This window comes from Mesorhizobium sp. NZP2234 (assembly GCF_013170765.1).
GTDB classification, from domain to species: domain Bacteria; phylum Pseudomonadota; class Alphaproteobacteria; order Rhizobiales; family Rhizobiaceae; genus Mesorhizobium; species Mesorhizobium loti_D.
The window spans coordinates 1,300,463-1,747,844 of record NZ_CP033364.1; the positions used below are offsets into that span (position 1 = coordinate 1,300,463).

Sequence of the window (447,382 nt, forward strand, 5' to 3'; positions counted from 1 at the left end):
TGCCGGCCGGAGCATCCTCGAACACAAGGCAGTCGCGCGCATCGACGCCGAGCCGTTCCGCTCCCAGCCGGAAGCAATCGGGCGCCGGCTTGCCGCGGGAAACGTCTTCCGCGGCGACGAGGACGGCGGGAACCGGAATGCCGGCGGCCTTCATGCGCGCCAGCGCCAAGGAACGTGGCGCCGAGGTTACGATCGCCCAGCTTGCGCTCGGCAACGCATTGAGAAACGCCACGGCGCCGGGGATCTGGACAATGCCATCCAGATCGTCGGCCTCGGCCTTCAGCAACAGGTCGGCCTCATGCGCCGGATCGACGCCTGGAAGGGCGAGGTTCGTGATGGTCTCGATCGCCCGCACGCCGTGGATCGTCGGCAGGAAGGCGGCGACGTCAAGACCATGGCGGCGTGCCCAATCGCTCCACACCCGCTCCGCCGAGGCGATGGAATTGATGAGGGTGCCGTCCATGTCGAAGAGGAAGGCGGCGAATTTTCTGCCAGAAAACATGATTTTCCTTGAAGTCCGGGGGAGCGTGTCGAGGGAGGGCCCAACCGTAACGTCAAGCCACCGACATGGAAAGGCGCGAGGCGTATTTTGGGGCGGTGCAGGGAACCACCGCCACATTGCGACGTTTCAACGACATTGCTTTCCATGACGATCGAAGGGGACGTGCGATGCTGATCCGGCTCGGCTACGAAATCGCTATTGAATGCGCCGAGGCCACTCCCGTGATTTCGCTGCTGGAGATACACAAGGACAGGCAATCCGACATCAAGCGACAGACGCGCGTGCTGACCTCGCCTGCGGTGCCGACCAGGCTCTATCACGACCTGCATGGCAATGGCTGCCGCCGCTTCACCGCGCCTGCCGGTACGTTTCGCATCCTCTATGACGCGGTCGTCGAGGACAGCGGCGAGACGGACGAAGTCAACACGCTGGCCAGGGAAGTGCCGGTGGCCGAGTTGCCCGACGAGGTGCTGGGTTATCTCCTCGGCAGCCGCTACTGCGAGACAGATCACCTCAGCAGCCTCGCCTGGCAACTGTTCGGTCATCTTCCGCCCGGCTGGGCGCGGGTGCAGGCGATCGTCGACTATGTCCACAACCGGTTGTCGTTCGGCTATGGCTACGCGCGTTCGACCCGCACGGCGGCGCAGGCGAATGAGGAACGGGTCGGGGTCTGCCGTGACTTCGCCCATCTGGCGATCACGCTTTGCCGCTGCATGAACATTCCGGCGCGTTATGTGAACGGCTATCTCGGTGACATCGGCGTGCCGATCGATCCGGCGCCGATGGATTTCTCGGCCTGGATGGAGGTGTTCCTCGACGGCAAGTGGTACACGTTCGATCCACGCCACAACCGGCCCAGGACCGGCCGCGTCGTCATCGCACGCGGCCGCGACGCCACCGATGTGCCTTTGCTGCACAGCTTCGGCCCACACCGGCTCACCCTGTTCAAGGTGTGGACCTACGAACAGGAAGGCAAGCTGTTCAATCCGCCCCATCACGGCGTCGACAGGACGGTCAGCGCACAGATGCTGGCTTAAGCGCATCGATATCCAGGCGATGCCGGCCTGCAAACGGCCTGATCTTGAATCTCAACGCAGCTCGGTTCTCTGCCGCATCATTTCTATCCGCAATTATCGGGACAGTGATCCGCTTCGGTACAGAAGGGCTGTGCCGCAACAGGACGGCGCCGACCACGGCGTGATTGCTTTGATCCGGGCATGGTAAGCGGTCCGTAAACACCACCGAAGTCGCGCGATCCTGTTTACCGATCGTTCACCTTTATAAGGATCGAAATCCAATAAAAACAACAGGTTGAGATCTGCCAATCCGCTCCGGGGCATAATTGGAGCCGTCCGGCTGGAATCCTGCATTGCCCTCATCGCGGCGACGAGGCCGAGGCATGCGGAGGTTGTTGGATGCGAAATTACGGGGGTCTTGTCCACGCGGTCGGCGGGTTCGCCAGACATAGGGGTGGAAATTTCACGGTCCTGTTCGGCTTTGCTGCCTCGGTCCTGGCGCTGGCCGCCGGCTTCTCGGTCAACGTCGCGCAGCTCTACAATGCCAGATCGAGCCTGCAGGGCGTGGTCGACGCCGCGGTGACGTCAACGGCGCGCGACCTGACGACCGGCGCCATCAAGGAAGCCGATGCCGACAAGGCAGTGCAAGCCTTTCTCGACGCCAACAGCATGGCCGGCATCCTGTCGGCCGACCAGGTCGTGCTGGACAGGCTCACCGTCAACCCGACGGCCAGAACCGTGCAGGCGGATGTGCATGTCGATGTCAGCCTATATTTTCCGTTGTTCGGCATCAGTGACATGCGGCGCGTCGCCGCCTCCACCACAGCACTTTATTCGGACAAGCAGGTCGAGGTCGCCATGATGCTCGACATAACGGGATCGATGGCGAAACGAGGCAATGTCGACAAGATCGGCGATCTGAAAGCAGCCGCGAAGAACGCCGTCCAGACGATGCTCCAGAACCAGGATCCGAAGAACCCCCGCATCCGCGTCGCGATCGTGCCTTACGCATCCGGCGTAAACGTCGGCAAGCTGGCGGAAAACGTCTACGCCGAGAAGCAGGCGAGCTCTGATCTGCCGCCGGTCGCCGGCAGTTCGCTTCTCGTCGCAAAGACGGGCAAGACGACATTGCCGTCCTTCGGCGACTACAAATCCATTGTTGGCGCGGCAATGCCGAAGACCGACAATTGCGCGACGGAGAGGAAGGACAAGAACGGCAATGCGGATTTGAGTGCCGACGGCCCGGACACGGTTCGCACCGACAAGACCGGCAAGAACTACTACGCCCTGGTCAACCGGGATGATCATCTGGGTGGCGGGAGCATGAACAGATGCCCTGACGCGGAAGTGATCCCGCTGACGGCTGATTCCGGCGCATTGCTTGATTCGATCGGGGCCTTCCGGGCCGGTGGTTATACGGCCGGCGCGATCGCCATCCAGTGGACCTATTACATGCTGTCGCCGCAATGGCGGGCTGCGATCAAGAGTGCCGGTCTCGGCAACGGCGCCTCGGATGCCAATGCAAAGAAAATTGCCAAGGTCGCGATCCTGATGACCGATGGCCAGTTCAATACCGCCTTCGCCGGAGCCGGGGGGAACTACAACGGCCAGGGCAACCTTGCACGTGGCAACGCCGAGGCCCTGTGCGGCAACATGAAAAATGATGGCATCGAGATTTTCACCATTGGCTTCGATCTGAACGACAAGGACATGTCGCCAACCGAGCGGGACCAGGCAAAGGCGGTGCTGAAGGGCTGTTCGTCGAAAGACGCTTCCGCCGCGGACAGGCATTATTTCGAGGTGTCCACCGGAGTGGAATTGGACGCCGCCTTCCAGGAAATCATCCGCAACACCGAGAAGGTCGCACTGACCCAGTAATCCACAAAAAGGAAAAGGCCGCCGCTTCTTTCGAAGCCGGCGGCCTTCCGTGTTTCCGTCCATGGCGCGGCCTGTGGCGGCAACCCCTTCGGGTTACCTGCCGCGCATCTCGCGCCTTAACGGGAAGACTGCTTCCCGAAAGTGCAATCCGCTGAGGCCACGTTCTGGAAAACGAAATCACTCGACATCGGATCACCTCCTTTCGATTTGTTGAACACATGCTCATGATGGGGTGCGTTGCAGCAAATGACAAGGTTGCCATGCTGAAAAAGGCGCCTGCCGGAAAATCCCGCCCGGGCAGATACGCGTGCTTCGGCTTGCGATCCACGTCCCGAACGGACAAGATTGTGAGATCGGGCCGCGGGGGAACGAGCATGGATGCCACCGAAAGAGCCGCGCGCATCGTTCGAACGGTAATCGAGGCCCTGAAGCCGGGCTTTGCCGTCCGCCTGTGGACCGGAGAACGGATCGGTCCCGCCGAGGGACCGGTGCTTGCCATCAACGATCAGGACATTGTCTGGCAGTTGGCCCGCCGGCCCAATTTCTCGACGCTGCTGGAGATGTGGATTTCCCGGACGATCGACGTCGAGGACGGCTCGCTGTTCGATCTCTACGCCTTGCCTTCGAAGGGAAAGCTGAGGTTGAAGGCATTGCCGAAGCTGGCGATCCTGCGCGACCTGCCCGCGGTCCTGTTCTCGCGACGGCAAATGACGAAACGGGCCGACCTGACCGGCCGCAATCCCTTCGTCAGCGGTTCCAACAAGCAGGCGATCGAACACCACTACGATATTTCGAACGCATTCTACCGGCTCTTCCTCGACGAGCGCATGGTCTACACCTGCGCCTATTTCACCGATTTCGCCAATGGGATCGATCAGGCACAGAAGGACAAGCTCGACCATATCTGCCGCAAGCTCCGGCTGAAGCCGGGCGACCGTCTGCTCGACATCGGATGCGGCTGGGGGGCGATGCTGATCCATGCCGCGAAGCACTATGGCGCCATCGGCCATGGTGTCTCGCTGTCCGAGGAACAGACCCGGCTGGCGCGCGAACGCATCCGCGCAGAAGGGCTGGAGGACAAGATCACCATCGACATCAAGTCCTATACCGAACTCGACGGCAGCTATGACAAGATATCGTCGATCGGCATGTTCGAGGCCGTCGGTCTCGCCAACCACGCAACTTACTTCTCGACCGTCCATCGGCTGTTGAAGCCGGGCGGCATCTACCTGCACCACGCCATCACACGCCGCGGCAAGGGCGGAACGCGGAAGACGCTGCGCAAGGGCGCGGAATACAAGGCGCTGATCAAATACATCTTCCCCGGCGGCGAGGTCGACACGATCGGCATGACAACAGGCAATCTCGAGGCGCACGGCTTTCTCGTCGCCGATGTCGAGAATCTGCGTGAGCACTATGCCCGCACCTGCAGGCTGTGGGCCGAGCGCCTGCATGCCCGTTTCGACGAAGCGATCGCCGAGGTCGGGGAGCCCAGGCGCGGCTATGGCTGCTTTACCTGACCGGCTGTTCGATCACTTTCGATCGCGGCTCGGCGCAGATTTTCCAGACCGTCGCCACCAAGCGCGCGCGGGGGCCGAGCGGCCTGCCGCCGACGCGAGCGGATCTGTATCGGTAGCTACAGGAAGCGCATCGCGTCGCCGACCTTGATGCCGGCCGGCCGATCCACCGTGCAGTAGACGCCGAGATTGTGGGCGTTGTGGCGAACCAGGTTGCGAAGGATCGCCGGATCGTTGTCGAAGCCGTCCTGGGCGATGATGGTGAAGCCGCAGCGGCGGCATGGTTCGGAAATCGTCAGGAGCAGGTCGCCGATCGCGAGCTTGCGGCCGATCCATTCCGTTTCGGGAAACGAGCCTTCCATCGCCGCCATGTCGACGACGATGTTGGGGCGGAAGCGGCGCGCGTCGGCCGCCCCATCCGGATGCAGCGCCTTCAGCCGCGCAAGCGAAGCCGTGGTCAAGAGGTGGATCGGCGCCTTGGTGTAACGCGCCTGCGTGACCGGACCGGCATAGGCCGGTGGTGCATTCTCCCGGCTGAATGGTCGGATCGAGGCGGCAAAGCCGAGATAGGCCGATACGGCGCCGTCGCATTCGGTGCCGGGCGCGACCAGCCAGTCGCCGTCAGGGACGGCGACCTCCAGGTCGCGATCATTGGCCAGCCGGGTTCGGATGCGCGGCACCTTGTGCCATTTCGCCTCGCGGTCGGGCCGGGCAATCTCGTTGTCCGAGGTATCGACGAGGCCGAACATGCGGTCGCCCGCCATGCCCGCCGGTCCGACCATGATGGCGTCCCTGCGCTCGCCGGCGAGCGAACTTGCCGGATAGCGCCAGAGCTGGCTGACGGAGCCCAATGCGGCGTCTTCCCGCATCAGCCCTTCTTGTTCTGCCGGTTGGCAACGAGGTCGTCGACGACCGCCGGGTCGGCCAGCGTCGAGGTGTCGCCAAGCGCGGCAAAATCGTCCTCGGCGATCTTGCGCAGGATGCGGCGCATGATCTTGCCGGATCGCGTCTTGGGCAGGCCCGGCGCGAACTGGATCTTGTCCGGCGAAGCGATGGCGCCGATCTCCTTGCGGACATGGGCGATAAGCTCCTTGCGCAGGTCCTCGGTCGGCTCTTGCCCTTTCATCAAGGTAACGTAGCTGTAGATGCCCTGGCCCTTGATGTCGTGCGGGTAGCCGACGACCGCGGCCTCGGAAACCTTCTCATGGCTGACCAGCGCGGATTCGACTTCGGCCGTGCCCATGCGGTGGCCGGAGACATTGATGACGTCGTCAACGCGGCCGGTGATCCAGTAGTAGCCGTCGGCGTCGCGGCGGCAGCCGTCGCCGGTGAAGTACTTGCCCTTGTAGGTCGAGAAATAGGTCTGCACGAAGCGGTCGTGATCACCATAGACGGTGCGCATCTGGCCCGGCCACGAATCGGTGATGCAGAGATTGCCGTCCGCGGCTCCTTCCAGCACCTTGCCTTCGCCGTCGACCAGCTGCGGCTTGACGCCGAAGAAAGGCCTTGTCGCCGAGCCTGGCTTGAGGTCGGTGGCGCCAGGCAGCGGGGTGATCAGAATGCCGCCGGTCTCGGTCTGCCACCAGGTGTCGACGATCGGCACCTTGGCATTGCCGACGACGTTGAAATACCACTCCCAGGCTTCCGGATTGATCGGCTCGCCGACCGAACCGAGAACGCGCAGCGACTTGCGCGAGGTCTTCTTCACCGGGTCGTTGCCGGCCCCCATCAGCGCGCGCAGCGCCGTCGGCGCGGTGTAGAAGATGTTGACCTTGTGCTTGTCGATGACTTCCCAGAAGCGCGACTGCGACGGGTAGTTGGGCACGTCTTCGAACATCAGCGTGGTGGCGCCGTTGGCGAGCGGGCCATAGACGATGTAGCTGTGGCCGGTGACCCAGCCGACATCGGCGGTGCACCAGTAGATGTCGCCATCATGGTAGTCGAAGACATATTGGTGCGTCATCGATACGTAGACGAGATAGCCGGCCGTGGTGTGCAGCACGCCCTTCGGCTTTCCGGTCGAGCCGGACGTGTAGAGGATGAACAGCGGATCCTCCGCCTTCATCTTCTCGGGCTTGCACTCGGCCTTCACCGACGCGACTTCGTCATGGTACCAGACATCACGGCCAGGCGCCCAGCCGATCTTGCCGCCGGTGCGGCGCACGACGACAACGTTCTTCACCGTCACATGGTGTCTGGCGGCAATGTCGATCGCCTTGTCGGTGTTCTCCTTCAGCGGGATCGGCTTGCCGCCGCGCAAGCCCTCGTCGGCGGTGATGACGAAGGTCGATTCGCAGTCGACGATGCGCCCGGCCAGCGCGTCCGGCGAGAAGCCGCCGAAGACGATCGAATGGATGGCGCCGATGCGTGTGCAGGCCAGCATCGCATAGGCGGCTTCCGGGATCATCGGCATGTAGATGGTGACGCGGTCGCCTTTCTTGACGCCGTGCTTCTTCATCACATTGGCGAGCCGGCAGACATGTTCGTACAGCTCGTTGTAGGTGATCTTCTTGTCGTCGTAGGGATTGTCGCCTTCCCAGATGATGGCGGTCTGGTCGCCGCGCTTCTTCAGGTGGCGGTCGATGCAATTGTACGAGACGTTGGTCAGCCCGTCCTCGAACCACTTGATCGAGACCTTGCCGTCGAAGGAGGTGTTCTTGACCTTGCTGAAGGGCTTGAACCAGTCGATGCGTTTGCCGTGCTTGCCCCAGAATTTGTCCGGGTTCTTGATGCTGTCGGCATACCATTTCAGGTAGGTGTCATTGTCGATCAGCGCATTCTTCTTCCACGCCGGCTGGACGCGATGGACATGAACCTCGGACATTCCTGATCTTCCTCCCGAACCAATCCGCCGGCTTGAAACGCCGGCGGGATCGCGGCGACGCAGCCGCGAATTCGGCGGCATTATTACCAGTTCCGCCGTAACGGCAATATTAGACGTTGGATTCGCGCGGCGGGATGCCGCAGGGAGCCCCGTACACGCTGTCAGCACTCGAACCGGTTCGCTGCTAACTGTATGTTTTCGCATCGAAAAGCCTGTTTCGATCAGGAAAAATCAATAGACAGTTAAGCAACGGCGCGCACAATCTGACGTTGGGAGGAAAGGAGACTCAACCTGGGGACCGCCATGCGCGACCATTCCGAAATGGACCTGATGCTCAAGGGCTATGGCTTGACCACGGCCAAGATTCTTTATCACTTTCCCGACCATCCCCATCTCCTGCAGAGCTTCATCTGGCAGGACTACGACCTGGCGCCGCAGTTTCCGGTATTGATCCGCTTCATCGAATTCTGGAGGGCGAAGCTCGACGGGCCGCTGCATTCGGTCGTCTACACGCACCAGAAGCTGATCGCGCCGAATGAATGGCGCAAGGTGGACGGGGAGTTCGTGCTGCACTGAGCGCGACCGCAGACGGTCTGTTTCCATTCTCATGCGGCGACAGCAACGCGGCGGTCGTCTATTGTTCGCTGGCGGCGCGGCAAGGCAGGGTGCCCCAAGGCGGCGTCCGCGATCGGGAGAACGGACATGACCGCTTTCGACTATGCCGCGCTGCTGCTTCGGGTCAGCGTCGGCGGCCTGTTTCTTGCCCATGCCTATTTGAAATACGCCGTCTTCACGCCGAAAGGCACAACCGACTATTTCCAGTCGCTCGGCGTGCCCGGCTATTTCGGCTTGATCGCCATTGCCGCCGAAACGGCCGGCGGGCTTGGCCTGATCTTCGGCGTCGCCACGCGGCTGGCGGCCATCCTGCTCATTCCGCTGATGCTGGGCACGATCGTGCTCGTCCACGGCAAGAATGGTTTCTGGTTCACCAATGCGGGCGGCGGCTGGGAATATCCGGCGTTGTGGATCGTCTGCCTGGTCGTCATCGCCCTCATCGGCAGCGGCCACGCGGCACTCTGGCCGATCTGGGGATAGGGCGTTCCGGGTCCTGGGTCGCGTACCACGCGACCCAGGCAGGAGATGTCACACCGCCGGTGGGTTAAGCCGGGCGAAGCCTTCCTGGCGGCGATAGGGGAAATACGGGTAGGGCGCGGTGACTTCGCTCGCCGCGTCGAGTTTCTTCACCTGATCCGGCGTCAGCGCCCAGCCGACCGCGCCGAGGTTCTGGCGCAACTGCTCCTCGTTGCGGGCGCCGATGATGACGGAGGAAACGGTCGGGCGCTGCAACAGCCAGTTGATGGCGATCTGCGGCACCGTCTTGCTGGTCTCCTGCGCCACCGCGTCCAGCGCGTCCATGACCCGGTAGAGATGCTCGTCCTCGACCGGCGGGCCGAAATCCGCCGTGTCATGCAGCCGGCTCTTTTCCGGCAGCGGCTGGCCACGGCGGATCTTGCCGGTCAGCCGGCCCCAGCCGAGGGGGCTCCAGACCAGTGCGCCGACGCCCTGGTCGAGGCCGAGCGGCATCAGTTCCCACTCATAGTCGCGGCCGACCAGCGAGTAGTAGACCTGATGCGCGGCATAGCGGGGATAGCCGTGCTTGTCGGCCTCCGCCAGCGACTTCATCACTTGCCAGCCGGAGAAGTTGGAGACGCCGACATAGCGCAGCTTGCCGGCGCGCACGAGTTCGTCCAGCGTCGAAAGCACCTCCTCGATCGGCGTGCCGGCATCAAAGGCATGCAGTTGCAACAGGTCGATGTAGTCGGTGCCGAGGCGTTTCAGCGCGGCGTCCGTGGCCTTGATCAGCCGCGAACGCGACGAGCCGTAGTCGGCCGGCCCGTCACCCATCGGCAGCGAGGTCTTGGTCGAGATCAGCACGGCGTCGCGGCGGCCCTTGATCGCTTCGCCCAGCACCTGTTCCGAGGCGCCGCTCGAATAGACGTCGGCCGTGTCGAACAGATTGACGCCGGCTTCAAGGCAGATGTCGATCAGCCGCCGCGCTTCCCTGGCGTCGCTGTTGCCCCAGGCACCGAACAGCGGGCCGGAGCCGCCGAAGGTTCCCGCGCCGAACGAGAGTGCGGGCACTTTCAGGCCCGATGCGCCGAGACGTCGATAATCCATTTTCTGCTCCTGGTGGTTTGGAAAGAGGAAAGGCAATCCGGTTCGCCGACGAGCGTCAGGACCGGACGGAGACAGGCTCGCCGAGCGCGTTGGTGCGATCGAGGCGCAGGGCCAGCCCGGCCACGGCGAGTGCGGCGACCGGCAGCAGGGCGGCGACCCAGGTGAGCGAACCCAGTCCGAGGCCATGGGCGATGACCGCGCCGCCAAGCCAGGCGCCGGCGGCGTTGCCGAGATTGAAGGCGGCGATGTTGAAGGACGAGGCGAGGCTCTGGCCGGCGCCTTGCGCCTTTTCCAGCACCCACATCTGCAGCGGCGCCACCGTGGCGAAGGCCGCGGCGCCCAACAGGCCGACATAGATGACGGCCATGACCTGGCTGTGGATGGCGAAGCTCATGGTCGCCAGCACAAGGGCCAGCACGACGAGACTGCCCAGCACCGCCGGCACCAGCCAGCGGTCGGCGACCTTGCCGCCGGCGAGGTTGCCGGCGATGAGGCCGCCGCCGAAGACGAGCAGGATCGGCGACACGGCGGCTTCCTCGAAGCCGCTGATCTGCGTCAACAGCGGCGCGATGTAGGTGAAGACGGCGAAGACGCCGGCATAGCCGAGCACGGTGGTGGCAAGCCCGAGCAGGACCGGCGTGCGGCGCAGCACGGCGAGATCGGCGCGCAGGTCGCTCCTCTCGAGCGCGGCCTGGCTGCGTGGCACCAGGGCCAGGATGACGGCGAAGGCCGCCAGGCCGACCACGGTGACCGCCCAGAAGGTCGCACGCCAGCCGAAGGCCTGGCCAAGCCAGGTGCCGAAAGGCACGCCGAGGATGTTGGCGATGGTGAGCCCGGTGAACATCAGCGCGATCGCCGAGGCCTTCCTGTTGGGCGCGACCAGGCCGGTGGCGACCACCGAGCCGACGCCGAAGAAGGTGCCGTGGGCAAAGGCGGTGACGACGCGCGCACCCATCAGGGTCCAGTAGTCGGGGGCCAGCGCACAAGCGAGGTTGCCCAGCGTGAAGATCGCCATCAGCGCCAGAAGCACGGTCTTGCGCGGCCAATTGCCGGTGGCGATGGTGAGCAGCGGCGCGCCGATGACGACGCCGAGCGCGTAGCCCGAAATGAGCTGCCCGGCGGCGGAGATCGAGACGCCGAGATCCTTGCTGACGTCGAGCAGCAGGCCCATGATGACGAATTCGGTGACGCCGATGCCGAAGGCACCGGCGGCGAGGGCGTAGAGAGCAAGAGGCATGGCGGTTCCCACTTTGAAAGACGGCCGTTAAGGCGATGAGCGCCCTTGTCCAATCCGCGCCCCGACCGGGAAGATCGTGTTGCCGGGTGCTGTGAACCAGACTTGATCAAGGCATATTTTCTGTGAAATAGATTCACAGATGGCCAGACCCGACATAAACCGTTCCGGCGAGATCGAAGTCTTCGTGCGCGTCGTCGAGGCAGGCAGCTTTTCCGCCGCGGCGCGCGCGTTGCGCATGACGCCGTCGGCCGTCAGCAAGCTAATCGCGAGGCTGGAATCCCGGCTCGGCGCGCGGCTGGTCAGCCGCTCGACGCGCAAGCTGCTGCTGACCCCGGAAGGGGCGGCGTTCTATGAAAGCGGACTACGCATCCTCGCCGACATGGCAGCAGCAGAGCGCGAGGCGGCCGCGGGCGCCGCGCCGCGCGGGCGGCTGCGCGTCAACACCTACGTGCCGTTCGGGGTGCACCGGCTGATCCCGCTGCTGCCGCGCTTCCTCGAGCGCTATCCCGAAATCTCGGTCGATCTGGTGCTGACCGACAGTGTCATCGACCTGATGGCCGAACGTGCCGATGTGGCGATCCGGGCCGGGCCGCTTGGCGAGTCACGGCTGGTGGCGCGCAAGCTCGGGCAGAGCCCGGTGGTCGTCGTTGCGGCCCCTTCCTACCTCGAGCCGCACGGCACGCCGCTGACGCCGGCCGATCTCGACGCACACAACCGGATGGGCTTCGGCTTCGTCAGGCACATTGACGGCTGGCCGTTCCTCGACGCGCAGGGCAATGCCGTCATGATCCCGATCACCGGCAACACCCAGGTCAGCGACGGCGAGGCAATGCGGCTGATGACGCTGGCCGGGGCAGGCATTTCCCGGCTGGCGCGCTGGCATGTGGCGGGCGACATCGCCGCCGGGCGGCTAGTGCCGCTGCTGGAGGATTTCAACCCGGGCGACGAGGAGGCGACGCATGCTGTCTATGTCGGCCAAGGCCGGCATCTGCCGGCACGGGTAAGGGCGTTTCTCGATTTCCTGGGCGAGAGCGTGCGGCTGGGCTGAACGGTTTTCGGGAGCCGGCCGGCTCCCGAAATGTCTGTGCCGGCTGCCTATGCCTTGGGTACGAACGGCGCCGGGCGCCGGCCGGCGCCTTGCCGCTCCAGCATCCATGCTGGATATTCGGACGGCAGCGCGCTGACTTCGTCGAGCTTGGCGAGATCGTCCGCGTCGAGTTTCACTTCAGCCGCGGCAAGGTTCTGTTCAAGCTGGTCCATACGGCTGGCGCCGATGATGACGCTCATCACGAAAGGCTTGGCCAGGACATAGCCGAGCGCCACGGTGGCAACGCTGACGTCGTGCTTCTTGGCGATCTCGCGCATGACGCCAACAGCCGCCCAGGCACGGTCCTCGTTGACCGGCGGGAAGTTGAAGGACGCACGGCGGCCCTCGCCATTGCCGGGCGCGCCGGGACCGTATTTGCCCGACAGCAGGCCGCCGGCCATGGGCGACCACACCATCAAGCCGAGTTTCTCCTCGTTGATGAGCGGCACGATCTCACGTTCGAGATCGCGACCGGCGATCGAATAATAGGACTGTATGGTCTCGAAACGAGCAAAACCCTTGCGGTCGGCGATGCCGAGCGCCTTGGCGATGCGCCAGGCCTGCCAGTTGGAAACCCCGACATAGCGGACCTTGCCGCTGGCAACGAGATCGTCGAGCGCCCGCAGCGTTTCGTCGATCGGGGTCACCGCGTCGGTACCGTGCAGCTGATAGAGATCGATATGGTCGAGTTGCAACCGTTCGAGGCTGGCATCGACCGAATCCATGATGTGACCCCGCGAGGAGCCGCGGTCGTTCGGCCCGTTGCCCATGGTACCATGGACCTTGGTGGCGATCACCACGCTCGATCTGGGAATGCCGAGGTCCCGCAGGGACTGGCCGAGCAGACGCTCGGATTCACCGAAGGAATAGACATCGGCCGTGTCGAAGAAGTTGACGCCGGCGGCGATCGAGCGGCCGACAATCTCATTGACGCCCTTCTGGTCGAGGCTCGCGATCAGGCCCCATTGGGCGTTCTGGCCGGCAGCGCCGAAGGTCATGGTGCCGAGACAGAGTTCGGAGACGAACATCCCCGTATTCCCAAGCTGGTTGTAACGCATGGCGAAGGCTCCAAAAAAATGTGATGACGCAAAACAAATAGGAACGGTACGTTTCGTTTCCAGTGTTGGCGCAATGACGCTTCTGGATTGGCCCAACGCTGTAGGCATGAGCGGAGGTGAGATGCCCACGAGGCGAAAACGAACTGGCTTAGGCGTCCCAGGGATTGAACACCGTCACGCCTGTATCGTCGAAGTCGGCAACATTGCGCGTCACAAGAATGAGATCATGGACAAGAGCGGTAGCCGCGATGAGGGTATCGGCGCTGCCTCGTGTACGGCGGGCGGTGATGCGGCCCCAAGTTAACGCGACATCTTCCGTGACGGCGAGAATACGATCGGCATTGTCGCGCCGAAGCTCCCGTAGCCACAGATCGAGGCGTGTTGCCTTTTCGGAGTCGACCTTGCGTAGCTTGATGATCCCACGTTCGATCTCTCCAAGCGTGATGACGCTGAGGCTGACCGAGGTCGGATCCACCGAAGCCAGCCATTCGGTTGGCTTGGGTAGTCGCCTCTGCACATCCGAAACGATGTTCGTGTCGAGCAGATACATCAGAGATCGACGTCCCGGATCATCGTCTCCGAGCGGCGGCTGACCTCTTCGGCGAAATCATCGTCCCAAACCGGACCAGTCAAAAGATATTCGGCCAACGACTTCTTCTTTCCGGCCAGGCGGTCGTAATCCTCGGCGGAAAGCACCACTGCGGCGCGCTCGCCGCGCAACGTCACCGTCTGCGGTCCCTCGCTGCGCGCACGCTGAACCACCTTGGAGAAATTGTTCTTTGCGTCCTGAAGGTGCCAGTTCATTGAATGCCCCCTAGCTAGCTTGGCTAGATATAACATTCGCCCGATGATGCGGCAAGGAATGCCGTGTTGGCGTCTGGGGCTAACGGCTACCAAAAATCGCCGAGCCGACCCTGACGCTGGTAGCGCCGAAGGCGATGGCCGTTTCGTAGTCGCCGGACATGCCCATGGATAGCTTTTCGACTCCGGCCTCGCGCCCAAGCTTCTCCAGCAGCGCGAAATGCGGGCCGGGATTTTCGTCTGCCGGGGGGATGCACATCAGGCCTTCGATGGCGAGGCCGTGGACATCGCGGCAGCGGGTGACGAAAGCCACGGCATCGCGCGGTTCGATGCCGGCCTTCTGCGGCTCGGAGCCGGTGTTGACCTGGACATAGAGTTTCGGCGCGCGGCCTTGCCGGGCCATTTCCTTGGCGAGTTCGGCGGCGATCTTCTCGCGGTCGACCGTCTCGATGACGTCGAACAGCGCGACCGCCTCTTTCGCCTTGTTCGATTGCAGCGGACCGATCAGGTGCAGTTCGATGTCGGGGAATGCCAGCTTCAAATCCGGCCATTTGCCTTGCGCTTCCTGGACGCGATTCTCGCCGAAGACCCGCTGGCCGGCCTCGATCACCGGCTGGATGTCGGCGGCGTCAAAGGTCTTGGAAACCGCGACCAGCGTCACGGCACCGGCCTGGCGAGCGGCCTCCTGCTCGGCGGCGGCGATCCTCGCCTTGACCGCGAAAAACTGCTGAACGGTGTCACCCATATGCAAATCCCGCTGTTTTGACCCGCGTTTTTAACCGCCGCGATGCCCATATGGTTGACGGGTTTGCCAAACCATGGTGAACACCCGGACCACATTCCCTGAACCGCCGAGCCAGTCGCCCGCGGTTCGCGCCTGCTTTTAAGTGAAAAACGTCCCATGGCAACCGAACGATACAATCCGCGCGCGTCAGAGCCCAAATGGCAGAAGGCCTGGGCCACCAAGAAGCTTTTCGAAGCGCACAATGACGACCCGAAGCCTAAATACTACGTGCTGGAAATGTTCCCCTATCCGTCGGGGCGCATCCATATCGGCCACACCCGCAACTACACGATGGGTGACGTGGTGGCGCGCTACAAGCGGGCCAAGGGGTTCAACGTGCTGCATCCGATGGGCTGGGACGCCTTCGGCATGCCGGCCGAGAACGCGGCCATGCAGAACAAGGTCCATCCCAAGGAATGGACCTACCAGAACATCGCCACCATGCGCGAGCAGCTCAAGGTCATGGGCCTGTCGCTGGACTGGGCACGCGAATTCGCCACCTGCGACGTCGACTACTATCACCGGCAGCAGATGCTGTTCCTGGATTTCGTCGAGAAAGGACTGGTGACGCGCAAATCCTCCAAGGTCAATTGGGACCCGGAGGACATGACCGTGCTCGCCAACGAACAGGTCATCGACGGGCGCGGCTGGCGCTCCGGCGCGCTGGTCGAGCAGCGCGAGCTGACGCAGTGGTTCTTCAAGATCACCGATTTCGCGCAGGACCTGCTGGATTCGCTCGACGGCCTCGATGAATGGCCCGAAAAAGTGAAGCTGATGCAGCAGAACTGGATCGGCCGTTCGGAAGGCCTGCTGATCCGCTGGCCGCTCGCCTCGGACATTGCGGGCGAGCATGAGCTGGAAGTCTACACGACGCGGCCCGACACTATTTTCGGCGCCTCCTTCATGGCCATCGCCGCCGATCATCCGCTGGCCAAGAAAGCCGCCGAGACCAATCCGGAGATGGCGAAGTTCATCGAGGAGGTCCGCCATATGGGCACTTCGGTGGCGGCGCTGGAAACGGCGGAGAAGAAGGGGTTCGACACCGGCATCCGCGTCGTCCATCCCTTCGACGACAGCTGGACGCTGCCTGTCTATGTGGCCAATTTCGTTTTGATGGAATACGGCACCGGCGCCATCTTCGGCTGCCCGGCGCATGACCAGCGCGACCTCGATTTCGCCAACAAATACGGCCTGACGGTGGTGCCGGTGGTGATGCCGGAAGGCGAGAATCAGGCGACCTTCCAGATCATCGACGTGGCCTATGGCGACGACGGTGCGATGATCAATTCGCGCTTCCTCGACGGGATGAAGCCGACCCAGGCTTTTGACGAAGTGGCCAGGCTCCTGGAACAGAAGACGATCGGCAACCGGCCGATGGCCGAGCGCAAGGTGAATTTCCGCCTGCGCGACTGGGGCATTTCGCGCCAGCGCTACTGGGGCTGCCCGATCCCGATGATCCATTGCGAGGATTGCGGCGTGGTGCCGGTTCCAAAGGCCGACCTTCCGGTCAAGCTGCCCGACGACGTCGATTTCGACCGGCCGGGCAATCCGCTCGACCGGCATCCGACCTGGCGGCACGTGAAATGCCCGCAATGCGGCAAGGACGCGCGCCGCGAGACCGACACGATGGATACGTTCGTCGATTCGTCCTGGTATTTCGCCCGCTTCACCGCGCCCTGGGCGCACGAGCCGACCGATCCCAAGGCGGCGAACGAATGGCTGCCGGTCGACCAGTATATTGGCGGCATCGAGCATGCGATCCTGCACCTGCTCTATTCGCGTTTCTTCACCCGCGCCATGCGCGAGACCGGCCATGTCGATCTCGCCGAGCCCTTCAAGGGCCTGTTCACGCAAGGCATGGTGGTGCACGAGACCTACCGGGTCGGTTCGGCATCGAATGGCCGCTGGCTGGCACCGACCGAGGTGCGGCTGGAGGAAGTCGACGGCAAGCGCCGCGCCATCGACATCGCCACTGGCGAAGCGGTCACCATTGGCCCGCTGGAAAAGATGTCGAAGTCGAAGAAGAACACGGTTAGCCCGGAAGACATCACCGACGGCTACGGCGCCGACACGGCGCGCTGGTTCATGCTGTCGGACTCACCGCCCGAGCGCGACGTCGAATGGACCGACGATGGCGCCGCCGGCGCGCATCGCTTCATGCAGCGCATCTGGCGCCTGGTGTCGACAGCGGCCGAGACGCTGGCGGGCGTCAAGCCTGCCGCGGCCGGCGCCGGCGAGGCGGGAGCGGTCTCGAAGGCCACGCACAAGATCCTCAAGGCAGTCGGCGAGGACATCGAGAAGCTCGCCTTCAACCGCGCCATCGCCCGCATCTATGAACTGGCCAATGTGCTGACCACACCGCTCAACGAGGTGGCCGAAGGCAAGGCCGATCCGGCGCTGCAAGGCGCCTGCCGCCAGGCCGTGGAGATCCTGGTGCATCTGATCGCGCCCGTGATGCCGCATCTGGCCGAAGAGTGCTGGGAGACGCTCGGCGGTACCGAACTGGTCGCCGAACGGCCGTGGCCGGTCTTCGATCCGGCGCTGGTCATCGACAACGAAGTCACCTATCCGGTGCAGGTCAACGGCAAGAAGCGGGGGGATTTGACAATTGCCCGCGACGCGGACCAAGGTGCGGTCGAAAAAGCGGTATTGGCTCTCGACTTCGTGCAGAAAGCACTTGAAGGTAAGGCTCCGCGCAAGGTGATCATCGTGCCGCAGAGGATCGTCAATGTCGTTGCCTGATCGGGAAAAGACAGAGCTGAGCCGTTTGCTGCGCCGTGTGGCGCTTGCCGGCCTTGTCGGGTCGCTCGCGCTGGTTTCGGCCTGCACGGTGCGGCCGCTCTATTCCAGCGCGCCGCTGACGACGGGTTCGAGCGCCAATGCCGAACTGGCATCGATCGCCATCAAGCCGGTCAAGACGCGTTATGCCCAGCAGGTGCGCAACAACCTGATCTTCGGCCTTGGGCGCGGTGCCGGCGAACCGGCATCGCCGCTTTATTCGCTTGATCTCAGCGTCTCCGAAGCCGTTGAATCCTCCGCCCTCGTGCAGGTCGGAACCGATGAGGACGAGCCGACAGCCGGTTCGGTGACACTTACCGCCAGCTATACGCTGACCGATGCGAAAACCGGTGTCGTCATCACGGTCGGCAAGCGCGCGATCACCTCCTCCTTTGACAGGCCGCGTCAGGAATTCGCCTCGTATCGGGCGCAGATCGACGCCGAAAATCGCGCCGCGCGCGAACTGGCCGAGGCCCTGCAACTGTCCATCGCCCAGGATCTGGTCCGGCACGGCAAGGCGGCCAGCTGACGCCGCTCTTCGTTTTTACGAAGACGCCATCTCGATCCTTGCGTCAGGCCTCCCGGTAGCAGCCGGGCGCCCTTTTTTAGCGCGCTTTTTAGCCCGACGCAGGGATGAGCGAGTGATCGCCGAATGACGATCAACGGCTCGAATCCCGATCACTCCATATCGTCGTGAAAGATACGTTTCAGTTGCTTTAGCGGCGCTCAAGGGAAGCAACTGTTAACCACTCGCTCCCTATTGCTCAGCAGACGTTTCAGAGTGAGTCTTGAGAATGGAATCCAAGCGTTTTCCCCGGGTCAATTCATTGAAGGCAACCTCGCCCGACGACCCCGGAGTAGAGCGTTTCAGCGGCAGGAGCGACAAGGCGGATAGCCAGCGGACCGGAGCGGCCAAGGCCGGCAATTCCCAGCCGCCCGTTCATCTTGGTGGCAACGAAAGCCCCGCCTGGCAGGATTATTTCTTCCTGGCGCCCAATGTGCGGTTCACGCGCACGCCGGACTATGACGCCAGCACAAACAATACGCGGCACGAGCAGGTTGCCGTCGAGGAAAGTGAACCCCTGACGCCGCCGACACAGCACGCAATCGCCCGTCCGACTGCGGCACTCCAAGCCGGCTCGTCCTCGCCATCGCCTATGAGAAACCCCGCTCTGGAAGCCGCCCGGCCTCTCGCAATCAACAGGGTGGCGACGCATGAAAGGCAGGCTGCCCCTGCCCCTGTATCCGCCCAGCCAGGGCATGCCGGTGAAAAGGCGCGCACTGTTGCCCCGGCGGGCTCCAGGACGGCGGTAACGGCACGCGCATACACGCCGGCAGCGTCTGCCCGCGAGGTTGCGTCACAGGTCAGAACACAAGGCCGCGGAAATGCACGCTGGCCCTACCTGTCGGATCACGTCTTCTTCGAACTCATGGCGCCCTACATGATCGAGAGCCCGTTGCCGGCGCCACGGGCGGTCCCGGTTCCGCGGCCGGCCGCGCCGGTTGTCCCACCACGGGTGGATATCCGCGCAACGCCCACGGATGACCCGACGGCGTTGTTTCGGGTCATCGAGTGGCTTCCGAGCCTGCAAGCCCCATCCTCCTTGCCGGATGTCCGTCCGGCCAATTCGAACGAAGCCGCGAGCAACGCGCCGCAGGATGCCCGGACAGCGGCCGCGGGTCCCGTCGCCGCGACGAGCAACGCAGTTCAGGTCCAGGCCGCGCAAGGCGCGGAGGAGACCGTGCTGGCTCCAGCCTTGCGGGCCTCCGCGACGCTGCCCAGGGTCGGCAAGATCGTGCCGGCCACGACGGGCGAGGCATACGAGCTTCCCTCCGAAGAGCTGCTTCAGCAGCCGCCGGAAGGGCAGGGCTTCTACATGTCGCAGGAGCGGCTCGAGCAGAATGCCGATCTCCTGGAAAGCGTGCTCGAGGATTTCGGCGTCAAGGGCGAGATCATCCACGTTCGCCCGGGTCCGGTCGTGACCCTCTATGAGTTCGAGCCGGCGCCGGGCGTCAAATCGTCCCGCGTCATCGGTCTTGCCGACGACATTGCCCGCTCCATGTCGGCGATTTCGGCGCGCGTCGCCGTCGTGCCGGGCCGCAACGTCATCGGCATCGAGCTGCCGAACGAGACGCGCGAGACGGTCTATTTCCGCGAGCTGATCGAATCGCAGGGTTTCCGAAAGACCAGCTGCAAGCTGGCGCTTTGCCTCGGCAAGACGATCGGCGGCGAGCCTGTCATCGCCGAGCTGGCGAAGATGCCGCATCTGCTCGTTGCCGGCACCACCGGCTCGGGCAAGTCGGTTGCCATCAACACCATGATCCTGTCGCTGCTCTACCGGCTGAAGCCGGAAGAGTGCCGGCTGATCATGGTCGATCCCAAGATGCTGGAGCTCTCCGTCTATGACGGCATCCCGCATCTTCTGACGCCCGTCGTCACCGATCCCAAGAAGGCGGTCACCGCGCTCAAATGGGCGGTGCGCGAGATGGAGGATCGCTATCGCAAGATGGCGCGGCTCGGCGTGCGCAACATCGACGGCTACAATGAGCGCGCCGCCCAGGCCCGCGACAAGGGCGAGGCGGTCGTCATGACGGTGCAGGCCGGCTTCGAAAAGGGCACCGGCGCGCCGCTCTTCGAGCAGCAGGAAATCGACCTTGCGCCGATGCCCTACATCGTCGTCATCGTCGACGAGATGGCCGACCTGATGATGGTCGCCGGCAAGGAGATCGAAGGCGCCATCCAGCGCCTGGCGCAGATGGCGCGCGCGGCCGGCATCCACCTGATCATGGCGACGCAACGCCCCTCGGTCGATGTCATCACCGGCACGATCAAGGCCAATTTCCCGACCCGTATCTCCTTCCAGGTCACGTCGAAGATCGACAGCCGAACCATCCTGGGCGAGCAGGGCGCCGAACAGCTGCTTGGCCAGGGCGACATGCTGCACATGATGGGTGGCGGACGCATCGCCCGCGTGCACGGCCCCTTTGTGTCCGACGCGGAGGTCGAGCATGTCGTGGCGCACCTGAAGGCGCAGGGCCGCCCGGAATATCTGGAAACCGTGACGGCCGACGAGGACGAGGAAGAGGCCGAAGACGACCAGGGCGCGGTCTTCGACAAGGGATCGGTCGCCGCCGAGGACAGCGATTCCAGCTATGACGAAGCGGTCAAGGTGGTGTTGCGCGACAAGAAGTGTTCGACGTCCTACATCCAGCGCCGGCTCGGCATCGGTTACAACCGCGCCGCCTCCCTGGTCGAACGCATGGAGAAAGAGGGATTGGTCGGCGCGCCGAACCATGTGGGCAAGCGCGAGATCACCATGGGGCGGCGCCCGCCGGTGGCCGCGCCCGACGACGACGGCACGGACTGATCGGCAGCCTTTCGGTGGTGTTCTTCCTCTGAAAATAAAAAAGGCCGGTTGCCCGGCCCTTTTTCATGGAAGCAGTGCGACCTCAGCCGATCTTCTGGCCGGTCTTGGCCCAGTCGGCGAGGAAGGTGGCGAGGCCCTTGTCGGTCAGCGGATGGTTGACCAGCGCCTTCAGCGTCGCCGGCGGCGCGGTGACAACGTCGGCACCGATCAGGGCCGCCTGCTTGACGTGGTTTACCGTGCGCACCGATGCGGTCAGGATCTCGGTCTGGAAATCGTAATTGTCATAGATCTGGCGGATCTCCTGGATCAGCTCCATGCCGTCCGAGCCGGTGTCGTCAATGCGGCCGACGAAGGGCGAGATGAACGAGGCGCCGGCCTTGGCGGCGAGCAGCGCCTGGTTGGCCGAGAAGCACAGCGTGACGTTGACCATGCGGTTCATCTGGGTGCGGATCGTCTTGCAGGCCTTCAGGCCGTCCAGCGTCAGCGGCACCTTGATGCAGACATTGGGCGCGATCTTGGCCAACACCTCGGCCTCCGCCATCATGTTCTTGTATTCGGTCGCCACCACTTCGGCTGAAACCGGACCTTCGACGATATCGCAGATCTGCTTGGTGACGTCGGCGATCTTGCCGCCGGATTTCAGGATCAGCGACGGGTTGGTGGTGACTCCGTCAAGCAGCCCCAGATCGTTGAGCTCACGGATATCCTTGATATCGGCGGTATCGACAAAAAATTTCATGGCGGTCTCCTGACGATTTCGTCGTGCTTGGGAAGGCACGTTCAGCGTTGCTCTTTGATCTAGACCAAAGTCGGGGCAAGGTCACGCCTCATGATCGAAGATTCGCCCTTTGTCGCAGCCGCACCGGTGCTGGTGCCGATGCCTGCCGAACGCCCTTACACCTATGCCGTGCCGGCCGGCATGCGCGTGGTTCCGGGGTCGATCGTGCGCGTGCCGCTCGGCCCGCGCCAGGTCGCCGGCATCGTCTGGGACGGCGTGGTCGAGAACATCGACGCGAAAAAGCTGCGCCCGATCGAACAGGTTTTCGACTGCCCGCCGATCGACCGCGCCATGCGCCGCTTCGTCGACTGGGTGGCGCAATACACGCTGTCGGCACCGAGCATGGTGGCACGCATGCTGCTGCGCGCGCCAGAGGCCTTCGACCCCGAGCCCTGGATCGAGGGGCTGCAGCGAACGCTCCTCGTTCCCGACCGGATGACGGATGCGCGGGCGCGCGTGCTGGAGACGGCCGAAGGTGGGCTCGCCTGGACGCGATCCGGCCTGGCGCATGCGGCCGGCGTGTCGTCGACGGTGATCGAGGGGCTGAAGGCGCAGGGCGTGTTCGAGACGGTGATGATCCCGCCGCGCCCCGTGGTGGCCGCTCCCGACCCAAGCTATGCCGTGCCGGAGCTCATGCCGGATCAGAGCGACGCAGCATCGATGCTGCGCGCCAACGTCGCGGCCGGCGCCTTCAATGTCGCGCTGCTCGACGGCGTCACCGGTTCGGGCAAGACGGAGGTTTATTTCGAGGCGGTGGCGGCGGCGCTCGACCAGGGCAAGCAGGTGCTGATCCTTTTGCCGGAAATCGCGCTGACCCACGCTTTTCTCGAGCGCTTCCAGCAGCGCTTCGGCGCCAAGCCGGGCGAATGGCATTCCGACCTGCCGCCCAGGATGCGCGAAAAAGTCTGGCGGCAAGTGGCTGAGGGCACGGTGCGCGTTGTTGCCGGCGCCCGGTCGGCTTTGTTCCTGCCGTTCAAGGAACTTGGCCTGATCGTGGTCGACGAGGAGCACGACCCGGCCTACAAGCAGGAAGACCGCGTCTTCTACAACGCCCGCGACATGGCCGTGGTGCGCGGCCATATTGGCGGCTTTCCGGTCGTGCTGGCGTCGGCGACGCCATCGGTCGAGAGCCGGGTCAATGCGAGCCAGGGCAAATACAACAGGGCCGTCCTTTCCGCCCGTTTCGCCGAAGCGGCGCTGCCGCAGCTGAGGTCGATCGACATGCGGCGCGCGCCGCCGGCGCGCGGCGGCTTCCTGTCGCCGGTGCTGATCGACCATATGCGCCGGACGCTGGAAAAGAAGGAGCAGTCGCTTTTGTTCCTCAACCGGCGCGGCTATGCGCCGCTGACACTGTGCCGGGTGTGCGGCCACCGTTTCGGCTGCCCGGTCTGCTCGGCCTGGCTGGTCGAGCATCGTTTTCGCGGCCAACTGGTCTGCCATCATTGCGGGCACAATGAGCGCCGCCCCGAGGCCTGCCCGGAATGCGGCACGCTCGACCATCTGGTCGCCTGCGGACCGGGCGTCGAGCGCATCGCCGAGGAGGTGGTCACACATTTCCCCGATGCGCGGACAATCGTCTTGTCATCGGACCTGATGGGCGGCGTGCGGCGGCTGCGGCTGGAGCTTGAGGCGATCGCCGATGGCGAGGCCGACATCGTCATCGGTACGCAACTCGTCGCCAAGGGCCATAACTTCCCCAACATGACCCTGGTCGGCGTCGTCGACGCCGATCTCGGTCTCGCCAATGGCGATCCGCGCGCCGCCGAGCGAACCTTCCAACTGCTCAGCCAGGTGACCGGCCGCGCCGGGCGCACCGGCAAGAAGAGCCTCGGCCTGCTGCAGACCTTCCAACCCGACCATCCGGTGATGCGGGCGATCGTCTCGGGCGATGCCGAGGCTTTCTACGAGCGCGAGATCGCCGAGCGCGAACGGGCGGCCTTGCCGCCCTTCGGCCGGCTGGCCGGCGTCATCGTCAGCGCGGTGACGCGGGCCGAAGCCGAAGGCCATGCACGCGGGCTGCGCCGTGCCGCGCCCGAGGCATCGGACCTGTTTGTATTGGGACCGGCGGAAGCGCCACTGTCCCTGCTCGGCGGCCGCCATCGCTTCCGCCTGCTGATCCAGGGTGAACGCCGCGCCGACATGCAAGGTTTTATCCGGGCCATGCTGGCCAATGGGCCAAAACAGCGCGGTTCGGTCCGGGTGCAGGTCGACATCGATCCGCAGAGCTTTTTGTAAAATGGTATCGACTAGTCGAAGCCTGGCGGGTCTTGCAGTATATTCCAGCACAAAACGTCAAGCGCTTCAAAATGCCTGACGTTTGTAGTGACCACGGTAAGTCCGTTAACCGCCGCCGTAGCAGCGATCAGTGTGTCCGCCAGGCCCGGGTTCTTCCCTTTCGCAGAGGCTGCTTCCTCCATTCGACCCGCTCTTCGAGCTATATCGGCGTTGATCCCTAGAATTTGATCTGCGAATCCTTCGATCGTGTCATTGAGCCAGACAGTGAGGCTATCCACTCGCCCCTTGGCCCCAGCACGATCGAGCTTGCGTATGCCTTTCTCGATTTCGGTGATTGCAATTACCGGTATGAAGAGCGTTTGCTTCTCACCTTGCGTTACGACCCAATTGGCGACGTCTTTCGCAATTGGCGGCCTGCCGGGCGCGAACGCGGACAAAATGGACGTGTCGAGAAGATAGCTGCTCAAAGATCGATGTCCCTCGACGGCGACTCGTTCCTTTCAAGCTCGATCCCTCCCGGATAGGTCAGAAGAAACTCTCCGAAGTTTCGTCGCTTGGCTGGATAAAGCTTTCGTAAGTCCTCGACCGAAACGACGGCCGCCGCCGGCTTGCCGTGCTTTGTGATGATGGTGGGCTCGCCGCTCTCCGCAGCCTCGACCAGCGCCGAGAACCCTGCCTTGGCCTCCCGAACCTGCATTGTTTTCACGGCAAATCTCCTTGTGGTCTCATGTGGTCATAATATAGGAATTGCACGTGCAAAGGAACAACCCATCATGAAAACCCTTGGCCTTCTGGGCGGCATGAGCTGGGAATCGACCGCCATCTACTATCGGCTGCTCAACGAGATCGTGCGCGAGCGGCTTGGCGGGTTGCATTCGGCGAAACTGCTGCTCTGGTCGTTCGACTTCGCCGAGATCGCCGAGCGGCAGCATCATGGCGATTGGGATGGTGCCGGCATGCTTCTGGTCGAAGCCGCGCGCAAGCTCGAAGCGGGCGGCGCGGAAGGGCTGCTCTTGTGTACCAACACCATGCACAAGCTGGCTGACCAGGTGCAGGCGTCGCTATCCATTCCGCTGATCCACATCGCCGACGCCACCGCGGTGGCGATCAAGCGCGCCGGCATGCAGCGCCCGGCGCTGCTGGCGACGCGGTTCACCATGGAACAGGATTTCTACAAGGGCCGGCTGGCCGACAAATACGGCCTGTCACCCGTGGTGCCCGATGCCGCGGGGCGCGACATGGTGCATCGCGTCATCTATGACGAGCTCTGCCAGGGCATTGTCAGCGACGCTTCGAAGACTGCCTATATCGAAGAAGCCGAACGTCTGCGCCGTGAAGAGGCCGCCGACAGCCTGATCATGGGCTGCACCGAGATCACCATGCTGATCGGGCAGCGAGATTTCGACATTCCCGTCTTCGACACGACGCAGATCCATGCCGAGGCGGCCGTGGAATTCGCTCTGGGTTGATGCATCTCCGCTAAAGTGCCCAGAGCTATCTGGCGCGGCGTTTTTCCTCCGGTAGAATGCCCGCAATTTCAAAATAGGCATTTCGAGGGGACAAAATGGATTTTGCGCTTCCATGGCCGACGAGCCAGGGCGAATGGCTGGCTTGGTCGAGTGCGGTCTTCACGGTGCTGCTCGGCCTTCTGTTTTTCCTGGCGCCGGGCCTGGCCTTTCGCATCCTGCGCCTGCAGGCCAAGCCCGAGAAGGCGGCGGCGATCGCCGAGGGGCGCGGCAGGATGTCGGGCTTTTATCTTGGCGTCGGCCTGTGCTGTATCCTCCTGGCGCAGCCGCTGATTTACATGGCGCTCGGCTTCTCCTGGCTGTTCACCGCCTTCGGCCGGCTGCTGTCGATGATGTCCGACGGCGCCAACACACCTTTCAATTGGGTTTCCATTGTGGTGGAATTGGCCCTGGCGGCATTGCCGCTTGCCTTTGCCTTCGGCTTTGTGCCCTGAATCCAAGGGTATTCCGGCGCGCAAGACCCGAGTCTTTCGCCGGATGCGACAATAGTGCCTGAAAAGCATGCGGAACGACGCATTGCGGTCTTAAAATGCCTGTGCTAGACGGCAATCGACTTTCGGCCGGGGATAGCGGAAGCCGCGCCTCCGTGCTTGAGAAAATGCAGTAAGGTCAAAGATTTAGCCAGAGTTTTTGCTCGCGCCAACAATCTGCGGCCTGTCAGACAAGAGAAAAGACGGTCCGTGGCTCAATCGTCATCGCCAATCTCAGGTGTCGCAGAACGCTATGCGGGTTCGCTGTTCGAACTCGCCCTGCAGGCAAATTCCGTGGCCAAGGTCGAGGCCGACCTCAACAGTTTCGAAGCGCTGCTCGCGGGGAGCGCCGACCTGACCCGGCTGATCAACAGCCCGGTGTTCTCCAGCGAGGATCAGGCCAAGGCCATCGCGGCGATCGCCGACAAGGCCAAGATCACCGGCCTCACCGGCAATTTCCTGCGCGTCGTCGCACGGAACCGCCGCTTGTTCGCCGTGCCTGGCATGATCAAGGCGTTCCGCCAGATAGCGGCCGAACACCGCGGCGAAACCGCTGCTGAAGTGACGTCGGCTCATGAGCTGACCGCCGCCCAGCAGACAGAACTCAAGGCGGCGCTGAAGAGCGTTGCCTGCAAGGACGTGGCCATCTCCGTCACCGTCGATCCGTCGCTGCTTGGCGGGCTGGTGGTCAGGATGGGCTCGCGCCAGATCGATACGTCGCTCAAAACCAAACTCAATTCGCTCAAGCTTGCACTGAAAGAGGTCGGCTGATGGACATCCGCGCCGCGGAAATTTCCGCAATTCTGAAAGACCAGATCAAGAATTTCGGCAAGGAGGCAGAAGTCTCCGAAGTCGGACAGGTGCTGTCCGTCGGTGACGGTATCGCCCGCGTCTACGGCCTCGACAACGTCCAGGCCGGCGAAATGGTCGAATTCCCCGGCGGCATCCGCGGCATGGCGCTCAACCTCGAAGCCGACAATGTCGGCGTCGTCATCTTCGGCGCCGACCGTGACATCAAGGAAGGCGACACCGTCAAGCGCACCGGCGCCATCGTCGACGTTCCGGTCGGTCCGGGCCTGCTCGGCCGCGTCGTCGACGCGCTCGGCAACCCGATCGACGGCAAGGGCCCGATCAAGGCGACCGAACGCAAGCGCGTCGACGTCAAGGCGCCCGGCATCATTCCGCGCAAGTCGGTGCATGAGCCGATGTCGACCGGCCTCAAGGCCATCGATGCGCTGATCCCGGTCGGCCGCGGCCAGCGCGAGCTGGTCATCGGTGACCGCCAGACCGGCAAGACCGCCATCATCCTCGACACCATGCTCAACCAGAAGTCGGTGCACGACAACGGCCCCGAGAAGGAAAAGCTGTACTGCGTCTACGTCGCCGTCGGACAGAAGCGCTCGACCGTCGCGCAGTTCGTCAAGGTGCTGGAAGAGCGCGGCGCGCTCGAATATTCGATCATCGTCGCCGCCACCGCTTCCGATCCGGCGCCGATGCAGTTCCTGGCGCCGTTCGCCGGCTGCACCATGGGCGAATATTTCCGCGACAACGGCATGCACGCGCTGATCAGCTACGACGATCTGTCCAAGCAGGCCGTCGCCTATCGCCAGATGTCGCTGCTGTTGCGCCGCCCGCCGGGCCGCGAAGCCTATCCGGGCGACGTCTTCTATCTGCACTCGCGCCTGCTCGAGCGCGCCGCCAAGCTCAACGACGATCTGGGCAATGGCTCGCTGACGGCCCTGCCGGTCATCGAAACGCAGGCCAACGACGTGTCGGCATACATCCCGACCAACGTGATCTCGATCACCGACGGCCAGATCTTCCTCGAAACCAACCTGTTCTTCCAGGGCATCCGTCCGGCCGTCAACGTCGGCCTGTCGGTGTCGCGCGTCGGGTCCTCGGCGCAGATCAAGGCGATGAAGCAGGTTGCCGGCTCGATCAAGGGCGAGCTCGCGCAGTACCGCGAAATGGCGGCCTTCGCGCAGTTCGGCTCGGATCTCGACGCCGCCACGCAGCGCCTGCTCAACCGCGGATCGCGCCTGACCGAACTCCTGAAGCAGCCGCAGTTCTCGCCGCTGAAGACGGAAGAGCAGGTCGCGGTGATCTTCGCCGGTGTCAACGGCTATCTCGACAAGCTGCCGGTCAACCAGGTCGGCAAGTTCGAGCACGGTCTGCTCAGCCACATGCGTGCGGCGGGCAAGGACGTTCTCGACGCCATCCGCAAGGAAAAGGCGCTGTCGGACGATCTGCGCGCCAAGCTGAAGGCAGAGATCGACGCTTTCGCCAAGACCTTCGCCTGAGCGAAGCGACAAGACGGGATCAGGTTTGAAGCATGCCTTCATTAAAAGACCTTCGTAACCGTATCGCCTCGGTCAAGGCGACGCAGAAGATCACCAAGGCGATGCAGATGGTCGCCGCGGCGAAGCTGCGCCGTGCGCAAGAGGCCGCGGAAGCGGCGCGCCCCTATTCGGAGCGCATGGGTTCCGTGCTGGCCAACATCACCCAGGCGATCGGCGGCGGTGGCGATGCCCCGGCGCTGATGACCGGCACCGGCAAGGACGACGTGCACCTGCTGGTCGTCTGCACGGCCGAGCGCGGCCTGTGCGGCGGCTTCAATTCGCAGATCGCGCGCCTTGCCCGCGATCACATCCGCCGGCTTCTGGCCGACGGCAAGCAGGTCAAGATCATCTGCGTCGGCAAGAAGGGTTTCGACATCCTGCGCCGCGACTATGCATCGATGATTCTCGACCGCATCGATCTGCGCGAGGTGAAGACGCTCGGCTTCGTCAATGCCGACGCGATCGCCAAGAAGGTCATCCACCTTTTCAACGACGGCGGCTTCGACATCTGCACGCTGTTTTATTCGCAGTTCAAGTCGGTGATCAGCCAGGTTCCTACCGCGCAGCAGATCATTCCGGCCGGCGTCGCTTCGGCTCCCGCCGAGGCGGTGGATGGGGGCAGCGCCGTCTATGAGTACGAGCCGGAGCCGGGCGAAATCCTGTCCGACCTCATCCCGCGCAACATCTCCGTGCAGATTTTCCGCGCGCTGCTTGAAAACGCGGCCGGCGAAATGGGTGCCAAGATGAGCGCCATGGACAATGCGACGCGCAACGCCGGCGAGATGATCAACAAGCTGTCGATCACCTACAACCGTCAGCGGCAGGCGCAGATCACCAAGGAACTGATCGAAATCATTTCGGGCGCCGAGGCGCTCTAGGCGCGGTCCGTGGGCCATCTGGCCCGCGACCGGACCGCGTGAGAAACAAAGGACGAAAAAGGGTAAAGACGATGGCGAAAGCAGCGACCCCCAAGACGGCAGCCCCCAAGGCCGCAGCCGCGAAGACCGCAGCCCCCGCGAAGGCGGCCAAGGCTTCGGCAGCCGCCGCGAAGGCAGCTCCGGCAAAGACGGCGGCAGCGCCGGCCAAGGCCGCCGCGGCCAAGACATCGGCAGCGGTTGCCAAGGCAACCGGTGTTGTCGGCAAGGTCCGTCAGGTCATCGGCGCCGTCGTCGACGTGCAGTTCGGGGATCACCTGCCGGCGATCCTGAACGCGCTCGAGACGACCAATGTCGGCAACCGTCTGGTGCTCGAGGTTGCCCAGCATCTGGGTGAAAACACCGTGCGCTGCATCGCCATGGACTCCACCGAGGGTCTGGTGCGCGGCCAGGAAGTGCGTGACACCGGCGCGCCGATCACCGTGCCGGTCGGTCCGGGCATGCTCGGCCGCATCATCAACGTCATCGGCGAGCCGGTCGACGAAGAGGGCCCGGTCGACGCAATCGAAATGCGCTCCATCCATCAGCCGGCTCCGACCTATGTCGAGCAGTCGACGGAAGCGCAGATCCTGATCACCGGCATCAAGGTGCTCGACCTGCTCGCTCCCTACGCCAAGGGCGGCAAGATCGGCCTGTTCGGCGGCGCCGGCGTCGGCAAGACCGTGCTGATCCAGGAACTGATCAACAACATCGCCAAGGCCCATGGCGGCTATTCGGTGTTCGCCGGCGTCGGCGAGCGCACCCGCGAGGGCAACGATCTCTATCACGAGTTCATCGAATCCGGCGTCAACAAGAAGGGCGGCGGCGAAGGCTCCAAGGCGGCCCTCGTGTACGGCCAGATGAACGAGCCGCCGGGCGCGCGCGCCCGCGTCGGCCTGACCGGCCTGACGGTCGCCGAATATTTCCGCGACCAGGGCCAGGACGTGCTGTTCTTCGTCGACAACATCTTCCGCTTCACGCAGGCGGGTTCGGAAGTGTCGGCTCTGCTCGGCCGTATCCCGTCGGCCGTGGGCTATCAGCCGACGCTCGCCACCGACATGGGCGCCCTGCAGGAACGCATCACCACCACCACCAAGGGCTCGATCACCTCGGTGCAGGCCATCTACGTGCCCGCCGACGACTTGACCGACCCGGCGCCGGCGACCTCGTTCGCCCATCTTGACGCGACGACGACGCTGAACCGCGCCATCGCCGAAAAGGGCATCTATCCGGCGGTCGATCCGCTGGATTCGACCTCGCGCATGCTCGACCCGATGGTCGTCGGCGAAGAGCACTATGCCGTCGCTCGCCAGGTGCAGTCGATCCTCCAGCGCTACAAGTCGCTGCAGGACATCATCGCCATCCTGGGCATGGACGAGCTGTCGGAAGAGGACAAGCAGACGGTTGCCCGCGCCCGCAAGATCGAGCGCTTCCTGTCGCAGCCGTTCTTCGTCGCCGAAGTGTTCACCGGCGCGCCCGGCAAGCTGGTCGATCTCGCCGACACCATCAAGGGCTTCAAGGGCCTCTGCAACGGCGACTACGATCACCTGCCGGAAGCTGCCTTCTACATGGTTGGCGGCATCGACGAAGCGGTCGAGAAGGCACAGCGCCTGGCGGCTGAAGCAGCTTAATCAAGGGAATAGGGAGTAGTCAGTAGTCGGTAGTGAATAGCAGGCGGGTGACCGGGCATTTGCCCTTTCTCCCCACTTCCTACTCACTATTCCCTACTCACTAAATCGACATGGCTGAAGCTTTCAAATTCGAACTGGTCTCGCCGGAGCGCCTGCTGGTTTCCGCCGAGGTCGAATCCGTCGTCATCCCGGGCGCCGAAGGCGAGATGACCGTGATGGCGCATCACGCGCCAGTCATGACCACGATCAAGCCGGGTGTCGTCACGGTGAAGACCGCTTCGGGCGGCGAAGAACGCTATGTCGTGTTCGGCGGTTTCGCCGACATCGTTCCCGCCGGCTGCACGCTGCTGGCGGAATCAGCGGTGGCGGTGAAGGATGTCGACCGGGCGGATCTCGCCCGCCGCATCCAGGAAGCCAAGGAAGATGCCGCCGACGCCAAGGACGACCAAGCGCGCAGCAAGGCGGAGCAGTTCCTCAGCCAGCTCACCACGCTGGAAGGCGCGCTTATCCCGGCCTGAAATTCAGTTCAGATGACTTGATGAAAAGCGGGGCCTTGCCCCGCTTTTTTGTTTAAATGCCCAAGGCGGCGAAGGCCAATGTCGGGCCATCGCGTCGCAAATGCACCAGATGCACCGCCGTGAGTTCAATCAGCGTCTGGCGCTCGGCGTGATCCCCGGCAAAGCCGGCCAGGTCGAACACTGCCGTCACGGTTTCGTTCGCCGGCAGCTGCTGGTCCAAAAGCGCCGTCAGGGCCGCGTCGAGCGGATCGGTGAAATGGTTTTCGGGCAAGGTCTTGCCGCGAGCGGCACAGGCGGCAATCCAGGCCGCCACCACCAGCGTGAGATGCACGAACTCGGTACCCGCTTCGAGGCACTCGATGGCGGACGCGATGATGCGCTGTGGGAGTTTCTGGCTGCCGTCATTGGCGATCTGCGCCGTGCGATGGGCGAGCGCGGTGTTGGAAAAACGCTCGGCAAGCTCGGCTGTGTAGGTGGATGTATCGAGCCCGGCGTCCTCCGGCAATGTCGGGATGGCTTCGGCCCAGAGCCCGTCGACAAATTGCCGGATCGCCGGATCGGCAAAGGCCCGGTCGACCGTGGCGTGGCCGCTGAGCAGGCCGAGATAGGCGATGCCCGAATGCGCTCCGTTGAGAAGCCTGAGCTTCATGTCCTCGAAGGGGCCGACATCGCCGACCATGGTGACGCCGAACTTTTCCCAAGCCGGCCGGCCGGCGGAAAAATTGTCCTCGATCACCCATTGGCGGAAGGGCTCGGTCATCACGGGCCAGGCATCGTCGACACCGAGTTCGCCAGCGACGCGTGCCCGGTCGGCGTCGGTGGTTGCCGGCACGATCCGGTCGACCATGCTCGACGGAAACGCGACCTGGCTTGCGATATGGTCGAAGAGTCCGGGAACCTCCGCCGTGGCAAGCCTGGCATCGCGCAGCGCGGCGAATTCGGTCAGCAGCCGATGCAAGGTGGCGCCATTGGCTGGCAGGTTGTCGCAGCACAGCACGGTGAAGGGCGGGGTGCCGGCTGCCAGTCGTTGAGCCAGCGCCTCGGCGAGAAAACCATGCGCCGTCTTCGGCATTCGCGGATTTGCCAGATCGTGGGCGATGTCGGGGTGAGCGGCGTCCAGCCCGCCGCCCGCGGCCCTGAGATAGGCCTTCTCGGTGATGGTCAGCGTGACGATGCGGGTGCGCGGATCGATCAGCGCGGCCAGCACCGCGGCCGGATCTTCCGGCGCCACAAGCATCGACTGAATCGAGCCGACGACGCGCAGCTCCTCCGCGCTACTGCTGCGGACCGCCAGCGTGTAGAGCCCGTCCTGCGGCCCCAGCGCATCGCGCGTGTCGGGGCTGCGCAGGGAGACGCCGACGATGCCCCAGTCCGTCTCGCCCGCCGCCAGGCAGTCGTCGACATAGGCGGCCTGATGGGCTCGGTGGAAGGCACCGACGCCAAGATGCACGATGCCGGGCGCAACGCGGCCGCGGTCATATGCGGGGATCTCGGCGGCCGCGGGCAGCAGTTGCAGCGTTGCGTTGGACAGATGGCTTCTGGTCATCACGATACCGGGGCTGAGGGCTTTGGGGACGCGGCCGATGACAGGCGGCGTAACACCTACGTCCGCCTGCCGCAAGGATGCCGCTTTGCCGGGGCACGTTGACATCGCGTTGGCCCAAACGTACCGATACCCAACTGGAAGGAGCTGCTTTCCCATGGTCGCGCTGATCGATCCGGACCTGCTTTTTCCGCCTGAAGCGCATTCGCGCTCGCTTGCCCGCGACCTCTATGTGGGGGTCAGGAACCTGCCCATTGTCAGCCCGCACGGCCACACCGATCCGCGCTGGTATGCGCTAAACGAGCCGTTCCCGGATCCGGCACAATTGCTCATCGTGCCCGACCACTACATCTTCCGCATGCTGTTCAGCCAGGGCGTACGGCTGGAGGATCTCGGCGTGGCGACCCTGGACGGCGCCCCGGTCGAGAGCGACGGCAGGACGATCTGGCGGCGCTTTGCCGAGCACTATTACCTGTTCCGGGGCACGCCGACCCGGCTGTGGTTCGACCATGTGCTGGCGCACCTGTTCGGCATCGAGGAGCCGCTGAGCGCCGAGACCGCCGACCGTCATTACGACACGATCGCGACGCTGCTGCAGTGGGAGAATTTCCGTCCGCGCGCCTTGTTCGAGCGCTTCAACATCGAGGTGATCGCGACGACGGAAGGCGCGCTCGACGACCTCAAATGGCACCAGATGATCCGCGACAGCGGCTGGGAGGGCCGTGTCGTCACCGCCTACCGGCCGGACGCGGTTGTCGATCCCGATTTCGAAGGGTTTGCGGCCAATCTCGACCGGCTGGGCGAGATCACCGGCTGCGACACCGGCGGTTGGGCCGGCTATCTCGACGCGCATCGCCAGCGGCGCGCCTTCTTCAAAGGCTTCGGCGCGACCTCGTCCGACCACGGCCATCCGACAGCCGAGACCGCCAACCTTTCCGATGCGGCGGCCGAGGAACTGTTCAACCGCATTCGCCGCGGCTCGGATGACGAGCGCGAGCGAAAACTGTTTCGCGCCCAGATGCTGACCGAGATGGCCAAGATGAGCAGGGATGACGGGCTGGTGCTGCAGATCCATCCTGGCTCCCAGCGCAATCATTCGGCTTCCGTTTTCCAGAAGTTCGGCCGCGACAAGGGCTTCGACATCCCGACACGGACCGACTACGTGACGGCGCTGAAGCCGCTTCTCGACTGCGTCGGGCTGGAGCGCGACCTGACCGTCATTCTCTTCACGCTCGACGAAAGCAGCTATGCGCGCGAGCTGGCGCCGCTGGCCGGCGTCTACCCGGCACTCAGGCTCGGTCCGGCCTGGTGGTTCCATGACAGTCCGGAAGGCATGCGCAGGTTTCGAGAGATGACCACGGAGACGGCGGGCTTCTACAACACTGTCGGCTTCAACGACGACACTCGCGCCTTCCCCTCGATCCCGGCCCGTCACGACGTGGCGCGGCGGGTCGACTGCGCATTCCTGGCGCGGCTGGTCGCCGAGCATCGGCTGCGCGAGGACGAGGCGCATGAACTGGCCGGGGAATTGGCCTATACGCTTGCCAAGAAAGCCTATCGGCTTTGACGGGACGTGCCTGGCTGGCGTTGGCCGGCCATTGACGGCAAGGAGATGACGATGACGAAGATATTCGCCCATGCCGGCGAGGCGCCCTGGACGCCGACGCCCGACGGCAACAGGCGGCGCGTTCTCCTCTCCACCGATGAATTGATGCTGGTCGAGTTCGGCTTCGACAAGGGCGGTGTCGGTGCGCTGCATTCGCATCCGCATGTCCAGTCAAGCTATGTCGCCGAGGGCCGCTTCGAGGTGACCATCGACGGGCTGACGGAGATCCTTGAGGCCGGTGGCAGCTTCATCGTGCCGTCCGGCCTGGTGCACGGCGTCAGGGCGCTGGAAGCGGGGCGGCTGGTCGACAGTTTTGCGCCGTGCAGGGCCGATTTCCTCGCCTGAGGGCGCTATCCGGGAAGGGTCACGGTTCGGCTTCCAGCAGCGGCACGCCGGCCAGCTCCAGCCTGATATGCCCACGCTCGGGCCGCAGCAGCCGGATCGGTGCGCCTTTCTCGTCAAGGCGCCGACGCAGAAGGATGAGCCTGGTTTCAAGATTGTCCTTGATATCAGGCAGCCGCAGCGTCGCGTCCCGCCTGATCTCGCGATTGGAGAAATCGCGGCGTCCCGTGGCGAGGAAGGTGCGGACAAGGTGGATCAGGAGCCGCCCGGGGACGCCTTTGATCAGATAGTCGTCGTCGATAAAGACACTGTCGTCGAACGCGAAATATCTTATCTTGAACGCGGGTGCTCCGGCCTGATCCGACGCATGTCCGCCTTGTGCCGACTTCGCGAAGGCATTGGCCTGGTGGCCACCTTCCAGTTCGGCAAGCCGCAACCCCGCGGCCAGTTGGCTCGCAACCAGCATCAGGGCATCCTCATCCTGATGGCCGAAAGCGAAACTGGCCTCGGACTCGACAAACAGCACGCCTCGCAATTTTCCCTGGGCAAGCATAGGCACCGCCATCTGGCTGCGCGGACCGGCAAGTCCGGGAAGCGGGATATGGCGTGTGCGCTCGGACGCCGAAAGTATGGCTGAGGCATAGCGTTGAGAACGCCGCAGGTCACAGATACGAACCGGCTGGCGCGTGGTGGCCGCGATGCCGATCACGCCTTCACCAAACGCGATCTCCGCGCCGACACCAAGGCTGCTGTATCCGCGACTCGCCAGGGTGCTTAGCCGCTGGGCGGTCTCGTCGGGCACCAGAACCATCGCATGCCGATAGTCGAAGCTGTTCTCAAGTCCGGCCAGCGCCTTGTCCAGCATAACATCGGCATCAGCTTCCGAGCCGATGGCGGCGGCAAGAAGCGCGGCCTTGGGCAGGTGGTTCGTTGTCGCGGGGACCGGATTGCGATGTTCAGGCGGGACGGCGCCGACCACCGCGCGGCAATCGCGCACGAAGTACAAGTCGGCGCTGCGCAGTTTCATGATCCCCGCCATTCCCTGTTGCGCACTCATCACCGAAAGATGCGATTTTATGCGTTCGAACAGCTCGCCATGGTCGAGCGCATGCAGGAATTCCAGATCGAGTATGTGTTGGACGCCGCTTCGTCCATCGACGACCATCAGCGTGGCGACGCCGCTGGCGCGCACATTGGCGGCCGTCTTGGAAAAGAACTGGTTCGAAAGCGCGACATGGCTCTCATCGACGTAATAGACATGAGACAGATACGAGATGTTGGGTATGCCGTCGCCATCGCTGGTCGCGATCACCGATGGGATGACGCCTTCAAAACTGTCGCGGATGTCGCTGAGGGAGATCATGGCGAGTGTGTCCGGAGCCTCTCGCCCGCACCGGGTCCGGGTGACTGCGAAAAGACATCGGTGGGCCGAAAACGGATACGAAGCAGATCACTGTCGACGAGGGTATGAGAGAGTTGATGCCGGGTCACGCCAAGCGCTTCCATCACCACCAGCATCTCGGAAATGTAGTTTTGCGCTTTCGCCCTGTCGGCATCGTCGGCCGGTGACACCGCCAGGATGCGGCCCTTGATCTGGACGGCGCGATAGTCGTGCGGGCGTACCATCGTGACCGCCACCGGTGCATCCAAGGCGGCGTTCTCGACAACTTCGGGCCATTGGGCCCGCGATACGAGCACGTCGATACATCCGAGGCTCGCGACATGCGCGGCGCCGGTGCCGCGGCCGATGGCTGGGCGAAACGCGGCATTGCGTGTGGATATGAGAATCATCACCGGACCTGCGAGCAGGTCGTCTATTTCCTTGCTGATCAAGGCCGCCCCATTGCCTACATGCAAACAGTCTAATCGGATAGGAAAGTTTTAGGAACAGGCATGCTGCTTAGGAAGCATTTAGGAAGCATGTTCTTCAGCCCTTGACTAGAAGGCCTCGCGAAGCCGGCGCGATCAGTCATCGTGACAATCGGGACGCCGCACAGACGGGAGATCTTCAATGACACATGCAAGAATACCAGACCTCAATGGCCGCTATGATCTTTACGGCCTGATCCACAAGGGTCTTCGCAAGGCCCAATGCGAATTGCTTGCGCGCCTGGGCAGCGCGGATTTCGACGATGCGGCGGCGACCGCACCATTGCTGGCCGACCTTCGTACGATCCTTATGCTTGGGGCCAGCCATCTTGCCCATGAGGACAGGTATATCCACCAGCCGCTCGAAGCGCGCGTGCGGGCTTCGACCGACCGCCTCGAGCACCAGCACGACGATCATCGGCTGGCCTTTGCAGAACTCGAGGACATGATCCGGGCGATAGAGGAGGCACCCCTTGATGCCCGGGCCAGCCTTGGTCGCCGGCTTTACATCGCTTTCACGGTCTTTGTCGGACACGATCTCGAACACATGCATGAGGAGGAGACGGTAACCGCGCCGCAACTATGGGCGAACTTCACGGATGCCGAACTGCAAGGCATCGAAATGGCGATCATCGGGTCGCTCACGCCGGAGAAGAACCTCGCCTTCATGCGCCTGATGATCCCCGCCATGAGCCGCAGCGAGCGTGCCGCGCTTCTGGGAGGCATGAAGGTCTCGGCGCCTGCCGACGCGTTCGCCGCCGTCATCGAATTCGCGGCGCGGCCACATCTGTCGCGTGAGGATTTTTGCGACCTCTCCAGCAGACTTGGGCTCGCTGCCTGAAATTCGCACCGGAGACGCTCGGAGGCAGTTCGCGTTCGAGCGCAAGGATTTCGACAGGGAGTCAGAACCATGCACAACCGCCATACGGCAGCCCTGGGCTGCACGATTTCAACCGGCCGGGCTGCTGCCCGCCGTGGAGGCTGCCGCGCATGCGCCGCGCATTGTCCGGCAAAGCCTGGTCGTGCCCAGGCGGCCGGTCGGCCATCGGCGGATAACAGGTGTTTTGCTGCAGGAAGAGGATCGCTGATCCGCACGCCGCCCGACAACCGATGATGGAAGGTCACATCGTGGGCGGCAGCCTGGCCTCGCCGGCCAATCGGCTCCTGGCCAGGGAACCCGCGCCTCGGACAAGGCGCGGGTTTGTTGCCTGGGCGCCAGTGGCGCCGCGGTACTCAAGACATCACCGCAGGATTGGAAACCTGCCGGATCATAGTGAATATAACCTTAATGCGCCGGCACCGGGTGGTCGCGACGGCTGGCGGCGAGCAGATGCGTGGCCTCGAGGATAGCCTCGGCCGGCGTGTCGGAGATATTCGCCGACCGTCCGCGCTTCGGCGCGGTCAGGTGATATGCCTGAGCAGGCCGAAAAGCCGCTCGAACGTCTTGCCATAGGGTGGGCGCAGCAGGGCGCCGGCGCTCAGGCGCGACTGCAGGAAGACCGGCTTCTCCTTGCTGAAGGCGCGGAATCCCCATTCGCCGTGATAGGCGCCCATGCCGCTGGCGCCGACGCCGCCGAAGGGCTGGTTCTCCTGCACCAGATGCAGCATGCAGTCGTTGACGGTGACGCCGCCGGTGACGGTCTCGCGCAGGATGCGCCGGCGGTTGGCGCTGTCGTTGCCGAACCAGTAGAGCGCCAGTGGCCGATCGGCCTGGTTCACATGGCTGATCGCCTCGTCGACGGTGGCATATTCGACGATCGGCAGCACCGGGCCGAAAATCTCCTCGCGCATCAGCCGCAGGTCCGGGCCGGCATTGCCGACCAGGGTCGGCACGAATTTCCGGCTTGTTGTATCGAGGTCCTCGCCGGCCGGGTTGATCTCGGTGATGGTGGCGCCGGCATCGCGGGCTTCCGCGATCATGGCGCGCAGGCGCTGGAAGTGCCGGTCGCTAACGATGGCTGTGTAGTCGGGGTTGTCGCGCAGCGTGGGGTAGAGCCGCGCCACCGCGGCTGCGAGCTTGGCCGTGACCGTGCCTGCCTGCCCCTTGGGCACCAGCAGGTAGTCCGGCGCGATGCAGGTCTGACCGGCGTTGAGCAGCTTGCCATAGGCAACGCTGGCCGTCGCCGCATCGAGATCGCAGGAGGGATCGAAGATCGCCGGCGACTTGCCACCGAGCTCGAGCGTCACCGGCGTCAGATTGGCGGCGGCGGCGATCGCGACCTGGCGGCCGACCGCGGTCGAGCCGGTGAACAGCAGATGATCGAACGGCATCGAGACGAAGGCCTTGCCCATCTCGGCATCGCCGGTGATGACGCTCAACTCGTCGGGCGAAAAATGCTCGACGGCCAATCCGGCCAGCAACTCCGAGAAAGCCGGCGTCAGCTCGGACGGCTTGACCAGCACGCGATTGCCGGCGGCGAGCGCCGCCGTCACTGGCGCGACGGCGAGCTGGAAGGGATAGTTCCATGGCGAGACGATGCCGACCACACCGAGCGGCTGCGGCACGAGGCGGTTTTTGCCCGGCAGGAACGGCAAGGTGGTGGCGACGCGACGCTCGCGCATCCAGCCTTTCAGGTGAGACAGCGCGTGACGGATGCCGGCGCGCACGACAAACAATTCGGCGAGGCGGGTCTCGTGAGTCGAGCGGCTGCCGAAATCAGCGTTGATCGCGGCGCAAATGTCGGCTTCGTGCCGCTCGGTCAGCGCCAGCAGGCGCTTCAGGCGGTCTTTTCGCACGCCAAGGTCCGGAAAGGGCTGTTTCTCGAAGGCGGCGCGCTGCAAGCCAAACCGCTCGCCGAGAACGTCCTGTCTCACCTGCAGCATCGCGCGCGCTCCTTGCTCCCGCGCAGCTTACATCAGGGCCAGCCTGAATCCAGCCAGGAGCACATGGCGCAGGGACAGGCGAGGCTCACATGGCTGTTTGACCTTCCGTTCGCATCCATGCCGTTGTATCGAATGCGGCAAGCTGAAATCTCCGACAAGGGCGCGTGGCGCATGATTCCGCAAATTCGTGTCACCGCCATGCGACACGGACCCGTCATTACGCCGGAGATGCTGCCCGGCGATGACGGGGCCAACATCAACGGGCCGTCGCTGATCAGCATGCCTGACTGGGTGCCCGGTCGGCTTGGTGCCTACTATCTCTACTTCGCCGACCACACGGGGACCTATATCCGCCTCGCCTACTCCGATTCGCTGCACGGGCCTTGGCGCATCCACCCCGGCGGTGTGCTGTCTCTTGACCAATGTCCGTTCATCGTCGGGCATATCGCCTCGCCCGATGTGCACATCGACCAGAAGCTTCGCCATTTCGTGATGTATTTTCACGGCCCGGCAAAATCCGGTGAAGGCCAGATCACCTTTGCCGCGACATCCGTCGACGGGCTTCGTTTCACTCCGCTTTCCGAACCGCTCGGGCCGTTCTACGCGCGCATCTTCCGCCACGATGGCTGGTGGTACGGTTTGCTTGGAACGGGAGCGATCACCGTCTACCGATCGAGAAACGGCATTTCGGATTTCCAACGCGGTCCGGTCGTGTTGCCTGCCGTGCGGCAGGACCTCGCCCCACGGCATGTCGCGCTGCAGAAATCCGGCCGCTGGCTGCGGGTCTATTACACGCGTCGGGGCGACGCGCCGGAACGGATCCTCTACGGCACAATCGATCTCGCCGAGGATTGGCGGGACTGGACCGTGCGAGGCGACAGCGAAGTGTTGCGGCCACTGACGGAGTTCGAAGGGGCCGGCTTGCCGGTCCGCCCCAGTCGGATCGGTCTGGCCCAGGGCAGGGAAAACGCGCTACGCGATCCAGCCATTTTCGAGCAGGATAATCAGACCTGGCTGCTCTATGCGGTCGCCGGAGAAAGTGGGATCGCCCTGGCCGAGCTTGGCTTTTCCGAGGTGCCAGCCGCGGCGCCCCGGAAGCCGGTCGTGGCGTTACGCCGCCGCGCAAGGCGGCTTTTCTGGCACCTTCGACAAAAGGCGCCAATGCTGCCTTCGGCAATGAAATCCCGAAACAGAATTTTCATCGCCGGATGCGCGCGCAGCGGCACCACGCTCAGCCTCAATCTGATGGGCTGTTTCGAGGATATCTATGTCCATACCAACGAAGCGCCATACCAGACACTGGTCAAACTGGATCGCTACCAAGCCAACCTGGTCGTAAAACGCACTTTCGTGAGCTACAGGGATCTTGAGGATTTGCCCGCATCGGTCGGCCTGATCTATTGCGTGCGGCATCCTTTCGACGTGCTGACCAGCTCTCATCCGGAGACCGTCGATCTGCGGCCCTTTCACGTGACCATGGAGCGTTGGGAGGCGGAGTATGATGGTTTGATGCGGCTGCGACAGGCCCAGCCGGAGAGAGCCATCACCTATTTACGCTATGAGGACGTGATCGCCGAACCGGACATCGTGCAGGCGAGGATTGCCCGATCCTTCGGCCTGGCGCCCGCTACGCTCTTCAGCCGCGATGCAAACAATCCCATCAGGTCCACCTCGCTGAGAAAATGGGAGCGCAATGAAGCGTTCAGGACCTATCTGCGCGGCCTGCCGCCGTCATTTCTCGATCGCGTGGACGGCTTCTGCCGGGAGTTCGGCTATGACAATTCGGCCGGCATATTGACGACGGAATTGGCTGAATGACGCAGGCAACCGGCATTCTGGCCGAGGATCGCAAGCGGCGCGTGCTGAAGGACGTGTTCGGCTTCGACGATTTCCGCCCCGGCCAGGCCGATGTCATGGACGCGCTGCTCGGCGGGCGCCATGTGCTGGCCGTCATGCCGACAGGTGCCGGCAAGTCGCTTTGCTACCAGGTCCCGGCGCTCGTCATGGGCGGGCTCACCCTCGTCATTTCGCCGCTGGTGGCACTGATGCAGGATCAGGTCGCCGCGCTACGGCTGGCGGGCGTTGGCGCCGACACGATCAATTCCTCGCTCGACCGCGAGGCCAATGTCGCGGCCTGGCGCCGCGTGGCGTCCGGCCAGACGCGGCTGCTCTATCTGGCGCCGGAGCGGCTGATGACCGAGCGCATGCTCGAGGCGCTCTCGCGGCTCGATGTCAGCCTGATCGCCATCGACGAGGCGCATTGCATCTCGCAATGGGGACCGGCGTTCCGGCCCGAGTATGAGGATCTGTCGCGGCTGCGGCACATCTTCCCCAACGTGCCGATCATCGCGGTGACGGCGACGGCGGACGAGAGCACGCGCAGCGACATCGAGGCCCGGCTGTTCGCCGAGCGGGTCGAAACGCTGGTGCTGGGTTTCGACCGGCCCAACATCAAGCTGGCCATCGAATCCAAGCAGGACAGCAAACGACAATTGCTGCGTTTCATCGAGCGTCACGCCGGCAAGAGCGGCATCGTCTACTGCCTGTCGCGCAAGAAGACGGAGGAGATGGCGGCCTTCCTCGAGAAGAATGGCGTCACCGCGCTCGCCTATCATGCCGGCATGAGCAAGGAGGCGCGCGAGGCGAACCAAAACGCCTTCATGACGCTCTCCGGCGTGGTCATGGTGGCGACCATCGCCTTCGGCATGGGCATCGATAAGCCCGACGTCGCCTATGTCTTCCACACCGACATGCCGGGCAGCCTGGAAGCGTATTACCAGGAGATCGGCCGCGCCGGCCGTGACGGACGCAAGGCCGAGGCGCACATGCTCTACGGCCTTGGCGATATCCGCATGCGCAGGCTGTTCATCGACGACGAGGACGCGTCCACCGAGCACAAGAGGCGGGCGCATCGCCGGCTCGACACGCTGATCGGCTATTGCGAGACGGCGCAGTGCCGTCGCCAGGTGCTGCTCGGCTATTTCGGCGAGGAAGCTTCGCCTTGCGGCAATTGCGACAATTGTCTCGACCAGGTGCCGCGCGCCGATGGCGCCGCCGAGGCGCGCATCATCCTGGCGGCCGTCGGCCAGAGCGGCGAGCGCTTCGGCGCTGCCCATGTCATCGACATCCTGCTCGGCCATGAGACCGAAAAGGTGCTGGCCAGGGGTCATGAGAGGCTGGCCAGCTTCGGCGGCGGCGCGGCGCACAAGAAGGATTTCTGGCAGTCGCTGATCCGGCAACTCGTCGCCGGCGGCTTCCTGGAGCCGGATCCGAGCGGCCATGGCGGCCTCGCCATCGCCGAGAAGGGTCGCGCGCTTGGCCGTGGCGAGACCCCGTTCCACTACCGAGTCGAGGTGCGCGCCCGCGCCTTGCGCAAGATGCGAGCGGCCGACGGTTCGGCCATGAATGCCGAAGGCATCGATGCTTCGCTGCTGGCCATGCTCAAATCCCTGCGGCTGCGGCTGGCCAAGGAGCGCCAGGTGCCGGCCTATGTGGTGTTTTCCGACCGCACGCTGATCGACATGGCCGAGCGCTGCCCGCGCGACCTCGACGCTTTCGCGGAAGTGAACGGTGTGGGAGGGGCAAAGCTCAAGGAATTCGGTGAGATATTCCTGAGCGCAATCGCGGCGCATCTGTCAGGGGCGTGAGCGGCTGACGGCTTCCGGCGGCGCGCCAGCGGAAGCTTACGAGGGCAGATTTCATTCGCCGGGACCTGGAAGACGATCGGCCTGGCGTTGAATGCACGCAGCCGGAAGGTGCCGGCGAGGCCGACGCCGGCAAGTCAGCTCCCGAGCTTGGTGGCGAGTTCGGCCTGGATTTGCCGCAGCACCGCCGAGGCGGTCTCGAGCTCGTCGTCGCCAATGAGAGAGACCAGCTCGTGGCGAAGCTCGGCCAGCACCGTGTTGATCGAACTCATCCGCGCCTCACCGTCCTTGGTCAAGGACAATATCTTGGCCCTGCGGTCGCTGGGATCCTCACGCCTTGTGATCAGGCCTTCGGCCACCAGGAGATCGACGAGACGCACCAGCGAAGGCCCTTCGAGGCCGGCCTGTTCCGCGACCGCTCCCTGGCGAGCCTCGCCGCCCAGTTGCCACAATGCCAGCAGCGGCATGGCCACGGCATGCGAAAGTCCGCAACGATCCAATCGCTCGTTGGCGGTGCGACGCCAAAGGCGCGCAACATTGGTTATCAGCTGGCCGATCGTTTCGCGGCTTCTGGATCGCTCATTTTCCATTGCCAATGGTTCGCATACAATCTATTTGAATGCAATTGATACCAGCGAGAGATGACGAAGGCGATCGTTCCATCTGTCCGCCAGGTGTCCGTTCTCAGTGTGAGGGATCGGCGTTCGCCGGACCCTTTTAGGTGTTTTCCGATGTCCGTTGCTTTTAGCGCAGTGCCCTCAGTTTCCACTCCAGCAAATCCGCGTTCGCGCGTCATACTGGCGAGCCTGATAGGCACCACGATCGAATTCTATGACTTCTATGTCTACGCCACGGCCGCCGTGCTGGTGTTTCCTCACCTGTTCTTCCCGGCCGGCAACGACACGACGGCGCTTCTCGCTTCCTTCGCCGTGTTCGGCGCGGCGATGATTGCGCGCCCGCTCGGCGCGATCTTCTTCGGCCATCTGGGCGACCGGCGCGGCCGCAAGATCACGCTGGTTGGCGCGCTGCTGACCATGGGGCTGGCGACATTCCTGATCGGCCTGCTCCCAACCTACGCGAGCGCCGGATGGCTGGCGCCGGCCCTGCTGGTGGTGTTGCGCCTCGCTCAGGGTTTTGCGCTCGGCGGAGAGTGGAGCGGCGCCGCACTGGTGGCGACGGAGAACGCGCCGAAGGGAAAGCGCGCTGTCTACGGCACTTTCCCCCAACTCGGCGCGCCGATCGGCTTCATCATCGCCAACGGCCTGTTCCTGAGCATTGCCGCAGCGATGCCCTCGGACGACCCCTCGCGGCCGTCGATGGCGTTCCTTTCGTGGGGATGGCGCATCCCGTTCCTGTTTTCGGTGGTCATGGTGGCCATCGGTCTGTGGGTCCGGCTCAACCTGGTCGAGAGCGCCGCGTTCGACAATACGGTGCGCACTGGCCGGGTCAGAAAGCTCCCGCTGGCTTCGGCGGTCAAGACGCATTGGAAAGAGCTCATACTCGGCACTTTCTACATGCTCGCCACCTATGTGCTGTTCTACCTGATGACGACGTTTTCGTTGAGCTATGGCCGCGCGGCACCCTCGGCGGCGGTACCGGGCCTCGGCTACAGCTACACGACCTTCGTGCTGATGATGATCATCGGCGTTGTCTTCTTCGGCGTCTTCACCATGGTCTCCGGCCCGTGGGCCGACCGCTGGGGTCGCCGACGCACGCTGATCTGGATCACTCTGGCGATCGCCGCCTTCGGCCTGCTGTGGGTGCCGATGCTTCATGCCGGCACCGTCGGCGTCATGGCGTGGCTCATCGTCGGCTTCAGCCTGATGGGCATGACCTTCGGCCCGATGGGGGCGCTGCTGCCCGAGCTGTTTCCAGCCAATGTCCGCTACACCGGCTCGGGCATCTCCTACAATGTATCCTCGATCCTCGGCGCGGCCGTGGCGCCGTTCATCGCGGTAGCCCTCTGGAGCGCCGGAGGCGGACCTTTCTGGGTCGGCGTTTATCTGTCGGCCATGGCGGTGCTCACCCTGATCTCCTTGTTGATCGGGAATGAGACAAAGGATGTCGACATCAACAATTAGGTTCAAGGAGCTTTCCCGACCCGCCTGGGAGGAGCGGGTCAAAGAGCTGACGCACAATGACGCTCCCTTCCTGGCAAGACTGGCTGTTTTCGATCAAGGCGTTCATCGCCTCGATGCTGGCGCTCTATATCGCGCTGTCATTCGACCTGCCGCGCCCTTACTGGGCCATGGCCGCTGTCTACGTCGTGGCCAATCCGCTTGCCGGCGCGACCTCCTCCAAGGGGCTCTACCGCGCGCTCGGCACACTGATAGGCGCGTCGGCGTCAGTCCTTTTCTTGCCGATGTTCGTCAATTCGCCGCTGCTGTTGAGCATGGTCGTGGCGTTGTGGACTGGCGGGCTGCTTTATATTTCGATGCTGGACCGGACGCCGCGCAGCTATGTCTTCATGCTGGCCGGCTATTCGCTTCCGCTGATCGCGCTGCCGGCGGTCGATGCGCCCCAGACGATCTTCGATATCGCCTCGGCCCGCAGCCAGGAGATCATCCTTGGCATCGTTTGCGCCAGCGTGGTCGCGCAATTGCTGTTCCCGATCGGGCTGTCTTCGCTCTTGTCCTCGCGCATTTCCAACTGGCTTGGCGATGCCGCTGCATGGGCGAGCGACATCCTGCGCGGCGAGGGCGGGCTTGGGGTAACCTTGCTGGCCCGGCAGAAGCTGGCATCGGACATTTCAGGGCTCGACATCCTCATCAGCCAGCTCGGTTACGATGCCCATACGCGCGGCGTCACGCGACAGGCGCGACAGTTGCGCGGGCGGTTGATGTTGCTGCTGCCGCTGCTGTCGTCGCTCGATGACCGCATCCATGGCCTGAAGTCGCAGGACCGCGCGATCCACGAGGAGTTCTTCACCCTTCTCGGTGATGTCGGAACCTGGCTCCAAGTGGTGGACGGTCCGGACCGCGCCGTTCTGTTCCGCTCCCGCATTGCTGATTTGCGGCCGGCCGCGCACGCGGTCGACTGGGACAGCCTCATCCTCGACAGCGCCTTGGCCAGGCTGAGGGAGATCGTCGACGCCTGGCACGACTGCCTGGTGTTGAAAAAGCAGATCGCGACAGGCGATTCGCGGGGCGAAAGGCTCGCCTTCCGCCGTCGCCGCACTTTCTCGCGCACCCGCCATCACGACTACGGTATGTTGTTCTTCTATGCCGGTTCCGTGATCCTCGCCGTGCTGGCGGCCAGCGCCCTGTGGATTTATTCGGGCTGGGCGGAAGGCGCCGGCTTCGTGCTGATGGTGGCGGTCGGGAGTTCGTTCTTCGCCGCCGCCGATCGGCCCGCGCCGCTTCTCCTGTCGATGTTCGTCTGGTGCACGGTCAGCCTGGCGGTCACCGCCCTCTACCAGTTCGCCATCCTGCCGATGGTTCAAAGCTTCCCCTTGCTGGTTCTCGTACTGGCGCCGCCTTTCCTCGTGCTCGGCACGCTCATTCCCAGGCCTCAGCTCAGCATGCTGGCGATGCTGCTCACCGTGAACACCGCATCCTTCATTGCCCTCAGCGACCGGTTTTCCGCCGATTTCGTCTCGTTCGCCGATGGTGGCCTCGCCGCCCTGGCGGGTGTGGGTTTCGCGCTGGTGTGGACGCTGGTGGTGAGGCCATTCGGCGGGGAGATCGCAGCCCGGCGCCTGGTGCATGCCGGCTGGTCGGACCTTGCCCAACTCGCCGCCGGCGATCGCGTCGAGGACCAACGCCGGCTCGCCGGCCGCATGCTCGATCGTCTCGGCCAGCTCGTGCCCAGGCTCGCGGGGACGGAGAACAAGGCGCTGTCGACAATCGATGGCTATGCGGAAATCAGGCTCGGCCTGAACATCGTGGAACTGCAGCGGATGCGCAACCGCCTCACGCCCGACGAGAGGCGCGAGGTCGGCATCGTCCTGTCGGCCGTCGCCGAGCTGTTCAAGGAGCGCCTGCGCCTTGGCGCGGCCGTCACAGCGCCGCCGCGGCTGCTGGCGCGTATCGATCGCGCCCTCGCCACGGTCGCGGGCCGTCAGGCCACGCCGGCCCGGCGGTCGGCGGACGCGCTGGTCGGGCTGCGGCGGGCGCTGTACCGGAACGCCGCGCCACCGATTTATTCGACAATGTCGGAACCCATGCTGCTGGTGGCGGAGTAGATCGATCATGCAAAGCGATATCAGCATAGGCGGCGTCTATCTGCCGGGTCTTCTCGTCCTGATGCTGGCGGCCTTCGTCGTGGCGCGGATCGTCTGGCAAGTGTTGTCGTGGACGGGACTCTATTCCTTCGTCTGGCACAGGGCACTCTTCAATTTCGCGCTCTACATCCTCATCCTCGGGGCATTGTCCTCGCTTTCGAATCGGCTGTTGTCATGAAGTACCGCTTTCTGCGCCTTACCGGCAGGATCCTCGTCACCGCTATCGTCGTTGTCATCGCTTGCGTCGCGGCCTGGAAGCTGTGGGACGACAACATGAATGCCCCATGGACGCGTGATGCGCATGTCCGCGCCGACGTCGTCGGCGTCACGCCTGACGTGTCGGGCCTGGTGGCCGAGGTCCTGGTCAAGGACAACCAGGCGGTGAAGAAGGGCGATGCTCTTTTCCAGGTCGACCGCCAACGCTTCGCGGTGGCGCTCGCTCAGGCGCAGGCGGTGGTGGAGGGGAAGCGGGCAACGCTCGACCAGGCCAAGCGAAACCTCGACCGGCTTCAGCGCCTGACCGCCTCGGCGGTCAGCATCCAGCAGATCGAGGAAGCGCGGTCGACGGTAGCCGAGGCGGAATCGGAAAGCCTGCAGGCCAGCGCATCGCGCGACCTGGCGCAGCTCAATCTGGACCGTTCCGAAGTCCGGGCGCCGGTGAATGGCATCATCACCAATCTCAGCCTTCGCCCGGGAGACTATGTCGCCCCCGGCACGGCCACCATGGCGCTCGTCGACACCGATACGATGCGCATCGAGGGCTATTTCGAGGAGACGAAACTTTCGCGCATAGGGATCGGCGCCAAGGCATCGATCAGGCTGATGGGATGGCCAAACACCCTGTCCGGCCATGTCGCAGGCATCGCCGCGGGGATCGCGGACCGCGAACGCAGCTCGGGCACGTTGCTGGCGGACATCAATCCGACCTTCACCTGGGTGCGGCTCGCGCAGCGCGTTCCCGTGCATATCGTGCTCGACAGCGACGCGGCCACCAAGGCACGGCTGGTTGCCGGGACCTCCGCAACGGTGACCATCGACCGCGCTACGGCACGGTGAGGGCGCCCGCCTCGCGCGGCGCGGTGCTTGAACGGCGGCTCTTTACGCCGGCATTGACCAGGCAATAGCGGCCACGGTTCACGGCGCCGAGACGACTCCGGTTTTGACATGCTTTGCCAAAATACGTCATGCTGGCTTTGAAAGGGGGCTGATATGACGGCCACGGATATATCCTCCCTCACCGGATTGAATTGCCATGGTCGTGAGATCGTTTGCCGGCGGGCGTCAGTGCCGGCCGGCTTCGCCCGCCGCCGAAAAATTGTGCCAGGACCCATCTGTGAGAATAGTTCTAGGAACCTATCAGTTCGATGATGTTGGCGGCAGCGAGACCTATGCAATAACGATTGCCGAACAGTTCCTGAAACTTGGCCACGACATCACGATCTATGTGAAGGCACCTGGGAAGATGGCTCAGGTGGCCAGGGAGCGGGCGATCAGGATCGCAACGGATCTCGAGCTTCCAACGCCCGATGTCGTGCTCAGTAAGGACGGCGTCGTCGCTTATGAGATATCGGCCAGGTGGCCAGAGGTTCCTCACGCTTTTATCTGCCATAGTCCGCTTTTCGAATTGCAGACGCCCCCGGCTGTTCCTGGTGTGGTCGGCGCGGTTGTTGTCATGAGCGCGCGATTTGAAGATCGGCTTCGTGCCCTGGCCACGAAGCACCGGATTGTTCGCTTTCGCCAGCCGATCGATGTGGACAGGCTGGCGCCCCGCGGCGCAGCCCGCAAACAGCCGAAGAAAGCGCTTCTGCTGGGGAACTATCTGCAAGGCGAAGCAAAGCGCTTTCTGGTCGACGCGTGGAGCGGCGCCGGGGTCGAGTTCATGCAGGTCGGCAGCCCCGCCGGCACCAATTCGGCCGACATCGTCCAAGCCATCGCGGAGGCCGATATCGTTGTGGGGAAGGCCCGGGCGATCCTGGATGCGATGTCCTGCGGCCGGCCTGCCTATGTGTACGATGTCTTTGGGACGGACGGCTGGGTAACCCCACAGGTCTATGAGGCGATGGAGGCCGACGCGTTCGCGGGGCTCGCTCTATCGCGCCCCTTTGATCCCGCACAACTGGTCACCGATCTGGGTGCCTATGATCCCCTCATGGGAATGGCTAATCGGAAACTGGTCATGATGCATCACCACGCGCGAATCCATGCCCAGCAGATGATCGATCTGTGTTCGGATCTGGCAAAGCCGACGGCAAGCCGGACCACGCCCAAGCTTGAGCTCTCGAGATTGGTGGCGTCGAACTGGAGGTCGGAATCCAAGTTGCTGTCCGCCAGGATAGCATTTGGACCGGTGGCCGAGCGCGCCAAAAGGGCCGAAGACGAAGTCAGCCGGCTTCGCGCCGAGAACGGACAATACCGTCGCACGATCGAGCAACTGACGAGGGAGCTCAACATCCTGACAACCGGGGAGGAGCGAAACGACTTCCGGCGCCGGATGGCGGCGAAAGTCGACCGGGACCTCGAGGCTGATCAGGGCAAGTTGTCCGAAAACACCACGGATGAACCGGGCGTGAAGATCCACATGTCCCAGATCAATCGTCGCGTCGTCATTGCGAAGATAAAGCGCCTGATACGCAAGCACTATCGAAGGCTGACAGAATGAACGAGTTGAAGAAGTCCGATCGCGCACCCTACCTTATGTGCGCGGACGATGTTCAAATCGGCGACGACGTCTCCATAGGCGCCTATGTCGTCCTCTATCCCGGAACACGACTGGGCCGCGGAGCCCGTATCGAGCATGGCGCCATAATAGGCAGACCAAGCCAATCGAATCCCGGTTCGGTTGCCCAGCCAACAGTTCAGCAGCCGACCGACATAGGCGAGAGAACCATCGTTGGCGCCTACGCCATCGTCTGCTCCGGCGCGATGACCGGCCCCGACGCCTATATCGGTGACCATGCCCTGATCCGCGAAGGCGCGCGTCTTGGGGAAAGGAGCAGCGTCGGTTTCTCCTGTACGGTGGGAAGCAAGTGCGTCATCGGAGAAAACACAAGAATCCAGGGGTTTTGCGGATTTCCGGCAGGGACCATTATCGAAAGCGACTGTGCCATCGGGCCCTACGTCGTCGCGCTCGCCACCACGTTCAGTCCCAACGGGAGGACACCTGACGGTCCCGTTGTCGTTCGGCAGGGTGCCCGTATCGGCAGCGCCGTCCAATTGATGCCCGGGGTGGAAATTGGTGCCGGCGCAACGGTCGGCGCCGCCTCGGTGGTCACCCGCAGCGTCCAGCCCGGCATGACCGTGCGCGGAACCCCGGCATCCGCCAACGTGACAAGAGATGGATGAAACTGGCGGGAGGAAGGGAGGTCTATGCCGTTCAACCCGCCGGGTGGCGCAACTGCTGTTCCTCCCCGGTGCTAAGAAGGGACCGGATCGCTCTGAACACCAGCGTTATGGCTTCGTCGCGCCCGACATCGTCGGCGACTGCCTTGCGCAGCCAAAGTCCATCGATCAGGGCAGCGATGACAAAACTCGCCTCGCGAAGGCGTGTTGTATCGAACATCCCTGCAAACACCGAAGCCAGGTTTGAGCGCAATCGGCGGTAAAACAGCCGCTGGAGCCGGGCATATTGCGGATTTACGCCCGCCTCGGCACAGACCGACAGCCACGCATTGGCGATGGGGCGGGTGAACGCCGAGGCGGGAAAGTTTCCTTCAACGATCGCTTCCAACCGTGCCCAACCGGTCCGCGCCGCCTCCAGTCGCGCTATGACGTCTTCCATCAGCAGGCGATTGTTGTGGCGCACCATGCCGAACAGAACCTCGTCCTTACCCTTGAAATAATAGGCAAGGATGCCGGGCGACATGCCGGCTTCACGGCATATGCGGGCCGAGGTCATGCCTTGCAACCCATGCTCGAGGAATACGCGGCGGGCGGCGGCAATCAGCTCGACGCGCCGTATGTCCTCGATTTTCGTCCGCTTGCCCTGAGTCGTCATTGCTCTTTCTAGCAAATAAGATTTTTGTACGCTCATACAAGATTCTATATTGACATATAATGCAGAGGCCATAGCGTTGGCGGGCAATTCGTCTCACGAAAAAAATGGGGAGCCACAATGCGCACGAGACTCGTTCTGGCCTTGCTTTCGGCGCTCGTCGCCTCGCCGGTCATGGCCGCCGACGCATCGCAATGTCGGAAGGTCCGCATGGCGGATCTGGGCTGGACCGACATCGCCCTGACCAACACCACCGCCGAGGTCATCCTCGATGCCTTGGGATATGACGCCACTCAAACCTTGCTCGGCCTCGGGGTCGCCTATTCGGCGCTGAAGGAAAACGACATGGATGTCTTCCTGGGCAATTGGAGGCCGGTCCAGGACGAGGAATACAAATCCTACTTCGACGAGGGATCGGTCGAAGTGCTGGGCGTCAACCTGGAGGGTGCCAAGTACACGCTGGCCGTACCGCAATATGTCGCGGACCAGGGGATCAAAAGCTTCGACGATCTTGCTTCCCATGCCGACAAGTTCGGCCGCAAGATTTACGGAATCGAGGCAGGCTCGAACAAGCCGCTGCTCGACATGGTGGCCGCCAACCGGCACGGGATGGGCGATTGGCAGATTATCGAATCCAGCGAGGCAGCAATGCTGACGCAGGTCTCGAATTCCGTGGCGGACAAGAGCTGGGTCGTCTTCCTTGGCTGGGAACCGCATCCGATGAATCTCGATTACAAGATAAGCTATTTGTCGGGCGGGGACGTCGAGTTCGGACCGAATTTCGGCGGCGCCACGGTGCGCACCATCGCTCGCAAGGGATTCTCGGCGGAATGCCCCAACGCGGCCAAACTGTTCGCCAATCTGGTATTCGATCTCGACTATGAGAACCACGGCATGCGGATGATCCTGGGGGAGGGCAAATCCGCCGACGAAGCCGCCCGCGAGATGATCAAGCGCAATCCGGACAAGCTCGCCAAATGGCTGGACGGCGTCTCGACCCTTGGCGGCCAGCCGGCCGTGCCGGCCGTGAAAAGCGCTCTCGGCCTTTAGATGACGCAAAGCATGCTTGCGGCCGTGCTGGAACACGCCGGCCAGCCGTTGCACATCATGAGCGTGCCGCGGCCGGAACCGGGTCCCGGAGAAATACTGGTCCGTCTGGAGGCCAGCGGCATATGCCATACCGATGTGCATGTGTGGCAAGGGCATCTGCGGCCGGCTTCGGGGCAAGCGGCGGCGATTCTTGGCCATGAGGGCGTGGGCAGGGTGGTGCGGACGGGTGCCGGCGTCACGGGCTGGCGGGTTGGCGAGCGGGCGGGCGTCGCCTGGCTGCATGACGCCTGCGGCTGCTGCGATGAATGCCACGCCGACATGGAATCCTTCTGCCAGCACCAGCGCGCCCATGGCTTCGATGTCGCGGGCACTTTTGCCGAATATGTCGTGGCCGATGCGCGTTTCGCTGCGCGCGTGCCGGACCAAGGCGATGCGGCCATGCTGGCGCCTTTGATGTGCGCGGGCCTGACCGCTTTCGGGGCGCTGAAGCGGGCGGAGGTCGTTGCCGGCGAGGTCTGTGCCGTGTTCGGCTGCGGTGGCCTGGGCCTTTATGCGATCCAGATCGCCCGGCGGCTCGGCGCGGTGGTCATCGCCGTCGACACGGATGAGGCCAAGCTCCGCCTCGCGGCTTCACTTGGCGCCGAACACACGCTTCTTGCCTCGCCCGGTCTGGCTGGTGATTGGCCGGCGCGGCTGCGTGCCCATGTCTGCATCAATTTTGCGCCGACACCGGCGAGCTGGGATGCGATGACCGCGGCCATCCGTCCGCGCGGCAGGATCATCGCCGCGGCCATGGTCTCGCAACCGGTACCCCTCAGCCAGGAATGGCTCACCGCCACCGGTGTCTGGATAACCGGCACCAGCGTGGGCACGCGCGCGCAGATGCGTGAACTGATGCAATTGCACGAGGCGCAGCCGCTAGAGGCTCAGGTCGAGCGCGTCACGCTCGCGGAAGTGACCAGCGCGCTGGGGCGGTTGAAAGCGGGCACCGCCGAAGGACGGCAGGCGATTGTCTTTGGTGCCGGTGTCTGAGATGCCGTCGGCCGAGTCGTATCGGCGGGATACGCATTGCCAGATACGCCACCGACAGGGGATTGGGCAGACTGTGCCGCCAGACCGGATGGGCGGGCGATGCTTGGCGGGCCGAAGCCGAAGAAACGGAGAACTACGTCTACTCCATAGCCCTCCAAAATTGAGCGAATGGCGACAATTGGGGTGGGTAGCGGAGGTTAGCTATTGCAAGGCAGACTGCCAAATCGGACGAGCGTGACCACGGTCTGCTTCTCGGCATGAACAGTGATCCGAAGGCAAGATGTGAGGACGGGCAGCGGCGATCTTGCGGCACACCTGAACTCGGTGGAAAGCAAGCGGGCTCCATCGGGGGCGCATACTCCCGATCAATCAGGCGGCCGCAGCGCGATTGAGTTTCGGAACGACGGCGTCGATGAACGTGTCCATCGTTGCTTCACCCATATCCACGGCCTTGGCACCTTCGCCATGGATAATCCTCACGTCGGTGATGCCGAGGACGTTGAGAATGGCCTTGAGGTATCGGGGGGCAAAATTGAGGTGGTTGATGGGCGAGGCCTCGCCATAGATGCCGCCGGACGCCAGCACCACGGTGGCTCTCTTGCCGATCAGCAGTCCCTTGCCGTCGAAGCCAAGCGTTACGCCCTTGCGCACGATGTGATCGATCCAGGCTTTGAGGCTGGCCGGGATATTGTAGTTGTAGACCGGCGTGGCGATGACAAGCTCGTCAGCTGCCAGCAATTCGGCAACCAGCGCGTCCGAGAGACGCAGTTGCTCGGCCATGTCCGAGGTATGGGCATGCGGTGACGTGAAATAGGCCGACAACCACGGCATGGTCACGTGCGGCAGCGCATCCACGGCCAGGTCGCGCCGCACGACCGCGCCATCCGGGTGCACCTCGAGCCAATTGGCGACAAGGCGTTTGGTCAGCTGGCGGGAAATCGAAGCCTCGCCGCGCGCGCTGGTTTCGACAACGAGAAGGTTGGGCATGGCGTCCTCAAGGTTTGGGCTAAACAGCCGGAACAGATGCGGACGATATAGGCTTTCTATCCAGCAGCAGGAGCGATAATAAAGTGATCATCTCTATCGGCTAATATGATGGATCATGATCGGCAGTCTCAGCCTCGACCAGTTGCGCATCCTGGTGACCATTGCTGATGCCGGCAGCTTTTCGGCGGCCGGGCGGCAATTGCGCCGCGCGCAATCGGCAATCAGCCAATCGGTGGCGACATTGGAAGCCGCGCAGGGCGTCCAGCTCTTTGACCGCAGCACACATCGCCCCCGTCTGACTGAAACGGGCCGGGTTCTGGTCGATCAGGCCCGGCTGGTGCTTTCGAGCGCGGCACGCTTCGAGGCCGTCGCGACCGGGGCGCGAGGCGGGGTCGAGCCCGAGCTTGCCCTAGCCATAGATCCGCTGGTGCCCACCGCCCCGCTTATCGAAAGCCTGCGCGCGTTGCACCAGGCCTATCCGCATCTTCCCATAAGCTTCTCGACCGAGGGCCTGGGCGGGGCGCTGCGTCGTTTGCGCAGCGGCGACGTCGCACTGGCCTTCTGCCTGCTGCTGCCGGTGGTGCCCGAGGACGTCGTGGCATTGCCGCTGCTGCGCATGGCGCTGACGCCTGTGGTCAGCGCCGATCACCCATTGGCAGCGCTTGGTCGTCCGGCAACCCGCAACGACCTGGAGCGCCATATCCAGCTCGTCCTGTCCGACCCGGTCGATCGGGAAGCGAACAATTACGGCCTGGCCAGCGCCACGCGGTGGCGCTTTGTCGACCTCGGCCGCAGGCTGGATTTCCTGCTGGCCGGCTTCGGCTGGTGCCGGATGCCGGAGCATCTGATTGCCGATCATCTCGCAGCCAGCGTTCTGGTTCGGCTCGAGCTGGCCGAAGATGCCCGTGACCCGGCAAACGCCCTGACCATCTACGCCGCTCGCATGGCGGACCATGAACCTGGCCCGGCCGGCCGGTGGCTCCTTAACGACCTGCAGGTCCGGCTGTCGCTCTGATCCGGTCAAACAGTTGTCGTCAGTATCGCCTAGTCCCTGACATGTCAGTCGCCAGAACGAGCAGGGTTCATGTCGCCTTGCTCAGTTCACGGACTGGGAGGCGGCTGATGCTGTGGCCTGTGGCGGCTTCAGCCGCGCGGCGGAGCATGCGCGGGTCTGACGCTCCCTGATGGTCGAGCCGCGGCGTATAAGGCGCCTCCAGCCTTGCTGCCTCGTCGTCGGTGAGGCTGATCGAAAGGGAAGCCACAGCGTCGTCGATATGGTCTGGTTTCAGCGCACCGACGATCGGAGCTGCCACCACAGGATTGCGACGCAGCCAGGCCAGCGCAATCATTGACCGGCCGACGCCCCGTTCTTTCGCAATCGCCCCCACCGCATCGACAATCAGCTTGTCGCTGTCGGCAGTGGCTGCTCCCAGATTGTAGACGGCTTCGGTTTTCGCCCTTGCGGTGATCGCTCCCCACGGCCGGGCCAGCCGTCCGCGGTTGAGAGGGCTGTAGACAATGGTCTGCACCCCTTCGTCGATGCAAAGCGCATGCATCTCGCGCTCTTCCTCGCGGTCGAGAAGATTGTAGGTATCCTGCATCGACACGAAGCGGGCCCAGCCGTTGGATTTCTGCAGGTGTAGCGCTTTGCCGAATTCCCAGGCCTTCATGGACGATGCGCCGAGATAGCGGACCTTGCCGGCCTTGACGACATCGTTCAGGGCCTCGAGCGTTTCTTCCCAGGGGGTGGTCCTGTCACGACGATGGATTTGGTAGAGGTCGATATAGTCGCTGCCCAGGCGCCTCAGGCTCATATCGACTTCGGTCATGATCGCCTTGCGCGATAGCCCGATGCCATTGGGTCCGTCGCGCATTGGTGCGCTGAGTTTGGTGGCGATCACAACGTTTTCGCGGTGCGCAAAGTCCTTCAGTGCCCGCCCGAGGATCTCCTCGCTGGAACCGTTTGAATACAGATTGGCGGTGTCGAAGAAATTGATGCCCGCTTCGAGTGCGTGGCGAATGAGACGTCGACTTGCTTCCTCGTCGAGCGACCAGGAGGGGTAACCTCGCGATGGATTCCCGAACCCCATGCAGCCAATACAGATAGGCGAAATATCGAGGCCCGTCCGGCCGAGCTTGGCATATTGCATGTCCGTCTCCACATCCGCTATATTCGGACAAATGTCCGCTTAGCGTTAAGTAACGGACAATTGTCCGTTTAGTCAAGAGGCGACATGGCTGTAGAAGAGGAGGGATTGCGAGCAGACGCCCGCGCTAACCGAGATCGCATACTTGAGGTGGCACGAAAGGCCCTGACCGCCGATCCCGAAACGCCGCTTAGCGCTATCGGCAAGGCAGCCGGAGTTGGGCAAGGCACGCTCTATCGCCACTTCCCGACCCGGGAAGCCCTGGCCCTTGCCATTTATCGTAAGGAGATCAACGCCCTTGCGGCTCTCGCATCCACGCTTGTGCAGGAGCATCCGCCGCTGGAGGCGTTTCGTCTGTGGTGTGCCCAGGTGGCGGATTCCAGCGCCATGAAGCGCGGCGTGGCAAGGCTCCTGCAAGGGGCCACGTCCGAGGATGACGGACGCGAAACCTATCAGCAGATGCTGTTGGCGGTGCGTTCACTCATCGCCGCATGCGAGACCGCCGGCGCGATTGATCGCGATGCAAATGCCGACGATGTTTTGATGCTTCTCGGAGTCCTTTGGCAAATCCCATCCCATCGCGGGAGGGATGCACAGGCAGCGAGGATAATAGCGCTCATCTTCAGGGGGTTGGGTGCCGAAGACGAGCCAGGCAGCCGTGCTGGACCATGAAGCTCGTTCTTGTGTTGGAGCGCTTGTCGGGGGGAGCGGTTCGTCGGGGTCTGCATGTATCGCGAACGCGGAGTTGCGGTTTCACGCATTCGCTTTTAGGCGACCAACGTCAGAAATGGGGGCGTAAGCCGCTGTCGCCGCTCTCGAGATATCGGCCTGTAGCGTAGGATCGGCGGTTCGCTATGTCAGTTGGTGGCGATGCGGTGATCGGCGGCGATAAGCACTATGGCGTATAATCGGCGGCGTATGGCGGAGAGGGAGGGATTCGAACCCCCGATGGGCTTGCACCCATGCCGCATTTCGAGTGCGGTGCATTCGACCACTCTGCCACCTCTCCGCGGTCATGGTCGGCCGTTGCCGGCGCGGCGCACTAGATAACGGCTGAACGGGCAGGTTACAAGGCCAAATCCACCGATATTTGGCTTGCCCGACAAGCACGGGATTCACGGGCGGCATTGGCCCGGCAGGGCATGGCGGTCTTGACGGTCGTCGCCGATTTCTCCAGCGTGCCGCAGGCCTTGCCGCAAAAGATCGCCGGCCGGCCGGCCAAAGCAGTCCCGGCAACGGGTGTTGCCTTGACTCCCGCTCAACCTTCGGTTAGGGACAGCGCGCAATCGGCGTGGAGGGTTCTTCCGCGCCGCTTGTTTTTTGAACCCGCAGACTGACAAAAAGACGGCCGAACCGCCAGACGCGGTTCATCAAGGCCGACCGAACAGCGAAAGGCAAAAAATGTTCGCAGTCATTAAAACGGGCGGCAAGCAGTATCGCGTCGCCGCCAACGATCTCCTGAAGATCGAAAAAGTCGAAGCCAATGTCGGCGATATAGTCGAGATCGGCCACGTGCTCGCGCATGGCGAGGGCGAGAATGTCACGTTCGGCGCGCCGTTCGTCGATGGCGCCCTGGTTACCGCCGAAGTCGTCGAGCAGGGCAAGAACCGCACGGTCATCGCTTTCAAGAAGCGCCGCCGCCAGAATTCGCGCCGCAAGATCGGCCATCGCCAGCTTTTGACCACCGTGCGGATCTCCGAGATCCTGCTGGGTGGCGCCAAGCCGACCAAGAAGGCGGCCGTGAAGGCGGAAGCCAAGGCCGAAGTCGCCGCCGAGGCCGCGCCGAAGGAAGCCAAGGCCAAGAAGGAAGCCAAGGCGGAAGCTGCACCGAAGGACGAGGCGAAGGCCGAGACGGCCGCCGCGCCGCTGTTCAAGGCGCCGAAAGGCGAGCCGGACGACCTGACCGTGATCAAGGGCATCGGCCCGGTCGCCGCCAAGGATCTCGCCGAGCAGGGCATTATCACCTTCGCGCAGCTGGCCAAGCTGACCGACAAGGACGTCGCCAAGATCGACGAGCACATGCCGTTCAGCGCCGACCAGATCAAGGACTGGCGCGAACAGGCCAAGGAACTGGCCAAGAAGTAATTTTTCCGGCGAAACATCAGCCGGATCGGACTTGAAACGGAACGCGAACGCGTTCATAAGGCCTTTTAGGCGCCTTGCGGCGCAACGGAGTTAGTTAGATGGCACACAAGAAAGCTGGCGGCTCGTCGCGCAACGGTCGCGACTCGCATTCCAAGCGTCTGGGCGTGAAGAAGTTCGGCGGCGAAGCCGTCATCCCGGGCAACATCATCATTCGTCAACGCGGCACCACCTGGCATCCCGGCGTCAATGTCGGCATGGGCACGGACCATACCCTTTTTGCGCTCGAATCCGGCGCCGTGACGTTCAACAAAAAAGCCAACGGCCGAACCTACGTATCGGTCAACCCGATTACCAAAGCCGCGGAGTAGCCGGTTCCGCACTAGAACACCGGCGCCCATCTCGGGAACCGGTGTCTGGCAAAACCAGGAAAAGGATCAGGGGAGATGGGTTTCCATCTCCCCTTTTTCTTGTGCCTGGAGGATTTTCAAATGGTTGCCGAAGCGGAAGACAGTGAAGACGAAAGTTACGCGATAGACTGCCCGGTGCTGGTCACCGAGCGGCTGGTGATGCGGGCGCCGCGCGAAGAGGACATCGCGCAACTGGTCGAGCTTGCCGACAACCGTCATGTCGCCGAAATGCTGGCGCGCATGCCGCACCCCTATGGCGAGGACGAGGCGCGCGCCTTCCTCGCCATGACCAGGTCGCGCCGGGCCGGCATTGCCTATGCCCTGACGCTGGCCGGCACCGACACTTTCGTCGGCTGCGCGGGCTTGAACACCACCGATCGCGGGCTGGAACTCGGCTACTGGATCGGCGAACCCTACTGGAAGCGGGGCTATGCCACCGAGGCCGCCCACGCGCTGGTCGACCTCGCCTTCCAGAAGACCTCGATCCAGGTGCTGCATGCCTCGACGCGGGTCATCAATCCGGCCTCGCGTCGGGTGATCCACAAGTGCGGTTTCCAGTATGCCGGCCAGGGCATGCTGAACTCGATCGTCGCCGGCCAGGTGCCGGTCGAGCGCTACAGGCTGGACCGCAAGACATGGACGAGCCTGCGCAACTGGGTACACTTTTGAGCGATGGCGCCGTCAAGCCAATGGTCTACGACAGCAACGGTATCGAAACGATCGCGCCGATAACGCCCGGTGACATCGAAAGCTTTCATCGTGCGCTTGATCTCGTTGCGCGTGAGCGGAAGTACCTGTCCTTCCTCGAGGCGCCACCGCTGGATCAAACCCGGCGATTTGCGTTGGACCGCATCGCGAAAGGCGATCCGGGGTTCGTGGCCGTCATTCGTGGCGAGGTCGTCGGTTGGTGCGACATCACCCGCCATGACCGGCTCATCCATGCCCATCGCGGCAGTCTCGGAATGGGAATTGTTGCCTCCCATCGCGGGCGCGGGCTCGGATCGCGGCTTATCCATGCCGCCTTGGCGCAGGCACGCAAGACCGGCTTTGTCCGCGTCGAGCTGTCCGTACACGCCGACAATGCCCGCGCCATCGCTCTTTACGACAAGGTCGGGTTTGTCAGGGAAGGTGTGCAGCGCGACGCTATCTGTATCGACGGGCAATACGGCGATACGATCATGATGGCGATCGTCGAACGCGAAAACGCAGCCGGATGAAGAGTCGTCAGCCCAGTTCGACCCATACGGGCAGGTGGTCCGAACCCGCTGCTTTCCGGTCGACCCACAGGCGCTGCAGCGAACGGGCAAGCGAGGCGCTGGTGAAGACATAGTCGATGCGCTTGTGACGGCTGGCATTGGCAGGGTCCTTGGGGTCGACCCAGCTGACGAGATCGGCGCCGGCGACATCAAGGCGCACGGCGGCGTCGACCGCGAAGTCGGCGGTCAGCGGCATGCCGAATTCATGGTCCGGCCGGCCGGCGAGTTCGACATATTCGGACGAGGCGGCCAGCATGTTGAAATCGCCCATGGCCACAAAGGCCTCGGGATGCGGCAGTTCCGGCAGGCCGATCTCGGCGACGCCGGACAGCGCGCCGCCTTCGAGCGCGTAGTTCAACAGGCGCCGGCGCAGGAACTGGATCTGGCTGGCGCGCTCCACAGGGCTGCGATGATCTAGATGGATGGAATAGAAACGGATGAAACCAAGCGACGTCTCGATCAGTGCCTCCAGCGCGCCGCGCTGGAAGTTCATCATCTCGAAGCTGCGGCTGCGCGGCAAAAGCAGGTTGCGCGACAGATGAATGGGCGTCTTGGACAGCACCATGTTGCCGAGCTGGAAGGTCGTGGTGATGGCGCGGCCGTTTTCGATGCGCGAACCGATATTGGCCTCGAAATTGCTGCCATAGACGGCGAAATAGTCGGGCAGCGCCTCGCCGATCTCGGTGACCATGTCGCGGCTGCCGTTCCTGGGGTTGTTGCGGGTGACCTCCTGCAGCGCGATCACGTCGGCGCCGCGCACCGCGTCGGCAATACGCGCGACATCGTAGTGCCCATCAAGACCGATGCCGTACTGGATGTTGTAGGTTACAAGCTTCATACCGACATCTCTCCGACCGACCCCACACGGCCATCGTCACAAAACGGTCTCGCCCTTCGCCGCGCCTTGGTTTAGAGCAAGGCCCAAGGTTTAGAGCAATGCCGCAAGGCCAATAAAAGAAACTGCGATCCCATGAAATTTCTCGATCAAGCCAAGGTCTATGTCCGCTCCGGTGACGGGGGCGCCGGCTCGGTGTCGTTCCGGCGCGAGAAGTTCATCGAGTTCGGCGGGCCGGACGGCGGCGACGGCGGCCGTGGCGGCGATGTCTGGCTCGAAGCGGTCGACGGGCTGAACACGCTGATCGACTACCGCTACCAGCAGCATTTCAAGGCCAAGACCGGCGTCCACGGCATGGGCCGCAACATGACCGGCGCCAAGGGCGCCGACGTCACGCTGAAAGTGCCGGCCGGAACCCAGGTTTTCGAGGAAGACAATGAGACGCTGATCTGCGACCTGACCGTGGTCGGCCAGCGCTTCCTGCTTGCCAAGGGCGGCAATGGCGGCTTCGGCAACCAGCACTTCAAGACCTCGACCAACCAGGCGCCGCGCCGCGCCAATCCCGGCCTGCCGGGTGAGGAACTCAACATCTGGCTGCGGCTGAAGCTGATCGCCGATGCCGGGCTGGTCGGGCTGCCCAATGCCGGCAAGTCGACATTTCTCGCGGCCGTCACCGCGGCCAAGCCGAAGATCGCCGATTATCCCTTCACGACGCTGCATCCCGGCCTCGGGGTCGCGCGCATCGACGCGCGCGAATTCGTCATCGCCGACATTCCGGGCCTTATCGAAGGCGCGCATGAGGGCGTCGGCATCGGCGACCGTTTCCTCGGCCATGTCGAGCGCACGCGCGTGCTGCTGCATCTGGTCTCTGCGCAGGAGGAAAATCCGGGCAAGGCCTACAAGACCGTGCGCGCCGAATTGGAGGCCTATGGCCAGGGGCTGACCGACAAGGTCGAGATCCTGGCGCTCAGCCAGGTCGACACGCTCGATGCGGATGGGCGCAAGAAGAAGGTCGCCTCGCTGAAGCGCGCCGCCGGCCGCGCGCCGATGCTTCTGTCCGCCGTCACCGGCGAAGGTGTCGAGGCTGTGCTGCGGGCGCTGATGACCGTGATTGCCGAGGCGCGCGCGGAGGCCGCGCCCGTGGTCGAGACGCGCTGGGAAAAGTAGTGCCATGCAGTCGCTGAAAAAATACCGACGCATCACCGTCAAGATCGGCTCGGCGTTGCTGGTCGACCGCGCGAGCGGCCTGAAGCGCGACTGGCTGGCTTCGCTCGCCGACGACATCGCCGTGCTCGCCGAGGGCGGCGCCGAAATCCTCGTCGTGTCGTCCGGTGCCATCGCGCTTGGCCGCACCATCCTTGGCCTTGGCAAGCGCGCGCTGAAGCTCGAAGAGAGCCAGGCGGCTGCCGCCGTCGGCCAGATCGCGCTCGCCGGCGCCTGGTCGGATGCGCTCGGCAAGGGCGCCCTGAGATCGGGCCAGATTCTCTTGACCCTTGGCGACACCGAGGAACGCCGGCGCTATCTCAACGCGCGGGCGACGATCTCGACGCTGCTCAAGATGAAGGCGGTGCCGGTCATCAACGAGAACGACACGGTCGCCACCTCCGAAATCCGCTATGGCGACAATGACCGGCTGGCCGCGCGTGTCGCGACGATGATGGGCGCCGATCTTTTGGTGCTGCTCTCCGACATTGACGGCCTCTACACCGCACCGCCGGCGCGCGATCCCCAGGCCAAATTCATTCCGGTGGTCGACCGCATCACGCCTGACATCGAGGCGATGGCGGGAGCGGCCGCGTCCGAGCTGTCGCGCGGCGGCATGCGCACCAAGCTCGACGCCGGCAAGATCGCCACCGCCGCCGGCACCGCCATGATCATCACTTCGGGCACGCGGCTGTCGCCGCTGATGGCGATCGAGCGCGGCGAGCGCGCGACCTTCTTCCGGCCCAGCGCCAATCCGGTCAAGGGCTACAAGACCTGGATCGCCGGCCAGCTCGAACCGGCCGGCCGGCTGACGGTCGATGCCGGCGCCGTTGGCGCGCTCACATCGGGCAAATCGCTGCTGCCTGCCGGCGTCAAGCTGGTCAGCGGCAATTTTTCGCGCGGCGACACGGTGGCGATCCTGTCGCCCGAGGGCCGCGAGATCGCGCGCGGCCTGGTTGCCTACGATGCCGCCGATGCCGTAAGGATCGCTGGCCTGAAGACGGCCGAGATCGTAACCGTGCTCGGTTACGAAGCGCGTTCGGCGATGATCCACCGCGACGACCTCGTGGTGAGTCACGCCGGGGGCGATATAAGCGGAGGATGAGCCATGCTGAAGCTGCATGAAAAATCCGGGGACGATACCGTGGCGCTGATGGCCGATATCGGCCGCCGCGCCCGCGCCGCCGCCCGACCGCTGGCCATCGCGACCACCGCCGCCAAGAATGCCGCGCTCCTTGCCATGGCGGACGCGCTCCTTGCCCGGGAACAGGACATTCTCGACGCCAACGCCATCGATGTGTCGAATGGCGAGGAATCGGGGCTGTCGGCATCCTTCATGGATCGGCTGAAGCTCAATCCGGCGCGCATCCGCGCCATGGCGGATGGCATCCGCGAGATCGCCGCGCTGCGCGATCCCGTCGGAGACGTCATCGCCGAGTGGGACCGACCGAACGGCCTTCATATCGAGCGCGTGCGCACGCCGCTGGGTGTCGTCGGCGTCATCTATGAGAGCCGGCCCAACGTCACGGCCGATGCCGGTGCGCTCTGTCTCAAGGCCGGCAATCCGGTAATCCTGCGCGGCGGCTCGGATTCGCTCAATTCGTCCGCCGCCATCCATGCCTGCCTGGTCGACGGCCTGAAGGCCGCCGGCCTGCCTGAAGATGCCATCCAGCTGGTGCCGACTACCGATCGCGCCGCTGTCGGGGAGATGCTCAAGGGGCTTGGCGGTACGCTCGACGTCATCATCCCGCGCGGCGGCAAAAGCCTGGTCGGGCGGGTGCAGAACGAGGCGCGCGTGCCGGTCTTTGCCCATCTCGAAGGCATCTGCCACCTCTACATCGACCGCTCGGCCGATCTCGACATGGCGCTGAAGATCGCCGTCAACGCCAAGATGCGGCGCACCGGAGTCTGTGGCGCGGCCGAGACGCTGCTGGTCGACCGCGCGGTGGTATCAACCCATCTGGTGCCGATCCTCGACGCGCTCCGCGCCGCCGGCTGCGAGATCCACGCCGATGCGGAGGTGCTGAAAGTGTTTTTCGACGCCAAGCCGGCGACCGATGCCGATTGGGTGACGGAATATCTCGACGCCATCATCGCGGTGAAGCTGGTCGATGGTATCGGTGGTGCCATCGAGCACATCGAGACCTTCTCCTCGCATCACACCGAGGCGATCATCGCCGAGGATGCGAAGGCGGTGGAGCGGTTCTTCAACGAGATCGATTCGGCCATCCTGCTGCACAATGCCTCGACGCAATTCGCCGATGGCGGCGAGTTCGGCATGGGCGCCGAGATCGGCATCGCCACCGGAAAGATGCATGCGCGCGGGCCGGTCGGCGTCGAGCAACTGACCTCGTTCAAATACCGCGTGCGCGGGTCGGGACAGGTGAGGCCTTGAGCGCTGGTCTTACCCTCCCCCTTGTGGAGGGGGTGGCGAGCCGGCTGGGGGGACGACGCTGAATTCCACGATACCCCCACCCCGCTCCGCTTCGCGGATCGACCGACCTGGGCAAGCCACGGGTCCTGCCCGTCTTGTGGACCCCCACAAGGGGGAGGGTGAGAACGCCGTCCCTTCCCGCTACTTGAAAATGCCGCACGCCGAAAAAGGGCTGGCCGTCGGCCTGTTCGGCGGCTCGTTCAACCCGCCGCATGCCGGCCATGCACTGGTCGCCGAAATTGCGCTCAGGCGCCTGGCGCTCGACCAGTTATGGTGGATGGTCACGCCAGGCAATCCGTTGAAGAGCACGCGCGAGCTGGCGCCGCTGACCGAACGGCTACACCTGTCGGAGCGGATCGCCAAGAACCCGAAAATCAAGGTCACCGCCTTCGAGGCGGCGCATCATGTGCGCTATACCGCCGACACGCTGGCCCTGGTCAAGGCGCGCAATCCCGGCGTCGATTTCGTCTGGATCATGGGCGCGGACAGTTTGCGCGACTTCCACCGCTGGCAGCGCTGGCGCGAAATCGTGCTCACCTTCCCGATCGCGGTCATCGACCGCCCGGGCGCGACGCTGTCGTTCCTGTCGTCGGTCGTCGCCAAGACCTTCGACTATGCCCGCATCGATGAAGGCGACGCGCCGCGGCTCGCCCGCATGAAGGCGCCGGCCTGGACCTTCATCCACGGCCCGCGCTCGTCGCTGTCGTCGAGCGCGATCCGGAAGATGGCAAAGGGGTGATCGGCCCAGCATCACCGGCAGCGCTCAACAGTAAGTGAACGGTCCGGCAGCGTTCACTGCTATCCCAACCTGATATTGACGGGCAACGGTGCCTCTGTCATCAAAGACGAGTTCTTCGGCGATACAGTTGATTGCGTGCGAGCGCTGCCTACATCAATTTTTACCTCTTTTCGGCGGGGGGTTGTTGTGAGAATTAGTTTCGGCAACAGGTATGGGGGCTTGGCGCACGGGTTGGACTGCCCTTGTCATAGTCCGCTTGCACTCAACCTCTTCGATCGATTGAACAGAGACATTTCACGCCGCTCTGTTCTTTCCGGTATCGCCGGGATGTTCGGTGCTTCGGCGCTCGGCCTTGCATCCCCATCCTTCGCGCAGGCAGCGGGTAAGCCGATCCTGCTCAGGAATGCCAGGATCTTCGACGGCCAGGCAAGCAAGCTCATCGAAGGCAAGTCTGTCCTTATCGACGGGAAGACGATCAAGGCTCTGCCTGGCGCCAGCGAAACGGTTGCCGATGCCGAGGTTATCGACTGCGCAGGCGGCACGCTGATGCCGGGCATGATAGATGCCCACTGGCATGCCTTGCTTGCCGGTATCTCGCAGGTCGCGGCCATGACGGCCGACGTCCCTTATGTTCATCTCGTCGCCGCACAGGAGGCCGAGCGGACAGTGTTGCGCGGGTTCACGACGGTTCGTGATGTCGGTGGCCCGTCATTCGCTTTGAAGCGCGCCATCGATGAAGGGCGATTGGTGGGTCCCCGCATCTATCCTTCCGGCGCCATGATCTCGCAAACTTCGGGGCATGGCGACTTCCGAATGCGCACGGATTTGCCGCGCACTCCGCAAAGCAACGCAAGCCTTGCGGAACAGGCTGGCATCGCCGAGATCGCTGATGGCGAGGCGGAAGTCCTGCGCCGTGTACGCGAGCAGCTCATGCTGGGGGCGAGCCAGATCAAGATCATGGGCGGGGGAGGCGTCGCCTCGCCCTACGACCCGATCGACGCTGTGCAATACACTGAGGCCGAGATGAAGGCTGCGGTATCCGCTGCGGCTGACTGGGGCACCTATGTGTGCATCCATGCCTATACGCCCGCCGCCGTGCAGCGTGCGGTCGCCAGCGGTGTGAAGTCGATCGAGCACGGCCAACTCGCCGACGAGGAGACCGCCAAACGCATAGCCGATGCAGATGCATGGTGGAGCATCCAGCCCTTCCTTGCCGACGAGGATGCCAACACCTACGCCTTGCCGGAACAGCGCGCGCAGCAGCAGACAATCGCCGAAGGTACGGCGCGGGCCGTCGAGCTTGGACGTAAATACAAAATCAACATGGCCCTGGGCACTGATATCCTGTTCAACCCGAAAGGCACCTCGACACAGGGAAAGCAACTCGCCAAGTTCAGCCGGTGGTATGAAAATGTGGATGTGTTGCGGTTGCTGACCAGCGGCAATGCCGAGCTTGCCGGCCTTTCCGGCCCGCGCAATCCTTACCCGGGAAAACTCGGACGCATCGAACCCGGCGCCTATGCCGACATGCTCATCGTCGATGGCAATCCGCTCGAGGACATTTCCCTCATCGCAAATCCGGAACGAACGTTGAAGCTCATCATGAAGGATGGGCGCATCCACAAGAACACGCTGGGGGGATGACCTTGCGAGCAATCCTCGGGATAGGCATGCTTGCCGCCTCCGCCTTCGTTTCCATGGAAGCAAGGGCGGCTGACGTGCTTGCGGGAAGCGCCGACACGACCGCGGATGGCGAAAAGTACTGGGCCCTGCAGGTCACGCCCTATCTCTGGGCGGCGGGCATCAACGGCGACATATCGCCTTTCCGCAGGGCCCCGACCATTGGTGTCGACAAATCATTCTCGGACGTCATGAATGATTTGAACATTGGCGGCTTCATCAATGTATGGGGGCGCTACGACCGCTTCGTCTTCTCCGCCGACGCCATGTATGTCGACACGACAGACGAGAAAGCAACCGGCCCGCTTCCGCCCCTGCCCCCGCCATTGCCGCAAGTCCCCAGCATCAGCGGCAGCGTGGATACCAAGGAATTCACATCGACACTGCAGGCCGGCTATCGTGTCTATGACAGTCCAGCTTTCACCCTGGATGCGCTGGGCGGTGTTCGCTTCTGGCATATCTCCAACCGGGTGACCGTGCAGGCGGCAGGGTTGTCGGGCAGCTACAAGGAAAGCTTTGGATGGGCTGACCCGGTCGTTGGCGCGCGCGCCTTTCTCAGGATGACGGACAAACTCTCGGCGCAGGTTCAGGCGGATGTCGGCGGCTTCAACGTCGGGTCCAAAACCACCTGGCAGGTGCTGGCAACCGCCAACTACATCATAAACGACCATCTTTCCGTCTCGGGCGGCTACAAGGTACTCAGTGTCGACTACGAGTCCGGCGGTCACGTCTTCGATACTCGATTGTCTGGGCCAGTGCTGGGGGTGACCTGGCGATTCTGATGATCTGGGACCAATCTATGATGCGACCCATCCGATGGATTGTCTGAAGCCCATCGATCATGATCGTGCTCAACGGTGTACGGGCGCGACGCTGTCGTTCCTGTCGTCGGTCGTTCCCAAGACCTTCGACTATGCCCGCATCGATGAAGGCGACGCGCCGCGGCTTGCCCGCATGAAGGCGCCGGCCTGGACCTTCATCCACGGCCCGCGCTCGTCGCTGTCGTCGAGCGCGATCCGGAAGATGGCAAAGGGATAGAGAAGAGCCAGCGTTTCGGCCGCCCGGCCATGTCGCTTTTGCGGCGGCGTTTGTCCAGCCGATCAGCGATGCTGGCCTGACATGGCAGTTCAAACCAAGACCCAACCCGCAGTCGATCCGGAGCATGGCAGCGCGCCCACGCCGCTGATCGCGATTGCCAGCGTCATCGTGTCGATGGCGCTGATCGCCATCGGCAACGGGCTGATGTTCGCCTACATCCCGGTCCGGCTCGGCGTCGAGGGTTTCGATCCGACCTGGGCCGGGCTGATCATAACCGGCCTGTCGGCCGGCGGCCTCGCCGGCTGCATCCTCACCGGACCACTGGTGCGCAGGGTAGGCCATGCCCGGGCCTTCATGGTGTTGTCGGCGCTGATCGCGCTCGCCAATGCCGCCGTCGGCGCAGGGCCGTATCCGGTTTTGTGGATCGCCGCCCGTGCGCTTTACGGCTTTGCCATATGCGGCCTGTTCATCGTCGCGCAGAGCTGGCTGAACGATGCGGTCGCCAATGCCATACGCGGCAGGGTGATGGCTTTTTTCTACGTCGCCTACGTCGCCGGGCTGGGTGTCGGCTATGCGACGCTGGCGCTGGTCGATATCAAAACGGCGGACGCGCCGCTGGTCGGCATCGCCTTTACCGCTCTGTCGATCCTGCCCGTCGGCATGACGCGGCTGGCGCAGCCACCCGCTCCTCAGGCGGCCTCGGTGGCGCTGCGCCGCGCCTGGCGGATTTCGCCGGTCGGTGTTGCCGGCATGCTGGCGGTCGGCGGGCTGTCCATGTCGATCGCGGGTTTCGCGCCGATCCATGCGACGGCCAAGGGTTACAGCCAGGCCGATGTGGCGCTGCTGCTTTCGGTGATGCCGCTCGGCACGCTGATCCTGCAGCTTCCCTTCGGCTGGATTTCCGACCGCACCGACCGCCGTTACGTGCTGATCGGAGCGTCCGCGCTAGCTGCGGCGGCGGGTATGTTCGCGCTCGGTTTCGACGGCGGCGCGCTGCCGGCGCTGCTGGTGATCTACGTCTTGTGGGACGGCGCCTCGGAATCGATCTATTCGCTGTCCAGCGCGCATGCCGCCGACCGTGCCGGCAAGGACGACATGGTGGCGCTGTCCAGCTCGCTCTTGTTCGCCTGGTCGCTGGCCGGTTTTGTGGTTCCGGGCATCGTGACGGCGCTGTCGGCGGTCTTCGGCACGCAAGCCTTCATCTATGTGGCAATCGTCACTGCCTGTGCTTTCTGCCTTTTCGTGCTGTTGCGTGTGTTCACCACACAGGCCGTGCCTGCCACTGAGACCGGCAGCTTCGCACCGATGACGGCGCAGGCCCCGCTTCCGGTCGAACTCGCCTATGCGCCGGACGAGCCCGCAGGCCGGGCCAAGGACTGAAGGCTGTTTGTCCCGCCGCAATTGCTTACTGCTTGCGAGCTTCGGGCGCCGGCGCTTCCGGTGGCGGCAGCGGAATGGAGATGCCCTCGCTGTCGAAAGCCTGTTTGGCGCGTTTCGTCATGTCGATGTTCGTGGAGAAATAGTCGACCGCCGAGGTCCAGTAGCGCAAGGTAAGCGAAACGGTCGTATCGCCAAGGCCGGCCACGAAGGCGATCGGCGCCGGTTCGCGACGGATGCGCTTCTCGGCGCCGGCAAGGGCGAGCAATGTCTTCTGGGCGCCGTCGATATCGTTCCACGAGCCGATGCTCAGGCTGATGTCGGCGCGGCGCACGCCATTGCGCGAGAAATTGCGCACCGGCTGATTCCACAGCGTCGAATTGGGCGCCAGGATGTAGAGGCCGTCGGCGGTCCTGAGCCTGGTGGCGAACAGGCCGATTTCCTCGACCGAACCGGCGATGGAACCGACCTCGACGGATTCGCCGATGCGGAACGGCCGCAGCGCCAGGAGCATGATGCCGGCGGCGATGTTCTGCAGCGTACCTTGCAGCGCCAGCCCGATGGCGAGGCCGATGGCGCCGATGGCGGCGATGATCGAGGCGGTCTGCACGCCGAACTGGCCGAGCACCATGATGACGACGAGGATCAGGATGGCGTAGCGGACGATCTTGGAAAAGAAATGCCGCAACGTCGCATCGAAACCGTGGATGTGACCCAGGCCGGCAAAGATCGAACGCTCGGCGAGGCCGGCGACGATGTAGCCGACCACCAGCAGAATGACGGCGCCGATGGCGGAGAAGGAATAGGAGACGATCAGCGTGCTGAGCTGCGCGAGGCCGGCCTGAACGGTGAGAATGGTGTCTTGCGGGTCGATCGGCATGGCGGGATTCCACTTTGTTTTGACGCAATTCCAAACGGAAAACCGCTTCACACTTTTCCTGGAATTGCTTCTGGTCGGTCAGCCGATAACCGCCGCGCGGCGCCTGGGTTCCGATCTTTTTGCCTGCCGCATGGAACAACAGGGCAATCGGCGAGTTCGCATGAGTCGGGCAGCGTCTTGAAACTGCAACGGAACTCTGCCTATCTAAGTGGTGTCACCTGCTTTTGGGGGTGATTTGGTTGTTCTTGCTGCGAAAGGAAATACACTGAGAACAGCACTGCGGAAGAAGGCCGATATCATGCCTTCGCCGGCCGGGATCAGCGTAGACGACGCCGTGTCCCGTGCCATCAAGACAGTCCTTGCCAGTCTGGAAGACTCCAAGGCCGAAAATATTGTCTCAATCGACATTCAGGGGAAATCGAGCCTCGGCGACTATATGGTTGTCGCGTCGGGCCGATCGCACCGTCATGTCTCGGCTGTCGCCGACCATCTCCTCAAGGCGCTCAAGGATGCCGGCCTCGGCACGGCGCGCGTCGAGGGGCTCTCCGGCGCCGACTGGGTCCTGATCGATTCGGGCGATATCATCGTCCACGTCTTCCGCCCCGAAGTCCGCGAATTCTACAATCTCGAAAAGATGTGGCAGGCGCCGGATCTCGAGGAAGAGACCCTTCACTAGGCTGCTTGTGCCGTTGCCCGGAAGTCGGATTTCGCCTTTGGGTGACATGCATTAACGGCTTATAGAGGCGGGATGAAGATTTCAGTTCATGCCGTGGGCCGAATGAAAGCCGGCCCCGAGAGGGAATTGGCCGACCGCTATTTCGAGCGCTTCGCCAAGAGCGGGCCGGCGGTCGGGCTCGAATTCTCCGGGGTCACCGAGATTGCCGAGGGCCGCGCGCAAAGCGCCAGCGAACGCCAGCGTGACGAGAGCTCGAGGCTGCAGGCGCAGTTGCAGCAGGGCACGGCCCTTATCCTGCTCGATGAGCGCGGCAAGAGCCTTTCCTCGCAGGATTTCGCCGATCGTATCGGACAGTTGCGCGATGGCGGGCGCAAGGCGCTGGTGCTCGCCATAGGCGGCGCCGATGGTCACGACCCATCGCTGCGCGGCCAAGCCGATCTGGTGCTGTCGTTCGGTGCGCTGACCTGGCCGCATCAGCTGGTGCGCGTGATGGTGGGGGAGCAGCTCTACAGGGTGGCGACGATCCTGTCAGGCCACCCCTATCACAGATCCTGAAAGCTCCCGGATCGCACCGAATTCCGCCCCAATGCCGCGCGAGACCGGGCTGGGACTATTTTTCCATGTGCATGCCGTTATCCCAGGACAACCGCGCGGTTCTGGGCGACAGGCGTCAACATGGTTGATGGTTCGTTAACGAAGCCGCGGATAGAATCGACCGGGAATGTCTGAAGGCTGGAAATCGACACCGGGCTCAACAAGGGGCTCATCAACCGGGCGCTTCTGGCGCGCGCGTTGCGGCGTCGCGGCGGCTGCGATCCTTTTGTCGTTCCACGCGGCACGGGCCGAGAACACGCTCGACATGGCGCCCGATCCGGACCAGAGCCGCGCCGAGTACGAACAGGTCTCCAAGGAAATAACGCTGTCGTCGGAACGGCTGGCCAAGCTCGCCGCCGATATCGCCGCGGTCAAGAAGGACCATGCGTCGATCACCGCCGCGCTGATCCAGTCGGCGATGACCGAGCAGAAGCTTGGCCAGGACATCGAGGATATCGGCGCCAAGCTGGAGGGGCTGAAGGGCCAGCAACAGAAGATCCGTGCCTCGCTTGTGGCGCGGCGCGACGTGCTGGCCGAAGTGCTGGGCGCGTTGCAGCGCATGGGCCTCAACCCGCCGCCGGCGATCCTGGTCAAGCCGGAGGACGCGCTGTCGTCGGTGCGCAGCGCCATCCTGCTCGGCGCCGTGGTGCCGGAATTGCGCCAGCAGACCGACAGCCTGCTGGCCGACCTCAAGGAGCAGACCCGGGTGACGGCCTCGATTGAGGCCGAACGGGCGCGGCTGACGGAAGCGGTCGGCGAGCAGGTGGCGGAAAAGAAGCGGCTCGGCATGCTGCTCGAAGCCAAGCAGAAGCTCGAGGCCGATACGCAGGCGCAAATGGCGGCCGAACGGCAGCGTTCAGAGCAACTGGCGGCCAAGGCCTCCAGCCTGAAGGACCTGATCGCCTCGCTCGAAGCGCAGGCCGACAAGACCCGCAAGGCCGCTGATGCCGCCAAGGCTGCCGCCGCGGGCCAGGCGGGTGACGATCAGACTGGCGGCGACACAACGGCATCGCTGGCGGCAATCCCTGTCCCCGAAGGCAACCGGCTCACCGCGACGGCTCCGTTCTCGGCGCTGCAGGGGCAAATCGCGCTGCCGGTCACCGGCCGCATCAAGCGCCGTTTCGGCGCCGATGACGGTAACGGCGCAGTGATGCTTGGCGACATGCTTGCGACACAATCGGGAGCCATCGTTACCGCGCCGGCGGATGGGAATGTGCTTTATGCGGGGCCGTTTCGCTCCTATGGTCAACTCTTGATCCTCAATGCCGGCGACGGTTATCATGTCGTTCTGGCGGGGATGAGCAGAATCAGCGTCGTGACTGGCCAGTCGGTGCTCGCAGGAGAGCCGGTCGGCGCGATGGGAGAGGCCCGGGTGGCAAGCACCTCGGTTTCGAAGAATGTAAATGCCACGCCGGAACTCTATGTCGAGTTCCGCAAGGATGGAAAACCCGTCGATCCGGCCCCATGGTGGGCGGACCGTTTTTCTGGAAGGACGTGAAATGATGCGGAAACTGTCGCTTCTGTTTGCCGGTGCGCTGATGGGCGCGTCCGCCATGAGCCTTGTCTATGGTGCTCCTGGCTCGTCGGCGAACGCTGCGGGATCGGAGACCTACAAGCAGCTGGCGATCTTCGGCGACATCTTCGAGCGGGTCCGGGCGCAATATGTCACGCCGCCCGACGACAAGTCGCTGGTCGAGAACGCCATCAACGGCATGCTTTCCTCGCTCGATCCGCACTCTTCGTACATGAACGCTGAACAGGCGCAGGATATGCGCGTGCAGACCAAGGGCGAGTTCGGCGGCCTCGGCATCGAGGTCACCATGGAGAACGACCTGGTCAAGGTGATCACGCCGATCGACGACACACCTGCCGCCAAGGCCGGCGTGCTGGCAGGTGACTACATCGCCAAGATCGACGGCGAAGAGGTCCGCGGCCTGACGCTCAACGACGCGGTCGACAAGATGCGCGGCCTGGTCAACACGCCGATCAAGCTCACCATCCTGCGCCAGGGCGCCGACAAGCCGATCGAGTTGACGGTGGTGCGCGACATCATCAAGGTCAAGGCGGTCAAGTTCCGTGTCGAGAACGACATCGGCTACATGAAGATCACCTCCTTCACCGAAAAGACCTATGACGACCTCGAGAACGCCATCGAGACCATCAAGAAGCAGGTGCCGGACGACAAGCTGAAGGGCTATGTGCTCGACTTGCGCCTCAATCCGGGTGGTCTGCTCGACCAGGCGGTGAGCGTGTCCGACGCCTTCCTGAAGCGCGGCGAGATCGTCTCGACGCGCGGGCGCGATCCCAAGGACGTCACCCGCTTCGACGCCAAGCCGAAGCAGACCGACGACATCAACGGCAAGCCGATGATCGTGCTCGTCAATGGCGGCTCGGCCAGCGCTTCCGAAATCGTTGCCGGCGCGCTGCAGGATCTGCGCCGCGTCACCGTGGTCGGCACGCAGTCCTTCGGCAAGGGTTCGGTGCAGACCATCATTCCGCTCGGCGAGAATGGCGCGCTCCGGCTGACGACGGCGCTCTATTACACGCCGTCGGGCAAGTCGATCCAGGGCAAGGGCATCACGCCCGACATCAAGGTCGACCAGCCTCTGCCGCCGGAACTGCAGGGCAGGGACCTGACGCGCGGCGAGTCCGATCTCAAGGGCCATATCAAGGGCGCCGACGAGAGCTCGACGGGATCGGGCTCGGCAGCCTATGTGCCGCCGGATCCGAAGGACGATCTGCAGCTGATCTTCGCCGAGCAGCTGCTGCGCGGCGAGAAGACCGATCCGGCCTTCCCGCCCAATCCGGAAAAGGCCGTGCTCAACCAGTAAAATTCACGGCCAGCAACAGTCTGGCCGCCTGAACGAAGCAATGCGATGCTGCCGGGGCCGAAAGGTTCCGGCAGTTTGATTCGGGGGCAAGGCAAGGCCTCCAGATATGGCGCCAGGGGTGCGCCGGGGTTGATGAATTTGCGCATGTCCTGCCGAAGGGTCGCCTTCGGAACCGTGCGCTCCGGGGACAAGGCTTGGCTGATATCGGCAAGGACATCGAACGCCCGCTTGGACAGACCGTCCGGGTGCCGCGCGCCGCCGGCAAGGTCAGCCCGGGCATTGTCGCGGCGAGCGTTGTCGTATTGGCGGTGGTCGGCGTTTCAGCCGCGATCGCGCTCCGGGAAAAGCCGTTTCGCAAGCCGCAAGAGGTCGCCGTTTCGACGCCGAAAGTGACGGCGCCCGAGCCTGCCGCCGCGCCATCCGCTTTGGCCCCGGTCGCGGCGCCAAAGGTCGAAACGCCAGCCAAGACCGGTGGTCCGCAGATCATCCATGTGCAGAAGCAGGAGGGCGATGGTCCTCCGCAGGCGGCCATCGTCATTCGCGACCCGTCGAGCATCGGGCAGAACCTGAAGATCGCGCATCTTCCCGACAAGGCGCTGATCGAAGCCAGCGATAGCGGACCCTTGCCGATACGCTCCGCAGACGGAAGGCGGCCGTTCGATGTCTATGCGCGGCCATGGTCCGGTGCGCGCGGTGCGCGGGTGGCGATCGTCATTGGCGGGCTTGCCGTCTCCCAGACCGGCACCCAGGCGGCGATCGCCAAGCTGCCCCCTGAAGTGACGCTGGCCTTCGCGCCGCAGGGCAACAGCATTGGCCGCTGGATGCAGGCCGCCCGACAGGGCGGCCACGAGATCGTCATGCAGGTGCCGCTCGAACCGTTCGACTATCCCAACGTCAACCCCGGCCGCAACACGCTGACGGTGGCGGCGAGTGCCGAAGAGAATCTCAAGAACCTGCACTGGGCGCTGTCGCGAACGACGAACTATACCGGTGTCATGAACTATATGGGCGCCCGTTTCTCCGCCGATCCGGCGGCGATGGAGCCGTTCATGGCCGAACTCGGCAAACGGGGGCTTGCCTATGTCGACGATGGCTCGTCGGCGCGCAGCCTGGCGCCCGACCTGGCGCTGAAGGATGGCGTGCCCTTCGTCGCTGGCGACACGGCGATCGATGCGGTGCAGGATCGCGGCGCCATCCTGAAGAAACTGGACAGTCTCGAAGCCACCGCGCGGGCCAAGGGCACCGCCGTCGGCATCGGCTCGGCCTTCGACCTGACCGTCGACACCGTTGCGTCCTGGATTGCCGAGGCCAGGAAGCGCGGCATCGAGATCGTGCCGATTTCGGCGGTGGCCATAGACCCGCAAAAAGGCTAGCCACGCCTGGCCGCGAACCGCTCGGAGGACAGATAATGGCAAAGACGAAAAAGGTCGACCGCGAAGCGCTGCCTTATCGTCCCTGTGTCGGGCTGATGATCCTCAATGGCGAAGGCCTGGTCTGGGTCGGGCATCGTATTGTCGAACCCGACAGCGAATTCGCAGGCGCGACGCAGCTCTGGCAGATGCCGCAAGGCGGCATCGACAAGGGCGAGGAGCCGCTGCAGGCCGCGGAGCGGGAGCTCTATGAGGAAACCGGCATGCGCGGCGTCTCGCTGCTCGCCGAGGCTCCGGACTGGATCAACTACGATCTGCCGGACCATCTGGTCGGCATTGCCCTGAAAGGGCGGTATCGCGGCCAGACGCAGAAATGGTTCGCCTTCCGCTTTCATGGCGATAGCGACGAAATCCAGATCAATCCGCCGCCGGGTGGCCACACCGCCGAATTCGACAAATGGTCGTGGCGGCCGATGCGGGACCTGCCCGACCTGATCGTGCCGTTCAAGCGCAAGGTCTATGAAGACGTGGTGGCGGCGTTCCGGCATCTCGTGCCGTAGCTGGACGACCGGCGGCCATGGTTCGAAGGGCCGCAGTTGCCGCGCCGGCCCAGCGGTCCTATTGATGCTTATCCGCCACAAGGAGGGTCGCCATGAACGACGCCCCTACAAAATTGCTGCCCGAGGACGTTGTTGCCATAAGTGAAGCGGCGGCCGGAGCAATCCTGACCATCGATCTCGATGCGATCCGCGAAAACTACCGGCGACTGAAGACAAGGCTGGGCAGCGTGCGCTGCGCCGGCGTGGCCAAGGCCGACGCCTATGGTCTCGGTGCCGCGCAGGTGGCATCGGCCTTGATGAAAGAAGGCTGCGACGTCTTCTTCGTCGCGCTGCTGGCCGAAGGCATCGCGCTGCGCGAGGTGGTTGGGAGCGAACCGGAAATCTACGTGCTGAATGGACTGCCGCCGGGTTCCGAGCCGGAAGCGGTGGCGGCCGGCCTGTGCGCGGTGATCAACAGCGGTGCGCAGTTGAAGGCCTGGAGCGCGGCCGCGCGTGACGCCAGGCGCCGGCTTCCGGCCGCCATCCAGGTCGACAGCGGCATGTCGCGGCTTGGCATGGCGCCAGCCGAGGTCGAGGCCGTGGCCAAGGATACCGGCGCGCTCGATGGAATCGATGTCAGATATGTGATGAGCCATCTGGCTTGCGCGGACGAACCGCGCCATCCGGCCAACGAAGAACAGCGGCTGGCTTTCGAGCGGCTGCGCGCCATGCTGCCTGAGGTGCCTGCTTCGCTTGCCAACTCCTCCGGCATCTTTCTTGGTCCGCCCTATCACTATGATCTCGCCCGGCCGGGGGCGGCGCTCTACGGCATCAATCCGACGCCAGGCGCACCCAATCCAATGCTGCCCGTGGTCCGGCTGCAAGCCAAGGTGGCGCAGACGCGCCGGGTCGAAAAAGGCACCGGTATCGGCTACGGACACACTTACTACGCGGACGGCCCGTTGAGCCTGGTGACGATTTCGTTCGGCTATGCGGATGGCTGGCTGCGGCGTTCCGCCTCGGCAGCCTGGTTCGAAGGCATACGCCTGCCTTTCCTCGGGCGCGTGTCTATGGATTCGATCATTCTCGATATTTCCGCAGTGCCGCCCGGCAGGCTGCGCGAGGGTGATCTTGTCGAGCTGCTGGGTCCTTCGCAGAGCGTCGACGATGCCGCCGGCCATGCCGGCACCATCGGCTATGAAATCCTGGCCAGTCTTGGTCCCCGCTTTCACCGGCGCTATGTCGGCGGTTGAGCGGTTTGGCCACGCTTGACAAGCGGGCGCCTGTCGGCAAGGTTCGGGGCATGAGCAACCTCGCTTACATCAGAACCTTGTTCAGGGTCTGCCCGATCGCGGGATCGTAGCCCCGGCGCGGCCGCCTTTTGGCGTCCGTCCGTACCGGGGCATCCATACATCCAAAATCGCCATCAAGCCGTCCAGCCTTTTGCCGCTGGCGGCTTTTCGTAGCGCCGCCAGCGTGGCGGCAGGCGCGCATTCGTTCGACGCGCCGATCCATGAGGTTTGCCATGCAACATGCAACAGGACTGCGCCCAAGCAGCCAGATACTGATCAGCAACACCGACCATGACAGGTTGACAGGCCTGGCGAGGGCCTTGCTCGACCGTGCCCCCGAGACGGCCGAGGAACTGCTTTCGGAAATGGACCGGGCCATCATCACGGACGCGGCGACGATGCCGGCCGGCGTGGTGCGCATGGGTTCGATCGTGACGGTCCGCACCGAGGGCGGCGATACCCAGCGCATCACGCTGGTCTATCCCGGCGAAGCCGACATTGCCGAAAACAGGATTTCGGTGCTGACGCCGATGGGAACGGCGCTCATCGGAGCGGCGATCGGGCAGACGGTGTGCTGGAGCAGTCGTGACGGCCGTGAACTGTCGGTGACGATCGAAGCCGTCGACTCGCCGGCCTCCGGCCAGCAGCGGCGCTGATCGTGGAGGCGGTGATGACGAGCACGAATTGCTGCCTGACGACGAAAGACTTCGCTGTCCTCGAAGTCATGCTGGAGCGCCGGCGGGCATTCGCGGATCCGGTCGTGCACATGCTCGAATACAAGCTTTCAAGCGCCGACGTCGTCCCGATCGATTCGGTCGGCCCCGATATCGTCACGCTGAACAGCAGGGTGGTGTTCAGCGTCGACGCCGGTCACGCCGAGACGCGCACCCTGGTGCAGAACGAGGTGCGCGGACCGGTCGGCTCGAGCCTGTCGGTGGCAACCAGGCGAGGGCTCTGCATGCTTGGCATGGCGCAAGGCCAAACGGCTTCGATCGAGCACGCCGATGGCCGGCGGGAGTCGATCCTCATCAAGGCCGTGCTTTACCAGCCGGAGGCTGCCCGGCGCGCGGTCAGGCAGAAAGACCGGGCAGACGGGCAGCGACCGCATGGGCTCACTCTCGTCTATAGCGCCGCAGCCGATTGGCGGCCTCTTGGCGAGACGGCCGGAATGCGGCAGACAGAAGACGACGACCCCGGTCCCTCGGCGGCGTGAATAGGCCACAGCGCATGGTTCTCGAAAATCGGCATCGATTTTCACCTGGGATCATGCGCAAATCGAGAAATGCGGTCGCGACCACGGGCGTCTTGGGGACGCGCGGCGCGCAAGGAGTGAACGATGAAGATCATGGTGCTGGGCAGTGGCGTCATCGGGGTGACCACGGCCTACTATCTCGCCGAGGCTGGCCATGAGGTGACGGTGATCGATCGCCAGAAAGGCCCGGCACTGGAGACCAGCTTTGCCAATGCCGGTGAGATTTCGCCCGGTTATGCCTCGCCCTGGGCCGGCCCCGGCATTCCGCTCAAGGCGATCAAATGGCTGTTGATGAAGCATGGTCCGCTGGTGGTGCGGCCGGCTTTCGATCCGCATATGTGGACCTGGCTGGTCAAGATGCTGCGCAACTGCACGGCCGAGCGCTATGCGGTCAACAAGTCGCGCATGGTGCCGCTGGCCGAATACAGCCGCGACACGCTGAAGGCGCTGCGCGAGGCGACCGGCATCACCTACGACGAGCGGACCCAGGGCACGCTGCAGCTGTTCCGCACGCAAAAGCAGCTTGATGGCACGGCGGGCGACGTCGATGTGCTGAAGAAATATGGCGTGCCTTACGAAATCCTCGACCCGGAGGGCTGCATCGCGGCGGAACCGGCGCTGGCCGGCGTGCGTGAGAAATTCGTCGGAGGGCTGCGGCTGCCGCATGACGAGACCGGCGACTGCAAGATGTTCACCGACAAATTGACGGAACTATGCGTGGCGCGGGGCGTGAAGTTCGAGTACGACACGACGATATACCGCGTCATCCGCAGCCGTAACCGCATCGCCAACCTCAGCACCAGCAAGGGTTTCAAGGCCTCCGACGCCTATGTGATGGCGCTGGGCAGCTACTCGGCGGGCTTCATGCGTCGCATGAAGCGGTCGATCCCGGTCTATCCGGTCAAGGGCTACTCGATCACCGTGCCGATCAAGGATGCCGACTTGGCGCCTGTGTCGACGGTGATGGACGAAACCTACAAGGTGGCGATCACCCGGCTGGGCGACCGCATCCGCGTCGGCGGCACGGCCGAGATCTCCGGCTTCGACCTCAGGCTGCATGAATCGCGGCGCCGCACGCTCGAACATTCGGTCGGCGATCTCTTTCCAGGCGCCGGCGCCATGCGCGAGGCGACCTTCTGGTGCGGTCTGCGGCCGATGACACCGGATGGGCCACCGCTGATCGGCCGCACCGAGCTTTCCAATCTCTATCTCAACACCGGCCATGGCACGCTCGGCTGGACCATGGCCTGCGGCTCGGCCAAGGTGCTGGCCGACATCATGTCGAACCGGGTGCCCGAGATCGATGCCCGTGCGCTGGCGCAGGAACGCTACCTGAAATAGGAGCGGGCTTCCTTCGGCATGTTGGGTGGATGCAATTCCGGACGGAAAACCGCTTCACACTTTTCCTGGAATTGGATCAGAACGCCTGCCTGACCCAGGCCTCGTCGAACAGCAGCCGGTAGGCCCAGGGGATCGTCACCTCGGTGGAAACCGGGTTCGAGTGGGCGAGATAGTCGTCATAGATCGGCTTCATCCTGACATAGAAGGCGGGATCGAGCACCATCATGCCGTTCTCTGAATCGTGGAAGAAACTGCGGTTGTTGAGGTTGACCGAGGAGATGGCGACCAGCCTTTCGTCGATCATCATGATCTTGGAATGCAGCACCACATCCGGCGCCTTGAACTCGCGTATGTCGATGCGGTCGCCATATTTCTCGACAAACAGCTTGTTGAGCGCGGTGAGAAACTTGCCGCCGATATCGCCCTTGAGATCGATGCGGCCGACAATGTCGATCTTGACGCCGCGGGCGAGTGCCCGGTCAAAGGCTCGGGCGAGGCTCGGCGTCAGATTGAGGTAGGGGTTGACGATCTGGATATGGTGCTGGGCGGCGTCGACCAGCTCGACGAAATAATCCTCCAGCGCATGGTCGTCCTCATAGGGCACGGAAATGAAATGCCGGGCGTTGCCCCGGGGGCGGCCATCGGCGCGAACCGGGACGGAGAAGGGGCGGGCCAGATTGGTGTCGGCATCGCGCAGCCATATCGTCGACAGATGCGCGGCGAGTGTCTCGACCGTCGGCCTGTCCGCGAACTCGATGTCGAAGTCGCTCCAGTTCGAATAGTAGTTCAGCGAAAAGCCGTCGGTCTTGCCGTATTGCTGCAGGTCCGGATAGCGCGACAGATCGATCGGCTGGTGGAACAGGAAGCCGTCATGGATGTTGCGGCCGCCTATGATGACGCGCGAGCGCGCGGGGTCCTGCGCCAGCGTCGCCAGCATCTTGATGTGATGGGTCTTGTGCAGTTGCGATATCTGCTCGTCGATCGGGGCGCCATGATCGGCGCGCCAGCGGTATTCCTGTAGCTGGACGTTGGGGAACTCAGCCGCCAGCCGGTGCAGCATGGCATCGTCCTTGTCGCGTTCCAGCACATCGGTGACCATGATGCGCACCTTGGTGCCAAGGGCCGCATGATGGCGGATCAACCGTTCGATGATGCGGCCGGAAAAGTCCGCCTTGAATTCAAGTGAGGACAGATAGATCAGCTTCAGCCTTGGCGCCCTGGAGAAATCGAGCGGCAGTTCCGGGTCGCCCTTGTCTATCGCCGCATCGGACAGCGGCGCGCCCATCAGCGCCTCGACCTTGGCGTTGAAGCCCTCGCGCGACTTGCGCAGCAGCTTGGGCGCGCCGATCGGCATGGCGCAGGTCTGCGACAGCCAGCGGCTGGCATAGAAGGCGCGCTCAAGCGCGTCGAGGCCGGCGCTGTCGGGAACCGGGCAACGCTGGTAGCGGCTGTCGAAGCTGGCGAGTGCTGGATCGGCGGTCTCTTCGCGCCGGATGGTAAGCGGAGCGCCCGCCGGGTCAAGGCTGGAGCGGATCCTCGCCGTGCAGCGGCTCAGGCTGTCGCCAGGAAACAGGCTGACCGCATCGTCCTCGCCCGACAGGCGAAAGCGGAATGCCGCGCCGGCGGTGATGGTGCGGGAGGCTCCAGCGGTCCGGATCGCCAATGCGCCGTCGCAGGTGCTCTCGATGTCGGCAGGCTGCTTGCCGGCCTGGCGCACGACGATTTCGGTGCTGCGTGCCTGCAGGCCGGAGAAATCGAAAGTCCTGGGTGCCGAGGCGCGCGCGGACGGATCGATGTAGAGCGTCTGCCGGGACATCCGCCAGCGTCCGGCGAAATGGCCTTCGCCGCTGCCGCCGCCGGTTGGCAGCAGATGCGCCTTGGCGACCGGTTCGGCCAGTTGCTGCAGCGTCGAATAGGTCGCCTGGAAATCGCGATTTTGGACATCGCGGCGGTTGCGCCCGAAAGGGCCGGTGCCGTTGGCGCGATCCATGGCGCCAAGCTGGTTGTGGGCGAGCAGTGCCAGGAACCGTCTTTCATAGTCGTTGGTGCCTGCATCGCCGAAAAACCGCGACGCTGCCACCTGTGGCCCGGGCGTGCTGGCCGACGGCGAGGGCGGTGTGCAGGTTTCCTGCCCAGGCAGGAGGTCGCAGGCATCGCGGCCTGCGTCGGCACAGCCGGCAAGAGCCGCCAATCCGAACAGGGCAAGGATGATGGGTATGCGGCGATTCAACCGGCGGCTCCGGTCTTCATGCCGTTCAACTGCGCCGGGTCGCGCGGCGGCATGAAGCCCTGCGGAAAAACCTTGCAGATGGGGATGGCGAAAGTCGCGATCAGCAATTCCGCCTCATCGCGCATCTTGCGGGGCGCCGTCTTGTCGTCGCGGATCGTCCTGGCCGAGGCGACGAGAGCGCCGTCGCAGTCGCAGTGATTGTGACGGGCGATGTAGCAGGCGTCATGGGTCCGGCACACCGCATCGAGGCGGTTGACCGGCTGGGCCGACAGATCGCCGGTGCGGGTACCGGGGCCGCAGTAATTGCCGATAACGAAAGGCGAGGGCCGGGCCATGACGTAGCGGATCGGTTTGGGCAATTGGGCTTCCGGCACCTTCGTCCATGGATTGGCGCAGGCCGAGACGAAAACCAGCGGCAGGATGGCAAGAACGGCTCGCATTTTTATCCGCGCCAGCTTTCTGAACGATGTTCCCCACCCGGTGGCCCTGCCTCGTGGCCGACGACCGCATGCCTGATGCCACACTGGTCGGTTTTATGGCAAGGAAAAGGCGGCGTGTTTCACCTTGCCGTGTTATTGTCGCGGCCGCATACCTGCCTTAGTCAAGGCGCAAATCACGTCGTGGTATCTTGCGAGCACCAGTGATGCGTATCGGCTTTCCGGCCATGGCTGTCGCGTTGCTGTTCTTTGTGTCGGCGGCCAATGCCGCCGACAAGACCGTCCATGACCACGACAACGGATTCTCGCTGACTTTTCCGGAGGAATGGACCAACGAGCCGCCTTCCGGCGAGACGATGCGGCTGAAGGTAAAGTCCGGCGACCAGGGCCTTACCTGTCGGGTATCGGTCGGCCGCTACGACCCGCAGGCGTCCGGCTCGCCGGCCGATCCCAAGGCATTCATGGAAACGGAATGGTCAGGGGAAGCCTGGCAGGAGATGGTCGGAGCCGCCTTCGACTCGGCCGTTTTCAGCAGCGACAAGTTGATACGGTTCCCGGATGGCTATCCGGCACGCATGGCCGACATGGATTTCCGGATCGACGACGGCAACGCCGGTTTCCCTGGCCACGCCAAGGTCGTGCTTTCGATCCGCGGCATGCACTTCGGCCTCGTGACGTGTGGGCTCACGGGCGACACTGTCGAGCAAACCAAGCAGAAATGGGCACCGCTGGCCGATGAGGCCGAACGGGTGGCGGGCTCGTTCATTCTCGATGGCCCCTGACGGCGCTTCTGCGGCGGTCTATCGTTTCAGGGAAGCGCCGAGCCGCTGCAGATTTCTGCTTTGACGCAATTCCCTGGGGAAAGCGCTACGCGCTTTTGCCAGGGAAAGCCGCTTTCTTGGAATTGTTTCACTGGAAGAGGCTTCTTTCTCGCTCAACCGCCTTGGTGATGAAGCTGGCGACGATCTGGATGCGACGCAGCGGCCTGACCGATTCGTGATAGACCAGCCAATAGGCGCGGCGGATGGGCGCCACCACATCGACCGCCACCAGTTCCGGCATCGAACGCGCGACGAAGGTGTGCAGGATGCCGATGCCGGCGCCCGAGCGCACCGCTTCGGCCTGGCCGAGGGCGGAGGAAATGGCGAAGCTGGTGCGCCAGTCGGCGCTGAACTCGGCCGCGTAGTCGAGCGATGGGCTGACGATAAGATCCGGAACATAGCCGATGAGCGTGTGCTGGCCGAGTTCGGCCGCGGTCCTGGGCAGACCATTGGAATCGGCATAGGCCCGCGACGCAAACAGGCCGAGCGAATAGTCAACCAGCTTTCCGGCCACCAGCCGGCCCTCCGTCGGCCGCTCGACGGTGATGGCGATGTCGGCCTCGCGCCGGGACAGGGAGAAGGAACGCGGGACCGGCACGAGTTGGATCGTCAGTTCGCGATGCAGTGCGGTCAGTTCGCCGAGGCGCCTGGCCAGGAAGGCGACGCCGAAGCCGTCCGGTGCTCCGATGCGCACCGTGCCCGAAACGTCGTCCTCGCCGGCAATGGTCGAGCGCGCGGCGATCATGTCGCCCTCCATGCGCTCGGCAATATCGAGGAAGCGCTCGCCGGCGGGCGTCAGTTCGCTGCCGGTGGTCAGGCGGCGAAACAGCTTTGTGCGCAGCGCGTCTTCGAGCGCGGCGATGCGCCGCGAGACGGTGGCGTGGTTGAGCTCCAGCCGCCTGGCGGCGCCAAGGATCTGGCCGGCGCGGGCGACGGCGAGGAAGATGCGGACGTCATCCCAGTTCATGGGAAGCCCTCAGGAGATGTCTTGCGGCCGCTATTTGCGAGAATTGATGCGCGGTCGTCAATCGATATCTAATTTTCGCACAACGGTTGCGTTCTCCCTCGCGTTGCCTTCGCCCCCGCAAAGGCGGACAATGCGGCATCACAAACCCAGGGAGAGAAATCATGATCGAATACGGTCATTTCATCGGCGGCAAGCGTGTCGCCGGCACCAGCGGCCGCAAGCAGGATGTCATGCAGCCGATGGACGGCTCCGTGCGCGGCACGGTGGCGCTGGCCTCGCAGGCGGAACTGCGCGCGGCGGTCGAGAATGCCAAGGCGGCGCAGCCGAAATGGGCCGCCACCAACCCGCAGCGTCGCGTGCGCGTGCTGATGAAATTCCTCGAACTGGTCGCCCGCGACTATGACGAACTGGCCGACATACTGGCGCGCGAGCACGGCAAGACGATCGCCGACGCCAAGGGTGACATCCAGCGCGGCCTTGAAGTGGTGGAGGTCTGCATCGGCGCGCCGCATATGATGAAGGGCGAGTTCACCGATGGCGCCGGCCCCGGCATCGATGTCTATTCGATGCGCCAGCCGCTCGGCGTCGTCGCCGGCATCACGCCGTTCAACTTCCCGGCGATGATCCCGCTGTGGAAGATCGCGCCTGCGATTGCATGCGGCAACGCCTTCATCCTGAAGCCGTCCGAGCGTGATCCGGGCGTGCCGATCCGCATCGCCGAATTGTTCCTCGAGGCTGGGCTGCCGGCAGGCATCCTCAACGTCGTCAACGGCGACAAGGAAGTCGTCGACGCCATCCTCGACGATCCCGACATCAAGGCCGTCGGCTTCGTCGGCTCGACGCCGATCGCGCATTACATCTATTCGCGCGGCACGGCCGCCGGCAAGCGCGTGCAGTGCTTCGGAGGCGCCAAGAACCACATGATCATCATGCCCGACGCCGACATGGACCAGACCGTCGACGCGCTGATCGGCGCCGGCTACGGCTCGGCCGGCGAACGCTGCATGGCGATCTCGGTCGCGGTTCCGGTCGGCAACGATACCGCCAACAGGCTGATGGAGAAGCTGGTTCCACGTGTCGAAAGCCTGAAGGTCGGCCCGTCGACGGATTCGGCCGCCGATTTCGGCCCGCTGGTGACGGCGCAGGCGCTGGAGCGCGTGAAGGGTTATGTCGACACCGGCGTCAAGGAAGGCGCCAAGCTGGTCGTCGACGGCCGCGGCTTCAAGATGCAGGGCTACGAGAACGGCTACTACATGGGCGGCTGCCTCTTCGACAACGTCACGGCAGACATGCGCATCTATAAGGAAGAGATCTTCGGGCCGGTGCTCTCGGTGGTGCGCGCCCCGACCTATGAGAGCGCGATCAAGCTCGCCAACGACCACGAAATGGGCAATGGCGTCGCCATCTTCACCCGCGACGGCGACGCCGCGCGTGACTTCGCAAGCCGTGTCCAGGTCGGCATGGTCGGCGTCAACGTGCCGATCCCGGTGCCGATCGCCTATTACACGTTCGGCGGCTGGAAGGCGTCGTCCTTCGGCGACCTCAACCAGCATGGCTCGGACGCCTTCCGCTTCTACACCAAGACCAAGACGGTGACCTCGCGCTGGCCGTCCGGTATCAAGGACGGCGCGGAATTCGTCATCCCGACGATGAACTAAGGTCTGATGTCTGTTTCACGATCAGGGCGCGGCTTTTGTCGCGCCCTTTTTGCATGACATCACACCGTTGGAATCGTGCCGCCATCGATGACGTATTCGGTGCCGTGGATCGCCGAGGCGCGGTCGGAGACGAGGAAAGCCACCAGTTCGGCGACCTCTTGCGGCCATGCCGGCCGGCCGATCGGGATGCCGCCCAGCGCATCCATGATGCCCTGGCGGGCGGTTGCCTCATCCGAACCCGAGTGGGATGCCAGCCGCTTCACCATGGCTTCCGATGCGCTGGTGTGGATCCAGCCCGGGGCCACGCTGTTGACCCGGATGCCTTTCGGGCCAAGTTCCTTGGACAACGCCTTGCTGTAGGTTGAAAGGGCTGCCTTGGCCGCCGCATAGGCGATGGTGGATTCGTGCAGCGGCAGGCGGCGCTGGATCGACGATATGTGAATGATCACGCCCGCGCCTTGCTCGATCATGCCGGGAATCAGCAAGCGATCGAGCCGCACCGCCGCGAGCAGATTGAGGCTGAGCTCGTCCTGCCAGAGCTGATCGGTCAATCCGGCAAATCCGCCGCCGGGGCTCTTCGAACCGCCGACGCTGTGCACGATGATGTCGATGCCACCAAGCTGCTTCATTATAGCCGCGGCCACTGTCTCGGTACCCGCCAAGGTACTCACATCGGCCTGCACGAACAGCTTCTGCGATGATGCTTCGGTCGCTGAGCGGGCAGTGGTAAGAACGATCGCGCCTGCCGCCGAAAGCCTGCGCACGATGGCTTCGCCGGCGCCCTTGGTGCCGCCGGTGACCAGAACGCGCTTCCCGGCAAATTCCCGGTCGTCGAACGCAAATTTCTGGACGATGGTCATGCGCCGATCTCCAGCCGCGCGATCCGGTCGCCGGCCAGCGTGAAGACATAGTGGAGCGTCGCAGGGCTGCCTGGGAAATTGCCTGAGACGATGCCGGCGATCCGCCATGCATCGCCACGGACCGTCGCGTCGGCGACCTCGACGGTCACCCGGTATTTGCGTGTCGTCTCCTCCATCCAGCCGCGGATGGCGGCCGGACCCCGATGGGTTTCGCCTTCGTCCTTGACCGTGGCGTCGGACGCGAAGGGCGCCAGCATGGCATCGATGTCATGCCTGTTCTTGGCGGCGAAATAGTTGGCCAGCGGCTGCGGAAGGTTTGCGGTCATGGTGTCGTCTCCGGTGCGGGTTGCCGCCGCTGGCGGAGGCTGGCGGCGCTTGTCCGGCTTCTAAAATGAGATATGCTGGTGAAATGACAAGAACCGACGAAAAAGTAAGGTACTTACCCGAAAGTAAGGTTGGGCCCGAAAGCAAGGTTGTGACCGAAAGCAAGTCCGAGACGCTGACGCCGTTGTCGGCGGCGAGCGGCGTCGAGAATGTGCTGCGTATCCTCGAGGGCCGCTGGAAGCTGGTGATCCTGTTTCACCTGTTCGGCGGCAAGGTGCTGCGCTTTTCCGACCTCGAACGGGCTATCCCGGCGATCTCGCAGAAAATGCTGATCCAGCAGTTGCGACAGATGGAGAGCGACGGCATCGTGCGCCGTATCGTGCACCACCAGGTGCCGCCAAAGGTCGAGTACTGCCTGACCGATTGGGGCCAGGCCCTGTGCCCGGCCCTCGACGCCTTGTTGAAATGGGCGGCACTCCGCGACCCTGCGGAAGCTTGACGCAGGTCGCCGGCCTGCAATGCGCCGCGAGCTCCGAAATGACGCTTGTTTTCGGATCGGGACCTCACCATATCGATTCCAGGGAATGATAAAGGTCCCTGACGACAGACCGGAAACCAGAAGGAGTGACGTGATGAAGACGTCGAATCCGGCCTGGAGCGTTCCGGTGAATTGAGGCTGCCCCATGTGCCTCCCTTTGCCGGAACGCCAAGGCGAAGGAGGTGCCAAATGGCACACGAATTTTCATTTCGATGGATCAGGATAGCCGTGATCGGCGCCGCGCTGGCGCTGTCGACGCTGTCGGCGCAGGCGCAGTTTATCTGCGGCGGCCACAGCGACCTCGTCGCGGGACTGGCGCGGGCCTTTCAACAGAAGCAGATCGGCTACGGTGTTGTCGGCCAGGCCGCCATTGTCGAGATCTATGTTTCGGCGAGCGGGACCTGGTCCATGCTGGTGACCGATGTGAACGGCCGAAGCTGTATCTTCGCGACCGGTGATGGATGGGAGAATACCGCCATGGCCGCCGCGCAAGGGATCTGATCGCCGTTCAGCGCGTCGCCGCCGTCTCGGCATGGCCGCGCAGCAGAGCCATGAGCCGCTTGGCATCCTTGGCCGCGGCCTCCTCGTCGCCGTCCAGGATCGAGCGGATCAGCGCGACGTGATGCTCGGCTGACTCGGCCAGGCCCGTATCCGCCTTGTAGCGGAACCAGAAGCGGCGGCTGTGGGTCTGCAGGGGCGCGGCCAGGCGGGCGGCGAACGGATTGTCGGCGGCCAGCGCCAGGGCTTCGTCGAGCGCCTTGTCGGCCTGGACGAAGGCAAGCACATTGCCTGATATGACCGCCTTCTGCATGGCCAGCGCCGCCTCGTGAAACAGGTCGGCGGCCTCGCGGGTGACGAAGCGTGCGGCCGAGCGGGCAAGCACCACCTCGACGCCGCGCCGGGCGTCGAGAACGCGTAACCAGTCGCCGGGATGCAGCGGTGCGATCGCGATGCCGGCGCGTGGCCTGACGTCGAGCAGCCCTTCCCAGGCCAGCCGCTGGATCGCTTCGCGCACCGGCGTGCGGCCGAGCGCCAGCCTTTCGATGAGCGCGCCCTCGGTGACGAAGCTGGCAGGCGCCAGCTCGAGCGTGACGATCATATGCTCGAGCACGCGGTAGGCCTTTGTCGCGGCCGGCTCGGATGTTGATCCTGGTTCGATGGATATCAAAGGCGGTCTCCTGATATATCTAGAATATATCATAATGGATTCCGCATTGACAGCGGCTTTCTTAATAGATATACGACTGATATATCAGATGGAGAGATAGCTATGTGGACCGGAGTTTTCCCCGCAGTCACGACCAAGTTCACCGCCGACGATCGGCTCGATCACGCCGAGATGGAGCGCTGCTTCAACCTGCAGATGGAGGCCGGCTGCGATGGCATCATCGTCTGCGGCTCGCTCGGCGAAGGGCCGATGCTGTCGCATGACGAGAAGATCGAGGTGCTGAAGACCGCGCAGAAAGTCGCCGGCAAGAAGCCGGTGCTGCTGACGGTCAACGAGGCGGGTACACGCGAGGCGGCCAGCATCGCCAAGCGCGCCGCCAAGGAAGGCGCAAACGGCCTGATGGTGGTGCCGAGCCCGATCTACCATACCAATGCGGAAGAGACGGTCGCGGCGCTGCGCGCCGTCGCCGAAGCTGGCGACCTGCCGGTCATGATCTATTCCAATCGCCTTGCCTACCGTGTCGACGTTACCGTCGATCAGATGGAGGAGCTGGCATCCGACAAGCGCTTCGTCGCCATCAAGGAATCCTCCGACGACATCCGCCGCTCGACCGAGATCATCAACCGCCTGGGCAGCCGTTACGACCTGTTCACCGGTGTCGACAATCTGGCTTTCGAGGCACTGTCGGTCGGCGCCATCGGCTGGGTGGCCGGCCTGGTCACCGCGTTCCCGCGCGAGACCGTCGCCATCTATCAGCTCATGAAGCAGGGCCGCCGCGAGGAGGCACTCGCCATCTACCGCTGGTTCCGGCCGCTGCTCGACCTCGACGTCTCGACCTATCTGGTGCAGAACATCAAGCTCGCGGAAGTCTTCGCCATCCACACCAATGACCGTGTGCGCATGCCGCGCCAGCCCCTGTCGGGCGAGCGCCGCAAGGCGGTCGAGAAGATCATCAAGGACGCTCTGGCGGTTCGTCCGAAGCTGCCGCGGTTCTGAGGGCTTTCTTCTCCTGTTCACCGGGGGAAGATGGTCGCGGTCAGGGGAGAGGCAGCATCGACGTGCAGGGAAATTCCAAATCTTCAGACGAGGCGCCCCGCCCCTCATCGCCCCTTCGGGCGCCTTCTCCCCGTGAGCGGGGGGAAGCGGAAGACATCGCCATCATTGGCGGCGGCATCATCGGCATCTGCGCGGCGGCCTTCCTTGCCGAGGCAGGGCGAAACGTAACGGTCTTCGACCGCACCGGGATCTGCGAGGAAACGAGTTCCGGCAATGCCGCCGCCTTTGCCTTCTCCGACGTGCTGCCGCTGGCGCACAAGGGCATGATCAAGAATCTGCCGAAATGGCTGGCCGATCCGCTCGGCCCGCTCAGCATTCCACCCGCCTACCTGCCGAAGCTGCTGCCTTGGCTGATCCGCTTCTGGCGCGCCGGCGCACCGGCGAAATACGAGGCCAGCCTCGCCGCCCAGGCCGGCATGATGAAGCTCGCCGAAGCGGAATGGATGGGCCTGCTCGACCGTTCCGGTACAAGGCGCATGCTGCGCGAGGCTGGTTCGCTCGAATTCTATGAAAGCGAGGCCGAGTTCCGCGCCTCGCTGCCGGGCTGGGCGGCGCGCGAACGTTTCGGCATCGGCTTCCGCCATGTCGAGGGCGAAAGTCTGGCGGATCTGCAGCCGGGCCTTTCACCGCGCTTCATCAAGGGCACCTTCGTGCCGGGCTGGAAGACGGTCGCCGATCCAAAGTTGCTCGGCAAGGCGATATGGGCCTACGCCGAGGCCAGGGGTGCCCGTTTTGAAATGGCGCGCATCGACCGCGTGGCGACGGACCAGGATGGCGCGACACTGACACTGGCCGACGGCACGAGCCGGCAAGCCAGGCAGCTCGTCGTCGCCGCCGGCGCCTGGTCGCATCTCTTGGCACGGCAGCTCGGCGACCGCATCCCGCTGGAGACCGAGCGCGGCTACAACACGACCTTGCCGCGGAACGCCTTCGACGTGAGGCGGCAACTGATCTTCTCGGGCCATGGCTTCGTCATCACGCCGCTCGAAACGGGCCTGCGCGTCGGCGGCGCGGTCGAACTCGGCGGTATCGAGCGGCCGCCCAATTTCAACCGGTCGAAAGCGCTGTTGCGGAAGGCGCAGCAATTCCTGCCGGGGCTCAACCCGTCCGGCGGCCGCGAATGGATGGGGTTCCGGCCCTCACTGCCGGATTCGGTGCCTGTCATCGGCAAGGCGGCGGGAGGCCGGTCGGTTGTCTATGCCTTCGGCCACGGCCATCTCGGCCTGACCCAGGCGGCGGCGACCGGGCGGTTGATCCGGGAGCTCGTCCTGGGGCAGACTCCGCCGGTTGATCTGGCCCCTTTCAGCCCACAACGGTTTTGATTTTCGAGGAGCGACATGGCCAAGAAATCCTTCTTCTGCATCGACGGCCACACTTGCGGCAATCCGGTGCGGCTGGTCGCGGGCGGCGGCCCGCTGCTCGCCGGCTCGACCATGATGGAAAGGCGCGCGCACTTCCTCGCCGAATATGACTGGATCCGCACCGGCCTGATGTTCGAGCCGCGCGGCCATGACGTGATGTCGGGTTCGATCCTCTATCCGCCGACGCGCGAGGATTGCGACATCGCGATCCTGTTCATCGAAACCTCCGGCTGCCTGCCGATGTGCGGCCACGGCACCATAGGCACGGTGACGATGGCGATCGAACACGGGCTGATCAAGCCGAAGACGCCAGGTGTGCTGAGGCTCGACACGCCTGCCGGCCTGGTCATCGCCGAATACAAACAGGTCGGCGAATATGTCGAAGAGGTGCGCATCACCAACGTACCGTCGTTCCTCCATGCCGAAGGCCTGACGGTCGAATGTCCCGGGCTCGGCGAGATCACCGTCGATGTCGCCTATGGCGGCAATTTCTACGCCATCGTGGAGCCGCAGAAGAACTTTCGCGACATGGCGGACTATTCGGCCGGCGACCTTATCGCCTGGAGCCCGGTGGTGCGGCAACGGCTCAACGAGAAATACACCTTCGTGCATCCGGAAAACCCCGGCATCAACCGGCTCTCGCATATGCTGTGGACGGGCGAGCCGACGGTGGAAGGGGCCGATGCCCGCAATGCCGTCTTCTACGGCGACAAGGCGATCGACCGCTCACCGTGCGGCACCGGCACCTCGGCGCGCATGGCGCAACTTCATGCCAAGGGCAAGCTGAAGGCCGGCGATGCCTTCGTGCATGAATCGATCATCGGTTCGCTGTTCAAGGGCAAGGTCGAAAAGGAGGTCACCGTGGCCGGCAAGCCGGCAATCATTCCCTCGATCGGAGGCTGGGCACGGATGACTGGACTGAACACGATCTTCATCGACGACCGCGATCCGTTCGCGCATGGTTTTGTTGTCAAGTAGGAGGAATCCTGCCCTTGCGGAAAGGTGTGTGGCAAAAGAACGAACGCTGTCAGAAACGCAACGATTCGTCCCATCGCCTAATTTTGACGGCGGTTTCTTCGAAACGGAGCGCATTATACGTCTGAATCATCAAGGACATTGCGTTATGCCAATGATAGGGTCCGCGATAGTCCAGGGTCGGGTGCAAAGAATGGGCGGTCGGAACGACGTGAATCGGAAACACGCGGGGCGATCAAAAAAATCACGTTGCAATCCGGGCTCGAAACTTTACGACTAGGGGAAATACGAAAAGGAATGCGTCTGCATGGGCGACATTCCAGGGGAGCCATGTACACATGCAGTACTTTGTCCAGCAGCTTATCAACGGGCTGACGCTGGGATCGATCTATGGGCTGATCGCGATCGGCTACACGATGGTCTACGGCATCATCGGCATGATCAATTTCGCCCATGGCGACATTTTCATGGTCGGCGCCTTCACGGCGCTGATCGTCTTCCTCATCCTCGGCGCGCTGTTTTATTCGGTGCCCGTGGTCGTCGCGCTGCTGGTCATGATGATCGTGGCGATGCTGCTCACCAGCCTCTATAACTGGACGATCGAGAAGGTGGCCTACCGGCCGCTGCGCGGTTCGTTCCGGCTGGCGCCGCTGATCACCGCCATCGGCATGTCGATCGCCCTGTCAAACTTCGTCCAGGTCACGCAAGGCCCGCGCAACAAGCCGATCCCGCCGATGGTCAGCCAGGTCTACAACATCAACGGCGTCAGCGTGTCGCTCAAGCAGATCATCATCGTCGTCGTCACGGCGCTGCTTCTGGTGCTGTTCTGGTACCTGGTCAACAGGACCTCGCTGGGGCGCGCCCAGCGCGCCTGCGAGCAGGACCGCAAGATGGCCGCGCTGCTCGGCATCGACGTCGACCGCACGATCTCGATCACCTTCATCATGGGCGCGGCCCTTGCCGCCGTCGCCGGCACGCTGTTCCTGATGTATTACGGCGTCATCGCCTTCTCCGACGGCTTCGTCCCGGGGGTGAAGGCATTCACCGCGGCGGTGCTTGGCGGCATCGGCTCGCTTCCCGGTGCCGTGCTCGGCGGGTTGCTGATCGGCTTCATCGAGAGCATGTGGTCGGCCTATTTCTCGATCGACTACAAGGACGTGGCGGCGTTCTCGATCCTGGCCATCGTGCTGATCTTCCTGCCTTCCGGCATATTGGGCCGGCCAGAAGTCGAAAAGGTCTGAGACCATGGCCGTGACCGTTTCTCCCGACCGCGACACCGTCGCCAACCCCGTGCCGCGCGCATTGCGCGAGGCCTTCTATGCCGGCGCCATCGCGCTTGGCCTGTTCGTGCTGTTCATCGGACTCAGAACCGACCAGAACATGTCCAACGAACTGGTCGTAGTGCAGCGCTGGGGCCTGCTCGCCGCCGTGGTCATCGCGACCGCGGTCGGACGCTTCCTATATGTCGCCTATGGCCAACCCTTCATGGCCAACCAGAAGATCGCCAACGTAGCCACCGGCCTGTTGCCGGCCAGCGTGGCGTCGCGTTTCTTCACGCTGCCGGCCTTCATCGGGGCCATCGTCGCGGCGGTGCTGTTGTTCGTGTTCAACAGCTCGCTCGCCGGATGGGTGGGAGCGGAACCAGCGGGCTACCTGCAATTCCTGCGCGCCCTGGCGGTCATCTATGCGCTGGCCTGCGTGATCTACTACTTCCGTGGCTTCATCCATGCCAACTTCACCAAGCTCGGCATTGCCGCGCTGGTGCTCTATCCGATTCTTGTCGTCGCCGTGCTGTCGCTTATGTCGTGGTCTGTCGCCACCGGGCTGCAGGGCTCACTGAAATGGGTCGACAATTTCGGCATCCAGATCCTGATCTATGTGATGCTGGCCTGGGGACTGAACATCGTCGTCGGCCTCGCCGGCCTGCTCGACCTCGGCTACGTCGCCTTCTACGCGGTCGGCGCCTATGCCTATGCGCTGCTCGCCACGCATTTCGGCCTGTCGTTCTGGATTCTCCTGCCGGCCGCGGGCGCCATGGCGGCGCTGTGGGGGGTATTGCTCGGGTTCCCGGTGCTGCGCCTGCGCGGCGACTACCTGGCGATCGTGACGCTGGCCTTCGGTGAGATCATCCGCCTGGTGCTGATCAACTGGCGCGACGTCACCAACGGCTCGGCCGGCATTTCTGGCATTCCGAAAGTCACCTTCTTCGGCCTGATGACCTTCAACGTTTCGGACCCCAACTACATCGCCAAGGTTCTGCACCTCGCGACCTCGAGCGCCTACTACAAGATTTTTCTCTACTACCTCATCCTGGCGCTGGCGCTGCTCACCGCCTTCGTCACGATCCGGCTGCGGCGCATGCCTGTCGGCCGTGCCTGGGAAGCGCTGCGCGAGGACGAGATCGCCTGCCGCTCGCTCGGCATCAACACGACGACGACCAAGCTGACGGCGTTTGCCACCGGCGCCATGTTCGGCGGGTTCGCCGGCTCGTTCTTCGCCGCGCGGCAAGGTTTCGTCAGCCCCGAATCCTTCGTCTTCCTGGAATCGGCAATCATCCTGGCCATCGTCGTGCTCGGCGGCATGGGGTCGCTGGTCGGCATCGCGGTCGCCGCGATGGTGATGATCGGCGGCACCGAGGCGCTGCGCGAACTCGACTTCCTCAAGCAGGTCTTCGGGCCTGATTTCACCCCGGAACTCTACCGCATGCTTCTGTTCGGCATGGCCATGGTCATCGTCATGCTGTGGAAGCCGCGCGGCTTCGTCGGCAGTCGTGAACCAACCGCCTTCCTCAAGGAACGAAGAGCTGTCTCAAGCTCCTTCACCAAGGAGGGCCACGGCTGATGAATGCGACCACGCAAATGAAAGAAGCCATCCTGCAGGTCGATCATCTGTCGATGAAGTTCGGCGGCCTGGTCGCCATCGGCGACCTGTCCTTCACCGCCAGGCGCGGCGAGATCACGGCGCTGATCGGCCCCAACGGCGCCGGCAAGACCACCGTGTTCAACTGCATCACCGGCTTCTACAAGCCGTCGGAAGGCATGATCACGCTCAACCGTGCCGACGGTTCGAGCTATTTGCTCGAACGTTTGCCCAACCATGAGATCCCGGCGCGCGCCAAGGTGGCGCGTACCTTCCAGAACATCCGCCTGTTCTCGGGCATGACGCTGCTGGAGAACCTTCTGGTCGCCCAGCACAACAAGCTGATGAAGGCATCGGGCTATACCATCCTGGGCCTGTTCGGCTTCAGCGGCTACCGCAAGGCCTCGGCCGAATCGGTGGACCTGGCCAGGCACTGGCTCGAGAAGGCCGATCTCGTCGACCGGGCCGACGATCCGGCCGGCGACCTGCCCTACGGCGCGCAGCGGCGTCTCGAAATCGCGCGTGCCATGTGCACCGGGCCCGAGCTTCTGTGCCTCGACGAGCCGGCGGCCGGCCTCAATCCGAAGGAATCGGCTGCACTCAATGAACTCCTGATGGACATCAAGCATACGACCGGCACCTCGATCCTCCTGATCGAGCACGACATGTCGGTGGTCATGCAGATTTCCGACCACGTCGTGGTGCTTGAATACGGCCGCAAGATCTCCGACGGCAATCCGCAGTCGGTGCGCACCGACCCGCGCGTCATCGCCGCCTATCTCGGCGTTGACGACGAGGAGGTCGAGACCGTGCTGACCGAGGTCGGCGACGAGGACGTCATCGAGCAGCTCGACATTGGACCGGATGCCGCGCATGGCCCGGGGACATCGTCGTCCTACCTGGCAGGACCGGTGACCGACACCGTCGGACACAGCGACGGCGAGCGCGTCACTGTGTCGAAGGGCGCCTCGAAGGCGGCGCAGGTCGATGCCCGCGCGGCCACCGTGGCGAGCAAACCGGTCGGGACACCATCAAGGCCGGCCGCGAAGGCCGGAGCGACGAAGGCCGCACCGAAGAAAACCGCCGCCAAGGCGCCCGCGGCGAAGGCTGAAGGCATTTCGAACCGCCTTGCCGCCCCTCGCGGCGGCAAGGCGGACAATCTGACCCGCATCAAGGGCATCGGCACGGTCAACGAGAAGAAGCTCAACGAACACGGCATCTTCCACTTCGACCAGATCGGCGCCTGGAAGAAGGCCGATGTCGAGGCGGCCGAAGCCTATCTCGCCTTCGACGGGCGCATAGCGCGCGAGGAGTGGGTCAAGCAGGCCAAGCTGCTCGGTCGGGGCAAGGATACGGAATTCTCGCGCCGTGTCGACGCGGGCAAGGTGGCGACCAGCCATGCTTCGGCAAAGAGTGCCAGTGCGGCTTCGAAGACCGCAAATGCGGCTTCGGGGAAGGCGGCGGCCAAACCTGTGTCGAGCAAGCGTGGAGGGGGCAAATAATGGCCGGGACAAGGCTGCTCGATATCAAGGGCGTTGAGACCTACTACGGCAACATCCGGGCGCTGAACGGCGTCGATGTCTCCGTCAATGAGGGCGAGATCGTGGCGCTGATCGGCGCCAACGGCGCCGGCAAGTCGACGCTGATGATGACCATCTTTGGGGCTCCGCGCGCCCGCACGGGCACCATCACCTTCGCCGGCACGGACATCACCCAGATGCCGACGCACGAAATCGCGCGCATGCGCATCGCGCAATCACCCGAAGGCCGGCGCATCTTCCCGCGCATGACGGTGATGGAAAACCTGCAAATGGGCGCCAGCCTCGACAACCTCAAGCACTATGACGAGGACGTCGAGAAGGTGTTCACGTTGTTCCCGCGGCTGAAGGAGCGCATCGCCCAGCGCGGCGGCACGCTGTCGGGCGGCGAGCAGCAAATGCTGTCGATCGGACGCGCGCTGATGGCGCGGCCGAAACTGCTTCTGCTCGACGAGCCGTCGCTGGGGCTGGCGCCGCTGATCGTCAAGCAGATATTCGATGCCATCCGCGAATTGAACCGCACCCAAGGGCTGACCGTGTTCCTCGTCGAGCAGAACGCCTTCGGCGCGCTGAAGCTCGCCACGCGCGGCTATGTCATGGTCAACGGCAATGTGACGATGAGCGGCACAGGCAAGGAACTGCTCGCCAATCCGGAAGTGCGCGCCGCCTATCTCGAAGGCGGACATCACTGAGTTTCAGGAGTCCTCACCATGCAAGGCATTCTCTATGAGGAACCGTCGATCTGGCAGTTCTTCTTCGTCACCTGCCTGCTCGGCGGCTGGGCAGCCTGGATGACCGGCAAGGCCAGCGCCCAGACATGGCGCAGCTTCATCCAGCTGTTCGCTTATGTGCTCGGGCTCGGCATCGGCATCCGCTTCATCCACCATGCGCTGTTCAACGGCACGATGTTCTCGCTGCATTACTATATCGTCGACACCATCGTACTGATGATACTGGGCTTCGTCGGCTATCAATACACACGAACCAACCAGATGGTCACACAGTATAATTGGCTCTACGAAAGAGCTTCAATCTTGAGCTGGAAACCGAAAGGTTGAGGCTCATCAATAACGCCGCGTCAGGGATGAATCGGCGTGACAAGTGCCTGAAAATCGGCAAACTATGCTTTCTGCGATAAGGGTGGGCATCGCATGAAAGCTTCATCCACGCCCACTCCGTTAATGGGAGCGTTTAAATGAAAAAGTCACTTTTGTCCGCCGTTGCCCTGACCGCGCTGGTCGCGTTCAGCGGCAATGCGTGGGCTGATGTCCTGTTCGGCGTCGCCGGTCCGATCACCGGTCCGAACGCGGCCTTCGGCGCACAGCTGCAGAAGGGCGCCGAAGCGGCCGTCGCCGCAATCAATGCCAAGGGCGGCATCAATGGCGAGCAGATCAAGCTCGAAGTCGGCGACGACGTCTCCGATCCGAAGCAGGGTATCTCGGTCGCCAACAAGTTCGTCGGCGACGGCGTCAAGTTCGTGGTCGGCCACTTCAACTCGGGCGTCTCGATCCCGGCCTCGGAAGTCTACGCTGAAAACAACATCGTCGAAGTCACGCCGGCCGCGACCAATCCGAAGTTCACCGAGCGTGGCCTGTGGAACGTGTTCCGTACCTGCGGACGCGACGACCAGCAGGGCGGCATCGCCGGCGCCTATATCGCGGCGAATTTCAAGGATGCCAAGGTCGCCGTCGTGCACGACAAGACGCCTTACGGCCAGGGCCTCGCCGACGAAACCAAGAAGGCGATGAATGCCGCCGGCGTCAAGGAAGTGATGTATGAAGGCGTCAATGTCGGCGACAAGGACTTCTCGGCGCTCATCGCCAAGATGAAGGAAGCCGGCGTTACCCTGATCTACTGGGGTGGCCTGCACACCGAAGCCGGCCTGATCATCCGCCAGTCCGCGGACCAGGGCCTCAAGGCCACGCTGATGTCGGGTGACGGCATCGTCACCGACGAACTTGCCGCGATCGCGGGCGACGCCGTCGCCGGCACGCTCAACACGTTCGGCCCCGACCCGCGCCTGATCCCGGCCAACAAGGAACTCGTCGAGAAGTTCCGTGCGCAGGGCTTCGAGCCTGAAGCCTACACGCTCTACGCCTATGCCGCCGTGCAGGCGATCGCCGAGGCTGCCACCAACGCCAAGTCGAACGACCCGCAGGCTGTTGCCAAGGCACTGCATGAAAACGGACCGTACCCGACCGTTCTGGGCGATCTTGCCTATGACGCCAAGGGCGACCCGAAGCTGCCGGGCTACATCATGTACGAGTGGAAGAAGAAGGACGACGGAAAGTATTCCTGGTTCCCGAAATAAGCTGCTCCAGCAGTCTGATATCCATGATGCCCGGCGCGTTGCGCCGGGCATTTTCTTTGGCGCTCCGCAGCGGCCGATGACCTTCTTCTTCGCCGGGCCAGAGCGCATCCAGGATTGGAATTGTCGCCCTTGTTCCGCCGGTTCGGGCCAAGGCGTGCGAGTGTTGGCCGGATAATTGATTTAAATCGGTTTAAATCAGCATTGATTTTGTTTGCACTGCAGCATTTTCACGCTAATCATTGCACCGATTTCCCGTCCCTTCCGCTACTGGAGCCCAGTCCTTGGCAATCACGAAGATCCTCGTCGCCAACCGGTCAGAAATCGCCATCCGCGTCTTTCGCGCGGCCAACGAACTGGGCCTCAAAACCGTGGCGATCTGGGCCGAGGAAGACAAATATTCGCTGCACCGCTTCAAGGCCGACGAAAGCTACCAGGTCGGGCGCGGCCCGCATCTCAACAAGGACATGGGGCCGATCGAGAGTTATCTGTCGATCGAGGAAGTGATCCGCGTCGCCAGGCTTTCAGGCGCCGATGCCATTCACCCGGGCTACGGGCTGCTGTCCGAAAGCCCCGAATTCGCCGAAGCCTGCGCGCAAGCCGGCATCACCTTCATCGGCCCGAAGCCGGACACGATGCGCCGCCTTGGCAACAAGGTCGCGGCGCGCAACCTCGCCATCGAGGTCGGCGTGCCGGTGATCCCAGCCACGGATCCGTTGCCGGACGATATGGAGGCGGTCAAGAAACTGGCCAAGGAGATCGGCTATCCGGTGATGCTGAAGGCCTCGTGGGGCGGCGGTGGACGCGGCATGCGCGCCATCCGGTCCGAGGCCGATCTCGCCCGCGAAGTCACGGAAGGCAAGCGCGAGGCCAAGGCCGCCTTCGGCAAGGACGAGGTCTATCTCGAAAAGCTGATCGAACGCGCCCGCCATGTCGAGGTGCAGGTGCTTGGCGACACGCACGGCAATGTCGTGCACCTGTTCGAGCGCGACTGCTCGATCCAGCGCCGCAACCAGAAGGTCGTCGAACGGGCGCCCGCTCCCTATCTCGAAATGTCGCAGCGCGAGGAGCTTTGCGGCCATGCGCTGAAGATCGCGCGCGAAACCAGCTATATCGGTGCCGGCACGGTCGAGTTCCTGCAGGATGCCGATACCGGAAAATTCTATTTCATCGAGGTCAATCCGCGCATCCAGGTCGAGCATACCGTCACCGAGCAGGTGACCGGCATCGACATCGTCAAGGCGCAGATACACATCCTCGACGGCTTCGCCATCGGCACACCGCAATCGGGCGTGCCGGCGCAGAGGGACATCAGGCTGAATGGCCATGCCCTGCAGTGCCGCATCACCACCGAGGATCCCGAGCACAATTTCATTCCGGACTATGGCCGCATCACCGCCTATCGCGGTGCCACCGGCTTCGGCATCCGCCTCGATGGCGGCACCGCCTATTCAGGCGCGGTCATCACCCGCTTCTACGATCCGCTGCTGGAGAAGGTGACGGCGTGGGCGCCAACACCGGCCGAGACGATTGCCCGCATGAACCGCGCGCTGCGCGAATTCCGCATCCGCGGCGTCGCCACCAACCTCACCTTCCTCGAAGCGATCATCAACCACCCGAGCTTCGCGGACAATTCCTATACGACCAAGTTCATCGACACGACACCGGAGCTTTTCCAGCAGGTCAAGCGCCAGGACCGCGCGACCAAGCTGCTCAACTACCTGGCCGATGTCAGCGTCAATGGCCATCCCGAGACGCGCGGCCGGCCGATGCCGAAGGCCGATGCGGCCGCACCGGTCGTACCTTACCTCAACGGCAATGTGCCCGGCGGCAGCAAGCAGAAGCTCGACGTGCTCGGGCCGGAGAAATTCGCCGCCTGGATGCGCGAACAGAAAGAGGTGCTGGTCACCGACACGACGATGCGTGACGGCCACCAGTCGCTGCTGGCCACGCGCGTGCGCACACACGACATCGCCGGCATCGCCGGCACCTATGCGCGCGCCCTGCCGCAGCTTCTGTCGCTCGAATGCTGGGGCGGTGCCACCTTCGACGTCGCCATGCGCTTCCTCACCGAGGATCCGTGGGAGCGGCTCTCGCTGGTGCGCGAGGCGGCCCCCAACCTTTTGCTGCAGATGCTGCTGCGCGGCGCCAACGGTGTTGGCTACACCAACTATCCCGACAATGTCGTGCAGCATTTCGTCAAGCAGGCGGCGAGCGGCGGTATCGACCTGTTCCGCGTCTTCGATTGCCTGAACTGGGTCGAGAATATGCGCGTCGCCATGGACGCCGTCGGCGCCGAGGGCAAGCTGATCGAAGCGGCGATGTGCTACACCGGCGACATTCTCGACCCGGCGCGGGCCAAGTACGACCTGAAATATTATGTCGGGCTGGCGAGCGAACTGCAGGCCGCCGGCGCCCACATCATCGCCGTCAAGGACATGGCCGGACTGCTGAAGCCGGCGGCGGCGCGCGTGCTGTTCAAGGCGCTGCGCGAGGCCACCGACCTGCCGATCCATTTCCATACCCATGACACGTCGGGCCTGTCGGCGGCGACCGTGCTGGCGGCGGTGGAGAGCGGCGTCGACGCCATCGACGCGGCGATGGATGCCTTCTCCGGCAACACATCGCAGCCTTGCCTGGGGTCGATCGTCGAGGCGCTGAAGGGCACCGAGCGTGACCCGGGCCTCGATCCGCAATGGATCCGCAAGATCTCGTTCTACTGGGAAGCGGTGCGCAACCAGTATGCCGCCTTCGAAAGCGACCTGAAAGGGCCGGCTTCGGAAGTCTACCTGCACGAAATGCCGGGCGGACAGTTCACCAACCTCAAGGAACAGGCGCGTTCGCTCGGACTGGAGACACGCTGGCACGAGGTGGCGCAGACCTATCATGACGTCAACCTGATGTTCGGCGACATCGTCAAGGTGACGCCGTCGTCCAAGGTCGTCGGCGACATGGCGCTGATGATGGTGAGCCAGGACCTGACTGTCGCCGATGTCGAGAATCCGGCCAGGGATATCGCCTTCCCGGACTCGGTCGTCTCGATGCTGCGCGGCGATCTCGGCCAGTCGCCGGGGGGCTGGCCGGCGGCGCTGCAGAAGAAGGCGCTGAAGGGCGACAAGCCGATCACGGCGCGGCCCGGATCGCTGCTCAAGCCGGCCGACCTCAAGGCCAGCCGCAAGGAAATCGAGGAGAAGCTGGAGCGCAAGCTGTCGGAATACGAGTTCGCCTCGTGGCTCATGTATCCGAAGGTCTTTACCGACTTTGCCGGCGCGCAAGAGACCTACGGCCCGGTCAGCGTCCTGCCGACGCCGACCTATTTCTACGGCATGAAATCCGAAGACGAGATCTTTATCGACATCGAGAAAGGCAAGACGCTGGTCGTGCGTTGCCTCGCCATCGGCGATGTCGACGAGAAGGGCATGGTCACCGTGTTCTTCGAACTCAACGGCCAGCCGCGTCGCGTGAAGGTGCCTGACCGGGCGCATGGCGCTTCCGCCGCCAAGGCCCGGCGCAAGGCCGAGCCGGGCAACGAGGCGCATGTCGGCGCGCCGATGCCGGGCGTGGTCTCCGCCCTTTCCGTCACGACCGGCCAGGCGGTGAAGGCGGGTGACGTGCTGCTCTCCATCGAAGCCATGAAGATGGAGACAGCTCTGCATGCCGAGCGCGACGGTACCGTCGCCGAGGTGCTGGTCAAGGCCGGCGACCAGATCGATGCCAAGGATCTGCTGATCGCCTTTAACTGAGAGCTCGCGAAAGCGCGGCCAGGCTGTCGGCTTCTGTCGGCAGCCCTTGGCGGGCTGTTCGATAACGGCTTGACCCGCCGCCCTCGGTCGGGCATCGAACCGCTGAAATTCGCTGCCGGCAACTTTGCGAGTCGCGGCGCAGAAACAATCCTTGGAGAAGAACATGGCCGACGATATCACCGAGACCAGCCAGACTGTTGCCGCCGGCCAGCTGCGTGCCCTCATCGAGCGCATCGAGCGACTCGAGGAAGAAAAGAAGACGATCGCCGACGACATCAAGGAGGTGTTCGCCGAGGCCAAGGGCACCGGCTTCGACACCAAGGCGATACGCACCATCATCCGTCTGCGCAAGAAGGACCAGGCCGAACGCCAGGAAGAGGACGCCATCCTCGATCTGTACATGGCCGCGCTCGGCATGGAGTAGGACCAGAGCGTTCTCCGTTTCACGCAAACGGCGAACTGCCTATCTCTTTGTCGACGCAATTCCCAGGGGAAACCGTTTCACACGTTTCCTGGAATTGCTTTGGCCGCCCGGAGCCCGATGCGCCTGCAGGAGATCTGGTTTGAACCATGAGCGAATTCGACTTCGGCGGCCGCCGCGCCTCGGAATTCCGCCATCGCGGCTTCTGGACGCTGTTCGCTGAGCGGCATCCGGAAGAAAGAGCCCGGCTGGCACGGCGCGGGCCCTGGTTCTGGCAGCGCGGGTTGCCCGACTTCGCCCTGGTCATTTCCATGTATGTCGCGCCGGCGCAGAACCATGTCGGCGTCTTCTTCGGCCGCAACGAGAAGTTCGGCGCGACGCACAGCTGGTCACGGCTGAAGCCGTTCCAACCGGCGATCGAAGCCAGGCTGAAGCTCCGGCCGGAACAAAGCTGCGAGGGCCTCGGCATCAATTCGATGTGGCGGGTCAATTGCTTTGCCGAGGATAACTGGCCGGCGATGACCGACTGGCTGGTGACCGAATGCTCGCGTGTCGAGCGCGCCGTCGCCGAAGTGCTCGGGCAGGGGTAGGGCGCCGGTGTCCCAGGACGGCGTCAGGTCCTTCTTCCGCTCGCGTTGGCTTGGCCAGGTGCCGATCGACCGGCTGTTCTGGCGCGACATGCTGATGGTCGGGACGGGGATCAGCATTTCATCGTCCGCGGCAGCGCTGATCCTGCTGGGGCTGAAGATGCCGCTCGGCCTCGTGCTGGCGGTGCATTTCGCACCGGTGCCCTACAACATCTTTCTCACCATAGCGGTCTGGCGGACGGCCGAGACATCAGGCACCAAGGCATTGTTGATGATGCTGGGCTCGGCGCTCTGGCTGATCGCGACGGTTGTCGTCTGAGGCGATAGTCAGTTGAGCGCGTACGAAAAGGGCGGCCGAAGCCGCCCTTGCCGAAAGCTGCAGGATATCGTTCAGGCCGCGGGCTCGAAGGTCAGCGCCACGCCGTTGATGCAGTAGCGCAGGCCGGTCGGCGGCGGGCCGTCCTCGAAGACATGGCCGAGATGGCTGCCGCAGCGAGCACAGTGGCATTCGGTGCGGACCATGCCGTAGCTGCGGTCGACCGTGGTCTCGATCGAACCCGGTACCGGGTCGTTGAAACTCGGCCAGCCGGTGCCGCTTTCGAACTTCAGCTTGGATTCGAACAGCGGCTGGTCGCAGCCGACGCAGAAGAAGGTGCCGGCGCGCTTCTCGTGGAGAAGGGCGCAGCTTCCGGGACGCTCGGTGCCGTGGTTGCGCATGACCGCATACTGCTCCGGCGTCAACCGGGCGCGCCATTCGGCATCGGTGCGGGTGACAGGGTAGGTGTGGGTGTCCATTTAATCTCCTCAGCCTTGGCGGCTCGTTATTGGTTGCAGCTCATATTCGCATCAACATAGGCATTTGTTACAGGTTCGCCCAGCGGCGGACTTTCGACAAGATCAATGTTTCCGAGAAAGCTGCTTCGTCGCGGCTTCAAGCCCGGCCAGCGTCAGCGGGAACATGCGGCCGCCGAAGATGTCGCGGATCATCGCGATCGAATGGGTGTAGCCCCAGTTCTTCTGGTTCTCCGGATTGAGCCATACCGCGTTCGGCCATTGCTGCAGCAGGCGGCCGAGCCAGACGGCTCCGGCCTCCGGGTTCCAGTGCTCGACCGAACCGCCCGGGTGGGCGATTTCATAGGGGCTCATCGAGGCGTCGCCGACGACGATCACCTTGTAGTCCGGACCGTATTTGTGGAGCAGGTCCAAGGTCGAAATCACCTCGGCATGGCGGCGCCGGTTGTCCTTCCACACGCCTTCGTAGAGGCAGTTGTGGAAATAGAAATATTCGAGCTGGCGGAATTCGGCTCGTGCCGCCGAAAACAGCTCCTCCACGCTCTTGATATGGTCGTCCATCGAGCCGCCGACATCGAAGAACATCAGCAGTTTCACGGCATTGCGCCGCTCGGGCCGCGTCTGCACGTCGAGATAGCCGTGCTCGGCGGTGGCGTGGATGGTGCCGGGCAGGTCGAATTCCTCCTCGGCGCCCTCGCGCACCCAGCGGCGCAGCCGCTTCAGCGCGATCTTGATGTTGCGGGTGCCGAGTTCCACGGCATCGTCGAAATTCCGGAACTCGCGCTTGTCCCACACCTTCACGGCACGGCGGTTGCGGCTTTCGTGCTGGCCGATGCGCACGCCTTCGGGATTATAGCCGTAGGCGCCGAAAGGTGAGGTGCCGCCGGTGCCGATCCATTTCGAGCCGCCCTGGTGGCGGCCCTTCTGCTCCTCGAGCCTTTGCTTCAAGGTCTCCATCAACTTTTCGAAGCCGCCGAGCGCCTCGACCAGCTTTTTCTCTTCTTCGGTCAGGTGTTTTTCGGCGAGTCGGCGCAGCCATTCCTCGGGAATATTGGCGACGTCGACCGCATCCGGACCGCCCAGCGCCTCGATGCCCTTGAAGACATGCGCGAACACCTGGTCGAAGCGGTCGATATGGCGCTCGTCCTTCACCAGGGCGGCGCGGGCAAGGTAATAAAAACCCTCGACGTCATAGTCGACCAGCCCGGCTTCCAATCCTTCCAGCAGCGACAGATATTCCCGCAGCGAGACGGGAACACGCGCTGCCTTCAGTTCGAGGAAGAAGGGGATGAACATCTTCTATCTATAGCAGATCATACTCGATGAAGCCGGTGCGACGCGCGACATGGTCATAGAGCTTGCGCGCGGTGGTGTTGGTTTCGTGCGTCATCCAGTAGACATTCTTGACGCCGATTTTTTCCGCCGCGTCCTTCACCGCCTTGATAAGCGCCGCACCGATGCCCTTGCCGCGCACGTCCGGGTCGGCGAACAGGTCCTGCAGATAGCAGTTGTTTTTCTCCGACCAGCCTGAGCGGTGGTAGAGATAGTGGGTGAGGCCGACCGCCTTGCCGTCGAGCGTGGCGATAAAACCCTTCGGCTCGAATTCGCCTGCCGTGAACAGCCGCTTCCAGGTGACGGCGTAGACCTCTTCCGGCAGCTTGGTTTCGTAGAAGGTGAGGTAGTCGGTCCACAGGCGCTTCCAGTCGGCGTGGTCGGACTGCGCGAGCGGGCGGACGATAATCTCAGACATTTCATTCCTCCGAAGGGTTCTGGCCGAAGCTGCCTTCCTGTCCTGCCGGCAGCAACGGTCCACAGCAGGGAAAAGCGCTGTCGCGGCCTGCCTATTGCTGCCTTCTGGCCATGAAGGCCAGCCGCTCGAACAGATGGACGTCCTGTTCGTTCTTCAGCAGCGCGCCATGCAGTTTGGGCAGCGCGTTCTTGGGGTCGGCGCGCAAGTCCTCGGGCGCGATGTCGTCGGCGACCAGCAGGCGGATCCAGTCGAGCGCCTCGGAGGTCGAAGGCTTCTTCTTCAGCCCCGGTACCTCGCGGATCTCGTAGAACTGGGTGAGGGCCGCCCGCACCAGGTTCTGCTTGATGCCGGGATAGTGGACGTCGACAATCCTGTGCAGCGTGTCGACGTCGGGAAAGCGGATGTAATGGAAGAAGCAGCGGCGCAGGAAGGCGTCTGGCAGCTCCTTCTCGTTGTTGGAGGTGATGATGACGATGGGGCGGACGGCGGCGCGTATGGTCTCGCCGGTCTCGTAGACGAAGAACTCCATGCGATCGAGTTCCTGCAAAAGGTCGTTGGGGAATTCGATGTCGGCCTTGTCGATCTCGTCGATCAAAAGCACGACCTTCTTGCCGGCCGCGAACGCTTCCCACAGCTTGCCGCGCTTGATGTAGTTCTTGATGTCGTTGAACCTGGCATCGCCGAGCTGGCTGTCGCGCAGCCGCGACACGGCGTCGTACTCGTAAAGACCCTGCTGCGCCCGCGTCGTCGATTTGACGTGCCATTCGATGAGGTCGAGGCCGAGGGCTGATGCCACCTGGCGGGCAAGCTCGGTCTTGCCGGTGCCGGGCTCGCCCTTGACCAGCAGGGGCCGTTCCAGCGCGATCGCCGCGTTGACGGCCACCATCAGGTCCTTGTCGGCGACATAGGCCGCCGTGCCTTCGAAACGCATTTTTGCTCCTTCGTTCATTCCGGGCGACCGTAAGGAGGCGGCTCGGCCTGCGCAAGAGTGGGGCGGCGATGCGACGTCGCGAGCCCGGCACGGAAAGAGTGGCAGCTCTCTGGCGCTTAGGGGACCATCGGCCTATATTGGGTGTGACGGTCTGCGCTTCCCGGCAGGAGAACATTTTCCCCGGGGCCTTAACGATCCTTAGGGAGCTGTCCCTGGGAAGACCCGTGGGTTTTCTCACACGGCGCCCACCTACTTTGTAGGTTCCCGGGATCGCTCTCTCCACCGGTTGCGTGGATCGTCACTTCCCGCATGCGCCCATGCGTTCCGGTGGATGGTGCGGTAGAAAACGTCGCTCCTAAAACGCCATCCCTATCCGGCCTTTTCTATCGTCCGCGCATGACATCTCTCAAAGACCTGAAAAAACAGCTGCGGCGCGAAGCGCTTGGACGCCGCGACGCGCTCGATGAATTCTGGCGGGTCGAGGCAGCGCTCGAAATGGCCGAGACGGCGCGCGATCATCTCGCTATCGAGCCCGGCCAGATCGTATCCGGCTTCTGGCCGATGCGTTCGGAAGTCGACGTCAGGCCGTTGATGTTCGCCTTGCGCGAAAAGGGCGCGAGACTTTGCCTGCCGGCCATTCTCGACAAGACCACGATCGTCTTTCGCGAGCTGGTTCGCGGCGCGCCGATGGTGGACATGGGCTTCGGCACGGTTGGGCCCCATGAAGAGGCCGAGGTGCTTGATCCCGAAGTGATGCTTGTGCCACTCGCCGCGTTCGATGCGCGCGGCCACCGCATCGGCTATGGCGCCGGCTACTACGACCGCGCCATCGCGAAGCTCGTCGACAAGGGGCACACGCCCCGTCTGATCGGCATCGCCTTCGACTGCCAGGAAGTTCCGCAGGTTCCGGATGAGCCTCACGACGTCGTCATCCCGGAAATACTCACAGAGAACGGGTTGCGCCGCTTCGCGCCGAAATTGTAGATAATGGAGGCATGATCTTTTCGCGGATGTCATGCAGCTTTTGCTTCGCTGACTTTCGGTGCGGGATCATATGAGACTTCTCTTCCTCGGAGACATGGTTGGAAAAACGGGACGCACGGCGGTGTGGGAACAACTGCCTGGCCTGATCTCGGATTTCAAACTCGACTTCGTCATCGTCAATGGTGAGAACGCCGCCGGCGGTTTCGGCATCACCGAGGAGATCTTTCGCGAGACGATCGCGGCCGGCGCCGATGTCGTGACCACGGGCAACCATGTCTGGGACCAGCGCGACGCGCTCGCCTTCGCGCCGCGCGAAGAGCGCTTCCTGCGCCCCTCCAATTTTCCCAGGGGCACGCCGGGGCGCGGATCCGGCGTCTATATCGCCAGGAGCGGGGCCAGGGTCTTGGTCGCCAACATCATGGGCCGGGTGTTCATGCATCCGGAGCTCGACGATCCGTTCCAGGCTGGCGAGCGCGAGCTTGCCGCCTGTCCGCTCGGCGAGCAGGCCGATGCGGTGGTCATCGACTTCCACGCCGAAGCGACCTCGGAGAAGATGTGCTTCGCGCATTTCGTCGACGGCCGCGCCAGCCTCGTCGTCGGCACCCATACCCACCAGCCGACCGGCGACCATCAGATCCTCAACGGCGGCACGGGTTACATTTCCGACGCCGGCATGTGCGGCGATTATGATTCCTCGCTCGGCATGGACAAGGAGGAGCCGCTCAACCGGTTCCTGTCGAAAGTGCCGAAAGGCCGCTTCGAGGCTGCGACTGGACCTGCAACATTGTGCGGTGTCGGCGTGACTATTTCCGACCGCACGGGCCTGACAGAAAAGATCGCGCCGTTTCGTCGCGGGCCAAGACTTGAAGAAACGGCTCCGTCTTTCTGGTCGTGACATTGATATAGAGGTTTGTAGTACCTAACTGCCGGCGACACTGCTCTAGATCGTAGAGGGGACGACCTCCATGCAGCTCATTGAGTTCCTGGCGCCGCATTTTCACTTTGTATCCGATCCAACGGCCTGGGTCGCGTTGCTGACCTTGGTGGTGCTCGAGATCGTGCTCGGCATCGACAATCTGATCTTCATCTCGATCCTCACCAACAAGCTGCCGGAAGCGCAACGGGCCCGCGCCCGCCGGCTCGGCATATCGGCGGCACTGGTCATGCGGTTGGTGCTGCTGGCCACCATTTCGGTCATCGTCCAGCTGACGACGCCGGTGTTCACCGCATTCGACCATGGCTTCTCCTGGCGCGACCTTATCCTGATCGCCGGCGGCCTTTTCCTGGTGTGGAAGGCGACAAAGGAAATCCATCATACCGTCGACCCGGACGACCATCAGGACACGATGCTGGGCGAGACGCTCAAGATCTCGCTGGCCGGCGCCATCTTCCAGATCCTGCTGCTCGATCTGGTCTTCTCGATCGATTCCATCATCACCGCCGTCGGCATGACCGACGAGATCGCCATCATGTACATCGCGGTGATCGTGGCCGTCACCGTGATGATGCTGGCGGCGGGGCCGCTGGCCAACTTCATCGCCCGCAACCCCAGCATCGTCATGCTGGCGCTGGGCTTCCTGTTGATGATCGGCATGACGCTGATCGCCGATGGCATGGGCTACCATGTGCCGAAGGGCTACATCTACGCGGCGATGGGTTTCTCGGCGCTGGTCGAGGGGCTCAACATGCTGGCACGGCGGCGCAAGAAAGCGAAATCCGGCGACGGGCATTGAGGCCGGCGCGCCGGGACGGGCTAATGTCCCGGCGCACCCTTCGGATGACGGTCGCCGATCAGGCCCAGCGTCAGGCCCTGCTCCAGCCAGGCCTTAGCGCCAGCCAGCACCAGTGTGAAGCCGCCGGTCGAGCCGATCGCTTCTTTCACCTGTTCGTCGCCCGTGCCAGCGAAGCCGAAGTTGCGGACCTCGAGAAAGGTCGCCTCATCAGGCATCGCGGTGAACGTCCAGACCACCGTGGTCGGCGGGTCGCTCCATGTCATGACGATTTTCTCGTCCCGGACGATCTCGCTGACATGGACTGTCGTCGAGACGCCATACATGCGCCATTCCCAGCGAACCTCCTTGCTGCTGTCCAGCCGGCCGCTGCCGTGGGTGAACCAGAATTTGGTGGTGATGGCCGGATCGACGATAGCCTCGAAGACTTCGGCGACCGGTCGCCGGATCAGCATGCCTGCTTCGGCCGTTGGCGTGTCATGAATGTCCATGGTGATTTCCTTTCAAGCTCGGTGCTCACCAGGCATCGGGTTCACGCACCATGTGAATAATGTTGGCGGGATTGGTGATCCAGCCACCACGGAAAGCCTCCCCCAACGGTTCGATGGCATCGCAACGCACGACGCCGGCTCCGGCGAGGTGCGCGGCGGCGGCGGCAAAATCGTCGGTGAAAAGTTCCAGCCACACCTCGGCCTGGCTCAGCATCGGCGCCTCGTCGATCCACAGCCTGATGGGGCCGAGCTCGAAGCCGATGGCGGGTGCCTTGGCGGTGAACGGCTTCAGGCCGATGACGTCGCGGTAAAAGGCGACCGTTGCCTCGAACTGATGAGGCGGCACTTTCATGGCGATGTTGATGCCGCCGGTTATCCCTGGGGTCATTGCTGGCTCCGTGTGTTCAGGTGCTGCCGGTCCCCTCGGCCCTAAGGCGGTTATGGCAGATTGATCTGCCAGGAGACGCCGAACCGGTCGTTCAGCCAGGCGAATCGGCGGCTGAATCCGTAATTGTCCGGCGGCATAAGGAATCCGCCATCCTTTGCCAGGACCTCGACAATGGCGTTCAATTCCTGCTCCGAGGAACAATCCACATACAGCGAGACCGAAGGCGTGAACGTGAAGGCGTGATGCACGGGGCTGTTGTAGACCGTGACCTCCAGGCCGGCGATGGAGACGCGCGCCAGTTTGAGCATTCCTTGCGGGCCGTCCTCGCCGGCGCCATAGCGCGTGACGTCAACGACGCTGCTGCCGGGAATGGTCTCGCAATAGAGGGTCATTGCCTCTTCGGCCTTGCCCTCGAACATCAGGAACGGTGTTACTCTGATCACCACGGGCCTCCTTCTTTGCCTGCTCAGACATTGGTCTCGTTGGCGGGTTCGCCCTTCATCTCGCTGCGGTAATAGCCGTCACGCAGATTGATGCCGTATTCGACATACGCTTTCATGCAGGCCAGCATCTGCGACCAGCCCTCGCAGTTGAGGTAGGATTTCTTCAGGCCGACCGCGCCTTCCCGCCAGCCGCTCTCGGCAATGGTGACGAAGGTGCCGCCATCATCCAGCGGTTCGAAATTCATCTCGATGCGGGTCTTGTAGGCCGGCTTGCCGTCGGCATCGGTGGCGTCCCAGCGCAGCACGATGCGGCTGTCCTTGACCACCTCGTCGACCTCGACCGGCACCTTGCCCCACCAGACGACGCCAATACCGGTTTCCAGCGGCGCGCTGGCGCCGCCGATGGTGGTGAAATAGCCGCTCAGCTTCTTCGGATTGACGACCGCGTCGAAGACTTCGGCGACCGGCCTGCCAATGCGTCCTGAAACCCGAAATCCAAGGGACATATCCACAGCTCCTTGCTTGATAGGTTCGAGGATATGTTATAGAAATATAACATGTCAAGCCGATCGCAAGACGACAATGTTTTCAAGGCGCTGGCGCATCCGCGCCGGCGCGAAATGCTGGATCAGCTGAAGGACGAGCCGAAGACGACCGGCATGCTGTGCGATGCTTTTCCCGACATCGACCGCTGCACCGTCATGCTGCATCTCAAGGTGCTGGAGGAGGCGGAACTGATCGTGGCGCGCCGTGACGGACGCGAACGCTGGAACCATCTCAATTCCCTGCCCATCAAGCAGATCCATGACCGCTGGATCAGCCAGTATGCCGGCCATGCGCTCAGCATCATCGACCGGCTGAAGTCCGATCTGGAGGCATAAGGCGTTGCAGGGGATCGCCGCAACACGGCGCGCTGGACGAATTGAGCCGATTTATCTATAAGCCGGCCATTCCGACAGAGAACGCCGTGCTTCCGTGGGTTGCACCTGGGACGCTCTGAAATTTTGAATTCGAGCATTTTTGCGAAGGGCAAGGTGATCCACCTGGCTGCAGGATGCTCTAGCCGAGAAGACGACAGGGGTGCCATGGCTGGCCATTCACAGTTCAAGAACATCATGCACCGCAAGGGCCGTCAGGACGCGGTGCGGTCGAAAATGTTTTCCAAGCTGGCGCGCGAAATAACCGTTGCTGCCAAGAGCGGCACGCCCGATCCATCGATGAATCCACGCCTGCGGCTGGCGATCCAGAACGCCAAGGCCGTGTCGATGCCGAAGGACAATATCCAGCGCGCCATCAACAAGGCCTCGATGGGCGATGCCGAGAACTACGAGGCTGTGCGCTATGAAGGCTATGGCCCAGGTGGCGTCGCCGTCATCGTCGAGGCCTTGACCGACAACCGCAACCGCTCGGCGTCGAATGTGCGGGCCGCCTTCACCAAGGCCGGCGGCGCGATGGGTGAAACCGGCTCGGTATCCTTCATGTGGGACCGTGTCGGCGAGATCTACTATCCGGCATCGGCCGGCAGCGCCGACACGGTCATGGAAGCGGCGATCGAAGCCGGCGCCGACGATGTCGAGTCGGACGAGGAAGGCCACACGATCTATTGCGCCTTCGAGAATCTCGGCGAGGTGTCGAAGGCGCTGGAAACCGCGCTCGGCGAGGCTGAATCGGTGAAGCTGATCTGGCAGCCTCAGACCAATGTCCCGGTCGACGAGGAACGTGCACAGTCGCTGATGAAGCTGGTCGCCACACTTGAAGACGACGACGACGTGCAAAGCGTCTACGCCAATTTCGAGGTCGACGACGAGACCTTGGCCAAGCTCAGCGCGGCGTGATCGGCGGGATATGAGCAGAGCTCAATCCGATATGAGCGGAGCTCAATCCGATATGAACGAGAAGCCGTTGCCCGCCATCCGCATCACCTATTGCACGCAGTGCCAGTGGCTGCTGCGCGCTGGCTGGATGGCGCAGGAGCTGCTCTCCACCTTCGGCACCGACCTCGGCGAGGTGACGCTGGTGCCCGGCACCGGCGGGATCTTCACCGTCTCCTGCAACGACGTGCTGGTCTGGGACCGCAAGCGCGACGGCGGCTTTCCCGATGCGGCAAAGCTCAAGCAGCTGGTGCGCGACGTGATCGACCCGGATCGCGATCTCGGTCATTCCGATCGCAAGGGCCACACGTCAAAAGGGCACGCGCAAAAAGACCCCGCCTGAAGTCTTTTCGTTTCATCGACTGCCTTGTTTGACGCAATTCCCAAGGGAAAGCGCTGGGCGCTCTCCCGGGAAAACCGCCTACACTTTTCCTGGAATTGCTTTCTAGAGCAACGCGAAGATAAAGCAGGCCATCGCCACGATGGCGGTGACGGTGCGGACGTGGTTCCACATCACCCATTGGCTCAGATGGTTAGCCCACACGGCGGCGCCGTTGCTGCTGGCCGGGTCGACGGCGGCAAGCGCGTCGTTGAGCGGCACGTTGAAGACCATGGTCACGATCGGGTTGCCGATCAGGTAGATCACCGCGCCGGCAAGCAGCCAGTACGAGCCGGACTGGCTCCAGCCCATGATGGCGGCGGCGATAAGCACCAGACAGAGCAGGCCGGTACCGAAAAGCGCCGTCATGAAAGTCGGCGTGATCACCGTGACGTTGATCGAGTTCATCGCCGCGATGCCTTGTGGGACAGGCAGCCGGGCAAGCGCCGCCATGACGAAATTGGAGAAGGCGAAGAATACGCCGGCGACGAGGCCCGAGCCGATCGCGGCAATGATGGTGAGAGCGGGCAGAAGCTTGGTCATCTCAGTTGCTCCAGATTCGGCTAGCGGCGGTTTCGCTTGCGTAGGCGGAGAAGTCTTTGGGTGGCCGGCCAAGCACGCGCTGGACGCCGTCGGTGAGCGATTCGTTGCGGCCGTCGAGCACCTGGGTGAACAGCTCATCGAGCAGCCAGACGAATTCGGGTGGCAGTCCATGCGAGGCGACGGCGTTCGTGAACTCGTCATGCGAGATTCTGACAAAGCGGATATCGCGTCCCGCCGCCTTGGCAATTTCGGCGACCGCTTCGGCGAAGCTCAAAAGCCGCGGCCCCGTGAGCTCATAGAGCTGACCGATATGACCGGGCTGGGTCAGCACCACTTCGGCGGCGTCGGCGATGTCGTCGACGTCTACAAAGGGTTCGCCGACAGGTCCGACCGGCAGTGCCACCTCGCCCGCCAGCAACGGCTCGACGAGAAAGCCTTCGCTGAAATTCTGCGAGAACCAGGCGCAGCGCAGGATCGTCCAGTCGGCCCCGGAAGCCTTCAGCATCTCTTCGGCGCGCTGGGCTTCCGTTTCGCCGCGGCCCGACAACAGCACCAACCGGCGGACGCCATGTCCCACGGCAAGGTGGGTGAAGGCACCGATCACTTCGGCAGCACCCGGCACGGCAATGTCGGGATAGTAGCTGATGTAGACCGCGCTGACGTCCTCAAGTGCGGGAGCCCAGGATGCCGAAGCTTCCCAATCGAAGCGTGGCGTGCCGGAACGGGAGCCGATCCGTACCGGAATGCCCCGCGCCTTCAGCCGCTCGGCAAGACGGCGGCCGGTCTTGCCGGTGCCGCCGAGGATCAGGATTGGTTTGGTGTCGGTCATGGTGGCTTTCCTCCGTTTTAAAACATGAGTAATCCTCACATTTGCAAAACGTGATAAACCCTCGTATTTTGCGAGTCAAGCCATTTCCCCGGCGGTTGTGCCGAATGCGTTATTGGAGACAGTCCATGGAAGGCACGCCGGCCAACGAGCAGATCGCTTCGCCACGGCGGGCGCCAAGCCAGCAGCGCAGCCGCGAGCGGGTGGAACGCATGCTGGCCGCAGCCTCGGCGCTGATCACCGAGCAAGGCAGCGATGCCATGCGCATGGGCGAGGTGGCGGAGCGGGCAGGGGTGTCGATCGGCTCGCTCTACCAGTTCTTTCCCGACAAGCGGGCGATCATCTGGGCGCTGGCCGAGCGCTACACGGCCGAGAGCCAGGCCTGCATTTCAGCGGCACTCGCCAATGTAGGCGATGCCGAAGGCCTGCGACGGGCTTTCTCCGAGCTGGTCGATATCTATTACGGACTCTTCCTGGCCGAGCCGGTGATGCGCGACATCTGGTCGGGCACGCAAGCCGACAAGGCGCTGCGCCAGCTCGAACTCGCCGACAGCCGGGCCAATGCGGAGTTCCTTGTCGCGGTGTTGAAACGGCTACGTCCCGGCGCCGACCCTGTCGCCCTGGAAACCACGGCGTTTCTGGTTTGGCAAATGGGCGAGGCCGCGGTACGGCTGGCCATCTCCGTCGACCGACAGGAGGGCGACAGGCTGGTCACAGCCTACAAGCGCATGGCGCTGCGGGAATTGCTGGCTGAGTAGAGACGACTTTGGCGTTTCTGCCGCATCGGTAGCGAAACCGCCTGCGACTGCGTCCTTCTCCCCGCATAGTGACGGGGAGAAGAGAGCACTGGTCAACAAAAACCCGCCACGAAGGCGGGTCTTTGATCTGCAAGGGCTTGTCCGGCTTAGAGGCCGAAACCTTCGAAGCGCTTCTTGAACTTCGACAGGCGGCCGCCGCGGTCGAGCAGGGTCTGCTGGCCGCCGGTCCAGGCCGGGTGGGTGGTCGGGTCGATATCGAGGTTCATCGTATCGCCTTCCTTGCCCCAGGTCGAACGGGTCGTGTATTCGGTGCCGTCGGTCATGACGACCTTGATGGTGTGGTAGTCGGGATGGATAGCGCTCTTCATGGCTCGGTTCCTGGCTTGCCGGCGCGGCTGACGGGCATAAGCCTGCGTCGATGCGCCTCTTTTTAAAACTCGAAGCCGCAGCTATGGAGGAGCCACGGCTTCTAAAACGGTCGGCGAGCCTATACATCAGGCGGAATTGAATCACAAGGCCGCGGCAAGCGCATATTGCGACGCCTAGAGCTGAAGCGGCTAGAGGAAACACCGAGATGGCGCAATCAAGCAGCGCAGACGAGCGCCGACGCTCGCTCAAGCCGCTCCGACGCCTGTTCCCCTATATCACGCAATATCGCACGCTGGTCGTCGGCGCCCTCATCTCGCTGGCCATCGCCGCGGCAACGACATTGGCGCTGCCGCTGGCCGTACGGCGCATGATCGACCACGGCTTCTCGTCCTCCAGCACCACCTTCATTGCTGAATACTTTGCCGCGCTGGTGGCGATGGCCGCCATGCTGGCGGCGGCATCGGCCTGCCGTTATTATTTCGTCATCACGCTGGGGGAACGCGTCGTCGCCGATATCAGGCGCGATGTCTTTGCCCATGTGACGACGCTGTCGCCTGCCTTTTTCGACACCGCGCAGTCGGGCGAGATCGTGTCGCGGCTCGCCGCCGATACCACGCAGGTCAAATCGGCGGTCGGCGCGACCGCCTCGGTCGCGCTGCGCAACGTCATCCTCGGCCTCGGCGCGGTGGGAATGATGGTCATCACCAGCCCAAAACTGTCCGGCCTGGTCATCGCAGCCATTCCCATCATCGTGCTGCCCCTGGTCGCCTTCGGCCGCTCGGTGCGGCGCAAGTCAAGGCAGGCGCAGGATACGCTTGCCGAGGCGACAGCCTACGCCAGCGAGCAGATCGGCGCGGTGCGCACGCTGCAGGCCTTCACCAATGAGAAACTGGTCACCGGGCGGTTTTCGGGCGCGGTGGAGGCTGCTTTCGAGGCTGCACGCGCCTCGATCTTCGCACGCTCCTTCCTCACCTTCTTTGCCATTTTCACCATCTTCTCGTCTGTCGTGGCAGTGCTGTGGTTCGGCTCGCGCGATGTGCTCGACGGCAATCTGTCGCCAGGCACGCTCGGCCAGTTCCTGCTCTATTCGGTGTTCGCCGCCGGTGCGCTCGGCGCGCTGTCGGAGGTCTGGGGCGAACTGGCTCAGGCTGCCGGCGCGGCCGAACGGCTGACCGAAATCCTCGCCGAGAAGCCGGCGATCCAGGCGCCGGCCGATCCGAAGCCGCTGCCGTCGATCGCCAAGGGCGCGATCGTCTTCGACGACGTCTCCTTCTCCTATCCGGCAAGGCCAGACCGCGCCGCCGTCCATGGCTTGAGTTTTCAGGTCATGCCCGGCGAGACGGTGGCCATCGTCGGTCCCTCCGGGGCCGGCAAGAGCACGGTGTTTTCGCTGATCCTGCGTTTCTACGATCCAGAGACCGGCAAGATCCTGATCGATGGCGTCGACGTGCGCGAAGCCGATCCGGTTTCGGTGCGCGAGCGCATCGCCATCGTGCCGCAGGACGTCACCATTTTCGCGGCGAGCGCGCGCGACAATATCGGCTTCGGCCGGCCGGGCGCCGGCAATGCCGAGATCGAGGCGGCCGCGAAGGACGCGCTGGCCGACGAATTCATCCTCAAGCTCGAAAATGGCTATGACAGCCAGGTCGGCGAGCGCGGCGTGACGCTGTCCGGCGGCCAGCGCCAGCGCGTGGCGATCGCCCGCGCCATCCTGCGCGACGCGCCGATCCTGCTGCTCGACGAAGCGACCTCGGCGCTCGACGCCGAAAGCGAGACGCTGGTGCAGACGGCGCTGGAGCGGCTGATGCAGGGCCGCACCACAATCGTCATCGCCCACCGGCTGGCAACGGTGCTGAAGGCCGACAGGATCCTCGTCATGGATGGCGGCCGAATCGTCGAGGAAGGCACGCATCAGAGCCTTGTCGCCAAGGGCGGCATCTATGCCAGGCTGGCCAAGCTGCAGTTCGAGACCGGCGCCAGCGCCTTCAGGGGCGCGGCGGAGTAGGCATTTCCGGCATGGCGGTCAGTTCGCCCGCATGATCGGAGCGTCTTGCAGCAACCGCCGGATACCACCAGTGATGGAAAAGCGAGGCGATCCCGCAAGACGTGGAAGCCCGGTGGCCGGACGGCGAATACCTCGTCGCCTTGCTGTTCGCCGGCGCGTGTCGCCAATCACCGCAACCGGATGGCGGTGGCGGATTTCATCCGCCGTAGCGCTGCTTCAAGTGATTGACGAAATACACGGCGTTGAGCTTTTCGCCGGTGGCGCGCTCGAGCAGGTCCGGTGTCGACCAGCGCGACCCCTGTGACCATATCTTCTCGCGGCGCCAGTCGTTGATGGCGGCGAAATTCCCTTTCGCCAGGTCGTCATCGGCGGAAGGGTGTTCCCTGGTCAGCGCGGCCCATTGCTGCGCCGCCATCATCGCGCCCAGCGTGTAGGACGGGAAGTAGCCGAAGGCCGCGCCCGGCCAATGCACGTCCTGCATCGGCCCGTCGGCCGGATTGTCGATGGTGGAAAGGCCGAGATAGTCGCGCATCTTGGCGTCCCACGCTTCGGGGAGATCAGCCACCTCCAGCCTGCCCGAGACCAGCTCCTGCTCCAGTTCGTAGCGCAGGATGACATGCAGGGGATAGGTCACCTCGTCGGCGTCGACGCGGATCAGGCCGCGCTCGACGCGATGCACATGCGGTAGAAGGTCGTCGAGCGACCAGGCCTCGCCGAGATGCTTCTCCACCACCGGCAGCGCCCAGCGCCAGAAGGCGGGATTGCGGCCGATCTGCTTTTCGACGAAGAGGCTCTGGCTTTCGTGCACGGCCATGCCGCGCGCCTTGCCCAGCGGCCAATGCGACCATGCCTTCGTCAGGTTCTGTTCATAGAGCGCATGGCCGGTCTCGTGCAGCACACCCATCAGCGCCGACAGGAAATCGGACGTCTTGTAGCGGGTGGTGATGCGCACGTCGCTGGGCACGCCGCCGCAGAAGGGATGGTGCGACACCGACAGCGAGCCGTGCGTCAGGTCGAAACCGACCGCGGCCATCATGGCAAGGCCGAGTTCGCGCTGCTTGTCGATCGCATAGGTACCCGAAAGCGGCTTCAGCGGATGCTTGCGCAGCCGCGCCTCCTGGATCGCCAGTGCCTCCGGTACGAATCCCTTGAGGAAGGCTTTCAGGTCGGCGAAGACAGGGGTGATGTCCGCGGTGCGGTTGCCGGGGTCGAATTGCTCCATCAGCGCATCGTAAGGGGCGAGGCCGAGCACGTCGGAGCGCAGGGCCGCCTCTTCGCGCACCAGCGCCACGACACCCTCGAGCGCAGGCTGGAAGCTCGCCCAATCGTTCTTGGCGCGCAGGTCGCGCCATAGCTGCTCGCAACGCATGCGCGCCGTCGTCTGGCGTTCGACGAATTCGACAGGCAGGCAGGTCAGGTTGATATACTGCCGCCGCAGTTCGCCGAGCGCCGCGCGCTGCTCGTCGTCGAGCGCCTCGCCTTCCGCGGCGGCGATCCAGTCCGATATCTCCGGTGCGGTCGCCCTGGTGTGGTACATGCCGGCCAGCGCCGCCATTGCCTCCGCACGCTTCTCACCGCCGCCGACGGCCATATGTGTCGCTTCGTCGGCGCCGAGGATGGCCAGCGCATGCTCAAGCGCTTCGAGCTTGTGGCCGAGGTCGTCGAGTTTCTGAAAGGACATGGCGGATTCCGTGATTGAGGACGGCGCGAAAAGACACCAACGCAAAAGCGTTGGCAACCCTCGGAGCGGTTCAGCGTTTCACGGAAACGGCACCCTGCACCGACTCATTGCTTTGATGCAATTCCCCGGGGAAAGCGCTGCGCGCCTTTGCTGGAATTGCTCTGGATACCGTCCGGCGGATGGCACCTTGCGCAGGCGATGCCACACATGAAATGCTGCGGCAACGCGTGCAGGGGGAGCAAAATGATCGGCGACATCCTGGTCGGGCTGGTGGCCTTGATCCATGTTTACATCGTCTATCTCGAGATGGTGCTTTGGGACACGCCGCGTGGGCACAAGACATTCCGCCTGACGCCCGAATTCGCGCAGGCCTCGAAGGTGCTCGCCGCCAATCAGGGCCTCTACAACGGATTTCTTGCCGCCGGCCTGATCTGGGGGCTTTACCTCGGCGCTGCCGGTTTTCAGGTCAAGGTCTTCTTCCTGTTGTGCGTGGCCATTGCCGGCCTCTATGGCGCGGCGACGGTCGGCCGCAAGATCCTGTTCATCCAGACCGTGCCGGCGGTGGTCGCCCTGGTCGCGCTCTGGTTTGGTTGGTAGGCGGGCTGGGCCGGTGAGGAAAAAGGACGCCCGCGGGATCGGGGTCCCGAAGGCGCCAGGAGGTCCCTTCCTCTTGGACCGTTCCAGAGGGCTCAGCCGTTCGGATAGTTTCCGCCGTCGGAACCATCGCCCATGAGGAAGCCGCTGCCGGTGTCGACCCTGAGCCGCTGGTCGACATTGTCGAGCCGGCGCAGCAGCTCATGATATTGCGCGGCCGGTATCCTGCCGTGATCCGACGCGGCTATCTTCTCGGCTGCCTGGTTGATGCGGACGGTACGCATTTCCAGGCGCTCCGCCACGGCCGGGGTGATGTTGTTGGCCTGCCTGGCGTCGACAATGCCCTGGCGGACACCCTGAACCTGTTGCATGAGAGCCTCGACACGCGGGCCGGTCATGTCTGTCGGATCCGTCGCGTCGAGAGTGCCCTTGTGATGGCCCGCGGCGTAGGCGCCGGCGAGCGGAATGGCGATAAAGAATGCGGTCAGTGCCGCAGTTCTGAGCGTGGGGTTAAAAGAGCGCATCGTCGCGTCTCCTCCAGAAGAGGAAAGGCAGCGGTTCCTTCGTCTGCCTTCCAGCCACGGGCCGTCGGGTTCCGTCGCGTCGCGATGGGAGGCATCGCCGGCGGTTCTCGGCCCTGCGCGGCAGGCTAGGAGCGCTCCGGCGCGAAGTGGAATTAAAAAAAGATAATCTTTTCAGGCCTTGCCGACACCGGTCTGCGCCCTAGAGTTGAGCCGTCGAACAAATTCGCGTGACATCGCGTGATGATGGTTCAACGTTCGGTGAGCTTCAGTTCAATGCGGCGGTTCTTGTTGCGCGCCTCGTCGGTATCGGCAGGGTCGAGCGGCTGGAACTCGCCAAAGCCGGCGGCGACCAGCCGGTTGGCCGGCACGCCGTTCTCGATCAGGAACTTGACCACCGAAGTCGAACGCGCCGTCGACAGCTCCCAATTGTCGCGATAGCGGCCGGTGCCCGAGAGCGGCTTGTTGTCGGTGTGGCCATCGACACGCAGCACCCAGTTGATCTCCGGCGGAATCTCCTTCTGCAACTCGATGATGGCGTCGGCGAGCTTTTTCATCTCGACCTTGCCCGCATCGTTGATGACCTCGGAGCCGGTCGGGAACAGCACTTCCGACTGGAAGACAAAACGGTCGCCGACAATGCGGATGTTCTCGCGGTCGGCGAGGATCTCGCGCAGACGTCCGAAGAAGTCGGAGCGGTAGCGGTTCAATTCCTGCACGCGCTGCGCCAGGGCGACGTTGAGGCGGCGGCCGAGATCGGCGATCTTGGTATTGGAATCGCGGTCGCGGGCCTCCGAAACGTTGAGCGCGTCCTCGAGTGCTCCGATCTGCTTGCGAAGCGCGGCGATCTGCTGGTTGAGTATCTCGACCTGGCTCAGTGCCTGCTGGCTGATCTGGCGCTGGTTGTCGAGTTCGCCGCCCAGTTCCGCGGCACGCTGGTTGGCCGCGTCGCCGGCGCCGGCACCTTGCGCCAGCAATTGCTCGAGGCGGCTCTTTTCCGCCTCCGCCGCCGACAGCGACGCCTGCAGGTTGGCGAGCGAATCCTCCTTGTCCTGTGCCGTCGAGCGCTCCAGCGCCAGAAGCTGGGTCAGTTCGTTGATCTGCGAGTTGAGACGATTGAGCACCGTGTCCTTGCCGGAGATTTCGCGGCCGAGCAGGAACTGCGCCAACACGAAAACGGTGAGCAGGAACATGATGGCGAGCAGCAGCGTCGACAAAGCGTCGACAAAGCCCGGCCAGTAGTCGATGCGGCGATCGGTACGCCGGCCCCTGGCAAGCGCCATGTCAGTGCACCCCGGGCTTCTTCAGGGCGTCGGCGATCTTTTCCAGCGTGTTGCGCATCGCCTTCTGTTCATCGGACTGGGCCTCGACCCAGTCGCGCATGATCTGCTGCTCGGAGCGCATGTTCTTGACCAGGCCGGAAATGCCGTCGGCGAGATTGGCCATGGCGGTGGCGACACGAGGATTGGAGCCGCCGCCATTCTCCTGCATGCTGCGTAGCCGCTCCGACAACAGGCGGATTTCGTCCGACGGTTCGGACTTGGCCGGATCGGAGACGACGATGTCGGAAGAGAGATCCGTGACCGAGGACAGCCAGTTCTCAAGCTCGGTGTAGAAGCGTGTCTGGGCGCGGCCCGCCTGCAAATCGAGGAAGCCAAGCACCAGCGAACCGGACAGGCCGAACAGCGAGGATGAGAAGGCCGTGCCCATGCCGGCCAACGGCGCCGACAGGCCCTGCTTCAGGGAATCGAGCACCGCGGCTGCATCACCCGTGCCGGGATCGAGCGATTCGATGGTCTCGCGAATCGAGCCGATCGTGTTCAACAAGCCCCAGAAGGTGCCGAGCAGGCCGAGGAACACCAGGAGGCCGACCAGGTAGCGCGAGGTGTCGCGGCTTTCGTCGAGGCGCGTGGCGATGGAATCCAGCATTGTGCGCATGGAAGAGGTCGAGAAGGCCATGGTCGAGGAACGGCCGATCATGGCTTTCATCGGGGCCAGCAGCACCGGTTCGGTGGTTTCCGAACCGGCGCGGAAGGAGTTGACCCAGCGCACCTCGCGAAACAGCCGCCCGACCTGGACGAAAGCGAGCAGGATGCCGACCACCAGCACGCCGATGATCAGGCCGTTGAGGCCGGGATTGGTGACGAAAGCCGTCGAGATCTGGCGGGTCAGGATGGCGGCAATGAAGGCGACGATGGCCAGGAAGATGACCATGGTCAGCAGGAACACCTGCGGACTCGATAGTTTATGCGGATCGTAGATCAGTACGTCGGAGCGCCTGCCCATGCCGAAGGATCTGAGAAAAGCCATCCGTGCCCCGTTTCCGATGCTCTATTTGCCTTTACGCAATTCCGAACGGGAAACCGCTCACACTTTCCCTGGAATTGCTCCAGCGCCGCCGATCACGTAGTTGGCGACTCTAAACGGAATTGTGACCAAATTGAATGGCGCTTGGCAATAATGCCGCGAGCGGATCAGAAGCGGTTTATCACCAGGCAGTCGACCATGGCCGCCAGATGCAGGCCAGCGCCAGTGACGACGAAGCCGTGCCACAGCGCGTTGTGGAAACGCAGCCCCTTCCAGGCGAAGAAAATGACACCGCTGGAATAGACGACGCCACCGGCGACGATGAGCACGATCGAGGTCGTCGGCAGTGTCGCGACGAGCGGCTTGACCAGGACAATGCCGCTCCAGCCGATGGCTAGATAGAAGACGATCGCCAGCCGGTCGAAACGGCCGGGAAAGAACACCTTGATGACGATGCCTGTCGCCGCCGCGATCCAGACCAGCGCGATCATCCAGCGGGCCAGCGGCGAGCCGTCGAGCTGGGCCAGAAAAGGCGTGTAGGTGGCGGCGATGAGAAGATAGATCGCGGCGTGATCGAAGCGCCGCAGAACCCATTTGGCCGGTGACGATGCCGGCCACAGATTGTAGGCCAGCGACACCGAGAGCACGGTGAGCAGCGAAACGACATAGAAGGCGGCGGCGACGTACTCGCCGGGTCCGACCCGAAACGCCGCCAGCGCCAGCAGCGCCGAGCCGGCCGCGATCGCCAGCACGATGCCGACAGCATGGACAATGCCGTCGGCGATCATCTCCGCGCGGGAGTAGTGCCAGCGCCCGACAAAGGGGATTTCGAGTTGCGGCGGTGTGTCTGCCATCGATCGTCCTGCGTCACCCCATATCTGGGCAACCACCGGACAGTATTTCAAGCTTTGGTGGCGGTTTTGCGACTGCGGCCGTTCAGCGCTGCGGAAGGCTTCAGCGAGGTGCGAGGGGCTTCTTCACCGTCTTCAGCAGCGCACGCTGGATGACCTCGTTGCCGGCGACGACGGAGCCGTTGTCCAGCATGTCCTGCCCGCCATCCATGTCCGAGACGAAACCGCCGGCTTCCCGGATCAGCAGCAGCCCGGCGGCGATGTCCCAGGCCGACAGGCCGATTTCCCAGAAACCGTCCATGCGGCCGGCGGCCACATAGGCAAGATCGAGCGAGGCCGAGCCAAGGCGCCTGATGCCGGAAACCTCGGCCATGACGTGGCGCAACTCGATCAGGAAATTACCGTGCTGGCCGCGTCCCAGATGCGGCACGCCGCAACCGATGACGGCGTCGACGAGCTTGGTGCGGCCGGCGACGCGCAGGCGGCGGTCATTCAGGAAGGCGCCGCCGCCGCGCTCGGTCGTATAGAGCTCGTCCATGGCCGGATTGTAGATCACGCCGGCGACGATCTGGCCCTGGCGCTCCAGCGCGATCGAGACGGCGAAAAGCGGGATGCCGTGCAGGAAATTGGTGGTGCCGTCGAGCGGATCGACGATCCAGCGGTGCTGGCTGTCGTCGCCTTCCACCACGCCGCGCTCTTCCATCAGGAAGCCGTAGCCCGGGCGCGCCTTCGACAATTCGGCGAAGACGATGTCCTCGGCCTTGCGGTCGGCCTGGCTGACATAGTCGCCCGGACCCTTCAGCGAGACCTGCAGGTTCTGGACCTCGCCGAAGTCGCGCGACAGCGAGCGGCCGGCCTTCATTGCGGCCTGGACCATGACGTTGAGAAGGGCTGAGCGTGCCATATCGTTGAAACTCCAAAAGCCCGGGCGGATCACTCAAATTGGATCGCGGCCCTGCTTCATCTGCTTGTCTTTGTGAGCATGATCTTGTCCGAAAAGTCTGCAACTTTTCGGGACCATGCTCTAGTCGGCGCGGCGCACGTAAGTGATTTCGTTGGTGTCGACGATGATGCGTTCGCCGGCACCGATGAAGGGCGGCACCAACACGCGAATGCCGTTCTCCAGGACCGCCGGCTTGTACGAGGATGCCGCCGTCTGGCCCTTCACCACCGGATCAGCCTCGGTGATCGTCAGGGTCACATAGTCGGGCAGCGAGATGCCGATCGGCCTTTCCTCATAAAGCTGGACCGTCACCATCATGCCGTCCTGCAGGAAGGCGGCGCGGTCGCCGACGAAATCCTTATTCAGTTCGAGCTGTTCGTAGCTCTGGGTGTCCATGAACACCAGCGCGTCGTCCTGCTCGTAGAGGAAGGAAAAATCCTTCAGGTCGAGCCGGATCTGTTCGACCGTCTCAGCCGAGCGGAAGCGCTCGTTGAGCTTGGTGCCGTTGATCAGGTTCTTCAGTTCGACCTGGTTGTAGGCGCCGCCCTTGCCGGGCTTGACGGTGTTGGTCCTGACCGCCACCCACAGGCCGCCATCGTGCTCGATGACGTAGCCGGGACGGATTTCGTTGCCATTGATCTTGGCCATGATGATGGGATCCGGAATGAGATTTTCGCCGGGACAAGCGATTTAGGGGCTCCCAAGACCACAAATCGTCCGGAGAGGCAAGGGACGCCGGATCGACCGCAGCCGGTCAGCCGGTATCAGGCCTCGATCCTGATGGCTTCGCCGACGGTCCTTGCAATGGCTTCCACGACCTTCGCCAGCCGGTTGAGATGTGGCGAGCGCAGCGCCACGACCTGCAATGAAAGGTCGACACCCTCGAGATCGACACGCGCGAGGCCGTCGGGAAGTCCTCGCGCCGCGAGCCGCAACGGCATGAGGCCGAGGCCGTGCCCCCGACGGACCCATTCCATCTGCATCGCCGGATCCTGAATTTCCGCCGCGACGATAAGACGATGCCGTTCGCCGCCCAAGCCGGAGAGGAGCGTCTGACGCGCGTCGCAAGGCTCGGGGCTGAGAACCCAAGGCGTGGGGCCCCGGGCGTCCGTGAGATGGGCGCCGGCCTGGGCTATGATGCAGAGACGTTCGGTGCCGAGCACGTCCGAGCCTTGATGACCGGCAGGCCGCAGAACGATCGCCATGTCGAGTTGACCGCGTTCGAACTGCTCGATGAGCTCCGCGCTCCAGCCGGTCTTGAGCCGCAACGATATTCTTGGAAACGGCACGGCCGCGCCGGCGATGGCGCCTGCAACGCTTGCATCGGACAAGCCGTGCGCCAGACCGACACGCAGCACGCCCTGCGGCTCGGCGTCGGCGGCCGAGGATTTCAGCGCTTCCACCGAAGCCAGTATGTCTTTCGCGCGCGTCAACACCTCCAATCCCGCCGCGGTCAGGCGCGGCGGCTTTTGCCGGCGATCGAGAAGTGTCGTTCCGAGCATGTCCTCCAGTCGCTGCATCTGGCGCGTGACGGCAGGCTGCGTCAGCGGCAGGCGCCGCGCCACTTTCTGGATCGAACCTTCCTCCGCGAAGAGGACGAGCGTGCGCAATTCCTCCAGCATTCCGTCAATGCTCCGAATGCATAATCATTCTGACTATTATGAATTTGAAATCATGGTTCCGGCAAGCGATTTTCCCTTCGACGGATTTGCAAAGGGAATGGAAGACCATGAAGGCAATCGAATTGCAGGCTCCCGGTAGCATCGACAATCTCAGAATGGTCGAGCGGCCGAAGCCTGAACCGGGCCGCCAGGAGATGATCATCAAGGTCAAGGCAACCGCGCTCAACTACCGTGACGTGGAGATCGCCCGTGGCAGCTACCACACCGCCTTTGCGCTCCCGCTGATACCGCTTTCGGACGGAGCGGGCGAAGTGGTCGCGGTTGGCGCCGAAGTGACCCGCTTCAAGGTCGGCGACCGCGTCTGCGGCACGTTCTGGCAGCGCTGGGTCGGCGGCAGTTTCGCCATGGCCGAGCCTGCCTATCAGCGTGGCGGCCCCATCGATGGTCTGCTCAGCGAGTTCGCGCGGCTGGACGAACAGGCGGCCGTGCCCGCGCCACCACATCTCAGCGATATCGAAGCGGCGACATTGCCTTGCGCCGCGGTCACGGCCTGGCATGCATTGTTCACCGAAGGGCGGTTGAAGCCGGGCGAGACCGTGCTCAGCCTGGGCACTGGTGGTGTCTCGCTGTTTGCGGTGCAGTTCGCCGCGGCGGCCGGCGCACGCGTCATCGTCACCTCAAGCAGCGACGGCAAGCTCGCCCGGGCGAAGGCGCTCGGCGCGCATGACGGCGTCAATTACCGCCGCGATCCGGACTGGGCGACGGCGGTCTTGACGCTGACCGGCGGACGAGGTGCCGACCACATCATCGAAGTCGGGGGACCGCAAAGTTTCGACCAATCGCTGAAGGCCGCGGCGCGCGGCGCCCAGATCAATGTCATCGGCTATCTCGGCGGCAGCGACGGGGCGATCAATCCGCTGGACATCTTCCGACGCCAGGTCAGGGCGCGTGGCATACCTGTCGGTTCGCGCGAAACCTTCGAGGCAATGAACCGGGCACTTCTCGTGAACGGGCTGCGGCCGGTCATCGATCGGGTCTTTCCCTGGATGGAGGCGGCAGAGGCCTTCCGGCACCTCGAGCACGGGTCGCCTTTCGGCAAGGTCGTCCTGGATCACACGCAATGACCGGATGAGCTGGCCTCAGGGAAGGCGGTTCGCCTTCTGCAGGGCCTGCTTGGTCTGGTCGTCGCTCAGCCCTTGCAGGAAGTCGTCCATGTCGGGGTCGATGAGACCGGCACGGCGGGCGACGATGTACCAGGCGCCGGCGAGCACGAGGTCCGGGTCGGTGCCGATGCCTTGCATATAGAGTTTCGCCAGGCGGTTCTGGGCGGCGACATTGCCGCCCTCGGCAGCCTGCTTCGTCCAGCCGAAAGCCGATTTCAGGTCACGGGCGCCCCCGCGACCCTCGATCATCCAGGCGGCGAGATCGATCTGCGCGGTGTCATAGTTCTGCCGTGCGGCCTGCGCCAGGAAGCGCCTTGCCTGCGCATCGTCGCGCGGCTTGCCGCCAACGCCGTTGGCGTAGATCTGGGACATGGCGTACTGCGCGTCGGGGAGGCCGGTCGCGGCGGCGCGCTCATAATAGGAGACCGCTTTGGTCAGGCCGGCGTCGCCGGGATCCTGCTGGACCAGCATCTGCGCGAAATTGAACTGCGCCAGCTGGTTGCCGGCTTCGGCCGCAGCCTGCATCAGGGCATAGGCCTCTTTCGTGTCCTTCTTGACGTAACGGCCGTCGAGCAGCATCAGCGCGTACTGGAACTGTGATTCCGGCACGCCTTGTTCGGCGGCGGCGGCGTACCATTTGGCCGCCTCCGCTGTGTTGAGCGGCACGCCCAGCCCGCGCGACAGGATCTCGGCCACCAATGTCTGCGCCGCCGGGTCGCCATTTTTCGCGCGGACCAGCGCAAGGTTGTAGGCCGTCTTGTAGAGCCCGCGCTGGAAGGCGCCGTAGGCCGCGTCCGCCGGCTTGGCCCCGAAGCGGTCGGGATTGATGCTGTCGGCCGAGGGCAGCGGCGCCGGCTCCGCCGTTGTGGCGGGTTGCGGCAGCTGATTTTCGATCGGCTTGTCGGTGTGCACGCCGGTTTCGGGCTTGGGCAGCGGCAAGGGAATCGTTTCGGCGGCGGCGGCCTGGATCATGACCACTGCAAGCAAGGCCTGAAGGGGAAGCCTCACCGGAGCCACATCAGTCCTCGAAGCGCGGCGCGGTTTCGTCGAGCAGCGCATTGGCCAGGCTTATTGCCGCTTGCGGATCGACGCCATCGGCGAACACCGCGCTCGACAGCGCGACGAATTCGGCACCGGTGGCGGCCACTTCCTCGACGGAAGCCAGATCGGATCCGGCCATGACGATGCAGGGGATCTGGATCATTTGCGCCCACCACTCGCCCAGCGAGAGATTGCGCGGATGCGGCTCCGGCTTGTTGTCGTAGCCGAAGCGGCCGAAGAAGATGTAATCCGGCCTGACCTCACCGAGTTCGAGTGCGTCGTCCCGCTTCTTGGCGCCGCCGGCGCCGACCATCATCTTCGCCTGGAAATGTTCGATCGTTTCGGCGAGTTCGGCCTTGGACGCCTCGACATGGATGCCGTCGGCCTGGACACGGCCCGCGATGCGGGTGTCGCCGGCGATGATCACGGCCACGCCCGCGGCCTGGGCCGTCGGCACGATCTGCTCGGCGAAAGCCTGGAAGGAGGCCTCGTCCATGCCGTTTTCGGGCAGGATCAGCGAGGCGACGTCGCCGCCGTCGAATGCGGCGGCGATGCGGGCGGCAGGCACGCCGGGCGGCGCGATCAGCACGATGCGGCAACGATTCGGGGGTGTGGCGTCATTCATGGTTCTTCGATCCCGGGTTTCGCCTATGCCGGGCGAAGATGGTTGGATTGCGGCATAGAGCAAACTGCCCGCTTTGAACAGGCGGGCAGCCGGGATGGCGATTTTTGCCGGCGGGGAGCCAGCCGGCGGCCCCTACTCGATCGGCTGGGGGCTCGTGACGCGCGGTTTCGGCTTCCACAAAGACCAGCCGAGATTCATGCCGGCCGCGGCGATCAGGATGGCGGCGGCACCGACGACCTGGCTCGGATGCAGCCGATGGCCGAAGGCGACGACGTCGACCAGGATGGCGACGACCGGATAGATGAAGGACAGCGAGCCCTGCAGATGCGTCGGCAGCTTCTGGATGGCGCCGTACATCAATATGTACATCAGGCCGGTGTGGACGATGCCCAGCGTCGCCAGCATGGCCCAGCTCCACGGGTCGGTGGGAGGATGCGAAAGATTGGCGAAGGGGGCCAGCATGACGACGCCGACGCAGACCTGGATCAGCGCGATCAGATGCGGCGGCGTGCCCTTGAGCTTCTTGGTGACGATGGCCGCGACGGCCCAGAAGAAGGCCGCGGCCAGTGCCATCAGGATGCCAGCAAAATAGTTGGTGCCGACATCGCCGGCGTCAGGGGCGGCTTCGACGATCAGCACCATGCCGACGAAGGCTATTGTCAGCCAGGTCAGCTTGGCCAGCGTCAGCCGTTCGGCGAAGAAGAGCGCGCCGAACCCGACCAGCATGAAGGGCTGGGTGTTGTAGACGGCGGTGGCGATCGAGATCGAGGCGCGCGAGAAGGCGCCGAACAGAAGCAGCCAGTTGACGACGATGGCCGCGCCACCAAGCGCGGCCAGGCCGATGACGCGCAGGGGCAGCCTGTCGCGCAGCAAGCCGAGCGAAGTGCAGATGACAAGCAGTGTCGCCGCGCCGAACGCGCAGCGCCAGAACACGACATCCATGATCGGCTGGCCGGACATGATGACGAACCATCCGATCGTGCCTAGGATCGCCATTGCTGCCGACATTTCGACCGTGCCGCGTACCGTATCGTTCATGATAGACCTCTGAGCCCGTTGATGCGGCATAATCTCATGCGAGGTGCCGGCTTTCCATCTTGCGGAAAAGGCCGTATTCAGAGATGGCCTAATTATATTAGGCTTCTGGTGCGAATCTGTGAGAAACCTGAAATGCTTGACGATCTCGACCGAAACCTCCTCGAAATCCTGGTGCGCGATGCACGGACCTCGCTGAAGGAACTGGCTGCCCAGGTCGGGCTGTCGTCGCCGAGCGTTTCGGAGCGGCTACGGCGGCTCGAGGAGCGCGGCGTCATCCGGGCGTTCACCGTCGAGATCGATCCTCTGGCGCTCGGCTATACGCTGCAGGCGATCGTGCGCATCAAGCCTTTGCCGGGCAAGCTGCACATCGTCCAGAAACTGATCGAGGAGATCGCCGAGTTTGGCGAATGCGACAAGGTGACGGGTGACGACTGTTTCGTCGCCCGTCTGTTCGTGCGCTCCATCAGCGAGCTCGACGGCATTCTCGACCGCATTGCCGACAAGGCCGAGACAAGCACCGCCATTGTCAAGGCGCAGCCGATCCGGCGGCGGCCGCCACCGCTCGGGGCGCCATCGGTTTCATCGTCTTGACTCCGCAAGGCCGGGGTGGAAATGCGCGGCTTGTCCACCAAATGTCGGTCTCCGGCCAGATGATTGGCTGAGAGACGAGGAAGAAAACATGGCGCAAAATATCTACGACCAGCCGGAGTTCTTCGCGGGCTACAGCCAGCTTGGCCGGTCGATCGAAGGCCTGGACGGTGCCGCCGAATGGCCGGCGCTGCGCTCGATGCTCCCTCAAGTCGGCGGGCTGCGGATCGTCGACCTCGGCTGCGGTTTCGGCTGGTTCTGCCGCTGGGCGCTTGAGCACGGAGCGAGCAACGTCCTTGGGCTGGACCTGTCGGAGAAGATGCTGGCCCAAGCAAGAGCCGCGGGCCCGGACGCCGGCATCACCTATGAGCGGGCCGACCTCGACCATCTCAGCCTGCCGCCAGGCGGATTCGATCTCGCCTACAGCTCGCTTGCCCTGCACTATGTGGAGGATGTCGCGCGCCTGTTCAGGACGGTGCACCAGGCCTTGTCGCCCGGCGGGCATTTCGTCTTCTCCACCGAACATCCGATCTACATGGCCCCTACCAAGCCTGGCTGGGTGGTCGATGCCGAGGGCCGCAGGACATGGCCTGTCGATCGCTATCTGGTGGAAGGTCCGCGCAAGACAGACTGGCTGGCCAAGGGCGTGGTGAAACACCACCGCACCATCGGCACGACGCTCAACGCGCTGATCAAGTCCGGCTTCACGATCGGGCATGTCGAGGAATTCCGTCCCACGGATGCGCAGGTCGCGGCCAGGCCCGAACTGGCCGAAGAACTCGAGCGACCGATGTTCCTGCTCGTCTCGGCGCGTCGATAGGATAGTCGAAGGGACAAGGGCGTCATCGGCCAGACGCGCCATGCCTGGATTTGCTGTCGCTCCGCTGAAGATTCTGGGCTATTCAGGCGGCGACGCACTTTCCCTCCAGACCAGTCCCTCCCATGTCAGGCCTGCTTCTCGATCCGTGGTTCTATGCGGCCGCCGTTCCGGCGGTCATTCTGGTCGGCCTGTCCAAGGGCGGCTTCGGCGGCGCTGTCGGTTTCGTCGGCGTGCCGCTGATGGCGCTGACCATTCCGCCGGTGCAGGCTGCCGCCATCCTGCTCCCGATCCTGTGCCTGATGGACATTGTCTCAGTGTGGACATGGTGGGGCGTCTACGACCGCAAGATGCTGGTCGATATGATGCCGGGCGCCGTCATCGGCATCGGGCTCGGCTGGCTGACGGCCGCGCTCGTCACCGAGGAGGCGGTGCGGCTCATCGTCGGCGCCGTCGCCATCATCTTCGTGCTGCGCTGGCTTTACCTGCAGTTCCGCCACGGCTCCGACCATGCCGCCGAACCCAACCGCGTGGCCGCCGCGATCTGGGGCACGGTCGCCGGTTTCACCAGCTTCGTCGCCCATGTCGGTGGCCCGCCTTTCCAGGTCTATGCGCTGCCGATCCGCCTCGACCCGAAGGTGCTGTCGGGCACGGCCGCGATCTTCTTTGCCGCGACCAATGCGTTGAAGCTCATCCCCTACTTCGCGCTCGGCCAGTTCGACACCGCCAATCTGACGGCATCCGCCGTGCTGATGCCCCTGGCGCCGCTGTCGACCATCGCCGGCGCCTGGCTGGTGCGGCGCATGCGGCCGGAGATATTCTATCCCTTCACCTACGCGACCGTGGCCGTCGTGGCGGTCAAGCTGCTGTGGGACGGCCTCGCAGGCCTGATGTAGCAGGCGAGGCGGCCGCTCTCACCGTCAAGGGGTCAGGCGGCGCTGGGCACGAGGCGACGGTTGCCGCCAAGGGCCAGCATGGCGCCGACTGCCATGACAAGCGCCATGCCGGCGAGGATGCCGATGTCATGCGTGGTCGGCTTGAGCACCATGTCGGCGACGATCACCAGCATCACCGCATAGTCAAATCGCGCCGCGCTCATCATGCGCTGGCCGATGGCAAGCACGGCCGGCGTGACGCCGTCCCTGGCGATCATCGCGCCCATGCGCTCGCCGGTCGGCTTGAAGATGAACATGCCGATCGAGAAGGTCGTGGCGTAGCCGACCAGGCCGATGATGACCCACAGGTCGGAAAAGCCGACCCAGAAGCCGCACATGATGACGCCGAAGATCAGGGTGAGCATCGACATCGGCGCGAAGAAACACCCGCCCAAGCGCCCGCTGGCACGCATCGCCTGAAGCTTGTCCTCGACATGACCGGCGCGCTCGGCAAGCACGCCGAGCAGGAACAGCACGAAGCCGCCTCCGACCCACAAGATGGCCGAGACGATGTGGAGAAATTTGACGATCGAATACCAGTCCATCGGTTGCTCCTGGGGTATTTCTGGTGGTTTTCGCGGCGGAGCGGATATCCGCCAGCCGTCAGAGGAGCGGGCGTTTAGCGTGGCGCCTGTTTCGGAACGATGTCGCGAAGAGACAGCTTTTGTTTCGGCGGTTTTCGGCCGGCACCGGTTCTCGACATAGGCCGATGCGCGGCTTCATTTTCTGCTATCGTGGGAAGTGCGGGAAGGGGCGGCGCGACATCGTCCAGAAACATTGCCGATGCTAGTGCGCCGAGCCGGAAGCCCGGTGGCGACGGAAATCGCCTGACGATCAACCCATTCCCGAAAACGGGAAAAGGCATTTCGAGGGGACAAGCATGCAAGGGGTAGCACGGAATTTCTTCACGCTGGCCATCATCTATTCGTTGTGCGGGATGGCGCTCGGCATTCACATGGCCATCAGCGAAGACCACGGCCAGATGCCGACCCACGCCCATACGATGGTGGCCGGCTGGCTGATGTCGGCGGTCTTCGCCTTCTTCTATCATCTGTTTCCGGCTGTCGCGCAAAAGACGATCGCCGTCGTTCACTTCTGGCTGACGGCAATCAGCGGGATCGGGCTCATGATCGGCCTCTACATCCTGCTTGCCGGCAATCCGGCGATCGAGCCGCTTCTGGGGATCGCTTCGATCGGCTTCTATGCAGGCATGCTCCTGTTTGCCTTCATCTCCTTGCCGGTGGTCTGGAAGAAGGCCTGAGCAGAGCCGGATGCGGACTTCCGGCCTGTGCTGTTACGGCACAGGAACCGGGTGTTCGATCAAAAAACTTAGGGGCCGTTAAAGGTTCATTAAGCTTTACAGGCGTTTACTATGCGTATCCAGTGATCTGGATTCTTACCGAGTGGTTGGAGCCACTTTGTTTGACGCCTCCCTGTTAAACTCCTGAGAGCCGCCTTATCCGCGGCTCTTTTTTTGTCCGCATTCCGGCGGTACCCCGCGCGGCGGATGGCTGTTAACCTTCTGTTAAACATGTGCTTGCCTTCACCCCCGGCGAAGCGCATTTTCAAGCTTCAGTTATATAGGGTGCCGGGTGTATCGGCAGTGAACCGAATCGGCCGGTCGCAAGTGCAGGGGCGTATCAATGAACGAGCCTTCGAAGGGCAGCGCGAAAACCGTGAAGCTGGCGGAACGCCGGGTTTTTTCGCACTCCTTCAAACCGCTTTACCAGGAAGGCATGGGACTGGTCGAACAGGCGGCGGAATATCTCGATGGGAAGGGCCGCGCCGAGGCCAAGAAACTGTCGCGGCTGGCGGCCACGCTCTACGCGGCCGAATCGATGCGGCTGACCACCAGGCTGATGCAGGTCGCCTCCTGGTTGCTTTTGCAGCGCGCGGCGAATTCGGGTGAAATGACCCGGGACCAGGTCGCGTCGGAAAAGTCCAAGGTCCGCCTCGATACCGCTTCCGCGCATGACGAAGCCGCCGGCTGGGCCGAACTGCCCGAGGATTTCCTCGACCTCGTCAGCCGCTCGCTTCGCCTGCAGGCACTGGTGCGCCGCATGGATGACGAAATCTACGGCGACGGCGCCGTGGTCGACATGCAGCCGTTGAGCCGCCGGCCCAATCCGGTTTCGGATCAGATCAGCCTGCTCAATACGGCGTTCGCCCGCAACTAGGCGACTTCGGAAATTTTCCGGCTCGACAGGCCGCTGTTTCCGGTTTGTTCACATTTCGCTGGCATCGCTGTCCGCCCAGGGGGTAAAGTCACCGGATGGGGGACGCGATTCGCATCATTGGCATCGATCCGGGGCTCAGGCGCACCGGCTGGGGCATCGTCGAGAGCCTCGGCAATTCGTTGCGCTTCGTTGCCTCGGGCACCGTGCGCTCCGAGGACAAGGCGGCGCTGGCGACGCGGCTTTGCCAATTGCATGACGGGCTCGCCGAAGTCCTGCATGCGGCCATGCCGCATGAGGCGGCCGTCGAACAGACCTTCGTCAACAAGGATGCCGTGGCGACGCTGAAGCTTGGCCAGGCACGCGGCATCGCCATGCTGGTGCCGGCGCGGGCCGGCCTCGTCGTCGCCGAATACGCGCCCAATGCGGTCAAGAAGGCCGTGATCGGCGTCGGCCATGGCGACAAGAAGCAGATCCACATGATGGTGAAGGTGCTGCTGCCGAAGGCGACCTTCGATACAGAACATGCCGCCGACGCGCTGGCCATCGCGATCTGCCACGCGCATCACCGGCAGAGCGCCGCCTATCGGATGGCGCTTGCGTCATGAGAGGCTGCTGGAAATGATCGGCAAGCTCAAGGGCACGCTGGATGAGATCGACGAGGATCATTGCCTCGTCGATGTGCACGGCGTCGGGTACGTCGCCTATTGTTCGGCGCGCACGCTGGCCGCCCTGCCTTCGCCCGGCGAGGCGGTGGTGCTGTTCATCGAGACCTATGTGCGCGAGGACATGATCCGGCTTTACGGCTTCCAGTCGGCGCTCGAGCGCGAATGGTTCCGGCTGTTGATGAGCAATGTGCAAGGCGTCGGTGCCAAGGTGGCGCTGGCCATCCTGTCGACATTGGCGCCGGCCGACCTCGCCAATGCGATCGCGCTGCGCGACATCGCCATGGTTTCGCGCGCCCCAGGCGTCGGCAAGAAGGTGGCCGAGCGCATCGTCACCGAGTTGAAGAACAAGGCGCCGGCCTATGCGGGTTCGGCCTCCGGGACCATCGGCCTGAAGCAGGAGCTCGGCGAAGGCGTGGCAGCCGCGCCGATCACCGACGCGGTCTCGGCACTGGTCAATCTCGGCTATTCGCGCGACACCGCGGCCAATGCGGTTGCCGCGGCGCTGAAGACGGCGGGCGAGGACGCGGATGCCTCGAAGCTGATCCGCTTCGGGCTGAAGGAATTGGCGCGGTGAGGGCTCGCTTGCCCGGTCCTCTGCCTTATGCGAGGAAGGCAGCATGAGCCTGTCGCCCCGTCTCATTGCTCCGGAAAAACGCGGCGAGGACGCCGACCAGACCTTGCGGCCGCAAACGCTTGCCGACTTTGTCGGCCAGGCGGCGGTGCGGGCCAATCTCAAAGTCTTCATCGAGGCCGCCAAGGGCCGCAACGAGGCGCTTGACCACGTGCTGTTCGTCGGGCCGCCGGGGTTGGGCAAGACGACGCTGGCACAGATCATGGCGCGCGAACTCGGCGTCAATTTCCGCTCGACCTCCGGCCCGGTCATCGCCAAGGCCGGCGATCTTGCCGCGCTGCTTACCAATCTCGAGGAAGGCGACGTGCTGTTCATCGACGAGATCCACCGGCTGAACCCGGCGGTGGAGGAAATCCTCTATCCGGCGATGGAGGATTTCCAGCTCGACCTGATCATCGGCGAGGGCCCGGCGGCGCGTTCGGTCAAGATCGACCTTGCCCGTTTCACCTTGGTCGCCGCCACCACGCGGCTTGGCCTGCTCACCAATCCTCTGCGCGACCGGTTCGGCATTCCGGTGCGGCTCAATTTCTACACGGTCGAGGAGCTGGAGCAGATCGTGCGGCGCGGCGCGCGCATCCTGCAGATGCCGCTCGGTGACGATGGCGCGCTGGAGATCGCGCGGCGCGCGCGCGGCACGCCGCGTATCGCCGGACGGCTGTTGCGCCGCGTGCGCGATTTCGCCTCGGTCGCCGGCGACGGTCATGTCGACCGCCTGATCGCCGACGAGGCGCTGACACGGCTGGAGGTCGACGCGCTCGGGCTCGACGCGCTCGACCGCCGCTACCTCTCCATGATCGCCCGCAATTTCGGCGGTGGACCGGTCGGCATCGAGACGATCGCGGCCGGCCTGTCGGAGCCGCGCGACGCCATCGAGGACATCATCGAGCCCTATCTGATCCAGCAGGGCTTCATCCAGCGCACGCCGCGCGGCCGCATGCTGACGGCCAATGCATGGCGCCATCTCGGTCTCGATGCGCCGAAGGACCTGGCGCAGCAGCAGATCAACCTGTTCCAGGAAGAGTAGGTACGCAGGCGCTGGTTCCCGGACCAGTGATCAAGCATGCGTGAATGCGCAAAATCTGCTCGCCTTTGCCGATTTGCCGGCGCAATCGTGGATTTTATCGGCACTGTCTCGCGGCATGCCGCCGCGATCCATGTGCCGGAGCCACTGAATGATAAGCAGACGCGGGTTCCTGCGCTTCATCGGCGGGTCTTTCCTGACGGCTGTCGCGCTTGGCGCCTACGCGGCCGGCATCGAGCCGATGCTGCTGGCGCATGTGAAGCGCTACGCGCTGACGCCGCCGCACTGGCCTGATGGCCTGAAGCTGCGGGTCGTGGCATTTGCCGACATCCATGCCTGCCGGCCCTGGATGACGCAGGAACGAATTGCCTCGCTCGTTGACGATGCGAACGCGTTGCAGCCCGACCTGATCGTGCTGCTTGGCGACTATATTGCGGGCATGCCGCTGGTGACGGGGCCGGTTACGCCGTCGCAATGGGCGTCCGCGCTGTCGGGCCTCAAGGCGCCGCTCGGCGTGCTGTCGATCCTTGGCAATCACGATTGGTGGAGCGATGGCTTCGCGCAGCGCGCCGGAGCCGGGCCGATCATAGCACGCAAGGCCTTGGAGAAAGTCGGCATCCCGGTGCTGGAGAACGATGTCGTGCGCCTGGAGAAGGATGGTCATGGCGTCTGGATCGCCGGTCTGGCCGACCAGCTGGCGTTGTTGCCGGCCAGGAGGGGCGACCCGTGCAAGGGGCTCGACGATCTCGACGGCACGCTGGCCAAGGTCGGTGACAGCGCGCCGATCATCCTGCTCGCCCATGAGCCTGATATTTTTCCGACCGTGCCATGGCGCGTTTCGCTGACCCTGTCGGGCCATACCCATGGCGGGCAGGTGCGGCTGTTCGGCTATTCGCCCGTCGTGCCGTCGCGTTTCGGCAATCGCTACGCCTATGGTCATGTTGTCGAGAACGACCGCAATCTGATCGTCTCGGGTGGGCTCGGCTTCAGCATCCTGCCGGTGCGTTTCGGCATGAGGCCGGAAATCCTGCAGATCGACCTCGGTTGATTTGAATACAGCTCTTTGTTTCCCGGAACTGCTCTAGTGAAGTGACCGGATCACGTCGATCACGTCCGGCTCGGCCTTGTCGCCGTTGAAGGCGTCGACGATGCCGAAGGCGCCACCATAACTCCACACCGACCATGAGAAACCATGCGCCTCGGCGCGCGCGATCATGTCCTTGACATAGGCGGCGCGGTATTCGGCCGGCATCACATAGGCATTGCCGTATTCCTGGCGGATCATGCCGAACTCGCCCAGGGTGATGTTTTCCGGCTTGATGCCGTTGGCCTTGGCCCACGCCTCGACCTTGTTGAATGGCGCGTCCATCAGGCCAACCAGCTTGGCGGGACTGTCCATGCTCGCGACCTGCTCGTCGAGATAGGCAAGCAGGCCGCTCCGCCGCGTCCACGGCGCCTCGGCCTTGATGCGGGCGCGGATCGTGTCCAGCGTCACGTCGAGCCGCGCCTTGGGCACCGACGTCAGCGGATAGGGCAGGCCGGTCACATAGGGGATGAAGTCGCCGGCCCAGGTCGCGCCCTGATGGGTGAGCAGGAATGGATCATAGGAATGGAAGGTCCAGATGACGTTGTCGTCAGGGATCGCCTTGGGATCGATCTTCTCCAGCGACGAGGCGGCGGAATAGCAGGCGCCGGTCAGAACCAGGGTCAGCTTCGTCGCCGACGATCGCGCCGCGGCGAACAATTTCCGTTGGCGGTCCGGCCAGAGGCTGGTGCCCGCGCTGTCACAGTCGACGATCGGTTCGTTCATCAGCTCGAAGGCAACCTTTTCAGGGTCCTCCCCGGCCAGGGTGCGTGCCATCGTGCGTATCGTGTCGACGTAGCTGTCGAAAGTCCGCGGATCGTCCATCACCTGCGCCATGCCGATCTTGCGGCTGCCGCCGGCCGGGATCAGGTGCATGTCGACGATCACCTTGAGGCCGGCGCGGTTGATCATGCGCACCGAGTCCAGCACGCTGGCGTAGAGGTCGTCGCGCAGCGCCGTTGTCTGGTCGGACAGGAAAGGCGAGGGGTCGACCGGCATGCGCAGGAAATCGAAGCCCGCTTCCTTCAGCGCCTTGAGGTCATCCTCCTGAAGGAATTTGCGCCATTCCGGATAAGGCAGTATGGCCTTGGCATCTCTCCACCGGTCCTCGCCGGGCCAGGTGACCCATTGGTCGAGGTTGAGGCCGCGCTTCATCGAGAAGGTCGCGGCCTGGCCGGGCACCGCCAAGGCCGACAGCATCAGCAGCACCGCCATCAAACTCTTGATCATCGCCGTCAACAGTGCCATCCGATGTCAGATCAGGATGACGTTTGGTTGAAACCGTCTTCCTGATCTATTTCTTTCTGGAGCATGGTCTCTGGACAGACAGAAAACCGTTTGCCCGAGGTCACGCGCGGAACTGGTGCCTCGCCGCGACTGAAAAAGGAAGCGCAATGGGCGATCATGGTGAATCAGTGACGCTGCTGGCCGGCCTTTCCGGCGCGCTGACGGCGTTTGGCCACCGGCTGATGGCGCGGGTCTACTATGCCGACACCGATTTCTCGGGTGTCGTCTATCACGCGCGCTATCTCGAATTCCTCGAGCGCGGCCGCTCCGATTATCTCAGGCTCACCGGCGTGCATCACACGGAACTCGCCGACGGCAAGCATGGCGAGAAGATCGTCTGGGTGGTGCGCCGCATGGAGATCGACTTCCGCGTCCCCGCCCGCATCGACGACATCTTGACCATCGACACCCGCACCGACGCCATTTCCGGCGCGCGCATCTTCATGGCGCAGCAGCTCAAGCGCGGCGACGAGGTGCTGGTCGAAGCCAGGGTCGAGGCGGCGATCATCGGCGAGAATGGCCGGCCGCGGCGCTTTCCCAAGGAATGGGTGGCAGCGTTCATGCCAAGGTCTCGTGCTTCAGCTGATTGAAATAGTATGACAGTGTCATACCTTGTGCTACAAGGGTAACACAAGGAAGGCAGTAGCCATGAGAACCAGCAAACCCATAAGCGTGACGCTCGGACGCCAGCAGAGCAGCCTCGACGCCCGCTTGGCGTCGGGGGCGTACGAGTCCGCCAGCGAAGTCATGCGTGCCGCGCTTCGCGCCCTTGACCGCGAGGAGCAGGTCATCATCGCCATCATGCGAGCCAAGGTGCAGGAAGCTCTGGACGATTCGCGCCCGGATATCCCGGCCGAGGATGTGTTCAAGGCATTGCGCCAGCACCATGCGGACCGCATGAAGGTCGCCAAGCGTGAGGCATAAGGTCGTTTTCAGACCCTCGACGCGTTCCGACCTCTTTGCCATTTACAACTATATCGAAAAGGAAAGCGGTGCCGCGCGTGCCGGTGGCTACATCGATCGCATCGAGGCGGCGTGCATGGCGCTATCCACGTTCCCGGAACGTGGCATCGTTCGCGATGCCATCGGATCCGGAATCCGTGTCGTCGGCTTTGAACGGCGCGCGTCGATCCTCTTCCGGGTCCACGAAGAGCGGGTTCTCATCCTGCGTATCCTTTATGGCGGGCAGGATTACCCCACCCACGTGGACGAAACGGACTCCTAGCCTGCGGAAGTGCGTCGGCTCCGCCGCTGGGCGCGGCAATGCGCCGCGCCTTATTCACTAACCCATCCTTAACCATAACGGTTCATGAAGAGATTGGTGAAGATCGGCGCAATCCGGCGCCTTCCTTTCACCAATATTTGCCCTGAAAAGGCCGACAACGGCACGGTTTGGGGTGTCCGGTAGCTGCGTGCGAACCGACCACAAGGGATGCCATGGGCCAGCCGCCAGCTTCGCCCGGAAAATCTTAAGGACGTAACGATGGAAAATATCGCACTCGCCGATCCGGGCGCGCAATTGTCGATTTGGTCGCTGTTCATGCAGGCCAGCTGGGTGGTCAAGCTGGTCATGATCGGGCTGCTTTGCGCCTCGGTCTGGACCTGGGCGATCATCATCGACAAGCTGGTTGCCTATGGCCGCATGCGGCTGGCGCTGAACCGCTTCGAGCAGGTCTTCTGGTCCGGGCAATCGCTGGAGGAGCTCTACCGCACGCTCGCCGACCGCAAGACGTCAGGCATGGGCGCCATTTTCGTCGCCGCCATGCGCGAATGGAAGAAGAGCTTCGAGAAGGGCGCCAAGACGCCGCTCGGCCTGCAGACCCGCATCGACAAGGCGATGGACCTGGCTCTGACCCGCGAGATGGAGAAGCTGGAGGGGCGCCTCGGCTTCCTCGCCACCACCGGTTCGGCCGCCCCCTTCATCGGCCTGTTCGGCACCGTGATCGGCATCATGACCTCGTTCCAGGCCATTGCCGGCTCCAAGAACACCAGCCTCGCGGTTGTCGCGCCCGGCATCGCCGAGGCGTTGCTGGCGACGGCGATCGGCCTGCTCGCAGCCATCCCGGCCGTCATTGCCTACAACAAGCTGTCATCCGATGCGAGCAAGCTCGCGGTGCGCATGGAAGGGTTCTCCGACGAGTTCTCCGCCATACTCTCGCGCCAAATCGATGAAAAAGTCGCGCCGAAGGCCTGAGGAGTAACTAATGGGTATGTCCGTAGGCATGTCGGGACGCGGCGGGCGCGGCCACAGGCGGCGCGGCCGCCACCATGGGCTGATGTCGGAGATCAACGTCACGCCGATGGTGGACGTCATGCTGGTGCTGTTGATCATCTTCATGGTCGCGGCGCCGATGCTCACGGTCGGCGTGCCGATCGACCTGCCCGACACACAGGCCAAGGCCATGAATGCCGACACGCAGCCGATCACCGTCTCGATCAATGCCGCCGGCCAGATCTATCTCCAGGAAACCGAGATCCCGATCGAGGACCTGGTGGCCAAGCTGCAGGCGATCTCCAAGACCGGCTATGAGGAACGCATCTTCATCCGTGGCGACAAGGCCACCGACTATGGCACGGCGATGAAGGTGATGGCCCGTATTTCGGCTGCCGGCTACAAGAATATCGGCCTGGTTTCGCTGCAGGAACAGGATCAATAGACGCGAGATGAAGACCGGCCTCACCACATCGGTGATACTGCATACGGCGGTGCTGGCCTTCGGCCTGTTCACCCTGTCGGCGCCGGCCGCGCTGCCGTCCGCCGACGTGGAGTCGGTAGCGGTCGACATCGTGCCGATGGAAGCCATTGCGCAGACCTTGCAGGGCGACAAGAAGGCCGTGATGCATGAAAAGCCGGCGCCGCTGCCGACGCAGCGTCCCGACATCGTGCCGGCCGCCCAGAAGGTTGGCGAAAACAGCGTCGACACCGACAAGCCGATAACGCCGGAGGCCAAGCCGAAGCCCGTCGACACGACCTCGGCTCCGCCGCCCGCGCCGACGCCGAAGGAAATCCCGAAGACCGAGGACGTGCCGAAGCCGCAGGAAAAGCCCAAACCCACTCCGGCGACGGAGGTGGCGCCGGCGCCGCAGCCCAAGGAAGAAGTGAAGCCCGAGCCGGTCAAGCAGACGGAGCCCAAGCCGACGCCGGCCAAGCCGGCACCGACCCCGCCGCCGCAGGACAAGACCGCGGCAATAGATCCGACCCCCGTGGTCAAGCCGGATGCCGTCGCCGAGGCCATAGCCAAGGATCCGCCTACCGAAGAGACGCAATTGCCGAGCTCGGCCCCGGCGCCGGAAGCGCGGCCGAAGCCGCAGCCGGCACCGGCTGAAAGCGCCAAGGCGCCAGATCGCAAGAATGCCGACAAGCCGGTCAAGGAAGCGTCGTCGAAACCGAAATCCGACGACAAGCAGTTCAACGCCAACGAGATCTCCGCCCTGCTCGACAAGCAGAAGCCTTCCGGCGGCGGCGCCAAGCGCTCGACGCAACAGGCGTCGCTGGGCGGCGACAAGGATCAAGGCCAGAAGCTGTCGAAGTCGGAGCAGGGCGCGCTGGAAAGCCAGTTGGGCGGTTGCTGGACATTGCCGGTCGGGCTGGAAGGCTCGGAGAATTTCGTCGTCGTCGTGCGCTTCAACCTGGACAACTCGGGCAAGCTCGACGGTCGCCCATCGGTCGAAAAGTCGAGCGGCAACCGGCAGTTCGATGAAAGCGCGGTTCGCGCGGTTCAGAAATGCGACGTGGCCGGCCTGCAGGTTCCCGCCGGCAAGCAGGACATCTGGAACGACATCCGCGTCACGTTCGATCCAAGGGAGATGCTGGGCCTCTAGGCCCTGACATCCGAAAAAATCAGTATGAGAAGCGAGAAGACATGAAATCAATCCTCAAGCCGCTCCTGATGATAGCAGCCATGGCCATGGGCATGACGGCTGCCGGCACGCTGCCGGCGCTGGCGCTCGTCGAGCTCAACGTCAACAAGGGCAATGTCGAGCCGCTGCCGATCGCGATCACCGATTTCCAGGGCGGCGATGCGCTTGGCGCGCAGATTTCCCAGATCGTCACCGCCGACCTGAAGCGCTCCGGCCTGTTCGCGCCGATCGACAAGAGCGCCTTTATCGAGAAGATCACCAATCCGGATGCCGCACCCCGCTTCGACGACTGGAAGGTGATCAACGCGCAGGCGCTGGTCACCGGCAGCGTCAGCAAGGAAGCCGACGGCCGTATTCGCGCCCAGTACCGGCTTTGGGACACTTTTGCCGGCCAACAGATGGCGGGCGAGCAGTTCTTCGCCAATGACGCCAATCAGCGGCGCGTCGCCCACATCATCGCCGACGCCATCTACGAGCGGCTGACCGGCGAGAAGGGGTATTTCGACACGCGTGTGGTGTTCATCGACGAGTCCGGCGCCAAGAACGCGCGCAAGAAGCGCCTCGCCATCATGGACCAGGACGGCGCCAATGTCCGCTATCTCTCCGACGGCCGGTCGATCGTGCTGACGCCGCGTTTCTCGCCGAACCGGCAGGAAATCACCTATATGTCGTACGAAAGCGGCCAGCCGCGCGTCTATCTCCTGCAGATCGAGACCGGACAGCGCGAACTGGTAGGCAATTTCCCCGGCATGACGTTTGCGCCGCGCTTCTCGCCCGACGGCCAGAAGGTGATCATGAGCCTGCTGCGCGACGACGGCAATTCCAACATCTTCGCCATGGACCTGCGCAGCCGCTCGACGACGCGGCTGACCAACTCGACCGCCATCGACACCTCGCCCTCCTATTCGCCCGACGGCAGCAAGGTGGTGTTCACCTCCGACCGTGGCGGCCGCGCGCAGATCTATGTCATGGGCGCCGACGGCTCGGGCCAGACCCGCATTTCCTTCGGCGATGGCGTCTACTCGACGCCGGTGTGGTCGCCGCGCGGCGATCTCATCGCCTTCACCAAGCAGACCGGCGGCGAATTCCAGATCGGTGTCATGAAGACCGACGGTTCGGGCGAGCGCATCCTGTCGTCCGGCTTCCAGCAGGAAGGGCCGACCTGGGCGCCGAATGGCCGCGTCTTGATGTTCTTCCGCGACGCCAATGGCGGACCGAAACTGGTTTCGGTCGATCTTACCGGCCGCAACGAACAGCCCATCCCGACCGCGAACTTCGCGTCCGACCCGGCCTGGTCGCCGCTGCTGGAATAAGAGTCGGCTGAATTGCCACATGATGGAAGGGGCCGTTTCGGCCCCTTTTCCACGTATTGGTCGCGTTTTGGCCGCATTTCCGCCTAGGCTCCGCGCCAACTGTGGCCCGGATCAAACAGGTTGCGGACGGGCAGCTAAACCAATTTTTAACCGTGTTTCTTGAATGCCGGTTAACCCAAACGTGGTTACTGGGTGATCAACGAAATCACTCGAATACGATCACTCGCAATACGAAGGAGAGGCGGCATGGGCCGTATCGCAGCACTTACCACAAACCCGGTCATGATCGCGCTGGTGGCGATGCTCGCCATCACCGGTTGCGCCTCGAAGAAGACCCCGAACAACGCGGCAGACCTTGGCCTCAACGGTGCCGGCGCGGCAACGCCAGGTTCCGCGCAGGACTTCACCGTCAATATCGGCGACCGCATCTTCTTCGATACGGACTCGACCTCGATCAGGGCTGACGCACAGCAGACGCTTTCGCGCCAGGCGCAGTGGCTGAACAAGTACAAGCAGTACGCCATCGTCGTCGAAGGCCATGCCGACGAACGAGGCACGCGCGAATACAATCTGGCGCTCGGTGCCCGCCGCGCTGCCGCTACCCGCGACTTCCTGGTCTCCAAGGGTGTGGCTTCCAGCCGCCTGAAGACCATTTCCTACGGCAAGGAGCGTCCTGTCGCTGTCTGCGATGACATCTCCTGCTGGTCGCAGAACCGCCGCGCGGTCACCACGCTCAGCGGCGCCGGCTCCTGAGTCGGATACATCCGATCGGCGCGTTGCGAGATGCGCCGTCGAGCGACAAAAATACAACACACCCTTGCGAAAGGCGGCCCTCGGGTCGCCTTTTTCATGTCTAGACACCTGAAACAAAATTTGGCCGAAGTCTCGGGCCCTGCTATGAGCCGAGGGCGCTTGGCTGGTCCCACTCTGGTTGGAAGGCGCGAAAAGACTAACGACACACGGCGAGAGGCACATGCATTTGAGATCGGTTCTGAGCGGCACGCTTGCGCTGCTGCTCCTATCAGGCGTCACCGCCCCGGCTAGTGGCCTGGGGGCCAGCGGCACCGGGCAATCAACCGACAGCGGCTTTTCCTTCCATCTGCCCAGCATCGAGCTGCCCAGCCTTTTCGGTGAAAAGAAGAAGCCGGATCAGGTCCAGATGGTGCAGTCCGATCCTACTGCCGTCACCAGCCTGCAAGACCAGCTGCGGCAGATGAACGGAAAGATCGAGGAACTCAATTTCCAGGTCCTGCAGATGCAGGAGCAAATCCGCAAGCAGCAGGAAGACAACGAGTTCCGCTTCCAGCAGCTGGAAGGCGGCTCGCAGGGCGGACAGGCACCGGCGGCACCAAAGAAGAAGTCCGACGCCACCACCGACACCAACACCGACGTGGCTGCGGCCCCAGCAACCCAAGCGCCGGCTGATGCCGGCGCCGCCACCGGCAGCGATCAGTCGAGCGGCGGCAAGACGGTTGAGGATGTCATCGTCGAATCACCCGATGGCGATCCCGGCAAGGTGATCCCCGGCACGGGAGCGCCGGAAAAAACCTTTGGCTCCATCACCGTCGACAAGAACGGCAACGTGATCGATGCCGGTGGCAGCACACAGGCAACCGCCCCGGCGCAAGACACCGCCCCGGCCACCGGCGCACCGGCCAAGGCCGGCAAGTCCGGCGGCACGGTGGTTGCCGCACTGCCTTCGACCAAAGACCCGGAAGAACTCTACCGCAATTCCTACCAGTTCATCCTGTCGGGCGACTACAGCACCGCCGAACAGGGTTTTCGCGATCATATTTCCCGCTTCCCCCGCGATGCGAAGACGGCGGACGCGCATTACTGGCTGGGTGAATCGCTGCTTGGCCAGCAGAAATACCGCGACGCGGCCGAGGTGTTCCTCGCCGCCAGCAAGGACTATCCCAAGGCCAAGAAGGCACCCGACATGCTTTTGAAGCTCGGCGTGTCGCTGGTCGGCCTCAAGCAGCACGATGTCGCCTGCGCCACCTTCAGCGAGGTCGGCAAGCGCTACCCCGATATTTCCAATGCGCTCAAGGAACGGGTCAAGCAGGAGAAGGCCCTGGCTGCTTGCTGATTTTTCTCCCGCATGCCCTATTCCCGAAACCGGGACCACTTTTGGGCGACACGCGTTGATGCTCGAGACCGAGCCTGATCTTTCGACCAGACTTTTTTCGCATATCGATTTTACCCACGGCGCCGTGGTGGCCGTGTCCGGCGGCAGCGACTCGACCGCCCTGCTCCTGCTTCTCAAACAACATCTTGACCGAACCGCGCCCTCCGTGCGGCTGCTGGCCGTGACAGTCGACCATGGCCTTCGGCACGGTTCGGCGGCCGAGGCGCAAGCCGTGGCGAAGCTGTGCGCCGAGCGCGGCATTGCCCACCACACCATGGTCTGGGTCGGAAACAAACCATCGGCCGGCCTACCGGCGGCGGCGCGGGAAGCGCGCTATCGGCTGCTTGCAGAGGCGGCGCGCGCGCATGGCATCGGCCTGATTGTGACCGGCCATACGGCCGACGACCAGGCCGAGACGGTGCTGATGCGGCAGGCGCGGGATGAGCCCCGGGAGTTTGCCGAAACGGCAAGCCGTGGGCTTGCCGGCATGGCACCGGCCACCCTCTACGACTGGCGCGAATGGATCATTCGCCCGCTGCTGGGCACGCGGCGCTCGGCGCTTCGCGATTTCCTGCGGCGTGAACATGTCGGCTGGGCCGAGGATCCGACCAACATCGACGAGGCCTTCGAGCGGCCGCGAATGCGTGCCTCGCTTGCCGGTGACAGTTTCCGGCGTATGGACGATGCGTTGGCACTGGCCAACCAGGCGGCTGTCGAACGCAGGCGGCTTGGCGAAAGCGCCGCCGATCTGATCCGTCGTTTCGCCGGCCAGCCCGCCATCGGCCTTATCCGCCTCGATCCACGCCTGCTTTCGGCCGGCGTCGACCGGGCGGCCATCTATGCGTTGCGTATCTTGCTGGCCACAGCCGGAGGCGTCGCCTTTCTTCCGGACCAGGCGCGCAGCGAGGCTCTGTTCGGCCGGCTGAAGGCCGGATTCCTTTGCGCCACATTGTCGCGGACCGTGGTCGATTTCCGGCGCGCCGGCATCTTCCTGCGGCGCGAGGCAAGGGGATTGCCGCCCACCGCCGCGGCCATCGACAACACCATCTGGGACGGCCGCCGCCACATCACATTGGACGACAGTTCCGGCGCATTGTTGATCGCACCGTTGGGGAGCGCGGCGACGAGACGGCTGGCAGCCGCCAGGGAAGAGACACCGCAAAGCCTGATGCGCGCCGCGTCTGCCACTGAACCGAGCTTATGGCAAGCCGTTGAAAACGCTCGATCGCGAGGCGACGAGCCGGCCCGCCAAGGGTTTGCGGTGCGGCCGGTGGTTGCACCTTTTGCCCGCTTCCTGCCGTCCTTCGATCTGGCGCCGGCGCGGGCCGTCGCCGAACTGATCGGCGCGCCGCCACCTCCCGCCCCGCCTTTCAGCGGCCACAGTGCCGGCTGATGGTGGTCGAAAGCTTAACCCAGACGTGCTGTTCTGCTTGGCAAGGGGAGGCGCTCTCCCTATGTTAGGCCCAAGTTTCCTCTCATGATGCTGTCCGTCCGCGGACACCAACGGGACAATTGATGAATCCGAACTATCGCAACCTCGCGCTCTGGGCGATCATAGCGGTCCTGCTCATCGCTCTCTTCAATCTGTTCCAGACGCCGCAGACGCGTGGGGCTTCGAGCGATGTGCCTTATTCGCAGTTCCTGCAGGATGTCGCGGCCGGCCGGGTCAAGACGGTGACCATCGCGGGTGCCCGCATCACCGGTACCTACACCGACAATTCCAGCGGCTTCCAGACCTATTCGCCCGGCGATCCCCAGCTGGTGTCGCGGCTGCAGGACAAGAACGTCACCATCAACGCGCGGCCCGAGACCGACGGCTCCAATTCGCTGTTCGGCTACCTGATCTCGTGGCTGCCGATGATCCTGATCCTCGGCGTCTGGATATTCTTCATGCGCCAGATGCAGTCCGGCTCCGGTCGGGCCATGGGTTTTGGGAAGTCGAAGGCCAAGCTTTTGACGGAGGCGCATGGCCGCGTCACCTTCCAGGACGTCGCCGGCGTCGATGAAGCCAAGGAAGACCTGGAGGAGATCGTCGAGTTCCTGCGCGATCCGCAGAAGTTCCAGCGCCTCGGCGGCAAGATCCCACGCGGCGTGCTGCTTGTCGGCCCTCCGGGTACCGGCAAGACGCTGCTCGCCCGCTCGGTCGCCGGCGAAGCCAACGTGCCGTTCTTCACCATCTCCGGTTCGGACTTCGTCGAGATGTTCGTTGGCGTCGGCGCCAGCCGTGTCCGCGACATGTTCGACCAGGCAAAGAAGAATGCGCCCTGCATCATCTTCATCGACGAAATCGACGCCGTCGGTCGCCATCGCGGTGCCGGTCTCGGCGGCGGCAATGACGAACGCGAGCAGACACTGAACCAGTTGCTGGTCGAGATGGATGGTTTCGAATCCAACGAAAGCATCATCCTGATCGCGGCCACCAACCGTCCCGACGTGCTCGATCCGGCGCTGCTCAGGCCGGGCCGTTTCGACCGCCAGGTGGTGGTGCCGAACCCCGATATCGTCGGCCGCGAGAAGATCCTCAAGGTACATGTGCGCAACGTGCCGCTGGCGCCCAATGTCGACCTCAAGGTCGTCGCGCGCGGCACGCCGGGCTTCTCTGGTGCCGACCTGATGAACCTAGTCAACGAATCCGCGCTGATGGCGGCGCGGCGCAACAAGCGCCTTGTCACCATGGCCGAGTTCGAGGACGCCAAGGACAAGATCATGATGGGCGCCGAGCGACGCTCGTCGGCCATGACCCAGGCCGAGAAGGAGCTGACCGCCTATCACGAGGCCGGCCATGCCATCCTGGCGCTCAATGTGCCGTCGGCCGACCCGCTGCACAAGGCCACCATCATCCCGCGTGGCCGCGCGCTCGGCATGGTCATGCAGTTGCCGGAAGGCGACCGCTATTCGATGAGCTACAAGTACATGATCTCGCGTCTCGCCATCATGATGGGTGGCCGCGTCGCCGAGGAGTTCAAGTTCGGCAAGGAGAACATTACCTCGGGTGCGTCCTCGGACATCGAGCAGGCGACCAAGCTGGCGCGTGCCATGGTCACGCGCTGGGGCTTCTCCGACAAGCTCGGCCATGTCGCCTATGGCGACAACCAGGAAGAGGTGTTCCTCGGCCATTCGGTGGCGCGTACGCAGAACATCTCGGAAGAGACCGCGCAGATCATCGACGCCGAAGTGCGCCGCCTGATCGACGAGGCCTATTCGACGGCGAAGTCAATCCTGACCAAGAAGAAGAAGGAATGGATCGCGCTGGCGCAGGGCCTGCTCGAATACGAGACGCTGTCGGGCGACGAGATCAAGCAGCTGATCGCCGGCCAGAAGCCCGCGCGCGACCTCGGCGACGACACGCCGCCCAGCCGTGGGTCGGCGGTGCCGAAGTCCGGCGGTCGCCGCAAGAAGGGCCCCGAGCCCGAAGGCGGCATGGAACCGCAGCCGTCGAGCTGAGGTTCGCGCGAGAGAGACTGATCGAGAAACGCCGCGGCTTGGTCCGCGGCGTTTTTGTTTGGATTTCGACTCGTCAGCGATCTTGCGTCCAAAGCTTTGGCGATCGGGAGAAACCCGGGCTCAGCCGATCTCCCCCGTGGGGGGCCCAGTGGGGGAGATTGGCAGCGTCGCCGGCCGCGCGTCTCCCCAGCGCAGAATGGGATTCTTCCTGAAGCCGCCAACGGAAAGCCCGCGAACCTTGCGGCTCGCGGGCCTTTGATTTCTTCAGATGCCGCTGGCGATCAGCTCTTCAGCTTGGCATTGCACAGGCTGTAATAACCGCCGCCCTTCTGGATCCAGCGAAGGCCGTTCAACGTACCCGCCTCCTTGTTGCCGTGATAACCCTGCAGGCACGTCTTCATCCGTGCCTTCGCGGGCTTTTCGGTCTTGAACTCGGCGGCGAGGGTGGTCGGGAATGTCACGCCCGCCGGGGCTACGCTGGGGGCGACCGCCGCGCTGGTTTCCGTTTCCGGCGGCAGCGCGGTTTTGACCGTATCAGCGCTGACACTCTCCGCTGCTGGCGTGGCGCATTTCTCCTTGCGGAAAGCGGCCCAGTCCATGCCGTTCAGAGTGCCGCCTTCCTTGGCTGTCCGATAGGTCTCGCCGCATTCCTTCATCGTCAGTGCACTTGCAGGGGCGACGCCGCAAGCAACCAATACCGTCACAGCCAATACCGCCAATTTCAAACCACGCATAAGACCCTCCCTGGTTGATAACAAGTTTGGCGTCTCTTTGTATATGGTTTGTTCTTCATATGTTCAACCAGAATCTTTGCGGGGCAGCCAACTGTCGTTGTGCAGTGTGAGCGAATTGATGATGCCGACAGCTTCCGTGATATGGAGATGCGGGTAGGGTCGCGGGCGTCTTCGCGCGTAACAAAAAGCCCGCGCATCGCGAGATGCGCGGGCTTTCGTTCGGGGAAAATGGCTACGCGATCAGCCCTTCAGCTTGGCGTTGCACAGGCTGTAGAAGCCGCCGCCCTTCTGGATCCACTTCAGGCCGCCAAGCGCGTTGGCATCCTTGAGCACATAGTACTGGTCGAGGCAGGTATGCATGCGGCCCTTGCCGGGGGTCTCGCTGGCATACTTAGCCGAGATCGCGGACGGGAAGGTGACGCCCTTGGGCGCAACCGTCGTCGGCTTTGCCGGCTCGTTGGTGTAGTTCGCTTCGCTCGGAGCAGGCACGCTGTCGTCATCCGAGGCGGCGGCACCGCACTCGGCCTTGCGGAAGTCGTTCCACTTCTGGCCCTTCAACGTGTTCGCCGTTTTGGCCGCCTGGTACTTGGCGCTGCACTCGGCCATGGTCAGGCCCTTGCCGTCGGCGGCAGCAGCGGCCTTGGTGGTCGCCGGCTTGGTGGTGGCGGCGGCGGCGGATGCGCCGGCGGCGCACTCGGCCTTGCGGAAGTCGTTCCACTTCTGGCCGTTCAGCGTGCCGGCGGCCTTGGCCGCCTGGTACTTGGCGCTGCATTCCTTGGCCGTCAGGCCCTTGGCGGCGCTGTCGTCAGCGGCCGCTGCCTTGGCGGCCTTGGCCGGCTTGGTCTCGGCCGCCTTCTTCGTGTCGGCCGGCTTGGTGTCCGTGGTGGCAGCCGCGTCGGTGCCGCACTGCGCCTTGCGGAACTGGTTCCAGGTGGCGCCAGCAAGTGTCCCCGCGTCCTTGGCCGCGTTATATTTCGTGCTGCACTCGGCCATCGTCAGCGCGTTGGCTGGCGCAGCCAGGAACAACGTCACTACGGCGAGGCCGGTCAGAGTGGCAAGTCGGTGGATGAGCATAGCGTTTCTCCGTTGCTGCAGCCCATTATACGTCCCTGCGAATCAATAACGCTCAACGATCGGTTGCGCCAGATGCTAAGTGAGGTATATATCGCCGGAGGGCCGATCCTCCCGATAAGGTGATGAAATCATTGCCCCTTGCCGGGCTGGAAACAAGATTTTCCGCGTGCACCCGCGCCGAATAGCTCGCATAACTGGTATGTTGCAGTGCTACAGTTCCATCATGTTACGCTGGGCGTTCTTGTGTGCGGTGCACAACAAGGATTTTCTAAGGATTGGTAACATATAATCACACAATGTGATCATGGCGGACCTCCCAATTGTGGCATGAGACGCCGGCAAAGAACCGTCAGGGAATCTAACCAGCATGGCAGGGAATTACTTCGGCACGGACGGCATTCGCGGACGCGCCAACAAGTTTCCGATGACCGCCGAAATCGCCATGCGTGTCGGCATGGCTGCCGGCCTTTCTTTCCAGCGCGGCAGCCACCGCCATCGTGTCGTTCTCGGCAAGGACACCAGGCTTTCCGGCTACATGATCGAGAATGCCATGGTGGCCGGTCTTTGCGCCGCCGGCATGGATGTGTTCCTGCTCGGCCCGATTCCCACGCCGGCTGTCGCGATGCTGGTTCGTTCGCTGCGCGCCGATATCGGTGTCATGATCTCGGCATCGCACAACCCCTACTACGACAACGGCATCAAGCTGTTCGGACCAGACGGCTACAAGCTCTCCGACGAGATCGAAGAGCGCATCGAGAGCATGCTCGACAAGGATATCGAACTCTCACTCGCCGATTCCGACGGGCTTGGCCGGGCCAAGCGCGTCGACGGCGTGCATGACCGCTACATTGAATTCGCCAAGCGCACCTTGCCGCGCTCGATGTCGCTTTCGGGTCTGCGGATCGTCGTCGATTGCGCCAACGGCGCGGCCTACAAGGTGGCGCCCGAGGCGCTGTGGGAGCTTGGCGCCGAAGTCGTGGCCATCAACGTCGAGCCCAACGGCTTCAACATCAACAAGGAATGCGGCTCGACCCATCCGGCCGGCCTGCAGAAGAAGGTGCATGAAGTGCGCGCTGATATCGGCATCGCGCTCGATGGCGATGCCGACCGTGTCGTCATCGTCGACGAGAATGGCGCGATCGTCGATGGCGACCAGATCATGGCGCTGATCGCCGAGTCCTGGCACCAGAGCGGACGGCTTGCCGGCGGCGGCGTCGTGTCGACGGTGATGTCCAATCTCGGTCTCGAACGCTTCCTCGGCGACATGAAGTTGCAACTCCACCGCACCAAGGTCGGTGACCGCTACGTCGTTGAACATATGCGCGCCCATGGGCTCAATGTCGGCGGCGAGCAGTCGGGCCACATCGTGCTGTCGGATTTCTCGACCACCGGCGATGGCCTCGTGTCGGCGCTGCAGGTGCTGGCCTGCATCAAGCGGCAAGGCCGCCCGGTCAGCGAGTTGTCGAAGAAGTTCGAGCCGGTGCCGCAACTTCTGAAGAACGTTCGCATCGCCGGCGGCAAGCCGCTCGAGGAAGCTCCGGTCAAGGCCGCGATCGAGGATGCGCGCAACCGTCTCGGTAAGGCCGGCCGGCTGGTCATCCGTCCTTCCGGCACCGAGCCGCTGATCCGGGTCATGGCCGAGGGCGACGATCCGCAACTGGTCGAGGCCGTCGTCAACGACATCGTCGAAGTCATATCGGAAACCCGCAGCGCCGCCTGATTTCCGCCGCCCCCAGGGCGTCATAGCCGCCTCTGCCGCATACAGGCCCGCCTTCCGGCGGGCTTTCTTGTTGGCCGGAGAGCCGGTCTCCGGTTGTCGAAACTAGCTTCTGAATCCCTTGGATTTTAGCGATTCGTGGTTAATCGACAGGGTTAAACGCGTTTTAACTTTTGCAATTCATTATCCACGCCTGAAAGCCAATCTCATTCGGACGCGATCGCGTTACGAGGGTTCCTAGGGGTGACAAGCATGTTCAATACAGCAAGAAAGGCCCTGTTCGCGTTGCTGTTCGCGGGCCTTGCCTGGCCAGTGTTCGCAGCCGACCTGCCAGAGCCGCAGGTCGAAGAAGCGCCGCCGCCCGTCTACGAGCAGCCGGTCGACGTCGGCGGCTGGTATATCCGCGGCGATATCGACTATCACAAGTCGAATCTGTCCGGCATCGACTATATGACCTATACCGTCGACCCCTGTAATTGTACGGTGACGCCGGGCAGCAAGAGCTTCGACTATGGCAAGCTCAAGGGCGGCTTCTCGCTCGGCGCCGGCGTAGGCTACAAGATCAACGATCACTTCCGCACCGATTTGACCGCCGACTACTGGTTCAAGTCGAATTTCAGCGGTCAGACAACGGGCACGGCTGGCGGTTCGCCAGTCTTGGTCTCGTCGGCTGAGTCGTCGAAAATGAGTGCCCTTTTGCTGCTTGCCAACGCCTATGTCGACATCGGTACCTGGCACGGCATCACGCCCTATGTAGGCGCTGGCATCGGCGGCGCGCGTGTCAAGTGGGATACTGTCTATGACCCGACCCCGGGCGCTACCGAGCGCAATACCGGTGCATCCAACTGGCGTTTCGCCTACGCCTTGATGGCCGGCGCGTCCTACTGCCTGACCGACAAGGTCATCCTCGATGCCGGCTATCGCTTCTCCCATATCCAGGGTGGCCGCATGTTCGAGTGGGATGTGACCAGCTCCGGCCCGGGCTTCGACCGCGGCATCAACACCCACGAGGTGCGCGGTGGCCTGCGCTATCAGTTCGGCGGCAACAATGGGTGCGCGGCACCGGTGGTGGCCTACCAGCCCGAACCCGAGCCGATCTACACCAAGTAAGAAATCCACTGCTTCGAATATACGTGGAACCGCCCGGCCTGGCCGGGCGGTTTTCGTTTGAGCTGCCGCCAATGAAGTGCCCAGGCAGGCAAAGACAATTTAGGACGTCATGCATTAGCGATAATGAATTCGCTAATGCTCTGTTAGCCTTAACCGCGACTTAACCACTATGGTTAACAATGGTCCTTGAAACGATGGCTGCCGCTTTGATTGCAAGCGCCGCCAAATCCGGGAGTCGGGGACCATGACACTCACATCGCGTATTGTGCTGACGCTTGCCGGATTCGGGCTTTTGCCGCTGACGCCAGCATTGGCCGCCGACTATGATCCGCCGATCTATGTCGACCAAGCGCCCGACTACGTGCCGGTCGAGGTCGGCTCGGGTTGGTATCTGCGCGGCGACGTCTCGTACCTGGCGCAGAAGAGCTTCGAGAATGGGGATTTCACCTTCCCGTCGGCGATCAACAACGAGAACTTCAGCGAGAGCGAAGACGCATATTTTGCGAGCGTCGGCTTCGGATATCATTTCAACGATTACCTCCGCGCCGATGTCAACTTCGGCTATTTGCCAGGTAACAAGGCCAGCTTCGGCTATGACGATACCACGACCGCACCGGCTGGAACGTCGATCGCGGGATCGGGAAACCTGAAGAACTATGCGTTCTCAGGCATACTCAATGGCTATGTCGACCTTGGCACCTATGTCGGAATCACACCGTATGTGGGCGCGGGTGTCGGTGTAGTTAGGAGCAAGCGCAGCGTCTCGGCGAGCTACACCGACGAGGCTGACCCCACCAACGATTTCACCCTTAATGATAGCAAGACCCAGTATTCCCTCGCCTATACGCTGAATGCGGGCCTTGCCTACCAGGTGACGAAGAACGTTTCCGTCGATCTGGGCTATCAGTATTTTTCCGCCCCGAGCGCGGAGTATGTGACGGCCGAAAGCCTGACCTCCTTTCCGGTCAAGAAGGGGATCAGCAATCACCAGGTCAAGGTCGGGCTGCGCTACGATCTCTGGTAGGCCTGCGGCAAACCACGACCTCGGCGGCGGATCCCTGCGGTCCGCCGTTTGCGTTTGAAATCACGCAATCCTGATTGCTGATCGCCGGTATCCCGGCAGCGACAAAAACTTTCCTCTTGACGCCCGAAGCCTGAACGCATATCGCCGTCCGTGGGCCACCCCTCCCCAACGAGGGGCCACTATCTGGAAGGATAGACCACGATGACGACGCATACGAAGCCCGGACTCCGTCCGGCAAACCCCAATTTCTCCTCAGGTCCCTGCGCAAAACGTCCCGGCTGGTCGGTCGAGGCGCTCAAAAATGCCGCGCTCGGCCGTTCCCATCGCGCCAAGATCGGCAAGACCAAGCTCGAACAGGCGATCGAGCTGACGCGCGAAATCCTCCAGGTCCCGGCGGACTACCGCATCGGCATCGTGCCGGCGTCGGACACCGGTGCAGTCGAGATGGCGCTGTGGTCGCTGCTCGGCGAGCGCGGCGTCGACATGGTCGCCTGGGAAAGCTTTGGTTCCGGCTGGGTCACCGACGTGGTCAAGCAGTTGAAGCTGCCCGACGTGCGCAAGCTCGAGGCCGGCTATGGCGAATTGCCGGATCTCACCAAGATCGACTTTGACCGCGACGTGGTCTTCACCTGGAACGGCACGACGTCTGGCGTGCGCGTGCCGAACGGCGATTTCATTCCCGCCGACCGCAAGGGCCTGACTATTTGCGACGCGACTTCGGCCGCCTTCGCGCAAAGGCTCGATTTCGAAAAACTCGATGTCGTCACCTTCTCCTGGCAGAAGGTGCTGGGCGGCGAGGGTGCGCATGGCATGCTGATCCTGTCGCCGCGTGCCGTTGCGCGGCTGGAGAACTACAAGCCCACATGGCCGCTGCCGAAAATCTTCCGCCTGACCTCGGGCGGCAAGCTGATCGAAGGCATCTTCAAGGGCGAGACCATCAACACGCCGTCGATGTTGTGTGTCGAGGACTATCTCGACGCACTCCTTTGGGCGAAGTCGATCGGCGGCCTCGATGCGCTGGTCGCAAGGGCGGATGCCAATGCCGCCGTGCTCGATGGCTTTGTCGGCAAATCCTCCTGGCTGGGCCATCTTGCCGTCTTGCCGGCGACGCGGTCGAATACTTCGATCTGCCTGTCCTTCACAGATCCGGATATCGCGGCGCTCGACGCCGACGGACAGGCGGCTTTCGCCAAGGGTCTTGTGTCGGCGCTCGACAAGGAAGGGGTCGCCTACGACATCGGCTCCTACCGCGACGCGCCTCCCGGCCTGCGCATCTGGTGTGGCGCGACCGTCGAGACCTCCGATCTCGAAGCGCTGCTGCCCTGGCTCGACTGGGCCTTCGCGGCACAGAAGGCGTCGCTGAAAGCGGCTGCCTGAGATTTCAGTGGCGGCCCGCGGGCCGCCCATTCCCGGATCAATCCCATTTTTCAAGGAGGTCGCCATGGCGCCCCGTGTTCTCGTCTCCGACAAACTCTCTCCCACCGCCGTACAAATCTTCAAGGATCGCGGTGTCGAGGTCGACTATCTGCCCGATCTCGGCAAGGACAAGGAAAAGTTGCTCGAGGTGATCAGCCAGTATGACGGCCTCGCCATCCGCTCGGCGACCAAGGTCACCGAAAAGCTGATCAACGCCGCCACCAGGCTCAAGGTCATCGGACGCGCCGGCATCGGCGTCGACAATGTCGATATCCCGGCGGCGAGCCGCAAGGGTATCATCGTGATGAACACGCCCTTCGGCAATTCGATCACGACGGCCGAGCACGCCGTGGCGATGATCTTCGCGCTCGCCCGCCAGATCCCGGAAGCCAACGCCTCGACCCATGCCGGCAAGTGGGAGAAGAACCGTTTCATGGGCGTCGAGATCACCGGCAAGACGCTGGGCGTCATCGGCTGCGGCAACATCGGTTCGATCGTCGCCACGCGTGGCGTCGGCCTGAAGATGCATGTCGTTGCCTTCGATCCGTTCCTGTCGGACAAGCGCGCCGAGGAGCTCGGCGTCGACAAGGTGGAGCTCGACGAGCTCTTCGCCCGCGCGGACTTCATCACGTTGCACACGCCGCTGACCGACAAGACGCGCAACATCATCGATGCCGGGGCAATCGCCAAGATGAAGAACGGCGTGCGCATCATCAATTGCGCCCGCGGCGGACTGGTCGTCGAGGCCGATCTGATCGCGGCTCTGAAGAGCGGCAAGGTGGCGGGCGCCGGCATCGACGTGTTCGAGGTCGAACCGGCCGAGCAGAACCCTCTGTTCGGCATGGAAAACGTGGTGGCCACGCCGCATCTCGGCGCCTCCACGGCGGAAGCGCAGGAGAACGTCGCGCTGCAGGTCGCCGAACAGATGTCGGACTACCTGATCAAGGGCGCCGTCTCCAATGCCATCAACATGCCGTCGATCACGGCGGAAGAAGCGCCGCGGCTGAAGCCGTTCGTCAAGCTCGCCGAAGTGCTCGGCGCCTTTGTCGGCCAGGTCACCGAGGATCCGATCAAGGAGGTCGAGATCCTGTTCGACGGCTCGACCGCGACGATGAACACGCGCGCGCTGATCAGTGCCGCCCTTGCCGGGCTGATCCGGCCGCAGGTCGCCGACGTCAACATGGTTTCGGCGCCGATCATGGTGAAGGAGCGCGGCATCATCGTCGCCGAGGTCAAGCGTGACAAGTCGGGCGTATTCGACGGCTACATCAAGCTCACCGTCAAGACCGAGCACATGACGCGTTCGATCGCCGGCACCTGCTTCTCCGACGGCAAGCCGCGCTTCATCCAGATCAAGGGCATCAACCTCGACGCCGAGGTTGGCCAGCACATGCTCTACACGACCAATGCCGACGCGCCCGGCATCATCGGCCTGCTTGGCACGGTGTGCGGCGAGAATGGCGTCAACATCGCGAACTTCCAGCTTGGCCGTAACCGGCCGGGCGGCGACGCCATCGCGCTGCTCTATCTCGATGCGCCGTTCCCGGAAAAGGTGCTGGAGCAGGTGCGGGCGCACACGTCGATCGACTCGGCCAAGCGGCTGCAGTTCGACGTGGGCGGGGTCTAGACCTGGTATCCTCATAACCGGCAAGCGTATCCTCCTGAAACGCGGCCCGCGTGCTTTGGCAAGCACGTGGGCCGTTTCAGTTTTGGCAGCTCGTGCCACCTCGAGGCGAACGTTGGCTTGCCTGTTTCCTGGCAATTTCGGCGTTCGTGCAGCTATGTTTAACCTCCGGCGAGCAGCGGAGCCAGTCCAAGGATCACCTTTCATCTCCCGGTAAATTAGGAAGCCCGACAAGCAGAAAGCCTGGCTCACTCTAACGATTTTGTGATCTGCTTGACGATCCCGCTTTCTTTCCTCACTTTGTCATCTATCGACTCGCGTGAATTAAACTTTACTAGTTTCATCATGATTTGTGCGCCCTTTTTAGAGGTGCGCCCGTTGTTGTCGAGGTGTCGACGATGGACCATCACAATACTGTCCGACTGAACCGACGTCTTTTCCTGTCTTCAGTCGCGATGTTTACCGTGACGGCTACCTCGGCCGGCCTTGCCCGCTCGTTCTCGGGGTCCTTGCCTTGGGCGCCCATGTCGGCCAATCCGCCGATGCGGGTCGTCCCTGGCGGCTGGCAATTCTTCTCGCCGCAGGAGGCGGCCCTGGTCGAGGCTATCGTCGATCGTCTCGTTCCCGCCGACGATCTCAGCGTGGGCGGCAAGGAGGCCGGCTGCGCCGTCTATATCGACAGTCAGTTGACGGGCGCGTTCGGAACTTCAAGCCGGCTCTACACGCAAGGGCCGTTCCTGCCGGGATTGCCCACGCAGGGATATCAGGACGAGGCCAATCCCGCCCAGCGTTACCGCGCCGGGCTCGCGGCCATAGACGCTTTCCTGAAGCAGCGGGACGGCAAGACATTTATCCAGCTTCAGCCGGCCGAGCAGGATGCATTCCTGACCGACATGGAGGCTGGAAAGGTCGAATTGCCTGATGGCGTCAAGGCCACCGGCTTCTTCGGACTTCTGTTGCAGAACACCATGGAAGGGTTCTTTGCCGATCCGGTCTATGGCGGCAACAAGGACATGGTGTCGTGGCGCATGCTCGGCTTTCCCGGCGCGCGCTATGATTATCGGGATCATGTCAGCAAGCACAATCAGCCTTATCCCAGGCCGCCCGTGTCCATCGAGGGCAGCCCGGAATGGCGTGTAAAAAGGAGCTGACCCATGACGACGATCCTGCCCCGCAAAGATGTCGTCATCGTCGGCCTCGGCTGGACCGGGTCAATTCTCGCGCATGAATTGACCGATCAGGGGCTGGACGTGCTGGCAATCGAGCGCGGTCCGTGGCGTGACACGGCAACCGATTTCAACATCGGCTATGCGCAGGATGAGTTGCGCTACAGCGTTCGGCGCGACCTGTTCCTGCAGCCCGCCGTGGAAACCATGACAATGCGCAACGATACGTCGCAGACGGCACTGCCAATGCGCGATTTCGGGTCCTTCCTGCCCGGCAACGGTGTCGGTGGCGCAGGCGTGCACTGGAACGGCCACACCTGGCGCTTCTGGGATTCAGACTTTCAGATCAAGACCAACCTGACACGGAAATACGGGGCGGCAAGGATCGCGGACCTTCAGGTCGAGGACTGGGGCGTGACCGGTGCCGAAATGGAGCCCTACTACGACCAGTTTGAATATCTGGCGGGAATTTCGGGCAAGGCCGGCAATATCAAGGGCAAGTTGCAGGAAGGCGGCAATCCGTTCGAGGATCCAAGGGCGCGGGACTATCCGAACCCGCCGATGGAGATGACCTACGCGCCGACCCTGTTCGCCAATGTTGGCCGCTCGATCGGTCTGCACCCGTTCCCGACGCCGTCCGCCAACATGTCACGGACCTATGTCAATCCGCTTGGCATCACCATGGGGCAGTGCACCTATTGCGGTTTCTGCGAGCGTTTCGGCTGCGCCAACTATTCCAAGTCGAGCGCCCAGACCACCATCCTTCCCGTGCTGATGAGGAAGGCCAATTTCGAGGTCCGGACAGACAGCGAAGTGCTGCATGTCGATCTCGCCGCCGGCGGCAAGTCGGCGCGCGGCGTGACCTATGTGGACTCCTCGGGGCAGGAATTCTTCCAGCCGGCCGATCTCGTGCTGTTGTGCGCCTACGGCCTGCACAATGCGCGATTGATGATGCTGTCGGGCATCGGCAAGATCTACGATCCCGCCACCGGCGAGGGAACGGTCGGCCGCAATTACTGCTACCAGACCAATGCCGGCGCGCAGGTGTTCTTCGACGACAAGAATTTCAATCCGTTCATCGCCGCCGGCGCGCTCGGCCAGACGATCGATGACTATAATGGCGACGCCTTCGATCATGGAGCGCTCGATTTCGTCGGCGGCGCGGGCATCAACTGCATCCCGACCAACGGGCGTCCGATCGGGACGAGGCCAACGTTGCCCGGCACGCCGAAATGGGGCAGCGCCTGGAAGAGGGCGACCGTCGACGGCTACAAGAGCACGCTCGGCTACTCGTCGCAGGGCAGCAGCTACGCGACGCGCACAAATTACCTAGATCTCGACCCGACCTACAAGGATCGCTTCGGCCGGCCGCTGATGCGCATGACGTTCGATTTTCCCGACAACGATATCCGCATGTCGAATTATGTCAGCGACCGGATGGAGGAGATCGCCAAGGCGCTTGGCGGCAAGCAGTACAACGTCAATCGTCTCAAGAAGGGCTGGAACAGCGTCCCCTATCAAAGCACCCACAATACAGGTGGCGCCATCATGGGGACGGATCCGAAGAAGAGCGCGGTCAACAGCTTCCTGCAAAGCTGGGACGTGCCCAACGTCTTCGTCATCGGGGCATCGGCCTTTCCACAGAATGCCGGCAAGAACCCGACCGGAACGGTAGGCGCGCTGGCCTTCCGTGCCGCCGACGCCATCCGTAACCAGTATCTGCGCAATCCCGGTACGCCGCTGGTGCAGGCATGAGGAGGCTCGCCGTCACGCTTGCCGCCGGCGCCGCGCTTCTGGCGATTGCTCCGGCAATCGCAGCCGACCAGGCGGACCAGATCATGCGCGGCCAGTACCAGGCCGTTCTCGGTGACTGCGCGGGCTGTCACACAAGGCCAGGCGGCAAGCCGCTCGCCGGCGGCCTGCCGCTCGAAACGCCGTTCGGCGCACTGGTGCCTCCCAACATCACCCCCGACCACGAAACGGGCATCGGCAATTGGTCGGAGGCCGATTTCCGCAGCATGATGAAGTCAGGCATCGGCCACGATGGCGTGCGGCTCTACCCCGCCATGCCATACCCCGCCTATACCAGGATGAACGAGCAGGACATTTCAGACCTGTGGGCCTACCTCACCACGGTCGAGCCGGTGTCCAACAAGGTCGAAGCCAATCAACTGCCGTTTCCTCTGAACATCCGGCTGGCGATGTGGGGCTGGAATCTCCTCAACTTCACCGAGGACGGCTTCAAGCCGGACCCTTCCAAGTCGGCGGAATGGAATCGCGGCGCCTATATCGTGCAGGGGGCCGGGCACTGCGGCACCTGCCATACGCCCAAATCCTTCCTCGGAGCCGACCAGGATAGCAGCTTCCTGCAAGGGGCATCGCTGCAGGGCTGGTTCGCGCCCGACATCACCAACAATGCCCAATCCGGCCTGGGGAAATGGTCGCAGGATGATGTGGTCAGCTACCTCAAGACCGGTGTCAACGCGCATTCGATCGCGTCCGGTCCGATGGCCGAGGCCATCGAAAACTCGACCTCGAAAATGACCGATCAGGACCTCAAGGCGGTGGCCGTTTATCTCAAGAGCCTGGGCCCGGACACTGCCATTGTGCCTGTACCGAAGCCCGACGAAGCGCGCATGATCGCGGGCGAGGCGATCTACCATGACAATTGTTCGGCTTGCCATGGAGCCGATGGTGCCGGGGCCGGGGCGCTTTTCCCGGCGCTGGCCGGCAACTCGATCGTCGCGCAGGGCAATACTGAAACGCTTGCCCGGGTGATTCTCGCCGGAAGCCAGGCTGTCCATACGGCCAGCGCACCAACGACACCGGCCATGCCCTCGCTGGCGTGGCGCCTGAAGGATCAGGAAATCGCCGACGTCTTGACCTATGTGCGCAGCAGCTGGGGCAACTCAGCTCCGGCGGTTTCATCCGACGATATCGCGTCGGTCCGCAAGGAATTGCCGCAGTAGCACGTTATCGAAATCGGCGGTCCAGCATCGCCACCTTTCGCCCGCTGTATTCGGCAAGCGCGATGCCGCCCAGCACGAGGACCAGCGCCAGTGCCTGATAGAGCTGGAACGTCTCGCCGACGATCAGCACCGAAAGCAGCGTGCCGAAGATCGGCACCAGGTTGATGAACAGGCCGGCGCGGTTGGCGCCGATCAACTCGTTGCCCCTGATGTAGGTTACCTGCGAGATGACGGAAGCGCCGATCGCGGTATAGACGATCACCGTCCAGCCGCGCGCGTCGGGCGCGACGGCCTTGCCGGCGGCGACCTCCCACAGGAGGAAGGGCAGCGAGGTGATGAGCGCGGCGACTGCCAGGGACAGCATCAGGCTCTGCCAGTGCATCACCGGCTTCAGCCGCAAGCCGACCGTATAGCCGCTGTAGAGGACAACCGCGACCAGCATGATGGCGTCGCCGAAATTGAGCTCCAGCGTCAGCAGCCGGCGCGGGTCGCCGTGGCAGGCGGTCAGGATCACGCCGGCGATGGTCAGCACGACGCCGGCAATCTGCGCCCAACTCACACGCAGGCGGAAGAAGATGAAGTTGGCGAGGATGATCAGGACCGGCATCGCCGCCTGCTCGATCGAGACGTTGATGGCAGTCGTGTAGTTGAGCGCCGTATAGAAGATGGTGTTGAACAGGGTGAAGCCGCTGGCCCCAAGTGCCGCCAGCACCAACCAGTGCCGGCGCACCACCGGCCAATCCTGCCGGATCGTGCGCCAGCCGACCGGCAGCAGGATGGCGACTGCCAGCACCCAGCGCAGGAAGACCAATGTCATCGGCGAGACGTGATCGACCGCCAGCTTCCCGGCCACCGAATTGCCTCCCCACAGCAAGGTGGTGAGCAGCAGGAATATGTAGGCGCTTCGATGCATCGCGGAATTCCGGCCGCGGCGGGTGTGCCGGGGTGTTTGCCGGCCTATTGCCCCCGCCAGCCCAAGTAAATGATGTCAAAGCCGAAAATTGTTGTGCCTCAGGGCATTTTAGGCGGCAAAGAGAGGTCGCACTCGCGAGGTCTTGACGCTATAGAGGCCTGTCGTTTCGAACCATATCCAGGCCGCTCGGCGGCATCTCAAGGGAAAAGAAACATGGCCAATGTGGTGGTCGTCGGCTCGCAGTGGGGTGACGAAGGCAAGGGCAAGATCGTCGACTGGCTGTCGGAGCGCGCCGATGTGGTGGTGCGTTTCCAGGGTGGCCACAATGCCGGCCACACGCTGGTCGTCGACGGCAAGGTCTACAAGCTGTCGCTGTTGCCGTCCGGTGTCGTGCGGCAGGGCAAGCTGTCCATCATCGGCAATGGCGTGGTCTTCGACCCGCATGCTTTCGTGGCCGAAGTGGCGAAACTCAAGGCGCAGGGCGTCGAAGTGGCGCCGGATCGCCTGAAAATAGCCGAAAACACGGCGCTTATCCTGTCGGTGCACCGGGAGTTGGACGGATTCCGCGAGGACGCCGCCTCAAATTCCGGAACGAAGATTGGCACGACCCGCCGAGGTATCGGTCCGGCCTATGAGGACAAGGTGGGTCGGCGCGCGGTGCGGGTGATGGATCTGGCGGACTTGGAAACGCTTCCCCTGAAGGTCGACAGGTTGCTGACGCATCACAATGCGCTGCGCCGTGGGCTTGGCCACGCGGAAGTCACGCATGACGCGATCATGGCGGAGTTGACGTCGGTCGCGGATGAGATCCTGCCCTATATGGACCGCGTCTGGAAAATTCTCGACGACAAGCGCCGCGCCGGCGAGCGCATTCTGTTCGAGGGCGCGCAAGGCACCCTGCTCGATATCGATCACGGCACTTATCCCTTTGTCACCTCGTCCAACACGGTGGCTGGGCAGGCCGCCGCCGGCTCCGGTGTCGGTCCGGGCGCCATTGGCTATGTGCTCGGCATCACCAAGGCCTATACGACGCGCGTTGGCGAAGGTCCGTTCCCGACCGAACAGAAGAACGAGATTGGCGAATTCCTCGGCACGCGCGGTCATGAGTTCGGCGTCGTCACAGGGCGCAAGCGCCGCTGCGGCTGGTTCGACGCGGTGCTGGTGCGCCAGGCGGTCGCCGTCAACGGCATCAAGGGCATCGCGCTGACCAAGCTCGACGTGCTCGACGGGCTGGACGAAATCAAGGTCTGCACCGGCTATCGCCTCGATGGCGAGATGATCGACTACCTGCCGGCCAGCCAGGGCGCGCAGGCCCGTGTCGAGCCGGTCTACGAGACGCTGGAGGGGTGGAAAGGCACCACCGCAGGCGCGCGCAGCTGGAACGACCTGCCGGCACAGGCGGTCAAATATGTCCGCTACATCGAGGAGTTGATCGGCGCGCCGGTAGCACTCCTCTCCACCAGCCCGGAACGGGATGACACGATACTTGTGACCGATCCGTTTCAAGACTAGTTTCTGAAGCCTTTCCGGGCATCGCGGCTGATTTGCGGGGGCCGGCGCGGAAGCAAAATACAGGTCGACTGAAGCATGGCAGATTTCGTTGCTATTCTGAAAAAGGCGCTCGACAAGCACGGTGACGAGACGCCCGAGAAGCGTACGCGCATCTATGACAGCGTTCGTACCATGCTCGCCAAGAAGCTTGCGGACTATTCGCCGCCGCCGGCCGCCGAAGCCATAAACATGCAGAAGCGCTCGCTGGAAGACGCTATCGCGGTCGTCGAGCGGGACTATGCCAAGAGCGTGCCGGAAACAGACCCGCTCGCCGAGCTGGAGCACATCTTTTCCTCCATCGACCGCAACAAGAACCAACCGAGCCACACGCGCCAGCCGGTGAAGGCGGAGCCGGTATGGCCGGCGCCGCCAGCGCCGCCCGCCGCCAAGCCGGAACCCTACCGGCCGGCACCACCGCCCGCCGCCAAGGCCGAGCCGAGCTGGCAGAAGCCCACGCCGGTGCAACCGGCGGCTCCAAACCTTGCCGACCATGCCTTGCCGGGCATGGATGCGGACCAGGACGATGACCGGGCCGATGTCTTCGCGAATGACGAAGAGCCGGAGGCGGGCGATACCTTCCAGCGCCTGCGTCCAGCCGAACGCAAGCGCAGCTATGGCGGGCTGATCGCCGCCGTCGTCGCCCTGTTGGTCGTTGCCGGCGGCGGCTATGGCATCTGGCTGAACAAGGGCGCCTTCAGCAGGATGCTGGGCCTGGACGGCGGCAAGGTTGTCGCCAAGACCGAGCCGGTGAAACCGGCGCCGGCCAAGCCGGCTAGCGACGCAGCGGCGACGCCACCGGCACCGGCAGCCGGCGCCGAAGGAACCAAATTCACGCAGCGCCTGACGCCTGAAGGCGGCGAAACCGATCCCGGCCCGGCCGGCGGGCAGAGCGGCATAGGCGAGGGTGAATCCGTCGCCGCGCTGACGACGCCACCTTCGGCGACCACCGCCCCGGCGGCTCCGCCACCGGTCACCGGCGCGCCGGCCGCAGCTGCACCCGCCGCGGCCGCGCCCGCCGCGACCACGCCCGCGCCGGGTGCCGCGCCCGCGACACCGCCCGCCAACGGAACCGCACCCGCGGCGCCGGCCGATGCCGCCGCCACACCGCCGCCCGCGCCGGCGGGCGCTACGCCCGCGGCACCGGCGGCCGCTCCGGCGACGGAGGCCTCGGTACCGGTCGGCCAGAAGGCGATCTTCTATGAGGAGCGCACCAGCACGGCACAGGGGTCGGCCGAGCCCGGCAGCATCGTCTGGTCGCTGGTGCAGGAATCGCCGGGTGGCGACCTGCCGCCCGAGCCGGCGATCCGTGCCGAGGCGACCATCCCCGGCAAGGACATCCAGTTGCGCATGACCATCCGCCGCAACACCGACCAGACGCTGCCGGCCAGCCATATCATCGAGATGATCTTCCTGACGCCCGACGGTTTCGAAGGCGGCGGTGTCGACAACATCCTGCGCGTCGCCATGAAAAGCTCCGAACAGGATGCCGGCAGCCCGCTGATCGGCATCCCGGCCAAGATCGCCGACGGCTTCTTCCTCGTCGCGCTCAATGACACCAAGGCCGACGAGGACGCCAACATGACCCTGTTGCGCGGCCAGGACTGGATCGACGTGCCGGTGGTCTACAAGACCGGACGGCGGGCACTGCTGACCATGGAAAAAGGCATTCCCGGCGAGAAGGTGTTCGACGAGGCGATCAAGGCCTGGCAGGCGAAGACGGCGGGCTGAGAGAGCGGCGTAACGCTCGCCTTTGTTCAGAAGCCCTGGAACAGCATGTCGAGCGCGGCGACGATGTCGTCGTGATATTTCGTCAGGTTCAGCCGGCTTTCACCCAATTCGCTCGCTGGAACGGTGGCAATCAGGTGTGTCGCCATGACCAGCTTCCGGCCATTGACCTCGAAGATCGGATGAAGTTTTCGCATCGGCGGCGGCACCGCTGCGATCGGAAGAAGCGGGATGACTAACCGTGTCTTGAAATTGTCGAGCAGGTCGGATTGAACGTCGAGCACATAGTTGCCTTCGATACGGCCAGCGAAGACATCATAGCGTGCCATCAGAACTGTCGGTACTCTTCCAAAGGAATGCCGTTCTTTTCGACGTAGTCGTTCCAAGCATCCATTGTGGCCCGGTTCTCAAGCTTCCAAAGCCGTGTTTTTTCCGCAGCCACAGCCTCCGCGATGCCAGCTTCCGCGGCGCGTGAGACATTCACGTCAAGCCCCTTGGCTTCCCTCATGAGGTTCGAGTCGATCGACAGATTTGCAGGCTGACGGATCGCATTCAAGGCAATCTTACGCATAATGGCCTCCGCAACATGCGCATAATGTATGCGCATTCTTGCACGGGAGCAATAATGGAGTGGCTCTGGCTGGTGGTCCCGGTTTCCGCCATGGCTCTGGGCGTTCGTCGCTTCAATCGACAAATCGTTGTCGATTGATCGGCCTACGGCCGAACGCTCCTCACCCCTCCATCTCTTCCCGTAGCATCTCCAGCTCCAGCCACTCTTCCTCGAGCGCGGCCAGCGTCGCGCGTTCCTTGTCGAGGGCGGCGATGGTCTTCTGAAACGAGGCCGGGTCGCGCTCGTAATAGGCCGGGTCGGCGATGTTGTTCTCCAGCCGCGAGATCGACGCGGTCACCGCCTCGATCTTCTTCGGCAGCGATTCCAGGGCGAATTTCTGCTTGAACGACAGTTTTTTCGCGGGCCCTTTTGGGGTTGCCGGTTCGCTCTTGCCCGCCGCCGGCGTATCGGCGGCTTCCGCCTTGGCGCGGGCCTTGCGGTCATCGAGCCGGGTGCCGCCGCGCTGCGCCAGCATGTCGGAATAGCCGCCGGCATATTCGACCCAGCGGCCGCCGCCGTCCGGCGCGATGACGCTGGTCACGGTGCGGTCGAGAAAATCTCGGTCGTGGCTGACCAGTATGACGGTGCCGGCAAAACCAGCGACCAGTTCCTGCAGCAGCTCCAGCGTCTCCATGTCGAGATCGTTGGTCGGTTCATCGAGCACCAGCAGGTTTGCCGGCCGCGCGAGCACGCGCGCCAGGATCAGCCGCGCCCGCTCGCCGCCGGACAGTTCGCGCACCGGCGTGCGCGCCTGCTCCGGCTTGAACAGGAAATCCTTCATGTAGGAGACGACATGGCGCTGCTCGCCATTGATGACGAGGTTTTCGCCGCGCCCGTCGGTGAGGTATTGCGCCAGCGTCTCCTGTGGGTCGACCGCCTCGCGCTTCTGGTCGAGCGTGGCGATTTCCAGATTGGTGCCGAGGCGCACCGAGCCGGCGTCCGGCGGCAATTCGCCGGTCAGCATCTTCAGCAACGTGGTCTTGCCGGCGCCGTTCGGCCCGACGAGGCCGACACGGTCGCCGCGCTGGATGCGGGTCGAGAACCCCTTGACCACGGTGAGATCGCCGAAGCTCTTCTCGATGTTTTTTGCTTCGATCACCAGCTTGCCGGATTCGGCTGCATCGCTCGCCACCATGGTGGCGTTGCCTTCGGCGCCGCGATGGCCGCGGAAGCGCTGGCGCATGGTCTGCAACTCGCCGAGGCGGCGCATGTTGCGCTTGCGCCGCGCCGTGACGCCATAGCGCAGCCAGTGCTCCTCGCGCACGATCTGGCGGCCAAGCTTGTGCTGCTCGCGCTCTTCCTCTTCCAGGATGAGATCGCGCCATTCCTCGAAATGGCCAAAACCCTTGTCCAGCCTGCGGGTCTGGCCACGGTCGAGCCAGACGGTGGCGCGTGACACGCGTTCGAGGAAGCGGCGGTCGTGCGAGATGACGATGAGCGCCGAAGAGGTGCGGACGAGCTCTTCTTCGAGCCATTCGATGACGGACAGGTCAAGGTGGTTGGTCGGCTCATCAAGCAGCAGAATGTCGGGTTCCGGCGCCATGACGCGGGCGAGGGCTGCGCGCCTGGCCTCGCCGCCTGAGAGATCGCCCGGCCGCTCTTCGCCCGACAATCCAAGATGCTCCATCAGATAGGAGGCGCGGTAGGGATCGTCGGCGGGCCCGAGGCCCGCCTCGACATAGGCGCGCACGGTGGCGAAACCTTCCATGTCGGGCATCTGCGGCAGATAGCGGACCGTCGCCGAGGGTTGGCGGAAGACTTCGCCGTCCTGCGGCTCGATAAGGCCGGCGGCGATCTTCAGCAGCGTCGACTTGCCGGAGCCATTGCGGCCGACCAGCGCGATCTTGTCGCCGGCCGAAGCGGTCAAGGCGGCGCCGTCGAGCAGTGGCGTGCCGCCGAAGGTCAGTTTTATCCCGTCGAGATTGAGAAGAGGCGGGGCCATGTCAGCTTTCGGGCAAGGGATAGGGATGGACGAGCAGCAGCGCGCGGCCATGGCCGAGCGCGATGTCGAGGCGGCCCCCGGTCTCGTCGAACTTGACCTCGTTGGAGATGGTCAGTGATGAGCCGAAGGCCACCTCGACCTGGTTCAGCGGCCATTTGGCTCCGGTGACGGTCAGGCCGGCAAGTTCGGAAAAGCCGAGGATCGAAAATAGCGTGCCGTCGGCATAGTCGAAGCCGGCCTTTCCCAACAGCAGGGGCACGCCTTCCTGGGCGCCGCTGGTCAGCAGCACCTCCGTTCCGGCCTCGGAAAGGCGCAGGGCGAGCGCCAGATGCAGGAAGGCATGGTCGGCGCGCTTGCCGCCAAACGCGCCCGCCAGCACAAGGCGGGTCGCGCCGCGCTCAAGGGCCGCCGCGATCGCCAGTTCTCCGTCGGTCTTGTCTTTTTCCGCCGGGAAGGTCTGGCGGGGCACCGCGGCGAGGTCGGCGGGCAGGTCGGCCGGCACCGAATCGAAATCACCTACCCACAATTCCGGCACAAGGCCGAGCAGCCTGGCGTGGCCGATGCCGGCGTCGGCGGCGATGACGCGTGAGCCCTCGACCTGGCGGTCGAGCCGGGGCGTGCGGATGAGATTGCCGCCAAGCAGGATGGTGAATGTGCTCATATCCGGTGGCCTGTACCAGCCCGGCGGCGGAAACGGAAGGCGGCAAACTCCCACTTGCGCGGTTCCTCGGCCGGGCCTATGTGTCGAAACGCTCTAACGGGGTGCCGGACGCGATCTTTCGCGGACCGGCTGAGAGGCAGTCTCGCCAACCCGCTGAACCTGATCCGGTTTGTACCGGCGGAGGGATTAGACGTTTCGGACAGTCCGACGCCTCAATTCCTTGTCACGCGAACGAAGGAGGCGCCGATGCGCACGCTTTTATACTCTCTTGTCTCAGCCATGGTCGTTGCGTTGTCGGGGCCGGCCTTGGCCAAGGACAAGCTCACCGTCTACACCTATGAAAGCTTTACCGCCGACTGGGGTCCAGGTCCCGTGGTTAAGAAGGAGTTCGAGGCCGAATGCGGCTGCGACGTCGAGTTCGTCTCGGTCGCCGATGGCGTGGCGCTGCTCAACCGCGTCAAGCTCGAAGGGGCGTCGACCAAGGCCGATATCGTGCTTGGCCTCGACACCAATCTCACCGCCGATGCCAAGGCTAGCGGGTTGTTCGCGCCGCATGGCGCGGTAAGCGACGTCAATGTGCCGGGCGGCTGGAGCGACGATACTTTCGTTCCGTTCGACTACGGGTATTTCGCCGTCGTCTACGATACCGAGAAGCTGAAGAGCCCGCCCAAGAGCCTGAAGGACCTGGTCGAAGGCAGTGCCGACGACAAGATCGTCATCCAGGATCCGCGCACCTCGACGCCGGGCCTCGGCCTGTTGTTGTGGGTGAAGTCCGTCTATGGCGACAAGGCGCCGGAGGCCTGGGCCAAGCTCAAGGCCAAGGTGCTGACCGTGACGCCCGGCTGGAGCGAGGCCTATGGCCTGTTCACCAAGGGCGAGGCGCCGATGGTCCTGTCCTATACGACGTCGCCGGCCTACCACATGGTCGCCGAGAATACGCAGCGCTACCAGGCGGCTTCCTTTGAAGAGGGCGAATACCTGCAGATCGAGGTCGCCGGCATCACCACGACCGGGGCCAGGAACCCGCTGGCGGCAAAGTTCATCGCCTTCATGACCGGACCGAAATTCCAGGACGCGATCCCCGAGACCAACTGGATGTTCCCGGCCGGCAAGACCGACAAGCCGCTCAACCCGGCCTTCGACAGGCTTGTCAAGCCGACCAAGACCTTGCTGTTCAGCCCGGAGGAGGTCGCGGCCAACCGCAAGCCCTGGGTCGATGAATGGCTGGCGGTGATGAGCAAATGAACGCGCTCTTCACCCTCCCCCTTGTGAGGAGGGTCGATCCGCGCAGCGGAGCGGGGTGGGGGCTGCGACACTGAGCACTGCCTCACCCCCACCCAGGCTCGCGGACACCGCTTCGCGGCATCCGCGCTCCGACCCTCCCCACAGGGGGGAGGGTGGAAGGCGCGCATCTGACTCCCGCATCACCGCCGGCATCATCGCGCTCGCCGCGATCACGCTGCTGATCGGTGGCGCGTTTGCCGGCTTGCTCGTCGAAGGCGCTCATGACTTCTCGGGCGCGTGGGCGGCCTTCGATCCCTATCTCCTTCGCGTCGTGCGCTTCACGCTCTGGCAGGCAATCCTTTCGACGCTGCTTTCGGTCATCCCGGCACTCTTCGTCGCACGCGCCCTGTCGCGGCATCCGCGCTTCCTTGGCCGCGCCTTCATCCTGCAGCTCTTTGCCGTGCCGCTGGCGCTGCCGGCGATCGTCGCGGCGCTCGGCATCCTGGCGCTCTACGGTCGCGCCGGCTACTTCGCCGGGCTGTTCAGCGCGATTGGCGGCGGGGGCTGGCCTGGCATTTACGGCCTGTCCGGCATTCTCGTCGCCCATATCTTCTTCAACCTACCGCTTAGCGTGCGACTGCTGCTCGAGGCGCTGCAGACCATTCCCGCCGACCAGTGGCGGCTGGCGAGCCAGCTCGGCATGGGCGCGCGGCCGGCGTTCCGGTTGATTGAATGGCCGACGCTGCGTGCCGCTCTGCCTGGCGTCGCCGGGCTGGTCTTCATGCTCTGCATCACGTCTTTCACCATCGTTTTGACGCTCGGCGGCGGGCCTGCCGCGACGACGCTGGAGGTCGGCATCTATCAGGCGCTGCGCTTCGATTTCGATCCCGCGCGCGCGGTCGCCCTGACATTGCTGCAGATCGCCCTGACCTTTGTCGTGGTGCTGGCGCTGACGCGGCTTGGCGCCAACGTCGTCGGCGACACCAACCTGCCGGTCGCGCCGCGCCGCTATCTCTCCGTCAACGGAACCGAGGCGTCGCTGAACGCCGCGCTCATCGTTTTGGCGCTGCTGTTCGTTGTCGGACCGATGGCCGCGACCGTGGCCGCCGGTTTGGGCGCCGATCTCGGCCGGCTCGCCGGCGAGGCCGCCGTCCGGCAAGCGACGCTGACCAGCGCGGTGCTCGCCTTCCTGTCGGCGCTGCTCTCGGTGATGCTGTCGCTGGCGCTCACCATGGCGCGGCGAGCGCTGGCGCTGGGCCGCCGTGCCGGGCCAAGGACATTGCTTGAGCACGCAACCGACACCGGCGCGGGGTTCGTCCTGGTCGTGCCGCCCATCGTCATCGGCGCCGGCTGGTTCCTGTTGCTGCGCCATGCCGGCGATGTCTTCGCCGTGGCCCCGGTGATGGTTGTCACCGTCAATGCTGTCATGGCGATGCCGTTCGCGCTGCGGGCCGTCCGTCCCGCCTATGACGCGGCGAGCGAGCGTCACGAACGGCTCTGCGCGCAGCTCGGCATTGCCGGCTGGGCGAGATTGCGGCTGGTCGACTGGCCATCACTGCGGCGTCCGCTCGCCACCGCTTTTGCTTTCGCCATGGCGCTTTCGCTCGGCGATCTCGGCGTGATCGCGCTGTTCGGCAGTGATTCCGTGCAGACCTTGCCCTACCTTCTCCTGGCGCGCATGGGCAGCTACCGCACCGAGGACGCCGCCGGCCTGGCGTTGTTGCTTGGCTTCGTCTGCCTCGCATTGGTGCTGGCCGCGGATTGGCTCGGCAGGGAAAAGGTCGGCAATGTCTGACGGGGCAATGGACAGGAAGGGCGTTCCGGTGCGGCTGGACAAGGTTTCGTTCAGCTATGGCGAGGCTCCGCTCGCCTTCGATGTCACGTTCGCCGCGGCGGAAATCACCGCCATCATGGGGCCGAGCGGTTCGGGCAAGTCGACGCTGCTCAACCTCATAGCCGGGTTCGAGACGCCGTTGTCCGGCCGCGTGCTGATCGGCGGGACCGACGCCGGCGCCGCGCCACCGGCTGAACGGCCAGTGTCGATGGTGTTCCAGGAAAACAACCTTTTCGCCCATCTGTCCGTCGAGCAGAATGTCGGGCTCGGCCGCTCGCCATCGCTGCGGCTGACGGAGGCGGACCGCGCTGATATCGCCGGGGCGCTGGCGCGCACAGGCCTTGGCGGCAAGGAAAAACGCTTGCCGCGCGAGCTCTCCGGCGGCGAGCGCCAGCGCGTCGCCCTGGCGCGCGTGCTGGTGCGTGATCGCCCGGTGCTTCTGCTCGACGAGCCCTTCGCTTCGCTCGGGCCAGCCTTGCGTGACGACATGCTCGATCTGGTCGCCGGCGTGCATGCGGAACGTGGCATGACGGTGCTGTTCGTCACGCATCAGCCGGAGGACGCCCGCCGCATCGGCCAGAATGTGGTGTTTCTGGACAATGGTATTGTGGCGGCGACCGGCAGCGCGGGCGATTTCTTTGCCGGGGCTGGTCCCGATGCGTTCCGGCGCTATATCGGTGCCAGTGCCGGGAATGCCGTATCACGAGATATTGCCCGGAAGCGGACATAATTTACGGTCAAACCGGCCTCAGGCGATGGGGCGCTTGCTTGCCATGGCAGAAGTAGTGTGGCTAGGTCCGCCCTACTGGTCCGGCACAAGCCGTGATTTGCCTACAGCATCCGCCGCACGTCTCGAGGGACGCGTGACGGATGCTGTAGAAGTTTGTTTTTTGCGCATGACAGGTTCCGAAGATCGCCCCCGATTTTCGTGGTCATGCGCCAGGACCTGAAAGGAAGCCGTTCTGGCGATCGGCGTTGACAAGCTGCGAATGAATCCACTGGCGCGCTTTCTGGCGCTGGCCGGCTTTGCCGTGGCGCTTGCAAGCTGCCAGATGTTCACGCCTCCGGAGGTCCAGGAATCCGGCTTCCAGCCGTCCGACAAGCCGATCACGGTCGACAATGTCGCCGCCAACAACAAACTCGCCGAACTCGCCAAGGCGCAGCACCCGCGCATCCTGGCCACCTATGGCGGCGAGTATTCCGATCCCAAGCTCGAGCGCATGGTCGCCAAGGTGGTCGGCAACCTGACCGTCGTGTCGGCGAACCCGACCCAGACCTACCGCATCACCATCCTCAACTCGCCCAACGTCAACGCCTTCGCGCTGCCGGGCGGCTATCTCTACATCACGCGCGGGCTGCTGGCGCTGGCCAATGATTCGTCCGAACTCGCCGCCGTCATCGCGCATGAGATGGGTCACGTCACCGCCAACCACGGTCTGCAGCGCCAGCAGCTCGAGGCCGAGGAAGGCCTGGCGACCAAGGTGGTCTCTGACGTGCTGGGTGACAGCCCGACCGCCAAGGCGGCACTGATCCGCGGCAAGCTCAGGCTGGCGCAGTTCTCGCGCAACCAGGAGCTTGAGGCCGACGCCATCGGCATCAAGTCGATCGGCGAAGCCGGCTACGATCCCTATGCCGCCGGCCGCTTCCTGCAGTCGATGTCGGCCTATACCGATTTCCGGTCGATCAGCGGTGCCACCGATGCCAGCCTCGACTTCCTGGCCACGCATCCAAACACGCCGCAGCGCATCGACCTGGCGCAGCGCCATGCCCGCCAGTTCGGCGCACCCGGGGTCGGCACGCGCGACCGCGATTCCTTCCTCGCCGGCATAGATGGCCTGCTCTACGGCGATACACCGGAGGAAGGCTATGTGCGCGGCGAGACCTTCCTGCATCCGGGGCTCGGCGTGTCGTTCACGGTGCCGGACGGTTTCATCATCGACAATTCGGCGGCGGCGGTGACAGCGACCGGGCCGGGCGACATCGCGATCCGCTTCGACGGCGTTTCGATCGACAAGAACCGCGCCTTGACCGACTATATCAGAAGCGGCTGGGTGGCTGGCCTCGACGACAGCACGGTCAAGCAGGAAACCATCAACGGCAACGAGGCGGCGACCGCGCATGCCGGCGCAGAAGGCTGGCAGTTCGACATAGCGGTGATCCGCGCCGGCGGTCAGGTCTACCGGCTCCTGACCGCGGCTCCCTCTGCCAGCACCTCGCTGGACACGGTCGCGCGCTCGGTCAGCGGCTCGTTCCGTATCCTGAGCGCCGCTGAGAAGGCGGCCTTGAAACCGCTGCATATCCGCGTGCTCACCGTGCAGCCGGGCCAGACCATGGGCACGCTCGCCGCGCAGATGGTCGGCGTCGACCGCAAGCTCGACCTGTTCCGGGTGCTCAATGCGCTGTCGCCGGGGGCCGCGGTTTCGGCCGGCGACAAGGTCAAGATCGTCACCGACAAGTAAGAGCACGCTCCAAACTCACTTCGCTGGACGCCTGCCGCGGGTTTTTGTGCTTCCGGTTCTCATGGACTTAGAGTCCACTCCGCTCCGGTTCTCGAAACCCACGCCATTCGCCTCAGCGGAGCGAGTTTTCAACGCGCTCTTGATCCCGTGCTTTTGAGCGGTCAGGCGGCTGTCGCCAGAAACTCCGGATTCTGCTTCACCAGCGCGACCTTGAGCTTTTCCATGGCGCGCGCCTCGATCTGGCGGACGCGTTCCTTGGAAATGCCAAGCGTCTCGCCAAGCGCCTCGAGCGTGGCGCCTTCGTCGTTCAGCCGGCGCTCCTCGATGATCCTCAGTTCGCGCGCGTTAAGCGCACGAAGCGCCTCTCGCAGCCAGAGCGAGCGGCGCGCGACATCGATCCTGTCGCCGACGATCTCGTCGGGCAGGGGATCGTCCGAGACCAGGAAGTCCATGCGCTCGGTGCCGCCTGAATCGTCGGCAAGCGGCACGTTGAGCGAGGAGTCGGGTGCCGACAGCCGCGAGTCCATCATCGCCACATCAGCCTCGGAAACGCCAAGCGCAACCGAAACTTCGCGGTAGAGCGTTGTGTTGGAGAGCGGCTCCGCACCGTTCGCCAGCCGGGCGCGCAGGCGCCGCAGGTTGAAGAACAGCGCCTTTTGCGCCGAACTGGTGCCGCCGCGCACAATCGACCAGTTGCGCAGGATGTAATCCTGCATCGAGGCGCGGATCCACCACGTCGCATAGGTCGAGAACCGCACTTCGCGTTCCGGCTCGAAGCGGGCGGCGGCCTCGAGCAGGCCGACATGGCCTTCCTGGATCAGGTCGCCGAGCGGCAGGCCGTAATGGCGGAATTTCGAGGCCATGGAAATGACCAGCCGCATATGGGCGACGGTGATGCAGTGCAACGCGTTCTGGTCGTTGTCTTCCTTCCAGAGCAGGGCCAGCCGATGCTCCTCATCCCGTTCGAGATAGGGAGCCTTCATCGCCGCGCGGACCATGATCCGTCCTGCCGTGTCTTCCATCATGAGGCGCTCCCTGGTTCAGGCGATACGACTTGCGAACTTGGCAGGGCACCGGTTGAAATCGCCGCGTCGCGCCCTAGAACAGCCAAAACTGCCATGCGCGAGAAAGGTTCCGCTGGCGCGGGCGGGCGAGTGACGCTGTTCAGGCGATTTCAAACCGTCGCCCGGACGCCTCGGACGCTGCTAACAATCCCTTTTTGAGAATTACGTTTCGGAAATTATTTGTTTTTGAAATCTGATTCCTTATTCTTTCTGTCGGCATCTGTCATTTTCCAGCCCTCACAACAGGCCGGATTTCAGGCCAAGGACGGGATCACAAAAAGATGAAATGGCTCAAGTCGCTTATCGTCGCCGGAACGCTGCAGGCCTTGGCGGTCACTTCAGGCCATGCGGGCGCCAATCTCGATCAGATCAAGCAGGCCGGCGTCATCAAGGTCGGCACGGAAGGCACATACGCACCCTTCACCTATCATGACGCTTCGGGCGCGCTGGTCGGCTTCGACGTCGAGATCGCCAAGGCGATCGCCGACAAGCTGGGTGTCAAGGTCGAGTTCCTTGAAGGCAAGTGGGATGGGCTGATCGCCGGTCTCGACGTCAGCCGCTATGACGCCGTCATCAATGAGGTCGGCATCACCGACGCACGCAAGGCCAAGTATGATTTCTCCGATCCCTACATCGCTTCCAAGGCGGTGCTGATCGTGCGCGGCGACAACAATGACATCAAGACTTTCGCCGACCTCAAGGGCAAGAAGTCGGCGCAGTCGCTGACCTCGAATTTCGGCAAGCTGGCCGAGGCCAACGGCGCCGAGCTCGTCGGCACCGACGGCTTCGACCAGTCGATCCAGCTTCTGCTGACCGGCCGTGCCGACGCCACCATCAATGACAGCCTGTCGTTCCTCGACTTCAAGAAACACAAGCCCGACGCCAATGTGAAGATCGCCGCGCAGGAAGAAAACGCCGATTATTCCGGCGTTATCGTGCGCAAGGGCGATCCCGAGCTGGTCGCGGCCATCAACAAGGCACTGGCCGATATCAAGGCCGACGGCACCTATAAGAAGATCGCCGACACTTATTTCGGCCAGGACGTTTCGAAGTAGTTGATTATCGGGGCCGGTTTTTCGGCCCTGCAACATGCCCAGCGGCGAGCCGTCTTTGACGGCCCGCCGCTTTTGTCGTGATATGGCGCCTGCATTCGCATTCCGATAACGCCGCCGCGATCATTCTGGGGGTCTTTCGTGCCGCACTGGCTGCAACTGATGCTGGAGTCGCTGCCTTCGCTGCTCTGGGCCGCTCTCATCTTCACCGTGCCGTTGACGCTGTTGTCGTTCGTCCTCGGCCTGACGGTTGGCCTCGGCGCGGCACTTGGCCGGCTGTTCGGACCAAGGCCGCTGGTCGCGGTCGTGCGCTTCTATGTCTGGATCTTCCGCGGCACGCCGCTCCTGGTGCAACTGTTCCTGATCTTCTACGGCCTGCCGTCGCTTGGCATCCTGCTCGACGCCTTCACGGCAGCGTTGATCGGCTTTACGCTCAACATCGGCGCCTACACGTCGGAGATCATCCGCGCGGCAATCGGCTCCGTGCCGAAAGGCCAGTGGGAAGCCGCCTATTCGATCGGCATGACCTGGAGCCAGGCGATGCGGCGCACCATCCTGCCGCAAGCCGGCCGCGTCGCGGTGCCGCCGCTTTCCAACACCTTCATCTCACTGGTGAAGGACACGTCGCTGGCCGCCGCCATCACCGTGCCGGAGATGTTCCAGGCGGCGCAGCGCATCGTCGCCACCAGCTATGAGCCGCTGATCCTCTATGTCGAGGCGGCGATCCTCTACCTGGCGATGAGTTCGGTGCTGTCGGCCTTGCAGACGCGGCTGGAGGAGCGGCTCAACCGCTATGGCGGCTTCCTGGAGGCGCGCTCATGATCGGCCTCACCAATATCGAAAAGCGCTTCGGCGACAATCTGGTGCTGAAGGGCGTGACAGTCGCCATTGCGGAAGGCAGCGTCACCGCGCTGGTCGGCCCTTCAGGCGGCGGCAAGAGCACGCTCTTGCGCTGCATCAACCTGCTGGAAATCCCGACCTCGGGCACGGTGCGCATAGGCGACGAGACGCTCGAGTTCCGTCCGGGCATCAAGGTGCCGGCGAGCGACATCAGGCGGTTGCGCCTGCAGACCGGCATGGTGTTCCAGAATTTCCAGTTGTTCCCGCATCGCACCGCGATCGAGAACGTCATGGAAGGCCTGGTCACGGTGCTGAAATGGTCGCCCGAGAAGGCCCGCGAGCGGGCGCTCGCCTTGCTGGAAAAGGTCGGGATGGCGCACAAGGCCGACGCCTGGCCGGCGACGCTGTCGGGCGGCCAGCAGCAGCGCGTGGCGATTGCCCGCGCCCTGGCGCCATCACCGAAGGTGCTGCTGTGCGATGAGCCGACTTCGGCGCTTGATCCTGAATTGGCGCAGGAGGTGGTCGATGTGCTTGGCAAGCTCGCCAGCGAAGGCACGACCATGGTGATGGCCACGCATGACCTGCGGCTTGCCTCCAAGATCGCCCAGGAGGCGGTGTTCCTCGACGCCGGCGTCATCGTCGAGAAGGGGCCGTCCACGGTGCTGTTCGGCAACCCGGAGCGAGAACGGACGAAGCGGTTCATCGCGACGCTGAAGCAGGAGGCGGAGAGGGAAGGCGGCGGCTGAACTCTCTACCCCCTTGTGGCGAGTGCAAGTCAAAACAAAAAACCCGGCGCGAGGCCGGGTTTTTCGAATTCGAAGGCCAAAGAGCCTCAGGCAGCTTCTTCCTGCTCGGCTTCCTCATTGTCAGCCTTGGCGCCGCGCTTAGGGCCCTTGTTGAGGTTCACCTCGATCAGGCGCACGGCTTCGGTTTCCGACATGCGGTTGACGGCCGCGATCTCGCGGGCCATGCGGTCGAGCGCGGCCTCATAGAGCTGGCGTTCGGAATAGGACTGCTCCGGCTGATTGTCGGCGCGGTAGAGGTCGCGCACGACTTCCGAGATCGAGATCAGGTCACCCGAATTGATCTTGGCATCATATTCCTGGGCGCGGCGCGACCACATGGTGCGCTTGACGCGGGCGCGGCCCTGAACGACCTTGAGCGCGCGCTCGACATAATCTTCCTCCGACAGCTTGCGCATGCCGATGGAGGTCGCCTTGGCGACCGGCACCTTCAGGCGCATCTTGTCCTTCTGGAAGTCGATGACGAACAGTTCCAGCTTGTGACCCGCCACTTCCTGCTCGTCGATCGACACGATTTGGCCGACGCCGTGCGCCGGGTAGACGATGTACTCACCAGTCTTGAAACCGTGACGCGCTCCGGTGGACTTCTTCTGCGGGGTGATCGTTGCCATTACGCCCTGAACTCCTTGTTGTGGTACCGGCGTCCTGCCGGCCCGAACTCGTGCGACCGGGGAAACCGATCGTTAGCCGCACAACAGGTGAACCCACCGGAAAGGCTGGGACCGGCAAACCGCATGGATTGCGACCGCCTGGCCCAGATCGCTCTGGTCCGGAATGGGATTTTTCACCTTTCAGTGATTTGGGGCGTCTGCGCCATAAATCGACGTTGTGTCACCGGCATGTTTCGCTGATGTAACACAAAAAGTCGGAAGAATCAAGGTTTTGCTGCGTTCGCGCAGGCCACAGGTTCGCGCCGCCTGTCAAGGCGGTTTATGTGACATGTCTCTTACGCTGCGTAATACCGGCCTTTACGGCCGCATTGTCAATCGCCTTCACCGGGCTCGGCCGAGAAGTATTTCTCGAACTTGCCGGCCTCGCCGTCGAAGGTCTTGGCGTCTGCCGGAGGCTCCTTCTTGGCGGTGATGTTGGGCCATTTCTCGGCATATTCGGTGTTGATCTGCAGCCATTTGTCGAGGCCTGGCTCGGTGTCCGGCTTGATCGCGTCGGCTGGACATTCGGGCTCGCAGACGCCGCAGTCGATGCACTCGTCGGGATGAATGACGAGCATGTTCTCGCCTTCGTAGAAACAGTCGACCGGACAGACCTCGATGCAGTCCATGTATTTGCATTTGATGCAATTGTCGGTCACGACATAGGTCATCGGTCGGCTCCGGGACGCCCCAGCTTTAATGGGCCAGTTTTGTTGGGCTTTTTCCGTGAGGTAACGCCTTTGTCCGTCGCTTGCAAGGGCGGCCATGCGCGGCGGCATCGTCGTTTCCGGAATGGAATTCCAGACATCGGGTACGGCGGAAGCCTGTCATGTCCTCGGGAGGGTCTTGTTTGCGGGGTTCGGCTTTGCCCCAAGCCGCGTCATTGACGTGAAGTCGTTATGCGGTGTTGAGCGACGGGATCATTCTTCGCCAAGCAAGCGGTCGGTCTGCCGGCGTTCTTTCTTGGTGGGGCGGCCGCTGCCGGCCTCGCGCAGCGCCGGAATCGCATCGGGAAGGGCCTCACCCTTCGGTGCGGGTGGCGGCGACATGTCCTCATAGAGGGTGCGGGCTTCTTCCGCCGGGCCGCGCCGGACGCCGGCGCCGATCACCTTCCAGACGAAAATGCGCCGGTCCAGCGTGATGGTCAGCACGTCGCCCGGCTTGACCAGATCAGAGGCCTGCGCTGCTTTGTCGCGATTGATGCGCACGCGCCCGGCGACGACGAGCTTCGCCGCCAGCGAACGCGATTTCACCGCGCGTGAGAAGAACAGCCATTTGTCGATGCGCTGGCGGCCTTCGGCAACCATCGAACCCTACCGAGCCTACTTCTTCAGCTGGTCGCGCAAGGCGGCGAGCTTGGCGAAGGGCGAGTCTGGATCGAAGCGCACCGGGCGTTCCTCGCGCGGCTTCGGCTGGAAGGCCGGCTTGGCGCCGCCCTTGCCGCGATCGGGGCCACCCTTGCCCTCGGGCCGGCCACCCTTCCAGTCGGGGCGGCCTTCGCGGCGTTCGGGACGATCGCCCTGGGGCCGACCGTCACGGCGCTGTTCACCTTCACCCGGTGGCTTGGGCTTGAACTTCGACCGGTCGAAGCGCGGCTTGCCGGCGCCGTCACGCCGCCCTTCATGGGCGGGGCGCTCTCCGGGAGCAGCCGTGGCCGGTGCGCCGCCGGAGTCGGCCGGTGCATTGTTTCGGCCGCGCGCTTGTCCGTTGCGCTGGCGATTGTTGCGGCCTTCGTGATGGCGGGGGCGCTGCTCGAAACGGCCCTGGCGCCACAACAGGATCGGCTTGGGCGCTTCAGCTTCTGGAGCGGGCTCGCCGGGGGGCGCTTCGGTAGGCACGTCCGAAACCGCTTCCGTCGCGGGTGCAGCTTCGGGAACTGGCTCCACTGTGGCTTCGACGGATTCAGCTTCCGCCTCTGGCTCGGCAGCAGGTTCAGCAGTTGCTTCGGCGACAGCCTCAGTTGCGGGCTCTTCCGCGACTTCGGCCGAAGCTTCGGTTGGCTCTTCCGCGACAGGTTCTGCTGCGGCTTCCGCGATGACCTCGGCCGGAGCTTCGACAGCAGCCGGTTCCGAACCCTCGATCGCTGCCTCCGCCGCAGCATCTGTCGCGGCAGCCTGCGCAGCCCTGGCCTGCTCGGCGCGTGTGGCTTCTTCCGCCGCAAGCCTGGCTGCTGCGGCTTCCCGTGCGGCAGTGTCCTGCGCTTCCAACCGCGCCTTGACCTCCGCCGCCGGCTTCGGCTCGGCGCGATAGCCCAGGCCCTTGAGGATCTCTTCCATGTCGTCGGCGGTTGCGCCGAGGATCGACATCATCGGCGGCGTCACCATGAAGGACTGGCCGTCATAGGCGCCGTCCGGACGCTGGCCGAGGCCAGGCTTCCAGTTGGTCGCCGGACGGATCAGGTCGGCCAGCCGCTCCAGAATGTCGATGCGCACGGCGCGGCGGCCGAGATTGCGGTAGCCGGCGAGCTTGTAGAAGGCCTTGTCGAAGGCCGGATCGATGACCACCGAAGTGCGGCCGGACGCCAGCGCATGGACCACGTCGCCAAAGCCGGGCTTGTCCTTGCCGTCATTCTTCAGCGCCCACAGCAAGGTCACCAGTCCGGCGGGTGCCGGCTTGATCAGCGCCGGGACGAAGACATGATAGGCGCCGAAGCGCACGCCAAGCCGGCGAAGCGCCGCGCGACCCTCCTGGTCGAGCGACTTCATCTCCTCGGCAATGTCGCGGCGGTTGATGAGGCCGAAATTCTCGACCAGCTGGAAGGCGATACCACGGCCGATGCCGGAAATCTGGTCGGCGTTCTTCAGGTCGACCAGCGGCTTCAGCAGCGACTCGATCTGGAAATTGACGAAACGTTCGGCGCGCGCGGCGACCTTGTCGCGCGCTGGGCCGGTCAGCTGTTCGTCGGCCAGCAGCACGAGGCGCGGCTTCAGCGCGTCTTCGCCGGAGACCAGCGTGCCGATCGGCGCGCCGATCCAGCGCAGCGTGCCGTCCGAGCCAAGTGCCAGGTCGCCATTGGCGCAGGCGCCAAAACGGTCGGCGCGCGCCTCGAATTCGGCGGCCAGCGCCTTTTGCGCGGCGGTGCGCACGGCCTTGGCGTCTTCGCCGCCGGCGGTCTGGTCGGCGGTGAAGCGGAACCCTTGCAACTCGCCGACATGATGGCCTTCGACAAGGACGGTTCCGGTAGGGCTTATTTCGGCTTCAGGCATGGTATTTTCTCTAAGGCGCCGCATGAGGACGGAAGTCCTGCGGTCTACGAAGCGTTTCGTCAACCGCTCATGCAGCGCATCCGACAATCTGTCTTCGATTTCGCGCGTCTTTTCCTGCCAGTGTGCCTGATCGGCCAGCCAGCCGGGCCGGTTCGACACGAATGTCCAGGTGCGGATCTGGGCAATCCGGTGCGACAGCGTGTCGATGTCGCCCTCGGTGGTGTCGGCGCGGCGCACTTGCTCGGCCATGTAATTCTCGTCGACATGGCCTCGCTTGGCGAGGTCCATATAGATCGACGCGATGAGGTCGGCATGCTGCGCCGGGGCGATCTTGCGGTAGTCGGGCAGCGCGCAGGCTTCCCACAGGAGCGCCACGCGTTTGGCGTCGGTCGCCAGCGCGCGGATATCCTCGTCGCGGGAAAGATATTCGAGCGCCTGCGCGTCGACCGCCGGCAGAGCGCGCGTCAGACCCTCCACCGGAGCGTTGGTCTCGATCGAGCGCTTCAGCGCGTCCAGGCTGGCGAAGTCGAAATGCGCGGTGCGCCACTGCAGCACCTTCACCGGATCGAAGTCATGGCTTTCGATCTTCTTGACCAGTTCCTCGTCGAGCGGATCGACCTGGCCGGTGACGCCGAAAGTGCCGTCGCGCAGATGGCGTCCGGCGCGGCCGGCGATCTGGCCGAGCTCGGCCGCCGTCAGGTTGCGGTACTGGTAGCCGTCGAACTTGCGGTTCTGGGCGAAGGCGACATGGTCAAGATCGAGGTTGAGGCCCATGCCGATGGCATCGGTGGCGACGAGATAGTCGACATCGCCCGATTGGAACAATGCCACCTGGGCGTTGCGGGTGCGCGGCGAGAGCGCGCCGAGCACGACGGCGGCGCCACCTTGCTGGCGTCGGATCAGCTCGGCGATGGCATAGACCTCGTCGGCGGAGAAGGCGACGATCGCGGTGCGGCGCGGCAGGCGCGTCAGCTTCTTCGAGCCCGCATAGGCGAGATGCGAAAGCCTTGGCCGCGTCACCACGGAGACGCCCTTCAACAGGCGCTGCAGGATGCCGTGCATGGTGGCGGCACCGAGCAGGAGCGTTTCCTGGCGGCCGCGAAGATGCAGGATGCGGTCGGTGAAGATGTGGCCGCGCTCGAGGTCGCCGGCGAGCTGCACCTCGTCGATGGCGACGAAGGCGGCGTCGGTCTCGCGCGGCATGGCCTCGACCGTGCAGACCGAATATCTGGCGCCTGGCGGCTGGATCTTCTCCTCGCCAGTGATCAGAGCGACTTTATGGGCGCCGACCTTTTCGCAGACGCGCGTGTAGACTTCCCGCGCCAGCAATCTGAGCGGCAGCCCGATGACACCGGTTTCATGCGCCACCATGCGCTCGATGGCGAGGTGGGTCTTGCCGGTGTTGGTCGGCCCAAGCACGGCGGTCACGTCGCGGCCCGACAGGATCAGCGGCTCGGTATGTTTCGGCTGGATGTTCATCGGCTCGGAAATAAGGCTTTCTGGCCTCTCATTGTCGGGAGCGTGCCTTCAAACTGGCGCGTATGACAGGCGACACATAGGGATTTCGTGCGCGAAGCGAAAGCGGAATGTTCCGTGGGCGGCTCGAAGGCCTCTTTGCACAGCGCTAAATTGGCTATCGCTTAACTGATGGAACGAGTCTGGAACGAATCGGCGACGAATCAGTGACTCGACCAGATTCAGCTTTTGTTCACGGCTATATGTGGATTTCGTGAGCGTGACTCTCACCACATGCTGAATCCCTGAACTGGCCCGTTTTATGCTAAGCGACCTCAGCTATTAAGCTTTGCCGAGAAACGACGGCGGCGGCACGATATCCATCACTCAAGATTATGAAATTGTTAATCTTTCTGAATTTGGTGTTAAGGAACTGTGGGCGATTCCGGCCAGTTAACGTTAACTTGCGCTCAAAGCCGGAACGAATCGGCTACAAATCAGCGCCGGCGGCGTTTTCCCTTTTTGTTCTCCAATAACTTGTGTTGTGAACAGCTTTTCCACCGACAATCCACAGGCTTGGCCACAGGGTTCCGCACAGGCGGCGCTGCCGCATTAGCCCCTGCGTGCGGGATTCAGGCATTGCGCTGCGGCGGGGCTTTTTCGCTTCCAAGGCATCAAAGGAAACGGACCGGTTTCCCGGTCCGTTCGCTACGGTATGAAGCCGTCGGACGTCTCAGGCGAAGTATTGGCCGCCATTGGCGGTGAGGGTCGAGCCGGTAATGAAGCCGGCATCCTCGGAAGCGAGGAAGACGACGCAGCGCGCGATCTCTTCCGGCTCGCCGAGGCGGCCGACCGGGATCTGCGGCAGGATGCGCTCGTTGAGCACCTTCTCATCGATTGCCTTGACCATCTCCGTGGCGATGTAGCCGGGGCAGATGACGTTGACGGTGATGCCGGCGCGGGCGCCCTCCTGGGCGAGGGCCTTGGTGAAGCCGATGTCGCCGGCCTTGGCGGCGGAATAGTTGACCTGGCCGGCCTGGCCCTTCTGGCCATTGATCGAGGAGATGGTGATGACGCGACCGAACTTGCGGTCGCGCATGCCGCCCCACAGCGGGTGCGTCATGTTGAAGACGCCGGAAAGATTGGTGTCGATGACCTCTTTCCACTGCTCACGGGTCAATTTGTGGAACATGGCATCGCGGGTGATGCCGGCATTGTTGACCAGCACCGAGACCGGGCCGAGATCGGCCTCGACTTGGCTGATGCCGGCGGCGCAAGCGTCATAGTCGGCGACCGACCATTTGTAGACCGGAATGCCGGTCTCGGCCTTGAATTTCGCCGCCGCCTCGTCGTTGCCGGCATAGTTGGCCGCGACCGAATAGCCGGCGTTCTTCAAGGCGATCGAGATCGCCGCGCCGATGCCGCGCGATCCGCCCGTGACGATTGCAACCTTGGTCATGCATTTCCCCTTTTTGATATCGCCCTGTTGTCGGGCTTGGCAGGCACTGGATATGAAAGGGGCGGCTTGCGCCGCCCGTTCAGTATTTTTCAGAGGGCTTCCACACACAGGGCGACGCCCATGCCGCCGCCGATGCACAGGGTGGCCAGCCCCTTCTTGGCGCCGCGACGGCGCATCTCGTAGACCAGCGTATTGAAGATGCGGGCGCCCGAGGCGCCGATCGGGTGGCCGATGGCGATGGCGCCGCCATTGACGTTGACGATCGAGGGATCCCAGCCCATGTCCTTGTTGACGGCACAGGCCTGCGCGGCGAAAGCCTCGTTGGCCTCGACAAGGTCGAGATCGCCGACCGACCAACCGGCCTTTTCCAAAGCCTTGCGCGAGGCGGGGATGGGGCCGGTGCCCATGATCGCCGGATCGACGCCGGCGGTCGCCCAGGAGGCGATGCGCGCCAGCGGGGTGATGCCGCGCCGTGCGGCTTCCGCTTCACTCATCAGCAGCGCGCCGGCGGCACCATCATTGATGCCGGAGGCGTTGGCGGCGGTCACGGTGCCGTCCTTGTCGAAGGCCGGCTTCAGCTTGGTCATGGCGTCCAGCGTCGCGCCATGGCGGATGTATTCGTCCTGGTCGACAATCGTGTCGCCCTTCTTGCCCTTGATGGTGAAGGCGACGATCTCGTCCTTGAACTTGCCCGCCTTCTGCGCCGCCTCGGCCTTGTTCTGCGAGGCCAGCGCGAACTGGTCCTGGTCGTCACGGGTGATCTGGAACTGGCGGGCGACGTTCTCGGCGGTGTTGCCCATGTGATAGCCGTTGAAGGCATCCCACAGCCCGTCCTTGATCATGGTGTCGATCATCTTGTAGTCGCCCATCTTGACGCCACCGCGCAGATGCTGCGCGTGCGGCGACAGCGACATCGATTCCTGGCCGCCGGCGATGATCACCTTGGCGTCACCGGTGGCTATCTGCTGCATGCCGAGTGCAATGGCGCGCAGGCCCGAACCGCAAACCTGGTTGAGGCCCCAGGCGGTGGTCTCCTTCGGCAGGCCGGCAATGATCGAGGCCTGGCGGGCCGGGTTCTGGCCCTGGGCCGCGGTCAGCACCTGGCCGAGGATGACCTCGTCGACCTCCGCCGCTTCGACTCCGGCGCGTGACAAAAGTTCCCTGATGACGACGGCGCCGAGCTCATGCGCCGGCGTGGCAGCGAACGCGCCGTTGAAGGAGCCGACGGCCGTGCGCGCGGCGCTGGCGATGACGATGGAATCGGACATTTTCTTCTCCAGACTTCAAGGATGTTGTTCTGTCGTTGAGGACTTTTCTTGCCCTTTCCCAACCCCAAGTCAAACCGGAAATCGGCATGGCGCCCGTGCGCGCCAAGCAGGTCACGCTCCGCCATGCCTTCGGGCTGGCCGCTGCTGCGCAGCATATTTTGCCTGCTATGCAGCATTATATGATCCCGCACTGCACAAACTGCTTGGAATTATGAGGCTTTTGCGCATATCCTCAAAAAGGGCGCAATCGTTACCGGCCGCTTACTCAGGCGCGCCGGTGTCCGGGGAGGATGCAGATGGCCGCAAAAGACGACCCGATCATTATCAAGAAATATGCCAATCGCCGCCTCTATAATACGGGGACGAGCACCTATGTGACGCTCGAGGATCTGGCCGAGATGGTCAAGAAGGGCGAGGAGTTCACCGTCCAGGACGCCAAGACCGGCGACGACATCACGCATCCGGTGCTGACCCAGATCATCTTCGAGTTGGAGAACAAGGACGGGCAGAACATGCTGCCGATCCCGTTCCTGCGCCAGCTGATCGCCTTCTACGGCGACCAGATGCAGATGATCGTGCCGAGCTTCCTCGAACAGTCAATGATCGCCTTCTCCAAGGAGCAGGAGCGCTTTCGCGAGCAGATGAAGGGGGCGATCGGCAAGTCGCCGCTGGACGTGATGAAGATGGCGACGCCGATCAAGGCGCTGGAAGAACAGACGCGCCGCAACATGGAGATGTTCCAGAACGCGATGCGGCTGTTCACGCCTTTTCCGCCCGCGGGCTCGGCACCGGCCGCGGCCCCCGCCGAGCCGGCCAGGAAGGACGCGCCGGCCGAGAAATCCGACGATCTACAGCAGCTGAAGGACCAGATCGCGGCCATGCAGCGCAAGCTCGATACGATGTCGTAAGCCGGCAGCGGGTCGGGCGCAGCCCAACCCGGCCGTGCCTTATCCGTCGATGGTCAGCTTCCACAATTCCCAGGTGTCGTCGGCCCGCCCGTCAAGCGAGCGATAAAAAGCCTTGGCCGGCATGTTGGAGTGCAGCACCGTCCACTTGATGGCGGATGCACCGATGCTGGTGGCATGGTCTCGGAGCCGCTCGACAAGGGCGCGGCCGACCGACTTGCCGCGCGCCGCCTCAGCCACGTAGAGTTCCTTGAGCACCACGACTGGCTTCAGATCGTAGGTCCAGGGGATGAGATAATGGACGGCGATGCCGACGATTACGCCGTCGACCTCCGCCACGAACACGCCGAAGCGGGGCGATGGCCCCAGCCCATGGTCGACGATGTCGGCCTCGGTGACCCGGAATTCGTCGTCATAGCCCTCGAAGACGGCGAGCGCCCGCATAAGGGCGAGCACCGCGCCGACATCCCGCCGCTCGAACGGACGGACGACCGCTTTGCGCGCTGGGCTCGGCGTTGCGGTCATGCCCTCGGAGTGCCAGGCGCCTTGCCGGAGGCGAAAGGAAGCTCTTCATCCTGCCAGCCTGTCATGCCACCGATCATGACCTTCACCGGCAGGCCGAGGCTGGCCAATTTGAAGGCCGCCCGATCCGCGCCATTGCAATGCGGCCCGGCGCAATAGACGACGAACAGCGTGCCTGCCGGCCATTTCGCCATTCGGTCGGCCGAGATCTCGCGGTGCGGCAGGTGGAGCGCGCCCGGCACATGGCGGCGCTCATAGGCTTGCGGCGAACCGACCACATGCAGAAGGACAAAGTCCGGCTCGCCGGCGCGCAGTGTCGCGGCGACGTCGGAACAGTCGGTTTCGACCGAAAGCCGGCGCAGGAAATGGTCGCGGGCAATCTCCGGCGATGCCGCCGGAATGTCTGTCACGTAGCTCATCAAGGGTCTCCATCTCAGATGGAGCCGGTCTCCATCTCTGATGGAACCGAGGTAGCGCACCGGGCCAGACGATTGCAGCTGGCAGCTTTGCCATATATCGTCAAGATCATGCCAAATCCGCCTCTCGCCAATCCACTGGTCGTTGCCGTCGCCTATGACGGGCTGTGCACGTTCGAGTTCGGCGTGGCGGCCGAGATGTTCGCCTTGCCCAGGCCGGAGATGGGCGCGGATTGGTATCGGTTTGCCGTCGCCGGCATCGATGCCGGCGAAATGCGCGCGATGGGCGGCGTGCGTGTCGTCGCCGATGGCGGGCCCGATCTGATCGGCGAGGCCGGCACGGTGATCGTGCCGGGGTGGCGCGGTGTGGAGTGTCCGGTGCCGCCCTCGCTGGTCGAGGCGCTTCGGGCGGCCAATGAGCGGGGCGCACGCATCCTGTCCATCTGCTCGGGCGTCTTCGTGCTCGCCGCGGCCGGCCTGCTGTCGGGCAAGAAGGCGACCACGCATTGGCGCTACAGCGAGAAACTGAGGGAGATGTATCCCGACATCACCGTGGTTCCGGACGTTTTGTACATCGATGAGGGGAATGTGCTGACATCGGCCGGCAGCGCGGCGGGCATCGACCTGTGCCTGCATCTGGTCCGGCGCGACTTCGGCACCAAGGCCGCCAACATGGTGGCGCGACGCCTGGTCGTGCCGCCGCATCGCGACGGCGGCCAGGCGCAATATGTCGAGAGCTCGGTTCCCGAGCCTCATGAACGCAGCCGGCTCGGACCGTTGATCGACAGGATGCGCGCGGATATTTCCGCCGACTATCCCATAGCCACCCTCGCCAATCTGGCCGGAATGAGCGAGCGGACATTCTTGCGCCGGTTCGCGGCCGCTACCGGTGTCACGCCGGCGCGCTGGCTGCTTTCGGAACGGCTATCGCGGGCGCGCACATTGCTGGAAGAAACCGCCATGCCGATCGAGCGGATTGCCGAGACCGCCGGATTTGGCGCGGCGGCGACGTTGCGGCATCATTTCCGCCAGCAATTCGCAACGACGCCCGCCACTTACCGGGCGCGGTTCGGAACCAGTGCCAACCCAGCCTGACGGCCTCACAGCTGTCCGGGCAGCAATCCCTCATAGCGGCCGCGCGGGCGGATGATGCTGCCGCTCACGATCTGTTCGACCATATGCGCGGCCCAGCCGACGCTGCGTCCGAGCGCGAACAGGTGGAACGGCGCATCGCGCGGCAAGCCCAGGCCGCGCGTCAGCACGGCGAGGGCAAAATCGATATTCGCCGGAGCGCCGGTGGCGGCAATGGCGGCGGCTTCCAGCGACCGCAATGTCTCGTCTGTGTTGCCGATGGCGGCCAGAAGCGCCGCGGCCCGGGGATCGCCTTCGGGGTAGAGCTGATGGCCGAAACCCGGCAATGGCCGGTCATGGCCGAGCCAGCGCCGGATCGTTGCATCGGCGCCGTGCCGTGCCGCATCTTCGGCGAGGTGCATCACCGCCTCGCCGGCGCCGCCGTGCCGCGGGCCCGACAGCGTCGTCAGTCCCGCCAGCAGGCAAGCGGCGGGTGAGGCTCCCGTGGAGGCGGCGACGCGAGCGGCGAAGGTCGATGCATTGAGTTCGTGATCGGCGAGCAGCACGAGGGCGCGCCGGATCGCTTCCGCCCCGTCTTTGCCGACCGACCAGCCCCGCGCCAGTCGCCGATGCACCGGCTCCGGCCCCGCCTCGGCCCCGAGGGCGCCGGCCAGCACGCCGATCGCGCGCGCCGCGTCGGCGCATAGCGAGGCGGCGCTGCGTCCAAGCGAAGGCCGCGCCTGGCCGGCAAGCAAGGCAAGTTGCGCGAAGGCCGGGCCTCGGCCGAACTGGCGCGGCGCATCTGGCGGCGGCGCCTCGAAGCGGACCGGTTCAGGCAGGGCCCAAAGCACAGCGGCGGTTTCTTCCAGCGTCGCATGGTCGGACAGCGCAACGGCGTCCCGGCCCCGATAGATGAGATGGCCGTGCCAGACGGTCGAGATCGCCGTTGCGATCGACGGCTCGCCCCAGGCGATGGCGCTTTCGGCGATGGCGGAGGGGCTGCGCCCGCGTGCCCTTCGCGTTGCCAGCGCGGCGATGTCGTCGGCGCGATATTCGCTGCGGCGTGGGTCAGCGCGGTCCGGGCGCATGCCAATGCGACCGCGGCTGACATAGGCGTAGAGCGTCTGCGGCCTCACCCGCAGCCTTTCCAGTGCCTCTTCCCGCGACAACCATTCGGACATGGCGAGCCCTGATATTGATTCTATTGATCAAGATTGATGACGATCTGGCCTACCCTTATCTCCCATGTGGAAAAGCTTCAAGGAGACAAGGCCATGGCGAATGGGCTCGATGATGTGGTGGCGGCCGAAACCGTGCTGTCCGATGTGGATGGGCTGGGTGGCCGGCTGACGATCCGTGGCTATTCGCTGCCGGAGCTGGCCGGACGATGGAGCTACCCGCAAGTGGTGCGCCTGCTGCTGGATGGTTTCTTCGACGATCTGCCTGGCGATGCCGAACTGATGGCGAGACTGGGCGAGGCCCGCGTCGAGGTGTTCGAGCAGCTCCTGCCCTCGCTGCCCTTGCTGGCGCCGCTCGAAATCTACAGCGCCATGCGCGCCGGCATGGCTCTGCTGCCGGATGGCGAGACGCTGGCGGACCCCTTGCGGCTGATCGCGGCGCCCGCCGTGCTGACGCCGGCCTTGTTGCGCCTGCAGCGCGGCGAGCAGCCGGTCGCCCCGGACGGCAAGGCCGATCATGCCGCCGACATGCTGAGGATGCTCAATGGCGTCGCGGCATCGCCGGCATTGGCAAAAGCGGTCGACACCTATCTGGTGACCGTCTGCGACCACGGCCTGAATGCCTCCACCTTCGCCACCCGTGTCGTCGCCTCGACACTGGCCGGCCTGACCTCGTCGGTGCTGGCCGGGCTCGGCGCGCTCAAGGGACCGCTGCATGGCGGCGCGCCCGGACCGGTGATCGAGATGCTGGATGCGATCGAGGCGCATGGCGACGCGGCCGGTTGGCTGCGCGACGAGATCGCGCATGGCAAGCGCATCATGGGTTTCGGCCACCGCATCTACCGCGTGCGCGATCCGCGTGCCGATGTGCTCAAGGCCGTGGTGCGGCAGCTTGGCGGCGAAGGCGAAACCGGCCGCCGGCTGGCTTTCGCCGAGACAGTCGAGCAGACCGCGCTCGAGGTGCTGCGGATCGCCAAACCGCAGCGCTCGCTGCAGACCAATGTCGAGTTCTATACAGCGCTGGTGCTGGAAGCGGCGGGTTTCCCGCCGCGGGCTTTCAGCAATGTCTTCGCCGCGGGCCGTGTTGCCGGCTGGATCGCGCATGCGCGCGAGCAGCAGACAACCGGGCGGCTGATCCGTCCGCAATCGCGCTATGTCGGCCCGGTGCCGGACCTCGTCGCATAGTCCATCAGAGGCACGGCCTCGCCGCGTCGAAGCGGAGGGGCTTTTGGCACAAGCGAAATTTCATGTGATCACGCGACCGTGTTCGTGTCTTGCCACGGTCCATCCTTATATGTTGCACTGCAACATAAAGCGATAGCGCTGCTCTTTCCATTGACGGTGGGGCAGGTTGACGCATCAGGATGACAGGAACGCCATGACGAAGAACGCCAAGGCGGAGGACAAGAAGAAGATCAATATAGCCCTTCAGGGAGGCGGCTCGCACGGCGCCTTTTCCTGGGGGGTGCTCGACCGCCTGCTGGAGGACGGCAGGCTGGAAATATCGGCCGTTTCCGGTACCAGCGCCGGCGCCATGAACGCGGTGGCGCTGGCCGACGGATATGTGCGCGGCGGGGTCGAGGGCGCGCGCAGGAAGCTCGATGATTTCTGGCACGCCGTCGCGGCGAAGGGCCGGTTCAGCCCGGTCCAGCGCATGCCGTGGGACGTCGCCTGGGGTAACTGGTCGATCGAGAACACGCCGGGCTATGTCTTCTTCGATACGATGTCGCGGGTGTTCTCGCCCTATCTCGCCAACCCGCTTGGCCTCAATCCGCTGCGCGACGTGGTCGCGCAGGAGATCGACTTCAAGAATGTCCGAGCCTGCAAGTCGATGGAACTGTTCATCTCCGCCACCAATGTCGAGACCGGGCAGTTGCGCGTCTTTTCGGATGGCGAGATCGACCTCGACACTGTGATGGCCTCGGCCTGCCTGCCGCAATTGTTCCGTGCGGTCGAGATCAAGGGCGTGCCTTATTGGGATGGCGGCTATGGCGGAAATCCGGCGCTCTATCCGTTCTTCAAGACAGCGGCGACCGAGGATGTGCTCCTGGTGCAGATCAACCCCGTGGTGCGCGAGGGAACACCGAGGAGTGCCAACGAGATCCAGAACCGCATCGACGAGATCACCTTCAACGCGGGGCTGTTGCGCGAATTCCGCTCGATCGCCTTCGTCAAGGAACTGATCGCCGCCGGCCGCCTGCCGCATGGCGAATACCGCGATATCCGCATGCACCGCATCGATGCCGACGAGGCGTTCAAGGACTTGTCGGCGTCATCGAAGGTCAATGCCGAATGGGCGTTCCTGACCTATCTGCGCGATCTCGGCCGCACCGCTGCCAGCGACTGGCTGGAGGAGAACTACGACGCCGTCGGCAGCCATGCCACACTCGACCTCTCGGGTGAACTCGACGACGGCTTCAAGCCGGTGCGCGGTCCAGCACCCGGCCGTCGGGTCAAGGAATTCCTCGCCGTGCGCAAGAACCCGGAAGCCGAGCGCCGCCGTGCTTGACTCGCCGGGCCTGCGCCTGAGCGCCACTCCGATTTCCGGAGGCCGCGCTGACGCCTTGGTCGCCCCCGCGTCCTTTGCCCGGTCCGGCAAGGCGACAACCTTCGCGTGTGAGAGATGCTTCATCATGCTGACGCCTGTTGCCACCCACGTGCCGACGGTGCAGCGCGGTGTCGCCGAACCCACGAGCCGAACGATGGGCGCCGCTCCGGCGAATGACAGGGAAGACAGTTCGGATTTCCCCGGTCGCGCCACGTCCGCTGTCCGGTCGCGAGCCGGTAGGTTCCGCCGATCCCGGATGTTCCCGAACAGGGCACATCGAGGTTGCCGACGCCAGCTTCCGTGGCAACGAAACCGACCCCGGGCGATCCCGGCCTGATTGGGTTTCAGCCATTTCGCCAGCAGTTCCAATGCGTTGCACAAGCTCTCCGAGGCGGAGAGTGTCGTTCGCTAACTGAAAACGATCGGGCTTGTCGGTCTAAATTTCGCGTCCAGTTCCAGGAATCTGCGCGTGGCGGTCGCGTTATTGAGGGGACGTCGCGCTGCCTGTCGGCAATGGCAGACCGATCGTTCGGGTTTGGTCATGAGGGAGAGATCGTGAGCCGTCCGCAAGCCCGCTGAACTTGTATTTTAGCGGATCAACAACAGTTTCGCGGCGGCCACATCTTGTCCCGTCACGCAACGCTGCTGCAACTTTCGGACTATATTGCGGTGCAACTTTGATGTAGAAGCGCGCACGCCGATCACGGCAATTTGAACACGGTCAGGCGCGCACCCATATCGGCGACGCGCCCGCGTCATGGAGGCTCGGCGCTGGCCGAACCCGCAACGGAAAAAACGACGATGCCTAAAATCAGGTTTCACAAGCTTGCAGCCATTGTTGTGCTCATCGGTTTCGCGGCGTGGATGGCGACAGGCGAATTCTCGTCGGTCGGCAGCGTAGCGGCGAACAAGGCCAAGGCAGCCGAAGCCGAGCAGGGCAAGGCACCGGACGCGAGCAAGCCGAAGACTGCGGAAGCCGAACCGAAAGCGCCGTTGCGCACCGTCGCGGTGGTGACGCCGCCGCGCAAGACCTATGCGCGGGCCATCCGCATTTCAGGCCTGACCGAGGCCGACAAGCGCGCGGTGCTGGCAACCCGTGTCGGCGGCGTCATCGACAAGCTGCCGGTCAGCCAGGGCCAGCACGTCAAGACGGGTGATCTGGTGCTGATGCTCGCGGCGGAAGAGAAGATCTCCAATGTCGATAACGCCAAGCAGTTGCTGGCGCAGCGCAAGGCCGAGCTCGATGCCGCGGAGCGGCTCGCCAAGACCGGCAATCTGCCCAAGCTGCAGCTCGACACCGCCCGCTCCAACCTGACCCAGGCGCAGTCCCTGTTGGACACCGCGCAGGCTGAACTTGACCGCAACGAAGTCAAGGCGCCGTTCGACGGCGTTATCGACCGGGTGCCGGTGGAACTCGGCAGCTCCGTCATGCAGGGCGCCGAGGTTGCGACCATCCTCAAGCTCGATCCGGTGATCGCGCGCGGCGAGATCAGCGAGCGCGACCTCGGCTATCTCAAGATCGGCGACAAGGCCAAAGTGCGGCTGGTCAGCGGCCAGACCGTCGAAGGCACCGTGCGCTACATCAGCCGCGACGCCTCGTCGGCGACCCGCACCTTCCGTGTCGAGATCGCCATCCCCAATGCCGACGGCTCCGTGCCGGCCGGCATGACGGCGGAAATCCAGCTCAGCGCGTTGCCCACAGACGCGGTTCTGCTGCCGCGCTCGGTGGTGACGCTGGGCGACAAGGGCGATCTGGGCATCCGCGCCGTCGGCAAGGACAACAAGGTGGCGTTCTTCCCGATCGACCTGGTCGACGACACGCCGACCGGTCTGGTGCTTGGCGGAATCCCGGCCGACGCGCGCATCATCGTTGCCGGCCAGGAACTGGTGAAGGAAGGCGATGAGGTCAATCCGGTCGAGGCCGACCAGGCGACCATCAACAAGCTGATCGGCGAGGCCACCGCCGGCACGCAGTAGCGAAGCGGCGACGCCGCCGGACCTTCCGGCGACAGACGTCCGTTGGCCACTTCCGAAAGCAACCGCAGGCACAAGTCATGGATATCGTCAGACTCGCAATCAACAATGCCCGCCTGACCATCTCGGTCCTGGTCTTCCTGCTGATCGCGGGCTGGGTCGCCTATCAGTCGACGCCGAAGGAAGCGGAACCGGATGTTCCGATTCCGATGATGTATGTCAGCCTGATCTATCAAGGTATTTCGCCGGAGGATTCCGAGCGCCTCCTGTTGCGGCCGATGGAAAGCAAGCTGAAAAGCCTGAAGGGCCTCAAGGAAATGCGCTCGGCCGCCTTCCAGGGCGGCGGCTATGTGCTGGTCGAGTTCCAGCCGCAGACCAATTTGGCGACGGCGCTGCAGGACACACGCTCCAAGGTGCAGGACGGCAAGGCCGATCTGCCGCAGGCGGCCGAGGAGCCTGTCGTCACCGAAGTCAACATTTCCGAATTTCCGGTGCTCGTCGTCACGCTGTCGGGTGAATTGCCCGAACGTGTGCTGGCCGCCGCCGCACGCGAGTTGCGCGACCGCATCGAAGAGGTGCCCGGCGTTCTGGAAGGCTCGCTGCAGGGCTCACGCGACGATCTCGTCGAAGTCGTCATCGATCCGATGAAGCTGTCGTCCTACGGCTTGCAACTCGAGCAACTGATCGGGGCTGTGGGCGCCTCCAACAGCCTGGTCGCCGCCGGCAACATCGAAGGGTCGCAGGGCAAATACGCCGTCAAGGTGCCCTCGCTGATCGAGACGCCCGAGGATGTGGCGGCGCTGCCGGTGGTCGCCGGTCCCAATGCGGTGGTGCAGGCCAAGGATATCGCGACGATCCGTTCGACCTTCGCCGATGCCGACACGATCACGCGGCTCAACGGCAAGCCGGCGATCGCCATCGAGGTGAAGAAGCGCATCGGCGCCAATCTGATCGACACGCTCACCAAGGTGAGGGCGGTGTCCGACGCCTTCGTCAAGACGATGCCCGAGGGGATGCACGTCACCTACACGCAGGACAAGTCGGTCTTCGTCAATCAGCTGCTGGGAGACCTGCAGAACCACGTGATGATCGCCGTCATCCTGGTGTTCATCGTCATCCTCTACGCGCTGTCCGGCCGTGCCTCGCTGCTCATTGGCCTCGCCATCCCGTCGTCCTTCCTAATCGGCATCCTGCTGCTCGCGATGATGGGCTACACGATCAACATGATCGTGCTGTTCAGCCTCATCCTGGCCGTCGGCATGCTGGTCGACGATGCCATTATCGTCACGGAGTTCGCCGAACGGCGGATGAGCGAAGGCATGCCGAAGCAGGAAGCCTTCGCGCTGGCCGCCAAGCGCATGGCCGGTCCGGTCATCGCGGCGACGATGACGCGCATCGCCGCCTTCTCGCCGTTGCTGTTCTGGCCGGGCATCATCGGCGATTTCATGAAGTACATGCCGATCACGCTGATCGTCACGCTGTCGGCGTCGATGCTCTACGCGCTGGTCTTCGCTCCGACGCTAGGAGCGATCTTCGCCAAGGCGCCGGACCATCACGCGGACGACAATCGCGATGGCTGGTACATGGCTGTCGTGAAGCAAGCGGTGCGCTTTCCCATCACCGTGATGGTGCTCACCGTCGTTCTGCTGGCCGGCATCTTCGTCGGGTATTCGAAGTATGGCGCCGGCGTCGAGTTCTTCCCGAGTGTCGAACCGGATTACGGCCTGCTCTACGTGCATGCCCGCGGCAATCTTTCGCTGGCCGAAATGGATACGGCGACCAAGATCGCCGAAAACAGGCTGGTTGGCTGGCCCGGCATCAAATCGGTCTACACCCGCGTCGGCAAGACGCAGGGCGGCGGCCAGGACGTCCCGGAAGATGTGGTCGGCGTCATCCAGTACGAATTCATCGACTGGCGCGAACGCAAATCGGCGAACCAGATCCTGAACGATCTGCGCGGCGTGATGGCCGGCATTCCCGGTGTCGACGTCGAGGTCCGCGTGCCGGAAGCCGGCCCGCCGACCGGCAAGCCAATCCAGATCAGGCTTTCGGCCATCGACCCGGCCGGCCTTGACGACAAGGCGCGTGCGGTGGCGGCGCGGATCGCCAAGGTGCCCGGCGTCATCGACATCTCCGATGGCCTGCCGCCCCCCGGCGTCGACTGGGCTCTCGAGGTCGACCGTGCCAAGGCTGCCCAATACGGCATCAGTCCGACCTCGGTTGGAACGGTGGTGCAGCTCGTCACCAACGGCTTGAAGTTGTCGGAATACCGGCCTGCCGGCGCCGACAAGGCGGTCGACATCCGGCTGCGCTTGCCGGAGGACCGGCGCACGCTGTCGACGCTCGACGAGCTCAGGGTGCAGACCGCGCAAGGTTCGGTGCCGATCTCGAACTTCGTCGTCCGCAAGGCAAAGCCCAGCGTCGGTATCCTCAACCGCATCGACGGCGCCCGCACCGTGGTGGTGCAGGCCAACGTCGCCGCCGGCGCCCAGGTCGCCGCCGTGCAGCAGGAGGTAACCCAGGCCGTCACCGACATGAACCTCGGCAGCGGCATCCGCTGGAAGCTGGCCGGCTCGAACGAGGACAGCGCGGAAGCCAGCGCCTTCCTCAGCAAGGCCTTCGGTGCCGCGATCTTCCTGATCTTCCTGGTGCTGCTGGCGCAGTTCAACAAGTTCACCAGCGTCTGGCTGGTGTTGTCCTGCGTGGTCATGGCGACGATCGGCGTATTCCTCGGGCTGCTGATAACAGGCGAGACGTTCGGTATCGTCATGTCGGGCATCGGCGTCATCGCGCTCGCCGGCGTGGTGGTGAACAACAACATCGTGCTGATCGACACCTATGACCGGCTGCGTGAAGAAGGCTGGGACAAGATGGACGCCGTGCTGCAGACCTGCCGCGAGCGCGCGCGACCGGTGGTGCTTACGGCGGTGTCGGCCATCCTCGGCGTGCTGCCGATCGCCTTCGGCCTTGGCCTGGAAATCTTCCATCACGAGACGACGATCAACGCGCCGTCGACGCAATGGTGGATTTCGCTGTCGTCGGCGATTGTCTTCGGCCTGTCCTTCGCCACGGTGCTGACGCTGGTGGTGACGCCGTCGATGCTGATGGTGTTCACCCGCGCCAAGGTCAAACCCGGCGCACGGCGCGGCTTGATCAGCCGGCTGTTCCGGCGCGGCAAGGGCGAGATCTCGTCGGACGCGCCGACGGCGGATGCCGGGGCGGAACCCGCGATTGCCTTCCCGAAAGCCGCCGAATAGGCAGGCTTTCCGACCTGACCGGCAAAGGCCGCCCGGAACAACCGGGCGGCCTTTTGCATTGTCCCCCCAAGAGCGATGCAAGGCATCGTCTCGCAGCAGAGCGTCAAATGCGGGGAATTCCTCATGCCGATCAGCACCGTTGTCGTCGTCGTCCTGATCCTTGTCCTCATCGGCGCGGTGCCGGCCTGGCCGCACTCGCGCTCCTGGGGTTATGGACCGTCGGGCATTATCGGCGTGGTGCTGGTGGTGGTTCTGGTGTTGCTGCTGATGGGGCGGCTCTGAGCCGCCTTTTCGGTTCGTCGAGATGCCTTTCAGCGTGAGAGAAGGACGGCATGGCCGCCGACTGGCTCAGGCCGCTTTCGACGTGCCCGCCACGGTGGCGATGCCGATGTCCTCGAGGGCTTGGGCGACCGCCTGATCGAGCGGCGTATGCGGGATTTCGCCGATGATGCCTTCCAGCCGCGTCGAGGCCAGTTGGTGCGGCTCGAAGCGCAGGTAGGACATCGAGACGATCTCGCGCCACATCGCCACGAACGGGCTGCCGGCGCGCAGCACCCACCAGGGCATCGAGGTCATCTTGAGCGACCGGCCGAGCGCCTTCTCGGCAGCGGCCTTGATCTCGATATCGGTGACGGCGTGGCCGGGAAAGTTCAGCGCCTCGTAGGAGCCGAGCTTGTCGAGATTGCTAGCCAGCGCGACGAAGCCAACGGCGAAATCCGGCAGGTAGGCCCATTCATGCACGAGGTCGGCCGGACCGGGCGCGGTGTAGGCGCCCTTGTTGATCTTGGCGGCGACGACCAGATCGAACCAGGAGCCGCTGCCGGTGCCGCCGAAGAAATCGCCGGCGCGCAGCACAACGGTGCGCACCCGGCCGGCATCGGCCTCGCGGCGGAACAGATCCTCCATGGCGCAGCGGATGCGGCCCTTCTCGGTCGTCGGGTGGAATGGCGTGTCCTCCGTGATCACCGCCGGCATCGGCGAGCCGTAATTGTAGACGGTGCCGGGGAACAGATGCAGCGCGTTGTTGGCATGGCAGGCGGCCATGACGTTCTCGGCCATCGGCAGGCATTTGCCCCAGTCGGTATAGATCGGGTTGAGGCCGTTGAAGATGATATCGACGCCTTCGGTGGCACGGATCAGCGATTGGCGGTCCAGCGCATCGCCGGCAACCGCCGTGGCGCCTTCGATCTCGGCCGGTACCTTGCCGGTGCGGGTGACGGTGCGGACGTCGAAGCCGGCGTCGATGAAGGCTTTGGCAACCACACGGCCGAGCCGGCCATTGGCGCCGAGAATTGCGATCTTGGTCATTGTTCGTCTCCTTGTTTGCTCTGAAGCGACAGGGTTTGCTTTGAAGCGACGGGGCGAGCCCGCCGCTTTCAGGATCGTTCGAGAACCGCCCTTCAGCGGTTGCCGAAGAGGTTGCGGTCGGCGCCCTGGACGACCGGTTGCTGATCAGCGGCCCCGGACTTCGCGATCGACGTGGTGATCGTGCTGTCGACGCCGGTGGCGGCGGGCTGGTTGGTGGCGTTAGAGCCGAACTTGTCGCTGCCGGCAAAAGCCGCGCCGGCGGCGATGAGGAGGGCGGTGGCGGTGAGTGCGATCTTGGTCATTTGAATTCTCCTTGGTTGGTGTTGCAGTCCGTATTGGTGTTTGCAGGGCGAATATGATTGCTTCACGAATGAATTAAAATTGACCATGTATGCAGTTTTGATATTCATTATTGAATGGCAGATATCGATTGGAACCTGATCAAGAGCTTCGTCACGGTCGCGGAAACCGGCAGCCTGTCGGCCGCCGCGCGAAAACTGTCGGCCAGCCAGCCGACGCTGGGCCGTCACATCGGGGAGTTGGAGCAGGCGCTCGGTGTCACGCTGTTCCGGCGTGGGCGGAGCGGCTACGCGCTGACCGAAGCTGGCGCCACGCTGTTCGAACGCGGCAAGGCCGTCAGCGAGCAGGCGAGTGCGTTTTCACGGCTGGCACTGGGTTCGGTCGAGGCCATCGAAGGCACGGTGCGCATTGCCGCCAGCGAGGTGGTGGCGGCCTATGTGCTGCCCGACATGATGGCGCGGCTCGGCATGGAGGAGCCCGGCATCGAGGTCGAGATCGTTGCCTCGAACCAGGTCGAGAACCTGCTGCGCCGGGATGCCGATATCGCCATCCGCATGGTCAAGCCGGCGCAGAACGAACTGGTGGCGCGCAAGGTCTGCGATATCCCGCTCTGCGCCTGCGCGGCCATTTCCTATCTCGACCGGCGCGGCCGCCCGCTCGGGCCGGCCGATCTCGTCATCCATGCCCTGATCGGCTTCGATCGCAGCGACGAGATGATCCGAGGCTTCACGCAATCCGGTATCCCGGTCACCCGGAGCAGTTTTCGCTTCAGGGCCGACAACCAGATCGTCCTGTGGGAGGCGGTACGGGCGGGGAATGGTGTCGGCCTCGGCCAGGAGCCGCTGGCCGACCGCGATCCGCTGGTGGAGAAGGTGCTTCCCGGCCTGCCGCTGCCAAGCTTGCCGGTGTGGCTGGCCATGCATCGCGATGTGCGCGGCAGCGTGCGCATCCGCCGCGTGGCCGACTTTCTCCACGAGGAACTCAAACGCTATTCGGCGGGTGCCGTATCGGGAGCGAATTCGGCGCGGTGAGCGAGGCCCGCCATCAACAAGACGACGATCAGCAGCACCGACATGGCGATGAAGATCGGCCCGAAGCTGGAATGCTCGGCGACGAAGCCGATCGCGGACGGCGCCACCAGAATGCCGGAATAGCCCATGGTGGTGACGACGCTCATGCCGGTGCCCGATGACATGCCTTCCTGGTTGCCGCCGGCCGAAAAGATGATCGGCACCATATTGGCGATGCCGAAGCCGCACAGCGCGAAGGCCGCGATGGCGAGCCAGGGTGAGGGCGACAGGCCAGCGATCAGCATGCCGGCGGCGGCGACGACAGCCGAGCCGCGCAGCGTCGTCACCGCGCCGAAGCGGTTGCGCACGCCATCGCCGAAGAAGCGCATGATCGCCATGACGCCGGAAAAGGCGGCATAGGCAAGACCGGCGATGGCAAGGTCGGCGCCGAGTTCCTGTCTGAGATACAGCGCCGCCCAATCGAGCACCGCGCCCTCTGAGATCATTGTCAGCAGGGCCATCAGGCCGATCAGGTAGACCAGCGGGTTTGCCGGCAGCGTGAATTTATGATGCTCGGCCGCCTGTGGCCTGTCCTCGGCAACGAGATACCCGACCGCCATCGCGATCGCCACAAAGGCAAGCACGGTCACGACCGCGGCATGAGCGAGGTGGCCATAGTGCTGGATGGCGAAGCCGCCGAGACCGCCGCCGGCGAAACCGCCGAGACTCCAGAAGCCGTGCGAAGACGACATGATGGCGCGGGACATTTTTCGCTCCACCACCACCGCATTGGCATTCATGGCGACATCCATGCCGCCGATCGAGCCACCGAAAATGAACATGGCGAGGGCCGCCAGCGGCACGTTGGGCGCCAGCGCCACGACCAGCAGGCCGAGGCTGCCGCAAAGGCCGAACCAGCGCAGCACGGTGCGCGAGCCATGCTTCGAGATCAGGTGGCCGCACCAGGTCATGGCGGTGACCGCGCCGGCGCCGAACAAAAGGATCAGCAGGCCGAGCGTGAATTTCGAAATGTCCAGCCGGGTCAGGAACACCGGAATCTGCGGCGCCCAACTGCCGGTCAGGAAGCCATTGGCAAGGAAAATGGCGGCCACGGCCCATCGCCCGCGAATGGCAGTCTGCACGGCGTTCGATGCGTTCATAAGGCGAATCCGGTCGAAAATGGCTTTGCGCGGCAAATTAGATCGATTCAATTCGCAGTCAAGCACCGGCCGCGGGGAATGCTTGGACCAAAGGGCGAATGGGACCGGCATCGCTGATGGCGGGCTGACACCTTGGAGATGAGCCGAAACGCTCTTCCCTTCGTCATCCACGGGCGAAGCCGCGGAGGTTTGGTCTACACAGGCGCCGGATGTGAGTGGCCGAAGGCCGCTCGCCGTATCGGGCTCGCTAATGATCCTTCGGCCGCCTGGCCTCGAATTCGGCTTTCTTGGCGTCCGACGCTTCGGTCTGGTTGAGCGCTTGCCACTCGGCATAAGGCATGCCGTAGACGATCTCGCGCGACTGGTCCTTGGAGAGATCGACACCCTCGGCATTGGCGGCTTCGCGATACCAGTTCGAGAGGCAGTTGCGGCAGAAGCCGGCGAGGTTCATCAGGTCGATGTTCTGCACGTCATTGCGTTCCCTGAGATGCTGGACCAGCCGGCGAAAGGCAGCGGCCTCGAAGTCGCGCTTCTGCTCGTCGCTGAGTTTGGTCATCGAAACCTCCGTCACAGCGGCCCGGTGCGCGAGCCGAACATTTTCACGACATGTATATCGGGACGGCGGTCGATGGCGTCAACGATCGGCGCCAGGCGCCCGGCCCACGCGATCGCGCCCTTCTGGTCTGAAATCAGGTCCTGGCGGATCTCGATCAATGCGTGGGCATAGCCATTGATGATGGCATGCTTGAACATGGTGTCGCCACGCAGCGCGCCGTCATAGGGCTCATTGTCACCGACGACGAGGTTCTTGTCTTCGGCAAGCATGTCGATCAGCGGTCGCGCCACCCGGTCGTCCCGATCCCAGAGGATGCCGACATGCCATGGCCTCTGCCTGCCCTGCATGACCGGGGTGAAGGAATGCACCGAGAAGATGAAGGGCGCCTGGCCGGAAGCCTGCGCGACCGAAGCGATCATGGCGCCGACGGCGTCGTGATAGGGCCTGTAGAAGCGATCGAGCCGCCTTTCGCGCTCCTCGGGCGCAAGCGGATAGTTTCCTGGCACGACAGTGCCGTCATAGAGCTGGCGAATGAGCGTCGGATCGTCCTCGCCACGATTGGGATCGATCAAGAGCCGTGAAAAGTTGGCGATCAGCGCAGGCACGCCGAGCAAGGCGGCAAGTTCGCGCGTCACCGCTTCGACGCCGATATCATAGGCGATGTGGCGGTCGAATTCCGCCGCCGGCAGGCCAAGGCTGCCATAGTCCTCGGGCAGGTCGCGGCGGGCATGATCGGCCAAAAGCACGATGCCTCGCTTGCGGTCGCCCTCGACGATATCGAAAGGCGCGAAAACTGTGGATCGGGTCATTGGCGGGAAATGGTCTGTTCGCTGGCTTCCGGGGAGGGTGCTATCGTCATTCCACGAAGACGACGCGTGCGCAATGCCGTTGTTTGGCCAAGGTTTCCGCTGAAATCTGGCAAGGGGCGACGGATAGTGCGCCGGGAGCCTTCCTAAATCGATTGGAATTGGTCAAAACGGCGCGTTGACATGCGCCCGGACTTTTCCGAAAAGGGGCGCAGAGAGATGCTGATGTGGTTCTTGAGGGGTATTGGGATGGGTTCCGCCGGCAGGCAGCGCATGCGCTCTGTCTTTGCCGTGCCGCTCCTGATCCTGACCGTTGGGGTGTCGGCGATGGTCATGGCCTCGCCGGCGCGCGCCGATTTCCGCGTCTGCAACGCCACGCAGAACCTGGTCGGCGTCGGCATCGGGTATCGCGCCAAGGCCGGCTGGATCACCGAAGGCTGGTGGCACATTGAAGGATCGAGCTGCAAGACGTTGATCGAAGGGCCGCTGTCATCAAGGTTTTACTATCTTTATGCAGAAGACGCCGAGCGCGGTGGACGCTGGGACGGCCCGATCAACATGTGCGTGGCTGAAAAAGAGTTCAAGATCGCCGGCGTGAACGACTGCGTCGCCCGGGGCTTCCAGCGCGCCGGATTTCAGGAATATGACACGGGCGAACAGGCAAGCTGGATGGTCCAGCTGACCGATGAGCCCGCAACGGGAGGCGCTCCAGCCGCCCCGGGAACCAACAGTCAATGAGACGCAGCCGCAAGGTCAAGATCCTAGCCACAATCGGTCCGGCCTCCTCCTCCGAGGAGATGCTGAAGAAGCTGTTCGAAGCGGGCGCCGATGTATTCCGCATCAATATGAGCCATACCGATCACGAACTGATGCGCACGCTGGTCGGACGCATCCGGGCCGTCGAGGAGCAGGTTGGCCGGCCGATCGGTATCCTCGCCGACCTGCAAGGCCCCAAGCTGCGCGTCGGCAAGTTCGCCAATGGCAAGGAAGTGCTGACACCGGGCCAAACCTTCACGCTCGACGACAATCCCGAGCCCGGCACGTCGACCAGGGTCTACCTGCCGCATCCGGAAATCCTGAGTTCGGTCGAAGCCGGTCACCGTCTTTTGATCGATGATGGCAAGCTCGAGCTGAAGGCGGTGAAGAGCGATGGCAAGTCGATCGTCTGCACCGTCGTCGCAGGCACCACGATTTCCGACAAGAAGGGCGTCAGCCTGCCCGACACCGACCTACCGGTCGGCGCGCTGACCGAGAAGGACCGCAAGGACCTCGACGCGGTGCTGGCCACGGGCGTCGACTGGATCGCGCTGTCCTTCGTGCAGCGCCCCGAGGATCTGGCCGAAGCGCGCAAGATCGCGCGCGGCCGGGCGCTGATCATGGCCAAGATCGAAAAGCCGCAGGCCGTTGCCCGGCTGGCCGAGATCATCGAATTGTCCGACGCGCTGATGGTCGCCCGCGGCGATCTCGGCGTCGAGATGCCGCTCGAAGCCGTGCCCGGCATCCAGAAGCAGATCACGCGCGCCGCGCGCCGCGCCGGCAAGCCGGTGGTGGTCGCCACGCAGATGCTGGAATCGATGATCACCGCACCGGTGCCGACCCGCGCCGAAGTGTCGGATGTTTCGATCGCCGTGTTCGAGGGCGCCGACGCCATCATGCTGTCGGCGGAATCGGCGGCGGGTGCCTATCCGGTTGAAGCGGTGGCGATGATGAACCGCATCGCCACCAAGGTCGAAACCGATCCGACCTATGCCGGCATCATCAACGCGCAGCGCTCCGAGCCGGAAGCGACCGGCGCCGACGCCATTTCGCTGGCCGCCCGTGAAATCGCCGAAACGCTGAAACTGTCCGCCATCATCACCTACACCGCGTCCGGCACCACCGGCCTGCGTGCCGCCCGCGAGCGTCCCCAGGTGCCGATCATCGCGCTGTCGCCGATCCTCAATACAGCGCGGCGGTTGTCGCTTTTGTGGGGCACGCACTGCGTGGTCTCACCCGATGCCACCGATCTCGACGACATGGTCAATCGCGCCTGCCGCATTGCGCTGGAAGAAGAGTTCGGCAAGCCCGGCGACCGCGTCATCATCACGGCCGGTGTGCCGCTGAGGACGCCCGGCTCGACCAACATGCTGCGCATCGCCTATGTCGGCTCGGACGTGCAAAGCAGTCGCTAACCCGTTCTTTCCAGGCGGAAGCGTATCGCGGGTTTCGTGCTCATCTCCTGTGGCCATAATACAACAAAGGCACGGACAATGATCCCGGCCTTTGTCTCGACACAGGGTTGTCGTGATCGCCTCTACAAAACGCGGTGAAGCGGCGCTAACAGTCGCCCCGCGCCCGTCTGCATTTCCCATCGTTTGAAAGTATAGTGAATGTCATCTCTCGTCTCGCGCCGGTCACTTCTGACCGGGCTGTCGCTTATTGGTGTTTCCACGATCTCGGCGTGTGCTCAATTTCCCAAGCAGTCCCTCAGCGTTGCCAGTCCTCTCAATCCGGCGCCGCTTGAGCCGACACTTGAAAAGGCACCGATCGAAGTCGCCGCGCCTGAAGCCCGGGTGTCTCCCGATTACGCCAGCATGTACAGCGCGGTCGAAGATGGCGGTCATTCGCTGCCGGCGATTCCCTTCAGCAAGGTCGACGGCCGGTTCCTGCGGCAGATCGTCGACGATCCGACTGGAGAACAACCCGGCACGATCGTGGTCAACACGACAGACAAGCACCTTTACTGGGTGCTCAAGGACGGCAAGGCCATGCGCTATGGCGTCGGCTTGGGGCGCCAGGGTTATTCCTGGAAGGGCCGCGCTATCGTCCAGTGGAAACGCAAATGGCCGACCTGGACGCCGCCATCGGCAATGATCCGCAGGGATCCGAAGCTGGAAAAATGGCGCCAGGGCATGCAGCCCGGTATCAGCAACCCACTGGGGTCACGCGCGCTGTATATCTTCAAGGACGGCGTCGACACGCTCTACCGGATTCATGGATCGCCGGACTGGAAGTCCATCGGCAAGTCAGCGTCATCGGGCTGCGTGCGCATGTTCAACCAGGATGTCATGGATCTTTACGAGCGTGTCCCCGGCAAGACACCGCTGCTGGTCATCTAGCCCCGGGGTGCAGCGCAGCTGCTTCTCTGTCGGACATCAGGTCGGAGCGAGCTCGGCCTGAGGCTCCTTGAGGTCGGCACATTTGCCGGCGCCATAGGCGTCGCCGGCAATCCGCGCTTCCGCCGTCCTTGCCATCGCCGCCAGATCGATATCCTTGCCGGCGACCTTCTCGATGGCGCCGACGACGAGGTCGGGGGTGATCCAGTCCGGCTTGTGGCCGAGGTTGTGCACCCAGACGAGTTCGGCGCCCGCTATGTCGCGTACCAGGCCGACGGAATGGATGTGCGCGTAGACGATCTTGTCGCGGTCGCCCGAAATGACCACGGTCGGCGCCGTGATCTCGTTATAGTGCGGCGCCGCACTGAGCACGTAGCTGTAGAGGCCGGCAACGTCGGTGGCATTGGCGCGAAAGGCCGATGGCCGCAACACCAGCGGGATCGCGGCCATGCCGAGATAATTATCCGGCACCTTGTTGGGCGCGAACACACAGGTCGTGGCGTCCGCCATCTGCAGTGCTCCCGCGGGATAGGTCAGCGTCTCGGAAAACAACCGGCCGATCACCGGAATGGTGGTCAGGTCGTAGTACCAGGACGTCGCGCCGCCCGGCCAGGGATGCGTCGCAGGCGCCAAGAAGACTAGACCGAGCGTCTTGTCGGCATGCTCGCGGCCGAAAGCGGCTGTGACCACGCCGCCGAAGGAATGGCCGACGATGATTGCCTTCCTGATGCCGAGACGGTCCATCAGAGCGGCGATGGTGGCAGCCTGAGCCGAAGGGTTTTCATTGTTGCCGGCGCCGCGCCCGGACCAGCCATGCCCGGGCCGATCGAAGAACAGCAGTTCGGCATGGCCTTCGAGCAACGGCCGCAGTGGCAACATCTGGTCTTTGAGATTGGCGCTGGCACCGTGGATGAAGACGATTGGCGGCAGGTCCGTCTTGGTTGGGGCGGGGATGTGGACATAGTGGATGCGGGCGCCGTTGATGTCGGCAAATTCGCCGACCGCCTGGTTGCGGCGCTCGATCAGCCATGAGCCGACGCGGGTAACGCCGACCAGGGCAAGGACGAGTGCGAGGAGAAGGGCGACCGCGGCGTAGATCAGGTTCATGCGGGGAGATACGGGGTGGGACGGGATTAGTTCCGGCAGTAGGGCAGTAGAGTCGGGCGTTCCGCGGTGGAATCTATCTCTATTGCCTTACTCCCTTCAGGGATCAAATGCCTTCGCCGGCAAGCTCTTCCGAAAGGGTGGCGACCTGATCCTGGGCGCTGCGCATCATCGGGTAGATGGCCAGTACCTTCTGCCAGGCCTCGAGCGCCGACTGCTTGTGGCCGGTCAGTGCCATGATCTGCGCCAGACCCGACAGCGCGCCGAAATGGCGCGGCTCGAGCTGCAGCGTGCGGTCGATATCCGACATCGACTTCCCGTAGTTCTTCATCATGAAATGCACCGTGGCGCGCCGGTTCCAGCCCTCGGCATAGGTCGGCTGCAAGGTCACCACCTGGTCGAGGAAATCGAGCGCGACGTCGAATTTCTGGTTGTCCATCGCTTTTTGCGACCACAGCATCATCAGGTCGATCGAGGCGCTGCCGGACTGGGACCATTCGTTCCAGATATTGCCGGCGATGCGTTCGGCCGCCTTCTCGTTGCGTTCGCGCTTGAGATCGGAGAACAGCTTGTCCAGCCGGGCCTGCTTGGTCATCGGCGGCGCCGGAGCATCTGGGGTGGCCGGTACTGCCGGCTGATCGTCGGCGGCTCTGGCCGGCAAGCTCATGGCACCGGAAACAAGCAGAGCTGTCAAAAATGCAAAAAGAATCCGCATCGCCCGATCCTAGCCCCGGGCGGCGGAACATCAAAGTGATTTTAGCGTGAGAAGGTCGGCGGGCCGACAAGCATCAAGGGGCGGAGGCAAGAGCCTCCAGCCGAAAACTCAACCCTGGCGCGCCTTGTAGCGCGGGGCGGTCTTGTTGATGATGTAAACGCGGCCCTTGCGGCGAACCAGCTGGTTGTCGCGGTGACGCGCCTTCAGCGCCTTGAGCGAATTCTTGATCTTCATGGTCTTGCCTGTCGGTGTGGACCCGGTGCCGGGTCGAAATTTTAAGGCGCGCCAGAAGACGCGCCTTTTGAACGGTGGGTGGCTCATAAACGAGGACCCTTGTCCGTGTCAACCGCAAGCATGCGCCGCATCCTGATATCATCAAATATCCGCCATGTCGTCCCGGCGGCATTGCACCGCTCCGGGCGGACTGGGATGATGCGCTGCATCTCAAGTGATTTGGGGACCGTCATGCGCCGAACATTCCTGTCCGCCTGCCTTGTCTTGCTGGCGGGAGCGTCGGTTGCTCGCGCACAGGAATGCGACCGCTCCGACGACAGCCAGCAGATGATGAACATCTGTGCCGGAGCGGATTACCAGGCCGCCGATGCCAGGCTCAACGCGGCCTATCAGAACCTGATCGGCTCGGATGACGCAGACGGCAAGAGATTGCTGCAGGCGGCGCAGCGCGCCTGGATCGCCTTTCGCGACGCCGAGTGCGCGCATACCACCACCGCCAGCGCGGGCGGTTCCATCCACGCGATGGAGGTTTCGCAATGCCTGACCAGGCTGACCAACGACCGCATCAAGCAGCTCGCCGCCTCGGCCAATTGCGGGGAAGGCAATGCGAGCTGCGCCGGTTCCGACGAGGTTGAGGGCGACGAGGTGCAGTAACCTGGGTCGGCGTTGAAGCGGTTCACCGTTTCAACGAAAAGGCCGAACCGCTCTATCTCGTTGTTTGCACGCAATTCCGAACGGAAACCGTGTCACACCTTTCCTGGAATTGCTCTAGGCGCGCCGGCTGATGCGGGTGAAGTGGCCCATCTTGCGGCCGGGCCGCGCCTCGGCCTTGCCGTAGAGATGCAGCATCAGATCGGGCTCGGCGAGCAGGGCCGGCACGCGCAGCACGTCGTCGCCGATCAGGTTTTCCATCACACAATCGGAATGGCGGCCCGGGCTGCCCAGTGGCAGTCCGGCAATGGCACGGATGTGCTGCTCGAACTGCGAGATGACGCAGGCGGCTTCGGTCCAGTGGCCGGAATTATGGACGCGAGGCGCAATCTCGTTGGCCAGCAGCGAACCGTCACCCAGCACAAAGAACTCGACGCCGATGACGCCGACATAGTCGAGCGCGGATAATATCGTCGATGCAGCCGCGCGCGCCGCTGCCGCCGTCTTAGGCGTGATGGCGGCCGGCAAGGTCGAGGTGTGGAGAATGCCGTCGCGATGCACATTCTCGGCCGGGTCATAAGCGACGACCGTTCCATCCAGCCCCCGTGCCGCGATAACGGAGATTTCGCGCTCGAACGGCACGAAGCTTTCGAGGATCAGCGGCACATTGCCCATCGCCTCGCAGGTGCCGGCGAAGCCGCCCGTTTCCATGTGGCGGAAGACGCGCTGGCCCTTGCCGTCATAGCCCATGCGCCGCGTCTTCAGGATGCCGCTGCCGCCGAATGTCTTCAGCGCCGCCGTCAGCTCGTCGTCGGTGTCGACCGGGCGAAAATCGGCCGTGGCGATGCCGATGCCGTTGAGGAATGTCTTTTCGTTCACCCGATCCTGCGCCACGTCAAGCGCGCGCGCCGGCGGATGGACCGCGACCTTGGCGGCAAGCGCTTCCGCCGCGGCGACCGGCACGTTCTCGAATTCGTAGGTAATGACGGCACTCGCGGCCGCCAGTTCGGCAAGGGCGGCCGGATCGTCATAGGCTGATGTTATCTGCCGGTTGGCGACCTGGGCGGCCGGGCAATCCGGCTGCGGCTCCAGCACGATGGTGCGGTAGCCGAGGCGGGCGGCGGCCATTGCCAGCATGCGGCCAAGCTGGCCGCCGCCGATGATGCCGATGGTCGATCCGGCGGGCAGGCTCACGGCGTATCCGTCGGTTCGGCGGCGACCTTGGCGGTCTGCGAGGCGCGCCAGGCGTCGAGCCGCTGGGCGAGCTTGTCGTCGTTCAGTGCCAGCACGGCGGCGGCCAGGAGGGCCGCATTGGCCGCACCGGCCTTGCCGATGGCCAGCGTCCCCACTGGAATACCGGCCGGCATCTGCACGATCGAGAGCAGCGAATCCTGGCCCGACAGCGCCTTCGATTCCACCGGCACGCCGAACACCGGCAGCGGCGTCATCGCCGCCGTCATGCCGGGCAGGTGCGCCGCACCTCCGGCGCCGGCGATGATCACCTTGTAGCCGGCGGCCTTGGCGCCCTTGGCGAATTCATAGAGCCGGTCGGGCGTGCGATGCGCTGATATGATCAGCCGTTTGTGCGGAACGCCCAGCGCCTCCAGCGTTTCGGCAGCCTGGCGCATCGTCGCCCAGTCGGACTGGCTGCCCATGATGATGGCGACGTCGGCGCGTTGGTCGTTCAAGCTGTTGCTCCCCGGCGACAAAGGCGCGCCTTAGCGGAATTCGCGCGGGGCCGCAAGGATTTCAGGCCATCGGCCAGATGCCGACGGCCACAATCCAGGTCACACCGCCGCCTTGCGGAAGCGGGCGACGAAGTCGTCAAGCTCGGGCCGTTCCATGTCGGAGATCGCCCAATAGGAGAAGGCACCGTCGCTCCATTGCACCATCGAGAAGCCGCCGGATGAAAGGTCGTCCGGCTGGGTGGTCTTGCCGCCCTGCTGCGGTTCGGCGACCAGCGTGATCAGGTGCTCGCGGTGGCGGTAGACCAGTGCCGGCACCGGCCGGCCCGATATCACCTCGACCCGGCCGCCGATCAGCGCGTAGCCGTCCTGGGCAAGGTCCGGCGCCGGTGGCGAGACGCCAATGCGGGCGTCGAGCCACGGCTTCACCGTATGGCGGTCGGACGAAACGATGTCGATCGGGCTCGCCGCAAGCAGGCTGCGGCGGTGGCCGCTGGCGACCGCCGCGGCAAAGCCGTCGTCGACGCCGCTTTGCATCACCCATTGCGTCGCGCCGCTGGCGAGCACGGCGCTGATCATGATCGACGCGGCCATGGTGCGCCAGTCGAACGAGCCGAAGCGGCGCGCTCTTGGCGATGGCCGTGCCGGGGAAGGACGTGTCCCGGCTTCCCGCCTCTGGCCGCCGGCGGAGCCCGCTATCAATCTCGGCAATGCCGACGGCGCGCCCCGCTGGGGCTCCGTCGCCTGGGCCGGCGCCTGTTGTTCGGTGCCGGCCATGCCGATCGCCGCGATGCGGGCTCGAAAGGCGTCGCTGACATCGGGGCGCGGCAAGCGGCTGACAGCGCCTTGCAAGGCGACAATGCGGGCATGCTCGGCGGCAAGCCGGGGGTCGGCGGCGATGCGACGCTCCACGGCAAGTGCGGCTGCCGCATCAAGCTCGCCATCAACAAGGGCATGGATCATCAGTCTGATACCTTCGGGATCATTGGGCAGTCCGTCGTCATGGTTGGTCATGGCGCTCTCCCCAATTCAGATGCCAGCAGGCCGCGCGCACGCGCCAGCCTGGACATCACCGTGCCCATCGGCACGTCGAGCATGGCCGCTATCTCGCGATAGCTGAGGCCGTTGATATCGCGCAGCACCAGCGTTTCGCGAAATGGCTGCGGCAAGGCGGCGATCGCCGCCTCGAGCGCCGCCGTATCGGCCCTGGCGATCAGGCTCGCCTCCGGGCCATCCTCTTCCGGCAGGCTGCTGCCGTGTGCCGCCGCCATGTCGTCGAGATCGCCGAGATCGCCGACGGCCATCATGGCGCGCGGCCGGTTACGCGCCATCCAGGTGTAGGAAGTGTTGCGCACGATGGTCAGCAGCCACGCGCGGGCGTTGCCGCCGGCATAGCCTGAAATGCCGGCATGTGCCTTGATGCAGGCGTCCTGCACGACATCCTCGGCATCGGCTGCATTGCCGGTCAGCCAGCGGGCAAGCGCCAGCGCGTCGCCGAGATGCGGCAGCACCACCTGGTTGAAGCGTTCTGCCAGGGCCCTCTCGCTCAAAGCAGCACCATGATCCGAGACTCCGGGCCGTGCCGCTTCAAGATGCGACGGCGACCTTGACTTGCTCGCTGGGGCAAAGCCCCCGGAAGCAGGCAGAGCCGCCTGCCTTGCTGAAACTGAAATCATCTGCCTCACCGGTGTCAAGCGCCATGGAAGAGAGACTGATGACGATCACGCGCGCCAGCGCATGGTCACGGTCGGTGCCGCAGCCATGGTCGCTGTTTTCGCATTGACGGGGCATGCCGATCTCCTCAACGCCAGCCGTGGCGTATGCTGAAGAGACCTGTCGCGGCGCCGGCTTATTCCCGTCGCGCATAAATCCGGCTGTTCACAGTCGCGTGATCAGCCGGCGCTTCTGGAATTTTTGGTCGGCCTGGTGCTTAATCCGGCCAGCGCAAGACGCCGGAGGAATCCTTGCGGGCGGCTTTCATCGCATCGGCGGGACGGTCCTTCGCGGTCAGTATGGCGCGCAGGCGTTCGCCGACGATCTCGGCCTCGCCGGGATGCAGATTGCAGGGGTCGAGGAAGAAATGGCCGCGCTCGATCTCGTGGTTGCGCACAATGATCGGCGGCGAGCCCGAGGCAAGCGCCGAGGTGAGCCCGGCGGCGGTAAAGCGGCTCTCGGGCGATACGAAGATCTGCAGCCGGTCGAGCGGATTGGCTGTTGGATCTGGAATGATCTTCGCAAAGATGCCTGTTATCCCCTGCAAAGCATCCTTCCAGAGATTGAGAGCGGCCTCCTCGCGCCGGCGGATGCCGTCGTGGTCGCGCGTCTCCCAGGCTTCCAGCGCGGCCATGGTGCCGGCGATGCTTTCCTTGCCGACCTTCATGGCCCGCGCCACGCCGCGGTTCTGCAGATAGGCGGCCCGCACCAGATCCTTGCGGCCGGTGACGATGCCGCTGGTCGGCCCGCTCAGGAACTTGTGGCCGCTGTAGATGACGACGTCGGCGCCGCGCGCCAGAAAACCGCGCAGATCGTATTCGGACGCGGCATCGACGATCACCGGCACGCCCTTGGCGTGGCAGATTTCGCAGAACTCCTCCAGCGACAGCATGCCGTACTGCACGGTGTGGTGGGCGACGACATAAAGGCCCGCCGCCGTGCGTTCGTTGATCGCTTCGCGCACATGATAGTCTTGCGTCACGCTGACCGTGCCAGCGGGCACCACCTTGGCGCCGGCGACGCGGACCGACTGGTCGATCGGTGCGCCGTAGTTGACGATGTGGCCAAGCTGGATGACGACCTCCGACTTGAGGTCGCCGGTATCATCGGGCAGACGCTCGATGGCCAGCAGGTTGGTTCCCGTCATCGCGCCGGCGATCGCCATGGTGATGCCGCTGGCGCAGCAGGCGGTGATGAAGCCGGCCTCGCCGCCAGTGAGGCGTGCGACGACGGTGCTCGCGGCGCGCTGCAGATCGTCCATCTCCACCCATTGCGAGGCCATTTCAGCCATGGCGCGGATCGCTTCCGGGACGATGATCGACGCGCCAAGCGCGGTCATGGTGCCCGAGACGTTGATGATTGGCCTCAAGCCCAGCCGTTCGCGGATGGTGGTGTTGGAGCCGGTGGAGGAAGTGGTTTTCATGTGAGCGGATCCTGTGGGTGGCAGATCAGGCGGCGATCTCGATGACCGCTTCGATTTCGACAGTGATGTTTCCAGGCAGCGAGCCGACGCCGATGGCCGAGCGGGCATGGCCGCCGATCTTGTCAAAGACATCGGCGAACAGATCGGAACAGCCATTCATCACCTTGGGGTGGTCGCTGAAGGTCGGCGTCGCGTTGACGAAGCCGAGCAGCTTGACGACGCGCACGATGCGGCCGAGATCGCCGGCGGCGGCATGCATGACGGCGAGCAGATTGAGCCCCGTCAGGCGCGCATGCCCGTAGGCCTGCTCGACGGTCACATCCTCGCCGACCTTGCCGGTGCAGAGCGTGCCGTCGGCGCGCAGCGGCCCCTGGCCGGACAGGAAGATCAGCCGCCCGCTCTCGGCATGGGTGACGAAGTTGGCGATCGGGGTTGGCGGCTCGGGCAGCGTCAGGCCAAGTTCGGCGAGCCGGATGTAAGGCGTCATGGAAGAAGGCTCCCTTGGTTGGCTTCAGCCATCCGATATTCAAGAATGAGACGGCGTCTGCCGTCCGATGTCAGAAATGCGAGGCGCGGAAGCGCGCCAGGAAGGTGCGGAGGCGCTCGTTGCTGGTCTCCGCCGCGAGGATCTCCTTGGGCGGACCAACAGCACTGACGCCGCCATCGGCCATGAAGACGATGCGGCTCGAGGCGTCGCGGGCAAAGGCCATTTCGTGCGTCACCATCAGCATCGTCATGCCGTCCTCGGCGAGGCTGCGCACCACGGCCAGCACCTCGCCAACCAGTTCGGGATCGAGTGCCGAGGTGATCTCGTCGAGCAACAGGATCTTCGGCTCCATCGCCACGGCGCGCGCGATGCCGACGCGCTGCTGCTGGCCGCCGGAAAGCTCCGCCGGCAGGCTGTCGGCCTTGTGGGCGAGGCCGACGCGGCCGAGCCAGTGTTCGGCGGTTTGTCGCGCCTCGGCCTGGCTCTTCCCCCGCACCTTGGTCAAGCCCAGCATGATGTTGCCGGCCGCTGTCAGGTGCGGAAACAGGTTGAAGCTCTGGAAGACCATGCCAGTCTCGGCGCGCATCGCGGCCAAGTCGCGCTCGCTGCGGCGCTGGCGCGTTCCGGCCTCGCGATAGCCGACCTCCTTGCCGTCGATACGGATCGAGCCGCTATCGTAGCTTTCGAGGAAATTGACACAGCGCAACAGCGTGGTCTTGCCGCTGCCCGAGGGGCCGATCACGGTGACCACCTCGCCACGCTTCACCTGAAGGCTGACGGAACGCAGCACCTCGACGGCGCCGAAAGCCTTCGAGACATCGCGCACTTCGAGCAGTGCCGGATTGGCGCTTGTGGCATCGGACATCTTGCTATTCCCGAATGAAGGAGAAGCGCCGCTCGAGCCGCCGGCTGGCGAGCGAGAGCGCATAGTTGACCGCGAAATAGATCAGCGCGCCGAGGATATAGAGCGGCATCGCCTCATAGGTGCGGCCGATGACCTGGTTGATGGCCTGCATCAAATCGGTGATGCCGAGCAGCGAGACCAGCGCGCTGCCCTTGACCGCGTCGGTGACGCCGTTGATCCACGGCGGCAGGAAGCGCCTGAAGGCCTGCGGGAAGATGACGTAGGTCAGCCGCTGGCTGAAGGTCAGCCCGATCGCCATTGCAGCCTCGGACTGTCCCTTCGGAATCGAGGCGACCGCGCCCCTGAGATATTCGATGACCTGCGCCGTCTTGAACAGGGTCAGCGCCAGCACCGCCGCCCAGAACGACGGCAGATGAAGTCCGATGGCGGGCAGGCCGTAATAGACGAAGAACATCAGCACCAGGATCGGAATGCCACGAATGGTGTCCGAGAAGATGCGCACCGCCCAGCGCAACGGGGCGGGACCATAGACCAGGGCGACACCCAGCAGGACGCCGGCGATGAGCGACAGGACCACGACCAGAAGCGATACCCAAAGGGTCAGGGCGAAGCCTTTGGCGAGGAAAGGCAGAGCGTAGAGGATCTGGCTCAGCATGTCAGCGCGCCGCCCTGAACCGGCGCTCGACCAGCCTGAGCGCAAAAAGCAAGGCGTAGCCGGTCACCAGATACATCGCCGTCGTCACCAGATAGACCTCGACGATGCGGAAGGTGTTGAAGTTGATCCACTGGGCGCCGAAGGTGAGTTCGGGCACCGAGATGACTGAGGCGATCGAAGTGTCCTTGAACAGCGAGATGAAGGTGTTGGACAGCGCCGGCAGCGTGATGCGCAGCATGGTCGGCAGGCGCACATGGATGAGCCTTTGCCAGGGTGTCAGGCCGATGGCCTTGCCGGCATCGAGTTGACCGCGCGGGACAGCCTCTAGCCCTGAGCGAAACACCTCGACCAGATAGGCGCCGCTATAGACCGACAACGTCAGGACAAACGAGGTCGGCGCGCTGTAGGCCAGGTCGACCACGGTGGGCAGGCCGTAGAAGACAAGGTAGACCAGCAGGATCAGCGGCACGTTGCGGATGAATTCGACATAGGCTGCGATGATCGCGCGCACCACCCGCCCGGCCGAAACGTACCAGACCGCGAGCACCAGCCCGATGACGACGCCGATGGCGATCGAGATCACGGCAAGCTCGAGGCTGAGCAGCAGACCGCCCCACAATTTGTCGAAATGCCGCCAGATCAGATTGAAATTGAGGGCATAGCCCATGCGTCCGCCTCGGTGTGAAGGGCGTCGGAGGAAGCAGGCGGAAGGGCGCGGAATGCCCCTTCCGCCTGCTGGGTCAGATGACCGGGAAACCCGGATGACGCGCCGGCGGCTCCTGGCCGAAATAGTCCTTGAAGGCGGCGTCATAGAGCGCCGATTCATGGCCGAACATGGCAATGGTGAAGGTCTGGTTGACGAAGGTCAGCCAGTCGAGGTCGCCTTGCCGAAGCGCGGCGCCGTAGAGCATCGAATACCAGCTCTTGCCGGCGTCGAAATATTTGTCCGGATTGCGCGAGGCGAGCCAGCGCACGGTCGACAGATCGACGGCGGCTGCATCGGCGCGCTTGGATTCCAGCGCCTGCAGCACGTTGGCCTGGGTGTCGATCTGTAGCACCTGCGCCTGCGGAAGGGCGTAGTGCACGGAGCTTTCGGCGTCGACATTCTGCAGGATGGAGATGCGCGTCGCCGAACCGCCGGCAAGCAGCTTGTCGAAGGTCTTGTTCTCGGCGGTGGGAAGCGTCAGCAGGGCAACGCCTTCGACATAGTACGGCCGGGTGAAGTTGATCAGCTGCGAGCGCTGCGCCGTCATCGTCATGAATTGGATGGTGATGTCGACCTTGTTGGTGGTGACGTTGGGGATGCGCTGCGCCGGATCCTGCATGACGAACTCGACCTTGGTCGGATCGTCGAACAGGCCCTTGGCCAGGATGCGGCCCATGGTGATGTCCATGCCGACCAGTTCGCCGGCATCGTTCTCGAAATGCCAGGGCGCGTTGGTGCTGCCGGTGCCGACGATCAGCTTGCCGCGGTCGAGCACGGTGCGCAGCAGGCTGTCGGACGCGGCCTGGGCCGCGGCCTTCTGGGCATCTACGGTTGCCAGCACGCCGGCGGTGGCCAGTCCAGCCATTCCCAATTTCAGAAAATCACGTCTTCCGGATGTGTCGTTCACGGCGACCTCCTTTCGTGTTGTGTTCCCCATGCACAGGCAAGACACACGTCGGTGATTTCAAGAAAATTGTCTCTTACAAGAGACGCATGTATCCTGTACAAGACAGATACTAACACCAGGAATCGACAATGCAAGATGGCAATGCCTTGGCCGTTTCGGCCGACGAAAAGACGACGGCTTCCCGCGAAAAGGGCCTCAACCGAGTGCTCGAGATCCTGGACTTCCTGCACACGACGCAGCGCGCGATCGGCATCGGCGACCTTGCCAAGGGGGTGAACGCGCCGCGCTCGACGACCTACACGCTGGTGCGCTCGCTGGTCGACGCGGGCCTGCTGGAAATGGCCGGCGACGGCAACCGCGTCTATTTCGGCAAGAAGCTCTATCTCTATGGAATGGACTATGTGCGCGGCAATGACCTGCTGCGGCGAGGGCGCCAGGAGGTCGACCATCTGTCGCGGGAGACCGGGGAAACCTCGGAACTGTGCATGCTGCAGAGTGGCCGCTATACCATCGTCCACTCCAGTCCCGGCACCAGGCCGTTCCGCATCAGCTCGGCCACCGGCCTGCAGATACCGTTGCCCTGGACCGCTTCGGGGCGGCTGCTTCTGGCGGGGCTGGAGCGGGCCGCGATCGAGGACATGGTGTCGCAGGACGATCTCGTGCTGCCCGATGGCCGCAAGCTGCGGCTGGATGATTTCATCGCCGACATCGCCAAGGCGCGGGTCACCGGCTACTGCGTCACCTCGGGGCTCGTCGACGCCTACACCAAATGTCTCGCCGTGCCGGTCTTTTCAGCGCCGGGCAAGGTCGAGGCGACGATGTGCCTTGTGGTTCCGATCGATACGACCGAGGAGCGGACCGAAAGTCTCATCGGCCTGCTGCGCGAACGCGCCGGCAGGCTCTCCATCGCCGGATAGGCGAAACGTGACGAGGATCGCGCGGCCCGCGGCTCAAGCGATGATGTCGGGAATGATCTTGTCTTCCAGCTTCATCAGCCGGTCCTTCAGCGCCAGCTTCTTCTTTTTCATGCGCTGGATCTGCAGCGGGTCGCAATTGGTGGCGATCATCGCGTTGATCGCCGCGTCAAAATCGGCGTGTTCCTGCTTCAGCCGGGAAAATTCGAGGCGAATATCGGCCTGTTCCTGATCGGACATTCTCTACCGTCTGCACTGCGGCGCCCAAAACTGGGCCTTGTTGGGCGGGGGCGGCACTTTCTGCCACCGGCGCGCAGCCCATATCACATTTCACATTGCCGTGGAATGCTACCACGCAGCATTCGACATCACTGTCGGAAGGTGGCAAAGTGTCATTGTGCCGTCACAGAAGCGACCTGCGGTGGACGCGCCTTGGCGGCTGCAATCGAGGAAACCATGAAAGGGAGAACCAATCATGTCTCTTGCATCCCATCTTGATGAGTTGCAGCGGAAACACGGCGACATCGAACGCGAAATCGATGACGCGATGAACCACCCGTCGGTGGACGACCTCGAAATCGTGAATCTCAAGCGACGCAAGCTGGCACTCAAGGATGCGATTGAGAAACTGAAAGCGCAACCAACCACGCATTGATGCCCGACTGACATAGCCGCCACTATGCGGTCTTGCTTGCCGGCGGCAGCCGCCGCCGGTGTAGTGGGTTTTGTTTTCCGCTCCGGGCGGCCATCATAAAAATCATATTAGGCCGAAGCCTTCTCAACTTCGTCATCCCAGGGCGAAGCAGGAGCGAAGCTCCGTCGCGGAGACCCTGGGATCCATTCCGTGACCTTGGCCGAGGAGTGCAGCGGAGCATTATTCTGCGCCGTTGCGGCGCTCGGAAGTCGCGGCATGGATCCCTTGGGCTGCGGAGCAGCTCCAGGGGTCTGCGCCGCGTCGCTACGCTCCTTGCTCCGCCCGTGGATGACGAAGTGTGAAACATCTCCGCCAATCGCGAAGGTATGCGGCCGTCAACGCGAGCGACCGGGTCAAAACTCCGGCGCCTGGAAACTGCTTGCGGGCTATTTCGGGGCCAGTGGCGACCTGTCGCCATTGACAAGCCATCTTTGCTCCTCCACCTCATGCCCGGACTTCAGCGCATCGGCCCCGGGGAGTGCTTGTGCGTCCGAGCGGACGCACGGGACTTCAGAGACAAAAGGCTGCCGGCATGACCGGATATTTTTCCTTTCCCTTCCCTCGCCGCACCTCGGTCGGCGTCGATGTCGGCGGCGTGGTCGTCGGCGGCGGCGCTCCGGTTGTCGTGCAGTCGATGACCAACACCGACACCGCCGATATCGACCAGACGGTCGCGCAGGTTGCAGCACTGCACCGCGCCGGTTCCGAGATCGTGCGCATCACCGTCGACCGCGACGAGAGCGCGGCCGCCGTGCCGCGCATTCATGAACGGCTCCAGCGGCTCGGCATCAATGTGCCGCTGGTCGGCGACTTCCACTATATCGGCCACAAGTTGCTCGCCGATCATCCGGCCTGCGCCGAGGCGCTGGCCAAATACCGCATCAATCCGGGCAATGTCGGCTTCAAGGACAAGAAGGACCGGCAGTTCACCGATATCGTCGAGATGGCGATCAAGCACGACAAGCCCGTGCGCATCGGCGTCAATTGGGGCTCGCTCGACCAGGAACTCCTGACCCGACTGATGGATGACAATCAGGACAAGGGTTTTCCGCTGACGGCGCAGGAGGTGACGCGCGAGGCGATCGTGCAGTCGGCGATCCTGTCGGCCGAGATGGCCGAAGAGATCGGCCTCGGCCGCGATAAGATCATCCTGTCCGCCAAGGTCAGCGGCGTACAGGACCTGATCGCCGTCTATACGGAACTCGCCACCCGCTCCGACCATGCGCTGCATCTGGGCCTCACCGAGGCCGGCATGGGGTCGAAAGGCATCGTCGCCTCGTCGGCGGCGATGGGCATCCTCCTGCAGCAAGGCATTGGCGACACCATCCGCATCTCGCTGACGCCCGAGCCGAATGGCGACCGCACGCGCGAGGTGCAGGTGTCGCAGGAATTGCTGCAGACGATGGGCTTCCGGCAGTTCGTGCCGATCGTCGCCGCTTGCCCTGGCTGCGGCCGCACGACATCCACCGTGTTCCAGGAACTCGCCCAGAATATCCAGGCGGATCTGCGCAAGAACATGCCGGTTTGGCGCGAAAAATATCCGGGTGTCGAGAACCTCAAGGTCGCGGTGATGGGCTGCATCGTCAACGGCCCGGGCGAATCCAAGCATGCCGATATCGGCATTTCGCTGCCCGGCACCGGCGAGACGCCGACGGCGCCTGTCTTCGTCGACGGCAAGAAAGCGGCGACGCTCCGCGGGCCAGCGATCGCGGCGGATTTCGAGAAAATGGTCGCCGACTACATCGAGCAACGGTTCGGTCGCAGCGGCAAGGCCGCGGCAGAGTAGGCCAGATGCGGCGTTTCCCCCGGGTGGCGCTGATAGTCCTGTGCAGTGTGGCCTGGTCAACGCTTGCCCAGGCCGATCCGCCGCAATCGGCCAAGCAGCGGTTGATCGACAAGGTCTGCAATTTGATCCAGGCCCATGCCGACCAGAACGGCCTGCCCCGGGATTTCTTCGCCCGGCTGATCTGGAAGGAAAGCCGTTTCGACCCCAACGCCGTCAGCCCCGTCGGCGCCGAGGGCATCGCCCAGTTCATGCCGGGCACCGCCAAGATGCGGGGGCTCGAAAATTCCTTCGACATCAACCAGGCGATCCCGGCATCGGCGAAGTATCTCGCCGAAATGAAGACCAGCTACGGCAATCTTGGCCTGGCGGCCGCCGCCTACAATGCCGGCGAAAGCCGGGTGTCGCGCTGGCTGGGTTCGGGCGGTTTCCTGCCGATGGAGACCGAGAGCTATGTCTTCGACATCATGGGCGAGCCGGTCGACAAGTTCACCGACCCCGCCTATGCCGGACAGGTCGCGCCGCTCGACGCCAAGACGGATTTTGCCGTCGCCTGCCGCAAGCTGCCGGTGATCATGTCCCAGACCGTGGCGATGGCCTCGATCAACGTCAAGCCGTGGGGCGTCCAGGTGGCCGGCAATTTCCGCCGCAGTGCCGCGATCAGCCAGTGGCTGCGGGTGAGGAGCCGGTTTCCGGCCCTGCTTGCCGGCCATGATCCGGTGGTGAGCCGGGTGCGCACGCCGATCGGCCGGCGCGGCATCTACGCGGTCAGGATCGGAATCGACGACCGCGCCGCCGCCAATGTCATTTGCCAGAAACTGCAGAGCGTCGGCGGGGCCTGCGTGGTGGTGCGCAACCGTTAAAGGCTGAAGCCGGCTCGATGCTTGAAAGAGAATCGAACATGAATGCCAGGATCGTCCTGCTCAATGGCGTCGGCAGTGCCGGCAAAAGTTCGATCGCCAGGGCGTTGCAGACAATAACCGCCGAACCGTTCCTGCATGTCCAGATGGACACCTTCATCGAGATGCTGCCCGATGCCTTGCAGGACCATGCCGACGGCTTTTCCTATGAGACCATCCGGCAAGGCGGCCAGACGTCGGTCGTGATCAGGACCGGACCGACGGGAGCGCGTGCCTTGCGCGGCATGCGCCACGCCGTCGCCGCCATGGCCGGGCAAGGCAACAACCTGATCGTCGACGATGTGCTGTGCAATGGCGAAATGCCTGAATATGTCGAACTGCTGTCGGCCTTCGATCTCCATCGGGTTGGCGTCATGGCGCCGCTGGAGGTCCTGGAAGCCCGCGAAGCCCAGACGGCCGGGCCTGGCGCGCTGGCAATATGGGCGCGTGCACGCGGGCATAGTCTACGATCTCGAGGTCGACACCAGCCATCTCACCCCGCTGGAATGCGCCCGTCGCATCCAGCAACAATTTCGACTATAGGCGCCGATGGATCGGCCGGGCTTGCCCTGCCTGTGAAACGACAAGGGCAACGGGATGTTCGACGCCTATATCATCTGCGGCACGCCGAGAACCGGCAGCACTTTGCTGTGCAAGCTCCTGGCATCCACCGGGACATCAGGCGATCCGCACTCATTCTATCGGCGGCAGGACGTGCCGGAGTGGGCCGAGGAGTGGAGACTGCCCGGCCGCGACACGATGGGCGAGCTTGAATTCGATGTCGCCTATGTCGATGCGGCAATCACCGCCGGCAGGGGCGGCACCGAGATTTTCGGCCTGCGCCTGATGCGCGAAAACCTGGATGAGCTTTCGGCGATTCTCGACCGGATTTTCCCAGGGCTGGCGTCGGACAGGGCGCGTTTCGAAAGAGCTTTTGGCCGCATTCTCTACATACATCTGTCGCGGGAGAACAAGCTCGCGCAGGCGATCTCGCTGATCAAGGCACAGCAGACCGGTCTTTGGCACATCGCGCCTGACGGCACCGAGATCGAACGGGTCGCACCGGCGCAAGACCCCCAATATGATTTCGAGCGCATCAAAGGGGAGCTTGACGAACTCGAAGCCTATGACGCGGCCTGGAACGTCTGGTTCGCAGCGCAAGGCATAACGCCGCTGCGGGTTGGCTATGAGCGTCTATCCGCCGATCCGGCGGCGGCGTTGCTGAGCATATGCGATGCTCTCGGCGTTCAGCCTCCGAATGCGGACGACATCCGGCCGGGCGTCGCAAAGCTCGCTGACGAGACAAGCCTCGACTGGATGCGCCGCTATCGCCTTGACGCGGCCCGCCTGGCGCCGTGACCTGGATCAGGCGGTCTTGGCCACCACTGTTTCACTGAGCCATGTGCCGATCTTGGCGCCAAGGCGATCGGGCGAAACGGGCTTCGGCAGATAGTCGTCCATGCCGGCCTCGATGCATTTGTCGCGATCGCCCTTCAGCGCGTGCGCGGTGACGCCGACGATCGGGATGTGGCTGCCCGACGAGGCCTCGATCGCGCGGATGGCGCGGGTTGCCTCGTAGCCGTTCATCTCGGGCATCGAGACGTCCATCAGGATCAGTTTCGGATGCAGCGACCTGTACATCTCGACCGCCGTGCGGCCGTTGCCGGCGATGCGGTAGCTGAGGCCGAGTCCGTTGAGGATCTGGCCGAACACCAGCTGGTTCACCTCATTGTCCTCGGCGATGAGGATGTCGATCGGGCCGTTCGGCGCGGTGGCCGATTCCGGTACTGTCACGGCCGGAACGGCTGGGCCACGGATGACCGTGAAGGCAGGCGGAGCCGGCTGCGGCATCTGGACCGGCTCGCGAACGAAATGCGCCTTGCCGGCCTGCGAGCGGGCCTTCTGGATAACAGAGATGACCGTGCCGAGCAGGATCGCCGAGCGCGCCGGCTTGGTCAGATGCGCCGATATGCCGAAGTCGATGATCATCTTGCCGAAATCGACCTGATCGACGGAGGTCAGGATAACGATCGGGATGGCGGACAGCCGGCTGTCGGCGGCGATGGCGCGGGCGACATCGCCGCCGTTCATGCCGGGCATCTGGTAGTCGAGGATGATGCAGTCGACGCTGGCGCCCAACTGGCAGGCGCGATCGAGGAAGGCGAGCCCCACGGCGCCGCTTTCGGCTGCCGCGCAGTCGAAGCTCCAGCTTCTGAGCTGCTCGAGCAGGATCTCGCGGTTGACGGGATTGTCGTCGATGACCAGCACGCGCGCGCCGGTGACGTCGACCGGCACGACCGCGTCGCGCGCCTCGGCATGATGCACGGGCAGCGGCACCGCGAACCAGAAGACGGAACCGCGCCCGATCTCGCTCTCGACGCCGATCTTGCCGGCCATCAGGTCGACGAGGCGCGCGGCGATGGCAAGCCCCAGGCCGGTGCCTTCGTGGCGGCGAGTCGAGGACCCGTCGACCTGCGCGAATTTCTCGAACACGTTCTGCAGTTTCTCGGCCGGGATGCCGATGCCGGTATCCTCGACGCGCAGCTTGAGCTGGACGACATCGTTGACCGTTTCGCCGCCGACATCGATCAGCACATGGCCCTTCTCCGTGAATTTCACCGCATTGCCGACCAGATTGGTGACAATCTGCCGGAACCGCCCGGCGTCGCCGACGACATGGGCCGGCAGGCGCGGATCGACGCGCACGATCAGTTCGAGGTTCTTTTCGGCGACACGGGCCGAAACCAGCGTCGCCACATCCTCGACCGCTTCGGAGAGACGGAACGGGGCAGGGTCCAGGGTGAGCTGTCCGGCATTGATCTTGGAGAAATCGAGGATGTCGTTGATGATGGTGAGCAGCGCATTGCCCGATTTGACGATGACGTCGGTGAAGGTCTTCTGGCGCGCGGTCAATTCGGTCTTGGCAAGCAACTCGGCCATGCCGAGCACGCCGTTCATCGGCGTGCGGATCTCGTGGCTCATATTGGCCAGGAATTCGGACTTGGCACGGTCGGCGGCCTCGGCCTTGAACAGGGATTCGGCCGATTGGGCAAAGGCGCGGCGGATCGCCTGCTCCATCGGCCGGAAGATCCAGAAGGCGACGATGGCCAGGACGCCGAACAACAGGCCGCTCGCCCACAGCAGCAGCCGGTCGCTGGAAGCGTCGGCCAGATGGCGCTCGTCATCCATCGTGGTGCGGACACGTACCAGCATCGGCTGCACAAACAGGTCGTTCTGGTTGCGGATTTCCCGGTAGCGCCATTCATCGGCTTTTTGCGCCACCGACATCAGGTTGAGGTTGCGCACCATGTCGCGCGGCGACCAGAACAGATCCCCGTTGACGGAAGAGGCTTCGAGTTCGTTGATGGTCTTGGCCGACAGGCGCGGACGTATCGCGGCGAGCTGGGCGGTCAGTGTGTCGATCTCGCGGGTCAGGCGTTCGGAATGATCACGCGCCGAAGCGGTCAGCGCATCGCGCGTTTCGTTGCGCCAGGCGGACCCGGTCGTCTCGGCGAAGCTGGTCGCGTTGCGCAGGTCGCGGGTGAAGACGACGAGGTTGCTGCTCAGCGCATCGATGTCATGGCGGAAGGAATTGACACGGTCGAGCGCAATCATGATGGCCATGGAAGCCAGCGCGAAAATCAGCAGTCCTGAAAGGTAGCGGATCCGGACAAACCGGATGAAGGAAGAATATTCCGGCATGCGCAACCCCAACACATACGCATTATTTTAACGACCGGGATTACGCTTCATTTACATTAAGATTTCGTTCGCGCGGCCGGCGCCATTGCTCCTGCATGAGGCATCGTGACGGATCAGATCGATGCGGTGATGCCGCCGTCGACATAAAGGATATGACCGTTGACAAAGGACGAGGCATCGGAGGCCAGGAACACGCAGGCCCCGACCAGTTCCTCGACCTTGCCCCAGCGGCCGGCCGGGGTGCGCTTTTCAAGCCAGGCGCTGAAGGCCGGATCGGCGACAAGGGCCGCATTGAGCGGCGTGTCGAAATAGCCGGGCGCGATGGCGTTGCATTGCAGGCCGTGTTTGGCCCAGTCGGTCGCCATGCCCTTGGTCAGGTTGCCGACCGCGCCTTTCGTCGCCGTGTAGGGCGCGATGCCAGGGCGGGCGAGGGCTGTCTGCACGCTGGCGATGTTGATGATCTTGCCGCGGCCTCGCCTGATCATGTGGCGTGCGACTGCCTGACCGACATGGAAGACGCTGGCGACGTTGGTCTGCAGCATGCGCTCGAACGCATCGGCGGGGAAATCTTCAAGCGGTGTGCGGAACTGCATCCCGGCATTGTTGACCAATATGTCGATCGGCCCGTCGGACAGTTCGAAATTGTCAATCGCCGCGCGGACCGCGTCATGATCGGTCGCGTCGAAGGCGAGCGTTTCCGCCGCAGCGATCTGCGCCGCCGCCGCGCCGAGTTTCGCGGCGTCACGGCCGTTGAGGATCACGCTTGCTCCGGCTTGCGCCAGGCCCTTGGCCAGAGCGAACCCGATGCCTTGCGACGAGCCGGTTACGAGCGCCCGGCGCCCGCTGAGATCGAACAGATTGGACGACATCGAAGCTGATCTCCCATTTGCCTCTCGCCACGCACCGCCGATATCGGGCCTGCCGTCAGCTGTTGCGCGTCGCGACGAAGGTCGCGGCTTCCTTCAGCAGCGCCGCCTTGTCGCCATAGGGGTCAAGCAGCGCGTGCGCCTGGCCAACAAGACCATGCAACTGACTGCGCGCCCAGTTCACACCATGCAGCGCCACGAGGGTTGCCTTGCCGGCGGCGGCGTCCTTGCCGGTCGCCTTGCCCATCTGGCTGGCGTCGGCCGTCAAATCGAGCAGGTCGTCGGCAAGCTGGAAGGCGAGGCCGATCGCCGAGCCGAATTCGGCGAGCCGTTCGCGATCCTCCGCCGGCGCGCCGGCGATGATGGCACCCGCCTCGCAGGCGAAGCGGATCAGCGCGCCGGTCTTCATCGCCTGCAGCCGGATGATGCCGGCCTCGTCGGGCGCTGCCTGTTCGGCCTCGAGGTCGAGTTTCTGGCCGCCGACCATGCCGCCGGCACCGGCGGCGCGGGCAAGCGCCAGCACCAGGGCGGCCCGCCGCTCGGCCGGCAACAGGGTCGCCTCGCCAGCGATGATGTCGAAGGCCAGCGTCAGCAAGGCGTCGCCGGCCAGGATGGCTGTCGCCTCGTCGAAGGCCTTGTGCACGGTCGGCTGGCCGCGGCGCAGATCATCGTCGTCCATCGCCGGCAGGTCGTCATGGATCAGCGAATAGCAGTGCACGCATTCGAGCGCCGCCGCGACACGCAGCGCCGCTTCGCCATCGGCCGAAAACAGGGCGGCACTTTCCATGACCAGGAACGGCCGCAGGCGCTTGCCGCCGTTCAGCACGCCATGGCGCATCGCGGCCATCAGACGATCGGGCCGCGCGATCTCGCCCGAAAGCGGGCGATCGTCGAGCAGCCGCCGCAGCAGCACCTCGATGGCGGCTGCCCGCCGGATAAGCGCCATTTCGAACGCCATTTCGTCGTCATTCGTCATGGCCGGGAGCGGTAGCCGACACTCAGACGTTGCGCAAGAAGGCAAGCGCCATTATGCCGGAGCGGTATGAGCCCGTTTGGAAACTCTCCTCCTGCGGTCATTTGATGGCGTTTTCCGCGCTTCCTGTGCTTGCGTACCCGAATGTACGCTCCGCTCCGGTTCTCGAAAACACCGTCATGTGATGCACAGGAGCGAGTTTCAAAACGATCTCTCTGGCACGGGTTGGGCGGCTTGGCGGAACCGATCGTCGATCATGAAACCGAAAAGCTGGACATGGCGACGAGATCGCGCGGCGTGAACCGCCGCAGTCTCAGGCGCTGGGTCCGGCGCGGCCTCATCGCGGCCGCAGTGCTAGCGCTGATCCCGATAGTGCTGACCTTTCTCTACCTGCCGTCCTTCGTGCATCCGGTGTCGACGCTGATGCTGAAGGATCTGACGACCTTCTCCGGCTATGACCGGCGTTGGGTCTCGATCGACGATGTCGCGCCGGTGCTGGCCCATTCCGTCATCATGTCGGAGGACGGCCAGTTCTGCTTCCACCGCGGCGTCGATCTGGGCGAACTCAGAGGGGTCGTCGACGATGCGCTGGCCGGCGAGGCGACGCGCGGCGCCTCGACCATCACCATGCAGACAGTGAAGAACCTGTTCCTGTGGTCGAGGCCGCTGGGTTCGGTGCGCAAGGTCGTCGAACTGCCGCTGGCCGTCTATTTCGACGCGGTGATGTCGAAACGGCGGATCATGGAGATCTACCTCAACATCGCCGAATGGGGCCCCGGCATCTATGGCATCGAGGCGGCGGCGCAGCACCATTTCGGCATTCCGGCAAAACAGCTGTCCAGACGGCAGGCAGCGCTTCTGGCCGTCACGCTGCCCAATCCGATCGCCCGCAATCCGGCAAAACCCGGGCCGGGCCTGAGAAGACTCGCCAATCTGATCGAGCGGCGTGCCGGCCGTTCAGGCGCCTATGTCGGCTGTCTGGAATAGCCAGCTCAAAAAAATTCACTGTAGTGCTGGCCAAAACAGTGTCAGGCGTGTATAGGCACCCGACTTTCTCAGATTTAGGCCCGACATGGCCCTTTCACGAGGGCGGGCGGGGCTTTTGACCATGTAGTGGAGCATATCCATGGCCGTTCCGAAACGCAAAACCTCTCCGTCCAAGCGCGGCATGCGCCGCTCGGCCGACGCCCTCAAGGCCCCGACCTATGTCGAGGACAAGAATTCCGGCGAGATGCGCCGCCCGCACCATATCGACCTGAAGACCGGCATGTATCGCGGTCGCCAGGTGCTGACCCCCAAGGAAAGCTGAGACCAGCTTTTTTGAAGGTTTGAGTTACAAAGGACCGGCCTCTGGCCGGTCTTTTTGCGTTTGGCGGAACTTAACAAGCAGAGCCGACGCCCGGGCCATCGTCCCCACTCCAGAATACCGACAAGGCCTTGAGGCTGCCTTCGACGGGGCTGTGCCCAAGCGCGTCGGATACCCGCGCGCCGCGCGATCCTCCCCGGCTGATGCCCATCGACGCTACTTCCCTCAAAGCCAAGCCCAGCTTCCAGCATCTCATCCGACCATCGAGGGGCCTTCTCTCGGTGTTTTTCGGCGCGGGTGGGATTGTCATTGGCGGTTTCTTATGTAATTTTCAAAATTATAGTCGGAAATCGACATCAATGGGGAATTACATGTGGGATTTCGTCAGCACGAGTGATCTCGACGACACCGAACAGGCGGTGCTTTCCCAACTCAAGGTCGACGGGCGGATGTCGAGCGTCGATATCGCCAAGCGCATCGGCGTCACCGAAGCGACGGTGCGGCGGAAAATGGCGCGCGTGCTCGAGGATCCGGATATCTGCATCCAGGCGGTCGTGCGCCCCTTGCGCAGCGATGTCGGCATCGCCGCCATTGTCGGGTTCGATGTCGATCGCGAGCACATCATCAGCGTCGCCCGGAAACTGTCGGAATATTCGTTCGTCGACAGCGTCTACGCCATGACCGGGCCGTTCGACATCATCATCCAACTCACTTTGCCATCAACGACCAGCCTGCATGACTTCCTGGTCAGTGAACTGGCGAACGTTCCCGGGATCAAGGATTCCGAGAGCTACATGATCGGCCGTGTGTTCAAGCACTCGGGCCGGGCCTACCAGCGCAGCAAAACCGAAGAAAAAAGAGGGTAACAATGGGTGAGTTCCTTTCCGCATCGCGCCGCCGCGTCCTGTCCCTGCTTGCCGCCGCGCCGCTCTTCCTGTCCTTCGCATCCGCCGCTCATGCCGACGGGCTTGTCGACCAGATCAAGCAGCGCGGCACCATCGTGGTCGGTACCGAGGCGGCCTTCGAGCCGTTCGAGTTCGTCCGCGACGGCCAGATCGTCGGCTACAACAAGGACATCCTCGATTATGTGGTGAGCCAGCTCGGTGTGAAGCTCGACCAGCTCAACCTGCCATTCCAGGGGCTGCTGCCGGGCCTGCTGGCGAAAAAGTTCGACCTGATGGCGACCTCGACCGGAATCAATGCCGAGCGGGCGGCGAAATATGCCTACACGAGGCCGACGGGCTCGTTCGAGAACGTCATCGTGGTGCGCGCCGATGAGGAGCGCATCAAGAAGCCGGAAGACATCAGCGGCATGGTGGTGGCAACGCAGCTTGCCTCGTCCGTGCAGCCGATCATCGAGGCCTATGACAAGGAACTCAAGGACAAGGGCGGCAAGGGTGTCGGCGAACTGAAGCTGTTCACCTCCTTCCCCGAAACCCATGTCGCTCTCGCCTCCGGCCAGGTTGATGCCATTGTCATTGCCTCGCCTTCGGCGGCGGTGCTGATGAAGAACGTCCCCGATACCTACAAGGTCGTCGGCTCGATCGGCGAATTCTCCTACCTGTCCTGGGTCGTGCGGCCGGAGGACAAGGACCTGCGCGAATTCATCAACACCAAGATCGGCGAGCTGAAGGACAGCGGCAAGCTGAAGGAGCTGCAGCTGAAATGGTTCGGTTTCGAGATGAAGACGCCAGACCAGGGCTATCTGCCACCCGGCGCGCTCTGAATCGTTTCCCCTGAACTTGTCTGGCGTGGCGCAGGCGATGCGCTGCCGCGGCTATCGCCCGCGCCGACGCCGGACGGTGCCTCTCCGTTCGAGCTGAAAAATGTTCCATTTTTCAAAAACGCTGACCTTTCTGCCGCAATTCCTGACCGGCGCGGGCATCACGCTCGGCGTCTCGGCGCTGGGGTTCCTGGCCGGCACGCTGATCGGCTTCGGCCTGCTGGCCTGCGGCCGGTCGCGCTGGCGCCTGGTTCGCTGGATCGGCGCGCTCTACACCAGCTTCATCCGCGGCACGCCGCTGATCGTGCAGATCTTCGTCGTTTACTACGTGCTGCCGGGGCTGGTCGGCATCGATCTGCCGCCGCTCCTGGCGGGCGTGCTGGCGCTCAGCTTCAACAGCGCGGCCTTCGTCGCCGAGATCCTGCGCGCCGGGCTGACGCGCATTCCCTCCGGCCAGTATGAAGCGGCCAAGGCGCTCGGCCTGAAACCCGTGGTGACCTGGTTCAAGATCATCATGCCGCAGCTGTTCAGGTCCATCATCCCGCCGATGGTCAACGAGTTCACCATGCTGGTGAAGGCCTCGTCCATCCTGTCGGTGATCGCCGTGGTCGAGCTGACCCGCACCACGCAGAACATCATGAACGTTACCTACCGGCCGGTCGAGGCGTTCTGCATCGCGGCGGTGCTGTATTTCATCGTGCTGTTTTCCTGCAGCCTTTTGACCCGGCATCTGGAGCGCAAGGCGGAAGGCGCGCGCGCATGACGTTCGATTTCGCCGTCATCGCGGACAACTGGCAGATCCTGGCCAAGGGCTTTGGCAATACGGTGCTGATGTGCGCCGTGTCGCTGCCATTCGGCTTCGCGCTCGGCATCTTGCTGGCGCTGGTGAGGCTGAGGGGCGGAGGGCTGCCGGCGGCAATCGTGTCGGCCTATGTCGAGATCTTCCGCAACATTCCGTTCCTGATCCAGATTTTCCTTTTGTTCTACGCCTTGCCGATGTTCGGCGTCCGGCTCTCGCCGGTGGTGGTTTCGATCGGTGCTCTGTCGGCCTATGCCAGCGCTTATTCCGCCGAGATCATCAGGGGCGCGATCCAGTCCATCTCATTTGGCCAGGTCGAGGCCGGCTATGCGCTTGGCCTGCGCTACCTCACCATCTTCCGCAAGATCCTGGTGCCGCAGGTGCTCGGCTACATCCTGCCGGCGGCCACCAACCTCACCATCACACTGATCAAGGAATCGGCGATCCTGTCGGCGATCACCGTGCCAGAACTCACCTACATGGCCCAGAACATCATCGGCCGTACCTTCTCGCCGGTGGAGATCTTCACCGCCATCGCATTGCTGTATTGGGGGCTGACCGCCCTTGTCGCGGCAATCTCGCGCAGCCTGGAGCACAGGCTGCAGCCCCATCTCGCAGCCCGCCGTGGCGCCTGATCCAAAAAGCCTTCAACACAGAGGAGACCCCATGTCCAAACTCACCACCGCGCCGCGCGATGTCTTCCAGACATTCCTGAACTTCCCGCTGGTCGAGGATCTCGACACGCTCAAGGCCGATGTCGCCATCATAGGCATGCCCTATGGCGATCCCTACACGATCGACGAGCTGATCAACGACCAGACCAACGCGCCGACGGCGGTACGGCGCGCCTCGCAGCGCATCAGCCAGGCGCTCGACCGCTATGATTTCGACATTGGCGGGCCGGTCTTCGCCGGCCAGGACATCAAGGTGGTCGATGTCGGTGACGTGCCGGGCAATGCCGCCGATCATGTCGGGCACTACGGCAGGGCCGAGGCGGCGATCCGCAAGGTCCTCGCCGCCGGCGCACTGCCGATCACCATCGGCGGCGACCACGGCATTCCGATCCCGATCTTCCGGGCGCTCGACGGCGAAGGCCCGATCACGCTGGTGCAGCTCGATGCCCATCTCGACTGGCGCGACAATGTCAACGGCGTCAAGGAAGGTTATTCCAGCACCATCCGGCGGGCCTCGGAGATGGCGCATATCAAGGATATCTTCCAGGTCGGCATTCGCGGCCAGGGCAGTGCGCGCACCGAGGAGGTGGAGGCGGCCCGCGCCTACGGCGCCAACATCATCACCACCGACGAATGGCAGGATATCGGCACCGCCGCGCTGCTCAAGCGCATTCCGGACGGCGGCCGCTACTACCTTACCATCGACGCCGACGGACTTGACCCTGCGGTCATGCCAGCGGTGGAGGGCCCGCAGCCGGGCGGTATCAGCTACCGCCAGACGATCGAACTGATCAAGGGGCTGGTCGGCAAGGGCCGTCTCGTCGGCATGGATATCGTCGAGATCGCGCCGGCGCGCGATGTCAACGAGATCACCTCGATGACGGCCGGCCATATCGTCCTCAACGTCATCGGCGCCGCCGTGCGTGCCGGCTACTTCAAGCGCTGAGCCTTTTATCTCTCGTTTGCTCCATGTCAGCCGGGCAACCGGCTGACATGCTTGTTTCATCCGGTCTTCGACCGTGTTTGCGGCTGCGCACGAAAAATCTTGACGGCGTGCCTGCGGCGCATTCTACAGAAGGTGCCCCTTTGGAGACGCCAGATGTTCGGTGCCGTCCCGCTTTTGATCGTGCCTTTCATTCTCTATAATCTCGGCCTGCTGGGTATATTCGGCGGCGGCGACGATCCATGGGCGAGTGAGATCTTCTCGTTCCGCATGATGTCGGGTGGGGTATTCTCGATGACGCTTGGCGACCTGATGGTGCTGCTCGGGCTGATCTTCCTGTTCCTCGAAATGGTGAAGGCGGCGCGCACGACCGGCGCTTCGATCATGGACCACCTTCTGTCGACGCTGGTCTTCGTCGCCTTCCTGGTCGAGTTCCTGCTGGTCAAGGGCGCGGCGCATTCCATCTTCTTCACGCTGATGATCATCGCGCTGTTCGATGTGCTTGCCGGGTTCGCGGTGTCGATACGGTCGGCGAGCCGGGACATCAACCTGAACTAGAGCAATTCCAGGAAAAGTGTGAAACGGTTTTCCGTCCGGAGTTGCGTTAAAACAATGAGTTAGAGCAGTTTGCCGTTTCCGTGAAACGGTGAAATGCTCTAGGTCTCAGCGTGGAAGTTTGACGGGCGCTTGTACCGACAGTTGGCGGAAACGTCCGCCGCGTCCCCGGCGCTCAGCCTGGGTCGGCGGTAAAGCCGGCCGCCTCGATGCCGGCTATGGCCGCGGCCTCGTCATTGTCCGAGGTATCGCCGGAAATGCCGACGGCGCCGATGATGGTGCCGGCCTTGTCGCGGATCAGCACGCCGCCGACCACAGCAAGTACGCGTCCGCCCGACACATCGGAAATGCCGGCGACCAGATGGGGGCGCTCCTTGGCGAAGGCCTCGACCTTACGTGAGCCCATGCCGATGGCCAGTGCGCCATAAGCCTTGCCCGCCGACATTTGCGGGCGCAGGAACGAGGCGCCGTCCTGACGCTGGAAGGCGACCAGATGGCCGCCGGCGTCAAGCACCGAGACACCCAGCGGCTTGAGCTTGAGATCGGCACCCTTGGCGAAGGCGGCATCGATGATTTGACGGGCTTTTTCGAGCGGCAGTGCGGTCATGGCAATCTCCTGTTTGAAAAGGACAATGATCGGGGGCCGGCCGCACGAAGCAATCCCGGTTTCGGTTGAAATTGCTTCTTGCGAAGCGATGGAATGAAGGCCGGGGCTGTCTGGATGGTGTAGCTGATGTATCCGAGCAGCGTCGGTTCGCCGGAGAGCGGCGCGCTATTTCTTCTTGGCGCGCGCAGGCTTCTTGGCTGGCACTGCCGGCGCGTTGGCGAGGTCTTCGGCTTCCTTGGCGAGCCGCAGCGCCCGCAACTTGTCGGTCTTGGCCTTGCGGGCATCACTCTCCGCGGCGTATTCCGCCATCGCTTTCTGGCGGACGGTGGCCGCTTCTTCCTGCTTCTTGAAGCGCAAATCGGCGCGCGCGCGGGCGGCATCCCGAGAGTTCTCAACCAAGACCTTATCCAATCCCGTGAATTGTGGTTTCCGCTTCTTCTAGCAGAGCCGGCCTCTTAGCGGGGAAAATAGTTGGTCACGCGGCCGGGCTGGCGCCGAGAGCCTTGCCGGCGACCACGGCTTCATAGGCGGCCTGCAGGGTCGCGCGGACAGAAGGGCCAGACGCTTTGTCGAGCGGCGTGCCGAGATGCTCATGGCGCAACTCGTCCATGAATTTCTCCCACAATGGCGGTCCGCCCTTTTCCAGGAGCTCGGCGCGGATCGAGAGTTCCTCGCTGGTCGGCAGCCAGACCCGCCCCCAGGCGCCAAGATGGGCGAGGATCGGCACCAGCGTGATGGCCATCTCGGTCAGGCTGTAGATCGCCTTCTGCTTGTGCGAGGGGTCGTCGGCCTTGGTCAGCATGCCAAGCTCCATCAACCGCTTCAACCGGTCGGCGAGGATATTTGAGGCAATGCCTTCCATCGATCCGTTGAGCAGCTCGCGAAAATGACGCCTGCCGCCGAAAATCATGTCACGCAGGATGATCAGGCTCCAGCGGTCGCCGAACACTTCCAGCGACAGGTTGATCGGGCAGCCGGACCGGCGATCGAGGCTCATTCGATTCTCTCCATAAAACCAGTTGCATTATCGTATCAGTTTTATTATGGTGCAACTGATTGCAAAATGCAATCAGTTTGGAGGCATACAATGACGACGATCGACCGTCCCGTGATCCAGTCCGAAACCTTCGGCGCCCCCAAAAATCCTCCGCTGCTGCTGATCATGGGCGCGATGGCTTCGATGCTGTGGTGGCCGGCGGCATTCTGCCGGGAGTTGGCGGATGCCGGGCTGTACGTGATCCGCTACGACAATCGCGATACCGGGCGCTCGACCAAATATCCGCCTGGCGAGCCGCCCTACACATTCGATGACATGGCGGACGATGCGATTGGCGTGCTCGACAGTCATGGCATCGGCAAGGCCCATGTCGCCGGTATGTCGATGGGCGGCATGATCGGGCAAATGGTAGCGCTCAGGCACTCCTCCCGTGTTGCATCGCTGACCGTGATCAGCAGCTCGCCGATGGGGATGGACACCTCGCATCTGCCAAGGATGAGCGACGCCTATATCGAGCATTCGGCCGAGGGCGCCGACGTCGACTGGACGGACCGCCGCCAGGTGATCGACTTCATGGTCAGGGATACCAAGGCGATCGCCAGCATCGCCCATCCATTCGACGAGCTCGGGATGAGAGCCTTCATCGAACAGGATTACGATCGATCCGGCGGGTTCCTGAGCGCGACCAATCATTTCTCGCTCAAGGGCGGCGCCGAGTGGAAGGGCCGCCTGCACGAGATGCAAGCTCCGCTGCTGGTCATCCATGGCACGGCCGATCCCGTTTTTCCGGTCGAGCATGGCGAGGCGCTGGCCGAGGCAGTCGCCGGCGCGAAATTCCTTCGTGTCGACGGCGGCGGCCATGAACTGCATCCTCAGGACTGGCCCGCGATATCGGCCGCCATAGTCATGCACATCAGGTCCAACCAGGGGACCTGATGTGCCGGGCTTGACGGGCAAGGCCTGACACAATAGTGAAGTAAATACTTCAGTGTTGGCTTGGCCGGGCATCCGGCTCCTACCCATCGGCGAACCAGAAACAGGCGAGCAAAGAATGTCCCTGATGTTGCATTTCCATCCCCTGGCCTCCTTCTGCTGGAAGCCGCTGATCGCGCTTTACGAGAACGGCACCGCCTTCAACCCGGTCATCGTCGATCTCGGCGACGAGCGATCGCGCGCGGCCTTCCTCAAGATATCGCCGACCGGCAAGATGCCGGCGCTGCGCGACGATACGCGCGACCGCACGCTGCTGGAATCGACCATCGTCGTCGAATATCTGGCCGCGCATTATCCGGGGCCGGTCGAACTCGTTCCCGCCGACGTCGATCTGGCGCTGGCCGTCCGCCAGTCCGACCGCTTCTATGATTTCTATGTGCAGGAGCCGATGCAGAAGATCGTCGGCGACCGGTTGCGTCCGCAGGACAGGACCGATCCGTTCGGTGTCGAGCAGGCGCGCGGCCAGCTGCGTACCTCCTATGCCATCATCGAACAGGAGATGCAGTCGCACAGCTGGGCGGTGGGTAATGCCTTCAGCCTGGCCGATTGCGCGGCATCTCCAGCACTCTTCTATGCCAACAAGGTCGAGCCGTTCGGCGACAGATATCCGGCCGTGAAGCGCTATCACGACCGGCTGCTGCAGCGCCCTGCCTTCGCCAGGGTGATCGAGGAGGCGCAGCCCTACTTCAAGTTCTTCCCTTACAACAACGGCTAACCGGGATGCTGCACGATTCCGCCCAGCTCGACCTGATGTTCCAGGCGCTTGCCGATCCGGCGCGACGGCAGATGGTCGACCGGCTGTCGCGGGGCCCCGCCTCTGTCAGCCAACTGGCCGAGCCGCTGGCGATGTCGCTGTCGGCCGTGGTCCAGCATCTCAACGTGCTGGAGGCGAGCGGCCTGGTGCGCTCGGAAAAACTGGGACGGGTGCGCACCTGCCAGATCGAGCCGAAGGCGTTGAGAGCGGCCGAGCATTGGATCAACGAGCGGCGAAACGCCTGGGAACGCCGGCTGGACCGGCTCGGCGATTTTCTCGCCGAGACCAGTGACAAAACATGAAGGAGGCTTCAATGACCCAACGATCCGTCGTCCATTCCACCTTTGTCGTCGAGCGCTTCTATCCGGCGGCACCTGCGAGAGTCTTCTTCGCGCTCAGCAATCCTGATGCCAAGCGGCGATGGTTCGTCGATCCCCACGACCCGATGCCCAGCCGACACGAAATGGACTTCCGCGTCGGCGGCAAGGAGACCAATGCCGGCTGTCCGAGCGATGGGCAGATGCATTTCTTCAACGCGGTCTATCAGGACATCGTGCCGGACAGCCGCATCGTCTACAGCTATGAGCTGCTGTTCGGCGAAACCCGCGTCTCGGTGTCACTGGCGACAATCGAGCTCATGGCGGAAAGCGGTGGCACGCGGCTTGTGATGACGGAGCAGGGGGCCTTCCTCGACGGCCACGACACGCCGGCCACGCGTGAGCACGGAACGGGCGAACTGCTCGACGCGCTTGGCGCCTTCCTGCATGTACAGGCCTGATCATCGGGGCGCTGTCGAAGGTTGAGGGCGCTGGATCAGGCCTCCCAGAATTGATCAAGCCAGATGTTGAGCTTCAGGAAGCCGGCGTTGCTTATCGTGTAGACACGCCGCGTGCCTTCGGCCTTGGCGTTGACCAGCCCGGCGTCGAGCAACACTTTCAGATGCTGTGAAACGGCTGGGCGCGACACTGGCAGCCCGGCCGCCAATTCGTTGACGGTCTTCGGACCGCGTCGAAGTTCTTCCAGAAGATGGCGCCGATTGGGGTCGGCGATCGCCATGAAGGCGTCGGAAAACATCATGCCTTATTTGTGAGGCAAAGTTTTTCAAATCTCAACTGTCTGTTTCTTCTTTTCTTCTTGGATCAAGCCGCAATGCTTCCGGCGTCAGCGAGCGGTCGGCCGGTTGCGTCTTGAAGGCGTCGCGATCTCCGATCGGCACCGGAGCGCGGCGGCTGATGCGCAGCAGCGTGTAGCCGGCCAGCGACAGATGCGCGAAGGCGGTCGCCAGGAACAGGCCTTCCGGGCGCATCCAGCCCATCAGCGCCGCCGCCAGCAAAGGGCCGATCATGGTGCCAAAGCCGTAAAGCAGCAGCAGGCCGCCCGATACCTTGACGAAATCCTCGGCACGGGCGTGGTCGTTGGCATGCGCCACGGCGATCGAATAGAGCGTGTAGGCGAAAGCGCCGTAGGCAGCGGTGAAGACGATGACGAAGATGCCGGAGCGCGGTTCGAACAGGAAGATCATGAGGGCGAACAGGGCCGCGCCGAAAGCCGCACCGGCCAGTACGAAACGCCGGTCGGTCTTGTCGGACAGACGCCCCGCCGGCAGTTGCATGGCGGCGCCGGCGACGACCACAAGGCTCATCATCAGGGCGATCTCGGCGGTGGAAATACCAATGCGGGCGCCGTAGACCGCACCAAGCGTTCCCCAGGCGCCGTTGGCGATGCCGATCAGCAGGCAGGCGATCGCCGACACCGGCGAGTTGGCGTAGAGCCCCTTGACGTCGAGTTTGACGTCCTGCAGCGGTTTGGGGTGCGAGGCCGTCGAAACCGCGGTCGGGATCAGCGACAGGCAGAACAGGATGCCGGTGATCATGAACAGCGACGCCGACTTCACATCGCCGCCGGCGACGATCATCTGGCCTCCCATGATCGAGGCATAGGTGACCATCATATAGAGGCCGAAGACGGTGCCGCGGTTCTCGTTCGTGGCTTTCTCGTTCAGCCAGCTTTCGATGACCATGAAGGCGCCGGCCATGGTGAAGCCGGTGAAGGCGCGCAGCAGGATCCAGACATATTCGTCGATGACCAGGCCGGTGAGCAGCGCCACGATGGCACCGGACGCGGCAAAGGCGCCGAAAGCGCGCACATGCCCGGCGCGGCGGACGATGCGCGGTGCAAAAAAGCAGCCGGTGACGAAGCCACCGGCCCAGGCCGTGCCCATCAGGCCAAGCGAGGCTGTCGAAAACCCTTCCACCTGGCCGCGCAAGGGCAACAGCAGCCCATGAAGGCCCGATGCAGCCAGCAGGAAGGCAGTGCCGCGAAGCAGGGAGAGGATCGGCCTGTAGGATGCGAGCATTTTTTGATCCGGCTGGACTCTGGGAGGGACGCAAGGTCTGAAGACAGTCGCATTCGGGCTTTTCGGCGGCGGGCCGTTGCGCCCATCGCCTATCCGCGGCGGAACAGCGCCTCGGCGGCCGATTTGGTGTTGTCCTTGGCCTTGAGTTCGGCCTCCAGCCGGGCGATTTCGTCTCGCAGGATGCCGATGCGCTCCGACAATTCGCCAACGGAGAGCAGCGACAGGTCCTGCCCGATCTCGTGCGGACGCGCCTTCTTCTTGGGTTCGTCGTCGAAGATCGCCATGGTTGCTCCTCCTCCGCCATACCAGATTGGCCATTTGCCTGATTTGGCAATGAGCATACATAGGGCAAGGGTGTCGATGCAAACAGCCGGTAAGAACGCGGCGAGGAAAGACGGGAAAGTTCATGGCGAGCGGACAGAAAATTCCGGCAAGGATGACAGCGATCGCGATCTCGGAGCCGGGCGGCCCACGGGTGCTGAAACCGGAAACCCGCGACGTGCCCCAGCCAGGTCCCGGCGAGATCCTGATCAAGGTGCATGCCGCCGGCGTCAACCGGCCCGACGTGCAGCAGCGCAAGGGGGCCTATCCGCCACCGCCCGGCGCATCGGACCTGCCGGGCCTCGAGGTCTCGGGCGAAGTGGCCGCGCTTGGCGACGAGGTGTCGCGCTGGCGCATCGGCGAACGGGTCTGCGCGCTCACCCCCGGCGGCGGTTATGCCGAATATGTCAAGGTTCACACCGGCAGCGTGTTGCCGCTGCCCGCGGGCTTCACCCATACGGAAGCGGCGGCGGTGCCGGAAAACTATTTCACGGTCTGGCACAATGTCTTCGAACGCGGCGGCCTGAAGAAAGGCGAGACGCTGCTTGTGCATGGCGGCTCGTCCGGCATCGGCACGACCGCGATCCAGCTTGCCTCTGCTTTCGGCACCCATGTCATCACCACCGCCGGATCCAAGGAGAAATGTGATGCCTGCCTGAAGCTCGGCGCCGACCGGGCGATCAACTATCGCGAGGAGGACTTCGTCAAGGCGGTGAAGGAGGCGACGGACGGCAAGGGCGCCAATGTCATCCTCGACATGGTCGGCGGCGACTATGTCCAGCGCAACTACGAGGCCGCCGCCGTCGAGGGCCGCATCGTCCAGATCGCGGTGCAGGCGGGCGCCGTGGCCAGTGCCGACTTTTCCAAGATCATGGTCAAGCGGCTGACCCATACGGGTTCGACGCTGCGGCCGCGCACCGTCGAGTTCAAGGCGGCGATCGCGGCGGCGCTGGAGGCGCAGGTCTGGCCGCTGCTCGGCACGCGCAAGGTCGCTCCGGTCATGGACATGATCTACCCGCTCACGGATGCCTGGCGCGCGCATGAGCGGATGGAGGAGGGCGAACATATCGGCAAGATCGTGCTCGACGTCGGCTAGGACGTGCCGATATCCAGGTGAGGCCGGCCTGACCGGGAATCCCGACACGTCCGGAGACAGCTCCTCCCTGCCTACAAGATGAACAGAAGCTTAATGGTGCAATGCAGCATTTGCATCATTGCTATGCAAAATCGGCCGTTCAAGTCCTCATCGATGATCACTATCTGTGCAGCATCGAAACGAACACCCCATCAGGAGGACCATCATGAACCCGATCCGCGCTTTCCGTAACTGGCGCATGTACAACGAGACCGTGCGCGAACTGAACCGTCTCAACGCGCGTCAGCTCAGCGACCTCGGCATCAACCGTGCCGACATCGAACGGATCGCCCGCCAGGCGATCTGATCTCAAGCACGACCCGGCCGCAAGGCCGTGCACTTGCCGAGAAGCAGAGCCGTCGCAGACGCTTCCCGTCTCCGGTTCCGAACCCGCTGGACTCAGTCCAGCGGGTTTTGTCTTTTGGGGATCCGGGTGATTGGCTTGCCGGTTCCAAAAGAGGGCGCGTCGCGTTGCAAGCGGCAGGAGGCAGTTCAATGGTGCTGCTCAAGCCGACCGCTCTTCGGCATCTTGCTTATTGACCATGGTTGCCGCCGTGGCATGCTTGACCACGGGGGAAGATCGGTCGGCCTGAAGCGTTGATTGTTCGGGCCTGGCAAGTTGCTTGCCCGGAAAGGCTTCTTGCCCATGCTCGACGATCTGACGAACAGAATCTACGAGGCGGCCTTCGTGCCAGACCTCTGGCCTGATGTGCTGGAGGATATCGATTCCGTATCCGGTTCCGTGGGTGGCGCCGTGTTTCTGTTCGGTGACGACCAGCCCGCGCGCGGCAGGGCGATCGCGTTCCTGCAGGATCTGCAAGGCGAATTGCTGGCGAGCGACGCGCTGCAGTTTTCGGCGGCGGTTTCGCGCATGTGCGCGCTGCAGCCGGCGAGCTTCGTCGACGTTGAGGCTTTCCTCACGCCCGACGAGATCGAGAACGATCCGGTCCGCAAACGGCTTCGCGCCATGGGCATCGGCGCGCATGCCTGCACCGCGATACCGATGCCCAGCGGCGAGCTGGCGATTTTCGTTTTCCAGCGACGGCTCGGTGAAGGCGACTACGACCAAAGGAGCCTGGACGTGCTCGACAGTCTCCGGCCAGCCATGGCGCGTGCCGGCCTGATAGCGGGGCGGCTCGGCCTTGAACGCGCCGAAGGAACAGTTGCCGCCATGACGGCGATGGGCCTGCCGGCGGCTGTCCTGTCGCTGAAAGGACGGGTGATGCTCGCTAACGCACTGTTCGACGGCCTGTCCTCCCTGTTCCTGCCTACAGCCTTTGGCGGCTTGGCCATTGCCGATGCCGAGGCCAACCGGTTGTTCCAGCAGGCTGTCGTCGCCGCGCGCAATGACATGGAGCCGACAGTCCGTTCCATACCGGTGCAAGGCGTGGACGGCCGGCGGCCGATGGTTCTGCACATGCTGCCGTTGCGCCGTTCGGCGCATGAGATCTTTTCAGGCGCCGACATTCTGGTGGCGGCGACGGCGCTCAGCGCCAGCTCGGTCGTGCCTTCGCCAACACTGCTTGCCGGATTGTTCGATCTGACGCCAGCCGAAGCACGGCTGGCCACGGCGCTGTCGCAAGGCCACGCGCTCAAGGCCGCCGCAGCCGGCTCCAACATCACCGAAAAAACCGCCCGGACCTATCTGGAGCGAATATTCGCCAAGACCGGGACACGCCAGCAAAGCCAGCTCGTGGCCCTGCTCAAAAGCGCCGGACCCTTTGGTTGAGGTCGCCGGCGGTTTGGGCATTAATGCGCTCGCTGGCCCCCGAACGTATTGAGGCCGCCTCCAAAAACATTGCGAAACGGCAAGGGAACGGTTATACAGGCCGCGAATTTCCCATTTTGGTGGCTCTAAACCACCGCCCGCGCGGGAACGCGGGCGAACGAGAAGGATTTTTAAAATGGCCAATACGCTGCTGATGCCCAAGGCGACCGCCGTCTGGCTGGTCGACAACACCGCGCTCTCCTTTGAGCAGATCGCGCAGTTCTGCGGGCTGCATCCGCTCGAGGTCAAGGCGATCGCCGATGGCGAATCGGCGCAAGGCATCAAGGGCATGGACCCGATCATGACCGGCCAGCTGACCCGCGACGAGATCGCGCGCGCCGAGAAGGATCCGAACCAGCGGCTGAAGCTTTCCGACCCCAAGGTGCGGGTGCCGGAATCCAAGCGCAAGGGTCCGCGCTACACACCATTGTCGAAGCGCCAGGACCGGCCGAACGCCATCCTTTGGCTGGTGCGCAACCATCCCGAACTCAAGGACGCGCAGATTTCGCGTCTCGTCGGCACCACCAAGTCGACGATCGAGCAGATCCGCGAACGCAAGCACTGGAACTCGGCCAATCTGCAGCCGATGGATCCGGTGACGCTGGGCCTTGCGTCGCAGATCGACCTCGACATGGAAGTCAACCGCGCCTCGCGCGGCCGCGAGCAGGCGCAGCCGGTCGGCGATACGCTGCTGCCCGCCGCCCTGACCGAGCGGCTGGTGCCGGCTCCCGAAAAGCCGAAGGACGAGGATGCCGAACTCGACGCCAATGCCGTGTTCGCCAAGCTCTCGGCGCTGAAGTCGAAGAACGAGGACGCAGACGACGAGTAAGGGTCTCGACAGACCAAAAAAAGCCCGCTTCGAGCGGGCTTTTTTATGGGCGATCTCAGCTTCGCGCCACGCGGTCCGGCGCCATGCCGTAATCCTCGCTGCGCTCCACCGCCCGGTAGAAGTCGGCAAGCTGCTTGCCGCGCTCCGGCTTGAAGATGCGGCCGGCGATCACCACCGAGGCGATGCGGTCAATGCGGAAGGCGCGGAAGTCGTCGCGCATCTCGCACCAGGCGACCAGCGTCCACACCTTGCCCCAGAACCAGAGGCCAAGCGGCCTGATGTCGCGCGCGGTGCCGCGGCCGGCCTCGTCCGAGTAGTCAATGGTCAGCACCTGGCGCTTCTCGACCGCACGCTCGATCAGGTCGATCGCCTCGCGGGCGGCGTCGCTGACCACCCACATCGGTGTATGGATCTCGGTGCGGGCGATGCGGTCTTTTTCGGTATCGGGCAGCACGGCACCGATCTTGACCAGCGCCTCGTCGGCGGCGCGTGCCATGGCGGCGCCGCCAAAGGCGCGCACCATGCGCGCGCCGGCAACCAGCGCCACGATCTCGTCACGCGTGAACATCAGCGGCGGAAGGTCGAAACCTTCCCTCATCATGTAGCCAACACCGGCCTCGCCGTCGATCGGGACCCCGGTCGACTGCAGGTCGGCTATGTCGCGGTAGATTGTTCGCTCGGAAACCTCGAGCCACGTGCCGAGCTTCTGGGCGGTGACCAGACGGCCACCCCGCAGATGCTGCACGATCTGAAAGAGCCTGTCGGCGCGGCGCATCGTTTGCTTCCCCAGTGGTTTTCCTGTGCATGCCGTGGCTCCCAGACGGGATCCACCTGCAGATGACATGCATTACGGCTTCAGTCCCTCGCGCTTGCGCTGCGCGGCAACGAACTCCGCGCCAAAGGACAGTTTCTTTGTTGTCGGCGTCTTGGCATCGAGCACGCGCCAGAAGGGAGCTATGTCGCTCAGCGTCATGCCGCGCTCGAGGTCTTCCTTGGCGGCTTCGGCAACCGTGCGCAGATGATAGCCGATGGTGACCGGGCATGTCACTTCGGCACCGTGTTCGACGGCAAGCGCCGTGCGCAACGCACGGACGTCCATCTCGACGCCTTCGGGAATCGAGCGGATGAAGTCATCGACCTGGCGTGCGGTCGGCACCAGCATCGGCTGGCCTTCGATGACATCTCCACCGTGCGCGGCGTTGGTTTCACGCCGTTGATGCCAGGCGTGTTCAGCTTGTCGTTCCAGCTTTTCATCGATCGTCCTCTCGGCCGGCCCTGCGCATTGTTTCACCATTGCACGCGCCTCCTGACAGCATACTGTCAGGAGGCTTCAGCATATTCCCTGGCGAACAGCGTCCGCATCTGTGCGAGATCGCTGCTTCTTTCCGGGTAGAGCGTCTTCAGAAAGGCGAGGGCAAAGGTGCCTGGCGCCGAACCCGGCGCCGACACGATCTTGCCGTCCGCGACCGCGTGCGGCACGTCCTGATAGTTATTGTCACCCGCATAGCCGGCTTCATGACCGTTGATCCAGTCGCGGCCATTGCTGGTATGCCCGGCATCTTCGAACATGCCGGCTCGAGCCAGCGCCAGCGTGCCGGCGCAAATCCCGCCAACGACACCGCCGCGCGTTGCAACGGCGTTGAGCAGTTCGGCGACATCCGGTGGCGCCTTGCCGGCCCACTGGTCGGAACCGATGACTGCGACAGCATCGAGATCGGCATTCTCTTCAACGCCGGCCGAGCGGTCAGGCGTCAGCCGAAAACCGCTGATTCCGGTCACCGGCCTCCCTTCGGGCGTCAGCGACACGGTGCGGGCGCCGAACCATTCAACCGCCGAGGCCGCCAGCAGGCCATACTCCCAGTCGGCAAATCCTTCGATGAAGAGGAAGCCGATTGTCTTCTGTTCGGGCATAAGCTCGCTCCATCCCCGGCGCGCCATAGCTTATTTTGATGCATGTCGTGGCCCCGAAACCGGAGGCCATTTGGGCTACATGCATCGATATCTGGGCATTGGCGCGTCCATGTCCAATATCAACGTCGAAAAATTCGCCTCAATTGCCGGGGGAGCGACGTTCCGCATACATGTCCGGCCAGCCGATATCCTTGCGGATGTCCGCCGGCAGTGCGTTCATGAAACGCTGCGTGCGGATCTCGTTGCGCATGGTGCGAACCTTGCCGACATAGTGCTGCATGCCGCGCAGAATGGTGAAACCGTTCATGGCTATTCTCCTCTCTCTGACTGAAGGCAGTATCGCACACCCCTCCTGACAGCAGTCTGTCAGGAGGATGGCAGGGTTCGCGGCGATAGTTCCGCCCGGCACGGGTCCTCGGTAGGCCATCCTCGAACCGCAGTCACCGACCAGTGCACGGGAAGATGATTGTTCACTTTGTGAGTACTTATCTGGGCGTCGTTGTTCAATCCGCGGCGACGGACTGTCGGGATACAAGGCCTTCAGCGATGGGACCGCAGTTCTGATATGACTGGAGAAAATTCTTCCCCAGAAACAGGGAGACGACCATGAGCCTGCAACTGACAGGAATCCACCATCTGACCGCCATCACCGCCAATGCACCCGGCAATCTTCACTTCTACACGAAGGTGCTGGGCCTGCGGTTGGTCAAGAAGACGGTGAACCAGGACGATACGTCGGCCTACCACCTCTTCTATGCCGACGGTGAGGCGACACCGGGCACGGACCTCACCTTCTTCGACTGGCCGGTTGGCCGCGAACGACGCGGCACCCACAGCATTGCGCGGACCAGCCTCAGGGTCGGCAGCCGGGAGAGCCTTGCCTGGTGGAAGCAGCACCTGGCCGCTGAGAGCATTGAGACAGGAGAGATTGCCGATATCGGCGGCTATCCCGGCCTGGATTTCGAGGATCCTGAAGGCCAGCGTCTGCGGCTAATCAGCGATGGCGGCAAGGGCGGCAGCCACCCCTGGGCGCAAAGCCCGGTACCGGCCGAGCATCAGATCCGGGGGCTCGGGCCGATCGTCATCAGCGTCCCCGACATCACCAATACCGAGGCGGTGCTGACCAGGGTCATGAACATGCGCAAGGTCCGCGACTATGCCTCCCCCGACGGCGAGGGCCAGGTCCACGTCTTCGAAATGGGCGCGGGCGGGCCGGCGGCGGAGCTTCATGTCGCCGTGCAGCCCGGCCTGGCGCCGGCAAGGCAAGGCGCCGGCGCGGTCCACCACGTCGCCTTCAGGGCGCCGGACCAGGAGACGCTGCATCAATGGACCGCCCGTCTGGGCGAATTCCGCCTGCCGTCGAGTGGCGAGGTCGAGCGCTACTACTTCCGCTCGCTCTATTTCCGCGAGCCAAACGGCATCTTGTTCGAGATTGCCACGGACGGGCCGGGCTTCACCGCCGATGAGCCGCTGGAGACGCTGGGCGAAAGCCTGGCCCTGCCGCCGTTCCTCGAACCGAAGCGCGCCTCGATCGAGGCCGGCCTCAAGCCGCTGAGGTAACTCAAGACAGACGGGCGAGAGGAGTACTTTGACAGCCGGTCGCCATGCAGGGCAAAAAGCGGCTGTCGAAATTCCTCTCGTTCGCTGTGAGACCATGACTGTCGGCCAGCCGCTTATGCCAGCCACCGCCGCCGACCTGACACGGAGTGATTCCCAGGCGTTGGCCATGTTGGTGCTGGCAGCAGTCTCGGCGTCGCTTGCCTTTTACAATCTCGACTTCCCTTTTGGGATCCAGCCGGACGAGTCGATCAAGGTGGCGTTTGCCGCGGGGCAGCACCACAATTATGCACACCCGCCATTGTTGATCGTATTGGCCCGCTTCGCGGGATGGCTTTCCGGCGCGTCGAACGAACATGACTATTTGCTGGCTGGCCGAAGTGTCAGCGCGTTGGCCTGTGTTGCGGCAAGCATCCTCTTCTACATCGTGTTGCGGCGTTACGCGGATGATATCAATGCCTTCCTGTGGGCCTGCGTTTTCGCGGTCTCGCCAGCCATCGCGGTTCATGCGCATTACTTCAAGGAAGACGCTGTCCTGGTCTTCGCCCTGTGTGTCGGGCTGCATGCGCTGGTGCGGCTGAGGGAGCAGGCCAACTCAGTCAATCTCGTCTATTTCGGATTTGCGCTCGGCCTCGCCGTCTCGGCGAAATACGTGGGCGCCGGCAACAGCCTCGCTCTTTTCATCGTGGCGATCTTCTACTGCCGGCTCGGTCTCAGGCAGACCGCCATCATCGTCGCCGCTGACGCGCTTACCATATTGGCGATCTTCGGCGTGTCGCTGCTGACCGAGGCCGGAAGTGGCCTTTCAACGGTGATCAGAGGCCTTGGCTCGGAACTGATGCACGCTGAAACGGGTCACGACCTCAAGGAGTGGTTCTGGGAGGGCTATGGGCTTATGCATTTCCGCTACCATCTGATCCCCAGCCTCACCAGCCCGACCGTGGCGATCGCGCTTGGGGCGATCGCTTTCGCCATCATCGCCGACCGTAACAGATATGTCGTCGCCTACGCGGGCGGAGCCTTCATCTGGCTCTTCCTGCTCGAACTTTCGCCGCTCAAACTCTTCGGCTCCATGCGTTACATCCTGCCGGTCGTTGTCTACCTTCTGCTGGCCGCGGGCATCGCTTGCTCCAGGGCGATCGGGCTGCGAAGCACGCCGGTGGCAATCGGACTTGGACTTGTCGCGATGGTTGCCAGCGCGCACGCCGGCATGGCCTATGTCGCGAACCTGGACCGGGGAACGGATACACGCTTTGCAGCGATGCGCTTCCTTGAAGAGCGGGAAATCAGGCGTTTCGTGGTGGACTATCCAATGGGAGAGCCGGCACCGGAAACCAGGGACTACAGCAATCTCTCGTCGGCCGATTACCTCGTATCGTTGAAGTTTCAGCGATATCTGCGTGGCGGAGGATTGAGAGCGCAGGATCCACTAATTTATGAGCTTGCCGGCATGTTCCAATGCCTCGAAGGTCATGTCGTGGTGCAATTTTCGAAGCCATATGGCAACTATGGCTATGTCGCGCCGACGGTTAGGATCTATGATCTGCGCAATGCGCGATCCTGCATCCCCGCAAGCATCGTCCGCTGATGGTATGCGCTGGAACATCTGGCTTCGGCCGGTGATTTATAAGCAGGTTTTGACAGCCGGTCGCGTTGCTGGTCAAAGGCGGCATGACGAAACTTCTCGCCCTTGTCATCGTCGGCTTCATGGTCATCCAGCTGATCAAGCCAATCGGCTGGCCCGGGCTCAGGCGGCGCGCCGATTTCTGGAAGCTGGCGCTTCTCGCCATGGCAGCGATCTCGCTGGCGGCCGTGCTCGGGCATTTGACATAGGCCTTCCCAAGACAAGATCGGTTTCTTGGCTGTCAGCTGGTGAGGACCATGCCGACGAGATGTTCCGCCCAGGCCCGGTAACCCGCCTCCGAGGCATGGAAGCCGTCCGAGGCAAAACCGGCCTCGGGATTGGTGATCGGCAGGCGGGGCGCGGGCAATGCGCCGCGCTCCAGGCACAGCCGCTCGCCCATCCGGTTCATCGCGGTGGCGCGGATTTCGAGGATTTTCCCCAGCAGCGTCGGCATGGCCGGCGCCCGCGTGAACTCCAGAACCGGCGACCACACCACGCGCGCCTCCGGCCATTTGGCGCGCAGCGCGTAGAGCAGGCCGCCGAACTCCTTCTTGAAGCGCGGCACGGAATGAAAATTCTTGGTGTCGTTGGTGCCGATGGCGAGCACGATATGCGTCCACTGATCGGGGGACAGATTGGGCAGGACGTGGTCGCGGATCTGGCCTGACGTCGCTGAATTGAAGCCGGCGGCGCGCCAGCGCACGGCGTGGCCGGTACGTTGCGAGACCAGAACGGCGAGCTGCGCGGCAAGCCCGTCCTCGGAATTGCCTATGCCGACCGAGGCGGCGGAGGAATCGCCCAGCACCAGCAGCGAGACCACCGGTGCCTTGCCTGATATCTCGTGCATGACCGGTCCCTGTGCCGGCAGCATCCGCGAGGTGCGGCGGCGCACACCCAATCCCTGCCAGACATAGACGGGGAAGGCGAGCCAGGTGAGAAGGGCGGGAAAACGCATGGCGATACCGTGGAATGATTTGCGGCAGGCTTAGCGCATGTTTCGGCGGAGGTGAACGCCTTCAGTCGCAGCAGTTCGGCGGAGCCGCCTGCTTGTCCTGATATTCGTCGTGCAGGCGCACCCAGTCCATCAGGCCATGATAGGGGCCATTTTCATTGCGGCCTTTCGGCGTCATATCGAGATAGTCATAGGCGCCGATCTGCGCCTCGCCGCCGCGCGCACGCGACAGGAAGGTGAGGAAGATCTCGCCGCTCTCGTCCTTGTAGAAAACACTGGTGCCGGGAAGCTCCCTCGATGTCCGTGGACGGGTCTCGAAATTGTAGGTGGTGTCGCCGGCGGCTATCTGCTTGTCGGTGAAGGAAACCTGCATGTCGAAGTTGAAGTCCGAGGCATAGGACGACACCCAGTCGAATTTCCAGCCCATGCGCCGCTTGTAGGGCGCAAGCTCGGCCAGCGGCGCCCGCGAGATCATCACCAGGGTTACGTCGTGATGCCTCAAATGCTGATTGGCGCCGTCTATATGATCGGCAAGGAAGGAGCAGCCCTCGCAATGATGCGTGCAGCCCGGCCCGAACATGAAGTGGTAGACGATCAGCTGGCTGTTGGCGCCAAACAGGTCGGTCAGTTTCTTCGGCCCCTGTTCAGTCTCGAAGACATAGTCCTTCCTGATCCTCAGCCAGGGCAATCCACGCCGCTCGGCCGCGATGCGCTCGCGAAGCCGGGTCAGTTCCTTCTCGCGGGCCAGATGTGCCTTGTGCGCCTGGAACCAGTCTTCGCGTGAAACGATCTTGTTGCGATGCATGAATCTCTCCCTGTCTGCACCCCAAGGACGTTCGGGATGAGCGCAAACCGACATCGCTCGTTGGTCGAGCATGATCCCTGGACAAGCCGGCTCCCGTTTGTCCGAGAAGACCGGCTTCCGCCTTTTGGATCATGCTCCGGCGCCGAGAGGGAGATAAGGACGGACAGGCTCCATCCCAAGCCCGCGCCTGCCGCAAACAAAAACCCGGGCGCATTGGCCCGGGTTTGAAGGGAGACGGAAGCGCTGTGTTCAGGCGGCCTGTTCGAGGCTCGCCTTCCATTTTCCGAGCGCGGCCAGATAGTTCATGTGAGCGCGATGGGTGAAGGCAGCCTGACCGGCCGCGACATTCGATGCCTTGCCGCTCCAGGCCTTCTGCGGGGCGGCCTGCAGCGCGCGGCCGTAGGAGAAGGTCAGCTTCCACGGATGCGGGCCGATGGCGTTGATGGCGTTGAGGTTGGCGGTCGCTTCCTCGTCCTCCTGGCCGCCGGAAAGGAAGGCGATGCCCGGGACCGCCGCCGGCACCGTCTCGCGGAACAGTTTTATGGTCATCTCGGCGACCTTTTCGGGGCTGTCCACCGTGCCCGACTTCTTGCCCGACAGCACCATGTTGGGCTTCAGGATCGTGCCTTCGAGCACGACGCGCGCCGCGTAGAGCTCGCTGTAGAGCTTAAGCAAAGTCATCTTGCTGATCTCGTAGCACGTTTCGATCGAATGGGCGCCGTCCATCAGCACTTCCGGCTCGACGATCGGCACGATGCCGGCTTCCTGGCAAAGGGCGGCGTAGCGGGCCAGGGCATGGGTGTTGGAGCCGATAGAGGTCGCCGACGGCACGCCCTTGGCGATGTCGATGTCGATCACCGCGCGCCATTTGGCGAAGCGGGCACCGAGCTTGTAATAGTCGGCCAGCCGCTCGCGCAGGCCGTCGAGGCCTTCGGTGATGGTGTCGCCGGGAAAGCCGGCCAGAGGCTTGGCGCCGGCATCGACCTTGATGCCGGGGATGGCGCCTGACGCCTTGATGATGTCGACCAGCGGCGTGCCGTCGGCGGCCTTCTGGCGGATGGTCTCGTCATAGAGGATGACGCCGGAAATGTACTTGGTCATCGCGTCCTTGGCGCGGAACATCATCTCGCGATAGTCGCGGCGGCTGTCGGCGGTCGATTCGACGCCGATGACGTCGAAGCGCTTCTTGATCGTGCCGGAACTTTCATCGGCGGCCAGCAGGCCCTTGCCGTTGGCCACGATCGCGGCGGCAATGTCTTCGAGACGTTCGCTCATCATGCTTCTCCTGAACCGGTTGATCTGCGCCTAACAGAACACTACCGCCAAAGGAATGACGCCGGAAAGCTCGAATCGATTGAAAGTCTCGGGCGCTCTCATTTGCTCCCGGTGAGTTGATCAGGTCGCTTGTCTTGACCGCACTTCCGCCACGCTAGGCATTTCTGCCCTGGCTGAAATGCCTTTGCGCGGTTCATCGCTTCGCGGAAACGCCGAACCACTCAATCTCGCTGCCTTGACGCAACCGCGCAGGGAACCGTTGTACGCTTTCCCTGGATTTCTTACCGCTTCAATACGTCGACACCGGGCAGGGGCTTGCCTTCCATCCATTCCAGGAAAGCGCCGCCGGCGGTCGAGACATAGGTGAAGTCGTCGGCGACACCGGCGTGGTTGAGTGCCGCCACGGTATCGCCCCCACCGGCAACGGAGATCAGCTTGCCGGCCTTGGTGCGCGCCGCCGCGTGCTGGGCGGCAGCCACCGTGGCGTGGTCGAACGGCGCGATCTCGAAGGCGCCGAGCGGTCCGTTCCAGACCAGCGTCGCGGCACGGTCGATCCACTCGCCGATCGTCGTCACGGTCTTGGCGCCGACATCGAGGATCATGCCGTCGGCCGGGACGTCGGAGATGGCGACCGTCTCGCAGGCCGCGCCCGCCTTGAACTCCCTGGCGACGACGCCGTCGACGGGCAGGATGATGGCACAGCCGGCCTCCGCCGCCTCGATCATGATCTGCTTGGCGGTGGGGGCGAGGTCATGCTCGCACAGCGACTTGCCGACATCGGTGCCACGCGCGGCGAGGAAGGTGTTGGCCATGCCGCCGCCGATCACCAACGCGTCGACCTTCTTCACCAGGTTCATCAACAGGTCGATCTTGGTCGAGACCTTGGCGCCGCCGACGATGGCGACGACCGGGCGCACTGGTTTGCCCAGGCCTTTCTCCAGTGCTTCCAGTTCGGCCTGCATGGTGCGGCCGGCAAAGGCCGGCAACAGACGGGCCAGCCCCTCGGTCGAGGAGTGGGCGCGGTGGGCCGCCGAAAAGGCGTCGTTGACGAAGATGTCACCATTGGCGGCGAGCCTTTCGGTGAAGGCCGGGTCGTTCTTTTCCTCGGCCTTGTAGAAGCGGGTGTTTTCGAACAGCAGCACGTCGCCCTTGTTCATGGCCGCGACCGCACTGCCCGCCGTGTCGCCGACGCAATCCGAGGCAAAGCCGACGGGGCGGCCGAGCACCTCTGACGTCGCCCTGGCGATCGGCTCCAGCGAGAATTCGGGCGAGGGACCGTCCTTAGGCCGGCCGAAATGCGCGAGCAGGATGACCTTGGCGCCCTTGCCGGACAATTCGGCGATGGTCGGCGCGATGCGTTCGATGCGGGTGGCATCGGTGACCTTGCCGTCGGCGACGGGAACGTTGAGGTCGACGCGCACCAGCACGCGCTTGCCGCTGATGTTGCCGATATCGTCCAGTGTCTTGAAGGCAGCCATGCTGGTCCCTTTCCTCGGAAAATCGCCGGGACCATACCCCGCATCGGTGACGATGCAAGGCTTTGGCCGCGGCGCGGTGCGAAATTTTGAGGCGGACGGGGATACAGTCCGTGAAGATCGTCCCATGCCGATGGCACAGGGCAAACGATCGCTGTTGTCAGCTTCCGGTCGTTGCCTTTTCTACCGACGGCTCAGGGGCGTCCTCAGGCTCTGCCAGCGCCTGCGTCTCGATCGGTTTGCGCCAGTTGCGGATAAAGGCGCTCAGCCGGTCGCCCATCTCGCCGGCACTGAGGAACACCGGCACCCGCGCCACCGGTGCGGTCGGCTCGAAGGAAAGACCGAGGCCCGTGATCCTGCCCTTGTCGTCGACGTCCCTGACGATCAGCTCGATCGAGCCGATGAGCACGCGGTCGGCATATTCGGCATGGCCGCCGAGCCGCGCCGTGACCAGCGCGCCGACGGTCTGCTTCTGCTCCGCCTCGGTCAGGCCCGGCGCATAGGCGGCCTCCAGCTCGGCGGCGGAGCGCGCCGGGTCGACGGCGAAGGCACCGAAGAAATCGGCATCCTCGGGGTCGACCACGGCACGGCTGGCGAACAGCTTGTCGAGCAGGCGCGGATAGCGGTCCGGCACGAAGATGTAGACCTGGTCGCCGGCGGCGAGCCGGCCCATGTCCTGGAAGCGCATCGAGCGGCCGTCGCGCAGCACTAGCGAGGGCCGTGCCCAACGGGGAATACGCTCGCCGCGCGCCACCGGGCTGCCGGGTGCGACGCGGTAGGCGAGTAGCTCGTGATGGGCGGAGCCCGGCAGTTCAAGTTCAACCTTGTCCAGCGGCCCCAACCGCGCCGGCACGATGAGGCCTAGGCGGCGGGCCAGGGGACCGACGGTCCAGCCCTGAACGACCAGGGACACCAGCACGATGATGAAGGCGGTGTTGAAGATGATGCGGCCGTTCTCCAGCCCGCCGAGCAGCGGCGTGATGGCAAGCAGGATCGACACGGCGCCGCGCAGGCCGACCCAGGAGACGAAGGCGACTTCGGGTCGCGGCAGGCGGAACGGAATCAGGCAGAGCCAGACCGCGACCGGTCTTGCGACAAACATCAGGAACAGGCCGAGCAGCACCGCCGGCACCATGATCGCCGGAAACTGCGAGGGGGTCGCGAACAGGCCGAGGATCAGGAACATGATGATCTGCGCCAGCCAGGACATGCCGTCCTGGAAGCGCTTGAGGATGGTGACGGCGCGGATGTCGGAATTGCCGGCAATGAGGCCGGCGATATAGACCGCCAGAAAGCCCGAACCGCCGATGGCGCCGGCGGCGGCGAAGACCATCAGCGACAGTGTCAACACGAAGATCGGCAGCAGGCCATGGTCGAGGTTGAGCCGGTCGACGAGACGCACGATGGCAAGGCCACCCAACACGCCGACGATGGCGCCGAGGCCCATATTGACGAGAAAGCCGAGGATCAGGCTGGTGACCAGGACGTTGGCTTCAGGGTTGGCATGGGCCGCGATGACCTCGACCAGGGTGATGGTCAGGAAGATGGCGATCGGGTCGTTGCTGCCGGATTCCACCTCGAGCGTGGAGCGCACGCGTTCGCGCAGATTGATCTCGCCCGCGCGCAGCAGGAAGAACACCGCCGCGGCGTCGGTCGAAGCGACGGCGGCGCCGAGCAGGAAGGATTCCAGCCAGCTCAAATCGAGCAGGTAGTAGGCGGCGGCGCCGAACAGGCCGGTGGTGAGAAGCACGCCGAAGGTTGCCAGCGAGAGCGCCGGGCCCGCCGCCTGCCGCAAGGCGTTGAGCGGCGTGCCGAAGCCGGAATCGAACAAGATGACGGCGAGCGCCAGTGAGCCGGCAAAATAGGCGATACGGGCATTGTCGAATTGGATGCCGAGGCCGTCGGTTCCGGAGGCGAGCCCGATGCACAGAAAGAGCAGGAGGAGAGGGGCGCCGAAGCGGAAGGCGATCAGGCTCGAAAACGCGGCGGCGACAACCAGCGCCGTGCCGACCAGCGTGACGAGATAGATCGCATGCTCCATCCGTGATTTGCCCCTCGAATTCCTCTGTCTTCTCGCTTTACGGGAGAGTGGGGCGAAGGCATGGCCAGTGCAAGGCGGGAGGGTGGTTTTTTGGCCCGAAGCGGCCGATTTCGTCGCTGCTCCGGCAAATGAAAACGCCCGGACGAAGCCGGGCGTTTCAAATCTCTCAAGGATGGGTCGCGATCAGGCGATTGTCTTGCCGAAGGCGACAGCCGTATCGCCCATGCGGTTGGAGAAGCCCCATTCATTGTCGTACCAGGACAGCACCGAAACGAAGTTGCCGTCCATCACCTTGGTCTGGTCCAGCGCCATGATCGAGGAGCGCGGATCGTGGTTGAAGTCGATCGACACGTTCGGGTGATGAGTGACGCCGAGAATGCCCTTCAGCTTGCCATTGGAAGCGGCGATGACGGCCTCGTTGATTTCCTGGGCCGTGGTCGCGCGCTTGGCGATGAACTTGAAGTCGACGACAGAGACGTTCGGGGTCGGCACGCGGATCGAGATACCGTCGAGCTTGCCCTTGAGATCGGGCAGCACGAGGCCGATCGCCTTGGCGGCGCCGGTCGAGGTCGGGATCTGCGACAGGGCCGCGGCGCGGGCGCGGTAGAGATCCTTGTGCATGGTGTCCAGCGTCGGCTGGTCGCCCGTGTAGGAGTGGATCGTCGTCATCATGCCCTTTTCGATGCCGACCGTCTCGTGCAGCACGGCGGCCAGCGGCGCGAGGCAGTTGGTGGTGCAGGAGGCGTTCGAGATGACGATGTGGTCCTTGGTCAGCTTGTCGTGGTTGATGCCATAGACGACGGTGAGGTCGGCGCCTTCGGCAGGGGCCGAGACCAGCACGCGCTTGGCGCCGGCGGTCAGGTGCGCGGCGGCCTTGTCGCGGGCGGTGAAGATGCCGGTGCATTCGAGCGCGATGTCGACGCCGAGTTCCTTCCACGGCAACTGCGTCGGGTCCTTGATGGCGGTGACCTTGAATTTTTCCTTGCCGACCGTGATCTGGTCGCCGGACACCGACACTTCATGCGGGAAGCGGCCGTGCACGCTGTCGTAGCGCAGCAGGTGCGCGTTGGTCTCGACCGGGCCGAGGTCGTTGACGGCGACGACCTCGATGTCCTTGCGGCCGGATTCGTGGATGGCGCGCAGGATATTGCGGCCGATGCGGCCGAATCCGTTGATGGCAACTCTGACGGTCATTTTTCTCTCCCTGGGAGCTGGAGCGCAGACGATGGGTCCGCAGCTTCATAGCGGCGCAAGCGGAAAGAATCCAGCCGCAGCGACGCGGATTTAAATCGATTAGGTTAGGCCAGACCGGCGAAATCGCTTTGCGTGACTTCGCCGGGGCATTTTTGTTTCGTGCATGTTCTTTACTCCAAAACCGCAATGCGGTTTGGGCACATGCACAGGCCTTACTTGGCGTGCAGGCGGGCTTCCGCCGCCTTGGCCGCAGCCTCGGCGGTGATGCCGAAATGCGGGTAGAGTTGCTCGATCGTGCCCGAGGCGCCGAAGCCGGTCATGCCGACGAAGATGCCGTCCGAACCGATGAGATGATCCCAGCCCTGGCGGATGCCGGCCTCGATCGCCATCTTGATCGGCGCGTTGCCGATCGTCTTCTTGCGGTAGTCGTCGCTCTGCTTGTCGAACAGTTCGAAGCAAGGCACCGAGACGACCCGGGTCGGGTGGCCGTGCTTCTCAAGCAAGTCACGGGCGCCAAGAGCGATCTCGACCTCGGAGCCGGTGGCGAAGATGGTCACCGCCGCCTCGCCGCTGGCCGCGGCCAGTTCATAGGCGCCCTGGCTGCTCAGGTTCTTGGCCGAGTGCTCGGTGCGAACCGTCGGCAGGTTCTGGCGGGTCAGCGCCAGGGTCGACGGCGTCTTTTCGGATTCGAGCGCGATCTGCCAGCATTCGGCGGTTTCCACCGCGTCGGCCGGACGGAAGACATTGTGGTTGGGGATGGCGCGCAGGGCCGCCAGGTGTTCGACCGGCTGATGGGTCGGGCCGTCCTCGCCCAGACCAATGGAATCATGGGTCATGACGAAGATCGAGCGGATGCCCATCAGCGAGGAAAGCCGCATCGACGGGCGGGCATAATCGGAGAAGCACATGAACGTGCCGCCATAGGCGATGAGGCCGCCATGCAGCGTCAGGCCGTTGATCGCGGCCGCCATGCCGTGCTCGCGGATGCCGTAGTGGACATAGCGCTGGCCATAGTCGTCCGGCGTGATGTTCTTGGTCTGGCTTGTCTTGGTGTTGTTGGAGCCGGTCAGGTCGGCGGAGCCGCCGATGGTTTCCGGTACCGCGCCGTTGATGACTTCCAGTGCCATCTCGGACGATTTGCGGGTGGCGACCTTCGGCTTGTCGGCCGAGAGCTTCTTCTTGTACTCGGCAATGACGGCGTCGAAGTTGGACGGCAGCTTGCCGGCCAGCCGGCGCTCGAACTCGGCCTTGAGTTTCGGCTCGGCCTTGGCGAGGCGGCCTTCCCAGTCGGTACGCGCCTTGACGCCGGCCTTGCCGGCCGCGCGCCAGGCCTCGAGGATCTCGGCCGGAATTTCGAAAGGCGGCGACTCCCAGTTGAAGAACTTGCGCGCGCCGGCGATCTCCTCGGCGCCGAGCGGCGAGCCGTGCGCCTTGTTGGTGCCGGCCTTGGTCGGCGCGCCGAAGCCGATGGTCGTCTTGCAGGCGATCATCGTCGGCTTGTCGGAATGGCGGGCGGCCTCGATGGCGTAGGCGATCGCTTCCGGATCGGTGCCGTCGATATGGCTGGCATTCCAGCCGGAGGCCTGGAAGCGGGCGACCTGGTCGGTGTTGTCGGCGAGCGAAACAGGACCGTCGATCGAGATGTTGTTGTTGTCCCAGAAGACGATCAGCTTGTTGAGCTTCAGATGCCCGGCAAGCGCGATGGCTTCCTGGGAAACACCTTCCATCAGGCAGCCGTCGCCGGCCAGCACATAGGTGTAGTGGTCGACGAGGTCGTTGCCGAAGGCGGCGTTCATGATGCGCTCGCCAAGCGCGAAGCCGACCGAATTGGCCAGCCCCTGGCCGAGCGGGCCGGTCGTCGTCTCGATGCCGGTGGCATGGCCGTATTCTGGATGACCGGCGGTCTTGGAGCCCAACTGGCGGAAATGCTTGATCTGGTCGATCGTCATGTCTTCGTAGCCGGTCAGATGGAGCAGCGAATAGAGCAGCATCGAACCATGGCCGGCCGACAGGATGAAGCGGTCGCGGTCGGCCCAGTGCGGGGCCTTGGGATCGTATTTCAGGAAGCGGGTGAACAGCACAGTGGCGATGTCGGCGCAGCCCATGGGCAGGCCGGGATGGCCGGAATTCGCTTTCTCGACGGCGTCCATGGAGAGAAAACGGATCGCATTGGCCATCCGGTCATGTTGTTCACGCGACGTCATGGTTCCTCCAGGGTGGGGGTTTGGGGGCTTGGGAGAGCCCTTGAAAAGGGTGCGCGACACATAGCAGGCGCGGGCTTTTAGTCAACAAATCGGGTGCACATTTGCCGGTGTTGTGATGCCGGCGGCGGGTCTACATTAGCGTTAGCGGGGGACAGTCGCGAGAGCTTTGTTGACGTTGCCTTCACCCGGTGCCTAATGTTTCCGGGATAACGCGTTCTGAACGCGAACGATTCGGTGATGGGCAGGGCACAGGACGAAGCCATGACCGGGGAAAGCACGCTCAAGGAAGTCATCGCCAGGCTGGGCAAGGCCATCGAAGGGCTGGAGAACGCCGTCGCGGCCAAGCTGGAGCATGAGCGCGACTATTCGGAAGCCGAGGCCGAAGTGCAGCGGATGAATGCCGACCGCTCGCGGCTGGCGCAGGAACTCGACAACTCCGAAGCGCGCGCCGAACGGCTGGAAGACGCCAACAAGGAAGTCTCGCGACGGCTGGTGACCGCCATGGAAACCATCCGCGCCGTGTTGGACAGATAGGAGCTGGCCCATGGCACAGGTCACGGTTTCAATCGACGGCAAGCAGTATCGCATGGCCTGCGACGAGGGCCAGGAAGAGCATCTGATCGACCTTGCCGAGCGCTTCGACCGCTATGTCTCGCACCTGAAGGACTCGTTCGGCGAGATCGGTGACCAGCGGCTGACGGTTATGGCCGGCATCATGGTGATGGACGAACTGTCGGAACTACAGAAACGCGTCAAGGGCATGGAAAGCGAAGTGCTGACCTTGCGCAAGACGCGCGACGAGGCGTTGACCAAGGCCGACAAGAGCGACAGCGTGCTGACCAACGCGCTCGGCGCGCTGGCGCAGCGCATGGAAGATCTGACGGCGACGCTGGCGATCAACAAGGCCTGAGTTGCCGAAGCCTCGCCCGTGCAACCGGAAGGCTCTTGCGCCGGCACCGTCGGCAGCATGAAAATGCTCATTCCGCCGCCGACAAGAGTTTCATATTATCTTGCAGTCGCGATTTTTGCGCTAAGATGCGGCTGTGCCGAAGGGCGGGCGCCTGGTAGCGGCATGGTTGCCGCCCGCCGCGCCGACCGGGGACCAGATCACTTACAGGGGAATGTGCCATGAGCCTTCGTATCAACGACATCGCGCCGGACTTCACCGCCGAGACCACGCAAGGGGAGATCAAGTTCCATGACTGGATCGGGGACGGCTGGGCGATCCTGTTCAGCCATCCGAAGAACTTCACACCGGTCTGCACGACCGAGCTCGGCACGATGGCGGGGCTGGAAGGCGAGTTCAAGAAGCGCAACGTCAAGATCGTCGGCATCTCCGTCGATCCGGTTGCGAGCCACGACAAGTGGCAGGCCGACATCAAGACGGCGACCGGCCATTCGGTGCACTATCCGCTGATCGGCGACAAGGACCTCAAGGTCGCCAAGCTTTACGACATGCTTCCCGCCGGTGCCGGCGAAACCTCGGAGGGCCGTACGCCCGCCGACAACGCCACGGTTCGCTCGGTCTATGTCATCGGACCGGACAAGAAGATCAAGCTGGTGCTGACCTATCCGATGACCACGGGCCGCAACTTCGACGAGATCCTGCGCGCGGTCGATTCCATGCAGCTCACCGCCAAGCATCAGGTGGCGACGCCGGCCAACTGGAAGCAGGGCGAGGACGTCATCATCACCGCCGCCGTCTCCAACGAGGATGCGATCAAGCGCTTCGGCGCCTACGAGACCATCCTGCCCTATCTCAGGAAGACCAAGCAGCCATCCGCCTGAAGCAGGCGCAACGGAACAGTTTTTGCCTTTTCCGCCTTCGCGGGCCACGTCATGCTTGACTGGCCCGCGCGGGTGGACAACCATGCTCCCGTTGGGTGCCGGTGGAGAAAATTGTTCCCGCCGGCGATGGGTCCAGGGAGCCGGAAGTGGACGTAACTTTGGCCAGGCCAATGGTCAGCGGCTTCTATGACAAGCCGACCGGGGCCATCCAGTATGTCGTCACCGACCCTGCCACGAAGCGGTGTGCCGTCATCGATCCGGTCCTCGACTTCGACGAGAAATCCGGCGCGACGGGTACGAAGAGCGCGGATGCCTTGCTCGATTTCATCAGGGAAAGCGGGCTGGCGCTCGAATGGATCCTCGACACGCATCCGCATGCCGACCATTTCTCGGCGGCGCACTACCTGAAACAGAAGACCGGAGCGCCGATGGCGATCGGCGACAGGATCGTCGACGTTCAGAACCTGTGGAAGGCGATCTACAACTGGCCGGATTTTCCCGCCGATGGCTCGCAGTGGGACAGGTTGTTCGCAGAGGGCGAAACCTTCCGGATCGGGACCATGCCGGTCAAGGTGCTGTTCTCGCCGGGGCACACGCTGGCCTCGATCACCTATGTGATCGGCGATGCCGCGTTCATTCACGATACGCTGTTCATGCCCGACAGCGGCACGGCGCGGGCTGATTTTCCCGGCGGCAGTGCCGCGCGGCTGTGGCACTCCATCCAGGACATACTGGCGTTGCCCGAAGAGACGCGCGTCTTTGTCGGGCATGATTATCAGGCCGGTGGCCGCGAGCCGTTGTGGGAAAGCACGGTGGCCGCGCAGAAGGCGACCAACGTCCATCTCGTTGCAGCGCGCAACGAGGCCGAGTTCGTCGCCCTGCGCGAGGCGCGCGACCGGACATTGCCGATGCCGCGGCTGATCCTGCATGCGCTGCAGGTCAACATGAATGGCGGACGGCTGCCGGAACCGGAAGCCAATGGCAGGCGGTACCTGAAGTTTCCGCTGGATGGGCTTTGAAGGCGCGGCGCCGCACGGTTAGTTCCTTCTCCCCGTCACTATACGGGGAGAAGGTGGCGGCAGCCGGATGAGGGGCGGCGCCAACGTTTATTATGATCGCGCCGCTGCTCATGTGGTGGCAAACCCGCAATCTCGGCGCTGCCCCTCATTGTCCTGCTGGACATTTCTCCCCGTATAGTGACGGGGAGAAAGGGCTGTGGGGCCCGTTTCGCCAAATCGCTGGCATCACAAAAAAGGCGGCGCCAGTTTCCTGGCGCCGCCTTTTGTTCATTGCCGAACCTGGTCTTTAAGCCGCCGGCTGGGCCTCGATGGTGCGCAGGGCCTGGGTCTGGCGCTTGGCGGCGGCCTTGACCGCATCCTGCACCTTCTCGAAGGCGCGCACCTCGATCTGGCGCACGCGCTCGCGGCTGATGTCGAACTCGGCCGACAGCTCTTCCAGCGTCAGCGGCTCCTCGGCGAGGCGACGGGCCTCGAAGATGCGCCGCTCGCGCTCGTTGAGCACGGCAAGAGCGCCCGACAGCATGCCGCGCCGGTTTTCCAGCTCGTCCTGCTCGATCAGCATCTCTTCCTGGCTTTCGTGGTCGTCGACCAGCCAGTCCTGCCATTCGCCGGATTCGCCTTCCGTCGCCCGGATCGGGGCGTTGAGCGAGGCGTCGCCCGACAGGCGGCGGTTCATCGACACCACTTCGGCTTCGGAAACGTTGAGCCGCGTGGCGATCTCGGCGATCTGGTCGGGCTTGAGGTCGCCGTCGTCCAGCGCCTGGATCTTGCCCTTCACCTTGCGCAGGTTGAAGAACAGACGCTTCTGGTTGGCGGTCGTGCCCATCTTGACCAGGCTCCACGAGCGCAGGATGTATTCCTGGATCGAGGCCTTGATCCACCACATGGCGTAAGTCGCGAGGCGGAAGCCGCGCTCGGGTTCGAATTTCTTGACGGCCTGCATCAGGCCGACATTGCCTTCCGAGATCACTTCGCCGATCGGCAGGCCGTAGCCGCGATAGCCCATGGCGATCTTGGCGACGAGCCTCAAATGGCTGGTGACGAGCTTGTGCGCGGCGGAAGTGTCTTCATGCTCGGCATAACGCTTGGCGAGCATGTACTCTTCCTGCGGCTGAAGCATGGGAAAGCGGCGGATTTCTTCCAGATAGCGGCTGAGGCCGCCTTCGCCGGAAACGATACTGGGTAGTGACTGGGCCATGATAGCGCCCCCTCTCTATTGGAGTGATGCCCCCGAAACGCGGCGGGCATGTGACGCGAACACCAAAAGGCTCGTTCGCGACATACGATCTTATACAGGAACAAAACCAGAAAAGACAGAGATTTGTTCAACACGAAACAGTGTGTCACGTTGAAGTGAACAATACCAGTCAGGTTTTTTGATGGCTGGTTTCGAGCTCGTTGATGGCAGGTTCAGAGATTACGAAAGCCGCCAACGAGTTCCTCCATGTCCCTCGGTATCGGCGCCTCGAACCTCATCGGTAGATGGGTATCCGGATGGCGAAATGCAAGGAGCCAGGCGTGCAAAGCTTGCCGGGAAAATGCCTTCACCTGACTTTTCAGGGGCTCCGGCAGCCGATTGGCCTTGGTGCGGAAGGCCTGGCCATAGTCAGGGTCGCCGATCACCGGGTGGCCGATATGGGCCATATGGACGCGGATCTGGTGGGTGCGGCCCGTTTCCAGCCGGCATTCGACCAGGCTGGCGGTCGCAAACGCCTGTTGGTTCTCGCCGAAACGCTCCTGAACGGCGAAATGCGTGACGGCATGGCGGGCGTCGTCGCGGTCTTCCGGCACCACGGCGCGGCGCACCCGGTCGGCGGCGCGGCCGAGCGGTGCATCGACTGTTCCGGTCGGCCTCTGCGGTATGCCCCAGACCAGGGCCAGGTAGGCGCGTTCGAGATCGCCGGTGCGGCCATGGTCGGCGAAGGCCTCTGACAGGGCCTTGTGGGCGCGGTCGGTCTTGGCCACCACCATGACGCCGCTGGTCTCCTTGTCGAGACGATGGACGATGCCTGGCCGGCGCACCCCGCCAATGCCGGAAAGGCTGTCGCCGCAATGATGGATCAGCGCGTTGACCAGCGTGCCGGTCCAGTTGCCGGCGCCGGGATGCACGACCAATCCCGCCGGCTTGTTGATGACGATCAACGCGTCGTCTTCATAGAGTACGTCGAGGGCGATGTCCTCGCCCTTTGGCGCGGCCGGCTCCGGCTCCGGCATCGCGACCGATACACGTTCGCCTGGTGTCATCTTGCGCTTGGTTTCGTCGACCGGCCTGCCGTCGACCCTGACCGCGCCTTGCCGGATCAGCATCTGCACGCGGCTGCGCGACATATCAGGGCCAAGGCTGGCCGCCAGCCATTGGTCGAGCCGCTGGCCGGCCGCATCTTCGCCCGCTATCAGCACGGTGGGGGCTGCCTCTATCAATTGGTCCCCTATCAATTCGGGGGCCTCTTCGTTATGAGCGCTCATCGAAAAACCGTTTCGGAATGTTTTGCCATGGCCCGGCCCGCTGCCGAAGAAGATCAGGAAAAGCCTCTCGATCCCGAGGTCGAGAAGATGCGTGGCAAGCTCGTCCGCTTCATGGCCATCAATCTCGGCCTGCTGTTGCTGGCCCTTATGGTGGTGATTGCGGCGATTGTCTACAAAGCCCGCAAAGCATCTCCCGAGAACCCGCCATCGGCCGGCGATATCCAGGTGCCCGCCGGCGAGCCGTTGAGCGGCGACATCGTGCTGCCGGTCGGCGCCAAGGTGGTCAGCCAGTCGCTGTCCGGCAATCGCATCTCCATCGATGCCGAACTTGCCGACGGCGGCCGCACGATCTTCGTCTATGACATTGGCGAGCGCCGCCTGATCGGCCGTTTTGCTGTCCGCAACAAATGACAGGCCGCAACCACGAGCAGGCCCAGGGCATGAAGGGTTTTGCCGAACATCGCCGTGTCGCGACCGTGGCACTGGTCGTCGCCGATTATGACGAGGCGATCGCCTGGTATGTCGGGCGGCTGGGCTTCCTCTTGCTAGAGGATGTCGATCTTGGCGGCGGCAAGCGCTGGGTGACGGTGGCGCCGGCCAACGGGCAAGGCGCCAGGCTGCTGCTGGCCGAGGCGTCCGGCGAGGCGCAAAGGCAAAGCATCGGCAACCAGACCGGCGGCCGCGTTTTCCTGTTCCTCGAAACCGACGACTTTGCCCGTGACCATGCGACGATGCTGGAGAAGGGAATCGAATTCCGCGAGGCGCCTCGTTTCGAACCCTATGGCACGGTCGCTGTTTTCGCCGATCTCCACGGCAATCTCTGGGACTTGATCGAGCCGAAACGGTAGGTCTGCCGCCGGTTTTCCCTCGATGCGGTAAAGCCGCCGAACCCCAGTTGCTTTTTCCCGGCCGTCAGCCTATATCGCCGGTTCTTGAGCGCGCCCATCGTCTAGCGGTCAGGACACCGCCCTCTCACGGCGGGAACAGGGGTTCGATTCCCCTTGGGCGTACCAACGATTTCCATTGCCGTTGCAGTAGAAGTCATAAACGAACTGCCTCGTTGGCTCGCCACATCAGGGCATAGTTCTGTCCGCAAAATTGATACCGCGCCACGCCGTACACTGTAGGTGGGCGGTAATATCGGCCGCAGTAGCCGTTGACTGCGAAGCGCACTTTTCTCCCATCGCTGGCCGCTCTACGGGCGCCAACAGCTGAAAGTGTGCACATGTGCTTTCGCCCCGCCGAGAAAAGCCGTGGCCGTCACCGAACAGGTTTCCCCAAATGTTCAACTCCCCGAGTTGCCGGGGAGTGGGCCATCCGCCGGGTCCGCTTCTATGGGGGCTCGACTAGCGTTTTCTCGCCACCACCAAGAAATTTTGGGCAAAGCGCTCCGGGATACCGGCTCTCCTGCTTATCGTCTCAATGGGCCCGACCAACATTTCGCAAAGCCTTGGTAGCAGCCATCCGGGCCGCGGCAAGTACCCGTAACCAATGACCTGTTCGACGGCGAAGCCATTGGAAACGAGCATCTGGCGATATGCCTGGACGCTCAGCGTATTGCGCACGACGCGTCCCTGACATCGGTTTAGAAAGCGATAGACCAGCCCCATTGGCGAGGATGCGTTCATGTGGATGTTGGAAACCAGCAACCCGCCCTCGTTCAAATGCTCATGAATAGCCAAAAGTGCGTCTTTCCTAAGAGTGTCTTCAGCGTTCAAGAAGAATCGAAAAGCCGTAACCACGTCGAATCTTCTGGGGAGCGGGGAGACCGTCAGATCGGCTTTCACCAGCGTCACTGTCTCCGGAACCCGCGCGCAAGCAAGCATGGATTGGGAGACATCGACCCCAACCACCACGCCAAACAGTGGGCCTACAACATTTGTAACGCGGCCTGTGCCGCACGCGAAGTCAAGACAGCTGCGGTCCGGCCCGGCAAGTGACTTGAGAATGCTTTCGACGAGAGGTCGTTCGATACGCGACCACAACGCAGCATAGTAGCCGGAACAGAACGTTCTCAAGTAACTGTCGCCGTAGTCAGCGTTCTGATGGCTTGATCGGTAATCGCTATAAGCGCCCCGCTCGGATGGCCGCTCGCCCAACACGTAAACATCGGGACCATCCATCGCGACAATCTCCTTTCTCGGCCCGCGAATAAAGGTCACTCTTCACAATCGATCTTCATGCTTTCACACGACGCAGACCTTACAAATGCGTAAGGAATGAAGGGGTCGTCAGGGGGGCGCTCCTCAAGGATGTGAGGCCGGCAGCCACAGAGAATGGATCAAGCCGGCAACTTGAACGTCACAGAAGCCTTGGGTTGGTGTGCGGCAGCCTGGTACCACGAGCGCGCCGGCTACGCGCAGATAGGCGGCGAGCTATATCCCGCGGAAAGTGGAATTGCCGCACAGTTCATGGCTGCCGATGATGTCCTAAGACTCTTGGATTACACAAGTCATTTTGAACTCACCAATCAGCCGCTCCAGGACAATCGGTCTGCCAGACGCAAGCTGCGCTATAAGCCGAAAGGGCGACGCGCTTTCTGCGCAGCTCCTCAATCTGACCGTTTTCATTGATCAAGCCGCTTTGCGCGAGCACGTCGAGCGCCGGCTATTTTCAAAGGAACATCCAGACGTCAGCGACGTTTGCGCGGATGGCTCTCGTTACCGGGTTCGCATCTGCGGTGGTGGTTCTGTTTGTCGTCCTGCTGCTCACGCACGCAGCCCGAGACCTGCAAAGCTCGCCAATCTATCACAGGATGTGTCGCCGACTGCGCCGAGCCTTTAGCGCTTCTTCGGCTTCGGAGTGATTTTCTCCACCCGAACCTGGTCGCCAACCTCCTTGGCCATATCGAACGCCTTCTGCTTGTCCTTGGTGGTCAGCACGGTCCGCCAGTGCGGCTTCTCGAATACGCTGACGATGTAGGTCGTGACCGGATTGCCGGCCATCTCTGCCCCTGGCGGTTGAAAGCCCGCGCCTCGTGGGAGAACGCGGGCCGATCAGGGCTTTTCAGCCGATCTTCAGCAGGGGAGCCCGCCCTGCCGCAGATGGAAACTGTTAGCGATCTCTAATGTTCAGTCAAGCTTGCGCATCACCGGGCTCTCACTAAAACGTGACCACCCGCTTATATGAGCATCATCTAAATGAATGCGCTGTCGCCAATTCGGCGTCAGGAGAGAGAGGAGACAATCCATGAACTTCAAAACTGTCTGCTTAGGCGCCTTGGCTGCTACCGTGATTGCCGGCTCGGCGTTGGCCGGTATCCTCGACGAGCCAAAGATGATGGCCCCCTTCTTCACTGATAAGACCATGAAGACCATGAAGGCGGATGCCGACATGAAGAAGGTCTGGGCAAAGATGTCGAAGAAGCATCAGACTGCCATGATGAAGGAATGCCAGGACGCGGCGATGAGCAAACCGCATGCTGAGTTCTGCGCCAAGTTGAACGCGCTGGCCGGCAAGGCCTGAGCATCTAGGGCACTGATGGGTGTGGCGAGCCGCGAGGATCGCCATTCCCATCTATTCGGGCATGCCAGGGTCGTAATGCATCTCGTAGATTTTCTTCGTGGGGTTCTCCGTTATTCCCTCAAGTGCCGTCAGTTTTGCCGGCGGTGTCAACCCGGTGGCAGCCATTACCAACTCTGCCAACAGCCAGAAGCCGCTTGGGATGAAAACCAGCACTACTATCGAACTGCGTTCGGATTTCACTTTCATTTGGCCGTGAAGAACGTCAGCAGAACTTTACCTTTGTCGCCCAGCAAACAGACAAAACGGTCTGGTGTGCCGGTTTTCCCGTTTCGAGCGATATAGGCTTCGCCCAGCACAACCATCTTGACGGGAACGTCCTCAACGTTGGTGTCGGCCTTGCTCATCGCGACACTCTCCATGTCGATCACGAGGTCGCTGATGTCTTTGGACTTTTCCTGAAGCGCCAACAGTCCGGTGGATTTGCACGCTGTGATTGACGGGTCGTCGGTCGTTTGAGCAAGGCAGCCTCCCGTCAGCGCTCCCAGGATAACCGACGACGCAATCATTTTTCTAATCAACATATCGGGTTCTCCAACGAACAAGCCGCAGGCACCGGCCTAGAGGCAAAGACGCGCCGAGGAGAAAGCCCTGATCTCGATATTCGTTCCTCCGCGCTGCATAAATGCTGTCTTATGTAGCGCGCACCGACTTTGCGCACGAGGCCGGCAGCCACAGAGAATGGATCAAGCCGGCAACTTGAACGTCACAGAAGCCTTGGGTGGGTGTGCGGCAACCTTGTACCACGAGCGCGCCGGCTATGCGCAGATAGGCGGCGAGCTATATCCCGCGGCTCAATGCAAAGCAAAGGGCTGGTACGACGGCCAGGCCAATTGCCATGGCTACGACAACGACAACACCAAGTCTCTCGGTTCGTCTGACGAGGTCCGCCATCTTATCATCTTCCGACGAAAGGAGGTCCAAGGCCGAGGAGGTATCAGGAGCGGGGGAATTGTTGTCATTCGCGGCCTGACTTCCGCCGTGATGGACAATCGTTCTCTCGACAAAACTCACCGGTTGCCCCGCTTCCAAAAATCTCACGACAGTCACCACTAGGCCACATCCACAACAGGGATTTGCGCGCTCCACCGAGGGGCAACGCAGGTGCGATCCTAACGTGCTTGCCAGGCTCCGGTTGCGGCGCAGGACTTCAGTCGGGTGACTTCCTGGACCTTAGCCTCACAGCGGAACGCATGTGTGCGGGGGCCGTTACTCAGCCGTTGTAAATGGAAAATTGGAGAGGAAAGTCATGGCGGACGGCCCAACTGTTGTAAACTCTGGAGGCGGCGGCACCGCCGTCGCCATTGTTCTCGGAATCATCGCAATTGTTGTCTTGTTGTTCTTCACAGGCGTTATCAATATCCACGGCGGCAATGGGCAGGACATCAACGTAAAGGTTGAAGCGCCCAAGGTTGAGGCTCCGGCGAAGCCAGCAGCACCTGCACCGGCGGCACCAGCTCCGGCACCGCCTGCCAACGGCGGTTAACGCACGGGCTTGTTGTTGAAACCGATTACGCTCGGCGAAATTCTTCGGGAGCTCGGTCCCCTCGATCGAGCTGACAATTAAGAGCCCGTCACTGCCTCCGTGGTGGTGGGCTTTTCGTTCCAGATGCACCGTTGGTGCGTGCGACCGCGCTGGCTGACAATCCCGGCGATCCGAACTGCGAGTGCATCGAGCCCGCCGCTGTAAATACTCGTCAAGACCTGTTCCGCAGCTTCAGCTCTTTGCGCAGTGCAACCGATCAGGTCTCCGCCGCCCAATGTTGCTGGCTTGTTGCGGACGCAGTCCCACACGCCCCATGATCCGTCAGCCTCGATATGGCAATAAAATCTATGCTGGTGATTTTCCATATAGCCCAACCGTTTAACCTGGGTTTTGGGTCCGCGCTATCCATGACAGTGGTTAATGGACCAGCGGCTGTGGCTTCCAAGAAGCCGGAACTGACCAGGCCTGAGAAACTGTAGAGCGTTGTGGCTCAGGTGGCGTGTCCGCCGCCGATCGACACTGAGCCCACATAATCGCCGTGGGCTGGAATCGAGGCCCGCTGGCTCCGGCTGACGCGCCTTTCTCGTTTTGTCGCCATCTTCCGAACTCGAGATCGTTGCTTCTTCTGCAGGCCGACGGCTTATGACGTGACGCCTCGTGCCAGAATACCTGGCCAAGTCGCGCTGATCCACTTTCTGTCCGCAGTAGGGGCACGGGTAGATACGACTGTTTATGGCATCGAGCCACTCACCTTGCGCGACGAAGGCACAAGGATGATGATGACGGCCGCAGGGCTTCCTCGTTCGTATCGATTGAACGGGAGCCCGCGCCGACCTCCAGGGCCCGCCAACTATATGTTGCCTCCATGATCGACCCTTCCAAGCGCCAGGACGGCCATCCCGACGAGACCATCGAACCGGCTTTTCAGGCCATCGAGGCACGCAGGGTTCCCTTGCCCGGCGGCTACCGACAAGGTGTGATCTCCGCGATCACCGTATTGCTCGGATTTTCGCTCCTCTTCCTGCGGTACTGGAATTTCGAAGCCGATGGCGGATGGACGATTGCCTCGATCCTGGCGACGGTCCTTCTCGCGCTGGCCATCGTTCTGCAACTCGTCGCATTGTGGCGTTCGCTGCTGCCACGCGACGACGACGAGCCGGTCTATCGGGTCACGCTGCGCTGGTTCCTTGCCTCGATCATCGCTCTTCTTGCGGGCGTGCTGCTGGCCGGGCTGACCGCCTCGCACGTCTTCAATCTTTGATCGAGGCGGTTCCGGCTGCGCGCCATCCGCTCCTGCGCCCCGAGCTCGTCCCTGGCCGCCTGCATGGGAAAGGCCCGCCGACCGGGAGTCAGGCGGGCCTTGGAGTAGTCGCAAAGGGACTGGCTTCGGACTGCTCGGTGATCCGTAGGATCACCTTCAATATGGTCCTCGGGATGAGTTGGCGCATCGGCCGAATAGATGAAAGAAGCAGCCCTATCCAAATTTCGTGGCGATCCTGCGCTGAGAATAGAGGCGAAGAATAGAAAGGGGCGGACGGCACCCGGACACGCATCCGCGCGGACCTCGTTTGGCCAGTGGATTGGCAAATTTCGGAGGGTCCGAAGGCTCAAAGCCTCCAATCCACCCAATTTAAGTCAGGCTGCGGCGCTTGAAGGCGCAGCAATCTCTGTTACTTGCGGTGCCGGGGGTAGCATCCGCGGCAGTGCGGATTTTGGGTCGGGTAGAGTTGGAATGGCGTCACTGAAGATGATTTGCCCGCATTGCCACGGCGGCGGCAAGGTTTTCGATTGCTCCCGATGGAGCGTATCGAAAGGGCATTGCTGCCCGCAAGGGACGCATCAGACCAGTTGCCCAGGAAAGACCCTTATCTGCACCGAGTGTGGCGGTGTGGGGATGCTTGCGGAAGCCGAGCTCAGGGCCGTCGCCTAGTCGTTGCTTCGGCCGCCACGATGCGGACGGCTTTCGCGTCGCGATCGTGCCGCCATCCCTTGAAGAGATTCCGCAGGCTTTCGCGGCCCAGAGCGACTTCGCCCTTCGTGCAACGATAGGACGTGCCGCTTCTGGCGCCGCGTCACCGATTGCATTAGCATCACCTCATGGATTTCGAGGCACGGCTGAAGCGCTGCGCGGAATGCAGGGTGCCAGGCAGATCCTGACGGGCAATCGATGCCGCGGGGAGAAGGCCAATGCAGAAACTGCAATCGCAGGGCGTTCACCACATCACGCTGGTCGGCGCAGGGCGCCAGACCTCGATCGATTTCTGGGAAGGCGTGCTCGGCATGCCGTTCATCTTCGAGCAGCCCAACCTCGACAAGGCCAGCGAAAGCCATCTCTATTTCGATCCCGGCGACGGCCGGCTCATCACCGTCTTCACCGATGAGAGCCGCACGCCGGTCAAGCGCCGCACGCCGACCGATCCGGGCTGCGTGCATCATATCGCGTTCGCGGTGTCGCGCGTCACCTTCCTGCAGGCGGTCGCCAGGCTCGACGAGCGCGGCATCAAGCACAGCGGCGTCAAGGATCGAGGCTTCATGGATTCGATCTACTTCGAGGATCCGCTCGGCCTGCTGATCGAACTCGCTTCCTACCGCTTCGAGCCGCCGGCGGGTTTCACCCATGCCGAGGTGCTGATGCAGGCACACAGGCTGCGCGTCGCGCGTGGCGACTACAACATCGCCGAAGTGCATCTTGCCGACGCGATCCAGGCGCTTGTCGAAAGCTCCCGCGCGACCTTGTCGGACGACCGGACGCCGAAGAATCCATACTGACGGCCAACAAAACAGAGGGAGGACAACAATGGCAAAGACAAAGACAGTGACCAAGAGCGTGAAGAAACCGGCTGCCAAGGTAAAGCCGAAAGCCGCCGCCAAGCCTGCCGCACAAGCAGTCGCGAAGCCGGCGGTGAAGGCAGCGGCAAAGGCCGCGCCGAAAGCGGCGGCAAAACCGGCAGCCAAGAAGCCGGTGCCGAAGACCGCGAAGGCCAAGGCGGCGAAAAAGCCGGCGCTGAAGCTCAGCATGCTGAAGCCGAGCGTCAACAACATGACGGTGCGGGTATTTGCGCGCGCGGCAGGGTTCGATGCCGCCGAGACGGACGCCTGGGGTCACACGCGCTCGCCCGAATACATGGCCCGCAATCCGGCGCACCTGACGCCGATGATCGAGGACAAGGGGCTGCCCAGAGGCGTGCTTTGGGAAAGCTGCGCCATCATGCAGTATCTGGCAAACAAGTATGGGCTGGAGAAATTCTATCCCAAGGCGCCGGCCAGGCGGGCGATGATCGACAGCGCCATGTTCTACCTGATCGGCACACTCTACCCCTATGTGGCGCGCGCCACATATCCGGCGCTGGGGTTCCCGCAATATGCCGGCGAGGTCGGCCACAGCGATGCCCATCCCGACAGGAAGTCCGAGGCGCAGAAGGCCGCAATGGCGGCGATCGCCGAGCCGCTGGAGGTTTTCCATAGCTTCTTCAGGGACGGCAAGCCGTTCATCGGCGGCCAGAACCCGTCGATCGCCGACATCCGGCTGGCGGCGACGCTAGAGTTCCTGGCGGTCGTCGACTACGCGCTGCCGCAATGGGCCACCGAATATATGGCGGCAATCGAGAAGAAGCTCGGCAAGGCCTACGCCGAGCCGGCCGGCGACGTGCGTGGCTACATCGCCTATGTGAGATCGCAGGCGAAGGCCTGACGTTAACGATTCGTTAACCAAAGCCCTATCTACTGTCAGGAATTCGCCGCGCGACCACGGATGTACTGGCGCAATATCGGTGAAAGGAAAGGTCGGCTCCGTGCCGGCCTTTTTGCTTTTCCGAGCCCATGCCTGGACATCGCGCGACGGTAATCAGACAAGCCGGGAGCATCAACTTTTCGCGTCGGGATATTGTCATCGTCGACGTTGGCTCTAACATCCCTTTTGGCGAATCCGGCTGGAATGCCGGCCTGGAGTGAGATGTGGGTTTGCGATGAAATGCATGGCGGCAATGCTGATGATCGCCGGTGGGATGCTCGCCGGGACGCTTCTCCCATCGCGGGCCGCGACGCTCAACACAATGGATGATGTCGGGGCCGCGATCCAAGCGTGCTGGACGCCGCCGGCGGACGCGGGGAATTCCATCGTCACCCTGAGCTTCAGCTTCAAGCGCGACGGCTCGCTGATCGGTCCGCCACGGCCGACCGCCGCGAAGGTCGCCGGCGATGACAAGGCGCGGAAGGCGTTTATTGAAGCGGCTATTGCCGCCGTCAAGAATTGCACGCCTCTGACGTTTTCACCGGCTTTGGCGCAGGGCATTGGCGGCAACGTCTTCACGTTGCAACTGACTTCCCCGAAGCAATAGCAGTTCCCGCCGACCTCAGCGGGAAGTGAGAGGTAGCGGGAAATGGCGCACCTGGATTCGTAACCCTCGTCAGTGCCGAGGAAATGCTTCAAGAAGCAGATCGACTATCAGGGCTTCACCCCGCCACTCAGGTTCTTCCAAACCAACGGCTCAGTGGCTCAGGCGCCGTACCTTGGCATGCCGGGCCAAATCTGGTGTTTCGAAGACGTAGTCGCTCCAGGCCGATTCCGGAATTTGTCCAGCCAGATAGCATTCCAGCAACAGATTTTGCTCGGGATTGAGCGGTCGCGGCGCGCGCTCGTGATCCAGCCCGAGCGAATGGAAAAGGTTCCTTGTCAGTTCCGATACCGTGAAGTGGATCGACATCCGCGTTCTCCTTTGGCCATCAACGCCGCAGTCAGGCAAAGGTTTCAGCGCCATGCACCGGTAACGCCGGATTGATCGTTCCGGAAGGCCATGGCCTGTCAGCGTCGACAGCCGCCGGTCTGGTCGCATTGTCTTCCGGTTCGTCTCAATCTTGAAATAAAAACGTAATACCGAATTTACAGGAGCCCTTCTACTACAATAGATAAAAGTCTATTTGGAACGGAAAGTCATTCATATTAGGTGTAGCTCATTTAGTTGAAGATTACTCAAGTAGAAATAGTGCCTTCCCACGTCGTCAGCAACAGGGACAGTGTCGTCGCGATGATCCGTTTCTGGCTTCTCATGATGGTCGCGCTGGTGACGGTGGCCGCCTTTGCACTCGGCACGACGTCTTCCCATGCGGATAGTTGCAGCGCGATCAGAAGCCAGTTGCTTTCCGGGGGCCGCGGCGGGGGCGTGAGCCCCGAACTGGCGCAACTGCGCCGCCAGCTTGCGGCGATCCAGGGCCTGGAGAGGCAGCGCAGGTGCACGGCGCAAAGTGCCACGGGCGGCTTCTTCAACGCTTGCGCCGACCTTGCCAGAAACCGGACAGAGGTGCAGCGCCAGATGGCTGCCGCGTCCAATTCCGGCCGGGACATATCGGGCCTGCAGGCTCGGTTCGCGCTCGGCTGCACGTCCGGGGCGAAGGAGCAGCGCTCGGCACCGAAGACCCAATCCGCAACGGGTGGAGCAACCTATGCCGGCAATGCGATGCTGTTTTGCGTGCGGCTGTCGGACGGATATTTCTTCCCGGCGCCAAAGTCACAATTCGCCGGCAGCGGCGATCTCAAGGGAATGGCCGATCAGTGCCGTTATATCTGCGATGACCCGGCCGTCGATCTCTACACGTTGAGCGATGCCAGTCTGGAAACCGAAAAGATGGTCGCGCTCGATACGCGCAAGCCCTACACCGAACTGCCATCGGCTTTCCGCTATCGGGACGATGCAAATTTCAAGGCCTGTGACGTCAAACGTTATTATCAGCGGGTTGCCGAACTCAGGGCAAGGACGGTGACGCCGACAGACATGTCCAATGCCATCATTCCCCTGCCTCAGCCGAAGCCGGACCTAGGCAGCGTCGCGGCAATCCCGCAGTCCGGCGCCGGAGCCCCGGGTGTTGTCCAATTGCAGTCGATCGAGGCCGGCAAGCGGACCGTGCGCGTGGTCGGCCCCCCCTTTTTCCCGGCGGAATAAACCACGTCCTTCATCCCGTTCCGCGGATACAGATTGCAGCGGGTTGTCGGTGCGGCAGCAAAGCTGGAACGGAGGGGGCGCTCACGGCGTTGTGATCGACATCAGCCAGGAGAAACGCCATGGCCACGTTCCGGGAAATGCGGGTGCAGGAAATCGTCGAGGACGACTCCCTGTCCACCGAACAGAAGATTGCCGAGTTGCGTGAGATCGAATCCGAGGCCCGTGGGCTGCAACGGGCAGCTTCGGAGAGCTCGATGGGTGATGATGACGGTTGGCAGGACGATTTGCGCCAGGTTCGGTTCGCGCTCGACAAGCTCGGCGCAAAGGAGCCGAAGAAGGGCGCGGCATCGCTGTAGGGGCTGTCCGCGACTTCGGTTTGTACTTCCAGGGATCAGTCGCAGACCATGCGGACTCGCTGACCCGGTGCGCTTACGTTCCTGCACGCCAGTTGTTTTTCCGGCTCCGACGACGCGGGCGACGGCGATGAAAGCCTCGTCTGGTGTCGTCTCCGTACGGCAGGTTTCGAAATCCTGCGTTCGGAAAATTGACCGGGGGGCTGCGGCGGCACCGGAAAGGCGCCATTGTCGACCTGCGGCGCGTAATCGACATTGGGGGGCGGCCGTTCCCAGAAGCGCCTGGCGTCGAGCGGCCGCGGGATGATGACCGTGCCGTCATAGCTGCGCGAACAGCCACTGCCGAAAAGCAGTGTCACGCCCAGCAAGAAAGGCCCTATCCGTGCGTACATTAGCAACACCCCTGTATGAGCTTATAACGCGGCCTTGGTCCGCACGACAACCGGGCGGAATAACGCAGGCGGAGCGTGCCGGTCGTGCCGTTAAGGTTAGCGGATCGTTAATGCTTCTCGGGCACATTCCGCCGACGAACCGCGGAGGGAGGGTTCGACCTTGATTTTCGGGGTGGGGACAGCATGGCGGAAGCGGACGAAGCAATCGGTGCGCGCGGCAAGCGTGGGTCCGGCAAGGCGGTGCATCGCGATGACGCGCCAGCGTGCGCGGACATGGATTCGGCCGACGCGCTTCGCCAACTGGTCGAGGCAGGCTCGGACTGGATCTGGGAAACCGACGCCGAGCTGCGATTCTCCTGGCTTTCACCCACCTATCAGGCGGCCACCGGCATCGATCCGGCTGATGTGCTCGGCCGGTTCCGCTTCGATTTCCTGAACCAGGTCCTGAAAGGCAAGCGCAGCGCGGCGGCGCATCTGGAGGATCTGGAGGCACACCGGCCTTTCCGCGACTTCGTCTATGAACTGAAGGGCGGCCGCGCCGGCTGTCGCTGGGTGCTGACTTCAGGCTTCCCACGGTTCGACAGCGAAGGAAAATTTGCCGGCTATCGCGGCATAGGCCGCAATGTGACCGCACTGGCCAGCGCTTTCGAAGACATCGCGTTCGAAGACATGGAGCCGAGGCAGGAACCGCCGGTCGGCGGCGACACCGCCGGGCACCTTGCCGATCTCGAGCGGACGATGGACGCCATGCGCATGGGGATCGTGCTTCTCGACGCGAAGCTCGACACGCTGATCATCAACAGGGCCTATCGTGACATCTCCAAAATGTCGGAAGGCGATGTGGCCGTCGGCGCACCCTTCAGCCTGTTGATGGAGATCAATCGGCGCAATGGTATTTATGGCGACATCGCCCAGCCGGATTGGGAGCGCTATCTCGCCAGCCGGCTGGATGAGATCCGTGCCGGCAGCGTTTCGGCACGCCAGTTCCGCCATGCCGACGGCAAGACGATGCTGTTTTCCATCACCGCCTTGTCGGGTGGCAAGCGACTGCTGACCTATTACGACGTCACCGAGCTGAAGCTGCGCGACGCCGAGCTCGCCGATGCTCTGGAAAAGGCGCGGCTCGCGGAGGCGGTGATCAACGCCGTCGAGGATCCGATTTTCGTCAAGGACGATCATCTCCGGTTCGTCTTCGTCAACGAGGCGTTCGCGAACCTGTTCGGCCAGACGCCGCAAGCCATGCTTGGCAGACCGGGTGGCGATTTCCTCGGGCCGACCCAGGCCGCGCTCTTCGAACGCAGCGAACGGGAAGTCCTGTCGACGGGACAAATCTACGAAGTCGAAGAGAATTTCGACGATGAAGGCGCCGCTCGTTCGCGCATTGTCAGGAAAAACCGCGTCCGCATGGCAAGCGGCCGTGACTATGTCGCCGGCTTCCTCTTCGACATTTCCGACATGAAGCGGCGCGAGATCGAGGCGCAAGATGCGCGCAAGCATCTCGCCAGCGTGCTGGAATCGCTGCCGGCGGGCGTGATCATCTACGATCGCGACGACAAGTTCGTCTTCGCCAACCACAAGCTGCAGGATACGCTGCCGGCGCTGAAACCTTTCTGGCAGCCCGGCCGGAATTTTCGCGAGGCGTTGGAATTCGGCCACTCAGTCGGCTATTTCCGCTCGAGCGGCGATAGCGGGATCGACAGGCTTTACGAACCCGATCCCGAACGCTGGCTCGACAGCATATTGGCGCGCTATCGGCTGCCAAATTCTTCCTACGAGCGCCTCAATGCCGATGGACGCTGGTATCAGGTCTACGACATGCGCACCGATGACGGCACGTTCATCGGCGTGCGCGTCGACATCACCGATATCAAGAGCCGCGAAGCGGCCTTGCGCGACTCAATGCGCCAGATCGACCTGTTCCGGCACGTCATGGATGAGTTGCCGGTGGCCGCCTTCATCAAGGCGCAGGACCTGAGCATCGAATTCGTCAACAAGGCCTGGTGCGCGATCACGGGCCTCGCCAAGGAAGATGTCATCGGCCGGACCGACCGCCAGCTGTTTGGCGCCGCGGAAGCGGAAGGCTACAGCCATGACGACACCGATGTCGTGGCGACCGGCGCCGTGCGCGAGGTCGAGGAACCCGTCACCCATCGCGACGGCACGGTGCGGCAATTGATGACGCGCAAGAGCCGCCTGGTGGCGACGGACGGATCGGTGCATCTGGTCGGCTCCAGCACCGACATCACCGACGTCAAGGCGCGCGAGCGGGCTCTGGAAGAGAGCATGCGCGAAAACGAGGTGTTCCGCAGCCTGATCGACAATGTGCCGGTGTCGATCTACGCCAAGCGCTCCGACCTCAGGCAGTTCTATGTCAACAAGGGCTGGTGCGACCTCACCGGCTTCAGCAAGCAAGAGGCGATCGGCAAGACCGATGTCGAGATCTTCGGCCCTGATGGCGAGGCCTTCGTGGCCGGCGATCTGGCCGTGCTGCGCACCGGCGAAACCCAGGAGATCGAGGAGAGCGTGACGCTCCCCGACGGCAGCGTGCGCCACCAGTTCGCGCGCAAGGGCGCGATGATCGCGTCGGACGGTTCGCTCTACCTGATCGGATCGACCACCGACATCACGGAGCTGAAGATGCGCGAGGCGGAGCTCAGCGAGGCGCGCCAGCGCGCCGTGCTCGCCGACCGCGCCAAGTCGGAATTCCTCGCCAATATGAGCCATGAAATCCGCACACCGATGAACGGTGTGCTGGGCATGGCGGAACTGCTGGCCAAGTCCAATCTCGATCCGAAGCAGAAGACGTTCACCGACATCATCGTCAAGTCGGGCAACGCGCTCTTGACCATCATCAACGACATCCTGGATTTCTCCAAGATCGATGCCGGCCAGATGGTGCTCGATCCGGCGCCCTTCAACCTCGCCGAGGCGATAGAGGATGTGGCGACGCTGGTGTCGACGCGTGCCAAGGAAAAGGACCTCGAGCTCATCGTGCGCGTCGAGCCAGGGCTCGAAAACCTGTTTATCGGCGACGTTGGCCGCATCAGGCAGATCGTCACCAACCTGCTCGGCAACGCGGTGAAATTCACCGATGAAGGCCATGTGCTGGTCGACGTGACCGGCGAGAGGGTCCCGACCGGAACCAGGCTGACGATCTCGGTCACCGACACCGGGATCGGCATCCCCGAGGAAAAACTGAAGCTGGTCTTCGAAAAATTCAGCCAGGTCGACACCTCCTCGACGAGGCGGCACGAGGGCACCGGGCTTGGCCTTGCCATCACCTCACGGCTGGTCGAACTGATGGGCGGCGAGATCGGCGTCGAGAGCGCCGAGGGCAAGGGCTCGACCTTCTGGTTCACCGTGACGCTGCCCAGGGCCGGACAGCAGAACGGGCAGCGCATAATGCCGGTGGACGTGACGGGCGCACGGGTGCTGATCGTTGACGACAATGCCGTCAACCGGGCCATCCTGACCGAGCAGATGGTCTCGTGGACATTCGATTCCTGCGCGGCCGAAAGCGGCGCCGAGGGCCTCAAGGTGCTGATCGCGGCCGCCGCCTACGGCGTGCCCGTGGACTGCGTCGTGCTCGACTACCAGATGCCTGGGATGAGCGGCGCCGAAATGGCGCGCATCGTGCGCAACACCGAAGGTCTCGCCGACACGCCGATCATCATGCTGACCTCGGTCGACCAGTCGCTCGCCAACACCAGCTACCGCGATCTCGGCATCGACGCCCAGCTGATCAAGCCGGCGCGTTCCTCGGTGCTCCTGGAGACACTGGTCGCGACCATACAGCGCCATCGCCACGCCACGGATGGCCACGCCGCCCAGCCGCTCGCGGGCGAGGGGCCTGACGCTTCTCCGCCGCTGGCATTGTCCGAACAACGTGCGCAATTGCAGCCGCCACCGATTCGCCCCAGGCCGCCTGCCACAGGTGGTGGCGGACACAGGCTGGACATCCTCGTGGCCGAGGACAACGAGGTGAACCAGATGGTCTTCACCCAGATCCTTGGCGAAACCGGCTATGGTTTCGAGATCGTCGGCAATGGCCGCAAGGCGCTCGACGCCTTCGGCAAGCTCAATCCGTGCATGATCCTGATGGACGTCTCGATGCCGGAGATGAGCGGGCTCGAGGCGACCGCCGCGATCCGCCGGCTGGAGCACGAAACCGGCACGCATGTCCCGATCGTCGGTGTCACCGCGCATGCGCTCAAGGGCGATCGCGAGCGGTGCCTGGAGGCCGGAATGGACGACTATCTGCCCAAGCCGATCAGCCCCAGGGCCCTGCTGGAGAAGGTCGAGCGCTGGATCGGCGCCGGCCGCCAGGTCCAGCGCAGCGCGGGATAGCATCGCGTTGCCTGGTGCCAGGGATGTGAGAGGCAAGCCAAGGGAATCAATCGTGGATTTGCTGCCATGCCCGCGTGCAATGACTATGGTGCGATCGCACCATATCAAAGTCGGCACCCAGCCGAGACAATAGCAAAATCGAATTCCGCCCTTGCAGTTACGGGCGGGAGCAGCGACCGCCGGCAAAGAAGCAGCGTCAACCTACCCCAACGGACCTGTTTTTGGCGATGGCCCGGCCACGACACGCTCTGGCCTTGAGCAACGCACTCCCGCCCGGATTTTCTTCCCTTGATAAAGCCCCGTCGAATCCGGCGGCGGCTCCGGCTCGCGGGCGGCCCAAGCCCCTGATTCCGAGAGCAAACTCGGATCGGGCCGCGACCGCCCGATGCCACCGCCCTTGCCAGTGCTTGTGACGCGTTACCGGGCTGACACGAAACTGTCATGCGACTGTTATAATCGAAGGCTATTGGCCTCAGCGGGCGCCGGTTAGGAATGGCGCCGAGAGACCATCTTCCGAACAGGAGCAGGCCACATGAGACATTTCATCCGCTCGGCGGCCGTTGCGATTGCAATGGCTACGGCGTCTACCTTCACCCTTTCCGCGGCAATGGCAGCTGACCTTTCCGGCGCCGGCTCGACATTCATCTACCCGGTGTTCGCCAAGTGGGCCGACACCTACAAGAAGGACACCGGCATCGGCCTCAACTACCAGTCGATCGGTTCAGGCGGCGGCATCAAGCAGGTCATCGCCAAGACCGTGACCTTCGGCGCCACCGACAAGCCGATGTCCGACGCCGACCTGGAAAAGAACGGCCTCGTGCAGTTCCCGATGGTGATGGGCGGCATCGTGCCGATCGTCAACCTCACCGGCGTCAAGCCGGGCGAACTCGTCCTCGACGGCAAGACGCTGGCCCAGATCTATCTCGGCGCCATCACCACCTGGGACGACGCCGCGATCAAGGCTCTGAACCCCACCCTCACCTTGCCGTCGACCGCCATCGCCGTCGTGCATCGTTCGGACGGTTCGGGCACCACCTTCAACTTCACCGACTATCTGGTGAAGCTCTCGCCCGACTGGAAGGACAAGGTTGGTTCGGACACCGCCGTCGAATGGCCGACGGGTGTCGGCGCCAAGGGCAGCGAAGGCGTTGCCAACACCGTCAAGCAGACGGATGGCGGCATCGGTTACGTCGAATACGCCTACGCCAAGCAGAACAACCTGTCCTACTCCAAGCTGGTGAACGCTGCCGGCAAGGTTGTCGAGCCGTCGCTCGAATCCTTCGGCGCCGCCGCTTCGAATGCCGACTTCAAGACTGCCAAGAACTTCAACGTCATCATCACCAACGAGCCCGGCGACACCACCTGGCCGATCGCCGCCTCCACCTGGGTTCTGATCCACAAGGCCCCGGACGATGCCGCCGCCACCGGCGAAGCCCTGAAGTTCTTTGCCTGGGCCTACAAGGACGGCAAGGAAACCGCCAAGGCGCTCGACTATGTCTCGATCCCCGACAGCGTCGTCGATCTGATCAAGGCTTCGTGGAAGGCCGACATCCAGGCCGGCGGCAAGCCCGTCTACGCCGGCGAGTAACATCTTCCAAAGGAGCGCCGCGACCGTGGCGCTCCTTTCCCTTCAATCCGAAAGAGCCGAGCTTGACATGAGCGCTGTCCAGGAAGCCTTGCCAGCCGTCAGAGGTTCCCGCGATGCCACCGTTCGACGGTTCGCGCTGACCGACTCAATCTTCCACGCGACAACCCGCGCCGCCGCGATATTGGTGCTGGTGCTGCTTGGGGGCGTCGCGATCTCGCTGTTTGCCGGTTCCTGGCAAGCCCTGTCGACTTTCGGCTTTTCCTTCCTGACCAGCGAAAGCTGGAACCCGGTGACGGAGAAGTTCGGTGCGTTGGCCCCGATCTACGGCACCATCATCACCTCGGCAATCGCCATCCTGATCGCCGTGCCGCTTGGCATCGGCATCGCCATCTTCCTCACCGAGCTCTGCCCGCGCCCGCTGCGGCGCCCGATCGGCATGGCGGTGGAATTGCTGGCCGGCATCCCTTCGATCATCTACGGTATCTGGGGCCTGTTCGTGCTGGCACCGTTCCTGCAGACGACGGTGCAGCCTTTCATTATCAGCGTGTTCCACGGTATTCCGGGCCTGAACGGCCTGTTCGCCGGCCCTCCTTATGGCATCGGCCTGCTGACCTCGGCGATGATCCTGGCCATCATGATCCTGCCTTTCATCACCTCGATCACCAAGGACGTGTTCGATACGGTGCCATCGGTGCTGAAGGAATCGGCCTATGGGATCGGCTGCACGACCTGGGAGGTCACGCGCCGGGTCGTCATTCCCTACACGCGCATAGGCATCATGGGCGGCGTCATGCTCGCTCTCGGCCGCGCGCTTGGTGAAACAATGGCGGTGACCTTCGTCATCGGCAACGCCCATCGCATCAGCACGTCGCTGTTCGCACCGGCAACGACCATCTCGGCGACCATCGCCAACGAATTCACCGAAGCCGTCGGCGATCTCTACACCTCCTCGCTGGTCGCGCTCGGCCTGATCCTGTTCGTTATCACCTTCCTGATCCTTGCCATCGCACGCTACATGCTGATGCGCATCGATGCCCGCACGGGAGCCTGACCGATGTCGACAGCCGCGTCGCTTCACCAAAGCCGCAAGCGCAAGAATGGCGTGATGATGACGCTGTGCGTCATCGCCGCCGGCATCGGCCTTGCCTGGCTGGCGCTGATCCTCGGCGCACTGCTCTACAAGGGCCTGTCGGGGGTCTCGCTGTCGGTGTTCACCGAAATGACCCCGCCGCCCGGTGACGCCGGCGGCCTGCTCAACGCTATCTACGGCAGCATCGTGATGACCATCATCGGCATCATCGTCGGCACGCCGATCGGCGTGCTGGCCGGCACCTACATGGCTGAATACGGCCGCTTCTCGAAGCTCACCACCGTGGTGCGCTTCATCAACGACATTCTTCTGTCGGCGCCATCGATCATCATCGGTCTGTTCGTCTACGAGCTGATGGTGCGGCCGATGGGGCATTTCTCGGCGATCGCCGGTGCCGTCGCGCTGGCCATCCTGGTCATCCCGGTCGTCGTGCGCACCACCGAGGACATGCTCAATCTGGTGCCGAACGCGTTGCGCGAAGCCGGCACCGCGATCGGCGCGCCGCGCTGGGTGGTCATCCGTTCGGTTGCCTATCGCGCGGCACTTTCGGGCATCGTCACCGGCATATTGCTGGCCATTGCCCGCATCTCCGGCGAGACCGCACCCCTTCTTTTCACGGCGCTGAACAACCAGTTCTGGTCCAGCAATCTCAATGCGCCGATGGCCAGCCTGCCAGTCACCATCTTCCAGTTCGCTCTCAGCCCCTACGAGGAATGGCAGCAGCTGGCCTGGACCGGCGCACTCATAATCACATTGACGGTTCTCGCGCTCAGCATCTTTGCGCGCAGCCTGACAGGACGCAGAGAGGACAAATGAGCCAGATGTTGTCTCCAGACATGACGATCGCCGCCGAGGCGGCGGCCAAGGCCAAGATCGAGGTCAAGAACCTCAACTTCTACTACGGCCAGTCGAAGGCGCTGAAGGATATCACGCTGTCGCTGCCCGAGCGCAGCGTCACCGCCTTCATCGGCCCTTCCGGCTGCGGAAAGTCGACGCTGCTGCGCGTCTTCAACCGCATCTACGAGCTCTACCCCAAGCAGACCGCCGAGGGCCAGGTGCTGCTCGACGGCCAGAACGTTCTCGACCGCTCGCAGGACCTCAACCTTTTGCGCACCAAGATCGGCATGGTGTTCCAGAAGCCGACGCCGTTCCCGATGTCGATTTATGAGAACATCGCCTTCGGCGTCAGGCTCTATGAGAAGATCAGCAAGGCCGAGATGGACGGCCGTGTCGAGCAGGCGCTGAAGCGCGCAGCCCTGTGGACGGAGGTCAAGGACAAGCTCAATGCCAGCGGCCTCAGCCTGTCGGGCGGCCAGCAGCAGCGGCTGTGCATCGCCCGCACGGTGGCGGTGAAGCCGGAGGTCATCCTGCTCGACGAGCCGGCCTCCGCGCTCGATCCGCTGTCGACCGCCAAGATCGAGGAACTGATCGACGAGCTGCAAGCCGACTACACGATCGTCATCGTCACCCACAACATGCAGCAGGCGGCGCGCGTCTCGAAGCAGACCGCCTTCATGTATCTGGGCGAACTGGTCGAATTCGACCGTACCGAGAAGATCTTCACGTCGCCCCGCGAAAAACGCACGCAAGACTACATCACCGGCCGCTTCGGCTGATCGCACGCATTACGAGGACCAGGATCATGGCCGAACACACAGTCGCAGCCTTCGACGAGGATCTCGGACAGATCAGCAGGCTGATCAGCGACATGGGCGATCTCGCCGGCTCGATGGTCGGCGGTGCCACCAAGGCGCTGTTGAATTCCGACAATGCGCTGGCACAGCGCGTGGTCTCCGACGACGCCATCATGGATGCACGCCAGCGCGAACTCGACGATCGCGCCATCACGCTGATCGCCAAGCGCCAGCCGATGGCCGACGATCTGCGCCATGTCGTCGGGTCGATCCGCATGGCCGGCGACCTCGAACGCATTGGCGACCTTGCCAAGAACATCGCCAAGCGCGTCGGCACCGTCGGTCTCGCCGCAACGCCGCGCGACCTGTCGCATTCCATCGACGCCATGGCGCAACTGGTGCTGATCCAGGTGCAGGGCGTGATCGAGGAGTATGCGGCGCGCGATGCCGCCGCGCTTGCGAAGCTGCGCGCCGACGACGAACGCATCGACGTCAAATACACGTCGGTGTTCCGCGAACTCCTGACCTACATGATGGAAGATCCGCGCAACATCACCGCTTGCACGCATCTGTTGTTCTGCGCCAAGAATCTCGAACGCATCGGCGACCATGTGACCAACATCGCCGAGAACGCGTACTATGTCCTGACCGGCACGCAACTGCCCGCCAACCGCCCCAAACAGGACGAGACGGCGATGTCGGCGCCGGCGGCTTGACGCAAGAGGTGACCAATCGATGATCGCGCCACGCATTATGGTGGTGGAGGATGAGGAGCCGCTGGGAGTGCTGCTCCGTTACAATCTTGAATCCGAAGGCTACCAGGTCGAGGTGGTGCCGCGCGGCGACGAGGCTGAAATCCGCCTGCAGGAGAACGTGCCCGACCTTCTGGTGCTCGACTGGATGGTGCCGGCGGTGTCCGGCATCGAACTCTGTCGGCGCCTGCGCATGCGGCCCGAGACCGAACGGCTGCCGATCATCATGCTGACGGCGCGCGGCGAGGAGAGCGACCGCGTGCGCGGCCTTTCGACCGGTGCTGACGACTATCTGGTCAAGCCGTTCTCGACGCCGGAATTCATGGCCCGCGTCAAGGCGCTGCTGCGCCGCGCCAAGCCGGAAGTGCTGTCCAGCGTGCTCAAGGTCGGCGACATCGTGCTCGACCGTGAATCGCACCGGGTCTACCGCAAGAAGAGCGAGATCCGGCTTGGGCCGACCGAATTCCGCCTTCTGGAATTCATGATGCGCCATCCCGGCCGCGTGTTCTCGCGCAGCCAACTGCTCGACAATGTCTGGGGTGAGACGATCTATATCGACGAGCGCACCGTGGATGTGCATGTCGGCCGCCTGCGCAAGGCGGTCAACAATGGCCGCATGCCCGACGTCATCCGCACCATCCGTGGGGCAGGCTACGCGATCCGTGAGGATTAGGTCCTTGGCGCGGAAGCGTTGACGGGTTGCATCCGCTCCCGGATAGAACGCATTTGGTGTTGGCTCAGAGCTTATGGCTTCGTCATCCCAGGGTCTCCGCGACGGAGCTTCGCTCCTGCTCCGCCCAGGGATGACGACCTCGAGGGGGCTCGGCCAATCTCCAGCGCTGATCTGTGGGATCGGCACAGGCGTTCGCTCAAGCCACATTCTTCCCAGCACTCCCTCTCGCCTGCACGCCCGGCGCGAAGATTTCCTGATCGACGAAGGTCAGTGCGCGCATGGCACAGCCCTCGCGGATCAGGGGCAGCTCGTTCGGTTCGGTGTCGAACGAAATCGATTTCGAGTGCTGGCCGCCAGCGGTCTGGGCGATCGCCTCGCGCAATGCCGGCTCGATCAGGTCGAAGGCGGCGGCGCTGACGCCGACCATGGCCACGGGGGCGGGATCGATCAGCGCGAACAGGCTGCCGAGGCCGTAACCCAGTGCTTCCCCGGCCTTGCGATAGGCTTCGCGCTCGGGCCCGGCCCGTTCACGTGCCGTGGCGGCGAGCGCCCGCATCTGCGCATCGCTGACATCGGCGACCGGCTCGGTGTCCTCGCCAAGCTGCCTGGCATTGCGCCAGATGGCGTAGTTGCCGGCATAAGCCTCGACGCACCCGCGCCGCCCGCATCGGCAGAGCGCGCCGCCTGGCCGATGGATCATGTGGCCGAACTCGCCGCCCGACGAATGGGTGCCGGTGAACAACTCGCCCTTCAGCACCAGGCCCATGCCGATGCCGTGCGACAAAAGGATGGCGATGAAGTCGTCGCGGTAGCGTTCGGGGTCGCGCCAGCGCAGCGCCACGGCCATCATGTTGCAGTCGTTCTCCATGGTGGCCGGGATGCCGAACTCGGCTTCCAGTATGTCGGCGAAGGCGATATCGGTCTGCGGCGTGATCGGCGACCACAGCATGGCCCTGGCCTCGGTGTCGGTGATGCCCTGGATCGCCAGTGCGATGCGGGCGACGCTGCGCACGTCGATATCGGGATCCTCGAGGCGGCGCCGTACAATGGCGACGCATTCACCGATCAGCGCCTCACGCGACATGGTCAGCGTGTCCAGCCGGCGCTGTTCCTCCGATATCACCTGGCCGGCATAGTCGATGACGGCGACGGACAGGAAATTCAGCGACAGCACCACGGTCATGATGGCCGCGGCCTCCGGGTTGAGGCCGAGGCCGACCTGTGGCCGGCCGCGTTTGAGCGCACCGGCCTCGCTCGGCTTGCCCTCGGCCAGGATGCCTTCGCCGATCAGGTCGGAAGAGATCGCCGATATGGTCGAATGGCTGAGGCCGGTGGTCGCGGCGATCTCGGTGCGCGACGGTTGGCCGGCCCGGCGCACGGCCGCAATCACCATGGCGCGGTTGCGCCGGCGCAGATCGTCGTGGCGGATTCCGACCGACATACTTTCCCACATCCTCCCGGTCGCCGCGGTTCTTCCTGCCCCTCGAACACTGCCGGCAACCGGGACAAATACTGGCAGAAGCGGATGGTGCTGTCATTTATTTATTGCGGGGCTCGAAAAAAAGTCCGCGACACCTCAATATCCATCAGAATCGATGTTGACAGCGTTTCGACGATGGACCAGTATTTTTTTTGAGGCTCGAAAAAATAGAGCCTCTGTGCCGGCCTTCGGGTCAGTTTGGTCGCGCCATACGCGGCGCAGGGAGGATATCATGAAGAGATTCACGGCCGCCATCCTGGCGGGTGTCGCCATGTCGCTGACGCTTGCGTCGGTCGCGCAGGCGAAGGACAAGGTCATCGGTGTTTCGTGGTCGAACTTCCAGGAAGAGCGCTGGAAAACCGACGAGGCCGCCATGAAGAAGGCGATCGAGGCCGCCGGCGACAAGTACATTTCCGCCGATGCGCAGTCCAATCCCGGCAAGCAGCTTACCGATGTCGAGAGCCTGATCTCGCAGGGCGCCAACTCGCTGATCATCCTGGCGCAGGATGCTTCGGCGATCGGCCCGGCGGTGCAGAAAGCACTGGACGAAGGCATTCCGGTCGTCGGCTATGACCGACTGATCGAGAACAAGGACGTCTTCTACCTGACCTTCGACAACAAGGAAGTCGGTCGCTTGCAGGCCAGCGCGGTGTTCAAGGTCAAGCCGGAAGGCAACTATGTCTTCATCAAGGGCTCGGGAGCCGATCCGAATGCCGATTTCCTGTTCTCGGGCTCGATGGAAGTGCTCAAGGCGGCCATCGACAGCGGCAAGATCAAGAATGTCGGCGAGGCCTATACGGACGGCTGGCTGCCCGCCAACGCCCAGAAGAACATGGAACAGTTCCTGACGGCCAACGACAACAAGGTCGATGCCGTGGTTGCCGCCAATGACGGCACCGCAGGCGGTGTCGTCGCGGCGCTGACGGCGCAAGGCCTTGCCGGTACCGTGCCGGTGTCGGGCCAGGACGGCGATCATGCCGCGCTGAACCGCATCGCGCTCGGCACCCAGACCGTGTCGGTGTGGAAGGACGCGCGCGAGCTCGGCAAGAATGCCGCCGAGATCGCCTCGCAGCTGGCTGACGGCAAGAAGATGACCGACATTGCCGGTGTGAAGGATTTCACGACACCTGGTGGCAACACCGTCAAGTCGCTGTTCCTGACCCCTGTCGCCATCACCAAGGACAATCTCAATCTTGTCATCGATGCCGGCTGGATCAAGAAGGACGAAGTCTGCGCGGGCGTCGCCGCCAGCAGCGTCGCGGCCTGCAACTAGAACGGCGCAGCACGGTTCGACATCGACGCCGCGGCCCAAAAGCCGCGGCGTTTTCTCAAAAAAATTTGTGTTTCCGCCTCAGGCGGATAGCTTCTAGGCTGCGTTCCGGCATCCGTGCCGGATGGCCGGCCGGTGGGAGGAAATCATGACCGACACGACGTCCAACCCGCAGGTCGACACCGCGCGTGCGTCGGAGCTTGGCGCGGTTGCCCGGTTCCTGAAGGCAACCGAGATCGACACCCGCATGCTCGGCATGATCGGTGCCCTGTTGCTGATCTGGGTCGGGCTGCACGTGATTTCGAGTCTGCGTCTGGGCGTCAATCCGCTCGATTTCGACAGCCGCACCTTTCTCACTCCGCGCAATCTGTGGAACCTGTCGGTGCAGACCTCCGCGGTCGCCATCATGGCCTGCGGCATGGTGCTGGTCATAGTCATGCGCAATATCGACCTGTCCGTCGGCTCCGCCGAGGGCTTGATCGGCATGGTCATGGGCTTTGCCCAGGTGCATTTCCTGGTCCGGTTCGTCGGGCTTGAACTCGGCAATCCGTGGATCTGGGTTCTGGCGCTGGTCATCGGGCTGGCGCTCGGGCTGCTGATCGGCGCTTTCCAGGGTTTCATCATCGCCTATCTCGAAGTGCCGGCCTTCATCGTCACGCTGGGCGGCCTGCTGGTCTGGCGCGGTGCCGCTTGGTGGGTCACGTCAGGCCAGACCGTGGCCCCGCTCGACGCCACGTTCCAGCTGATGGGCGGCGGCCCGGCCGGATCGATCGGCGCCACCTGGAGCTGGATCGTCGGCATCGTCGCCTGCCTCGCCGTCGTGTTTGCACTGTTCAACGGGCGGGTGCAGCGCAAGCGCTTCCGCTTCCCGTTGCGCCCGGTCTGGGCCGAGACGCTGCTCGGCACCGTCACCTGCGCCGTCATCATGGGCGCGGTGTGGCTGGCCAATTCCTATCCGTGGCCCATCGGCATCGTGAACAGATACGCCGCCGCCAACAACATCACCGTGCCCGAGGGTGGCCTGTTCATCGCCCACGGCATTGCCATCCCGGTGCTGATGGCGATCGCCGTCGGGCTGATCATGACCTTCATCACCAACCGCACCCGTTTCGGCCGCTATGTCTTTGCCATCGGCGGCAACCCGGAGGCCGCCAACCTGGCCGGCATCAACACGCGCTGGATCACCATGAAGGTGTTCATGATCATGGGCGTGCTGGCCACGATCGCCGCCGCGATCTCGTCTGCCCGGCAGAACTCGTCGACCAACGTGCTTGGCACATTGGACGAGCTGCTTGTCATCGCCGCCGCCGTCATCGGCGGCACGTCGCTGGCCGGCGGCTCGGGAACGATCATCGGCGCCATGCTCGGAGCGTTGCTGATGCAGTCGCTGCAGTCCGGCATGGTGCTGCTCGGCGTCGACTCGCCGCTGCAGAGCATCGTCGTCGGCGCCGTTCTGGTCATCGCCGTCTGGCTCGACACCGTCTACCGCAAGCGGGTTTAGGGGGAGAAAGACCATGGCTGACAAAACCGCTCCCGCCGCCAGCACGCCGCTGGTCGACATGCGCAACATCTCGATCGCCTTTGGCGGCATCCGGGCCGTCGACGACGCCTCGATCGATCTTTTCCCGGGCGAGGTCGTGGCGCTCCTCGGCCACAACGGCGCCGGCAAGTCGACGCTGATCAAGATCCTGTCCGGCGCCTATAAGCGCGATGCCGGACAGATCTTCGTCAATGGCGAGGAGGCTTCGATCTCCAACCCGCGCGACGCCAAGAGATACGGCATCGAGACGATCTACCAGACGCTCGCCCTGGCCGATAATGTCGACGCCGCCGCCAATCTTTTCCTTGGCCGCGAACTGATGACCGCCTGGGGCACGCTCGACGATGTCGCCATGGAGGCCGAGGCGCGCAAGGTGATGGGGCGGCTCAATCCCCGCTTCCAGCGCTTCAAGGAACCGGTGATCAAACTGTCGGGCGGACAGCGGCAATCGGTGGCGATCGCACGCGCGATCCTGTTCAACGCCCGCATCCTGATCATGGACGAGCCGACGGCGGCCCTTGGTCCGCAGGAGACGGCGCAGGTCGGCGAACTGGTCAGGCAGCTCAAGTCCGACGGCATCGGCATCTTCCTGATCAGCCACGACATCCATGATGTGTTCGAGCTGGCCGACCGGGTCTGCGTGATGAAGAACGGACAGGTCGTCGGCACCGCGCGCACCACCGATGTCACACAGGACGAGGTGCTCGGCATGATCATCCTGGGCAAGTGTCCCCCGGGCGCTATTCCCGGACCAGGTGCGCTGAAGATCGCCGCCTGAGGGCTTTCGGCGGGTGGCATTGCTCTCCCGCGCGTCCCCGTTGCCGCTCACGTGATGTGCCAGTGATCGCGATGGGTTGGCCTTGCCATTGTGTTGGCCCGGCGACTTGCCCATAAAGGTCCGGTATTGCTCATGGACCGCATCATCCGTTGAAGAAACTTTTTCCGATTGTCGCGTTCATCGCCGTTGCGCTGATCAGCATGACCATGGCGGGGTTCGCCTATTTCGCGACGCAGGAAGCGGCCCGCATCAAGTTCGAGGCGGCGGCCGATGACGCACTCAACCGGATCGAGAGCCGTATCGACCTGCATTTGTCGCTGCTGCGGTCGACGCAGGCCCTGTTCGACGCCCGCAATGGCGACATCTCCCAGAACGAGTTCAAGGCCTTCTTCAACGCGCTGGATGTCGACACCAATTTCGCCGGCCTGCGCGGCATCGGCTTCCTCAGGCTGGTCAAGACGGGCGATGAGGCAGCTGTCGAACGTGACATCCTGCATGATTTTGGCGCCAGCCATCCGGTCTATCCGGAGACGACGCAGCCCTGGCGGGCGCCCATCATGCTCTTCGAGCCGATGGACCCGTCCAACCAGGCCGGCATCGGCTACGATATGTTCAGCGAACCAGTGCGGCGCGCGGCGATAGAGAAGGCGATGGCCGATGACCAGCAGCACGCGAGCGGGCTGGTGCAACTGGGCCAGGGCACGGGCGCCACGCGGACCTTCACCGGCTTCCTGGTCTTTGTCCGGCTTAATGTCGAAACAGCGCCAGAGGTCATCAACGCATCGCGTTCCTCGACCGCGGGGTTTCTCTACGCGGCCTTCCGCGCCCGCGACTTGTTCCAGATCGCGCTCAGCCGTGCGCCGCTATTACCGGTCAACACGGAAATCTATGACGGTGCGGTGAACAGCGACAATCTCCTGTTCCAGTCGGAGACGCCGCCGGTTTCGTCCTTTGGCGATCGGCTGCTGGTCACCCGCAAGATCACGGTGGCCGGCCGGCCGTGGACGGTATTGTTCAGGCCGACCAGCGCCTTCTCGCAGCCGTCGTCGCGCGCCATTCCGGTGATGCTGGGGCTGTTCGGCCTGCTGGCGGCGGGCGCCATCGCGCTGGTGGCGCGCTATCAGGAACGTGCCTATGAGGCGGCATCGCGCTTGCACGAGACGACGGAGAAGAGCCTGCTCGAAAAGGACCTGATGCTGCAGGAGATGAAGCATCGCATCAAGAATTCGATCACCAGGGTGCTGGCGATCGCGCGGCAGACAGCTTCGCGAGCGACCGATGTCAACGAGTTTTCGGCGTCCTTCTCGGCCAGGCTGCAGGCGATGGCCGCTTCCCAGGACATGCTGACGCGTTCGCGCTGGCAGAAGGCGGATCTCGCTGATCTCCTGCGCATCGAACTTGGCCAGGTGTTCGGCAAGGATCTGCCGGAGGGGTTGCTGACGGGGCCCGAGGTGCTGCTCGACGAGACCACGACGCAGGCGCTTGGCCTCACCTTCCATGAACTGGCGACCAATGCCCTGAAATACGGTGAAGTGGGCAATTCCGCCAGCTCGCACCGAAGTGACTGGGCGCTCAAAGTGGACTGGTCGCTGGAAGGGCGGGGGCGCGAGCGGACGCTGGCGCTGAACTGGCGAGAGGCCGGGAAGAAAAAGGTCGAAGCGCCGGCCGAGACCGGATTTGGTACCAAGCTGATCGACCTCAATGTCACGCGCGAGTTGCGCGGCACGATCAAGCGCGATTTTCAGGCCGATGGTTTGAAGGTGGAAATAAGAATTCCGCTCACGGGTTGACGCCAATGTCGCGCCGATGGCGATGGAATGTGCCTGCACATGCAAAATCCGGAGGCCGGCGGGCCGGCCTCCGGATCGTAGCTCGACTATCGCCAAATCAGTTGCAGCGGGCCGTGTAAATCCGGCCGTGACGGTCGCGATACTGGCAATAGCCGTTGCGCAGGTTGCGAACCAGCAAGCCCGATCCGGCACCGACAGCCGCACCGATCAGGGCACCCTTGCCGCCGCCGACCAGGCCGCCAATGCCAGCACCAATCAAGGTGCCGCCAGCCACGTCCTTCTCGGTCGAGGTGCAGCCGCTGAGAGCGGCAACCGCAACCATCGCAATAATCATCTTCCGCATCGAGTCACTCCTCACTTTGTGTCCACACTTTAGTTGGCTCCAGCAGCCATTTAGCTTAGTTGGCTCCAGCAGCCATTTAGCACGAAATTACGGCCTTTGCTGCTCGAATTTATTGTTGCTAAGATAGTCTTTTTCTGGGCGCCCCGCCGCCGATGCCATCACCACATTGGAAATCGCCAATGATGCATTGAGGCTGCCATCGGGGCGCACATTCCAGACGATTTGATCGTAGTCATCCTCAAGCGCGGGATCGACCGCAAGGCATTTGGCGACAACATGCTGCGCCTGCCCTTGCACGTCGCCCATCGCGAACGGCCGTTCGGCGGTGCATTCGTCGGCGGTCGCGAAAACGCTGACGGGCACCTGCAATTCGCGGCAGTCGGCCATCGAGTTCGAACAGCCGATGACCAGCAACAACGCGGCTATGTGTTCCATGACGAGATGTCCTCTCGCCGCAACAACGGCGCACATCGTCAAAAAGTTCCTGTCGTGTCACGAGCACACGCAAATAATAACGGTACGAAGAACTGAGTTTCAAGCACGGCCAGAGGCTGCCACCAAAAAGCCAGCCCGGGGCAAGTTAGCGATATCCAGCCGAGAGCGCAGGGGAGGCGGGCAGGACTTTCGATCAGGTCAACTGGAACAAAGCTGCGAGGAGTACAATCGCGGCCAGCGCGAGGACGATCCCAATCGTCAAGCCGTGTCGTGCCTGAGGGCGTGTTTCCGCGTTGGCTTCGGTATCCAGAAATTCGCCCATCGAAATACGGGCGGCCTGTTCCAATCTGTTGATATCGGCAATCGTCAAAACATTCCTCCCCACCGTACTGAAATCCTGCTGCCACAATGTCCGAAGACTGGACAGGTTCCGGCGGTGTCTGGGTAAAAAACAATCCGCTTTTATGGTGAACGGCTGGTTAAGAGCACGAGCCGTTCACTGCGCCTCGAAATTGCTATGTGGGACGACGAGGCGGTATTCGAGGCGGCCATCCGTGATGTCGAGGGTCGCGGTTCCGCCCAGGGATGTCGGCACCACCCGCTCCAGCGCGACGCTGCCGAAGCGCTTCTCTGTCCCCCGACCGCCATTGGCTCCAATGGCTTCGGCCCATGTCAGCGAGAGTGTAACCTCCCCACTTTCGGCGGTGTTGAGATCGGCGGTTACTTCGACGAATCCATCCGGCCGGGACAGGGCGCCGTAGCTGACCGAGTTGACGGCGAGTTCATGCATAGCCAGGCCGATGTGAAGCGCGGCATTGGGGTTGAGGTAGGGATTGGCGCCCCGGAAGCGAAGGCTGTGCGGTGTATTCGTCCCATAGCGCCCAACCTGGCTCGTCACCAGTTCATGAAGGGCCGCACCGCGCCAGTTCGAGGACGTAACCAGATCCTGGGAGGAGGCCAGGGACTGCAGCCGGCCGCGAAAGCGCGTCAGGAAGTCGCCGATGCCATCTGAATAGCGGCCGGTCTGGCTCGCGATGCTCTGGATGATCGCCAGGAGGTTCTTCGAGCGGTGGCTGACCTCGCGCAGCAGCGTTGTCAGTGTCTGTTCGCGCCGCTTCTGCTCGGTCGTCTCGACCATGGTGGTGACGACACCTTGCACGTCACCAGCGTCGCCCCGATCGGCATCGACCCAAACCTGAAACCAGCGGACGCCGTTCTCGACCGGAACACTGATCTCGAGGCGCTCCGGATTGCCGGTCGCAACCACATCGCGCTTGGCCGCGCTGATCCGGTCGGCCTGCGCCATCGGCAGGATGCCGTTGCCGTCGGAATTATCCGAAGCCCAGGGCGCGCGCATGTTGCGAGCCCACACGGTCTTCATTTCGCGATCCTGATAGAGGACGGAAATCCCTGCATTGTGCAGTGCGTGGAGAAGAGCCCGGCCAAGCTGCATGCCACTTTCCGCCGGATGCAAGGCGATGACTTCATCGCTCCGTGCGCCTTCCGTTTTATCTGCAGTCCTGGAGCGCATCGGTCTATCTGTCCACCCAACTCAGGCTGAACGGCTCACTGTCGAATGGGTTCCAAATGAATGTCCCGAGAACCTGCCCCTCTAAAGCGGTCCGCCGGACGGCGTCCCTTGAGGGATACCGCCCGGCGGTGGCTGGAAACCGTTTGAGGGGTGCGGCTTCCAGTGTTCGCTCGCGAAGCGTTCCTCACGCCCGTCTAAACAGGCCGGCCAGCAGCGAGATGACCAGGAAAGCGAGAAAAATGAAGAACAATATCTGCGCTATACCAGCGGATGTGCCGGCGATACCGCCGAAACCAAGCGCGCCGGCAATGATTGCCACGACGAGAAATACGAGCGCCCAGTAAAGCATGGTTCATCTCCTTCCGAATGGTGCAGGGAAAACGTGGGTGGATGCGGTTTGTTCCACCATTTGCCGAAAAAGGCGATGCTTGCAAACTGTTAGAGACGGAACCGACAGCGAAATTCGGCGATGATGGCTTCGGCCGCCAAGGCCGCCCGATGCGTCGCATCGGGCGGCCTTGATCCTGGACATTCCTGCCGGAAAACAGCGAATCTATGCGGCGGCCTTTGCCTGGCGGTCGAAGAACAGCGCCTGGCTGATCAGCGCCTTGACCATGTCGGGATTGAACGGCTTGGTCACCAGGAAGGCCGGTTCGGGGCGCTCGCCGGTCAACAGCCGCTCGGGGAAGGCGGTGATGAAGATAACCGGCACGGAGGTTGACGACAGGATCTCGTTGACCGCCTCGATGCCCGAACTGCCGTCGGCGAGCTGGATATCGGCCAGCACCATCTTCGGCCGCGTCTTGCCGAACATCGTCACTGCTTCGGCATGCGTGCGCGCCGTTCCAACCACACGATGACCGAGGCTCTCGACCATCTCCTCTATGTCCATGGCAATCAGCGGCTCGTCCTCGATGATGAGCACGTCGGTCGCCACCTGGCGGGAAATTTCATTGCTTGCCTGGGCAAGCAGTTCGGAGAATTGCTGGTCACCGACGTCGAGAATCTCGGCCGCCTCGTCCTCGCTGAAACCTTCGACGGCGACCAGCAGGAAAGCCTGGCGGGGCAGCGGCGCGATCGCATTGAGATTGGCGGCGGCGCGCTGCTCCCACGCCGATTGCGCATGCTCCTGCGGTACGCGGATGGCGACCGAGGTGAACAGCTTGGCGAAAACCTTGTAAAGAGCGATGCGGTCGCTCGAAGCTTGAGGGAAGATGTCGACGTCGGCGATGATGGCCTCAAGCATCGCGGCGACCAGCGCGTCGCCGCTCTCTTGCGATCCCGAGACAGCGCGCGAGAAGCGGCGCAGGAACGGCAGATGCGGTGCGATGGTGGCGGATAAACTCATGGTAGAACGTCTCCCTCAGAATGACGTGATTGCCTGGATTGCAGGTCAAGCTGATTGCAAGCCCCGCTAATACAACGCGGGTTTTCCGAAAAAGTTCCGGCCGATATGGAACGAATAGGCGAGAACGGCGTTTGGTGTCGGGATGGGCAACCAGACGAGGGTGCCGCTTGCCTTATGTCGAGTTGAGTATGAGCGGCCTAGCGCTGGGAATATAAGGGCGAAATGAAGGATATGACGAAAGATATTCTGGCTGGCGCCGAGGGCAGGCGCCGGAACGGTGTCGGTGACCCTCTGGGGCCGAACTCCGAGATCGGACGTAAACTCAAACAATATTATGACGAGCTGGTCTCCGACGATGTGCCGGATCGATTTGCCCAGTTGCTCAGCCAGCTGGAACAGACCGAACCCGCACAGAAGAAGGACTGAGGCATGGCAGCGGTCTCCCAAGGCTTCAAGACCGATCTGCTTGGGGCAATCCCGAGCTTGCGGGCCTTTGCCGTGTCGCTGACGCAGAATGCAGACAAGGCCGACGACCTTGTCCAGGAAACGTTGGTCAAGGCCTGGGACAAGCATGAGAGCTTCCAGCCCGGCACCAATCTCAAGGCATGGCTTTTCACGATCCTGCGCAATGAATTCTATTCGCAGATGCGCAAGCGCGGCCGCGAGGTACAGGACAGCGACGGCATCATGACAGCCAGGCTCGCGGTGCATCCCGCCCAGCACGGCCAACTCGACCTCAAGGATTTTCGTGGCGCCCTCGAGCAATTGCCGGAAGACCAGCGCGAGGCCATCATCCTCATCGGCGCATCGGGCTTCTCCTATGAGGAGGCCGCCGAAATCTGCGGTTGCGCGGTCGGAACGATCAAGAGCCGCGTCAGCAGGGCCCGCACGCGCCTGCAGGAGATTCTGAAGATTTCCGGCGAGGACGAATATGGTCCCGATGCGATCTCGGCTCAGGTCACGGGAACCGCGGCGCATTGACGTAAGGTCCGAAAACGAATTCGGACGCAGCTATATCGATCTCATCCCGCAGAGCCGCGTCCGTAAGCCCGCGCCACCGCTTCGACCAGATCTTCGCCTGAATAGGGTTTGGTTACCAGCCTGACCCCCGGAAAGGACGCCTTGATCTCGTCCGCATCCGAATAGCCGGAGGCAAACACGAAAGGGACGCCTGTTTCCCGCAAGCCGGCGGCGAATTCGAGGGTCGATGTGCCGCCCAGCATCAGATCGACAATGGCCGCGTCAAACTCGATCGCGACCTTTCCGCCGTCAACCTCGGCCAAGTCTCGGGCTATCACCACCTCGCGTGCACCGTGGTCGCGGCAAAGCTGCTCGACATCCATGGCGATGAGGAATTCGTCCTCCAGGACAAGAATCCGCAATCCGTCAAGCAATGTGGGCATCACAGGTGAAGGCTCCTTGAAACGCCGGGAGTCATGATCGCAATTGCGTGTGTTGTCATTTAAAAAAGACATGCCTTCAATCCGGAACTCGGTTCCCGGCAAAACGTTTAAGAGTACCTGCTGACCGGCAGGCTTCGAAGAGGGGTCGAAATGCCAGGGCAGAACGGGCGTGCTTCATCGAGCCGACAATATCCCTGCGAGAAGTGTCCTTTAAGGCCATTACCGGTTTTCCGCGAGTTCGAAAATCAGGAACTGGCCTTCATCAGCAAGTTCAAGAAGGGGGAGCTCGCGGTCGACAAGGGCGCCACGGTGCTCGTGGAGGGGAGCCATAGCGCCCATCTCTACACTGTGCTGTCCGGCTGGGCATTCCGCTACAAGCTGTTGCCGGACGGGCGCCGACAAATCCTCAACTATCTCATGCCCGGCGATCTCATCGGCCTGCAAGGCAGCGTCATGGGCGAGATGCAGCATTCCGTCGAGGCCTTGTCGCCGATGCTGCTTTGCGTTTTTGAACGCGACAATCTGCACGAACTCTACCGCAACCATCCGGGTCTCGGCTACGACATCACCTGGATCGCGTCGCGCGAAGAACGCATGCTGGACGAGAACCTGCTTAGCGTCGGCCGCCGCAGCGCGATCGAGCGCGCCGCTTATCTGATTGCCTTCATAGCCAGCCGCGCCAAGGTCGTCGGACTGAACGGCAAGCAATCCATCCAGATTCCCATCACGCAGCAGCACATCGCCGATACGCTCGGCCTGTCGCTGGTTCACACCAACAAGACGATCCGCAAACTGATGGACCGCAAGCTGATCCTTTGGCGGGATGGTGGTTGCGAGGTGGTCGACACTGAAGGGCTCAAGCAACTCGCAGGCTGGGAAGGGTTGGGCGAGGGCCGTCGTCCCCTGATCTGACGACGTCCTCTCGCCCTGGTTTGGTGATTGGTGCGTACGCTCTTGTTTTCGACTAGAGCAGTTCACTGTTTCGCGGAAACAGCGAATTGCTCTATCTCTTTGTTTTTGACGCAACTCCGGACGGAAAACCGTTTCACACTTTTCCTGGAGTTGCTCTAGTTTGTCCCGATGCCGGAACCTTGAGACGCAAGGCGCGTTTGAAATCGAGCAATCACAAGGAGTTAAGCAATGGCAACCGCCGCAGGAAAGACCGCCAACGAAGCGCGGACGAATTCGGACCTCGAAGCCGACATCAAGCAGCTGAAGGCCGATATCGACAAGCTTACCAAACAGTTGGCCAAGACCGGCGAACACGGCTACGGCACGGCGCGCCGTGCGGCGGCCGAGGGTGTCGAGCAGCTGCGCGCCCAAGGGGAAGCAGCCCTCGACAGCCTGCGCGGCAATGCAAGGGATATCGAGGCGCAGATGCTGGCGAGCGTGCGCGAAAAGCCGGTGACGTCGCTGGCGATCGCCGCGGGCGTCGGCTTCCTGTTCGCGCTGCTCGCGCGTCGCTAGATCCGCCCCAGATGGGACTGCTGGCATCCCTGCTTTCGGGTTTCGCCTCGGGTGAAACCGTGGCCGCCATACGCCGCGCGCGCACGGCGGCCATCATCTATGCGATCGCCGCCCTGGCGGCTTTGTGCGGTCTCGGCTTTCTGGTTGGGGCAGCCTATATCTGGACCGCGGCCCGCTATGGATCGTTCGCGGCGGCGCTTGGCTTCGGTGTCGGCTTCCTGGTGATCGCCGGCCTCGTTCTTCTCGTCCATCGCTTGATGTCCGGCGCCCGTGCACGCCGCGAGGCGCGGCGGCGCAACGCCGACATGAAGGCGATCGGTATCACGGCCGCACTTGCGGTGCTGCCGGCCTTGCTCAAGGGAAAGGGCGGCCTCGGCGTCATTCTGGGCCCGGCCGTGGCGCTCGCCGCCTATGCCATATACCGCGAGAATACGAAGCCCGACGATCCGGATGCTGGGCACGAAACATGACGCCGCCGCTCCGGTCCTGGATCGGATCCGTCACTTGGACAGATCTTCCAGCGGCATCGATATCTCGGCGAAGACACCCTCGGGCCGGAATTCATGGGTGACTTCGCTTGAAATGACCTTGGCCAGGCTGCGGCGGATGAGAATCGAGCCGAAGCCGTGGCGCTGCGGCGGGGCGACTTCAGGGCCGCCGCTTTCGCGCCAGGTCAGCACCAGGCGCCGGTCGCCCTTCCTGCCTTGTGTCTTCCAGTCGAGATCAACCTTGCCGGATGCAACCGACAGCGATCCATATTGCAACGCATTGCTGGCCAGTTCGTGCAGGATGAGCCCGAGGCCAACGGCCTGATCGGGCGACAGCAAAAGGTCGGCCCCGGAGATGGTGATACGCGGCTGGTTGTCGGTGTCAAAGGGCCTGATCTCGATCTGGACGAGTTCGCGGATGCCGATGCCGCGCCACTCGCGATCGGACAACAGATTGTGGGCGATGCCCAATGCCTGAAGCCGTGCGCCAAAGGCGTCGAGGAATTCGCTCGGCTGGCGGGCGTGACGCACGGTCTGCGTCGCCAGCGCCTGGACGGTCGCCAGTGTGTTCTTGACGCGGTGGTTGAGCTCACGCAGCAGGAGCCGCTGCCGCTCTTCGCCGAGCTTGCGTTCGGAAATGTCGTAGTTGACGCCAAAGATCAGCGTCGGCTTGCCGTCGCCGTCGCGCTCGATGACGCTGCCGCGCGTGGCCACCCAGCGCGGCGGGTGAAAGTCCTTCACCCGGTATTCGCCGAAATAATCGTCGCTGCCGGTCAAGGCGTCGCGAAAGCGGGTTTCGGTCTGATAGACGTCGCGCGGATCTATGGCGGTCAGGATGTCGCGCGCCCGCAGCCGGGTCGAACGCGGCAGGTTGAACAATTCCGACAATCGCACATCGCATTCGATGATGTCGGTGCGGACATCCCATGCCCAGCTGGCCAGCGATGCCGCATCGAGCGCGATGGCACGCCGCTTCTCCTCGCGCGCAAGCGCTGCCTCGGCGATGGCGCCGCTGCGGGTCGCGTCCTTCAAGGTGAACAGGCTGGCGGCAAGGCCTGCCAGCGTCTTCAACTGGTCGAGCTTGGCCTGTGACGGAAAGGCATGTGGCTTGCGGTCGAGCACGCACAGCGTGCCGATCCTGGCGCCTGCCACGAGCATCGGCGCGCCGGCATAGAAACGCACGTGGTGCTTGCCGGTGACCAGCGGATTGGCCTTGAAACGCGGGTCCGTCGTCGCGTCGGTCACCACCATGGGATCGTCGCCGGCGGCGATGGCGTGGGCACAGAAGGAGATGTCGGTCGGGGTTTCGGTCTCGTCGAGCCCAAGGCAGGACTTGAACCATTGCCGCTCGACATCGACGAGCGTCACCAGGGCGATCGGCACCTGCATCACGGACGCGGCAAGGCCGGTGATGCGGTCGAAATCCGGGTCGGCCGCTGTATCCAGCATCGCCAGCCCATGCAGCACGGCCAGCCGCTCTTCATCCTCTATCGAGCGCGCCACCTCGGCCGGCAGGCTCGCCCCTATTTCCGCCTTGCTATTCACCTCAATCCCCAATGCCCATGCCGGTCTTCGCCGTCTTGCCAACCCACCGGCCCGTCACGGGCTCGCTTTCCCGGAACCATCCTAGCAGGGAACCGTTACCCGACCGTGTTTTGCCGAGTGCGCCCACAGGCGCAGAACGAAACAAGGATCGGCCATGACCAAGATCATTCCCGAAGACAAGGCGCGACAGGGCCGATGGGGCTGGCACGGCCTGCGCATCCTGATCGCCGCGCTGCTGCTGGCTATCGCTGCCTGGGGCATCGCCGAAATCTATGGTGAGGTGGCCAAGACACCGGCGACGGAGCAGGGAAGTGCGCCGAGCGGCTAGGGCAATTGCGGGAAAGGCGTGAGGCGGCTCTCCGCCCGGAATGGCGTCAAGACAATGCTCTGTGTTCTCGGCCGTCATGGTTCGGGATAGCATCAGGCGGCCTTTGCCTCGGCGAGGCTTGCGGGCACCAGGACGTTCAGCGCACAAGGCTTGATCTCGATGGTCGTTTCCCGATCGAGCCGGACCAGTTCACCGTCCATGACGGCGCGGAACTTCCTGCTGCCGGAATGGATTTTCAGGACAGTGCGGTCGGCCTGATGGATTTCGACATGTTCATTGTCGCGCCATTTGCCGCGCGCCACGTTGAAGAGGAATTTCACCAGTTCGGCGCGCTGCTGCGCCACCGTGACATAGATGCCGAGCACGCCGCCCGAAGGGTTGTCCGCATAGGGGAGGTGGCCCTCGCCGAACAGATTGTTGGTGACGCCGATGCCTGTTATGCGGGCCGTCATCTCCGCGTCCCCGATGCTGAGCGTCACGTTCATCGCGGGCGGGTTCTTGATCGTCGCCCACGCCGCCTTGGCCGATGCTCCGATCTTGCCCAGGCGCGACCCAAATTCCATGCCTTGGCGCAGTTGCACCATCCTGGCATGCATGCCGATCGAGAACTGATGGACGAAGGGTTGGCCATTGGCCGTGGCCATGTCGACCGCGATGATCTCGCCGTCGGCGAAGGATTCCAGCGCGGCATCAAGCGATTGCGGAATGCCGAGACCGCGTGCGAACAGGTTCATGGTGCCGGCCGGCAATATGGCAAGCGCCTTTCTCTTGCCCATCAGCCTGGCGGCCGCGGCCGAAATGGTTCCGTCCCCGCCTCCGGCGAGCACGACATCGACGCTACGGCGCGAGGCAGCGCTGTCGAGGGTTTCCACCACGTCCTTGCCGGCAACGACATCAATGCTGAGAGCATGGCCTGCCGTCTCCAGTGTCTGGCGCATCTTGTCGGAAAGGGCGGCGAGGTCGGTGGTGCGCAAGGTGCCGCCGTCTCGGTTCAGCACCGCCGCAAATTTCATGCCCCGCTCCGTTTGCCAGCCAAAACGCGCCGGGCGAGCCCAGCCGCAGGCTGAAACGTGGCAATACGGGAAAGGTTCCGTTGGAAGGGTGCAATTCAGCGCATGTTCTCAAGCCGCCGCGCAACCGCTCCGTGTTTCTGGCCGCCGACTCCGGGCCGATTTTGTCGGAACAACAGCATGGTCACGACGTTGTGAACCCGTGGAGATGCCACGCCCGATCTTCCCAGCGACGGTTCAATCGGGCGCGGCGTGCACGAAATCACGCACGAGGAGAGACTATCATGATCCGCACCCTTTTAGCCACAACCGCACTCGCAACGCTGATCGCGACCGGCGCCTTCGCACAGAGCGCGACCCCGGCTCCAGCGGGCGCACCTGCCGTTCAGGAGCCAGCCGCAGCCGCTTCGGTGCCGCGCGCCGAAGGCAGCATCGTCACCAACATCATCGGCGAATCCGTCTATAACGGCACGGGCGACGATGCCGAGAACATCGGCAAGGTCAGCGATGTCGTCTTCGACAAGGACGGCATGGCGAAATCCGTCGTTATCGGCGTCGGTGGCTTTCTGGGCGTAGGCGCGAAAAATGTCGCCTTCGAATACGACAAGCTGCAGTGGGCCGAGAAGAATGGCGACCGCTGGCTGGTTGCCCACACAACCAAGGAAGAATTGAAGGCGCATCCGGAGTTTGACAGCAAGCCTTATGGACCCCCGCCAGCGCCAGCCGCGTCCACGGATGCGACAGCTCCCACGGCGCCGGCGACAACGGATACCGCGCAGAAACCTGTCGACATGAATGCCACCCCGGCGGAGCCGGTGAAGCGCGCCGACGGCAACCTTGCCACCAATATCCTTGGTGAGACCGTCTACAACGGTACCGGTGACGACGCGCAGAAAATCGGCAGTGTCAACGACATCGTGCTCTCCAAGGAGGGCATGGCGAAATCCGTCGTTATCGGCGTCGGTGGCTTTCTGGGCGTAGGCGCGAAAAATGTCGCCTTCGAATACGACAAGGCACAGTGGGCGGAGAAGAACGGTGACCGCTGGCTGGTGGCGCAGACGACAAAGGAAGAGTTGCAGGCGCAACCGGATTTCAACCGCAAGGCGTATGATCCGGTACCGGCGACGACCGCATCCAACGAACCCGCGGCGACTGCACCGGCCACGACCTCGGCCCCGGCCACCGCTCCGGCGGACAAGACAGCCGAGGCTCCTGCCGCGACGGCTCCCGACCAGACGCAGACGGCAGCCATCGACAAGTCCACGCTGACCGCAATGCCGGTCGGCGAGATCAAGGCCGGCGACCTCAAGGGCACCACGGTTTACGGCGCCAATGATGCCAAGGTCGGCGAGATCAGCGATGTCGTGCTGACGCCCGACAACAAGACCGATGCCGTGATCGTCGACGTCGGCGGCTTCCTCGGCATTGGCGGGAAGGAGGTCGCGGTTGGCCTGGATAATCTTAAATTCATGACCGACAAGAACGGCAAGAAGTATCTCTACACGACCTTCACAAAGGAACAGCTGCAGGCGCAAACCGCCTATGACAAGGGCAGCTATGCCGAGAAGCGCGACCAGCAGCGGATGATTGTGAGGTAGGGCACTAGGGCAGTGGGCAGCAGGTGCGGCACGTCGGTGCCGGTATATCCAAACAGACTGCCTTACTGCCCTATTCCCTTATTGCCTTGCTCACATGGCCAACCACGCCATTTTCCGTCAACTCCGCCAGCGCCAGTGACTGGTCGAGATGTTCGGCCCGCCAGGCGAGAAGCCGCTCGGCGAATTCCAGGCGGGTGGACAGATGTGCGGGGCTGGTGGCGAGGTTGGTCAGTTCGCCAGGGTCTGTCTCGATGTTGAAAAGCAATGGCGGCAGGCCGCCGCCAAAATGCACATATTTGAATTTCTTGGTCCGGATGACCGCCAGATTGCACTGGCGTGAGGCAATGCCGAAATGCGCCTCGGCCTCGCCGCCTGCGATCGACCGGAAATCGAATTCCCAGTGCGCGGCATCGCGCCAGCTGGCCGGGGTTCCGCCGCTCAGGAATGGTTTCAGCGAACATCCGTCGAGATGCGGTTTGGGCGTCTCGCCAAGCAGGTCCATAAGCGTGGGCAGGATGTCTACGGCTTCGGTGAAGCGATCGATGCTGGTGCCGGCAGCCTTGCCATGCCGCGGATCGCGAATGATCAGCGGAATGTGGTAGCTGCCATCGAAATAGCCGCCCTTGCCCAGCATGAAATGGTCGCCCATCATCTCGGCGTGATCCGAGGTGAGAATGATGATGGTGTCGTCCCAGGCACCTGAAACCTTGACTGCCTGCCAGATGCGGCCAAGCTGTGCGTCGACCTCCGAGATCATGCCGTAATAAATCGCCCGGATGCGGCGGAAATCATCCTCGCTCCAGTCGTGCACCCTGCCTGCCGCGCCGGGACGGAACTTCGCGCGTTTCTGGCGGCCAAGATCATAGGCGAGGTACGGATGGCTCTGAGCTTCAGCCCGCCAGCTCTCCGCACGGTGAAACGCCGGGCCATCGGCCGGATCATATAGCGTGTTGTAGGGCTTCGGCACGATGAAGGGGGGATGCGGGCTGATGAAGGAGAGATGCGCGAACCAGGGCGTCGCCTGCTCCTGCTCGCCGAGCCAGCGGATGAACTCATCGGCGAGGAAAGCCGTCGGCGTATGGTCCTTCGAATAGACCGGCGGCGCCTCGGTCACCGCGTCGGCGTCGCCTTCCTCGTCCACGGGACGATGGATGTCGGGAGATCCGGCGCTGGTATCGATGCCGTGCAGCTTCAGCCAGGACAGCCACTGCTTCTGGTGCTCGGGCAGCAGTTGCCGCACGGTGAATCCAGGCAGTACGCCTTCGTAGCTTTTCAGCCTTGGATCGCCTGAACTCATGAGGCGCGGATCGAGCGACACGTCGGTGTAACCGAACAGGGTCGGATCGTAGCCAAGGCCGCGCGCGTGCAGAGCGATGTTGCCGTGGCGGGCATCAAGTGGCGAGCCGTTGCGGCAGACCCGGTTGTTCATCTGGTAGAGGCCGGTGTAGAGGCAGGCACGGGCCGGCGAGCAGGGCGCCGCGCCGCCATAGTGACGCTTGAACAGCACGCCTTCCGCGGCCAGCGCGTCGGCATTCGGTGTCTTGACCACGGAGTGGCCGGCGGCCGACAGGCAATCGCCGCGCCACTGGTCGCAAGTGATCAGGAGAACGTTGGGGCGTCTGGCTTTTCCTGTCACTCGCGATACCTTTCGCTGCATGTTCGATGCCGTTCATGGAAACGATTTCCCGCAACGGCGCAAGGCCGCCCCCATTAGCTAATTGGTGAACAAATCTCTTTTTATTGTTCACTTTTACAGCACAGTCCATTCTGCGTTTACCGCCTTTGCCGCAAGCGGAGGTGTCCTCATATTGGCTCGGACAGCGGCGAGGGCCGCACAAACACAAGGGAAGGAGCAAGACAATGCTCGACCAGATCAAGGGCCTGCACCACGTCACCTCCATGGCTGGGGATGCGCGCCAGAACAATGACTTCTTCACCCACAAGCTCGGCCTGCGCCGGGTCAAGAAGACAGTCAACTTCGACGCGCCCGACGTCTACCACCTCTATTATGGCGACGAGGTCGGCACGCCCGGTTCGGTGATGACCTATTTTCCGTTTCCCAACATCGGCAAGGGCCGCCGCGGCGTCGGCGAAGTCGGCACCACGGTCTACTCCGTGCCGCAAGGCACGCTCGCCTATTGGGAAAAGCGCTTCGCCAACGAAGGCGTGGCGGATGTCTCCCGCGAGGAGAGCTTCGGTGAGCAACGGCTCAGATTTGCGGGTCCCGACGGCGACGGTTTCGCGCTTGTCGAAGCCAAGGTCGACAGCCGTGCGCCCTGGGTGAAGGGCGGTGTTCCGGCCGACGAAGCGATCCGTGGCTTCCACTCGGTCGCGCTTCGGCTGAAGGATGGCGGCGCCACCGAGGAGCTCTTGAAATTCATGGGCTACGAGGAGATCGAGAAATCAGGCAATGTCAGGCGGCTGGCCGTCAAGAACGGCAATGGCGCCGATGTCGTCGATATAGAATCGCTGCCGACCGCGGCCTTCGCCGATCTCGGCGCCGGCTCCGTCCACCACGTCGCCTTCGCCGTCGAGAACCGCGCCAAGCAGCTCGAAGTGCGCAAGGCGTTGATGGATACGGGTTATGGGGTGACGCCGGTGATCGATCGCGATTACTTCTGGGCGATCTATTTCCGCACGCCGGGCGGCGTGCTGTTCGAAGTCGCCACCAACGAGCCGGGGTTCGACAAGGACGAGGACACCGCGCATCTGGGCGAAGCGCTGAAGCTGCCGACGCAGCATCAGCATCTGCGGCCCTATCTCGAACAGCATCTGCAGAAGCTGGAAGGCTGAGACCATGAGCAAGGACGCTTACATCCACAAGGTGCTGCCCGGTTCGCCGGGCGGCCCCATGCTTTTCGTCTTCCACGGCACCGGCGGCGACGAGACCCAGCTTCTGTCGCCCGGGCGCGATCTCGTGCCCCAGGCCACCATCATCTCGCCGCGCGGCGATGTGTCGGAACACGGCGCGGCGCGCTTCTTCCGCCGCACCGGTGAGGGCGTCTACGACATGGACGACCTGGCGCGGGGGACAAGCAAGATGGCTGAATTCGTCAAGGCGCATGTCGAGGCGGCGAAGCCGTCGGCGGTGCTGGGCCTCGGCTATTCCAATGGCGCCAACATATTGGCGTCCGTGGTGTTCGCCGAGCCAGGTCTGTTCGACGCCACGGTGCTGATGCATCCGCTGATCCCGTTCGAACCGAAGGTGGAGGGCAACCTCGCCGGCCGGCACATCCTGCTGACCGCCGGCAAGCGCGATCCGATCTGCCCGCCGAACCTGACGACACGGCTCGAAGCCTATTTGCGTGCCGACGGCGCCGATGTCACAGTGGAGTGGCACGAAGGCGGGCACGAGGTGCGGCCAAATGAAATCGAGGCGGCGCGGCGGCTCTTTGCCGGTGTCGCTCAAGGAGTTTAGAAATGCCCGACCAACTGCCTGAGATCGAACTGGAAGACCGCGGCTCCAAGGGCCGCTATGTCCTGCGTGGCCCCGGAGGCGCCGAGGCCGAGATGACCTTCACCAAGATCGGCGAGCACCAGATCATCATCGACCATACCGAAGTGCCGGACGCGTTTCGCGGCCAGGGTGCCGGACTTCGGCTGGTCACCCGCGCCGTCGAGGATGCGCGCGCGGCGGGCAAGACGATCATTCCGCTTTGCCCGTTCGCCAACGCCCAGTTCCGCCGCCATCCGGAATGGGCCGACGTGCTGAAGCGGTAGCGAGCGCGGCACTTCGTTGATAGACGGCAGCGGGGGGATAAGGGGCAGCTCCCGCTGCCAGTTGGCTTTGTCATTTGCCGCGACCGGATATCTTGCCTAGATATGATATCTCGCCGTGCCGACAAACGAACTGAATGATCCCCTGATGACCGAAACAGACCTCGTCCCCGTCTTCGACGGCCACAACGATACGTTGCTGCGCCTTTATCAGTCCAAGAACGTGGACGTCGAAAAGCTGTTCGTCGAGGGGAAATCGGGCGGTCACATCGACCTGCCGCGCGCGAAAGCCGGCGGCTTTGCCGGCGGTATGTTCGCGATCTTCCCGCCACCGGTCGAGAAGGCCAGGCGAAGCGCCGTGCCATTGGCGCCCAGCGACAGCGAGCCACTGCCGCCGGAGGTGCCGCGCGCCGATGCGCTCAATTCGACGATTGCGATGGCTTCGATCCTGTTCCGGCTGGAAAGGGCCGGGGCGCTTGCCGTCTGCCGCAGTGCCGGCGACGTGCGCAACGCCATGGCGCAAGGCACGGTTGCCGCCGTCTTCCACATCGAGGGCGTCGAGGCGATCGATCCCGAACTCACCATGCTCGATGTGCTGCATGCCGCCGGCCTGCGTTCGCTCGGCATCGTCTGGAGCCGTCCAAATGCCTTTGGCCACGGCGTGCCGTTCCGCTTTCCGTCCTCGCCGGACACGGGCCCGGGTCTGACCGATGCCGGCAAGGCGCTGGTCAAGGCCTGCAACGAGCTGAAGATCATGATCGATCTTTCGCATCTCAACGAAAAAGGCTTCCGCGATGTCGCCGGGCTCAGCGATGCGCCGTTGGTCGCCACGCATTCCAACGTGCATGCGATATGCGGCCACTCGCGCAATCTGACCGACTGGCAGCTCGGCGCGATCCGCGAGTCCGGCGGCATGGTCGGGCTGAACTTCGCCACCGGATTCCTGCGCGAGGATGGCCGCATGAACGCCGATACCAGCCTCGACGTCATGGTGCGCCATGTCGATTCCCTGCTGCAGGCGCTGGGTGAGGATGGCGTCGGCCTCGGCTCGGATTTCGACGGTGCGATGATCCCGGCCGTCATCGGCGACGTCGCCGGCCTGCCGAAGTTGATCGATGCGCTGGCCGCGCGTGGTTTTGGCCGTGCGCTGATCGAGAAGATCGCTTACCGCAATTGGTTGAGCATGCTTGAGCGCACGATAGGTTGAGGGCTATCGATCGAAGCCCATGCGCTTCAGCCAGTCCCTGCCGACGCCGCGATCGCGGATGATCGGCAGCGGATCTTCAGAATCAAGCCGCGCGCAGATGCGGTAGACTTCGAGTGTTTCCGCGCTCATCTCATCGCGCTTGTAGAAGAACATGGCGGCGGCATAGCGCGTGCGGCCTGACCATTTTTCGCCGAGCGGCGTGTTGACCAGATCCCACTGCTCGGCGGCTTCCCCATCTTCTTGCTGCTTGTCCGCTTCGTCGGCCATGGTCAGAAATCCGCCGGCGGATTGGCGGTGCGGCGGTCGAGTTTTATGAAGGGCCGCGCCACCACCTTGGCCCGCTTCATCAGCTTCTGATATTGCAGCTCGCGCATGGCGTAGATCTCGACCCAGAGGTCGTCCACCATTGTATCACCATAGGGCCGCGCCAGCGAGGCGATGGCGATGTTGCGCTTGGCCATCGGCGACCACATGGCGGCGCTGACCAGGCCAACCTCCTGGCTTTTCTTGTGGTAGACGATGGCGTGTTCGGCGGGGATGTTGCCTTCGATCTCGAGCCCGACCAGCACATGGCGCAGCCTGCGTTTGGCGCGCGCTTCAAGAATGGCGCGGCGGCCGTTGAAGTGGCCTTTCTCCGGATCGATCATGAAGCCGAGCCCGATCTCGTCTGGCATGCGCAGGCGATCGGCGCGGATGGCATGTTCGGCGGCGGTGAAGTCGGCATTGGCAACGATCAGCCCGGCCTCGAGCCGTGCGCGGTTCAGCGCCGTGTAGCCGATGGCACGGATGCCGCGCGGTTCGCCCGCTTTCATCAGCCGGTCCCACAGGCTCAGCGCCTTGTCGTCGGCTACGAACAATTCGTAGCCCAGATCGCCGGTGAAGCCGGTGCGCGAGATGGTGACTGTGCCGCCGTCATGGGCGAACTCGGCGAGGTCGAAGATCTTCAGCCGCTCGACGCCGGTTAAGCCGGCATCGCGCAGCACGGCGAAGGAGGTTGGGCCCTGCAGGGCGAGCCCGGCGACGGCTTCGGTTTCTTCCTCGACGGTGACGTCGAATCCAATGGCGCTGTCCAGTAGCCAGGGCAGATGCCGCTCCTGCGAACACAGGCGAAAGCGCGTCGGCGACAGGCGAAACAGCGTGCCGTCGTCGAGGACAAAGCCCTGGTCGTCACACCAGGCGGTATAGTGGACACGGCCAGGTCTCAGCCTGGTCACGTCGCGCAAGGTCACGCGGTCGAGAAAGGCCTCGGCATCCGGTCCTTCGATCCGGTATTTGGTCATCGGCGAGATGTCGAACAGCGCCGCCTGGCTGCGGATGGCGAAATATTCCAGCTCCTCGTCCCACAGCGAATGCGGCGCGCGGTAGCCCGCCCAATTGTACCAGTCCTGAGTCCTGGCCAGCGCATCGAGGCGCGGCTGGAACGGGGTGCCGAGGCGCAGCGTGCGGAAATGACCTTGCGCGGCGATGCGTGCGGAAACGGCCGCACTGGCGGTCTTTGCAACGGGCTTCTTCCTGGTTGCCTGGGCCATGACCTACCTCTTCATCGCGATGATGCGCCGCGCGGCGTTGAGCCCGGGTGCGCCGGAGATACCGCCTCCGGGATGCGAGCCGGCACCAGCCAGGAACAATCCTTCAAGCGGCGTGTCGTAGCCGGACCAGCCCGAGACGGGACGCGAGATCAGCATCTGGTCGGCCTGCAATTCGCCGTGGTGCCAGTGGCCGCCCGGCATGCGGTAACGCGTCTCGATATCGGCCGGCGTCAGCAACTCGGCATGGACAACGCTCTTGCCGATGCCCGACGCGTAAGCCTCGAGCTGCGCCAGGACAGCCTTGAGGAATTTCGGCTTGCCGGCAGCCCAACCTTCCTTCAGTGCATAGGGCGCGTATTGCACCACAGCCGACAACACACAGGCCCCAGCAGGTGCCAGCGATGGATCGGCAAGGCTGGGCAGGGTGATCTCCATCACCGGCTCAGGTGAGAACTCGCCGTATTTGGACGGATTAAAGGCGCGTTCGACATGATCGGGCGAAGGCGCGATGACCAGCCTGCCCTTGTGGCCGGCGGCATCGACGCCGGCGAATTGCGGCGGCCGATCGAGCGCCAGATTGAGTTTCGCCGCGTCGCCTTTCATCCGAATGTTCTTCACCTTGCGCACGAAGCCGGTGTCGAGCTCGCGCGGCCCGACAAGGTCGAGGAAAGTTGTCGCCGGATTGATGGCGGAGATGACCGTCCTGGCGCGCAGCTCCTCGCCAGTGTCGAGCGCGACGCCGACGGAGCGGCCTTTCTCCACGATGATCTTTCCGACCGGCGCCGATGTCCGGATGGTGACGCCGGCCATTTCCGCCGCCGCGCGGATGGCGGCGACAACGGCGCCCATACCGCCTTGCGGCAGCATCTGTGCTCCGGATGCCCCGCCGGTCTCGCCGGCGAGGCGATAGTAGAGGCCGAGCAGCGAGGTCGGCGAGCGCGGGCCGAGATGGCTGCCGAGCGTCGCGTCGAAGGCGAGCAGGCCTTTCAGCCTGTCGTCTGCAAGCTGTTCGTCGAGCAGGTCGGCGACGTTCATGAGCAGCACGCGCAGGAAGTCGCGCATGTCTTCCTTGCCGAGCTTTTTCAGCGCCAGCGCGGTCTGGCCGAGTGAGGCGGTCTCGAGCAGCGACATGTCGGCAAGATCGGGCGCGCGGCGGGAGAGGAACGGCTTCAGGATGCCGGCATAACGCAGCAGCTGCGCACGCAATTCCTTCCAGGCCGATTGCTCGGAGGAACTGGTGCCGGTCAGCACTTCGCCATAGGCGCCATGCAGGACCAGCGATGGGCCGTCCTTCGACAGTGCCACCGATGGCAGGAAGTCCGCGCGGGCGACTTTGAGCCCGTGTTTCTCCAGCTCCAGCGTCTTCACCACGTCGGGATGCAGACGGTTCAGCACATGGGCGATCGACGAGACACGAAAGCCCGGCGCGAACTCCTCGGTGCGAGCGGCGCCGCCGGTTTCGCTGCCCGCTTCCAGCAGGAGCACCTTGCGACCTGCTTTCGCCAGCGTGCCCGCGGCGACGAGACCATTGTGGCCGCCGCCGATGACAAGCACATCCCATCTTGGTGCATCAAATGACGTCATGGGCCGGACTCATATGCGAGGTGGATTTGGCGAGATCGCGCAGGATTTCGGCGGCGGCATTGCGGCCGGGCGCGCCCATGACGCCGCCTCCCGGATGGGTGGAGGAGCCGCACATATAGAGGCCGCCGACCGGCGAGCGGTATTGCGCGTAGCCCGGCACCGGGCGATTGAACAGAAGCTGGTCGAAGGTCAGTTCGCCCTGGAAAATGTTGCCTTCGGTGAGGCCGACCTCGGCTTCGATCTCGCGCGGCGTGCGCACCTCCATGTGGACGATGCGGTCGCGGAAGCCCGGCGAATACTCTGATATCTGCGCAATCACGCTCTCGGCGAAGCCGTCGCGATCGGCATCGGCCCATTCGCGGCCGTTCACCTTGGGTGGCGCGTATTGCACGAAGCAACTCATGAAGTGCTTGCCCGGCGGCGCCATGGTCGGGTCGAGCGTGGTCGGGATCACCATGTCGAGGAAAGGATCGGCCGACCAGCGCCCGGCCTTCCAGTCGTCATAGGCGCGCTCCATGCGCTCCATCGAATCTGTGAAATGCATGTCGCCGCGATAGACCGGCGAATCCTTCGGCAGCGCCGGGAATTCCGGTAGCGAATCGAGCGCGATGTTGACCTTGCCGGAGGAGCCGCGGATCTTGAAGTTCCTGACCCGGCGCAGGAAAATGTCGGGCAATTCCTTTTCCTCAACAAGCTTCAGGAAGGTGCGCTTCACGTCGGCATTGGAGACGACGAGCTTGCCGTAAATCTCCTCGCCGCCGGCCAGCACCACGCCTTTGGCTTTGCCGCGTTGGACCAGCACATGGTCGACCTCGGCGCCGGTGCGGATGGTGCCGCCCGAGGCCTTGAACGACGCGGCCAGCGCCTTGGTGACCGCGCCCATGCCGCCGCGCGCATAGCCCCAGGCGCCGACCGAGCCGTCGACCTCGCCCATATAGTGGTGCAGCAGCACGTAAGCGGTGCCGGGCGACATCGGCCCGAGCGCGGTGCCGATGATGCCGGACAGAGCGAAGTTTGCCTTGATGACGTCGGTCTCGAAATACTCGTCGAGGAAGTCCGAGATCGACATGGTCCAGAAGCGCAGCGTCAGCGCCATTTCTTCCGCCGACAGGCCGGCAAACTTCCTGCCAAGATAAAGCAACTCGCCGAGGTCGCGCGGCTTGAGGCTGGTCGGGTCGGGCGCGGTGCGCATCAAAAGTGGCTGGATGAAACGGCACTGCCGCGTCACGTCGCGGGCGTAGCGGTCATAGGCTTCGGCGTCGCGTTTGGAGAAGCGGGCGAATTCGCGCCGGTGCGCATCATGGTCGCGGTAGTTGGCGAGGTAGTCGCCGTCGCGGGTGAATACCGCGCCGCCCTCATAGGAGATGACCTGCAGGCCGAAGCGCGGCAGTTCCAGGTCGCGCATGATTTCGGGGCGGAACAGCGAGCAGACATATGAGCAGTTGGAGTAGAGGAAGCCCGGCGTCAGTTCGCGGCTGGTGGCGGCACCGCCGACCCAGTCGTTCTTCTCCACCACCAGCACGTCGAGCCCGGCGCGCTGCAGATAGCAGGCGTTGACCAGGCCGTTGTGTCCGCCGCCGATGACGATCGCGTCCCAAGCTTTCATTGTGGCCCAGTCTCTTTGTTTCCACGCAATTCCCAGGGGAAAGCGCTGTGCGGCTTTTCCGGGAAAACCGCTCACACTTTTCCTGGAATTGTGCTCCGCGACCCGCTGTTCATTTTTGCGTGATCTGTTCCCGAATATGCGGAATTTGGCATGGCATCAGCTGTTTTGTCCAGTCATTCTGAATGAATGTTCAACAAATGATGTTGCGTTTTCCCCGGCATGCGCTAGGCTTTGCCGGCGTTCGAACTGGGCAATCATCGATTGGGGATCGAGGGCTGATGATCGAAACGGCAGATGCCGAGCCGGAGTATGACGACACCGCGATCCGCTTCCTCGAGGCGCTGTGGGGCGAGGGCTACCTGTCGCCAGGCGGTCCCGGCGAGGTCGACCGGGTGGTCGAAGGGATTTCGCTCAACGGCAAGACGGTCCTCGATATCGGCTGCGGCTCCGGCGGCATCACCTTGCATCTGGTCGAGCGCCACGGCGCCGCTCACGCCACCGGCTTCGATGTCGAGCAGCCGGTGATCGAAGCGGCCAGACGGCGAGCAGCAGTGCGTGGCTTCGCAAATCGCGTCAACTTCGTTCAATCGCTTCCCGGATCGCTGCCTTTCACCGATCGTTCCTTCGATGTCGTCTTCTCCAAGGATGCGCTGCTGCATGTGCCTGACAAGGACGCGTTGTTCGCCGAGATTTTTCGTGTGCTGAAGCCGGGCGGCGTCTTTGCCGCGTCCAACTGGATGATCGGGCATGACGGCGAACCCTCGCCTGAGATGAAAGCCTATGTCGCCGCCGAGGGGCTGTCCTTCACCATGGCATCGCCGGCGCGCTATGCGCAGGCGATGCGAAGCGCGGGCTTTGCCGACATCACCGTGCGCGACCGCAACCCGTGGTACCGGGAGGTGGCGCGCGGGGAACTCGCACGGCTCAAGGGACCGCTCTACCGCCAGGCTGCCGCCGCGGTCGGCGCGGGCTATGTCGACAAGAACATCAAGACCTGGGAGGCAATGCAGAAGGTGCTTGACAGTGGCGAGCACCGTCCCACTCATCTGCGCGGTTTGAAGCCGGTTGGATAGCCGGCAATGCTGGAGACCGTCACATCCATGAAGACTTCCGAGGCCAGGGACGTTCTCGCCGAAACGACGCGAAAGAGCGACGCCGAAAAGCGCGGCCGCAAGGCTTCGAAGGAGGTCCGTCAATTGCAGCTGATCGAGGCAACGATCGATTCGCTGGCCAGGCGCGGTTACGCCGAGACGACGATGGCCGATGTCGCCGATGGCGCCGGCCTCTCGCGTGGCATCGTCAACTTCCATTTCGAGAGCAAGGAAAAGCTGCTGATCGCGACGCTGCAGCATATGTATGATGAGTACTCGGCGCATTGGCGCGCCGCACTGCAGAAAGCAGGCGACGATCCGGCACGGCAGCTGCAGCAGCTGGTGTGGGCCGACTTCGACCGCTCGATCTGCAACAAGCGCAAGCTCGCTGCCTGGCTGGCCTTCTGGGGCGAGGCCAAGTCGCGGCCGACCTATCAGGCGCTGAGCAGTTCGCGCGATAATTATTACCAGCAGGTCTTCATCGATCTCTGCACGGCGCTCAAGCAGAGCGGCGCGTATGCCTATGAGCCGCAGGTGATGGCGCTGGCGCTGTCGGCCATGCTGGAAGGTCTGTGGCTGCGGCTGATGATGGGCACCGAGGACACAACGCGCGAAACAGCCTTGCAGGCGGCCAATGCTTTTTTGGCCGCGGCCTTCCCGAAGCATTACGGTTAGCAACAGCCGGCCGCCAAGACCGGCAAGACCAAAAGAGGATGGAACAGCATGAAGAAACTCAGCCGACGCCTGACATTGACATTGGCGCTGGGCGGCGCGCTTGCGGCTTCGGCGGCAGCGTTCGCCGTCGCCGCGGACAAGGACCTGATCGTGTTCGACTGGTCCGGCTACGAGGACCCGAGCTTCCATCCGAAATATGTCGAGAAGAACGGCGATTCGCCGACCTTCGCCTTCTTCGGCGACGAGGACGAGGCGTTCGAGAAGGTCCGTTCCGGCTTCAAGGCCGATCTCGGTCACCCCTGCTCGCAGAGCGTGACGAAGTGGCGCGAAGCCGGGCTGCTGCAGCCGCTTGATACCTCGAAGATCACGGGCTGGAAGGACCTCAATCCCGGTATCATGGCGATGAAAAACCTCGCCACGACCGACGATGGCAAGGCGTGGTTCATGCCCTGGGACTGGGGCAACACGCAGCTCACCTACAACTCCTCCAAGATCGACGCCAAGGACGTGCAGTCGCTGAAGGCATTCGCAGATCCGAAGTTCAAGGGCCGGGTGTCGATCGGCGACAATGTCGACGATGCCTATGCGCTGGCCGCGCTTGCCATCGGCATGAAGGACTGGACCACGATGACGGACGACCAGTTCAAGCAGGCGTCCGACTTCCTGCGCCAGGTGCACAAGAACGTCCGCTCCTACTGGACCGACACCACCGACATCGTGCAGCTGTTGAGTGGTGGCGAGGTCGACCTCGCCTGGGCCTGGAACGATGCGACGGTGCAATCCGTCAAGGCAGGCGTGCCGATCAAGTCCGTAAAGGACACCAATGAAGGCATCTCGACCTGGGTCTGCGGTTACGTGCTGTTCAAGGACGCGCCCGGCAATATCGACAAGGCCTATGATTATCTCAACGCCGTCAACGATCCGGAGACCGCCAAGGTGCTGGTCAAGGACTGGGGCTATGGCCAGGCCAATGCCAAGGGCATGGCTGGCGTCGACCAGGCGATCCTGAAGGAAAAGGGCTATGACGACGTGCAGAAATTCGTCGACAAGACGCTGTTCCAGTCGCCGCTGCCGTCCGATCTCAAACTGAAGATGATCGCCGAATTCGAGAAGATCAAAGCCGGGTACTGAGCTGGTTCCACGGTCCGTCCGCTGCCGCCTCGGTGCAGCGGACGACCCTCGCCAAAGCAGATGATTTCTCCTAACCTCGCGGCAGCTTTTTCGTGAAGGGGGAGTTTCGCCATGACGCCAATGCTACGCCGCCTTGCACTTGCCGCCTCCTGCATGATCGGCGCCGGCGGGGTCTATGCCTGGGCGGAAGGCGGCGGCGATCTCGTGGTGTTCGACTGGTCCGGTTACGAGGACCCGCTGCTGCATCCGGCCTACACCGCCAAACACGGCGCCGAGCCGACCTTCGCCTTCTTCGGCGACGAGGATGAAGCCTTCGAGAAGATGCGGGCGGGCTTCAAGGCCGATATCGCGCATCCCTGTTCGCAAAGCGTGGCGAAGTGGCGCGATGCGGGGCTGCTGCAGCCGCTCGACACCTCCCGGATTGCCGGCTGGAAGGACCTCAATCCCGGCATCATGGCGATGAAAAACCTCGCCACCACCGAGGACGGCAAGGCCTGGTTCATGCCGTTCGACTGGGGCAATACGGCATTGCTCTACCGCACCGACAATGTGACGGCCGATGAGGCGCAATCGCTGCGGATTCTGGCCGATCCGAAATTCAAGGGCCGCGTCACCATCGGCGACAATGTCGACGATGCCTACGCGCTGGCGAGTCTGGTGATCGGCCTCAAGGACTGGACCAAGATGACCGACGCGCAGTTCAAGGAGGCGTCCGATTTCCTGCGCCAGGTGCACAAGAACATCCGTCTCTACTGGACCGACTCGAGCGATATCGACCAGGCTTTTTCCGGCAACGAGGTCGACCTTGCCTGGGGCTGGGGCCAGACACTGATCGCGATGAGCGGGCAAGGCGTTCCCGTCGCCATGAACCGCGATACCAAGGAAGGCATGTCGACCTGGGTGTGCGGCTACGTGCTGATGAAGGATGCGCCGGGCAAGCTCGACCAGGCCTATGATTTCCTGAACGCGGTCAACGCGCCCGATATTTCGAAATACATGGTCACGACATTCGGTTACGGCCATGGCAACAGTGCCGGCATGGCCGCGATCGATCACAAGGTGCTGGCCGAGCGCGGTTTCGACGACATCGACAAGTTCCTCGACAAGACGCTGTTCCAGCAGCCGGTCGCGCCTGATCTGAAGAAGCGCATGGTCGACGAATTCGAGAAGATCAAGGCCGGATATTGACGAGCGAACTGGAAAGAGCCGACGTCGTCATCGTCGGTGCCGGCTTCACCGGCCTGTCGGCTGCACTTGAGTTGAAGCAGGCCGGCATAGGCTTCCTGCTGCTTGAAGCGCGCGACCGTGCCGGTGGACGGGTCGAGGCGGTCCGCAATGGATTTGGCGAACGCATCGACAGCGGCGGCCAGTTCCTGTGCGAGGACATGCCGGAAGTGATGGCGCTGGCGAAGGCACGCGGCAAGACATTCGTCGCCACCTATGTCGAGGGCGATTTCATCACCCATCCGCCAATGCCGGCCAGGGACGCCAAGCAGACCTATCACGGCGCGATGGCGATCCGCGAACGCATGAACGGCATCGAACCTGACGACACCTCCATAGAGGGCATGAGTGTCGCGGCCTGGCTGGAACAGCAGCGTGATCCCACCGATGCCAAGACGGCCTTCCGCTCGATGATCGAAGGCCTGTGGTGCCTGCCGATGGACAAGGTGCCGCTCTGGTACCTGATCGACAATGACCGCCGCATCACCAACGAAGTGCCGGAACTGCAATATTCCCTGCGCGAGACCATGCAGTCGCTGGCCGAGGATCTTGCTGGCGATCTCGGCGACCGGATGCGGTTGAACGAACCGGTCACGCGCATCGAGCATGGGCCGCAAGGCGTTCGTGTCGTCACGGGCAATGGCGTGATCGAAGCGCGCCACGTGCTGATCGCGCTGCCGCCGGCAACAGCCGCGAAGCTCGATTTCGCACCGGCCTTGCCGACAAGACTCGCGACGGCGCTTGGCGTCTGGGAAAGCGGCGCGGTGATCAAGATCCTGGTGCGCTATCCCAGGCCATTCTGGCGCGAGCAGGGTTTGAGCGGCATGGTGATGTGGCGCGACCTGCCGGGACTGTTCGCCTGCGATGCCAGCAAGGATGCGGAGCATGCCGCGCTCGTCGTCTTCATCGGCGGACCGCTCGCGCTGCGCTGGCGGGGGCTGAGTAAAACGGCACTTCGTGCGGAAGTGACGGCACGATTGCAGGACGCGCTCGGTCCGGATGCCGGCGATATGCTTGATTTCAGTTCACGCGATTGGATTGAGGATCGCTGGAGCGGCGGCGCCTATAGCGACCTCATCGTCGACGTGACGGCCAGGGATGCCGAGCGGACGATGCTCGCGGGTGCGCCGCCGGTTCATTTCGCCGCTTCGGAACTGTCGCCGTCATTCCCCGGCTATGTCGAAGGGGCGATCGTCGCCGGGCGCATCGCGGCGCGCAAGATCCTGGCGCTGCTTCAGTCGCCCATCGCCACCAGCGCCTCGGGATCGTAGGCAAGGCGGATCGGGGTGCCGACGGGAATGTCGTCGGCGCCGAAATCGTTGGTCTCGGTCACCGATAGCGGCTTTTCCAGTCCGGGTATCTCGACGATCAGATGGGTGATCTCGCCGAAATAGTGGCGTTCGACCACCTTGCCGGCGACCTCGAATTTTGCCGTGGCATTGTCCCATAAAACGCGCAGGCGCTCGGGCCTTATGCCGAGCGTGGCGGCGCCACCATTGCGCACGAAAGCCTTCGGCTTGTCGGTCTTGACGCGGCCGAAGCCCAACGTGTCGACGATCAATGAGGCGCCGCTCTCCTCGACGATCTCGGCCTTGACGAAGTTCATGCCGCCGAGGAAGTCGGCGACCTGGCGGTTGACCGGCCGCTGGTAGATCTCCTTGGGCGAGGCGACCTGCGCGATCCTGCCGCCGAACATGACGGCGATGCGGTCGGACATGGCGAGCGCCTCATACTGGTCGTGGGTGACCAGCACGAAGGTGATGCCGACGGCCTGCTGCAGGCGGCGCAGTTCGACCTGCATCTGCTCGCGCAGCTTCTTGTCGAGCGCCGACAGCGGCTCGTCGAGCAGCAGCACCTTGGGCCGCATCACCAGTGCGCGGGCAAGCGCCACGCGCTGGCGCTGGCCGCCTGACAGTTCGGTGGCCAGCCGCTTGCCAAGGCCGGTCAGCGAAACCTGCGCCAATGCCTCCTCGACGCGGCGCTTCTCTTCGCCACCCTGCAATTTCAGCCGCTTCAGACCGTAGGCGACATTCTGCTCGACATTGAGGTGCGGGAAGATCGCATAGCTCTGGAACACCATGTTGGTCGGCCGTCGATTGGCCGGGATGCCTTCCATCGGCTGGCCGCCGACCGCGATCGAACCGCTGGTCGGGTTGTCGAAGCCGGCGATCATGCGCAAAAGCGTGGTCTTGCCACAGCCGGACGGCCCGAGCAGCGAGAAGAATTCGCCCTCCCGGATGGTCAGGGACGCATCGTCCAGCGCCTTGAACGATCCATAGCTGCGGGTGACGTTGCGGATCTCGATCATCGCTCGATCGGACTGGGCCCGATCAGACTGGGCCCGATCGGATTGAGGGCGCTCGATCTGCGGCTGTTCAGGCATAGAGGCCTCCCTCGTTCTGGGTGCGTCTGGCCGCGCGGCGACGCAGGATTTCGGCAACTGTCATCAGCAGGAAAGAGGCAACGAGCAGCAGCGTGCCCAGCGCCAGCACGCCTGGCAATTTCGAGGCGAAGCGCAACTGGCCCCAGATGTAGATCGGCAGCGTCGCTTCGGTGCCGGTCAGGAAGAAGGCGATGATGAATTCGTCGAGCGAGATGGTGAAGCAGACGAGCAGGCTGGAGATGATGGCCGGCGCCACCATCGGCAGCGTCACCCGCCGGAAGGTGCCGAAGGCGCTTTCACCAAGGTCGGCGGAGGCTTCCTCCAGGCTGCGGTCGAAGCCTTCGAAACCGGAGGTCAGCACCGTCATCGAATAGGGGATGCAGACCAGCACATGGCCGAGCACGACGGTGAACAGCGACAGGCTCAAGCCCAGCTGAAGCATCACCAGCAGCATGGAGATGGCGACGATCACCTCGGGCAGCACCAGCGGTGCCATGATCAAGCCGTTGATGGTGCGGCGGCCGGGATAGCGGTAGCGGGTGATCGAGCGGGCGGCGAGGATGCCGAGCACGGTGGCGAGAACCGAGGCGCAGACGCCGACTTTCAGGCTGTTCCAGGCGGCGTCGAGCAGGGCCGGCGTGTGCGGCAGGTCCGCATACCATTGCAGGGTGAAGCCGGTGAGCGGGAATTTCGGCGTAGGGGCGGTGTTGATCGAGAAGATCGGCAGGAAGATGACGGGCAGATAGAGGAAGACGATATAGAGGAACGCATAGACGGACAGCCAGCCGCCCGACAGGAAACGCCGCGCCCTCATCGTGCCAGCCTCTGCAAGGCGCGGATGATCAGTACCGTGGCGCCGGCCATCAAAGTGACGATCAGCATGGTGGTGACGGAAAGGGCGGCACCCAGCGGCCAGTTGGCGGCCTTGCCGAACTGCGCCTGGATGGCATTGGCGATCATGACGCCGTCCTTGCCGCCGACGAGCTTCGGCGTGACGTAGTCGCCGACGGTCGGGATCATGACGATCAGCGCCGCCGAGATGACGCCCGGCGCCGACAGCGGCAAGGTCACGCGCAGGAATGAGCGCAACGGGCCATCGCCAAGGTCGGTGGCCGCTTCGACCAGCGTTCGGTCGACCTTCTCCAGCGAGACGAAGATCGGCAGGATGGCGAAGGCCGCCCAGGCATGGGTAAGCGTGATGATGACGGCGCTCGAATTGTAGAGCAGGGCCGTCGACGGCTCATCGATGATGCCGAGGCCCATCAGGCCGGAATTCAGGACGCCATTGTAGCCAAGGATGACCTTCCAGGACATGACGCGCAGGAGATAGCTGGTCCAGAACGGGATGGTGATGAGAAACAGCCACAGGCTCTTGTGACGGCCGCCATGGAAGGAAATGAAGTAGGCGATCGGGTAGGCGAGGATGACGGTGAGCAAGCTCACCGTCAGCGAGATGTAGAGCGAGCGCCACAACAGATCCCGATAGATCGGTTCGGTCAGCGCGACGCGGTAATTCTCCAGCGTGAAGGTGCGGTCGATGGTCAGGTAGTGCTGCGTCCAGAACGAATGGGCGATGACCACCAGGATCGGCAGCACCAGCAGGATCAGCGCATAGAGAAAGGTCGGGCTGATCAGGGCGAAGCCCTGTACGGGCTCGGACTGCAGAAGGGCATTTCGTCTGGCCCGCGTCATGCGCAGCGGGGGCGACCCTTCCGCCGCCGCCGTCATTGCCAGGCTCCGGGGGCTCCGGGCGTGATTTCGGTTGCTGGCCTGGACTGTTCCGCCATGCGGCATCCCATTGTGCTGGCGCCGACTTGTTGTTCCCCTTGCCGGCTTTCTTTCATCATGCCCGTATCCGCGGATTGAAATCAAGCGCTATTTCTGCAATATTGATTGAACGGACATTCAAAATGAAGTGAAGAAAGCCCGGATTTTCGGCATTTGACGCTGGATTGCATGGCCGAGAAGAAATCGACGAGATGATGTGGAGGCGATCATGGCGGCTGCGAGAGATCTAAGGGCGACCGAGACCGCCGAGGCCGGCGGCGGCGATGCCATCGAACTGGCCAGGCGCCATCTCATCCAGCCCTGGCCTTATGCCGGTTCCGTCGGCGCGGAAGCACGTGCGCTGATCGGCGAGGGCGACGGCATCTACATCACCGACAGCACCGGCAAGCGGCTGATCGACGGGCCGGCCGGCATGTGGTGCGTCAATGTCGGCCACCGCCGCGAGGAGCTGGCCAAGGTGATGTACGACCAGGCGATGGCGCTGTCCTACAACACGCCCTGGTACACGATGAACGCGCCGTCGGCGGAGCTTGCCATGCGCATCGCCGGCCATGCGCCGGGCGATCTTAGCCATGTCTTCTACACGACCGGCGGCTCTTCGGCCGTGGAGACGGCACTGCGCTTCATGCAGTTCTATAACAATGTGCGCGGCCGCCCGGAAAAGAAGCTGATCCTGTCGCGCGGCGGCGCCTATCATGGCTCGACCTACCTGTCGGCCTCGCTCAACGGCCGCCCGCGCGACCGCGACTGGATGGATGGGGCCGACGAGCTTGTGATCAAGCTGTCCTCGCCCGATCCGTTCCGCCGTCCGCAAGGCATGAGCCTTGCCGCCTTCACCGATTTCCTCGTCGACCAGTTCCGCGACACGGTCGCCCGTCTCGGCGCCGACAGAATAGGCGCTTTCGTCGGCGAGCCGGTGCAGGCCTCCGGCGGCGTCGTCGTGCCGCCCGATGGCTATCTCGGGCGCATCCGCGAGATCTGCCGCGACAACGACATCCTCTATGTCTCCGACGAGGTAGTGACGGGCTTTGGCCGGCTTGGCCATGTCTTCGCCTCGGGCGACGTGTTCGGCATCGACCCCGACATGATCACCTTCGCCAAGGGCGTCACCTCGGGTTATTTTCCGCTCGGTGGCGTCATCATCTCGGAACGGCTGCTTGAAGAACTGCGCCGCTCGAACCATCCCGATGCGATGTTCGGCCATGGCCTGACCTACACCAGCCACCCGGTCGGTTGCGCCGTGGCGCTGAAGAACCTCGACCTGCTGGAAGAAAGCGTGCTTGCGCACACGCAGGCGGTCGCCCCCTATTTCCAGGCACAGCTGAAGACGCTGGAAGACCTGCCGTTGGTTGGCGAGGTGCGCGGCGTGGGACTGATGGGCTGCGTGGAATGCGTCGCCGACCGCGAAAGCAAGGACCCGCTGCAACTCGACAAGGATGTCGGCAAACGCATCGACGGCCATTGCCATGAGCTTGGCCTGCTGGTGCGTCCGCTGATCAACATGTGCGTGATGTCGCCGCCGCTGATCATCACGCGCGAGCAGATCGACGACATGGTCGGAATCCTGCGCGAAGGCATTTCACGCACGATGGATGACCTGCGTCGGGAAGGCGTGTGGCAGGGGTAAAGCTGTCCTTCTTCTCCCCGTCTCACGGGGAGAAGGTGCCTGTTGGGCAGGTGATCTCCTCCGACCTTGCGGATCTATGCAGCGGCGCGTTCGCCGGCAGGCCGGCGGCGCTGATCGGCTTGCAGGATCGCCGGCGGGTTGTAGTTGGCCTCATTCAGTCCGACATCGGTTCCCGGCGGGACGATCTGATCGATGCGATCCAGAATCTCGTCGCCGAGGCGAACCTCGGCGCCGGCGAGCAGATCGTCGAGATGCTGCATCGTGCGCGGTCCGAGAATGGCCGATGTCACGCCGCGATGAGCCATCACGAAAGCCATCGCCATGTGGGTGAGTGACAGTCCGGCTTCGTTCGCCAAGGGGATGAGTTGCTCGACCGCATCCAGGCTGCGCTCATCCGACATTTGCCTGGGCATGTATTTCACCCGCAGGCTGTCGGGCATCTTCTTCCCCTTGCGGTAACGCCCGGTGAGCATGCCTTTCGACAATGGACTCCAGACCATCGCTCCCATTCCATGTCGCTCGCAGGTGGGAAGCACGTCGCGCTCGATGCCGCGATCGAGGATCGAATATGGCGGCTGTTCCGTGCGGAAACGGGCTAGCCCGCGCCGCTCGGCGACCCATTGGGCCTCGACGATCTCGGAGGCCGGGAAGGTCGAGGATCCGATCGCCCGCACCTTGCCGGCGCGCATCAGATCGGTGAGCGCGGAAAGCGTTTCCTCGATGTCTGTGTCCGGCGCCGGCCGATGGATAAGGTAGAGATCGATATGGTCGGTTTGCAGGCGGCGCAGCGACGCCTCCACAGCCTGCATGATCCAGCGTCGTGAATTGCCCTGGCTGTTCGCGTCTTCCCCCATGGGCCCATTCACCTTGGTGGTCAGCACGATGTTGTCGCGACGGCCCTTCAGCGCCTTGCCGACGATCTCCTCCGACTCGCCGCGGCTATACCGGTCGGCGGTGTCGATGAAGTTGATGCCGTGATCCAGGGCTTTGTGGATTATGCGGATGCAATCGTCGTGGTCGGGATTGCCCAGTCCGCCGAACATCATCGCGCCCAGGCAGTAAGGGCTGACCTTGATGCCGGTTCGTCCCAGTGTGCGGTAGTGCATGACGTTCTCCTTGGTGCAGGGTTGTGGCCAGCACTGCCTTGCTGTGCTATTCAGCCTAAGCGGAACAGTATTCCGTTTTATACGGAACAATGTTCCGTTTTGCAAGCGGGTGTGTCGTGAACGACCAGACAGGCGATTCAGATAGTGGCCTGGAGCCTCCAGCCCGCGCCGACCGGCGCGTGCGCGCCGATGCTCGGCGCAATCTCGACACGCTGCTCCAGACGGCCCTGTCGGTGTTTGCTAGCTCCGGCGTGGATGCGCCGGTGCGCGAGATCGCGGAACGAGCAGGTGTCGGCATCGGCACCGTCTATCGGCACTTTCCGCAGCGTTCCGACCTGATCGCCGCCGTCTTCCGCCGCGAGATCGATGCCTGCGCGGACGCAGCTTCCGTCCTGTCGGCCGGGCATAAACCCTTCGACGCGCTGGCGAACTGGATGCAGCGATACGCGGCCTTCGTCGCGGCCAAGCGTGGGCTCGCCAAGGCCTTGCACTCGGGAGATCCGGTGTTCGACAGTCTGCCGGGTTACTTTGACCAGAGGCTGCGGCCTGCCCTGCGCACGCTTCTGAAGGCCGCGACCGACGCTGGTGAGATTCGCGCCGATGTCGATGCCGACGAGCTTCTGGGCGCGGTGGCGAGCCTGTGCATGTCGGCCCACAATGCCGGAAGCGGCCGCGCGGAGCGCATGGTCGCCCTGCTCGTCGACGGGCTGCGCCACGGCGCGAAGTCGTCGTAGCGGGCCAAACGGTCTGAAGCGCGCTAGGCCCGCGCGGGCTCCGGTTGCGCCCCACCTGGCGCAGTTCCGGGAAAGTATGAAACGGTTTTCCGTCCGCAATTGCTTGACAACAAATAGCCAGAGCGGTTCGCCGTTTCCGTGAAATAGTGAACTGATCTAGGATCGCGACCTGAGCGCGTCGTTCAGATTCCACATGTCCTTCTCCTCGGGCGCGGTCTCGAGGCCCAGCACCGGCAGCATCTTGCGCAGATGGTCGTGGTGGGTGCGCACACCGTATTCCAAGTCTGAGAGATAGAAGCCTTCGAAGGCCTCGGACAGCATGGATTCGTTCGACCACACGGACAGCTGCACATCTTCCGACATGGTGTCGCGGTCGATGCGGAAGGACAGGTATCTTGCGGCGGCCTGCTCGCGGCTTTCGTCGCGGTAACGGTAGATCGCGCCGCGCAGCAGGGTCTGCCCCGTCGACAACGGAAACTCCTGGTAGAACTGCACGGATTCCGGCATCACCGAAATGACCGCATTGGGGAAAATGCCGTAATAGACCCAGGCCTTCTTCAGATAGTCCGGCAGATGCGTCGGCTCGGGCGCGATCTTGACGTAGTTCCTGACGCTCCAGCGGCGGCCGGCATGCGGGTTGTAGGTGGCGAAGGACCGCGACACGCCATTGATGAAGGGCTCGTCGAAATAGGTCGCACCATAGAGATCCTGCAAGGCGGGATGCGCCATGGCGACGTGATAGCCCTCATTGTCGACATCGCGCACGGACTTCCAGTTGACCGGCGTCTTTTGGGTCCAGATGCCCCAGGACGGCACCATGTCGGCGGCATTGTAATGCGCGAATTCGGGCTCGATCGGCTTCATCAGCTCAGCGACCGAAGGCTGTGGGCCGCCATTGCGGAAGCAGATGAAAATGAAGCCCATCCAGATTTCGAGATCGAGCTGCATCAGGCCGAACTCGGTCTTGTCGAGATCGGGGAACGAGCGCGGGCGCGCGGCGCCGCGCAGCGTTCCGTCGAGATTGTAAACCCAGCCATGGAACGGGCACACCAGCGCGTTCTTGCAATTGCCCTGGCTGTCGGCGACGACGCGGCTGCCGCGATGGCGGCACATGTTGTTGAAGCCGCGCACGACGCCATCCTTGCCGCGCACGATAAGGGCGCGTTCGCCAACCACGTCCATGGTCAGGTAATCGCCGGCGTTCGGGATGTCGGAAACATGGCCGACGATCTGCCAGTGGTTGCGGAAAACATGCTCCTTCTCGAGCTCGAGAAGGGCATCGGAATGGTAACTCCAGCCCGGTAGTCCCCGCCGGTCCCAATCGTTGGGGATCGCCACGTCACGGAGGTGCGGGTTCATAAAACGTCTCTTCTTTTTGTTGAATAATCATTCAATAAAAGCATATTTCCCATTGAAATGCAATGGCTTGTGAAAATACGGCTGGTTCTGAGGCGGGATAGGAGCATCGCCTTCGGCCGAATTCGATACGGCTGCTGCCCAGGAAAATCGCGGAGAATCCGGGTGTTAGCCTCGGTTCCGAGACGCCGTCCCGGCACGATTTCCCGAGGCGCGGAAACCGAAAGGCAAGACGCATGGCCGGAAGCAGAAAGCGCTCTCCGCACCCCGGCCGATCTGCTGTTCGGCAGGCGCTTGGGGCCGGGATCGCGTGTGGGACTTGGGCTGAGGTTCGCTTGCCTCGGCCAAATGTGAGCCGAGCTGACCGATTTTGCCCGATTTTGCCCGAAACTTCTGTTTCAACCTGGTTACATTGCTAGATCGACACCACGTTCGTGCTGTTACAAAGCGCGAGTAAGTTCGTTTCATCGCCAAAAAGAAACGCAGCGAAGGGGAAGGCAATGCATGCGAAAGTCAAGATCATCAGCGGCGAGCACCGCTTCCAGGCTCCAGAGCGCGCTGACCGACGCCCGAAACTGGCGCTGCGCCAACGCGCCAGCGACCACCCGATGGCTATGTTCATGGGACTGGCTGCTTGCGCCTTCGTCGGCATGGCGCTTGCGCCGACAGTCGGGCCGGCCTTCGCTTCGTTGAACCCGCCAGCCAACATCGTCGACGGCGCGCCGACGACAATCAAGACCGCGCGCCTGCCAATGCCGACGCTCGATTTCGCCTGCAAGGGGCAGGCTTGGGGCGCCGAGAGCGTGGATTGCCTGCGCGCTATCGCCGAGCAGTCCGGCACGCACAAGGCCCGCGCGATCCGCATGATCGCCAATGCCGCACCGCTGACCAACACGCCAAACATTTTCTGATTTCCGTCGAAGCGTGACCCCGAAACCCGTTCCCATTCGGGATCATGCTCTGACCTCCCCGAGCGCTCCTCCAGCGCTCTCTTCGGCTCCCGCCGCTCAGTCGGCCGGGAGCCTCTTTTTTACCCTTTCAACGCCGCCTGCTCGGCAATCATTGAAAGCACGCTGCGCACGTCCAGCGTGCTGAACGGCTTTTCCAGGATCTGCGGCCGCTGCTGCGCCGGCAAGGCCTCGATTTCCGCCTTGGCGCCGATCAGATCGCCGGTGACCAGCACGAAACGTCGTGCGAGGTCAGGCCTCTCGGCGAGCAGTTCGCGGTAGATCGCAATGCCTGATGTGCCGGGCATGCGCAGGTCTGAAAAGACGATGTCCGGTGGCATGTGACCGCTCAAGGTGGCGGCGCCCGATACCCAGACAGGCGCGATCCGCGACTTGATGCCCATCAGTTCGAGAATGTCCGACAGCGAGCCGGCGACATCAGGTTCGTCGTCGATGATCAAGGCATGGCGCAGCCCGCTCGAGCGCGGCTGCGTCTCACCGGCGGCAGCGATGCCCGCCGAGATGGCCGGCAGATGGACGACGAAACGCGCGCCTCTGGGGAGAACCTCCTCGAACCAGACATTGCCATTGTGCCGTTCGATGATCGATTTCGAGATCGACAGGCCAATGCCGGTGCCCACACCAACGGGCTTGGTGGTGAAATAGGACTCGAAGATGCGGTTGCGGATCGCTTCGGGAATGCCGGGCCCGTTGTCCTCGACCGAAAAGCCGGGATTGCCGCGATCGGTGCGGAATGTCCGCACCTTGATCAGTCGGTCCCCGGCAATGCCGGCAAGCGCATGCTGGCTGTTGATCAAAAAGTTGGCGGCCACCTGCGTCACATGGTCGGCGTCCGCCATGGCCAGCAGCGGGCCGGGCGCGAAATCGGTGTCGATGATGATGCCGCTCGAGCGGGCGCCATAGGCTGTCACCTCGAGCGCGGCGCGGATCACCTCGTTGAGATCGGTCTCGGCCTGCGCCGCGGGATGCAGGCGCACCATGGAGAGGAAGCTCTTGACGATGCGGCCGCAGCGCTCGGCGGCGGCGCGGACCTTCTCGGCACGAACCTTGGTCTGCGGGTCGGTGGCGAATTCATGCAGCAGTGTCGATTGCGCGACCACCACCGCCAGCGGGTTGTTGAGCTCGTGCGAAACACCCGCGAGCAGCGAGCCCATCGCTGCCATCTTCTCGTTCTGGTGCAGTTTCTCGCGCTGCCGGTTGATCTCTTCCTCGGCCCGTAGCCTGTCGCGCAAATCGCGGATCGAGCCGAAGATCAGGCGGCGGTCGGCGACGCGCATCTCGGTCGCCGTCAGTTCGATTGGAAACACCTCGCCCGCGGCATTCTGCGTCACGGTCTCGAGCCGCTGGCCAACCATGGGCGCGCCGCGGCCCGACATGTAATCGGCGCCCGAGGAATAGCCCTTGCGGTAGTATACGGGCACGACGGTGTCGAGCAGGTCCTTGCCGAGGATGTCGCTGCGCCGGAAGCCGAACATCTTTTCGGCGGCAGGATTGAATTCGATGATCGATCCGGCCTCGTCGATGACGATGATGGCGTCGAGCGAGGCCTGCAGCATGGTTCGCCGGATGACTTCGCTGGCATGGGCGTCGGAAGGCGAATGTTCGATGGCATCGCCGATGGCGAGCGCGATGATATGCAGCGTCGCCTCTTCCTCGTCGGTCCACTCGCGCTCGCCGACGCAGTCATTGACGGCCAGCGTGCCCCACAGATGGCCATGCGCGAAGACCGACACCGACAGGAACGACTTGATGCTCTGCTTTTCGAAATCGGTTCTCAGGAAGCCTTCGAGGTTGCGCGTGTGCCCGGCGAAGATCTTGCCTTGCCGTTCGTCCTCGGCCACGCGCTCCAACAGCGGATCGGAGTTGACGATCGACTGCATGATGACGGTCGGCGAGGCCAGTTCTCCACCGAAGTCGGGGTCGATCCAGTAGGCGGACACCGACTGGGCAAAACCCTGGCCAGGCAGCTCACGCAAGCGGAACAGGATGCCGCGCTGGCATTCGATGGCCCGGCACAGCGTTTCCAATATCCCGTCCATTTCGCGCTGCCAGTCGCCGGCCTCGCGCAGCCGACGAACCACGCGCACGGCCGCCATCGCCGCGCCCTGCCTGAAACCCTGCGTATCCGTGCTTGTTGCTTCGCCCGTCATTGTCAGCCGTTATTCCAAGTCATTGCCAATTCGATCGACCCAAATTCGATCGGCGAGCAACGGCTGCGAGCCTGAACCCTGTGGGCTGGCGCTCAGTTGCCGTCGCCGGTCGGCAGCGAGAAGATATAGCCTTCGCCGCGTACCGTGCGCAGGAATTTCGGGTTGGCTGGGTCCATCTCGATCTTCTTCCTCAGGCGCATGATGCGGATGTCGACGGCGCGCGACGATTCCGGATCCTCGGTGAAGCCGATGGCCTCCGAGATCGCGGCGCGCGTCAGCAGCCGGTTGGCGCGGGTCAGGAAGACCTCCAGCACGTCGAATTCGCTCTTGGCCATGTCGATCACGGCACCATTGGCGCCGGTGACCAGCCTGCCGTCGAGATCGGCCTGGAACGGGCCGAAGGCTACCGAGCGGCGGTCCGTCTTCGCTTTCCTGTCGAGCAGCTCCGTCGGCTGCGGAACGCGGCGCAGCACACTGCGGACCCTGGCCAGCACTTCGCGCAATTCGTATGGCTTGACGATGTAGTCGTCGGCCCCGAGTTCCAGCCCCACGATGCGGTCGAGCGCGGTGCCGGCGGCGGTCGCGTAGATGATGCCGATCGGCATTTTCGAGCGCAGCCAACGGCCAAGCGACAGCCCGTCCTCGCCCGGCATGGCGATGTCGAGGATGGCCAGATGGAAGGGTTGCGTCTCGATCAGGCTGCGCGCGGCGGCCGCGGTTTCCGCGGTCGCCACGTCATAGCCGGCGGCGCCGAGATATTCGGCAACCGCATCCCTCAGGTCGGGCTCGTCCTCGACGATAACAATTCTTGCCCGCACGATGCACTCGCTCCCACTTTCAGTGGAAAGTAGATTGGGTATAAACATCATGTCCAGCACTCATATCCGGTTGCAAGGGGATGGTTGGAAAACATGGCCGCACGAGCCGTCATCGCGCTTGTTTCCGTCGCCGAGGTGGTCGCGACCGAACTTGCAGACCATCTCGAGCGGCGTGGCCATGACGTGCGCCAGGCGCGACAGCCCTGGGAGGCGGAGTCGCTGCTGGCAGGCAGGGGCATCGATGTCGTTGTCGTCGGTGACAGTCTCAGTCAGGCGGAAGGCCGGGATCTGCTCAGGCGTCATGGCGGCCAAGGCGAGGGCGGCGAGGATGGACCCGATTTCATCCTGATCTGCCGGCCTACCGATCTGGTCGACAAGGTGCTGGCGCTCGAACTCGGTGCGGCCGACGTTGTCGAAAGCCCGCTCAATGTCAGGGAACTCGCCGCCCGTGTCGGCGGCCTGCTTTCGCGGCGCGGCAGGGGCACCCAGGAACTGATCGTGCTGGAGAATGCGACAGTCGATTTGAGGTCGGCCATCGTCATGCACCGCTCCGGCACGGAGGAACAGCTTTCGCCCGGTCAGGTGGCGCTGCTCAGGCTGTTCCTGGCGAGCCCCCGCAAGGTGCTGACGCGTGACGACATCATCGCCGCGGCACCGGCCGAGAACGCCGACGCCTTCGATCGCTCCATCGATTCGCGCATCGTGCGGCTGCGTCGCAAGCTCGACACCGAGACCATCACCACCATACGCGGCGCCGGCTACCGGTTCGATCCGCCGCAGCAATTCGCGGACTGATGGCAGGGTGCCCGGAAGATATTTCTGGCTGAGCATCGGATTTTCCCCCTCGCACCGATGCTTCCGAAGCTCAGCGTACCACCAGCAGCGACGGCCCCGATGGCATGTCGTTGGTCATGACGAGTTCATTGGCCTGGGCGCGATCCCTCAGGAGCACGGAGGCGAGGGCGGCAAAGCCGAGCAGGCCCTGCGCGTAAAGCAATGCCGAAAGCACCGAGGCCGCGAATTTCGTTTTCATCGTTCCAACTCCCCAGAAATGCCAATTCGTCAAAAATCAATGTGTCGCGGGTCGCTTCAGGAAACTCCCGAAGTGCCCGCGCCGCCCACGGAGCCCCCCGTCGCGGCGCGGGCCTTCGGTCCTCTCGGCAGCAAGTTGCCGGAGGGGCCGCGCAATGCCAGCAACCGAAGGCCAACCCGCCAGAGGGCCTTGAGCCGGGCGATGCGCAGGCTGGAAACAATCCAGACCGTGGCTGAAAACAGGGCGGCGTGCAGGGTAGAGATCTCGTTCGAACTCATCGCCGCCAATCTCGCCACGGAACCGCCGGCAACTGTGCCGACACCGCCGATGACCGCCGCCGCGATGCCGATCCTGAAAAGCCAGGACCGTATGTTCGTTTTCGTTCCCATGGTCGTTGCCGTCTGCTTTCGTTACGTCAACTTTGCTTCCGGCCCGTATCCGGATCATGCCGCCAGACCCGACGTTTTGTTGCAGATTGGTTTCGAGATTGACTTCGTGCCTTTCATATAAGTCAATACGAACTTTCGTTTCGTGGGGAATACCCATGTGCCGCATCCCGCTCCGATCTGTGCGAGCAAATGCAGTCGCCCCCGACCTCTTGATTTGTTAACCGGAAGAAACAGATTCGAAACACAAACGAGCATTTCACGAAATCTGTCCGAAACATGGCGCAGCGATAAGCCGCTCATCGAATTGGAGCCGGCCGGACCGGCAGACAGAGAGGGGATATCATGCACACCACCATTTCCGCCAAGCTCATCAACATCACCGTCGCCGCGTTCACGGGGGCCGTGCTTCTGTTTGGCGCCGACGCAGCGCACGCCGCCAACAAGATTGTCGCGCGGGTCTCGCTTTCACAGCAGATCATGGAAGTCTCGGTCGATGGCCGGCCGACCTTCGCCTGGAAGGTTTCCACCGGCGACAGGGCGCATGTGACGCCGACGGGATCGTTCAAGCCGACGCGCATGCATGAGATGTGGTATTCGAAGAAGTACGACAACGCGCCGATGCCGCACTCGGTGTTCTTCAGCGGCGGTTACGCGGTGCATGCCACCTATGCGATCAAGCGCCTCGGCCAGCCGGCCTCGCATGGCTGCGTGCGGCTGCATCCCGACAATGCCGCCGATTTCTACCAGCTTGTCGAGACCTTCGGGCCGGCCAACACCAGCATCGTCATCGTCAAGTAGCAGGCTGTGAGCGGGCCGGCGGACCGCCGTGCCCGTTCAGGACTCCCGCGGGACCATTTCCCGCGGTTGAGCGCAGCCAAAAAAAGAGGCCGGGAAGTTCCCGGCCTCTTTTTTTGTTCTTCGGCTTTCCATCAATCCGGCAGCGCCGGCATCAATTTCGGATCCGGCTTTTCCGCGTGATGCGGCAAGTCCTTGCTGGCGATGAAGGTGTAGAACATGGGCACGACGAAGAGCGTGAACATGGTGCCGACCAGGATGCCGGTGAAGATGACCAGGCCCATCGAGTAGCGGGCCGCGGCACCAGCGCCGCTCGACGTGATCAGCGGCACAACGCCAAGCGCCATTGCCGCTGTCGTCATCAGGATCGGCCGCAGGCGCACCTTGGCCGAGGCGATGATGGCGTCGCGCCGCCGCATGCCATGGGCCTCGCGCTGCTGGTTGGCAAACTCGACCAGCAGGATGCCGTGCTTGGTGATCAGGCCGATCAGAGTGATCAGGCCGACCTGCGTGTAGATGTTGAGCGTGCCAAGGCCCAGATTGAGCGGCACGATCGCGCCGAAAATCGACAACGGCACCGCCATCATGATGATCAGCGGGTCGCGGAAGCTCTCAAACTGCGCCGCCAGCACCAGGTAGATGACGATGACTGCCGCTCCGAAGGCGATCAGGATCGTGTTGCCCTGTTCCTTCTCCTGCCGGGATTGGCCGGAATAGTCGATGAAGAAGGTATCGGGCAGGCTCTCCTTGGCAATGTCCTCGAGGACCTTCAAACCGTCGCCGGTGGTGACGCCGGGCAGCGGCAGCGCGGAGATCGTCGACGAATTCAGCTGGTTGAACTGCTCGATTGCCGCCGGTGAGGCATTGTTCGAAATCTTTACCACGGCCGACAGCGGCACCATCTCGCCCGTCACGCTGCGCACGAAATACTCGCCGAGCCTTTCGGGGTTGTCGCGGAATTCCTGCGGCACCTGAGGGATGATGTCGTAACTGTTGGAGTCGCGGTCGAACTGCGCCACCTCGGCGCCGCCGACCAGCAAAGTGAGCGTGCGACCGATGTCGGCGATCGGCAGGTTGAGCGCCGCCGCGCGGTCGCGGTCGATGGTCACCGTCACCTGCGGCGCGTCATAGGCCATCGAATTCTGCACGACGATGAAGCGGCCGGAGGCCTGCGCCTTGTTCTTGATCTGCTCGGCCGCCTCGTACACTTCGGCGGAATCGCCGGTCGAGCGTACCACCAGGGAGATGGGCAGGCCGCCGCCGGAGCCCGGCAGCGTCGGCGGGGCGAAGACGAAGGCCTGGACGCCCGCCACCTTGGCGATACGAGCGGTAATGTCGGCCTGCAGCTCCTTCGAATTGCGCTTGCGCTCGGCCCAATCCTTGAAAGCAAAACCGACGAAGGCGCTGTTCGTCGTACCGCCGAAGGCGACGGCCGAGAACTGCGCCCGTGTTTCCGGAATATCCCTCACCAGGCCGAGAATCTGGTTGACGTAGGTCTCGGTGTAATCGGATGTCGCATAACGCGGCGCGGTCACCAGGGAGAGCAGGAAGCCCTGATCCTCTTCCGGCGCCAGCTCGCTCGAAGTCTTGGTGAACATGAAGCCGGTCACACCGACAAGCGCCAGCACGATAAGCAGCGTCAGCGGGCGGTAGTTCAACGAACCAGTGACGGCTCGCTCATAGACGTGCTCCACCCGCGCGAACGTGCCGTCGACAATGCGCTGGAAACGGCCTGCGTTGCCGGGCTTCAGAAGGCGTGCCGACATCATCGGGGTGATTGTGATGGCGATGATGCCCGACAGCACCACCGAGCCGGCGAGCGTCACCGCGAACTCACGGAACAGCGCGCCGGTCAGGCCGCCCGTGAAGGCCAGCGGTGCGAACACGGCCGCCAGCGTCATGGTCATGGCGACGATGGCACTGGCGATTTCGCGCATGCCGTTGAAGGCGGCCTGCATCGGCGACATGTGGTCCTCTTCCATGTGGCGGTGGATGTTCTCCACCACCACGATGGCGTCGTCGACGACAAGGCCGATCGCCAGCACCATGGCCAGCAGCGACAGAAGATTGATCGAGTAGCCGACCGCGAACAAAAGGAAACAGACGCCGATCAGCGACAGCGGGATGGTGATGATCGGCATCATCACCGAACGGAAGGAGCCAAGGAACAAGAGGATGACGACGACGACGATGGCGACCGCCTCGGCGATGGTCTTGAACACTTCATCGATCGAGGCGCTGATCTGTCCGGTCGCGTCGTAGACGACTTCGATCGTCATGCCTTTCGGCAACGTCTCCTGGATCTGCGGTACGAGCTTGGTCAACGCGGCCGCGGTGGTCAGCGGATTGGCGGCCGGGGTCGGGAAGATGGCGAGGAAGGTGCCGGGCTTGCCGTTGAAGCTTACCCTTGTATCGGTGTTCGCGGCAGCGAGTTCGACGCGCGCCACGTCGCGCAGCCGCACCACATTGCCGTCGGTCGAGCGCAACGGCAGCGCGGCGAAGGCCTCCGGCGTCTGCAGCGTCGAGCGCACGGTGATCGACGAAACGACGTACTCGTTCTGGGTGTTGCCGGGCGCCGACAGGAAGTTCGAGTTGTTGATTGCCGCCAGCACTTCCGCCGCCGTCACGCCACGCGCCGCGAGCCTGACCGGATCGATCCAGACGCGCATCGAGTATTCCTGGGCGCCGAAGATCTGCACGTCGGCGACGCCTTCGACCGTCGACATGCGGGGCCTGATGACGCGTTCGATATATTCCGTCAGCTGCTCCTTCGTCATGTTCGGATTCTGCATCGAGATGTACATCATCGCGAACTGCTGGCCGGTGCCCTTGACGATGACCGGATCCTTGGAGGCGTCCGGCAAGGTGCCGCGCACGCCCTGGACCTTGGACAGCACTTCGGTGAGCGCGACGTCCGGGTTGGAGCCGAGCTTCATCTGCACCGTCACGGTGCTGGAGGACGGACGGCTGGACGAGGTGACGTAGTCGATGTTCTCGGTCGAGGCGACGGCGCGCGCGATCGGGGCTGAAATGAAGCCCTGGATCAGGTCGGCGCTGGCGCCCGGATAGGCTGTCGTGATCGTGATCGCGGTTTCGTCAACCTTCGGATACTGCCGGATCGACAGGTTGAAGATGCCCTGGAAACCGAGCAGCAGGATCATGCAGGCAAGAACCGTCGACAGGACGGGCCGGCGAATGAAGAGATCGGAAAAGCTCATTGGTCGTCGGCCTGCTTGTTCGCCGATTTGGTCGGGTCGATCGTGTTGTCGACGTTGACGGACATGCCGTTGAAGAGGCGGTTCTGACCCGCGGTGACGACCTCGTCGCCAGCCTTCAGCCCTTCGACGATCTCGACCATGCCTTGATTACGGCGGCCGGGCTTGACGAAGACCTGCGACAGGACAAGCGCGGGCTTGTCGCCTTCCGCCGCCGGTTTGGCGGGATCTGCGGCTGCCGGTTTGGTAGCATCGGAAGCGGCCTTGTCCGCTGGCTTGGCGGCATCGGCGGCAGGCTTCATGGCATCAGCCGCCGGTTTCATCGCGTTGGCCGGCTTGTCGGTGGCGGCCGCCACGGGCTTTTCCTCCGGCTTGGCGGTCTGGGCCGGGGCCGCGCCGGCGGGCTTCGCCTGCTGCACCACGAAGACGTAGTCGCCATAAAGGCTGGTGGTCAGCGCCGTTTGCGGCAGCGCCAGCACGTTCTGCTCCTCGGGCAATTCGACACGCACCTGCACGAACTGGCCGGGCGTAAGCTTGCCTTCCGGATTGGCGACCTCCGCCCTGATGTTCACCAGCCGGCTGGACGAGTCGATCTTGGGGTCGATGCCGCGAATGGCGCCTGCGAACGGCATGTCCGCGCCACTCAGGCCCAGCCGAACCGTCTGACCGATCTTGAGCAGCGGCAATTGCTGTTCGGGAACCGAGAAGTCGACCCGCATCGTGTCGAGATCCTGCAGCGTCACCACCGAGGTGCCGGGTGCGATGTACTGGCCCAAGTCGATCCTCGGAATGCCGACCGTGCCGCCGAAGGGCGCCGTCAGTTGCTTCTGATCGAGCACGGCCTGCAACCTGGTGACCTGGGATGCCGAAGCGGACGCCGCCGCTCGCGCGCTGTCCAGCGTCGAGTCGGAGCCGACGCCACGCCTGGTCAGTTCGATGGCACGGGTCAGCGATACCTGATCGAGCGCGGCCTGCGCCTTCTGTGCGTCGAGATCGGCGCGTTCGACGGCGTCGTCGAGTTGCAGCAGCACCGCGTTGGCCGCCACCTTCTCGTTGGCATGGAAGGGAATCTCCTTGACGATGCCGGCGGTCTCGACGGTCAGGTCGACACCGCGCACGGCGCGCACCGTACCGATCGCCTCGACGCCCGGCGTCCAGTTCGACGGTTTGGCGATGGTCGTGGAAACGGTCGCCGCCGGTGGCTTCATCGTGGCGAAATACTGCTTGATGCCGTTGTCGCGCAGGAAGTTGAAGCCGACGATACCGCCGACCACAATGACGAGCACGGCCAGGACGAGAATGATGAGAAAGATACGTAGTATGCGCTTGAACAAGGAAGTCCCCTCAGTCGAAATCCGGCGCGAAGCTCGGACATCGGGACACATATCGACTGCGGGTCCCGATTTCAAATAGTGGCGGCCTTACTGTACCGTCTGGACGGTCTTGTCAATTGGGCCTAAGCTTGCGATGGGAGGCGCCATGAGAGACCGACGACCGAACTCGCGCGAGAAGATTCTCGCAGCGGCGGCTGATGTTGCCCGGGAATCCGGGCCCGGCAGCCTATCGCTGGATGCCGTCGCCAGCCGTGCCGGCGTATCGAAAGGCGGGCTGCTCTACAATTTCCCGACCAAGGCCAAATTGATGCAGGGGCTGGTCGAGGGTTATCTGCGCGATTTCGAGCAAGCGCTGGAAGCCGCCAGCACCGGCGACGATGGCGAAAACCCGCTCGCCGCCTATATCAGGCTGTCGGCCAGTGACTGCGAGGAAAAGCAGCCCTCGGCCTCCTGGATCTTTTCGGCGATCGCCGAGGATCCCGATTTCATGACGCCGATAAAGACATTCAAGCGGCAGCTTTTCGAGCGGCTGAAGGGCGAGACATCAGACCTCAAATCGCTGCTGATCTGTTATCTCGCCATCGAGGGGCTGCGCAGCATGGACCTCTTCGAGTTCGACGTGCTGTCGAAGGATGAGCGCGAGCTCCTGGTGGCGTCGTTGCTGGAGATCGCCAAATAGGTATGGCTGTGCGGCCGCGGCCGTGCGCGAAGGACGCCGTTGCCGCGGAGCGTTCAATCGACGGCCCGTTCAATGTCCCGGCGCAAGACGATCGCGGTCGTCAGGTCCTCGACGCCGCCGAGAGTGGCAACGAGGTCGCGCACTGTGTTCAGCCTGTCGATCGACGGCACTTCGACCTCGACCACGAGATCCAGCTGGCCACTTACCGACGACACGCGCCGGACCTCCGGATAGCGCGCCAGCTGGTCGAGAATGCCGATTGACGGCGTGCGGACCAGCGTGACCAGCAGGAACGCGCAGACCAGTCCTTTGTCCATCTGGCCGATATCGGCCCGGTAGCCTCTGATGACACCACTCTTTTCCAGCGAGGCCACCCGCTCGCTCGTAGCGCTGCGCGACAGGCCGATGCGCCCCGCGAGCGTCTTCAGGGGGATGCGGGCTTCCTTGGACAGAATGGCAAGAATGTCCCGGTCCTTGGCGTCCAGTTCCTTCATGACGTCACGCTCCCCTGCGGTTCCGTTAATGTGCCGGCCGATGCAGTCATTGTGCCGGCGCAACCGACGCTTTGCCGGATGCCCGATTTCCAGGCCCATGCCAAGCTTTGACAAGGCAGATCCGGAATACCGATGACCAACGTTTCACACCCAGCCCCTCAAGTCTCGCAGAACGAGGCCGTCGATATCGCGGCGCGGCACTTCGGTATTTCCGGCAGCATCGCGCCCCTCGACAGCGAGCGCGACCGAAATTTCAAGCTGACGGCTTCAGACCATTCGCTGTGGATACTGAAGATCGTCAACGCCAGCGAGCCGCTCGTCGAGAGTGAATTCCAGACGGCATTGTTGGATCACCTTGAGCGCAACAGCCCGTATCTGGCCGTGCCACGTATAAAGAAGACGCTACAGGGTGCTTCGCTCGCCCATGCAAAGGGGCCGGGCGGCGAGGATCATGCCGTGCGCCTGGTGTCGTGGCGTCCCGGCCGGCCACTGGCCGAGAGCCAGGCCACGCCGGCGCTGCTGGAAAGCCTCGGAGGTGCGCTCGGCAGGCTGGACCACGCCCTGCAAGGCTTCATTCACCCCGGCGCGCTGCGCTCATTCGATTGGGACATTCGCCGGGCAGGTGCGGCACGGCAACGCCTGCATCACATCGACGACAATCAGGACCGCGCCTTGCTGGAACGGTTCCTCGATCATTTCGATGCCGAGGTGGCACCCAACCTGCCGGCATTGCGGGCACAGGTCATCCACAACGACGCCAATGACTGGAATGTGCTCGTCGATCCCGAAAGGCCCGAGCTTGTAGCCGGGTTGATCGATTTCGGCGATGCCTTGCACAGCGTGCTGATCGCCGAGGTCGCGGTCGCTTGCGCCTATGCGATCCTTGATGCCGAGGATCCGATCGGCGCCGCTGCCCGCCTCGCCGCCGGCTTCCATGCCGAGTATCCGCTGCGCGAAGAGGAACTCGACCTGCTGTTCGACCTCATCGCCATGCGTCTCGTCACCTCGGTGACACTGTCGGCCGCGCGCAGGGACCGCACCGGCGGCAATCCCTATCTGTCGATCTCGGAAGCGCCGGCCTGGCGATTGCTGCATCGCCTGGACAGGATGAACCGGCACTTCGCGACGGCGATCCTGCGCAAAGCCTGCGGCTTCGAAGCCGCCGCCGGAGCCCGCGCCGTGACAGGCTGGATCACGGCAAACCGAGCGCGGCTCGCGCCAATCCTCGACCGCCATCCGGCGACCCTTGCAAAGGCGCTGGTGCCTTATGGAGATCCGCAAAATCCGATGACGGTGACATCGGCCGCGCAGCAGCCCGACAAGGCCACGGCGTGGTGGAATGCCTATTGCGCCGAGCACGGCGTTGCGCTCGGCATCGGCCCATGGGGCGAAGCACGCACCGTCTACACCAGCGACATCTTCCAGTCGCGTTTCGTGGAAGGCGCTCGCCGTGCCAACCATCTCGGCCTCGACCTTTTCATGGCGGCGGGGACGCGGCTTTACACGCCGCTCGCCGCCATCGTCAGAAGCGTCGAGGTCGAGGAGGATCCGCTTGGCTATGGCTGCCTGGTGGCGCTGGAGCACACACCGCCGGGCTGCCCGTCCTTCGTCACCCTGTGGGGGCATATGGCGCATGAGGCGGGACGGCGGCTGAAGGCGGGTGACCGTCTGGAAGCGGGTGCGCTTGTCGGCGAGATGGGCACGCCAACCGAAAACGGCGGCTGGGCGCCGCATCTGCATTTCCAGATATCGACGGATACAAGCCTCGCCGCGAGCGACATCCTCGGTGTCGGCGAGGAGCGTTATCTCGACGTCTGGAAGGAACTTTTCCCCGATGCCGCCGAACTTGCCGGCATTCCGCCCGAGACCTTCCGGCAGAGCGGCCGGTCACGCCCACAGATCGTTGCCGCGCGCAAGGCGTCGCTGCTGCCCAACCTCTCCATTTCCTACTCCGAGCCGATCAAATTCGTGCGCGGCGAGGGCGCATGGCTGATCGACGATCGCGGCCGCGCCTATCTCGACTGTTTCAACAATGTCTGCCATCTCGGCCATGCCCATCCCGACGTGGTCGAGGCGATCGCCAGACAGGCCGCGAAGCTCAACACCAACACGCGCTACCTGCACGATGCCATCGTCACCTATGCGGAACGGCTGACGGCGACGCTGCCCGCCGGCCTGTCGGTGGCGTCCTTCGCCTGCTCGGGCAGCGAGGCCAACAGCCTGATGCTGCGCATGGCGCGCACCCATACCGGCCGAGGCGAGGCGATCGTGCTCGACTGGGCCTATCACGGCACGACGCAGGAGCTGATCGAGCTCAGCCCTTACAAATACAAGCGCAAGGGCGGCAAGGGGCGCCCGGCGCATGTGTTCGAGGCAACCATACCCGACAGCTATCGTGCCCCGGCCGAATGGCCGGTGGACGAACATGCGAAGCGTTTCGCCGAGAGCGTCGCTGAGCAGATCGCCGATATGGCGAGACAAGGCCGTGCACCTGGCCTGTTCCTGGCGGAATCGATCCCCAGCGTCGCCGGCCAGGTGTTCTTGCCGGACGGCTATCTCGGGGAGGTCTATGCGATGGTGCGCGCCGCCGGCGGTATTTGCGCGGCCGACGAGGTGCAGGTCGGCTTCGGCCGCGTCGGCAGCCATTGGTGGGCTTTCGAGACGCAAGGCGTGACGCCCGACATCGTCACGATGGGTAAGCCGATCGGCAACGGCCATCCGATGGCGGCGCTGGTGACGACGTCAGAGATCGCCGCCTCGTTCGACAACGGCATGGAGTATTTCAACACCTTTGGCGGCAACCCGGTGTCCTGCGCTGCCGGGCTCGCGGTGCTCGACGTCATCGAGCGCGATGGCCTCAGGCGCAACGCCCTGGAGATCGGTGATTATCTCATGGCCCGCTTCAAGGCCTTGCAGGATCGCTACGACATCATCGGCGATGTGCGCGGCCAGGGCCTGTTCCTCGGCATTGAACTGGTCGAGGATCGCAAGAGCAAGGCGCCGGCCACACGCCTTGCCCGCCGCGTCAATGATGGGGTGAGGGCACGTGGCGTGCTGATCGGCACCGAGGGGCCATATGACAATGTCCTGAAGATGCGCCCGCCGATGATCTTCAGCCGGGCCAATGCCGATCATCTGGCCGGTGTTCTGGACGAGGCGATGGCGGCGGTTCTGGCGGAAGGGGCTTAGGACAGATCAACGCACCGCCCAGGCGGCGCGTAACCAGACATGACAACAGCAATTTTTCACGAACGTCCGGCGCTTCAAACGCCGGCGATAGGCGGGGCTTTGCCTCATAAAGGGAGGAAACCATGAGACATGCATTGATCACAGCGCTTTTGCTGGCATCGGCTACGCTGGCCAACGCGGACACATTCGACATCGTCAAGCAGAGAGGCTCGATCATCTGCGGCGTCAGCCAGGGCGTGGCGGGTTTTTCGGCGCCCGACGACCAGGGCAAATGGAGCGGCTTCGACATCGATTTCTGCCGCGCGGTTTCTGCCGCCGTTTTCGGCGACCCCGACAAGGTGAGTTATGTGCCGCTGTCGACGAAGGAACGCTTCACGGCACTACAGGCCGGCACCGTCGATATGCTGTCACGCCAGTCGACCTGGACCCTGTCTCGCGACACCGGCATGGGCATCCACTTCGTCGGCGCCGCCTATTATGACGGCCAGGGCTTCATGGTGCGCAAGGACCTCGGCGTCGACAGCGCGCTCAAGCTCTCTGGCGCCACTATCTGTGCGGAGCAGGGCACGACCACCGAGCAAAACGTCGCCGACTATTTCACCGCCCATCAGATGAAATACGAGGCGGTCGTCATCGATTCCGCCGACAGCATCATCAAGGCGTTCGACAGCGGCCGCTGCGATGTCTACACCACGGATGCCTCGGCGCTCTATGCGCAACGCCTGAAGCTGACCGATCCCGCCGCCTTCACCGTACTGCCCGAGATCATCTCGAAGGAACCGCTCGGCCCGGCCGTTCGCAAGGGTGACGACAAATGGTTCGATGTCGTGCGCTGGACGCTATTCTCGCTGATCGAGGCGGAGGAAGACGGCATCACACAGGCCAATGCGGACGCTTCGCTGAAGTCGCAGAACCCGACGATCCGGCGGTTCCTCGGTGTCGAGGGTGACAATGGCAAGCAGATCGGGCTCGATCCGGCATTCGCCTACAACATCGTCGCCAAGGTCGGCAATTATGGCGAGATGTTCGAACGCAATCTCGGCCAGTCCAGTCAGCTGAAGATCGCGCGCGGCATCAATGCGCTCTGGAATGCCGGCGGGCTGATGTACGCGCCGCCGGCGCGCTGACGTCCAGATTTGTTTGACGCGATTCCGGGCGGAAAACCGGTTACCGCTTGTCCTGGAATTGCCCGGTGCCGCGCAAGTCGTTCAGGCCTGCGCGGCTTCTCTCAAACCGTTGCGAGCGCCTTGCCCGTCGAGGGATCGAACAAGCGAAGCGCTGTCTCATCGAAGGTGAGGCTGCACTTCTCGCCCTTGGCGACCCTGGTCCTTGGCGGTAGACAGGCCGTCAGCCGCTGCGTGCCGATCCGGGCCGTGGTGACCAGTTCGGGGCCGGTCAGCTCGACGACTTCGATCTCCACGGGCAATGAAAAATCCGTCGGAACGGTCGCCAGGCGAAGCGCTTCGGGCCTGATACCGACGACCACCTGCACGCCTTCCCCAGCCGCGCTGGCATAGCGTGCCGGCAAGGGGATCCGCACATCGGATCCGGCAACGGCCAGCTTGCCGGCGGTGACGGTCGCCTGCAGCATGTTCATCGACGGCGCGCCGACGAAGCCGGCGACGTAAAGCGTGGCCGGCTCGTTGTAGATCTCCTCGGGTGTGCCGAGCTGCTCGATCCTGCCGTCGCGCATGACAGCGATGCGGCTCGCCAGCGTCATCGCCTCGATCTGGTCGTGAGTGACGTAGACGACGGTGGTCTGCAGCATCTGATGCAGGCGCTTCAACTCGGTGCGCATTTCCAGCCGCAGCTTGGCGTCGAGGTTGGACAATGGTTCGTCGAAGAGGAAGACCTGGGGTTTGCGCACCAGCGCCCTGCCGATGGCGACGCGCTGGCGCTGGCCCCCGGAAAGCTGGCTCGGCTTGCGGTCGAGCAGGGCCTCGATCTGCAGCAGCCTTGCCGCCTCGTTCACCGCCTTTTCGCGCTCATCGGCGGCGACCCCGCGCATCTCCAGGCCAAAGCCGATGTTGCGGCGGACAGTCAGGTTCGGATAGAGCGCGTAGGACTGGAAGACCATGGCGATGTCGCGGTTCTTGGGGTGAACGCCAAGGATCGAGCGGCCGCCGATCAACACATCGCCGCTTGTCGCTTCGGCGAGGCCAGCGATGATGTTGAGGAGCGTCGATTTTCCGCAGCCCGAGGAGCCGAGCAGCACCAGGAATTCCCCGCTCTGCAGCGCAATGTCGATGCCCTTGAGCGTTTCGACATTGCCGTAGTTCTTGCGAACGTTACGGATTTCAAGCGCGCTCATGCGTGGCGTCCTCGAGATGCATCGGCCCGCCATAGTTGCGGGGCAAGGTGGAAATGGCGCGCGAGGCGACATGCGTCGCGGCGGAAAGGCATGCGGACAGTGGCTGCTCCTGGGCGAGGGCGGCGAGGAAAGCGGCGTTGAAGACATCGCCGGCGCCGATCGTGTCGACGACGCGGACATCGGGCGCCGTTGCTTCGACAAGCGTGCCGTCGGGACCGATGGCGATGGCGCCTCGCGGTCCGCGCTTGACGACGAAGGTTGCGCCGTGCCGCATGCTGGAGCGGATTTGGCGCGCGGCGTCCGTTGGGCTCGACATTCCCGCCAGGGTCACCGTCTCGACCTCGTTGAACAGCGCCAGCGCGCAGCGCGAGAGCCATGCGCGTGTCGCGACGCAATTGGCCTCGGTCCAGCCATCCATCGGCCAGCCGGTGTCGAGGGCGACGGCAATGCCGTAGCTGTCCGCCCAGTCGAAGAACGCATCGTATTCGCGGGTAAGGTCGTCGGTCAGGAAAGAGCCGCACAACAGCGCGTAACCGCCGGAGAGCGCATTGCCGTCGAGGACAGACAAGACGTCGGCAAGGCTGAAACGCGGCAGGTGTCCGCGCGTGGTGAAGAAGGTCCGTTCGCCATCCGGGTGGGTCATGCCGACGGACAGCGTCGTGCCCTCGGAACGGACCGGCCAGGTCTCGGCGCGATGGCCAAAAGCCTCGCGAAGCCAGCGGCCGAACTGGTCGTCGCCGACATTGGCGGCAATGGTGAAGTCGACGCCCAGCGCTTGCCAGGCGAGCGCGCTGTTGCCGGCCTGGCCGCCGACACGCAATTCGTCATGGTCGACGACGGTTTCCGTTCCCGCCTTCGGCCACGGCGCGACCGGGCCGACGATGAGGTCGACATTGACGTTGCCGATCACCGCGAGCGGACGCATCACTCGCTCCTGGTGATCTTGGTGGAGCGCACGGGCGTGCCGGCATTGTCGACGCGGGCATCGGCGAAGGCGATCATCAGGCGCTGTGCCACCGGCAGCATGGCGAAGACCGCGGCGAGACCCGAAGCCGGCTTGAACGAAAACGTGACGGCACCCGCCACCGGCGATTGTCCTGATGCGTCGAAGATGATCAGCGGCGCGCCGGCTTCGACCACGGAGGTGGCCATGGCAGTCACCAGTTCCGCTGTTGGGTCGTTGCCGCGAAACAGGACGACGCCGACTTGCGGGCCAAGCATCTCCATCGGTCCATGCCGCAACTGGCCGCCTTCGAGCGAAAAGCAGGGCAGCCGCGACAGTTCGGTGAGGCCGAGCGCCAGCGCCTCGGCAACGCCTTGCAGCCGGCGTCCCGAGGTGACGATGGTGGTCACCTTGCCGAGGGCTGCCAGCGCCTGTGTAATGTCCGTGTCCTGCGGCTGATCCAGTGCGCCGAGCGCGGCAGCCGGATCCTCCCCAAGTGCGGCAAGAATGGCCAGATGCAAGGCGAAGGTCACGGTCAGGCTGCGCGTCGCGGCGAAGGCCACTTCCGTCCCGCCGGCGCCGACCAGGCAAGGCGCGGTGCGGGCGAGGAAAGAGCCGCCTTCGAGCGTCAGGCCGAAGACATCGGCAGGGCTCCCGGCCTCCGCGAACCACCTGACGACCTCGGCGCTCTCGCCGGATTGCGAGGTTACGAGCACCGTCCGGCCCGCCAGCGGCAGCGGCTGGCCGAGCTGTTCGGACAGCGGCAGGGCCAGCGCATCGATGCCGAGCGCGCGATAAAGCGGTTCAACGGCACGTCCGACGGAATGCGAACCGCCCATGCCAAGCAGGAGGAGACGACCGGTCTTCCTGATCGAGGCCGCGACTTCCAGCGCCATCGCTGTGTTGTGCTCGAAAGAAGCGCGCGCATCCGCGTTCTGGCGTGCCATTTCGCGGTCGATCGCGGCCAGCCCGGCCGGCCGAATTCTGGTTGCGGTCATCATCATCCTTTCACACCACCACTTGTCAGGCCGGAGATCAGCGCGCGCTGCATGATCAGGCCGATCAGCACCGGCGGCAGCGCGGCCAGCACGCCGGCCGTCGCGATCAATCCGTAGTCGGAGACACGGCCGCCGGCCAGATCGGCGATGGCGACGGTCAAGGTCTTGGCCCGCTGGTCGGAGGTGAACAGCAGCGCATAGAAGAATTCATCCCACGCCAGCAGCAGGGCGAACAATGCCGAGGTCGCCATCACCGGCGCCGCGAGCGGCAGCGTGATGATGCGCAAGGTCTGGAACAGGCCGGCGCCGTCGATCATCGCCGCCGCCTCGATTTCGCGCGGGATGGAATCGAAGCCCGACTTCATCAGCCAGGTGGTGAAAGGCGCCAGGATGGTCAGGTAGACAAGCGCCAGGCCGAACACATTGTTGAGCAGGCCGAGATGCGACAGGCCCATATAGAGCGGCACGGCCAGCGCGACGGGCGGCAGCATGTAGGTGGCGATGACCATCGACAGCGACCAGCCGATCGTTGGCGTGCGCGAGACCGCCCAGCCGGCGGGAATGGCCAAGGCGAGTGCCGCCAGGGTTGCCATGCCTGATATCTCCAGGCTGTTGCGCAAGGACGAGGTGAAGGCCGCGCCAGCACTGTTCTCGGCTGTCGACAGCAATTGCTGGTAGCGCGAGAAATCAGCGGCCTGCGGCCACCAGCGCAACGGCTTGGCGGCGAGATCGGCGGCCGGCGAAATGCTCATGATGAACAGCCAGGCGATGGGCGCCAAGATGATGGCGGCAAGCAGCAGCGCGCAGGCGTGGATGAAGACGGTGAAGGCGGGGCTCCTGCGTTCCATCAGGCGGCACTCCCGGCGGTTTTCCTGACCAATGCCGCATAGGCGACGGCAAGCACGGTAACGAGCAAGGTGACGATCAGCGCCAGCGACGCACCGGAGCCGGCGCGCTGGAAGGAGAAGGCTTCCTGGTAGACAAGGATCGACAGTGTGCGCGTGCTGTTGGCTGGGCCGCCGCGGGTCATCACCCAGATGATGTCGAAGACCTTGAAGGCCTCGATGGTGCGCAGCACCAGCGCCACCATCAGCGGGCCGGCGAGATAGGGCAGGATGACGAAGCGGAAGCGGTTGAAAGGTCCCGCGCCATCGACGAGCGAGGCTGCGGTGATGTCGCGCGGCACCGCCTGCAGGGCGGCGAGCGCGATCAGTGCCACCAGCGGAAAGTTCTTCCAGCAGTCGGCGACGATCAGGGCCGCCAGCGCGGTGCCGGGTTCACCGAGCCAGGAGCGGTAGGCGTCGATGAGATGCAGCTGCGTCAAGGCGGCGTTCAGCGCGCCATATTCAGGATTGTAGATCAGCCGCCACAGGGTGGCGTTGACCACTGTCGGCAGCGCCCAGGGCAGGATCATCAGGGCGCGCAGGACGGCGCGGCCGTGGAACTGCTGATTGAGCAGGAGCGCGGCAAGAACGCCGATCACCATTTCGGCGGCAACGGAGATGACCGCGAACAACGTCGTGGTGGCCAGCGTGCGCGAAAAATTCGAGCTCGACAGCATGTTGGTGTAATTCTCGAAGCCGACGTAACTACCGCCCGTGCCGACCAGCTTGGCGTCGGTAAGGGAGAGGCTGACCGTATCGACCAGCGGCCAGCCGATGACCGCGACCATGACCACGAGCAGCGGCAGCATCAAGAGCCATGCACGGGTCGTCATCCAGGTGCCCGACATCAGAGCAGCCTCTCTTCATTCAACAGGATTTCAGACATAGCATGGGCGGCACTACAGCGCCGCGCGTCCTATTGGACGCGCCAAGGACGCTGTAGCGTTTTGGCTTTGGGGCATGATCCCTTCCGAAAAATCGATTCCGATTTTTGGGTCATGCCCCGGCCGCCCATGAAGGACAATGATGCTCAGAGGCCGCTGTTCTGCGCGGCGGTCTTAAGCGCATCCTCGGGGGAGGACTGGCCGAGCAGCGATTCCTGGATAGCCTGCTGCAGAGCGGTCGACAGCTCCTGATACTTAGGCGTGGTCGGGCGCGGATACATGGCGGCCAGGCCGAGCTTGGCGGCGGCGATCAGTTCTTCCTGGCCCTTGGTGACGGCCGGATCGTCATAGGACGAGGCCCAGATCGGCAGCGAGAGCTTGGCATACTGGTTCTGCGTCGCCTGCGAGGTCATGAAGGTGATGTACTTCCAAGCCTCGTCCGGATGCTTGGAGACCGCGGTGACGCCAAGGCCCATCGAGCCGTTGACGGCCGACACCTCGCTGATGCCGGTGACGCCGGGCGCCGGCACGACGCCGACCTTGCCCGCCACCTTCGAGTCCTTCGGGTCGTTGGCCATGTTGTACATGTAGGTCCAGTTCAGCGCGAAGGCCGCATCGCCGTTTTCGAAGACCTTGCGCACGTCCTCTTCCAGGAATTCCTTGGAATTCGGGTTGGTGAGGCCGGATTTGTAGCTGTCGACCATGTATTTCAGCGCCGAGAGGCCGCCGCCGTTCTGGAAGTCGGGCTTGCCGTCCTTCAGGAAGTCGCCACCATAGGCACTGACCAGCGTGGTGTAGTCGCAGATCGCGGCTTCAGCCTGCGACCAGCTCCAGGCGATCGGCGTCTTCAGCAGGCCCTTGTCCTGGATGATCTTGGCCTGCGCGCCGAGCTCTTCCCAGGTCTTCGGGGGTGTCTTGATGCCGGCCTTTTCCAGGATGTCCTTGTTGTAGAACAGGTATTTGGTGTCGAGGATCCACGGCATGCCGTAATATTTGCCGTCATACTGGACAGTGGTCCAGGCGCCGGGCAGCACACCCTTCTTCATGTCGTCGGTGATCTTCGGCGTCACATCGACCAGCACCTTGTTGGTGGCGTATTCGGCGGGCCAGATGACGTCGAACAGCACGACGTCGTAGCCGCCACCCGAGCCCTGCGCGAGCACGGTCTTGTCGTGCAGGCCTTCATAGGGGACGAATTCGAGATTGACCTTGACGTCCGGGTTGGCCTTGGTGAAGGCGTCCGTCATGGCGCGCACGTCGGCCTCGCTGTAGGCTGCCTGAGCCATGAAAAGCGCATTGAGCGTCGTTTCGGCGAAAGCGTGGGGGACAAGCAGTCCTCCGGCGAAGACCGCGCCGACCAGTGTCTTGGTGATTGTCCTAAGCATTTTCTTCTCCCATTTCCGGCGTTGACGGGCCGGCAATGCGGGCATTTCGCATCGTCTTCCCGGATCCATGTCGCGTGACCTGATGGTTACCCGGCTGACCAGTGGCGACAGGCGGAGGCCCTGGCCATCTTGTTTTGGGGCGTTCGGTTCGCATTAAGTCAACTCGCTTGACTTAATTAGTCGATCAATATTCTAATGGAGTCAAGAGGGGAAACGCCGATGGACGACATCAGCCCGATCCGCGCCAAAAGCGGCACCAACCAGGAAGGCACCAGCGCACACAACCGCCGCGTCATGATCGAGGCGCTGCGCCTCAATGGCGCCTTGTCGCGGGCCGACCTGGCGCGGGCGACGCAGCTCACCAAACAGGCGGTGTCCAACATCATCGAGGATCTCGAAAGCGACGGTCTGGTCGCCGCGCTCGACGCGGTGCGCAAGGGCAGGGGGCAACCCTCGACTCCTTACAGGCTGGTGCCCGAAGGCGCCTTCGCCATCGGCCTGCAGATCGACCGCCACCTGACGCGGGCGGTCGCGGTCGACCTTATGGGCAGCGTGCTGGCGCGGGCGGAGGCCAACCTGCCCTTCGATGAACCGTCGAAGGGGGTCGAGGTCATTCTCGGCCTGATCGACGGCGTGCGCCGCGACCTTGCCGGCATCTCCTCGCAATCGGAGAAACGGCTTGTCGGTCTCGGCGTTGCCATGCCTGGCCCTTTCGGCCTGAAGAACTCGGACGACAAATGGATGATGCCGGCCTGGCAGAAGTTTCCGCTGCTGGAGACGCTGGCTGCCAGGACGGGACTGAATGTCGGCCTGCAGAACGATTCCGCCGCCTGCGCCACGGCGGAGCGCATCGTCGGCGCGGCGCATGGGGTCGATCACGCGGTCTGCCTCTATATCGGCTATGGCATCGGCACCGGACTGATCCTCAATGGCGAACTCTACAGCGGCGGCCATGGCAACGCCGGTGAAATCGGCATGGCGCTGCTGGCGCCCGCCGGCCCGAGCTCGACGCCGCTGGAGCACCGCGCCTCGCTGGCCTCGCTTTATCAGCACCTCGACCTCAATCCGGCCGACAGTGATATCTACGAACAGATGAACGCCCTGGTGCTGGCCGAGGATGCGAAGATGATGGCGTGGATCGATGGCGCGGCGCACGATCTGCGCTGGAGTGTGCATCTCATCGAAACGATCTTCGATCCGCAGACCGTCATCCTGACCAGCGGCGCGCCGGAAGCGCTGGCGCGCCGCCTCGTCGAGGCGATGCATCCTCTGCTGCCGTCGATCGCCGACCGGCCAGGCAGGACCTTGCCGCGCCTGCAACTCGGCACCACGGACCCGTGGTCGATCGCGCTCGGCGCGGCCGCGGCGCCCATCAGCCGCGCCTTCGATCCCTTGTTCTCGGCGATCCTGAAGACAAGCCCCGGACTTGCGTGAAGGAGCGGACACCGGAGGCAAACGCCTCTCTGGCGTCACACAGGGTTCATCGTCCGGACATAGCGTTCATCCCGGTTCTTTGCTGCGATGCAATAGGAGTGGGACATGGTGGACATCGTTTCCAGCGAGGCGGGCATTCCGAGACCGGATCATCCGCTGGATAGTTCGGGCAGCGCGAAGTGGTTCCTGCCGGCTTTCGGCGTGCTGGTGCTGGTCGGCATCGTCTATGTCGGCTACGCGCTGAGCCAGGACCTGGCCGAAGCCAAGACCGTGCCGTGGATCCTGCTGGGCATCGCCTTGCTGATCGCGTTGGGCTTCGAGTTCGTCAATGGCTTCCACGACACCGCCAATGCGGTGGCGACGGTCATCTACACACGCTCCCTGCCGGCCGAGTTCGCCGTCATGTGGTCAGGCGTCTTCAATTTCCTCGGCGTTCTCACCTCCAGCGGCGCGGTCGCTTTCGGCATCCTGTCGCTGCTGCCGGTCGAGCTCATCCTGCAGGTTGGCTCTTCCTCCGGCTTTGCCATGGTGTTCGCCTTGCTGGTCGCGGCTATCATGTGGAATCTCGGCACCTGGTTCCTCGGCCTGCCTGCCTCGAGTTCGCACACGATGGTCGGCTCGATCATCGGCGTCGGCCTTGCCAACCAGTTCATGGCACCGGCAGGCAGCGCCACAAGCGGCGTCGACTGGTCGCAGGCGACCAATGTTGGCCTGACCTTGCTGGTGTCGCCGATCATCGGCTTCTTCGCTGCCGCGATCCTGCTCTATGCAATGAAGCTGCTGGTGCGCAATCCGGCACTCTACGAGGCGCCGAAAGGCAACACGCCGCCGCCATGGTGGATCCGCGGCCTGCTGATCTTCACCTGCACCGGCGTCAGCTTCGCGCATGGCTCAAATGATGGGCAGAAGGGCATGGGCCTGATCATGCTCATCCTGATCGGCGTCGTGCCGACGGCCTTTGCGCTGAACCGCACGCCCGACATCAACTATCTCGAGGCCTACAAGTCGGCTTCGACCGGCGTCGAGCAGGCGCTGGGCAAATATGTGAAGCCCGGCATCACAGTCGCCGACGCCAAGGCCGCCGTGCAGGATGCCGTGCGCACCCGGACCTGGAGCGACCAGACCACGGTCGCGCTGCAGACATATATCCATAACACGACTGCTTCGCTGCAGCCCTATGCCTCGGTCGACAATGTGCCGACCGATCTGGTCAGCAACGCCCGCAACGACATCTACCTGATCGGCGAGGCGCTCAAGCTGATCGACAAGAAGCAATTGCTGCCGATGCAGACCGCCGATCTCAAGGCGGTCACCGACTACCACAAGGCCGTCGACAACGCGACGAAGTTCATCCCGCTCTGGGTGAAGGTCGCGGTGGCGCTGGCGCTGGGCCTCGGCACCATGGTCGGCTGGAAGCGCATTGTCGTCACGGTCGGCGAGAAGATCGGCAAGAGCCATCTGACCTATGGCCAAGGTGCGGCGGCCGAACTCGTGGCCATGGTGACCATCGGCATGGCCGATCGGCTCGGCTTGCCGGTGTCGACAACCCATGTCCTGTCGTCGGGTGTCGCCGGAACGATGGCCGCCAACGGTTCGGGCCTGCAATGGTCGACGGTGCGCAACCTGCTGCTGGCCTGGGTGCTGACCTTGCCGTGCTCGATCGCGCTGGCCTTCGTGCTGTTCATCATCTTCCGCCAGGTGTTCTGAGCGGAGCGCAAGAGACTTCAAAAAGAGGCAGTGCCGGTCGCCTGCGCTGCCTTTTTCGTTGAGCGGATTTCGAAGAGGCATTCGCGTTTGTATTGACGTGGAATATGCCTGCGAGACTGGTGCGAAACGCCCAACGCTTCGTCATCACGGGCGGAGCAAGGAGCGCAGCGACGCGGCGCAGACCCGAGGATCATGCCGGGACTACTGAGCGCCACTGCGGTGCTGAATTTTGCACCGGTGCACTCCACGGCGAAGGTCACGGAATGGATCCCAGGGGCTCCGCAACGGAGCGTCGCTCCTGCTTCACCCAGGGATGACGAAGTTTGGAGGCCTCGGCCAATCTCAAACGTTGGGGATGACCGCTCAAACGAATCCTGGCTAACACCGCTGAACCGTCAAGAAGCAACTGTCTCGCCAGACCTCAGGTCGGGTCTTCGCGATGCAGGTCGTGGATGGTGACGCCGTCGGCGTTGGTCGGCAGCATCAGCCACTTCTTGTGGCGCAGCGTGCGCTCGGTGTCCTCGAGTCCCATCTCCCAGTGCTCGCGCATCGAGGTGCCAGAAAACTCATAATCCTTGGCGTGGCCTTCGTAACCTTTGTGCTGGTAGATGAGGTGGACGATGTTGACGACGCCGGCATCGGAATAGTCTGCCATCAATGCCTTCTCGCCTTCCTTGAGCTGGTCCGGCGGAACGCGCTTCAGCGCGTCGAGCAGTTTCATCTTCAAGGCATGGATGCGCTGGAAATTGTCGGTGTTCTGGCGCGTGCGGCTGGAATACATGATGTCCTTGTGGCGCGACAACACATCGGCCATGCCGCGCGGCAGCACGCCGCGGGCGCTGAACAGGTCGACCTGGAACACCAGGGAAGACCGGTCCTCTTCCTGATCGAGCAGATATTGCAGCGGCGTGTTGGAGACGATGCCGCCGTCCCAATAGTACTCGCCCTCGATGCGGACCGAGGGAAAGGCGGGCGGCAGCGCGCCGCTGGCCATGATGTGCTCGGGACCGATGCGCACCTTCTCGGTATCGAAATACACGAAATTGCCGGTGCGGACATTGACCGCGCCGACGCTCAGCCGCTTCTTGCCGTCATTGAGGATATCGAAGTCGATCAGGCTCTCCAGCGTGTCCTTCAATTCGGCGGTGTCGTAGAAGCTGGTGGCGCCCTCGGCGCCCGGGTGCTCGAACCAGGGATTGGGATTACGCGGCTTGAAGAAGCCGGGCTGGCCCATGGTCATGGTCATCCATGACGAAGTGCGGTTGCGGATGTCGCGGTAGATGTCGCCTTCCGGCGTATAGGCCCAGATCTTGCGGCCGGAGATCGTCTGCCAGAACTGTTCGAGCCGCTGCAGGCGTCGGCTCTGTTCGTTGCCGGCAATGATCGAGGCATTGATGGCGCCGATCGAGACGCCGGACAGCCAGCTCGGCTCGCAGCCGGCATCGGCCAGCGCCTGGTAGACGCCGGCCTGATAGGCGCCAAGCGCGCCGCCACCCTGGAACACCAGGGCGATGCGGTCATACTGCGCCGAGATCTCCTCGATGGTGGCGGCGGCTTCCTTGTTTCGATTGCGTTCAAGCACGAATTTTCTCCGGCTGGGCTTTGCTGGTTGCGACCCGGTCGTGATCGGCAAGATAGTCGTGGACGACCTCGCCCAGCCCAAGTGTCAGATCGGCCTTGAAGTGGACGGCGGAGACGATGTCGAGCACCGGCAGCTTCGCCACGTCGGCCATGACATGGGGCCGCAGATCGAGTGCTGCGGGCGCCGTCCAGGCCTCCTTCAGGGTGATGTCCGTGAGGTAGTAGCGCACCAGCTCGCAAATGCGGGGCGTGCCGTCGACATGCGGGATGATCTTTATAAGGAAGTTTGGCGCGGCGAGTGCCGCGAGCACGGAATCGTGATCGGCTTCGCGGTGCTTGTAGCCCATCGTGCCCGTGGCGCACAGAACGCTGCCATAGTGCAGCGTGCCGACGATCACCTCGCCCTCATGGGCGATCTTCGGGTTGGCCAGTTTCTTCGGAAAACCCCAGAGCTCACGGCCGCCGGCGATCGGCGCGTCGTCGTCGAGATACATCGAATGGACATAGCCGCCATGCTGGCCCTTGTATTTCACCGGAATGACCTGGCCGGTCTCGGTGTAGTCGCCGAAGCCCGTGGAGTCAGGCATGCGGATGAATTCGTACTTGACCAGCGGCTCGTCGATTTCCAGCGGCGCCGGCACGACGGCCTCAAGCGCCTCGCGCGTCGTGCGATAGGTTATGATGATGTATTCGCGGTCGAAGAAACGGTAGGGCCCGGGCGGAAAAGACGGATTGGTCAGCGGCATCGCATAGGCGCGCTTCACGACATCGGCGATTTCCAAGCTGCACCCCCAAGGTCCTGTCGGCGAATTTCGTTCAGGATGACCGCGCGAATGCGCTGCCGATTATGTTGCACGGCACCATGACAGTGCCGTGTCAGCCGGACGAGCATGTCTCGAGCCGGTCGAGAGCCGCGCCGAGGCTGTCGTCTGGCTGTAATCGCATCGACACATGGCTCTGTCATTGTCATGCTGCGGCGCACAATTATCCTCCTGTTCCCCTCCCACTTCTCGCGAGATCACCATGGGTTCCCTGTCTTCGAAGAATGCCCTCGTCACCGGCTCGACCAGCGGCATAGGCCTGGCCATCGCCCGCGCCTTTGCCGCCGAGGGCGCCAACGTCACCATCAACGGCCTCGGCGATGCCGCGGCAATAGAGCAGGAGCGCGCCGGCATCGAGAAGGATTTCGGCGTCAAGTGCCGCTATTCCGATGCCAACATGATGGACGGCGCCGCCGTCACGGCGATGGTTCGCGACGCCGAGGCGGCGTTCGGCGGCCTCGACATCCTGGTCAACAATGCCGGCATCCAGCATGTCGCGCCGATCGAGGAATTCCCCGACGACAAGTGGGAAGCGATCATTCGCATCAATCTCCTGGCGGCCTTCTACGCCATCAAGGCGGTGGTGCCGGGCATGAAGGCACGCAAATGGGGCCGCATCATCAACACGGCTTCCGCGCATGCACTCGTCGCCTCGCCGTTCAAGTCGGCCTATGTCTCGGCCAAGCACGGCATTGCAGGCCTGACCAAGACGGTCGCCCTGGAAGTCGCGCAGGACGGTATCACCGTCAACGCCATCGCGCCGGGCTATGTCTGGACGCCGCTGGTCGAGAAACAGATTCCCGACACGATGAAGGCGCGCGGCATGACCGAGGAACAGGTCAAGCATGATGTGCTGCTCGCCGCGCAGCCGACGAAGGAATTCGTCACCGTCGAGGAGCTTGCCGCGTTGGCACTGTTCCTGTGCTCGGATTCCGCCAGGCAGATCACCGGCACGACCTTGCCGATGGATGGCGGCTGGACGGCGCAGTAACGCATCGGTCGCAACATTTCCGTTTTTATCGACCGGTACCCAAAAGGCGGCTTCCTACCGCCGCGGGATATCCTGATCGCGGCCGCGGAGGATTGGGAGGTTTTCCGCAGCCATGGGCCGTGGGCGCGCCGCCATTGGCGTATCGCGAGGGTCAGGAGGCCTATTCGAGCGGAGGAAGCTCAAGCAGCGCCTGGGCGGCCGCGACGTCGGTGATGAGAAGCTTGGCGTTGGTCGCCGCGATCCCGGCGCGGATGGCGTGGATCTTGCGCAGGCCGCCCGACGAGATGATCACCTTCGGCACCCTGCTGATGTCGGCGGGATTGATGGCCATGGCGCGATGGTTGACGGGATGGTCAAGCACATTGCCGTCGGCATCGACGAAATGGCAGAGCACATCGCCGACGGCGCCGGCATCCTTGAGGCTCTTGGCGTCCGACCAGTTGAGGATGCCGCGGCGGAAGATCGAAGCCTGGGTGCCGACATCGCCGACGCTGAGCAGCGCGATGTCGACGGCACGGGCCCGCTCATAGAGCTGTTTGAGATCGTCCTGTTTCCACAGTGCGTCGGCCAGTTCGCGGTCGGGCACAAAGACAGGCGCGGTGATCTGGTAGAGTTCCGTGCGGTAGAATTCGGCGAAGCGCCAGGCGACGGCCGAAGGATTGTGCGCGGTCGCATGGGTCAGGCCGCCGAGCAGTGAAATGACGGTCATGTCGTCGACCTCGCGCCAGATCAGCGACCGCATGCAGACCTGCAGCGTGGCGCCCCAGCCAACCCCGATCGACAGTCCGTTGGTGACCTGTTCGGAAATGTAGCGTCCGGTGGCGTGGCCGACGACGGCCGCGACGCTCTCCTCGTCCTGGCTCGACGCGGGCACGACGATCGCCTCGGTCAGGCCGAGGTGCTTTTCCAGGTTCCGTTGCAGGCGGATCAGCGATTCGGCCTGCGAATTGATGGTGATCTGGACCGTACCGTCCTCACGCGTGGCCGCAAGCAGGCGCAGGGCCTTGATGCGGCTGATGTCGAGATGCTGGGCAACCTGTTCCTGGGTCAGGCCCTCGACATAATAGAGATAGGCGGCTCTCAGCTTGAGTTCGTCCTGGTCGGACTGGAATTTCGTCCGCCTCGGTCGCTTTTCCGAACCTGCCATGCCCACTTCCCTCAAGACGTATCCCCATTAGACGATTTGCCGGCGGAGGGAAATCACGCGGCCGCTCGCGCGCCGGCCGCCCGTCGAAATCCAGCAAGCGAAAAGCCTACCCAAGTTCATCTTACGGAATTGTACAATAATTCTCAATATGGCATAAATGTACGGATTATGACGTCGCTCGGGCGCAGCCAGAAGGATATGATATGCGAATACTGCTCTCCAATGATGACGGAATCGACGCGCCCGGTCTGGCGATCCTGGAAAGGACGGCTGCGCTGCTGAGTGACGACATCTGGACCGTGGCGCCGAGCGGCAACCGTAGCGGCTTTGGCCATTCGATCACGCTGCGGCAGGCCTTTGCCGTTGAGCAGGTCGCGCCCCGACGCTATTCGTGCACCGGCACCCCGGCCGACTGCGTCATAGGGGCGATGCACTGGGTGTTCCGCGACGGCGCGAAACCCGATCTGGTGCTGTCGGGCATCAATGAGGGGCGCAACGTCGCCGAGGATGTCTCCTATTCCGGCACCATGGCGGTGGCGCGCGAGGCGGCGCTGTGCGGCATTGCCGGCGTGGCCTTCTCCATGCCACGCGACAGCCAGGCCTATGGCGATGACGAGGTCGCATGGCTGGCGGCGCGCATCGAAGGTTTTTGGAACACCCGCCAGGAATGGGCCCAGGAGGGACATTGGCTGAGTGTCAACCTGCCGCGCAATGTGCCGGCGCCGATGCGTTCGGCGCGCATCGGCCGCGACAAATGCGCGACGCGGGTGATCATCCATGCCGAGGATGGGCGCAGCGCCCGCATCGAGCCGCTGGCCGACCGCAACTACGCCACGACGCCGGGTGACGAAAACAGCCTGATCGATTCCGGCATTGCCTCGGTCACCTGCCTGAACTGGATGGGCCATGCCGTCGTGCCGGCGGGCGCCTTGTCGGAACTCGACGGGACCCTTGAACAGGCGGTCGCCTAGGACTTGATCCCGAAAAGATCGGACTAGAGCGTTTCACGGAAACGGCGAAACGCTCTATCTCTTTGTTTTTGAGGCAATTTCGAAGGGAAAGCGCTATGCGCCTTGCCCGGGCAAACCGCTCACACTTTTCTCTGGAATTGCTCTAACCGGATTCGAACTGAAAAGGGCGCCCGGATCGCCGGCGCCCTTTTTTTGTTCTCGATCGTGGCGCGATCAGTATTTCGGGTAGACGTCGAGCAGGCAGTCGTCGAGATAGCTGTTGACGAAGCCGGGGATGGTCACCGCGCGGGTTTCGATGCCGCCGTCGTCATGCAGCACGTGTTCGAGATAGCCGACCTCGCGGTTGCCACCCATTTCGGGCACCAGCTCCTCGCGGGTGGTGAAGGCGATGGACGAGCACCATTCGAGCCTCACACCATCGTGGCCGCGCGAGCGCTGCTGGTGCAGGTGCCCGCTGGCGATCATCTTGAGCTGCTTGTGCTCCATCAATTCGTGCAGGTTCTGTCGACCGATCGGGTCGACTGTCCAGTAGGTCAGTTCGGTGCTTTCCGGGGTGTCGACATAGAGCGGCTGATGCGAGAACAGCGCCAGGTGCCGCTCACCAAGCGTCGCCAGCTGTTCGCCGATCCAGTCATATTGCTGCTGCTCGCCCTCCAGTCCCGAACCGACACGCAGCGAGTTGATGCCGAGCAGCCGCCAGTTGTCGCGGTCGATCGACCATCTGTCGGCGCCATAATAGCGCTCGTAACGGTGAAGCCTGGTCGGGCTGATGGCACTGCCCATGGCGGTTTCGGGTTGCGACAGGCGCGGATTGTCGCCGACATCGTGATTGCCGGGGATATAGCGGATGTCCTTGCCGGCGCGCTCCAGGAAGGAGCGGCAGAAGGGATAGTCTTCCTCGAAGCGTATGCCGTCGAGCGTGATGTCGCCGGTATGGATGATCAGGTCGTGATCGGCGGCCTTCAGCACATCGATCATGAGCTCGTTGTTCTCGTGAAACCGATGGGTTCGCGGCGAGAGGTGGGTGTCGGATATCTGCATAATTCGAATCGAGGCCATGGATCTCTCTTTGCCGGTGGGCGTGGTCTGATGCGTCGTCGCCTCAGAATTGTACAATTGTATTGACTTGAGAAAGATAGTTCAATATTCGATTCTAGCGATCAACGGATCGCCAGCCCGAGCGCGTCTTCGCCGCGCGGATTCCGGAGGGATCGGGCGGGAGGTTACCGGAACGGGGAGGCACCATGTCCGGCATCGAGATCAGGAACCTCAACAAGAGGTGGGCGACCTTTGACGCCGTGAAGGATGTCAGCTTCGAGGTGAAGCCCGGCACGCTGACGGTGCTGCTTGGGCCGTCCGGCTGCGGCAAGTCGACGACGCTGCGGCTGATTGCCGGCCTCGATGCGGTCACTTCGGGCCACATCTTCATCGGCGGCAAGGACGTCACCGTGCAGCCGCCGGCCAAACGCGGCTTGGCCATGGTGTTCCAGTCCTATGCGCTCTTCCCCCACCTCAGCGTTGCGGAAAACATCATATTCGGTCTCAAGGTGCGGCGGGTGCCGGCCGGGGAGCGGACGCGCCGCCTCAAGAAGGCAGCCGACATTCTCGGGCTGGGGGCGCTTCTTGACCGCAAGCCTTCCCAGCTTTCGGGCGGTCAGCAGCAGCGCGTCGCCCTCGGCCGGGCGATCGTGGCTGAGGCGTCGGTGTGCCTGATGGACGAGCCGCTGTCCAACCTCGACGCGCAGCTTCGCCACGAGATGCGCAAGGAAATACGCACCATCCAGCAGGCGTTGGGCATGACCATGGTCTATGTCACGCATGACCAGATCGAGGCGATGAGCCTTGCCGATCAGGTCATCCTCATGCGCGGCGGCCGTATCGAGCAGAAGGCGGAGCCGGCAGGGCTTTATCTGCGGCCCGCGACATCGTTCGCGGCAAGGTTCATCGGCACGCCGCCGATGAACCTCGTCTCGCTGGCCGATGGGCCGGCTGGCGCCATCATCAAGGGATCGGTGGGGCCGGCACTGGTCGAAGGCAAGGGCGATGGGCTGTCGCTCGGGCTGCGGCCGGAGGAGATCCGGATCGAGCCGGATGGCGTCGTGCCCGCCATCATCCGCGGCATCGAATATCACGGCGCCGACAGCATTCTGGAGTGCGCCGTCGGCGACCAGATTCTGCAGGTGCGCGTGGACGGCATCCGCCGGCAGTCCGTTGGCGACCAGGTGCGGCTGGGCTGGCTGCCCGACGCCATGCACGTCTTCGACGAGGCGGACGGCAACAGGGCCGAGCGCAAGGTGTTGGTCGGTCAGGCGGCCGGCGAGCGCGTGCTGCGCGCGGTGCCCTGACCTGCGGTGAACGGCCCACGGCCTCGAAGCAGGCCGATTGGCGACGACAACGAGAAAACATCACAAACCGGAGGAAACGATGTTTGCAAGAAGTGGCAAGTGGCTTGGCGCCGCGCTGTTGGGAGCAGGCCTGAGCCTCGGCGTGGCGCAGGCCGAGCCGGTGGAAATCAGTTTCTATTATCCCGTGGCCATCGGCGGTCCGGTGACCAAGATCGTCGACGACCTGATCACTCGGTTCGAGGCGGCCAATCCCGACATCAAGGTCAAGGCGATCTACTCCGGCACCTATTCCGAGACGATCAGCAAGTCGCTGACCGCGTTCAAGGCCGGCCAGCCGCCGGAACTGGCGGTCATGCTGTCGGCCGATCTCTTCACGCTGATCGACGAGGGCGCGATCGCGCCGATCGACGACCTGGTCAAGACCGACGACGACAAGGCCTGGCTCGCCGGATTTTCGCCGGTGTTCATGACCAACAGCAAGAGCGGGGACAAGACTTGGGGCATCCCGTTCCAGCGCGGTACGACCGTGTTCTTCTGGAACAAGGATGCCTTCAAGGCGGCCGGTCTCAACCCGGATGTCGGCCCGCAAAACTGGGAAGAAGTCGTCGATTTCGCCACCAAGCTGACCAAGCGCGACGCCAGCGGCAACGTCACGCAATGGGGCATGCAGGTGCCGTCGTCGCTGACCTCCTACTGGTTGCTGCAGGGCTATGTGGCCCAGAATGGCGGCACGATCGCCGATGTTTCGGGCGACAAGACCTATTTCGATTCTCCCGAGGTCGTCGAAGGACTGCAGTACTGGACGGACCTGGCGCTCAAGCACAAGGTGATGAAGCCCGGCGTGATCGAGTGGGCGACCAATCCGAAGGACTTCTTCGAGGGACGTGCCGCCATGATCACCACGACCAGCGGCAACCTGACCAATGTCAAGACCAACGCGCCGTTCCCGTTCGGCGTGCAGATGCTGCCGGAGCACAAGAAGCGCGGCGCGCCGACCAGCGGCGGCAACATATTCATCTTCAACGGCACGGCGCCCGAGAAGCAGCAGGCGGCCTTCCAGTTCGCGAAATGGCTGACCTCGGCCGACCAGGCCGCCGAATGGAGCATCAAGACCGGCTACATCGCGCCGCGCGACGATGCCTGGAACACGCCGGCGATGCAGGCCTATGTCAAGGAATTCCCGGGTGCCGCCGTCCCGCACGACCAGATCCCCTACATGGTGCCGGAGCTTTCGACGCACGAGAACCAGCGTGTCGCCCGCGTCATCGATGACGGCATCGAGGCCGCGCTGACCGGTACCAAGACGCCGGCACAGGCGATGAGCGATGCGCAGCAGGAAGCCGACCGCATCCTGAAGCAGTATCGCTGACCGATACGAAGGGCGGTGGGTCGAAGCCACAGTGACAGGAAAGGGTGTCTCGTGACACAGGGGCGAAATCAGATCACCGCGTGGCTGCTGCTGTTGCCGGCCGTCGTGCTGCTGGCGGCGTTCACCCATGTCCCGGCGGTGATGACGCTGGTCAACAGCTTCTACAACACGCCGCGCGGCGTACGCCCGGCAAAGTTCGTCGGGCTCGGCCACTACAGCGACATGCTGAGCGACCCGGTGTTCCTGGCCGCGCTGAAGAACAACGCCATCTATGCCATCGGCACGGTGCCGGTGGCGATCGGCCTCGCCATGCTGATGGCGCTGATCGTCAACTCGTCCATCCGCGGCAAGGCCCTGCTGCGCATGTCGTTCTTCCTGCCCACCATCCTGCCGATGATCGCGGTGGCCAACATCTGGCTGTTCTTCTACACGCCTGGCTACGGCCTCATCGACCGCTTCCTTGGCCTGTTCGGCTTTGCCGAGCGAAACTGGCTGGGGGATGGCTCGACGGCGCTGGGCAGCCTCATGGTGCTGGCGGTCTGGAAGGAGGCTGGCTTCTTCATGATCTTCTACCTGGCGGCGCTGCAGCAGATCAGCCCGTCGCTGTCGGAGGCCGCGGCTCTCGAGGGCGCCGGGCGCTGGTACTTCTTTCGCCGCGTCACCTTCCCGCTGCTGATGCCGACGACTTTGTTCGTGCTGATCAATGCCATCATCAATTCGTTCCGGCTGATCGACCACGTCATCGTCATGACCCGTGGCGGCCCCGACAATGCCAGCACGCTGCTCCTCTACTACATCTACCAGACGGCGTTCCGCTTCTGGGATACCGGCTATGCCGCCGCGCTGACCATGGTGCTTTTGGCACTGCTCGCAGCGCTCGCCTTCGTGCAGTTCGGCATTCTCGACCGGAGGGTCCACTACAAATGACCGTCACCGCTCTCCCCCAGCCGGTCCAGTCGCGCGAGCAGGGTTTCTGGCACGCCATCGAGGTGATCGGCTGCTATCTGCTCGGCGCGCTGTGGATCCTGCCGCTGCTCTATGCGGTGTGGATGGCGTTCCATCCCGCGGGATACGAAGTGCGCTTCGACGTCACGGCGCCCCTGACATTAGGCAATTTCATCCAGGCCTGGAACGCGGCTCCGTTCGCGCGCTATTTCCTCAACACCTTCGTGCTGATCACGGTCATCCTGGCCTCGCAATTCGTCATCTGCACGCTCGCCGCCTATGCCTTCGCCCGCTACGATTTCCGCGGCAAGACGCTGGTGTTCATGCTGGTGCTGATCCAGCTGATGATCATGCCCGAGGTGCTGCTGGTCGAGAATTACCGCACCATGGTCAAGCTAGGCCTCGTCGATACGGTGCTGGCGATGGGCCTGCCCTACATGGCCTCGGCCTTCGGCATCTTTCTTCTGCGTCAAGCCTTCCTGACCGTGCCCAAGGAACTCGACGACGCCGCACGCGTCGAAGGGGCCGGGCCGCTTGGCACACTGCTCAAGGTCTACGTTCCGCTGTCGCGCCCGATCTATGTCGCCTATGGGCTGGTCTCGGTCAGCTACCACTGGAACAATCTCCTGTGGCCGCTGGTGATCACCAATTCGGTCTCGACCCGGCCGCTGACGGTCGGCCTGCAGGTCTTCGCCTCGCCTGACCAGGGCGTACAGTGGAGCATCATCTCGGCAGCCGCCTTGATGACCTCGGCGCCGCTGCTGATCGGCTTCCTGCTGTTCCAGCGCCAGTTCGTGCAGAGTTTCATGCGGGCCGGCATCAAGTAGCCGCCTCTTGCCGGAACATCGCGGCGTCCGCCGCGCAGCTTTGCGGTTCGATGGCTGTTCGGCATCCCGGACAGCCTGCCGTAACGCGCGGCATCCGGCTTTTGCCACCGGCCATTCCGTGCCTGCCGGACGCCTCCGGAAGGGCACGAAAGTGCGGTAATTTTGGACATTAGTCTTGACAGAAATACAGATGTTCAATACCCGTCAAGCACTTGAACAAGCCTGCAATGTGGGAGGAATAAGCGGTATGGCTTCCAATATTTCGTTGACGGGCCTTGCCCGCGATCTCGATGAGCGTGGCAAGTCGGGCAAGCCCATCCGCATCGGCCTGATCGGCTCCGGCGAGATGGGAACCGACATCGTCACCCGCGTCGCCCATATGTCCGGCATCGAGATCGGCGCGATCTCGGAGCTGAACCTGCCGGCCGCCAGCAGGGCGGTGGATATCGCCTTCCAGGAAACCGGCCATGCGCGCGAAGTGTCGAACGCTTCGGCGATGACGGCTGCCATGGAAGCCGGCAAGGTGGCGGTCACCAACGACGCCAACCTGGTCATCAACAACGATCTCATCGACGTGGTCATCGACGCGACCGGCGTTCCCGCCGTCGGTGCCGAGATCGGCTTGCGCGCCATGGAGCATGGCAAGCATCTGGTGATGATGAATGTCGAGGCCGACGTCACCATCGGCGCCTATCTGAAGAGCGAGGCCGATCGGCTCGGTGTCACCTATTCGCTGGGCGCCGGTGACGAGCCGTCCTCATGCATGGAACTGATCGAGTTCGTTTCGGCCATGGGCCATCCGATCGTCGCCGCCGGCAAGGGCAAGAACAACCCGCTCAACATCGACGCCACGCCGCCCGCCTACGAGGAAGAGGCCAAGCGCCGGCACATGAATGTGCGTATGCTGGTCGAGTTCGTCGATGGTTCCAAGACCATGGTCGAGATGGCGGCGATCGCCAATGCAACCGGCCTGGTGCCGGACAAGGCCGGCATGCATGGCCCCGCGGCGACACTCGGCGAGCTCTCGAAAGTCCTGGTGCCTGAAAAGGACGGTGGCGTGCTGTCCAAGGTCGGCGTCGTCGACTACTCGATCGGCAAGGGCGTGGCGCCCGGCGTCTTCGTCGTCGCCGACATGTCGCATCCGCGCATTTCGGAGCGCATGGAAGACCTGAAGATGGGCAAGGGCCCGTATTTCACCTTCCATCGCCCCTATCACCTGACCTCGCTCGAAGTGCCGCTGACCTGCGCCCGCGTCGTCCTCTACGGCAAGGCCGACATGGTGCCGCTGGCAAAGCCGGTGGCTGAAGTTGCCGCGGTCGCCAAGAAGGACATGCAGCCGGGCGAGAAGCTCGATGCGATCGGCGAATATTGCTACCGCGCCTGGATCATGACGGCGCCGGAAGCGCATGCGGCGCGAGCCATTCCCTGCGGCTTGCTGCAGGGCGGCTCGGTGACGGCGCCGATCAAGAAGGGCGAGCTCATCACCTATGCCAACGCGGCTCCCGCGCCGGGCTCCAAGATCGCGGAGCTGCGCGCTCGCCAGGACAAACTCGTCTACGGAACCGTGGGAGCCTGATCATGGCCACAGCCAGCAAAGCCGTCGCGGACAGCCGCGCCAACCTGCCTTTCGTCTATCGCCAGTACAGCGCCGAGCAGCTCAAGCAGGTGCTCTACAAGATGTACCTCATCCGCCGCTTCGAAGAGGGCGCGGAGGAAAGCTACATGCGCGGCCTGATCCACGGCACCATGCATCTGTCGATCGGCCAGGAAGCCAGTGCCATGGGCATCTGCATGCCGCTTGGCGAGGATGACCAGATCACCTCGACGCATCGCGGCCATGGCCACTGCATCGCCAAGGGTGCGGAGGTGAAGCGCATGTTCGCCGAGTTCTTCGGCAAAACCACCGGCTACTGCAAGGGCCGTGGCGGTTCGATGCACATCGCCGATGTCGCCAAGGGCAATCTCGGTGCCAACGGCATCGTCGGCGGCGGCATTCCGATCGCGGTCGGTGCCGCGCTCTCCTCCAAGATGATGAAGACCGGCAAGGTCGTCGTCTCCTTCTTCGGCGACGGCGCCAACAATGAGGGCGCCTTCCACGAAGCGCTGAACATGGCGGCCGTCTGGAAGCTGCCTGTCATCTTCGTCTGCGAGAACAACGGCTACGGCATGTCCACATCGACGGCCCGTTCGACCGCGGTGAAGAACATCGCCGATCGTGCCGCCGCCTATTCGATGCCCGGCGTCATCGTCAACGGCAACATCTTCTCCGAAGTCGCCGAGGCTTCGTACAAGGCCATCGAGCGGGCGCGCGCGGGTGAGGGGCCGACGCTCATCGAATCCAAGACCTACCGCCATCGCGGCCATTCCAAGAGCGACCGCAATCGCTATCGCACCAAGGAAGAGATCGAGGACTGGATGTCGAACCGCGACCCGATCACGCTGTTCGAGAACGAACTGCGGGAATTCGGCTTCATCGACGACAAGGGCATCGAGGCCATTCGCGACGCCGTGGCGCAGGAGATCGCCGACGGCATCGAGTTCGCCAAGGCGAGCCCTTCGCCGGATGTGAGCGAGACTGGAAATTACGTGTATACGGAGCAGGCGTGATGGACGCGATGGTGCGTGAACTGAGCTACGCCCAGGCGATCCAGGAAGCCATGGCGATCGCCATGGACATGGACGAACGCGTCTTCCTGATGGGTGAGGATATCGGCGTCTATGGCGGCGCCTTCCAGGTGACCGGCGACCTGGTCGACCGTTACGGCGCCGACCGGGTGATGGACACGCCGATCTCGGAGCTGGGCGGCGCGGGCGTCGCTGTCGGCGCCGCCGTCACCGGCATGCGGCCGATCTTCGAATTCCAGTTCTCCGATTTCGCCACGCTGGCCATGGAGCAGATCGTCAACCAGGCGGCCAAGATGCGCTTCATGCTGGGCGGCGAGGTTTCCGTTCCCGTGGTGATGCGCTTTCCGGCCGGCTCGGGCACGGGTGCCGCCGCGCAGCACAGCCAGAGCCTGGAGGCCTGGCTCGGCCATGTGCCGGGCCTGAAGGTCATTCAGCCGGCGACGCCTTATGATGCCAAGGGCATGCTTTTGGCCGCCGTCGCCGACCCCGATCCGGTGATGATCTTCGAGCACAAGCTGCTCTACAAGGTGAAGGGCCCGGTGCCGGAAGGCTACTACACGGTGCCGATCGGCAAGGCCGACATCCGCCGCGAAGGCCGGGATCTCACCATCGTCGCCACCTCGATCATGGTGCAGAAGGCGCTCGACGCCGCCGCCACGCTGGAAGCCGAGGGCATCGACGTCGAAGTCGTCGATCTCCGGACCATCCGGCCGATGGACAAGCAGACCGTCATCGACAGCGTCAAGAAGACGTCGCGGCTGATGTGCGTCTACGAAGCGGTCAAGACCCTGGGTGTCGGCGCCGAGGTCAGCGCCATGATCGCCGAGAGCGAGGCATTCGACTATCTCGACGCACCGATCGTGCGGCTGGGCGGCGCCGAGACGCCGATTCCCTACAATCCGGAGCTCGAAAAGGCCACCGTGCCCCAGGTTCCCGACATCATCACCGCCGCGCGCGACCTCGTGAAAGGGGTTCGCTGAGACATGCCGACAGAAGTCATTCTTCCCAAGGTCGACATGGACATGGCGACCGGACAGATCTCGCGCTGGTTCGCCACCGAAGGCCAGCAGGTCAAGAAGGGCGACGTGCTGTTCGAGATCGAGACCGACAAGGCGGCGATGGAGATCGACGCGCCGGCCAGCGGCGTGCTGCGCGACGTGACTGGCAAGGAAGGCGTCGACATTCCGGTCGGCGCGCCGGTCGCCTGGATCTATGCCGATGGCGAGGCTTATGGGGCCAAGCAAGACACGGCGCCAATCTCCCCCCTTGTGGGGGAGATGTCGACCAAGTCGACAGAGGGGGGCGCTGTCCCGCCAACGTCGCATTCTGTCACGCCCCCCTCTGCCTTGCCGGGCATCTCCCCCTCTGGGGGGGAGATCGGCCAATCGCCGTCGGGCGCACGCGCGACACCGCTTGCTCGTCGTCTGGCGCGTGAGGCGGGCCTTGCCCTTGCCAGCATCACCGGCACCGGTCCTTACGGCCGCGTGGTCAAGGCGGATATTGACGCGGCGATTGCCAAGGGCGGTGCCAAAGAGGCCCCAGCATTGGCTCCTGAAGCTCCCGCCGCCGCTGCTGCTTCCGCTCCTGCCGTGAAGGCGATGTCGGACGACCAGGTGCTGAAGCTGTTCGAGGAAGGCTCCTACGAGCTGGTCCCGCACGACAATATGCGCAAGACCATCGCGCGCCGCCTGGTCGAGGCCAAGACCACCATTCCGCATTTCTACCTGACGCTCGACTGCGAACTCGACGCGCTGCTGGCGCTGCGCACGCAGATCAATGCCGCCGCACCGATAAAGAAGACCGACAAGGGCGAGGCTCCCGCCTACAAGCTGTCGGTCAACGACATGGTCATCAAGGCGATGGCCATGGCGCTGAAGGCGGTGCCGGATGCCAATGCCTCATGGACCGAAAGCGCCATGGTCAAGCACAAGCATGCCGATGTCGGCGTCGCCGTCTCGATCCCCGGTGGGCTGATCACGCCGATCATCCGGCATGCCGACGAGAAGTCGCTGTCCACCATCTCCAACGAGATGAAGGATCTGGCGAGTCGTGCACGCAGCCGCAAGCTGAAGCCGGAAGAGTATCAGGGCGGCACCACGGCCGTGTCGAACCTCGGCATGTTCGGCATCAAGGACTTCGCCGCCGTCATCAACCCGCCGCATGCGACGATCCTGGCGGTCGGGGCCGGCGAGGAGCGGGCCGTGGTCAGGAACGGCGAGATCAAAATAGCCACCGTGATGTCGGTGACGCTGTCGACGGACCATCGTGCCGTCGACGGGGCACTTGGCGCCGAACTGCTGGTCGCCTTCAAGCGGCTGATCGAGAATCCGATGGGGCTGTTGGTATAGGGCGTGTTGACAATCGAGTGAGGCCGGCCTGCAAAGCCGGCTCACATTCAGAAACGACTTGTCAGGCGTCGACCCTTGACCCATCTTCCCCAGCGGATCGCGTTCAAGGGAGGCAAGCATGCCTGCATTCGACCCGTCTGACGTCAAAACCCTGTTCGGCAAGGTCATGGGTGCCTCGCCGTCCGATATCAAGCTTGTGGCGCAGCGCCTGCACGATCACGCTTTCGAGCCGCGCATGTCGGCGGACGAGACGAGGCAGCTTGTCGCCAGCCTTGGTTATGACAGCCTGGACGCGTTCTGCGCCGATATCGGCCTGCCCGTCCATATTGCGGAGCGCTGGAGCCGTTTCGGCGTTTCCGGCGAGATGAAGCAGGTGTTCACGCTGCTGGCGGCCCAGCGCAGGCGGGTTGCCGAGGCGATCGCCGAATTCGAATCCATGACGCATGTCGGCGTCGAGGATTTCTTGCGCGAGCGCGGACTTATCTAGCTCGAACCGACGGTCAGAGCGAAAGCTGTCTTAGCCGCCCTTGGCCAGCAGCGCCGTGGCCGTTTCGCTGTCGGTGATCAGCACGTTGATGCTGACGGCTTTCAGCGCGGCCAGGATCGCGGCCACCTTGCGTTTTCCGCCAGCGGCCAGCACGACATTCGGCACCTGGCCGACCATTTCGAGATCGATGGCCATGACGCGCCCGTTGACTTCGTGATCGACCAGCCTGCCGGCGGCATCGACGAAGTAGCACAGCATATTGGCGACCGCGCCTTTCGCCTTCAATGGCGCGATCAGCGATGACGGCACGATGCCATGGCGGAAGATGGTGGCGTCCGGCGACATGTCGCCGACGGTGAGCAGAGCAATATCGGCGGCCGCGGCGCGGCGGCGCACGTCCTGCAGGGTCGGCTGTGCCCACAGGAGATCGCGAAGCGAAGGATTGTCCACCATCACCGGCGCGGTGATCTGGTAGCTGTCGACCTCGAAGACATCTGCGACCTTGGCCGCGACGATCGACGGGTTGATCCATTGCGAATGCGGCAGGCTGCCGACAAGTGCCACCACCGAAGCGCGCTTCAGCTGCCGGCGGGCGAGGAAACCCAGGCTGGCATGGAGCGTCGCGCCGCCGCCGATCGCCAGCGTCATGCCATCCCGCATCTGCTCGCCGAGATAGGCCGCGACGGCATGGCCGATCGCCTTCTCCAGATGTTCGTGCGCCGAGGGTGTCGGGATGACGACAGCGGCGTTGAGCCCCCAGCGCTCTTCCAGCTGCCGCTCGAGCGCCACCTGCTCGGCGGTGGGCGCGTTGATCATGGTGACGACGATGCCTTCCGCGGTGCAGGCGGCCAACGTGCGCATGACCTTCACCCGGGAGACATCGAGCTTCTCGGCGATCTGCTCCTGCGTGAAACCCTCGACATAATAGAGCCAGGCCGTCTTGACGTTGAGGTCCGACGAGACCATCGGCAGGCGAGCCGGTCTGGGTTTTTCGGCGGGCATCGGTTCAGGTCCCTCATGAGCCATGATCTGGCGGCGTTGCCCTCATCGGAGGAACGCCGGCCGGATGTCAACTGGATGCCGGCTTGCGGCATTCCGATTGTCGCACATCTCTGTTCATTTGTAATTGACATTGTACATATGAACATATTTTGTGGGGTCCACGCGCTGTGTCATCCACCAGTCATATGCGCCGTGCAGGGAGGAAGAGACGGGGAGCCGGCCAAGGGCCGGACCGGTCATGCACAGACAAGACAGGAGGTCTCATGAAGACGCTATTCATCAAGCTGCTGGCGAGCCAGCTGGCGCTCGCGGCAACTTTGTTTGCCGGCGTGGCAAGTGCCGAAACACTGACGCTCTATACATCGCAGCCGGAAGCCGACGCGGCCAAGACCGTGGATGCCTTCAAGAAGGCGCAACCCGGCATCGACGTGACCATCTATCGTTCCGGAACCAGCGACATCCTGACCAAGATGGCGGCCGAGTTCGCCGCCGGAAGCCCGCAGGCCGACGTACTGTTGATCGCCGACGCGGTCTCAATGGAGCTGCTGAAGAAAGACGACAGGCTGATGGCCTATCCCGAGGCCAAGCTCGACGGCATCGAGGCCGACGCCTATGACGCCGACAAGACCTATTTCGGCAGCAAGCTGATCACCACCGGGATCGTCTACAACACCGCTGCCGCGGAAAAGCCGGAGCATTGGGCCGACCTTGCCAAGCCGGCCTATGCCGATGGGTTGGTCATGCCGAGCCCGCTCTATTCGGGAGCGGCCGCCTATCTGCTCTCGGGTTTCGCCGGGGATACGAACTATGGCTGGGATTTCTTCCAGAAGCTCAAGACCAACAACACCGTCAGCGTGCGCGGCAATGGCGCGGTGCTGAAGTCCGTGGCATCGGGCGAGAAGCCCTATGGCATCCTCGTCGACTTCATGGCGATGAACGCCAAGAAGAAGGGGTCGCCGGTCGAGTTCGTGTTCCCCTCGGAAGGCGTTCCGGCGGTGACCGAGCCGGTGGCCATCATGAAGACAGCCAAGAACGTCGACGGCGCCAAGAAATTCGTCGACTTCATTCTGTCGGACGAAGGCCAGAAGCTGGCGCTGTCCATGGGCTATCTGCCGGCACGCGCCTCGGTCGGCCGCCCCGACTGGCTGCCGGAAGGCGTCAATGTCAAGGTGATGCCGTTCGACACCAAGGCAATCGTCGCCAAGACCGACGCCGACAAGGCGAAGTTCCAGGAACTGTTCGGCGGCTGAGCCGGCAATCACGGGGGATGCCGGTCAGACGGCATTCCCCGCGTCGGCGGATCGATCCCAGGAAGCACAATCATGTCAACACGCATCAGGGAAAGCCGGGGGCAGGAAATGGCCCTGACGGCGGCGGTGGCGGTCGTCATCGTGCTGCTTTCGCTGCTGCCCATGCTGCGCCTCGTCAAGGAGATCGTGGCACCCGGCGGAACCCTGTCGACCGTGGCCGTGCAGGCTGGGCTGAGAAGCCCGGCGACCTGGATCGCGACATGGCACACACTGGTCGTCGGCATCGGCGGGACATTGCTTGCCGTGCTGTCGGGAACGCTGGTTGCGGTCCTGGTCTCGCTGACCGACATACGCGGCCGCGGCGCTTTGGTGCTTTGCTACGTCATGCCGCTGATGATTGCGCCGCAGGTGACGGCGCTGGCCTGGCTGCAACTGTTCGGCCCGGCAAGCCCGTTCCTCAAGCTGTTCGGCGCCGCACCGCCACTGGGCACGAAGAATCCGCTCTATTCGACCTCGGGCATCATCCTGCTGCTTGGCGTGCAATACGGCCCGCTGGTCTTCCTGCTGGTGCGGGCCGGCCTGCGCAAGCTGCCGCGCGAACTGGTCGAGGCCGCACGCGCCGGTGGCGCCGGCTGGTTCACCGTGCTTGTCACCATCGTGCTGCCTTTGATGACGCCGTCGATCATGGCGGCCGCGGCGCTGGCCTTCGTCTCCTGCGTCGGCAATTTCGGGATTCCGGCCTTTCTCGGCATTCCCGCCAACTATCTTGTGCTGCCGACGCTCATCTATCAGAAGCTGGCAGGCGGCGGTCCGGCGGTGCTCGGCGAAACCGCGTTCCTCTCGGTGCTGATCGGGGTCATCGCCATGGCCGGCATCCTTGCTCAGGAGGTGATGAGCCGCCGCCGCGACTACCGCATTTCCTCGACGTCGCTGCCGGCTGAGCCCTACGAACTCGGCCGCTGGCGGCCCGCCGTCCAGGCCGGCATGTGGCTGCTGATCGTGCTGGTACTGTTGCTGCCGCTGTTCGGGCTGGTGCTGACCTCGCTGGTGCCGGGCTATGGCATCGCATTGACCGCCAAGACGGCGACGCTCGACAATTACCGTTTCGTGCTGTTCGAGCACGATGCCGCAAAGCGCGCCTTCTTCAACAGTTTCTGGCTGTCTATCGCGGCGGCTTTCTTCGCGGTCATCGTGGCCGTGCCTGTCGGCTATCTCATCGCCTGGGGCAAGCAACGCTGGGTGCGGCTGCTCAACCTGTCGGTCGAACTGCCCTATGCCTTGCCCGGCGTGGTGCTGGCGATCGCCTCGCTGCTGCTGTTCCTGCGGCCGATCCCGTTCACCGGCATCCAGCTCTACAACACGGTCTGGATCATCCTCTATGCTTATCTCGCCCGCTTCCTGGTGCTGGCGCTGCGGCCGACCATCAGCGGCTATCACCAGATCGACAGGGCGCTGGAAGAGGCCGCGCAAGTGGCCGGCGCCGGCCTGTTCACGCGCATGCGTACCATTGTCTTTCCGCTGGTCGCCCCGGCGGCGATCGCAGGCGGCCTGTTGATCTTCATGACGGCGCTCAGCGAACTTACCGTCTCGGCACTGCTGTGGTCCTCAGGCTCCGAGACGATCGGCGTGGTGATGTTTTCCTTCGAGCAGGGCGGCGATTCCAACTATGCGGCGGCGATGTCGGTCATCACGGTCGCGGTCACCTTCGTGCTCATGCTGGTGACCAATCTGCTTGCCCCTCATCTTCCGAGCGGAGTTCTGCCATGGCGCGATTGACCCTAGACAATGTGACCAAGAGCTTCGCAGATTTCGACGCGGTGAAGGATGTCTCGATCGACGTTGCCGACGGCGAGTTCCTCGCTGTGCTCGGGCCCTCCGGCTGCGGCAAGACTACTTTGCTGCGGCTCGTCGCCGGCTTCGAGAAGGTGACATCGGGCGAAATCCGCATCGGCAGCGAGGTCGTGTCGGCCAAGGATGGCAGCGTCGCGCCGGAGAAGCGGCGCGTCGGCATTGTCTTCCAGAATTATGCGCTGTGGCCGCACATGACGGTTGCCGAAAACATCGGCTATTCGCTGAAGGTGGCGAAGCTCGACAAGGCGGTTGCGCGCCAGAAGGTCGAGGACGCGCTCGCCTTGGTCAATCTGCAGGGGCTGGGCGAGCGCCGGCCGGCCAATCTCTCCGGCGGCCAGCGCCAGCGCGTGGCATTGGCGCGATGCCTTGTCGCCGCGCCCTCGCTGGTGCTGTTCGACGAGCCGCTCGCCAATCTCGACGTGCATCTCAGAGCCTCGATGGAGGACGAGTTCGCAGCCTTCCACAAGCGCACCGGCACAACCATCGTCTACATCACCCATGATCAGGCCGAGGCAATGGCGCTGGCCGATCGCATCGCGGTGATGGATCACGGCAGGCTGGCGCAGCTGGCGACGCCACGCGAGCTCTATCATGAGCCGGCAAATGAAATGGTGGCATCCTTCATCTCGCAAGGCATATTGCTGCCGGCGGATGTCCTGACGGGCGAAGAAGGCGGCCATTGCAAGGTCAAGGTTCTCGGAGCCGAGCTGGTGGTCCGCTGCCGCCCCGGCGAGCGACCGCGTGCGGGCGCCAGGATCTGCTGCCGGTCCGCGGATCTCGATGTCTCGCAGGATGGTCCGGGCTTCGATGGCCTCGTCAAGCGGGTGATCTATCAGGGCGGCGCGGCGCGCGTCGAATTCACGCCTGCCGCCGGCCCCGGGCTTACCTTGCATTTCGAGCAGCTCGACCCGGTCACGCTCGAGAGCGGGGCCCAGGCGCGGCTGCGGATAAGGTCCGGATGGCTCATCCCGGCGGAGGCGGCATCGTGATGATGCTGGACCTGCTTGGCGGCTTTGGGGAAAAGGGCCGCACCAGCCTCGCTGTCAGCAGTGGCGACGACCGCATCCTGCTCGATGTCGGCATCAAGGTTGGCGCTTCCGGGGCGGAGTATTATCCGGCGCTCAACGGATCGGTCGGCGACATCGATGCGCTTTTTGTCTCGCACGCCCATGAGGATCATGTCGGCGCGCTGAGCTGGCTGTTGTCGCGCGGCTATGCCGGCCCGGTCTTCATGACGGCCGAAACGCGCGACGAGGCGCCGGCCACGCTCGCCGCCTATGCCGAGCCGGAGGATCTCGGGCGGTTTCCGTTCCCGCTCGATCGTGTCGAAATCTTCGAACCCGGCGACACGTTGAAAAGTGGCAAACTCACGATCCGGACCGGGCGGTCGGGACATGTCGTGGGCGGCGTCTGGTTCGCTGTCGACAACGGGAAAAGCCGCGTCGCCTATTCGGGCGATGTGGTGCCGGATAGCCATGTATTCGTTATGGACACGATCCCGCATTGCGATCTTCTGGTCTTCGATGCCTCCTACGGCGCCGATCCCGTATCTGGGGCGGCGCGGGCGCGGGAAATTTCCGAATGGGTGGCAAGGCATCCGCAGGGGTGCCTCCTGCCGACGCCTTTGTCGGGGCGGTCGCTGGAATTGATCGCCGCGCTGCCGGGCCCGTTTGCCATCCATGCCGGCATGCGTTCCTCCCTGGAAGGGCAGATTGGCGCCACGGCGGCCTTGTTGCCTGGGGTTTCCGAACGCCTGCGTGCCCGGCTAGCAAGTGCCGCCGACTGGACTGATGCCGATCCCTTGCCTTCGCTGCCGTTGCTGGCCGATGACGGCATGGGCGAGGCCGGGCCGTCGTCGCGCCTGTTGCCGCGCGCAGATCAGGCTGGGTTCCCTGTGCTGCTCACCGGGCATCTGCCGGCTGGTTCTCCGGGTGATCTCCTGTACAGAGCCGGCAGGGCGGACTGGGTGCGCATGCCGACCCATCCGACGCTGTCGGGAAATGTCGCGATCTGGGAGAGGGCGGGAGAGCCTGAAGCGCTCGGTCATTCCTGTACCACCGATCTTCTCGCCGACCTCAAGAGCCACATCCCGTCACTGCGCGCGCAATGCCGCACAGGCCAGCGCATCATGGTGCCGCAAGGAAGCAAATAATGAGAATCCTGATCTGCAATGACGACGGCATCGAGGCGCCGGGCCTTGCCCGCCTCGCCAACGCCGCCGGCGGGTTGAGCGACGATGTGTGGGTGGTCGCGCCCGACGGCAAGCGCACCGCCGCCGGTTCGTCGCTGACCATCGCCAGGCCGTTGACGATGCGGCGCGTCAAGCCGAACTGGTATTCCTGCTCCGGCACGCCGGCCGATTGCGTGGTGAGCGCGATGACGTGGCTGTTCGCCGACGCCAGGAAGCCGGATCTGGTGCTGTCGGGCGTCAATGACGGCCGCAACGTGGCCGAGGACCTCGCCTATTCCGGCACGCTTGGCATTGCCCGGGAGGCAACCTTCTGGGGGGTGTCGGCGATCGGCTTCTCGCGGGTGAAAAACCCCGATTTCACTGACGGCGACGACCGGTGGCTTGGCGCGCTGATCGCTTCATTGTGGCAGTCGCGTGCCGATTGGGCGACAGAGGGCCATTGGCTCAGCATCAACCTGCCGACCGCCTTGCCGGCTGAAATCCGCCAGCCGCGCATTGGCCGCGACAAGATCGGCCGCACCGCCGAAATCGTGGAAAGCGACGGCGATCGCACGGTCATCACGGTTCCGCGCGGGCGCGCCCATGCCAGTGAGCCGGGCGACGAGAACGAGGCGATCGATGCCGGCTTCGTCAGCATCAACCGGTTGAACTGGTTTGGCGAAACGCGGCTGGATGAGCGGTTTCTGGATGGGATTCCGGGCTGATCTTCTGCGTTCGATCGTCGAGATCACCAAGCTGTCAGCGGCCAAATTGCGCTAATCTGGTGCTTATGCTTGAAGCCGCCGCCATTTCATTCCAAATCGAACAGCGTGAAGGATGAGGCAAGAGAACGGCGTCGGAATCTGTTGTGGGGCATCCCCGCATCGCTGATCCTGCATGCCTTGATCGCGGCGCTCCTGGTGTACGGCCTGCCCCCGCCTCCCCAACAACCGCAGGAGGAGCAGCCGGTCAATGTCGCGATCGTGCCTCCGCCCGTTCAGCCAAAGCCAAAACCTGTTCCCCCGCCGCCGCCCAAGGAAACCAAAACCGAAAAGCCACCGGAACCCAAGGTCGAAAAGCCGCCCGAGCAGCCGCCCAAGCCGGCGAACACTCCAGCCCTGAAGCCAGTTTTCCAATATGGCAAGAAGGATACCGGACCGGAGAAGTCTGTCGACGGAGGCAGCGCTCAAGCCAATGCGCCGTCGCCGGCCAAGGATGAGGCCGCGAAGCCGCCAGTCGAACCGAAGCCCGCGCTCTCCCAATCCGCTCCTCCTGCAAATCCCGAGCAAAAGGCAGAGTCCAGCAAGCCCGACGAGAAGCCGGTAACCGCCCCGCCGGATGCCAAGCCCGCGCAAAGCGAGGAGAAGCAGACGACCGAGGAAGCCGACAAACAGCAACCAGACAAACAGGAGGCGGCACCGCAAACCGCCGAAAAGCAGGCGGTCGTGGCGCCGAAGCCATTGGCTGCCCAGGCCGGCGACAAGCCAGCGCCGCCACCCTCAGCCGAAAAGGCAAAGCCCAAACCCGCAAAGACGATGAATTTCAAATCCGCAAAAGCCTTCAAGGCGCCAAGCGGGAAGACAGGCAAGTCAAATCCCGCGAACACCGCGGCCGGATCGCCGATGTATTCCGGCCTTCCGGGCGTCCGAAAGCTTTATTCGCAGGGCGCGACCGGCGACGCGTTGGCCACAAGCTCCATGGACAACGTCCCGCGCGATCAGCGCGTTGCCAACCTTTGCGGCAACGTTCTGAACCAGGAATTGCAGAGCGCCGATTATTCGCCCAAATGGGTGCCGACCATTCCGCTGAAGACAGGCAATGTCCTCAATCCTCCGCAGTCCGCCTTCAGCACGAGAACAACGTGGTACAGCCTGAATTTCCGGTGCGAGGTCGACGCGGATGCGACGAGGGTCCTGTCCTTCAACTTCCGTGTGGGACCGTTGATCCCGCCCGGCGAATGGACGCGACTTGGATTAACCAAGTATCCGCTGAACTAAGGCCGGCACGCCGAGCACGGACAGTTATCGGCTAACGTCATGCCGGTCAGCAAAGGCGAAATCAGTACCAGCCGCCGTCAGCCGCGCGCCATGGCATGGCCACCGCCGGTGTAGCCAATTGCCGTCATGCCGGCGGCAATCGCGCTCGGGCTGCCCTGATGGGGTGATCCAAAATCGACAAGCTGTCAGCAGCCAATTTGCGTCAATCCAGTGCTTACGCTTGAAGCCGCCGCTATTTCATTCCACATCGGTCAGCATGAAGGACGAGGCACGAGAACGGCGTCGGAATCTGCTGTGGGGCATCCCCGCATCGCTGATCCTGCACGTGCTTGTCGCGGCGATCCTGATTTATGGCCTGCCAATTCCTCCCCAAAAGCCGCAGGAGGAGCAGCCGGTCAATGTCGCGCTCGTGCCTCCGCCCGATCAGCCGAAACCGAAACCTGCTCCCGTGCCGCCGCCCAAGCCACCCGAGCCGAAGGTTGAAAAACCGCCTGAGCAGAAGGTCGAAAAACCACCTTCGCCGGAAAAGCAGCCTAATAAGCCACCGCCAGTCGAGGTCCTGAAGCCCGTTTTTCAGTTCGGCGACAAGGATGCCGGTCCGAGGAAATCCCTGGATGGGGCCAGTGCTCAGGACAGTTCGCCGGCGCCGGCCAAGGATGACGCTTCAAAGCCGCAGGCCGAGCCGAAGCCCGCGGACAGCCAACCTGTCCCGCCGACAGACTCCGAGGCAGCTAAACAAGAGGCAGACAAGCAGGCGGCGCTCGACGCCGCCAAGCAAGAGGGCGCGGCACCAGCGCCTTTGGCTGCCGACGGCGAGATCGAGCTTCCCACATCAGCCGAAGCGCCGAAGCCCAAACCCGCGAATGTGCCGAAGCCCAGCCCCTCAAAGGCCTCGAAGTCTGCATCGCAGCGCTCTTCGAGTCTGCCAGGCGTTCGCAAGCTCTATTCGCAAGGCGCTACCGGCGATGCGCTGGCCACGACCTCGATGGGTGGGGTGGCTCGCGGTCAGCGTGCCGCCAGACTTTGCGCCAGCGCGTTGCAGCAGCAACTGCTGGATGCCTCTTATTTTCCCAAATGGGTGCCATCCGTTCCACTGAAGGTGGGCAATATTCTAAACGCCCCGGATGTCGCCTTCAGCACGACAACCGCATGGTACTACCTGAGCTTTCGCTGCGAGGTCGACACGGATGCGACCAAGGTGCTGTCCTTCAACTTCCGTGTGGGGGCAGCAATTCCGCCCAGCGAATGGGCCGGTCTTAAATTACCCAGTCCCTACTAGAACAGTTCACCGTTTCACGGAAACGCCGAACTGTTCTGCTCTTTGTTCGGACGCAATTCCGGACGGAAACCGCTACACTTTTCCTCGAATTGCCCTGGATCAGGCCGGCACGCCAAGCCCCGACAATTGCCGGCTAACTTCTTGCCAGTCGGCACAGACGAAATCGGCACCAGCCGCCGTCAGCCGCGCGCCATGTTCGGCATAGGTGTGGCCGCCCCCGGTGTAGCCGATCGCCGTCATGCCGGCGGCGACCGCGCCCTGGATGCCGAAGGGGGAATCCTCGATGACGATGCAGTCGGCCGGGTCGGCGCCCAGCCTGGCGGCGGCGAACAGGAAGATGTCGGGCGCCGGCTTGCCGTTCTTGACCATCGAGGAACTGTAGATCGCATCGCCGAAGAAATGCGCCAGCCCGGTGACGGCAAGGCTGTGGTTTATCCGCTCGACGGAGGATGACGAGGCAACGCAGCGGTCGCCCTCGAGCGTTTCCAGAAACGCTGTTATGCCGGGGGTCGGCTTCAATTCCTCGGTGAACAGGACCTTGGTCTCGGCCCAGATGTCGCCGTCGGCGGCGGCGGGAAACTGGTGGCCGGTCAATTCCCTGATCCGCACGATGATGTCGGACTGCTTCATGCCGACGCACTGGGCGATGATGCCGCCATGGACGCCGGGCATGCCGTGCTTTTCATAGACGCGCTCATAGGCCCTGGCTGCCAGCGGCTCGCTGTCGACGAGCACGCCGTCGCAATCGAAAATGATAGGCCTTGGTCGCGCCACGCACTTGTCTCCTCAAGTCAATTTCCGCACATCGCTATCGGCAAAAAGTCAAATGTTCAATAGCGCGATGGCTGAAGGCGCCTGGGGCTCGAAACCGAAGAGCAGTCAAAGCTGGCGCAGGGCATCGCTTGCGCGGGAGGACCCGAGCGCTCGCTGCATGGCTTGCCGCGACTGTGCGCGGTCGGGCGTGATCCAGTTCGGCTCGGCACCGAGGAAGCGGTCGAGGAAAGCCACCGCATAGGCCGGCATCTCAGTGACATTCTCGCGATAGGACCACCAGGTGCGCAGGTCGTCGGCGCATTTGTCGATGCTGGGCGCCGTGCCGAACTCCTGTTCGTAGATGGCTGAGATCACCGAGACGCAGTAGTTGGTGTAGAGGAAGCCTTCCGGCCAGAAGCGGATGATTTCCAGCGTGCCGGCATTCTGATCCGTCTCGATGAGCCGCGCGAGACCGGAGATCTCCCTGGCCGGCGCCTGTTTGATCAGTTCGCGCAGCACGAGGCCGGCGGCAAAGACGATGAAGTCGGCGCGGTCTATCGCGGCAAAGCGCTTCTGCGCCTCCATGATCTCGACCCAGTCGAGAAAAGCTCGGGTGAGCTTCGCCTCGTCGATTTCGTAACGCACGCCGAACGTGTCCGAAACCACCTTGGCGCTGCCGCGGAAGGTGGCGCGGAACCAGCGCAACTGCCGCAACCGGTGGCGCAGGTCGGGCATGAGGGCCAGTTCATCCCTGAAGGGCAGTTCCATTGCATGCATCCCGTTTGGTGGCAGGTTAGCACAGCCGCGTCGCCGCCGAAATCGGCCGCCGGTCCTGTGGATGACCGCGATCAAGGCTAATATCATACATATTGACATTCTCGGAAACAAATGTTCTCACTTTGCTGTTGTCGCGCGCCGGTCCAAGGTGCGGTGCAATCGAGGCTTCGGGAGGAGAACCGAATGGCGATTTGGCAGTGGGGACTGCTTCTGCTGGTTATTGTGTGGGCGCTGCAGTCGCTCGGCGTCTGGCTGCAGATGCGGCACTATTCGGATGTCTTCCGGGGCGTCACCGACCAGTACAAGGATGGCTTCGTCGGAGCCGGCAATTTTCGCGGCCGGCTGGCCAAGGGCACCATCGCGCTTGTCGTGGTGACGCCCGACCTGATCGTGCGCCGCATGATGGTGATGAGCGGCCGTTCCGTTTTCACCAAGTTCAAAAGACATGAAGAATTCGAGGGTGTTCCCCTCGATCGACTCCGGTCCAACCCTGCGATCATGGGGGAGGGGGAACCCGGTGTGGCCGAGGCCGTGAAGCGGGCGATCGAACAGATCGACAAAGCACGGTCGGAGCCGGGGAAGAAGCCGGGCCTAACCGGCTTGAATGTAGCAAGGGCCTAGAGTCGGATGATTTCAGGTCTGTTCGACCTGAAATCTGAATCCGCCTCTAAATCAAAGGGATAGAGCATGATGTCGTCCGAAAGCGGTTTCACACTTTTCGGCATCATGTTCTGAGGACGCCGTGCGCCGACTGGGATCAACCGGCCGACCGGCATAAGGAGGAGAAATGTCTGTATTTTCGTTGTTGGCGCAGCATGCCGACATGGCCGTGCACAATCTGCATGTCGCAGGTGCGATGGTCTCGGATGCTGCATTGCATGGCAAGCTCGCCGTCGAGCATGCTTCCGATCATCTCGTTGTCCTTGCGCAAGCAGACAGCGGGCCCATCACCGTCGACCAGTTCAAGGAAAAGCTGAAGGACGTCCAGCAGGAAGAGCAGCTCGGCTGGCTGACCGCCATCGGCAAGTACTTCATCGGCATCTTCCAGAAGGGCGGCGAAGTGTTCGCCGGCTTCGTCACCGGCATTATTCCTACGCTGGTGGTGCTGATGACCGCTTTCTACGCCGTCACCGAACTGGTCGGCGAGGAGCGCGTGCATGGCCTTGCGCGCGGCGCCGGCAGGATTGCCTTGACCCGCTATACGCTGCTGCCGCTGCTGGCGGTGTTCTTCCTCACCAATCCGATGGCCTATACGTTCGGATCGTTCCTGGAAGAAAAGCACAAGCCGGCTTTCTATGACGCGGCCGTGTCCTACGTGCATCCGCCGCTTGGCCTGTTCCCGCACATCAATCCCGGCGAATATTTCGTCTGGGGCGGTATCCTCGTGGCTCTGCTCGAGCTTGAGAAGAAGGGCGTCGTCGTCGCCGGTTACCACGTCAAGGTGGCGATCTGGTACGCCATTGTCGGCCTCGTCGTCATCCTGCTCAAGGGCATGCTGACCGAGCGGATCACCACCATCATGGCACGCCGCCAGGGCGTCGAGCTGTAAGGGCGGGGAGGACAATCATGGCCAAGACATACAAAGCCGTAAAGATCTCCCGGGGTTCCACCGGCTGGGGCGGCCCGCTCGTCATCGAGCCGACCGCGCAGCGCGACAAGGTCGTCTCCGTCACCGGCGGCGGCATCCATCCCGTGGCCCAGCTTATCGCCGACATGACCGGTGCCACGGCCGTCGACGGCTTCAAGGCGCCGCCGGTCGAAGGCGAGATGGCGGTTGTCGTCGTCGATTGCGGCGGCACCGCACGATGCGGCGTCTATCCGCGCAAGCGCATTCCGACCGTCAATCTGACGCCGGTCGGCCAGGCTGGGCCGCTCGCCCAGTTCATCACGGAGGACATCTACGTTTCGGGCGTGAAGCCGGCCAACGTCACAATGGCGGACGGGTCCGAGGCGGTCACCACCGCGGGGGGAGCAGCATCGATGAGTTCAGGCAACAACACTGCAGCCGCGGCGCCACAGCCGCTGCCGAGCGAAGGCGGGCTGATCGGCCTGATCAGCTCGATCGGCCGCGTCATGGGCCGGGTGGTCGGCATTTTCTTCAATTCCGGCCGCCGTACCATCGACCAGGTGGTGCGCAACGTGCTGCCGTTCATGGCCTTCGTGACCATGCTTATCGGCCTGATCCTCTACACCGGCATTGGCGATGTGCTCGCCCAGCCGATGGGGCCGCTGGCCAACAACATCGTCGGCCTGCTGATCATCTCGGCCATTTGCGGCCTGCCGTTCCTGTCGCCCATCCTGGGGCCAGGCGCTGTCATCGCGCAGGTCATCGGCGTGGCCATCATCGGCCCGCAGATCGCCAACGGCACGATTTCGCCGGCGATGGCCCTGCCAGCGTTGTTTGCCTACAACACCCAGGTCGGCTGCGATTTCGTGCCTGTCGGCCTGGCGCTCGGTGAAGCCAAGCCGAAAACCATCGAAATCGGCGTGCCGGCGGTGCTCATCAGCCGCCAGATCATGGGCCCGGTCTCGGTGTTGATCGCCTGGGTCGTCTCACTGATCGTGTTTTAAAGAGAGTAAGGAAATGAGGTTCGCCATATGACGGTTCTGTTGAGAACACGGGTCACTTCCATCGGACCCGAAGTGGCGGATCTTGCCGAAGGGGGCGTGCTCATCCTGTTCGCGGATGGCTCGCCGCCGGAGCTTGCGGAAGTCTCCGTCCTGCACAAGACGGAGCAGGGACCAAGTGACGGAGCGCCCGCCAAGGGCGCTTCGATCACCGTCGGTTCGGTTTCAGCCGTCATAACGGCGGTTGGCTCAAGCGCATGGAGCAAGGTGCTCGAGATGGGCCATGTCGTCATCTCGTTCAACGGCGCCACCGAGGCCGAGAGGCCGGGCGAGATCTGCGCATCGCGGGTCGATACCCAGGCCCTCGTGGCCGCCCTGGAGACAGGCGCGATCATCACCATCGCCGCCTGAACACACTCGCGCTGGGACTGTCCGGTCTTGGCGCCAAGAGCAATTCCAGGAAAAGTGTGAAACGGTTTTCCGTTCGGAATTGCGTCAAAACAAAGAGTTAGAGCTATCTCGCCGTTTCTGTGAACTGGCAGAAATAGCTCTGGGAAAAGCAGAGTATTTGCCATGGAACGCTCGACCATCGTCAGGGTGCATGAAGGTTTGCATGCCCGTCCCGCCACGCGGTTCGTCAAACTCGCCAAGGGTTTCGAATCCGATGTCGAACTGGTCAAGGACGGCAAGGCTGTCAGCGCCAAGAGCTCGGTCAAACTGATGCTGCTGGCGGTCAAGGAAAACCAGGAAGTCACCGTTCGGGCGAACGGCGCGGATGCCATCGAGGCGATCGAAGCGCTGATCGGCTATCTCGAAAACCCCAAGGCTGGTCTCGACGACGAAGCGGGGCCGCAGAGCCCGGCCAACGATGCCGGGCCGGAAGTGGCAGCCGCACCAGCGGCCGAATCCGCGCTCGCGGCATCCGGCGAAGCGAATGGCCTACGCGGTGTCGCGGCAAGCGAGGGTGTCGCGATCGGGCCGGCTTTCGCGCATTTCCCGCCTGATATCACCGGGCAGGGCCGCACGCTGCAGGCTGAAGAGATCCCCGGCGAGATCGACAGGTTCCGCGCCGCCGTCGCCGCCGTCCAGGCGCGCATGGATCGCGCCTTGGCGCAGGACAGCCTGTCGGCCGGAGACCGTGGCATCGTCGCGGCACTCAGGGATATCGCCGCCGATGACAGCCTGACCGGCGAGGCCGAGAAGGCGATCAAGGGTGGCAACGACGCGATCTCGGCCGTCATCACCGCCGCGTCCGCCATCGCCGCCGATTTCAGCGCCGTCGACGATCACTACCTCAATGCGCGCGCTGATGACGTTCACGCCGTGGGGCGGCAGATCTGTCTCGTCCTGCTTGGGCAGGACGACGTCAGCCTCGAGAACATTCCGCAGGGAGCCATCCTGATCGCCGACGATATCGGCGCCTGGGACCTGGCGCGCGCGCCGCTGAAACGCATCGGCGGGGTGATTTGCGGCCATGGCGGCGCCACCTCGCATATCGCCATCATTGCCCGCTCGCATGGCATTCCGGCGGTGCTGGGCCTCGGCGACCAGATCAATGCCTTGCGCACGGCTCGCGACGTGGCGCTCGACGGCAACACCGGCCATGTCATCATCGACCCCGACGAGGCGACGCGTGCCGAATTCGCCGGCCGTGTCGAAGCGGCGGCGAGCGAGCGTGCCGGCCTGACCGCCTTCAAGACGGTGACGCCGAAGCGCGCCGACGGCAGGGTGATCGAGGTCGCGGCCAATATCGGTTCGCTCGAGGAAATCGAAGCGGCGCAGGAGGCCGGAGCCATGGGCGTCGGCCTGTTCCGCACCGAGCTTCTGTTCATGCGCCACATGCATCTGCCCTCCGAAGACATGCAGGCCGAGACCTATGCGGCGCTGGCCAAGGCCTTCGATCCCTATCCGGTCATCGTGCGCACGCTCGACATAGGCGGCGACAAGCCGATCGCCGGCATCGAGTTTCCCGACGAGGAAAACCCCTTCCTCGGCTGGCGCGGCATCCGTATGTGCCTCGACCGGCCCGATATCTTCAAGCGTCAGCTCAGGGCGCTGCTCAGGGCGGCCGTGCACGGCAACATCAAGGTGATGCTGCCGATGGTGTCCGATATTTCGGAAGTCACGCGCACCCGCGTGCTGGTCGATGAATGCGCCGCCGAACTCAAGGCCGAAGGCGTGCCGCATGCGACGTTCGATCTCGGCGTGATGATCGAGACCCCGGCCGCCGTGCTGATCGCCCCGGCGCTGGCCAAGGAAGTGGCCTTCTTCTCGATCGGCACCAACGACCTGACCCAGTACATCATGGCCGCCGACCGGCTGAACCCGACCGTGGCCAAGCTCAACGACGTCACCAATCCAGCGGTCATGTCGGCGATCGAGCTGACGGCAAAAGCCGGCGTCGCCGCCGGCATCATGGTCGGCATGTGCGGCGAGGCGGCCGGGCGACCGGACCTGATCCCGGCCTTCGTGAAAATGGGGCTGACCGAACTTTCGATGAGCCCGGCCTCGATCCAGCGCGCCAAGAAAACAATCACGGCCATGATAGCCGGGGAATAGATTTCCGAAAGCGCTGCTGGGGCTTACGGCAAATGCGCAAGCAAGGTGGCGAAGACAGGCGTCAGCTCATCGACCGGGCTTGCCTTGGCGCAGGCCTGCAGGATGCGGTCATGACGGATATCGACCGCCAGGATCGCGATCTCCAGCATGTCCGGCTCCGGCGCGCCGTCACGCCCGGTGGTCGCCAGGCCGCAGGCCAGAACGACTGGCGCCAGGCAGCTTATGTCGAGGGCCCGCTCCCCCGCCATTTCCGGCGCGGCTTCGCCAAAGCGGACCGGACGCTGGCCGAGCAACTCGACCAGCAACGCAGCGCAGGTGGCCGCGATTGCCGGCAGCCCGGCACCCGGCGCGGCCAGGGCCGCCAGCAGATCGGCATTGCGCTTTCGCATGGCGGCGTGAGCGGCTGCGAAATCGGCTTCATGGATGCGGGCGTTTTCGACCTTGAGCCCGGCAAGCACCGCCTTGGCCAGATAGTACATGTCGCGCCGGAAGAGGCGCTCGGCGCTCAACTGCCGCTCTTCGTTTCCGGCCGGGAAATAGGTGCCAAGGCCCTTTACGGTCGTGCCGTCCACCTTGATCGGACGCTCATGCGGGACAAAGGATTCGGCGATCGACAGCGCTTCGTCGACGGCGCTGGCGGCATGGCTGAGCAGGCCTTCGATGCCCTTGCCCGGAAACGGCGGCAGATGACTGGTCGCCTCGCGCAGGACGCTGGCGTCGCCGCTGCCGTCATGGCGGCTCTGCCTGATGATGTCCCGGACTTCCCGCAACCGGTCCTTCAGGTTGACGCGGACGTCTTCGGAGATTTGTCGGAGCATCGCGGTTTGCCTCGAAAGTGCCGTGGAATGCCGCCTGCAAGGGGCGGCCACCAACTCTACATTGTTCCTATCGATTGGTAGATCAATAGGCGATACTAGACCAGCACGCAGAATCGGTGACGGCGCGCGCGTTCGTCACCGCGGGGGAGGGATGATTTGGCCAGGCGACGACAAATCGACGAAGGTCGGGCGGGTGCCGAAGCGACCGAACAGGTCGTCAGCGAAAGCCGGACGGATCGTCTGAGGATTCGGGCCGCCTGGATGTATTTCGTCGAGCAGATGACGCAGAACGAGATCGCCGACGTGCTTGGCGTCGGCCGCGTCACCATTGTGCGCATGCTGGCGGAAGCGCGTTCGCGCAACGAGGTCAAGATCACCATCGAGAGCGAATTGTCGGAGATCGTGCGGCTGGAGCGCGCGCTGGAGCGGACGTTCGGCCTGCAGCAGGCGCTGGTGGCACCGCTCACCGCGCCGAATGCCGACCCGATCCCCGCGATCAGCGCCAAGACCGGGATCTTCCTGTCCGATACGATGAAATCCGGCATGCGCGTCGGCGTCGGCTGGGGCCGGACGTTGTTCTCGAGCCTGCCGTTCATCAGCGCCAAGTCGCTCTCCGAGTTCAAGGTCATCTCGCTGCTGGGCGGCGTTGGCGTCGCGCGTCGCTACAATCCGGCGGAGTTCGCCTGGCGGTTCGCCCAGGTTTTCCAGGGTGACGGCTATCTCATTCCGACACCGGCCGTTGTCGACAGCGTCGAGACCAAGATAGCGCTGGTGGAGCGCTGCGGCCTGCAGGAAATCTTCGAGATGGCCGACACGCTTGACGCCGTGCTGCTGTCGATCGGCGGCATCGCCTCGGCGACGACCTTCTATCGGGGCGGCTTCCTCAAGGAGGCGGAGCGCGAGGCGCTGGTGTCGCGCGGCGCGGTCGGAGACCTTCTGTTCCATTTCTTCGACCGCAATGGCGATCTGGTCGACCATCCGATCAACAGCCTCGTGATGTCGGTGGATGTCGACCGCCTGCGCAAGGCGCCGATCCGCATCCTGACCTCCGGCGGCGAGGAGAAGATCGAGGCCCTGCTCGGCGCCATGAACTTGATCGCGCCGACGATCCTGATCACCGACGAGGAGAGCGCGAGGCGCATGCTCGAGGCGGTCAGCGCAGGCTGAAGGACCCCGTAATGTAATCGGGCCAGGCCTGCTGCTCGTCGAAAACGGCGGCAAGATCCGGTGTGTCCGCCAGTATCCCGCTGAGAACCAGTGCCGTGGCGATGCCGGAACCGTTTCCGCCCGCAATGTCATGCTCGACGCTGTCGCCAACGCAGACCACACTGGCGCGATCGGGCTCGCCGGCCAGTGCCAGTGCCGCGTCGAAAATCGCCGGATAGGGCTTGCCGATGCGGATAACGCCGCCGCCGAGGTCTTCGTAGAGATCTGCGATCTCGCCCGCGCCGAAACGGGGTCCGACCGCTGTCAGCATGATCCGGTCGGGGTTGGTGCAGAAGCACGGCACCTGACGCGCCGCCGCCGGGGCAAGCAGCCGGCGATAGTGGTCGAGGTCATGGCGGTCGCCCTCGCTGGCCGAGATCAGCACCAGTTCGGCGTCTTCGCCAGCCTGTGTCAGCACAAAGGGCAGGCCGTCGACCGCGGTGCGGTCGTCGTCGCGGCTGATCAGCAGGCACTTTGTCCCCGGGCGCAGTCTTCCCGATGCCGCCATGTCATTGAAGGAGCGCCACGCCACCTCGCCGGAGGAGACAAAATGGTCCCAGCTTCCGGCGGCGAAGCCGAGCTTCAGCAGGCGATCTTCATTGGGCTTGGCGCGCTTGCCGGAGTTGGAAATCAGCACCACCGTCTTGCCTGCGCGCTTCAGCGCCGACACTGCCTCCACAGCGCCTGGATAGGGGGCCCGGCCGTCATGCAGCACGCCGAACTGGTCGAGCAGGAAGACCTGGTAGTGCTGAGCCAGCGGTCCGATACCGTCGAGTCGTTCGATTGTTTTCGCGCTCATGGGAGTCCTGCCTTGCTTGCGCCCCTCAGCGCCAGCCGCGCGGTGCCGGCGGCGGCCTCGTCGGAAAGTGCGGGCAGGAAGTCGACGCCGAGCTTGCGCCGCCGGATATCAGTCCAGGCCGGATTTGCGGCGCCGCCTCCCACGCTCCGGACCGATGTCAGCGCCGGCGCGCCAAGTTCGGCCAATCTGCGATAGCCGAGTGCCTCGATCGCGGCCATGCCTTCCAACATCGCCTTGAGATAGTCGGTGTCGTCAGCCGGCCTTGGGGCAAGGCGTGGCCGCAGGGTCGGATCGGCGATCGGGAACCGCTCGCCTGGTGTACTGAGCGGGTAATAGTCGAGGCCGGTCTCGGTCGTGGGATCGATTGCCGCGCTAAGCTCGATGATCCGCGCCAGTGGAAAATGCTCCGCCAGCACCTTGCCGCCGGAATTCGACGCACCGCCGGCCAGCCAGGCGTCGCCGAGGCGATGGCTGTAGATGCCGAAGCGTGGCGCCGAGATCGGCCGGTCGGACAGGATCTTGATGGTCAACGAGGATCCCAGGGCCGTGACGCCGTCGCCGGCCGCCGTGGCGCCCGTCGCCAGGAACGAGGCGCAGCCGTCCGTGGTGCCGGCGACCACGACAACATTGCGCGGAAGACCGAACAGCTCCGCGGCGGCCGCGGTGAGAGAGCCGGTGACATCGCCAGGCTCGACGACATCAGGCAGCAAGTCCATGCGCATGCCGGTGGCCGCGATCCAGTCCGGCCAACGGCGGGCTTCGACGTCATAGCCTGTCTTCAGGGCATTGTTCTCGTCGCTGACATCGAAGTGGCCGGAAAGATTTCCGGCAATCCAGTCGGCCTGGTGCAGCACGGCCGCGATATCGGGCAGATGCTGGAACCGCAACGCCTTGGCGAGGCCGGAGGTCGCGCCGTGGGCGGCGCTTGCGTCCGGCGCCTCGCGGGCGATCGCGGCCAGTATATCCCCTTCGGCGACCTTGTCGTTGTACATCAGCGGCTCCGCCAGCGGCCGCCCGGTAGCGTCGACCGGCAGCAGCGTGCCCGACGTGCCGTCAATGGCGATGGCGCGGACGGAGGCGCGGTCGATGCCCGAAAGCAGTTCCGTCAGAGCCGCCTGGACCGCTTGCCACCATGCCGAGGGGGCGCGGGGATCCTCGCCGAATCTGTCGAGCCGGACGGTGGACTGGCCGGCAATCGAAAAGTCCGGGCGCATCGCGACAGCGCGCGCGCCCGATGTGCCGATGTCGATGCCGATGACAAGTGGCATCATGTCTTCCGTCCTTTGCTAGCCGGCGGCGTTCAGCTTCTGGCGATACTGCTCGGCGTCCCAATTGACCAGTTCGTCATTCTCGGCCGCGGTGAGATAGCTCAATCGGGCCGCGACATCGACGCGTGCCGTCACGTCGGCCAGGCAGCGCTGCATGGCGTCTGCGCCGGCGCTGGCGTCGCCGCGCATCAGCACACCGGCGTCGGGAAACAGGATCGCGACGGGTGCCGCGCCAAGCCGCGCGGTGACTCCCGCGGCGTCTTCGCCGGGCCTCGCCACGACCGAGCCCTGGCCGAGGAAGATGACGTGGTCGGGATAGAGGCTGCCGGCCCCGGCCATGCGGCGGCTTTCCGGATCGAGCGCGACGGCATGGGCTTCAACATCCGCCGGCAATCGGTAGACGCCTTCGCCGGCAAGCGCCGTCAGGGCCGCGATGTCGGGCGCGATGGTCGCGCGCGCCGGGCGCGCCAGCAGCGACCGGACGCGGCCGAGCAGACGCTCCGCCTCGGCGACGGTTTCGGCGGCGACGACCAGCCCGTGATTGCCGAGGATCAGTACGTCGACGCCAGGCCGCAGCTTCTCGGCAATGCCGCGGGCAAGCGGCAGGCCCGGCCGGAAATACGGTACGTAGGCCCATTCGATGCCCCCCAGCCGCTTGGCGACCTGGGCTTCGCCATCGGCCTGCACGGCAAGCGAAATCGTGTCGACGCAGTGGACATGCAAAACCACGCGTTGCGGCATCAAGGCGTGCACCGTGGTCTCGATCGATGGGCGCAGGCCGCGCGGATTAAGCGCCGCAATGGCGAAGCCCTGCGGCTTGTCGGCGGCCGGGTCGCGCTCCTCGACCGCCTTGAGCAGCGGCGCCATCGCCACCGGCACCATGATGTCGTCGGTGAGCGCATCCTTCAGCCAGGTGCCGGACGCCTTGATCCAAAGCGTGTCGCCGGCCTTGAGCGAGGTGTTGCCGCCCGCCGCCTGGGTCATATGCGCGTCCAGCCCAATGCCGGCTGAAAGTGCCCGCAGGGCCGCCAGTTCCTGCGCGTCAGCTTCGGTTGCCATGGCGCCTTTCCTTCCACGCTGCACGAAATCCCGCCGCTCGGGCCGCTGTCGGCGCTGATATCGCAGATGCGAGCGACTTGCGTCAACAGTGATCTACTATCATCAAAACTGGCTTGCAATCTCACTAATGTTGAGTAAGTTGCGCCAATTGCCGTGAGAAAATGGCATTGGGAGGAAGAAGTTGAGCGACTCCGGCCGCCAGCGTCAGATCGTCGAACTGCTGCGGGATCGCCCGTTTGCCTCGGTGCGCGAGCTGCAGGAGCGGCTTGGCGTTTCGGCTGCAACGGTCAGGCGCGACATCGACCGGATCGACGAGGCCGGTGAGGCGCGCAAGGTCTATGGCGGCATCTCGGCGCTCGACGGCGCCTCGCAGGCGGGCATTGCCTATGCCCGGCCCTATGACGAAAACCGCGACCTCGCCGTCGAGGCCAAGCGGCAGATCGCGGCCGTAGCGGCGACCATGGTGCGCGACGGCGACGCCGTGATCGTCCATGGCGGTTCGACCTGCTTCCACCTCGGAGTCAAGCTCGCCGACCGCAACATCCGCCTCTACACCAATTCGATGCCGCTGGCCGCCTATCTCAGCGACCATGGCCATTGCAGCCTCACTGTTGCAGGTGGTGAGCTGCATCGCGAGCCCGGCATCATCCATTCCCTGACCCAGGCAACGCCCTTCTACGCATCGAAATTCTTTCTCGGCGCGCAAGGTCTCAACGAGGAAGGGGTGCTGGAATCGCACCCCCTGCTGGTGCGCTCCATCGCCGACCTCAGCCTCTGTTCCGATCAGATCGTGGTGCTGGCCGACAGTCGCAAGCTGTCGATCCACGCGCGCAATGTCGCGCTGCCGCTGTCGCGCATCGGTACGCTGGTCACCGATGACGGGCTGTCCGATGCCGACGCGCGCATGCTGGAAGACGCCGGCGTCATGGTGCGGATTGCGTCCACTTCGGGGGCGATCCCATGAGGCTGGCGGTGCTCGATTTCGGCAAGACCAATTCGAAGCTGTTCGTCTTCAGCCAGGACGGGCGCATTCTCGACGAGCGCCGAACCCAGCCGAAATGGGCGCGCAAGGACGGGTTCAGCGTGCTCGACGAGGCCGAGCTCCATGACTGGGCACTCGGTGCCGTCACGGACGCCGTCGAAAACCATGGCGTGGAAGGGGTGATGGTGTCCGGCCATGGCTGCACCTTTGCTCTCGTCGATGACGCGGCGCTGACGCATCCGATCCTCGACTACGAGCAGGAGCCGCCGGCCGAAATCGCCGCGCGGATCGATCGCAGCATTCCGGATTTCGCCGAGACGTTCTCGCCTCGCCTGCCGCTCGGCTTCAACTATGGCCGTCACATGCTGTGGCTGCAGGAGGTCGATCCCGATGCGTTCGCGGCGGCGAAATCGATCCTCGGCTATCCGCAATATTGGAGCTGGCGCCTGGGCGGCCGGGCAGCATGCGAAGTGTCCTATCTCGGTTGCCATTCGCATTTGTGGGCGCCGCGCAAACGCGATTTCTCCTCACTGGTCGATGCCCAGGGATGGCGCGGGCGGATGCCGGCCTTCGAGCGCGCCGGCACGGTCATCGGCGAACGGCGCCTCGCAGGCGCGGCGCGGCCGATCGCCATCCACAATGGCGTCCACGACTCGAATGCGGCGCTGCATGCCTATCGCCGGCAGGACCTTGGCCCGCTGACCGTCGTGTCGACCGGCACCTGGGTCATCGTGCTCAATCCCGACTGTCCGCTGGAAGTGCTCGACCGTGAGCGCGACATGCTGGTCAATGTCGATGTCGACGGCGGTCCAGTGCCGACCATCCGCTTCATGGGCGGGCGCGAATTCGCCGTCATCAGCGACGGCTGGCAAGGCGCGATTCCGCATGGCTCGATCCAGCAAGCGATCGACGCCGGCATCATGGCGCTGCCGAGCTTCGCGCCGGGCGGGCCGATGCCGGACAGTGCCGGCCGGCTGGTCGGGCGCACGCCCGATGCCGGAGAACGCGCCGCGGCGGCTCTGCTCTATGTGGCGCTGATGGTCGATCTCTGCCTTGACCTCATCCATTCGCAAAACACCGTCATTGTCGATGGCGGGCTGAACGCCGGCGGCCTGCTTGCGGGGCTCATTGCGCAATTGCGCCCCGGCCAGGCCTTCCTGCAGGGCGCCTCGCTGGAAGGCAGTGCCACGGGGGCCGCGGCGCTCGCCTTCGAGAGCGTTGGGCGCGAATTCGCCGCCGAGGCGCCAGAGGCGGTGTATGCGGCGGGCTTCGGCGGCCTCGCCGGCTATCGCGACGCCTGGCGCGATCGCATTGCCGCGCGGGGCGCCGCCGTCAAGGCTGCGGGCGGTGTACGATGAGCGTGCCGGCGCAGAAACACGCAAGCAGTCATCCAGTGCTGGAGATGCGCCACATCTCCAAGACCTTCGGCGCGATCCGCGCCCTGCACGATGTCTCGCTCACCGTCCATGCCGGCGAGCTGCACGCGCTGATGGGCGAAAACGGCGCCGGCAAGTCGACGCTGATGAAAGTGCTGTCGGGCGCCTATCGGCCGGATCCCGGCGGCGAGATCCTGATCGATGGCGCGCCCGCCGCGACCGGCGATCCGATCAAGGCGCGAGCCGCGGGTATCGCGGTGATCTACCAGGAGCTGTCGCTGGCGCCCAACCTGACGGTGGCCCAGAACATCTTCCTCGGCAACGAGCCGCGGCGCTTCGGCATCGTCGACCGTGACCAATGCAGCCGGCGCGCGAACGAAATCATCGCGCGGCTCGGCGTTTCCTTCTCTGCGCGTGCCCTGGTCTCCAGCCTGTCGCTCGGCGAGCGCCAGATGGTCGAGATCGCGCGTGCGCTATCGACCAATGCGCGCATCATCGTCATGGACGAGCCGACCACGTCGCTGACCTCGCGCGAGACCGACCGGCTGTTCGAGGTGATCGCGACGCTGAAATCGCAAGGCATCGCCATCATCTACATCAGCCATCGCATGGAAGAGGTCTACCAGCTCGCCGATCGCGTCAGCGTGCTGCGCGACAGCGGCTATGTCGGCACGCTGGAGCGCGCCGACCTCAGCGCTTCGCGGCTGGTGTCGATGATGGTCGGACGCGATCTCTCCGCCTTCTACAAGAAGGATCATCGCCCACCGGACGAGAAGCGCGCGGTCGCGCTCTCGGTGCGCGGCATGTCCGACGGGCGGCTGTTGAAGAACTGTTCGTTCGACCTCCACAAGGGCGAGGTTCTGGCCCTGGCGGGTCTTGTCGGTTCCGGCCGCACCGAACTCGCCCGGCTGATCTTCGGCGCCGACAAACGCATATCGGGCACGGTGGAGCTCGAGGGCAAACCGATCTCCATCGGCTCGCCGCGCGAGGCGCTCGAGGCCGGCATCGCCTACCTCACCGAGGACCGCAAGGAACTTGGCTTGTTCCTCGACATGTCGATTTCCGACAACATCAACATGGGCGTGCTGGCCAGGGACGCGCGGGCCGCCGGATTCCGTGATTTCAGCGCCGCCGACAGGCGTGCGGCAAAAGCGATTACCGACCTGTCGATCCGAACCCGTTCGGCGCAGGCCAATGCGGGCTCGCTGTCGGGCGGCAACCAGCAGAAGGTGCTGCTCGCCCGGCTGCTGGAGACCGAGCCGAAGGTCGTCATCCTCGACGAGCCAACCCGGGGCGTCGATGTCGGCGCCAAGTCGGAAATCTACCGGCTGATCGACAATCTCGCCAACAAAGGCATCGCCATCGTGATGATCTCCAGCGAATTGCCCGAGGTGATCGGCGTCGCCGACCGCGTGCTGGTGATGCGCGACGGCACCATAGCGGGCGAGGTGACTGCATCCGGGGGCGAGCCGCTTCGTCAGGAAGCGATCATGGAACTTGCGACGGGAGCGGCCCAGGAATGACCGACAGAACGACGACGAGCGTGGATCAGGCCGCGGTCAGAAGCCGCCGGCTGCGCACCGCCTTTGCCGCACTTGGCATGCTGCCGGTGCTGGTGCTGCTGGCGGCCGGCTTCCAGTTCATCAATCCGCGCTTCCTTACCCAAACCAACCTGCTCATCGTCACACAGCAATCGTCGATCAACATCGTGCTGGCGGCCGGAATGACCTTCGTCATCCTCACCGGCGGCATCGACCTGTCGGTCGGCTCCATCCTCGCCGCCGCGGCGATGGTGGCGGTGCTGGTGTCATTGGTGCCTGACTGGGGTCTCCTCGGCGTGCCGGCGGCCATCCTGGCCGGCCTCGGCTTTGGCCTCGTCAACGGGCTGCTCGTCGCCTATGTCAGGCTGCCACCCTTCATCGTCACGCTGGGTTCGCTGACGGCCGTGCGCGGCATCGCCCGCCTGCTCGGGCAGGACACGACCGTGTTCAACTCCGACCTGCCGTTCGAATTCATCGGCAACGGCTCGCTGTTCGGCATTCCGTGGCTGGTCATCATCGCACTGTCGGTCGTCGTGCTGTCCTGGCTGGTGCTCAAGCGAACGGTGCTTGGCACATGGATTTATGCCGTCGGCGGCAATGCCGAGGCGGCGCGGCTGACCGGCATCAAGGTGCCGCTGGTGCTGCTCTTCGTCTATGGCGTTTCCGGCCTGCTCGCCGGGCTCGGCGGCGCGATGTCGGCGGCAAGGCTCTACGCCGCCAACGGCCTGCAGCTCGGCCAGTCCTACGAACTCGACGCCATCGCCGCGGTCATCCTGGGCGGCACCAGCTTCGTTGGCGGCGTCGGCTCGATCTGGGGCACGCTGATCGGCGGCCTGATCATCGCGGTGCTCTCAAACGGGCTCATCTTGGCCGGCGTCTCGGACATCTGGCAGTACATCATCAAGGGATTGGTCATCATCGTGGCGGTCGCCCTCGACCGCTACCGGCTCCAGGCAGGGGCGAGAACGTGAGTGACCTGGTCGCCGGCTTCAAAGGCAGGCTTGTGTAACGCACCGTGAGAGGCGCGGGGCAATCGGAGGAAGTAAGCGTAATGAAAACCATCGCCAAACTGCTCTGCGGCGCCGCATTCGCGGCCGCCGCCATCGCGCCGGCATCGGCCAAGGACCTCAACAAGGTCGGCATCTCGGTCGGCCTGCTCGGCAACCCCTTCTTCGTCGCCACCATCAAGGGCATCGAGGACGCGGCCAAGAAGATCAACCCGAAGGTCGAGGTGACGTCGGTGTCGGCCGACTACGACCTCAACAAGCAGGTCTCGCAGGTGGATTCCTTCATCGCCGCCGGCGTCGACGTGATCATGCTCAACGCTGTCGACGCCAAGGCGATCGCACCGGCGGTGAAGAAGGCACAGGCCGCCGGCATCATCGTTGCCGCCTTCGACGTTTCGGCGCCGGGGGCCGACGTCACCGTGATGACCAACAACGTCAAGGCCGGCGAGGAAGCCTGCCAGTACCTGGTCGACCACACCGGCGGCAAGGGTGACTACGTCATCCTCAACGGCCCGGCGTCGTCGTCGATCCTGGAACGGGTCAAGGGCTGCAAGAACGTGCTTTCTCAGCATCCCGACATCAAGATCCTCTCGGACGACCAGAACGCCGAAGGTTCGCGCGATGGCGGCCTGAAGGTATTCCAGTCGCTGCTCACCCGTTTCGACAAGATCGACGCGGTGTTCGCCATCAACGATCCGACCGCGATCGGCGCGCAGCTCGCCGCCAAGCAGCTCAACCGCTCCGAGTTCATCATCACCGCGGTCGACGGCGCGCCCGATATCGAGAAGGAACTCTCTTCCGGCACCTCGATGATCAAGGCCTCGGCCTCGCAGGACCCCTATGTGATGGCCGGCCAGTCGCTGACGATGGCGGCGGAGTTGCTCGCCGGCAAGAAGCCGGCGGAGGCAACCGTGCTGCTCGATCCCAAGCTGATCACCGCCGAGAACCTGAAGGACTACAAGGGCTGGACCGCGGCCCGCTGATCAGTCCGACACAAGCGCGGCCGGATTGATCCGGCCGCGCCTTCCTCATCGCCGCTAACCCGGAGACGATCATGTCGCGCATCGGAATCCATTCTTTCGTCTGGTCGGCAAGCTCGGCGCAGAGCGAGCTCGAACGCACGCTGGCCAACACCAGGGAGGCTGGCTTCGACCTGATCGAATTCTCCTATCTCGATCCCGCCGACGTCGACATTGGCGGGCTTGCCAAACGTATCGCCGATCTCGGCCTCGGCGTGGCGATCAGCATAGGATTGCCTGGCGACGGCGACATATCGAGCGCCGACAAGGCGGCAGCCGCGCGAGGCGTCGATATCCTCAACGACACCATCGCGCTGACGCGCGACCTTGGTGGCCGCAAGGTCGCCGGGATCCTCTCGACCAGCCACGGCCTGCAGGTCGAAGCGCCGACGCGCGACCAATGGAACCGCAGCGCCGGAACACTGGCCAAGGTCGCCGAGACGGCGAAGGCGGCCGGCGTCACGCTCAATCTCGAGATCGTCAATCGCTTCGAAAGCAATCTGCTCAACACCGCCGCGCAAGGGTTGGCCTTCATCGAGGATACCGGGTCGGACAACATCTTCCTGCATCTCGACACGTTCCACATGAACATCGAGGAGGCCGATGTCGGGCTGGCCATCCGCCATGCCGCAGCCAAGATCGGGTATGTCCATATCGGCGAAAGCCATCGCGGTTTCCTGGGCACCGGCAACATCGACTTCGCAGGGATTTTCGATGCGCTGACCGCAATCGGCTACGCCGACGATCTCAGCTTCGAATCCTTCTCCTCGGAGATCGTCGATGAGAACCTGTCGAAGAAAACCGCGATCTGGCGCAATCTGTGGACCGACAACATGGCGCTCGCCAAGCACGCGCGCGCCTTCATCGGTCTCGGGCTGGAAACGGCGCACCGCAAGGCCGAACTCGTCTCGGCCCGGCACAAGCCGTAGCGCGGTAGCGGGCAACAGGGCGTTCCAAGCTGGGTTACCGATGCGGAAACGCCGCTGGTTCTCCTGGTATTTGCATTGCTCCCGTCATGCGCATCGGCTATCCGACCTCTCGGACAGATGAAGCAAAAGGAGCCAGGCATGACGAACAAGACGATCCTGAAATTCGGCCCCGTCGAACACGCGGAAGCCGGCGACCTGCCTGGCTGGATCGCGGTCGAGGGCCAGCCGACCATGCAGACCGCCGTCCAGCACACGACAGCGGACGGCAAGGTGATATCGGGAACCTGGCGGGCGTCACCCGGCACCTATCACGCGACCTACACCGATTACGAGTTCGTGCACATGATCGCCGGTCGCATCATCATCACGCCGGATGGCGGCACGCCTGTCGAAGTGGGCCCCGGCGATGCTTTCGTCGTGGAAGCCGATTTCAAGGGAACCTGGAAGATCATCGAGCCGGTGACCAAGCATTTCGTGGTCAGGGTTGGCTGAACCAGCCTGATCGAAGTCGCAGCATGAGAGGCCCGCCATGGCGAACCATGGCGGGCTTTTCCTTGCCGGCTTGACGGGTTGCCTCGCTTGGACATGCGGACGCTTGTGCCTCTCATGACGCGCCTCGTCATCGTACGGTCCGTACAGAAGAGGACGATGCCTACTTCGACTACGTCACAGGCAGGCCGAGCGTTGGAGAATGCTTGTTTGCCAGCTCGTAAGTTGTCCCAGGAAACCGACATCGGCACCGGACTGCCGTTGCCGGAGCATGCTCGAGACCTATATCCGCTAGCGCATTTGTGATCGAACGGGACCCCAAACTGCCTGTCGCGGTGAAGGCAATCCGTTACGGTCGCGCCGCCCGCAGCGAGAGGATACCCATATGACGAGGTTCAATTCCACGGTCAGGCTGATGGCCGTGACGGCCTTGATGGTTCTGCATCAGGGGTTGGCAATGGCGCAGATGCCTGCGCAGCAGCCGGACGCCAAGTCGTTCAAGCTTGGCGAGCTTGACATTACAGCCTTGCACGACGCCCAGTTCGTGAAGCCAAACGATGGCACGACCTTCGGCCTCGATCACAGCCCCGCGGAGGTCGGCGAATTGCTCAAGGCCGCGGGGGCTCCGACTGACACCATCACGCTGAGCGTCGATGCCTTGCTGGTGAAATCAAAGGACAGCGTTGTGCTGATCGACACCGGAGTCGGCGGCGCGCTGCAGGACAGCCTGTCCAAGGCCGGGGTGAAAGCAGGTGACGTCAGTGAAATATTGATCACCCATTCTCACCCCGATCATATCGGAGGACTGGTCAAGGATGGGCAACTCGCTTTCCCCAACGCCACGATACGGATGTCGGACGTGGAGTGGAATTTTGCCAAGTCCAACAAGGCAGTGGCCGATATCGTCAACGTGATCGCCGATCACGTGAAACCGTTCAAGGCCGGCGCCCAGGTGGCCCCCGGCATCACCTCGGTAGCGCTCAAGGGCCATACGCCAGGCCATGTCGGCTATCAGATCAAATCCGGAAAAGAACGGCTTTTTGATATCGGTGATACCGTGCACAGTTCGATCCTCTCGCTCGCCAGGCCCGACTGGGCGGTGGCCTTCGACGGCGACAAGCCGGAGGCGGAACACAACCGGGCCAAGACTTTGGCGACACTGGCCAAGGACCACGAAATGATCTTTGCGCCACATTTCCCCTTCCCGGGTGTCGGCTATATCGAGAAAGACGGCGATCACTTCAAATGGGCGCCGAGCGACAAGCCTCAGTAGGCTTCCGGTCCTTGGTCAAAGAGGGTTATGGCGCGGTGACGTGGAGCGGCAGCTGTCTGCCCATTGGTGCGCTGAAGGAGCAATCATCGCCTTCGAGAATGCGCCATCCGCGCGATCCCGTATTTGGGTCGTGACGAAATAGACGCGGATACCGGCTGACGCCAAATTGTGCGGTCCAGGCAACCACATTTGGCTCGACAGTCGCCACGGGCGACAAACAGGTCTTGAAGCCGGGCCTGGTTACTGCCGTTCAGTTCGAGCTGGCCGGAGGGTGCGCGCCCAATCTCAGAGTAGCCGTCCCAGGAGGGCGATCAGCTCACTCTGCTTATGGGTGTCGGTCTTCTGAAAGATTGCCTTCAGCCTATGCCTGGCCGTTTCGGAGGCGATCCCCAGCATATCGGCGGCTTCCTTTGGTGGATGGCCAAGCAAGAGCACTTCGCACAGCCTCTGTTCGGCGGGTGTCAGACCGAAGGCAGGGGCCAAATCCGCTATCGTGGTGGCTTTGGCCGGCGTCGACAGGTTGCGTACGATGAGCAGAAAGAGCGGACCGCCCGAAAAGAGGGAACGAAACCCGGATACGCCGGGAAGGCGCACAATGCCGATCTGATGTGCGTTATCGGCGATTGGACCTTCAATGCCAACCTGCGCATCGCCTATTGATTTGCAGGTAGTGGCAACCACCGTCGATGGATTTTGAAGCCCTTCAAATGACTTCCTTGCCGATCGAATGACAACCAACCTTTGGATTAGATCGTCTAACCGGCTGAATTTCCTGTGTTTTTCGTGGTGATCCCGACAGGAATCGAACCTGTGACCTACAGATTAGGAATCTGCCGCTCTATCCTACTGAGCTACGGGACCACGCGGCCAGACACATAGCCGCTTCGGATCGTTTCGCCAAGGGGCCGGCCGCATGCAATTCGGCCGGCTCCTTGCGCGGCGGGCCTCAGGCGGCCAGCGCGGTTTCCGCCAGTTTCACCCAGTAGCTCATGCCGTGCGGGATGGCTTCGTCGTTGAAATCATAGGCTGGGTTGTGAAGACCGGCGGTGTCGCCATTGCCGATGAAGATGAAGGCGCCAGGGCGGGCTTCCAGCATGTAGGAGAAATCCTCGCCGCCCATCACCGGTTGGATGCCGCGGTGGACATGGCTGTCGCCCGCGACATCGGCCGCCACGTCGCTGGCAAACACCGTCTCTTCAGCGTGGTTGAAGGTGACGGGATAATTTGCCTGGTAGTCCACTTCGATCCTGGCGCCGAAAGCGGTCGCCAGTCCGTCGCAGATCGCGCGGATGCGCTCTTCGGACTTCTTGGCGATCTCCTTGCGCAAGGTGCGCACGGTGCCGGCGATCTCGGCTGATTCGGGAATGATGTTGTAGGCGTCGCCGGCATGGAATTTGGTCACCGATACCACTACGGCCTCGACCGGATCGGTACTGCGCGAGGCGATCGTCTGCAGCGCGCCGACCAGTTGGCTGGCGATGACGATCGGGTCGATCGTGCCATGCGGCATCGCGGCGTGGCCGCCGCGGCCTTTCACGGTGATGGTAAATTCGGCCGTCGCCGCCATGATCGGGCCCGGCCGGATGGCGAACTGGCCGACAGGCAGGCCCGGCATGTTGTGCATGCCGAACACTTTTGCGATGTCGAAGCGCTCCATCATGCCGTCCTTGACCATCTCGTTGCCACCGCCGCCGCCTTCCTCCGCCGGCTGGAAGATCACCGCCACGGAGCCGGCGAAATTGCGTGTCTCGGCGAGATATTTGGCGGCGCCCAGCAGCATCGCCGTGTGGCCGTCATGGCCGCAGGCGTGCATCTTGCCGGGAACGGTCGATGCATAGGCCTTGCCTGATATCTCGTTGAGCGGCAGCGCGTCCATGTCGGCGCGCAGGCCGATGGTGGCGCCTTCGCCCTGGCGGCCGCGGATGATGCCAACGACGCCGGTCTTGCCGAGGCCGGTGACCACATCGTCACAACCGAACTCCTTCAGCTTTTCAGTGACGAAGGCGGCCGTCTTGAAGACGTCGAAATTGAGCTCCGGCGTCTGGTGCAGATGCCGACGCCAGCCGGCAACTTCGTCCTGCATTTCAGCGGCGCGGTTCAGGATTGGCATGATGATTCCATTTCGTGGTTGGAGCAGCCGGCTTCAGCCTGGTGTTTGCAACTGGGCCCAGTGTTCTGCAATTGTGCCCGTTTTGCAATTGTGCCGGGTGTTTTGCAATTGTGATTGTCAGGTGCTTTGCCATGTTGGCGTCACATAGGGTAAATAGCACCGCAACAATGCGGTCCGTTTTTGAGGGACGGACTCCTTATGCTGGCGGTCACGTAACGAAATCTTACGGAGCCAGGGGCGATCAGGGCAAGAGGCGATTTCGGATTCGATCATGCGGCACAGGCATTTCCTCAAACTATTCTCGGCTGGCGCAATCGTGCTCCCGGTCCTGGCCGGGCCGGGGCTGGCCAATCCGGTGGTTGTCTTCGACCTGAAGAACGGCCAGATCCTGCAGCATCAGGATGCGTTCAAGCGCTGGTATCCGGCCTCGCTCAGCAAGCTGATGACCGCCTATGTGACGTTCCGGGCGATCGCGGCCGGCGAAGTCCAGCTTGATTCGCCGATCAAGGTGACCAAGCATTCCGCCGGCGAGCCGCCGAGCAAGATGGGTTTCAAGCCGGGCTCGGTGATGCGGCTGGACAATGCGCTGAAGATGATGCTGGTCAAATCGGCCAACGACATCGCCATGGCGGTCGGCGAGAATGTCGGCGGCTCGCAGGCCGCCTTCGCCGAGAGGATGAATGCCGAGGCGGCCCGGCTCGGCATGAACGGCACCCATTTCGTCAATCCGAACGGCCTCTACTCGCCCGACCAATACACCACGGCGCGCGACCTTTCGGTGCTGGTGATGGCGATCCGCCGCGAGTTCCCGCAATATGCGCCGTGGTTCTCCATCGAAGGGCTGGCGGTCGGCAAGAAGGCGATCCCGAACTACAACCTCCTGATCGGCCGCTATCCCGGCGCCGACGGCATGAAGACGGGCTTCGTCTGCCCTTCCGGCTTCAACATGATCGGTTCGGCGACGCGCAACGGGCGTACGCTGGTCGCGGTTGTGCTTGGCGAGAAATCGGCGGTCAGCCGTGCCGAGGCCGCGGCAAGACTGCTCGACCAGGGATTTGACACGCAAGCCGCCGGCTCGGCCACTGTCGCCACCCTGGCGCCCTACGGTGACACGGTCTCGCCCAACGACATGCATGACGAGGTCTGCAAGAAAAAGACGCCGGAGGAGCAGTCCGAGGCGCCGCCGGCCGCCGCCGCCAAGGACGTGCCGAAATCGCCCTACCAGAAGAAGCTCGACCACGTGCCGACGCTGGTCGCCGTCGGCCTCGGCGGCGCTACAGGTCCGGCGCCGAAGGCGATGCTCGACCAGGGCGGCAAGGAATATGCCGACGTGCCGATTCCGAGCTGGCGGCCGGATCGGCCGGCGCCAACCGGCGCCGGTCCGGCCGTTGCCGGTTCCGCCGCGCAAGGCGATCAGCCGGCCAAGGTCGCGAACTAACCTGATGAGCGGATTCCCGATCCCTGTCTCGGTGCTGACCGGCTTCCTTGGAGCCGGCAAGACGACATTGCTCAACCGGCTCCTGAAAGATCCGGCGCTGGCCGATACGGCGGTCATCATCAACGAGTATGGCGAGGTGGCGATCGATCATCTGCTGGTGGAGCAGGCTTCCGACGGCATCATCCAGCTTTCGGACGGCTGCCTGTGCTGCACAGTGCGCGGCGAACTGGTCGACACGCTGGCCGACCTCGTCGACCGGCTGCAGACCGGCCGCATCGGCCGGCTTGCCCGCGTCATCGTCGAGACCACGGGCCTTGCCGACCCGGCGCCGGTGCTGCAGTCGATCATGGCGCATCCGGCGCTCGTCCAGGCCTTCAGGCTCGACGGCGTCATCACGCTGGTCGACGCGGTCAACGGCAATGCCACGCTCGATGCCCATGTCGAGGCGGTGAAGCAGGTTGCCGTCGCCGACCGCATCGTGCTCAGCAAGGTCGACCTGGCGACCGATGCCGGCGATCTCGACACGCTGCGGACGCGCCTGCGGCAGATCAATCCGGGCGCCGAACTGCTTGATGCCGGCAATTCAGCAACAGGCGTGGCGGCGCTGTTTGATTGCGGCCTCTATAATCCCGCCACCAAATCCGCCGACGTGCGGCGCTGGCTCGGCGAGGAAGCGGCGCATGACCATGGCCACGGCCACCACCATGACGGTCATGACCACGGGCATAACCACGATCATGATCACGGCCATCGCCACGATCAGCGCGTGCGCTCCTATTCGCTCGTCCATGATGGTCCGGTGCCGTTTTCAGCCATAGAAATGTTCCTCGATCTCTTGCGTTCGACGCATGGCGAGAAGCTGCTGCGAATGAAGGGCGTGATCGAGCTCAGGGAAGATCCGTCACGCCCGCTGGTCATCCACGGCGTGCAGAAGATCCTGCATCCGCCGGCGCGCCTGCCGGCCTGGCCCGACGGCCAGCGTGGCACACGGCTGGTGCTGATCACGCTCGATATGCCGGAAGACTATGTGCGCCGGCTGTTCGCCGCCTTCACCGACCAGCCGTCGATCGACACGCCGGATCGGGCGGCGCTGGAAAACAATCCGCTGGCGATCGCCGGGCTTTGAATTGCTACGATCGCTGTTCGCCGCGCACGATCAGGAAGCGATGACCACCGGAAACGGCCGACGTTTCCACCAGATGATGGCCGCTGTCGGCACAGAATGCCGGTATGTCGATGACGGCCAGCGGATCGGTGGTCTCGAGCCAGAGTCGACTGCCCGGCTCCATCCCTGCCAGGCGCTTTTTTGCCTTGAGCACGGGAAGCGGGCAGTTCAGGCCCTTCAGGTCATAGATGGCGGTATCCACCAAGATCAAGCTCAGCCGCCGAACATGCCGAGCAGCTTGTTCTTCAGCTTTGTCACCCGGCTTTCATCAGCGCTTGCGGCCTGCGTTTCGGTGACCGGCGCGGCATCCGTGGGGGCCGCGATGGTGGCGGTGGCGACGGGAGCCTCCTTGGCGGCCTTGGCAGCTTCCTTTGCAGCAACGGCTTGCGCCTTGGCCGCTTCCTTTTCGGCCAGCGCCTGCGCCTTTGCGGCTTCCTTGGCCTGCTTGGCGGCCTCTATGGCGGCGAGCCGCTGCTCCTCGGCCTTCTGCTTGGCGGCTTTCTCGGCATCCAATGCCGCCATCTTGCGGCCGGCCGGCGAATCGATGCGACCCATGCGCGCCGTCTCGGTTACCGAGCCGTCGGAATTGAGCGACGGCGGATCGATCGGCACGCGCTCGCCGCGCGCCCGTCGCTTCGACCAGTCGGAGACGATGCTGGCTTCCTTGATGCCGGCAATGGTCGGCTTGGGCGGCGGCACGCTTGCCCTGAGCGCGCTGTTGAAGGCAGCGTCATAGGTGCTCTGGTAGGCGTTGTAGGCGCTCTTCAGCGAATCCGGCTGGGTGGTCGCCGGGCACGGCCCGGTCGGATCGAATGTCTGGCCGTCGGCGGCGACCTGGTTGAAGACGTAGCGCTTTTCGCAGACGTCGACCTTCGGGGGCACCTTGGTGATCTCGAAATTGTCGTAGCCGACCTTCAGCATCTTCCAGAATTCATAGTTCGGGTCGTTGCGATAACGCGCCATATTGGCGGCGGTCATGCGGAACGGGAAGGCCTGGATCTGGAATTCGGTCTGGCCGCCCTGGAAGGCGTCGCGGCCGAAGGCATAGATCTGCTCGATCTGCGCGTCGGTCATCGAGTAGCAGCCCGACGACGAGCAGGCGCCGTGCACCATCAGGTTCTGACCCGTGCGGCCGTTGGCGCGGTCATAGGCGTTGGGAAAGCCTATGTTGAAGGACAGGTGATAGTTCGACCTGGGATTCATCTGCGACGGACGCACCGTGTAGAAGCCCTCCGGCGCCTGGCGGTCGCCCTCGGTGTATTTGGGCCCGAGCTTGCCCGACCATTTGCAGATGTCATAGGAAGCGACGAGACCGTAGCGGCCGTCGGTCTTGGCCTTCCAAATCTCCAGCTTGCCCTCTTCCTTGAAGATGCGCGCCATCACCGAAGAGGTGCGCACCATGCCCTTGGCCCTCATGTCGGCCAGGATTTTGTCCGGCAGCGGCTTGTTGGCTTCCGGGGCAAAGTCCTTCATCGACGAATCATTGCAGCCGGCTACGACTATCGAGGTGATGAGGACTCCGGTGCGGGCGAGCTTGGCAAACATGGATACGGCTATGTCTTTTCCCTCGGGCCAATGGCTTCAAAATGCCGGGCCCGCATGCTGAACACCCACGGACCGTAAGCCCGTTAACCTTGAAAATTCCTTACCGCAAGCCTCGGCCAACGCCTCACAGCAATTTCATTGAACCGAATGCGACGGCATTTTTGTGGCGGAATCGTGCCTTCCCGCCACTTTGCGGTGTCGGTGTCCATCGTGGCCAGTCGCTAGAGGCTGCGGCCCATGGCCAGGTATTTCTCGCGACGCTGTTCACGGAAGTCGGTGTTGGCGCCGGCGAATTCCTTCATCGTCTTGGCGATGAGGTCGCCGGTGGCGGCAATCACTGTTTCGGGGGCGCGCTGGGCGCCACCCATCGGCTCGGGGATGATGGCGTCGATGATCTTCAGCTCCAGGAGATCCTGCGCGGTGATCTTCATGTTGGTCGCCGCGTCCTTGGACCGCGTGGTGTCGCGCCACAGGATCGAGGCGGCGCCCTCCGGAGAAATCACCGAATAGATGGCGTGCTCGAGCATGTAGACTCGGTTGGCGGTGGCGATGGCGATGGCGCCGCCCGAACCGCCTTCGCCGATGACCACCGAGATCGACGGTACTTTCAGCGCAAGGCAGGCCGAGGTCGAACGGGCAATGGCTTCGGCTTGGCCGCGCTCCTCGGCACCGACGCCGGGATAGGCGCCCGCCGTGTCGACCAGCGTCAGGAGCGGAATCTTGAAGCGGTCGGCGAGTTCCATCAGCCGCACGGCCTTGCGATAGCCCTCGGGACGTACCGAGCCGAAATTGTGCTTCAGGCGGCTTGTCGTGTCGGAGCCCTTTTCCTGGCCGATGATCGCGACTGGCTCGCCGCGGAAGCGGGCAAAGCCGCCGACAATCGCCTGGTCCTCGCCGAAATTGCGGTCGCCGGCGAGCGGCGTGAAGTCGCTGAATAGGCCTTTGATGTAGTCGACGCAGTGCGGCCTGTCGGAATGGCGCGCTACCTGCACCTTCTGCCACGGCGTCAGTGCCTTGTAGAGATCGCGCAGCGCGTCGCGCGATCGCTTCTCGAGCCTGGTGATCTCATCGGCGACATCGACCGCCTCGCCGTTCTCGGCAAGCTTCTTGAGCTCGAGGATCTTGAGCTCAAGATCCTGCACCGGCTTTTCGAAATCGAGGTAATTGTACATGCTTGAGCGGACCGATACGTCGGAAGGCAAGGACCGCGGAACCCTTGAAACCAGGGTCCCGGGCGGTGAAATGTCGTCCTCACATAGCGATATGAGGCCTAGTCGGCAAGCGGATGATGATCGTTGACCAGCCGCACCAGCCGCTCCTCCAGCACATGGGTGTAAATCTGTGTCGTCGATATGTCGGCATGACCGAGCAGCTGCTGCACCGCCCTGAGATCGGCGCCATTCTGCAGGAGATGGCTGGCGAAAGCATGGCGCAGCACATGCGGCGATATCTTGCCCGAAGCGATGCCGGCCCGCGCGGCCAGTCCTTTGAGGTCGCGGGCAAAGACCTGGCGCGAGAGGTAGCCGCTGTCCGATGCGGCCGGAAACAGGAACGGGCTGTCGGCGAAGGCGGGCACCCCGGCCCGGGCGGCCAGCCAGGTCCGCATCGCCGCGCGCGCCTTGGCCGACAGCGGCACCATGCGCTCCTTGTCGCCCTTGCCGCGCACCATGAAGAAACGGTCGTCGCGCTGCGCCACCGTCACAGGCAGGCCGACAAGTTCGGACACGCGCAAGCCCGTGGCGTAGAGCACCTCGACCAGCGCATGCAGGCGAAGCGCCGCCAGCCGGTCGTCGCTATAGCCCATCCCGGCATCGCCGGCTTCGGTCGCGGCGCGGTCGATCAGCCGGCCGGTCTCGGCCTCGCTCATCGTCTTGGGCAGCGGCCGACCCTTTTTCGGGCTGTCCAGCGTGCCGGTCGGGTCGTCGCCGCGCAGACCCTCGGCATAAAGGAATTTGAAGAATTGGCGGATCGCCGACAGTTTGCGCGCTTGCGAGGTCGGCGCGAAGCCGCGCGCGGCGATGTCGTCGAGATAGGCGCGGATATCGGCGGCTGTCGCACCGGCAAGCCCGCCATCGATCTCGCGCGAAGCGTCTTCGAGGTCGCGCCGGTAGGAGGAAAGCGTGTTTTCGGCAGCGCCCCGCTCGGCGCTCATCATTTCCAGGAAGGCCTCGATGCGGGCGGCGCTGTTCATCCTAGGGATCAGTTTCTCGGGTCAATTCTTCTTGGGATTCAGCTTGTCCGGGGGGATGCGCACGCTCATCTCCGCTTTTTTCGGCTCGACGAACATCACCAGTGCGAACATCGTACCATAGGCAATGCCGGCCAGAATCGCGAGGGTCACGACAAAGCGAAACAGTGTCGGCATCAATTTTCGCTCGTCTTCTTGTTCTGCGTTTCCAAACCCTGTGCCCTTATGGGACGCCAATCCGGCCAATTCAAGGAAGAAGCGGAGGCCTGTTAGCAACTTCTGATGCAGGCGCCCATCCGCCCATATCGGGCTCCGGGCGCTCGGCACGCTTGACGCAAACCGGCTTTTCATGTCGATACGCCGGCAAAGAGGGCCCAAGAAACAGCTGATGAACGCGCACCAGGCAAATCCTCCAGGCGAGACCCATGCCGCGCTGCTTGGCCGGCTGGGCGGCAGGTCCATTGTCTTTGTCGGCCTGATGGGCGCCGGCAAGACGGCGATCGGCCGCAAGGTGTCGACCATGCTTTCGCTGCCCTTCATCGATAGCGACCAGGAGATTGAAAGCGTTTCGCGCATGACTGTGCCGGAGCTGTTCGAGCGCTATGGCGAGACCGAGTTCAGGGCGCTGGAGCAGCGTGTCATCCTGCGCGTGCTGGAAAATGGCCCGCAGGTTCTGTCGACCGGCGGCGGCGCCTTCATGAACGCGCAGACGCGCGAGGCCATCGCGGCCCATGGCGTGTCGGTGTGGCTGAAGGCCGACCTCGACCTTCTGATGGAACGGGTCTCCAAGAAGCAGAACCGGCCGCTGCTGAAGAGCGCCGATCCCCGCGCCGTGCTGGAGCGGCTGATGGGGGAGCGCTATCCGGTTTATGCGACCGCTGATGTCACCGTGCCGACCCGCGACGACCGCAAGGAGATCATCGCCGCCGAGGTGCTGGCCGCGCTGTGCCGGCATTTCGGCATCGAGGAAATCGCAGCGACGGGCGAGGTCGAATCGTGAGCGTGCCCGTCACCGTCGAAGTCGGACTTGGCGACCGGGCCTACGACATATTGATCGGTTCCGGTCTTCTGTCGCGCGCCGGTGAGGAGATTTCTCGCCGGCTGCCGGGCACGCGCGCCGCAGTCGTCACCGACGAGAATGTCGCCGCCGCGCATCTCGATACGCTGAAGGCAGGGCTTGAGAAGGGCGGCATCCAGCCCACCGTCATCACAATGCCACCCGGCGAGAAAACCAAGAGCTTCGCCCATCTCGAAGAGGTGGTCGATGGCGTTCTGGCAGCCAGGCTGGAGCGCGGCGACGTCGTCATCGCGCTGGGCGGCGGCGTGATCGGCGATCTCACCGGTTTTGCCGCCGGCATCGTGCGGCGCGGCATGAATTTCGTGCAGATCCCGACCTCGCTGCTGGCGCAGGTCGATTCCTCGGTCGGCGGCAAGACCGGCATCAACAGCCCGCGTGGCAAGAACCTTGTCGGCGTCTTCCTGCAGCCCAAGCTGGTGCTGGCCGACACTGAAGTGCTCGACACGCTGCCGATCCGCGAATTCCGCGCCGGCTATGCCGAACTCGCCAAATACGGGCTGATCGACCGGCCGGAATTTTTCGCCTGGCTGGAAGCGAACTGGAGACAAGTTTTCGCCGGCGGGCCGCAGAGGGCACAGGCGATTGCCGAGGCCTGCCGGGCCAAGGCCGATGTCGTCGCGCGCGACGAGTTCGAGACCGGCGACCGCGCGCTGCTCAATCTCGGGCACACGTTCGGTCACGCGCTCGAAGCCGCCACGCAGTATGACGGAGCCCGCCTCGTCCATGGCGAAGGGGTCGCCATCGGCATGGCGCTGGCGCATCGGTTCTCCTCGCGGCTCAATCTGGCCAGTCCCGACGACGCGGCGCGCGTCGAGACGCATCTGCGCGCCGTCGGCCTGCCGTGGCGGATGTCCGATATTCCAGGTGACTTGCCCGATGCCGAGGCGCTGCTTTCCTTCATCGGCCAGGACAAAAAGGTATCGCGCGGGGCGCTGACCTTCATCCTGACGCGCGGTGTCGGCCGGGCCTTCATCGCCAAGGACGTGCCTGCTTCGGAAGTGCTGTCCTTCCTGAGGGAAAACCATCCCACCAGCCGGAAAGCCGGCTGAGATGGACAACGAGACGGGCTGGATCGTCGTCGCTGTCCTTGCCATCGTCGTCCTGCTGGTGGTTGCCGTGCGCACGCGTCTTCTCGCAATGTTCGGCTATGAGCTGTCGCGAATCGAGCCGCAGCGGTCGAGCCAGGACGAATTGCGTGGCGCGGTGGACGATTTCCGCCGCGACGGCCAGGTGGTGCGCGAGGACCGCGACCGCGTCGGCGGCCTGTTCGATCTCGAAGAGCTCGAAGTCTCCGATATCATGGTGCACCGCACCAACATGCGATCGGTGAATGCCGACAATGCGCCGGAAGCGGTTGTGCGCGAGATCCTGCAGAGCCCACACACGCGCATGCCGTTGTGGAAGGGCTCGCTCGACAATATCGTCGGCGTGCTGCACGCCAAGGATCTGTTGCGCGCGCTGAACGAAGTCGGCAATGATTTTTCCAGGATCGACGTGATGAAGATCGCCTCGAAACCCTGGTTCGTGCCCGACACCACGACGCTGCAGGAGCAGCTCAACGCCTTCCTGCGCCGCAAGGCGCATTTCGCCATCGTCGTCGACGAATATGGCGAGGTCGAGGGACTGGTGACCCTGGAGGACATCATCGAGGAGATCGTTGGCGAAATCGCCGACGAGCACGATGTCGACATACAGGGCGTCAAGCAGGAGGCGGACGGCTCCGTTGTCGTCGACGGCACGGTGCCGATCCGCGACCTGAACCGGGCGCTCGACTGGAACCTGCCAGACGAGGAGGCGACCACCATCGCCGGCCTCGTCATCCATGAGACACAGTCGATACCAGAGGAGAAGCAGGCCTTCACCTTTCACGGCAAGCGCTTCATCGTCATGAAGCGCGACAAGAACCGGATCGCCAGGATCAGGATCAGGCCGGTCGCATAGCACCGCGGCAGGCCACGTTACCGATCCTTCATTGGAACTTCGCGTCGTCCCGGTGCATTTTGCGCCGGGCGGTCAGGAGAAGATGATGATCGATCGGCGAACCCTGTTTTTGGCCTCGATGGCGGCTTTTCTGCCGGCCACGGCATTCGCGCGCCAATCCTCGCTCTCTCCCAAAACCTTCGATTACGGGCCGGCCAAGCTCGACATCTACGCGCCCGACGGCGCGAACGGACTGCCAGTCGTCTTTTTCGTCCACGGCGGCGCCTGGGAATTCGGCAAACGCAGCCAGGTGGGCGCCAAGCCGGCATTCCTGCTCGCCAACGGTTTCTGCTTCGTTTCGATCGACTACCGCATGCTGCCCGAGGCCGATGTCGCCACCCAGGCCGCCGATGTGGAAAAGGCCTATGCCTATGTCAGGGCCAACATCGCCGGGCATGGCGGCGATCCCAAGCGCATTGTCGGCATGGGCCATTCGGCGGGTTGCCATCTGATTGCCTTGACCGGCATGCGCGGCGGGCTGCCCGGCGTCGCCGGCCTGCTCCTTGACGACACCAGGGCCTATGACCTGGCGGCGCTCGAGAAAAATGGCGGCATGGTGCGGGCCTATGCGCGGGTCTTTTCCGATCGCTCGCAATGGGCGGCACTCTCGCCGGCCAGCTATGTCGACGGCCGCAAGCATCCGCCGACCTTCATCGCCTATTCGCGCGCCGAGGGCCGTGGCGAGGAGTCCAAGGCCTTTGCCGAGCGCCTGCGCGCCACGGGTACCGAGGTGACGCTGTTCGACGGCAGTGCCTATACGCATATGTCGATCAACCGCGATTTCGGCGAGGATGGTGACGCGCTGACCGCCGCCGCCCTGGCATTCCTGAAATCCGCGGCCGGCTGATCGCCGGCGACTTCCGCTCGTCCACTCCGGCAACTGGATCATGCCAAAAGCGGCGGCGGGATATTGCCGCGCGGACATCCACGGGTGCAATTGCTCCATCTGTTTGACGCAATCCGCAGCGCTACGCGCCTTTCCCGGGATTGCTCCTGACCGCGAATGGGAGAAAATTGCATGAATGGTGCCGATGTGCTGTGCGACGTGCTGCTGGCCAATGATGTGACGGTCTGCTTCGCCAATCCGGGCACCTCCGAGATGCATTTCGTTGCCGCGCTCGACCGCAAGCCGCAGATGCGTTGCGTGCTTGGCCTGTTCGAGGGCGTCGTGACGGGGGCGGCCGACGGCTATGCGCGCATGACCGACCGTCCGGCCGCGACTCTGCTGCATACTGGTCCGGGCCTGGCCAATGGGCTGGCCAACATGCACAATGCGCGCCGTGCCAGGACGCCAATGATTAACATCGTCGGCGACCATGCTTCCTACCACCTGCCCCTCGACGCGCCGCTCACCAGTGACATTGAAGGCCTTGCGGCGCCGATGTCCAACTGGGTGCGCCGGATCGAAGGACCAGCGGATGTCCAGCCGGCCACGGAAGCCGCCTTCCGCGCCTCGCTGACGCCGCCGGGGGTCACCACGCTGATCCTGCCGGCTGATGCTGCCTGGGGCGACGCCAACCCTGCCTCGCCGGGCAAGGTCGTGCTTTCTCCGCCGGCGGTCGACATGGATGCCGTGCGCGAGGCTGCCGCCGCGATCCGTGCCGCGCCGGGGCGGGTCGGCATGATCGTCCGCGGGCGTGCGGCGCGGGCCGATGCGCTCGAGATCGCCGGCCAGATCTCGACAGCCTGCGATGTCCGCCTGTTCAGTGAGGTGCTGATCGCGCGCATGCAGCGCGGTCGAGGGCGCGTGGCACCGACCCGCATTCCCTATCCGATCGATGCGGCGACGACGTTGCTGATGGATATCGATGTCCTGGTGCTGGTCGGCGGCAGCGAGCCGGTCGCCTTCTTCGCCTATCCGGGAAAACCGGGGCGGCTAGTTCGCGACGACTGCCAGGTGCTGACACTGGCCGCCCATGGCGATGATCTGCAGGCGGCGCTCGGAGCGCTTCGTGATGAACTCAGTGTCAAGCCGTCGCAGCAGACGGTGTTCGCGACCGCCTTTCCCGACGGGGCAGCGCCGCGCGGCCAACTCACGGAAGACGCCATCGCGCTGTCGGTAGCGCGCAAGCTTCCGGCCAATGCGATCGTCTGCGACGAGGCGGTCACTTCGGCCAGGCGTTTCTTCGCGCTATCGGCCTTTGCCGCGCCGCACGACTACATGATGGGCACCGGCGGATCGATCGGCGGCGGCATTCCGATGGCGACCGGAGCGGCCATCGCCTGTCCCGACCGCAAGGTGATCAACCTGGAGGCCGATGGCAGCGGCATGTACACGGTGCAGGGGCTGTGGACGCAGGCGCGGGAAAATCTCGACGTGGTGACGATCGTCTTTTCCAACCGCACCTACGCGATCCTGCATGGCGAGATGAAGAATGTCGGCGTCAACGCGATCGGCGAGAACGCCAGGCGCATGCTCGACCTCGACCATCCCGCGCTGGACTGGGTGTCGCTGGCCAAGGGCATGGGGGTGGAGGCGGCGCGCGCCGACACATGCGAGCGGTTCGACGCGCTTCTGGACAGTGCCCTGTCGCGGCGCGGCCCGTTCCTGATCGAAGCCGTGATCTGATTGTCCAACCGATGGGCGGGCGGGTCCGACCTACCAGCGCGTCTTCTCACCGGGCGCTGCCGGTTCGATCGCCAGCGCGTGCACGCCGGCCTTCAGTTCATCGGCCAGCAGTTCGTTGACGGCGCGGTGGCGGTCGATGCGGCTCATGCCGGTAAAGGCGGTTGAGACGACGCGGACGCGAAAATGCGTCTCGCCGGTGCCGTCATAGGTGCCATGATGGTCGGAGCCGTGGTGGTGGTGGCCGGCGTGGAGATGACTTTCGTTGATGATGACCAGCCGGTCCGGCGAAAATGCCTTGTTGAGCTTGTCTTCCATGGTTGCCTGTATGGACATTGCCGTCTCCCTTCACCACATATGGCTGGCGTACCAGCCCTGGGGCCGCTGTTTCGCAACTAAATCCGCCATTCGCCTGCTTTAAGCCGCGATTCAGCGGTTAGGGCGATGATCGCGAAAATGTCAATTCTTGTTTCGCATCTGCGAACGCCCCATAAATGGGTGAGATGAAGCCGTATCCCAAATATTTCGAGAAGATTCGCGTCCGCCCCGACAAGGACGCGGAGCTGAAGTCGCACTCGCCGATCTGCCAGTGGGACGGCTGCAAGGAGCCGGGCACCCATCGCGCGCCGGTCGGACGCATGAAGGAGGGCGAGTATTTCCGCTTCTGCTTCGACCATGTGCGCGAGTACAACAAGGGCTTCAACTATTTCTCCGGCGTGCCGGATACCGAGGTGGCGCGCTTCCAGAAGGAAGCGATGACCGGCCACCGGCCGACCTGGAAGATGGGCGTCAACGGCGCCTCGACGCGTACCTCTCCCGGGATGGCGTCGCCCGATATGGCGCAGATGCGCTCCGGCCGCGCCGGCTACTACAACCGCATGCGCGACCCGTTCGACCTGTTCAAGGGACCGAAGGATCCGCGCGAGGCGCGCGAGCGCAAGGCCAAGCCGCTTGAGGCCAAGGCGCTGGAAACGCTTGGCCTTGATACAAAGGCGACTGGCAAGGATATCAAGGCGCGCTATAAGGAACTGGTGAAGCGTCACCATCCGGATGCGAATGGTGGCGACAGAGGTTCGGAAGACCGGTTCCGCGATGTGCTGCAAGCCTATCGCGTGCTCAAACAGGCGGGCCTGTGCTGAGCGACCCTATGGTTTGTGTCGTTTTCCAACTTTCATAAGGTTGGAAAAGGCTTTAAGACCGCCCCCGAACAAAATCGATTGCCGGCGAAACGGGACGTTTCGCCCGTGGAGACGTTGAGAGATATGAACAAGGTCGATCGCGACATCGCCAACCTGCCCGACACGACGGTGTCGGTTAAGGAGAAATTCGGCTTCGACTCCAAGATGGTGGTGCCGGCCTATTCGGTGACATCAGAACATGTGCCTGACGTCGATCCCGACTATCTGTTCGACAAGGCAACGACGCTGGCGATCCTCGCCGGCTTTGCCTACAACCGCCGCGTCATGGTGTCGGGCTATCACGGCACCGGCAAGTCGACCCATATCGAACAGGTCGCGGCCCGCCTCAACTGGCCCTGCGTGCGCGTCAACCTCGACAGCCATGTCAGCCGTATCGATCTCGTCGGCAAGGACGCGATCGTCGTCAAGGACGGGCTGCAGGTCACCGAATTCCGCGACGGCATCCTGCCCTGGGCCTACCAGCACAATGTCGCGCTCTGCTTCGACGAATATGACGCCGGCCGCCCGGATGTGATGTTCGTCATCCAGCGCGTGCTGGAATCCTCGGGCCGGCTGACGCTGCTCGACCAGAGCCGGGTCATCCGCCCGCATCCGGCGTTCCGCCTGTTCTCGACCGCCAACACGGTCGGCCTCGGCGACACCACCGGCCTCTATCACGGCACGCAGCAGATCAACCAGGCGCAGATGGACCGCTGGTCGATCGTCACCACGCTGAACTACCTGCCGCACGACAATGAAGTGAACATCGTGCTGGCAAAGGCCAAGCACTATCGCGACGGCAAGGGCAAGGACATCGTCAACAAGATGGTGCGCGTCGCCGACATGACGCGCTCGGCCTTCATCAATGGCGATCTGTCGACCGTGATGAGCCCGCGTACGGTCATCACCTGGGCCGAGAACGCCGAGATCTTCGGCAATATAGGCATGGCGTTCCGGCTGACCTTCCTCAACAAGTGCGACGAGCTCGAGCGCTCGGTGGTGGCTGAGTTCTATCAGCGCGCCTTCGGCGAGGATCTGCCCGAGAGTGCCGCCAACGTGGTGCTGGGCTAAGCAGAGCCTCGATGGCGGGTCCGGGCGACAACACGCGCAACAAGTCCAAGACGGGGTCTGAAGCCGACAGCTTCAAGCGCGCCGTCACCGTCTGCATGCGCGCCATTGCCGGCGACAAGGACATGGAAGTCGGCTTCGCCAAGGATCGGCCGGCGCTTGCCGGCAGCCGCGCGCGTTTGCCGGAACTGCCCAAAAAGGCCTCGAAGACCGATATCGCGATCACCCGCGGGCTCGGCGATTCCATGGCGCTGAAGCGCGCCTGCCACGATGCGCGCATCCACACCAAGCTGGCGCCGGAAGGCAAGGCGGCGCGCGCCATCTATGACGCGGTCGAGCAGGCCCGCGTCGAGGCGATCGGCAGCCGCGCTATGCAGGGCGTCGCCGACAATATCGGCTCGATGCTGGAGGATAAATACGCCAAGGCCAACCTCGTCGACGTCAAGGACAAGGCCGACGCGCCGATCGAGGAAGCGCTGGCGCTGATGGTGCGCGAGAAGCTGACCGGCCGGCCGGTCCCGAAGAGCGGCGAGCGGCTGGTCGAACTCTGGCGGCCCTGGGTCGAGGAGAAGGCCAAGGCCGACCTCGACGGGCTGTCGGCCAAGCTCGACGACCAGCAGGCCTTCGCCCGCGTCGTGCGCGAAATGCTCGCCTCCATGGAAATGGCCGAGGAACTCGGCGACGACCAGGAGACGGAAGACTCCGAGGACAATGACGACAACCAGCCGCAAGGCGAGGAGCAGAGCGAGGAGGGCGGCGAAGAGGATTCCGGCTCCGAGCAGTCGCAGTCCGAGGATGCCGAGGCTTCGGCCGATGACGAGCAGTCGTCGGAAACCGAAGCCTCCGACGCCACCGCCGACGACCTGTCCGACGATGACGACGCCGATGCCGAGACCCCCGGTGAGGCTAGGCGCAACGACAATCCCTTCACCAATCTGCCGAAGGAAATCGACTACAAGGTCTACACCACCGCTTTCGACGAGACGGTCGGCGCCGAGGAGCTTTGCGAAGAGGAAGAGCTCGACCGGCTGCGCGCCTTCCTCGACAAGCAACTGGCCAATCTGTCGGGCGTGGTCGGGCGGCTCGCCAACCGTCTGCAGCGCCGGCTGATGGCGCAGCAGAACCGGTCCTGGGATTTCGACCTGGAAGAAGGCTACCTCGATCCGGCGCGGCTGGTGCGCGTCGTCATCGACCCGATGCAGCCGCTGTCCTTCAAGCAGGAACGCGACACCAAATTCCGCGACACGGTTGTGACGCTGGTGCTCGACAATTCGGGCTCGATGCGCGGCCGGCCGATCACTGTCGCCGCCACCTGCGCCGACATATTGGCGCGCACGCTGGAACGCTGCGGTGTCTCGGTCGAGATCCTCGGCTTCACCACGCGGGCGTGGAAGGGCGGGCAGGCGCGCGAGAAGTGGCTGAAGGACGGCAAGCCGCCGAACCCCGGCCGCCTAAACGATCTGCGCCACATCATCTACAAGTCCGCCGACCATCCGTGGCGGCGGGCACGGCGCAATCTCGGCCTGATGATGCGCGAAGGCCTGCTCAAGGAAAACATCGACGGCGAGGCACTGCTGTGGGCGCACAACCGGCTGATCGCCCGGCCAGAACAGCGCAAGATCCTGATGATGATCTCTGACGGCGCGCCGGTCGACGATTCGACCCTGTCGGTCAATCCGGGCAATTACCTCGAGCGGCACCTGCGCGCCGTCATCGAACTGATCGAGACGCGCTCGCCGGTGGAATTGCTCGCCATCGGCATCGGCCATGACGTCACGCGCTATTACCGCCGCGCCGTCACCATCGTCGATGCCGAGGAACTGGCCGGCGCCATGACCGAGCAGCTGGCCTCGCTGTTTGCCGAAGAAAGCGTACGCGACACGCGGCGCGGCGGCATGCGGCGCGCCGGATGATCCTTTCGCGGGGCGGGTTTCGGCAGACGCTTTTCGCTGCCATCGCCCTGCTTGCCGGCGTTGCTTCGGCGCCAGCCGGTGCGGCTGGGCCGGCCCCGGTTGAGCCCATCGAGATTTCGGCCCGCCCGATCACCGAATTCCGCATTGGCCGGGCCGACAGGCAGTTCGGTCCGCTCGAATTCGTCGGCGGGCTGGAAATGACCTCGAAATCGCGCGATCTCGGCGCGCTGTCTGCCTTCCGCTTTCTGAAAGCGGGCAGCGATTTCATCGGCGTGGCCGACACCGGCTACTGGTTCTTCGGCACGGTGGCTCGTGATGCCGACAGGCGACCCGTGGCCATCCAGAACTTCCGCATGCAGCAGATGGTCGACCAGGGCGGGCAGCCGATCGACGAGAAATGGGAAGTCGACGCCGAGGGCCTTGCGGTCAAGGATGGCATCGCCACGGTCGGTTTCGAGCGCAACCACCGCGTATCCCAGTTTAGGATCGACCCGACCAATATGAAGGCGCCATACCGGCAACTCGATTTCCAGGTGCCGGCGCGGGAGTTGCGCCAGAACCGCGGCTTCGAGACGGTCGCCCATGCCAATGCCAATGGCCAGCACGAAGGCGGTCTGGTCGTGGTCTCGGAAAAGAGCCTGGACAAGGCCGGCAATATCTATGCCGCTATCATCGAAGGGCCGCGCAAGGGCGTCTTCACCGTCAAGCGCAACGACGATTTCGACATCACCGATGGCGCCTTCCTGCCGGATGGCGACCTCTTGCTGCTGGAACGCAGTTTCACCATGGCGGGCGGGCTCAAGATGCGGCTAAGGCGCATCCATGGCGAGAGCGTCGAGAAGGGCGCCGTCGCCGACGGGCCGGTGCTGCTGGACGCCGACATGGGCTACCAGATCGACAATATGGAAGGTCTCGACGTCTGGACCCGCGATGACGGCGCGCTGATGGTGTCGCTGATCTCCGATGACAACCACTCGATCCTGCAGCGCAACCTCTACCTGGAATTCGTCCTCCACCAGGATTGAGCGCGGCCATACACGGCTTTTCGCTCACCCTCAGATGAGGCGGGCCCAGGCTTTTCGCCTGTACTGATCTGCGGCCGTTGCCGCTCGTTCTTCCTCGCGTCCTCGCCGCAACCTTCCGCTTTCGGGGCGTGGGAGGGTGTCAGGCTTTGTCAAGATACTTAAGTCAAGACTTGACAATTGCCGCCGCCAGGGCAATACTCAAGTCCATGCTTAACTATTCCGAGATCGACAGCATCCTTCGCGCTCTTGTCGAGCCGACCCGTCGCCAGATCCTGGAACGGTTGAGCCGCGGACCCGCCACCGTCAGTCAGCTGGCGGAGCCGTTCGGCATGACGTTTGCCGCCGTGCTGCAGCATCTGCAGGCGCTGGAAGCCTGCGGGCTGATCCGCAGTGAAAAGATCGGGCGGGTGCGCACCTGCCGGATCGAACCGGGTGGGCTTGCCCCGCTCGCCGACTGGATTGCCGAACGCCGCATACCGGCGGAACGCCACCTCGACCGGCTCGGTGAAATTCTGGCCGAGACGGACCAACCGCCTCCGAAAAACCAGGAACAGCAAAAGGACGAGAAGCAATGAACCAGATCGCCCCCGTGAAGGACGAGCATTCCGTCATCCACTCCACATTCACCATCGAGCGGACCTACCCGCAATCGCCGGCCAAAGTCTTCCATGCTTTTGCCGACAAGGCGACGGTGCGGCGCTGGCGGGTCGAAGGCGACGGTTTTACAATCGCCGAATTCAGCTTCGATTTCCGTGTCGGCGGTGGCGAGGTGTCGCGCTTCAGTTATGGCGGCGGCCCGGAGGTCAGGCTCGACGCCCAGTTCCAGGACATCGTTCCGGACCAGCGCATCGTGTTTTCCTACCGGATGGCGATCGGGCCGCAACCAATGTCGGTGTCGCTGACCACCGTCGAGCTGACGCCTACAGGCGATGGCACAAGGCTAACCTATACCGAGCAGGGCGCCTTCTTCGATGGTGTCGATTCCGCCAAGGGGCGGGAGGAGGGGACGCGCGGGCTGCTGGAGGCCCTTGCAGCGGAACTTCAGAGGTCAAAAACCTGACGCGGCGTGACGACGGCTTTGGTCAGGAGCCGTTGGCGGCGATCCAGATGACATGGCGCGCGCCACGCTTGCCGTTGGCGCGCGTGTTGACCTCCTCGACAGCGAAACCCGCCTGCTTGAGCCGCCGCGTGAAACCTGTATCCGGCCCCTGCGACCACACCGCCAACACGCCGCCTGGTTTGAGAGCACTGCGCGCGGCGCCAAGGCCCGCGAGGCTGTAGAGGGCGTCATTGCCCTTGTGGACGATGCCTTCGGGGCCATTGTCGACATCGAGCAGGATCGCGTCCCAGGCCGCTGGCCCGGACCGTATCGAGTGCCCTACATCGGTCTCCTGGACGGTGACGCGGGGATCGTCGAGACAACCGCCAAACACGTCCGCCATCGGGCCGCGCGCCCAGGCGACCACGGCGGGCACCAGTTCGGCGACAGTGACGCTGGCATCCTTGCCGAGTTCGGCAAGAGCAGCGCGCAGCGTGAAACCCATGCCAAGGCCGCCGATGAGGATCCTCGGCTGCCGATGGCCCGAAATCCTCTGGCATGACAGTTTCGCCAGCGCTTCCTCTGAGCCGCTGAGGCGGCTGTTCATCAGCTCGTTGGTGCCGAGCATGATCGAGAATTCGCTGCCGCGCCGCTTGAGGCGAAGTTCCTGCGCGCCGTCCGGAGTCTTCGCCGAATCGAGCTGGATCCAAGGTATCATGGGCTTTGTCTGACCATGATCTTTTCCGAAAACCGGTGGCCACCTTCCAGGAGCATGGTCTAAGCCGCCACCGCCGGCTGGCTCCAGCGGGCGGCGAGCAGCCGGTAGGGGATAAGCGCGACCACGGCAATGATCAATTTCACCGAGAGATCGCCCAGCGCCCAGGAAACCCAGCGCATGGCCTCGATATGGAAGACGCCCATCAGCGGCGCCGTTTCGAGCGCAAAGCTATCGTTCGGGCCAGCAAAGGCGAAGGCGGCCGAGAAAGCGACGGTGAAGAAGACCATCGTGTCGAACACCGATCCGACCAGCGTGCCGACGATCGGCGCCCGCCACCAGCTTTGCCGGCGCAGCCGGTTGAACACGGTCACGTCAAGCAATTGCGCGGACAGGAACGCCGCGCCTGAAGCAGCGGCGATGCGCGCCAGCCGGTCCGCGGCGGTCTCGAATTCGATCAGGCCATGGCGGAACAGGAAGGGCGGGACGAGGATCGAGCAGACCACCGCCGTCATGAAGCCGACAAAGACGATCCGGCGCGCCACGGCAGGCCCGTAGCGGCGGTTGGCGAGGTCGGTGACGAGGAACGAGAAGGGATAGGTGAAAGCGCCCCAGGTAAGCAGGTCCGCCAGCGACAGGCCGCCGATCTGGCCCTGCATCGGGAACTGCACCAGAATGTTCGACGCCACGACGACAAGCGCCATGGCGGCCACGAAGGGCAAATATCGCGAGAAGGAAGTCATTTTTTTATCCTGGGTAATGGAACCAGCGGAGCATCTGCCCATCGGGCGGTGCTCGCTTCGTAGCTGAGCATCGGATTGTCGAACCTTGCGGATCCATCCGATGCCGCGGCCAACGAAATGTTGGCCAGAGGCCAACAAGAGGTCGGCCAGGGCGGTCGTCCCCCGCCTTTATCCGACGTTACGCGGCAGCCTGCTCGGCGAGCTTCTTGGCGATCTGCTTCTTCAGCAGGCGCGCGCGCTGCGACAATTCCTTGGCATCGGCCTTGGCCAGGAAGGCATCGAGGCCGCCGCGATGTTCGACCGAACGCAGCGCGTTGGCCGAGATGCGCAGGCGCACATTCTGGTTCAGCGCTTCCGAGATCAGCGTCACATTGACGAGGTTCGGCAGGAAGCGACGCTTGGTCTTGTTGTTGGCGTGGCTCACATTGTTGCCGGTCTGGACTGCCTTGGCAGTGAGTTCGCAGGTGCGGGACATAATTCTAACCTTCAGTTCTCTCGGGACCTGCCAAACCCTTGTGCCCACGCCGGGTGGCGCGCGGTTCTGGTCAGGCGGCCTTATGGAAAAAGTTGGCGTTCCATAGTTGCATTTCACCGGGGCGTCAAGCTCCGGCTTCCCCACGGAAGCGCCCGGCATTTCATATTAAGGCCGGATTTCACCCTATAAGCGGTCTTACAGGGACATGCCAGACCGGAGTTGCCCGCCTCCGGCCGAAAATCAAGGATCCGATCCCGCCATGCCTCGTTTGTCTCACGCACTTGTTTCGGTGCTTGCCATCGCCTTGCCGTCGGCCGCGTCCGCTGCCTCGCCGCAGTCCTTCAAAGGAGAATATACGGTCTCGTTCCTTGGCCTCACGATCGCAAGATCGACCTTCTCAAGCCATTATGAGAACGGCGCCTACGCGATCGACGGTACCGTGACGGCGGCCGGCCTCGCCAAGCTGTTCGACGACACGCGGGGTACGATCTCGTCCAAGGGCACGATTTCGGGCCAGAAGATGGTGCCGCAGGCATTTCGTGCCGATTACACCTCCGGCAAGAAGGCGTCCGCGATCGACATCCGCTTTACCAATGGCAACGTGACCTCGACGCAGGTAATCCCAGCGCCCGGCAAGCGCGACCCCAATGCCTGGGTGCCGATCGGTGCCGGCGACCTCGCCGCGGTGCTCGATCCAATGGCGGCGACCGTCATCCATGCCGACAGTCTCGACCAGGTCTGCGGCCGCAAGGTCAAGTTCTATGATGGCGAGATGCGCGCCGACCTGACGCTGACCTACGCCTCGAAAGGCAAGATCTCGGTGCCGGGCTACAAGGGCGATACCATCACCTGCCAGATGGGTTTCGAGCCGGTGGCGGGCTATCGCAAGGGACGCAAGGCGCTCAACTATCTCAAGAACAAAAGCCGCATGATGGTGACGTTTGCGCCGCTCGGCCAAACCGGAGTATATGCGCCGATCCACGCCACGGTCGGAACGCAGATCGGCACCTTGACCATCAGCGCCGGGCGTTTCGAAGCGGTACAATAGGCACGCCACCGGAAACAGAAGAGGGCGCGCCACGGGAGAAAAAATGGGGCGCGCAACACTGATCGGCTTTTCGGCGGTCGCCATGTGGGCGCTCTTGGCGCTGCTCACCGACGCATCCGGCAAGGTGCCGCCGTTCCTTTTGTCGGCAATCACCTTCTCGATCGGTACAGGGGTCGGTCTTGTCGCGCGTCTCCTGATGCCAACCGCCGACAGGAGCCAGAAGATACCACCCCAGGTCTGGGTCATCGGTATTGCCGGCCTGTTCGGCTACCACTTTTTCTATTTCACCGCCTTGCGCAACGCGCCGGCGGTGGAGGCGAGCCTGATCGCCTATCTGTGGCCGCTGCTGATCGTGCTGGGCTCGGCGCTGATGCCGGGCGAAAAACTGGCGTGGAACCATGTCGTCGGCGCGCTGCTCGGCCTCGCTGGCACCGTGCTCATCGTGACCAAGGGTGGCGGGTTGGCCTTCGACGCGCGCTACACGTTCGGCTACACCATGGCAGCCGTCTGCGCCCTGCTGTGGTCGTCCTATTCGCTCCTGTCGCGGCGCTTTCCGTCGGTACCGACCAGCATCGTCACCTGGTTCTGCGGGGCGACCGCCGTGCTGTCGCTCGTTTGCCATCTGGCGTTGGAGCAAACGATCCTGCCGGACGGCGCCGGCCAGTGGCTGGCGGTGCTTGGCCTTGGCCTGATGCCGGTGGGGGCTGCCTTCTATGCCTGGGACATCGGTGTCAAGCGCGGCAATATCCAGGTGCTGGGCGCGGCGAGCTATGCGGCGCCGCTGCTGTCGACACTGGTGCTGATCGCGGCCGGCGTCGCCGAGCCATCGCTGCGCATCCTGGCCGCCTGCGTGCTGATCACCGGCGGCGCGGCGCTCGCGGCGAAGTCGCTGTTCCTGCGCAAGCCGGCGGCGATTGAGGGCGAGGCCGGCGCATCCGAAAGCGGAGCCGGGGCATGACGATGCCGTTTGCCGGCGGCATCGACGCCAACGCCAATGCAACGCTTATCTTTTCGCTGGTGGCGGCGGTGATCTACGCCTTCTCCTCAGGCATGGCGCCGACGCTCGCCCGCTCGGCGGCAAAGACGCTCGCGGTCGCGATGCTTGCCGTGCTGGCGGCGCTGCAAGGTGGCCCGCTGCTGCTGGTCGCCGCTCTTGCGCTCAGCGCCATTGGCGACGCGTTCCTGTCGCGCGACGGCGAGAAGGCGTTTCTCGGCGGTTTGGCCAGCTTTCTCGTCGCCCACATCGTCTATATCGCGCTGTTCCTGCGCAGCGGTGGCGGGCTGGCACTGCTTGGCGCAGAATCCTGGCGTGGGGCGATTGCCCTGGCATTGGCGGTATTCGTGATCGTCATGCTGGCCGCGCTCTGGCGCCGCGTCGGCCCCAGCCTGCGTGTTCCGATCGCCTGTTATGTCCTGGCGATCCTGGCGATGGGCATGGCGGCACTGACCACCAACAGCGCCTGGGTCATCGGCGGCGCGGTGCTGTTCATGGCATCGGACGGGCTGCTGGCCACGGAGAAATTCCTGGTCGCGGCGATCTCGCCACATCGCGGCTGGATGCGTTTGGCCGTCTGGGTCTTGTACTATGCCGCCCAGGTCGCGATTACGCTGGGTTTCCTGCTGGGTTAGGATTCCAGCCCGGCGCCGCCAGTTCGAAGGCGGAGAAATCAAACCCCGGCGCGACGGTGCAACCGACCAGCGTCCAGTCGCCCAGGCTGCGCGCCGATTGCCACCAGCCTGCCGGCACGACGATCTGCGGCCGTTCGCCCGCCGCGAGTTCGATGCCCAGCACCTGCTCGATCACGGCTGCGCCTTCTTCCCACATCGACAGCGCCAGGGGCGCGCCGGCGTGGAAATGCCAGACCTCGGCGGCGTCCCTGACCCGATGCCATGCCGAAAGCTGGTGCTGTTCCAGCAGGAAGTAGATCGCGGTCGAATGGCCACGCGCACCGCCGGCTTCGTCGCGAAATGTCTCCGCGTACCAGCCGCCTTCCGGATGCGGTTTCAGCCCAAGCAAAGCGATGATTTCCGCGGAACTCGTCATGGGGTCGACGATACCACCAGGCTTAGAAATTGTCCTTGCGCTTGCGGATTTCGGCGAACACCTCGGCATCCCCGGCCTTTTCCATGCCGAGATGCTTGCGGATCGCAGGATCGTGCCAGCGCAGGAAGGGATTGGTCGACAGTTCCTCGCCGATCGTCGTCGGCAGTGTCGGCTTGTTGTCGACCCGCAGTGCCTCGATCCTGGCTGCGCGCTCCCTCAATGCCGAATTGGTCGGGTCGACGGCCAGCGCGAAACGGGCGTTGGCGAGCGTATATTCGTGGCCGCAATAGATTGTCGTCGCGGTGGGAAGCGCGGCCAGTTTCTTCAGAGAATCATACATCACAGGCGGTTTGCATTCGAACAGCCGCCCGCAGCCGAGCGCGAACAGCGTATCGGCGGTGAACGCCACCTGCGATGCCGGCAGATGATAGGAGACGTGCCCGGCGGTATGGCCGGGGGTGGCGATCACCTCGATGCGCTCATCGCCGAGATGAAGGATTGAGCCTTCCTCGACGGTCTCGTCGATGCCGGGGATTTTGGCCTTTTCCGCCTCCGGGCCGACGATGCGCAGCTTGAAGCGCTCCTTCAGCGCCAGATTGGCCTCGACGTGATCCATATGATGATGCGTGGTCAGGATCATCGTCGGCGTCCAGCCGGTGCGCTTGATCGCGGCCAGGATCGGCGCCTCCTCGGGCGCGTCGATGATCGCGGTCTGCCCGCTCCTGGGGTCATGCACCAGCACGCCGAAATTGTCCGTGCGGCACATGAACTGCTCGATTTCGACCGCCATCGCATCTCTCCTTTTGTCGCCGCAGACATAGGGCGCCAGAGGACGGATGTCATCCATGGGATGACGAATGTCATTCCCGTGGACGATGAATCTCATCCTAGTATGTCGGGCGCCTCAGGGCCCTTTGTTGAATCCGGCCGATATCACGGCTACATCCCTGACATGCATTCCGACATCGTCGACCTTCGCTCCTTCTACTCGACAACGCTCGGCCGGTTCGCCGAACGCTCGATCACCATGGCTCTGTCCTCGATATGGGCCGCCGTGCCAAACGAGCGCCTGGTCGGTCTCGGCTATACCTTGCCCTGGCTGGAGCGTTTCGGCTCCGATGCCGAGCGGGTCTTCGCCTTCATGCCGGCGACGCAGGGCGCCGTGGTCTGGCCGGCAACAGGGCCGACGGCGACCGCGCTGGTCTTCGACGAGGAACTGCCGCTGGTCGATTCCTGCATCGACCGCATGTTGCTCGTCCATTCGCTCGAACATGTCGAAAACCCGCGCGAGACGCTGAACGAGATCTGGCGGGTGCTGTCGCCCGCCGGGCGTGTCGTCATCGTAGTGCCGAACCGGCGCGGGGTCTGGGCGCGCTTCGAGCACACGCCGTTCGGCAATGGCCGCCCTTTCTCGCGCGGGCAGCTGACGGAACTGCTGCGCGAGGCGAATTTCACGCCCGCGGCGTGGTCGGATGCGCTGTTCTTCCCGCCATCGCGGCGACGCTTCATGATGCGTTTCCACAACGTGCTGGAGCGCTTCGGCCGGCGGCTGTGGCCGATCTTTTCCGGTGTCATCGTCGTCGAGGCGCAGAAGCGGCTCTACCAGGGCGTGCCGGTGGTCCAGCGCGCGTCTCGCCGCGTCTTCGTGCCGGTGCTGTCGCCGCATGGCGCGACACGGCTCGGCCGCCGGGCCGAGGCCGGAGGCGCGGCAACGTCGGCTCGCCAGGTGAAACCTTCGTGATCAGCGCGGAAACTTTCCTCGCGCGGCATTTTTCCGGCCTATCTGTCGTGCACGGGCGGCGGCCGTCGGCTCTCTTCATCCGGTTTCAGCATCGCACCTGAACGCAAGGACTTCTGATATGGCTGATCAACTGGACAATCAGGCCACCGTTCAGCCGGTCGCCGTGGCCAGCAGCCTGCGCGATCAGGTCGCGACGATCAAGCAAGCGCTGGTGGTATCGCCGGTTCGCAGGTGGTTGCTGTGGACATCGGTCGGCATCATGGCCGTCATCGTCGCGACATCGATCGGCCAGGTCCTGCTCAATCGCTGGAACCAGCCCTTCTACGATGCGCTGGCGCGCCGTGACATGGCGGCCTTCCTGCACCAGCTCCTTGTCTTTGCCATGATCGCCGGTGGGCTGCTGGTGCTCAATATCGGCCAGACCTGGCTCAACCAGATGATCCGGCTGAAGCTGCGCGAGGCGCTGACGCTGGACCTGATCGACCAGTGGATGCGGCCGGCGCGCGCATTCCGGCTGGCCAACGCCGGCGCCATCGGCGTCAATCCCGATCAGCGCATGCAGCAGGACGCGGCGCATCTGTCGGACCTGTCGACGGACCTCGGCGTCGGGCTCCTGCAGTCGCTCATCCTGCTCGTCTCCTTCGTCGGGGTGCTGTGGGAACTGTCCTCGGGTTTCGTCTTCCACGTCAACGGCTGGTCGCTGGCCATACCGGGCTACATGGTCTGGGCCGCGTTTCTCTACGCCGGCACCGCCTCCTGGCTGAGCTGGCTGGTCGGGCGCCCGCTCATCAGCCTGAACAGCGACCGCTACACGCGCGAAGCGGAGCTGCGCTCCTCGATGGTGCGCGTCAACGAGAATGTCGATGCCATCGCGCTCTACCATGGCGAGGACGATGCCAGGCGGCGGCTCGAACTCGACCTCGGCACGGTGCTGGGCGCCATGCGGCGCATCTATACCGCCCAGATCAACCTCTCCTGGGTGACCGATACCTATGGCTGGATCACCGTCGTGGCACCGATCCTGGTCGCTTCGCCGGTCTATTTCTCGGGCGATATCAGCTTTGGCGGGCTGATGATGGCGGTCGGCGCCTTCAACCAGGTCCACTCGTCGTTGCGCTGGTTCATCAACAATATCGGCAGCATCGCCGACTGGCGCGCCACGCTGATGCGCGTCGCCGATTTCCGTATCGCGCTCAATGAAACCGATGTGCTGCACGACACCGAAAAGCGCATCACCTTCGACCAAAATGCCAATGGCAGCCTGACCTTCGAGAAGCTCGAAGTGGCCTCGCCGGAGGGCTGCACAAAACTCTCCGACGAACATGTCGAAATCCGCCCCGGCGAGCGCGTCATGATCACCGGCGAGCCGGGCGCCGGCAAGACGCTGTTCTTCCGCGCCATCGCCGGGCTTTGGCCCTGGGGCGGCGGAAAGATCGGCCTGCCGGCGGGAGAAACCCTCATCTTCGTGCCACGTGTCCCGTATTTGCCCGCGGGCACCCTGCGCGAGGTGCTCAATCACGCCAACGGGCATGCGCCCGCGAGCGATGCCGACATTTCGGCGGTGCTGGCCGAGGTAGGTCTTGAACGGCTGTCGTCGTCGCTCGACCGTGTCGGGCGGTGGGACCATGAGTTGGGTGATGACGAACAGCGCTTGCTGGGCGTGGCCAGGCTCGCCCTGCGGCAGCCGAAATGGGTGATCATCGACGAAGCGATGGATGCGTTCGATGGACCCGCGCTGCGACGCGTGCTGGCGATGCTGGAAAAGCACCTGACGGGAGCCACGATCATCAATATCGGGCGCGGCCAGCACAACAATCAGTTCTTTCCGCGCGGTTTGACGATCGTGAAGGATTCCGCTGCGCCGGCGCTGAAACCCGCCCGTGTCAGGGCCGGCGCCATCGATCCGCCACCCGCCGTTCGCCGCAAGAAGTAGGCTGTTTCTCCGGCTGCCTGCGCAAAACCTTATTTTGCCGTGATCGCGGCGGAAGATTTTCAGGGGAAACAACCCTGGCGCCGCCATGTTTGATGCTCTTCTGATTGCCTGTCTCACCTGCGCGCAGGCTGCGCCCATTGCCTCGCCACCGGCGCTGGCGGTCGATGTCGAACTGGTCCTGGCGGTCGACATCTCGTTGTCGATGGATGAGAAGGAGTTCGCGTTGCAACGCGCCGGCTATGTCGAGGCGCTGCGGCATCCCGACTTCATCCAGGCCGTCCGGTCCGGCAATACGGGCCGCATCGCGCTCGCCTATTTCGAATGGGCGGGCACCGTGCGCGATGACGCGATCATCGGCTGGCAGATCATCGATAGCGCGCAAAGCGCCAACAGCTTTGCCGACAAGGTGGCGGCGCGCCCGTTCCGGAGTTTTCGCGGCACCTCGATTTCCACCGCGCTTGCCTTCGGTGCCGGGCTTTTCGACAGGACGAACTTCGCCGGCGAACGCAGCGTCATCGATATATCGGGCGATGGTCCCAACAATATCGGGCCGCCGGTCACCGCCACGCGCGACGCGGCCATCGCCAAAGGCATCGTCATCAACGGCCTGCCGATCCTGATCAACCCGTCGCCGACCTTCAGCCATCTCGACCAGTATTATGCGCAGTGCGTGACCGGCGGGCCTGGCTCCTTCGTGCTGCCGATCCACGCGGCCGCCGAATTTTCCACCGCCATCCGGCGCAAGCTGATCCTCGAAGTGAGCGGCATTCAAGACAAGGCCGAGATCATTCCCGTCGAAGCGGACGCGCCGATCGACTGCCTGAAGGGCGAACGGGACAGGCGATTCCTGTCGGATCCCTATTTCCCGGAACTCGACCGGTAGGCCTGGCGGAGCCGGCCGGGCACCGTGAAACGCCGATTTTGGGCCTCCACGCCCCAATAGGGATGCGGTTTCGCTCGCGCTCAAGGGTGATTCGTGCGCGGTGGATCGATGTCGGCCTATTACCTCAGGCGTAATCGAGTCTCGTCACTCCCTTTGGCAATCTGCAGCCACGAGGCCGGCAAATCGGCCTCGCTCGACAAGGGAGTTACGTCATGGCCGCTTACGCCGTTGCCCATATGCGCCAGGTCAGTATGGGTCCGCAGATCGTCGAATATCTGTACAGGATCGATGCCACGCTGGAACCTTTCGGCGGTCGCTTCCTGGTCCATGGCGGCAATCTGGAGGTGATCGAGAACGATTGGCCGGGCAACCTCATCATCATCGAATTTCCCGACCGGCGGCAGATGCGCCGGTGGTATGATTCGCCCGCTTATCAGGCAATACTGGCCCTGCGCACGGACAATTCCCAATCCGATGTGGTGTTCGCCGACGGTGTCGAACATCCGCACAAGGCCACCGATGTCCTGGGCTAGACGTTCCGTGCCTTATCGCTTCAGCAAGAACACCGCCTGCTGGCCGAAGAAGTTCCAGAACCACCAGGGCATCGACAGGCCGATCCTCTGGCCGGCGGCGTCGAGCGCGGTCGCCTTTTCCACCGTCGCGCCAAGCTCCTCACACAGGTTGACGAAGTCGCGGATGGTGCAGAAATGGATGTTGGGCGTGTCGTACCAGGAATAGGGCAAGTCCTGGGTTACCGGCATGCGGCCGTTGACGAACAGCGACAGGCGCACCCGCCAATGGCCGAAATTGGGGAAAGAGACGATCGCCCTGTTGCCGATCCTGAGCAGTTCGTCGAGCACCAGCTTCGGGTTGCGGGTCGCCTGCAAGGTCTGCGACAGGACGACGAAGTCAAAACCCTTGTCGGGATAGAATTCGAGATCCTTGTCGGCATCGCCCTGGATGACAGAGAGGCCGCGCGCCACACATTCGTTGACGCCGCGCTGCGACAGTTCAAGCCCGCGACCGTCGACCTGTTTGGTTTCCTGCAGCAATTCAAGCAAGGAGCCGTCGCCCGAACCGACGTCGAGCACGCGCGACTGTGGCGGGATAAGGTTGGCGACGACCTCGAGGTCGACGCGCTGGCTGCCGTTGACGCTCATGATATCGCCTCCTGTGTGGCGCATGATCCCGATCCTGAAAGTCCGCGACGTTCCGGGGTCATGCGCTCAGCCCTCTGGCGCGGGCCGCCGAGCCGATGAAGCCGTTGATGGCGGCGAACAGTTCCGGCTCGTCGAGCAGGAAGGCGTCATGGCCGCGATCGGTCTCGATCTCGACGAAGGATACCGAGGCGCCGGCGGCGTTGAGCGCGTGCACGATGGAGCGGCTCTCCTCGGTCGGAAACAGCCAGTCCGATGTGAACGACACCAGGCAGAAGCGGGTCTTGGTGCCGGCAAAGGCATCCGCCAGCCTGCCGCCATGATCGGCGGCGAGGTCGAAATAATCCATCGACCGCGTCATGTAGAGATAGGAGTTTGCGTCGAAGCGGTCGACGAAGGTCATGCCTTGGTGGCGCAGATAGCTTTCGATCTGGAAGTCGGCGTCGAAGCCGAAAGTCAGGTGGTCGCGATCCTGCAGATTGCGGCCGAATTTACGGTGCAAAGCTGCTTCCGACAGATAGGTGATGTGGGCCGCCATGCGCGCCACCGCCAGGCCCTTTTCCGGGCGCTTGCCGTGCTCGAAATATTTGCCGCCGTGCCAGTCCGGATCGGCCATGACGGCCTGCCGGCCGACTTCATGGAAGGCGATGTTCTGCGAGGAATGGCGGGCACCCGTGGCGATCGGCAGCGCCGAAAAGACACGCTCGGGGTAGCTCGACGCCCATTCCAGCACCTGCATGCCGCCCATCGAGCCGCCAAGCACGCAAAACAGCTTTTCGATGCCGAAATGATCGATCAGCATCTGCTGCGCACGCACCATGTCGCGAATGGTGATGACAGGCAGGTCGAGCCCATAGGGCTTGCCGGTGACGGGGTTGGTCGAGGCCGGACCGGTGGAGCCCAGGCAGCCACCGATCACGTTGGAGCAGATGACGAAGAAACGGTTGGTGTCGATGATCCTGCCGGGGCCGATCAGCACTTCCCACCAGCCCGGCTTGCCGGTCACCGGGTTGGTGTTGGCGACATGCTGGTCGCCGGTCAGCGCATGGCAGACGAGAATGGCATTGGAGCGGGCATCGTTCAGCGTGCCATAGGTCTGGTAGGCGATCTGGAACGGCGACAAAAGCGTGCCGGCGTCGAGCTTGAGCGGCTGGTCGGGCCCGAAGCGCAACACCGGGCTCGACGGTTGGTCGGCCTCGTTGTTGGTCTTTCCTGCACGCGGAGCGGCCATTCACGTACTCACTTGCTGCATCATGGCCGACGAAAAATCGCCGCCGATGCGTTTTGTCCGGCCGGCCGCGGACAATAAAAAACCGGCATTGCCTTCGCAAAGCCGGTTACGTCACGCAAACGGCCCTTTAGCGAATTGTTTAACGTGGCTGCAAGCCGACCGGCCAAATCACCACGGAACTGTCACTGTCCTTCTAGAACTCGCCCGCCTCGCCGTCAATGCCGGAGCCCGGGCCGGAAACCGGGCCGGCTGCTGGCCCCACCGCCGCCTCTCGACATTGCCGGCCATGACTTGTATTTCCGCTGCGGCCTCCGGATGGAGGCATTTTCGACGGATTTTGCAAAAAATGAACCAGACACCGGATCAGGCACGTCCAACCCCGCGCGCGGGCATCATGGACATAGACGCCTATGTGCCCGGCAAGAGCACGGCGCCGGCCGGTGTCGCCAAGGTCTACAAGCTGTCGTCGAACGAGAACCCGCTCGGTCCGTCACCGAAGGCGATCGAGGCCGCGCGCGACGTCGCCGCCAGGCTCGACGTCTATCCCGACGGCACCGCCAGGCGGCTGCGCGAGGCGATCGCCGAGGTGCATGGCCTCAACGCGCAGAACATTATCTGCTCCAACGGCTCCGACGAGATCCTCGGCCTGTTGGCACAGACCTATCTGGCGCCAGGCGATGAGGCCATATTCACCGAACACGCCTTCATGGTCTACAAGATCTACATCCAGTCGGCCGGCGCCGCGCCGATCGCGGTCAAGGAGACCGACGAGCGCGCCGACATCGATGCAATGCTGGCCGCCGTCACGCCGAGAACCAAGATCGTGTTCCTCGCCAATCCCAACAATCCGACCGGCACCTATGTGCCGTTCCAGGAGGTGCGCCGCCTGCATGCCGGCCTGCCCAAACATGTGCTGCTGGTGCTCGACGCGGCCTATGCCGAATATGTCCGCCGCAACGACTACGAAGCCGGCATCGAACTGGTCGGCAGCGCCGAGAACGTGGTGATGACGCGCACCTTCTCCAAGATCGGCCTTGGCGGAGCGCGGATCGGCTGGATGTACGGGCCGATGCACATCGTCGACGCCATCAACCGCGTGCGCGGTCCCTTCAATGTCAATGCGACTGCGATCGAGGCCGGCATCGCCGCGATCCGCGACCGCGCCCATGTCGAGCGCAGCGTGGCGCATAACGAGACCTGGCTCACCTGGCTGAGCGCAGAGATGACCGGGCTTGGGTTGCGGGTAACGCCCAGCGTCGGCAATTTCCTCCTCATTCATTTTCCCGACGACCAGAAGCATTCGGCGGCGGCGGCGGACGATTACCTGACCGCGCGCGGTTACATACTGCGGCGCGTTTCCGGCTACGGCTTCCCCAACGCGCTGCGCATGACCGTTGGCACCGAAGAGGCCAATCGCGGCGTCGTTGCCGCGCTCACGACATTCCTGAAAAGCTAGAACGCCCGAAAGCTCTAACGCCATGACATCACCGATGTTTGAAAAGATCGCGCTGGTCGGCATCGGCCTGATCGGCTCGTCGCTGGCCCGCGTCATCCGCCGCGAGGGCCTTGCCGGCCACGTTGCCATCTCGACCCGCAGCGCGGCGACGCTGGCGCGGGCGCGGGAGCTTGGGCTGGGTGATTCCTATACGACCGATGCGAGGGAAGCGGTCCGCGACGCCGATCTGATCATCGTCTCGGTGCCGGTCGGCTCGTCCGGCGCGGTGGCGCAGGAGATCGCGCCGGCGCTGAAGAAGGGCGCGATCCTCACCGATGTCGGCTCGACCAAGGCCTCCGTCATCGCGCAGATGCAGCCGCATGTGCCCGATGGCGTCCATTTCATTCCCGGCCATCCGCTGGCGGGTACCGAGAAATCCGGACCGGATGCCGGTTTCGCCGACCTGTTCGACAATCGCTGGTGCATCTTCACGCCGCTGCCGGGCACCGATCCGGACGCGCTGGAGAAGCTGTCGGAATTCTGGCGCCGCTGCGGCGCCAACATCGACACGATGGACCCACAGCATCACGACATGACGCTCGCCATCGTTTCGCATTTGCCGCACATTATCGCCTACAACATCGTCGGCACCGCCGACGATCTGGAATCGGTGACCAAGACGGAAGTGATCAAATATTCCGCCTCCGGCTTTCGCGACTTCACGCGCCTGGCCGCCTCCGACCCGACCATGTGGCGGGACGTGTGTCTGCACAACAAGGATGCCATCCTCGAAATGCTGGCGCGGTTCTCGGAAGACCTGGCGTTCCTGCAGCGGGCGATCCGCTGGGGCGACGGCGACAAGCTGTTCGACCTGTTCACCCGCACCCGGGCCGTGCGTCGTTCGATCATCGAGGCGGGCCAGGACATCGACGTGCCCGATTTCGGCCGCCAGGCGGTGGAGCACCCGTCGAAGAATTAGATCTGTTCACCGCTTCACGGAAACGGCGAACCGCTCTAACTTTTTGTTTTAACACAATTCCGAAGGGCAAAGCGCTATGGGCTTTGCCCGGGAAAACCGTTTCACACTTTTCCTGGAATTGCTTAGGCTGTTTCAGGCCAGGTCGCCGCGACCATCGCCAGTGTCTCGGCCCGGTCCGGCGCGCCGAGCCTGCCGCCGAAGCGCAGGCACTTGAGCGCGGCGGCGGCACTGGCAAAGCGCATGGCCTGCTCGACCGGCATGGCTTCCGCCAGCCCGACGGCAAAGGCGCCGTGAAAGACGTCGCCGGCGGCGAGCGTGTCGACCGCCCTGATCCTTGGCGCCGCGACATGGCGGGATGATCCCGCCGCGCGATCGAACCACCAGGTGCCCGCCGCGCCGCCGGTGACCGCGACAAGGGCATCGGTGCGGGAGGCCATGTCGGTGCAGGCGGTCTCCAGATCCAGCGCCTGGCCGCATATGATGCGGACCGCCGGCTCCGAGGCGACAATGTGCGAAGCCAGCGGCAACAGCTGCTCCAGCACCGCCAGCGGCGCGGTATCGGCGTCGAGAATCGCCGGCCGGCCGGCGGCGCGTGCCGCCTTCAGGGCAAGGGCCGCGGCACCCGGCCAGCGCACGTCGGCCAGCACGGCATCGAATGCTGCGATGTCGGCGAAAGGCAAAGAATCGGGATCGGTCTGGGCCAAACTGTCATAGAAAGGCACGATGATGCGTTCGCCATGGGCGTCGACCAGGATCGATGCCAGCGCCGAGCGGGCGCCGCTGACGCGGCGCACATAGCTGCAGTCAACGCCTTCGGCCTCGATCCCGGCAATCAGTTGATCGCCGACCGGATCATCGCCGGCACTCGCCCACAGCGACACGTCGGCGCCCAGGCGATGCGCGGCGCAGGCCGCGCTGGTGGCCATGCCAGAGGCGATCTGGACGCCGTCGGAGGCGATGAATTTTCCCTGATGCGCGGGCAGCGTCTCGACACGCAGAATGGTGTCCAGCGTCAGCGCGCCGACACTCAGGAGCCTCGCTGGTCTTGCCATGGCAGCGCTATTGAACCGGCTTGATCTTGCCGAGCGGGATGAAGCCGAGCGAGGCCTTGCCCTTGACCACCTTCAGCGGCATCGATGGTTCGCTGCCGAGCAGCGCCAGAGCGGCAAAACCCTGTTCGATCGCGTTCTTCTGCTCGGGCATGGCGCCGGCAAGGATGGAGGCGACAGCCTTCGGATCCTTGATCCTGATCATCAGGTCGGCGTCGACAAGGCCTTCGGCATCGACCGACAACGGCCCGGAAACGGTAACCTTCGCCGTGCCCGACGACAAATCGAGGTTGCGAATATCGACCCTCTGGCCGCGCAGGCTCTTCACCTGCGTTCCGATCAATGCGACGCCGTTCTTCAGCGTGGCATCGCCGCTGGCATCGAGCGCCGGCAGCACGCGCCCGCCGATCGCATCCGGGTCGATCTCCAGATCGGTGAAGCTGCCGACATAGTCGAGATCCACGCCGTTCGGCTGCAACTGGCCGGCCGCCCTGCCGGCGCTGAACAATTCCACTGGATCGGTGTCGTCGGCCGGATCGGTCTGGCCGGACAGCCCCTCCGCCTGCAGCGCGATGCGCCGCGGCAGCGGCCATGACAGTTTCACGTTGGCCTGCAGATTGTCCCAGTCGATCCACAGCGGCACCATGCCGGGGACGGAGGTCCTGAGCGGGCCGCGCAGATCGGCGACCGGCGACAAAGGCTGGATGATCTGGGCGACGGCATTGAAGGAGCCGGCCGAGGCCGCGATGTTCTTGGCATCGTCCTCATACGCCAAATTGTCGCAAGAGACGGCAAAGCTCAGGGGATAGCCGCTGACCTGGAGATTGGCGCAGCCGGCTTCGATGCCGCTCTTGTTGAGCGTGGCAACCGCCTTGTCGGCTTCAGCCCGCACCCTGCCGGCCAGATAGAACCAGCCGCCGCTGTAGATGGCAAACAGCACAACGACGAACGTCACAAGCCAGAACAGGCCGCGACGGGACTTTGGTTGGCGTTCGTCACTTGACGTCATGCTTTGGCTCTCATTAACGCATGGGTATTGGCGGACGGACCTTCGATTCCGACAACACTTGGCAGACAGAGACGAATAGGTAGCCGGGGACGGTTGGAAAAAACACCGGTTTCCGGTGCGGTGGTGCCATTCTTTTTGCAATCAGGCGCGGCGATATGGGCGATTTTTGGGTGTTTGGCTACGGTTCGCTGATCTGGCGGCCGGGTTTCGCGCATATCGAGACACGACGCGCCCAGCTGCACGGCTACCGCCGCTCGCTCTGCGTCTATTCCTTCGTGCATCGCGGCACGCGCCAGCGGCCCGGATTGGTGCTCGGCCTCGACCGTGGCGGCTCCTGCGTCGGCCTGGCTTTCCGTGTGCCCGGGGAATTGCGCGACGAGGTCATCGCCTATCTGCGCGAGCGTGAACTCGTCACATCGGTCTATCTCGAGCGCACCCTCAAGGTCCGGCTCGACGGCGGCGGTACGGTCGAAGCCGTGGCCTACATCGTCGACCGCAAACATGAGCAATATGCCGGCGCGCTGGACGCGGCGGAGGCGGCGGCGGTCGTGCGCGGCGCGGTCGGCCAGTCCGGCAACAATGAGGATTATGTTCTCAGCACGCTGAAGCATCTGGAAGCGCTCGGCATTCGCGACCATTGGCTGGAGGAGGTGGCGCGGGGGATAGCGCCTTTGTGAAGCGCTGGCTCTGCGGAAAAAGGCGGCCAGGCCTTTGATCTCGACGGGGCACGACCTAGCTTAGGGTCCGAACCCAGCCAGCGGGCGGCATCCGCCCGGTCTCAATCATCACGGAGATTCGTCTTGCAGAAACGCCGTCTCGGTCGCACCGACCTTTCCATCGCGCCGCTGGTTCTGGGCGGCAACGTCTTCGGCTGGACCGCCGACGAGAAGACCTCGTTCGACCTGCTTGATCGCTTCGTCGGCGGCGGACTCAACGCGATCGATACTGCGGACGCCTATTCGCGCTGGGTGCCGGGCAACGAGGGGGGTGAATCGGAAACCATCATCGGCAAATGGATGAAGGACCGTGGCAACCGCGACAAGGTCGTGGTGATCACCAAGGTCGGCTCGGATATGGGGCAGGGCCACAAGGATCTGTCCGCCGCCTATATCGAGAAGGCCGTCGAAGCGTCGCTGAAGCGGCTGCAAACCGATTTCATCGACCTCTATCTGTCCCATTGGCCGGATCCGGCCACGCCCTATGAGGAAACCCTCGGCGCCTACGAGAAGCTGCTTGCCAAGGGTAAGGTCCGCCATATCGGCTGCTCGAACCTCGACGCCGGCCAGTTGCGCGCCGCACTCGATGTGGCGAGCCTGCGCAGCCTGCCGCGCTACGAGGTGCTGCAGCCGGAATACAATCTCTACGATCGTTCCTCCTTCGACGGGCCGTTGCGCGATCTGTGCGTGGCCGAGGATATCGGCGTCATCACTTATTTCAGCCTGGCCAAGGGTTTTCTGAGCGGCAAATACCGCAGCGAGGCCGATCTTGGCCAAAGCGAGCGCGGCGGCGGGGTCAAGGACTACCTCAATGCGCGCGGCATGCGCATTCTGGCCGCTCTCGATGCCATATCCGCCAAGCATTCGGCGAAGCAGGCGGAAGTCGCCCTTGCCTGGGTTATCGCGCGGCCAGGCGTCACCGCGCCGATTGCCAGCGCCACCAAGCCCAGTCAGATGGACAGCCTGATCAAGGCGGCGTCGTTGAAATTGACCGCCGACGACATGGCCGAACTCGACAGAGCGAGCGGCTGAGGTTTCGGTCGTCGCTGTACGCACGAACGTCCAAGACCATGCCCCTGTCTTGCCATAGCGTCCTGCGCTCGTGGCAAGACAGGGGGCGCAATGACTGAACCGCTTCTCTCGCAACCGCAACTCTGGCGTCCGCTGCTCGCTCTGGTCTTGGCCGCCACGGTGGTCATGGGCAGTCCGGGTCCGGCAACGATAAGCGTTACGGCTGTTGGCGCGGCCTTCGGCCTGCGCGATTCGCTACGCTACACCTGCGGGATCGTTCTTGGCACGGCCGCCGTCTTGCTCGTTGTGGCGACAGGGATCGTGGCGGTGCTCGGGTCGATGCCGAGGCTGGCGCCGGTGCTGGTTGTCGCGTCCGCCGCCTACATCCTCTATCTCGCCTTCAAGATCGCTACGGCACCGCCCTTGGCGGCGCGCACGGCCGAGGCCGCGCGACCGACCTGGCTGGCCGGGTTTCTGCTGGCGGTCGCCAACCCGAAAGCCTATGTGGCGATCGCCGCTGTGTTTGCCGGCGCCTCGTCGAAGCAGGGTGCGGCAGAGCTTGGCCCATGGCTGAAGCTGGCGGTTCTGGCAGGGATGATCGTTGTCATCCACGCAGTGTGGCTTCTCGCCGGTGCGGCGTTCGCGCGCTTCCTGCGCAGGCCTGTCACTTCCCGGATCATCAACCTGGTTTTTGCCGCGACACTGGTGCTGACCACGGTGCTGGCTGTTTACGGCTGATTGCCCGGCTGGAGGGCCTTCATGGCTTCGCGCCGAGTTCCCGCAGCCGCTTCACCGCCGCTGGCGGCAGGGCCGGCGGGTTGGGTGCGCGCGATGCCTCGATGAGAAGCTGATCGCAGGCGGCTTCCGTCTCGCCGATTAGCCGCGCCATGAACTCGTCCTTGCCGAGGCCCGGCGGAATCGGCGGCAGGAACCGCGCCTTGATGGTGCCGGGATAGCGCAGGAACTTGCGGCGCGGCCAATAGAGGCCGGCGACATGGGCGACCGGCACCACCGGAACACCAAGCTGCGCGTAGATTTCGACGATGCCGTATTTGTAGGCGGGCTCGTCGCCCGGCGCCCGGCGCGTGCCCTCGGGATAGATGATCAGCTGGCGTGGGTTGCGCGCCATCTCTTCCTTGGTCGCCGCGACCACCGCCTTCAGCGCCTTGGAGCGGCTGCCGCGATCGACCGGGATCATGCGCATCTTCATGATGTACCAGCCGAAGAACGGGATCCAGGTCAACTCGCGCTTGAGGATGTAGAGCGGGTCCTCGAGGAAAGGAAAGAAGGCGATGGCATCCCAGAACGACTGGTGCTTCGGCGCCAGGATGAAGGAGCCTTCGGGCAGGTTTTCCTGCCCGGTGATGTCGTTTCTGGTGCCGGCGATCTTGTCATAGAGCCACATGCAGCTGCGCGACCAGAATTTCGGCACGAACCAGGCGCGGTGGCGGGGCGACAGGAAATAGTATGGGGTCCAGAGGATCATCTGGACGATCAGATTGACGTAGAAGACGAAGTTGAACGCCAGCGATCTGACATAGAGCATGGGGGAGGTCCGGTGAGGAAGTGTGCGTTGGTTACACCAAGCAGCGGCAAAAAGGAAACAGGGCGATGCGGCTCATACTACCAGGTCGCCTGCGCCAGACATTCCCTCAGGCGTGGGGCGGCAAAGTCGAGGAATGCGCGCAGTTTCACCGGTAGCCGGCCCTGGCCGGCGTGCACCAGGTTTACCGGCCACGGCTCGGGCTCGAAATCCCTGAGCACGGGCCGCAACGTTCCTGAGCGTACAGCGGCGACGATCTGGTAGGAAAGCACGCGCGTCATCCCGACACCGGCAATAGCGGCATCGATCGCCGCCTCCGCTGTATTGACCCGCAGCCTTGAGCGGACCAGGACAGGAACGTCGGCCTTTTCCACTGCGAAGGTCCAGGTGGCGAGTGAGCCAAGGCCTTCGAAGGTGACGCAGCTGTGCGTCTCGAGATCTCCTGGAGTCTTCGGCGTGCCATGCTCGGACAGATAGGCGGGACTTGCACAGACAACATGACGGATCGAGCCGACACCGATGGCAACCATGCGCGAGTCCGGCAGCCGGCCGATGCGGATGGCGAGGTCGATATGATCCTCGGCCAACTGGACTATCCTGTCGCCAAGCGTCAGGCGGATATCCACTTGCGGGTACGCGGCGAGAAACGCGGTGACGATCGGCAGCACGTGCAGTCGGCCGAAGACGATCGGCGCGGTGATGATCAATTCGCCGGTCGGGGCGCTGTATTCGCCGCCGGCAACGCGTTCGGCCTCGCCGACCTCGTCGAGGATGCGGCGGCAGGCGGCAAGATAGGCGTCGCCTGCGTCGGTCAGCGTCAGCCGGCGTGTCGAGCGGTTCAGCAGACGTGTCTGGAGATGCCGTTCCAGATCTGAGACCTTGCGGCTGACGGTCGCAAGCGGAATGCCCGAACGGCGTGCGGCGGCCGAAAGGCTGCCGGCCTCCACCGTCGCGACGAAAAGGGACATGGCCTCGAGGCGATCCATCGTTTCTACCAGAAATTGGAAGGATTGATTGCAAATATGCCATCTACATCCGGCAAGTGGAAGAGCGCAAATAGGCGGTGTGACCAACAGGGATATCGCAATGCCGCGCATCACCACGCCATCGTCCATCGCCGCCGCTCCCACGGCAACGCAACCCATGTTGCAGGCTGTCGAGAAGCAACTCGGCGTCGTGCCGAACCTGTTTCGAATGGTTGCCAACAGTCCAGCCGCGCTCGAAGGCTATCTCGGCATGTCGGGGGCGCTGGCCAAGGGCCGGTTGCCTGCGTCGACACGCGAGCGCATCGCGCTGGCGGTCGCCGAGATCAATGGCTGCAGCTACTGCCTGTCCGCACACACCTACCTTGGCAAGAACCTCGCCCGGCTCGACGATGCCGAGATGCTCGCCAACCGCCACGGTGGCTCCACGGACCCCAAGGCGGGCGCGGCGGTGCGTTTTGCCGCCAGGGTTGCGCATAGTCGCGGCCATATCGGCGACGAGGATCTCTCCGCCGTCAGGCTGGCAGGCTACGACGATGGAGAGATCATCGAGATCGTCCAGCATGTCGCCCTGAACGTCTGGACCAACTATATCAATGAAGTCGCCCAGACCGAGATCGATTTTCCGGTTGTTTCTATCCGCGATGCTGCCTGAAACCGGAAAGGGCATGCGGTGTCCGCCGGTCCCACCCTTCACGCCGCAGAGGATTCCCATGTCTGAAAGCCGCCCGCCGCTTCCGCCCTTCACCGCCGAAACAGCCGCGCAGAAGGCGCGCACGGCCGAGGATGCCTGGAATTCACGCGATCCGGCGCGGGTCGCGCTTGCCTACACGACCGACAGCCGCTGGCGCAACCGCGCTGAATTCCTGCAAGGTCGCGATGCCATCCAGGCTTTCCTGACGCGCAAATGGAGCCGCGAGCTCGATTATCGACTGATCAAGGAAGTCTGGGCTTTCCACGGCAACCGCATCGCCGTGCGCTTCGCCTATGAATGGCACGACGACAGCGGTTCATGGTTCCGCAGCCATGGCAACGAGAACTGGGAGTTCGACGAGCACGGGCTGATGCGCCTGCGCATCGCGAGCATCAACGACCTGCCGATCGCGGAAGCCGACCGTAAATATCACTGGCCGCTCGGGCGCCGCCCGGATGATCACCCAACATTGTCGGAGCTCGGGCTTTAGAGCAATTCCGGGAAAAGTGCGAAACGGTTTCCCACAGGAATTGCGCCAACCGCCGCAAGCCCCGCCCCATGCAAGGAGGCTTTCGATGAACGCACATGCTTTTGCCAGCGACGTCGCCTTCACGCCGACCGTCAAGGCGATCCAGACGCGCAAGGGCTCGCGCCAGTCCTACTCCCGCGTCGAGGAGCGCGGTGGCTGGAAATCGGTGATCACGCCGGACCTTGCCGCCTTCATCGAGATGCAGACCAGCGTCTTCCTGTCGACGGCCAATGGCGATGGCCAGCCGTATATCCAGCATCGCGGCGGGCCGGCCGGCTTTCTCAAGGTGCTCGACGAAAAGACGATCGGCTTCGCGGATTTTTCCGGCAACAGGCAGTTCATCACGCAGGGCAACCTGGCCGACAACCCACGCGCCTTTCTGTTCCTGATCGACTATATGCTGCGCCAGCGTATCAAGATCTGGGGTACGGCGCGCGTGGTAGAAGACGATGCCGAGTTGATGGCCAAGCTGATGCCGCAGGATTACAAGGCTCGTCCCGAGCAGGTCATCCTGTTCACCGTCTCGGCATGGGATGCCAACTGCCCGCAACATATTCCGCAGCGTTTCGAGGCCGCCGATGTCGCGGCAGCGCTTGGTGAACGCGACAAGCGTATCCAGCACCTCGAGCAGGAGATCGCGCGCCTGAAGCAGGCGTCGACGGGGACAGACAAGGAATGACGGTACAGCCGAGGGGTCAGCCGCCGGCGGCGGTCTCGGCCAGCGCGATGCCGTCCGGGGTCGGTTTCACCGGTACGATGCCGCGTGCCAGCGCCAGCAGATATTTGTTGTACTCGGTGAACAGTACGCGCAAGGCCTGCGGCTTGGTCAGCCAGCCACCATTGTCGAGGTTGGAATTGACCACCGGATAGGGTTCCAGCTTGGCGCCATGCAGAAGCCGGCTCATTTCAAGCAGGCTGCGCGGCATGTGGTAGTTGTTGGTGACGAGGATCACCGTGTTGTAGGCGTGGCTTTCGACCCATTTGGCGCTTTCCTCGGCATTGCCGATCGTGTCGAGCGCGGCGCGGTCGATGTCGACGCAACACGAAAACAACTTCTTGTCGCCGCCGGTCGCTACCTGCAACTGGCGCCGACTCGCCGAGGGATGCACGCCACTGATCAACAGGCGCTCGCCTTTGCCGGACGCCAGCAGCTCCATCGCGGCGTCGAGACGGGACTGGCCGCCAGTGAGTACGATGATTGCGTCGGCCTTGGCCGGATTGGCGGGCGTGGTCAGATGGCTGACCTTGTTGGCGAACCAGCCGAAGCCGCCGGCAAATAGGGTTGCGAGGACGAGAAGAGAGAGCGCGGAAACCCGAAGTGCGGTCTTTAAACGGCTAATCCGGCCGTGGTCGCGCAAACGAGCAACCACCACTGGCATCTGTCCAGCCGTCCCGGTCGAATCCCGCACGTCCATGGCCATAGGGTTAATCCTGAAATGCGGCCTTTGGTAGGTAAAAGACGCACTTTGCGTTACGCCGTTTCTCCATCCGTGATCACCTTGCTTTCGACCTCGCCAAAGCATGTTCGCTTCTCACGCGTCGGGTTGGCGAACGTCGATGTCGCTGAGATAGGCGACGACGGTGGCATGCGAGGTTGCCGCCGTCAGCGCGCCGATCACCAGCACCATGAGGACGACGCCGAGATAACCCGCAGAGCCGATGGCGAAATTGCCGAACAAGGCGGTTGCCTGGTCGGCCTGCGGCGTTGCCATGTTGCGCGACGACCACCAGGAAAAGACGATGAAGACGAGCACCGCCGCCGCGCCGCCGGCGGCAGCGCCCTTCATGCCGGTGACCAGGAAATGCCGGCGGAATTCGCGCGCGATGAAGCGCGCCTCGGCGCCGACGAAATGCAGCACCTCGATGATGTGGCCGTTGCCGGCCATGGCGCCGCGCGTGGCGAACACCACCGTCAGCACGGTCGCCGACAGCATCAGCGCCAGCACGGCAATGCCGATGGTCACCGTCGTGCGCGCCATCGCCACCAGCCGGTCGACCCAGGTTCGGTGATCGTCGAGCGACGCGCTTGGCAGCTTCGGCGTGATCGCGGCGCGCATGGCGGCGAAGTCGGGCGGGCTGTTCTCGTCGATGGTGACGATGATCAGACGCGGCACTGGCAGGTCGTCGATGTTGAGGCCCGAACCCAGCCATGGCTCCAGCAGCCTGGCGGTCGCCTCGCGATCGATGATCCTTGTCGACTTCACGCCGGGGAATTCGCCGGCGATCCGCGAGGCCTGGGTGAGGGCGGCCTCCATGTCGAGGCCGTCGACCGGCTTGATCTGGATCGTCGCCTCGCGCGAGATCTGGTTTTCCCAGACCGAGGCGGTGTCGCGCACCAGCGTCACCGCGCCAAAGGTCAGGCAGGACAGGAAGGTCATGATGGCGATGACCAGGACCAGCGCCCGGCCGGCAATGTTCTGAGCGGGCACAATCGGCGCCATCCGGCGCTGCGCACGCGGCCGTGCCACAGTTGCCTCGGCGTCCTGCTCTTGCTCTTCGAAATGTTCGGCGGACAGGTCAGTCATAGATATCCAGCCTTCCGCCGGCCAGGATCATGCGGCGCGCGTCGACCTGCTCCATCAGGCCAAGATCATGGGTGGCGATCACCACGGCGGTGCCGAGACGATTGAGCTCGATGAAGAGCCGCAGCAGCCGCCGCGCCAGCGGGGGATCGACATTGCCGGTCGGCTCGTCGGCCAGCAGGATCTCGGGCTGCTCGATCAGCGCCCGCGCGATCGCGGCGCGCTGCTTCTCGCCGCCCGACAGGACCGGTGGCAGCACATGCATGCGCTCGCCCAGCCCCACCCATTTCAGCAGCTCGGTGACATCGGTGCGGTAGCTCGCCTCCTCGCGCCCGCGCACGCGCAACGGCAATGCGACGTTCTCATAAGTGGTCATGTGGTCGAGCAGGCGAAAATCCTGGAACACCACGCCGATGCGGCGCCGCAGATGTGGCAGTTCGGTGCGCGAGATGCGCGAGCGGTCCTTGCCGAAGATGGTGATCAGGCCGCGTGTCGGCTTCAGCGACATGAACAGCAGGCGCAGCAAGGTCGTCTTGCCGGCACCCGAAGGCCCGCTCAGGAACTGGAAGGAGCGCTCCGGTATATGCAAGGAAATGTCACGGAGGATTTCCGGACCCATGCCATAGCGGAGGCCGACATTTTCGAAGCGAATCAATTTCGACGACCTGAAGTTCCTAGAGCATGATGCCGAAAAGTGTGACGCGGTTTTCGGACGACATCATGCTCTGTCTCTTTTAGAACCAGTGGCGAGCCATCCCGTTCTGGGAAAAGACCATCGGCCGGCATGGTTAACCGCCGGTTAATTCCTGTGCTGTTTCGGCGTGTCACGACGGCTCCGGTGGGGAAGCGTTAACCATTTATGTTTACGCAAAAGAAACGAAAAGCGAACACGCGCAATAACGGGGCCATGATGGCTGACGAACGAACCGCGCGCCCGGTTTCCGGCGAAATCATGACCGATCCCCCGGCAATTGCCGTGGCGGACCGGATCGCGCGCGGTCCGGCGGCCGATATCGTCGATGCGGACTATGAAGTGATGCCGCGCTTTGTCCCTACGGTGGAAAGTGTTTCACCGCCACCGCGCCTGATCGTCACGCCGTCCATCGAGGGCATGGACATGCTGCGCAAACCGGAAGCGCCGGCGGAACGGCCGCCGGCCGCCCGCGGCGGGCCGATTTTCTGGATCGCCGGCATCGGTGCCGCCCTTGCCGCCTTCTGGGTCTCCGGCGGACATGCGCTGGTACGCCAGGCACCGTTCCTGTCTGGCGCGCAGGCGTCGGCGCTGACCATTTCAGGCGTCACCTCACGCGTCGACGCCTCGGGAGCCAATCCGGTGCTGTTCGTCGATGGCGAGGCCGCCAATGACGGGACGGGGCCGGTGACAATGCCACCGCTTGAAATCCGGGTGACGGGCAATGACGGGCGCACAACCCGCTATACGTTGGGGACATCCGGCCATTCGCTGGCGTCCGGTGAAAGATTCGGCTTTGCCAGCCGGCTCGACGTGCCTAAGAACGGCGTAAGAACCGTTTTGGTTACTTTCGCAGAGTAGGCGATCACCGGGGAAGACCACCAATGCCCATCGTACGCGACAAGGACATCGAAGTCCTGTTTTCGGCGTCGGCGATCGCCCGGCGCAATCTCGAACTCGCCAAGGAGATCGCCGGGCACGACTATCATGATCTGCTGGTGATTTCGGTGCTGAAGGGGTCGTTCATCTTCGCCGCCGACCTGATCCGCGCCATGCATGATGTCGGCCTGTCGCCCGAGGTCGAGTTCATCTTCATTTCCAGCTATGGCGCCGGCACCACCAGCGGCGAGGTGAGGGTGCTGCGCGACATCGACAATGAAGTCGCCGGCCGCGACGTGCTGTTGATCGACGACATTCTGGAATCGGGCAAGACGCTGACCTTCACCCGCGACCTGATGCTGTCGCGTGGGGCCAAAAGCTGTGCCATCGCCGTGCTGCTCGACAAGCGCATGCGCCGCCAGACCGCGCTCACCGCCGACTATGTCGGCTTCGACTGCCCCGATTACTTCGTCGTCGGCT

Annotated in this window: 447 protein-coding genes, 3 tRNA genes, 1 other RNA gene, 6 pseudogenes and 2 riboswitches (2 of these 459 cut by a window edge); of the genes and pseudogenes, 274 read left to right on the plus strand and 183 right to left on the minus strand. The window is 63.6% G+C overall.

All coding sequences use genetic code 11. The features are described from left to right. A protein-coding gene (locus tag EB230_RS06305) for an HAD-IA family hydrolase (protein ID WP_056575045.1) crosses the window boundary here: on the minus strand, nt 1-502 show its 5' portion. It extends 164 nt beyond the left edge of the window; the window shows 502 of its 666 coding nt (coding positions 1-502); the start codon lies at nt 500-502; the stop codon falls past the left edge of the window. 167 nt (nt 503-669) lie between these two features. Between EB230_RS06305 and EB230_RS06310 the strand changes: the two genes are divergently transcribed. The 3 genes and pseudogenes from EB230_RS06310 to EB230_RS06320 all read left to right on the plus strand — a co-directional run bounded on the left by EB230_RS06310 (nt 670) and on the right by EB230_RS06320 (nt 5,032). After that, nucleotides 670-1,539, plus strand: a complete 870-nt coding sequence (locus EB230_RS06310) for a transglutaminase family protein (protein WP_056575048.1) — start codon at nt 670-672, stop codon at nt 1,537-1,539. 378 nt (nt 1,540-1,917) lie between these two features. Further along, on the plus strand, nt 1,918-3,396 hold the full coding sequence (locus EB230_RS06315; protein ID WP_172371853.1) for a TadE/TadG family type IV pilus assembly protein: 1,479 nt from the start codon (nt 1,918-1,920) through the stop codon (nt 3,394-3,396). 374 nt (nt 3,397-3,770) lie between these two features. Beyond that, nucleotides 3,771-5,032, plus strand: a pseudogene (locus EB230_RS06320) (cyclopropane-fatty-acyl-phospholipid synthase family protein). Here EB230_RS06320 and EB230_RS06325 read toward each other — a convergent pair. Further along, nucleotides 5,033-5,782, minus strand: a complete 750-nt coding sequence (locus EB230_RS06325) for an MOSC domain-containing protein (RefSeq protein WP_172371855.1) — start codon at nt 5,780-5,782, stop codon at nt 5,033-5,035. It abuts the pseudogene before it with no gap. After that, a complete protein-coding gene (acs, locus tag EB230_RS06330; RefSeq protein ID WP_172371857.1) occupies nt 5,782-7,737 on the minus strand; it encodes an acetate--CoA ligase in 1,956 nt (651 codons plus the stop codon). The genes EB230_RS06325 and acs overlap by 1 nt, the downstream gene beginning before the upstream one ends. A 303-nt stretch (nt 7,738-8,040) precedes the next feature. On the opposite strand from acs, the gene EB230_RS06335 reads away from it, so the two are divergent. Together EB230_RS06335 and EB230_RS06340 are read left to right on the plus strand one after the other, a co-directional pair. Further along, nucleotides 8,041-8,313, plus strand: a complete 273-nt coding sequence (locus EB230_RS06335) for an usg protein (RefSeq protein ID WP_056575079.1) — start codon at nt 8,041-8,043, stop codon at nt 8,311-8,313. Between the two features lie 126 nt (nt 8,314-8,439). After that, nucleotides 8,440-8,832: a DoxX family protein gene (locus tag EB230_RS06340; protein ID WP_056575082.1), complete on the plus strand. Its 393-nt coding sequence runs from the start codon at nt 8,440-8,442 to the stop codon at nt 8,830-8,832. Nucleotides 8,833-8,880: 48 nt separating this feature from the next. Here the strand turns inward: EB230_RS06340 and EB230_RS06345 are convergent, their stop codons facing one another. Together EB230_RS06345 and EB230_RS06350 are read right to left on the minus strand one after the other, a co-directional pair. Next, nucleotides 8,881-9,915, minus strand: a complete 1,035-nt coding sequence (locus EB230_RS06345) for an aldo/keto reductase (protein ID WP_056575085.1) — start codon at nt 9,913-9,915, stop codon at nt 8,881-8,883. A 55-nt stretch (nt 9,916-9,970) separates the two neighbouring features. Next, nucleotides 9,971-11,152: an MFS transporter gene (locus tag EB230_RS06350; RefSeq protein WP_172371859.1), complete on the minus strand. Its 1,182-nt coding sequence runs from the start codon at nt 11,150-11,152 to the stop codon at nt 9,971-9,973. A 139-nt stretch (nt 11,153-11,291) separates the two neighbouring features. Between EB230_RS06350 and EB230_RS06355 the strand changes: the two genes are divergently transcribed. Beyond that, entirely contained in the window at nt 11,292-12,200 is a 909-nt protein-coding gene (locus EB230_RS06355) for a LysR family transcriptional regulator (RefSeq protein WP_172371861.1), read from the plus strand. Nucleotides 12,201-12,247: 47 nt separating this feature from the next. Here EB230_RS06355 and EB230_RS06360 read toward each other — a convergent pair whose 3' ends face one another. From EB230_RS06360 to EB230_RS06375, 4 genes are all read right to left on the minus strand, one after another. Beyond that, the gene (locus EB230_RS06360; protein ID WP_172371863.1) at nt 12,248-13,297 is read right to left on the minus strand and encodes an aldo/keto reductase; all 1,050 of its coding nucleotides are present in this window, start codon (nt 13,295-13,297) and stop codon (nt 12,248-12,250) included. A 148-nt stretch (nt 13,298-13,445) separates the two neighbouring features. After that, complete coding sequence (locus EB230_RS06365) at nt 13,446-13,847, minus strand: type II toxin-antitoxin system VapC family toxin (RefSeq protein ID WP_065005498.1); 402 nt, start codon at nt 13,845-13,847, stop codon at nt 13,446-13,448. After that, nucleotides 13,847-14,101 (minus strand): type II toxin-antitoxin system Phd/YefM family antitoxin, encoded by a 255-nt coding sequence (locus tag EB230_RS06370; RefSeq protein ID WP_056575098.1) that lies wholly within the window; start codon nt 14,099-14,101, stop codon nt 13,847-13,849. The genes EB230_RS06365 and EB230_RS06370 overlap by 1 nt, the downstream gene beginning before the upstream one ends. A 79-nt stretch (nt 14,102-14,180) precedes the next feature. Then, a complete protein-coding gene (locus EB230_RS06375) occupies nt 14,181-14,843 on the minus strand; it encodes a YggS family pyridoxal phosphate-dependent enzyme (protein WP_056575101.1) in 663 nt (220 codons plus the stop codon). A 156-nt stretch (nt 14,844-14,999) separates the two neighbouring features. Between EB230_RS06375 and leuS the strand changes: the two genes are divergently transcribed. The 3 genes from leuS (at nt 15,000) to EB230_RS06390 (ending at nt 21,028) form a co-directional block, all read left to right on the plus strand. After that, the gene (leuS, locus tag EB230_RS06380) at nt 15,000-17,624 is read left to right on the plus strand and encodes a leucine--tRNA ligase (protein WP_065005499.1); all 2,625 of its coding nucleotides are present in this window, start codon (nt 15,000-15,002) and stop codon (nt 17,622-17,624) included. Continuing rightward, nucleotides 17,611-18,189, plus strand: a complete 579-nt coding sequence (gene lptE / locus EB230_RS06385) for an LPS assembly lipoprotein LptE (protein ID WP_172371865.1) — start codon at nt 17,611-17,613, stop codon at nt 18,187-18,189. Before leuS ends, lptE begins: the two co-directional genes overlap by 14 nt. Nucleotides 18,190-18,454: 265 nt before the next feature. After that, complete coding sequence (locus tag EB230_RS06390; protein WP_172371867.1) at nt 18,455-21,028, plus strand: DNA translocase FtsK; 2,574 nt, start codon at nt 18,455-18,457, stop codon at nt 21,026-21,028. A gap of 82 nt (nt 21,029-21,110) precedes the next feature. On the opposite strand, the gene fsa is transcribed toward EB230_RS06390, so the two are convergent. Continuing rightward, entirely contained in the window at nt 21,111-21,767 is a 657-nt protein-coding gene (gene fsa, locus EB230_RS06395) for a fructose-6-phosphate aldolase (protein ID WP_056575113.1), read from the minus strand. Between the two features lie 90 nt (nt 21,768-21,857). On the opposite strand from fsa, the gene EB230_RS06400 reads away from it, so the two are divergent. Then, entirely contained in the window at nt 21,858-24,041 is a 2,184-nt protein-coding gene (locus tag EB230_RS06400; protein WP_172371869.1) for a primosomal protein N', read from the plus strand. An 11-nt stretch (nt 24,042-24,052) separates the two neighbouring features. Here EB230_RS06400 and EB230_RS06405 read toward each other — a convergent pair whose 3' ends face one another. Both EB230_RS06405 and EB230_RS06410 read right to left on the minus strand, forming a co-directional pair. Continuing rightward, a complete protein-coding gene (locus tag EB230_RS06405; protein WP_172371871.1) occupies nt 24,053-24,508 on the minus strand; it encodes a type II toxin-antitoxin system VapC family toxin in 456 nt (151 codons plus the stop codon). Further along, nucleotides 24,505-24,747: a type II toxin-antitoxin system Phd/YefM family antitoxin gene (locus tag EB230_RS06410; protein WP_056575120.1), complete on the minus strand. Its 243-nt coding sequence runs from the start codon at nt 24,745-24,747 to the stop codon at nt 24,505-24,507. The genes EB230_RS06405 and EB230_RS06410 overlap by 4 nt, the downstream gene beginning before the upstream one ends. Nucleotides 24,748-24,814: 67 nt before the next feature. On the opposite strand from EB230_RS06410, the gene EB230_RS06415 reads away from it, so the two are divergent. From EB230_RS06415 to EB230_RS06445, 7 genes are all read left to right on the plus strand, one after another. Further along, nucleotides 24,815-25,510 (plus strand): aspartate/glutamate racemase family protein, encoded by a 696-nt coding sequence (locus EB230_RS06415; protein ID WP_172371873.1) that lies wholly within the window; start codon nt 24,815-24,817, stop codon nt 25,508-25,510. Nucleotides 25,511-25,605: 95 nt separating this feature from the next. Next, a complete protein-coding gene (locus EB230_RS06420) occupies nt 25,606-26,001 on the plus strand; it encodes a DUF4345 family protein (RefSeq protein WP_056575124.1) in 396 nt (131 codons plus the stop codon). 246 nt (nt 26,002-26,247) lie between these two features. Further along, on the plus strand, nt 26,248-26,808 hold the full coding sequence (locus tag EB230_RS06425; RefSeq protein ID WP_172371874.1) for a F0F1 ATP synthase subunit delta: 561 nt from the start codon (nt 26,248-26,250) through the stop codon (nt 26,806-26,808). Further along, entirely contained in the window at nt 26,808-28,337 is a 1,530-nt protein-coding gene (gene atpA, locus EB230_RS06430; protein WP_019861845.1) for a F0F1 ATP synthase subunit alpha, read from the plus strand. Before EB230_RS06425 ends, atpA begins: the two co-directional genes overlap by 1 nt. A gap of 32 nt (nt 28,338-28,369) precedes the next feature. After that, nucleotides 28,370-29,254: a F0F1 ATP synthase subunit gamma gene (locus EB230_RS06435; RefSeq protein ID WP_056575131.1), complete on the plus strand. Its 885-nt coding sequence runs from the start codon at nt 28,370-28,372 to the stop codon at nt 29,252-29,254. A 71-nt stretch (nt 29,255-29,325) separates the two neighbouring features. Continuing rightward, nucleotides 29,326-30,921: a F0F1 ATP synthase subunit beta gene (atpD, locus tag EB230_RS06440; RefSeq protein ID WP_172371875.1), complete on the plus strand. Its 1,596-nt coding sequence runs from the start codon at nt 29,326-29,328 to the stop codon at nt 30,919-30,921. 110 nt (nt 30,922-31,031) lie between these two features. After that, nucleotides 31,032-31,439 (plus strand): F0F1 ATP synthase subunit epsilon, encoded by a 408-nt coding sequence (locus tag EB230_RS06445; protein ID WP_172348044.1) that lies wholly within the window; start codon nt 31,032-31,034, stop codon nt 31,437-31,439. Between the two features lie 52 nt (nt 31,440-31,491). On the opposite strand, the gene EB230_RS06450 is transcribed toward EB230_RS06445, so the two are convergent. Continuing rightward, on the minus strand, nt 31,492-32,985 hold the full coding sequence (locus EB230_RS06450) for a mannitol dehydrogenase family protein (RefSeq protein ID WP_172371876.1): 1,494 nt from the start codon (nt 32,983-32,985) through the stop codon (nt 31,492-31,494). Between the two features lie 154 nt (nt 32,986-33,139). Here EB230_RS06450 and uxaC point away from each other — a divergent pair, with 154 nt between their 5' ends. Further along, the gene (gene uxaC, locus EB230_RS06455; RefSeq protein ID WP_172371877.1) at nt 33,140-34,549 is read left to right on the plus strand and encodes a glucuronate isomerase; all 1,410 of its coding nucleotides are present in this window, start codon (nt 33,140-33,142) and stop codon (nt 34,547-34,549) included. A 45-nt stretch (nt 34,550-34,594) separates the two neighbouring features. Continuing rightward, nucleotides 34,595-34,933 carry a cupin domain-containing protein gene (locus EB230_RS06460; protein WP_056576442.1) on the plus strand — a complete coding sequence of 113 codons (339 nt, stop codon included), beginning with the start codon at nt 34,595-34,597 and terminating at the stop codon, nt 34,931-34,933. A gap of 19 nt (nt 34,934-34,952) precedes the next feature. Here EB230_RS06460 and EB230_RS06465 read toward each other — a convergent pair whose 3' ends face one another. Further along, the gene (locus EB230_RS06465) at nt 34,953-36,293 is read right to left on the minus strand and encodes a GAF domain-containing protein (protein WP_172371878.1); all 1,341 of its coding nucleotides are present in this window, start codon (nt 36,291-36,293) and stop codon (nt 34,953-34,955) included. Then, nucleotides 36,290-36,763 (minus strand): hypothetical protein, encoded by a 474-nt coding sequence (locus EB230_RS06470; RefSeq protein ID WP_056576444.1) that lies wholly within the window; start codon nt 36,761-36,763, stop codon nt 36,290-36,292. The genes EB230_RS06465 and EB230_RS06470 overlap by 4 nt, the downstream gene beginning before the upstream one ends. 178 nt (nt 36,764-36,941) lie before the next feature. Here EB230_RS06470 and EB230_RS06475 point away from each other — a divergent pair, with 178 nt between their 5' ends. Next, nucleotides 36,942-37,640, plus strand: a complete 699-nt coding sequence (locus EB230_RS06475; RefSeq protein ID WP_056575157.1) for a hemerythrin domain-containing protein — start codon at nt 36,942-36,944, stop codon at nt 37,638-37,640. A 560-nt stretch (nt 37,641-38,200) separates the two neighbouring features. Here the strand turns inward: EB230_RS06475 and EB230_RS06480 are convergent. Further along, on the minus strand, nt 38,201-39,622 hold the full coding sequence (locus EB230_RS06480) for a coniferyl aldehyde dehydrogenase (protein ID WP_172371879.1): 1,422 nt from the start codon (nt 39,620-39,622) through the stop codon (nt 38,201-38,203). 63 nt (nt 39,623-39,685) lie between these two features. On the opposite strand from EB230_RS06480, the gene EB230_RS06485 reads away from it, so the two are divergent. Both EB230_RS06485 and recQ read left to right on the plus strand, forming a co-directional pair. Then, on the plus strand, nt 39,686-41,440 hold the full coding sequence (locus tag EB230_RS06485) for a sulfotransferase (protein WP_172371880.1): 1,755 nt from the start codon (nt 39,686-39,688) through the stop codon (nt 41,438-41,440). Beyond that, complete coding sequence (recQ, locus tag EB230_RS06490) at nt 41,437-43,269, plus strand: DNA helicase RecQ (RefSeq protein ID WP_056575173.1); 1,833 nt, start codon at nt 41,437-41,439, stop codon at nt 43,267-43,269. Before EB230_RS06485 ends, recQ begins: the two co-directional genes overlap by 4 nt. Before the next feature lie 134 nt (nt 43,270-43,403). Here the strand turns inward: recQ and EB230_RS06495 are convergent, their stop codons facing one another. Further along, the gene (locus tag EB230_RS06495; RefSeq protein WP_244494131.1) at nt 43,404-43,733 is read right to left on the minus strand and encodes a MarR family transcriptional regulator; all 330 of its coding nucleotides are present in this window, start codon (nt 43,731-43,733) and stop codon (nt 43,404-43,406) included. A 264-nt stretch (nt 43,734-43,997) separates the two neighbouring features. On the opposite strand from EB230_RS06495, the gene EB230_RS06500 reads away from it, so the two are divergent. The 6 genes from EB230_RS06500 to EB230_RS32940 all read left to right on the plus strand — a co-directional run bounded on the left by EB230_RS06500 (nt 43,998) and on the right by EB230_RS32940 (nt 50,830). After that, nucleotides 43,998-45,347, plus strand: coding sequence for an MFS transporter (locus EB230_RS06500; RefSeq protein ID WP_056575178.1), 1,350 nt, complete (start codon nt 43,998-44,000; stop codon nt 45,345-45,347). A gap of 56 nt (nt 45,348-45,403) precedes the next feature. Further along, nucleotides 45,404-47,449 (plus strand): FUSC family protein, encoded by a 2,046-nt coding sequence (locus tag EB230_RS06505; protein WP_056575180.1) that lies wholly within the window; start codon nt 45,404-45,406, stop codon nt 47,447-47,449. Nucleotides 47,450-47,456: 7 nt separating this feature from the next. After that, on the plus strand, nt 47,457-47,666 hold the full coding sequence (locus tag EB230_RS06510; protein WP_056575183.1) for a DUF1656 domain-containing protein: 210 nt from the start codon (nt 47,457-47,459) through the stop codon (nt 47,664-47,666). Further along, nucleotides 47,663-48,544: an HlyD family secretion protein gene (locus EB230_RS06515; protein ID WP_065005502.1), complete on the plus strand. Its 882-nt coding sequence runs from the start codon at nt 47,663-47,665 to the stop codon at nt 48,542-48,544. Before EB230_RS06510 ends, EB230_RS06515 begins: the two co-directional genes overlap by 4 nt. A gap of 196 nt (nt 48,545-48,740) precedes the next feature. After that, a complete protein-coding gene (locus EB230_RS06520; RefSeq protein WP_172371881.1) occupies nt 48,741-50,147 on the plus strand; it encodes a hypothetical protein in 1,407 nt (468 codons plus the stop codon). Further along, the gene (locus EB230_RS32940; protein WP_056575192.1) at nt 50,144-50,830 is read left to right on the plus strand and encodes a DapH/DapD/GlmU-related protein; all 687 of its coding nucleotides are present in this window, start codon (nt 50,144-50,146) and stop codon (nt 50,828-50,830) included. Before EB230_RS06520 ends, EB230_RS32940 begins: the two co-directional genes overlap by 4 nt. Before the next feature lie 31 nt (nt 50,831-50,861). Here EB230_RS32940 and betI (EB230_RS06530) read toward each other — a convergent pair whose 3' ends face one another. Continuing rightward, nucleotides 50,862-51,518 (minus strand): transcriptional regulator BetI, encoded by a 657-nt coding sequence (gene betI, locus EB230_RS06530; RefSeq protein WP_162258939.1) that lies wholly within the window; start codon nt 51,516-51,518, stop codon nt 50,862-50,864. A gap of 81 nt (nt 51,519-51,599) precedes the next feature. On the opposite strand from betI (EB230_RS06530), the gene choX reads away from it, so the two are divergent. Further along, entirely contained in the window at nt 51,600-52,529 is a 930-nt protein-coding gene (choX, locus tag EB230_RS06535) for a choline ABC transporter substrate-binding protein (protein WP_056575198.1), read from the plus strand. Nucleotides 52,530-52,541: 12 nt separating this feature from the next. After that, nucleotides 52,542-53,561 (plus strand): alcohol dehydrogenase catalytic domain-containing protein, encoded by a 1,020-nt coding sequence (locus tag EB230_RS06540; protein ID WP_244494122.1) that lies wholly within the window; start codon nt 52,542-52,544, stop codon nt 53,559-53,561. A gap of 369 nt (nt 53,562-53,930) precedes the next feature. On the opposite strand, the gene EB230_RS06545 is transcribed toward EB230_RS06540, so the two are convergent. Next, a complete protein-coding gene (locus tag EB230_RS06545; RefSeq protein ID WP_056575204.1) occupies nt 53,931-54,548 on the minus strand; it encodes an NAD(P)H-dependent oxidoreductase in 618 nt (205 codons plus the stop codon). Between the two features lie 115 nt (nt 54,549-54,663). Between EB230_RS06545 and EB230_RS06550 the strand changes: the two genes are divergently transcribed. Beyond that, nucleotides 54,664-55,563, plus strand: coding sequence for a LysR family transcriptional regulator (locus tag EB230_RS06550; RefSeq protein WP_056575206.1), 900 nt, complete (start codon nt 54,664-54,666; stop codon nt 55,561-55,563). Between the two features lie 181 nt (nt 55,564-55,744). Here EB230_RS06550 and EB230_RS06555 read toward each other — a convergent pair. Then, nucleotides 55,745-56,698 (minus strand): annotated as a pseudogene (locus EB230_RS06555) (aldo/keto reductase); the annotation flags it as partial. An 84-nt stretch (nt 56,699-56,782) separates the two neighbouring features. On the opposite strand from EB230_RS06555, the gene EB230_RS32945 reads away from it, so the two are divergent. Then, nucleotides 56,783-57,367, plus strand: coding sequence for a TetR/AcrR family transcriptional regulator (locus tag EB230_RS32945; protein WP_056575211.1), 585 nt, complete (start codon nt 56,783-56,785; stop codon nt 57,365-57,367). Nucleotides 57,368-57,614: 247 nt separating this feature from the next. Here the strand turns inward: EB230_RS32945 and EB230_RS06565 are convergent. Beyond that, nucleotides 57,615-57,704 (minus strand) — tRNA-Ser (locus EB230_RS06565). A 392-nt stretch (nt 57,705-58,096) separates the two neighbouring features. On the opposite strand from EB230_RS06565, the gene EB230_RS06570 reads away from it, so the two are divergent. The 4 genes from EB230_RS06570 to EB230_RS06585 all read left to right on the plus strand — a co-directional run bounded on the left by EB230_RS06570 (nt 58,097) and on the right by EB230_RS06585 (nt 60,404). Continuing rightward, entirely contained in the window at nt 58,097-58,780 is a 684-nt protein-coding gene (locus EB230_RS06570) for a 50S ribosomal protein L21 (RefSeq protein ID WP_056576446.1), read from the plus strand. Nucleotides 58,781-58,878: 98 nt separating this feature from the next. Continuing rightward, entirely contained in the window at nt 58,879-59,148 is a 270-nt protein-coding gene (gene rpmA, locus EB230_RS06575; protein WP_010912120.1) for a 50S ribosomal protein L27, read from the plus strand. A gap of 120 nt (nt 59,149-59,268) precedes the next feature. Continuing rightward, the gene (locus EB230_RS06580; protein WP_056575214.1) at nt 59,269-59,856 is read left to right on the plus strand and encodes a GNAT family protein; all 588 of its coding nucleotides are present in this window, start codon (nt 59,269-59,271) and stop codon (nt 59,854-59,856) included. 20 nt (nt 59,857-59,876) lie between these two features. Beyond that, the gene (locus tag EB230_RS06585) at nt 59,877-60,404 is read left to right on the plus strand and encodes a GNAT family protein (RefSeq protein ID WP_056576451.1); all 528 of its coding nucleotides are present in this window, start codon (nt 59,877-59,879) and stop codon (nt 60,402-60,404) included. A gap of 7 nt (nt 60,405-60,411) precedes the next feature. Here the strand turns inward: EB230_RS06585 and EB230_RS06590 are convergent, their stop codons facing one another. After that, nucleotides 60,412-61,281, minus strand: coding sequence for an endonuclease/exonuclease/phosphatase family protein (locus EB230_RS06590; RefSeq protein ID WP_172371884.1), 870 nt, complete (start codon nt 61,279-61,281; stop codon nt 60,412-60,414). 132 nt (nt 61,282-61,413) lie between these two features. On the opposite strand from EB230_RS06590, the gene obgE reads away from it, so the two are divergent. The 8 genes and pseudogenes from obgE to EB230_RS06630 all read left to right on the plus strand — a co-directional run bounded on the left by obgE (nt 61,414) and on the right by EB230_RS06630 (nt 69,752). Further along, nucleotides 61,414-62,445: a GTPase ObgE gene (gene obgE / locus EB230_RS06595; protein ID WP_140776608.1), complete on the plus strand. Its 1,032-nt coding sequence runs from the start codon at nt 61,414-61,416 to the stop codon at nt 62,443-62,445. Nucleotides 62,446-62,449: 4 nt separating this feature from the next. Then, nucleotides 62,450-63,586, plus strand: a complete 1,137-nt coding sequence (gene proB / locus EB230_RS06600; protein WP_172371885.1) for a glutamate 5-kinase — start codon at nt 62,450-62,452, stop codon at nt 63,584-63,586. 3 nt (nt 63,587-63,589) lie between these two features. Next, the gene (locus EB230_RS06605) at nt 63,590-64,876 is read left to right on the plus strand and encodes a glutamate-5-semialdehyde dehydrogenase (RefSeq protein ID WP_172371886.1); all 1,287 of its coding nucleotides are present in this window, start codon (nt 63,590-63,592) and stop codon (nt 64,874-64,876) included. Nucleotides 64,877-65,066: 190 nt separating this feature from the next. Continuing rightward, nucleotides 65,067-65,654, plus strand: coding sequence for a nicotinate-nucleotide adenylyltransferase (locus EB230_RS06610; protein ID WP_056575225.1), 588 nt, complete (start codon nt 65,067-65,069; stop codon nt 65,652-65,654). A 75-nt stretch (nt 65,655-65,729) separates the two neighbouring features. Beyond that, complete coding sequence (locus tag EB230_RS06615; protein WP_246738919.1) at nt 65,730-67,298, plus strand: amidohydrolase family protein; 1,569 nt, start codon at nt 65,730-65,732, stop codon at nt 67,296-67,298. Beyond that, nucleotides 67,295-68,116, plus strand: coding sequence for a hypothetical protein (locus EB230_RS06620; RefSeq protein WP_246738920.1), 822 nt, complete (start codon nt 67,295-67,297; stop codon nt 68,114-68,116). Before EB230_RS06615 ends, EB230_RS06620 begins: the two co-directional genes overlap by 4 nt. An 82-nt stretch (nt 68,117-68,198) precedes the next feature. Beyond that, nucleotides 68,199-68,372 (plus strand): annotated as a pseudogene (locus EB230_RS06625) (nicotinic acid mononucleotide adenylyltransferase); the annotation flags it as partial. Nucleotides 68,373-68,453: 81 nt separating this feature from the next. Continuing rightward, the gene (locus EB230_RS06630; protein WP_172371887.1) at nt 68,454-69,752 is read left to right on the plus strand and encodes an MFS transporter; all 1,299 of its coding nucleotides are present in this window, start codon (nt 68,454-68,456) and stop codon (nt 69,750-69,752) included. 25 nt (nt 69,753-69,777) lie between these two features. Here the strand turns inward: EB230_RS06630 and EB230_RS06635 are convergent, their stop codons facing one another. After that, nucleotides 69,778-70,629 (minus strand): mechanosensitive ion channel family protein, encoded by an 852-nt coding sequence (locus EB230_RS06635; protein WP_056575238.1) that lies wholly within the window; start codon nt 70,627-70,629, stop codon nt 69,778-69,780. Nucleotides 70,630-70,927: 298 nt separating this feature from the next. Between EB230_RS06635 and rsfS the strand changes: the two genes are divergently transcribed. From rsfS to EB230_RS06685, 10 genes are all read left to right on the plus strand, one after another. Next, a complete protein-coding gene (gene rsfS, locus EB230_RS06640) occupies nt 70,928-71,305 on the plus strand; it encodes a ribosome silencing factor (protein ID WP_023766075.1) in 378 nt (125 codons plus the stop codon). Between the two features lie 72 nt (nt 71,306-71,377). After that, nucleotides 71,378-71,860, plus strand: coding sequence for a 23S rRNA (pseudouridine(1915)-N(3))-methyltransferase RlmH (gene rlmH, locus EB230_RS06645; RefSeq protein ID WP_056575241.1), 483 nt, complete (start codon nt 71,378-71,380; stop codon nt 71,858-71,860). A gap of 166 nt (nt 71,861-72,026) precedes the next feature. Continuing rightward, nucleotides 72,027-73,397, plus strand: a complete 1,371-nt coding sequence (locus EB230_RS06650) for a murein hydrolase activator EnvC (RefSeq protein WP_056575244.1) — start codon at nt 72,027-72,029, stop codon at nt 73,395-73,397. A 1-nt stretch (nt 73,398) separates the two neighbouring features. Further along, nucleotides 73,399-74,730, plus strand: coding sequence for a S41 family peptidase (locus EB230_RS06655; protein WP_056575247.1), 1,332 nt, complete (start codon nt 73,399-73,401; stop codon nt 74,728-74,730). Nucleotides 74,731-74,924: 194 nt separating this feature from the next. Further along, the gene (locus tag EB230_RS06660; RefSeq protein ID WP_172371888.1) at nt 74,925-76,103 is read left to right on the plus strand and encodes a divergent polysaccharide deacetylase family protein; all 1,179 of its coding nucleotides are present in this window, start codon (nt 74,925-74,927) and stop codon (nt 76,101-76,103) included. A 35-nt stretch (nt 76,104-76,138) separates the two neighbouring features. Continuing rightward, nucleotides 76,139-76,660, plus strand: coding sequence for an RNA pyrophosphohydrolase (locus tag EB230_RS06665; protein ID WP_056575254.1), 522 nt, complete (start codon nt 76,139-76,141; stop codon nt 76,658-76,660). Between the two features lie 92 nt (nt 76,661-76,752). Beyond that, nucleotides 76,753-77,892, plus strand: coding sequence for an alanine racemase (gene alr / locus EB230_RS06670; RefSeq protein ID WP_172371889.1), 1,140 nt, complete (start codon nt 76,753-76,755; stop codon nt 77,890-77,892). Nucleotides 77,893-78,164: 272 nt separating this feature from the next. Then, entirely contained in the window at nt 78,165-78,587 is a 423-nt protein-coding gene (gene rnk, locus EB230_RS06675; protein WP_056576455.1) for a nucleoside diphosphate kinase regulator, read from the plus strand. 14 nt (nt 78,588-78,601) lie between these two features. Then, entirely contained in the window at nt 78,602-79,144 is a 543-nt protein-coding gene (locus EB230_RS06680) for a hypothetical protein (RefSeq protein WP_056576458.1), read from the plus strand. Nucleotides 79,145-79,267: 123 nt separating this feature from the next. Then, entirely contained in the window at nt 79,268-80,524 is a 1,257-nt protein-coding gene (locus tag EB230_RS06685) for a D-amino acid dehydrogenase (RefSeq protein WP_172371890.1), read from the plus strand. A gap of 76 nt (nt 80,525-80,600) precedes the next feature. Here the strand turns inward: EB230_RS06685 and EB230_RS06690 are convergent, their stop codons facing one another. Then, nucleotides 80,601-82,754 (minus strand): phosphatidylserine/phosphatidylglycerophosphate/cardiolipin synthase family protein, encoded by a 2,154-nt coding sequence (locus EB230_RS06690; RefSeq protein ID WP_172371891.1) that lies wholly within the window; start codon nt 82,752-82,754, stop codon nt 80,601-80,603. Further along, nucleotides 82,751-83,194, minus strand: a complete 444-nt coding sequence (locus EB230_RS06695; RefSeq protein WP_172371892.1) for a hypothetical protein — start codon at nt 83,192-83,194, stop codon at nt 82,751-82,753. The genes EB230_RS06690 and EB230_RS06695 overlap by 4 nt, the downstream gene beginning before the upstream one ends. 203 nt (nt 83,195-83,397) lie before the next feature. Between EB230_RS06695 and EB230_RS06700 the strand changes: the two genes are divergently transcribed. Further along, a complete protein-coding gene (locus tag EB230_RS06700) occupies nt 83,398-83,973 on the plus strand; it encodes a hypothetical protein (protein ID WP_056575267.1) in 576 nt (191 codons plus the stop codon). Between the two features lie 127 nt (nt 83,974-84,100). Here the strand turns inward: EB230_RS06700 and EB230_RS06705 are convergent, their stop codons facing one another. Then, nucleotides 84,101-84,979, minus strand: a complete 879-nt coding sequence (locus EB230_RS06705) for a LysR family transcriptional regulator (protein WP_056575270.1) — start codon at nt 84,977-84,979, stop codon at nt 84,101-84,103. A 161-nt stretch (nt 84,980-85,140) separates the two neighbouring features. Here EB230_RS06705 and EB230_RS06710 point away from each other — a divergent pair, with 161 nt between their 5' ends. Further along, nucleotides 85,141-86,637, plus strand: a complete 1,497-nt coding sequence (locus EB230_RS06710; RefSeq protein ID WP_056575272.1) for a CoA-acylating methylmalonate-semialdehyde dehydrogenase — start codon at nt 85,141-85,143, stop codon at nt 86,635-86,637. 59 nt (nt 86,638-86,696) lie between these two features. On the opposite strand, the gene EB230_RS06715 is transcribed toward EB230_RS06710, so the two are convergent. Then, entirely contained in the window at nt 86,697-87,497 is an 801-nt protein-coding gene (locus EB230_RS06715) for an SDR family oxidoreductase (RefSeq protein ID WP_172371893.1), read from the minus strand. Further along, on the minus strand, nt 87,494-87,823 hold the full coding sequence (locus EB230_RS06720; protein WP_056575278.1) for a nuclear transport factor 2 family protein: 330 nt from the start codon (nt 87,821-87,823) through the stop codon (nt 87,494-87,496). Before EB230_RS06720 ends, EB230_RS06715 begins: the two co-directional genes overlap by 4 nt. Nucleotides 87,824-87,996: 173 nt before the next feature. On the opposite strand from EB230_RS06720, the gene EB230_RS06725 reads away from it, so the two are divergent. Next, entirely contained in the window at nt 87,997-88,320 is a 324-nt protein-coding gene (locus tag EB230_RS06725) for a winged helix-turn-helix transcriptional regulator (protein ID WP_056576460.1), read from the plus strand. A 267-nt stretch (nt 88,321-88,587) separates the two neighbouring features. Continuing rightward, a complete protein-coding gene (locus tag EB230_RS06730; RefSeq protein WP_081295016.1) occupies nt 88,588-88,860 on the plus strand; it encodes a hypothetical protein in 273 nt (90 codons plus the stop codon). A gap of 7 nt (nt 88,861-88,867) precedes the next feature. Here the strand turns inward: EB230_RS06730 and EB230_RS06735 are convergent, their stop codons facing one another. After that, entirely contained in the window at nt 88,868-89,560 is a 693-nt protein-coding gene (locus tag EB230_RS06735; protein WP_056575285.1) for a GntR family transcriptional regulator, read from the minus strand. 69 nt (nt 89,561-89,629) lie between these two features. Here EB230_RS06735 and EB230_RS06740 point away from each other — a divergent pair, with 69 nt between their 5' ends. The 13 genes from EB230_RS06740 to EB230_RS06800 all read left to right on the plus strand — a co-directional run bounded on the left by EB230_RS06740 (nt 89,630) and on the right by EB230_RS06800 (nt 104,694). Next, the gene (locus EB230_RS06740; RefSeq protein ID WP_065005505.1) at nt 89,630-90,523 is read left to right on the plus strand and encodes a dihydrodipicolinate synthase family protein; all 894 of its coding nucleotides are present in this window, start codon (nt 89,630-89,632) and stop codon (nt 90,521-90,523) included. A 62-nt stretch (nt 90,524-90,585) separates the two neighbouring features. Further along, nucleotides 90,586-91,905, plus strand: coding sequence for an FAD-binding oxidoreductase (locus EB230_RS06745; RefSeq protein ID WP_172371894.1), 1,320 nt, complete (start codon nt 90,586-90,588; stop codon nt 91,903-91,905). A gap of 15 nt (nt 91,906-91,920) precedes the next feature. Further along, a complete protein-coding gene (locus tag EB230_RS06750; protein ID WP_056575294.1) occupies nt 91,921-92,922 on the plus strand; it encodes a 4-hydroxyproline epimerase in 1,002 nt (333 codons plus the stop codon). A gap of 335 nt (nt 92,923-93,257) precedes the next feature. After that, on the plus strand, nt 93,258-94,160 hold the full coding sequence (locus tag EB230_RS06755) for a branched-chain amino acid ABC transporter permease (protein WP_056575296.1): 903 nt from the start codon (nt 93,258-93,260) through the stop codon (nt 94,158-94,160). Between the two features lie 4 nt (nt 94,161-94,164). Next, nucleotides 94,165-95,760, plus strand: a complete 1,596-nt coding sequence (gene livM / locus EB230_RS06760; RefSeq protein WP_056575299.1) for a high-affinity branched-chain amino acid ABC transporter permease LivM — start codon at nt 94,165-94,167, stop codon at nt 95,758-95,760. Next, a complete protein-coding gene (locus EB230_RS06765) occupies nt 95,760-97,280 on the plus strand; it encodes an ATP-binding cassette domain-containing protein (RefSeq protein WP_246738921.1) in 1,521 nt (506 codons plus the stop codon). Before livM ends, EB230_RS06765 begins: the two co-directional genes overlap by 1 nt. After that, entirely contained in the window at nt 97,280-98,008 is a 729-nt protein-coding gene (locus EB230_RS06770) for an ABC transporter ATP-binding protein (protein ID WP_056575304.1), read from the plus strand. The genes EB230_RS06765 and EB230_RS06770 overlap by 1 nt, the downstream gene beginning before the upstream one ends. Nucleotides 98,009-98,026: 18 nt before the next feature. After that, the gene (locus tag EB230_RS06775; protein ID WP_056575307.1) at nt 98,027-98,374 is read left to right on the plus strand and encodes a DUF6867 family protein; all 348 of its coding nucleotides are present in this window, start codon (nt 98,027-98,029) and stop codon (nt 98,372-98,374) included. A 137-nt stretch (nt 98,375-98,511) separates the two neighbouring features. Further along, the gene (locus EB230_RS06780; protein WP_056575311.1) at nt 98,512-99,627 is read left to right on the plus strand and encodes a branched-chain amino acid ABC transporter substrate-binding protein; all 1,116 of its coding nucleotides are present in this window, start codon (nt 98,512-98,514) and stop codon (nt 99,625-99,627) included. 281 nt (nt 99,628-99,908) lie between these two features. After that, nucleotides 99,909-103,367 (plus strand): pyruvate carboxylase, encoded by a 3,459-nt coding sequence (gene pyc / locus EB230_RS06785; RefSeq protein WP_172371895.1) that lies wholly within the window; start codon nt 99,909-99,911, stop codon nt 103,365-103,367. 163 nt (nt 103,368-103,530) lie between these two features. After that, entirely contained in the window at nt 103,531-103,791 is a 261-nt protein-coding gene (locus tag EB230_RS06790) for a DUF2312 domain-containing protein (RefSeq protein ID WP_027053014.1), read from the plus strand. Between the two features lie 146 nt (nt 103,792-103,937). Then, nucleotides 103,938-104,378 carry a hypothetical protein gene (locus EB230_RS06795; protein ID WP_172371896.1) on the plus strand — a complete coding sequence of 147 codons (441 nt, stop codon included), beginning with the start codon at nt 103,938-103,940 and terminating at the stop codon, nt 104,376-104,378. Nucleotides 104,379-104,385: 7 nt separating this feature from the next. Beyond that, nucleotides 104,386-104,694: a hypothetical protein gene (locus tag EB230_RS06800; protein WP_172371898.1), complete on the plus strand. Its 309-nt coding sequence runs from the start codon at nt 104,386-104,388 to the stop codon at nt 104,692-104,694. Nucleotides 104,695-104,765: 71 nt separating this feature from the next. On the opposite strand, the gene msrB is transcribed toward EB230_RS06800, so the two are convergent. The 4 genes from msrB to EB230_RS06820 form a co-directional block, all read right to left on the minus strand. After that, nucleotides 104,766-105,170, minus strand: coding sequence for a peptide-methionine (R)-S-oxide reductase MsrB (gene msrB / locus EB230_RS06805; protein WP_056575320.1), 405 nt, complete (start codon nt 105,168-105,170; stop codon nt 104,766-104,768). A gap of 102 nt (nt 105,171-105,272) precedes the next feature. Continuing rightward, nucleotides 105,273-106,463 (minus strand): VWA domain-containing protein, encoded by a 1,191-nt coding sequence (locus EB230_RS06810; RefSeq protein ID WP_056575322.1) that lies wholly within the window; start codon nt 106,461-106,463, stop codon nt 105,273-105,275. A gap of 7 nt (nt 106,464-106,470) precedes the next feature. Beyond that, on the minus strand, nt 106,471-106,917 hold the full coding sequence (locus EB230_RS06815) for a GNAT family N-acetyltransferase (RefSeq protein ID WP_172371900.1): 447 nt from the start codon (nt 106,915-106,917) through the stop codon (nt 106,471-106,473). A 91-nt stretch (nt 106,918-107,008) separates the two neighbouring features. Continuing rightward, complete coding sequence (locus tag EB230_RS06820) at nt 107,009-107,848, minus strand: MoxR family ATPase (RefSeq protein WP_056575328.1); 840 nt, start codon at nt 107,846-107,848, stop codon at nt 107,009-107,011. A 145-nt stretch (nt 107,849-107,993) separates the two neighbouring features. Here EB230_RS06820 and ssrS point away from each other — a divergent pair. The 4 genes from ssrS (at nt 107,994) to EB230_RS06840 (ending at nt 110,565) form a co-directional block, all read left to right on the plus strand. After that, nucleotides 107,994-108,149, plus strand: a non-coding RNA gene (gene ssrS, locus EB230_RS06825) — 6S RNA. A 95-nt stretch (nt 108,150-108,244) separates the two neighbouring features. Beyond that, nucleotides 108,245-108,832 carry a 5-formyltetrahydrofolate cyclo-ligase gene (locus EB230_RS06830; RefSeq protein WP_172371902.1) on the plus strand — a complete coding sequence of 196 codons (588 nt, stop codon included), beginning with the start codon at nt 108,245-108,247 and terminating at the stop codon, nt 108,830-108,832. Between the two features lie 70 nt (nt 108,833-108,902). Next, entirely contained in the window at nt 108,903-109,727 is an 825-nt protein-coding gene (locus EB230_RS06835) for a YmdB family metallophosphoesterase (RefSeq protein ID WP_056575335.1), read from the plus strand. A 70-nt stretch (nt 109,728-109,797) separates the two neighbouring features. Next, nucleotides 109,798-110,565: a TerC family protein gene (locus EB230_RS06840; RefSeq protein ID WP_056575337.1), complete on the plus strand. Its 768-nt coding sequence runs from the start codon at nt 109,798-109,800 to the stop codon at nt 110,563-110,565. 20 nt (nt 110,566-110,585) lie between these two features. Here EB230_RS06840 and EB230_RS06845 read toward each other — a convergent pair whose 3' ends face one another. Genes EB230_RS06845 through EB230_RS06860 form a run of 4 tightly spaced genes read right to left on the minus strand, consistent with a single transcriptional unit; the run spans nt 110,586 to nt 112,390 of the window. After that, a complete protein-coding gene (locus tag EB230_RS06845; protein WP_172371903.1) occupies nt 110,586-111,053 on the minus strand; it encodes an SRPBCC family protein in 468 nt (155 codons plus the stop codon). Nucleotides 111,054-111,078: 25 nt separating this feature from the next. Continuing rightward, nucleotides 111,079-111,441, minus strand: a complete 363-nt coding sequence (locus tag EB230_RS06850) for a hypothetical protein (protein ID WP_056575343.1) — start codon at nt 111,439-111,441, stop codon at nt 111,079-111,081. Between the two features lie 50 nt (nt 111,442-111,491). Next, nucleotides 111,492-111,884, minus strand: coding sequence for a VOC family protein (locus EB230_RS06855; protein WP_081295069.1), 393 nt, complete (start codon nt 111,882-111,884; stop codon nt 111,492-111,494). Nucleotides 111,885-111,907: 23 nt separating this feature from the next. Next, complete coding sequence (locus tag EB230_RS06860) at nt 111,908-112,390, minus strand: SRPBCC domain-containing protein (protein WP_056575349.1); 483 nt, start codon at nt 112,388-112,390, stop codon at nt 111,908-111,910. 51 nt (nt 112,391-112,441) lie between these two features. On the opposite strand from EB230_RS06860, the gene EB230_RS06865 reads away from it, so the two are divergent. From EB230_RS06865 to EB230_RS06875, 3 genes are all read left to right on the plus strand, one after another. Further along, complete coding sequence (locus tag EB230_RS06865; protein WP_056575352.1) at nt 112,442-112,765, plus strand: helix-turn-helix domain-containing protein; 324 nt, start codon at nt 112,442-112,444, stop codon at nt 112,763-112,765. 204 nt (nt 112,766-112,969) lie between these two features. Then, nucleotides 112,970-113,719 carry a YebC/PmpR family DNA-binding transcriptional regulator gene (locus EB230_RS06870; RefSeq protein WP_172371904.1) on the plus strand — a complete coding sequence of 250 codons (750 nt, stop codon included), beginning with the start codon at nt 112,970-112,972 and terminating at the stop codon, nt 113,717-113,719. Nucleotides 113,720-113,771: 52 nt separating this feature from the next. Beyond that, nucleotides 113,772-114,098, plus strand: a complete 327-nt coding sequence (locus EB230_RS06875) for a SelT/SelW/SelH family protein (protein WP_246738922.1) — start codon at nt 113,772-113,774, stop codon at nt 114,096-114,098. Nucleotides 114,099-114,200: 102 nt separating this feature from the next. Here EB230_RS06875 and EB230_RS06880 read toward each other — a convergent pair whose 3' ends face one another. Together EB230_RS06880 and EB230_RS06885 are read right to left on the minus strand one after the other, a co-directional pair. After that, nucleotides 114,201-114,677 carry a DUF1772 domain-containing protein gene (locus EB230_RS06880; protein ID WP_172371906.1) on the minus strand — a complete coding sequence of 159 codons (477 nt, stop codon included), beginning with the start codon at nt 114,675-114,677 and terminating at the stop codon, nt 114,201-114,203. Between the two features lies 1 nt (nt 114,678). Then, the gene (locus tag EB230_RS06885; RefSeq protein ID WP_172371907.1) at nt 114,679-115,506 is read right to left on the minus strand and encodes an NAD(P)H-binding protein; all 828 of its coding nucleotides are present in this window, start codon (nt 115,504-115,506) and stop codon (nt 114,679-114,681) included. Between the two features lie 125 nt (nt 115,507-115,631). Here EB230_RS06885 and EB230_RS06890 point away from each other — a divergent pair, with 125 nt between their 5' ends. Then, nucleotides 115,632-116,261, plus strand: a complete 630-nt coding sequence (locus EB230_RS06890; protein WP_172371908.1) for a TetR/AcrR family transcriptional regulator — start codon at nt 115,632-115,634, stop codon at nt 116,259-116,261. 146 nt (nt 116,262-116,407) lie between these two features. Here the strand turns inward: EB230_RS06890 and rpmE are convergent, their stop codons facing one another. Further along, nucleotides 116,408-116,629 (minus strand): 50S ribosomal protein L31, encoded by a 222-nt coding sequence (rpmE, locus tag EB230_RS06895; RefSeq protein WP_010912060.1) that lies wholly within the window; start codon nt 116,627-116,629, stop codon nt 116,408-116,410. A 206-nt stretch (nt 116,630-116,835) separates the two neighbouring features. On the opposite strand from rpmE, the gene EB230_RS06900 reads away from it, so the two are divergent. Continuing rightward, nucleotides 116,836-118,635 (plus strand): ABC transporter transmembrane domain-containing protein, encoded by a 1,800-nt coding sequence (locus EB230_RS06900; protein WP_056575370.1) that lies wholly within the window; start codon nt 116,836-116,838, stop codon nt 118,633-118,635. Nucleotides 118,636-118,831: 196 nt separating this feature from the next. Here EB230_RS06900 and EB230_RS06905 read toward each other — a convergent pair whose 3' ends face one another. Next, nucleotides 118,832-120,316: a carboxypeptidase M32 gene (locus EB230_RS06905; RefSeq protein WP_172371910.1), complete on the minus strand. Its 1,485-nt coding sequence runs from the start codon at nt 120,314-120,316 to the stop codon at nt 118,832-118,834. 243 nt (nt 120,317-120,559) lie between these two features. Between EB230_RS06905 and EB230_RS06910 the strand changes: the two genes are divergently transcribed. Then, complete coding sequence (locus EB230_RS06910) at nt 120,560-120,913, plus strand: DUF1304 domain-containing protein (protein ID WP_172371913.1); 354 nt, start codon at nt 120,560-120,562, stop codon at nt 120,911-120,913. Between the two features lie 92 nt (nt 120,914-121,005). Here the strand turns inward: EB230_RS06910 and EB230_RS06915 are convergent, their stop codons facing one another. From EB230_RS06915 to EB230_RS06945, 7 genes are all read right to left on the minus strand, one after another. Next, complete coding sequence (locus tag EB230_RS06915) at nt 121,006-121,434, minus strand: hypothetical protein (protein WP_172371915.1); 429 nt, start codon at nt 121,432-121,434, stop codon at nt 121,006-121,008. A 248-nt stretch (nt 121,435-121,682) separates the two neighbouring features. Then, a complete protein-coding gene (locus tag EB230_RS06920) occupies nt 121,683-122,714 on the minus strand; it encodes a peptidoglycan -binding protein (RefSeq protein ID WP_056575382.1) in 1,032 nt (343 codons plus the stop codon). 1 nt (nt 122,715) lies between these two features. After that, nucleotides 122,716-123,741: a MotA/TolQ/ExbB proton channel family protein gene (locus EB230_RS06925; protein ID WP_056575385.1), complete on the minus strand. Its 1,026-nt coding sequence runs from the start codon at nt 123,739-123,741 to the stop codon at nt 122,716-122,718. A gap of 164 nt (nt 123,742-123,905) precedes the next feature. Beyond that, nucleotides 123,906-124,592, minus strand: a complete 687-nt coding sequence (locus EB230_RS06930; RefSeq protein WP_172371917.1) for a hemolysin III family protein — start codon at nt 124,590-124,592, stop codon at nt 123,906-123,908. A 100-nt stretch (nt 124,593-124,692) separates the two neighbouring features. Beyond that, nucleotides 124,693-125,493, minus strand: coding sequence for an inositol monophosphatase family protein (locus tag EB230_RS06935; protein ID WP_056575392.1), 801 nt, complete (start codon nt 125,491-125,493; stop codon nt 124,693-124,695). Between the two features lie 120 nt (nt 125,494-125,613). Continuing rightward, a complete protein-coding gene (efp, locus tag EB230_RS06940; protein ID WP_019861758.1) occupies nt 125,614-126,180 on the minus strand; it encodes an elongation factor P in 567 nt (188 codons plus the stop codon). A gap of 116 nt (nt 126,181-126,296) precedes the next feature. Next, nucleotides 126,297-127,154: a LysR family transcriptional regulator gene (locus EB230_RS06945; protein WP_172371919.1), complete on the minus strand. Its 858-nt coding sequence runs from the start codon at nt 127,152-127,154 to the stop codon at nt 126,297-126,299. Nucleotides 127,155-127,261: 107 nt separating this feature from the next. Between EB230_RS06945 and EB230_RS06950 the strand changes: the two genes are divergently transcribed. After that, complete coding sequence (locus tag EB230_RS06950) at nt 127,262-128,278, plus strand: NAD(P)-dependent alcohol dehydrogenase (protein ID WP_172371921.1); 1,017 nt, start codon at nt 127,262-127,264, stop codon at nt 128,276-128,278. A gap of 15 nt (nt 128,279-128,293) precedes the next feature. On the opposite strand, the gene EB230_RS06955 is transcribed toward EB230_RS06950, so the two are convergent. The 3 genes from EB230_RS06955 to EB230_RS06965 all read right to left on the minus strand — a co-directional run bounded on the left by EB230_RS06955 (nt 128,294) and on the right by EB230_RS06965 (nt 131,021). After that, nucleotides 128,294-129,334 carry a tetratricopeptide repeat protein gene (locus EB230_RS06955; protein WP_172371923.1) on the minus strand — a complete coding sequence of 347 codons (1,041 nt, stop codon included), beginning with the start codon at nt 129,332-129,334 and terminating at the stop codon, nt 128,294-128,296. A 1-nt stretch (nt 129,335) separates the two neighbouring features. Further along, nucleotides 129,336-129,983, minus strand: a complete 648-nt coding sequence (locus EB230_RS06960; RefSeq protein ID WP_172371925.1) for a thiamine phosphate synthase — start codon at nt 129,981-129,983, stop codon at nt 129,336-129,338. 132 nt (nt 129,984-130,115) lie between these two features. Beyond that, complete coding sequence (locus EB230_RS06965; protein WP_172371928.1) at nt 130,116-131,021, minus strand: DMT family transporter; 906 nt, start codon at nt 131,019-131,021, stop codon at nt 130,116-130,118. 132 nt (nt 131,022-131,153) lie between these two features. Here EB230_RS06965 and EB230_RS06970 point away from each other — a divergent pair, with 132 nt between their 5' ends. From EB230_RS06970 to EB230_RS06980, 3 genes are all read left to right on the plus strand, one after another. Next, nucleotides 131,154-131,612: an Lrp/AsnC family transcriptional regulator gene (locus tag EB230_RS06970; protein ID WP_172371930.1), complete on the plus strand. Its 459-nt coding sequence runs from the start codon at nt 131,154-131,156 to the stop codon at nt 131,610-131,612. An 88-nt stretch (nt 131,613-131,700) separates the two neighbouring features. Further along, nucleotides 131,701-132,429 carry a class I SAM-dependent methyltransferase gene (locus tag EB230_RS06975; RefSeq protein WP_172371932.1) on the plus strand — a complete coding sequence of 243 codons (729 nt, stop codon included), beginning with the start codon at nt 131,701-131,703 and terminating at the stop codon, nt 132,427-132,429. Nucleotides 132,430-132,551: 122 nt separating this feature from the next. Beyond that, a complete protein-coding gene (locus tag EB230_RS06980) occupies nt 132,552-133,322 on the plus strand; it encodes a sulfite exporter TauE/SafE family protein (protein ID WP_172371935.1) in 771 nt (256 codons plus the stop codon). Nucleotides 133,323-133,354: 32 nt separating this feature from the next. Here the strand turns inward: EB230_RS06980 and EB230_RS06985 are convergent, their stop codons facing one another. After that, the gene (locus tag EB230_RS06985; protein ID WP_056575412.1) at nt 133,355-133,906 is read right to left on the minus strand and encodes a DUF2269 family protein; all 552 of its coding nucleotides are present in this window, start codon (nt 133,904-133,906) and stop codon (nt 133,355-133,357) included. 335 nt (nt 133,907-134,241) lie between these two features. Between EB230_RS06985 and EB230_RS06990 the strand changes: the two genes are divergently transcribed. From EB230_RS06990 to EB230_RS07015, 6 genes are all read left to right on the plus strand, one after another. Then, nucleotides 134,242-134,622 carry a hypothetical protein gene (locus tag EB230_RS06990; RefSeq protein ID WP_056575414.1) on the plus strand — a complete coding sequence of 127 codons (381 nt, stop codon included), beginning with the start codon at nt 134,242-134,244 and terminating at the stop codon, nt 134,620-134,622. Nucleotides 134,623-135,004: 382 nt separating this feature from the next. Next, entirely contained in the window at nt 135,005-135,538 is a 534-nt protein-coding gene (locus EB230_RS06995) for a DUF1465 family protein (RefSeq protein ID WP_056575417.1), read from the plus strand. A 95-nt stretch (nt 135,539-135,633) separates the two neighbouring features. After that, a complete protein-coding gene (ruvC, locus tag EB230_RS07000) occupies nt 135,634-136,143 on the plus strand; it encodes a crossover junction endodeoxyribonuclease RuvC (protein WP_056575418.1) in 510 nt (169 codons plus the stop codon). A gap of 13 nt (nt 136,144-136,156) precedes the next feature. Beyond that, a complete protein-coding gene (ruvA, locus tag EB230_RS07005) occupies nt 136,157-136,777 on the plus strand; it encodes a Holliday junction branch migration protein RuvA (protein ID WP_056575421.1) in 621 nt (206 codons plus the stop codon). 43 nt (nt 136,778-136,820) lie between these two features. Continuing rightward, nucleotides 136,821-137,858, plus strand: coding sequence for a Holliday junction branch migration DNA helicase RuvB (gene ruvB / locus EB230_RS07010; protein WP_010912034.1), 1,038 nt, complete (start codon nt 136,821-136,823; stop codon nt 137,856-137,858). A 148-nt stretch (nt 137,859-138,006) separates the two neighbouring features. Beyond that, complete coding sequence (locus EB230_RS07015) at nt 138,007-138,903, plus strand: metallophosphoesterase (RefSeq protein ID WP_172371937.1); 897 nt, start codon at nt 138,007-138,009, stop codon at nt 138,901-138,903. A 33-nt stretch (nt 138,904-138,936) separates the two neighbouring features. Here EB230_RS07015 and EB230_RS07020 read toward each other — a convergent pair whose 3' ends face one another. After that, nucleotides 138,937-140,187 (minus strand): cellulase family glycosylhydrolase, encoded by a 1,251-nt coding sequence (locus tag EB230_RS07020; RefSeq protein WP_056575427.1) that lies wholly within the window; start codon nt 140,185-140,187, stop codon nt 138,937-138,939. A gap of 146 nt (nt 140,188-140,333) precedes the next feature. On the opposite strand from EB230_RS07020, the gene ybgC reads away from it, so the two are divergent. The 11 genes from ybgC (at nt 140,334) to ftsH (ending at nt 150,972) form a co-directional block, all read left to right on the plus strand. Further along, complete coding sequence (gene ybgC / locus EB230_RS07025) at nt 140,334-140,816, plus strand: tol-pal system-associated acyl-CoA thioesterase (RefSeq protein WP_056575430.1); 483 nt, start codon at nt 140,334-140,336, stop codon at nt 140,814-140,816. Nucleotides 140,817-140,874: 58 nt separating this feature from the next. Further along, on the plus strand, nt 140,875-141,150 hold the full coding sequence (locus EB230_RS07030; RefSeq protein WP_056575433.1) for a type II toxin-antitoxin system ParD family antitoxin: 276 nt from the start codon (nt 140,875-140,877) through the stop codon (nt 141,148-141,150). Beyond that, nucleotides 141,140-141,451, plus strand: a complete 312-nt coding sequence (locus EB230_RS07035; RefSeq protein WP_056575435.1) for a type II toxin-antitoxin system RelE/ParE family toxin — start codon at nt 141,140-141,142, stop codon at nt 141,449-141,451. Before EB230_RS07030 ends, EB230_RS07035 begins: the two co-directional genes overlap by 11 nt. Nucleotides 141,452-141,709: 258 nt before the next feature. Next, entirely contained in the window at nt 141,710-142,420 is a 711-nt protein-coding gene (gene tolQ, locus EB230_RS07040) for a protein TolQ (RefSeq protein WP_056575438.1), read from the plus strand. Nucleotides 142,421-142,430: 10 nt separating this feature from the next. After that, the gene (gene tolR, locus EB230_RS07045; protein ID WP_056575440.1) at nt 142,431-142,883 is read left to right on the plus strand and encodes a protein TolR; all 453 of its coding nucleotides are present in this window, start codon (nt 142,431-142,433) and stop codon (nt 142,881-142,883) included. Between the two features lie 7 nt (nt 142,884-142,890). Continuing rightward, nucleotides 142,891-144,048, plus strand: coding sequence for an energy transducer TonB (locus EB230_RS07050; protein WP_056575443.1), 1,158 nt, complete (start codon nt 142,891-142,893; stop codon nt 144,046-144,048). Between the two features lie 41 nt (nt 144,049-144,089). Next, nucleotides 144,090-145,400: a Tol-Pal system beta propeller repeat protein TolB gene (tolB, locus tag EB230_RS07055; protein WP_056575446.1), complete on the plus strand. Its 1,311-nt coding sequence runs from the start codon at nt 144,090-144,092 to the stop codon at nt 145,398-145,400. Between the two features lie 246 nt (nt 145,401-145,646). Next, nucleotides 145,647-146,153: a peptidoglycan-associated lipoprotein Pal gene (pal, locus tag EB230_RS07060; RefSeq protein WP_056575449.1), complete on the plus strand. Its 507-nt coding sequence runs from the start codon at nt 145,647-145,649 to the stop codon at nt 146,151-146,153. A gap of 220 nt (nt 146,154-146,373) precedes the next feature. Then, nucleotides 146,374-147,489, plus strand: a complete 1,116-nt coding sequence (ybgF, locus tag EB230_RS07065; RefSeq protein ID WP_056575452.1) for a tol-pal system protein YbgF — start codon at nt 146,374-146,376, stop codon at nt 147,487-147,489. A gap of 58 nt (nt 147,490-147,547) precedes the next feature. Continuing rightward, nucleotides 147,548-148,921, plus strand: a complete 1,374-nt coding sequence (tilS, locus tag EB230_RS07070; protein WP_056575455.1) for a tRNA lysidine(34) synthetase TilS — start codon at nt 147,548-147,550, stop codon at nt 148,919-148,921. A gap of 122 nt (nt 148,922-149,043) precedes the next feature. Continuing rightward, nucleotides 149,044-150,972 carry an ATP-dependent zinc metalloprotease FtsH gene (gene ftsH / locus EB230_RS07075; protein ID WP_056575458.1) on the plus strand — a complete coding sequence of 643 codons (1,929 nt, stop codon included), beginning with the start codon at nt 149,044-149,046 and terminating at the stop codon, nt 150,970-150,972. Nucleotides 150,973-151,253: 281 nt separating this feature from the next. Here the strand turns inward: ftsH and EB230_RS07080 are convergent, their stop codons facing one another. Both EB230_RS07080 and EB230_RS07085 read right to left on the minus strand, forming a co-directional pair. Next, a complete protein-coding gene (locus tag EB230_RS07080; protein WP_065005507.1) occupies nt 151,254-151,706 on the minus strand; it encodes a hypothetical protein in 453 nt (150 codons plus the stop codon). A 240-nt stretch (nt 151,707-151,946) separates the two neighbouring features. Beyond that, nucleotides 151,947-152,780 (minus strand): hypothetical protein, encoded by an 834-nt coding sequence (locus tag EB230_RS07085; RefSeq protein ID WP_056575464.1) that lies wholly within the window; start codon nt 152,778-152,780, stop codon nt 151,947-151,949. A gap of 367 nt (nt 152,781-153,147) precedes the next feature. Here EB230_RS07085 and glmM point away from each other — a divergent pair, with 367 nt between their 5' ends. The 8 genes from glmM (at nt 153,148) to EB230_RS07125 (ending at nt 163,806) form a co-directional block, all read left to right on the plus strand. Continuing rightward, complete coding sequence (gene glmM / locus EB230_RS07090) at nt 153,148-154,500, plus strand: phosphoglucosamine mutase (RefSeq protein WP_056575467.1); 1,353 nt, start codon at nt 153,148-153,150, stop codon at nt 154,498-154,500. A 249-nt stretch (nt 154,501-154,749) separates the two neighbouring features. Then, nucleotides 154,750-155,607 carry an outer membrane protein gene (locus tag EB230_RS07095; protein WP_056575471.1) on the plus strand — a complete coding sequence of 286 codons (858 nt, stop codon included), beginning with the start codon at nt 154,750-154,752 and terminating at the stop codon, nt 155,605-155,607. A gap of 244 nt (nt 155,608-155,851) precedes the next feature. Then, entirely contained in the window at nt 155,852-156,631 is a 780-nt protein-coding gene (locus EB230_RS07100; protein ID WP_056575473.1) for an outer membrane protein, read from the plus strand. Between the two features lie 201 nt (nt 156,632-156,832). Next, a complete protein-coding gene (locus EB230_RS07105) occupies nt 156,833-158,008 on the plus strand; it encodes a phosphoserine transaminase (protein ID WP_056575476.1) in 1,176 nt (391 codons plus the stop codon). Between the two features lie 64 nt (nt 158,009-158,072). Next, complete coding sequence (gene serA / locus EB230_RS07110) at nt 158,073-159,674, plus strand: phosphoglycerate dehydrogenase (protein ID WP_056575479.1); 1,602 nt, start codon at nt 158,073-158,075, stop codon at nt 159,672-159,674. Between the two features lie 452 nt (nt 159,675-160,126). Then, entirely contained in the window at nt 160,127-160,822 is a 696-nt protein-coding gene (locus EB230_RS07115; RefSeq protein WP_246738977.1) for a gluconate 2-dehydrogenase subunit 3 family protein, read from the plus strand. A 3-nt stretch (nt 160,823-160,825) separates the two neighbouring features. Further along, nucleotides 160,826-162,592, plus strand: a complete 1,767-nt coding sequence (locus EB230_RS07120) for a GMC family oxidoreductase (RefSeq protein WP_056575485.1) — start codon at nt 160,826-160,828, stop codon at nt 162,590-162,592. Beyond that, nucleotides 162,589-163,806 (plus strand): cytochrome c, encoded by a 1,218-nt coding sequence (locus EB230_RS07125; protein ID WP_056575487.1) that lies wholly within the window; start codon nt 162,589-162,591, stop codon nt 163,804-163,806. Before EB230_RS07120 ends, EB230_RS07125 begins: the two co-directional genes overlap by 4 nt. Nucleotides 163,807-163,810: 4 nt before the next feature. Here EB230_RS07125 and EB230_RS07130 read toward each other — a convergent pair whose 3' ends face one another. After that, on the minus strand, nt 163,811-164,719 hold the full coding sequence (locus EB230_RS07130; protein WP_056575492.1) for a DMT family transporter: 909 nt from the start codon (nt 164,717-164,719) through the stop codon (nt 163,811-163,813). Nucleotides 164,720-164,932: 213 nt separating this feature from the next. On the opposite strand from EB230_RS07130, the gene EB230_RS07135 reads away from it, so the two are divergent. Both EB230_RS07135 and EB230_RS07140 read left to right on the plus strand, forming a co-directional pair. Beyond that, the gene (locus tag EB230_RS07135) at nt 164,933-166,231 is read left to right on the plus strand and encodes an adenylosuccinate synthase (RefSeq protein WP_056575495.1); all 1,299 of its coding nucleotides are present in this window, start codon (nt 164,933-164,935) and stop codon (nt 166,229-166,231) included. 75 nt (nt 166,232-166,306) lie between these two features. Continuing rightward, the gene (locus EB230_RS07140; RefSeq protein WP_056575497.1) at nt 166,307-167,998 is read left to right on the plus strand and encodes a hypothetical protein; all 1,692 of its coding nucleotides are present in this window, start codon (nt 166,307-166,309) and stop codon (nt 167,996-167,998) included. A gap of 26 nt (nt 167,999-168,024) precedes the next feature. Here the strand turns inward: EB230_RS07140 and EB230_RS07145 are convergent, their stop codons facing one another. From EB230_RS07145 to EB230_RS07160, 4 genes are all read right to left on the minus strand, one after another. Beyond that, nucleotides 168,025-168,324, minus strand: a complete 300-nt coding sequence (locus tag EB230_RS07145; RefSeq protein ID WP_056575500.1) for a CcdB family protein — start codon at nt 168,322-168,324, stop codon at nt 168,025-168,027. Continuing rightward, complete coding sequence (locus EB230_RS07150; protein WP_056576468.1) at nt 168,324-168,566, minus strand: type II toxin-antitoxin system CcdA family antitoxin; 243 nt, start codon at nt 168,564-168,566, stop codon at nt 168,324-168,326. Before EB230_RS07150 ends, EB230_RS07145 begins: the two co-directional genes overlap by 1 nt. 160 nt (nt 168,567-168,726) lie before the next feature. Further along, nucleotides 168,727-170,547 carry an ABC-F family ATP-binding cassette domain-containing protein gene (locus EB230_RS07155; protein ID WP_056575503.1) on the minus strand — a complete coding sequence of 607 codons (1,821 nt, stop codon included), beginning with the start codon at nt 170,545-170,547 and terminating at the stop codon, nt 168,727-168,729. A gap of 1 nt (nt 170,548) precedes the next feature. Next, nucleotides 170,549-171,208, minus strand: coding sequence for a thiamine diphosphokinase (locus tag EB230_RS07160; RefSeq protein WP_056575506.1), 660 nt, complete (start codon nt 171,206-171,208; stop codon nt 170,549-170,551). 87 nt (nt 171,209-171,295) lie between these two features. Further along, nucleotides 171,296-171,411, plus strand: a riboswitch (TPP riboswitch). A gap of 43 nt (nt 171,412-171,454) precedes the next feature. Here EB230_RS07160 and thiB point away from each other — a divergent pair. From thiB to EB230_RS07180, 4 genes are all read left to right on the plus strand, one after another. Beyond that, nucleotides 171,455-172,453, plus strand: a complete 999-nt coding sequence (thiB, locus tag EB230_RS07165) for a thiamine ABC transporter substrate binding subunit (protein ID WP_056575509.1) — start codon at nt 171,455-171,457, stop codon at nt 172,451-172,453. Between the two features lie 178 nt (nt 172,454-172,631). Next, nucleotides 172,632-174,227: a thiamine/thiamine pyrophosphate ABC transporter permease gene (gene thiP, locus EB230_RS07170; RefSeq protein ID WP_056576470.1), complete on the plus strand. Its 1,596-nt coding sequence runs from the start codon at nt 172,632-172,634 to the stop codon at nt 174,225-174,227. Beyond that, the gene (thiQ, locus tag EB230_RS07175) at nt 174,220-174,996 is read left to right on the plus strand and encodes a thiamine ABC transporter ATP-binding protein (protein WP_056575512.1); all 777 of its coding nucleotides are present in this window, start codon (nt 174,220-174,222) and stop codon (nt 174,994-174,996) included. Before thiP ends, thiQ begins: the two co-directional genes overlap by 8 nt. Nucleotides 174,997-175,255: 259 nt before the next feature. Continuing rightward, nucleotides 175,256-176,725, plus strand: a complete 1,470-nt coding sequence (locus EB230_RS07180; protein WP_056575515.1) for a M48 family metalloprotease — start codon at nt 175,256-175,258, stop codon at nt 176,723-176,725. 161 nt (nt 176,726-176,886) lie between these two features. Here EB230_RS07180 and EB230_RS07185 read toward each other — a convergent pair whose 3' ends face one another. Beyond that, nucleotides 176,887-177,750 carry an RNA polymerase factor sigma-32 gene (locus EB230_RS07185; protein WP_056575518.1) on the minus strand — a complete coding sequence of 288 codons (864 nt, stop codon included), beginning with the start codon at nt 177,748-177,750 and terminating at the stop codon, nt 176,887-176,889. Between the two features lie 320 nt (nt 177,751-178,070). On the opposite strand from EB230_RS07185, the gene EB230_RS07190 reads away from it, so the two are divergent. The 3 genes from EB230_RS07190 (at nt 178,071) to EB230_RS07200 (ending at nt 180,427) form a co-directional block, all read left to right on the plus strand. Beyond that, nucleotides 178,071-178,844, plus strand: coding sequence for an amino acid ABC transporter substrate-binding protein (locus EB230_RS07190; protein ID WP_056575520.1), 774 nt, complete (start codon nt 178,071-178,073; stop codon nt 178,842-178,844). A 138-nt stretch (nt 178,845-178,982) separates the two neighbouring features. Further along, complete coding sequence (locus tag EB230_RS07195; RefSeq protein WP_056575523.1) at nt 178,983-179,663, plus strand: amino acid ABC transporter permease; 681 nt, start codon at nt 178,983-178,985, stop codon at nt 179,661-179,663. Continuing rightward, a complete protein-coding gene (locus EB230_RS07200) occupies nt 179,660-180,427 on the plus strand; it encodes an amino acid ABC transporter ATP-binding protein (protein ID WP_056575525.1) in 768 nt (255 codons plus the stop codon). Before EB230_RS07195 ends, EB230_RS07200 begins: the two co-directional genes overlap by 4 nt. An 86-nt stretch (nt 180,428-180,513) precedes the next feature. Here the strand turns inward: EB230_RS07200 and EB230_RS07205 are convergent, their stop codons facing one another. From EB230_RS07205 to EB230_RS07230, 6 genes are all read right to left on the minus strand, one after another. Further along, complete coding sequence (locus EB230_RS07205; RefSeq protein ID WP_010911999.1) at nt 180,514-181,095, minus strand: CarD family transcriptional regulator; 582 nt, start codon at nt 181,093-181,095, stop codon at nt 180,514-180,516. 371 nt (nt 181,096-181,466) lie between these two features. Then, nucleotides 181,467-181,805, minus strand: coding sequence for a ferredoxin FdxA (gene fdxA, locus EB230_RS07210; RefSeq protein WP_008873823.1), 339 nt, complete (start codon nt 181,803-181,805; stop codon nt 181,467-181,469). A gap of 249 nt (nt 181,806-182,054) precedes the next feature. Beyond that, a complete protein-coding gene (locus tag EB230_RS07215) occupies nt 182,055-182,441 on the minus strand; it encodes an RNA-binding S4 domain-containing protein (RefSeq protein ID WP_056575528.1) in 387 nt (128 codons plus the stop codon). A 15-nt stretch (nt 182,442-182,456) separates the two neighbouring features. Next, nucleotides 182,457-185,819 carry a helicase-related protein gene (locus EB230_RS07220; RefSeq protein WP_172371941.1) on the minus strand — a complete coding sequence of 1,121 codons (3,363 nt, stop codon included), beginning with the start codon at nt 185,817-185,819 and terminating at the stop codon, nt 182,457-182,459. A gap of 709 nt (nt 185,820-186,528) precedes the next feature. Further along, nucleotides 186,529-187,254, minus strand: coding sequence for an acetoacetyl-CoA reductase (gene phbB / locus EB230_RS07225; protein WP_056575534.1), 726 nt, complete (start codon nt 187,252-187,254; stop codon nt 186,529-186,531). A gap of 89 nt (nt 187,255-187,343) precedes the next feature. Next, nucleotides 187,344-188,522: an acetyl-CoA C-acetyltransferase gene (locus tag EB230_RS07230; RefSeq protein ID WP_056575538.1), complete on the minus strand. Its 1,179-nt coding sequence runs from the start codon at nt 188,520-188,522 to the stop codon at nt 187,344-187,346. 86 nt (nt 188,523-188,608) lie between these two features. Between EB230_RS07230 and EB230_RS32950 the strand changes: the two genes are divergently transcribed. Continuing rightward, entirely contained in the window at nt 188,609-188,737 is a 129-nt protein-coding gene (locus tag EB230_RS32950; RefSeq protein WP_274534603.1) for a hypothetical protein, read from the plus strand. An 81-nt stretch (nt 188,738-188,818) separates the two neighbouring features. Further along, entirely contained in the window at nt 188,819-189,430 is a 612-nt protein-coding gene (phaR, locus tag EB230_RS07235; protein WP_056575541.1) for a polyhydroxyalkanoate synthesis repressor PhaR, read from the plus strand. Between the two features lie 39 nt (nt 189,431-189,469). Here the strand turns inward: phaR and EB230_RS07240 are convergent, their stop codons facing one another. Together EB230_RS07240 and EB230_RS07245 are read right to left on the minus strand one after the other, a co-directional pair. After that, nucleotides 189,470-189,952, minus strand: coding sequence for a GNAT family N-acetyltransferase (locus EB230_RS07240; RefSeq protein WP_056575543.1), 483 nt, complete (start codon nt 189,950-189,952; stop codon nt 189,470-189,472). Then, nucleotides 189,949-190,368 carry a rhodanese-like domain-containing protein gene (locus tag EB230_RS07245; protein ID WP_056575546.1) on the minus strand — a complete coding sequence of 140 codons (420 nt, stop codon included), beginning with the start codon at nt 190,366-190,368 and terminating at the stop codon, nt 189,949-189,951. Before EB230_RS07245 ends, EB230_RS07240 begins: the two co-directional genes overlap by 4 nt. Before the next feature lie 108 nt (nt 190,369-190,476). Between EB230_RS07245 and ftrA the strand changes: the two genes are divergently transcribed. Continuing rightward, nucleotides 190,477-191,460, plus strand: coding sequence for a transcriptional regulator FtrA (ftrA, locus tag EB230_RS07250; RefSeq protein ID WP_056576473.1), 984 nt, complete (start codon nt 190,477-190,479; stop codon nt 191,458-191,460). Nucleotides 191,461-191,465: 5 nt separating this feature from the next. Here ftrA and EB230_RS07255 read toward each other — a convergent pair whose 3' ends face one another. Then, complete coding sequence (locus EB230_RS07255; protein WP_056575550.1) at nt 191,466-192,617, minus strand: citrate synthase; 1,152 nt, start codon at nt 192,615-192,617, stop codon at nt 191,466-191,468. Nucleotides 192,618-192,710: 93 nt separating this feature from the next. Between EB230_RS07255 and EB230_RS07260 the strand changes: the two genes are divergently transcribed. The 5 genes from EB230_RS07260 (at nt 192,711) to EB230_RS07280 (ending at nt 200,675) form a co-directional block, all read left to right on the plus strand. Then, on the plus strand, nt 192,711-193,799 hold the full coding sequence (locus EB230_RS07260; RefSeq protein ID WP_056576475.1) for a citrate synthase/methylcitrate synthase: 1,089 nt from the start codon (nt 192,711-192,713) through the stop codon (nt 193,797-193,799). Nucleotides 193,800-193,992: 193 nt separating this feature from the next. Beyond that, nucleotides 193,993-195,123 carry a patatin-like phospholipase family protein gene (locus EB230_RS07265; protein ID WP_056575553.1) on the plus strand — a complete coding sequence of 377 codons (1,131 nt, stop codon included), beginning with the start codon at nt 193,993-193,995 and terminating at the stop codon, nt 195,121-195,123. Nucleotides 195,124-195,963: 840 nt separating this feature from the next. Further along, nucleotides 195,964-197,139 carry an efflux RND transporter periplasmic adaptor subunit gene (locus EB230_RS07270; protein WP_172371943.1) on the plus strand — a complete coding sequence of 392 codons (1,176 nt, stop codon included), beginning with the start codon at nt 195,964-195,966 and terminating at the stop codon, nt 197,137-197,139. Between the two features lie 77 nt (nt 197,140-197,216). Next, on the plus strand, nt 197,217-200,393 hold the full coding sequence (locus EB230_RS07275; protein WP_056575556.1) for an efflux RND transporter permease subunit: 3,177 nt from the start codon (nt 197,217-197,219) through the stop codon (nt 200,391-200,393). 123 nt (nt 200,394-200,516) lie between these two features. After that, nucleotides 200,517-200,675: a DUF3309 family protein gene (locus tag EB230_RS07280; protein ID WP_065005546.1), complete on the plus strand. Its 159-nt coding sequence runs from the start codon at nt 200,517-200,519 to the stop codon at nt 200,673-200,675. 66 nt (nt 200,676-200,741) lie between these two features. Here EB230_RS07280 and EB230_RS07285 read toward each other — a convergent pair whose 3' ends face one another. Together EB230_RS07285 and EB230_RS07290 are read right to left on the minus strand one after the other, a co-directional pair. Next, nucleotides 200,742-201,701 carry an SDR family oxidoreductase gene (locus EB230_RS07285; protein ID WP_056575561.1) on the minus strand — a complete coding sequence of 320 codons (960 nt, stop codon included), beginning with the start codon at nt 201,699-201,701 and terminating at the stop codon, nt 200,742-200,744. A 92-nt stretch (nt 201,702-201,793) separates the two neighbouring features. Continuing rightward, nucleotides 201,794-202,003: a DUF680 domain-containing protein gene (locus EB230_RS07290; protein ID WP_056575563.1), complete on the minus strand. Its 210-nt coding sequence runs from the start codon at nt 202,001-202,003 to the stop codon at nt 201,794-201,796. A 114-nt stretch (nt 202,004-202,117) separates the two neighbouring features. On the opposite strand from EB230_RS07290, the gene EB230_RS07295 reads away from it, so the two are divergent. Beyond that, nucleotides 202,118-203,032, plus strand: a complete 915-nt coding sequence (locus EB230_RS07295) for a LysR family transcriptional regulator (RefSeq protein ID WP_056575566.1) — start codon at nt 202,118-202,120, stop codon at nt 203,030-203,032. Here EB230_RS07295 and EB230_RS07300 read toward each other — a convergent pair. The 3 genes from EB230_RS07300 to EB230_RS07310 form a co-directional block, all read right to left on the minus strand. Beyond that, nucleotides 202,990-204,171, minus strand: a complete 1,182-nt coding sequence (locus EB230_RS07300) for an MFS transporter (protein WP_056576481.1) — start codon at nt 204,169-204,171, stop codon at nt 202,990-202,992. The genes EB230_RS07295 and EB230_RS07300 overlap by 43 nt on opposite strands. A 247-nt stretch (nt 204,172-204,418) precedes the next feature. Beyond that, nucleotides 204,419-204,727: a DUF1244 domain-containing protein gene (locus EB230_RS07305; RefSeq protein ID WP_056576484.1), complete on the minus strand. Its 309-nt coding sequence runs from the start codon at nt 204,725-204,727 to the stop codon at nt 204,419-204,421. An 11-nt stretch (nt 204,728-204,738) separates the two neighbouring features. Next, nucleotides 204,739-205,536 carry an N-formylglutamate amidohydrolase gene (locus EB230_RS07310; protein ID WP_056575569.1) on the minus strand — a complete coding sequence of 266 codons (798 nt, stop codon included), beginning with the start codon at nt 205,534-205,536 and terminating at the stop codon, nt 204,739-204,741. Between the two features lie 324 nt (nt 205,537-205,860). Here EB230_RS07310 and EB230_RS07315 point away from each other — a divergent pair, with 324 nt between their 5' ends. The 3 genes from EB230_RS07315 (at nt 205,861) to EB230_RS07325 (ending at nt 208,631) form a co-directional block, all read left to right on the plus strand. Continuing rightward, nucleotides 205,861-206,271, plus strand: coding sequence for a DUF1036 domain-containing protein (locus tag EB230_RS07315; protein ID WP_244494134.1), 411 nt, complete (start codon nt 205,861-205,863; stop codon nt 206,269-206,271). Next, a complete protein-coding gene (gene pyk, locus EB230_RS07320) occupies nt 206,268-207,704 on the plus strand; it encodes a pyruvate kinase (RefSeq protein WP_056575575.1) in 1,437 nt (478 codons plus the stop codon). The genes EB230_RS07315 and pyk overlap by 4 nt, the downstream gene beginning before the upstream one ends. 198 nt (nt 207,705-207,902) lie before the next feature. Next, nucleotides 207,903-208,631 (plus strand): L,D-transpeptidase, encoded by a 729-nt coding sequence (locus tag EB230_RS07325; protein ID WP_056575578.1) that lies wholly within the window; start codon nt 207,903-207,905, stop codon nt 208,629-208,631. A gap of 36 nt (nt 208,632-208,667) precedes the next feature. Here the strand turns inward: EB230_RS07325 and EB230_RS07330 are convergent, their stop codons facing one another. The 3 genes from EB230_RS07330 to ykgO all read right to left on the minus strand — a co-directional run bounded on the left by EB230_RS07330 (nt 208,668) and on the right by ykgO (nt 210,681). Then, complete coding sequence (locus EB230_RS07330) at nt 208,668-209,735, minus strand: alpha/beta hydrolase (protein ID WP_056575581.1); 1,068 nt, start codon at nt 209,733-209,735, stop codon at nt 208,668-208,670. A 103-nt stretch (nt 209,736-209,838) separates the two neighbouring features. Continuing rightward, nucleotides 209,839-210,447 carry a hypothetical protein gene (locus EB230_RS07335; RefSeq protein ID WP_056575584.1) on the minus strand — a complete coding sequence of 203 codons (609 nt, stop codon included), beginning with the start codon at nt 210,445-210,447 and terminating at the stop codon, nt 209,839-209,841. Between the two features lie 108 nt (nt 210,448-210,555). Beyond that, entirely contained in the window at nt 210,556-210,681 is a 126-nt protein-coding gene (ykgO, locus tag EB230_RS07340) for a type B 50S ribosomal protein L36 (protein WP_006327841.1), read from the minus strand. 231 nt (nt 210,682-210,912) lie between these two features. Between ykgO and EB230_RS07345 the strand changes: the two genes are divergently transcribed. Continuing rightward, on the plus strand, nt 210,913-211,335 hold the full coding sequence (locus tag EB230_RS07345) for a lysozyme inhibitor LprI family protein (protein WP_056576487.1): 423 nt from the start codon (nt 210,913-210,915) through the stop codon (nt 211,333-211,335). A 114-nt stretch (nt 211,336-211,449) separates the two neighbouring features. Here the strand turns inward: EB230_RS07345 and EB230_RS07350 are convergent, their stop codons facing one another. From EB230_RS07350 to EB230_RS07400, 11 genes are all read right to left on the minus strand, one after another. Next, nucleotides 211,450-212,526 (minus strand): 5-(carboxyamino)imidazole ribonucleotide synthase, encoded by a 1,077-nt coding sequence (locus EB230_RS07350; protein WP_056575586.1) that lies wholly within the window; start codon nt 212,524-212,526, stop codon nt 211,450-211,452. Next, nucleotides 212,523-213,020, minus strand: coding sequence for a 5-(carboxyamino)imidazole ribonucleotide mutase (gene purE, locus EB230_RS07355; RefSeq protein WP_027141852.1), 498 nt, complete (start codon nt 213,018-213,020; stop codon nt 212,523-212,525). The genes EB230_RS07350 and purE overlap by 4 nt, the downstream gene beginning before the upstream one ends. Before the next feature lie 99 nt (nt 213,021-213,119). Next, nucleotides 213,120-214,031 (minus strand): anti-sigma factor, encoded by a 912-nt coding sequence (locus EB230_RS07360; RefSeq protein ID WP_056575590.1) that lies wholly within the window; start codon nt 214,029-214,031, stop codon nt 213,120-213,122. After that, a complete protein-coding gene (locus tag EB230_RS07365) occupies nt 214,028-214,567 on the minus strand; it encodes a sigma-70 family RNA polymerase sigma factor (protein ID WP_056575593.1) in 540 nt (179 codons plus the stop codon). Before EB230_RS07365 ends, EB230_RS07360 begins: the two co-directional genes overlap by 4 nt. A 37-nt stretch (nt 214,568-214,604) precedes the next feature. After that, nucleotides 214,605-214,808, minus strand: coding sequence for a hypothetical protein (locus EB230_RS07370; RefSeq protein WP_155772503.1), 204 nt, complete (start codon nt 214,806-214,808; stop codon nt 214,605-214,607). A gap of 139 nt (nt 214,809-214,947) precedes the next feature. After that, a complete protein-coding gene (locus EB230_RS07375; RefSeq protein ID WP_056575599.1) occupies nt 214,948-216,153 on the minus strand; it encodes an aminotransferase class V-fold PLP-dependent enzyme in 1,206 nt (401 codons plus the stop codon). A gap of 25 nt (nt 216,154-216,178) precedes the next feature. Further along, nucleotides 216,179-216,640, minus strand: a complete 462-nt coding sequence (locus tag EB230_RS07380; RefSeq protein WP_056575602.1) for a RidA family protein — start codon at nt 216,638-216,640, stop codon at nt 216,179-216,181. Nucleotides 216,641-216,710: 70 nt separating this feature from the next. Next, a complete protein-coding gene (locus EB230_RS07385; RefSeq protein WP_056575605.1) occupies nt 216,711-217,505 on the minus strand; it encodes an amino acid ABC transporter ATP-binding protein in 795 nt (264 codons plus the stop codon). Between the two features lie 4 nt (nt 217,506-217,509). Beyond that, entirely contained in the window at nt 217,510-218,160 is a 651-nt protein-coding gene (locus EB230_RS07390; RefSeq protein ID WP_056575609.1) for an amino acid ABC transporter permease, read from the minus strand. Nucleotide 218,161: 1 nt separating this feature from the next. Then, the gene (locus tag EB230_RS07395; protein WP_056575612.1) at nt 218,162-218,827 is read right to left on the minus strand and encodes an amino acid ABC transporter permease; all 666 of its coding nucleotides are present in this window, start codon (nt 218,825-218,827) and stop codon (nt 218,162-218,164) included. Nucleotides 218,828-218,900: 73 nt separating this feature from the next. Then, complete coding sequence (locus EB230_RS07400) at nt 218,901-219,731, minus strand: transporter substrate-binding domain-containing protein (protein WP_171883346.1); 831 nt, start codon at nt 219,729-219,731, stop codon at nt 218,901-218,903. Between the two features lie 170 nt (nt 219,732-219,901). Here EB230_RS07400 and EB230_RS07405 point away from each other — a divergent pair, with 170 nt between their 5' ends. After that, nucleotides 219,902-220,690: an IclR family transcriptional regulator gene (locus tag EB230_RS07405; protein ID WP_056575615.1), complete on the plus strand. Its 789-nt coding sequence runs from the start codon at nt 219,902-219,904 to the stop codon at nt 220,688-220,690. A 33-nt stretch (nt 220,691-220,723) separates the two neighbouring features. On the opposite strand, the gene EB230_RS07410 is transcribed toward EB230_RS07405, so the two are convergent. Further along, nucleotides 220,724-220,927: a YdcH family protein gene (locus EB230_RS07410; protein WP_010911954.1), complete on the minus strand. Its 204-nt coding sequence runs from the start codon at nt 220,925-220,927 to the stop codon at nt 220,724-220,726. A 235-nt stretch (nt 220,928-221,162) separates the two neighbouring features. Between EB230_RS07410 and EB230_RS07415 the strand changes: the two genes are divergently transcribed. The 5 genes and pseudogenes from EB230_RS07415 to EB230_RS07435 all read left to right on the plus strand — a co-directional run bounded on the left by EB230_RS07415 (nt 221,163) and on the right by EB230_RS07435 (nt 225,422). Beyond that, a complete protein-coding gene (locus EB230_RS07415; protein ID WP_010911953.1) occupies nt 221,163-221,342 on the plus strand; it encodes a YdcH family protein in 180 nt (59 codons plus the stop codon). Between the two features lie 571 nt (nt 221,343-221,913). Continuing rightward, entirely contained in the window at nt 221,914-223,167 is a 1,254-nt protein-coding gene (ispG, locus tag EB230_RS07420) for a flavodoxin-dependent (E)-4-hydroxy-3-methylbut-2-enyl-diphosphate synthase (protein ID WP_056575618.1), read from the plus strand. Nucleotides 223,168-223,172: 5 nt separating this feature from the next. Further along, a complete protein-coding gene (locus EB230_RS07425; RefSeq protein WP_056575621.1) occupies nt 223,173-224,027 on the plus strand; it encodes a lytic transglycosylase domain-containing protein in 855 nt (284 codons plus the stop codon). A gap of 38 nt (nt 224,028-224,065) precedes the next feature. Then, nucleotides 224,066-224,606, plus strand: a pseudogene (locus EB230_RS07430) (chloramphenicol phosphotransferase). Between the two features lie 54 nt (nt 224,607-224,660). After that, nucleotides 224,661-225,422 carry a Stf0 family sulfotransferase gene (locus tag EB230_RS07435; protein WP_056575628.1) on the plus strand — a complete coding sequence of 254 codons (762 nt, stop codon included), beginning with the start codon at nt 224,661-224,663 and terminating at the stop codon, nt 225,420-225,422. A gap of 6 nt (nt 225,423-225,428) precedes the next feature. Here the strand turns inward: EB230_RS07435 and EB230_RS07440 are convergent, their stop codons facing one another. From EB230_RS07440 to EB230_RS07450, 3 genes are all read right to left on the minus strand, one after another. Then, nucleotides 225,429-227,765 (minus strand): response regulator, encoded by a 2,337-nt coding sequence (locus EB230_RS07440; RefSeq protein WP_056575630.1) that lies wholly within the window; start codon nt 227,763-227,765, stop codon nt 225,429-225,431. Between the two features lie 113 nt (nt 227,766-227,878). Next, complete coding sequence (locus EB230_RS07445; RefSeq protein ID WP_056575633.1) at nt 227,879-228,634, minus strand: SDR family oxidoreductase; 756 nt, start codon at nt 228,632-228,634, stop codon at nt 227,879-227,881. 55 nt (nt 228,635-228,689) lie between these two features. Then, nucleotides 228,690-229,589 carry a polyprenyl synthetase family protein gene (locus tag EB230_RS07450; protein ID WP_244494135.1) on the minus strand — a complete coding sequence of 300 codons (900 nt, stop codon included), beginning with the start codon at nt 229,587-229,589 and terminating at the stop codon, nt 228,690-228,692. Nucleotides 229,590-229,829: 240 nt separating this feature from the next. On the opposite strand from EB230_RS07450, the gene EB230_RS07455 reads away from it, so the two are divergent. The 8 genes from EB230_RS07455 to EB230_RS07490 all read left to right on the plus strand — a co-directional run bounded on the left by EB230_RS07455 (nt 229,830) and on the right by EB230_RS07490 (nt 235,607). Next, nucleotides 229,830-230,591, plus strand: coding sequence for a transglycosylase domain-containing protein (locus EB230_RS07455; protein ID WP_056575639.1), 762 nt, complete (start codon nt 229,830-229,832; stop codon nt 230,589-230,591). A 139-nt stretch (nt 230,592-230,730) separates the two neighbouring features. Further along, complete coding sequence (gene rpmF / locus EB230_RS07460) at nt 230,731-230,913, plus strand: 50S ribosomal protein L32 (RefSeq protein ID WP_008834724.1); 183 nt, start codon at nt 230,731-230,733, stop codon at nt 230,911-230,913. A 200-nt stretch (nt 230,914-231,113) separates the two neighbouring features. Then, on the plus strand, nt 231,114-231,776 hold the full coding sequence (locus EB230_RS07465) for an Lrp/AsnC family transcriptional regulator (protein WP_081295018.1): 663 nt from the start codon (nt 231,114-231,116) through the stop codon (nt 231,774-231,776). Between the two features lie 2 nt (nt 231,777-231,778). Further along, complete coding sequence (locus EB230_RS07470; RefSeq protein WP_056575646.1) at nt 231,779-232,636, plus strand: transporter substrate-binding domain-containing protein; 858 nt, start codon at nt 231,779-231,781, stop codon at nt 232,634-232,636. A 100-nt stretch (nt 232,637-232,736) separates the two neighbouring features. Beyond that, a complete protein-coding gene (locus EB230_RS07475) occupies nt 232,737-233,396 on the plus strand; it encodes an amino acid ABC transporter permease (RefSeq protein WP_056575648.1) in 660 nt (219 codons plus the stop codon). Continuing rightward, complete coding sequence (locus EB230_RS07480; RefSeq protein ID WP_056575651.1) at nt 233,393-234,067, plus strand: amino acid ABC transporter permease; 675 nt, start codon at nt 233,393-233,395, stop codon at nt 234,065-234,067. The genes EB230_RS07475 and EB230_RS07480 overlap by 4 nt, the downstream gene beginning before the upstream one ends. Nucleotides 234,068-234,098: 31 nt before the next feature. Beyond that, the gene (locus EB230_RS07485) at nt 234,099-235,052 is read left to right on the plus strand and encodes an agmatinase (protein ID WP_056575656.1); all 954 of its coding nucleotides are present in this window, start codon (nt 234,099-234,101) and stop codon (nt 235,050-235,052) included. A gap of 153 nt (nt 235,053-235,205) precedes the next feature. Next, the gene (locus tag EB230_RS07490) at nt 235,206-235,607 is read left to right on the plus strand and encodes a hypothetical protein (RefSeq protein WP_056575660.1); all 402 of its coding nucleotides are present in this window, start codon (nt 235,206-235,208) and stop codon (nt 235,605-235,607) included. Between the two features lie 172 nt (nt 235,608-235,779). Here EB230_RS07490 and EB230_RS07495 read toward each other — a convergent pair whose 3' ends face one another. From EB230_RS07495 to EB230_RS07505, 3 genes are all read right to left on the minus strand, one after another. After that, nucleotides 235,780-236,211, minus strand: a complete 432-nt coding sequence (locus tag EB230_RS07495; RefSeq protein ID WP_056575662.1) for a heme-binding protein — start codon at nt 236,209-236,211, stop codon at nt 235,780-235,782. A 165-nt stretch (nt 236,212-236,376) separates the two neighbouring features. Next, nucleotides 236,377-236,610, minus strand: a complete 234-nt coding sequence (locus EB230_RS07500) for a hypothetical protein (RefSeq protein ID WP_056576497.1) — start codon at nt 236,608-236,610, stop codon at nt 236,377-236,379. Between the two features lie 76 nt (nt 236,611-236,686). Next, entirely contained in the window at nt 236,687-237,208 is a 522-nt protein-coding gene (locus EB230_RS07505; protein WP_056575665.1) for a helix-turn-helix domain-containing protein, read from the minus strand. A 90-nt stretch (nt 237,209-237,298) separates the two neighbouring features. Between EB230_RS07505 and EB230_RS07510 the strand changes: the two genes are divergently transcribed. The 4 genes from EB230_RS07510 (at nt 237,299) to EB230_RS07525 (ending at nt 239,733) form a co-directional block, all read left to right on the plus strand. Further along, nucleotides 237,299-238,144, plus strand: a complete 846-nt coding sequence (locus EB230_RS07510) for an alpha/beta hydrolase (RefSeq protein ID WP_056575668.1) — start codon at nt 237,299-237,301, stop codon at nt 238,142-238,144. A 115-nt stretch (nt 238,145-238,259) separates the two neighbouring features. After that, on the plus strand, nt 238,260-238,916 hold the full coding sequence (locus EB230_RS07515; protein ID WP_056575670.1) for a glutathione S-transferase family protein: 657 nt from the start codon (nt 238,260-238,262) through the stop codon (nt 238,914-238,916). Nucleotides 238,917-238,921: 5 nt separating this feature from the next. After that, complete coding sequence (locus EB230_RS07520; protein ID WP_056575673.1) at nt 238,922-239,257, plus strand: metalloregulator ArsR/SmtB family transcription factor; 336 nt, start codon at nt 238,922-238,924, stop codon at nt 239,255-239,257. An 11-nt stretch (nt 239,258-239,268) separates the two neighbouring features. Beyond that, entirely contained in the window at nt 239,269-239,733 is a 465-nt protein-coding gene (locus EB230_RS07525; protein ID WP_172371945.1) for an SRPBCC family protein, read from the plus strand. A gap of 35 nt (nt 239,734-239,768) precedes the next feature. On the opposite strand, the gene EB230_RS07530 is transcribed toward EB230_RS07525, so the two are convergent. The 3 genes and pseudogenes from EB230_RS07530 to EB230_RS07540 all read right to left on the minus strand — a co-directional run bounded on the left by EB230_RS07530 (nt 239,769) and on the right by EB230_RS07540 (nt 241,595). Continuing rightward, a complete protein-coding gene (locus EB230_RS07530) occupies nt 239,769-240,032 on the minus strand; it encodes a metalloregulator ArsR/SmtB family transcription factor (RefSeq protein ID WP_056575678.1) in 264 nt (87 codons plus the stop codon). 31 nt (nt 240,033-240,063) lie between these two features. Then, nucleotides 240,064-241,335 (minus strand): annotated as a pseudogene (locus EB230_RS07535) (MFS transporter); the annotation flags it as partial. A gap of 65 nt (nt 241,336-241,400) precedes the next feature. Further along, entirely contained in the window at nt 241,401-241,595 is a 195-nt protein-coding gene (locus tag EB230_RS07540) for a DUF1192 domain-containing protein (protein WP_027047479.1), read from the minus strand. Between the two features lie 122 nt (nt 241,596-241,717). On the opposite strand from EB230_RS07540, the gene EB230_RS07545 reads away from it, so the two are divergent. From EB230_RS07545 to EB230_RS07560, 4 genes are all read left to right on the plus strand, one after another. Then, a complete protein-coding gene (locus EB230_RS07545; RefSeq protein ID WP_172371947.1) occupies nt 241,718-242,728 on the plus strand; it encodes an NAD(P)H-quinone oxidoreductase in 1,011 nt (336 codons plus the stop codon). 205 nt (nt 242,729-242,933) lie between these two features. Further along, a complete protein-coding gene (locus EB230_RS07550) occupies nt 242,934-243,074 on the plus strand; it encodes a DUF1127 domain-containing protein (RefSeq protein WP_064987068.1) in 141 nt (46 codons plus the stop codon). 339 nt (nt 243,075-243,413) lie between these two features. After that, nucleotides 243,414-244,496, plus strand: a complete 1,083-nt coding sequence (locus EB230_RS07555; RefSeq protein WP_056575691.1) for a helix-turn-helix transcriptional regulator — start codon at nt 243,414-243,416, stop codon at nt 244,494-244,496. Between the two features lie 175 nt (nt 244,497-244,671). Beyond that, the gene (locus EB230_RS07560) at nt 244,672-245,364 is read left to right on the plus strand and encodes a DUF1013 domain-containing protein (RefSeq protein WP_044548374.1); all 693 of its coding nucleotides are present in this window, start codon (nt 244,672-244,674) and stop codon (nt 245,362-245,364) included. 55 nt (nt 245,365-245,419) lie between these two features. Here the strand turns inward: EB230_RS07560 and EB230_RS07565 are convergent, their stop codons facing one another. From EB230_RS07565 to EB230_RS07580, 4 genes and pseudogenes are all read right to left on the minus strand, one after another. Continuing rightward, nucleotides 245,420-246,139 (minus strand): YafY family protein, encoded by a 720-nt coding sequence (locus tag EB230_RS07565; RefSeq protein ID WP_056575694.1) that lies wholly within the window; start codon nt 246,137-246,139, stop codon nt 245,420-245,422. Between the two features lie 72 nt (nt 246,140-246,211). After that, nucleotides 246,212-246,618, minus strand: a pseudogene (locus EB230_RS07570) (hypothetical protein). Nucleotides 246,619-246,684: 66 nt separating this feature from the next. After that, nucleotides 246,685-247,275, minus strand: a complete 591-nt coding sequence (locus EB230_RS07575; protein ID WP_172371949.1) for a DJ-1/PfpI family protein — start codon at nt 247,273-247,275, stop codon at nt 246,685-246,687. 139 nt (nt 247,276-247,414) lie between these two features. After that, nucleotides 247,415-247,582 carry a hypothetical protein gene (locus EB230_RS07580; protein WP_081295019.1) on the minus strand — a complete coding sequence of 56 codons (168 nt, stop codon included), beginning with the start codon at nt 247,580-247,582 and terminating at the stop codon, nt 247,415-247,417. A gap of 299 nt (nt 247,583-247,881) precedes the next feature. On the opposite strand from EB230_RS07580, the gene EB230_RS07585 reads away from it, so the two are divergent. The 3 genes from EB230_RS07585 to EB230_RS07595 all read left to right on the plus strand — a co-directional run bounded on the left by EB230_RS07585 (nt 247,882) and on the right by EB230_RS07595 (nt 250,665). Further along, a complete protein-coding gene (locus EB230_RS07585) occupies nt 247,882-248,835 on the plus strand; it encodes a ring-cleaving dioxygenase (protein ID WP_056575703.1) in 954 nt (317 codons plus the stop codon). 166 nt (nt 248,836-249,001) lie between these two features. Beyond that, a complete protein-coding gene (locus EB230_RS07590; protein WP_172371951.1) occupies nt 249,002-250,420 on the plus strand; it encodes a glycosyltransferase family 39 protein in 1,419 nt (472 codons plus the stop codon). Nucleotides 250,421-250,503: 83 nt separating this feature from the next. Beyond that, on the plus strand, nt 250,504-250,665 hold the full coding sequence (locus EB230_RS07595) for a hypothetical protein (protein ID WP_081295073.1): 162 nt from the start codon (nt 250,504-250,506) through the stop codon (nt 250,663-250,665). Between the two features lie 32 nt (nt 250,666-250,697). Here EB230_RS07595 and EB230_RS07600 read toward each other — a convergent pair whose 3' ends face one another. The 7 genes from EB230_RS07600 to tkt form a co-directional block, all read right to left on the minus strand. After that, entirely contained in the window at nt 250,698-251,411 is a 714-nt protein-coding gene (locus EB230_RS07600; RefSeq protein WP_056575711.1) for an SGNH/GDSL hydrolase family protein, read from the minus strand. A gap of 61 nt (nt 251,412-251,472) precedes the next feature. Beyond that, nucleotides 251,473-252,213: a thioredoxin family protein gene (locus tag EB230_RS07605; protein ID WP_172371953.1), complete on the minus strand. Its 741-nt coding sequence runs from the start codon at nt 252,211-252,213 to the stop codon at nt 251,473-251,475. Between the two features lie 249 nt (nt 252,214-252,462). Further along, the gene (locus EB230_RS07610) at nt 252,463-253,488 is read right to left on the minus strand and encodes a class I fructose-bisphosphate aldolase (RefSeq protein WP_056576505.1); all 1,026 of its coding nucleotides are present in this window, start codon (nt 253,486-253,488) and stop codon (nt 252,463-252,465) included. Nucleotides 253,489-253,769: 281 nt separating this feature from the next. Beyond that, nucleotides 253,770-254,966 carry a phosphoglycerate kinase gene (locus EB230_RS07615; RefSeq protein WP_172371955.1) on the minus strand — a complete coding sequence of 399 codons (1,197 nt, stop codon included), beginning with the start codon at nt 254,964-254,966 and terminating at the stop codon, nt 253,770-253,772. A gap of 157 nt (nt 254,967-255,123) precedes the next feature. Next, nucleotides 255,124-257,004, minus strand: a complete 1,881-nt coding sequence (locus EB230_RS07620; RefSeq protein ID WP_056575720.1) for a potassium/proton antiporter — start codon at nt 257,002-257,004, stop codon at nt 255,124-255,126. Between the two features lie 183 nt (nt 257,005-257,187). Continuing rightward, nucleotides 257,188-258,198 carry a type I glyceraldehyde-3-phosphate dehydrogenase gene (gene gap / locus EB230_RS07625; RefSeq protein WP_172371957.1) on the minus strand — a complete coding sequence of 337 codons (1,011 nt, stop codon included), beginning with the start codon at nt 258,196-258,198 and terminating at the stop codon, nt 257,188-257,190. Between the two features lie 212 nt (nt 258,199-258,410). After that, nucleotides 258,411-260,402, minus strand: a complete 1,992-nt coding sequence (tkt, locus tag EB230_RS07630) for a transketolase (protein ID WP_172371959.1) — start codon at nt 260,400-260,402, stop codon at nt 258,411-258,413. A 261-nt stretch (nt 260,403-260,663) separates the two neighbouring features. Here tkt and EB230_RS07635 point away from each other — a divergent pair, with 261 nt between their 5' ends. The 4 genes from EB230_RS07635 (at nt 260,664) to EB230_RS07650 (ending at nt 263,209) form a co-directional block, all read left to right on the plus strand. Next, complete coding sequence (locus EB230_RS07635; RefSeq protein ID WP_056576508.1) at nt 260,664-260,936, plus strand: DUF4164 domain-containing protein; 273 nt, start codon at nt 260,664-260,666, stop codon at nt 260,934-260,936. A 10-nt stretch (nt 260,937-260,946) separates the two neighbouring features. Beyond that, entirely contained in the window at nt 260,947-261,312 is a 366-nt protein-coding gene (locus EB230_RS07640) for a cell division protein ZapA (protein WP_056575728.1), read from the plus strand. A 218-nt stretch (nt 261,313-261,530) separates the two neighbouring features. Beyond that, nucleotides 261,531-262,190, plus strand: coding sequence for a peroxiredoxin (locus tag EB230_RS07645; RefSeq protein ID WP_172371961.1), 660 nt, complete (start codon nt 261,531-261,533; stop codon nt 262,188-262,190). 146 nt (nt 262,191-262,336) lie between these two features. Continuing rightward, the gene (locus EB230_RS07650; RefSeq protein ID WP_082582654.1) at nt 262,337-263,209 is read left to right on the plus strand and encodes an MBL fold metallo-hydrolase; all 873 of its coding nucleotides are present in this window, start codon (nt 262,337-262,339) and stop codon (nt 263,207-263,209) included. 286 nt (nt 263,210-263,495) lie between these two features. On the opposite strand, the gene rpoH is transcribed toward EB230_RS07650, so the two are convergent. Then, on the minus strand, nt 263,496-264,407 hold the full coding sequence (gene rpoH, locus EB230_RS07655) for an RNA polymerase sigma factor RpoH (RefSeq protein WP_019861619.1): 912 nt from the start codon (nt 264,405-264,407) through the stop codon (nt 263,496-263,498). A 212-nt stretch (nt 264,408-264,619) separates the two neighbouring features. After that, nucleotides 264,620-265,675 carry an RluA family pseudouridine synthase gene (locus tag EB230_RS07660; protein WP_172371963.1) on the minus strand — a complete coding sequence of 352 codons (1,056 nt, stop codon included), beginning with the start codon at nt 265,673-265,675 and terminating at the stop codon, nt 264,620-264,622. Nucleotides 265,676-265,702: 27 nt separating this feature from the next. Between EB230_RS07660 and EB230_RS07665 the strand changes: the two genes are divergently transcribed. The 3 genes from EB230_RS07665 (at nt 265,703) to EB230_RS07675 (ending at nt 266,688) form a co-directional block, all read left to right on the plus strand. After that, entirely contained in the window at nt 265,703-266,086 is a 384-nt protein-coding gene (locus tag EB230_RS07665) for a hypothetical protein (RefSeq protein WP_056575742.1), read from the plus strand. A gap of 29 nt (nt 266,087-266,115) precedes the next feature. After that, nucleotides 266,116-266,523 (plus strand): VOC family protein, encoded by a 408-nt coding sequence (locus EB230_RS07670; protein WP_172375019.1) that lies wholly within the window; start codon nt 266,116-266,118, stop codon nt 266,521-266,523. A 90-nt stretch (nt 266,524-266,613) separates the two neighbouring features. Then, nucleotides 266,614-266,688 (plus strand) — tRNA-Glu (locus tag EB230_RS07675). A 333-nt stretch (nt 266,689-267,021) separates the two neighbouring features. Here the strand turns inward: EB230_RS07675 and EB230_RS07680 are convergent. Then, the gene (locus tag EB230_RS07680) at nt 267,022-267,798 is read right to left on the minus strand and encodes a class I SAM-dependent methyltransferase (protein ID WP_172371965.1); all 777 of its coding nucleotides are present in this window, start codon (nt 267,796-267,798) and stop codon (nt 267,022-267,024) included. Between the two features lie 153 nt (nt 267,799-267,951). On the opposite strand from EB230_RS07680, the gene EB230_RS07685 reads away from it, so the two are divergent. Next, a complete protein-coding gene (locus EB230_RS07685) occupies nt 267,952-268,248 on the plus strand; it encodes a hypothetical protein (RefSeq protein ID WP_172371967.1) in 297 nt (98 codons plus the stop codon). Nucleotides 268,249-268,455: 207 nt separating this feature from the next. Here EB230_RS07685 and EB230_RS07690 read toward each other — a convergent pair whose 3' ends face one another. Beyond that, nucleotides 268,456-268,620: a hypothetical protein gene (locus EB230_RS07690; protein WP_171883277.1), complete on the minus strand. Its 165-nt coding sequence runs from the start codon at nt 268,618-268,620 to the stop codon at nt 268,456-268,458. A 244-nt stretch (nt 268,621-268,864) separates the two neighbouring features. Here EB230_RS07690 and EB230_RS07695 point away from each other — a divergent pair, with 244 nt between their 5' ends. Continuing rightward, complete coding sequence (locus tag EB230_RS07695) at nt 268,865-269,140, plus strand: hypothetical protein (protein ID WP_056575745.1); 276 nt, start codon at nt 268,865-268,867, stop codon at nt 269,138-269,140. 51 nt (nt 269,141-269,191) lie between these two features. Here EB230_RS07695 and EB230_RS07700 read toward each other — a convergent pair whose 3' ends face one another. Together EB230_RS07700 and EB230_RS07705 are read right to left on the minus strand one after the other, a co-directional pair. Next, nucleotides 269,192-269,380, minus strand: coding sequence for a hypothetical protein (locus EB230_RS07700; RefSeq protein ID WP_172371969.1), 189 nt, complete (start codon nt 269,378-269,380; stop codon nt 269,192-269,194). Between the two features lie 2 nt (nt 269,381-269,382). Further along, entirely contained in the window at nt 269,383-269,721 is a 339-nt protein-coding gene (locus EB230_RS07705) for a hypothetical protein (protein WP_172371971.1), read from the minus strand. Nucleotides 269,722-269,878: 157 nt separating this feature from the next. Here EB230_RS07705 and EB230_RS07710 point away from each other — a divergent pair, with 157 nt between their 5' ends. The 6 genes from EB230_RS07710 (at nt 269,879) to EB230_RS07735 (ending at nt 275,020) form a co-directional block, all read left to right on the plus strand. After that, nucleotides 269,879-270,253, plus strand: a complete 375-nt coding sequence (locus EB230_RS07710) for a hypothetical protein (protein ID WP_056575751.1) — start codon at nt 269,879-269,881, stop codon at nt 270,251-270,253. Between the two features lie 193 nt (nt 270,254-270,446). Beyond that, on the plus strand, nt 270,447-270,683 hold the full coding sequence (locus tag EB230_RS07715; protein ID WP_081295021.1) for a hypothetical protein: 237 nt from the start codon (nt 270,447-270,449) through the stop codon (nt 270,681-270,683). An 865-nt stretch (nt 270,684-271,548) separates the two neighbouring features. Continuing rightward, the gene (locus tag EB230_RS07720) at nt 271,549-271,944 is read left to right on the plus strand and encodes a hypothetical protein (RefSeq protein WP_196772387.1); all 396 of its coding nucleotides are present in this window, start codon (nt 271,549-271,551) and stop codon (nt 271,942-271,944) included. Between the two features lie 926 nt (nt 271,945-272,870). After that, complete coding sequence (locus EB230_RS07725; RefSeq protein ID WP_172371973.1) at nt 272,871-273,452, plus strand: VOC family protein; 582 nt, start codon at nt 272,871-272,873, stop codon at nt 273,450-273,452. Nucleotides 273,453-273,480: 28 nt separating this feature from the next. Continuing rightward, nucleotides 273,481-274,374: a glutathione S-transferase family protein gene (locus EB230_RS07730; RefSeq protein WP_056575759.1), complete on the plus strand. Its 894-nt coding sequence runs from the start codon at nt 273,481-273,483 to the stop codon at nt 274,372-274,374. A gap of 274 nt (nt 274,375-274,648) precedes the next feature. Further along, nucleotides 274,649-275,020, plus strand: a complete 372-nt coding sequence (locus EB230_RS07735; RefSeq protein ID WP_172371975.1) for a hypothetical protein — start codon at nt 274,649-274,651, stop codon at nt 275,018-275,020. Between the two features lie 150 nt (nt 275,021-275,170). Here the strand turns inward: EB230_RS07735 and EB230_RS07740 are convergent, their stop codons facing one another. Further along, nucleotides 275,171-275,386 (minus strand): hypothetical protein, encoded by a 216-nt coding sequence (locus EB230_RS07740; RefSeq protein WP_056575764.1) that lies wholly within the window; start codon nt 275,384-275,386, stop codon nt 275,171-275,173. 321 nt (nt 275,387-275,707) lie between these two features. Between EB230_RS07740 and EB230_RS07745 the strand changes: the two genes are divergently transcribed. The 9 genes from EB230_RS07745 to phoB all read left to right on the plus strand — a co-directional run bounded on the left by EB230_RS07745 (nt 275,708) and on the right by phoB (nt 287,448). Beyond that, nucleotides 275,708-276,619, plus strand: coding sequence for a DUF2865 domain-containing protein (locus EB230_RS07745; RefSeq protein WP_172371977.1), 912 nt, complete (start codon nt 275,708-275,710; stop codon nt 276,617-276,619). A 119-nt stretch (nt 276,620-276,738) separates the two neighbouring features. Further along, the gene (locus EB230_RS07750; RefSeq protein ID WP_172371980.1) at nt 276,739-276,975 is read left to right on the plus strand and encodes a hypothetical protein; all 237 of its coding nucleotides are present in this window, start codon (nt 276,739-276,741) and stop codon (nt 276,973-276,975) included. 572 nt (nt 276,976-277,547) lie between these two features. Continuing rightward, the gene (locus tag EB230_RS07755) at nt 277,548-281,711 is read left to right on the plus strand and encodes a PAS domain-containing protein (RefSeq protein ID WP_172371982.1); all 4,164 of its coding nucleotides are present in this window, start codon (nt 277,548-277,550) and stop codon (nt 281,709-281,711) included. Between the two features lie 532 nt (nt 281,712-282,243). Then, nucleotides 282,244-283,299 (plus strand): phosphate ABC transporter substrate-binding protein PstS, encoded by a 1,056-nt coding sequence (gene pstS, locus EB230_RS07760; protein WP_081295023.1) that lies wholly within the window; start codon nt 282,244-282,246, stop codon nt 283,297-283,299. Nucleotides 283,300-283,366: 67 nt separating this feature from the next. Continuing rightward, nucleotides 283,367-284,350 carry a phosphate ABC transporter permease subunit PstC gene (gene pstC / locus EB230_RS07765; RefSeq protein WP_056575776.1) on the plus strand — a complete coding sequence of 328 codons (984 nt, stop codon included), beginning with the start codon at nt 283,367-283,369 and terminating at the stop codon, nt 284,348-284,350. A 3-nt stretch (nt 284,351-284,353) separates the two neighbouring features. Next, a complete protein-coding gene (gene pstA / locus EB230_RS07770; protein WP_056575779.1) occupies nt 284,354-285,205 on the plus strand; it encodes a phosphate ABC transporter permease PstA in 852 nt (283 codons plus the stop codon). Beyond that, entirely contained in the window at nt 285,202-286,005 is an 804-nt protein-coding gene (gene pstB, locus EB230_RS07775; protein WP_056575782.1) for a phosphate ABC transporter ATP-binding protein PstB, read from the plus strand. Before pstA ends, pstB begins: the two co-directional genes overlap by 4 nt. Nucleotides 286,006-286,031: 26 nt before the next feature. Next, nucleotides 286,032-286,739 (plus strand): phosphate signaling complex protein PhoU, encoded by a 708-nt coding sequence (gene phoU / locus EB230_RS07780; RefSeq protein WP_056575785.1) that lies wholly within the window; start codon nt 286,032-286,034, stop codon nt 286,737-286,739. Nucleotides 286,740-286,758: 19 nt separating this feature from the next. Beyond that, entirely contained in the window at nt 286,759-287,448 is a 690-nt protein-coding gene (gene phoB / locus EB230_RS07785; RefSeq protein WP_032917568.1) for a phosphate regulon transcriptional regulator PhoB, read from the plus strand. Nucleotides 287,449-287,644: 196 nt separating this feature from the next. Here phoB and EB230_RS07790 read toward each other — a convergent pair whose 3' ends face one another. After that, on the minus strand, nt 287,645-288,889 hold the full coding sequence (locus EB230_RS07790; protein ID WP_056575788.1) for an ROK family protein: 1,245 nt from the start codon (nt 288,887-288,889) through the stop codon (nt 287,645-287,647). Between the two features lie 271 nt (nt 288,890-289,160). Between EB230_RS07790 and xylF the strand changes: the two genes are divergently transcribed. From xylF to EB230_RS07810, 4 genes are all read left to right on the plus strand, one after another. Continuing rightward, on the plus strand, nt 289,161-290,201 hold the full coding sequence (gene xylF, locus EB230_RS07795) for a D-xylose ABC transporter substrate-binding protein (protein ID WP_172371984.1): 1,041 nt from the start codon (nt 289,161-289,163) through the stop codon (nt 290,199-290,201). Nucleotides 290,202-290,346: 145 nt separating this feature from the next. Next, nucleotides 290,347-291,699, plus strand: coding sequence for a sugar ABC transporter permease (locus tag EB230_RS07800; RefSeq protein WP_056576524.1), 1,353 nt, complete (start codon nt 290,347-290,349; stop codon nt 291,697-291,699). Between the two features lie 13 nt (nt 291,700-291,712). Next, complete coding sequence (locus tag EB230_RS07805) at nt 291,713-292,516, plus strand: ATP-binding cassette domain-containing protein (RefSeq protein ID WP_056575793.1); 804 nt, start codon at nt 291,713-291,715, stop codon at nt 292,514-292,516. A 149-nt stretch (nt 292,517-292,665) separates the two neighbouring features. After that, nucleotides 292,666-294,306 carry a CHASE domain-containing protein gene (locus EB230_RS07810; protein ID WP_056575796.1) on the plus strand — a complete coding sequence of 547 codons (1,641 nt, stop codon included), beginning with the start codon at nt 292,666-292,668 and terminating at the stop codon, nt 294,304-294,306. Between the two features lie 97 nt (nt 294,307-294,403). Here EB230_RS07810 and EB230_RS07815 read toward each other — a convergent pair whose 3' ends face one another. The 6 genes from EB230_RS07815 to EB230_RS07840 form a co-directional block, all read right to left on the minus strand. Then, a complete protein-coding gene (locus tag EB230_RS07815; protein WP_056575798.1) occupies nt 294,404-294,649 on the minus strand; it encodes a YMGG-like glycine zipper-containing protein in 246 nt (81 codons plus the stop codon). Nucleotides 294,650-294,736: 87 nt separating this feature from the next. Beyond that, a complete protein-coding gene (locus EB230_RS07820) occupies nt 294,737-295,084 on the minus strand; it encodes a hypothetical protein (protein WP_172371986.1) in 348 nt (115 codons plus the stop codon). Between the two features lie 193 nt (nt 295,085-295,277). Further along, a complete protein-coding gene (locus tag EB230_RS07825) occupies nt 295,278-295,454 on the minus strand; it encodes a hypothetical protein (RefSeq protein WP_172371988.1) in 177 nt (58 codons plus the stop codon). 126 nt (nt 295,455-295,580) lie between these two features. Beyond that, nucleotides 295,581-296,615: a sensor histidine kinase gene (locus tag EB230_RS07830; protein WP_056575806.1), complete on the minus strand. Its 1,035-nt coding sequence runs from the start codon at nt 296,613-296,615 to the stop codon at nt 295,581-295,583. Between the two features lie 184 nt (nt 296,616-296,799). Further along, nucleotides 296,800-296,964 (minus strand): DUF1328 domain-containing protein, encoded by a 165-nt coding sequence (locus EB230_RS07835; RefSeq protein WP_010911886.1) that lies wholly within the window; start codon nt 296,962-296,964, stop codon nt 296,800-296,802. A gap of 204 nt (nt 296,965-297,168) precedes the next feature. After that, nucleotides 297,169-297,963 carry a response regulator gene (locus EB230_RS07840; protein ID WP_056575809.1) on the minus strand — a complete coding sequence of 265 codons (795 nt, stop codon included), beginning with the start codon at nt 297,961-297,963 and terminating at the stop codon, nt 297,169-297,171. Between the two features lie 222 nt (nt 297,964-298,185). Between EB230_RS07840 and EB230_RS07845 the strand changes: the two genes are divergently transcribed. After that, nucleotides 298,186-298,389: a NepR family anti-sigma factor gene (locus EB230_RS07845; protein ID WP_056575812.1), complete on the plus strand. Its 204-nt coding sequence runs from the start codon at nt 298,186-298,188 to the stop codon at nt 298,387-298,389. A 3-nt stretch (nt 298,390-298,392) separates the two neighbouring features. Then, nucleotides 298,393-298,944, plus strand: coding sequence for an RNA polymerase sigma factor (locus tag EB230_RS07850; RefSeq protein ID WP_010911883.1), 552 nt, complete (start codon nt 298,393-298,395; stop codon nt 298,942-298,944). Nucleotides 298,945-298,985: 41 nt separating this feature from the next. On the opposite strand, the gene EB230_RS07855 is transcribed toward EB230_RS07850, so the two are convergent. Next, the gene (locus EB230_RS07855) at nt 298,986-299,468 is read right to left on the minus strand and encodes a response regulator (RefSeq protein ID WP_320412015.1); all 483 of its coding nucleotides are present in this window, start codon (nt 299,466-299,468) and stop codon (nt 298,986-298,988) included. A 48-nt stretch (nt 299,469-299,516) separates the two neighbouring features. On the opposite strand from EB230_RS07855, the gene EB230_RS07860 reads away from it, so the two are divergent. From EB230_RS07860 to EB230_RS07870, 3 genes are all read left to right on the plus strand, one after another. Further along, entirely contained in the window at nt 299,517-300,278 is a 762-nt protein-coding gene (locus tag EB230_RS07860) for a Crp/Fnr family transcriptional regulator (protein ID WP_140772696.1), read from the plus strand. Between the two features lie 228 nt (nt 300,279-300,506). Then, a complete protein-coding gene (locus EB230_RS07865; RefSeq protein WP_172371990.1) occupies nt 300,507-300,833 on the plus strand; it encodes a DUF883 family protein in 327 nt (108 codons plus the stop codon). Between the two features lie 11 nt (nt 300,834-300,844). After that, nucleotides 300,845-301,303 carry a hypothetical protein gene (locus tag EB230_RS07870; protein WP_056575823.1) on the plus strand — a complete coding sequence of 153 codons (459 nt, stop codon included), beginning with the start codon at nt 300,845-300,847 and terminating at the stop codon, nt 301,301-301,303. 30 nt (nt 301,304-301,333) lie between these two features. Here the strand turns inward: EB230_RS07870 and EB230_RS07875 are convergent, their stop codons facing one another. Beyond that, complete coding sequence (locus tag EB230_RS07875; protein WP_056575825.1) at nt 301,334-302,866, minus strand: HWE histidine kinase domain-containing protein; 1,533 nt, start codon at nt 302,864-302,866, stop codon at nt 301,334-301,336. Between the two features lie 154 nt (nt 302,867-303,020). On the opposite strand from EB230_RS07875, the gene EB230_RS07880 reads away from it, so the two are divergent. Further along, complete coding sequence (locus EB230_RS07880; RefSeq protein WP_081295025.1) at nt 303,021-303,194, plus strand: hypothetical protein; 174 nt, start codon at nt 303,021-303,023, stop codon at nt 303,192-303,194. 92 nt (nt 303,195-303,286) lie between these two features. Here the strand turns inward: EB230_RS07880 and EB230_RS07885 are convergent, their stop codons facing one another. Continuing rightward, complete coding sequence (locus EB230_RS07885; RefSeq protein ID WP_056575830.1) at nt 303,287-304,207, minus strand: diacylglycerol kinase family protein; 921 nt, start codon at nt 304,205-304,207, stop codon at nt 303,287-303,289. Between the two features lie 281 nt (nt 304,208-304,488). On the opposite strand from EB230_RS07885, the gene EB230_RS07890 reads away from it, so the two are divergent. Continuing rightward, nucleotides 304,489-305,802, plus strand: a complete 1,314-nt coding sequence (locus EB230_RS07890) for a PRC-barrel domain-containing protein (protein WP_172371992.1) — start codon at nt 304,489-304,491, stop codon at nt 305,800-305,802. Between the two features lie 70 nt (nt 305,803-305,872). Here the strand turns inward: EB230_RS07890 and EB230_RS07895 are convergent, their stop codons facing one another. Further along, on the minus strand, nt 305,873-307,438 hold the full coding sequence (locus EB230_RS07895; RefSeq protein WP_056576528.1) for an alkaline phosphatase family protein: 1,566 nt from the start codon (nt 307,436-307,438) through the stop codon (nt 305,873-305,875). A gap of 224 nt (nt 307,439-307,662) precedes the next feature. Between EB230_RS07895 and EB230_RS07900 the strand changes: the two genes are divergently transcribed. The 4 genes from EB230_RS07900 (at nt 307,663) to EB230_RS07915 (ending at nt 310,726) form a co-directional block, all read left to right on the plus strand. Continuing rightward, nucleotides 307,663-308,595, plus strand: a complete 933-nt coding sequence (locus EB230_RS07900; protein WP_056575837.1) for a VOC family protein — start codon at nt 307,663-307,665, stop codon at nt 308,593-308,595. A 4-nt stretch (nt 308,596-308,599) separates the two neighbouring features. Beyond that, nucleotides 308,600-309,220: an alpha/beta hydrolase gene (locus EB230_RS07905; RefSeq protein ID WP_056575839.1), complete on the plus strand. Its 621-nt coding sequence runs from the start codon at nt 308,600-308,602 to the stop codon at nt 309,218-309,220. A gap of 2 nt (nt 309,221-309,222) precedes the next feature. Next, nucleotides 309,223-309,522, plus strand: a complete 300-nt coding sequence (locus tag EB230_RS07910) for a GNAT family N-acetyltransferase (protein ID WP_056575842.1) — start codon at nt 309,223-309,225, stop codon at nt 309,520-309,522. A 145-nt stretch (nt 309,523-309,667) separates the two neighbouring features. Further along, nucleotides 309,668-310,726 (plus strand): dipeptidase, encoded by a 1,059-nt coding sequence (locus tag EB230_RS07915; RefSeq protein WP_056576531.1) that lies wholly within the window; start codon nt 309,668-309,670, stop codon nt 310,724-310,726. Between the two features lie 3 nt (nt 310,727-310,729). On the opposite strand, the gene EB230_RS07920 is transcribed toward EB230_RS07915, so the two are convergent. From EB230_RS07920 to EB230_RS07935, 4 genes are read right to left on the minus strand one after another with little or no spacing between them, the layout of a single operon-like run. After that, a complete protein-coding gene (locus EB230_RS07920; protein ID WP_056575846.1) occupies nt 310,730-310,993 on the minus strand; it encodes a hypothetical protein in 264 nt (87 codons plus the stop codon). 2 nt (nt 310,994-310,995) lie between these two features. Continuing rightward, a complete protein-coding gene (locus EB230_RS07925; protein ID WP_172371994.1) occupies nt 310,996-312,255 on the minus strand; it encodes an aminomethyltransferase family protein in 1,260 nt (419 codons plus the stop codon). 3 nt (nt 312,256-312,258) lie between these two features. Continuing rightward, nucleotides 312,259-313,839 (minus strand): NAD(P)/FAD-dependent oxidoreductase, encoded by a 1,581-nt coding sequence (locus EB230_RS07930; RefSeq protein WP_056575852.1) that lies wholly within the window; start codon nt 313,837-313,839, stop codon nt 312,259-312,261. Continuing rightward, nucleotides 313,826-315,445: an NAD(P)/FAD-dependent oxidoreductase gene (locus EB230_RS07935; RefSeq protein WP_172371995.1), complete on the minus strand. Its 1,620-nt coding sequence runs from the start codon at nt 315,443-315,445 to the stop codon at nt 313,826-313,828. Before EB230_RS07935 ends, EB230_RS07930 begins: the two co-directional genes overlap by 14 nt. Before the next feature lie 278 nt (nt 315,446-315,723). On the opposite strand from EB230_RS07935, the gene EB230_RS07940 reads away from it, so the two are divergent. The 5 genes from EB230_RS07940 (at nt 315,724) to EB230_RS07960 (ending at nt 320,837) form a co-directional block, all read left to right on the plus strand. After that, nucleotides 315,724-316,518 carry a methyltransferase domain-containing protein gene (locus EB230_RS07940; protein ID WP_172371996.1) on the plus strand — a complete coding sequence of 265 codons (795 nt, stop codon included), beginning with the start codon at nt 315,724-315,726 and terminating at the stop codon, nt 316,516-316,518. A 27-nt stretch (nt 316,519-316,545) separates the two neighbouring features. After that, complete coding sequence (gene betI / locus EB230_RS07945; protein WP_244494125.1) at nt 316,546-317,211, plus strand: transcriptional regulator BetI; 666 nt, start codon at nt 316,546-316,548, stop codon at nt 317,209-317,211. 48 nt (nt 317,212-317,259) lie between these two features. After that, nucleotides 317,260-318,342: an ABC transporter substrate-binding protein gene (locus tag EB230_RS07950; protein WP_027041849.1), complete on the plus strand. Its 1,083-nt coding sequence runs from the start codon at nt 317,260-317,262 to the stop codon at nt 318,340-318,342. Between the two features lie 111 nt (nt 318,343-318,453). Next, complete coding sequence (locus tag EB230_RS07955; protein WP_172371997.1) at nt 318,454-319,530, plus strand: extracellular solute-binding protein; 1,077 nt, start codon at nt 318,454-318,456, stop codon at nt 319,528-319,530. Next, nucleotides 319,527-320,837 (plus strand): flavin monoamine oxidase family protein, encoded by a 1,311-nt coding sequence (locus tag EB230_RS07960; protein ID WP_172371998.1) that lies wholly within the window; start codon nt 319,527-319,529, stop codon nt 320,835-320,837. Before EB230_RS07955 ends, EB230_RS07960 begins: the two co-directional genes overlap by 4 nt. Here the strand turns inward: EB230_RS07960 and EB230_RS07965 are convergent. The 3 genes from EB230_RS07965 to EB230_RS07975 form a co-directional block, all read right to left on the minus strand. Continuing rightward, entirely contained in the window at nt 320,801-321,874 is a 1,074-nt protein-coding gene (locus EB230_RS07965) for an ABC transporter ATP-binding protein (RefSeq protein WP_056575864.1), read from the minus strand. The genes EB230_RS07960 and EB230_RS07965 overlap by 37 nt on opposite strands. Nucleotides 321,875-321,941: 67 nt before the next feature. Further along, on the minus strand, nt 321,942-322,763 hold the full coding sequence (locus tag EB230_RS07970) for an ABC transporter permease (protein WP_140772657.1): 822 nt from the start codon (nt 322,761-322,763) through the stop codon (nt 321,942-321,944). Continuing rightward, nucleotides 322,760-323,677, minus strand: a complete 918-nt coding sequence (locus EB230_RS07975) for an ABC transporter permease (RefSeq protein ID WP_056575868.1) — start codon at nt 323,675-323,677, stop codon at nt 322,760-322,762. The genes EB230_RS07970 and EB230_RS07975 overlap by 4 nt, the downstream gene beginning before the upstream one ends. 268 nt (nt 323,678-323,945) lie before the next feature. Between EB230_RS07975 and EB230_RS07980 the strand changes: the two genes are divergently transcribed. Next, nucleotides 323,946-325,364 (plus strand): aminotransferase, encoded by a 1,419-nt coding sequence (locus EB230_RS07980; RefSeq protein ID WP_056576534.1) that lies wholly within the window; start codon nt 323,946-323,948, stop codon nt 325,362-325,364. A 74-nt stretch (nt 325,365-325,438) separates the two neighbouring features. Here the strand turns inward: EB230_RS07980 and EB230_RS07985 are convergent, their stop codons facing one another. Further along, nucleotides 325,439-326,470, minus strand: coding sequence for an aldo/keto reductase (locus tag EB230_RS07985; RefSeq protein WP_172371999.1), 1,032 nt, complete (start codon nt 326,468-326,470; stop codon nt 325,439-325,441). Between the two features lie 116 nt (nt 326,471-326,586). Between EB230_RS07985 and EB230_RS07990 the strand changes: the two genes are divergently transcribed. Next, complete coding sequence (locus EB230_RS07990) at nt 326,587-327,204, plus strand: TetR/AcrR family transcriptional regulator (RefSeq protein ID WP_246738924.1); 618 nt, start codon at nt 326,587-326,589, stop codon at nt 327,202-327,204. Nucleotides 327,205-327,360: 156 nt separating this feature from the next. Here EB230_RS07990 and EB230_RS07995 read toward each other — a convergent pair whose 3' ends face one another. Then, nucleotides 327,361-328,563, minus strand: a complete 1,203-nt coding sequence (locus EB230_RS07995) for an aromatic ring-hydroxylating dioxygenase subunit alpha (protein ID WP_172372001.1) — start codon at nt 328,561-328,563, stop codon at nt 327,361-327,363. A gap of 497 nt (nt 328,564-329,060) precedes the next feature. On the opposite strand from EB230_RS07995, the gene EB230_RS08000 reads away from it, so the two are divergent. Continuing rightward, nucleotides 329,061-329,471: a hypothetical protein gene (locus tag EB230_RS08000; protein WP_056575874.1), complete on the plus strand. Its 411-nt coding sequence runs from the start codon at nt 329,061-329,063 to the stop codon at nt 329,469-329,471. A gap of 119 nt (nt 329,472-329,590) precedes the next feature. On the opposite strand, the gene EB230_RS08005 is transcribed toward EB230_RS08000, so the two are convergent. Together EB230_RS08005 and EB230_RS08010 are read right to left on the minus strand one after the other, a co-directional pair. After that, nucleotides 329,591-331,678, minus strand: coding sequence for an ATP-binding protein (locus EB230_RS08005; RefSeq protein ID WP_172372002.1), 2,088 nt, complete (start codon nt 331,676-331,678; stop codon nt 329,591-329,593). 92 nt (nt 331,679-331,770) lie between these two features. Beyond that, entirely contained in the window at nt 331,771-332,544 is a 774-nt protein-coding gene (locus EB230_RS08010) for a response regulator transcription factor (RefSeq protein ID WP_171883347.1), read from the minus strand. 45 nt (nt 332,545-332,589) lie between these two features. Between EB230_RS08010 and EB230_RS08015 the strand changes: the two genes are divergently transcribed. After that, a complete protein-coding gene (locus EB230_RS08015; RefSeq protein ID WP_056575880.1) occupies nt 332,590-333,291 on the plus strand; it encodes a response regulator transcription factor in 702 nt (233 codons plus the stop codon). Nucleotides 333,292-333,361: 70 nt separating this feature from the next. On the opposite strand, the gene EB230_RS08020 is transcribed toward EB230_RS08015, so the two are convergent. Further along, nucleotides 333,362-333,529: a hypothetical protein gene (locus EB230_RS08020; RefSeq protein WP_081295026.1), complete on the minus strand. Its 168-nt coding sequence runs from the start codon at nt 333,527-333,529 to the stop codon at nt 333,362-333,364. A gap of 201 nt (nt 333,530-333,730) precedes the next feature. Here EB230_RS08020 and EB230_RS08025 point away from each other — a divergent pair, with 201 nt between their 5' ends. Further along, nucleotides 333,731-334,039, plus strand: coding sequence for a hypothetical protein (locus EB230_RS08025; protein WP_056575882.1), 309 nt, complete (start codon nt 333,731-333,733; stop codon nt 334,037-334,039). A 221-nt stretch (nt 334,040-334,260) separates the two neighbouring features. Continuing rightward, nucleotides 334,261-334,716: a L,D-transpeptidase gene (locus EB230_RS08030; RefSeq protein ID WP_056575884.1), complete on the plus strand. Its 456-nt coding sequence runs from the start codon at nt 334,261-334,263 to the stop codon at nt 334,714-334,716. 131 nt (nt 334,717-334,847) lie between these two features. On the opposite strand, the gene EB230_RS08035 is transcribed toward EB230_RS08030, so the two are convergent. Further along, nucleotides 334,848-337,931, minus strand: a complete 3,084-nt coding sequence (locus EB230_RS08035; RefSeq protein WP_172372003.1) for an efflux RND transporter permease subunit — start codon at nt 337,929-337,931, stop codon at nt 334,848-334,850. Further along, nucleotides 337,928-339,262 (minus strand): efflux RND transporter periplasmic adaptor subunit, encoded by a 1,335-nt coding sequence (locus tag EB230_RS08040; RefSeq protein WP_172372004.1) that lies wholly within the window; start codon nt 339,260-339,262, stop codon nt 337,928-337,930. The genes EB230_RS08035 and EB230_RS08040 overlap by 4 nt, the downstream gene beginning before the upstream one ends. Before the next feature lie 145 nt (nt 339,263-339,407). Between EB230_RS08040 and EB230_RS08045 the strand changes: the two genes are divergently transcribed. Beyond that, nucleotides 339,408-339,941 carry a TetR/AcrR family transcriptional regulator gene (locus tag EB230_RS08045; RefSeq protein WP_056576537.1) on the plus strand — a complete coding sequence of 178 codons (534 nt, stop codon included), beginning with the start codon at nt 339,408-339,410 and terminating at the stop codon, nt 339,939-339,941. A 53-nt stretch (nt 339,942-339,994) separates the two neighbouring features. Here EB230_RS08045 and EB230_RS08050 read toward each other — a convergent pair whose 3' ends face one another. After that, nucleotides 339,995-340,435 (minus strand): Lrp/AsnC family transcriptional regulator, encoded by a 441-nt coding sequence (locus EB230_RS08050; protein ID WP_056575891.1) that lies wholly within the window; start codon nt 340,433-340,435, stop codon nt 339,995-339,997. A 132-nt stretch (nt 340,436-340,567) separates the two neighbouring features. Here EB230_RS08050 and EB230_RS08055 point away from each other — a divergent pair, with 132 nt between their 5' ends. Beyond that, nucleotides 340,568-343,624 carry an aminotransferase class III-fold pyridoxal phosphate-dependent enzyme gene (locus EB230_RS08055; protein WP_172372005.1) on the plus strand — a complete coding sequence of 1,019 codons (3,057 nt, stop codon included), beginning with the start codon at nt 340,568-340,570 and terminating at the stop codon, nt 343,622-343,624. A gap of 122 nt (nt 343,625-343,746) precedes the next feature. After that, a complete protein-coding gene (locus EB230_RS08060) occupies nt 343,747-344,751 on the plus strand; it encodes an amino acid ABC transporter substrate-binding protein (RefSeq protein WP_056575894.1) in 1,005 nt (334 codons plus the stop codon). 101 nt (nt 344,752-344,852) lie between these two features. On the opposite strand, the gene ugpC is transcribed toward EB230_RS08060, so the two are convergent. The 6 genes from ugpC to EB230_RS08090 form a co-directional block, all read right to left on the minus strand. Then, entirely contained in the window at nt 344,853-345,935 is a 1,083-nt protein-coding gene (ugpC, locus tag EB230_RS08065; protein ID WP_172372006.1) for a sn-glycerol-3-phosphate ABC transporter ATP-binding protein UgpC, read from the minus strand. After that, complete coding sequence (locus EB230_RS08070) at nt 345,922-346,860, minus strand: PfkB family carbohydrate kinase (RefSeq protein ID WP_172372007.1); 939 nt, start codon at nt 346,858-346,860, stop codon at nt 345,922-345,924. Before EB230_RS08070 ends, ugpC begins: the two co-directional genes overlap by 14 nt. Further along, nucleotides 346,860-347,882, minus strand: coding sequence for an SIS domain-containing protein (locus tag EB230_RS08075; RefSeq protein WP_172372008.1), 1,023 nt, complete (start codon nt 347,880-347,882; stop codon nt 346,860-346,862). The genes EB230_RS08070 and EB230_RS08075 overlap by 1 nt, the downstream gene beginning before the upstream one ends. Further along, nucleotides 347,879-348,724, minus strand: coding sequence for a carbohydrate ABC transporter permease (locus EB230_RS08080; RefSeq protein ID WP_056575901.1), 846 nt, complete (start codon nt 348,722-348,724; stop codon nt 347,879-347,881). Before EB230_RS08080 ends, EB230_RS08075 begins: the two co-directional genes overlap by 4 nt. After that, entirely contained in the window at nt 348,724-349,608 is an 885-nt protein-coding gene (locus EB230_RS08085) for a sugar ABC transporter permease (RefSeq protein WP_056575903.1), read from the minus strand. The genes EB230_RS08080 and EB230_RS08085 overlap by 1 nt, the downstream gene beginning before the upstream one ends. Nucleotides 349,609-349,790: 182 nt before the next feature. Continuing rightward, nucleotides 349,791-351,029, minus strand: a complete 1,239-nt coding sequence (locus EB230_RS08090; protein ID WP_172372009.1) for an extracellular solute-binding protein — start codon at nt 351,027-351,029, stop codon at nt 349,791-349,793. 219 nt (nt 351,030-351,248) lie between these two features. On the opposite strand from EB230_RS08090, the gene EB230_RS08095 reads away from it, so the two are divergent. Together EB230_RS08095 and EB230_RS08100 are read left to right on the plus strand one after the other, a co-directional pair. Beyond that, the gene (locus EB230_RS08095; RefSeq protein WP_056575907.1) at nt 351,249-352,463 is read left to right on the plus strand and encodes an ROK family transcriptional regulator; all 1,215 of its coding nucleotides are present in this window, start codon (nt 351,249-351,251) and stop codon (nt 352,461-352,463) included. Nucleotides 352,464-352,568: 105 nt separating this feature from the next. Next, on the plus strand, nt 352,569-354,170 hold the full coding sequence (locus EB230_RS08100; protein ID WP_172372010.1) for an inorganic phosphate transporter: 1,602 nt from the start codon (nt 352,569-352,571) through the stop codon (nt 354,168-354,170). 421 nt (nt 354,171-354,591) lie between these two features. Here the strand turns inward: EB230_RS08100 and EB230_RS08105 are convergent, their stop codons facing one another. Together EB230_RS08105 and EB230_RS08110 are read right to left on the minus strand one after the other, a co-directional pair. Further along, the gene (locus tag EB230_RS08105; protein ID WP_056575911.1) at nt 354,592-355,752 is read right to left on the minus strand and encodes a patatin-like phospholipase family protein; all 1,161 of its coding nucleotides are present in this window, start codon (nt 355,750-355,752) and stop codon (nt 354,592-354,594) included. After that, on the minus strand, nt 355,745-356,533 hold the full coding sequence (locus EB230_RS08110) for an acetoacetate decarboxylase (RefSeq protein ID WP_065005520.1): 789 nt from the start codon (nt 356,531-356,533) through the stop codon (nt 355,745-355,747). The genes EB230_RS08105 and EB230_RS08110 overlap by 8 nt, the downstream gene beginning before the upstream one ends. 241 nt (nt 356,534-356,774) lie before the next feature. On the opposite strand from EB230_RS08110, the gene EB230_RS08115 reads away from it, so the two are divergent. Further along, entirely contained in the window at nt 356,775-357,563 is a 789-nt protein-coding gene (locus tag EB230_RS08115; RefSeq protein ID WP_056575916.1) for a 3-hydroxybutyrate dehydrogenase, read from the plus strand. Nucleotides 357,564-357,723: 160 nt separating this feature from the next. Here EB230_RS08115 and EB230_RS08120 read toward each other — a convergent pair whose 3' ends face one another. Continuing rightward, nucleotides 357,724-358,710: a sugar-binding transcriptional regulator gene (locus EB230_RS08120; protein ID WP_172372011.1), complete on the minus strand. Its 987-nt coding sequence runs from the start codon at nt 358,708-358,710 to the stop codon at nt 357,724-357,726. Nucleotides 358,711-358,913: 203 nt separating this feature from the next. On the opposite strand from EB230_RS08120, the gene EB230_RS08125 reads away from it, so the two are divergent. Next, entirely contained in the window at nt 358,914-359,681 is a 768-nt protein-coding gene (locus tag EB230_RS08125) for a 5'/3'-nucleotidase SurE (RefSeq protein WP_056575920.1), read from the plus strand. Between the two features lie 213 nt (nt 359,682-359,894). Here EB230_RS08125 and EB230_RS08130 read toward each other — a convergent pair whose 3' ends face one another. Further along, nucleotides 359,895-360,740, minus strand: a complete 846-nt coding sequence (locus EB230_RS08130; RefSeq protein WP_172372012.1) for a metallophosphoesterase — start codon at nt 360,738-360,740, stop codon at nt 359,895-359,897. A 185-nt stretch (nt 360,741-360,925) separates the two neighbouring features. Here EB230_RS08130 and EB230_RS08135 point away from each other — a divergent pair, with 185 nt between their 5' ends. From EB230_RS08135 to EB230_RS08175, 9 genes are all read left to right on the plus strand, one after another. Next, nucleotides 360,926-362,026, plus strand: coding sequence for an ABC transporter ATP-binding protein (locus EB230_RS08135; RefSeq protein ID WP_172372013.1), 1,101 nt, complete (start codon nt 360,926-360,928; stop codon nt 362,024-362,026). A gap of 79 nt (nt 362,027-362,105) precedes the next feature. Further along, nucleotides 362,106-363,395 (plus strand): ABC transporter substrate-binding protein, encoded by a 1,290-nt coding sequence (locus EB230_RS08140; RefSeq protein WP_056575923.1) that lies wholly within the window; start codon nt 362,106-362,108, stop codon nt 363,393-363,395. 51 nt (nt 363,396-363,446) lie between these two features. Next, nucleotides 363,447-364,322, plus strand: a complete 876-nt coding sequence (locus tag EB230_RS08145) for a sugar ABC transporter permease (RefSeq protein WP_056575925.1) — start codon at nt 363,447-363,449, stop codon at nt 364,320-364,322. After that, a complete protein-coding gene (locus tag EB230_RS08150) occupies nt 364,319-365,167 on the plus strand; it encodes a carbohydrate ABC transporter permease (protein WP_172372014.1) in 849 nt (282 codons plus the stop codon). The genes EB230_RS08145 and EB230_RS08150 overlap by 4 nt, the downstream gene beginning before the upstream one ends. Before the next feature lie 247 nt (nt 365,168-365,414). Beyond that, entirely contained in the window at nt 365,415-366,743 is a 1,329-nt protein-coding gene (locus EB230_RS08155; protein WP_056575929.1) for an NAD(P)H-dependent oxidoreductase, read from the plus strand. A gap of 2 nt (nt 366,744-366,745) precedes the next feature. After that, nucleotides 366,746-367,774 carry a thiamine pyrophosphate-dependent dehydrogenase E1 component subunit alpha gene (locus tag EB230_RS08160; protein WP_081295028.1) on the plus strand — a complete coding sequence of 343 codons (1,029 nt, stop codon included), beginning with the start codon at nt 366,746-366,748 and terminating at the stop codon, nt 367,772-367,774. Further along, nucleotides 367,774-368,772 (plus strand): alpha-ketoacid dehydrogenase subunit beta, encoded by a 999-nt coding sequence (locus EB230_RS08165; RefSeq protein WP_172372015.1) that lies wholly within the window; start codon nt 367,774-367,776, stop codon nt 368,770-368,772. Before EB230_RS08160 ends, EB230_RS08165 begins: the two co-directional genes overlap by 1 nt. A gap of 3 nt (nt 368,773-368,775) precedes the next feature. Then, a complete protein-coding gene (locus EB230_RS08170) occupies nt 368,776-370,140 on the plus strand; it encodes a pyruvate dehydrogenase complex dihydrolipoamide acetyltransferase (RefSeq protein WP_172372016.1) in 1,365 nt (454 codons plus the stop codon). Nucleotides 370,141-370,258: 118 nt separating this feature from the next. Beyond that, on the plus strand, nt 370,259-370,627 hold the full coding sequence (locus EB230_RS08175) for a hypothetical protein (RefSeq protein ID WP_056575933.1): 369 nt from the start codon (nt 370,259-370,261) through the stop codon (nt 370,625-370,627). Between the two features lie 30 nt (nt 370,628-370,657). On the opposite strand, the gene EB230_RS08180 is transcribed toward EB230_RS08175, so the two are convergent. Further along, nucleotides 370,658-371,629 carry a sugar-binding transcriptional regulator gene (locus EB230_RS08180; RefSeq protein ID WP_172372017.1) on the minus strand — a complete coding sequence of 324 codons (972 nt, stop codon included), beginning with the start codon at nt 371,627-371,629 and terminating at the stop codon, nt 370,658-370,660. 263 nt (nt 371,630-371,892) lie between these two features. Here EB230_RS08180 and EB230_RS08185 point away from each other — a divergent pair, with 263 nt between their 5' ends. The 7 genes from EB230_RS08185 to EB230_RS08215 all read left to right on the plus strand — a co-directional run bounded on the left by EB230_RS08185 (nt 371,893) and on the right by EB230_RS08215 (nt 380,176). Continuing rightward, nucleotides 371,893-372,879: an ABC transporter substrate-binding protein gene (locus EB230_RS08185; protein ID WP_056575937.1), complete on the plus strand. Its 987-nt coding sequence runs from the start codon at nt 371,893-371,895 to the stop codon at nt 372,877-372,879. A gap of 72 nt (nt 372,880-372,951) precedes the next feature. After that, the gene (locus tag EB230_RS08190) at nt 372,952-374,655 is read left to right on the plus strand and encodes an iron ABC transporter permease (protein ID WP_056575939.1); all 1,704 of its coding nucleotides are present in this window, start codon (nt 372,952-372,954) and stop codon (nt 374,653-374,655) included. Next, nucleotides 374,643-375,719, plus strand: coding sequence for an ABC transporter ATP-binding protein (locus EB230_RS08195; protein WP_056575940.1), 1,077 nt, complete (start codon nt 374,643-374,645; stop codon nt 375,717-375,719). Before EB230_RS08190 ends, EB230_RS08195 begins: the two co-directional genes overlap by 13 nt. After that, nucleotides 375,719-376,882, plus strand: a complete 1,164-nt coding sequence (locus tag EB230_RS08200) for an MBL fold metallo-hydrolase (RefSeq protein ID WP_056576553.1) — start codon at nt 375,719-375,721, stop codon at nt 376,880-376,882. The genes EB230_RS08195 and EB230_RS08200 overlap by 1 nt, the downstream gene beginning before the upstream one ends. Continuing rightward, on the plus strand, nt 376,882-377,625 hold the full coding sequence (locus EB230_RS08205) for a 5'/3'-nucleotidase SurE (RefSeq protein ID WP_056575942.1): 744 nt from the start codon (nt 376,882-376,884) through the stop codon (nt 377,623-377,625). The genes EB230_RS08200 and EB230_RS08205 overlap by 1 nt, the downstream gene beginning before the upstream one ends. A 105-nt stretch (nt 377,626-377,730) precedes the next feature. After that, complete coding sequence (locus EB230_RS08210; RefSeq protein WP_056576556.1) at nt 377,731-378,897, plus strand: DUF930 domain-containing protein; 1,167 nt, start codon at nt 377,731-377,733, stop codon at nt 378,895-378,897. A 256-nt stretch (nt 378,898-379,153) separates the two neighbouring features. Next, the gene (locus EB230_RS08215) at nt 379,154-380,176 is read left to right on the plus strand and encodes a DUF930 domain-containing protein (protein WP_056575944.1); all 1,023 of its coding nucleotides are present in this window, start codon (nt 379,154-379,156) and stop codon (nt 380,174-380,176) included. A 99-nt stretch (nt 380,177-380,275) separates the two neighbouring features. Here the strand turns inward: EB230_RS08215 and EB230_RS08220 are convergent, their stop codons facing one another. Next, nucleotides 380,276-380,950, minus strand: coding sequence for an HAD family phosphatase (locus EB230_RS08220; protein WP_056575946.1), 675 nt, complete (start codon nt 380,948-380,950; stop codon nt 380,276-380,278). Between the two features lie 105 nt (nt 380,951-381,055). Then, complete coding sequence (locus tag EB230_RS08225) at nt 381,056-381,697, minus strand: hypothetical protein (protein ID WP_056575948.1); 642 nt, start codon at nt 381,695-381,697, stop codon at nt 381,056-381,058. Between the two features lie 192 nt (nt 381,698-381,889). On the opposite strand from EB230_RS08225, the gene EB230_RS08230 reads away from it, so the two are divergent. From EB230_RS08230 to ptsP, 5 genes are all read left to right on the plus strand, one after another. Beyond that, nucleotides 381,890-382,327, plus strand: a complete 438-nt coding sequence (locus tag EB230_RS08230; RefSeq protein WP_056575950.1) for a transcriptional regulator GutM — start codon at nt 381,890-381,892, stop codon at nt 382,325-382,327. 166 nt (nt 382,328-382,493) lie between these two features. Continuing rightward, nucleotides 382,494-383,255 carry a PTS glucitol/sorbitol transporter subunit IIC gene (locus EB230_RS08235; RefSeq protein WP_027054143.1) on the plus strand — a complete coding sequence of 254 codons (762 nt, stop codon included), beginning with the start codon at nt 382,494-382,496 and terminating at the stop codon, nt 383,253-383,255. A gap of 17 nt (nt 383,256-383,272) precedes the next feature. Next, nucleotides 383,273-384,277 carry a PTS glucitol/sorbitol transporter subunit IIB gene (locus EB230_RS08240; protein WP_056575951.1) on the plus strand — a complete coding sequence of 335 codons (1,005 nt, stop codon included), beginning with the start codon at nt 383,273-383,275 and terminating at the stop codon, nt 384,275-384,277. A 27-nt stretch (nt 384,278-384,304) separates the two neighbouring features. Continuing rightward, nucleotides 384,305-384,685: a PTS glucitol/sorbitol transporter subunit IIA gene (locus EB230_RS08245; RefSeq protein ID WP_056575953.1), complete on the plus strand. Its 381-nt coding sequence runs from the start codon at nt 384,305-384,307 to the stop codon at nt 384,683-384,685. Between the two features lie 162 nt (nt 384,686-384,847). Next, nucleotides 384,848-386,833 carry a phosphoenolpyruvate--protein phosphotransferase gene (gene ptsP / locus EB230_RS08250; RefSeq protein ID WP_172372018.1) on the plus strand — a complete coding sequence of 662 codons (1,986 nt, stop codon included), beginning with the start codon at nt 384,848-384,850 and terminating at the stop codon, nt 386,831-386,833. Nucleotides 386,834-386,856: 23 nt separating this feature from the next. On the opposite strand, the gene EB230_RS08255 is transcribed toward ptsP, so the two are convergent. Continuing rightward, nucleotides 386,857-387,651, minus strand: a complete 795-nt coding sequence (locus tag EB230_RS08255; RefSeq protein WP_172372019.1) for a hypothetical protein — start codon at nt 387,649-387,651, stop codon at nt 386,857-386,859. A 174-nt stretch (nt 387,652-387,825) separates the two neighbouring features. Here EB230_RS08255 and EB230_RS08260 point away from each other — a divergent pair, with 174 nt between their 5' ends. Further along, a complete protein-coding gene (locus EB230_RS08260; protein ID WP_244494136.1) occupies nt 387,826-388,818 on the plus strand; it encodes a sugar-binding transcriptional regulator in 993 nt (330 codons plus the stop codon). Here the strand turns inward: EB230_RS08260 and EB230_RS08265 are convergent. The 3 genes from EB230_RS08265 to EB230_RS08275 are packed head-to-tail and all read right to left on the minus strand — an operon-like array spanning nt 388,805 to nt 391,983. Continuing rightward, nucleotides 388,805-389,656: a TIGR01459 family HAD-type hydrolase gene (locus EB230_RS08265; protein ID WP_172372020.1), complete on the minus strand. Its 852-nt coding sequence runs from the start codon at nt 389,654-389,656 to the stop codon at nt 388,805-388,807. The genes EB230_RS08260 and EB230_RS08265 overlap by 14 nt on opposite strands. Next, nucleotides 389,653-390,927: an FGGY-family carbohydrate kinase gene (locus EB230_RS08270; protein ID WP_172372021.1), complete on the minus strand. Its 1,275-nt coding sequence runs from the start codon at nt 390,925-390,927 to the stop codon at nt 389,653-389,655. The genes EB230_RS08265 and EB230_RS08270 overlap by 4 nt, the downstream gene beginning before the upstream one ends. A 15-nt stretch (nt 390,928-390,942) precedes the next feature. After that, the gene (locus EB230_RS08275; protein ID WP_056575965.1) at nt 390,943-391,983 is read right to left on the minus strand and encodes a class II aldolase/adducin family protein; all 1,041 of its coding nucleotides are present in this window, start codon (nt 391,981-391,983) and stop codon (nt 390,943-390,945) included. Nucleotides 391,984-392,164: 181 nt separating this feature from the next. Here EB230_RS08275 and EB230_RS08280 point away from each other — a divergent pair, with 181 nt between their 5' ends. The 8 genes from EB230_RS08280 to EB230_RS08315 all read left to right on the plus strand — a co-directional run bounded on the left by EB230_RS08280 (nt 392,165) and on the right by EB230_RS08315 (nt 400,599). Next, nucleotides 392,165-392,947 carry a DeoR/GlpR family DNA-binding transcription regulator gene (locus tag EB230_RS08280; RefSeq protein ID WP_172372022.1) on the plus strand — a complete coding sequence of 261 codons (783 nt, stop codon included), beginning with the start codon at nt 392,165-392,167 and terminating at the stop codon, nt 392,945-392,947. Continuing rightward, nucleotides 392,944-394,323 (plus strand): FGGY-family carbohydrate kinase, encoded by a 1,380-nt coding sequence (locus EB230_RS08285; protein ID WP_056575969.1) that lies wholly within the window; start codon nt 392,944-392,946, stop codon nt 394,321-394,323. Before EB230_RS08280 ends, EB230_RS08285 begins: the two co-directional genes overlap by 4 nt. Further along, nucleotides 394,320-395,864: a sugar ABC transporter ATP-binding protein gene (locus tag EB230_RS08290; RefSeq protein WP_172372023.1), complete on the plus strand. Its 1,545-nt coding sequence runs from the start codon at nt 394,320-394,322 to the stop codon at nt 395,862-395,864. Before EB230_RS08285 ends, EB230_RS08290 begins: the two co-directional genes overlap by 4 nt. Further along, complete coding sequence (locus EB230_RS08295; protein ID WP_056575973.1) at nt 395,861-396,853, plus strand: ribose ABC transporter permease; 993 nt, start codon at nt 395,861-395,863, stop codon at nt 396,851-396,853. The genes EB230_RS08290 and EB230_RS08295 overlap by 4 nt, the downstream gene beginning before the upstream one ends. An 80-nt stretch (nt 396,854-396,933) precedes the next feature. After that, nucleotides 396,934-397,872, plus strand: coding sequence for an ABC transporter substrate-binding protein (locus tag EB230_RS08300; protein ID WP_056575975.1), 939 nt, complete (start codon nt 396,934-396,936; stop codon nt 397,870-397,872). A gap of 71 nt (nt 397,873-397,943) precedes the next feature. Next, nucleotides 397,944-398,837: a sugar phosphate isomerase/epimerase gene (locus EB230_RS08305; protein ID WP_056575977.1), complete on the plus strand. Its 894-nt coding sequence runs from the start codon at nt 397,944-397,946 to the stop codon at nt 398,835-398,837. 138 nt (nt 398,838-398,975) lie between these two features. Beyond that, nucleotides 398,976-399,329 (plus strand): cupin domain-containing protein, encoded by a 354-nt coding sequence (locus EB230_RS08310; protein ID WP_056576558.1) that lies wholly within the window; start codon nt 398,976-398,978, stop codon nt 399,327-399,329. A gap of 412 nt (nt 399,330-399,741) precedes the next feature. After that, nucleotides 399,742-400,599 (plus strand): MBL fold metallo-hydrolase, encoded by an 858-nt coding sequence (locus EB230_RS08315; protein WP_056575979.1) that lies wholly within the window; start codon nt 399,742-399,744, stop codon nt 400,597-400,599. A gap of 285 nt (nt 400,600-400,884) precedes the next feature. Here EB230_RS08315 and EB230_RS08320 read toward each other — a convergent pair whose 3' ends face one another. The 3 genes from EB230_RS08320 to EB230_RS08330 form a co-directional block, all read right to left on the minus strand. Continuing rightward, a complete protein-coding gene (locus EB230_RS08320) occupies nt 400,885-401,337 on the minus strand; it encodes a helix-turn-helix transcriptional regulator (RefSeq protein ID WP_155772506.1) in 453 nt (150 codons plus the stop codon). 46 nt (nt 401,338-401,383) lie between these two features. Then, nucleotides 401,384-401,460: transfer RNA gene (locus EB230_RS08325), tRNA-Arg, on the minus strand. Between the two features lie 85 nt (nt 401,461-401,545). Continuing rightward, complete coding sequence (locus tag EB230_RS08330; protein ID WP_056575983.1) at nt 401,546-402,709, minus strand: M20 aminoacylase family protein; 1,164 nt, start codon at nt 402,707-402,709, stop codon at nt 401,546-401,548. Between the two features lie 271 nt (nt 402,710-402,980). Between EB230_RS08330 and EB230_RS08335 the strand changes: the two genes are divergently transcribed. Beyond that, nucleotides 402,981-404,147: a D-alanyl-D-alanine carboxypeptidase family protein gene (locus EB230_RS08335; RefSeq protein ID WP_056575984.1), complete on the plus strand. Its 1,167-nt coding sequence runs from the start codon at nt 402,981-402,983 to the stop codon at nt 404,145-404,147. A 4-nt stretch (nt 404,148-404,151) separates the two neighbouring features. Further along, on the plus strand, nt 404,152-405,273 hold the full coding sequence (locus EB230_RS08340) for a GTP-binding protein (RefSeq protein ID WP_172372024.1): 1,122 nt from the start codon (nt 404,152-404,154) through the stop codon (nt 405,271-405,273). Nucleotides 405,274-405,277: 4 nt separating this feature from the next. Here the strand turns inward: EB230_RS08340 and EB230_RS08345 are convergent, their stop codons facing one another. The 5 genes from EB230_RS08345 to EB230_RS08365 form a co-directional block, all read right to left on the minus strand. Next, on the minus strand, nt 405,278-405,520 hold the full coding sequence (locus tag EB230_RS08345) for a sulfurtransferase TusA family protein (RefSeq protein WP_172375021.1): 243 nt from the start codon (nt 405,518-405,520) through the stop codon (nt 405,278-405,280). A 5-nt stretch (nt 405,521-405,525) separates the two neighbouring features. Beyond that, a complete protein-coding gene (locus tag EB230_RS08350) occupies nt 405,526-406,857 on the minus strand; it encodes a murein L,D-transpeptidase family protein (protein ID WP_172372025.1) in 1,332 nt (443 codons plus the stop codon). A gap of 221 nt (nt 406,858-407,078) precedes the next feature. Next, nucleotides 407,079-408,029 carry an acetyl-CoA carboxylase carboxyltransferase subunit alpha gene (locus tag EB230_RS08355; RefSeq protein WP_056575990.1) on the minus strand — a complete coding sequence of 317 codons (951 nt, stop codon included), beginning with the start codon at nt 408,027-408,029 and terminating at the stop codon, nt 407,079-407,081. A 98-nt stretch (nt 408,030-408,127) separates the two neighbouring features. After that, entirely contained in the window at nt 408,128-409,048 is a 921-nt protein-coding gene (locus EB230_RS08360; protein ID WP_172372026.1) for a site-specific tyrosine recombinase XerD, read from the minus strand. A 21-nt stretch (nt 409,049-409,069) separates the two neighbouring features. Beyond that, nucleotides 409,070-409,222, minus strand: coding sequence for a hypothetical protein (locus tag EB230_RS08365; protein ID WP_056575994.1), 153 nt, complete (start codon nt 409,220-409,222; stop codon nt 409,070-409,072). Nucleotides 409,223-409,433: 211 nt separating this feature from the next. Between EB230_RS08365 and EB230_RS08370 the strand changes: the two genes are divergently transcribed. The 5 genes from EB230_RS08370 to EB230_RS08390 all read left to right on the plus strand — a co-directional run bounded on the left by EB230_RS08370 (nt 409,434) and on the right by EB230_RS08390 (nt 414,672). Continuing rightward, the gene (locus EB230_RS08370) at nt 409,434-410,045 is read left to right on the plus strand and encodes a shikimate kinase (RefSeq protein WP_172372027.1); all 612 of its coding nucleotides are present in this window, start codon (nt 409,434-409,436) and stop codon (nt 410,043-410,045) included. Further along, nucleotides 410,042-411,172, plus strand: coding sequence for a 3-dehydroquinate synthase (gene aroB / locus EB230_RS08375; protein WP_246738925.1), 1,131 nt, complete (start codon nt 410,042-410,044; stop codon nt 411,170-411,172). Before EB230_RS08370 ends, aroB begins: the two co-directional genes overlap by 4 nt. Before the next feature lies 1 nt (nt 411,173). Continuing rightward, on the plus strand, nt 411,174-412,064 hold the full coding sequence (locus EB230_RS08380) for an HlyC/CorC family transporter (protein WP_172372029.1): 891 nt from the start codon (nt 411,174-411,176) through the stop codon (nt 412,062-412,064). An 85-nt stretch (nt 412,065-412,149) separates the two neighbouring features. Next, entirely contained in the window at nt 412,150-412,950 is an 801-nt protein-coding gene (locus EB230_RS08385; RefSeq protein ID WP_056576572.1) for an alpha/beta hydrolase, read from the plus strand. A 171-nt stretch (nt 412,951-413,121) separates the two neighbouring features. Beyond that, complete coding sequence (locus EB230_RS08390) at nt 413,122-414,672, plus strand: acetolactate synthase large subunit (RefSeq protein ID WP_172372032.1); 1,551 nt, start codon at nt 413,122-413,124, stop codon at nt 414,670-414,672. 30 nt (nt 414,673-414,702) lie between these two features. Here EB230_RS08390 and EB230_RS08395 read toward each other — a convergent pair whose 3' ends face one another. Continuing rightward, nucleotides 414,703-415,005, minus strand: a complete 303-nt coding sequence (locus EB230_RS08395) for a BolA family transcriptional regulator (RefSeq protein WP_056575999.1) — start codon at nt 415,003-415,005, stop codon at nt 414,703-414,705. A gap of 158 nt (nt 415,006-415,163) precedes the next feature. On the opposite strand from EB230_RS08395, the gene EB230_RS08400 reads away from it, so the two are divergent. The 6 genes from EB230_RS08400 (at nt 415,164) to EB230_RS08425 (ending at nt 420,913) form a co-directional block, all read left to right on the plus strand. After that, nucleotides 415,164-415,808, plus strand: coding sequence for a J domain-containing protein (locus EB230_RS08400; protein WP_056576000.1), 645 nt, complete (start codon nt 415,164-415,166; stop codon nt 415,806-415,808). A gap of 123 nt (nt 415,809-415,931) precedes the next feature. Then, the gene (gene cobS, locus EB230_RS08405; RefSeq protein ID WP_056576002.1) at nt 415,932-416,918 is read left to right on the plus strand and encodes a cobaltochelatase subunit CobS; all 987 of its coding nucleotides are present in this window, start codon (nt 415,932-415,934) and stop codon (nt 416,916-416,918) included. Nucleotides 416,919-416,929: 11 nt separating this feature from the next. Next, nucleotides 416,930-418,828 carry a cobaltochelatase subunit CobT gene (cobT, locus tag EB230_RS08410; protein ID WP_056576004.1) on the plus strand — a complete coding sequence of 633 codons (1,899 nt, stop codon included), beginning with the start codon at nt 416,930-416,932 and terminating at the stop codon, nt 418,826-418,828. Next, the gene (locus EB230_RS08415) at nt 418,825-419,853 is read left to right on the plus strand and encodes an esterase-like activity of phytase family protein (protein WP_172372034.1); all 1,029 of its coding nucleotides are present in this window, start codon (nt 418,825-418,827) and stop codon (nt 419,851-419,853) included. Before cobT ends, EB230_RS08415 begins: the two co-directional genes overlap by 4 nt. 206 nt (nt 419,854-420,059) lie before the next feature. Beyond that, nucleotides 420,060-420,428, plus strand: coding sequence for a metalloregulator ArsR/SmtB family transcription factor (locus EB230_RS08420; protein ID WP_172375025.1), 369 nt, complete (start codon nt 420,060-420,062; stop codon nt 420,426-420,428). Further along, nucleotides 420,425-420,913: an SRPBCC family protein gene (locus EB230_RS08425; protein ID WP_172372037.1), complete on the plus strand. Its 489-nt coding sequence runs from the start codon at nt 420,425-420,427 to the stop codon at nt 420,911-420,913. Before EB230_RS08420 ends, EB230_RS08425 begins: the two co-directional genes overlap by 4 nt. Before the next feature lie 22 nt (nt 420,914-420,935). Here EB230_RS08425 and EB230_RS08430 read toward each other — a convergent pair whose 3' ends face one another. The 3 genes from EB230_RS08430 to rpmB all read right to left on the minus strand — a co-directional run bounded on the left by EB230_RS08430 (nt 420,936) and on the right by rpmB (nt 422,825). Then, a complete protein-coding gene (locus tag EB230_RS08430; RefSeq protein ID WP_172372039.1) occupies nt 420,936-421,610 on the minus strand; it encodes a hypothetical protein in 675 nt (224 codons plus the stop codon). Between the two features lie 59 nt (nt 421,611-421,669). Then, entirely contained in the window at nt 421,670-422,350 is a 681-nt protein-coding gene (locus tag EB230_RS08435) for a queuosine precursor transporter (RefSeq protein ID WP_172348375.1), read from the minus strand. 178 nt (nt 422,351-422,528) lie between these two features. Next, a complete protein-coding gene (gene rpmB, locus EB230_RS08440) occupies nt 422,529-422,825 on the minus strand; it encodes a 50S ribosomal protein L28 (protein WP_056576014.1) in 297 nt (98 codons plus the stop codon). Nucleotides 422,826-423,084: 259 nt separating this feature from the next. On the opposite strand from rpmB, the gene EB230_RS08445 reads away from it, so the two are divergent. The 3 genes from EB230_RS08445 to EB230_RS08455 are packed head-to-tail and all read left to right on the plus strand — an operon-like array spanning nt 423,085 to nt 425,502. Next, the gene (locus EB230_RS08445; protein WP_172372042.1) at nt 423,085-423,873 is read left to right on the plus strand and encodes a DUF3108 domain-containing protein; all 789 of its coding nucleotides are present in this window, start codon (nt 423,085-423,087) and stop codon (nt 423,871-423,873) included. A gap of 43 nt (nt 423,874-423,916) precedes the next feature. Next, complete coding sequence (locus EB230_RS08450; protein ID WP_172372044.1) at nt 423,917-424,831, plus strand: EamA family transporter; 915 nt, start codon at nt 423,917-423,919, stop codon at nt 424,829-424,831. Further along, the gene (locus EB230_RS08455; protein WP_056576024.1) at nt 424,828-425,502 is read left to right on the plus strand and encodes a lysoplasmalogenase; all 675 of its coding nucleotides are present in this window, start codon (nt 424,828-424,830) and stop codon (nt 425,500-425,502) included. Before EB230_RS08450 ends, EB230_RS08455 begins: the two co-directional genes overlap by 4 nt. Here EB230_RS08455 and EB230_RS08460 read toward each other — a convergent pair. Both EB230_RS08460 and gloB read right to left on the minus strand, forming a co-directional pair. After that, nucleotides 425,477-425,917 carry a cupin domain-containing protein gene (locus tag EB230_RS08460; protein WP_172372046.1) on the minus strand — a complete coding sequence of 147 codons (441 nt, stop codon included), beginning with the start codon at nt 425,915-425,917 and terminating at the stop codon, nt 425,477-425,479. The genes EB230_RS08455 and EB230_RS08460 overlap by 26 nt on opposite strands. A 22-nt stretch (nt 425,918-425,939) precedes the next feature. After that, nucleotides 425,940-426,707 carry a hydroxyacylglutathione hydrolase gene (gloB, locus tag EB230_RS08465; RefSeq protein WP_172372049.1) on the minus strand — a complete coding sequence of 256 codons (768 nt, stop codon included), beginning with the start codon at nt 426,705-426,707 and terminating at the stop codon, nt 425,940-425,942. A 162-nt stretch (nt 426,708-426,869) separates the two neighbouring features. On the opposite strand from gloB, the gene EB230_RS08470 reads away from it, so the two are divergent. From EB230_RS08470 to EB230_RS08485, 4 genes are all read left to right on the plus strand, one after another. After that, a complete protein-coding gene (locus EB230_RS08470; protein ID WP_056576031.1) occupies nt 426,870-427,658 on the plus strand; it encodes a methyltransferase domain-containing protein in 789 nt (262 codons plus the stop codon). A 118-nt stretch (nt 427,659-427,776) separates the two neighbouring features. Beyond that, on the plus strand, nt 427,777-429,591 hold the full coding sequence (locus tag EB230_RS08475) for an ABC transporter ATP-binding protein/permease (protein WP_056576033.1): 1,815 nt from the start codon (nt 427,777-427,779) through the stop codon (nt 429,589-429,591). Nucleotides 429,592-429,676: 85 nt separating this feature from the next. Continuing rightward, on the plus strand, nt 429,677-430,474 hold the full coding sequence (locus EB230_RS08480; protein ID WP_056576036.1) for a DUF1194 domain-containing protein: 798 nt from the start codon (nt 429,677-429,679) through the stop codon (nt 430,472-430,474). Between the two features lie 212 nt (nt 430,475-430,686). Further along, a complete protein-coding gene (locus tag EB230_RS08485; RefSeq protein WP_172372052.1) occupies nt 430,687-431,007 on the plus strand; it encodes a DUF1330 domain-containing protein in 321 nt (106 codons plus the stop codon). Nucleotides 431,008-431,019: 12 nt separating this feature from the next. Here the strand turns inward: EB230_RS08485 and metW are convergent, their stop codons facing one another. Next, entirely contained in the window at nt 431,020-431,634 is a 615-nt protein-coding gene (gene metW / locus EB230_RS08490; RefSeq protein ID WP_172372053.1) for a methionine biosynthesis protein MetW, read from the minus strand. A 58-nt stretch (nt 431,635-431,692) separates the two neighbouring features. After that, entirely contained in the window at nt 431,693-432,862 is a 1,170-nt protein-coding gene (locus EB230_RS08495; protein WP_056576042.1) for a homoserine O-acetyltransferase, read from the minus strand. 107 nt (nt 432,863-432,969) lie between these two features. Beyond that, a riboswitch (SAM riboswitch) is annotated at nt 432,970-433,047 on the minus strand. 161 nt (nt 433,048-433,208) lie between these two features. On the opposite strand from EB230_RS08495, the gene hisC reads away from it, so the two are divergent. Together hisC and EB230_RS08505 are read left to right on the plus strand one after the other, a co-directional pair. After that, nucleotides 433,209-434,318 (plus strand): histidinol-phosphate transaminase, encoded by a 1,110-nt coding sequence (gene hisC / locus EB230_RS08500; RefSeq protein ID WP_172372054.1) that lies wholly within the window; start codon nt 433,209-433,211, stop codon nt 434,316-434,318. Between the two features lie 22 nt (nt 434,319-434,340). Continuing rightward, a complete protein-coding gene (locus EB230_RS08505) occupies nt 434,341-435,276 on the plus strand; it encodes a prephenate/arogenate dehydrogenase family protein (protein ID WP_171883278.1) in 936 nt (311 codons plus the stop codon). 122 nt (nt 435,277-435,398) lie between these two features. Here the strand turns inward: EB230_RS08505 and EB230_RS08510 are convergent, their stop codons facing one another. Continuing rightward, complete coding sequence (locus tag EB230_RS08510) at nt 435,399-436,328, minus strand: sugar kinase (RefSeq protein ID WP_056576050.1); 930 nt, start codon at nt 436,326-436,328, stop codon at nt 435,399-435,401. Nucleotides 436,329-436,335: 7 nt separating this feature from the next. After that, on the minus strand, nt 436,336-437,334 hold the full coding sequence (locus EB230_RS08515; protein WP_056576052.1) for a DUF2125 domain-containing protein: 999 nt from the start codon (nt 437,332-437,334) through the stop codon (nt 436,336-436,338). A gap of 155 nt (nt 437,335-437,489) precedes the next feature. On the opposite strand from EB230_RS08515, the gene EB230_RS08520 reads away from it, so the two are divergent. From EB230_RS08520 to EB230_RS08530, 3 genes are all read left to right on the plus strand, one after another. Continuing rightward, nucleotides 437,490-438,011: a gamma-glutamylcyclotransferase gene (locus tag EB230_RS08520; protein WP_056576055.1), complete on the plus strand. Its 522-nt coding sequence runs from the start codon at nt 437,490-437,492 to the stop codon at nt 438,009-438,011. A 123-nt stretch (nt 438,012-438,134) separates the two neighbouring features. Then, the gene (locus EB230_RS08525) at nt 438,135-439,082 is read left to right on the plus strand and encodes an aldo/keto reductase (RefSeq protein WP_056576058.1); all 948 of its coding nucleotides are present in this window, start codon (nt 438,135-438,137) and stop codon (nt 439,080-439,082) included. Between the two features lie 90 nt (nt 439,083-439,172). Then, nucleotides 439,173-439,799 (plus strand): LysE family translocator, encoded by a 627-nt coding sequence (locus EB230_RS08530; RefSeq protein ID WP_056576061.1) that lies wholly within the window; start codon nt 439,173-439,175, stop codon nt 439,797-439,799. A 19-nt stretch (nt 439,800-439,818) separates the two neighbouring features. Here EB230_RS08530 and EB230_RS08535 read toward each other — a convergent pair whose 3' ends face one another. Further along, a complete protein-coding gene (locus EB230_RS08535) occupies nt 439,819-440,607 on the minus strand; it encodes a 1-acyl-sn-glycerol-3-phosphate acyltransferase (RefSeq protein WP_172372055.1) in 789 nt (262 codons plus the stop codon). Between the two features lie 77 nt (nt 440,608-440,684). Next, nucleotides 440,685-441,590, minus strand: a complete 906-nt coding sequence (locus EB230_RS08540; protein WP_056576066.1) for a LysR family transcriptional regulator — start codon at nt 441,588-441,590, stop codon at nt 440,685-440,687. Nucleotides 441,591-441,690: 100 nt separating this feature from the next. On the opposite strand from EB230_RS08540, the gene EB230_RS08545 reads away from it, so the two are divergent. The 3 genes from EB230_RS08545 (at nt 441,691) to EB230_RS08555 (ending at nt 443,489) form a co-directional block, all read left to right on the plus strand. Further along, nucleotides 441,691-442,242, plus strand: coding sequence for a peroxidase-related enzyme (locus EB230_RS08545; RefSeq protein ID WP_056576068.1), 552 nt, complete (start codon nt 441,691-441,693; stop codon nt 442,240-442,242). Nucleotides 442,243-442,300: 58 nt separating this feature from the next. Then, a complete protein-coding gene (locus tag EB230_RS08550) occupies nt 442,301-442,771 on the plus strand; it encodes a DUF1348 family protein (RefSeq protein WP_056576070.1) in 471 nt (156 codons plus the stop codon). A gap of 85 nt (nt 442,772-442,856) precedes the next feature. Next, nucleotides 442,857-443,489 (plus strand): pyridoxamine 5'-phosphate oxidase family protein, encoded by a 633-nt coding sequence (locus EB230_RS08555; protein ID WP_056576072.1) that lies wholly within the window; start codon nt 442,857-442,859, stop codon nt 443,487-443,489. A gap of 16 nt (nt 443,490-443,505) precedes the next feature. On the opposite strand, the gene EB230_RS08560 is transcribed toward EB230_RS08555, so the two are convergent. The 3 genes from EB230_RS08560 to ftsE form a co-directional block, all read right to left on the minus strand. Next, complete coding sequence (locus EB230_RS08560) at nt 443,506-444,231, minus strand: YdcF family protein (RefSeq protein ID WP_056576075.1); 726 nt, start codon at nt 444,229-444,231, stop codon at nt 443,506-443,508. A 111-nt stretch (nt 444,232-444,342) separates the two neighbouring features. Continuing rightward, on the minus strand, nt 444,343-445,335 hold the full coding sequence (locus EB230_RS08565; RefSeq protein ID WP_056576079.1) for an ABC transporter permease: 993 nt from the start codon (nt 445,333-445,335) through the stop codon (nt 444,343-444,345). Further along, nucleotides 445,328-445,987 carry a cell division ATP-binding protein FtsE gene (ftsE, locus tag EB230_RS08570; protein ID WP_010911739.1) on the minus strand — a complete coding sequence of 220 codons (660 nt, stop codon included), beginning with the start codon at nt 445,985-445,987 and terminating at the stop codon, nt 445,328-445,330. The genes EB230_RS08565 and ftsE overlap by 8 nt, the downstream gene beginning before the upstream one ends. 252 nt (nt 445,988-446,239) lie before the next feature. On the opposite strand from ftsE, the gene EB230_RS08575 reads away from it, so the two are divergent. Both EB230_RS08575 and hpt read left to right on the plus strand, forming a co-directional pair. Then, nucleotides 446,240-446,884 (plus strand): hypothetical protein, encoded by a 645-nt coding sequence (locus EB230_RS08575; RefSeq protein ID WP_172372056.1) that lies wholly within the window; start codon nt 446,240-446,242, stop codon nt 446,882-446,884. Nucleotides 446,885-446,907: 23 nt separating this feature from the next. Continuing rightward, nucleotides 446,908-447,382: the 5' portion of a hypoxanthine phosphoribosyltransferase gene (hpt, locus tag EB230_RS08580; protein WP_096450719.1), read on the plus strand. The gene runs 68 nt beyond the window's last position; 475 of the gene's 543 nt are visible here — the first part of the coding sequence; it begins with the start codon at nt 446,908-446,910; the stop codon falls past the right edge of the window.

Excerpts from the sequence above, each read along its gene's own strand:
- EB230_RS07080 (WP_065005507.1), bottom strand. The coding sequence starts at position 151,706 with ATGCGTGGTTTGAAATTGGCGGTATTGGCTGTGACGGTATTGGTTGCT.
- EB230_RS08070 (WP_172372007.1), bottom strand. The coding sequence starts at position 346,860 with ATGCGTCCGCTCGCGGTGATCGGCAACGTCAATGTCGACCTCATCGTC.
- EB230_RS08315 (WP_056575979.1), top strand. The coding sequence starts at position 399,742 with ATGGCCGTGACGGCCTTGATGGTTCTGCATCAGGGGTTGGCAATGGCG.
- EB230_RS07015 (WP_172371937.1), top strand. The coding sequence starts at position 138,007 with ATGATAAGCAGACGCGGGTTCCTGCGCTTCATCGGCGGGTCTTTCCTG.
- EB230_RS08245 (WP_056575953.1), top strand. The coding sequence starts at position 384,305 with ATGACGGTTCTGTTGAGAACACGGGTCACTTCCATCGGACCCGAAGTG.
- EB230_RS08225 (WP_056575948.1), bottom strand. The coding sequence starts at position 381,697 with ATGGAACTGCCCTTCAGGGATGAACTGGCCCTCATGCCCGACCTGCGC.
- EB230_RS07845 (WP_056575812.1), top strand. The coding sequence starts at position 298,186 with ATGAAGGATATGACGAAAGATATTCTGGCTGGCGCCGAGGGCAGGCGC.
- EB230_RS06325 (WP_172371855.1), bottom strand. The coding sequence starts at position 5,782 with ATGCGGGAAGACGCCGCATTGGGCTCCGTCAGCCAGCTCTGGCGCTAT.
- EB230_RS07380 (WP_056575602.1), bottom strand. The coding sequence starts at position 216,640 with ATGACGCCTTACATCCGGCTCGCCGAACTTGGCCTGACGCTGCCCGAG.
- EB230_RS08170 (WP_172372016.1), top strand. The coding sequence starts at position 368,776 with ATGCCGACAGAAGTCATTCTTCCCAAGGTCGACATGGACATGGCGACC.
- EB230_RS08480 (WP_056576036.1), top strand. The coding sequence starts at position 429,677 with ATGTTTGATGCTCTTCTGATTGCCTGTCTCACCTGCGCGCAGGCTGCG.
- EB230_RS32945 (WP_056575211.1), top strand. The coding sequence starts at position 56,783 with ATGGCTGTAGAAGAGGAGGGATTGCGAGCAGACGCCCGCGCTAACCGA.
- alr (WP_172371889.1), top strand. The coding sequence starts at position 76,753 with ATGAACGACGCCCCTACAAAATTGCTGCCCGAGGACGTTGTTGCCATA.
- EB230_RS08535 (WP_172372055.1), bottom strand. The coding sequence starts at position 440,607 with ATGCTCTATGTCAGATCGCTGGCGTTCAACTTCGTCTTCTACGTCAAT.
- EB230_RS07205 (WP_010911999.1), bottom strand. The coding sequence starts at position 181,095 with ATGGCAACGATCACCCCGCAGAAGAAGTCCACCGGAGCGCGTCACGGT.
- EB230_RS07360 (WP_056575590.1), bottom strand. The coding sequence starts at position 214,031 with ATGACCAACCATGACGACGGACTGCCCAATGATCCCGAAGGTATCAGA.
- EB230_RS06650 (WP_056575244.1), top strand. The coding sequence starts at position 72,027 with ATGTCTGAAGGCTGGAAATCGACACCGGGCTCAACAAGGGGCTCATCA.
- EB230_RS08430 (WP_172372039.1), bottom strand. The coding sequence starts at position 421,610 with ATGATACCTTGGATCCAGCTCGATTCGGCGAAGACTCCGGACGGCGCG.
- EB230_RS08080 (WP_056575901.1), bottom strand. The coding sequence starts at position 348,724 with ATGGAACGCAGGAGCCCCGCCTTCACCGTCTTCATCCACGCCTGCGCG.
- EB230_RS08275 (WP_056575965.1), bottom strand. The coding sequence starts at position 391,983 with ATGGCAACCGAAGCTGACGCGCAGGAACTGGCGGCCCTGCGGGCACTT.
- EB230_RS07485 (WP_056575656.1), top strand. The coding sequence starts at position 234,099 with ATGTCCAAACTCACCACCGCGCCGCGCGATGTCTTCCAGACATTCCTG.
- EB230_RS07835 (WP_010911886.1), bottom strand. The coding sequence starts at position 296,964 with ATGCTTTACTGGGCGCTCGTATTTCTCGTCGTGGCAATCATTGCCGGC.
- EB230_RS08305 (WP_056575977.1), top strand. The coding sequence starts at position 397,944 with ATGTCGCGCATCGGAATCCATTCTTTCGTCTGGTCGGCAAGCTCGGCG.
- EB230_RS32950 (WP_274534603.1), top strand. The coding sequence starts at position 188,609 with ATGGCGCCCGTGCGCGCCAAGCAGGTCACGCTCCGCCATGCCTTCGGG.
- EB230_RS08125 (WP_056575920.1), top strand. The coding sequence starts at position 358,914 with ATGCGAATACTGCTCTCCAATGATGACGGAATCGACGCGCCCGGTCTG.
- EB230_RS07865 (WP_172371990.1), top strand. The coding sequence starts at position 300,507 with ATGGCAACCGCCGCAGGAAAGACCGCCAACGAAGCGCGGACGAATTCG.
- EB230_RS06960 (WP_172371925.1), bottom strand. The coding sequence starts at position 129,983 with ATGAATGACGCCACACCCCCGAATCGTTGCCGCATCGTGCTGATCGCG.
- EB230_RS06590 (WP_172371884.1), bottom strand. The coding sequence starts at position 61,281 with ATGAAGCTTGTAACCTACAACATCCAGTACGGCATCGGTCTTGATGGG.
- EB230_RS06630 (WP_172371887.1), top strand. The coding sequence starts at position 68,454 with ATGGCAGTTCAAACCAAGACCCAACCCGCAGTCGATCCGGAGCATGGC.
- EB230_RS06820 (WP_056575328.1), bottom strand. The coding sequence starts at position 107,848 with ATGCGTTTCGAAGGCACGGCGGCCTATGTCGCCGACAAGGACCTGATG.
- EB230_RS08425 (WP_172372037.1), top strand. The coding sequence starts at position 420,425 with ATGAACCAGATCGCCCCCGTGAAGGACGAGCATTCCGTCATCCACTCC.
- EB230_RS06695 (WP_172371892.1), bottom strand. The coding sequence starts at position 83,194 with ATGCGAGCCGTTCTTGCCATCCTGCCGCTGGTTTTCGTCTCGGCCTGC.
- metW (WP_172372053.1), bottom strand. The coding sequence starts at position 431,634 with ATGAGCGTCAACGGCAGCCAGCGCGTCGACCTCGAGGTCGTCGCCAAC.
- EB230_RS07910 (WP_056575842.1), top strand. The coding sequence starts at position 309,223 with ATGCCCGACCAACTGCCTGAGATCGAACTGGAAGACCGCGGCTCCAAG.
- EB230_RS07410 (WP_010911954.1), bottom strand. The coding sequence starts at position 220,927 with ATGTCCGATCAGGAACAGGCCGATATTCGCCTCGAATTTTCCCGGCTG.
- atpA (WP_019861845.1), top strand. The coding sequence starts at position 26,808 with ATGGACATCCGCGCCGCGGAAATTTCCGCAATTCTGAAAGACCAGATC.
- EB230_RS07215 (WP_056575528.1), bottom strand. The coding sequence starts at position 182,441 with ATGGTTGCCGAAGGCCGCCAGCGCATCGACAAATGGCTGTTCTTCTCA.
- EB230_RS08265 (WP_172372020.1), bottom strand. The coding sequence starts at position 389,656 with ATGAGCGCGAAAACAATCGAACGACTCGACGGTATCGGACCGCTGGCT.
- EB230_RS08540 (WP_056576066.1), bottom strand. The coding sequence starts at position 441,590 with ATGGATCGCCTCGAGGCCATGTCCCTTTTCGTCGCGACGGTGGAGGCC.
- EB230_RS08485 (WP_172372052.1), top strand. The coding sequence starts at position 430,687 with ATGGCCGCTTACGCCGTTGCCCATATGCGCCAGGTCAGTATGGGTCCG.
- EB230_RS07885 (WP_056575830.1), bottom strand. The coding sequence starts at position 304,207 with ATGAAATTTGCGGCGGTGCTGAACCGAGACGGCGGCACCTTGCGCACC.
- EB230_RS07540 (WP_027047479.1), bottom strand. The coding sequence starts at position 241,595 with ATGGCGATCTTCGACGACGAACCCAAGAAGAAGGCGCGTCCGCACGAG.
- EB230_RS06570 (WP_056576446.1), top strand. The coding sequence starts at position 58,097 with ATGTTCGCAGTCATTAAAACGGGCGGCAAGCAGTATCGCGTCGCCGCC.
- EB230_RS32940 (WP_056575192.1), top strand. The coding sequence starts at position 50,144 with ATGAACGAGTTGAAGAAGTCCGATCGCGCACCCTACCTTATGTGCGCG.
- EB230_RS07925 (WP_172371994.1), bottom strand. The coding sequence starts at position 312,255 with ATGGCCCAGGCAACCAGGAAGAAGCCCGTTGCAAAGACCGCCAGTGCG.
- EB230_RS06875 (WP_246738922.1), top strand. The coding sequence starts at position 113,772 with ATGAACGAGAAGCCGTTGCCCGCCATCCGCATCACCTATTGCACGCAG.
- obgE (WP_140776608.1), top strand. The coding sequence starts at position 61,414 with ATGAAATTTCTCGATCAAGCCAAGGTCTATGTCCGCTCCGGTGACGGG.
- EB230_RS07265 (WP_056575553.1), top strand. The coding sequence starts at position 193,993 with ATGACGAAGAACGCCAAGGCGGAGGACAAGAAGAAGATCAATATAGCC.
- EB230_RS07345 (WP_056576487.1), top strand. The coding sequence starts at position 210,913 with ATGCGCCGAACATTCCTGTCCGCCTGCCTTGTCTTGCTGGCGGGAGCG.
- EB230_RS06990 (WP_056575414.1), top strand. The coding sequence starts at position 134,242 with ATGCAAGGGGTAGCACGGAATTTCTTCACGCTGGCCATCATCTATTCG.
- EB230_RS07935 (WP_172371995.1), bottom strand. The coding sequence starts at position 315,445 with ATGAAAGCTTGGGACGCGATCGTCATCGGCGGCGGACACAACGGCCTG.
- EB230_RS08255 (WP_172372019.1), bottom strand. The coding sequence starts at position 387,651 with ATGCTCCGACAAATCTCCGAAGACGTCCGCGTCAACCTGAAGGACCGG.
- cobT (WP_056576004.1), top strand. The coding sequence starts at position 416,930 with ATGGCGGGTCCGGGCGACAACACGCGCAACAAGTCCAAGACGGGGTCT.
- EB230_RS07120 (WP_056575485.1), top strand. The coding sequence starts at position 160,826 with ATGACGACGATCCTGCCCCGCAAAGATGTCGTCATCGTCGGCCTCGGC.
- EB230_RS07550 (WP_064987068.1), top strand. The coding sequence starts at position 242,934 with ATGAACCCGATCCGCGCTTTCCGTAACTGGCGCATGTACAACGAGACC.
- EB230_RS08150 (WP_172372014.1), top strand. The coding sequence starts at position 364,319 with ATGACCGTCACCGCTCTCCCCCAGCCGGTCCAGTCGCGCGAGCAGGGT.
- EB230_RS07735 (WP_172371975.1), top strand. The coding sequence starts at position 274,649 with ATGAAATGCATGGCGGCAATGCTGATGATCGCCGGTGGGATGCTCGCC.
- EB230_RS06920 (WP_056575382.1), bottom strand. The coding sequence starts at position 122,714 with ATGGCGCTTGCCAGGGGCCGGCGTACCGATCGCCGCATCGACTACTGG.
- EB230_RS06705 (WP_056575270.1), bottom strand. The coding sequence starts at position 84,979 with ATGAACTGGGATGACGTCCGCATCTTCCTCGCCGTCGCCCGCGCCGGC.
- EB230_RS08330 (WP_056575983.1), bottom strand. The coding sequence starts at position 402,709 with ATGCCAATCCTGAACCGCGCCGCTGAAATGCAGGACGAAGTTGCCGGC.
- EB230_RS07905 (WP_056575839.1), top strand. The coding sequence starts at position 308,600 with ATGAGCAAGGACGCTTACATCCACAAGGTGCTGCCCGGTTCGCCGGGC.
- EB230_RS07815 (WP_056575798.1), bottom strand. The coding sequence starts at position 294,649 with ATGCGGAAGATGATTATTGCGATGGTTGCGGTTGCCGCTCTCAGCGGC.
- betI (WP_244494125.1), top strand. The coding sequence starts at position 316,546 with ATGAAGACTTCCGAGGCCAGGGACGTTCTCGCCGAAACGACGCGAAAG.
- EB230_RS06310 (WP_056575048.1), top strand. The coding sequence starts at position 670 with ATGCTGATCCGGCTCGGCTACGAAATCGCTATTGAATGCGCCGAGGCC.
- EB230_RS06980 (WP_172371935.1), top strand. The coding sequence starts at position 132,552 with ATGTCAGGCCTGCTTCTCGATCCGTGGTTCTATGCGGCCGCCGTTCCG.
- EB230_RS08335 (WP_056575984.1), top strand. The coding sequence starts at position 402,981 with ATGCGGCACAGGCATTTCCTCAAACTATTCTCGGCTGGCGCAATCGTG.
- EB230_RS07660 (WP_172371963.1), bottom strand. The coding sequence starts at position 265,675 with ATGAGCGCTCATAACGAAGAGGCCCCCGAATTGATAGGGGACCAATTG.
- EB230_RS06865 (WP_056575352.1), top strand. The coding sequence starts at position 112,442 with ATGTCAAGCCGATCGCAAGACGACAATGTTTTCAAGGCGCTGGCGCAT.
- EB230_RS06810 (WP_056575322.1), bottom strand. The coding sequence starts at position 106,463 with ATGTTCATCCCCTTCTTCCTCGAACTGAAGGCAGCGCGTGTTCCCGTC.
- EB230_RS07220 (WP_172371941.1), bottom strand. The coding sequence starts at position 185,819 with ATGAACATCCAGCCGAAACATACCGAGCCGCTGATCCTGTCGGGCCGC.
- EB230_RS08020 (WP_081295026.1), bottom strand. The coding sequence starts at position 333,529 with ATGAAAACGAAATTCGCGGCCTCGGTGCTTTCGGCATTGCTTTACGCG.
- EB230_RS06315 (WP_172371853.1), top strand. The coding sequence starts at position 1,918 with ATGCGAAATTACGGGGGTCTTGTCCACGCGGTCGGCGGGTTCGCCAGA.
- EB230_RS06415 (WP_172371873.1), top strand. The coding sequence starts at position 24,815 with ATGAAAACCCTTGGCCTTCTGGGCGGCATGAGCTGGGAATCGACCGCC.
- EB230_RS07740 (WP_056575764.1), bottom strand. The coding sequence starts at position 275,386 with ATGTCGATCCACTTCACGGTATCGGAACTGACAAGGAACCTTTTCCAT.
- ftrA (WP_056576473.1), top strand. The coding sequence starts at position 190,477 with ATGCCAAATCCGCCTCTCGCCAATCCACTGGTCGTTGCCGTCGCCTAT.
- rlmH (WP_056575241.1), top strand. The coding sequence starts at position 71,378 with ATGAAGATTTCAGTTCATGCCGTGGGCCGAATGAAAGCCGGCCCCGAG.
- choX (WP_056575198.1), top strand. The coding sequence starts at position 51,600 with ATGCGCACGAGACTCGTTCTGGCCTTGCTTTCGGCGCTCGTCGCCTCG.
- EB230_RS06930 (WP_172371917.1), bottom strand. The coding sequence starts at position 124,592 with ATGGCAGACACACCGCCGCAACTCGAAATCCCCTTTGTCGGGCGCTGG.
- EB230_RS08520 (WP_056576055.1), top strand. The coding sequence starts at position 437,490 with ATGGGCGATTTTTGGGTGTTTGGCTACGGTTCGCTGATCTGGCGGCCG.
- EB230_RS07680 (WP_172371965.1), bottom strand. The coding sequence starts at position 267,798 with ATGGATGGTCCCGATGTTTACGTGTTGGGCGAGCGGCCATCCGAGCGG.
- EB230_RS07275 (WP_056575556.1), top strand. The coding sequence starts at position 197,217 with ATGGATATCGTCAGACTCGCAATCAACAATGCCCGCCTGACCATCTCG.
- EB230_RS07715 (WP_081295021.1), top strand. The coding sequence starts at position 270,447 with ATGGCGGACGGCCCAACTGTTGTAAACTCTGGAGGCGGCGGCACCGCC.
- EB230_RS08050 (WP_056575891.1), bottom strand. The coding sequence starts at position 340,435 with ATGAAGGAACTGGACGCCAAGGACCGGGACATTCTTGCCATTCTGTCC.
- serA (WP_056575479.1), top strand. The coding sequence starts at position 158,073 with ATGGCGCCCCGTGTTCTCGTCTCCGACAAACTCTCTCCCACCGCCGTA.
- EB230_RS07695 (WP_056575745.1), top strand. The coding sequence starts at position 268,865 with ATGAACTTCAAAACTGTCTGCTTAGGCGCCTTGGCTGCTACCGTGATT.
- EB230_RS07295 (WP_056575566.1), top strand. The coding sequence starts at position 202,118 with ATGGCAGATATCGATTGGAACCTGATCAAGAGCTTCGTCACGGTCGCG.
- EB230_RS07135 (WP_056575495.1), top strand. The coding sequence starts at position 164,933 with ATGGCCAATGTGGTGGTCGTCGGCTCGCAGTGGGGTGACGAAGGCAAG.
- EB230_RS08230 (WP_056575950.1), top strand. The coding sequence starts at position 381,890 with ATGGCGATTTGGCAGTGGGGACTGCTTCTGCTGGTTATTGTGTGGGCG.
- ybgF (WP_056575452.1), top strand. The coding sequence starts at position 146,374 with ATGCATTTGAGATCGGTTCTGAGCGGCACGCTTGCGCTGCTGCTCCTA.
- EB230_RS07300 (WP_056576481.1), bottom strand. The coding sequence starts at position 204,171 with ATGAACGCATCGAACGCCGTGCAGACTGCCATTCGCGGGCGATGGGCC.
- EB230_RS08005 (WP_172372002.1), bottom strand. The coding sequence starts at position 331,678 with ATGACGGGCGAAGCAACAAGCACGGATACGCAGGGTTTCAGGCAGGGC.
- ispG (WP_056575618.1), top strand. The coding sequence starts at position 221,914 with ATGACCGGATATTTTTCCTTTCCCTTCCCTCGCCGCACCTCGGTCGGC.
- EB230_RS06795 (WP_172371896.1), top strand. The coding sequence starts at position 103,938 with ATGAGCGAATTCGACTTCGGCGGCCGCCGCGCCTCGGAATTCCGCCAT.
- EB230_RS08350 (WP_172372025.1), bottom strand. The coding sequence starts at position 406,857 with ATGTTTGCCAAGCTCGCCCGCACCGGAGTCCTCATCACCTCGATAGTC.
- EB230_RS07130 (WP_056575492.1), bottom strand. The coding sequence starts at position 164,719 with ATGCATCGAAGCGCCTACATATTCCTGCTGCTCACCACCTTGCTGTGG.
- EB230_RS06780 (WP_056575311.1), top strand. The coding sequence starts at position 98,512 with ATGAAAAAGTCACTTTTGTCCGCCGTTGCCCTGACCGCGCTGGTCGCG.
- pstB (WP_056575782.1), top strand. The coding sequence starts at position 285,202 with ATGAGCCAGATGTTGTCTCCAGACATGACGATCGCCGCCGAGGCGGCG.
- EB230_RS06915 (WP_172371915.1), bottom strand. The coding sequence starts at position 121,434 with ATGCGCTCTTTTAACCCCACGCTCAGAACTGCGGCACTGACCGCATTC.
- EB230_RS06710 (WP_056575272.1), top strand. The coding sequence starts at position 85,141 with ATGATCGAATACGGTCATTTCATCGGCGGCAAGCGTGTCGCCGGCACC.
- EB230_RS07270 (WP_172371943.1), top strand. The coding sequence starts at position 195,964 with ATGCCTAAAATCAGGTTTCACAAGCTTGCAGCCATTGTTGTGCTCATC.
- recQ (WP_056575173.1), top strand. The coding sequence starts at position 41,437 with ATGACGCAGGCAACCGGCATTCTGGCCGAGGATCGCAAGCGGCGCGTG.
- fsa (WP_056575113.1), bottom strand. The coding sequence starts at position 21,767 with ATGAAATTTTTTGTCGATACCGCCGATATCAAGGATATCCGTGAGCTC.
- EB230_RS07640 (WP_056575728.1), top strand. The coding sequence starts at position 260,947 with ATGGCACAGGTCACGGTTTCAATCGACGGCAAGCAGTATCGCATGGCC.
- EB230_RS07395 (WP_056575612.1), bottom strand. The coding sequence starts at position 218,827 with ATGGGCTATGCCCTCAATTTCAATCTGATCTGGCGGCATTTCGACAAA.
- EB230_RS08390 (WP_172372032.1), top strand. The coding sequence starts at position 413,122 with ATGAATGGTGCCGATGTGCTGTGCGACGTGCTGCTGGCCAATGATGTG.
- EB230_RS06890 (WP_172371908.1), top strand. The coding sequence starts at position 115,632 with ATGGAAGGCACGCCGGCCAACGAGCAGATCGCTTCGCCACGGCGGGCG.
- thiB (WP_056575509.1), top strand. The coding sequence starts at position 171,455 with ATGCGCACGCTTTTATACTCTCTTGTCTCAGCCATGGTCGTTGCGTTG.
- EB230_RS08420 (WP_172375025.1), top strand. The coding sequence starts at position 420,060 with ATGCTTAACTATTCCGAGATCGACAGCATCCTTCGCGCTCTTGTCGAG.
- EB230_RS07920 (WP_056575846.1), bottom strand. The coding sequence starts at position 310,993 with ATGGCCGACGAAGCGGACAAGCAGCAAGAAGATGGGGAAGCCGCCGAG.
- acs (WP_172371857.1), bottom strand. The coding sequence starts at position 7,737 with ATGTCCGAGGTTCATGTCCATCGCGTCCAGCCGGCGTGGAAGAAGAAT.
- EB230_RS07425 (WP_056575621.1), top strand. The coding sequence starts at position 223,173 with ATGCGGCGTTTCCCCCGGGTGGCGCTGATAGTCCTGTGCAGTGTGGCC.
- EB230_RS08435 (WP_172348375.1), bottom strand. The coding sequence starts at position 422,350 with ATGACTTCCTTCTCGCGATATTTGCCCTTCGTGGCCGCCATGGCGCTT.
- EB230_RS07670 (WP_172375019.1), top strand. The coding sequence starts at position 266,116 with ATGAAGGGTTTTGCCGAACATCGCCGTGTCGCGACCGTGGCACTGGTC.
- EB230_RS07745 (WP_172371977.1), top strand. The coding sequence starts at position 275,708 with ATGATCCGTTTCTGGCTTCTCATGATGGTCGCGCTGGTGACGGTGGCC.
- EB230_RS06340 (WP_056575082.1), top strand. The coding sequence starts at position 8,440 with ATGACCGCTTTCGACTATGCCGCGCTGCTGCTTCGGGTCAGCGTCGGC.
- EB230_RS07315 (WP_244494134.1), top strand. The coding sequence starts at position 205,861 with ATGGTCATGGCCTCGCCGGCGCGCGCCGATTTCCGCGTCTGCAACGCC.
- EB230_RS08165 (WP_172372015.1), top strand. The coding sequence starts at position 367,774 with ATGGACGCGATGGTGCGTGAACTGAGCTACGCCCAGGCGATCCAGGAA.
- EB230_RS08400 (WP_056576000.1), top strand. The coding sequence starts at position 415,164 with ATGGGTGAGATGAAGCCGTATCCCAAATATTTCGAGAAGATTCGCGTC.
- EB230_RS07705 (WP_172371971.1), bottom strand. The coding sequence starts at position 269,721 with ATGTTGATTAGAAAAATGATTGCGTCGTCGGTTATCCTGGGAGCGCTG.
- EB230_RS06360 (WP_172371863.1), bottom strand. The coding sequence starts at position 13,297 with ATGCGTTACAACCAGCTTGGGAATACGGGGATGTTCGTCTCCGAACTC.
- EB230_RS08455 (WP_056576024.1), top strand. The coding sequence starts at position 424,828 with ATGACGATGCCGTTTGCCGGCGGCATCGACGCCAACGCCAATGCAACG.
- EB230_RS08560 (WP_056576075.1), bottom strand. The coding sequence starts at position 444,231 with ATGGCCATGGACGTGCGGGATTCGACCGGGACGGCTGGACAGATGCCA.
- EB230_RS08550 (WP_056576070.1), top strand. The coding sequence starts at position 442,301 with ATGTCTGAAAGCCGCCCGCCGCTTCCGCCCTTCACCGCCGAAACAGCC.
- EB230_RS06685 (WP_172371890.1), top strand. The coding sequence starts at position 79,268 with ATGAAGATCATGGTGCTGGGCAGTGGCGTCATCGGGGTGACCACGGCC.
- EB230_RS08270 (WP_172372021.1), bottom strand. The coding sequence starts at position 390,927 with ATGATGCCACTTGTCATCGGCATCGACATCGGCACATCGGGCGCGCGC.
- EB230_RS06365 (WP_065005498.1), bottom strand. The coding sequence starts at position 13,847 with ATGTATCTGCTCGACACGAACATCGTTTCGGATGTGCAGAGGCGACTA.
- uxaC (WP_172371877.1), top strand. The coding sequence starts at position 33,140 with ATGGTCGCGCTGATCGATCCGGACCTGCTTTTTCCGCCTGAAGCGCAT.
- EB230_RS06925 (WP_056575385.1), bottom strand. The coding sequence starts at position 123,741 with ATGGCTTTTCTCAGATCCTTCGGCATGGGCAGGCGCTCCGACGTACTG.
- EB230_RS07150 (WP_056576468.1), bottom strand. The coding sequence starts at position 168,566 with ATGCGTAAGATTGCCTTGAATGCGATCCGTCAGCCTGCAAATCTGTCG.
- livM (WP_056575299.1), top strand. The coding sequence starts at position 94,165 with ATGGCCGTGACCGTTTCTCCCGACCGCGACACCGTCGCCAACCCCGTG.
- EB230_RS08470 (WP_056576031.1), top strand. The coding sequence starts at position 426,870 with ATGCATTCCGACATCGTCGACCTTCGCTCCTTCTACTCGACAACGCTC.
- EB230_RS07255 (WP_056575550.1), bottom strand. The coding sequence starts at position 192,617 with ATGTCCGAATGGTTGTCGCGGGAAGAGGCACTGGAAAGGCTGCGGGTG.
- EB230_RS07915 (WP_056576531.1), top strand. The coding sequence starts at position 309,668 with ATGACCGAAACAGACCTCGTCCCCGTCTTCGACGGCCACAACGATACG.
- EB230_RS08380 (WP_172372029.1), top strand. The coding sequence starts at position 411,174 with ATGGACAACGAGACGGGCTGGATCGTCGTCGCTGTCCTTGCCATCGTC.
- EB230_RS06975 (WP_172371932.1), top strand. The coding sequence starts at position 131,701 with ATGGCGCAAAATATCTACGACCAGCCGGAGTTCTTCGCGGGCTACAGC.
- EB230_RS06610 (WP_056575225.1), top strand. The coding sequence starts at position 65,067 with ATGCCGCACGCCGAAAAAGGGCTGGCCGTCGGCCTGTTCGGCGGCTCG.
- EB230_RS08175 (WP_056575933.1), top strand. The coding sequence starts at position 370,259 with ATGCCTGCATTCGACCCGTCTGACGTCAAAACCCTGTTCGGCAAGGTC.
- rpmE (WP_010912060.1), bottom strand. The coding sequence starts at position 116,629 with ATGAAGAGCGCTATCCATCCCGACTACCACACCATCAAGGTCGTCATG.
- EB230_RS06665 (WP_056575254.1), top strand. The coding sequence starts at position 76,139 with ATGGCAAAGACGAAAAAGGTCGACCGCGAAGCGCTGCCTTATCGTCCC.
- EB230_RS08030 (WP_056575884.1), top strand. The coding sequence starts at position 334,261 with ATGCACACCACCATTTCCGCCAAGCTCATCAACATCACCGTCGCCGCG.
- EB230_RS08365 (WP_056575994.1), bottom strand. The coding sequence starts at position 409,222 with ATGCCGACACTGTTTCGCTTTGTCGTGACCCTCGCGATTCTGGCCGGC.
- EB230_RS08475 (WP_056576033.1), top strand. The coding sequence starts at position 427,777 with ATGGCTGATCAACTGGACAATCAGGCCACCGTTCAGCCGGTCGCCGTG.
- EB230_RS07260 (WP_056576475.1), top strand. The coding sequence starts at position 192,711 with ATGGCGAATGGGCTCGATGATGTGGTGGCGGCCGAAACCGTGCTGTCC.
- EB230_RS08415 (WP_172372034.1), top strand. The coding sequence starts at position 418,825 with ATGATCCTTTCGCGGGGCGGGTTTCGGCAGACGCTTTTCGCTGCCATC.
- EB230_RS06485 (WP_172371880.1), top strand. The coding sequence starts at position 39,686 with ATGGCGCAGGGACAGGCGAGGCTCACATGGCTGTTTGACCTTCCGTTC.
- EB230_RS07830 (WP_056575806.1), bottom strand. The coding sequence starts at position 296,615 with ATGCGCTCCAGGACTGCAGATAAAACGGAAGGCGCACGGAGCGATGAA.
- EB230_RS07690 (WP_171883277.1), bottom strand. The coding sequence starts at position 268,620 with ATGGCCGGCAATCCGGTCACGACCTACATCGTCAGCGTATTCGAGAAG.
- EB230_RS07595 (WP_081295073.1), top strand. The coding sequence starts at position 250,504 with ATGACGAAACTTCTCGCCCTTGTCATCGTCGGCTTCATGGTCATCCAG.
- EB230_RS07230 (WP_056575538.1), bottom strand. The coding sequence starts at position 188,522 with ATGTCCGATTCCATCGTCATCGCCAGCGCCGCGCGCACGGCCGTCGGC.
- EB230_RS07600 (WP_056575711.1), bottom strand. The coding sequence starts at position 251,411 with ATGCGTTTTCCCGCCCTTCTCACCTGGCTCGCCTTCCCCGTCTATGTC.
- EB230_RS07050 (WP_056575443.1), top strand. The coding sequence starts at position 142,891 with ATGAAGACCGGCCTCACCACATCGGTGATACTGCATACGGCGGTGCTG.
- EB230_RS07565 (WP_056575694.1), bottom strand. The coding sequence starts at position 246,139 with ATGCGCCGCGCCGACAGGCTCTTTCAGATCGTGCAGCATCTGCGGGGT.
- EB230_RS06475 (WP_056575157.1), top strand. The coding sequence starts at position 36,942 with ATGACACATGCAAGAATACCAGACCTCAATGGCCGCTATGATCTTTAC.
- EB230_RS07880 (WP_081295025.1), top strand. The coding sequence starts at position 303,021 with ATGACCAAGATCATTCCCGAAGACAAGGCGCGACAGGGCCGATGGGGC.
- EB230_RS08160 (WP_081295028.1), top strand. The coding sequence starts at position 366,746 with ATGGCCACAGCCAGCAAAGCCGTCGCGGACAGCCGCGCCAACCTGCCT.
- rpmB (WP_056576014.1), bottom strand. The coding sequence starts at position 422,825 with ATGTCCCGCACCTGCGAACTCACTGCCAAGGCAGTCCAGACCGGCAAC.
- hisC (WP_172372054.1), top strand. The coding sequence starts at position 433,209 with ATGAACCAGACACCGGATCAGGCACGTCCAACCCCGCGCGCGGGCATC.
- ugpC (WP_172372006.1), bottom strand. The coding sequence starts at position 345,935 with ATGAGCGCGCTTGAAATCCGTAACGTTCGCAAGAACTACGGCAATGTC.
- pal (WP_056575449.1), top strand. The coding sequence starts at position 145,647 with ATGGGCCGTATCGCAGCACTTACCACAAACCCGGTCATGATCGCGCTG.
- EB230_RS07840 (WP_056575809.1), bottom strand. The coding sequence starts at position 297,963 with ATGAGTTTATCCGCCACCATCGCACCGCATCTGCCGTTCCTGCGCCGC.
- EB230_RS06900 (WP_056575370.1), top strand. The coding sequence starts at position 116,836 with ATGGCGCAATCAAGCAGCGCAGACGAGCGCCGACGCTCGCTCAAGCCG.
- rnk (WP_056576455.1), top strand. The coding sequence starts at position 78,165 with ATGCAACATGCAACAGGACTGCGCCCAAGCAGCCAGATACTGATCAGC.
- EB230_RS06540 (WP_244494122.1), top strand. The coding sequence starts at position 52,542 with ATGCTTGCGGCCGTGCTGGAACACGCCGGCCAGCCGTTGCACATCATG.
- EB230_RS07635 (WP_056576508.1), top strand. The coding sequence starts at position 260,664 with ATGACCGGGGAAAGCACGCTCAAGGAAGTCATCGCCAGGCTGGGCAAG.
- EB230_RS07605 (WP_172371953.1), bottom strand. The coding sequence starts at position 252,213 with ATGCATCGCAACAAGATCGTTTCACGCGAAGACTGGTTCCAGGCGCAC.
- EB230_RS08235 (WP_027054143.1), top strand. The coding sequence starts at position 382,494 with ATGTCTGTATTTTCGTTGTTGGCGCAGCATGCCGACATGGCCGTGCAC.
- EB230_RS06965 (WP_172371928.1), bottom strand. The coding sequence starts at position 131,021 with ATGAACGATACGGTACGCGGCACGGTCGAAATGTCGGCAGCAATGGCG.
- tkt (WP_172371959.1), bottom strand. The coding sequence starts at position 260,402 with ATGACGTCGCGTGAACAACATGACCGGATGGCCAATGCGATCCGTTTT.
- EB230_RS06585 (WP_056576451.1), top strand. The coding sequence starts at position 59,877 with ATGGTCTACGACAGCAACGGTATCGAAACGATCGCGCCGATAACGCCC.
- EB230_RS07305 (WP_056576484.1), bottom strand. The coding sequence starts at position 204,727 with ATGACCAAACTCAGCGACGAGCAGAAGCGCGACTTCGAGGCCGCTGCC.
- EB230_RS06755 (WP_056575296.1), top strand. The coding sequence starts at position 93,258 with ATGCAGTACTTTGTCCAGCAGCTTATCAACGGGCTGACGCTGGGATCG.
- EB230_RS07890 (WP_172371992.1), top strand. The coding sequence starts at position 304,489 with ATGATCCGCACCCTTTTAGCCACAACCGCACTCGCAACGCTGATCGCG.
- EB230_RS06910 (WP_172371913.1), top strand. The coding sequence starts at position 120,560 with ATGATCGGCGACATCCTGGTCGGGCTGGTGGCCTTGATCCATGTTTAC.
- EB230_RS06655 (WP_056575247.1), top strand. The coding sequence starts at position 73,399 with ATGATGCGGAAACTGTCGCTTCTGTTTGCCGGTGCGCTGATGGGCGCG.
- glmM (WP_056575467.1), top strand. The coding sequence starts at position 153,148 with ATGGCAGGGAATTACTTCGGCACGGACGGCATTCGCGGACGCGCCAAC.
- EB230_RS07530 (WP_056575678.1), bottom strand. The coding sequence starts at position 240,032 with ATGATGTTTTCCGACGCCTTCATGGCGATCGCCGACCCCAATCGGCGC.
- EB230_RS07860 (WP_140772696.1), top strand. The coding sequence starts at position 299,517 with ATGCCAGGGCAGAACGGGCGTGCTTCATCGAGCCGACAATATCCCTGC.
- EB230_RS08575 (WP_172372056.1), top strand. The coding sequence starts at position 446,240 with ATGATGGCTGACGAACGAACCGCGCGCCCGGTTTCCGGCGAAATCATG.
- EB230_RS06370 (WP_056575098.1), bottom strand. The coding sequence starts at position 14,101 with ATGAACTGGCACCTTCAGGACGCAAAGAACAATTTCTCCAAGGTGGTT.
- EB230_RS06400 (WP_172371869.1), top strand. The coding sequence starts at position 21,858 with ATGATCGAAGATTCGCCCTTTGTCGCAGCCGCACCGGTGCTGGTGCCG.
- EB230_RS08295 (WP_056575973.1), top strand. The coding sequence starts at position 395,861 with ATGACCGACAGAACGACGACGAGCGTGGATCAGGCCGCGGTCAGAAGC.
- EB230_RS07330 (WP_056575581.1), bottom strand. The coding sequence starts at position 209,735 with ATGAACCTGATCTACGCCGCGGTCGCCCTTCTCCTCGCACTCGTCCTT.
- EB230_RS07115 (WP_246738977.1), top strand. The coding sequence starts at position 160,127 with ATGTTTACCGTGACGGCTACCTCGGCCGGCCTTGCCCGCTCGTTCTCG.
- tolQ (WP_056575438.1), top strand. The coding sequence starts at position 141,710 with ATGGAAAATATCGCACTCGCCGATCCGGGCGCGCAATTGTCGATTTGG.
- EB230_RS07450 (WP_244494135.1), bottom strand. The coding sequence starts at position 229,589 with ATGGCGTTCGAAATGGCGCTTATCCGGCGGGCAGCCGCCATCGAGGTG.
- EB230_RS08290 (WP_172372023.1), top strand. The coding sequence starts at position 394,320 with ATGAGCGTGCCGGCGCAGAAACACGCAAGCAGTCATCCAGTGCTGGAG.
- EB230_RS08010 (WP_171883347.1), bottom strand. The coding sequence starts at position 332,544 with ATGTTTATACCCAATCTACTTTCCACTGAAAGTGGGAGCGAGTGCATC.
- atpD (WP_172371875.1), top strand. The coding sequence starts at position 29,326 with ATGGCGAAAGCAGCGACCCCCAAGACGGCAGCCCCCAAGGCCGCAGCC.
- EB230_RS07725 (WP_172371973.1), top strand. The coding sequence starts at position 272,871 with ATGCAGAAACTGCAATCGCAGGGCGTTCACCACATCACGCTGGTCGGC.
- tolR (WP_056575440.1), top strand. The coding sequence starts at position 142,431 with ATGGGTATGTCCGTAGGCATGTCGGGACGCGGCGGGCGCGGCCACAGG.
- EB230_RS07155 (WP_056575503.1), bottom strand. The coding sequence starts at position 170,547 with ATGGCCCCGCCTCTTCTCAATCTCGACGGGATAAAACTGACCTTCGGC.
- EB230_RS08530 (WP_056576061.1), top strand. The coding sequence starts at position 439,173 with ATGACTGAACCGCTTCTCTCGCAACCGCAACTCTGGCGTCCGCTGCTC.
- efp (WP_019861758.1), bottom strand. The coding sequence starts at position 126,180 with ATGGCCAAGATCAATGGCAACGAAATCCGTCCCGGCTACGTCATCGAG.
- pstS (WP_081295023.1), top strand. The coding sequence starts at position 282,244 with ATGAGACATTTCATCCGCTCGGCGGCCGTTGCGATTGCAATGGCTACG.
- EB230_RS06550 (WP_056575206.1), top strand. The coding sequence starts at position 54,664 with ATGATCGGCAGTCTCAGCCTCGACCAGTTGCGCATCCTGGTGACCATT.
- EB230_RS06735 (WP_056575285.1), bottom strand. The coding sequence starts at position 89,560 with ATGATATATTCTAGATATATCAGGAGACCGCCTTTGATATCCATCGAA.
- EB230_RS07940 (WP_172371996.1), top strand. The coding sequence starts at position 315,724 with ATGATCGAAACGGCAGATGCCGAGCCGGAGTATGACGACACCGCGATC.
- EB230_RS06345 (WP_056575085.1), bottom strand. The coding sequence starts at position 9,915 with ATGGATTATCGACGTCTCGGCGCATCGGGCCTGAAAGTGCCCGCACTC.
- EB230_RS08115 (WP_056575916.1), top strand. The coding sequence starts at position 356,775 with ATGGGTTCCCTGTCTTCGAAGAATGCCCTCGTCACCGGCTCGACCAGC.
- EB230_RS07465 (WP_081295018.1), top strand. The coding sequence starts at position 231,114 with ATGCCCATCGACGCTACTTCCCTCAAAGCCAAGCCCAGCTTCCAGCAT.
- EB230_RS08025 (WP_056575882.1), top strand. The coding sequence starts at position 333,731 with ATGCGCAGGCTGGAAACAATCCAGACCGTGGCTGAAAACAGGGCGGCG.
- EB230_RS06850 (WP_056575343.1), bottom strand. The coding sequence starts at position 111,441 with ATGACCCCAGGGATAACCGGCGGCATCAACATCGCCATGAAAGTGCCG.
- fdxA (WP_008873823.1), bottom strand. The coding sequence starts at position 181,805 with ATGACCTATGTCGTGACCGACAATTGCATCAAATGCAAATACATGGAC.
- EB230_RS07140 (WP_056575497.1), top strand. The coding sequence starts at position 166,307 with ATGGCAGATTTCGTTGCTATTCTGAAAAAGGCGCTCGACAAGCACGGT.
- EB230_RS06765 (WP_246738921.1), top strand. The coding sequence starts at position 95,760 with ATGAATGCGACCACGCAAATGAAAGAAGCCATCCTGCAGGTCGATCAT.
- EB230_RS08495 (WP_056576042.1), bottom strand. The coding sequence starts at position 432,862 with ATGGCCGCTCCGCGTGCAGGAAAGACCAACAACGAGGCCGACCAACCG.
- EB230_RS08300 (WP_056575975.1), top strand. The coding sequence starts at position 396,934 with ATGAAAACCATCGCCAAACTGCTCTGCGGCGCCGCATTCGCGGCCGCC.
- EB230_RS08445 (WP_172372042.1), top strand. The coding sequence starts at position 423,085 with ATGCCTCGTTTGTCTCACGCACTTGTTTCGGTGCTTGCCATCGCCTTG.
- EB230_RS06350 (WP_172371859.1), bottom strand. The coding sequence starts at position 11,152 with ATGCCTCTTGCTCTCTACGCCCTCGCCGCCGGTGCCTTCGGCATCGGC.
- EB230_RS07160 (WP_056575506.1), bottom strand. The coding sequence starts at position 171,208 with ATGAGCACATTCACCATCCTGCTTGGCGGCAATCTCATCCGCACGCCC.
- EB230_RS07950 (WP_027041849.1), top strand. The coding sequence starts at position 317,260 with ATGAAGAAACTCAGCCGACGCCTGACATTGACATTGGCGCTGGGCGGC.
- EB230_RS06605 (WP_172371886.1), top strand. The coding sequence starts at position 63,590 with ATGCTGAAGCTGCATGAAAAATCCGGGGACGATACCGTGGCGCTGATG.
- EB230_RS06545 (WP_056575204.1), bottom strand. The coding sequence starts at position 54,548 with ATGCCCAACCTTCTCGTTGTCGAAACCAGCGCGCGCGGCGAGGCTTCG.
- EB230_RS08120 (WP_172372011.1), bottom strand. The coding sequence starts at position 358,710 with ATGGCAGGTTCGGAAAAGCGACCGAGGCGGACGAAATTCCAGTCCGAC.
- tolB (WP_056575446.1), top strand. The coding sequence starts at position 144,090 with ATGAAATCAATCCTCAAGCCGCTCCTGATGATAGCAGCCATGGCCATG.
- EB230_RS08100 (WP_172372010.1), top strand. The coding sequence starts at position 352,569 with ATGGTGGACATCGTTTCCAGCGAGGCGGGCATTCCGAGACCGGATCAT.
- EB230_RS06945 (WP_172371919.1), bottom strand. The coding sequence starts at position 127,154 with ATGCTGGAGGAATTGCGCACGCTCGTCCTCTTCGCGGAGGAAGGTTCG.
- EB230_RS07370 (WP_155772503.1), bottom strand. The coding sequence starts at position 214,808 with ATGCCCCGTCAATGCGAAAACAGCGACCATGGCTGCGGCACCGACCGT.
- EB230_RS07470 (WP_056575646.1), top strand. The coding sequence starts at position 231,779 with ATGGGTGAGTTCCTTTCCGCATCGCGCCGCCGCGTCCTGTCCCTGCTT.
- EB230_RS06620 (WP_246738920.1), top strand. The coding sequence starts at position 67,295 with ATGACCTTGCGAGCAATCCTCGGGATAGGCATGCTTGCCGCCTCCGCC.
- EB230_RS06520 (WP_172371881.1), top strand. The coding sequence starts at position 48,741 with ATGGTCGTGAGATCGTTTGCCGGCGGGCGTCAGTGCCGGCCGGCTTCG.
- pstC (WP_056575776.1), top strand. The coding sequence starts at position 283,367 with ATGAGCGCTGTCCAGGAAGCCTTGCCAGCCGTCAGAGGTTCCCGCGAT.
- EB230_RS07335 (WP_056575584.1), bottom strand. The coding sequence starts at position 210,447 with ATGCGGATTCTTTTTGCATTTTTGACAGCTCTGCTTGTTTCCGGTGCC.
- EB230_RS06445 (WP_172348044.1), top strand. The coding sequence starts at position 31,032 with ATGGCTGAAGCTTTCAAATTCGAACTGGTCTCGCCGGAGCGCCTGCTG.
- ruvC (WP_056575418.1), top strand. The coding sequence starts at position 135,634 with ATGGGGGACGCGATTCGCATCATTGGCATCGATCCGGGGCTCAGGCGC.
- EB230_RS07020 (WP_056575427.1), bottom strand. The coding sequence starts at position 140,187 with ATGGCACTGTTGACGGCGATGATCAAGAGTTTGATGGCGGTGCTGCTG.
- EB230_RS06845 (WP_172371903.1), bottom strand. The coding sequence starts at position 111,053 with ATGGACATTCATGACACGCCAACGGCCGAAGCAGGCATGCTGATCCGG.
- EB230_RS08200 (WP_056576553.1), top strand. The coding sequence starts at position 375,719 with ATGATGCTGGACCTGCTTGGCGGCTTTGGGGAAAAGGGCCGCACCAGC.
- EB230_RS07405 (WP_056575615.1), top strand. The coding sequence starts at position 219,902 with ATGCAAGATGGCAATGCCTTGGCCGTTTCGGCCGACGAAAAGACGACG.
- EB230_RS07820 (WP_172371986.1), bottom strand. The coding sequence starts at position 295,084 with ATGGAACACATAGCCGCGTTGTTGCTGGTCATCGGCTGTTCGAACTCG.
- EB230_RS06375 (WP_056575101.1), bottom strand. The coding sequence starts at position 14,843 with ATGGGTGACACCGTTCAGCAGTTTTTCGCGGTCAAGGCGAGGATCGCC.
- EB230_RS07285 (WP_056575561.1), bottom strand. The coding sequence starts at position 201,701 with ATGACCAAGATCGCAATTCTCGGCGCCAATGGCCGGCTCGGCCGTGTG.
- EB230_RS07245 (WP_056575546.1), bottom strand. The coding sequence starts at position 190,368 with ATGAGCTACGTGACAGACATTCCGGCGGCATCGCCGGAGATTGCCCGC.
- EB230_RS07200 (WP_056575525.1), top strand. The coding sequence starts at position 179,660 with ATGATCGGCCTCACCAATATCGAAAAGCGCTTCGGCGACAATCTGGTG.
- EB230_RS07995 (WP_172372001.1), bottom strand. The coding sequence starts at position 328,563 with ATGAACCCGCACCTCCGTGACGTGGCGATCCCCAACGATTGGGACCGG.
- EB230_RS06505 (WP_056575180.1), top strand. The coding sequence starts at position 45,404 with ATGACGCTCCCTTCCTGGCAAGACTGGCTGTTTTCGATCAAGGCGTTC.
- EB230_RS08510 (WP_056576050.1), bottom strand. The coding sequence starts at position 436,328 with ATGGCAAGACCAGCGAGGCTCCTGAGTGTCGGCGCGCTGACGCTGGAC.
- EB230_RS07590 (WP_172371951.1), top strand. The coding sequence starts at position 249,002 with ATGTTGGTGCTGGCAGCAGTCTCGGCGTCGCTTGCCTTTTACAATCTC.
- EB230_RS07750 (WP_172371980.1), top strand. The coding sequence starts at position 276,739 with ATGGCCACGTTCCGGGAAATGCGGGTGCAGGAAATCGTCGAGGACGAC.
- EB230_RS07510 (WP_056575668.1), top strand. The coding sequence starts at position 237,299 with ATGACGACGATCGACCGTCCCGTGATCCAGTCCGAAACCTTCGGCGCC.
- EB230_RS07100 (WP_056575473.1), top strand. The coding sequence starts at position 155,852 with ATGACACTCACATCGCGTATTGTGCTGACGCTTGCCGGATTCGGGCTT.
- ykgO (WP_006327841.1), bottom strand. The coding sequence starts at position 210,681 with ATGAAGATCAAGAATTCGCTCAAGGCGCTGAAGGCGCGTCACCGCGAC.
- EB230_RS07610 (WP_056576505.1), bottom strand. The coding sequence starts at position 253,488 with ATGAGCGAACGTCTCGAAGACATTGCCGCCGCGATCGTGGCCAACGGC.
- EB230_RS07125 (WP_056575487.1), top strand. The coding sequence starts at position 162,589 with ATGAGGAGGCTCGCCGTCACGCTTGCCGCCGGCGCCGCGCTTCTGGCG.
- EB230_RS08395 (WP_056575999.1), bottom strand. The coding sequence starts at position 415,005 with ATGTCCATACAGGCAACCATGGAAGACAAGCTCAACAAGGCATTTTCG.
- EB230_RS08195 (WP_056575940.1), top strand. The coding sequence starts at position 374,643 with ATGGCGCGATTGACCCTAGACAATGTGACCAAGAGCTTCGCAGATTTC.
- EB230_RS08360 (WP_172372026.1), bottom strand. The coding sequence starts at position 409,048 with ATGAACAGCGCCGCCCGCATCGAGGCCTTCCTGGAAATGATGAGCGCC.
- EB230_RS06510 (WP_056575183.1), top strand. The coding sequence starts at position 47,457 with ATGCAAAGCGATATCAGCATAGGCGGCGTCTATCTGCCGGGTCTTCTC.
- EB230_RS07710 (WP_056575751.1), top strand. The coding sequence starts at position 269,879 with ATGGATCAAGCCGGCAACTTGAACGTCACAGAAGCCTTGGGTGGGTGT.
- EB230_RS06435 (WP_056575131.1), top strand. The coding sequence starts at position 28,370 with ATGCCTTCATTAAAAGACCTTCGTAACCGTATCGCCTCGGTCAAGGCG.
- EB230_RS06480 (WP_172371879.1), bottom strand. The coding sequence starts at position 39,622 with ATGCTGCAGGTGAGACAGGACGTTCTCGGCGAGCGGTTTGGCTTGCAG.
- EB230_RS08035 (WP_172372003.1), bottom strand. The coding sequence starts at position 337,931 with ATGAGCTTTTCCGATCTCTTCATTCGCCGGCCCGTCCTGTCGACGGTT.
- EB230_RS06450 (WP_172371876.1), bottom strand. The coding sequence starts at position 32,985 with ATGACCAGAAGCCATCTGTCCAACGCAACGCTGCAACTGCTGCCCGCG.
- EB230_RS06860 (WP_056575349.1), bottom strand. The coding sequence starts at position 112,390 with ATGTCCCTTGGATTTCGGGTTTCAGGACGCATTGGCAGGCCGGTCGCC.
- EB230_RS07755 (WP_172371982.1), top strand. The coding sequence starts at position 277,548 with ATGGCGGAAGCGGACGAAGCAATCGGTGCGCGCGGCAAGCGTGGGTCC.
- EB230_RS06775 (WP_056575307.1), top strand. The coding sequence starts at position 98,027 with ATGCAAGGCATTCTCTATGAGGAACCGTCGATCTGGCAGTTCTTCTTC.
- EB230_RS07310 (WP_056575569.1), bottom strand. The coding sequence starts at position 205,536 with ATGACCCGATCCACAGTTTTCGCGCCTTTCGATATCGTCGAGGGCGAC.
- EB230_RS07325 (WP_056575578.1), top strand. The coding sequence starts at position 207,903 with ATGTCATCTCTCGTCTCGCGCCGGTCACTTCTGACCGGGCTGTCGCTT.
- EB230_RS08090 (WP_172372009.1), bottom strand. The coding sequence starts at position 351,029 with ATGCTTAGGACAATCACCAAGACACTGGTCGGCGCGGTCTTCGCCGGA.
- EB230_RS06830 (WP_172371902.1), top strand. The coding sequence starts at position 108,245 with ATGACATCTCTCAAAGACCTGAAAAAACAGCTGCGGCGCGAAGCGCTT.
- EB230_RS07645 (WP_172371961.1), top strand. The coding sequence starts at position 261,531 with ATGAGCCTTCGTATCAACGACATCGCGCCGGACTTCACCGCCGAGACC.
- EB230_RS08205 (WP_056575942.1), top strand. The coding sequence starts at position 376,882 with ATGAGAATCCTGATCTGCAATGACGACGGCATCGAGGCGCCGGGCCTT.
- EB230_RS06770 (WP_056575304.1), top strand. The coding sequence starts at position 97,280 with ATGGCCGGGACAAGGCTGCTCGATATCAAGGGCGTTGAGACCTACTAC.
- EB230_RS08285 (WP_056575969.1), top strand. The coding sequence starts at position 392,944 with ATGAGGCTGGCGGTGCTCGATTTCGGCAAGACCAATTCGAAGCTGTTC.
- rpmA (WP_010912120.1), top strand. The coding sequence starts at position 58,879 with ATGGCACACAAGAAAGCTGGCGGCTCGTCGCGCAACGGTCGCGACTCG.
- EB230_RS06815 (WP_172371900.1), bottom strand. The coding sequence starts at position 106,917 with ATGTCTGAGATTATCGTCCGCCCGCTCGCGCAGTCCGACCACGCCGAC.
- EB230_RS07085 (WP_056575464.1), bottom strand. The coding sequence starts at position 152,780 with ATGCTCATCCACCGACTTGCCACTCTGACCGGCCTCGCCGTAGTGACG.
- EB230_RS08075 (WP_172372008.1), bottom strand. The coding sequence starts at position 347,882 with ATGATGATGACCGCAACCAGAATTCGGCCGGCCGGGCTGGCCGCGATC.
- rpmF (WP_008834724.1), top strand. The coding sequence starts at position 230,731 with ATGGCCGTTCCGAAACGCAAAACCTCTCCGTCCAAGCGCGGCATGCGC.
- EB230_RS07665 (WP_056575742.1), top strand. The coding sequence starts at position 265,703 with ATGGCCCGGCCCGCTGCCGAAGAAGATCAGGAAAAGCCTCTCGATCCC.
- EB230_RS06885 (WP_172371907.1), bottom strand. The coding sequence starts at position 115,506 with ATGACCGACACCAAACCAATCCTGATCCTCGGCGGCACCGGCAAGACC.
- EB230_RS07240 (WP_056575543.1), bottom strand. The coding sequence starts at position 189,952 with ATGACCGCAACGCCGAGCCCAGCGCGCAAAGCGGTCGTCCGTCCGTTC.
- EB230_RS08135 (WP_172372013.1), top strand. The coding sequence starts at position 360,926 with ATGTCCGGCATCGAGATCAGGAACCTCAACAAGAGGTGGGCGACCTTT.
- EB230_RS08240 (WP_056575951.1), top strand. The coding sequence starts at position 383,273 with ATGGCCAAGACATACAAAGCCGTAAAGATCTCCCGGGGTTCCACCGGC.
- EB230_RS07515 (WP_056575670.1), top strand. The coding sequence starts at position 238,260 with ATGTCCCTGATGTTGCATTTCCATCCCCTGGCCTCCTTCTGCTGGAAG.
- EB230_RS07720 (WP_196772387.1), top strand. The coding sequence starts at position 271,549 with ATGATCGACCCTTCCAAGCGCCAGGACGGCCATCCCGACGAGACCATC.
- EB230_RS07145 (WP_056575500.1), bottom strand. The coding sequence starts at position 168,324 with ATGGCACGCTATGATGTCTTCGCTGGCCGTATCGAAGGCAACTATGTG.
- EB230_RS07440 (WP_056575630.1), bottom strand. The coding sequence starts at position 227,765 with ATGCCGGAATATTCTTCCTTCATCCGGTTTGTCCGGATCCGCTACCTT.
- EB230_RS06870 (WP_172371904.1), top strand. The coding sequence starts at position 112,970 with ATGGCTGGCCATTCACAGTTCAAGAACATCATGCACCGCAAGGGCCGT.
- EB230_RS07985 (WP_172371999.1), bottom strand. The coding sequence starts at position 326,470 with ATGCACTACCGCACACTGGGACGAACCGGCATCAAGGTCAGCCCTTAC.
- EB230_RS07095 (WP_056575471.1), top strand. The coding sequence starts at position 154,750 with ATGTTCAATACAGCAAGAAAGGCCCTGTTCGCGTTGCTGTTCGCGGGC.
- EB230_RS08565 (WP_056576079.1), bottom strand. The coding sequence starts at position 445,335 with ATGACTGACCTGTCCGCCGAACATTTCGAAGAGCAAGAGCAGGACGCC.
- EB230_RS07290 (WP_056575563.1), bottom strand. The coding sequence starts at position 202,003 with ATGACCAAGATCGCACTCACCGCCACCGCCCTCCTCATCGCCGCCGGC.
- rsfS (WP_023766075.1), top strand. The coding sequence starts at position 70,928 with ATGCCTTCGCCGGCCGGGATCAGCGTAGACGACGCCGTGTCCCGTGCC.
- EB230_RS07790 (WP_056575788.1), bottom strand. The coding sequence starts at position 288,889 with ATGTCGGTCGGAATCCGCCACGACGATCTGCGCCGGCGCAACCGCGCC.
- EB230_RS06700 (WP_056575267.1), top strand. The coding sequence starts at position 83,398 with ATGCGTATCGGCTTTCCGGCCATGGCTGTCGCGTTGCTGTTCTTTGTG.
- EB230_RS08310 (WP_056576558.1), top strand. The coding sequence starts at position 398,976 with ATGACGAACAAGACGATCCTGAAATTCGGCCCCGTCGAACACGCGGAA.
- EB230_RS08060 (WP_056575894.1), top strand. The coding sequence starts at position 343,747 with ATGAGACATGCATTGATCACAGCGCTTTTGCTGGCATCGGCTACGCTG.
- EB230_RS08340 (WP_172372024.1), top strand. The coding sequence starts at position 404,152 with ATGAGCGGATTCCCGATCCCTGTCTCGGTGCTGACCGGCTTCCTTGGA.
- thiQ (WP_056575512.1), top strand. The coding sequence starts at position 174,220 with ATGTCTGACGGGGCAATGGACAGGAAGGGCGTTCCGGTGCGGCTGGAC.
- pstA (WP_056575779.1), top strand. The coding sequence starts at position 284,354 with ATGTCGACAGCCGCGTCGCTTCACCAAAGCCGCAAGCGCAAGAATGGC.
- EB230_RS06515 (WP_065005502.1), top strand. The coding sequence starts at position 47,663 with ATGAAGTACCGCTTTCTGCGCCTTACCGGCAGGATCCTCGTCACCGCT.
- EB230_RS07580 (WP_081295019.1), bottom strand. The coding sequence starts at position 247,582 with ATGAACGGTTTCACCATTCTGCGCGGCATGCAGCACTATGTCGGCAAG.
- EB230_RS07555 (WP_056575691.1), top strand. The coding sequence starts at position 243,414 with ATGCTCGACGATCTGACGAACAGAATCTACGAGGCGGCCTTCGTGCCA.
- EB230_RS08215 (WP_056575944.1), top strand. The coding sequence starts at position 379,154 with ATGAAGGACGAGGCACGAGAACGGCGTCGGAATCTGCTGTGGGGCATC.
- EB230_RS06790 (WP_027053014.1), top strand. The coding sequence starts at position 103,531 with ATGGCCGACGATATCACCGAGACCAGCCAGACTGTTGCCGCCGGCCAG.
- EB230_RS07280 (WP_065005546.1), top strand. The coding sequence starts at position 200,517 with ATGCCGATCAGCACCGTTGTCGTCGTCGTCCTGATCCTTGTCCTCATC.
- EB230_RS07970 (WP_140772657.1), bottom strand. The coding sequence starts at position 322,763 with ATGAGGGCGCGGCGTTTCCTGTCGGGCGGCTGGCTGTCCGTCTATGCG.
- EB230_RS06835 (WP_056575335.1), top strand. The coding sequence starts at position 108,903 with ATGAGACTTCTCTTCCTCGGAGACATGGTTGGAAAAACGGGACGCACG.
- EB230_RS08555 (WP_056576072.1), top strand. The coding sequence starts at position 442,857 with ATGAACGCACATGCTTTTGCCAGCGACGTCGCCTTCACGCCGACCGTC.
- EB230_RS06950 (WP_172371921.1), top strand. The coding sequence starts at position 127,262 with ATGAAGGCAATCGAATTGCAGGCTCCCGGTAGCATCGACAATCTCAGA.
- EB230_RS07490 (WP_056575660.1), top strand. The coding sequence starts at position 235,206 with ATGTTCGGTGCCGTCCCGCTTTTGATCGTGCCTTTCATTCTCTATAAT.
- msrB (WP_056575320.1), bottom strand. The coding sequence starts at position 105,170 with ATGGACACCCACACCTACCCTGTCACCCGCACCGATGCCGAATGGCGC.
- EB230_RS06495 (WP_244494131.1), bottom strand. The coding sequence starts at position 43,733 with ATGCCGCTGCTGGCATTGTGGCAACTGGGCGGCGAGGCTCGCCAGGGA.
- betI (WP_162258939.1), bottom strand. The coding sequence starts at position 51,518 with ATGAGCGTACAAAAATCTTATTTGCTAGAAAGAGCAATGACGACTCAG.
- EB230_RS07400 (WP_171883346.1), bottom strand. The coding sequence starts at position 219,731 with ATGGCTGGACTGGCCACCGCCGGCGTGCTGGCAACCGTAGATGCCCAG.
- EB230_RS06390 (WP_172371867.1), top strand. The coding sequence starts at position 18,455 with ATGGAATCCAAGCGTTTTCCCCGGGTCAATTCATTGAAGGCAACCTCG.
- EB230_RS07375 (WP_056575599.1), bottom strand. The coding sequence starts at position 216,153 with ATGAAAACCACTTCCTCCACCGGCTCCAACACCACCATCCGCGAACGG.
- phoB (WP_032917568.1), top strand. The coding sequence starts at position 286,759 with ATGATCGCGCCACGCATTATGGTGGTGGAGGATGAGGAGCCGCTGGGA.
- EB230_RS07180 (WP_056575515.1), top strand. The coding sequence starts at position 175,256 with ATGAATCCACTGGCGCGCTTTCTGGCGCTGGCCGGCTTTGCCGTGGCG.
- EB230_RS08085 (WP_056575903.1), bottom strand. The coding sequence starts at position 349,608 with ATGTCGGGCACCTGGATGACGACCCGTGCATGGCTCTTGATGCTGCCG.
- EB230_RS08450 (WP_172372044.1), top strand. The coding sequence starts at position 423,917 with ATGGGGCGCGCAACACTGATCGGCTTTTCGGCGGTCGCCATGTGGGCG.
- EB230_RS06740 (WP_065005505.1), top strand. The coding sequence starts at position 89,630 with ATGTGGACCGGAGTTTTCCCCGCAGTCACGACCAAGTTCACCGCCGAC.
- rpoH (WP_019861619.1), bottom strand. The coding sequence starts at position 264,407 with ATGGCCCAGTCACTACCCAGTATCGTTTCCGGCGAAGGCGGCCTCAGC.
- EB230_RS07955 (WP_172371997.1), top strand. The coding sequence starts at position 318,454 with ATGACGCCAATGCTACGCCGCCTTGCACTTGCCGCCTCCTGCATGATC.
- phaR (WP_056575541.1), top strand. The coding sequence starts at position 188,819 with ATGGCCGCAAAAGACGACCCGATCATTATCAAGAAATATGCCAATCGC.
- proB (WP_172371885.1), top strand. The coding sequence starts at position 62,450 with ATGCAGTCGCTGAAAAAATACCGACGCATCACCGTCAAGATCGGCTCG.
- EB230_RS07480 (WP_056575651.1), top strand. The coding sequence starts at position 233,393 with ATGACGTTCGATTTCGCCGTCATCGCGGACAACTGGCAGATCCTGGCC.
- EB230_RS07685 (WP_172371967.1), top strand. The coding sequence starts at position 267,952 with ATGGATCAAGCCGGCAACTTGAACGTCACAGAAGCCTTGGGTTGGTGT.
- EB230_RS08015 (WP_056575880.1), top strand. The coding sequence starts at position 332,590 with ATGGCCGCACGAGCCGTCATCGCGCTTGTTTCCGTCGCCGAGGTGGTC.
- EB230_RS08095 (WP_056575907.1), top strand. The coding sequence starts at position 351,249 with ATGGACGACATCAGCCCGATCCGCGCCAAAAGCGGCACCAACCAGGAA.
- EB230_RS06750 (WP_056575294.1), top strand. The coding sequence starts at position 91,921 with ATGGCCAAGAAATCCTTCTTCTGCATCGACGGCCACACTTGCGGCAAT.
- EB230_RS07435 (WP_056575628.1), top strand. The coding sequence starts at position 224,661 with ATGTTCGACGCCTATATCATCTGCGGCACGCCGAGAACCGGCAGCACT.
- xylF (WP_172371984.1), top strand. The coding sequence starts at position 289,161 with ATGAAGAGATTCACGGCCGCCATCCTGGCGGGTGTCGCCATGTCGCTG.
- EB230_RS07105 (WP_056575476.1), top strand. The coding sequence starts at position 156,833 with ATGACGACGCATACGAAGCCCGGACTCCGTCCGGCAAACCCCAATTTC.
- ptsP (WP_172372018.1), top strand. The coding sequence starts at position 384,848 with ATGGAACGCTCGACCATCGTCAGGGTGCATGAAGGTTTGCATGCCCGT.
- gloB (WP_172372049.1), bottom strand. The coding sequence starts at position 426,707 with ATGGCGGTCGAAATCGAGCAGTTCATGTGCCGCACGGACAATTTCGGC.
- EB230_RS06635 (WP_056575238.1), bottom strand. The coding sequence starts at position 70,629 with ATGCCGATCGACCCGCAAGACACCATTCTCACCGTTCAGGCCGGCCTC.
- EB230_RS08460 (WP_172372046.1), bottom strand. The coding sequence starts at position 425,917 with ATGACGAGTTCCGCGGAAATCATCGCTTTGCTTGGGCTGAAACCGCAT.
- EB230_RS06460 (WP_056576442.1), top strand. The coding sequence starts at position 34,595 with ATGACGATGACGAAGATATTCGCCCATGCCGGCGAGGCGCCCTGGACG.
- EB230_RS06720 (WP_056575278.1), bottom strand. The coding sequence starts at position 87,823 with ATGACCGCAAACCTTCCGCAGCCGCTGGCCAACTATTTCGCCGCCAAG.
- EB230_RS07620 (WP_056575720.1), bottom strand. The coding sequence starts at position 257,004 with ATGGAGCATGCGATCTATCTCGTCACGCTGGTCGGCACGGCGCTGGTT.
- phbB (WP_056575534.1), bottom strand. The coding sequence starts at position 187,254 with ATGACCAAGGTTGCAATCGTCACGGGCGGATCGCGCGGCATCGGCGCG.
- EB230_RS06335 (WP_056575079.1), top strand. The coding sequence starts at position 8,041 with ATGCGCGACCATTCCGAAATGGACCTGATGCTCAAGGGCTATGGCTTG.
- EB230_RS08505 (WP_171883278.1), top strand. The coding sequence starts at position 434,341 with ATGACATCACCGATGTTTGAAAAGATCGCGCTGGTCGGCATCGGCCTG.
- EB230_RS06465 (WP_172371878.1), bottom strand. The coding sequence starts at position 36,293 with ATGATCTCCCTCAGCGACATCCGCGACAGTTTTGAAGGCGTCATCCCA.
- EB230_RS07505 (WP_056575665.1), bottom strand. The coding sequence starts at position 237,208 with ATGAGCCTCGATCGCCGGTCCGGCTGCCCGATCAACCTGTCGCTGGAA.
- EB230_RS06355 (WP_172371861.1), top strand. The coding sequence starts at position 11,292 with ATGGCCAGACCCGACATAAACCGTTCCGGCGAGATCGAAGTCTTCGTG.
- EB230_RS06970 (WP_172371930.1), top strand. The coding sequence starts at position 131,154 with ATGCTTGACGATCTCGACCGAAACCTCCTCGAAATCCTGGTGCGCGAT.
- EB230_RS07980 (WP_056576534.1), top strand. The coding sequence starts at position 323,946 with ATGGCGGCTGCGAGAGATCTAAGGGCGACCGAGACCGCCGAGGCCGGC.
- leuS (WP_065005499.1), top strand. The coding sequence starts at position 15,000 with ATGGCAACCGAACGATACAATCCGCGCGCGTCAGAGCCCAAATGGCAG.
- ruvA (WP_056575421.1), top strand. The coding sequence starts at position 136,157 with ATGATCGGCAAGCTCAAGGGCACGCTGGATGAGATCGACGAGGATCAT.
- EB230_RS06935 (WP_056575392.1), bottom strand. The coding sequence starts at position 125,493 with ATGGCACGCTCAGCCCTTCTCAACGTCATGGTCCAGGCCGCAATGAAG.
- EB230_RS06905 (WP_172371910.1), bottom strand. The coding sequence starts at position 120,316 with ATGTCCTTTCAGAAACTCGACGACCTCGGCCACAAGCTCGAAGCGCTT.
- EB230_RS06840 (WP_056575337.1), top strand. The coding sequence starts at position 109,798 with ATGCAGCTCATTGAGTTCCTGGCGCCGCATTTTCACTTTGTATCCGAT.
- ftsH (WP_056575458.1), top strand. The coding sequence starts at position 149,044 with ATGAATCCGAACTATCGCAACCTCGCGCTCTGGGCGATCATAGCGGTC.
- EB230_RS07575 (WP_172371949.1), bottom strand. The coding sequence starts at position 247,275 with ATGCCCGAACAGAAGACAATCGGCTTCCTCTTCATCGAAGGATTTGCC.
- EB230_RS07190 (WP_056575520.1), top strand. The coding sequence starts at position 178,071 with ATGAAATGGCTCAAGTCGCTTATCGTCGCCGGAACGCTGCAGGCCTTG.
- EB230_RS07585 (WP_056575703.1), top strand. The coding sequence starts at position 247,882 with ATGAGCCTGCAACTGACAGGAATCCACCATCTGACCGCCATCACCGCC.
- lptE (WP_172371865.1), top strand. The coding sequence starts at position 17,611 with ATGTCGTTGCCTGATCGGGAAAAGACAGAGCTGAGCCGTTTGCTGCGC.
- ybgC (WP_056575430.1), top strand. The coding sequence starts at position 140,334 with ATGGGCGATCATGGTGAATCAGTGACGCTGCTGGCCGGCCTTTCCGGC.
- EB230_RS08515 (WP_056576052.1), bottom strand. The coding sequence starts at position 437,334 with ATGACGTCAAGTGACGAACGCCAACCAAAGTCCCGTCGCGGCCTGTTC.
- EB230_RS07930 (WP_056575852.1), bottom strand. The coding sequence starts at position 313,839 with ATGACGTCATTTGATGCACCAAGATGGGATGTGCTTGTCATCGGCGGC.
- cobS (WP_056576002.1), top strand. The coding sequence starts at position 415,932 with ATGAACAAGGTCGATCGCGACATCGCCAACCTGCCCGACACGACGGTG.
- EB230_RS07730 (WP_056575759.1), top strand. The coding sequence starts at position 273,481 with ATGGCAAAGACAAAGACAGTGACCAAGAGCGTGAAGAAACCGGCTGCC.
- EB230_RS08185 (WP_056575937.1), top strand. The coding sequence starts at position 371,893 with ATGAAGACGCTATTCATCAAGCTGCTGGCGAGCCAGCTGGCGCTCGCG.
- EB230_RS07975 (WP_056575868.1), bottom strand. The coding sequence starts at position 323,677 with ATGACGGCGGCGGCGGAAGGGTCGCCCCCGCTGCGCATGACGCGGGCC.
- EB230_RS06420 (WP_056575124.1), top strand. The coding sequence starts at position 25,606 with ATGGATTTTGCGCTTCCATGGCCGACGAGCCAGGGCGAATGGCTGGCT.
- EB230_RS07560 (WP_044548374.1), top strand. The coding sequence starts at position 244,672 with ATGGCCAATACGCTGCTGATGCCCAAGGCGACCGCCGTCTGGCTGGTC.
- EB230_RS08545 (WP_056576068.1), top strand. The coding sequence starts at position 441,691 with ATGCCGCGCATCACCACGCCATCGTCCATCGCCGCCGCTCCCACGGCA.
- EB230_RS06995 (WP_056575417.1), top strand. The coding sequence starts at position 135,005 with ATGAACGAGCCTTCGAAGGGCAGCGCGAAAACCGTGAAGCTGGCGGAA.
- EB230_RS06715 (WP_172371893.1), bottom strand. The coding sequence starts at position 87,497 with ATGACCATCGTCCAGAAATTTGCGTTCGACGACCGGGAATTTGCCGGG.
- EB230_RS08180 (WP_172372017.1), bottom strand. The coding sequence starts at position 371,629 with ATGCCCGCCGAAAAACCCAGACCGGCTCGCCTGCCGATGGTCTCGTCG.
- EB230_RS07495 (WP_056575662.1), bottom strand. The coding sequence starts at position 236,211 with ATGACCGCACTGCCGCTCGAAAAAGCCCGTCAAATCATCGATGCCGCC.
- EB230_RS07385 (WP_056575605.1), bottom strand. The coding sequence starts at position 217,505 with ATGTCCGATGCCACAAGCGCCAATCCGGCACTGCTCGAAGTGCGCGAT.
- pyk (WP_056575575.1), top strand. The coding sequence starts at position 206,268 with ATGAGACGCAGCCGCAAGGTCAAGATCCTAGCCACAATCGGTCCGGCC.
- EB230_RS06580 (WP_056575214.1), top strand. The coding sequence starts at position 59,269 with ATGGTTGCCGAAGCGGAAGACAGTGAAGACGAAAGTTACGCGATAGAC.
- phoU (WP_056575785.1), top strand. The coding sequence starts at position 286,032 with ATGGCCGAACACACAGTCGCAGCCTTCGACGAGGATCTCGGACAGATC.
- EB230_RS07475 (WP_056575648.1), top strand. The coding sequence starts at position 232,737 with ATGTTCCATTTTTCAAAAACGCTGACCTTTCTGCCGCAATTCCTGACC.
- EB230_RS07525 (WP_172371945.1), top strand. The coding sequence starts at position 239,269 with ATGACCCAACGATCCGTCGTCCATTCCACCTTTGTCGTCGAGCGCTTC.
- EB230_RS07390 (WP_056575609.1), bottom strand. The coding sequence starts at position 218,160 with ATGCTGAGCCAGATCCTCTACGCTCTGCCTTTCCTCGCCAAAGGCTTC.
- EB230_RS07900 (WP_056575837.1), top strand. The coding sequence starts at position 307,663 with ATGCTCGACCAGATCAAGGGCCTGCACCACGTCACCTCCATGGCTGGG.
- EB230_RS08000 (WP_056575874.1), top strand. The coding sequence starts at position 329,061 with ATGCATGCGAAAGTCAAGATCATCAGCGGCGAGCACCGCTTCCAGGCT.
- EB230_RS07870 (WP_056575823.1), top strand. The coding sequence starts at position 300,845 with ATGGGACTGCTGGCATCCCTGCTTTCGGGTTTCGCCTCGGGTGAAACC.
- EB230_RS08055 (WP_172372005.1), top strand. The coding sequence starts at position 340,568 with ATGACCAACGTTTCACACCCAGCCCCTCAAGTCTCGCAGAACGAGGCC.
- EB230_RS06880 (WP_172371906.1), bottom strand. The coding sequence starts at position 114,677 with ATGACCAAGCTTCTGCCCGCTCTCACCATCATTGCCGCGATCGGCTCG.
- EB230_RS07800 (WP_056576524.1), top strand. The coding sequence starts at position 290,347 with ATGACCGACACGACGTCCAACCCGCAGGTCGACACCGCGCGTGCGTCG.
- EB230_RS07445 (WP_056575633.1), bottom strand. The coding sequence starts at position 228,634 with ATGTCGTCCAATCTGTTCGATCTCAGCGGGCGCCGGGCGCTCGTAACC.
- EB230_RS07965 (WP_056575864.1), bottom strand. The coding sequence starts at position 321,874 with ATGATCGAGATCCGCAACGTCACCCGCAGCTATGGATCGTTCAAGGCG.
- EB230_RS08140 (WP_056575923.1), top strand. The coding sequence starts at position 362,106 with ATGTTTGCAAGAAGTGGCAAGTGGCTTGGCGCCGCGCTGTTGGGAGCA.
- EB230_RS06500 (WP_056575178.1), top strand. The coding sequence starts at position 43,998 with ATGTCCGTTGCTTTTAGCGCAGTGCCCTCAGTTTCCACTCCAGCAAAT.
- EB230_RS07520 (WP_056575673.1), top strand. The coding sequence starts at position 238,922 with ATGCTGCACGATTCCGCCCAGCTCGACCTGATGTTCCAGGCGCTTGCC.
- EB230_RS07415 (WP_010911953.1), top strand. The coding sequence starts at position 221,163 with ATGTCTCTTGCATCCCATCTTGATGAGTTGCAGCGGAAACACGGCGAC.
- EB230_RS06985 (WP_056575412.1), bottom strand. The coding sequence starts at position 133,906 with ATGGACTGGTATTCGATCGTCAAATTTCTCCACATCGTCTCGGCCATC.
- EB230_RS08190 (WP_056575939.1), top strand. The coding sequence starts at position 372,952 with ATGTCAACACGCATCAGGGAAAGCCGGGGGCAGGAAATGGCCCTGACG.
- EB230_RS07615 (WP_172371955.1), bottom strand. The coding sequence starts at position 254,966 with ATGGCTGCCTTCAAGACACTGGACGATATCGGCAACATCAGCGGCAAG.
- EB230_RS07030 (WP_056575433.1), top strand. The coding sequence starts at position 140,875 with ATGAGAACCAGCAAACCCATAAGCGTGACGCTCGGACGCCAGCAGAGC.
- gap (WP_172371957.1), bottom strand. The coding sequence starts at position 258,198 with ATGACCGTCAGAGTTGCCATCAACGGATTCGGCCGCATCGGCCGCAAT.
- tilS (WP_056575455.1), top strand. The coding sequence starts at position 147,548 with ATGCTCGAGACCGAGCCTGATCTTTCGACCAGACTTTTTTCGCATATC.
- EB230_RS08385 (WP_056576572.1), top strand. The coding sequence starts at position 412,150 with ATGATCGATCGGCGAACCCTGTTTTTGGCCTCGATGGCGGCTTTTCTG.
- EB230_RS07850 (WP_010911883.1), top strand. The coding sequence starts at position 298,393 with ATGGCAGCGGTCTCCCAAGGCTTCAAGACCGATCTGCTTGGGGCAATC.
- EB230_RS08355 (WP_056575990.1), bottom strand. The coding sequence starts at position 408,029 with ATGTACAATTACCTCGATTTCGAAAAGCCGGTGCAGGATCTTGAGCTC.
- EB230_RS06680 (WP_056576458.1), top strand. The coding sequence starts at position 78,602 with ATGACGAGCACGAATTGCTGCCTGACGACGAAAGACTTCGCTGTCCTC.
- EB230_RS08045 (WP_056576537.1), top strand. The coding sequence starts at position 339,408 with ATGAGAGACCGACGACCGAACTCGCGCGAGAAGATTCTCGCAGCGGCG.
- EB230_RS08370 (WP_172372027.1), top strand. The coding sequence starts at position 409,434 with ATGAACGCGCACCAGGCAAATCCTCCAGGCGAGACCCATGCCGCGCTG.
- EB230_RS07805 (WP_056575793.1), top strand. The coding sequence starts at position 291,713 with ATGGCTGACAAAACCGCTCCCGCCGCCAGCACGCCGCTGGTCGACATG.
- EB230_RS08130 (WP_172372012.1), bottom strand. The coding sequence starts at position 360,740 with ATGGCCTCGATTCGAATTATGCAGATATCCGACACCCACCTCTCGCCG.
- EB230_RS08155 (WP_056575929.1), top strand. The coding sequence starts at position 365,415 with ATGGCTTCCAATATTTCGTTGACGGGCCTTGCCCGCGATCTCGATGAG.
- ruvB (WP_010912034.1), top strand. The coding sequence starts at position 136,821 with ATGAGCCTGTCGCCCCGTCTCATTGCTCCGGAAAAACGCGGCGAGGAC.
- EB230_RS07185 (WP_056575518.1), bottom strand. The coding sequence starts at position 177,750 with ATGATGGAAGACACGGCAGGACGGATCATGGTCCGCGCGGCGATGAAG.
- EB230_RS07545 (WP_172371947.1), top strand. The coding sequence starts at position 241,718 with ATGGCGAGCGGACAGAAAATTCCGGCAAGGATGACAGCGATCGCGATC.